This window comes from Achromobacter sp., from assembly GCF_032102605.1.
GTDB lineage: Bacteria > Pseudomonadota > Gammaproteobacteria > Burkholderiales > Burkholderiaceae_B > Achromobacter.
Genome location: NZ_DAMDGT010000002.1, coordinates 191934 through 650111, shown reverse-complemented (window position 1 = coordinate 650111; position 458178 = coordinate 191934). Strand labels below are relative to the sequence as shown.

Genomic DNA, 458178 nt, shown 5'->3' with positions numbered 1-458178 from the left:
GTGCGTGGTGTGGGGGCGGAGTTGCGCACCGACGCGTTCGGCGCCGTGCGCGGCGGGGGCGGCGTGCTGCTCACCACGTATTCCGCCGGCGGCAGCGAGCCCGCGGGCGACGCCGCCGCGCCGCTGGCGTTGGCCGGGCAGGCCGACATCATGGCGCAGTCGTTCGATGGCGTGATCGGCGCGCACCAGGGGGTACGGCTGGCCTCGGCGCGCGGCACTGCCTCGGAGGGCGCCAGCCGGCTGGATGGCGAGCGCTCGCCGTTGGCCGCGATGACCCACGCGGTGTCGGGCACCGTGGCGGGCGATGCGGTGGGCGGTGCGGTCGGCGACGCGTCGGCCAAGCACACCGACGTCGTCGACGGCAAGGTGCCGCACCTGACCGATCCGCTGGTGCTGATGGCCGGCCGCGCCGGCCTGACGCAGGCGGCGGGGCGCAATGTGCAGATTGCAGCCGGAGAACTTGTGCATTGGTCATCTGGGCAGGACCACAACCTGGCCGTCATCGGCTCGCTGCGCGTGCATACCGGCCAGGCGCTGGGCATTGTGGCGGGCGTGCAGAAGGGCGGCGCGGAATCCGGCCTGGATCTGATCGCCGGTACGGGCGAGGTCGACGTCATCTCGCAACATGACGTGCTGACGGTGCAGGCTCAGCAGGACCTGCGCATGGTCAGCGCCAACGCCGGCATCGAATACGCTTCGCCCCAGCGCATCCGCATCGCCAACGCGGCGGGCGCCAGCATCGTGATCGAAGGCGGCAACATCACCGTGACGGCGCCCGGCCGCATCGACGTCAAGACCGGCAACAAGCAATTCGCCGGCCCGACGCAGATGCCGTACCCGTTTCCGCAGTTCACGGTCTGCAAGACCTGCATTCTGGACGCCCAGGAGAGCGTGCAGTCCATCACCGACAAGGCGTGACGGCGATGGCTTATTCCTGGAAGGACGCGCTGCTGTCCACGTTCGCCGAATTGCCCCATCACCGTGGCCCCTACGGCGAAGCCGCGCGCGCCTATGTGGTCGTGGATTTCCGTGGCCATCCCGATCTGCTGGCGCGGCTGACCACGACCGAAGACCTGAGCTTCGGCTCGGTGTGGGCGCAGACCGGCCTGGACATCTACGGCGACGTCGCGCCCCTGCTGATTGAAGTGGACGGCGCTTCGCAAGGCGTGCTGCGCGGGCCGCGCTACGGAGATTTCAACACCGTGCTGGTGCGTGTGCTGGAAGCGCTGCACGAACGCTCCGGCGGCCGCTACGCGATGATGAGCTTCGCGTCGGCCGTGCCGCTGGAAAAGCTGATCGCGCACTTCGGCCCGTTCTGCGACTACGCCTTGCCCGACGCCAGCGAGTTCTTCCTGCACTGGTACGACAGCCGCATCCTGGCGCGCGCCCTGCAGGTCTGGAACCCCGAGCAGCGCGCGCGTTTCGCCGCGCCGTTCGTCACGTTGCGCTATGCGCTGCGCGATGGCGCGCTGGCGGAACTGCCGGGCGCCGGCAGGCTGCCCGCTGCGCGTCCGGCCGGTATCGAACAGTTCACGCCCGAACAGCATCAGATGCTGTTCGACCTGGACTACCCAGACAAGCTGGCGGTGCAACTGCGCCGCCTGTATCCCGGCCTGTTGCCCGGCGACCCGGGCCAGGACGAACTGGTGCCGCGCGTGGAAACGCAGCTGGAGCGTGCGCGCGCGCACGGTGTGGCCGGAGACAAGGATACGTTCGACTACGTGGCCTGGGGCGTGTCGATTTCCCCGCGCTTTGATGAACACGCGTTGATCCGCGAGGGACTGCGGGCCTATCGGCCGGGCGCCGAGGGCGGGCTGGCGCGGGCGCTTGAAGGCGTGCCGGATGCGGTGTGGGATGAGGTTCAGTCGCTGCATCGGGCTGGACGGGATGGCCGAGATGCGTAGAGCGCTGGTCGGTGTATTGCTTTGCCTGGGCCTGTTGGCCGGCTGCAATGCCGAGCCCACTTATCAAGGCGTCAGCGTAGTCACCTACAACTACACGCCTTGGGATATGACATCCGTTCGAATAGCCGATGCGTTCGGCGGCGTCGCCGGAAGCGGCATGATTCGATCGGGAGGTGGTGAGGGAAGTGTCTCGTGTTGCTACACGCTAAAAGGCACTGACTTCACGGTCAAGTGGAAGGGTGGTGATGCCGACTTGATGCGTAAACACATGTTCGATGGGAAGTTCGACGAGGTGATCTTTGCCAAAGAGACGACGGTGCATCTGCCATCTCAGGATGCCCCTCCTGGCGACGGACCCGTAATTTTGGAATTGCACATTTACCCCGACGAGCATATGGAGTTGGCATTGAGCCGGCAGTTGTTGGGCCAAGTCAGAATTCCAATCCCGGATACGACCAGGTGGCTCTACGAACACCACCGAAAGGAATTGGCGGGCTACGAAGATATACACGAATTGCGTTATGTCCTCGCCAAGGTCGCCAAGCAAGCGTGGGTTCGCTATCGCATCGAAGAGGCCGAGGATATGCGGGCTTACATGTATCTGTACTTCGTGGTGGCGTCGGACTTTAACAAGGACGCGGAGATTGCTGCGTTGCTGAATGATGGGGGACGCAAGCCCGGGGAATTCTGGCGCAGGGTCGCAGGAATCCCGGAAAGCACACTGGCACGAATCAAGGCGTCAGGCGCGCCGGCGGGGGATAAGAATGTTTGAGACGAAGGGCAATGAACGGGCGCGGCAGCGAGCTTGCATCGTGCCAGGCAAAGTGGGCTTCCGGAATGCGTAAAGGCTTTATTGGCGTCCTAATTTGGCTCGGGCTTTTGGCAAGTTGCAATGGCGAGCCGACATACTCGGGCGTCAGTTTCGTCACGTACAACTACACGCCGTGGAATCTGGAGCCGGTTCGACTCAGTGATGCGTCGGGCAACGCAGCCAGTTCCAGTACGCTGGCGGCGGGAGGCGGAGGGGGCCGAATCTCCTGCTGCTACACGTTCAGGGGAACCGAGTTCACCGTGAAATGGAGTGGAGGCGACCCGGATTTGCTTCGCAAGCATCTGATCGACGACAAGTTCGAAGAGGTGATGTTCAAGAAGGAAGCGACGGTGCATTTTCCCGCTGCGAAGCTGCCTGATGGCGATGGCTCGCTGATTCTGGAATTGCATATCTATCCCGATGAACATATGGAGCTTGCCTTAAGCCGCAATCTGACGGGACAGGTCAGGATTCCGATCGTCGAAACCACTCGTTGGTTGTACGGGAAATACGGCGCTGAGCTGGTCGGATACGAGAACGCGACGCAGGTGAAGAACGTTCTTGCGAAGGTCGCGAAGCAGGCGTGGATGCAGTACCGCATCGAAGATGCCGAGGACATGCGGGCGTATATGTATCTGTACTTCGTGGTGGCGTCGGACTTCGACAAGGACGCTGAAATCGCTGCAATGCTGAATGACGCGAAGCGCAAGCCCGGGGACTTCGGCCGCAAGATCGCAGATATCCCGGAAAGCACACTTGCACGCATCAAGGCAAAGGGCGCGCCTGCGGGAGATAAGAATGTTTGAGATGAAGAACAACGAACGGCCGCGGCAACGAGCTTGCGTCGCGCCAGGCAACGCGGGCTGCACGAATGCGTAAAGGTCTTGTCGGCGTCCTGATTTGGCTGGGCCTGGTGGCTGGCTGCGATGGTGAGCCGACATACTCCGGCGTCAGTTTCATCACGTACAACTACACGCCTTGGGAACTGCCGTCGGTGCGTCTCATCGATGCATCGGGCGCTGCCGCAGGCACTTCGGCCGTCCCGCCCGGTGGTGGCGAGGGCAGCGTGACGTGTTGCTACACGCTCAAGGGCACCGACTTCACCGTCAAGTGGCGCGCAGGAGACGTGGACGAAATGCGCAAGCATCTGTTCGACGGCAAGCTTGACGAAGTGGTGTTCAACAAAGAAGCCAAGTTGCACTTTCCCGCTACGGAAATTCCGGATGGCGAGGGGCCGGTGATCCTGGAACTGCATATCTACCCCGACGAACACATGGAACTGGCGTTGAGCCGAAGCCTGTTCGGGCAGGTAAGAATTCCGATCGTCGATACGACGCGCTGGTTGTATGAAGAACACCGCGATGCGTTGGGCGATTACCGGAACATCCACGAAGTCGGCAATGTGCTGGGCAAGGTCGCCAAGCAGGCGTGGACGCGTTATCGCATCGAGAACGCCGAGGACATGCGTGGCTACATGTATTTGTATTTCGTCGTCGCGTCGGATTTCGACAATGACGCGGGACTTGTTGCGTTGCTGAAGGATACGAGCAGAAAGCCTGGCGATTTTGGCCGTGCGGTATTCAAGTTGTCCGAGGACAGGCTCGCGCAAATCAAGGCGGCGGGAACGGCGCCCGGAGATAAGAATGTTTGACGAGGCCGTTCGGTCTGGTCCACGGCGAAAAGGGGCGGTGGCATGCGCAGTGCATAGGGAACCGTCGCGGCGACGCGGTGGAATGGTGCGGGGCAATTCGGGAGCAAGGAATGCGTAAGGGCTTGATCGGTGTACTGCTATGGCTGGGCCTGTTGGCGGGCTGCAATGGCGAACCCACCTACCAGGGCGTCAGCTTCATTACCTATAACTACACACCCTGGAATCTGGAGTCAGTGCAGCTGCGTGACGCATCAGGTAATAGTGCCGGTTCCGGCGCGATTCCCGCTGGCGGAGGAGAGGGGCGAGTCGCCTGCTGCTACACGTTGAAGGGAACGGACTTTACCGTGACGTGGAGCGGCGGCGACGCAGTGTTGATGCGCAAGCACATGTTCGACGGGAAGTACGAAGATGTGATCTTCAAGAAGGAAGCGGCGCTGCAGTTCCCCGCTACAAAAGTGCCCGAAGGAGAAGGATCGCTGATCCTGGAGTTGCACATCTATCCCGACGAACACATGGAGCTTGCGCTTAGCCGCAAACTGCTGGGGCAGGTGAGGATCCCTATCGTCGATACCATTCGGTGGCTGTATCAAAACCATCGCGACCAACTTGTTGGATACAAGAATGTCGACGAATTGGCCGACGTTCTTCCTAAAGTCGCCAAGCAGGGCTGGATGCAATACCGCATCGAAGACGCGGAAGATATGCGGGCGTACATGTTGCTCTATTTCACCGTGGCTTCGAATTTCGACAAGGATGCGCAGATGGCGGCCATCTTGAAAGACCCGAACCGAAAGCCTGGAGCCTTTGGTCGCGCTGTGGCGTCGCTGTCGAAAGAAAAGCTGACGCAGCTGAAGGCGTCTGGCACGCCGCCAGGAGACAAGAATGTCTGATACCGAACTGCCGGAACAGGATCGCACGCCTGCGTCCGTCTTGAAGGCTATGGCGCAGAACGAAGCCGCCTACCCCAAAGACTCTTGCACGGAATGCGGCCTTACCTTGCGCATGGGATTTTTCTTCGACGGATTCGGCCGCAATAAGGACCTGGACAAGGCGAATCCGACGTTCGTCTCGAACGTGAGCCGGCTATGGATGGCCCACTTCGCCCAGGACGATACGTCCCAGCCCAAAAAGCAACGTTGGTTCGCGTTCTATTACTCTGGGCTGGGCGTGGATCTGAACGAAAGCGCGAAGGCCGACGTTATCGCCAGCGCGCTGACGATCGCTGGCGGCAAGATGGCCGACAAGGCGGTTTCCAGCGCCGAGGATGCTGCCAAGAACATTACGCGCCTGGATGAAGTGCCCAACGTGGATGGGGTCGGGCGGCTGAAGAAAGCCACCCAGCAGTCGATCAAGGATGGCTCCTATCAACCCATGGTGAAGGCGTATAAGGACGTCATCAAGGACGTCAAGAGCCTACCGGACAAGACCGTCAGAATCTGGAATGCCCTGGATCCGGACCGGATAAAAAACCGGGCAAAGGCAACGGTTCGTGGGTTCTGGGCCGACTTCAAGAAGAATCCGCTGAAAGTCGCCTGGACCGCGACGAAGAACGCAGCCAAGGCCACAATCATGGAAGGCGTTCCGGTCGTGCGTGACAACGAATCCGTCGCCTACTTGATGGGAACGGGCGTCGACACGCGTCTGGAGGCGGCCAAGCGACAATTCGAGCAAGCCTATCAGGCGTCGAACGCCGGCACGGAGAAAGTCGTGCGGATCGAGATCTCCGTCTTTGGCGGGGATCGTGGCGGAGTGATCGCGAAGCAGTTCGTCAACGACATCGCAAAAAAGTACAAGCGCCGTCATGATCAGGATCTCGTCATCCTGGGCAAGTATGGTGCGCCGGATGCGGAGATACGCATTCGGTTTCTGGGGCTGTTCGACTCGGTCGCGTCGATCATGGACGAAAACACCTTTCTGGGTTTTCTTCCGTTCACGGACTTGCTTAAGCAGAGCTTCAAAGACCGAACGCTTACCGTACCCGCAGCGGTGGAAAAGGCGGTGCACTTCGCGGCGGCGCACGAACTGCGCCGCAATCAGCGAATGGATTCGCTGGAGAAGACGCGGGGGTTGCAGTATCTCTACCCGGGCTCCAGTGGTGACGTCGTCGGCGTCGCACCCATGGGCTCGCTGGGAACCAGAACGTCGCTGTCGCGTGTTCCGCTGCGCGAGATGATGAATCTGGCGATCTCGCACGGCGCGGCGATCCACAGCATGGAAAGGCTGCTGGTGGTGAATCCCCCCGTCTATCGCATGATGAGCCTGGCCAGCCCGATCGAAGACGAAGGCCAGAAGTATTACGTCCAGGACCTGGTCGCCGCTTACCGCGAACTCGTCAAGTACGAACCCGGCTGCGATTTCGCGCCGCACATGGAAATTTTCCTGCGCTGGCTGGCGGTGCGCTATCAGGATCCCGTATTCCGCGCAGGCATGTCGGACCCCGCTGAAGAATGGATCAAGGATCGGGATTTCTTCACCCCCGAACAGGAACTCATGCAAGAGCGGCGCCGGCTGTCCACGCTGTCGTCAGAGGAGCTTGCCAAGCCGGAGACCACGGCGCGTGCGCGCGAACTGGAAGCCCTGGCCAACGAGCGCCGCGAGCGCGCCAACGCCAGCCGGGGCGAAGCGCCGCCGCAGCGCTTCAAGCCGTTGTGGGAGCGTCTGGAAGCGGAGTACAAGAGCCTGGAAGAGGCCGAGCGCCAGGACATGGCGACGGAGCAGCGCCGCCAGGATCTGGAGCGCAACAACCCGCAGGTCCTGCGCGGCATGGAGCGTATGGAAGAGGACATGCGCAACCGACAGGACATGCGCGACGACATTATCAGGCGCGGCGGCGGCACTCCCGAAAAACGGGTGGATCCCCTGGCCGACATGAAGGCGGAACGCGCGATGCAGACGCGTCTGTTGGCTGCGTGGCGTGATGCCCGCGATGGCAAGACGCAATTGCCGCCCAAGGTCATGACCTTGTTCGACTGGCTGGTGCATGACGCCATGCTGAGCAGCTGGCCCGACCATCTGCTGGCCAGCACCACGATGTATTTCCGTGTGCGCGACAAGGATGTGTTCGGCAAGACCGACGCCAAGGCCGAGATGGACAAGCGGGCGCAAGACATGCGTAATGCGGAAAAAGTCGGGGCCCAGGCGGCGCGAGCCGAACAGAACATGAAGCAGTTGACGGCCGCGAGACCCTGAGCGGCGGCCGGAAATGGCTCACGTCTGTGCTGCTTCGACTTCGATCGTCACCGTGTTTGACTTCACGTCTTCGGCCTCGATATAGACCTCGTACGTGGCCGGGCTGGCGGGCAGGTGCAGGACGCCGGCCATGTCGGTGGTGAAGCGCGTTTCCACCGTCATGCCCGGGGGCAGCGCCATCTTTGGCGGGCGCGGGCCGCCCTCCCTGGGGTCCACCGACACATTGGGCAGCTTGGGACGCACGTAGTTGAACGCGATGCCGCGATAAACCTTGCCGGTGCGCGTATCCACCGCCACGAAGCGCGGCAGCTGCGGGTTGTCGACGACGGGCAGGATGCCGCGCGCGCAGACGGGAATCGTCAGCGTGTTGCCGTCGCGGATCTTCACGCGCGACGGCGCGGCGATGCGCATCTGCGCGTCGTAGCCTTGCAGCGGCGGCATGCAGGCGTGTTCCTTCTGCGAGTGCGCGGGCACCGAGGCGAAGGTGGCGGGTTCAATCCAGTCGGTAGTCATGATGGGCATGTCGGAATCGAATTTGGCTGCAAGTATCTTCAGTGGCTATGGGCGGCGTCAGAATGAGGTCCAGCCCTCGGAACAATCCACTTTGCGCACGGCCTTGCTGCAACTGGGGCAGAAGTGGATGTTGGCGCAGGTGATGCCGTACATCACGCATTGCCCGATTTCATCGCTGTACTGCCCATTCTGGTTGGGCAGGCCAAAGTAGCAGTGGCCACCCATGTTGTAGTAGAAGAACTGTGGCGGATCCAGCTTGGAGTCGTCGGCGGAGGAATCCTCGTTGCGCAGGCCGGGCCAGTCGGGGCCGCTGGGCACCATGCCCAGCAAGTGGCCCATTTCGTGGGCCAGCGTTTCCGTAAGATACGCCTGCGAGTTTGGCACGTAGGGGTCCAGCGTGGACACGAACAGCAGGTTGGTGCCCGTGATGGCCAAGCCAGCATAGCTGGCGGCCACGGTGTTGAACTGGATGTTGAGCACGCCGCGCAAGGGCGTGGACGAAATCTGGGTCAGGTCGACGGTTACCGAGAAGACGGCGCCGGAGCTTTCGCGGACGGGCGTCATCAGGTGTCGCGGGATGGGAATCGACCGTTCGGCGCCGGAGGCGTCGGTATAAATATAGCGGGCATGGACGAGCCAGTCGTCGCTGTCGTCGAACTCGTACCAGAGACTGGCAAGGGTCCGGTCGTCGTTGACGATGGGCACGTTCATGACGCGTCCGCCAGGGCCTGCCGGCACGGGCAGGCGCATGTCGCCGCTGGTGCCGGGCGCGGCCAGCCGGTCGACGTGGCAAACCACCAGGGTGTAGGGCTCGCGCTGCTTGCCGGGGGAACTGGCGTACACGCGGCGCACGGCGTCCATGATGGCTTGCTGGGCGTCGACGTTGTCGGCCGCGTCGACCGCCGAGCGGCCGCGGAATTGCAGACGCGGCAGCTGGATCATGTCGATGCCGTGCAGCGCGAACTCGGCCGTGACCGGGGTCACGTCAGCCAGATGGCCCGCCGGACGCGTGCTCATGCACATGACTTCCTGGATGTACAGGCGGCGCGCTGTCTCGACGCGTTCCGTCTTGATCAGCTGGCCGCGTTCGTCGCGCACTTCGAACAGGTAGACGTTGCGGCCGGCGGCGGGCAGGTCGATGTCGTCGACGATGCGGGTGCCGTCTGCGTTCGTGACATAGCTGCGCGGGTTGGCGTGGGGCTCCTGGTAGCTGGGGCGACGGCCGCGTTCGCGGCTGGAGTAGGCGATGTTGCCGGGGTCGGCCTTGACGGTGATGGTGAAGCGGTGCGCGCCGGGGCGATTGAATTCCACGTGGATGCGCGGGCGGCGGGTTTGCCGCTCGGTGGTGGTCAACGCGTTGCCGTCGTTCCAGCGTTCGTCCACGCGCTCCAGGTTCACGTATTGCAGTCGCGCGCCGTCCTGGCGGCCGCGATAGGTGGAAACGCCGGGAACCCCGCTGCCCGGCTCTCCAGTCGTGGGCGTGTCGCCGGGCAGGTTGGTGCCTTGCGTGCGCGCCACGGGGCCCAGGCCGATGGTGTCCAGCACGTCGCGGGCGATCTGCGGCAGCGGCGAATCCGCGACGCCGGGAATCTTCATCAGCACCTCGGCCACCTTGGGCAGCGTCTCGGTGGCCAGCGTGGGCGATTGCAGGATGGCGCCGATCACGCCAGGCACCGACGAAGACGACAGCCCCGGCATGCTGAGGATGGCGCCGGCGACGGCAGGGATGTTGCCTTGATTGACGTCGGGCAGCGTGAACAGGGTGTCGACGGCGGATCCCAGAGCGGCGGCGCGGTCACCGGCGACGTTGAGCGCCTGCGTCATGACGGGCACGATGGCCGCGCCGACGTTGGCGCTGACGCCGCTGGACAGGGCGGTGGATGCGCCGGTCATGGCCGTCGACGCGGCGCTGGCCTGCTGCGCGAAGGTGGCGAGCCCGCCACCGGCGGCCACGGCGGCTATGCCCGATGCGCCGGAACTGCTGGCGGCGGTGGTAGCGCCTGCTGCGCCGGCGGTCGCGCCCGCTGCCGTGGCTGCGCCGCCTGCGGCGGAAAGGTCGGTGGCGCTCGTGGCCGGCACGCTGTCGGACATCCCGGCTGCGCGTGCGGTCGTGCTGCCGAGCACGGTGTCAGGGCTGCCAGCGGGCGATACGGCGGTGGGAGTGGCTGTGGCGGTCGGGACGGACGGGGGCGCCGAGGCGCCTGGCGCCACGGACGGGGCGGCGGCCGGGGACGCGCCAGTGGGCGCGGCGCTGGTGCCGGCGTTTGCGCTCGCATCTGCCTGGGATGTGGCGCGAGTGTCTGCGCTGGCGGTGGGGGTGGCGCCGGAATTGGCGCCGGTGTTGGCACCGGCAGTGGCGCCAGCAGTGGCATTGGAGCCTGCGCCAGCGCTTGCACTTTCTCCGGCGCGGGGGCTTGCTCCCGCATCCGCAGCGGTCCCGGCAGGTCCGGAGCTAGCGGCTCCCGCGCCTGTGCCTGTTGCTGCATTCGAGCCTGCGTTCGCGCCGACACCCACCACGCCTGCGGAGCTAGCGCCCTGGGCCGAACCCACACTGGCGCCAGCGCCCGGCGCTGCCGCGGCGCCGGCTCCGGCGCCCGACCCGGCGATGCCAACCCCCGCCCCTGGCTGCATGCCGGGCACGCCGGGGCCTTGCGGCAGTCCTACCGCGCCGGAACCCGGAACGAATCCCGGGGTTTGCGCGTTTACTCCCGCCAGTGAGGGGGCGGTGTCGAGCGCGCCGTCGGATGCCGGCATCGCGGGCGCGCCCTGCATCACGGCGTCAGACGCGGAGATCGACGGCGCACCGTTCAAGACCGCATCCGACCCGGGCATCGCGGGCGCACCGCTCGACACCGGGTCGGATCCAAAGATTGAAGGACTTCCTGGCAGCACGGCGTCCTGTCCCGCCGCCGACGCCGCACCGGGCATCGCACCAGACATTTCCAGTGCGGAAGACGGGTCGCCCGGCATGGCGCTCGACGCCGAGAGGGACGGTGCGCTCTGCGTCAACGTGCCGGATGCGGACATCGCAGCGGCAGCCTCGCCTGGTGGCGAGGCGGTGGCGGGTGCCGAAAAGCCGCCACTGAAGGCGCCGCTTGTGGATATCCCGGGCGCGGCCGCGCCGGATTGCGCGGCGATGGACGGCAAGTCCGACGCCGTGGGCAAGCCGCCGTTCGTCGAAGATGCGGCGGAAACCCGTTGTGCGGCATCGCTGGCCGCCGACGCCGTGGCGCTGAGCAGGCTGCCCGCGCCCGCGGCCAGCGACGCAATCAATGCCGCATTCGGCAGCGCGGTCGGGCGTGCCGTGGTGTCGTCATTGCCCGATTCGACATGCGCGTTGCCAGCCTTCGAATCTTGGGGCGGGAGCGCTGGGCCGGCGGCGTTGTCAGAGGCCCGTGTGCCGGCGGACGGCAAGGAGGTCGCGGTGGAATGACCAGAGCGGCTTGCGGCGAACAATCCCAGCGCGGCTTGCGCGGTCTCTGTCGATCCGGACTGCGGAGGGTGCTCGGCATTGGCAGGCGCTGCATCGGCATGCGTCGTCGCGTCGCCGGTCGCGAGACTTGCAACGGAGGCAACAGCGACGGGCGCAACGCTGTGCGGGTCATCGGCGCGGCGGCTGCCGTCGCCGACGTGGGCCCGCGAGGCGTCGGCCGCCGCCATCGCGCCGGCCAATGTGGCCAGCATGCCAGGGGGCGACCCAGAGGTGCTTGTGCGGTCCGCGACCAGCGACGAAATATCGGCGGGGCGGCCTCCAAGGGAAGGCGAGGTCTGGATGCCAGAAGCTGAGACTTCCGGCGCGGCGGAGCGGGCCGTGGGGGAAGAAGACACGGACAGCGTGCCGCTCACGGAATCCGTCGCAGCCATGGCGGCGTCGGATGCGGCCGGATGAGAATTCATGGCGACCGCTGCCGCCGATTCGCCGCTTGGCTTAGGCTCCGAGACGCGCTGCGCCTGGAGCGCGTCGTCCACGGAAGCGATGGGGGCCGACGCTTGCGCGGCAGGCGCGGTGGCACCGGACGACAAAGCGCCCGCGCTGCCTTGCGCCAAGGCTCTCATGGCGGCGCTGCTGCCGCCAGCGATGTTGGCGGCGAGACCTGCGCCCGCATACGTGCCTGCGGCACTGGCAGACAAGCCCGCCGCGTTGCCGGCGCCGGTTGCCGCTGCGGCAAGGCTCGAGCCGCTGCTTGCGCCAGTTGCATGGGCGAGTACATCAGGCTCAGCGTTCACAGCTGCTTCTGCGGCGATCTGGTCCACGCCGCCCATTGCGCCGGGTGCTCTGGAAGCGAGACCGGCGCCAGCGCTTGCACCGGAGGCGTCGGCGATGGGACCCGCGCCGATGGACGCGCCAGTCGTGTCGGCGAAGATATCCGCGGCAGCGTTTGCGCCTGTTGCGCCGCCGGCGAGGTCTGAGCCGGCTGGGGCGGACACTGCGCCAGGCGCGAGACCTGCGCCAGCGCTTGCACCGGCTGCGCCAGCGCCGAGACCCGCGACAGCAGACGCGCCCCTCGTTTCAGAGTAGATCCCCGTGGCAGTACTCGCGCCTGTTGCGCCGCTGGCGAGTCCTGCGCCAGCCGTTGCGTCCAGGGCTCCGGAGCCAAGGCCGGCCGTTGTGGTTATGTCCGCGGCGCCGGCGGACAGGCTCGCGCCTTCTGCGCCAGCGGTCAGGCCTTCGACCGCGCCGGCGCCTGCCGTGCTGGCTGTCAGACCTGCGACAGTGCCTGCACTCGCCGTGCTGGCCGCCGCCGGCGTGGTGTTGGCGGCAATACCGGCTGTTGCTCCCGAAGAAGAGAGTGGGGCTGCGGTTGGGGGCGTGGCGGGGCTGCTGAAGGCGTTGCCGGCCACGGCGCCCGAGGCCGGCGTGCCGGCGGCCGATGTCGCGGCGGCTTGCGTCGGCGTTGCGCTGCCGGACGTTGCAGGCGTTGTAGCGGACGCGGCGCCGGCCGAAGCCGTCGCAGTCGCAGTCGGCGCGGCCGTCCCGGGCGCCGATTCCGACGTAGACGTAGCAGTCGCGTCCGCCGTCATGGTCGTGTTGGTGGTGGCTGGCGCGCCCGCGCTGGGTTGCGACGCGTTTGCGGCCGCCGCATTGCCTTGCTCGCCGTCAGCGCCGGTCCCGGCCGCTTCTGGCGGCGATGCCGGCGATGCCGGCGAGGCTTGCGCGACCGTTGCCGGGGCGTCTGCGCCGCCCGCTGCACCGGCAGCGGTGCCTGTGCCTGAAGCGGCCCCAGAATTGTCGACAGTGCCGGCCGCTCCCGTCGCGCCTGCACCCGTCCCAACGCTATCGGCGGCACCGGCACCGGCGGCGGCGGTCGCGCCGCCACTTGCGCCGCCACTTGCGCCGTCAGCGCCAGCGCCCAATCCAGATCCCGCGCCCACACCGGCATCCACGCCGGGATTCCCGCCTCCCATCCCCGCCAACTCCGCCGCGCCGCTGATCATCTTGGACGCGCCTTCGGGCGCGACGGAAGCCAGCATGTCGGTCGCGGCGGGCAGGGCGGACATCGGGTTCTTGACGAGCTCAGCCGCCTTGGAAACTGCGCCCGCGGCGGAAGCGGCGCCGTCCAGCAAGCCGCCTGCGCCCGGCGCTACCGAACCCAGCAGACCCTTGGCCGCCGGAAGCGCCGACATGGGGTTTGCGACCATTGCCTGCGCTTGCGACACCAGGCCCATGGTGTTCTTTGCCGTGTTCAGCAGGCCGCCGACCGCAGGATTGGCGCCGCCCAGCAGTCCGGGGGCGGCCGACAGGGCGCTCATCGGATTCTTCGCCATGCTGGCCAGCGTGTTTGCCTGGCCGGCCAGTTGCGACAGTTTGCCGGCCGCGCCGGCGGCGGTCTTGCCCAACTCGCTCAAGCCGCTCGGCACCACATCGCCCAACCCGCCCAGGCCCGTGGCCGCGCCCGCCGCGCCCGTCGCGCCCGCCGCGCCCGTCGCGCCGCCAAAGCCAGCCATCAGGCTTGTCCCCGCCTTCTTGGCGGCGGTGGCGAAGACGCCGTCCTTGTGCACCAGCTCCGCGCTCACGATGAGCGGATCATCAACGGTGGTGCTGGGCAAGGCGGGCAGGCTGGCGGCGTCGCTGCTGGGTCCGACGAAGTTGTGCGTGGCGCCCTTGACCGAAAACAGGCCGGGTCCCTTGAACACGATATCCGCGCCATCGAGCGTGACGCTGCCGCCCGCCGCTTGCAGCGTGACGCGCTGGTTGCCCAGGATCTCGATGCCTTCGGCCGACGAGGTGACGGTGATGTCCTGCCCAGCCAGCGCCTCCAGAATGTCGGTGTGCGCATGCAGGGACACGGGCGCCTGCGCCGAGATCGCGCGGATCGGACCTTGCTGCGCGAATATGCTTGCGGAGCGGGCCGAGACGGCGGCGTACGTCTGGGTGGCGGCCACGTGCGCGTCGGATTGCGCGGTGGCATGCAGGTGTTCGCCAGCATGCAGCACGGCGCTGGCCGGCGTGGCCAGGTTCAGCGAATTCGGCGCGTCGACCAGCAGGTGCGGGCCGTTGATGCGTTCAACGCTGGCGTCGGCAGTGCGTTGGCCGTTGATGGCCTTGCCTGCATTCTGGCCGTTGACCTGGGGCGCGTAGCGCCCGTCCTGCTCCGGATCCAGGGCTTTGAGCAGTTCGTCGTAGCCTTCTGCCGCCGCCAGGGGCCGCGCCTGATGCTGGCTCGCGCTGGCGTTCAGCCGGCGCGAGGCGTCCTGCGCGCCGCGCAGCAGCAGCAACGCCTCTTGTGCATCGGCCTGCGTCGACTTGGCTTGTTCACGCGCCGTGGCCGATATCAGCATGCCCTGGCCCGAGCGCACCACGGCCCAGGCGTCCGAGCGCAGTTCGAAACCCGTGCCTCGCCATTGGCCTCGGTTGGCGTCGTCCAGGTCCTGTTCCACCAGATGGCCCAGGCCCAGTTGCGTGGCCGCGGTGGAGCTGGCCAGGCGGGTGCGCAGCTTGCCCTTGGTGTCGTCAAAGACCCACTGATTGCGGCCGGCGCCGTCCAGCCCCTGGCTATGCCAGCCGCTCAGCACGCCCGCGTGATTGGCGTCGCCGTTCTCTCCGGCGGACCACGGTGGAAGATCCGCGTCGTTGTATAGCTGGCCGGCCACCACCGGCTGGTCGATGTCGCCATCGATGAATTCCACGATGACTTCGGTGCCGCCGCGCGGCAGATGATGGGCGCCCCAGTTGGGCCCCGCCTGTGCGCTGGCCACGCGCAGCCAGGTGCCGGACCGATCGTCGCCCGGCGCGTTGCCGCTGGCGTCGCCATGGGTGCGATGCGGCAGGCCGCCCGTCAGCGGCTTTTCGCCACGCTGCCACGGAAACTGCACCTTCACCCGCAGGTCACGGTCGGACGTGATAGGCGCATCGTTGGCGCTGACCACCACGGCGACCAGTCCTTCGGGCGCGGTGGGACGGGCGCGCCAGGCCGGCGTCAGCGCCGCCGCCTCGGGCTGCGCGCCGAATCGGTTGCGATAGGTGCCGCGCTCCATGTCCGGCGTGTTCAGGACCTGCGCGGCCTGGCCGCCCAGATTGTTGGTGGCCTCGTGCATCACGTCGACCAGTACGTATCGATTGCCGGCGAGCTCGTCGATGGCCTGTCCGCCGCCGCCTTGCGCGTAGCGGTCATGCTGGCTCAACGCGAAGAGCCGGCCGGGAGCCAGCGAGCGGGCGGTGCCTGCGCCTTCGAACCGCACCAGCCGCGACTCGTGCGCGCGCAGCGAACGCGCCACGCTCTGTTCGGCGGCGTCGTCATCCGCATAGCGGCCGTGGCCCGCGTAGTCGTAGTCTTCCAGCATGGGCAGCGCCTCGACGCGGACCTGCGATTGGGACTGGGCGGCATGTGCGGTCAACGAGCGTTCGTTCCAGGCCGCGCGCGCCACGCTGCTCGGGCGCACGGATTGCGCGGCGGCAAAGCGCGTGATGCTGTCGCTGGTTTCCGTGGCGTCGCTGCGATGAAAGCGCAGCGGCGACGACGGATCTTCCGGGCGCGCTGCGTCGGCATCGAAGATCACGACGCGATGCCGCGCGCCGCCTCCTGCGCCTTGGCCCTCGTCCTGCTGGTGTTCGAAGCGGTAGCACAGGCCGGCTTCCGCCAGGATGCGCTGCACGAACTCCAGATCGGACTCCCGATACTGCGTGCAGACGGGACGGGGCTTTGGCGCGTCGGTCAGCTCGAAGGCGAACGCAGCCTGGGGATAATCCGAAAACACCTCGCTGACGATGTCCTGCACCGACAGGTCCTGATAGACGAAGCTGTCGCGGCGCAATGCCAGCGCAGCCATCCACGGCGCGGCGTGCAGGCGGTAGCGGGCCAGCCCGCCGTCGGCCCCCAGCGCGTCCACCCCCTCGACCACGGCGTGCCAGTGCCGCATCGACCCGTCGGCCTGCAGCAGGCTGACGGTGATCTCCTTGCCCAGCAAGGCCGCCACGCCCAGCTCGGCGCTGGCGGCCAGGCAATCCAGCGTCAGCGAGAACAGGCGCGAAACGCCTTCGCGCAGCCGCATGTGCTCGACCACCAGCTCAGCGTCCAGCGCGGTGGTCAGGCGCAGCAGGCGCGCTTGCTGCGACAGGGTGGCGATGTTCAGTGTGGAGTAGGCCGGGGCGTTAGAAGGCAAGGCGTTCATAGGGCTGGGCGGTGTTCGATCGGCGGGGCCGAAGGCGCGCGAGGCGCGCCGGAAGGGACGGGTTCTACCTGCTGCCGCTACGGCAGCGAAATCGTCAAATGCGCCGCGCGCGGGCCCAGCTTGACGATGTCGTGATAGGGCGCCATGGCTGTCTGCATTTCGGAGTTCAGGAAGTGGCCCATGCCCAGGAACGCAAGCAGGCCCAGCAACGCGAACAGCGCCATGACGGACCACAGCGGCACGTCGCGCTTGAGCGTGTGCGCCACCTTGTCGGGCAGCGGCCAATGCGGCGCGAAGCCGGTGCGCTTGCCGCGCAGCAGCGCGATCTCGTCGCCCAGCCGCGCCGTCAGATACCCCAGCTTTTCCTGGCCTTCGATCAGGTACTTGCCCTGGAAACCGAGCAGCAGGCACATGTAATAGATTTCCAGCGACTGCAGGCGCGGCGCGCCCTGCGCGCGCAGGTCTTCGAGTCGGGCAAAAAAGTTTTCGCCCGCCAGTTGTTCGCCGAACAGCGTGAGCTGCAAAGGCTGAAGCATCCAGGCGTCGCGAATTGCAAAGCCGGAATTCAGCACGGTCTCGTCCACCGCGGCGCAGAATGCATACTTAGTGGCGTATACGTCCTCGGCGGGCATGTCCATTTTCTTGGCGGCGCGCTCGTAATCCGCCAGGAACTGCTGCACGCGCGCGGAGAAAGCGGCGGCGTCGGTGGGTTCCTGTCCGCTCTTTAGCAGAAAGAGCATCAGGAAGCCGTCGTACAGCAGATCCAGCAATGACTTGGCGGGGCGGCTTGCGTGAAATTCGGCCGCGCGGGGCGGCAGCGTTGCGCCGGGCATCAGGGAAGGGGCGTCAGCGGTCATGGCGGTGTCGTTCCTGTCAGCGGGTCACTGCGATCAAATCCAGCTTGAGTTCGGGAATGCCGGCGGGGGCGTAGATGGCGATGCTGCGCGCCTGCAGCATGCGGTCATACAGCGAGCCCCGCGTCTGCAATGCGAAGTAGACGGCGCCCGGCTTCACGGGCACGGCGGGCGGAACCTGCGGCGTGTAAGCGAGCGGCACGCCGGGCATGGCGGACAGCACCAGCTTGTCCACGTCTTCGGGCGCGCCCACCTTGAAGCGCATGGGCACGCTCTCCGACAGCTCCGAGGCGGGCATCGCGGCCTGCACGGCCAGGTACAGCGAGGTGGTGTCGTCCAGCTTTTCCGAATCGAGCCGGCCCATGTGGAACGAGGGACGCAGCTCTTCGAGCAGGATGGAGAAGTAGCGCGTCGAGATCACCGTTTCGAGCAGGTCGCGCAGGATTTCGTCCATGCGGGCAAACGCCGGCCCCGGTGCGTCGTGCCGATACACGGGCAGAGCCGCCAGCGTGTGCACCTTGGAGAATGTCATCAGCGCGCCCGCCAGCCGAGCAAGCTCCTGGAACAGGCGCTCGGGATGCAGCTGCGGGTGATGGAACAGGTGCGACAGCGTGGCATAGGCTTCGTTGGCGGTGTGCAGCAGCCAGAACGAGGCGACGTCGCCCGACCGGAACTCGATGATGTTCTTGCTGGGTTCGCGATGAAAGCCGTAGAGCGCGTTGACCTTGGCCTGCAAGGCGTCCAGCAGCCGGCGCAGTTGCTCGTGCAGCGCGCCGGAGGCCGTCAGCGACAGGCTGGGCGCGATGAAGGTGGTGTCCAGTTCGTAGCCCGCGCTGGCCGTGCGCCGCACGCGCGCCACGGGGATCGCCAGCAGTTCGTCGCGCGGTTCGAACTCGGAAATCAGGCGCACGTCCTTGCGCAGGAATGCAAGCTCGGCGGTCGTGGCGCCGGTATAGAGATCGGGCGCGGGCGCATTGTTGTGCGCGTAGCGCGTGTCGAAGCTGCCCGTGGCCTGCGTGTCGCGGTAGTTGCCGCCTATCGCCTTCAGGGGATGGATCGCCAGGTAGAACACGGCTTCGCTCACGCCATCCAGCGCCGTCAGCGCAACGGGGGGAGGCAACTCGTCGCCGTGCGGCGCGCTGTAGAGTTCGCCATCTGGAAACACCGCGCTTATCTCAGTGGCGCGCAACATGCCGTTGGCAAGCGCCGAAGCATCGAAACGCGCGGAACGCAGACCCCATGCATAGGGGTGCAGTGCGCGGGCCATTTCGGCCAGCCGGTCTTCGTGATACGCGTCCTGCCGCTGGAAATGCTGCGGGCGGAGGAACAAACCTTCGCCCCAAAGGACTTTGGCTGAGTAACTCAAAATAGGCGCTCCCTCTTTCGTCTGGCTCGATTTCTATATCGCTATATAGATAGAAGGGTTGGATGGACGGCGGGCGGCCGCGATGCGCGTCAACCTGGACACTGCACGCCGGATAAGCGTGACGGATCGTAGGGGGGTATGCCCGCCGGCAACGTGGGTTTGCCCGTGGCCACTGTCAGTGCACACGCATGCGCGCCCAGGACGATGCCACTGTCTTCCGCGTCTTCGACCTTGAATACGTACTTCCAACGCATCGGCGCGGGGGCATAAAACAGCCCGGCGATGGCGATGTAATCCGCTTGCTTGGGGACTTTTTCGACCGTTTCGTAACGTTGTCCCGGTGTGAGCATTAGCTCGCGTGAGCCCAGAACTGACTCCCCAAGCGCCGCTTTGTCCCCGGCAGTGTCTATCAATTGCGTGAGCGGCGCACGCATGAATTGATCAGGATTCTTCAGGTAGTATATTTTTGTAACTACCGCCATCGGCTGACCGCTGCCGGCGTTCAAATTTTCTCCGGCGTGAATCGCCAAATTCACTTCCACAGGCGCGTTTTCCGGCTTTTTCAGGCCTGCCATCTCCATCGCGTTACCCGTCAAACCGGCGACCGCTCCAATGGCCGAAACGGCCGCACATCCAGTAACGGCGCTGCTTGCAAGCATGCACACCATCACCGTGAACAACCGTGATAAATGGATATGTTTGGTCATGGCCCTTTATACCGGAAGTGTGTGAAGCAATACAGATCGCGGCATGATGCGTGCAATTTCGGCGCAAGTAACATGAAGACACTCGCTGTAGCGCTGCACTAACAAAAGGTTGTTGAAATACGGCCCCTAGTTACAACCTTGCTAGGTGCTTAAAAAATGCCTTTCCCCCGCCTCGTTGTTGCTGCTGGTGTCATTGCATTGATGGCCGGCTGCGCGTCCACCAAGCCGCCGTCCGAAGCCGAATACAAACAGTCCATGGCTGCAGCGGAAAAGACGCTGGAGCAGAAGGGCCCCGACCAGGCTGTCGCGCAGTTCGAAGAGATTGCCCAGCGCAATCCGTCCAAGGGCGCGCCGTGGTCCTACATCGCGAAGATTCGTTTCGACGAACAGAAATACGGCCAGGCGATCGTGGCCGCCGATGAAACCTTGAACCGCGATCCCGACGACTTCGTGGCCAAGTCGGTGCGCGCCGTCGGCGGCCTGCGCGTGGCCATGCAGTCGCTCGCGGACCTGCGCGCCGACGCGCTGCTGGCCGGCAACGCCCGAGAAGATGCCGTGGCGCTGGCCGCGTCGATGCGCGAAACGCTGGGCCAGGACGTGCTGTTCCCCGAGGGCAAACGCCCGCCGCCGCGTCCGCGCCAACCGCGCAAGGTCGACCCGACGCCGCCTGCGTCCGCCGTGCCCGCCGCGGGTACGCCCGCCGCCGGCCAGTCGGCTTCCTCGGGCTCGACCGCGTCGTCGTCGGCCAGCGCGCCCGCACGTGCTCCCGCGGCCCAGCCGTCCTCGCCACAACCCGCAAACCCGCCCGCCCAGCAGCCCAACCGCGCGCCGAACCCATTCGGCGACCTGCTCACCAAGTGATTCGCCCGGGAGCGCGCCGCCCTTGCTGCGCGCCCCTGACCGACAGACCAGATCCTTTGCACGGAGCCTTCCATGGCCAAGAAAGAGAGCGTTCAAAAACGATTGCAGAAAGTCCGTCCGCCGCGCGTTCAGCTCACGTATGACGTAGAGAAGGGCGACGCCATCGAACAGAAGGAGCTTCCCTTCGTGGTCGGCGTGGTGGGCGACTTTTCGGCGCAGTCCGAAACCGAGCTGCCCCGCCTGAAGGACCGCAAGTTCGTCAACATCGACGTCGACAACTTCGACGATGTGATGCGCGGGCTGGAGCCCCGCGCGGCGTACCGGGTGCAGAACCGCCTGACGGACGAGGGCGGCACGTTCGGCGTCGACATGAAGTTCCGTTCCATTGAAGACTTCCGTCCGGAAGCCGTGGTTCAGCAGGTGGACCCGCTGCGCGAATTGCTGGACATCCGCACCAAGCTGGCAGATCTGCGCAACAAGCTTGCCGGCAACGACAAGCTCGAGGACCTGCTGGGCGAAGTGCTGACCAGCACGGAGAAGCTGCAACAGCTGACCACCGAGACCGACAAGGGAGGCCGCAATGAGTAATTCCGCCGCCGCGCAACACACTACCGCCGCCGCCGCTGATGCACAGACCGGCCTGCTGGACCAGATCGTCGAGCAAAGCCGCGTCGCCAAATCCACCGCCGAACACGATCGGGCCAAGGACATCATTGGCGAGCTGGTGCGCGAAGTCATGAAGGGCACCGTGGTGGTTTCCGACAATCTGTCGGCGATGCTGGATGCGCGCGTCGCCGAGCTGGACCGCCTGATCTCGGCCCAGCTCAGCGAAGTGATGCACGCGCCCGAGTTCCAGAAGCTCGAAAGCACCTGGCGCGGCCTGCACTACCTGTGCCAGGAGACCGACACCAGCCCCATGCTGAAGATCAAGGTGCTGAACGCCACCAAGCGCGACCTGGTCCGCGACTTCCAGACCGCGATCGACTTCGATCAGAGTTTGATGTTCAAGAAGGTGTACGAAGAGGAATTCGGCACCTTCGGTGGCGCCCCGTTCGGCGCGTTGCTGGGCAACTTCGAAATTACGCGCCAGCCCGAGGACATGTACTTCATCGAGCAGATGTCGCACGTGGCCGCTGCGTCGCACGCGCCGTTCATCGCCTCGGCCTCGCCCGAGCTGCTGGGCCTGGACAGCTTTGCCGACCTGGGCCGCCCGCGCGATCTGGCCAAGGTGTTCGACACCGTGGAATACACCAAGTGGCGCAGCTTCCGCGATTCGGAAGATTCGCGCTACGTCGGCCTGACCATGCCGCGCTTCCTGGGCCGCCCGCCGTACGACCCGGTGGAAGGCACGACGGTTGAAGGCTTCAACTTTGTCGAGGACGTGGACGGCACCGACCATTCCAAGTACCTCTGGTGCAACGCCGCGTGGGCCTTTGGCGCGCGCCTGACGGCCGCATTCGCCGACTTCGGCTGGTGCGCTGCGATCCGTGGCGTGGAAGGCGGCGGGCTGGTCGAGAACCTGCCCACGCACACCTTCAAGACGGACGACGGTGAAATCGCGCTCAAGTGCCCGACCGAAATCGCCATCACCGACCGCCGCGAAAAGGAACTGAGCGACCAGGGGCTGATTCCGCTGGTGCATTGCAAGAACTCGGATTACGCGGCGTTCTTCGGCGCCCAGTCGGTGCAGAAGGCCAAGAAGTACAACACGGACAGCGCCAACGCCAACGCGGTGTTGTCGGCGCAGCTGCAATACATCTTCTCGGTATCGCGCGTGGCGCACTACCTGAAGGCGATGATGCGCGACAAGATCGGCAGCTTCGCATCGGCGCAGTCCGTAGAAAGTTTCCTGAATCGCTGGGTTTCGCAGTATGTGCTGCTGGACGACAACGCGACGCAGGAACAAAAGGCGCAGTTCCCGCTGCGCGAAGCCTCGGTGCAAGTGGCCGAGGTGCCCGGCCGTCCTGGCGTTTTCCGCGCCGTGGCGTTCTTGCGGCCGCATTTCCAGCTTGACGAACTCTCGATTTCCTTGCGTCTGGTCGCTGAACTGCCGGCCCAGGCCCAGAAGTCCTGAGCGTCATTGCACTGACAACTCATCCATTCAAAGAGGTTATCAACAATGAAGGACATCTACGTCAAGTTCGGCAATCCGGCGCTCAAGGGCGAGTCGCAAGACAAGGACCATCCGGATTGGATCGAAGTCAGCTCGTGGCGCCACGAGATCATCCAGCCTCGTTCGGCCACCGCCTCGACCTCGGGCGGTCATACCGCCGAGCGCACCGAACATGGGGAAATGGTCTTCACCAAGGATCTGGACGTCGTCAGCCCGCTGCTGTATCAGCATGCGTCGGGCGGCACCACGTTCGACGAAGTCACCATCGACTTCCTGCGCGCCGACGGCGAGGGCAACCGCGTCAAGTATCTCGAGATCAAGCTGAAGTACGTGATCATCGCCCGCGTGGCGCCGGAAGTGGTCGCCGAAGGCCTGCCGCACGAGTCCTTCTCGCTGAAGTACGCCGCCGTGCAGTGGAAGTACACGCAGCAGAAGGTTGGCGGCAATCAGGGCGGCAACGCCCAGGGCGCCTGGAGCCTGACCAAGAACGACAAGACCTACTCGGTCTGATCGCGGCAGGGAAGGCTGGAAGCCCGCGGCCCGAGCCGAGCGCGGCCCGGCCGATCGCGGCCCGGCCGATCGCGGCCCGGCCGGGTCGCCGTTTTTTTTTTTGAGGCCCCGATGAAAGGATTCGAACCGAGTCTCTTCGACAAGCTGTTCGAAGCAGAGGGCCAATCGCCCTATGCCTTGCGGCGCTTGTCGATCGAGGAAATGAAAGAGACGGTGGCGCGCGACATCGAGGCCCTGTTGAACACCCGCATGGTGTTCACCGAGGAAGACCTTCGGCGCTACCCGAACTGCCAGCGCTCGTTGTTGACGTACGGGCTGTCGGACTTTTCGGGGCTGAGCCTGGCCAGCCACTACGACCGCGAGTTCATCTGCCGTTCGCTTGAACAGGCGATTGCGCGGCACGAGCCCCGGCTGACGCACGTGCGGGTCATGCTGCAGGTCGACAGCCGGGCGACCTCGGTGCTGTATTTCGCGATCACGGCCATGCTGGACGTGGGCCCCGCCCACGAGCCCGTGACCTTCGACGCGACCTTGCAGCCATCGACCTTGCAGTACTCCGTGACCAAGGGCTGGGCCAAGAGCCCGGCCACGGTCTGACGCATCAATCCGAGAGTGCAGGTGCACTGGCGCGCCGGACAGGAAGACATCAATGGAAGAACTGCTGCCCTATTACGAGCGCGAACTTGGCTTCTTGCGCACCTCTTCGCGCGACTTCGCCGAGCGCTATCCGAAGATTGCCGCGCGGCTGGGGCTGTCGGGCGAGACCTGCGAGGATCCGCATGTCGAACGCATGATCGAATCGTTCGCGTTGCTGAGCGCCCGCATCAACAAGAAGCTGGACGACGACTACCCTGAATTCACCGAAGCGCTGTTCGAGGTGATGTATCCGCATTATCTGCGGCCGTTTCCCTCCTGCAGCGTCGCCCAGTTCGACTTGGGCGGCGCTGGCGCCCAGCTGACCGCGCCCGTGCGCATCGGCCGCGGCGTCGAATTGAAATCCCATCCGGTGCGCGGCGTGTCGTGCCGTTTCCGCACTGCCTATGAGGTCACGCTGGCGCCCATCGAGGTGCAACGCGCGGGGTTCGTGTCCAGCGCCAATGCGCCGGCCACGGCCAAGCTGCCCGCGGGCGTAACCGGCCGCTTTTCCGTCACGCTGGGATGCCTGGGCGAGAGCCAGAACTTCGGATCACTGGGCATTGATCGGCTGCGCGTCTATCTGCACGGCGAACCGTCGTTCGTGGCGGCGCTGCGCGACGCCCTGTTCCTGCGCGCGGCCGCGGCGTATGTGGAGCTGCAGCCGGGGCGCTGGGACCGATTGCCCGCGATTCCGCTGGCGCAGGTGGGACTGGCCGAAGAAGATGCGCTGATCGACTTCCCGGCCAGTTCGCATCCGGCGTATCGCCTGTTGGCCGAATACTTCGTCTTCTCCGAAAAATTCAATTTCGTCGACATCGACCTGGCCGTGCTGCGCCCCTATCTGGGCTCTGTGCGGCAGTTCACGCTGCATCTGCCGGTGGGCGGGCTGCGTGCAGACTCCAATACGGCGCAGCTGCTGGAGTCGACGTCGGCAGACAACCTGCGGCTGGGCTGCACGCCGGTGGTGAACCTGTTCAATCAGCGCGCCGACCCCATCCGGGTGACGCATTCGGCAGCGTCGTATCCGGTGGTGGCCGACGCTCGGCGCGCGTATGGATACGAGGTTTATTCCATTGAACGGGTGCGTCAGGTGCGGCAGAACGCCCAGGGCGACGCCGTGGTGGATTTCCGGCCGTTCTATTCGTTGCATCACGGCGAATCGCCGGAGTCCGCCGGGCACTACTGGACAATGCGGCGCGACGCCTCGATGGCGCAGCGCAGCCCGGGATACGAGACCGAGATCTCGATCGTCGATATCGATTTCGATCCGTCGGTGCCGCAGACCGAAACCCTGAGCCTGGACCTGACCTGCACCAATCGCGACCTGCCGGCGCAGATTGCGGTGGGCCAGGCGGGCGGCGATCTGTTCCTGGAGGGCGGCACCGTGGCGCGCGCCATCCGGATGCTGCGCCGGCCCACGCATTCGCACCGCTTCCAGCAGGGGCGCGCGGCGCACTGGCGGCTGATTTCGCATCTGGCTCTGAACCATCTGTCGCTGGTGCAGAGCGGCCTGCCCGCCTTGAAGGAAACGCTGCGCCTGTACGACCTGTCGGGGTCGGCGGTGGCGGCGCGCCAGATCGAAGGGCTGGTCGGCCTGGACTACAAGCCGGCCACGCACTGGATGCCCGGCGAACCCTTCGCCACCTTCGTGCGCGGCATCGAGATCCGGTTGACTGTCAATGAAGATCACTTCGTGGGGACCAGCCTGCATACCTTCGTGGCCGTGATCAACCGGTTCTTCGGACTGTACGTGCACGCCAACAGCTTTGTGCAATTGGTCGTGTTGTCGCGCCGCGGCGCAGAGGAACTACTACGATGCCCCCCATGCAACGGCGACGCCATACTAGCGTGATGGATGCGCTGCTGGCAGAGCCGCAGCGCTTCAAATTCTTCCAGGCGGTGCGACTGCTGGAGCAGTGCTTTTCCCGGCAGGAGCAGGGCGCGACGCGGCATACGGTGCCGGTGCATCTGCGCTTTCCCAACGCGCCCGGCCTGGGCTTTCCGCCCAGTGAAATCGTCGACGCGGTGGCGTACGACAAGAATGGCGAGGTGCTGGCCGACGAAGCGGCGCGCAGGGCCGCCGTGGCCGAGGGACGACTGGGCCGCGTGGATGTGACGCCCGCCTTCTTTGGCCTGCTGGGCGGGCAGGGCGCGTTGCCGCTGCACTATTCGGAGATGCTGGCGAACCGCGAGAGCCTGCAGCGAGACCGAGGCGCGCGCGCTTTCTTCGACATTTTCTCGAACCGCGCGGCGGCGCTGTTTTACGCCGCGTGGAAGAAATACCGCATGCCGCTGCGGCACGAGGCCGACCAGGACCATCATTACCTGCCGCTGTTGCTGGCCTTGGGCGGCATCGGCCACCCGGCGCTGCGCGACCGGCTGCATACCGGCGCGGGGCGGGTGTTCGATGAGTCCATGGCCCACTACGCCGCAGCCGCGCGCCAGCGGCCCGTGTCGGCGCCGTTCCTGCAACGCGTGTTGCAGGACTACTTTGGGGTGCCGCTGCGAGTGGAGCAGTTCGTGGGCCGCTGGTATGACGTGCCGCCGCAGAACAGAACTCGGCTGGGACAGCCTGGCGCGGTGTTGGGTGTGTCGGCGCTGGCGGGCGATCGCATCTGGCAGCGCGACCTGCGCATCCGGCTGTGGATCGGCCCGTTGTCGAGCCAGGCCTACACCGATTTCCTGCCGGGCGGCGAGCGCGCGCAGGCGCTGGAAAAGCTGCTGACGATGTTCGGCGGCATGACCTTCGAATACGAAGTGCGGCTGGTTCTGGCGCGCGAGAGCGTCACGCCCAGCCGGCTGGGCGAAGGCGGCGAGGTGCGCCTGGGCTGGAATTCGTTCCTGTGCACCGAGCCGGCAAGCGCGGACCGCGATGACGCCAGCTACGAACTGCACACCATCCATTGACCCCATAACAACATAGACACTCATGGCCACACCGCTGAAGACCTTGATCGGGAAGTTGAACCAGACCTGCCGCCAGGCCGCCGAGCGCGCAGCCAGCCTGTGCATGGCGCAAGGCCATTACGAGGTGGATCTGGAACATCTGTTCCTGGCGCTCCTGGAAAAGCCGGCCAGCGACGTGAGCATCATTGCGCGGCGCTGCCACATCTATGCCGACGCACTGGAAGCCGATCTGAAGGCCGAGATCGGCCGGTTCAAGAACGGCAATACGCGCACGCCCGTGTTTTCGGCGCATTTGCCCAAGCTGTTCGAGCACGCCTGGCTGATCGCGTCGCTGGATACGCAGACGACGCGCATCCGTTCCGGTCATCTGCTGCTGGCGCTGCTGACGGAACCCGACCTGGCGCAGCTGGCGCGGCGGGGTTCGCCGCTGTTCGAGTCGTTCCGCCTGGACGAGCTGAAGCATGATTTCGCCGCATTGACGCAGGGCTCCGAAGAGGCGGGGCAGGCGGTGGGATTTTCCGATGGCGCTGCGGAGCCGGGCGAGGCCGGGCAGCCGGCGCCGGCCCTGTCGCAGACGCCCGCGCTGGATCAGTACACCACCAACCTGACCGAGCGCGCGCGCGAAGGCAAGATCGATCCGGTGATCGGCCGCGACGCCGAGATCCGCCAGATGATCGACATCCTGACGCGGCGGCGGCAGAACAATCCCATCCTGACCGGCGAGGCGGGGGTGGGCAAGACCGCCGTGGTGGAGGGGCTGGCGCTGCGGATCGTGGCGGGCGACGTGCCGCCGGCGCTGGCTGGCGTGACGCTGCGGGTGCTGGACATGGGCCTGCTGCAGGCGGGCGCCAGCGTGAAGGGCGAGTTCGAGAACCGCTTGAAGAACGTGATCGACGAGGTCAAGAAGAGCCCGTCGCCCATCATCCTGTTCATCGACGAGGCGCACACGATGATCGGCGCCGGCGGGCAGGCGGGGCAGAACGACGCCGCCAACCTGCTGAAGCCCGCGTTGGCGCGCGGCGAGCTGCGCACCATCGCGGCGACGACCTGGAGCGAATACAAGAAGTACTTCGAGAAAGACGCCGCGCTGGCCCGCCGGTTCCAGGTAGTCAAGGTCGAGGAGCCGGATGAAACGCTGGCGGCGTCGATGCTGCGCGGCATGGCGCCGCTGATGGAGCGCCATTTCGGCGTGCGTATCCTGGACGAGGCCATCGTGGCGGCGGCGCGGCTGTCGCATCGCTACATCACCGGCCGCCAGCTGCCCGACAAGGCCGTCAGCGTGCTGGACACTGCCTGCGCGCGCGTCGCGCTGGGCCGCAGCGCCACGCCGGCGCTGATCGACGATGCGCGGCATCGCCTGACGCGGCTGCGCACCGAGCAGGAGGCGCTGAGGCGCGAAGCCGCCGCCGGGGCGCCGCAGGCGCGCCTGGCGGAGCTGGGGGCGGAGATATCGCAGGTGGAAGCTGCGCTGGCCGACGCGCAAGGCCGGCACGCTGCCGAGACCGATCTGGTCGAAAGGATTCACGCCTTGCGCGCAGAGCTGGAAGCCGCGGGACAGGATGCGCAGGGTCCGGATATGCCCGAGGCGCAGACCCCGGCGCCCGGCGCAAGCCGGCGCAAGGCGGCGCCCGCGCCGCTTACGCCCGGCCAGCAGCGCCTGGCCGGCCTGATGGACGAGCTGCGCGCCTTGCAGGGCGAGCAGCCGCTGGTGCCCGCGTGCGTGGACGCGCAGATCGTGGCCGAGATCATTGCGGCATGGACCGGCATTCCGCTGGGCCGCATGGTGAACGACGAGATCCGCACCGTGCTGCAGCTGCAGCCCATGCTGGCCGAGCGTGTCATCGGCCAGGACCACGCGCTGCACGCCATCGCGCAGCGCGTGCGCACCGCGCGCGCCGGTCTGGAAGATCCGGACAAGCCCAAGGGCGTGTTCCTGTTCGTCGGGCCGTCGGGCGTGGGCAAGACCGAGACGGCGCTGGCGCTGGCCGACATTCTTTACGGCGGAGAGCGCAAGCTGGTCACGATCAACATGAGCGAATACCAGGAGGCCCACAGCATCTCCGGCCTGAAGGGTTCTCCGCCCGGCTACGTGGGCTTTGGCGAGGGCGGCGTGTTGACCGAGGCGGTGCGCCGCCAGCCCTATAGCGTGGTGCTGCTGGATGAAATCGAGAAGGCGCATCCCGACGTGCTGGAGCTGTTCTTCCAGGTGTTCGACAAGGGGGTGATGGATGACGCGGAAGGGCGGGAAATCGACTTCCGCAACACGCTGATCATCCTGACGTCCAACATCGGATCCAGCGTCATCATGCAGGCCTGCCTGAACAAGCCGGCCGACGAACGCCCGACGCCCGACCAGTTGTCGGAGCTGCTGGCGCCGCAGCTGTACAAGGCGTTCAAGCCCGCGTTCCTGGGACGCATGAAGACCGTTCCGTATTTCCCGGTGGACGACGACGCGCTGGCGCACATCATCGGCCTGAAGCTCGGGCGCATCGCCCGCCGCGTTCAGGCCACCCATCGCGCGATGTTCGAATGGGACGAGGCGCTGGTGGAGGCCGTGCTGGCGCGCTGCACCGAGGTGGATACCGGCGCGCGCAACGTGGACCATATTCTGAATGGATCGCTGTTGCCGGAGATTGCCGAGCAGGTGCTCAGCAAGATGGCGCAGGGTGAGGGCATCGCCAAGATCCGCGTCAGCGCGGGCAAGAATGGCGAGTTCCGGTTCCGGATGAGCTGAGAGGAGACGCCGACATGGCCCTTGAACTCGCCGCCGCCAGCCTGTTGGGCGCGGGCTTTACGCAGGCCGACCGCCTGTTGGACCTGACGACGCCGCTGGGGCAGGACAAGCTGCTGGCGGAGCGCCTGCAAGGCAAGGAGCAGCTGAGCGACGGCGGCTTCGTCCTGCAGGTGGATGCGCTTTCGGACGATGCGCACATTCCGCTGAAGTCGCTGATCGGTCAGGCTGTCCAGGTGAAACTGCAGACGTCCTTGGGACGCGACGAGCACCGCGTCTGGTGCGGGCTGGTGACCGAGGCGCGGTTCGAGGGCGCCAACGGCGGCTTTGCCCGCTACCGACTGCGCATCGAACCTTGGCTGGCGCTGCTGCGCCAGCGGCGCGACAGCTACGCGTTCCAGGATCTGTCGGTGATCGACATCGTCGACAGCGTGTTTGGCGATTACCAGGGCCAGGGCGCGCTGGCGCCCCAATGGCGCTGGGAAGTGAAGGATCGCGACGCCTATGCCAAACGCAGCCTGACGATCCAGTACCGGGAAACGGATTTCGCGTTCGTTGAGCGCTTGCTGGCTGAAGAGGGGCTGTTTTATTGGGTCGAGCATGAAGGCGGCGACGGCGAGCCCGGCGCCCACACGATCGTCCTGGCGGACCACAACGGCGCATTCGAGGCGGGCCCGCAGGACAGCATCCCGTTTCAGCGCGCCGACGCCACCGAGGAACAGGACTCCGTCCAGGCCTGGCGCCAGAGCCGCGCATGGCGAACCAATGCCGTGCGCCTGGCCACCTGGGACTATCGCGCCATGCAGGCGCGCAAGGTCAGCGCCCAGGCGGAAGACAAGTTCGCCAATGCGATGGAGCTGGTCGATTCGGATTACCCAGGCCAGTACCTGTTCGAGGACGGCGCGCAAGGCGAGCGGCTGGCGCACAACGCGCTGGCGGCGCAACGGGTGCGCCAATCCCTGTACGAGGGCGAAGGCACTGCGCGTACGTTGGCGCCGGGACAGCGTTTCACGCTGACGGGCCACTGGGGTCCGTCGCAAGGCGGCGGCGCGGACTTCGTGGTGATCGGCATCGGCCACGAGGCGCGGAACAATTTTGACGAAAGCCTGGGGCATGCCGTCGCGCAGGCCCTGGGCGCGCCGGGCGAACAAGCTGACGGCGAGGCGGATTTCTACCGCAACCGCTTCGAGGCCATTGCCGCGTCACTGGAATACCGGCCCAGCACGCGGGACGGCCACGGGGCGAGGCTGCATCCGCGCCCGACCGTGCACGGCGCGCAGACCGCGCTGGTGGTGGGCGCCGGCGACCCTGTCCACACCGACCGCGACCACCGCATCAAGATCCAGTTTCATTGGCAGCGCGGCAGCGCGTCCAGCAACCGCCAGGATCACCCTGCCGGCGACGACAACGCGCCCGCCAGCGAGGCCCTGGGCACCTGGGTGCGCGTGGCCGAGCCCGTGGCGGGGGCGGACTGGGGCGGGCACTTCGTGCCGCGCCTGGGGCAGGAGGTGCTGGTGCAGTTCCTGCATGGCGATATCGACCGGCCTGTCGTGGTGGGCGCGCTATACAACGGCGCGGGATCGGAGAATGCGGCCAACAATCAGGTGCAGGGCGGCGCGGCCAAGGCCACCGGCAACGCGCCCGCCTGGTTCGCGGGCAGCGAGGAAGGGCACGCGCACAATGTGGTGATGTCGGGTTTCAAGACCCAGGCGCTGGCTGCGAGCGGGCAGGGCATGGGCGGCTACAACCAGTTGGTGCAGGACGATACGCCGGGCCAATCGCGGCTGACGGCGTCGACCACGCAGGCCGAGGCGCGTTTGAACCTGGGGCATCTGAAACAGCAGCGCGACAACGAACGGCTGTCGGATCTGGGCCATGGCGCCCAGCTGGCGACCAGCGAAGCGCTGGCGTTGCGGGCGGGCGAAGGCCTGCTGATCAGCGCCGACAAGCGCGAGGACGCTGCGGGCGCGCTCCTGGACAGCGAAGAATCCATCAAGCAGATGGAAAAGGCCATCGAGCAGGCCGGCGAGCTGTCCGCCACCGCCGGCCGCCAGGAAGCGCTGCTGCCAGGCGATGAGGACAAGCCGCGCTCGTTGAACGAGCTGGACGCGGTGCGCGAGATCATCGAGGGCACCCAGACCGAAGCAGAGGTCCGCGTGCCGGCCTACACCACGCCGCACATCCAGGTCAGCGCGCCCAAGGGGATCGGTCAGTACACGCCGCACAACGCGTATACGGTGGCCGGCGCCACGCTGTGCCAGGTCGCGCCTGACGTGAACTGGGCGGCGGGCGCGAACCTGTCGGTGTGCGTCGCGCAAGGCGTCGTGCTGTTCACCAAGGGCCTGGGCGGCAGTGGCCGGGCGGTGGACCAGCAGGGCATTCGCCTGCATGCGGCGGGCGGACAGCTGCGGCTGCAAAGCCAGAAGGCGCGCATGCGGCTGGCGGCCGAGAAGGCGGTGATGCTGGCGTCGGCGCAGGGCGCGGTGGACGTCAACGCGTCCAAGAAAGTGTTGGCGACGGCCGCGGGCGCGTACATGCGGATCGAAGGCGGCGGCATCCAGTTGCATGCGCCCGGCAAGGTGGAACTGAAGGCGGGCGTGCATAACTGGGTGGGGCCGCAAAGCGGCGCCGGACCCGCGCAACCGCCGCAGGGCGATCTGGAAGGCTGCGCGGTGGCGCTTGAAGACGCGGCCGGCAGCGGCGCGTTGGCGGCATGACGATGGACGTGACGCCCCGCCACCCCGAATACTGGACGGCCAGCGCCGAAGCCGACGTCGAGCGCGCCATCGCAGGCTTGCGCGCGGTGCTGGACGGTCGCGCCACCCGGCGCGTGCTGCTGCTGTGCGATTCGACCCTGGACGATCCGCTGGCTGAAGAGATTGCATCCGCCGGACTGGCGCGCCGCGAGGTCGACCTGATTTCACAAGGCGCGACCGCGCCGCCCTTGTATCTGGCCGACGTGCCCGACGAGGTGCGGCACGAGCGTCTGGTCAACGCCAGTCTCCGCCTGGCGGTGGACGAAGCCGTGCGCCCGGCGCCGGCCGCCCGACGGCCGCGGTCGATGTCGGCCTGGCTGGCGACGGATCTGCCGCTGGCCGAAGTCGCGGAGCGACTGATTCACCGCGCGCGTCTGCGGGATGCGCAGGGGCGAGTGCGCATCCTGCGATTCTGGGACCCGCGCACCACGCAGTTCCAAAGCGAGCTGTACGCGGGCACCGTGCCGGCCTCGTGGATCCCGGGCGCAACGTGGATGAGCCTGGACGGGTTCGGGCAGTGGCAGACGTTGCCGGATGCGCGCGGCCCGATGCAGACCGTCACGCCGGACTGGCCACGCCTGGCGCGGCTGGGCCGCGTCAATGCCGTGCTGCAACGGCTGAACGCGGACGGCTTGCGCTATGGGGCGTCGGCGCTGGAGGCGGTGCGGCGCGCGCTGGATGCGGGTGCTGCCTGCGGCATCGATGACGACGAGGACGTGGCGCTCTTCGCCGCCTGGCGGGTGCGCCTGGCCGCCCCGCTGGAGCGCGCGCCGTCGTTCGCGGCGTTGTTGCGCGACGTGCGCGAGGAAGGCGGCCGCCTTTATCGCGCGGCGGAAGACATGGACGACGAAGACTGGCAGGTGTTTGCGCAAGAGGCGCAGGCACGGGAGGATCTGCAAGCATGACGACTGACTATGACGCGCTGCCCTGCAAGGGCAAGTTCTGCGGCCGGCCAGGCCTGCCCATTCTGCCCATGCGGATTTCCTATGCGCCGGGCGGCAAGAACGACCTGCCGGACGGCGTGTACATGGATCCGGAGCTGTACTACGAGACCATGCGTCAGGGCGCCTACATGCTGCGCGCGATCACGGCGGGGTACGTGTATATCTGGGATCCGCGCCGCAGCTACGGCTGGCGCGTGTTCGCGGCGACCGCGACGGGCCAGATGAAGGAGGTGCAGGTCGACGACGACAACCGCCCGACCGAACAGCCGACGTTCACCTGCATGCGCGAAGGGCACGGCCTGGAATCCTCGCTGATCAACGTCGAAGCGCCCGCCAACGCGTCGCACACGGTGTGGGTGGGTTATTCCCGGGCATGGTGGACGCGGGACGTCCGCCGCGACCTGGCGCGCGACGAGCGCTGGCGCAAGAAGATCATGGTGGAGCTGGACGCCAAGGCGGTGTGGGGGGGCGGTCATCCCAAGCCCGAGACCGGTTATCGCGTGGCGGAAGACGGCGCCAACCTGGCCAAGCACTCGATCGAGTTTCGCGACGCGGCGGGCGCCGCCACCCTGTTCGGCAATACCCTGGCGCCGGCCGTGAGTGTGTTCGGCGGGCAGAGCGCGGCAATGGCGACCAAGATGCGGCAGATGACGCCCAAGGGAGGCATCGTGCTGGCGCTGCGAGATCCCGTGGGCGTCCTGGCGGATGTGTCGACGTGGCGCAATAAATGCATGGGCGAGCTGGCCGAGCATCATCTGGATCCGACGCGGCTGCGCGAAGTGGGTGTGGCGCAGATCATCGACGGCCTGCAAAAGCAGATGGAGAACACCGGCGACGAGATCCGCCGCCTGCGCGAACGCGTCGACACCGGCAAGGTCGCCAAGACGCTCAGCGACAACAAGGCCGCCATCGCCCGCATGAAAGAGAAGATCGAGGGGGCTGGCAGGGATTGGGCGTGGTGGTATGGCCGCGAGGCGCTCTGGCTGGCGTTCAAGGCTTACTCGCCGAAGGACGCCGCCGTCGGCGAACGGCTGGAAGAGGACATGGCGCTGTGCGTGGACGGCGCGGGCGCGATCGAAAGCGAACACAAGGTCATCGACGATTCGCTGAAGGACGAGGACAGCTCGAGCACCTATGCGGCGATCTGGCGCGCGCTGGCGGCAAACGATGGCGAACTGTTGGGCTTCCTGGACCGCGAGGCCAAGGGCAAGGTGATCTCCAAGCAGGTCTCCAATGTCCGCAGAATGATCAAGAGCTACAACGACTGGATCAAGGCGCGGGCGGCCAAGGGGCAACTGCCGCCGATGCGGGTGGCAGGCGCGGCGATTGGCCGATTCATGGCGACGCAGCTTCTGCGGCTGACCTTGGCGGGCGACCCCATCGCCGAACGGGTTGCGGCGCGCGTCACCTTGACGATGTCGGCGCGCATGAACATCGTCATGGCGGTGCGCACGCACACCACCAGCCTGCCGCGAATGATTGCGGACATGCACGAGATCGTTTGGGAGCCGAACCCCACGTCGGTGACCGTGGGCGGCGGAGGCAGCATGCACGGCCTCTCCGCGAGCAAGCACATGGAGTCGGGCTGGATGGGCACCCAGGCCGAGCGTTCCACGCCGGTCACGCTCAACTACATCATTCCCGAGGAAGTCGACGCGCAATTGAACGCCGCGGCGACGGCGCGTCCGCGGCCCGGCGCGGGTGCCGGCGCATCCCCGCAGCTTTCGCTCCCGGCCCCTGCGCCGGTGCTGGCGCTGCCAGCGCCCACCATGTCGCCGCTGGCGGGCCTGGTCAAGTGGGCGAAGACGAAGGACGGCGCCAATGCAGGCGCGACGGGCGTGATGACCCTGGTGGCGCTTTATGCATCGGTCTCGGATCTGCGCAAGGCGCAGGTCGTGCAAGACGCCAAGGCCGCGCGCAAGGCCTGGTTCGGCATCACGTCCGGCGTGCTGGGCGTGGGCAGCGTGGCGATCGAGGTGACGGCGGGGGGGATAGGCGCGCGGGTGGGTGCCAACACGGCCTTCACGATGAATCTGAAATTGAACATGCGCTTGACGGCCGTGAGGACGGCGGGCGCGGTGTTCGCGGCGGCGGCCACGTTCGTCGACGGGGCCAACAACGCGCTGAGCGCCATCGACCAATACGACGTGAAGAACTACGAGGCGGGCGGCGCCTATGCGACGTCGTCCGTGTTCCTGCTGCTGTCCGGATTGACCGGCGTCGCCACGGCGCTGATTTCGCTGGGCGGCGCCTTCAGCACTGCGGGCGTGGTGGCGGGCGCGGGAGGCTTCGGCAGCGCCATGGTCGGCTTGACCAGCGGCGGCACCGTGCTGCTGGGTATTCCGGTATGGGGCTGGATTGCCCTGGGCCTGTGCCTGCTGGCCGCCGGGCTGTATTTCAAGTTCTGGGGCGACAGCGCCAAGGAAAGCGAGCTGGAGATCTGGTACACGTGCTGCTGCATGCGCTCCGCTGAATTCGAGAACGTGAAAGAGCGCACGCTCTACCCAACGCGCGAAGAAGAGCTGCACGCATTCAACTGGGCCGTGTTCGGCGTGCGCGTGACGCTGGAGTGGAAGGGACTTTGGCAGGGCGAGGTCTTCGGCCGGGATCGCCTGGTGCTGGAAGTGGTGATGCCGGGCTATTCCGAACACAGCGACTACGCGTATAACCTGAAGCTGGTCGGACAGGGCGTCAGCGCCGTCGTGGCGAGCAAGGGGTCCATGCGTTCGACAGACCCGGATCTGCAGCCGCGCGGCCCCTCCAACGCGCAGTATGTGCAGGGTCGTCCAAGCAAGGAGACCTGGGTCGACGATGTGGATAAATACGTCGACAATCTGGAGTCTCGTCCGGGCTGGGCGGACGCCTGGCGCTGGATACGCAAGGATCGCAGCCAGTCCATCGAATTCACGGCCAAGCCGTGGGACGAATCGGTGCAGTTCCACGTCAGCAACGGCTGCGCGATCCTGCGCACCGAGGTGCTGGTCGACGACGACATCTTCCAGGAAGCGATCATCAAGGTCGAATATTGGCCCGACCCCGATCGCATGCCCGACATCCGCTCGCTGCCGATGGGCAGCAATGGTGCAAATCTTGTAAAAGCGAATAATTGACAGGGCTACAGCATGACTAGCAACGAAGGAATCCAGGCGTCGGTCTATACCCGATGGCACCAGTTGTCGGTGCCGTTGGCCTTCGCCTTGGCGGTGGGCAGTTTCATGCTGGTGGTGTTCAACCGCGGGCCGATCGGCCTGGCGGCCGTGCTGGCGGTGCTGGGGTTGCTCGTGCCGCCGCTGGTGGCGTTCAGGGGCTTTCCCACGCGCAATTCCGTCACCGTGACGCCTGACGGGTTGGAGTTTTCACGCCGCTCTCCCGTCGCCTTTGCCGACCTGTCCAGCTGGGGCACGGACGATTACCTGAAGCTGGTACGCCCCGGCCTGCCGACCTTGCTGGTCGCCGCGGCGGACCTGCCCCGGCGTGAACGGTTGTTGCGCGAGTTCGAGCAGGCGCTGGCGGCTTGGCAAAAGCGACAGCCGGCCGGCACGCAGGCGGCGCGCCGCACGCATTTCTATGGTTCCACGGCGGGGCGCCTGGTGGGCTTGGTGATCACCGCGCTCGGGGCGGGTTCGGCGATCATGGCGCTGAACCTGCGCGAGCCTTCGATCTCGTTGGCCGTCGTCGGCGGCCTGGGGGCGCTGTTCGGATTGGCGATGCTGTTCGGCCGGCGGGGGTGACTGGCGCGGTTCTGGATGGTTGGCTCACGCCCACTGTCGTGTCGCGTGCGACGGCGATTTTGGCGCTGTGCTCGACCAGCGCCACGTGACGCAGGCCGCCACCCGGGATAGGATGTGCCTTCCATTCACGGGAGGCACCATGGATTGCTCGGTCGAAGGAAAAGTTGCGTTTGCGGATGGCCATGCCTATCACTTCGCCACGGTGGACGCCGCGCTGGCGTTTGCCGAGTGCGTGAAAGGCAGCGCCGATCCTGGCCAGTGCGCCGCCACGCATGGCAGCACCAGCCGGGTCAGGCTGGAGAACGTGCAGGCGCAGGAAGAGGCTGAACGACGCGAGGACGACGGCGTTTCTTCGTAGATCGGCCGTTGCGCTACGGCCGAACATTGGCTGCCGCGCTACGGACCTCGGTCAGACGGCGCGGTGATACACCGCTTCCACGTTGTACCCGTCGGGGTCCAGGACGAACGCGCCGTAATAGTTCGGGTGGTATTGCGGGCGCAGGCCCGGCGCGCCGTTGTCGCGGCCGCCGTCGTCCAGCGCCGCGCGGTGGAACGCGTCGACCTCGGCACGGCTCCTCGCGCGAAATGCCACATGCACGCGTGGGGTGCTGGGCGTGCCCTGGTGGATCCAGAATTCGCCGCCCGGATCGCCGGCGTCGTCGGGCTCGCCAATCCCGAAGCCCATGCCGGTGGCCAGCGCCTTGCGCGGCACATAGCCAATGGCCGCGAGCGCGCTCAGGTAAAAGGCTTCGAATTGCAGCGCCGGCCATACGCAACGGCTCGAGCCATTGGCCGGCCGTCTTTTAGCTTCCGTGATACCCGAACCGCAAGCCGCCCAGGACATGCGTGCGCACGGCTTCATTGAAGGGATAGGTATAGGCCTGGCCCACCACGACCACATGCGCGATGTTGGCCAGCACGCGGCGGCGCATGGCCTCGCCCAATGACTCGTCGTCGCGGCAGGTGTCGGCGCGCGACATCTGCTGGAACAGGTCGCTGCGCGTGATGCCGTTCTGCATGAACGAAAACGCCGTCCACACGCACACCAGCGTCAACACCAGCGCTACCGGCGGGACGATCGCGGCGCGCGCGGCATCCTGGCCCAGCTGATAGTGCGGGCCGCCGTGCGCAAAGTCCGCAAGGCTGGCGGAGAAGCGCGGCATCGCTTCGTCGACGGCGCGGTCCAGCATGCTGTCGTACAGGCGCTTGAAACTGGCCGCGTCCGTGTAGTTCGGCGCCACAGGCATGTTGGCCGGCACCATCAAGGTCTGGCGCAACAGCTTCTGCACGCCGGGGCTCGCAACGAAGTCCTCGTACGGCAGCCCACTTGGCCGGGAGGTCCCAACATCGATGGGTGGCCATACTCCATATTGGGCATGCGGACGCAATCCGCCGGGCGTAACGTCAGGTGTTAAAGCCGAAGGCCTGAATCGGTACTGCACCGAGCTCAGGCTTCTTGACTTGACTGCACCTTCCCTTTGCCTTGGCTCCGCCAAGACCCCGGAGACGACGATGAGCGACTATGGCAAGAGGCTTCTCTCTAAAGGCATGTCGGGCGCTGATGTCGAGGAACTTCAAATACGCCTGGCCGGGTTCCGCGGGACGCTCCCGGACGGCGAGTTCGGACCTGGCACTGAATTGCAGGTCACCAAGTTCCAAGCCGATGTGATGAAACAGAGCTCGCCCAGTGGGGAGGCAGACAGCCTGACACTCAAAGCCATTGACGAATTCGCGGATCGGTTTCCCATCGATTTTTCTCGATTGAAGTGTCGTTGCGGCAAGTGCGAGGGGTTTGGCCGAGGCAACTTCAAGGGCAAGTACCTCGGCAATCAAAAGGTCGAGGCATTCCACCTCTACGAATATCCAGGCATTCACCGCATGCTGCTCTGGGCGGTACGAGCTGCACATTTCTACATGCCGGAGCACCGCTTCACCTTCAGTTCTGGCTATCGCTGTTCAGTCGACAACCAACAGCATCACCGCAACACGACCAATCACTGCGGGAAAGCGGTGGATCTGGACATCAAGCTCGAGCGCGGTGAAAACAAGCAAGACGATCTCATTAAGTGCCGTGTGGTCCGGGGGAAGCTGGTTGAGCTGTCAAACGCCCAGATCGGATGGACCGCCAAGAATCGGAAGTCTCTGGAGCCAGACAATGTGGCTCCCACTTGGGTTCATTACGACGTTCGATCCTATGAGCCGAAATATCTTGCGGATCGCTACTTTTGTACGGACTTAGCTGCGCTGAACGCGCGTGTGCCGATATCGTTCTGAGGCCTTGTGCGCCGCAAATTGACGTTCACCAAGGGAGTCCCTGGGCGAACCTGCCGTCCCTTTGCTTGTGCAGTAGCCAGCATCCTTGTGTCCGTATCCCGGGTCTTTGCACTCGTTGTCGGAGGCTGTCAATGGTGATCACACTGAACGAAGCGCGTGTCGCACAATCCAAGGCAGCAATCGAGCCAGACTCCGAGCTGGAAGCGCTCGCGAATCCGTCACGAGATTACATGGCGGAAGAGCCTCCACCACCTTCCGGCGTATTCGAGATCGCGCTGGTCTTGGCGGGCGGCATATCGGCAGGAGCGTATACCGCAGGGGTCTTCGACTTTCTTATTGAGGCGCTGGACGCCTGGGAACAGGCGAAGCGGGATCAGCCGGATAACGTTCCCAGTCATAGTGTCAAAATAAAAGTCGTGTCCGGAGCGTCCGCTGGTGCGATGACAGGCGCCATTGCTGCGTCAGCGTTGCGGTATCGGTTCCAGCACGGCGAGCCGCAACAGCCGGAGGCAAACCCGTTCTATAAGGCCTGGGTCAAGGATATCGATATCGGGCATCTGCTGAAAAGGCTTGACCTGAACACCCCCAGTCAGGCCATCGCGTCATTGCTTGATTCGACAAGCCTGGACCGCATCACGCAGGACGCGCTCGGCTATCGGGGACCGCCGGTCGTGCGACCGTACATAGAGGGTGGTGTCCGATTTATTTTTGCGCAGGCCGGTCTGCGCGGTATTCCCTACTATCTCAACTTTCGCGGACACGCCTCCACGGGCCTGCGCATGTCCACCCATCGGACTTATCACAGCTTCTACGTCCCGTATGGACACCGCGGGCGTCCACGACCCGATGACGAGGTGCTGGACGTGCGTGACACCAGTCAGTCCGCACCGAATGATTCGGGATGGCGCAATCTTGGCAATGCCGCTTTGGCGTCCGGCGCATTTCCGGTGGGGCTGCGTGCGCGCGAAGAACTTCGCCGCCCGAGTGACTTGGAGTGGCGATACGCCGCCGTCGCAGGGAATTACGTCAAGCTCGTTCCGGCTTGGTCGCAACCTGTTAACGGCTTGGCGCCCGCGCCGCCGCAGGACTATTACGCGGAGTTTGTGGTGGATGGTGGCGCCATGAACAACGAGCCTTTGGATTTTGCTCGCACGGAGTTAGCCGGTTTGCTCGGCCGCATAGAATCCTCCGGAGGCAAGGCTCAGCGCACGCTGGTCCTTGTCGACCCGTTCCCCGATCAACCGATCTTGGACTTTCGCAACCGCGATGATAAACACAAGGGCGACCTGGAATCGATCTGTCTGAAGCTGGCCGGCGCGTTCAAGAGCCAGGCAAAGTTCAGCCCTGGCGATCTAGCTCGCGCCTTGCATCCGTCCGAGTACAGTCGCTTTCTGCTTGCTCCAAGCCGTAAACCCGATAACGCTCCGGACGGCTGGTTGCCGCCGCCTGTGCCAATGGCCAGCGCATCGTTACAGGGTTTCGGAGGATTTCTGGACGAGAGCTATCGCAGGCACGACTACCTCCTTGGGCGACGAAACTGCCAGCAGTTGTTGCGATTTCACTTCGGACTCTTGCGCGAGAACCCCGCGTTTATGGCACGTGACGCCGCGGTCAACGCGAAATATTCCCAGGAGATGGAGAATCGAGACGAGTTCGCCATCATCCCGCTGATCGGCTCCTTGGCCGAAACTTTGCCCCTGCCCGACTGGCCGAGTCAGCCCATCGCTCTTAATGCGGTGGTTAGCGCCGCCTACCGTCGAGCAAAGGCCGTGGGCAACGCGCTTGCGCGGCGACGTGGCCTAAGCGCTCATATATTTACGAAGTTAGGCTTTGTATTCTTCGGATGGAAGCTGAAGCGGGCGGTGAGGAAGCTCATCGCCGACGACCTGAAGGCCAAGGAGTTGCCTTACTCTTTATCGTGAACGAACGGGCGCGGAACGTGCATCCCTTTATGGTGAGGGAGGGGAGATGAGAACGATATCGGCATGGTTGGTGGTCGGGGTTGGCTTGGTGGGCCTGACCATCGGCTATATGAGCGGTGGATCTAGTACACCGGTGGCCGGCGTCGCCATCCCAGTGATATTCGGCTTGATGGCAACTGTATTCGCTGTGCTGCAGGCGAAGAAAGACCGTAGCGACGCTTCAACACTGCCCGAGCCAGCGCCCCCGGCGGACGATCATCGCTCCGAGAGCGGCAAGACTGCGGCCCTTCCCGATCTTCATCCGCATCGCAACGTGGGGGTCTGTCTGGTGGTATTTTCACTTGGCTTCCTGGCTGGTGCCCACACCGGCGCATACGTGCGCGTGCATGAGCTGATGCGTCCGCGCCCCTCGGCGCCCATGCTGCCCTGGAAGGAGGGAGATGACCAACCACCCAGCGTGGAATCGGCGCTCCAATGGGTGGCCGTGCAACGTGAACTGGTGAGCTTAGGCTTCGACGAAAGACAGATCGACTCGTTCTACCGCATCCAGGTGAAGGAATGGGCGAATCGCGCCGCTATTGGCGCTTGGGTGAACAGCCCCAGTCTCCTGATCCCTTGGAAAGGGGAATCACCGGCCGGGCCGCTCGTTCCTTTTCGTAAATCCGATAAGGGGTGGCCGTTCGCGTTCACGTTTTGTCAAAAGGTGAACGGCAGCGTTGCGCCAGACTGTCATTCGCCTATTGATAAGGATTTGCTTGGTTCCCACCTCAAGTCACCGGGGCCTTTTTTCGATTGGCAAATTCGAGCATGGTGACATTGCGCTAGAGGGCGGTTGCCACCGTGACACTGCAGCATCCTGGTGGTGTCGTGTATGGCAAGGCAAGCGCTTTCGGATTGACATCTGTCGCATTCTGGTCCCGTATCTCTGTAAAGAGAGATACCGCTGAAATCACACAGCCCCGTGTCACACCGCCTCGACGTTGTAGCCATCGGGGTCCAGGACGAACGCGCCGTAATAGTTCGGGTGGTACTGCGGACGAAGCCGGGGCGCGCCGTTGTCGCGGCCGCCGGCGTCCAGCGCCGCGCGGTGGAACGCGTCGACCTCGGCACGGCTCCTCGCGCGAAATGCCACATGCACGCGTGGGGTGCTGGGCGTGCCCTGGTGGATCCAGAATTCGCCGCCCGGATCGCCGGCGTCGTCGGGCTCGCCAATCCCGAAGCCCATGCCGGTGGCCAGCGCCTTGCGCGGCACATAGCCAATGGCCGCGAGCGCGCTCAGGTAAAAGGCTTCGAATTGCAGCGCCGGCCATACGCAACGGCTCGAGCCATTGGCCGGCCGTCTTTTAGCTTCCGTGATACCCGAACCGCAAGCCGCCCAGGACATGCGTGCGCACGGCTTCATTGAAGGGATAGGTATAGGCCTGGCCCACCACGACCACATGCGCGATGTTGGCCAGCACGCGGCGGCGGATGGCCTCGCCCAATGACTCGTCGTCGCGGCTGGTGTCGGCGCGCGACATCTGCTGAAACAGGTCGCTGCGCGTGATGCCGTTCTGCATGAACGAGAACGCCGTCCACACGCACACCAGCGTCAACACCAGCGCCAGCCCCGCCGCGCGCGTCGCGGTGCGGCCGGGTTGCTGGCCGGCGGGCGTGCGCAGCCACACAATCAGTTTGGCGATGAGATACAGCAGTTTGGCGAAGTGGCCCACGGCGCCCAGCAGCGAAAACAACAGCGCCACCGGCGGGACGATCGCGGCGCGCGCGGCATCCTGGCCCAACTGATAGTGCTGGCCGCCGCGTGCAAAGTCCGCAAGGCTGGCGGAGAAGCGCGGCATTGCTTCGTCGACGGCGCGGTCCAGCATGCTGTCGTACAGGCGCTTGAAGCTGGCCGCGTCCGTGTAGTTCGGCGCCACGGGCATGTTGGCCGGCACCATCAAGGTCTGGCGCAGCAGCTTCTGCACGCCGGGGCGCGCCACGAAGTCCTCGTACGGCAGCCCAGGCGGTATGGCGTCGCCTTCCACGTGCACCGTCTTGCTGCGCATGGTCCTCCAATACTGCTGCGCCACGGCTTGATTGAAGGTGGCGCGGTCGTGCGTCTGCCAATCGCCCGGCACCGGCACGCGCTTGCGCACGTCCTGCACCACGCGGGCCTGATAGCGCGCCGGCACGTTCTCGGGCGTCCAGCCGCGACGCGACAAGTTGCGGCGGTAGTCGCCCCAGGCCCGATCCTGCTCGCGCGCCAGGTTGATGTCGTTGGCAACGGGCACGCCCGCGTACTTTCTCCATCGCTCGGCGACGGACTGCATCACGCTGGTGTACACCTGGTGATAGCCGCGTATGCCTGGCGCCGTCATGCGCACCTCGCGGTCATCGAAAGTGAAGGTCTTCATCTGGCGTTGCAGGTCGGTGCGGATGACCTGGCGCTTCTTGGGTTCGACCTTTTCGTCCAGGTTGTCGATGTTGGACAGCAGCACCTGGAACACGGCCAGGAAGGCCTTGCCCTCGGGCCGCGCATAGACGTCGTCGTCGACCAGCCCGTCCAGATGCAGGTCGCCCTGCACCAGCGAGCGTTGCAGCAAACCCGAGTTGGTGGCGACGCGGCGGAAGTCTCCATCGCGCGTGTCCACCAGCACATTGACCAGCATCTTGATGGCGCTGAACACCAGCAGCGCGGTCAGGACGCAGGCAACGGCGATCTTCAGGTAGGACGGCCGGCCGCCCGTGGAAAGACGGCGCGTCAGCAGCAATTGCAGCACCACCAGCGCGGCGGCGATGCCGGACAGCGTGCGGCCGAAAAATTCCAGCTCTTCGATGTCATGCGGCGTGGCGCGGCTGCCCACCACGTCCAGCAGCCGGGCGTTGAATCCCAATTCAAAGCTTAGGTAGATCACCGTCAGCACGATCAGGAACAGGATCTGGCGAATCTGGGCTTGCCTCACGTTCAGTCCCTCAGGTCGATTCGGGTCGAGGTGATTTCCTCGTCAGGCAGTTCCAGTTGGGACGGCGTGCGCGATGCGCTGGCGGAAGCCCTGGGTCCGCCGGCAGCCGCGGGTGTCGTATCGGGCCGGGCCGACGACGCCGCGCCCGGGTTCGCAGGAGCGGCCGTCGCGGGACCGGCATTGCGGCCTGCCTGCGTCGTGGCGCCGGGTTTGCCTGCGGCGGCGGGTTTGGCGGATTTGCCGGACTTGCCCGATTTCGCGGCGGGCGCTGCGGGCGGCGGATAGACACCGTACCGGCGCAGCGAGTCCTGGTAGCCGGGCGGGTACAACGATTCGTCGGCAAACGGCTTGGCGCGGGGGTTCAGGCCCGCCACCGATTTCACGTTGCCTCGGCGCATGCGGCCGTCCTGCGTATAGACGAAGCGCTCGATGGCCGAGCCCTTCGGGAAATCGAAGGTCAGGGCGCTGCGATCGTCCTGCGCCAGCACGACCGGACGGTCGCGGCAGTTGCCGACGTCCCACGACAGCACGTCGGATCCTTCAATGGCCAGCACGGTGTAGCGGTAGTCGCAATTGCGCCGCTGCGTCTCGATGACGACGACCGTGCGCGAACCAATGTTTTCGGTGCGTGCAATGCGGGCCAATTCCGCATTGTTCAAGGGCACCACGCGTTGATTGCCCGACAGCTTCACCGAGAAGTTCTTGCCTTCGCGGCGCAGCGTGCCCTGGCCGCCGTCCTGCAACGGAAATTGCCCGATCTCGGTGCCGAACAAGGCGGCGGTATCGACGCTGTAGACCAGGTTGCCGCGGGAATTGGTCTTGACCGCGCAAGCGGAAAGCCCTCCCATCAAGAGCAGCATGGTCATCAGGCGGAGGATCAACGAGCGGGACAAGAGCGGGTGCATCGACATCAATGTTTCGCGGGTTGCCGGGGAGCAACCGGGCGCAATTTCGGCCAAAGCCCTGCAATGTATCGCAAAGTTACAGCGCAGGGCCAGGCTTGTTTCAATTCCGACCGGTGCCGTTGGCGCTGACCGGACTTAGTTTTTCCGAAGCTCCACCGACGCTTTGACAAGTTCGGTGACGCCATGACGGATGACCGAAATGCAGCGCGCGATGATGCCGCGCAGCAGCGCCTCGTCGGGCGGCGTATTGGCGGCCGCCACAAAGCCCTCCACCGATGCGGACACCCGCCCGGGCTTGCCTTCCTGGTCATCCTGCAAGGTCAGCTTCACCGCCTTGCTGCCGTTGTTGACCGCGCTGATGATGTCCAGCAGCTGGGTGCGGCTCACGTGGAGGTCGTTGGCTTCCATGAAGCTGGGGTAGACCAGCCGCAGGAATTCCGGGTCCGATTCGCTCAGGCTGAAGTACATGATGCCCATGTCGGGATGGCGAAACACCACGTCGCCGTCGTCGTCGATGCGGGCGACAAAACCCAGCTCACTTTGCACCACGGTTTGATAAAGGGCGGACAGCGTGTGGGGGGTGGACATGGATCAACGGCTCCGTTGTGGGTGAGTTTGAAATGGACTTGCCCTTGCTACGCACGGGACGCAGAAAGGTTCGAAAGAAATTCTGAAAAAGCGCAAAGCGATAAAAAAGGCCGCCGATGATAAACCCGCGGCATCAGATGGATCGAACCTTTTGCGATGCCGCGCGTAGTGAAGGGCATCGGCGGCGCGCTTGATTTCCCGTATTTGCGCGGCTAAGGTGCCGCTGCCCTGATCCCGGCAGGCTGCTGCGCGTCCTGCATGCCGATCCGTGCGAATGACAAGGAGCACCATGACGACGAATTCCAAGGAGCCGGCAGGCCGGTTGAAACGACGGCGGATGCTCGCGGTATTGATCAGTGCGGGCGTGTGGACCTTGCATGCGGGCGCATGGGCCGCGGCCGATCTGACAACCGGTCCGGAGGCCGGACCCGTCACTGGCCAGGCTTCCAGCGCCGCGTCCCCGTCCGGACACGGACCTGCGCCCGCGCCGGATCGCGATCTCGTCAAGGCCCGCATGAATGAATGGGAATACGAGATCGAGCGGGGCGCGCTATATGTGGATAAGCCGGGTCTCGAAGAGTTGGCGGCGCGCGCCGAGGCGGGCGACCTGGTCGCCATGACCACGCTGGGCCTGATCGCCGAAAACGGCGAGCATGCGCCGCGAGACTACGCGGCTGCCGCCCGCTGGTATCAACGCGCCGCCAGCGAGGGCTTCGCGCCCGCACAGACCTACCTGGGCGAACTCACCGCGACGGGCCGGGGCGTGCCCAGGAACTTCGACGCGGCGGAGCATCTGTTTCGCGACGCCGCTGAAGCGGGCCATAGCCGCGCCGCGATGGACCTGCTGGACCTGCGCGTGCGCATGGGCGAAACGCCGGATCCGAGCGAATGGGTTGCCGTGCTGTACGACATCGGCCGCCGTCCCATCGGCCTGCCCACGCCGGGCGTACCTGCCATGCAGGGTACGCCCGACCTGCCGTGGATGGGCGTGCCGAATGCGCGTGGGGGCGGCCGGCGCTGAGTGCGCCAGGGAGGGTTGGAACGATGTCGTGGATGGGCGCTGGCGATCAGCGCACCGCGAACCAGTCCCCGTGGAGGTTGCCGTTCATGCCGCAAAAGGGCGGGCCGAAGCCGACGTCCTTCTCGCCCGGGGGCGGGGTTACGCGAGCCACCAGCACGGCGCCGCGGCGCTTCAGCGTGAGGGTCCAGGGGGGACCGTCCTGATAGGTGACGGTCAGGGCATCGCCGGACACCACGGCCTTGCCGCTCAGATCGCAGACCCAGCGGCCGTTGTAGGGCTGCGCCGAGTTGGCTGCCACCTGCAACTGGCCATCGGCGCCTTGCGTGATCTCGATTTCACCTTCGATGTTTCTCCACTTGCCGACAAAGCCGGCTGCCGGCTGCGGGTTGATGGACTTCAGGAATTCCAGGCGGTAACGCATGGTGTCGGTGAGCGCCTGAAACGGGGTGCTTTGCACATAGGGCTCGGCATAGGCGTTGTCGCGCACGCTCAAGAAATAGCGTTGATCGTCAGCCAGCGATTTGGCCGCTTCGGCGTCGAGTTGCCCGCGCACCGCTTTGTATTGCTTCGCGATGGCCGCGTCCTGGTCACCGAGCTTCCAATTGCCGCACAGCGATTTTTCGACCGGCGTTGCGGCCTTGGCGCAATTGAAAGAGGGGGCAGCCATTGCGCTGCCTGCCATGGCCAGCGATGTAGCAAGGACCAGACGACGGATCATGGTGTGAAGCTCTCCAGTGTTTGTACGGATTCGGCCAGCCTGCCGGCGCCGGGAGAGCGCAGTTTACCGGTGTGACCCTTATTTTGAGAAAGGCTGAATCACGCGGGAGCGCGCACGATTACGTGCTGTCACGGCCGGATTAGGGTAAGAACCTGAAAAGTATAAAAAAATGGTTGTTTTTGCGGAATATTTACCGGTATTAATACCCTTGAGGTATTTATGCGGACTTCCAAAGTATTGGACGGTGGTGTTTGCCTGGTCATATAACTCATCCCATGACCATCCCGCAGCTACCGCCACACATGTCCGCAGCCACCATCGAACGCGTCGAAACCTCCCTCGTCGATCTTCCCACCATCCGCCCGCACAAGCTGTCCGTGGCGACGATGTACGGGCAGACGCTGATGCTGGTGAAGGTTTATTGCAGCGACGGCGTGGTGGGGATCGGAGAAGGCACCACGATTGCCGGCATGGCCTATGGGCCGGAAAGCCCCGAGGCCATGAAGCTGTCCATCGACGCTTATTTCGCGCCGGCGATGATCGGTCAGGACGCCACCCGCATCCAGGCGTTGATGGCGCATCTGGGCAAGTTGGTCAAAGTGAACCATTTCGCCAAGAGCGCGCTGGAAACCGCGCTGCTGGACGCGCAGGGCAAGCGCCTGGGCGTGCCGGTCAGCGAGTTGTTGGGCGGGCGCCGGCGGGACCGCCTGCCCGTGGCCTGGACGCTGGCTTCCGGCGACACCGCACGCGACATCGCCGAAGCCGAGAAAATGCTGGAGGCGCGGCGCCACCGCATTTTCAAGCTGAAGATCGGGGCGCGTGATCCCAAGGTCGACATCGAGCACGTGGCCGCCATCAAGAGCGCACTGGGCGATCGCGGCGCGGTGCGGGTCGACGTCAACATGGCCTGGAGCGAGACGCAGGCGGCGTGGGCCATCCCTGCGCTGGCGGCGGCCGGGTGCGAGCTGGTGGAACAGCCGGTGGCCAGCGCCGAAGCGCTGGCGCGGCTGATGCGCCGGTTCCCGGTGGCGCTGATGGCCGACGAGGTGCTGCAAGGCCCGGACACAGCATTCGAGATCGCGCGCCGGCACGGCGCCGACGTGTTCGCAATCAAGATCGAACAGAACGGCGGCCTTTTTGCGGCCCAGCGCGTGGCGGCAATCGCCGACGCGGCGGGCATCGAGCTCTACGGCGGCACGATGCTGGAAGGCGCGATCAGCACGGTGGCGTCGGCCCACCTGTTCGCCAGCTTCGCCAACCTGCAATGGGGCACCGAGCTGTTCGGGCCCTTGTTGATCACCGAAGAAATCCTGGTGCAGCCGCTGGACTACAGCGACTTCGAACTGACCGTGCCCGCCGGCCCGGGTCTCGGCATCGAACTGGACGACGCCAAGCTCAAGCGCTTCACCCGCGACGGGCTGGTCAAGGTCACCGACAAGAAGCACTGATCAACACGGAATCCGCGGCACGGCCCGCACACAAATAACCCACTGGAGACAGACATGAGCCTCGACATATTCAACAACAAGGAAGTGCAGGACCTGCTGAAGGCCGCCACCAACCTCGAGGGCGGCGACGGCAATCCGCGTTTCAAGCAGATCGTGAATCGGCTGTTGAGCGACTTGTTCAAGGCCATCGACGACCTGGACATCACGCCCGACGAGGTGTGGGCGGGCGTGAACTACATCAATCAACTTGGCCGCGACGGCGAAGCCGCGCTGCTGGCCGCAGGCCTGGGGCTGGAAAAGTACCTGGACATCCGCATGGATGAAGAAGACAAGCGCGCCGGCCTGGAAGGCGGCACGCCGCGCACCATCGAAGGCCCGCTGTACGTGGCGGGCGCGCCGGTGCGCGAAGGGGTCTCGCGCATCGACGTCAATCCGGATGCCGACGCGGGTCCGCTGGTCATTCGCGGCATCGTGAGCGACACCACCGGGGCGCCCTTGGCGAACGCGCTGGTCGAGTGCTGGCATGCCAACTCCAAGGGCTTTTACTCGCACTTCGACCCGACCGGCGCGCAGACCGAATTCAACCTGCGCGGCGCCGTCAGGACGGGTCCGGACGGCAAGTATGAATTCCGCACGCTGATGCCCGTGGGATATGGCTGTCCGCCGCAGGGCGCCACGCAGCAACTGCTGGACGCGCTGGGCCGCCACGGCAACCGCCCGGCGCACGTGCACTTCTTCGTCAGCGCCGACGAACACCGCAAGCTGACGACGCAGTTCAACATCGAGGGCGATCCCCTCATCTGGGACGACTTCGCGTATGCCACGCGCGAAGCGCTGATCCCGCCGGTCGTCGACAAGACGGGCGGCGAGAAACTGGGCCTGAAGGCGGACGCCTACAAAGAGATCGAATTCAACTTCGTGCTCACGGGCCTGCTGCAAGGCAAGGACAACCAGCTCGTCAATCGCCTGCGCGCTTCCGCCCAGGCGTAATCCAGGCGGCGTCGCAGGCAGGCGACGCCGCCTTCAAACATCCATACCGATAACGGGCTCCACAGGAGCCCCGGGGAGACTTTCATGGCGGCAACGCTTTCCATTCCAAGCCTGATCGACAAAGAGCGGATGGGCGCCTTCCAATGGCGCGTCCTGGCGCTGTGTTTCCTGATCGCGCTGTTCGACGGTTTCGATACGCAGGCGATGGCATTCACGGGACCGGCCATCCTGGCGGCGTTCAAACTGCAGGCCGGCGAGCTCGCGCCGATCCTGACGGCCGGCATTGTCGGCATGACGGTGGGCGCCATGCTGCTGGGCCTGGTGGGCGATCGCATCGGCCGTCGGCCCGCCGCCCTGATCGGCGTGGCGGTATTCGGACTGGCCACCTTGGTGACCGCGGCGGCCACCGAGACGTGGCAGATTCTGGCGCTGCGCTTCATTGCGGGCCTGGGCATGGGCGGCTGCACGCCGATCGTCCTGGCGCTGGCCGCCGAATACGCGCCGGCTCGCCTGCGCGGCACCGTCATCACCGGCGTGCTGCTGGGTTTGCCTGCCGGCGCCATGCTGGGCGGGCTGTTGGCTGCGCGTATGCTGCCCGTGATCGGCTGGGAAGGCATTTTCGTCGTGGGCGGCGTGGCGCCGCTGTTGCTGCTGGTGGCGCTGGCGCTGCTGCTGCCCGAGTCGCTGCAATTCAAGGCGATGCGCGGCGACGCTGCGGGCCAGGGGTACGTCGCCCGCATTCTTGCCAAGATCTCGCGCCAGCCGCTGCCGGCCGGCGCGCGTTTCACCGTGCCGGAAGACGCCACGATCCGCGCCAGCGTGAAGGCGCTGTTCGCCGAAGGCTATGCCCGCAAGACCTTGGCGATCTGGTCGGTGTACCTGCTGAACTGGGTGGCGTGGTTCATGCTGCTGTCGTGGCTGCCGACCGTGCTGAAGGCCGCCGGCCTGCCGGCCGACCAGGCGCCGATGGGCACCTTCACCGTGAACCTCGTGTTCATCATCTGCGCCTTTCCGCTGTCGTACCTGATGCCGCGCGTGCCGACGCGTTCGCTGCTGATCGCCATGTTCGCGCTGGGCATCGCGGTGGCGTTGGGCCTTGGATATGCGGGCACGGACTGGACCCTGGTGTTCATCCTGATCGGCGCCGCAGGCCTGGGGATCGGCGGCCAGCAACTGGCGCTGAACTATCTGGTCGTCGGCGCCTATCCGACGGCGCTGCGCGCCACGGCGACAGGCTGGTCCATCGGCATCGGCCGCGCCGGCGCCATCATCGGCTCGGCCATCGGCGGCAGCTTCCTGGGCTGGTTCGGGCCTTCGGGCTTCTTCATGGTGCTGGCCATCCCGCTGGCGGGCGCGTTGCTGGCGGTGCTGGCCGTGGATAACAAGTCGTCGCAACCCGCGCCGGGCGAGCTCTCGCGCGCGCACTGATCTGGAACCTGCATGAATCGCTTTGAAAATCAGATCGCGCTGGTCACCGGCGCGGCCCAAGGGGTGGGCCGCGCCACCGCCAAGCGCCTGGCGGCCGAGGGCGCCACCATGGTGGTCGTGGACCGCGCCGCCGAACTGGGCGAAGCCGTGGCCCGCGAAATCCGCGAACAGGGCGGCCAGGCGTCGTTCATCGATGCCGACCTGGAAACGCACGCGGGCGCGCAGCGCATGGTGCAGTACGCGATGGACCTGCATGGCGCCATCGACGTGGCCGTGCACAACGTGGGCGGCACGATCTGGATGAAGCCGTTCTGGGAATACACGCCGGACGAGATGCAGCGCGAGGTGAACCGGTCGCTGTGGCCCACGCTGTGGTCATGCCGCGAGGTGATACCGGTCATGCGCAAGCAGGGCCGGGGCGCCATCGTGAACGTTGGCTCCAACGCCACGCGCGGCATCTACCGCGTGCCGTACTCCGCGTCGAAGGGGGGCGTCCATGCAGCCACCGTCTGCATGGCGCTTGAGTTGGCCGAAAGCGGCGTGCGCGTGAACTGCGTGGCCCCGGGCGCCCTGGACAACGGCGTGCGGGCGATCCCGCGCAACACCGCGGAGCCTTCCGAACAGGACCGGATCTGGCAGGGCGAGATGTACACGGACTGCCTGGCGGGAACGCCGATGCACCGCATGGGCAGCATGGATGAGGTCGCCGCGGCCATCTGCTTCCTGGCGGCGCCAGAGGCCTCGTACATCACCGGGCAGGTGATGTACGTCGCTGGCGGGCACGTGGGCTGACCGTCGCCTTGGAAAGCAAAAGGCCGCTGATGCGAATCAGCGGCCTTTTTATCGTCCCGTGACGCCAGAGGAGGGGGCAGCCCGACTAGGCCGCGTGCGCGGCGTGCGTCTGGACAGCTGCGCCCAGGTGGCTCATCGGACCGGGCAACGCGCCCGCGCCGGCGCGCGGGCGGGTTTGCGGCTTTGCCTCGCGGGTCAGGCGGCGGACGGTTTCAAGGACGTCGTCCGGGCTGGCGGGTTTGCGCATCAAAACCGCGCGTCCTTCGCACGCTTCCATGATCTCGTGCTCGGGCCGGCCGCTCAGCACCAGCACCGGGGTCTCGTGCAGATAGGCGTTTTCCCGCATGGCGGTCAGCAAAGCGCGGCCATCCATGCCCGGCATGGACAAGTCGGTGATGACCAGGTCCGGTCGCAGGTCGATCATTTGTTGCAGGGCGGTCAGGCCGTCCGTGTGGGTCGTGACGTCATACCCTTCGCTGCTCAGGAACTCGCTCATCAGGGCGACCAGCGTGGGTTGATCGTCGACCAATAGAATTTTTTTCATGATATCGGTGCCGTGGCGGCGGCAGTTTTCCGGAAAGGAAGCGCCAGCGCTTGAAGGCGGAATCCTAGGGCATGGACGGCCTGGAGTGGTGTCGTAGTTGTATCCAGTAGAAACTGGGGTCGGTTCGGGGGCCTGTATAGTTCACCAGTTCGAACGATATGCAGGGCAGCTCTCCGTCCCTATAATTTTTCGGACTCCAGCATTGCGCAAGTCGCGCGTTTCCCCTGAATTGGTAACCGACCCCCATGCAGAAATCGACGCAGGCCGCGAGCCGCTTCCGCTTTCCCCGCACCCTGATGGCCGGCTTTGCGCTGGCGGCCCTGGCCACCCTTGTCATCGCTTTCGTCAACGTGCGTTCCGCAGAGACCCGTGCCCGGGCTGTGGGGTCCATGGACCAGGCCACCGAGACGTTGCGCCAATTGAACCTGTTCAATTCGGCGTTGAAGGACGCCGAAATCGGCCAGCGAGGCTACCTGCTGACGGGCGATCCGTCTTACCTGCAGCCATACCTGCGCTCGGTGCCGCTGATCGAACAGCGCCTGGGGGTGGTGAAAGAAGCTGCTGAGCGGGATGTCGCGCAGCGTCGGATCGCCAACGATATCGCGGCGATCACCCAGCAAAAGCTGACCGAACTGCACAACACCATCGAGATGCGCAAGGCCGGCGATGTGGAAGGCGCGCTGGCCGTCGTGCGCACCGATACGGGCAAAGACGCCATGGACCGGCTGCGCGATCTGGTCGCCGACCTGTATGCGCGCCAGATGACCCAGATCGAGGATGAGCGGGAAGCGTGGGCGCAGGCGGCTGCCACGTCCACCTATTACTCGTGGGGCGGAGCACTGCTCTTGCTGGCCCTGATTCTTGCCTCGGCCGCGATGACCATTCGCGAATACCGCGCGAAGGCGCGCCAGGCTTGGGTAACGGCGGGAATGTCCGGCCTGGGTTTGCGGCTTCGGGGCGACCTGCGCCTGGAGGAAATCGGCAAGCGGGCGCTGGACTACCTGGCCGATTACCTGGGCGCGAGCGTTGGGGCCGGCTATGTGGTCAATGGCGGCGACGACCTGGAACTGTTTGGCGGCTATGCGTTGCCGGCCGAACGGCTGGCGCAGAAGATCCCGCCGGCGCAAGGATTGGCGGGGCAGGCGGCCACGTCCCGCAAGCTGTTGCACGTGCGCAATGTCCCGGCGGGACACTTCGAGGTTTCGTCGGCTACGGGCCGTTCCAATACCGCCGAACTGGTCGTGGCGCCGGCCATGCAGAACGAGCGCGTCTATGCGGTGATCGAGCTGGGCTTCAATCACCCGGTGGGCGACGCCGAACGCATGCTGCTCGAAGGGGCGTCCGAAATGCTGGCGTCCGCGATCCGCGCGGGCCGGGACCGGAGCCGCCTGGAATCCCTGCTGGCGGAAACGCAGCGCCAGTCGGAAGAGCTGCAGACTCAGCAGGAAGAACTGCGCGTCAGCAATGAAGAGCTGGAGCAGCAGAGCCGCATCCTGCAGGAATCGCAGGCGCGCATGGAGCTGCAGCAGACCGAACTGGAACAGACCAATCTCAATCTGGAATCCCAGACCGAGCAGTTGTTGCGGGTGCAAAGCGCCCTGACGGACAAGGCCCGACTGCTGACGCAGGCCAGCCAGTACAAGAGCGAGTTCCTGGCCAACATGAGTCACGAACTGCGCACGCCGCTGAATTCGACGTTGATCCTGGCGAAACTGCTGTCGGACAACAAGCCGGGCAACCTGAGCCCCGAGCAGGTGAAGTACGCGCAGACCATTCACGCAGCCGGCCGCGACCTGCTGGCGCTGATCAACGACATCCTGGACCTGGCCAAGATCGAAGCCGGCCAGGCCACGGTGGAAGTCGAGGAGGTGCCGGTCGTCGCGACGCTGCAGCGCCTGCTGGAGCCCCTGCGGCCGCTGGCCACCGAAAAGGGCCTGACGCTCGACCTGGATGTCGCCCGAGACGTGCCGGAATCGCTGCAAACCGACTCGCAGCGCCTGGGCCAGGTGCTGAAGAACCTGCTGTCGAACGCCATCAAGTTCACCGAGCGTGGTTCGGTCTCGCTTCGCGTGGCTCGCGCGCCGGGCAGGATGGTGTCCTTTGCCGTGCAAGACACCGGCATAGGCGTCCCGGCGGACCAGCACGAACTGATCTTCGAGGCCTTCCGGCAGGCCGACGGCAGCACGCATCGCAAGCATGGCGGTACGGGATTGGGGTTGTCGATCTCTCGGGACCTGGCCAAGCTGCTGGGCGGCACGCTGTCCCTGGCCAGTACGCCGGGGCAGGGCAGCGTTTTTACGCTGCTGTTGCCGATCGACCTGCAGGCCGCGCCGGTGGCGCGCGTACGCGCCGCCGAACCGCCCGTGCCCTCGACGCCCGCGGAACCCATCTCGGCGATGCCCGCGGAATCCGTCAAGCCGCCTCCCGCCGCCCCGCTTGCGCAGGCCGCTCCGGAACCGGCGGAAAACTACGGACGCACGATCCTCGTCATCGAAGACGATGAACGCTTTGCGGACATCCTGTCCGACCTGGCGCACGAGATGGGCTTTGGCTGCCTGGCGGCCCATACCGCCACCGACGGGCTCATGCTGGCCGCGCAACGGCGCCCGGACGCCATCGTGCTGGACATGAACCTGCCTGATTTCTCGGGCCTGGGTGTGCTGGACCAACTGAAGCGCAATCCGAATACCCGTCACATTCCGGTGCATATCGTCTCTGTGGCCGATTATTCCCAAGAGGCGTTGGGTCGCGGCGCGGTGGGCTATGCGCTCAAGCCGGTCAAGCGAGACGAGCTGGTCCAGGCGCTGCATCGGCTGGAGGCCAAATTCACGCAGAACGTGCGTCGCGTGCTGGTCGTGGAGGACGACGACCGCCAGCGCGACAGCGTGCGCGAATTGTTGGCGCGCGACGACGTCGAGATCGTGCTGGCTGCGAATGCCGCGACCGCGCTTGAATCGCTGCGCGAGACGACCTTCGACTGCGTGGTGATGGACTTGAACCTGCCGGACATGAGCGGCTACGAATTGCTGCACGAAATGGCCGAACAGGAGAGCGTGTCGTTCCCGCCGGTCATCGTGTACACGGGCCGCGCGTTGTCGGGCGACGAAGAGCAGAAGCTGCGCCGTTTTTCCAAGTCGATCATCATCAAGGACGCGCGTTCACCCGAACGGCTGCTGGACGAAGTGACGCTGTTCCTGCATCAGGTCGAAGCCGATCTGCCGCCGCAGCAGCGCCAGATGCTGGAGCTGGCGCGCAGCCGCGACACCGCGCTGGAAGGCCGCACGGTGCTGGTGGTGGAGGACGACGTGCGCAATGTGTTCGCGCTGTCGAGCATCCTGGAACCCACCGGGCTGCACGTGGAAATCGCGCGCAACGGGCGCGAGGCGCTGGAGGCCCTGGAGCGTGCCGGGGCGGATGGGCATCGGGCCATCGACCTGGTGCTGATGGACATCATGATGCCCGAGATGGATGGCTATACGGCCATGCGCGAGATCCGGTTGCGCGCCGATTGGCGCCGCCTGCCCATCATTGCGCTGACCGCGAAGGCCATGAAGGACGACCAGGAGAAATGCCTGGCTGCGGGCGCGAACGACTACATCGCCAAGCCGCTGGACGTCGAGCGCCTGCTGTCCCTGGTGCGCGTCTGGATGCGCAAGTAGACACCCGCCATCAACCGTCCAACCTTCAGATCCATGCCCACGACAACCCAGGTGAACATCGACGAAATCGAGCAGCGGCTGCTGCTCGACGCCATCTATCACCGGTATCACTACGACTTCCGCGAGTATGCGCAGGCCTCGCTCAAGCGGCGCCTGCGCAGCGCGTTGACGGAGTTCGACTGCAGGACGCTGTCGCAGCTTCAGGACCGTGTGCTGCACGAACCGGCGGTGTTCACCCACCTGCTGCAGTATCTGACGGTGCAGGTCAGCGACATGTTCCGTGACCCCAGCTATTTCCTGTCGCTGCGCAAGGAGGTGGTGCCCATCCTGCGCACCTATCCGTCGATCAAGGTGTGGGTGGCGGGCTGCAGCACCGGCGAAGAGGCCTATTCGCTGGCGATCCTGTTGCATGAAGAAGGCCTGCTGGACCGTGCGCTGATCTACGCGACCGATATCAATCCGCACGCGCTGCGCACGGCCGAGCAGGGCGTCTTCGATCTGGACCGCGCGGCGGCGTTCACCGCGAACCATGCGCAGGCCGGCGGCCGCGCTTCGCTGTCCGACTACTACACCGCGCGGTATGGCCGCGTGGTGTTCGACAAGACGCTGCGCGAGCACATGGTGTTCTCGGATCACAGCCTGTCCACGGACAGCGTGTTTGCGGAAGTGCATCTGGTGTCGTGCCGCAACGTGCTCATCTATTTCGAGCGCGACCTGCAGGACCGGGCGTTGGGGTTGTTCCACGACGCGTTGGTCCACCGCGGCTTCCTCGGGCTGGGCTCCAAGGAGTCCGTGCGCTTTTCCGCGCAGGCCGGGGGCTTTGACGATTTCGTGCTGGCGGACCGCATCTACCGCAAAAAGGCCGACCTATGAACGATCAGGCGCCTGTCTCCGAATCGCGGGCCGTCGGCCCGTGGGACGCGATCGTCGTCGGCGGTTCGTCGGGCGCCATTGACGTTCTGAATGTCCTGCTGCCGGCGCTGCCCGTCGGCCTGGCGGCATCGGTGATCGTGCTGCTGCACCTGCCCTGCGACCGCCGCAGCCGGCTGGTCGAGATATTCGGCTACCGCTGCGACCTGCCGGTGCTCGAGGCGGAAGACCAGCAGGCGATCCTGCCCGGGCACGTGTATTTCGGGCCGCCGGGCTATCACCTGCTGGTGGATCATGGACCGCGCCTGGCGCTGTCGATCGACCCGCCCGTGAATTTTTCGCGGCCCTCGATCGACGTGCTGTTTCAGTCCGCCGCCGATTGCTATGGCGAACGGCTGCTTGGCGTGGTGCTTTCGGGCGCCAACGAAGATGGCGCCGACGGACTGGCGGCCATCCATGCCGCCGGCGGCCATGCCGTGGTCCAGGCGCCCGCCACGGCCGCCATGCGCGCCATGCCGGATGCCGCCCTGGCTCGCGTTCCTGCTTCACAGGTGTTGACGCCTGAGGATATCGCCGCCTTTCTCGCGCAGCTGCCCACCCAGCGGCTGCCCTGATAACAACTTGCATTGACACTATGAACCCCACATCAGCCCCGCTTCCCGACGACCGCATCAAGTGCCTGCTGGTCGACGACGTTCCGGAGAACCTGATCGCGCTAGAGGCGCTGTTGGCAAGCGACCGCGTGCAGGTGCTGAAGGCGCAGTCCGGCCCTCAGGCGCTGGAACTGCTGCTGGACCATAGCGACATCGCGCTGGCGCTGCTGGACGTGCAGATGCCGGACATGAACGGCTTTGAGCTCGCCGAACTGATCCGTGGCAGCGAGCGCACGCGCCATATCCCGCTGATCTTCATCACCGCCGGCTCGCGCGAGCAGAACTGGCAGTTCCGCGGCTACGAGAGCGGGGCGGTCGACTTCCTGTACAAGCCGGTGGATCCCTACATGCTGCGGACGAAGGCGAACGTGTTTTTCGAACTGCACGAGCGCAAGCGCGCGCTGGCGCAGCAACTGGAAGCGCGCACCGAGGCGCTGCGCGTGAACGAGATGTTCATGGCCGTGCTGAGCCATGATCTGCGCACGCCGCTGCAAGCCATCATCATGGGCGCGACGCTGATGCAACGCCAGAGCGACGATGCGCGCGTATCCAGCTTGGCGCAGCGCATGTTGCAAAGCGGTGAACGCATGTCGTGCCTGATCGAGGACCTGCTGGACGTGACGCGCATTCGGCAGGCGGGCGGCCTGGCGCTGACGCCCGCCACCGTCAGCATGCTCACCCTGGTGGAGCGCACGCTGGACGAGGTGCGCACGGGCTTTCCGGAGCGCCAGGTGGGTTCGCTATGCAGCGGCGATTCGAACGGTTTTTGGGATGGCCAGCGTATTTCGCAGGTCATCGCCAACCTGGTGGGCAACGCCTGCCACCACGGCAGCAGCGGCGTTCCCGTGCTGGTTGAAGTGGACGGCACGGCCGAAGACCAGGTGGTGGTCACGGTGAGCAACGGCGGCACCATACCGCCCGAGCTTGTCCCCCACCTGTTTAACCCATTCCGAAGCGGCGCCCGTCCCCCGGGCGGTCATCATGGTCTGGGCCTGGGGCTTTTCATCGCGCAGCAGATCGTCCTTTCGCACGGCGGCCGAATCAGCGCGGAGTCGCGCGACGACATCACGAGCTTTCGCGTGGAGTTGCCCCGGCATGCCAAACCGGACAGTTCCACCGTGATGGCGAGTCCATTGCGCGTCGCGCCGGACGCCTGAAACGCAGGCGGCGCGCCGCCCCTTGCCGGGAATAGCGCGGGGGCGGGCAGCACTTTTATCTATTCTCCCGCAGCGCCGCCCGCCGCCAGGTCCGCCGGGGTGTCGACGTCCGCACACACGCCGGCATCGTCGACCGCGATGTCGGCCACGCCGTGGCGGCCTATCAGGGCCCGTGCGCCTTTGTCGCCCGCCAGCTCTGCCAGTTCCGGCCAGAGCGAGCGATGGAAGGCCACGGGGTGACCGCGGCGGCCGTTCCAGACCGGCGCGACGATGCTGTGCGAAAGCGCAGCCCGCGCGACGAGCTGGCAGGTGTCGTGCCGCAGCCATGGCATATCCCCCAACGCGACCAGGCATGTCTGGACGTCAGGTCCGCTCGTGAGCATGACGTGCCTGGCCGCGGCGGCAAGGCTGTCACCCATGCCGTCGGCGTGTAGATCGGTCGTGATGACCTCGCATCCGGCTTGAACCAGCAGCGCTTTCAACGGCGCATTGTCCGGGCGGGTTATCGCCACCACGTGGCCGGCCGCGGCCCGCAGCGCCCTGGCGGCGGCCGTTACGACAGGCGTGCCGTCCGGCAACTGCGCGGTGAGCTTGTCCTGGCCTTGCGCGGCGTCGGCGTAGCGGCGGCCGTGGCCCGCAGCAAGCAGGATGCCCACGCACCGCGTGCGCGGCGCGTTGTCTGGATTGGTTGCGAGATCGAACATTTTCTTGTCAGGTTGGCGTGGCGGGTTGCGCAAGCCCGTCGGTATCATCAAACGATCCTGCGCGGATCACGTCGTTTCATCAATCCTTGCTCCGGGCTCGCCGCGGCGCGCCGGAGCCATGAGGGCACGAGATGCAGAGCCTGGACATGCAAGTGCTGGCGGCGCTTCGGGAATGGGGCGGCCTGGGCCTGGATCGGGTCCTGGCGACGGTTGCTTCCACCTGGGGCGCGTCGCCCCGCCAGCCTGGCGCCTTGCTGGCCATCCGCGGCGATGGACGAGTGATGGGGTCGGTGTCGGGCGGATGCATCGAAGACGATCTTATCGAGAAAATGCGCCAAGGCAAGCTGTGCGCGCCGCTGCCCTACGCCGTGGTCTACGGCGGCAGGCCCGACGACGCGATGAACTTCGGGCTTCCTTGCGGCGGAACGCTGGAGCTCGTCATCGAGACGAACCCCGACGCCGCGCAGCTCGCCGCGCTCGAAGACCGCTTGCGAGGCGGGCGGCTGGCGCGCCGGTCGGTGGACTTGCTGACCGGCGTGGTCACCGTGACGGACGCGCAGCCGGGCGATGCCGTGGCCTGGGATGGTTGCACGCTCAGTTCGATACACGGTCCGCAATGGCGGCTGCTGCTGGTGGGCGCCGGGGACATTGCCCGATACATCGCGCCGATGGCGCAGGCGCTGGAGTTCGACGTGCAGGTCTGCGATCCGCGCGAGGAATATGCATCCACCTGGGACGTGCCGGGCACGACGCTCTTGACCTGCATGCCCGACGATGCCGTCAGCGCGCTCAGGCCGGACGCGCGCACGGCCATCGTGATGCTCAGCCACGATCCCAAGCTGGACGACATGGCGCTGCTGGAAGCCATCGGATCCCCGGCGTTTTACGTGGGCGCGCTGGGTTCGCGGCGCAGCAATGACAAGCGCAGGCAGCGCCTGAAGGAACATTTTGGATTCACCGAAGCGGACGTCCAGAGTTTCAAGGGGCCGGTCGGATTGGATATCGGCAGCCACACGCCGCCGGAGATCGCCGTATCGATTCTGGCGGAGCTGACGGCGGTCAGGAACCGCCTGCGGAATTCGGGCGCGGGCCGCGGGGGGCAGGGCAACGGCGGACGGGTGCTGGACGCGGAGGTGGTGGACAAACACGCGCAAACAAATGGCAAGGAGTGCGTCGCTCCTTCGTGAGCGCTGCGTCCGGTACTTCGCGGGAACACCGATTGCTGCTGCCGTGCATTTCGCGGCTCGCAAGACTTTCAAAGGAAGAACGACCTTGGAAAACGCTATCGATATCAAGATCTCGCGACGCAATCTGCTCAAGGTGGGCGCGGCGTCCGCCACCGCCATGACCGCGTCGCCGATGTCCGCGGGCCACGGCGCGGGCGCCGCGCATGGCCTGTCCGCAGCGGTCACGCTGCAGGTGAACGGCAAAACGCACGAAATGAACCTGGATGTGCGCACCACGCTTCTGGACGCGCTGCGCGAACATCTGCGCATGACCGGCACCAAGAAGGGATGCGACCACGGACAGTGCGGCGCCTGTACGGTGCTGCTGGACGGCCGGCGGGTGAACGCCTGTCTGACGCTGGCGGTCATGCACGATGGCCAGGAGGTCACGACGATCGAAGGCCTGGGCACGCCGGCGGCCCTGCATCCCCTGCAGGCCGCGTTCGTCAAGCACGACGGCTACCAGTGTGGCTACTGTACGCCGGGCCAGATCTGTTCCGCGGTCGGCATGCTGGACGAGGTGGCGCGCGGGATGCCCAGCCACGTCAGCGGGACGCTGTCCGAAAAGCCGTTGCTGTCGCCGGAAGAGATCCGTGAACGCATGAGCGGCAACATCTGCCGCTGCGGCGCCTATTCCAACATCCTCGAGGCCATCGAGGAAGTCGCGGAGAGCAAAGCATGAAACCGTTCACGTACGAGCGCGCCCGAAGCGACTTTGACGCGGCCGCCAGCGCCGCGCGCGAGCCCCGCACCCGCTTCATTGCCGGCGGCACCAATCTGCTTGACCTGATGAAGATCGAAGTCGAGACGCCGGCGCACCTGATAGACGTCAATGGTCTGGGCATGGACAGGATCGAGCCGGCCGACGATGGGGGCCTGCGCATCGGCGCCCTGGTGCGCAATGCCGACCTGGCTGCCGACGCCACGGTGCGGCGCGATTATGGCGTCCTGGCGCGCGCGCTGCTGGCTGGTGCGTCGGCGCAAATCCGCAATCGCGCCACGACCGCCGGCAACCTGCTGCAGCGCACGCGCTGTCCGTATTTCTATGACACCAATCAGCCCTGCAACAAGCGCGCTCCGGGCACCGGCTGCTCCGCCATTGGCGGAGTGACGCGCCAGCTGGCCGTGATCGGCGCCAGCGACGCCTGTATCGCCACGCATCCCAGCGACATGGCCGTGGCCATGCGCCTGCTGGATGCGAAAGTGGAAACGGTGCGTCCGGACCAGACCCGGCGAGTCATTCCCATTGCCGACTTTTACCGCCTTCCGGGGAACACGCCGCACGTCGAGACCGATCTGGAAACAGGCGAACTGATCACGGCCGTCACGCTGCCCAAGCCCCTGGGCGGCAAGCATATCTATCGCAAGGTGAGGGATCGCGCGTCGTTCGCCTTTGCGTTGGTGGCGGTGGGCGCCGTGGTGCAGGACGACGGCAGCGGTCGGGTGGCGCTGGGCGGCGTCGCGCCTCAACCCTGGCGAATGGAATCGGCCGAGGCGCATCTGGCGGACGGCGCGGCGCGCGTGACCGACATCCTGTTGGCCGGCGCCAAACCGACGCCGGACAATGCCTTCAAGCTGACGCTGGCGCAGCGGGCGCTCAATGCGGTATTGACGGAAGCGAGGACCTGACGCCATGAAATTCGATACTCCCGCGACAGAAAATCCCATCGACCAGCAGAAGGTCGTCGGCCAGCCGGCGGATCGCGTCGACGGTCCGCTCAAGACCAGCGGACAGGCCACCTACGCCTACGAACACCACGACGTCGCACCCAATGTGGCCGTGGGATACGTGGTGGGTGCGGCCATCGCCAAGGGCGCCATCGCCGCCATGGATATCGAGACCGCGCGCATCGCGCCCGGCGTGCTTGCGGTGGTGACCGCGCAAAACGCAGGCAAGCTGGGCAAGGGCAAGATGAACACGGCCACCTTGCTGGGCGGCCCGAACATCGAGCACTACCACCAGGCGATCGCCGTGGTGGTGGCCGAGACTTTCGAGCAGGCGCGCGCCGCGGCCAAGCTGATTCGCGTGAAGTACGTCCGCGCAAAGGGCGCCTTTGACCTGGCGGCGGAAAAGCGCGACAACGGAGCGGCGGGCAAGCACATTCCGAAGACCGACACGGGCGACTTCGACAGCGCTTTCGCGTCGGCGCCGGTCAAGATCGACTACACCTACACCACGCCGGACCAGTCCCACGTGATGATGGAGCCGCATGCATCCATGGCGGTGTGGAAAGGCGACAAGCTGACGATATGGACAGCGAGCCAGATGGTCGACTGGGGCCGCGCCGACGTCGCGAGGACGCTGGGAATTTCCAAGGAGAACGTGCGCCTGGTGTCGCCCTACATTGGCGGCGGGTTCGGCGGAAAGCTGTTCGTGCGCGCCGACGCGTTGCTGGCGGCCCTGGGCGCCCGCGCGGCGGGTCGGCCCGTGAAGGTTGCGCTGCCGCGCCCGTTGATGATCAACAACACGACGCATCGTCCCGCCACCATCCAGCGCATACGGCTGGGCGCGGAGCCGGACGGCAGGCTGACGGCCATCTCGCACGAAAGCTGGTCCGGCGATCTGCCCGACGGCCAGCCCGAAGAGGCCGTCCAGCAGACGAAGTTGCTGTACGCCGGCGCCAATCAGAGAACCGCGCTCAACCTGATGACGCTGGACCTTCCGGAAGGCAATGCGATGCGCGCGCCGGGCGAGGCGCCCGGCATGATGGCGCTGGAGATCGCCATCGACGAAATGGCGCAAGCCCTGGACATGGATCCGGTGCAGTTCCGGATACGCAACGACACGCAGGTGGATCCGACCGATCCATCGCGGCCGTTTTCCCGGCGGCGCTTCGTGGATTGCCTGCAGACCGGAGCCCGTCACTTTGGATGGGAGCAGCGCGACGCCCGGCCCGGCGCGCGCAAGGAGGGACGCTGGCTCATCGGCATGGGGATGGCCAGCGCCTTTCGGAACAACCTGGTGACCAAGTCTGCCGCCCGGGTGCGGCTGGATGGGGCAGGGCGCGTCATCGTTGAAACCGACATGACGGACATCGGCACGGGCAGCTACACCATCATCGCGCAGACCGCCGCCGAGATGCTGGGCGTGCCGCTGTCTCGCGTCGTGGTGCGGCTGGGCGATTCTACGTTTCCGGTGTCCGCGGGATCAGGCGGCCAATGGGGCGCGAACAGTTCCACGGCCGGTGTGTACGCGGCTTGCGCCAAGCTACGCGCGGCCGTCGCGGAGCGCTTGGGATTCGACGGCGAAAGCGCTGTCTTCGCGGACGGCGCGGTCAAGGACGCCAGCGGACGCTCCGCGCCATTGACGCGCGCGGCATCGGGCGGCGAGCTGGTGGCGGAAGACACGATCGAGTTCGGCGACCTGGACAAGAAGTTCCAGCAATCCACCTTCGGCGCGCATTTCGTCGAAGTGGCGGTCGACGCCGATACGGGGGAAACGCGGGTGCGGCGCATGCTGGCCGTCTGCGCCGCCGGACGCATTCTGAACCCGAAGACGGCCCGCAGCCAGGTCATCGGCGCCATGACGATGGGCCTGGGCGCCGCGCTTATGGAAGAACTGGCGGTCGACCATCGCCTGGGTTACTTCGTCAACCACGACCTGGCCAGCTATGAAGTGCCCGTGCATGCCGACGTGCCCCGGCAAGAGGTCATCTTCCTGGACGAGGACGACCCCGTGTCATCGCCCATGAAAGCCAAGGGCGTCGGCGAGCTGGGCTTGTGCGGCGTGGCCGCGGCGATCGCCAACGCGGTATACAACGCAACCGGCGTGCGTGTGCGGGACTATCCGGTGACGTTGGACAAGTTGTTGAAGGGGATGCCGGCGTCGGCATGACGCGGATCGCGCAACCCGCGATCCGCCGCGCGGCCTTCCGCTATGCTTGCGGGATGACGAAACAAGACTATCAAGACGCCTTGCGCCGCGTGCTGGATGCGCACACCGAAACTGCGTTGCGCAAGCTGGAGGGCGTGTTTGCGCAATTGCCCGACAAGGCGCGTGAAATCCAGTTCGGCATCTTTCCCGACCAGGGTGGAGAAGGGACCTTTTCGGTGGTGATCGGCCTGGAGGGCCCGGACCTTTACGTGCTGAACAAAGCCATCGACGAGCACCGTTGCCTCTTCGACGTGGTCCATGGCGAAGACGGCCTGTGCCCGTCCGTGCCGATGTTCTCCCGGGAGCCGCCGTTCTGCGTGCAGGATGTCATCGCCGATGCGGCGGCTGGCTGGATTGAAGCGCTATGGGAGCGTGGCGGGCGCGCCGTGTCCCCGCGGCCGGCGATGATCTACGCCAACGACGATTACGGCATGGACTTGCCGCGGGCGTTGGCAACTCGATAGGCTGGCCTGGCGACGTGCGCGCAGGCTCCGCAGCACGGGGCGAATCCGAAACAATCGCAACAATAAATTACGGCTGGCTGCATGCGGGTGTCCGGTCTCGGATCCCTTGCCCGCATGAACCCGCAGCGCGACAGCCCACGCCAATACTGGGGCTGGGCCGCAGATCGCCCGAAAAGACCGGCGCCGCGCGGGTCACGAACCAGAGAGTCATGGCCTGGGCCGTGTTTCACGCAGCGATCTCATTGTTGCGATCGGTTCTCGAGTCGGTAGCATGCGCGCTTCATCCGACTCAGCCCATCCAAGGACCGATCCATGACTCTGCCGCGACTGCGCCTTGCCCTGCCCGCCCTCACGCTTGCGCTAGCCCTGTCTGGTTGCGTCACGAGTCCGTATTCCAGCAACGGCGAGGGCACCCGGGACGATCCCCGCTATGCGCAGTTGCTGGACCTGATCAACGAGGCGTTGAAGGCGGACATGGCCGTGGTGCTGGTGGCCGACCTGATGCCGCACGCCACGCTGAAAGATGCAATGTTGATGACGAAGTGGACCGGCAACACCGTCTGGATGTTCGAGCCCGACCCGCGCATCACCTTTGGCCGCAAATTCCAGAACAACGCGCTGCAACGGGACAAGGACACCACGTACCTGTTCAAGGCGTTCGAGGTGCACATCCTGCCGCCCGGCAAGTACCTGCTGACCGGCGGCGACGACTACAAGCTGAATGCCCTGCTGGACCAGGTGGGCGCGAAGAGCGGCCCCGTGGGTTCGGGCCGCGGCGCCAACGGCACCGCGTACCTGTCGCCGGAGCTTTATCGCGAGTTCTACAAGGAAACCAACTGGCACGAGGGCACGACCAGCACCCAGACGAAGACGCGCCAGGTCTGCACGGCCGTGCATCGCGGTTCGGGCGCCTGCGTAAGCTGGGGCGAACAGCAATACACCGAGACTTCGCAGGGGTCCCGGGCCGGCTATTACGAGGACACGGACTCCCGCGATATTCCCGCGATCAAGGTGCAGTCGCGCGTTCCGCCCAAGCAGGCATTGGCCAGCTTCACGCTGAAGGGCGGCGACCTGGTGCTGAGCCAGCGCATGCACATGAAGACGCCCAGCTACAAGTTCAAGCAGTCGGCCTGCCGCGCCGTCGATCCCAAGATGATCGAATGCCCGCTGGAGGACTTCACCGTCTACACCTGGCCGGCGCCGATGGACTTCACGCAAAAGTACTTTGCGCAGCTCAACAACCTGAGCGACGCGCACCGCAAGCTGCTGTCGACCCTGAAGCCAATGCAGATCACGCCGCTGGGCAAGCAGGGCATGGAAGATCCGGTCTGGGGCGTGCCGCTGTCGCTGAGCAAGGGCAAATAAACGGAATGGCGCGCGCGGCCAGAAAATCGCCGCGCGCCGCCCGAGGGCCGGCGGAACGCCAAAACCCATTGTTCGACAGGCTTGAATCGTTTTACCCTTGAACGATTCTTGAACGATTGGCTGCACGGTGGCTGCAGTCCAAAGTCGACGTTGATGGAGGTTTCCGTATGAATGGCGCTCACAGCCTGGTGAAGACGTTGCTGGCTTCCGGGGTGGATACCTGCTTTGCGAATCCCGGCACCAGCGAAATGCACTTCGTTGCCGCCCTGGACCAGATTCCGGGAATGAAGTGCGTGCTGGGCCTGCAGGAAAACATCGTCACGGGCATGGCCGACGGCTATTTCCGGATCGCCAGGAAACCGGCCTGCACCTTGCTGCATTGCGGACCGGGCCTGGCCAACGGCATGGGCAACCTGCACAACGCGCGCCGCGCCCGCAGCGGCATCGTCAACATTGTTGGCGACCAGGCCACCTATCACCGGCCGTTCGATGCGCCGCTGACGGCGGATACCGCCGGCATGGCGCAAACCGTGTCGCAGTGGGTGCGTACCAGCGTCCGGTCCGAGGAACTGGGCCGGGACGCGGCAGAGGCCGTGAGCGCCGCGCAGGTGTACCCCGGCCAGATCGCCACGCTGATCCTGCCGGCGGACGTGTCCTGGAACGAAGGCGGCGTCGTCGGCACGCCGGGCAGGGCGGCCCTGCCTCCGCCCATCGACGGCAACGCCATCGAGAGCGTGGCCCGCAACCTGCGGGCGCACGGCGCGGATACGCTGATCCTGCTGGCCGGACCGGCCGCGTTGAGCGAAGGGCAGGGGCTGGCTTGGCGGGTGGCGCAGGCGACAGGCGCCAGCGTCATGGCGGACTTCGTTACCAGCCATGTGGCGCGCGGGCGCGGGCGCCTGCAGCTCGAGCGAATTCCCTACAACATGGAGCAGGCCATCAAGACGTTGGCGCGCTTCAAGCACATCGTCCTGGTCAATTCCAAGCCGCCGGTCGGGTTTTTCGGTTATCCCGGCCTGCCGTCCACGCAATATGCATCGGACGCGCAGATCCATGTCCTGTCGCGCCCTGACCAGGATCCCGTCGAAGCATTGAAGGGTCTGGTCCAGGCGCTGAACGCGCCGCACGCCGACATCCCGGATCCCGGCCCGCGGCCGGATCCCGCCACGGGTGCTGCAACCCCCGAGGGCCTGGCGCAAACGGTGGCCGCGCTGATGCCCGAGAATTCCATCGTGTCGGACGAAAGCGTTTCCTTCGGACGCGGGTTCTACAAGTTCAGCCATGCCGCGCCGCCCAACGATTGGCTGCATTTGGCGGGCGGAGCGATCGGCGATGGCCTGCCCGTCGCCACGGGCGCGGCGATCGGCGCGCAGAAGCAGCGCCGCGTCATCGGCCTGCAGGCCGACGGCTCCGCGATGTACTCGTTGCAGTCGCTCTGGACGCAGGCGCGCGAACAGTTGCCAGTTACGACGATCATTCTCAACAACGGCAAGTACAACATCCTGATCGGCGAGTACAAGGGCGTTGGCGCGGTGCCTGGCGATACCGCCATGAGCATGCTGGACCTGGGCAATCCTTCGCTGAACTGGGTGGGACTGGCCAACAGCATGGGCGTCGAGGCCGCCCGCGCATCCGACCTTGATGCGTGCGCGGATCTGATGAAGGCCAGTTTCGGCAAGTCCGGGCCGTTCTTGATCGAACTCATGATCTGAAGCCGGCCGGCGCCGGGCGACGGTACTGCGTCCCCGCTATGGGGGCGCGGTTTGCCTCGGTCGCCGGTTCGGACCGCACGATACGGGAACTGGTACATGTGGCGCGATCTAGGTTGGTCGTTCTCCAGCGTCGCTGCATTGATATGCGGCGGCGCAACGGCCTGGCTGCATTGGTGGGTGGTGATGCACCTGGGCTTGTGGCCGTACATCATCTATGAACTGATTCCGGGGTTGCTTGGCCTGGCGTTCGGCATTTATGCGCTGCGCGAGAACGGCAGCAAGATCGCCTGGCTGGGTCTCATGCTGTCCTTGTCCCCGCTGGTGACCTGGCTTGGCAAATGAGGCGGCTTGGACAAGTGGGCGCAGGGCGGTGCAGGGCGAGGATGTCGCCCTGACTACCGCTGCATTCGTGTCGTCGCCGGATGGCCGGTCAATGCGCGGTCGGCGCATCCGCCAGGCGGCAGGCGATGGCGCGCAGTTCCGTGCCGTCAGGCAACGCGTAGCGGCTTTCTCCCAGCCATGACACCGGCCTGCCATCCTGGACACAGCAGTAGAAAAAAGCGTGTTCGCCGTCGTCGCAGGGCAGGGACCTGCTCCGGCGCTCGATGATGTAAGTGGAACCGTCCGATCCGATCGCGACCAGTTCGATTGACCGCTTCGTATAGTGCGTCTGCATGGCGTCGCTCCTTTGATCGGATGTCGTTGTTTTACGTTCTTATTGCGTCATCGCCACAAACGGCGGTCAATAAGCCATTGGTCCACATCCTCCTACGATTTTTCTGCGGCGGGCGCGCGCACCCGATAGTGAGGAACGGAGTGAGCGCTCACGCTAGGGTTTGTCCCAGCGCGGGAAGCTGCTGCGCCGGCGTGCGCAACGCGCGGACATGAGGCAGGATAGGCGGATCGGGGTGCCTGGGCGGTGCGGCGTGCGCGACCCGCCCCGGCGGTCGTAGTCATTTCGGGTAATTGAGCACCCGGCTGACTGCGCATAGATTGACCAGAATTTTCCCGGCATACGGCTTCACGGCATTGCCGGGCTGCGTGGCCACGGCCGCTTTTGCCCTTTAACGCGGGTGACAGGCGGCATGGCCGGCAAGCGGTCCTGTAGGCGAATTCTTCCTGTGGTGCGTTTCCTCTGGTTTTGTCTTGGGGTACATGCATGGGTGTCAAGGATTCATATTGCACGTGGCCGCCACGCCGGCCCGCAACGGATGCCAACGCGTCGCCGGAACGTCGGCGTCTCCCTCCATTTCCGCGGTTTTCGCAGCATGCTGGCCACGCCGGCGTGCCGCGCCAACGCGCGTGATCTCCCATTTCTCATCCGAACAAAGGAGCGTGCCGCCGCATCAGAACGAAGTGCGCACTGGCTCGAAGATCGTCTTGCAGTCCGGAAGTCCCATCGATGAACTCGTGATACGAATCCACTGGAGCGATGACTATGAAGCTGACACGCCGCAAATTGAACGCAGGAGGCCTGGCCTTGCTGGCAGCCGGAACGCTGGGCCCCGCCTTTCGCGCTTCGGCCAGCGCCCCCGAAGGGCTGGTTGCGAACATTCCCGAAGGCGACGAGCGGTTCGCGCTGGCGACCGAGGCCTACATCTATGCCTATCCGCTGGTGACCATGGAGATGACGCGCCGGATCATCACCAACGTCGCCGAGCCGAAGGGGACGCGCGCGCCGATGGGCCACCTGATCAAGCTGCGCGAGTATCCGGACGCCAAGTTCCGCGATGTGACGGCGCCCAACGCCGATACCCTTTACACGACCGCGTTCTTCGACGTGGGCGACGAACCGTGGGTGGTGAGTCTGCCCGACATGCACGGCCGCTATGCCTTGTTCCCCATGCTGGACGGCTGGACGACGGTCTTCGACGTGCCGGGAAAGCGCACGACAGGCACGGGCGCGCAGACGTTCCTTGTGACGGGGCCAAAGTGGGAGGGCTCGGTGCCGCAGGGCATGAAGCAATACAAGTCGCCCACCAGCATTGTCTGGCTGCTGGGCCGCATCTATTGCACGGGCACGCCCGAGGACTATGCTGAAGTCCACAAGCTGCAGGACCAGGTGAAGATCGCGCCGCTGAGCGGGTGGGGGAAAGACTGGAAGCCGTCGCAGGCGAAGGTCGATCCGGCGATCGACATGAAAACGCCGGTGCGCGACCAGGTGAACAACATGGACGCGGTGGAGTACTTTTCCCTGTTTGCCGAGCTGCTGAAAAGAAACCCGCCGACCCTCCAGGATGCGCCGATGGTGCAGAAGCTTGCGTCGATCGGCATCGTGCCCGGCCAGGACCTGGACAAGTCCAAGCTCGATCCCGCGTTTTCCAGACGCGTCCCACAGACGGGCTTTGGCCGGATCATGGCGCACTTCAGATCCACTGACGGCGACATTCAGCACATCGACGGCTGGGGCTTCACGACCAAGACGGGAATCTACGGCACCAATTATCTGCAGCGCGCGCTGATCACGGCGATCGGCCTGGGAGCCAATCGGCCGCAGGACGCGGTGTATCCGACGTCGTTGAAATCGGATTCCGGCGCCATCCAGCGGGAATACAACGGCTCGGAAAAGTACGTGCTGACCTTCAAGAAGGGGATGCTGCCTCCGGTTTCGGGCTTCTGGTCATTGACGATGTACGACCAGAACTATTTCTTTGTCGATAACCCGCTTAACCGCTATTCCATCAGCGAGCGTCAGCCGCTCAAGACCAGGCCAGACGGGTCCGTCGATCTGCTTATCCAGCACGAGTCCCCGGGCCCCGGCCTGGAATCGAACTGGCTGCCGGCGCCGAAGGACAGGTTCATCCTGATGATGCGCCTTTACTGGCCCAACGAAAGCGACCCGTCCATCATCAATGGCTCGTGGACCGTGCCGCCAGCAATACGGGTCAGCTGACGCAGGCAGCAGACGTCCGGTCTTCTGGTCTGGCCGGCTTGATTCTTCCGAAGGCGTGGCGCCGTCGAGCCGCCGCGTCTCCGGCATGGGGGATACGCGATGAAGAAACACATCACTGTCTGCGCGGCGCTGGGATTGCTATATGCGACGTCGGGATTTGGCGCCGAATCCGCCGCGGCGCCACCCGTCGACACCCGGTATTCCAACGAATGGGAATTTTCAGTGACGCCCTATTTGTGGGCGCCTGCGCTGTCCGGAACCATCGCACACCGGCGCCTGCCGGTCGTCGATATCAGCGCCAGTTTCGACAAGATCCTCGACAACCTGGACTTCGCCGCCATGCTGATGGCCGATGCGCGCAAGGGCCGGTACAGCATCTTCGGCGACCTGATATACGTCAAGGTTGGGGCGCAGGGAGATACGAAGCGCGAAATACTGGCCACCAGCGCGGACGTGAAAAACGAAAGCTTCGCGGGATTCCTGGGCGGGGGCTATTCGGTACTTGAGAATTCGCCGCACCGCCTGGAGGTGGTGGGGGGGCTGCGGGTATGGTCCGTGGACACCGATATCACGTTCAAGGGCCCGCTCGGGGCCGGCAGGAAGCACAGCGACAATGCGACCTGGGTAGATGCGCTGGTCGGGGTGCGTGGCAACTACGCCTTCAGTTCCAAGGCGTATCTCACGGGATGGGGGCTGATCGGCGCGGGCGGCGCGGATGCGGAGTGGGACCTCGGCCTGGGCGTCGGCTACCACTTCAGCAAGACGATCTCAGGAACGATCGGTTACCGCGCAATCGGCGTGGACTATGACCACAACGGCTTCAAGTACGACGCCGTGCTGCAAGGGCCGATGGCGGGATTGACGATCCGCTTCTAGAGGGCGGCCGGCTGCGAGCTATTGGCCGGGCCCGCAAGTGCGATGCTCCGCCCCGCGGTCATCGCAGATCGGCGACGTTGACGGTCGTGGCGCCGCACGCTTCGACCAGTTCCGGGTCATGGCTGGCGAACAGCACCACGCGATCCCGAGACCACGTCTTGAACAGGTCGGCGAGCACGCCGCGGGCCTGTGCATCCAGTCCGTTGCTGGGGCCGTCGGCGACGACGACGGCGGGGGCGCCCAAGGCGGCTGCCGTGAGGTACACCTTGCGGCGCGTGCCGGTGGACATCTGCTCGATACGCTTGTCCAGGTGCGGCGCAAGGCCTAGCCGCGCGGCGATGTCGAGCACGGCGTCGTCCAGAGGAACGCTCTTTTCCGCGGCTGCCTGTTCAAGAATTTCGCGACCCGTCCGGGCAGGAAATTCCATGCAATTGTCCGGCACGTAGGCCAAGCGAGCCTTGGCCAACTGCGGCGTTTGAATTAGCGAATGACCATCGATGCGGACATCGCCTTCGTCAGGCTCGAAAACGCCCGCGATGATCCCCAGCAGGCTGGATTTTCCGGTGCTGTCTTCCTCGCAAAGCGCCAGGCATCCCGGGGAGAAGGCGTGCGTCAGCCCCTGGAACACGATATGGTCGCCGTAGCGCTTGGTGAGGTTGTCGATGTGTAGCATGCGGCGAGTGTACGCATGAACGCCTCGCGCGGCCACCGCGCCGGTGTCGGGGATTTCGCGGATTGCCTGGCCCCGAACGCCGGGGGCGGGCCTAGCGCATTTATTCCGATCTCGACTTATTCCATGAAAATTACTTGTTTGTTGTGATCAAACCCCGCCTTTAGCATCGGTGGCCATACCCTCTTGCCGGAGCTTTTCATGACTGCGCCCATTCCTTCCTTCGACCATGCCCGCGTGACGCGCGACGACCGCGGCGTCTACACCCTGCAGATCCACGACGCCAAGAGCCTGAACATCCTGGCCTCGGCGGTTACGCTCAGCCTCACGGATGCGGCGCGTTGGATTTCGGCGCAGGACGATGCCCGCGCGGTGGTCATCCGGGGCACGGGCGACAAAGCCTTCGTCGGCGGGGCCAACATCTATGAAATGGCGGAACTGGATCCGCAGAACGCTCGCGCGTTCATCACGCGACTGCGCGACCTGTGCGATGCCGTGGCCGCGATTCCGGTGCCCACCATTGCCCGCCTGCCCGGATTCTGCCTGGGAGCCGGCATGGAACTGGCGGCCGCCTGCGACATCCGGCTGGCGTCGGCGGACGCGGTCTTCGGCATGCCTGAGGTTCGCGTTGGCATTCCGTCGGTGATACACGCCGTGCTGCTGCCTGCGCTGATCGGACAGGGCCCCACCAACTGGCTGCTGCTGACGGGCGAGACGGTGGATGCCGCGCAGGCGCGGGATTGGGGGTTCCTGGAGTTCGTGTGCCCGGCCGGCGAGCTGGATGCGCTGGTGGAGCGGACCGTGGCGCCGATTGCCGAAAGCGGGCCGCGCGCCGTGCGTTCGCAAAAGGCCTTGTTGCGGTACTGGACCGAATCCACGATCCAGGCCGGGCTGGACCGCAGCGTGGATGCCTTTGGCGAGGCCTTCACGACCGACGAGCCGCGCCGCTACATGGAACCCTTTCTTGCGCGCAAGCAGCGCAAGGAGTCCCGGTAATGGCGGGACCGCTGCATGGGGTGCGCGTCGTCGACATGACCTCGGTAGCCATGGGGCCGTATGCCACCCAGATTTTGGCGGACATGGGCGCGGAGGTCATTAAGGTAGAGGCGCCCGAAGGCGATGTGTTCCGCACGTCCGCGCCGGCCGTTCATGCCGGCATGGGGCCCGCGTACCTGAACCTGAACCGCAACAAGTACAGCGTGACGCTCGACGCCAAGGCGCCGCAGGACCGGGAGCACCTGCTGCGGCTGGTCGATGGCGCCGACGTGTTCGTTTCAAACGTGCGGCCGGCGGCGCTGGCGCGTCTGGGACTGGACGCCGGCGCGTTGTGCGCGCGCAATCCGCGTCTTATCCATTGCTCGGCGGTTGGTTTCGGGCAGGATGGACCTTACGCGGCGCGCCCGGCCTTCGACGACATCATCCAGGCCATGAGCGGCCTGGCGGATCTGCAGGGCCGCAACAACGGCGCGCCCGCCTACGTGAACACCATTCTTGCCGACAAGGTGGCGGGCCTGACGCTGGCCTACGCCATTCCCATGGCCTTGTACGAGCGCGAGCGTTCGGGGAAAGGGCAGGCCCTTGAGGTGCCCATGTTCGAAACGATGGTGTCGTTCACCCTGGTCGAGCACCTGAGCGGGCACAGCTTCGTTCCGCCGCTGGGGCCCATGGGCTACAGCCGCGTGCTGTCGCCGCAGCGCAGGCCGTATCCCACGTTGGACGGCTATCTGGCGCTGCTGCCGTACACCGATGCGCAGTGGGGCCGCTTCTTTGCGCTGGCGCAGCGGCCCGACCTGGCCGCGGATGCACGCTACGCCGACGCGTCGTCGCGCGCGCGCCATTTCGACGCCCTGTACCAGGACCTTGCGGATATCGTTGCAAAGCAGGGCACCGAGCAATGGCTGGCGCTGCTGGCCGACGCGGACATCCCGCATTCACGCGTCAACACGCCGGAAGCGCTGCTGGACGATCCGCACCTGCGGGCGACGGGCTTCTTCCAGCAAGTCGAGCACCCTTCCGAAGGGCCGCTGACCGCCTGCGGCATACCTGTGCGCTTTTCACGGACGCCTGGCGCCATCCGCCGCCATGCGCCGCTGCAGGACGCGGATCGCGATATGCTCGAGCCTCTGCGCTGAGCCGGCGTGGCCGGCGGCGCCCGGCGGCGACATCGACCATGAACATCACACTCAAGCAATTGCGCGTGTTTTGCGCGCTGTACGAACTGCGCAGCTTCACGGCGGCGGCGCGAGCTGCCTTCGTGACACAGTCGGCGGTCAGCAAACTGTGCGCCGAACTCGAGGCCGAGGTCGGACAGCCGCTGTTCGAACGATCCACGCGCAGCGTCACCCCCTGCGACGGCGCCGCGGATTTCTACGCCTATGCGCAGGAGATCCTGGGCACGGTCCGCGCGGCGGAGCGCAGCATGTCGGGCCTGCGCACGCTGGAGCGTGGCACGGTGGGCGTCGCGACGTCGCCGCTGATGATGGCCGGGTTGCTGGGCGACGTTGTGGCCGGCTATCACCGCGCGCATCCCAGCGTGAAGCTGGACCTTTTCGAGCTGAATACCGACGACACGATCGAGCACGTGCGCAGCGGTCGCGCTGACTTCGGCATCGTGTCCGTCGAGACGCCGTCCGACGAACTGGACGCCCGCGTCATCTACCGCGACACGTTGTACGCCGTGTGCGCGCCACGCCACGCGCTGACGCGCAAGCGGATCGTGTCGTGGGCGGACGTGGCGGCGCACGATCACATCATGCTGCGCAACGTGTACAGCGTGCGGCGCAGCCTGGACCGGGTGGCGGCGGACCACAAGCTGGAGTTCTGCTATCGCATCGAAGCCGGCATGCTGATTTCGGCCTTGAAGCTGGTGGGCGCCGGCCTGGGCATCACGGTCGTGCCCGGCTATGCCTGCGAGGTGGCCCGCCAGCTCGGCTTGCGCACACTGGTCATCGATGGCGCGCGCCGGCATGGGCATGAACTCTGGCTTATCCAACGCCGAAACGCGCGGCTGTCGCTGGCGGCCACGGCCTTTCTGAAGGACACGGAAGACTACCTGCGCGAACGCCAGGCGCGGGATGCCGAGAGCGATTGATCCGGTATTGGAATGAGTCTATGAAAATTAGTCCCTTGTTGGGATAAGCGGGACCCAAGCATCATACGGATGCATTCAAGAGGGCCGACCCGCGGCCCCGACAGGAGACAAGCATGACTCGACCGTATGGCGCGCAGCGCCGCCGCCTGCTGGCCGCCGGCAGCCTGACCATTTTCAGCGCGCTGGCAGGCGCCCTGCTTGGGGCGCCGGCGTTCGCCCAGCCGGCCTATCCCGACAAACCGATCACGATCGTCGTGCCGTTTTCGCCGGGCAGCGCTACCGATACCAGCGCCCGCATCATCGCCGAAAAGCTGGGGCCGCGCCTGAACGTGCCGGTCGTGATCGAAAACAAGCCGGGCGCGTCCGGCACGATCGGATCTTCCTTTACCGCCCGCGCGCAGCCGGACGGCTACACCCTCATCCTGACCAGCAGTTCGACGCATTCGGCCACACCGGCGCTGTTTCGCAAGCTGCCGTTCGACCCGACCGGCGATTTCATACACGTGGTCCGGATCGCCACCATTCCCATGATGCTGGTGGTTCGCGAGGACGCGCCGTACAAGACCCTGCAGGACCTGGTGAAGGCGACGCAGGCCAAGCCCCTGAACTACGCCTACGGGTCACCCACCAGCCAGATCGCCGGCGCCACGTTCAACACGGTGGCGGGCGCCGCGGCCAACGGCGTGCCCTACAAGAGCCAGCCTCCGGCGGTGACGGACCTGCTGGGCGGCCACGTCGATTACCTGTTCGCCGACCTGTCCGTCGTCACGTCGTTCATGCAGGCGGGAAAGCTGCGCGGTCTGGCGTACACGGACCAATCGCGGGCCAAGGACTTTCCGGATGTGCCGACCCTTTCCGAACTGGGCTACAAGAACTTCGACCTGGTGGTGTGGGTCGGTGTCGCGGCGCCCGCCAAGACGCCAGACGCGATCGTGCAGAAGCTGAACCAGGAAGTGTCCGCCATCCTGCGCGAACCGGACGTCCTGAAGCGATTCGAGTCGCTGGGCATGCAGGTGTCACCCAACACGCTTGCGGAACATCAGGCGTTTGCCGTTGCGCAGCGCAAGGTTTGGACCCAGCGGGCGGTCGACGCGAAGATTGAACCGCAGTAGGTCGGCGTGCGCCCTTGCGGCAAGGGCCGCGGGGGCTTGTCTGCCTGCCCTGCGCACCGGCGCGGACAGGGTATCAAGCAGGAACGGCATGTGCTGACCGGACGGAACCGTCCAGTAAAGGAGCCGTTCATGAATGCCGATGAGAACAAGATGGATCGATGCGTCGATAGCTGCCTGACCTGTTATCGCGTGTGTGTAAAGACCGCAATGTCCCATTGTCTGGAAGAAGGGGGCGATCATGTGCAGCCCCATCACTTCCGGCTGATGATGGGATGCGCCGAAATGTGCCGCACTGCGGCGCATGCAATGCTGGTGGGCGTGGAAAACCACAAGTTCATTTGCGGCGCCTGCGCCGTCCTTTGCGACGATTGCGCGAGCAGCTGCGAAGCGTTGGACGGCATGGCCGACTGTGCCCGCACGTGCCGCGAATGTGCCGACATCTGCGAAGGAATGGCGGCCTGAAGATGCCGCCGTGAGGGTGCTTTCATGGCTGCGGCGAGCGATCGAAGAGGCAAGGATTCCGGCAAGGACGCCACCAGGGATGCCGGTGGACCAACCGGCAAGAACGAAAATGGCGACGCCATCCAGCTCGATCAGCGGCCCCGGTCGCTCAAGGCTTGCCGGCGCTGCGGACTGTGGCGCCACGCGACGCAGCCCGTGCCGGGAGCGGGCGGCAAGCGAGCCACGATCATGCTGGTCGGGGAGCAGCCGGGCGACAAGGAAGACTTGGCGGGTCTGCCCTTCGTGGGGCCGGCGGGGGCGCTGTTGGACAAAGCGATCGCGCAGGCCGGCTTGAACCGGGACGCCGTCTACGTGACCAACGCGGTCAAGCACTTCAAGTGGGAACTGCGTGGCAAGCGCCGCATGCACAAGTCGCCGGCGCAGGTGGAGATCGCCGCGTGCGCATACTGGCTGGACAAGGAGCTGGCGACGATCCAGCCGCGGGTGATCGTGGCGCTGGGCGCAACCGCCTTGGGCGCCGTCCTGCAGGACGGCAAGCGAACCCTGCGGGAATCGTTGGGACAGGTGATGACGCGCGGCGACATCCGCGTGGTCACTTCGTACCATCCCTCCTATGCCTTGAGAAGCTCGGATCCGAACAGCCGGCAGGCCGCTTTCCAGACGATCGTGGACGCGCTGGAAAAGGCGCGGCGGCTGGCGGGCGAAGACTAGTTCGGGCAGGCGGGCGTCGGGCTGCGCACAGGCGTTCGCAATGCGGCGAATCGGCAGCGTGGCGCTGCCCGGCCGAGCCCCGCTGGGGCCTGCTCCGGATTACTTGCGAAGATGCTCCTGGACGGCCGTCGCGGAGGGCCCCACGGCTTTCACTGCGGCGCGAAGCTGCTCCTCCGTGACGCCGAAATGTTTGGTCCAGTAGCGAAGCTCGTAAGATTCGTTCACGTTGACGCGGGAGCGGTCCTGGGGACCCCGGTTGTTCAGATCGTCGGACATGATTCCATCCTCCTGGCGGGTAGCACCGGAGGACAGCAAGCGCCATGCCCGACTCCTACTGGACGCTGGTCGGGGTCGCCACGCGCGAGGTCTGGGCCGGCATGCGCTCGACGTTCAGTGCGCCGGGTTCCGTCGCGGACGGCCGCAGCACCGCCGCTTTGTTCGCGCTGGTCGCGCCCAGGTTGGGCAGATCGGTGGGACGCGCGGCCACCGCCGCGAAGGGACCCCCACCGTTGGACGGGACGCCGTCCAGCGTCAGGTTGGCCGCCCACTCGCCGCCGCGGCGCGACAGCACCTGGTAGCGCTGCGGCGTGCCGGCGGCGCGGGCCACGACGTACAGCGTGCCGTCGATGAGGCTGATTGCGGGCGGCGATGCCGCCGCGGCGTCCAGCTTGGCCAGCTTGCCGTGTTCCAGCAGCCAAAGCTGCCCGCCGGCGCGCTCCAGGATCGCAAGCACGATATTGCCGTGGTTGTCGGCGTTGATGGCGGGGCGCCCGATGTAGGGCACGCCCATGTCTGTCGGGGCGCTCCAGTCCATGTCCAGGTCGGTGGTGTCGCCGGCTTCCACCAGCTTGGTCAGGTGATTGTTGGCGCGCTGGCGGAAATAGAGCTCGACCCGGTTTTCGTGGTTGCGGATGGCGGCCAGCCCGCCGGCCGCCTCGGGAGCCGCGACGCGGCGCCAGCCCTGCCATTCCGGGCGCTGACCCTTGTGGGGCGGAAGCTGGCGGGTGTAGAAGAGTTCGCCTTTCGCTGCGATGGCGAAGACGACGTAGCGCCCATCGGCGCCGCGCGCCGCAGCGGGTGCGCCGGTGACGCCTTCCAGCGCCGGCAAATCCTGCCAGGTGCTCCAGCTGCCGTCGATGCCCGAGGGGGAGATCCAGTGCAGCAGGCCGTCATAGCCCAGCGCCACCGCGGCGGCTTCGCCGCGCGGCGCCACGGCCGGGATCTGCGTCGTGCGCATGCCGCCCAGCGCCTGCCAGCCCTGCCAGGTGCCGTCGTGGCGCTGTTTGTTGGCCCACACGCCGCCCAGCGGGTCGCGCGCCATCAGGCCCGCCGTTCCATCGGCATGGGTGAACGAGACCACGGGCCCGCTGGTGCGCCCGCCCAGGCTCTGCCAGCGCCGTTCGCCCGAGTCCCAGCGATTGACGGCCGCGTTGGTTTCGCCCGCCGCATACACCACGAGGCCGCCGCGTCCGTCCGGATACAGCTGCGGCGCGATGTCATGGCGCGACACGTAGTAGGCGCGCTGCACCCACGCCGCGGCCGGACCGGCGGGTTCCTTGCAGCCGGTGGGGCCCGCGCAATAGTGGTAGTCGTTCCAGGCGTAGTGCTGGAAGATCACCGACTTGCTGGCGATTTCCGTATCGGCCAGGTTGGTGGCGCGTTCCTGGCTGGGGTAGTCGATGTAGCCGGTCTCGGCGTAGTTGCCGGGCGCCCGCAGCATGGCTTCGCGCGCAAGGCGGGCGCTTGCGATGTGGTCCGGATGCCCATGACCCGCGCAGCGCCAGCACAGCTGCGTGTAGGGCACGCTGATGGTGTCGTCCAGGTGCCTCACGGTGGTGGGGCCGTACTGTCGGATCATTTCCGCCAGCGTGTCCACCAGCTGTTCACGCGTGTAGACCTCGGGGTGCGGGCCCAGCGTGTCGACGCTTTGGCCGGGTTCGGATTCGGTGCGGCTCAGCGGCGTCAGGCTGCCCCAGCCCTTGCCCAGCCACGGGTCCTTCAAGCGCATGTGCCAAAGCTGCACGCGGGGGTTGCCTTGCAGCGTGAAGCGGGCGATCTGACGGCCGTTCACGATGCCGGTGTCTTCCTTCCAGGCATCGGGCTCGCGCGCCATGTAGGCATACGCGGCGCGCACGCCTTTCTCGCGGCCCAGCATGTAGCCGTCGCCTTCGCCGGCGTCGCTGGCGGTCAGGTACACCAGGCGCACGCAGCCGCCCGCCTCGATATTGGAGGCGACGTCGGGATTCATGAACAGCAGGTCGTCATCCAGGTGGGCGACGAAAGCAAGATCCTTGATGCCGTGGCATTGCGCCAGTGACGGAGGAGCCGCCAGGGTGGGGGCGGAAATCAACGCTGCGGCGAGGCAGCAGAGCGCCTGGAAAAAGCGGCGCAACAGGGGGGTAAAAGCGGGCATAAAAAAAGCGCTGCATGAAAGAAGGTGCAGCGCGTCTTGGTGGTAAAGAGTGCGGAAAGTATAGCTGTCGCTTGCGGTTGGCCTGCAATACGAGCAAGCCCGGTGTGGCGAATGCCCGACGTTTTTTTGGGGACAAAAAGCGCGGTGTCAGCACCACCATAGAGACGGCGAAACGGGGACATGAGAACGGATTGAAAACGGCGAAAAAAAGGGACGCCTGGATTTGTGGCGTCCCCCATTCCGTTCAGTGCGCGCGCCGGCGCCAATGACAACTCAGCGGGCGGATTCGGTGCTGACGACCAGCTTGCTCGCGCGCTGCGAACGCGTCCGGCGCTCGAGCATGACGGCCCACAGCCACAGCGGCATGCTGCCGATTGCCAGCAGGCTGCCTACCCAGCCCGTCGACGTCCAGCCATAGCCGGCCGCGATGGCCAGGCCGCCCAGGAAGGGGCCGAGCGCGTTGGCGGTATTGAACGCAGAGTGGTTCAACGCCGCCGCCAAGCCCTGGGCATCGCCGGACACATCCATCAGGCGGGTCTGCAGGACGGTGCCCAGCGCGCCGCCGACGCCGACCAGGAACACGTTCAGAGTGATCAGCCAGACGTTGTGCGCCATGAACGGAAACAGGGCCAGCACCACGGCGGACCACAGCAGCAGCAGGCCGGCGGTGCGCATCACGGCGCGGTCTGCAAAGACAGGCACCACCATGTTGCCCACGGTAAGGCCCACGCCGAAGGCGCTGAGCACCAGCGGCACGGTGGCGGCCGAGACCTGCGTGACGGCGGTCAGCGTGTCGGCCAGGTAGGTGTAGATCGAGAACAGGCCCCCAAAACCGACGGCGCCGATCGCCAGCGTGATCCAGACCTGGCCCCGGCCCAGCGCGCTCAGTTCGCGCAGCGGGCTGGCGTGCGGGTCGGCTGCGGTGTCCGGCGCGTAAGCGCGCACGCTCAGCATGGTCAGCACGGCCAGCAACGACACCAGGCCAAAGCTCCACCTCCACCCGATGACCTGACCGAGCCAGTTGGCCAGCGGCACGCCCACGATGGTGGCGAACGTCAGGCCCAGGAACACCCGGCCAACCGCCACGGTGCGGCGGTTGGCCGGCACCATGGAACTGGCCACCAGCGACGCGATGCCGAAATAGGCGCCATGCGGCAGGCCGCTAAGGAAGCGGAAGAACAGCATCCAGTGGTAATTCGGCGCGATGGCGCTCAGGCCGTTGCCGATGGCGAACAAGCCCATCAGCGCGATCAGCAGGCGGCGGCGCGGCATTTTGGCGCCGAGCACCGCCAGGATGGGGGCGCCCACCACGACGCCCAGGGCGTACGCGCTGATGACGTGGCCAGCGGTCGGCGCATCGATGCCAAGCGACTGCGAGAAATAGGGCAGCAGGCTCATCGTGGCGAACTCGGTGGTTCCGATGGCGAAGCTGCCGATGGCAAGCGCGAACAGCACCAGGGCGGGCCGGTGCTGGAGGGAGGAGGTATGGGACATGGACAACGAAGAAGAGATTGCGGATTGCTGCGATGCAACAGCCACATTGTAGAGGGCCGAAGCTGTCATTTACATGTCCGCCGGCCAGCGGCGTCCGCGCGGGCTACACAACCCTTCTGCCCTTCTCCTGGTCGCTACGAAGAATGACGCACACCTCAGACCGTCACGACATTCAATCCGCCGTTCGCCAGGCTTTCGGGGTTGGTACCCGACACGAACAGCCGGAAGTCGTTGTGCGCGAAGTTGCCGATGATCTTGGCCTGCGTGGCGAAGACCGCACCGGCGTCGCCGTTGGTCAGCAGGTTGTTTCCCGTCACGGCCGCGTCGAATGCAGGGAAGTGGCTGTAGGCCTCCAGCGAATTGTCCGCGGCGCGCAGGCAGCGCCAGGCGGAGAATTCGCCGCCGGTCTGGATGATGGTCAGCAGGGCGCGCGCCGCTTCGGCCCCCAGCCGCATGCTGGATAGCTGATTGCATTGCAGCGTCAGCGTGCCGTCTCCTTCGGGCACCATCTTGCCGGTGCGGATGCCGCCGCCGAGCAACTTCAACTGGTCCGTCGTCAGTTCCGGGAAATCGCCCGATTCCGCAAACAGCGCAATGCCGCCGCGAAGGCGGTTGTCGCGCACGGTGGTGTCGGCATCGTTGTCCAGCAGCGCCAGCGCGCAGGACAGCGGGTCTGCCAGCAAAGCGGCGGCAAGCCCGGCGATCGCGACGCGCAGCCGTTTTGACGCCGGCGCTTCCCGGCTCACGTGCGTGGCCAGCGACGTGAGCGCCGCCTGAATCCTGGGGTTCATCGTGAGGGCATTGCCCGCCGAGCCTGCGCGCAGCAGGCTCGCAATCTCGGTCGCCATTGCCTTGCGCGCGTCCATGGGCTGGCGCGCCAGCGCAAGGGCCGCGCGATCGTCGTCATCGTCCAGCAGGCTTTCCGGCGCGAGCGCCGCTTTCAGCACCGCCAGCGTGGGGGCGCGGTTGAACAGCAAATCCAGCCGTTCCGGCGTGCCGCGTCCTGCGGCGTAGAGCCGGCAGCCTTCGATGTGGACGCGGCGGCTGCCGTCGACGCGCACCAGGCTTGCGCCCGGACCGGCCGGCCCCACGCAGTCGACGCGTGAGAGCCGCAGTTCCGCGCACTGGGTAAAGGCCAGCGATTCTGGCTGGCCCCGCCGCGAAATCGCCAGGTCGGAGATGGAGATGCTGGCAAAACTGTCGAAGGCGAGCGTGCGTTCCTGCAACACCAGGCGGCTGGCCGGCCCGCAACCGTGCAGCATCAGGCGCACGCGGGGCCCCTTGATGACGAGGTCGTCGTCGAGCTTGTGCTCGCCCGGAGTCAGGCACAGGCAGATGTCCAGCCTGTCCTGGCCGATCAGCGTGCGCAGCGCCTTGTCCAGCGTGGGGAAGTCGCCCGCCGGGCCGACGGTGAGGCAGCAGCCGCCGCCGTGCGTGCGGCGGCACAGGGCATCCAGCGCCTGCTGCACCGTGTAGGCCTCTTCGGCCAGCAGGTCCGCGCAGTTGCTCGGGTCATACGCCACCTCGGTCGCCAGCGCGAGCGTCGCGGTGTAGCGCAAGGGCAGGTAGCGGTCCGAGGCCGGCTGGCCGGCGACCAGCAATTGGGCCGTCGCGCGCTGCACGGGGCGGGCCGCATCGCACGCCAGCGACCATGCGATTGCCGCCACACCGTCTGGACCGGTGGGCACGTCCTGCGTGGCCGTGCCGTTGGGCAGGCGGCCCGCGTCCACGACGAAGCGCACCACCGCATTCGCCACCGGGAGACTGCCGTTGGCCACGCCTGCGCGCAGCTCCGACGGCAACGCCACCACGTCGGGGGTCATGGCGGGATTGGGCTTGACGCTCTGGCCGTCTCCGCCCACGTAGTAAAGCTGTGTCAGTTCGGTCAGGGCGGGAAAGAGAGGGCGGCAGTCGCTGACCGCGGTCCAGGCGCCGCCCTGCCAGCGCAGCAGGGCTACCCGGGCGAAGGCGCGGAGCACGCCGGCCGGGGCGTTGAACGCTGGTTTGCCGTCCGGCATCTGCGGCCATTCGATCGAGGCGGTGGCGGTGCGGGCGGGAATCAGCCAGTAATCGCCCACGCGCAAGCGGCCGGGGGAAAACTTGATCTCGATGCCGTCCTGGTCCAGCTCTACCCAGCCCGCGTTCGGGCTGTTGACCGGGGCGGGCGTGATCTCGGCCACGCCGTCCCAGCGGCGCACGCGCGGGTTCGAAGGAAAGCGCGGCGCGTCCAGCGCATGTCCGATCAATGTGGCGGGGTCGATCGTGACCGTGTTGCCGTCGGTGCGCACGACCTGGGCCAACGGGCCGGGCTGGCCCAGCAGTTCGTGCGTATCGTCCAGGAATTCGACCCAGCAGCCCGCGGTAATGGCGAGGACATCGTCGCGGCCGATGCTGGCGACTTCGAACTCGTTCGCCACCGGATCGTCCAGCCAGCGCACGACGCGCGACAGGATGCTGCCGTTTTCGCGCGACCATTTATAGCGGGCCTTTCCCGCGCCGACGCCGTCCTGGTGGATTTCGATGCGGTACAGATGGTTTTCCAGCAGGCGGTAACCCGCGTCGGGCGGCAACTGGCAGGGCGTCTTGGGCGGCACGCTGGCCTCGGCGCGCGCGGACATGCGCGCATCGGGCGCGGCGGTCAGGGCGTCCCACGCCGGCAGGGCCGACAGGCAGGTGAGCGCCGCGTCGGGCGCGCCGACCTGCATCAGCTTGATCTGCCACACCGTTTTCTCGCGGGTGGCGGTGTCGGGGCCGCCCAGCGCCACTTCGCGCATGCTGGTGTCGGCGGGCGGCAGATCCAGCGTGCAGAGGTGCCGCTGCCACGCTTCCAGGTAGGCCAGGTACATACCTTCGGGCGGCGGCGCGGCCTGTCCGCCCGAACCGAAGACGACGATGCCGTCGATGTCGGCGGGCGTGAGCGCCGGCGGCGGCAACGGCAGGACGGAGGCCCCGGGGGGCAACACGGGCGAGGCGGTCGCCGGCAGGTCGGGTTGCCGCGACACGGTGGCGGCTTGCGGGTTTTCGCAGAGCAGGCCGTCCACGTATAGGCGGCCTGCGGATATCGAGAGGTCTTTGCCCGCCGGGGCCAGCGCGAAGCCCGGCGCTTCCAAAGGCACGCCCACGCGGCCGATGGTGTCAGTGGTCTCGGTTTCTATGCGCCGGTTCAGGATGTCCTGCTGTTCATTCCAGTCCGTGTCCATCTGCACGCGGCCCTGCTGCATGCGGACGGTCCGGTAGCGGCGGGCGGGGTCGAAGGTGAGGCGGCTGAGATCGGCTTTCATGGTTGGGTTCCCGAAGACAGGGGGCTCAGGACAGGGGCTCAGGAAACGGGCTCAATTCACGGGGATCAATCCCGCTTCGAGTCCGAAGCGCAGATACTCTTCCAGCGCCTGGCGCAGGTTGGCCTCGCGCTGGGCTTGCAGCAGGAAATTCCAGGCGCCCATCTCGGCGCCGTTGTCCGCGCCTTCGCGGATCTCCACCGCGCAGGCGCTCGCCAGCTGGCCGTAGGCGGGGGAGCCGAATTTCGTCGACGTATAGGACGGGGCGACGCGCGCAGCGGCGCGCTTTGCGGCCGCCGCGCCCAGGTCCTGCATGGCCAGGTCGGGCTGGCAGCGGTAGCGGCGCGGCGTCACGGAGGGCAGCGGCACGTGGCTGTAGCGCACGCAACCCTCCTGGCGGCGATTGATCGCGAGCGGCGCGTTGAACAACGTGTTCGAGGCGTCGAGCCGCCCGGCGGCCACGCGTCCAAACAGCGTGCTGCCCATGACGCGCAGGGCGCTGTCGTCCACGTCGACCGCGGCGGCGGCCGCCCCTTGCGCGTCGATCAGGCAGCCGTCGATCTCCACGGACGCCAGCGGCGTGGCGCTGCGGATCGGGCCGCAGATGCAGCGGTACAGCGTCAGCGCGAGCTCCGGCGCAGCGCCGGTATGACGCAGACCTCCGCGGGCCGGCGTCAGCGTGCTGTGGCGCAGCGCGACCGAGCGCAGCGCGCCTTGCAGCCGCAGGCCGCCATCCAGCAGCAGGCCGTCCAGCAACAGGCGGGTGCTGGCATTGCCGCGCAGGCGCCAGTCGCCCTGGAATACGGGGCGGCGCAGCGGGCCGGCCTCGATCGCCAGGTGCGTGTCGGGCAGGTTCAGGTCGGGCGCGATGGCTTCGGCGCCATCGTGATCCACCACGATGCGCACGCGCTGGCCGGCCAGGACGGCGCCGAGCGCGTCGGCGAGCGTCGGTGTGTCCGCCGAGGGCACTTGCAGCTCGACGTCGAAATCATCGGCCGCTGGCAAGTCCGGGGTGTCTTGCGCCGCCGCGCTCCTGTCATATGGTCCCGCGCCAATGTCGCCCGGAAAGCCGTAGGCATAGCGGACTTGCGCCGATTGCGCGGTGGCGCCTGGCGGCAGAGCGAGGCGACCGAGGCGCGGGTCCAGCCCGACCAGTACGCCGCCCGGGGCCGGGAAGCTGCGGTCCGGCCGGCCAGGCTTGCCCGCCTTGACCAGCAGGGACGCATCGGGACGACGCCATTCCTCGGGCGAAACGCCGGGGATGGGCGACAGGTTGCAGATCACCAGATGTTCGGCAGGCACGGGTTGGCCATCGATCCACACCTGCAGGACAGGCCCTGGGCCGTCGTCGCCGAACCAGCCTTGTGGCGGCGCGTCGCCGTCGGTCAAGGCCTGTCGGCGGGCCTCCAGTTCGGCGTGCAGATCGCGCCAGGACAAGGGTTCGGGCACGTTGATGGGCTCGGCCAGGTGGTCGATGTCGGACTCGGTGCGCGGGCGGTTGAAGATCGGATGGTCGCGCCCCAGCGGGTCCACGGTGTAGAAGCCGGCCAGTGTCGTGGCCGGAGCTGCGTCGCCCTGCTGCACCGTGTAGGACTGCAGCCGCCACAAATACAGGAGGACGTTGGGCAGGTTGTAGCGTCCGGCCGGCAGCGCGCGCACGTCGGCTGTATGCAGCTCGGCGCCGAACGGGCCATCGGTGCGCTCCATCGCCCGCGCGTGTCGCAGGTCTGGCGTGCGCAGCGCGTGCGGGCGCGGATGGTTGACGTGCTGCGTGGTGGCGACCCGCTCGAAACTCTCGGACACGCGGCTGCGCCAGCCGGTGGCGTCGGACGCCAGTTCCTCCAGCACCAGCGCGGTTCCCTTGCGTCGGCGCAGCCGCAGGGTGTTCGCCACCAGCGCGCGAGGCGAGAACGCCGCGCCCACCGGATAGAGGGCCCGCACGCCCAGCAGGTCTCCCAGGTACGGCACCACCCAGTCGTCGCAGGTTTCGATGAACCAGTTGTCGTACAGCCGGTCGACGTCGGCATCCACCAGCGCGCCCTGGCGCGCCAGCACGTCAAGCAACGCGCGCAGCGGGCCGCCAAGCGCGGCGTCCCGCTCCCGGTAAAAGGCCGGCAGCATGGCAAGCAGGGCATCGGCATCAAGGCGGGAATTCATGTGCGCTCCGACAACAGGATGCTGGCCGGGTCGGGGCGCAGCAGTTCGGCCGGCTGCAGGCTGCCCTGCTGCCAGCGGGCGCTGCGGGCGGGCAACGTGGCGTCGGGTCCGTTGCTGCGTCGCGCTGCGACGCCGTCCAGCCCCGCTTCCAGCACCAGCGCGTCCAGGTCGACCCATTCGACTCCGGCGACGCCCTGCAACACGGCCAGCACCTCCGCCCCGTGCACGGGCTGGCCGAAGGCGCGCGCGGCAAAGCCGAAGGCGTCCAGGATGCGCGTCCGCGCCGCCTGTAGCACCTTGGGCGCTTCGTAGCGCGGGTCGATGCCCAATCCGGCCCGGACGCCGAAATCCAGGTAACGGCACGGCGCAACACGCAGCGGCTGGTAGGGCGGGCGCGCCGCGTCGATGGCCGCCAGCAGGTTGCGGTACAGCGCGCCGGCGGGATCCAGCGCCGCGCCGTCCTCGCCGGCCACGGTCAGGTGCACGAGCCGCTGTTCCCCGTTCCACAGCCACACCGCCTGCGCCTTGCCGATGCCGGTGAACGCGGCGGCGTAATCCTCGAAGTCCCGCAGCGACACGATGCGATCCAGCGTGCGCACGCGCAGCGGCGCGTTGCGGCGGGCGGCGTCGCCGTGTTCGGGATCCGCGCCGCCGGTGGCCGCCACCGGATTGACCACCGCCTTGACCCCGGGCGCGCGCGTGAGCAGGACGCTGAGCTGGCCGCGCGCAAGGTTGCCTTCCCGGCCCAGGCCGACGCGGTAGCGGGCTTCGACATTGGCCGACCCGGACGGCAGGCGCGCGCCATGCACGCCGTCGCCAAACTGCACGGTGGCGCCGCCGCTGTCGTCCACGCGCAGCAGATAGGCGCGGTCGTCCGGGGCCAGCGCGGTGATGCGGGGCGCCTCGCTCCACAGCAGGCCGTCCACCCGCACTTCCAGCGTGCTTGCCGCGCCGCTGGCAGTGGGCGCGGGCACGAAGGTCAGCGGCTTTTGCCGCAGCATGAAGCGCTGGAAGGGCTGGTAGCCGGCGCCGCTGCCCAGCACCTCCGGCTGGATGCGCATCTGCCGGCTGTCGCCGTGGCTGGCGGGCGCCACGTTGGCGTTGATGCGCACGGTGGCCGGCAGGTAGGCGTGCGCCAGGTCGGCGTCCAGCAGCAGCGTGCTGCGACCCCCCGCGCTGTCATTGCGCTGGATGCGGACGATGTCGCAGGCCTCGGCCAGGCTGACGGTGTGGCGCGCGCCGTCCTCGAATTCAAGTTCCGCGCTGGCGCGGTCGCGCGCCACCCGCACGCCCGCCACGGCGTCGCCGCGCAGCAGCCGCGCGCGTGGGGCGACGTTGCCGGCATCGTCTTCGTCCAGGACCAGCCCCGACACGGCCAGCACGCGCTCCTCGGGCAGGTCGGGCTCGTACGACGCCAGCACCAGGGCGTGGCCCTGCGTGAGCCCGGAGGCGGGACGCAAGCCCCAGTCCAGCGGCTCGGATTCGCCGTAGGCCGTGGTCTCGCGCAAGGCGTCGTTGAACTGTTCCCGCACGCGCTCGCCGCGCAGGGTCAGGCGCGTGGTCGGGCCTGCCAGCGCAAAGCCCGCGCGGGCGTCGGGCTTGGCGTCGGCGATGCGGTAAAGCTCTTCGTAGCTGGGCATGGACAGCACGGCCCATCCGCCCGCCACCCACTTGGGATGGCTGGCGTCCAGATGCACGCCATGCACGTCGGCGGGATACAGGCTGGCGGCCGGAATGGTCTGGCGCGCCAGGCCCGGCCCGGACCACGCGAGCGAAATCGTAGCGTCGCCGCCGGCCTCGTAGTATTCGATGCGGATGTCATGCTTGCGACCCGCCGTCAGGCGCGCGCCGCCACTGTATTCCGTGGGCGATTGCTCGCGCCACTGGTCCACCAGCAGCACGTCGTCCACCCAAAGGCGCACGCCGTCGTCGGCCGTGACATGAAAGGTGAAACTGCCGCTGGCGGGCGCCAGCACCCAGCCGGTCCAGCGTACCGAAAAGTTGTCCGCCGGCACGCCGTCGCCCGGCCCGCCGGCAGCCCAACGGAAGTCGATCTGCGGATCGGTCCGCGTCATCAACCGTTCGCCGAACGCCCTGCCGCGGTAATACTCGCCATAAAGGCCCGCGCCCGGCGCGCGGGTGCCGGGCGGATCGGACACGTCGGCCAGCGTGAAGCCCGGCCATTGCGGAAACTGGCTGAACGACGGCTTGGCGTCATCGGCCATGCCAAGGTACGCCGCGCGCAGCGTCGCGGGCATGGCTCGCCAGTCGGGCGCGTTGTAGCCGAACAGCCGCGCCTGCGCGCGCAGCGCATGGCAGCGCGGATTGCGCCGCGCCGGTTGCACATGCGGCGCCACGCTGCCCAGGCCGCGCTCCAGCGTGATCAGGGTGTAGGCCGGCGCGCCGTCCTCGCCCGGCCCGGGCACGAACTCGCGCACCTCGGTCAGGCGCCGGAAGTCCCAGTTCTCGTTGCCGGAATCACGCTCGCGCTCGTCGCCCACGATGAGCACCGTGTCGCCGGGCTTCAGGCGCGTGGCCGCGCCGGCCAGGCAGAGCGTGCGCGCGCCGTAACGGGGCGCCGTCGGCTCCAGCCACGCCAGTTCCAGCGCGTTCCAGGCGGCTCGCGCCTCGACCGGCTGAAGAGTTTCGAAGGTCTGGGCGCGCTCGTCCTGGGCGGGCACGCTCTGCGCGCGAGTCCAGGGTTCCACGCGGGCGCGTAGCGGCGCGCCCGGCGCGGTTTCCAGCGAGAACGCCAGCCAGGTCGTGGCGGCGACGCCAGGACGCAGTTCATAGCCGATGGCGCGGGCCAGTGACTGCACCGATCGGCGTTCGGTCGCGGTGCGCAGATAGCCTTCATTGCCGATGCGCTCCTGGTAAAACGCCAGCACGTCCAGGACGGCCGCCCAGGCGTCGAACAAAGCCATGACGGGGTCGTCTCGGTCGCGGGTCGTCAGCGCTGCAAGTTCGGGCGAACGCGCAAGGTCCGCCGTCAGGCTGGCCAGGAACCGGCTGTGCGTGCCGAGGCGCAGGCGCAACGTAGGCTGGCCGGGCGGATTGGCCAGGTCAGTGGGCGTGAGCGCGGGCTGGCCCGCGCAGCAACCGCAGTCGGCGGGCGACGTCATGATCCGCCCTCCACGATGAAGTCGATGCGGCCGTTCTCGGGGAAGTTCGGGTCGCCGTCCGCGCGCAGCACTTCAAGCGGCGCGGCCAGGATGCGGCCGGTGTCCAGTTCGCCGGCGGGCTCGCGACCCCAGCGTTGGAAGCGTTCCGCGCGCGCCGAGGCCACGCCGGGCACGGCCATCGCCGTGCTCATCAGCGCGGACAGGGCCAGCGGCGTGCCGAAGGTATAGCGGTCGGGATGAAAGAAGCCGGGCATGCCCGCGCGATCCAGGCCGGGCGTGAACGCTTCGCGCAGCGCCGCCTTGACGTCCGCGGCGAAATGCCCGGGCGCGGCGCAAACACGGAGCAGGATGTCCAGCGACACGTGGATGGGATCCGAGAATTCCAGGTCCTGGCCAGCCAGCCGAAAACGTTCCATGAAGGCGCGCATCGTGGCGCGGAACGGCGCATCCACGGCGAGGCCGCCGCGCCGGTCCACGGTCAGGAACACGGTGTGCCAGCTGCCCGTCCAGCGCAAGCGGGCCGCGGCCCGCTGCACCTGCGGATGGCGTTCGGCCAGCCGCGCATAGTCGTCGGCCGTCACCGCGCGTTCCTGCACGCGGAAGGCCTCCGGGGCGTTGAGGCGGATCGCGTCGGCGGGTTCCGGCGCCGCGCCGCCTTGCGCCGGTAGGGGATTGCGCACGCCGGATACGCCCAGCATCAGGTCGGGGTCGTCGGTGACGAGCACGCCGATGGCGCCGGCGCCGACGTTGCCGCCCGGCCCGCCGCCCAGCCGGTAGCGGGCGAGCAGGCGTTCGCCCGGCACGGGCGCGGCCCCGTAGCGGTTGTCGCCAAAGCGCAGCCACGCGGCGCCGTCGGCTTCCATTTCGACCACGAACTCGCGCGCATCGCGGGCGCTGGCCAGCAGGCTGCGCTGCGGCGACCAGGGTGCGCTGGCGGGCGCCGGCACATCGCCGGGCTGGTTCGCGTCGTCGGCCTGCAGCGTCATCCCGCTGGGCAGGGCGCGGCGCGGGTCCTGCGCAAGGGCCGCGCTGGCCGGCCGGGGAGCCGACACGGCCAGGTCGTGCCGATAGGGTTCGGCGCAGGCGAGGCCTGCGTCAGGCAGCCGCGGGCGATAGGGGCGCGAGGCCCGCGCGTCGCGCGCCGTGGCCGTGTCGGGCTGCAGCGGCGTCCAATCGCGCCGGATGCCGTGGTCAGCCAGGACGACATTGCCCCAGGCCACCGACACCGGGCGCTTGACCAGTGCGCCGCCCTCGTCGAATTCGCGGCTGACGCAAAGGGGAAACGGCAGCGCGTCGTCCGGGTGCCAGGCGATCAGCAGCAAGTCTGTGCTGGTCAGGTCGTCTCGCCCCGCGCGCGTTTCGGTCAGGCGGACAGCATGGCGATGAGCTCGGTCCGCGTCCGCCGCGCGCCCGGTCAGCGGGTCGATCGTTTCCTCGAACACCAGCACGTCGCCGCGCGCCAGCGCAAGCGGGGGATCGTTGACCAGCGCGGCCTGCGTTTGCCCTTTGGGCAGGCAGTACGCGGGATCGGCGAAATCGTGCAGCAGGATCCGGCTGTGGGCGGCGTGCAGCGTCAGATCGTGCAGGGTTTCGAAGACTTCCACGCCGGACATCGGCAGCCCGTCCAGGGCGTCGCGGCGGCGCACGGGATGCGCCTGCGCCGCTTCGGGGGTGCTGGTCAGCAACGGTGTGCCGGCGGGCACCACGCGCCCGTCGCCCTGCGCGTTCACATCGAAGGCGACGAAGACGCGCGCATTGCAGCCATCGTGCAGGGGATAGTCGAGCAGGCGCGCATGGCGGCGCAGCGAAGTCCTTCTGCGCGCCGTGTCCAGGTAGGCCTCGGTGGCGGCGGCATCCTGCGCATACGAAAGATGGTCGGCCACATAGGCTAGCGTTTCGACGAGCGCGACGGTGAAGTCCGCGGGATTGCGCTCGATGAAGTCGGGCATGCTTTGCGACAGCCGGTCCAGCATTAGCCGCCGGAAGCTCTCGTAGTCCTTGGCCAGGTAATCCAGCAGCGGTTCGGGCGGCGCGGGAGGCGCGCAGTCGTGAACGTCGGCGCAATCGAATTCCGACGGGCAGCCCGCCTTGAAATTGATCTCGATGGTGGACAGGCACAGGTCGAAACCCGGCGCAGGCGCATCCGGCTCGGCCGGGTTGACCAGCGCCAGCGTGTACCAGGAAAAGTCGCCCGCCTTGTCCACGGCAAGCCGGATTTCGTTGCCCGAGAGCACCGGGTCCGCGGTCAGCGCGATGCCTCGGATGCGCGCGCCGCCTTCGATGCGCACGTTCGCGCGCCCGATGCCGGACACGGGATGCGCGCACACCACGCGCAGCGTGCGCTGGTCGGCCGCGTCGATCTCGACGAACGCGATGCCGTTGTCGCCGGGCGGCTGCTGGGCGCGCAGCAATTGCAGCCGGCGAGGGTTGGCGCTGCGGAACTGGCGGTTCATGGCGCGTCCCGGGTAAAGCGCGCCAGGCGTCGCTGCTGCCCCTGGCGCAGTACATACTGCACGTCGACCTGCAGCACGGCGTCGCGGTGCGAGACATTCACGGATTCCACGGAGATCCGTTCGCCCAGCCACTGCTGCAGCGATCCCTGCACGCTCATCTGGACGGCGGCGGCCAGCGTGTCGCTGTTGGGCGCGAACACCAGTTGCAGCAGTCCGCAGCCGAAGTCGGGGCGGTTGACGCGTTCGCCGGGCACCGTGAAAAGCACCTGCTCGATCATGTCGCGCACGTGCGTGGCGTCGTCGGCGTCGCGGCTGCGTCCGCGCGCATCGGGCTGGAAGGGAAAGCGCAGGTAGGCCATGGGCGGGTTCCTCACATGCCTACGACGCGCGTCTGCGCCTGCAGCGCCATCATCGGCGTGCCGGTGGGCATGCAGATGGACGAGCCAGCCTGCAGGGCTGCCGGCATGCCGCCAATCAGCACGCGCGTGGCGCCGCTGAGCCACATGCCGGTGATGCAGGGCCCGTTGCCTGAAGGCGGCGGCGGAAAAGTGCAGCCGGCGATGGAATACGTCGACAGGATCGTGACGGCAGGCTGGCCCGACAGCAGCACGCGCGGATTGGGCGACAGCGGCAGCGCCTGGCCGCCATGCGAGCATTGCACGGTGGCGCCGAGATGGAGCAGGGGTCCGGGCATGGCTGGCCTCCTAGGTCACCGTCAGGGCGCCCTGGTTGATGTTGACCATCGGGCCGGCCAGCATCACGGTGGCGCCTTGCCCGTTGGAAAGAGTGATGCCCACGTCGCTGATCGAGATCATCGCGCCCGTTTTGGTCTTGAGCAGGATGCCGCCAGTGGGGCCAGGCAGGTCTGAAATCATCAGCGTGTTCTGCCCGCCGGTCTGCAGCACGATGCTGGGCGACACCGGCAACCCCGCCAACGCCAGCGCCGGCACCTCCGCGGCAGATCCCCAGAAGCCGCCGACCCAGATCGGGTAGTCGGGCTTGCCCTGTTCGAACTCCACCCACACGCCCGCGCCGATCTGCGGCAGCACGAACGCGCCGCTTTGCTGCCCCGCGAACGGCACGCACGGCATGGCCCAGCTTGAAACGCCCAGGCCCAGCACGTCCGGCACCTGCACCTGCAGGCGGCCCATCTGCATGGGATCGATGTTGCCGATCACCACGCCGCGGAATTTGCCGTAGTGGCGTTGGGAATCTGTCATGGCGGCACCAGGGGCAAGGTGGAAATCAGGCCGTTGCGGGACAGCGAGAACTGCTGCTTGAATTCGCCCGCCTTGAGCGTGCTGTCCACGCGCTTGACGTAGTACAGGCCGTCGAAGGCCAACCCCGCGCCGCGCACGCCCACGAGTTGGCGCGACTTGAGCACGTGGCCGTAGCGCAGCACGTTCAGCGAACCATCGGCGGTGACCGCGTCGGCGGTCGTGCCGGCAGCCATGGCCAGCCCGCGCCCCAGCGCGGCCGCGGGCGACAGCTTGGCGGTGTCTTTCAGCAGGGTCACCCCTTTGGCCAACGGCGGCAAAAGGCCCAGTGGGGGGCTGATCAGGCTGATGTCGGGCACCGGCAGCGGAATCGGGAACTTGGTCAGCGGGTTCTGGATAAAGACGATGGGCAGCGCGGCATCCGACTGGTTCACCGAAAACGACAGGGATTCCACGTTGCTGTGCACGTCCATGCCCAGGTTCAGCGCCGGCTGCACGGGACCCAGCCGGATCTCGGGCCCCCAGTAGGCCAGGTTGGCGCCCGGCAACGGCCCGGACTCGATATAGAAGACATGGCCGACCTCCGCCGCGAGCTGCCGCACATAGGCAAGATCGGTGCCTTCGTGGGTGGGGATGCGTTCAATGGGGATCGGCACGTCGGTGAATGGCGACGGCACGATCAGCGGCAGCATGCCGTACAGCGCATAGCGGCCGATGATGGCGGCGACGCGCGCGGGCGGCGGCATGGCCGGGTAGGGCAGGCCGCTCATGTCCTGCTTGTCCATCGCAACCGTCAGGTCCTCGCCCGTCACGGTCAGCCGGGACTGTCCGGGCGAGTTGCCGTCCGTGATGTCCTGGCGCGTGACCAACCCATCCATCAGCACCGTGGGCAGCCCGTTCAGCGTGGCGATCAGGATGACGCGCAGCCACGGAACCTGGCCGCCGGTGATCACCAGCAGCGTGTGCAGCGGGGACCGGTTGCTGACGGAAAACGTCAGCTGAAAGCCGCCTGGCCCATCGGCGGACGAGGACACCTCGACGCTTTCCAGGCCGTCCATCACCGGGCGCGGCGCGGGCACCGGCAGGCCGGGCCCCACCAGCAGCGTCAGGTGCACGCCGCTAAGCATCGCCGCCTCCAAGGGGGGCGCCCAGCGGCGCGCCCAGCGCGGCGGGCAGCGTCACGCGCAGGCTGCGTCCCGGCTCTTCCAGTGCGGCGGGACGCGGCGCGTCGTTGCCATCCGCCAGCCGCCAGAACTGCAGTGGATCGCCCAGCGCCACGGCGGCCAGCCGGTCCAGGCGGTCGCCGGGGGCCACGGCGATCTCGCCCACCGACACCAGCGCGGCCGGGTCGGGCAGGAAGCGCCGGCGCAGGTAGACCAGCGGCCGGCCGTCCGCGCCCGGCATTTCGGCGGTGGGCACGTCGTGATAGCGGCTGTTCGCCGGAAAGCGCTGGATGCTCATGGCAGGGACTCCAATCCGACCGAACCCAGGTCGCCCAGCCCGGCCAGCGCGGCCAGCCGTTCCTTGCGCTGCTGGTACACCAGGTACAGATGGCCGCCCTTGTCGCCAAAGCCCAGGTCGCCCACGTGCAGCACCCGCAAGCCCAGCGAGACTTTCGCGCGGATGGGGTTGAGCCGCGCATCGAACGCTTCCTCCGTGATGGAGAAATCGGTCACGCGCACCGGCACCACGCGTTCGCGGCTCCAGACGAAGAGGCTCAACGGCGCGACGGTGGGCGCGATCTCCAGCGTGCCCAGGTTCGCGATCTGGTTGTTGCGGATGAGCGTTGCGCTGTCCGGATACACGATCGTCTCCAGCGCGGCGAGCTGCGCATGGATGCCCGTATCGCGCGCCTGCGGATGATCGTCGGGAAACTCCAGTTGATCGGTGGCGTCCAGTTCGGCGTCCAGCCTGATCGTCTCGGCCGGCGGCCCCTTTAGACGCAGCGGTTCGCCGGCCGGGCCGCCGTCGTCGACGGTCTGCGGCTGCAGCGACCGCGTCAGCGTTTCGGGGTTGTACTGCAGCGAGATGACGCGCTGCACGGCCCCGCTGGCCGGATCGATGAGGATGATGCCGCCGCGCAGCAGGCGGGGCGCAAGCGGCCCGGTCATGGATAGGCCTGCGGTTCGGCGGCGTTGCGCACGGCGGTGACCTTCTGCGCGCCCACCAGTGATTCCGGCCAATCGCGCGCGGCGCTGAACAGTTCGGGGCGATAGTCGAATTCCAGGACATAGCGCGACACCGGCATGCGCGCCGCGCAATCCAGTTCCACGGCGCGCAACTTGCCCGGCGGCTCGTCGACCATGGTGACGTCGGCATAGCGCGTCTGGCACAGGTCGAGCACTTCTCCCACGGTCTTTCCCACCCAGTCTTCCATGACGGCTCCTTGGATCTAGATCAGGTTCATGTTCTTGGGAACGGCGCTGGCGTCGTCCGGCCGGCAAGCGCGGTAAAAGCAGATGCCGCAGCCATCAATGGAGGCCCGCACGGCGGTTTCGACCTTGGCCTGGAAAGTGCCGGTCGCCGCCGCGAACGCGTCGTTCCACCGCGTCTTGAAGTCCACGTTGCGCTTGCGGCAGTCGTACACGGCTTCGTAGTCCTGGATGTTCAGGGCGTAGTTGCAGCTGCCCGCCCCGACGTACTTGACCCAGCCCTGGTTGCCGGCCATGAAATTGGCGACGTCGCCGCCGGAGAAGGCCACGCCCAGCTTGGACTTTTCGGATTTGCTGTACGGGTGCGTGTGGAAGGTGCCCAGCGTGTAGTCGCCTTTTTTCTCGGCTGGCAGGCTGATGCTGCCGCCGCCGCCAGAGCCCGTGCGGATCACACGCTTGCCGTCCTTGTCCGAGACGATGCGTCCGCCGTGCTCCGTGACGGTGTCGCCGCCGTGGCCGGACTTGGACCAGGCCTCGTTCACGGCGTCATAGACGTCGTCCGGCATGGTGTGCGTCGTGGGGCATTTGCGGGCCTCGGCCTCGGCCACGCGCAGGTCGCCCATGCCGGCGCGTTGCACGGTCTGCGCGGCCATGCCGCGCGCGTCCGATGGCACGGCACGGCTGTTCGCGGCGCGATCGGCCTCGGCTTCCAGCGGCGAATGCGCGGCCCCCAGTTCCAGCGGCAGTCCGGGGCGATAGCGCGCCTGCTGCTGCACCACGTGCGCCAGCTCGTGCGCGAGCAGGGCGCGGCCCTGGCGCGTGCCGGGCGCGTAGCGGCCGGCGCCGAAGGCGACATGAGGCCCGACGGTGTAGGCCTGGGCGTCCAGGGCGCGCGCCGACTCGGCGGCGCGCGCGTCCGCATGAATCCGCACGCGGCTGAAGTCGTGGCCATAGCGCTGCTCGAAATCCGCCCGGTCGGCGGCGGCCAGCGGCTCGCCGGCGCTTTGCAGGACGTTCTCCACCTGTTCCGGCACCGCCGTCTTGCCGCGGCGCGCGCGTCCCGCCAGCGGCGCGGCGGCGCAGGACGACTTGCCGCCGCACCCGCAGGCGCAACGGCGAAGCAGCAGGCGCGATTGCGGCGGCGACGTGTCGGGCCGCGGTGCGAACAGGGATGTGGCCGATCTCATGGCCGTGGCGCTCAGTGCTTGCCGCCGAACGTGCCGGCGATCGCGCGACCCGCCTGTCCGCCAGCGTGCTCCGGTTGCGAGCCTTGCGCCACGGTGCGCAGCCGGTCGACTTCGGTCTCGGCGTCGGCGGAAGCGCCTCCGTGCTCCGCCGCGCGCCGCACCAGTTCGTTCACCAGGGCAGCGACGAAGGCGTTGCGCTGGGCAGCGTCATAGCTCGGCAGGCTCAGTGAGCGGATATGCAGGTGTATTGCAGGTTTCATGGCCATCCCCTTGTTTCGGCGTCGGCCAGCGGCCGTTCGCGCTTGGCGGCTTCGGCGTGCGCGGCTTGCAGCACGTGAGCCATGGTGACTTCGGTGCCGGCGTCGGCGGCCAGGAAGGCCGCGTTCAGCGCGACGTTGCGGATGCTGCCGCCCGTCAGGTTCAGGCGCGCCAGTTGGCGCGGATCCAGCCCTCGGGTCGGCGTGGCGGCCGGGAAGACGCCGCGCCAGATTCGCGCGCGCTGATCCAGGTCGGGGAACGGGAACTGCACGACGAAGCGCAGTCGCCGCAGGAATGCGCTGTCCAGGTTGGACTTCAGGTTGGTGGTCAGCACCGCCAGGCCGCGGTAGGACTCCATCCGCTGCAGCAGGTAGCTGATTTCGATGTTGGCGTAGCGGTCGTGGCTGTCTTTTACTTCCGAACGCTTGCCGAACAGCGCGTCGGCTTCGTCGAACAGCAGGATCGCGCCGCCGTCCTCGGCCGCTTCGAACAGCCGGCGCAGGTTCTTTTCGGTTTCGCCGATGTATTTGCTGACGACGGCGGAAAGATCGATGCGGTACAGGTCCAGCCCGGTTTCGCGCGCCAGGGCCTCGGCGGCCATTGTCTTGCCCGTGCCGCTTTCGCCGGTGAACAGCGTGGCCAGTCCCAGTCCGCGCGATTGCGCGGCCGCGAAACCCCAGTCCTGGTGCACCCGGTAGCGCTGGCGCAGGTGGGCGGCAATCTGGCGCAGCACCGCGAGTTGCGGCTCGGGCAGCACCAGATCGTCCCAGCCCGCCGCGGGCGCCAGGCGCTGGGCCAATCCGTCCAACCGGCGGCGGCTGGCCTGCGAGCAGCCCTTCCAGAGCAAGGCGGCCGGATCGGTCGCCGGGTCCAGCAGCGCGGGCGTAAGGGCGGAGGCGGTCAGTTGCAGCGTGCGCGAATCCAGTCCGAACTGGCTTGCCACCTGGTCCAGCGCCGGGCCGGCTCGTTCGGCGGCTTGCGGGGACAACGCCTGCCGCCACAATGCCCGGCGATCAGCCTCGCACGGCCGGGAAATCGCGCAGTGACGAACATTGGCGCGCAGCGTCACCGGTTCGCGCACGCCAACCAGGCACAGCCCGCCTGCCTGTTCGACCAGCTGCCGCCCCGCCGGCGCCAGGCCGTCCGCGGCGTCGACGAACAGCGCGGCGCCCAGCAGCACGGCCTCGCGCTGCCACAGCGTCAGCAGCGCATCGCGTTCGGTCGCATCGGCAGGAACGTCTTCGGCCTTCAGCGTCAGACATGCCAGTCCCGCGCCGTGGGCCGCGCGCGCGGCCACGTCTTCCTGTGCGCCGGGGTCGTCGCCTTCCAGCACGAATACGGGCAGGGCCTGGCCGTCCGCGTTTGCGATCCATTCCGCGATCTGCTGCGACGCGGCTTCATGCGCCGGCGCGGCATGCTGCAGCGGTTGGGCCGGGCGCATGAGCGGCCGCAGGCGCGTGTCCGGCTCGTTCAGGCCGGCCAGATAGTGCAGCACGCGTTCGTCGATGCGCAGCCGAGCGGTGCTCAAGTCCGCCGTATCGTCCACGTCCAGCAGCCGCCACCGGCGCAGCGGGCGCTGCGGCGACAACGCGCTCCAGTGCGCGCCTTCCAGCTCGGCCAGCGCCAGCGAGAAGCTCGCGTGGCGCTTGCCGCCCCGGCCTTGCGCCTGGACGCAGAGTTCGGCCAGGGCGGCGTCCATTTCCATGCCAGCGCAGAGCAGCAGCAGGTCGCGCTCGAACGCCGACAGGCCGAAGGCGGCGGTCAATTGGTCGATGGCGCCGTCGCCGTCCAGCGCGGCGCGGGCCTCTGCCAGTTGCTGCGACCCGTTACGCGGCGGCCGGCTGCCCGGCCGGCGCAGGCGCGTGCGCAGCCGCGTGAATTCCGCCGCCAGCAACTGCTGGTTGGCTTCGGTCCAGGCAAGGGGCGCGCGCGCGTTCATGGCAGCTCGATCTGGCGGTCAAGGTATCGGGCCGGGACCGCTTCGCGGTCGACCAGCGGGCTCTCGATTCCGTCCACGCGCAGGCGCACCAGGAACCGGGTTCCGGCCGGCGGCGCGTCGCGCCATACAAAGGCCAGCTGGCTGACGGGCGCGGCGTTGGGTTCCGCGGGCAGCTCCTGGTCGCCCAGCAGCAGGCTGGCCGACTGGCCGGGCTGCAAGGGCGGCGCGATCCCCAGTTCAATGCGCACTTCGCCCGCGCTGCGCGTGGCGGACACCGGAGGCAACGCGGGTTCGGGCGCCAGCACCAGCGCAAGCTGGTTGCTGTCGCGGCGCAGGCCAGTATCCGCCGCCTGAACCGCGGCATGGACGCGGTACACGCCCACGGGCAGGTCCGCGGGCATGGTCAGCCGCAGCCATGCATCCGTGCCGGCCTCGACCGTCACGCTGCGTTCCGCGTCCAGCGTGGAGTGGCGCAACGACACCAGCCGCGCCAGGCCGTCCAGGTGGTGGCCCAGCAGGGTCACGGTCCCACCCGGCACCGCAACGGGCTGCCGGCCGGCGGGCTGCACCGAAAGCAGCGTGGGCAGGGGCGGCGTCAGTCCCGGAAACACCGTCACGCCACGATCGCGCGGCGTGCCGGGGATGGGTTCGCCGCGCGTCAGCACGGGCAGCGCGCCTCGCCCCGGCCGGCGGGATTCGATCAGCACCACCGACACCTGGAACGCGGCCGTCGGGCGATAGTGGGCCTGAAGCGCGGACCACAAGCGCGACATTTCCTCGGCGCCCAGCGCGGACGGCGTGATCTTCAGCAGCTCGATCTGACTGGCCAGGTCCGCGCCGCGCAGGCTCTGGTAAACCGTCGGCAGGATGGCGCCGTCCACCACGTCCGGATCCAGCGCGCGGCGCACGGCTTCGCGCGGCAGCACCGCGGTTTCATGCAGCAGTTGCAGGGCATATCCCAGCAGCACCTCGGCCTGCAGTTCGGCGCGGCCATAGGCGGTAAGCAGATAGTGCAGGTCCAGCGCCAGGGGCGGGTTGGCGATGCGATCGCCTGCCGGATCGCGCGACGGCAGGGCGGCATTGCGCCATGCCGCGTTGGGGGTGACCTGGTGCAGGAAAAGATTCAGCTGCGGATCTTCCTGGTTGTCCAGCGACACGGCGTCCGGCGCCAGCGCCGACACCTTCACGCCGGCGCCCAGCGCATCCGTCACGGCGTGGTCGATCATGCCCGAATCGAGCAGGTCCTTGATGACGGCCGTGACCGCCGCGATGGCCAGCGCGTTGCTCATGGCAGCCCCGAACGCCGCGCGGCAAGGTAGGCGCGCAAGGACAGCGCGCCGGACCGCGCGGGCGCGGCCGGACGCGGTACGACAGGGGGCGGGGCAACTTCCAGGCGGTCGATGGTGATGTGCACCTCGGGCGGGGCGCGCCGGGCCGCCGTGACGGGCTCGGATGGTGAGTCCGAGGCACGTCGCGTCGCGTAGGTTTCTTCGGCTTTCCTGGTGGCGTCCTGGATGGCGGCGTTGGCGTTCTGCGCCGCCCAGGCTTGATGCTGGCGGGTCATCGGTTGGAGCGGCGGCAGCTTTCCGGCCTGTCCGGTGTCCGATCCGGCGGCACGCGCCACCATGGGGATGGGGTTGCGCGAAGCCGACTGGCCAGATGCAGGCAGATCCGTGAAAGGCGACGTCGCGCCTTGCGGCGCGGTGGCTGCCGCAACGGAGTTCTCTGCACGGAATGGAGCAGGCGAATCCTGGGCGTAGCGAACCGTGGCGCCATTGATGGCTGCGCTTTCGGGGCCGTGGTCTTGCCGTTCGAATCCGGCCTCGTTCTGCACCGGGGACGCCGCGACCCGCCGCGCACGCGGCTCGCCATTCGGCGTGTCGACGCCGAACGCTTGCGCCGCCGCGTCGTAGTCCGGGGCCGCTGTTGGCGCGCCCGACTGCGCGCCCATCAAGCCATCCTCCGCCGAGACGACTGTTCGCGTGGCGGCACGCGCCCCGGCAATCGGCGCGGGCGCGCTGCGCAGGCGTGGGGCCATGCCAAGGCTGCGGCTGGCAAGCTGGCGCAGGAAGCCGCTCATGGCGTGGTCTCCCGATCCGCGAGATCCAGGTACACGGCCCGCCGGGCCGGCCCCAGCGCCAATACCTGCGGCTCGGTCCAGCCGTAGGCGCGCGCCAGGCGGTGCACGTCCAGCAGCAGGCCGCGGGCGCACGCGCTGATGTCCTCCCACACGCAGGCGTCGGCGTCCAGGACGACGGTCCATTCGTGCGCGCAGTCCGCGCAGCGCAGCGACAGCTCGATGTTGGCGGCCGGATCCAGCGCCTCCATGCGTGCCTCGATGTCGTCCAGCGCCGCGCCGCGCGGCAGGAGGGCGTCATCGCGTGCATCCAGCCGGCACGCCCGCAGCAATAGGTCGAGTGCGGCGCCAGGGTCGACGGCCGACGCGGCGTTCGCCTGGTCGCGGCTGTTGGGCAGGCGCCAGGCTGCGCCATGCGCATCGAAGGCGGACTCCTGCGCGGCGCGTTCGGGCGGTTCGGGCAGCGCATCCAGCAGCGCGGCAAGATCGACGTCGAAAGCCATGGCCGAACCGCACGCGGGACAATCCGCGCAGGCCGCGAGCCGCGGGCCGAACGTGGCGCTGCGCAGGCGCAGCAGCGACAGCGTGCGCCACCCCACGGGCCGCGACGCGACGTCCACGCCCGGCATCGCCACGGCCAGCGCGTGCAGGCCGCGGTCTATCGGACCGCGGTCACGACCCGTCTCCCACAGCGCAAGAATCTGCGACTCCATCAGCGCGTCCATGGCAGCGCTCCATCAGGCCGGCTCGACGAAGCTCGGTTCGGCGGGTTCCGCCACTTCGTAGTCGCGCTCCCATCCTTCGTTCTCGAGCTTGATGGACTGGATCGCCACCGCGTTCGCGTTCGCGTCCAGGTCGGGCAACGCCTGGTATTCCGACACCCAGCAGCGAAACACCTTGTAGGCCAGCACCAGCTGCCCGGCTTCGTTGTAGACCTCGATGATGAGGTCCTTGCGGAAGTCCTTCAGCGATACCTCGCTGCCCAGCCCCGATCCGAAGTTCCAGACCTTGTTGGCCCATTGCTCGAATTCGCGGTCGTGGGTGACGCCGCGCTCCAGCGTGACGGCCTCGTACTTGTTGCGGCCGGGAGACTTGCGCCCGCTGGACGGGTCACCGCCTTCGCGGTGTTCAACCACTTCGGTGCTGCGCTTGAGCGCCGACACCTTGCTGACGCCCGCCACATAGCGGCCATCCCATTTCACGCGGAATTTGAAATTCTTGTACGGGTCGAAGCGCTGCGGGTTGACGGTGAACTGCGCCATGGCGATCTCCTGGTAACCGTGGTCGGCGCCGGCCCGCGCCGCATGCGGCGCGAGCGCGTACGCCGGGCTCAGGCCTGTATCTGGCCGGCCAGTTGCTGGATGCTGATGACGACGAACTCGGCGGGCTTGAGCGGCGCGAATCCCACCAGGATGTTCACCACGCCGCGATTGATGTCGTCCTGCGTGGTGGTTTCCCGGTCGCACTTGACCAGATAGGCCTCGCGCGGCGAACTGCCCTGGAACGCGCCCTGGCGGAACAGCGTGTTCATGAACGCGCCGATGTTCAGGCGTATCTGCGCCCACAGCGGCTCGTCGTTGGGCTCGAACACCACCCACTGCGTGCCGCGGTACAGCGATTCTTCCAGGTAGAGGGCAAGGCGCCGCACCGGCACGTACTTGTATTCCGACGTCAACTGGTCGGCGCCGCGCAAGGTCCGCGCGCCCCAGCTCACCGCCCCGTAAACCGGGAACGTGCGCAGGCAATTGACGCCCAGCGGATTCAGGCTGCCGTTCTCGCCATCGGTCAGCGTGGCGGCCAGCGCAATGACGCCGGACAGATTGGCGTCGGTGCCGGCCGGAGCCTTCCAGACGCCGCGGTTGCCGTCGGTGCGCGCATAGAGGCCCGCGATCGTGCCGCTGGGAGGCGCCAGTCGAGGCTTGCCGTTCTTCAGCGGATCGGACACGTACGTCCACGGGTAGTACACCGCCGCATGGTCCGACTTGGGCAGCGCGGTGCCGGTGGCGGCGGCCACCATCGCCGCCGGATCGACGGCCGTGGGCGGCGAGTCGACGATCATGAAGGCGCGCCGTTCTTCGCAATACGAAACCGCGTCCGCCAGGACGCCGCTGTGCGTGATGCCCGGCAGGCACAGCAGGTTGAAGATGTCCGCGTCTTCCAGCGCATACAGTCCCTGCCGCAGCGCGCGGTTGCCGATGAACGCGGCGTACACGTCGCCCGGCCCATAGGGCGTTTCCGTGCCGCCTTCGAGCAGCGCGTCGACCGGCGGCGGCGAAGTCACGGCGCCCGTCAGCAGGTGCAGGGAGGCGGCCACGTCGTTGGCTGGCGCTGCTGCGACCTCAATCGTGGAACCCAGCCCGCGCGAGCCGCTGGCCAGGACCAGCGTGCTGCCCTGCACCCGGACGGTGAAGTCGCGGAAAGCCGGTGTGCCCGGACGCAACGCGCGCACGGCGGCCTGCAGCCGCGCCGCCACGTCTTCCAGCTTGGCGGGCAGCGCGCCGCCGGCGGCCGCCGCGTCGCCGACGCTGACGATTTCCGGTCCCAACCCGTCCAGGGTGATGCGCAGGCTGGAGTGCGTGGCGTCGGGCAGCGCATCCAGATCGGTCGCGCCGAAGGCGTCGCTGGTCAGCGTGGCGGGGTCGGGCGTGGGCGCGGGGCGGATGATGGCCGCCCCGTCGGTCTCGATGCCGCCGGCCAGCGATCCCAGCATCAGCACGCCGGCCGCGTTGTTGCGCGCGCCGGACAGGACGCGCACGCTGGCGTTTTCCCCGCCCGCGCCGGACGTCAGCACCAGCGTGTTGCCGTTGCGCGCGGCCGTGAAATTCGCCAAGGCCGGCCGGCCCAGCGCCTGCGCCCGCACCTTGGCCTGGATGGCGGCAGCCAGCGATGTCAGGCGCTGCGTCGCCGTGCCGCCTGACAGGTCGCCGGGCAGCGCGATGCTGACGCCCACCGGCTCCAGTCCGTTCACGGCCACCCGGAAGTCGGTGTGCGTCGCATCCAGCAGCGTCTGCACATCGCCCAGCGTTCCGCTGACGCTGGTGCCGGCGGGCAGCGCGTCCAGCGCGCCCTGCGACAGCAACCGCTCCAGCCTGACCAGCTGCGACACACCCTGCACCAGGTCCAGCAGGTAGCGCGGATCCCGCGCGTTCAACGACACGTTGGCATAGCTTTCCGCCCGGCCGTCGCTGCCGCGGATGAACTGGATGTTGAAGGTGCTGGACGGCACGGCGGTCGCGTAATCCACGCGGACCTGGATGCTGTTGCCCGACACGCCCGGATCCAGCGCGCGGACAGCAAGCACGTCCACGGCCGTCGCGCTCTTCAAGGTGCGCTGCGCGGGCGACGCTTCCTTGACCACGCGCACGATCCAGGCGTCCGTGCCGCCGTTCATGAAGAACTGGCGCACGGCATAGCCAAGCTCGGAGTCGTCCGCAAGTCCGCCGAAGGCGCGCTCGTAATCGGAAAAACTGAAAATCCGGACCGCCTTGTTGACGGGACCGCGCGGTGCCGCGCCCAGGAACGCCGCGACCGATGTCGCAACGCCGGCGATGGTGCGCACGCCGCTGGGAATTTCCTGGATGTACACCCCGGGATGGGACAGGGTAAGGGCCATGAGCTGCTCCTTCACACGACTTCTTGGATGAAGTGTTCTTGCCGTAGGAGAGTCTTACTGAGCCGCCAGCGCGCCGCAGGGCATGGGCAGGGAAACTGGCGATTCGCGCGAGGCTGCGCGGTGATGGCGGGCGTTGCGCCGCTCTAGTTGGATTGCAGCGAAAAGGCAATCGGGCAAAAGCAGCAAGCCCTGTGTGAAGGAGTTATAGAAGTTCTGCCCGAACCGATCAACAGCTTTTTAACGGCGTTAACGTTCTGTTTCTTATTCAGGGTGAAGTCAGCTTGAGGCGTTGGGGCAATTGAACCGCGCGTCCCTCTGGCGTATAAACCGTAGCGGCGACACCTCGGAATGATCCGCAGGGCAGGTCGCCCCGGCCGGCCCGGCAGGCGGCCCAAGCCCCAAGGAGCGTGAGATGAACGGCGTGTCCCGATTGCTGCGTTTGCGTGCCTCGACTTTGCATTCGTCTACCCCGGCGGGGACTTCCAGGCATCGCGCGCATGCCGCTTGGGCGTTGGTCGCGATGGCGGCGGGGACGAGCCTGGCGCTTGGCGGCGCGGCCCAGGCGCAGAACCAGAACCCGCCGCAGGTCCAGGCTGCGGCGGCATCCCAGGCGCAAGGCGACGCCGCCCGCGCCCTGCAATGGCCCCGCACCTTCTCCGCGCCGGACGGCTCCCGGGTCGAGCTCTATCAACCCCAGATCGACACGTGGACCGCCGATCGCATCACCGGCCGCATGGCGGTGGCCGTCGGCGCCGCCAAGGGCAACCCGACTTACGGCGTAGCGGATTTTTCCGCGCGCGCCGACGTCAACAAGCCGGCCGGACTGGTCCATTTGTCGGACATCCGCATCGAACGCGTGCAGGTCCCGACGGCGCCGCAAGAGGCCGCCCGGCTGCGCAGCCAGCTAGAGGCGCGCATTCCCGCCAAGGGCGTGGTGACGCCGCTGGACGCCCTGCAGCTCAGCTACGCCCTGTCGCAGAACAACCCCGCCACGAAGACGGTGCCCGTGAACAATGCGCCGCCGCGCATCATCTACCGGACCGTGCCGGCCGTGCTGGTGCTGGTGGATGGCCCGCCCGCGTGGGCCGGACTGCCGGACGCACAGGGTTGGCGCCGCGTGATCAACACCCGCGCCTTGATCCTGGGCGACAGCGCCGGCCGCCTCTATCTGCAGGCCGCGGGCCACTGGTACGAGTCCGGCGCCATCGACGGTCGCTGGAAGACCGTGCCGCAGCCGTCGGCCGCGCTGCTTGCGGCCGCCGACGTCGCCCGCCGCCAGTCCACGCCCGACCCGCTGATGCCTCATGGCAACAAGGCGCCGCAGCGCGCGCCGGACATCGAAGTGTCGACGGTTCCCGCCGAGCTGTTGATCACGATCGGCCAGGCCGAACTGCGGCCGGTGCCGGGAACGTCGCTGCTGTCGGTCACCAACGCCGATCACGCGGTGTTCATGAACCCGGGCGACAACCGCTACTACCTGCTCGTGTCCGGCCGCTGGTTCCGCGGCCCCAGGCTCGAAGGACCGTGGTCCTATGTGCCGGGCAAGGACCTGCCGCGCGACTTCGCGCGGATTCCGCCGCAAGACCCGCAGGGCGGAGTGCTGGTGTCGGTGCCCGGCACGCCGCAAGCCCGCGAGGCGGTCATCGCATCCACGATTCCGCAGACCGCAACCGTGTCGCGCACCGGCGCGACGCTGCAGGTGCAGTATGCCGGCGGGGCTCCGGTCATGCGTCCGATCGAAGGCACGCCGCTGCACTACGCATCGAACTCCCAGGTGCCCGTGATCCAGGCGGACGGCCGCTATTACGCCCTGTCGCGGGCCGTGTGGTTCGTGTCGGACTCGCCCACGGGACCGTGGCGCGTCGCCGACCACGTGCCGGCGGCCATCTACGCCATTCCGGCTAATTCGCCCCTGCACTACGTGACCTATGTGCAGGTTTATGGGTCAACCCCGCAGACCGTGGTGTTCGGCTACACGCCCGGCTACATGGGCGTGGTGGCCGCGCCCGACGGCACCGTCGTCTACGGCACGGGCTATACCTACCCGCCCGTTATCGTCCAGGACACCTGGGTGGGCTATCCGCCCAGCTATGGCTACAACGCGGCCTTCGACTCCGCCGCCGGCTTCGCCTTCGGGTTCGCGGCCGCGGAGGCCTGGGGCGGCGCAGCCCCTTACTGGGGCCCATACTATGGGGCGCCCCATTGGGGCGGCGTCGACGTGAACAAGGTGGACGTCTATGGCGCCTGGGGCGGATCCGGGACTGTGACCCATGAGGCGGGCTGGAACGGCTGGACCGGCAACGAATGGCAGGGCACCCATGCCGAAGGCTACAACCCGCAGACGGGCGCCGCCTTCGAAGGCACGCGCGGCGCGGCCTACAACGAATACACCGGCAATGCCGCCGCGGGCCGCCGTGGCGCGTACACCGACCCGGTCACGGGCGCATCGGGCGAGGGCCGGGCGGGCGCGGTCGAAAACGACGATGGCCAGTGGGCAGCGGGACGGCAGGGCGTGCGCACCAACGCGGACACCGGCCGCACCACGTATTCGTCAGCCGCGGCGACGGGCACGGCGGGGCAAGGGGTGGACAGCGTGGACCGGCGCGGCGCAACCTACGACCGCAACACGGGCAGCGGCGCGGCCTGGAACAACGGCAACGTCTATGCCGACCACAACGGCAATGTCTACGAACACAACGACAACGGCTGGCAGCAGCATACGTCGTCGGGCTGGCAGCCCGTTCAGCCGAATACGCAAGCCAATGCCAACTACCTGAATCAGCAGCGCCAGGCTCGCGACTATTCGACGCAACGCACGGGCGGCGAGTACGGAGGCGGCTGGCAAGGCCGGGACATGGGCGAAACGGCTGGCGGCTGGCAAGGGCGCATGGGCGGCATGGACGGCGGCTGGCAGGGCCGAAGCATGGAAGGCGGCTGGCAAGGCCGCGGCATGGAAGGCCGCAGCTTTGGTGGTTTTGGCGGGTTCCGGGGCGGCGGTTTCCGACGTTGAGCGGCTCGCGGAGCGATCAACGGCAATAGAAAAACAAGCCCTGGATCAGGGCTTGTTTTCTATCTGGCCATGCGACAAGGCCGGCCCATCAATCAGTGACCAGATACGCCTGCCCGCCCGGCTTCAGATAAGGCGCCAAGTCGCCAAACGGCACCTGCGCAAGCGTGCCCAGGCACACGCCCGTTGCGTGGCCGACGCCGGATACCGACAGGCTCAGCGCACCCGGGGCTGCCGCGCCCAGCGCCAGGTAACCGGGCCAAAGATCCCAGCAGCCTTCCTTGGACCGGTCTTCGGTCAAGCCTGCCTCGTCCCGGGCCGCAAGGGACTTCTGCACCTTGCCCACCACTTCAAGCAGCGCCGCGCTTTTGTTGCCCGAGCGCACGCCGCCCGGACCGTACGCGTCGAAGACGCGGCTCCAATCCAGGTATTCGCCGCGCAGCAGGTCAAAGGTGTAGGGATCGAAATGGTTGTTCGGGTGGGCCCCGCCGCAGTCCAGGCTGCCCGATTCGGTCACCGTCATCATCGCGCTGGACAGCCACGCGACGTCGATGACCTCTTCGTCGTAATTGCCCAGCGTGCCGACCGACGGGCCATCGCTGGTGTAAGCCGACGCCATGCATGCCAGCGCCGCATGGCTCATCCGCCAGTGGCGTTGTTCCAGCAGGTGATTGACGCGCTGCATGACCTGCGGATCGGGGTGGCGGACAAGCCGTGGATAGCTGAACCTGGTGCGCGGATCGCTCCACATGCGGTAGGCGACCGTTGCGCTGCCGACGTCCGGACCGACGGGCGCGGCGTGGCCGGCAAGCTTCAATACATCGTAGGGGGCGCGGGTTGAGTCGATGTCTCCGTCGAGGTCGATGCTGCCGTCACGCGCCAGCGCGCCGGCCTCGTATTGCGCGACCCGTTTCAGATCAAAGCTGCGTTGCTTGCCGCTGCGGGCGTCAACCCATTGGCCGCGAAAGCCCTGCGCGTCGCGCGCACCTTGCCAGGTCGCCGCGACGGGCTCGGCGCCAGGCTGTTTTCCGGCCTGTTGGCGTTCGGCGTACGGCAACGGTTCGCGCAGCCCCTTGTCGGTGCCGTGCAGCGGAATATCCACGCCATGCCCGGGATAGAAATACCGCCCGTCCAGGGCGCCGTCCTGCGCCGCCACGGTGTCCAGTTCCATCACGATCTCGCCCACGCCTTGCAGCGTGCCCGTGTAGACGGTGCGTTGCGCGGCGTCGGCTTCGCCCGCGGCCATCATCAAGGATGCGAGCGCCAGCGCGCCCAGTCGGGAAGAAAGAGTGCATGCGGAAAAAGGGAACATCTGCTTAAGTCCGTAGCGTTGGGGCGGGTCAATATACCCGAGGCCGACAAGCAATGACCCGGTCAGGCCGCGGGCTCCCATTGCCCACGCGCCGGGTTGACCGCAGCTCGCACGCCGTCGGCCCAGACCTGCTCCTCATCCAGGTCCAGGGCCGCGGCCGGGGCCACGTCGAACGCGATTCCAAGCGCTTGCGCGACGCGGGGGTCCATGATGGGCAGTTCCCAGGTCAGGAACAGTTGCGACAGATCCCGCCCGATTTCGCGTTCGTCCTGACCCAAGCCGTCTTCGCCAAAGTCCGCTTCATCAAAGCCGCTGGCATGCCGCGGGATCACGGCATGCGGCTGGCAGGTGTCGAAGACGATGGCGACGCCCCGCCTGAGCGGGATGCGATGTCCGGTGCCGGGAAAGTGCACGTCCAGGCCCTTGTCGTCGCTGAGGAAAAGGTTGCAGAAGGCGGAGCCGCCATACTGTCCGCCGTCATGGTGATACCGCGCGCCCCGGCAGGCCATGAGCGCCATGTCGCTGTCGTCCAGTACGTTGCCCAGTCCCAGCGCATGGGTCCAGTCGCGCATGGCCTGCAGGCACAGGCCGAATTCCGGCCAGCGGGCGCGCGTGCGCGCCAGGGGCATCTGTTCGACGTCGCCAGGTTCGAGGAATAGCCGCGTCCGGATCTCGCGCCGCCAGTCGGCCAGCAGGCGAGCAGGCGGCGCGGGCACGTCGACGTGGCCCGCAAGCAGCAGGCCGCTTACGCTGCGGCTGCGTATGGCGTCGTCGTGCCAGAAGAAGGACGTAAGGCGGTCGTGCGAAACAGGGTTCATGATCAGCAGCGCGGCGCTTATCCTCCGCGGCTTTCGTAGGCGCCCTCGTCGCCTTGTTCGTCTTCCACCGCCGCCTGCGCGCGCTCTAGCAGGTATTCCTTCAGATCGGTCAGCGCGTCGGGTGTCCAGTCGCTGGCGCCGGTGACGGCGACCCACGCGTCCACGTAATGCTGCGGCGCATAGACGTGGCCATAGCCCATGGGCGTTTCCGTGCCCATCGCCATGTCCAGCGCAAGCTGCAGCATGGTGACCACCGGATACCACCGCAACTCGGGCGAGACGTCCGGGCCCGTCGGCGCGTTCATCCACGCGGGCGGACGGTAGAGGTCGCGGTAATCGAAGAACGTGACCGGGTCGCTGGCGTATTGCAGATAGACGACGCGCATCGGTCCCCACGGCGCGTCGTCGGGCACGGGCGAGCCTTGCTGGTTCATGAAGCGCACGAATGCGCCGTCGCGCAATTCCGGCAGCCACGCGGGCGAACCGGGATTGCGGGCATCGGTGATCGTGCGCCAGACGCGGCTTTCAAATGGCGGGCCGCTCCACAAGGCGCCCTGGATGGGGTCGCCGATCATTTCGAAGAGTTCGGCCGACCCGGCGGAATTCTTTGCGCCCAAACTCAGGCCATGCAGGTACAGCCGGGGCCGTTTGTCCTTGGGCAGGGCGGTCCAGTAGTCGTATACCGCAAGAAACAGCGCGCGCGCCGCCTCGGCGCCGTACTCCGGCTGCGCCAGCAGCGACAGCGGGCTGGACAGATAGGAATACTGCATGGCCACGCTTGCGACGTCGCCGTGCAACAGGTATTCCAGCGAATCCATGGCGGCCGGGTCCACCCAGCCCGTGCCCGTGGGCGTGATCACCACCAGCACCGACCGCTCGAAGGCGCCCACGCGCTTCATTTCGTCCAGCGCAAGCCGGGCGCGTTCCTGCGGCGTGGCGGCGCCGCGCAGCCCGACATATACGCGGATGGGCTCGAGAGCCTGGCGCCCGGACTGCGCCTCGATCTCGCTGGCGGTTGGCCCGGATGCGATGAATTCGCGGCCGGCCCGGCCAAGCTCGTTCCAGTGGACCAGCGATTCGGGGCCTCCGGTCTTGAGGGCCGTGGTGGGCTGCGGGCGTTCGGGTTCCAGCAGGGCGTCGAATTCGCGGAATGAGGCGTCCAGCACGTGCAGCGCGCCGCGGAAGAACACGTCGGTCGCCAGAAGCCAGAAGATCAGGATCGCGATCGCGGCGCCCGTGACATTGGCCACGCGACGCGGCACCACGCGCCGCACCTGTCGGGCCAGGAAGCGGGCGATCAGCTTGAACAGCCGCGCCAGCGCAAGCAGCACGACAAAGGTGGCCAGGGCGATCACGCTGACTTTGATGGGATGCGCGCTGGTCACAGGGTCCATGTGCATCAGGGCGCGGATGGTGTTCTGCCATTCCGCCGCGCGGCCCAGGAACAGGATGGCCACCGACAGGCACAGCACGCCGATGACGGCGTTGATGATCCGCGCGGCGCGGCCCTTGGGTTCGGGCAGTTCCATGTAGGCCCACAGCCAATGCCACAGCACGCCCAGTCCATAGCCCGCGGCAAGGCAGGCGCCGGCCAGAACGCCTTGCGTGACATGGGTGCGGGGGATCAGGGTGGGAGTCAGCGCTGCGGCGAAGAACAGCGTGCCGAGCATGAGGCCAACGCCCGAGAGGGACTCCAGGTGCGACCGGAAGAATGAAGGCAGGTGTCGATGCAAGGGTTGCTGCACGGTGGGCGTCCTCATCCGAGAGGGGGTGGCGTGGATTCTCGCACGTTGCCGAGGGAAATTCGTGACGCGTCAGTCCCGGTCGGGCGCATCCAGGGGAAAGAGCGGCCGGTAGGGTCGGGCTTCCTCCACCGCGCGGGCGAAGGACGGGCGGGCCAGCAGGCGCTTGCGGTAGGCCTGTAGATCCGGATAGGCGTCGGAGATGCGGTGGACCCAGTCTGCGTAGAACAGCGAGGGCGCCGCGGCGCAGTCGGCCAGCGTGAAGTGCGCGCCGGCGGCCCATTCGCGCCCGGCCAGGTGGGCGTCGAGCCACGCGTACGCAAGCTCCAGCTTCTCGGCGGCCAGCGCCAGTCCGTCTTTGCGCTTGATCGCATCGCCGGTCAGCGCGCCGTTCACCGCATGCTGTATCCAGTGCATCACGTGCAGGTCGAAGTAGCGGTCCAGGAACCGCACGTCCAGCGCCGCCATCGGGTCGGCGGGCAGCAGGCGCACCGGGCCGGGGTGGGCCAGTTGCAGGTATTCGATGATGATGCTGGCTTCGGCAATGTTGCGGTCGCCGTCGACCAGCAGCGGGAATTTGCGCAGCGGCCAGCGTTTCAGCCAGTCGGCGGCGTGCTGCGGCGTATCCGGCCCGATGCAGCGGAATTCGAAGGGCGTGCCGTTTTCGTACAGCGCCACAAGCGCCTTCTGGGTGTACGAGGAAAAAGGATGACCGTAAAGCGCGAGCAGCATTTTCGGGTTTCTCCTGAGCCTGGGTTTACAGGTTAATGGGTCCGGGGCTGTTTCACCAGACGGACGCCGCTCGGGGCGGCGCCGTGCCAGTCACGGATGAAAGGAATACAGTGCATGGCTGAGCCTGTGGCATAAGCCACGGACGCATGGCAACAATACGGAGACAGGATGGATACGGTAAGCAAGCAGGGCGCCAGCGTGCGCGATCAGGTCGGGACCACGGAATGGCATGTCCGCAAAGACCTGGCCGCGCTGTACCGATTGGTGGCGCTTTTTGGCTGGGACGACCTGATTTTCACGCACATCACGGCCAAGGTGCCGGGCACGGAACATTTCCTGATCAATCCCTACGGGATGATGTTCGACGAGATCACCGCGTCCAGCCTGGTCAAGATCGACCTGCACGGCAACAAGGTCATGGAGTCGGAATACGACATCAATCCGGCCGGCTTCACCATCCACAGCTGTATCCATGCGGCCCGCAAGGACGCCATGTGCGTGCTGCACACGCATTCGATCAACGGGGTCGCGGTGTCGGCGCAGAAGGCGGGCCTGTTGCCGCTGTCGCAGTTTGCGTTCATCGTGCTGCGCTCGCTCAGCTACCACGACTACGAAGGCCTGGCGCTCAATCCCGACGAGCAGCCGCGGCTGGTGCGCGACCTGGGCAGCAACAACTATCTGATCCTGCGCAATCACGGCCTGCTGACCGTGGGGCAGAGCATGGCCGAGGCTTTCCAGGCCATGCATCGGCTGGAGGCGGCCTGCATGGTGCAGGTGCGGGCGCAGGCGGGCGGGGAACTGACCCACATCCCGCCCGATGTGCTGGCGCGCGCTGCGGTGGAGTCGCCGGCGGACCGGGCGCGCAAGGCCGAACTGGCGTGGCCGGGCCTGCTGCGCCGCCTGGATCGCCGCAACCCCGGCTACGCCGACTGAGGCGCGCGGGGCTGCTTCCGCGCCCGCTACTTGCGGGCCGGCGCGGCTTGCAGGAATTCCGCGCAGTCGGGCAGCGGCTTTGCCGGTTCGTACACTGATGCGCTTTCCTGCCACTTGTACGTGACCGTGTAGCTGCACTGGCTGTCCTTCTGCGGCGCCAGTTGCTCCTTGGTCAACGCCGGCCGGGCGCTCGAGTCCGCATAGCGGCTGGCGCCCGCCGGCGAACGCGTCGCCTCGGTCGTCACCTGCAGGTCCGGATAGGTCTTGCCGGGCAGGGCCTTCAGGGATGCCTTGAAGCTGTAGATGTCGCTGCACTGGCCGGCGCGCTTTTTCTGGTCCGCGTCGTTGAAGCAGGCGCGGATGGACGCTTCCGCCGTGTAGGGCATGACGAAAACCAGGTTGGCGCTGGCCTGTTCGCCCAGATTGACGTCGTACAGATACAGATCGCGCCGCGTGAACCCGCCGCCCGAAAACGGCGTCGTGGCCTCGAAATCGGGTTCTTGCGGACCCACCACGCCCACCAGCGCGCGTTCCTCGCTCAGGCGGATCACTTCGGGCCACACGCTGAAGTTCTTGAAGTCCGGGATGTCGGGAGAATCCCAGAAGCGCTGGTCGGCGCGCAGGGTCCGGCTGGTGGCGAAGGGGCCGTTCTCTTCGAATGTGCCGTTCGTCTTGATGCCCACGCACCAGTCGGCCTGCGCGTTGCAGTACAGCTTGTTGTCCGCATTGAGCTTCAGGGGCTCGACGTCGGGCTGCGCCATGGCGGCGGCCGGCAGCATGGCGGAAATCAGCAGGGCGAACACTTTTGACACGATTCTTCCTTTTCTTGTAGAGAGTGCGCGCCGACATGGTAGCGGCTGGGCCGGGCCCACAGTGCGCGCCACATTTTGAAGCGACTCCCGGTAATTCGCGAGGCATCATAGTGTCAAATCATGAATAAACGTATCGGTTTAGATCGAGGACACCCGCAACATGAAGGCTGACAAGGCAGGCGAACCCACGGAACCGGGCGCTAGCGCTTCCGACCTGATCGATGCGCGCATCGCGGAACTGGACGACTGGCGCGGCCAGACGCTGGCCCGGGTGCGGGCGCTGATCCGGCAGGCCGATCCTGACGTGGTGGAAGAATGGAAGTGGCGAGGCGTCCCGGTGTGGTCGCATTCGGGCATCGTGTGCACCGGCGAAACCTACAAGAACGCCGTGAAGCTTACGTTCGCCAAGGGCGCGGCATTGGAAGACCCCGCCGGATTGTTCAACGCCAGCCTGGATGGCAATACGCGCCGCGCCATCGACCTGCACGAGGGCGACGCCATCGACGAACAGGCGCTGCAAGCCCTGATCCGCGCCGCCGTGGCCCTGAACACGTCGTCGAAGAAGGCGCGGCGGTGACGCTGCGCCCGCGGGCTCAGTTGGCGGGGATGTCGGTTTCCACCAGCCGCGCCAGCTGTAGCAGCGATTCCTGCCAGCCCAGGTAGCACATCTCGGTGGGAATGACCTCGGGTATGCCTTCCTGCACGATGACGAGTTCCGTGCCGCAGGACACTTCCCGCAGCGTGATGGTGGTCGTCATCTGGCCAGGCAGATTCGGATCATCGAAGCGGTCTGTGTAGCGGATGGTCTGGAACTCGACCAGTTCCAGGTATTCGCCGCCAAAAGGTTCTTTGTAGCCGGTGGCGAAGTTGCGGAATGACATCCTGTGGCTGCCACCGACGCGGGCGTCAAGCTCGTGGACCGTGCAGGTGTAGCCATAAGGGGGAAGCCATTTGGCGATGGCGTCGGCTTCAAGAAAGGCGCGGTAGACGCGCTCGGGGGTGGTGCGCAGAACGCGCAGGTGTCGTACGGTTCCAGTGGTCATGGTGTATCCGCCTTGAATTGAAGGGTGGGTGTATGACTACGACGAACCGCAGACGCCAGAATCGACACGGATTTCCTGGGGATTACCCTAGGAAGGCGATCCGGCCGGGTTCGAACGCAACAACGCAATATAGGACGACAAGGTCTCGGCGTGCCGCTGTTCGGCGCGCAGGCCGACGTGGCCGTCGGCGCGGATGACCAGCAGCACCAGGTCTCCGATCCCCAACTTGTCCGCCGTCTCGGGCTCAAGGTAGGCGTCCGCCTCCGACACCCCGCGGTTCGCTGTCACGGCGATGAAGGCTTCGATGAGGGCGCCGTCCGACAGCGGTTCGAGGTCGCGGCGCAGGTCCGCCAGGGACTGCTGCGGCGTGCTGGCGCCGCCGATCAGCAAGGCGGTGTGGCCGCGGCGCCTGGCGTAGTCGTGCAGCTTGCCTTTGCCGCCCGTGGCGAAATGCACGTCGATATCGTCCGGCAGGCGTTGGCCGGGCCAGATGGCGTCATGCGGATCCCCCATGACGATGGGCGAGCCTGCATAGTCGATATCCAGTTCGGCTTCCGAGATGGCTTCCCGATGCCGGGATTCCGGGTTGCCGAAGGCCGCCTGGATCGCCCGGTCGCGTTCGCGCCGTTCCGCGCGCCCTTTCACCATTTGTGCGCTTTCGGCGGCGTCGCCCGACGCCATCACCAGGTCGGCCACGGGGCGCCTTTCGGCGTGGTAGCTGTCCAGCAAGGCTTCGGAGCAGTGTCCCTGGCAGACCAGCGCCAGCTTCCACCCCAGGTTGAAGGCATCCTGCAGGCCGGTGTTCATGCCATGGCCTTGCGCGGGGCTGCAGGTGTGCGCGGCGTCGCCGGCCAGCAGCACGCGGCCGGACCGGAAGTGGCGGGCGACCTTGGTGTGGCACTCGAAACGGGCAGGGTGCGAGACGTCGGCAAAGGTCGCGTCGGGCAGGTACCGCCGCAGCGTGGACAGCGCGTCCTCGACAAGGTCGGAGTCAGCCGAACTGGGGCGCAGGTAGACGCGCCAGCGTTCGTCGGGCAGGGCGGTGAGAATCACCGGTATCTGGTCCAGATACGCGTAGTTCGCCTCGAAGGAATGGGGCCAGCCGCTGATGCCGGCGTCAAAGACTGCCCAGGGCTGATTGATGTCGTGGCCGTCCTGTTCGATGCCCGTCAGCATTCGCACCGTGCTGTGATGGCCGTCGCAACCCACCACCCATTGCGCCTGCACCTGAGACTGCATGCCGTCGCGCTCCAGGGTGGCGAGCACGCCGTCATCGTGGGCTTGCAGGCCGACAAGGCGCGTCGCGCGTGTCACCTTGCCGCCCAGCGCTTCAAGATGCCGGGCGAGGACGGTCTCGGTGACCTCTTCCGATATGCCGATGTTGTACGGATAGCGGCTGCCGCAGAGTTCCAGGTCGATGACGCCCAGCACGTCGCCGCCCGCGTGAATGCGGGCACGCCGCTGCTTGACGCCCGCGACCAGCAAGGGCTCCAGGATGCCCAGCGTGTCCAGGATTTCCAGCGAACGCGGGTGCACGACGGTGGCGCGGTCCCAGTCCAGCGGACGTTCATGCGCGTCGATGAGCAGGCAGTCGACCTCGCGGCGGTGCAGCTCCGCGGCGGTCAGCAGGCCGGCCGGGCCGGCGCCCACGACCAGGACGGTTGTTGAGATCACCATTTTCTTGCCTTCAGCAAAGAGGTCATCAAGTCCTGCCGCGTGAAGATGCCGCCGCCCGCAGCAGGAAGCCGCGCGTCCCCGCCGAACGAGCCGGTAGCACGACAGAGGCGGCGCATGGCGCCGCCTCTGTCGAATCGCGTGTTGCGAAATTAATGCAGCGTCGCGCGCCCGTCAACGGAATCAAAAGGATGCGGGCGCGTCGCGCGTCATGGTCGCGGCGGTCCGGTATGCATGCATCGGTGCGCGCGGCATCGTCCGATCGGAGGGCGTCGCGCGCCCCTCGGCCCGTCCGGCAAGCGGCGGCGCCGCGCACGGTCCATTACTATTCCAGGCATGAGCCAGCGCAAGAAGTCTCCCACTCTCAGCCCCGATGCCTGCATCCGTGTGCGCGGTGCGCGGGAACACAATCTGAAGAACGTCGATGTCAGCATCCCGCGCAATGCGCTGGTGGTGTTCGCCGGCGTATCCGGGTCGGGGAAGTCGTCCCTGGCCTTCGGCACCTTGTATGCCGAAGCGCAGCGCCGGTATCTGGAATCGCTGTCGCCCTATGCCCGGCGGCTGATCGACCAGGTGGGCGTGCCCGACGTCGACGCCATCGACGGACTGCCGCCGGCCGTGGCGCTGCAACAGCAGCGCGGCACGCCCAACGTCCGGTCCACGGTGGGCAGCGTGACCACGTTGTCTTCCATGCTGCGCATGCTGTATTCGCGCGCCGGCGCCTACCCGGCGCGCCAGCCCATGCTGTATGCGGAAGACTTCTCTCCGAATACGCCGCAGGGCGCCTGCCCGAACTGTCACGGCCTGGGCTACGTGTACGAAGTGACGGAAGCATCCATGGTGCCGGATCCGTCGCTCACCATCCGTGAACGGGCGATTGCCTCGTGGCCGCCGGCGTGGCACGGCCAGAACCTGCGCGACATCCTGGTGACGCTGGGCTACGACGTCGACAAGCCGTGGCGCGACCTGCCCAAGAAAGACCGCGACTGGATCCTCTATACCGACGAGCAGCCGACCGTGCCGGTGTATGCCGGATTCACGCCGGCGGAAACTCGCGCGGCCTTGCGCCGCAAGACCGAGCCCAGCTACATGGGCACGTATACGGGCGCGCGTCGCTACGTCATGCACACGTTCGCGACCACGCAGAGCGCCATGATGAAAAAGCGCGTTGCCCGCTTCATGACCGGCGCGCCTTGCCCGGAATGCGGCGGCCGCCGCCTCAAGCGCGAAGCCCTGTCCGTGACCTTCGCGGGCCTGGACATCGGCACCCTGTCGCAGTTGCCGCTCAGCCGCATTGCGGAAATCCTGACGCCCGCGGCTGAAGGCCGGTTTGACGAACCGGCGACGGGCGCGGGGGCGACGCGCAGCAAGGCCGCGGGCGTGCGGGCCAACGCCCGGCGCGTGGCGGCGGGCGGCTTGTCGCATGCCGGCAGCAGCGACGTGCGGCGCACGCCGGATTCTTCTCCGGAAAAGCGCATCGCCGCGCAGCGCATCGCGCATGATCTGGTGGAGCGCATCGGCACGCTGCAGGCGCTGGGCCTGGGATACCTGGCGATGGACCGGTCCACGCCAACGCTGTCGCCCGGCGAACTCCAGCGGCTGCGGCTCGCGACGCAGATCCGCTCGAACCTCTTCGGCGTGGTGTACGTGCTGGACGAACCGTCCGCCGGGCTGCATCCCGCCGACGGACAGGCGCTGCACCGCGCGCTGGATCAGCTCAAGGCGGGGGGCAACACGCTGTTCGTCGTCGAGCACGACCTGGACACCCTGCGACGCGCCGACTGGCTGGTGGACGTGGGCCCGGGCGCTGGCCAGCATGGCGGGCAGGTGCTGTACAGCGGTCCGCCGGACGGGCTGCGCGACGTCAAGGAATCGGTCACTGGCAAGTATCTCTTTGACGCCCGCGCCGCCGCCCGGCGCAAGCCTCGCGACCCGGCGGGATGGCTGGAGCTGCGTGGAATCCACCGCAACAACCTGCACGGAGTCGATGCGCGCTTTCCGTTGGGCGCGTTCACGGCGGTCACTGGCGTGTCGGGTTCGGGAAAGTCCAGCCTGGTCAGCCAGGCGCTGGTGGAACTGGTGGGCGAACACCTGGGCCAGGAACTGCCCGTCGAGGAATCCGACGGCGACCTGCCGCAGCCCGGCAACCTGCCGCGCACGACGGGACGCCTGCACGCCGGCGCGCAGGCCATCAAGCGGCTGGTCAATGTGGACCAGAAACCCATCGGCCGAACGCCCCGGTCCAACCTTGCCACCTACACCGGCCTGTTCGACCACGTCCGCAAACTGTTTGCCGACACCAAGGCCGCCAAGTCCCGTCGCTATGGCGCGGGCCGGTTTTCGTTCAACGTGGCTCAAGGCCGCTGCGAGACCTGTGAAGGCGAAGGCTTTGTCCACGTCGAGCTGCTGTTCATGCCCAGCGTGTACGCGCCTTGCCCCACGTGCCACGGCAGCCGCTACAACGCCAAGACGCTGGAAATCGAGTGGAATGGCCGCAATATCGCGCAGGTGCTGGCGATGACCGTCGACGAGGCGCTGGCGTTCTTCAAGGAAGAGCCTGCGGTGCAGCGCCCCTTGGCGCTGCTGCACGAAATCGGCCTGGGTTACCTGCGGCTGGGCCAGCCCGCCACCGAACTTTCCGGCGGCGAGGCCCAACGCATCAAGCTGGCGACCGAACTGCAGCGCAGTCAGCGCGGCACCACGCTGTACGTGCTGGACGAGCCCACCACCGGGCTGCACGCGGCGGATGTGGACAAACTGATGGCGCAACTGCACGGCCTGGTCGACGCCGGCAACACCGTGGTCGTGGTCGAACACGATCTGCGCGTCGTCGCGGGCAGCGACTGGATGATGGACGTCGGTCCCGGGGCGGGCGAAGAGGGCGGGACGATCGTCGCGGCCGGCACGCCGGAAGAGGTCAGCCGCAGCCCGGCCGGCGTCACCGCGCCGTTCTTGCGGCGTTTGTTTACCTGAGGAACCATGGACATTGTTTACAGGGCCGCGCGCGCGGAAGACGTGCCGGCGTGCATCGACATACGCGGCAAGACCCGCGAAAACGCGTTTTCGGCAGAGCAGCTGGCGGCCGTGGGCGTCACGCTCGAGACCTGGACCGAAGCGGTGCGCGACGGATCGCTGCCCGGATACGTCGCTACCGTCGGCGATCGGATCGCCGGCTACTGCTACGGCGACAAGGAAACCGGTGAAATCGTCGTGCTGGCGCTGTTGCCGGACTACGAAGGCCACGGCGCCGGCAAGACGCTCCTGAACCTGATGGTGCGGGATTTGAAGGCGCTTGGCTACGCGCGGGTGTTCCTGGGCTGCGCAACGGATCCCGCCGTGCGTTCTTACGGGTTTTACCGGCACCTGGGCTGGTCGTCCACGGGCCTTCTCGACGACGCGGGCGACGAGGTGCTCGAGTACTTCCCCTGAACGCGTCCGCTATGGCTTCATTTCCTGCGCCAGCGTCGCCTGCATGCGCTCCATGCTTTCCTGGCCAACCTGGATCAGCCCGCTGCCGGGCTGGTCGATGTCCAGGATGAAGGTCAGCACCATTGCGATCAGCGCGGCGAACATGCCGGTCGATATCGGCCGGCGCCGCCCGTGCAGGCCCGTGCCGTAGGCGATATAAGCCATCGATCCGCCCGCCACGATAAAGAGCAGGTAGTACACCGGTTCGGGCACGTGGTTTTCCAGCGCAACCCGCCGCTTCTCGTTGATCTGCGCCATCTCGTTGATCGCCTGGATGAACATGATGGTGGAAATCGAGGGCGGATTCTCGGCGCGGGCGGCCACCGCTGCGCGGACCTGGCGCTCGATGCGCCGGGCCGTGGCGTTGGCGGCGTTGAAGCGTGGCGAATCCTGGTCCGCCAGATGGTAGTCCAGCGACGCCGACGTGTACTCGTGCAGCAGGCTCGCGACCATGGGGCGGTGTTCAACGGGGATCAGCTGTGAACGCCAGTAAGCGTTGCCGATGGCGTTGGCTTCTTCAAGAACCAGGTTCTTGCGTGTCTCGAAGCGCGTGACGGACATCGCGAAGGTAAAGCCCAGGAGCAGCGCCAGAAGGCCGAGCAGGGCGGTTTGCAGCGCCGTGATATGCGACTTTGCGGCTTCGTCGGCCGGCTTGCGCAGCTTGCGGCCCAGCCGGTAACTCAGCTCGATCACGCCAAGGAAGACGATGAGCACGACGAAAAAGAGGTAGACCTCGTCAATTTCCCTCAGCATTCGGTATTCCCCGGAGTGATTTGCGAATGAGCGTATGACGATTGGGCGGCGGCGGCAAGCCTGCGCCGCCGGCGGGCCGCCCGAAGGAAAATGCCGTCAGCGAAACGCCAACATCTTGGAGTAAGGTGTCGCTTCCCTACCCAAAGACCCCGCACGGAGCAGAACTTGAAATACCGCAAACTCGGCCGCACCGACCTGGACGTCAGCCTGATTGGGCTGGGCACCATGACCTGGGGCGAGCAGAACACCGAAGCAGAGGCGCATCAGCAGCTGGACTACGCGCTGGACCGTGGCGTCAACCTGGTCGACGTGGCCGAAATGTACCCGGTGCCGCCCAAGCCCGAAACGCAGGGTCTGACCGAAACCTACATCGGCACGTGGCTGGCCAAGAGCCGCCGCCGCCAGGACATCGTGCTGGCCAGCAAGGTGGCCGGCCCCGTGCGCGACCCCAAGCGTCCCGGCCACATCCGCGACGGCAAGACCTTCCTGGACCGCAAGAACCTGACCGAGGCGCTGGACGCCAGCCTGAAGCGCCTGCAGACGGACTACCTGGACCTGTACCAGCTCCATTGGCCCGACCGCACCACCGCGACATTCGGCCAGTTGAACTATCCCTGGGTCGAAGACGAGCACACCGTGCCGATCGAAGAGACGCTGTCGGTCCTGCAGGATTTCGTGCGCGCGGGCAAGGTCCGCCACGTCGGCGTGTCGAACGAAACGCCGTGGGGCGTCAGCCAGTTCCTGCGCCACGCCGAAAACCAGAATCTGCCGCGCATCGCGTCCATCCAGAACGCCTACAGCCTGCTGAACCGCGTGTACGAGATCGGCCTGTCGGAATTCACGCACCACGAAGGCGTGGGCCTGCTGGCTTATTCGCCGCTGGCGATGGGCATGCTTTGCGGCAAGTACCTGGACGGCGCCAAGCCGGCGGGCGCGCGTCTGACGGTGTATTCGCGTTTTACGCGCTACAGCAACGACCAGGCCCAGGCCGCCACGCGCGAATACGTTGAACTGGCGCGCGCCCACGGCATCTCGCCCACGCACCTGGCGCTGGCCTGGGTCAACCAGCGCCCCTTCGTCACCAGCAACCTGATCGGCGCCACGTCCCTGGAACAGCTCAAGGAAAACATCGACAGCGTCGACGTGACCTTGTCGCAAGAAGTGCTGGACGCCATCAACCAGATCCACGTGCGTCACCCGAATCCGGCGCCTTGAGGGCGGGGCGGCCGAAAGGCCGCGGGCAGCCGGGCCGGCGAACATCGCCAACGCCCGGCCGGCCTTTGTACTGATCGGGGGCGGCGGGTAGCTATTCCCGTCGAGCGATCAGCCATGCTCCGAGTGTCCGCTTCGCGGGGTCGGTACCTGGCCCGAGCTCCAGGCAGTCATCGGCGAGCGATTCAAGGGTTGCGCATCGGAGCAGTTGCTCCCAGTCGTCGGACGGCGCTGATTTCCGTATCAGTCCACATTCTCTAGATTGCGGCATTCATGCGGCCGAGGTCGACGTTGTGAAATCGTCGCGATGTCGTTGGCCCTTGCATCTGGAGGAGCGTGGCGATGATTCGGATTCTGGCGTCTGTGGGGCTGGGGGATATAACCGCGTCACGGATGTCCGCGTGGTGCAGAGGGCTCTTAACCTCTACATACGCCGGTATATTCGACGTCGAGAAATTGCAGAAACAGGTTTGATATCGTTCGATGCTGTCGAGACGATCAAGAACCTTCAGCGCACGTTGGGCCGCGTGGCTAGTGGTCGCATTGAGCCGATGTCGCCTACGCTGCATGCACTTGACCAAGTCTTCCGTACGGCCGGCATATCTTTATCGGAAAATGCGTTAGTTGCGGAACGAAACAGCATTGAGGTTCTTGTGAGCGATGGCCGGCCGATAAGTCTCGGCTCACAGTGGGGACACGTAGCGATCGCGATTGGAGGCACGGTGTACTCGCGCGCTCACGACAATTACTACGTGCTGCCGCGCTCGGAATATTTGGAGCGAAATAGCTTCCGAGAAACGGTCGGTCTTGTCCTACAGATGTCCGCTGCAGAAGTGGCTAGCATCGAAGCCGACTTGAGGCGGCGAGTAGCGCTAAATACTCCGTACGATCTGATCGGCAATAGTTGTTCAACAAACGTTGCCGACGTATTGGAGAGGGTTGGCGTGTTGGCACATGATCCGCGGTATCAGTGGGACGCTTCGCGCAGAACTGCGGTTAGCCCGAAAGAGGTGCTGATCATTGTGTCTCGTTCGTCTCGACTCCAAAAACGCAATATCTACCCGAAACGAAAATGAAGCGCTTGCTCTCTGCGTTCGTCTTGCTCGCGGCCCTATCTGGCTGTTCAGACGCGCCCAAAGGCCGTTGGCGAGTTACCGCTCCTGTCGACGTCTACTCTGAAAATAATGATGGAGCTCCGGTAGCCTTTGTTCTTCAGGCGGGGGACATATGTGCGCTGGGTCGCGACTGGAGTTACCAGAAAATGTTCAGATTCAAGCGCGTCTCTTGTACTAGAGGAGACGGGTGGATATCGATCGACGAAAATTTTGTGCGGGAGCCCGATTGAGCATAAAGTTTCTTGTTGGGGCCGACGGCTGCCCGGACCGCTAGCCTTTTGTTCTCACCCCGTCTGTGCTCCACTGATACCACCTGAAGGCTGGCGGCACACCTGCCACAGTTTTCCGGGCGCAAAATCCTCCTGTTCCCCCTTCTTCGCATACCCCAGCGGGTTCGCGATGACCCGGCACCCATCCTTTACATAGTCCTGCGCGCAATGCAGGTGGCCGTGTATCCAGATGTCGGCCAGCGGCAGCAGCGCGTCCAGCGCGTTGCAGAATCCGGCGGTGCCGGGGGTGAGGCCGTAGCGCGGGTCGGCGCTGGCCAGGGTGGGGGCGAAGTGGGTGACGGCGATGGTTGGGCCTTCGAAGGGGTCGCGCAGGGCGGCGTCCAGCCATTGCTGGCATGCCAGGCCCTGTTCCCGCATCTGTTCGGCCATGAAGGGCGCGCCGTTGCGGCGCATCTCGGCCTTTTCCAGGTAGAAGTCCGCGGCGCGAAACGCCTTGGCGCGTTTTTTCATGATGTCGCCGATGGCCTCGCCCGGCGCGGCGAGCGCGTCGAAGTCCGTCCATAACGTGGTGCCGACGAAGCGCACGCCGTCGATCACGGCAGTTTCGCGTTCCAGCCATTGAATGTCCAGCGCCTCGCAAAGATCGCGCAGGCGCGCGTGCGTCTCGTCGAAATCCACGTTGTCGTATTCGTGGTTGCCGGGCACGTACAGCACCGGTGTGGGCCAGCCGTGGCGCGGGGAATAGGTGCCAAGGCCAAAGTCCGTGCGCTCCAGCCGCGATCCTCGCCGATACGAGCCGATGTCGCCCGCCAGCACCAGCAGGTCGGCGCCGGGCACGGGTCGGGCTTCGAACGTGGGGTCGGTTTCCAGGTGCAGGTCGGAAAGCAATTGAATCTTCATGGCCCCTATCTTAGGCGACGCGGGCAGGGCGGCTGCGCCTCGCAAGCATCCATGCGACACTTTCTCCAATCGTTCCCGCAACCCCGACATAGGAGGAATCCCCATGCGTACCGTCTTTGCCGCCGCCGCGATCTTGCTGGCGTCGGGCGCGCAAGCGCAATTGATCAAGTGCGACCAGGCTTCCACGCAGACGGACATGAATCTGTGCGCGGACCAGGCGTACCGCAAGTCGGATGCCGACCTGAACGCCGCCTACAAGGAAGCGATGACGCGCCTGAAGGACCGCAAGGATGCGGCGACCCAACTCGAAGCGGCGCAGAAGGCCTGGCTGTTTTTTCGAGATGCCGAATGCACGTTTTCATCCGGCGGCGTCACGGGAGGCAGCGCGTATCCGATGGTGCTGAGCATGTGCCTGGACGAGCTGACCCAGGCGCGCACCAAGCAACTGCACGCCTACCTGAAATGTGAAGAAGGCGACATGAGCTGCCCCGTGCCCGGCAAGCCATGAAGGCGGAAGCAAAGGATTTCCAGCCCCAGCCGCCGGGCAGCATCGCCGCCCCGGACGCCGGCCTGATCGTCGACGACCACGGCGTTGCCCGCTGCTTCTGGCAGCCCACGATGCCCGACTATCACGATCACGAATGGGGCCGCCCCGTGGCGGACGACCGTCGGCTCTACGAAAAAATCTGTCTTGAAGGCTTCCAGGCGGGCATGGCGTGGATCACCATCCTGCGCAAGCGCGAGGCGTTTCGGGAAGCGTTCGACGATTTCGATTTCGAGCGCGTGGCCCGCTACGACGAACGCGACGTCGAACGCCTGATGGGCAACGCGGGCATCGTGCGCAACCGCGCAAAGATCGTGTCCGCCATCAACAATGCGCGGCGCGCGATCGAACTGGCCAACGAAACGGGTTCGCTGGCCGGCTGGCTGTGGGCGCACGAACCGCCGGCGCACGTCCTCCCGGCGTCGGTGGATCGCGGGCACTGGGACAACAATCCCACTTCAAAGGCGTCGATTGCGCTGTCGCGCGATTTGAAGCGGCGCGGCTGGACCTTCGTGGGCCCGACGACGATTCATGCGTTCATGCAGGCCGTGGGCATGGTGAACGAGCATATGAGCGGATGCGTGTGCCATCCGGAAATCGAGGCTGCTCGCGCCGCCTTCAAACGGCCCGTCGGGGCGATTCCCACTAAAGCTTGAATTGGTTGCGGCTCGCAAGTATATTGGTTGCGACTCGCAACTTAAGGGGTGCGCCGTGGATCTCATCGACTTGCCGTCCCGGTCTCGGGACAAGACCATCCAGGACCTGCGGGAGTTTTCCCGCAAACTGGTTCGCGAACTGGGTTTCATGCGCACGTCGCTGGCCGGCAGCGAGCTGGCCCCGTCCGCCGTCCACGCCATCATCGAGGTCGGCCTGCAGCCGGGCATCCAGGCGCGCGATCTGGCGGGCATCCTGCGATTGGACAAATCCAACACCAGCCGGCAGGTGGCCAAGCTGGAGGCCGCCGGCCTGCTGGCGCGCGAGGCGTCGGCCGACGACGCGCGTTCATCCCGGCTGTACCTGACCGAATCGGGCCACGCCCTGCGCGCGCGGATCGATCAGTTCGCAACGGACCAGGTGTCGCACGCGCTGCGGCGGATGGCGCCCGAGGACCAGGAGTCGCTGATCCGCTTTCTGTCCTTGTACGCGGACGCGCTGTCCAGCGAAAACCCGAACGATGCGCCGGCGCCAACGTCCAGCGGTATCGAAGGCCAGATCCATGAGGGCTATCTGCCCGGATGCATCGGCGACGTCGCCAGCCTGCATGCGCGCTATTACGCCCAGGCCTCGGGCTTTGGCGTTTACTTCGAGCGCAAGGTCGCGACGGAGCTGGCCGAGTTCGCGGAAGAACTGCCGGCAAGGGGCAAGAACCTGTGGCTGTACATGGATGGGGGCAGGACGCTGGCCTCCATCGTCATCGACGGCGACCTGGCCACCCGCAAGGCGCATCTGCGCTGGTTCATCGTCGATGAGTCGCTGCGCGGCATGGGCGTGGGCCGGGCCTTGCTGGCGCGCGCCATGGCGTTCGTGGACGAGCGCTATGACGAGACCTATCTGTGGACCTTCAAGGGGCTGGACGCCGCCAGGCACCTGTACGAAGCGGCGGGCTTCACGCTGACCCAGCAGTCCGAAGGGCGGCAGTGGGGCAGCGTGGTGGTGGAGCAGCGCTTCAACCGCGTCAGACCACGCTGATGCGCAGTTCGGCCAGCAGCGCGGCCGCCTGGGTCTTCGAGATGGTCGCGCCCGCCAGCCGCGCCGCCGCCGTCAGGTCCAGGCCGCCCAAATCGGCTTCGCGCAGGTCGGCGCCTTCAAAGCGCACGTTTTTCAGGGTGGCGTTGCGCAGGCTGCCGCCATGGAACACGGCATCGCGAAAATCGCTGCCGGACAGGTCGGCGTCCGAGAAGTCCAGTTGAAGGATGTCGGATTTTCGAAACGACACGCCACGCAGCAGGGCGCCGACCAGCAGGCATTCTTCCAGCGTCCAGCCCAGGCAGGCGATGCCGTCGAAATCCGAACCCGTCAGCTTGCACCCTTGGAACCGGGCGGAGGCCAGCCGCGCGCGGCGCCAGTTGGCGTTGTTGAGGTCGCAATTCTGGAACACGGCCTCGCTGGCGTCCGCCGAAGCGAAACTGGCCTGACCGCCGCGGCAGCGCAGCCAACGCGTGTCTGCCAGGTTCGCACCCTGGAAGGAAGCGCCCGCGATTGCGCAGGCGGTGAACTGAAACCCGCGCAGGTCCAGGCGGGAAAAATCCGCATCCTGGAAATCGCAATCCTCGAACGACAGCGCGCCGCCGGCCGCCTGTTCCTGCAGGGCCAGCAAGGTGTTGCGGTCCACATCCTGGCCGACGACAGGCCGTGTGGGTTCTTGCGTCATCAACCTATACCGCCGCTTCCGATTGCAGGCGGCCCAGGATGAACCCGTCCACCGCGCTGGTGCGTCCGCGCCACAGCGTGGGCTGTCCGGCGATGGGCGTGCCGTCGGCGGTGAAGAAGAGGGCGTCGGCCAGGTGGATGTAGTTGGGCAGCGGATCGACAGGCTGGGGCAGGCGGAAAACGTCGCCCAGCTCGGCCAGCGACGCATGCACCGTCTGGCGCGTGCCGGCGTCCAGGGATTCGAGGGAACTGGTGAAATTCGCAGCGAACCTGTCGAAGTACTCGGCGCCCGACACGATCGAGCCGGACACCAGCATGCCGCCCATCTGCAGCGTCACGCCGATGCTTTCGATCTGGCTGCCGTTGTTCACCAGATTGACCAGGAACTGCAGGAAGGCGTCCGCGCCGGGAACGGCGGAAGCAGGCTGGCCGGAGGTGGGGTCGATGCTCATGAAAGCGGTCTCAGTAGGGTTTGCAAGAGGCACAAGATACTAGAAAGAAGCGAAGAATGCCTGCGCGGCAATTGCGCGATAAACGGGGGGTTCGGCCGCGTGACCGGTTCATCCGGCGGGCATCGTCCGCAGTAATTTGGCAGCCTGAAGATCCATCCCGCGATGGGCGGCCAACGTGTTCTTGGCGCTGGCCATGCGCATCGCGCCGCATTTCTTTTGGAGCATCCGAATGAGCAGCGTGAACATCCTGGGTATCGGCGCCGGTTCCGGCCAGCCGGAAACGGCTTCGCGGTCCGGATCGCGCGACGACGGTTTCCGTGCCGCGTTCGCCAGCGCAACCGAGCGCAACCGCTCGGCCATGGCGGGCGGCGTTTCGGGCGCCTCGCAGGCCGCGCCGTCCCAGGCCGAGCAGGAATTCATGGACTATGCCTCGATGTCGCTCGAGGACAAGATGTTCTACGCGGCCCTGGCGAGCCTGGGTATTTCCAAGGCCGAATACGACGCCATGTCGGCGGCCGAACGGCTGGAAGTCGCGGCGAAGGTCTCGTTGGCCATGCAGCAGCTGGCCAAGGCGGAAAACACCAAAGAAGTGCTCTGACCGGGCTAGCCGGCGGCCGGGCTGCGTGCCAGGCTTCGAGCCAGCCGCTCCTGCGCGCGGCGCAGGCGGTCGCTCAGTTCGGCCGGCGCCAGCACTTCGAATTCCACATCCAGCGCCATCAGCCAATACGTCAGCGCATCCAGTGAGTGCGCGCCGCAATGCAGCAGGCAGCGCTGGTCGTCCAGCGCTTCCAGCCGGCCCGATGAAGCCGGAATGCGCGCCACCATGGCCGCAAGCGGCGCATGCAGGACAACCCGTGGCGGTTCGGAATAGGGCGGCGCGCTGACGGAGCGCGCCACGAACGCGCGCAAGTCGCCTCCCTCGGGCGAAGCGCGGGGCGCGAAATGTCTGCCCACGCTTGGCATTCCTGCGATGCGGTCGATGCGGAACGTGCGCCAGTCGTCGCGCGTCGGATCCCATGCCACCAGATACCAGCGATATCCGGTGTACGCCATGCCCTGGGGCTCGACCAGCCGGGTGCTGGCCTGACCGCGGCCGTCGGTGTAATCGAAGCCGATCTGCAACTGGTCGCGGCACGCGGCGGCCAGGGCGGCAAGCACGGCCGCGTCCACGTTCGGTCCGTCGCGCTCCATGGGCACGATGGCGGCGCGCAGCGCGTCGACCCGGCCGCGCAGCCGCGCGGGCATCACCTGTTCCAGCTTGACCAGCGCGCGGAGCGCGGTTTCTTCAATGCCGCCCACCGCGCCCGTGGCGGCCGTGCGCAACGTGATCGCGACGGCCAGGGCCTCGTCGTCGTCCAGCAGCAAGGGCGGCAGGGCCTGGCCGGCTCGAAAGGCGTAGCCGCCGGCCACGCCACTGCTGGCATGGATGGGATAGCCCAGTTCGCGCAGCCGGTCGATGTCCCGGCGCAGCGTGCGCGGGTGGACGGACAGCGTCTGCGCCAGGTCTGAACCGGACCAGTGGCGGCGGGTCTGCAAAAGGGAGAGCAGGCGCAGGAGACGATTGCTGGAGCGAAGCATGGGGGCAAGATAGCGCGAATCGAGGGCGGAATCTGTCCGCAATGGATTCTACAGTGGCGGCTGTTTTCAGCGGCACCGGCCGCAACGCCAACCCTCTTCAACATCGGAGCTTTTCCACATGTCCATCGTCCTGTATTGGCACCCCATGTCCAGCGCCTCACCCGTCGCCAGCGCCCTCGCGGAGCTTGGCGTGGCCCATGAACGCGTCAAAGTGGACATCCGGACGGGCGAACAGCGCCGGCCCGAATTCCTGGCGTTGAATCCGAACGGCAAGGTTCCGACCCTGACGGTGGACGGCGCGCCCATGTTCGAAACGCTGGCCATCCAGCTTTGGCTGGGCGAGCGCTTTGGCGTGGAACGCGGCCTGTGGCCCGCGGCCGGCACGCCCGAGCGCCTTCAGGCGATGTCGTGGTGCGCGTGGGCCTACGTCAGCTATGGCGCGGCGCTATCGCGCCGGTACATGGCCGCAGAGGGCGAGGGCCCGCGTCGGGATGCAATCCAGGCGCAGATCGCGCTTGACGACATGGACGCGCTGCTCGCGGTGCTTGACGGCCATCTTGCATCGCGCGAATGGCTGCTCGGGGCGGCCTATTCGCTGGCCGACCTGGTGGTCGGCTCGGTGCTGGGCTACAGCGCCTACCTGGGCGCGCCGGTGGGATCCCACCCGCGCGTGCAGGCCTGGTTGAGCCGGGTGCAGGCCAGGCCCGCGATGCAGGGCGATGTCTAAGTCTGGAACCCCGCGCGGTTCATGGCGCCGCGCGGGGTGCTGCCGTCACCAGCCCCAGCAGGTGCCCGCCGCCGGCTTGCCGCAGGTGCGGTAGTTGACGGCGAACCACAGCTTGCCGGCGCCGCGGGGGGTGGAGTCGGACGTCTTGACGTCATCGCGGGGAAGCTCTTCCAGCGTGTCCCGCGCCGTCTTGGTGGGCGAGCCGCTGGCGGCGCCCGGGACGAGAGCGATTCGCCCCAGGCTGGCCGCATTGCGGTCTTCGAACACGATATCGGTGTCGGTCAGCGCGCTCATCTTCAGCGACGCGTCGCGCACGGCGGCCGCATAGCTGTCGCTGGCGCCGGTGGGCAGGATATCCTTGTCCAGCGTGCTCACGGCCAGAATCTGAGCAGGCGTGGCGGGGGCCTGCATCTTGTACTGGTCCAACGCCGGCAACTGGTTGGCGGCGGCCTGGCGGCGCAGCCAGTCGCCCCACAGGAACTCCGCGAATTCAGGCAGATCGCCGTTGCTGTACGCGATGTCGCGCGTGAAATACACCAGCGAACGGTAGCGGTCTTCCTGCATGCCGCCTGCCTCCTGCGCGTTGGGCAAGCCCAGGCGCGCGGGCAATTGGTCCACGGTGATCGGCTGATTCTGTCCGTCGCGCAGCCAGGCGCGGCGTTCGTCCACCATGCGCTGCCAGAAGGCCGAGGCGGAGGTGAGATCGCTGTAGTTGGCGTCGACCTTCACCCACACCGGCAGCTTGGGGCCGCCGTCGAAGATCTCGCGCAACGACGAAAACGTGTGATGGCCGTCGGTCAGGTACAGGTTGCCGTCCCAGCCGACGACGACGGTCTTCAGGTTGGCGGTGTTCGTGCCGGGGGCGTCCTTGCAGGTAAACGTGTCCGGCTGGTCCAGGCGGGCGGCGCGCGCCTCGGCGATGCTCTGGAACTTTTGCGCGCGCTCGGCGCCGCCCACGTCTTCGCAGTAGTCGTCGAACTTCTTGCCGACCGTGCGGTTCAGATAGTCCAGTTGCAGCGCAGGGGTCGCGGCCCAGGTCGCGCGGTCGAAGTCACCCTGCCAGCGGCCCAACTTGTAGTAGATCTGGTCGTAGCCGATGGCCGCCTGGGTGGGATTCAGTTCCTCGATGCGGACCTGGATGACGTCGCCGGACTTGGCGCTCAGGTAAGCCGTGTTGCGCGGGGGCGCCTCGGGTTCCGGGGCCGGGGTTTCGACGACCGGAGGCGGCGCCGTGACCGGCGGTTCTTCATCGGCATCGTCGCTGCCGCCGTTGCAGGCGGCCAGGGCCAGCGGCAGCAGGGCCACTGCGAAAACGCGCAGCAGGCGGCGCTGAAGGCGGGCGGAAGCGGAAAGGTCGAAACGGGAACGAAGAGGCATGGCAGTTCTTGGGGGCTGCGATCAGTAAGGGAGGCCGATCATGCCGGACGCTTGTTTCCTGCACATTGCACTGCACCGCGAATGGAACCGAGCTTATGTCCGCGCATAGCCGGCGGCAAGGAGATAATGGCGGCGCGCCCTCCGGCAGAGTCCGTGGCGGCGCGAGCATGCACATCACCATCAAGGAGGACACCGGCAATGGCTTGCATCAAATTCTGGCGGGTCTGCGTCGTGCTGGCCCTGACCGCCATCGGCGGCGGCGTGGCCGCGCAGGACCGGGGCGCGCAACTCCTGGAGGCGGCCGCGAAGGGCGACACCACGCGCGTGCGTGACCTTGTGGCGCAGGGCGCGCCGCTCGAGACGCGCGACGAAGAGGGCAATACGCCCTTGCTGCGCGCCACCCAGGGCAACCACGCAGCGGCCGCGGGCGTGCTGATCGAAGCCGGCGCGAATGTGAATACGCAGAACCGCATGCAGGACAGCGCCTATCTGCTGGCGGGAGCGCGGGGCTATCAAGAGATCCTGGAGCTGACGCTGACCCATGGCGCCGACCTGAAAAGCACCAACCGCTACGGCGGGACAGCCTTGATACCCGCGTGCGAACGCGGCCATGTCGAGGTCGTGAATCGGCTGCTGCAAGCCGGGGTGGACCCGAACCACGTCAACCGGCTGGGCTGGACCGGCCTGCTGGAGGCCATCATCCTTAGCGATGGCGGGCCGCGGCATCAGGCCATCGTTGCGTTGCTGATAGAAGGTGGGGCCGATGTGAACCTGCCCGACAACGACGGGATCAGCCCGCTTCGGCACGCTCGCCAGCGCGGGCAGACCGAAATTGTCCAAATGCTGGAGCGCGCCCAGGCGAAGTAACGGCCCGGGCGCAAAAAAAGCCGGCGCCGCATGGCGGGCCGGCTTCACATCCGCTTAGAACTGGTGGCGGATGCCCACGCCCGCGGCGGTGCTCTTCAACCCGTCGATGAACGCGTAGTCCGTGCCGTACGAGCCATAGGCGTACAGGTTGGTGCGCTTGGACAGGTCGTAGGTGTAGCCCACGCTGTAGACGTTCATGTTGGCGTCGTCGCCCGTCAGCTTGTCGTTGGACGGCGCAACGTGTTGCCACGAGGCGAACAGGCTGCTGGCGCCGCCGATCGGCATGGTCGCGCCCAGCATGTACGAATTGGCCTTGAAGCCGTCCACGAAGCGGTTCGTGCCGAACTCGTCGCTGAACGGCGTGCCGGCCGGCAGGTCCTGGCCGACGAACCAGCCGTCGGTGGTGCGGCCGTAGGCGGCCGCCAGCTTGACCACTTCCAGGTCGTACGACACGCCCAGTGCGTACTGGCGCGGCGTGGCGCCGTTGTCGATGCTGCTGCGGTTGGCGCCGTTCAACTGGTCGTAGGTCAGCGCCACGTTCAGCGGGCCCTGCACGTAGCGCAGGCCGGCGGTGATGCCGCGGGTGTTGTCGGCGGTGCCGAAACCGGTCTGGTCCGTCGTCGTGTCGTCCGCGCTGAAGGAATAGCCCACGGCCATTTCAAAGCCGTTCACCGACGGGGTGCGGTACATGACCATGTTGTCCCAGCGCATGGTGTTGGCCGCGCTGAAACCCAGGCCCAGGTTGGATTGGGTGTAGCTGGTGTAGAACGGGTCGATGTCGGCCAGGTAATTGGAACCGACCGTCGCCTGGCGGCCGAATTCCAGCGAGCCCCAGGCGTCGTTGGCCAGGCCGATGGTGGCTTGGCGGCCGAAGATGCGGCCGGACTGGCCGCGCTGCCCGTTGGCGGAATCGAACCCGCTTTCCAGCGTGAAGATGGCGCGCAGGCCGTCTCCCAGATCGTCGGATCCGCGCAGGCCCCAGCGGGAGCCGGCCTGGATGCCGTTGATCATGCCGAGCTTGGAACCACTGTATCCGTCGCCCTTGATCTTGTTGTAGCCAATGCCGGTGTCGATGACACCATAGAGAGTGACTGACGGTTCTGCCTGAGCAACGCCTGCGAAAGCAGCCAGCGTTGCGGCGGCGAGGAGCGTCTTTTTCATCCGGGGAACTCCTGGGATAAAGGTTGTGAAAAAAGCAAAAGGAACACGGCGCCAGGTATCAACCCAGCGGTGTTCCTTGGGGCGTAGTGTAAAACAACGCGCTATTTGGCGTTATCCGGCGGCAATTTCGGTCTAAATCTGGCTATTTATGAGGCGGCGTTTTCGTTCCAAATGGCTCAAACAAGGGGCGGATTGACCGCAGGGCTTCATAGTGGCATCTTGCCCCGAAGCTCAACCCCTGGAACCCTGCCCCCGTGGACTATCCGCAGCCACTCGTCACCGTCGACGCCGTTCTCCTTACCCTGCGCGATTCCGGCCTGGAAGTCGCATTGCACCAGCGCGACCGCGAGCCTTGCGCGGGCGCCATGGCGCTGCCGGGCGGGGTGGTGCACGCGAACGAAGACGGATCCACCGAAGACAGCATCCGGCGGGTGCTGCGCGACAAGACCGGCTTTGAACCGCGCTATCTGGAACAGCTCCAGGTGTTTTCAGGGCAGCACCGTGATCCCCGGCAGTGGTCGCTGTCGGTGTCCTATGTTGCGCTGGTGCCAGCCGCCGAACTCGAAGCCGCCACGCGCGCGGATTTTCGTTTTGTCAGTGTGGATAACTTGCCGCCGCTGGCGTTCGACCACGCCGATATCGTGGGAGCAGCGGTGACCCGGCTGCGCGGGAAGTCCAGCTATTCCACGCTTCCATTCTTCCTGTTGCCCGAGCGTTTTACGCTGACCCAACTGCAGCACACCTACGAGGCCATCCTGCAGACCCGCCTCGAAAAGTCCAATTTCCGCCGCAAGATGGAAGCCTGGGACGTGCTGGAGGCCACCGATGATTACGTTGGCGGCGCGCAGCGTCCTGCCCGCCTGTACCGGCTGAAGGACTTCACCCTGTTCGACCGCAGCGTCGCCTGAAGTGGCGGCCGTTCAAATTTGTTGCGTTGATAGTTGCAAAACAACAATAAGTGCATCTATACTGGTGTCACTTAGTTTTGAATTGCCACTAAGAGACGACCATGTTCACGATCACTGCGGTAGTAAACGGACAACGCCAGAGCGGCACGCCGGCTTCGTTCAAGTTCCCGGCCGGCGAATGCCAGGTCACGGTGCCGGCCGAATTGCGCGAGCAAGCGGACGCCGTCACAGACTTCCGCATCCACGCGCTGTTGAAGTCCGCCGACGACGTCATGCAGTTGCTGATGCTGACGGATGCGCTGCGCCGCCTGAACCCCGCCGCGCCGGTGCACCTGGACATGCCCTATGTGCCGTACGCCCGCCAGGACCGCGTGTGCAATCCGGGCGAGGCGCTGGGGGCGGCGGTGTTTTGCAAGCTGATCAACGACCAGCAATACGCCACCGTGACCATCGTGGAACCGCACAGCGACGTTACGCCGGCTTTGTTGCAGCGGGTGCGGGTGGTGGACGCCGCCGCGTTCCTGAAAAAGGCGTTGGCCGCGCCGGCCTTTGCTGGCGGCGTCACGCTGATGGCTCCGGATGCCGGCGCCCGCAAGCGGGTGCAGGCGCTGGCCAAGGCGCTGGGCGTTGCCGACGTCCGATATGCGGAAAAGGTCCGCGATCCGCGGACCGGACGCATCACTGAAACGCGCGTGCCCGACGATATCCCGGCCCAGCCGGTGCTGGTGGTCGACGACATTTGCGACGGCGGCCGCACCTTCCTGGAACTGGCGGCCGCCCTGCGCGACAAGACCACCCAGCCGCTCTATCTGTATGTCACGCATGGCATCTTCAGCAAAGGCCTGGCCGAACTGAGCGCCCGCTACGCCGACATTTTTACCGCGTATGACTGGACGCGCGCCGAAGGCGCACCGGCTGCGGGCGCAGCCATCCCCGTGCTGGTCAATTAAGAAGGAATCCACCATGAATGCTCCCGAAACCCTGGCCCCCGTGCTGAAGAACGGCCTCAATCCCTTTCTGCAGGCGGACTTCTACAAGACTGGCCACCCCTTCCAGTACCCCAAGGGCACCAACAAGATCCTGGCCAACTTCACGCCGCGCTCGGCACGGCTGGCGCCAGTGCTGCCGGAGCTCTTCGACGACAAGATCGTGTGGTTCGGCCTGCAGGGCTTCATCAAGGAAATCCTGATCGGCCTGTTCAATCGTGAATTCTTCGGCAAGCCGGCGGAAGCGGCGGTGCGCCAGTACCAGCGCCGCGTGGACAACGCGCTGGGCAAGGGCGCGGTCACGGTCGATCACCTGCGGGCCTTGTATGAACTGGGCTACCTGCCGCTGGAAATCCGCTCGGTGCCGGAAGGCGCGCGCGTCGATATCCGGGTGCCGCCGGTCACGTTCGTGAACACCCGGCCGGAATTCGCCTGGCTGGTGACCTACATCGAAACCCTGTTCAGCTGCGAATCCTGGAAGCCGTCGACGGTGGCCACCATCGCCTTCGAATACCGCAAGCTGCTGACGTACTTTGCGCAACTGACCGGCAGCCCGATGGACTTCGTGAACTGGCAGGGCCACGACTTCTCCATGCGCGGCATGGCCGGGTTGTACGACGCCCGCAAGTGCGGCGCAGGGCACCTCCTGTCTTTCACCGGCACCGACACCATTCCCGCCATCGATTACCTGGAAGACATCTACAACGCCGATTCCGACCGCGAACTCATCGGCGGCTCGGTGCCCGCCACCGAGCACTCGGTGATGTGCCTGGGCAGCCAGGAAGGCGAGATCGAAACCATCCGGCGCCTCGTCACGCAGGTCTATCCCGCCGGCATCGTGTCCGTGGTGTCGGACACCTGGGACTTCTGGCAGGTCGTGACGGACTTCGCGGCGGCGCTCAAGCCCGAGATCCTGGGCCGCGGCGCGGATGCCTACGGCAACGCCAAGGTCGTGTTCCGGCCGGACTCGGGCGACCCCGTGAAGATCCTGACGGGCTATTTCTGCACCGACGTGCCGAACGTGCAGGACCGCGCGGCCATGGCGCAGGCGCAGGCCGACGGTTTCGAGGCCGTGCGAGACGCCGCCACGGGCACGTACTGGCTGCTGGACGAGGGCGCAGGCGCGCAGCAGACGCTGCGGGCGGCAGAGGTCAAGGGCGCGGTGCAGTGCCTGTGGGACACCTTTGGCGGTGTGCAAACCGATCGCGGCTACAAGCTGCTGGATCCGCACGTCGGCCTGATCTACGGCGATTCCATCACGCTGACGCGGGCGCGCGACATCCTGGTGCGCCTGGAACGCAAGGGATTTGCGTCGGGCAACGTGGTGCTGGGCATCGGGTCCTACACCTACCAGTACCTCACGCGCGACACCTTCGGATGGGCTTTGAAGGCGACGTATGCCGAGGTCAACGGCGAACCGCAGGAACTCGTCAAGGATCCGGTCACGGATTCCGGCGTGAAGAAGTCCGCCAAGGGACTGCTGCGCGTGGACGAGACGCCGGACGGCTACGTGCTGCACGACCAGCAGACGCCAGAACAGGCGGCGGGCGGCGCACTGGCGCCGGTATTCCGCGACGGCGAGTTGCTGGTCGAACAGAGCCTCGCCCAGATCCGCGAGCGGCTGCAAGGTTCGTGGGTGTGCCCCGAGCCCGGCAGCGTCCGCTGGCCCGGCTGCTGATCCGGGCGGCTGATCCGGGCGGTTGATCCTGGCGGCTGAGCCCAGCGGCCGCGGCCCGGCCCGCAAGTAAAAACGGCGTCCGCAAGGACGCGTTTTCCGTCTTGGAATCGCGTGCGGGAGTGCTAGCGCCGGCGCGCCTTCTTTTCTTCGCGCACGAAGATCACCACGCCCACGATCACCATCAGCGCCAGCGCATACCAGGTGATGGCGTAGACCAGGTGGTTGTTCGGGAAGTTGATCACCGTCAGGCCGCCCACCGGCGCCTTGGCGGGGTCCTTGCCGGCGCTCGAAGCCGCGTCGGCGTCGATGAAGTAGGGCGCAACGTCGGTCAGGCCGCGCGCGGCGGCGATGGCCGGAAGATCACGCGAATACCAGAGGTTGGACGCCGGATCGTTGTTGCGCAGGAATCCGCTGCCGGGTTCGCCCATGCGCAAGAGGCCCGTGACCTGTGCGGGGGCGGGCGGCTGCGCCGTGCTGGCCTGAGCCTTGCGCCATTCCGGCAGCACGAAGCCGCGGTTGACCAGCACCGTGCTTCCGTCGTCCAGTTTCAGCGGCGTCATGACCCAGTAGCCGCTGCCCAGTTCGGTGGCCGCCTGCACCAGCGTCTGCTGGTCGAAGCTGTAGGTGCCGGCCACGGAAACGTGACGGTATTCGGCGTTGTCGGACGTGAGCCCCGCCCACTCGTTCTTGCCGGGGGCCGGGGTGGCCGGCGCGTGGGCCCGCTCGTCGACTTGCGCGATCAGCGCGCGTTTCCAGGCCAGCCGATGCACCTGCCAGGTGCCCAGGGCGCACAGCCCCGCGAAGACGGCGACCGCCAGCAACCCCAGGATGACCAGGGTTGCCTTGCGGCGCGGATTACGGGAGGTGTCGCGTGAAGAAATGTCTTTGACTACGGCCATCAGGGCATCTTGCGCATGTCATGCGTGGACATGGGCATCATGTTGGAGTTCAGGTGGTACATGATCCAGATGGATCCGCTGAGCGTAATGACGACCAGCACAAGCGTGAATATTAACGCCAACATGTTCCACCCGCTTTCGGACTTGGTGTCCAGGTGCAGGAAGTAGATGATGTGCACCACGATCTGCACCACCGCGAAGGCCAGGATCACCAGCCCCGTGACGCGCGAGCTGTCGATGACACGGTCCATGACCAGCCAGAACGGGATGGCGGTCAGGATGGCCGCCAGCACGAAGCCGGTCAGGTAGCTTTTGAGGGTGCCGTGGGCGACGCCGTCGTCATCGTCGTGGTGGTCATGGTGGTCATGGTGGTCGTGATGGCCCCCGTGTCCGGTATCGGCCAGGTTGTCCGTGTCCGATCTCATGGCAGCACTCCCATCAGGTACACGAAGGTGAAGACGCCCACCCAGATCAAATCCAGGAAGTGCCAGAACATCGACAGGCACATCAGGCGGCGGCGGTTTTCGGGAATCAGGCCGTGCAGGCGCACCTGGAGCATCAACGTCACCAGCCAGACGATGCCGAAGGTGACGTGCAGCCCGTGCGTGCCGACCAGCGTGAAAAAGGCCGACAGGAAGGCGCTGCGCTGCGGGCCGGCGCCCTGGTGGATCAGATGCCAGAACTCGTACAGTTCCAGCGACAGAAAGCCCAGGCCCAGGATGCCGGTCACCGCAAGCCAGATCTGAGTCGCACCGATCCGGTTGCGCCGCATTTCCAGCATGGCGAAGCCGTAGGTGATGGAGGACAGCAGCAGCAGCGCCGTGTTCACCGCCACCAGCGACAGGTCGAACAGGTCGGCGCCGGACGGCCCCGCCGCAAAACTGCGGCCCAGCACGCCGTACACGGCGAACAGGCACGCAAAGATGAGGCAGTCGCTCATCAGGTAGACCCAGAACCCCAGCATCGTGCCGTTCTTGGGGTGGTGTTCGCCGGGTACGTAGAACACGGGCTCCGAAGGCGGCGCCGCGCCGCCTGGCATGGGTTGGGCTAGCGTGGTATCAGACATGTTGGGCCAACAGCCTTGTGCGGGCGTCTTCCGTGGCAACGACCTCGGCGGCCGGCACGTAGTATTCCCGCTTGTAGTTGAAGGTATGGATGATCGACACGAGGATCAGCGCCGCAAACGACAGCACCGTCAGCGGCCACATGTGCCAGATCAGCGCAAAGCCCATGACCACGCTGATCCCCGCCAGCACGATGCCCGCCCAGGTGTTCTTCGGCATGTGGATCGGAATGAATCCCTGCTGCGGGCGTTGATAGCCGTGCTGCTTCATCTGCCACCAGGCGTCCAGGTCATGCACGCGCGGCGTGAAGGCGAAGTTGTAATTGGGCGGCGGCGATGACGTGGACCATTCCAGCGTGCGGCCGTCCCAGGGGTCGCCCGTGGTGTCGCGCAGCTGCTCGCGGCGGCGGTAGCTGACCACGAGCTGGATGATGAAGCTGGCGATGCCGCAGGCAATGAGCAGCGCACCGAACGCCGCGATCTGGAACCAGATCTGCAAGGACATGTCTTCAAAGTGGTTCACGCGGCGCGTCACGCCCATCAGGCCCAGCACATAGAGCGGCATGAACGCGACATAGAAGCCCACCAGCCAGAACCAGAACGAGCACTTGCCCCAGAACGGATCAAGCTTGTAGCCGAAGGCCTTGGGGAACCAGTAGGTGATGCCGGCCATCAGCCCGAACAGCACGCCGCCGATGATCACGTTATGGAAGTGGGCGATCAGGAACAGACTGTTGTGCAAGGCGAAGTCGGCGGGAGGAACCGCCAGCAGCACGCCCGTCATTCCCCCGATCACGAACGTGACCATGAAACCGAGGGTCCACAGCATCGGGACTTCAAAGCGGATGCGCCCGCGGTACATCGTGAAGAGCCAATTGAAGATCTTCGCGCCCGTCGGTATCGAGATGATCATTGTCGTGATCCCGAAGAACGAGTTCACGCTGGCGCCGGACCCCATGGTGAAGAAATGGTGCAGCCACACCAGGTACGACAGCACCGTGATCACGACCGTGGCGTAGACCATGGACGCGTAGCCGAAGAGGCGCTTGCGGCAGTAGGTGGACACCACTTCAGAAAAGATGCCGAACGCGGGCAGGATCAGGATGTAGACCTCGGGGTGGCCCCAGATCCAGATCAGGTTCACGTACATCATGGCGTTGCCGCCGAAGTCCGCGGTGAAGAAGTTGGTGCCGACGTAGCGGTCCATGGACAGCAGCGCCAGCACCGCCGTCAGCACCGGAAAGGCCGCCACGATCAGCACGTTGGTGCACAGCGCGGTCCAGGTGAAGATGGGCATGCGCATCAGCTTCATGCCCGGCGCGCGCATCTTCACGATGGTGACCAGCAGGTTGACGCCGGATAGCAGCGTCCCGACCCCCGCTATCTGCAAGGCCCAGATGTAGTAGTCGACCCCCACGTCAGGACTGTGCAGGATGCCTGATAAAGGCGGGTACGCCAGCCAGCCGGTGCGCGCGAATTCGCCCACGAACAGCGACATCATCACCAGGATCACGCCGCCCGTCGTCATCCAGAAACTGAAGTTGTTCAAGAACGGAAAGGCCACGTCGCGCGCGCCGATCTGCAGCGGGACGATGTAGTTCATGAGTCCCGTGACCAGCGGCATGGCCACGAAGAAAATCATGATCACGCCGTGCGCCGTGAAGATCTGGTCGTAGTGGTGCGGCGGCAGGTAGCCGGTGGAATCACCGAAGGCCACGGCCTGCTGCGCCCGCATCATGATGGCGTCGGCAAAGCCGCGCAGCAGCATCACGATGCCCAGGATCACATACATGATGCCGATCTTCTTGTGGTCGATGCTGGTGAACCACTCGTGCCACAGGTAGCCCCACTTCTTGTAGTACGTGATGGAACCGAGCACCACGATGCCGCCCACCGCCACCATGAAAAAGGTGACCAGCAGGATGGGCTCGTGCAATGGAATGGCGTCCCAGGTAAGACGGCCGAAGATCAGCTTGGTGATGTCAGGTTGATCAGGCATCTCGATTCCAGCAAAAAGACTGCGATGACATGGAGCACGTAGCGTGCCGAAAAGCTGGCCGCGCTACAGGACCAGCCCTTCGGAAGCCGTGCACATGGCGCCCACATACTTGCGCGGCGGCGATTCCAGCCCCAGGCGCTCGCGCAGCTGGGGGTCCATGGTGGTGAGATTGTGCGCGCCCGGTATGCCGGCGCCGCCTTGTGCGTCGATGGCCATCGCATCGCGCATGCACATGCGGTTGGGTTCCACGCAGCGATTCACGATGGCCTCGAAGAGGCCGGGCGCGACCGAGGCGAAGTGCTGGACGGGATTGCGCTCGCTGGGTTGTTCGAGCTTCAGGTAGGCCGCGCGGTCAAGCGCGCCGGTGGACTTGCGCGCCGCCGCCACCCAGTCGTCGAAGCCCTTCTGGTTCAGACCGTGGAAGCTGAAACGCATGCCGGAAAAGCCCGATCCGCTGTAGTTGGCGGACAGGCCCTCGTATTCGCCGGGGTGGTTGATCACGGCGTGCAGCGTGGTCTGCATGCCGGGCATCGCGTAGATCTGGCCGGCCAGCGCAGGCACGAAGAAAGAGTTCATCACCGACGACGAGGTGATCTTGAACTGGATGGGACGATCGACCGGCGCGGCCATTTCGTTCACTGCCGCGACGCCCTGCTCGGGATAAAGAAAGAGCCACTTCCAGTCCAGCGCGACGACCTCGACCACCAGCGGCTTGGTGCCCGCGGGAACCTCGCGGCCTTCGGACAGGCGTGCAAGCGGGCGGTAGGGATCAAGCTGGTGGGTGCTGACCCAGGTCAGTGCGCCCAGTGCGATGATGATCAGCAGCGGCGCGGCCCAGATCAGAAGCTCCAGCATGGTGGAGTGGTTCCAGTCGGGATCGTACGCGGCGTCCTTGTTGCTGGCGCGATAGCGCCATGCGAACAGCAGCGTCAGGATGATCACCGGCACGATGATGATGAGCATCAGGCCGGTGGAAATGATGATCAGGTTGCGTTGTTGCACGGCCACGTCGCCGGATGGCGAGAGCAGGACCGCATTGCAACCGGCGAGCATCGGCAGGGCGGCAAACAGGAACAATCCGCGGAGCCTTGGGAAGGACGACATGGCCATACCCCGAACGTAACCGTGGGAAGTAAACGAAACACTACGCTGGAAGCCGCGAAAAATCTAGGGTAAAAAGAGCAAAAGTATGCACGGGAACGCATGCCGGGCAGTCCTGGCTGTTGGGGCTTGCAGCTAGCGGCGTTATGGGCGTACCGTGCTACGGGTGTGTGCAGGATCGTAGACAAGGCGTATTCGAACCCTTCTTTTGCGAGCGAACCCATGTCGACCACCACGCAATATCCTGGTCATTCCTCGCCCGCGCCGGGCCCCGGCGCGATCAGCGGCGGAACCAGCCACGCCAAGGTGGCGCCCGGTGAAATCGCCGTCGGCGTGGTGGTGGGACGCGCGTCCGAATACTTCGATTTCTTCGTCTTCGGCATCGCATGCGTGCTGGTTTTTCCGAAGGTGTTCTTTCCCTTCGAAGAACCGCTGGAAGGCACGCTCTGGGCCTTCGTCATCTTCTCCTTTGCGTTCATCATGCGGCCCATCGGCACCGCCGTGTCCATGGCGATCCAGCGCCGGTTCGGTCGCGCCACCAAGCTGACCGTCGCATTGTTCGTGCTGGGAACGGCAACGGTGGGCATGGCGTTCCTGCCGAGCTACAACGCCATCGGCGTGCACGCCATCACACTGCTTGCGGTGTTTCGCTGTCTGCAGGGCCTGGCGTTCGGCGGCTCATGGGACGGCTTGCCGTCGCTGCTGGCGTTGAACGCGCCGCCCAATCGCCGCGGCTGGTATTCCATGATGGGTCAGCTGGGCGCGCCCGTCGGCTTCATGGTGGCCAGCGCGCTCTTTCTTTATTTGCACCTGACGCTGACGCAGGCCGACTTCCTGGAATGGGGCTGGCGCTACCCGTTCTTCGTGGCGTTCGCGATCAACGTGGTCGCGCTGTTCGCTCGGCTGCGGCTGGTGGTCACCGAGGAATACACGCAGTTGCTGGAAGAGGGCGAGCTCGAACCCATCAGCATTACCGAGATCATCAGCCAGCAGGGCTACAACCTGTTCATCGGCGCCTTTGCCGCGCTGGCCAGCTATGCGTTGTTCCATCTGGTCACGGTGTTTCCGCTGTCGTGGATCGCTGTCAGCGGCACACAACAGATTTCCGACGTGCTGATCGTGCAGATCATCGGCGCGGTGATCGGCATCCTGGGCACGATCGCGTCGGGGTGGCTGGCCGATCGCATCGGCCGGCGCACCACGCTGGGGCTGTTGGCGATGCTGATTGGCGTGTTCGCCGTGGTGTCGCCCTGGCTGCTGGGCGGCGGACCCAAGGCGCAGGATGCGTTCATCCTGATCGGCTTCGCGCTGCTGGGGCTGTCGTACGGTCAGGCATCAGGCACGGTCACGGCCAACTTCACGCGGCGCTTCCGCTATACCGGCGCGGCGTTGACGTCCGACATGGCATGGCTGGTCGGCGCAGCCTTCGCGCCGCTGGTGGCCCTGGGCCTGTCGGCGCGCTTCGGGTTGGTGGCGGTCAGCGTGTACCTGCTGTCCGGTGTAGCCTGCACGCTGTTGGCGCTGCGCATCAACAAGGTGCTGGAAACGCGCGACTGAGCGCCTGCGCGCTCAATCCAGGATGTCTTTGGGGGCGCAGCGCTCCGGCGTTCAGCCCAGATAACCTTCCAGCACGTTGGCGACGTTCACGCCCACGTCGGCAACCGCATAGCCGCCTTCCATCGTGAAGACCGCCGGCAGGCCCAGGCCCGCCACCATGCGTCCCACCTGCAGGTAATCCGCGCTCTTCAGCTTGAACTTCGAAATCGGATCGCCTTCGTACGTGTCCACGCCCAGCGCCACCACCAGCGCATCCGCCTTGAAGGCGCGCACGGCTTCCAGGCCTTGCTCCAGCGCGCGCGTCCACGTCGCGAAATCGCTGCCGGCCGGCAGGGGCAGGTTCAGGTTGCAGCCCTGGCCTTCGCCTTCGCCGCGTTCATCGGCATAACCCAGATAGAACGGATATTCGGTGGTCGGATCGCCGTGCACGGATACCGTCAGCACGTCGCCGCGTTCGTAAAAGATGCTTTGCGTGCCGTTGCCATGGTGATAGTCCACGTCCAGCACGGCGACGCGCTGCGCACCCGCGTCGCGCAGCGCCTGGGCCGCCAGCGCGGCATTGTTCAAAAAGCAGTAGCCGCCGAAGAAGTCCGTGCCGGCGTGATGGCCGGGCGGGCGCGTCAACGCCATCGCGGCGCGCAGGCCCTGGCCGGCGGCCACGGCGCGGGCCGCCTCGATGGCGCATGCGGCGCCGGCGGTCGCGGCTTCCCAGGTGCCGGCAGTCAGTGGACAGCCGCTGTCGAACGAAAACAGGCCGACACGCGCGGAAAAGTTGGTGGGCTCGACGTCATGGCGAAAGCCGCGCACGGGCCAGATCGACGGCAGCACGTCCAGTTCGGCGTTCGCCGGATCCAACGCGATCCATTCGTTCCACGCGCTTGCCAGAAAGTCCAGGTAGCGTGGCGCATGGACGCGCTTGATGAGGTCCATGTCCGGGGTCGAAGGCGTGCGCAGTTCGCCGATGCCGCGCTGGCGCAGCGCGTCCAGCACGAACTCCAGTCGCGCCGGCGTTTCGTGACAGGGAACCAGCTTGCCGCGGAACATCTCGTGGCGGCCGCTGTGTTTGTCGTGGACGGGGTTATGGAAGATCAGCACGGGGGAAGGGTCCTGGGATAGACGTTGCGAAATGCGGATGCGCCGCTATAGGGGCCGGAAAATATAAACGACCACGTCGTGAACTACTACTGGTAAGGCTCGTCACCGCTTCGGGAACGGATAGTCGATCTCGACCTCGTTCGAATACAGGGGCGCCTGAAGGCCGCCCGGATCGGTCACGACGGCCGTCATGCGGTAGCGGCCCTTGGCCAGCTCGGGCAGCACGGGAACGAAGCTGGCTTCGTTCTCGCGGATCATGTAGGCGGGCTTGCCGTCGTTGCCCTCGTCCGGTTGCCATCGCACCGGCGCGTCCGCGAGCGCGATCCCGCTTGTGCCGGCCGGTCCGTGGGCCGGTCCCAGCGCAATGCGGTCCGCCAGCAGCAATGGATGCACGATGCGGTCGCCCCGCTCGTTGATCAGCAGCAGCCACACGCGGGGGGCGGGCAGGGTGATGGGAGCCGCGCCGTGGTTGTCCAGGCCAAGCGTGAAGCGGCCGCCGGATTCCTCGTCGTCCCACTCGTCCAGGTAATTGAAAAGCGTCAGTTCCAGGCCGCCTTCGGCGGGCGGCGCGGGTTGGTAGCGGTGCTTGTCAACGCGCAGATCGCCATACCGCACCCATTTCAGTGCATCGCCGGCGGTGCGGACCTGAAGCCAGCCCCGAGGCCGCACCGCCACGACCTGCAGCGGCTCGTTGTCGGCGGCGGTCATGGACGGGCGGGCGTTCACGTCGGGAGCGTCGTACATGTCCAGTTTGCTCACCGGCACGACGCCGTCTTCCAGGGGCGAGCCTTCGCCTTCGATGTCGATCCCGTCGATGGCGCCGCCATCAGTGAACCGGTAAGTCAGTTCGGCCTGGGCGGTCTCCAGCTCGAACAAGGCCTGGGTGGTCCACGATGTGGCGTGGACCGTGCCGTCCGGACGCAGCACGTATTCCTCGAATCCATGGCTGCCGGCGCCATAGCGGCAGGCGACGCTGAACTCGGGGCGTTCGGCGTGGAACGACAGATTGACGAAGCCGTGGCAGGGGCTGGCGTCCCCGCCAGGATGCCGGATTTCCTGGAAGCCGCCGTTGTCGGGACGGTAGAGGAACAGCCGGCTCACAACCTGCGAACCGCCGCCGCTCTGCCCCAGCACCAGGTCTTGATATCCGTCGTGGTCGATGTCGACGGCCAGCATCTCGTCGATTTCCTCGTCGAACTCGCCCAGCGCCTGCTCGGAGCCACTGCCCACGCGCACCGTGGCGCGCTCGTGCTCGCCGCCGTTTGTCGTCACCGTGGCGGGCATGCCTGCCTTGATGGGGTAGGAAAATTCGCGCGCCGTGGCGCTTTGTCCCATCGTCGCCAGCACGGCCGCAAGCAGAATGGCTTTCACCTGTTCATCCCTCGAGTCGGATCAGCCGGGCATTATGCCCCAGCGGCTTGCGGGTAAACGAGCAGTGCGCGGTCGCGGGCGCTCGTTCATCCTGGGTAGAATCCAGTGATAGGCATGACCGCGCCGTCTCGTCTGGCGCACTCGTCCCCATGAACTTCCCGTTTCCCATCCGCCAAGAATGTCCGCCCGGCGCCTGTGTCTGCGACCGCGAGCGGCTGCTGGCCGACCCGGCGTCGGACGTGCGCGTGCTGCGGCTGACGCGCGAAGAGGAAAAACGCCTGGTGGCGCGGCTGGAAAACATCGCCAGCCTGGAAGACCTGCGCGCGATGCAGGGGCGCATCCAGGCCCAGTTGGGCATCGTGATCCTCATCACGCCCAGCGACAACGAGGTGCGCACGTCGCGCGGCATCTCGATCCAGCTCGAGGACCTGCCGGGGCTTTGCCGCAAGACGCGAACGTCGCTTCCCGCGGCGATCCGGCGCGGTTTCGATAACCGGCCCGAGATCGTCTATGCGCTTCTGAACGAGCGCGACCTGCTGAGCGGAACGTAAGACGCCGTCAGTGTTTGCCGGAGCCCGCGCAGGGCTTGAGCGGCACCACGTCCGATGGCGTGCGCCCCGCGTCGGGCCGCGTGACGTCGCGCTTCTTGCCGGTGCGCGCGGGATAGATGAGAAGCACCGCGCTGCCCGCTTCCAGTTTGGGGCTCTGCGCCGTGCCATAGGCCACGGTCCAGCCGCGCAGCGCCAGCGGAGCCAGCGTGTATTGCAGCGCGGAGCCGTGCGCCACATGGGCGACCTTGCCGGCGTACAGCTCTTGCTGCGGCGTATCCACGCCCTTGATGGTCTGGTAGGTGGCGATGCTGACCAGCGCGGCGGATTCACCGTGGCGCGCCAGGACCGCGGTCTTGTACTTGCCGGCGGGCACGTCCTTCAGGCTGACGGTGATGTTGCCGCTGCCCTGGCCGCTGGCGTTCAGGTGCACGCCGACGACGTCCGCATGCGAAAGCGTCGTGGCGCCCGTGTTGCGCACCCGCACGCTGTACTGTCCCGACGTCCCCGTCACCGTGCAGACTTCCACCCCATGCGGAGCGGGCGACGCTTGTGCCTGCGCCGCGGCGGCGCAAGACAGAAGCGCCAGCAGCAGCACGGAAAGGAAACGGGTGGATCGAGAGGGCACGGCACGCTCCGGTTAGGGGCAGCGTGCCCGGGCGGCGCGTTGCCTGCCCCTTTTTACACCACTTGACGGCCAGGGGCCGCGTCCCGCTGCCGCTTGCCAGCCAGCCAGTGCAGGATCAGCGCCAGCACCAGCAGGCCCGCCATGATGAAGCCCCAGCAGATCCAGCCCAGCACGGTGATCAGCGTGCCCAGGCTGCCGGCGAAGGGCAGGACCTGGTTCAGACCCTGTGCGGCCCAGACCAGACCGCCCTGCAGCGATGCCAGCCAGGCCGGGTCGACCCAGGCGGCCGCCCAGGCGGGGGCGACCCATTGCGAGGTGTCGACCGCGCTGCCGGGGATGTGGGCGGTGGCGATGGTCGCCAGCACCCAGTCGGTAAGCTGAAGCGTCAGCGCCACCAGCCCGGTCCAGAGCGCCGCGAGCACGGCGAAAGCGAGCCAGATGATTTTCTTCATTGAGGTGGTACTCCAAAATCCAAAAAAAGAACCACGATAACGGGGATTTTATTTCTGAAAAACCAGAGACAGTGTGAAAAACATTAAGAAAAAACCGAAGTTTTAGCCTGCGCCAGGATGGTCTGGACCAACGGGTGGTGTTGGCCGCGGCGATTGCGGATGGCGTGGATTTCCTCCCGGACTTCGTCGCAGCGGGCCAGCGGGCGCAGGCCGCGCAGCAGGGCGACGTCGTCGCCGCCCAGCCGGCTCAGCGGGAAGACGCCCAGGCCGCGGGCGGCGAATACCGACATCAGCGCGCTGTCCTCGAATTCACCCACCACGTTGGGGTATACGCCTTGCTCGCTGAACCAGCGGTCCAGCGTCTGGCGCAGCACGGAATGGCCGGTCGGCAGCAGGACGGGCAGTCGATCCAGGCAGTGCGGAAAGTCCAGCGTGTCCTGCTTGCGCACCAGCTTGGCGGGGCCGTACCAGTCGACGGGGGACGAGACCAGGCGGTCGCTGGTGAGGCGCAGGTTGGGGTTGGCGGGCGCCCCTTGGCCGGCCAGCACCAGGTCCAGGTGGTGCCGCGCCAGTTCTCCCAGCAGTTCCTCGACCTCGCCTTCGTGGCAGGTCAGGTGCAGGTCGGGCGTGTGCAGCACCGGGCCCAGCAAGGCATGCGCGGCCAGCTTGGAAATCCCGTCGGACAAGCCCACCGACAGGCGCACGACGGGCTTGGTGGCGGCGGCGCGCACTTCCTGGGGCAGGACCTGGCCAATCTGGAAAATCTCTTCGGCGCGGGCGAACGCGGCCTCGCCCGCGTCGGTCAGGGTCACCCCCCGGCCGGCCGGCTTGAGCAGCTGATGGCCCAGGTTTTTTTCAAGTTCGCGCACCTGGGCGCTGATGGTCTGGATGGCCATGTCCAGCCGCTCGGCGGCGCGGGAAAAGCCGCCTTCCTTGGCGACCATCCAGAAGTAGTACAGGTGGCGGTAGTTCAGCATGGGTTCGGATTCACTTCGGTTTTTTCGAACCTTAACTCACTTTCAGGCTGATTTCTCCATCCGGGCCAGATCCGGATCATGGGCACCTTCGAATCTAGCGGGGCACTCATGGACACTCTGATGACTTTTTTCTATGCCGATTTTCTCGGCACGCCAACATGGAGCTGGCTGCTGTTCATCAGCATCGTGATCAGCCTGCTGGCGTTCGACCTGGGCGTTCTGCACAAGGAAGACCGCGAGATCGGCGTGCGTGAAAGTTTGCTGCTTTCCGCCGGCTACATCACCGCTGCGGTGCTGTTCGGCGGCTGGGTGTGGTGGAACATGGGCGCGGCCAGCGGCATGGCCTACTACACGGGCTTCATGATCGAAAAGTCGCTGTCGATGGACAACGTCTTCGTGATCGCCCTGATCTTCAGCTTCTTCGCGATCCCGCGCCAGTACCAGCACCGCGTGCTGTTCTGGGGCATCCTGGGCGTGATCGTGCTGCGCGCCACGATGATCGGCCTGGGCGCCGCGCTGGTCAGCAACTTCGGATGGCTGCTCTATCTGTTCGGCGCGTTCCTGGTGTTCACGGGCATCAAGATGTGGATGATCGCGGACCAGACGCCCGACATCGCCACCAATCCGATCCTGAAGTTCCTGAAGCGTCACATGCGTGTCACGGAAGGGCTGCGCGGCAACGCCTTCATGGTGACCGAGACCGATCCCGCGACGTCGAAGAAGGTGCGCTATGCCACGCCGCTGCTGCTGGCGCTGGTGTTGATCGAGTTCGTGGACCTGGTGTTCGCGGTGGATTCGGTGCCGGCCATCTTCGCCATCACGACGGACCCGTTCATTGTGTACACCAGCAACATCTTCGCCATCCTGGGCCTGCGTGCGCTGTACTTTGCGCTGGCCGCGATGATCCACCGCTTCCACTACCTGAAGTACGCGTTGGCGCTGGTCCTGGTGTTCATCGGCACGAAGATCTTCCTGGTCGGCTTCATCGGCAAGGTGCCGCCCGCGATTTCGCTCGGCGTGACGTTCAGCCTGATCCTTGGCGGCGTGCTGTTCTCGCTGTGGAAAACCAAGTCGGATGAACTGAAGCCGCAGTAATCGTCGCACTTGCGCACCCATGCCCGCCCGCCGGTCCGCCCGGCGGGCGGGCAATTTGTTTAATGCTATTCATATCGGTGGGATATGGCAGCGTCATCGAATATGAATTTGTCATATGAATAGCCCCGGCGTACAGTCGGCGCTACCCCGTTGCCCGCGCAAGGAACAATCATGAACAGCTGGTCCGCGAAGCAGTATTCCGCCTTTGAAAACGAGCGCACCCGTCCCGTGCGGGACCTGGTGGCGGCGTTGCCCAACCAGGACGTCAAACATGCCGTGGACCTGGGGTGCGGGCCGGGCAATTCCACCGAGGTGCTGGCCAGCCGCTATCCGGACGCCGAGGTCACGGGCATGGACAGTTCGGAAGACATGGTCGCGGCCGCGCGCAAGCGCCTGCCTTCGCTGTCGTTCGAACTGGCCGACATCGCTACCTGGAACCCGTCGCAGGCCTACGACGTGATCCTGGCCAACGCCGCGCTGCAATGGGTGCCCGACCACGAAACGCTGTACCCGGCGCTGGTGGCCAAACTGGCGCCCGGAGGCAGCCTGGCGGTGCAGACGCCCGACAACCTGGAAGAGCCCGCGCACCGCCTGGCCCGCCAGGTGGCTGGCGAAGCGCCGTGGGCGGCGAAGACGGGAGACGTCAGGCATCCGCCGCGTCACAGCGCGGCCTGGTATTACGAACTGCTCAAGCCGCATTGCGAAACGCTGGATGTGTGGCGCACGACCTATCACCATCCGCTGGCCGGCGCGGCGGCGGTGGTGGAGTGGTTCAAGGGGACGGCGTTGCGCCCGTATCTGGACAGGCTCGACGCATCCGAGCAGTCGAGCTTTCTTGCCCGGTATCAGTCGTTGATCGAAGCGGCCTATCCGGCGCTGGCGGACGGCACGGTGCTGCTGCCGTTTCCCCGGTTGTTCATCGTGGCCGGCGCGAAGCAGAAGTAAGCAGCGCGATAGGCGCTATTGCGGCAGGGCGGCCGACTGCCCGTCGGCCTTGTCCGCAAAGTATCGCGCGGGCGTCTTGCCCAACGTCTTCTTGAACATGGTGATGAAGGCGCTGACCGATTCGTAGCCCAGGTCTTCGGCGGTGCGCTGCACCGACACGCCCGCCGACAGACGCTGCAGGGCCAGGATGATGTGCAACTGCTGGCGCCAGCGGCCAAAGCTCATGCCGACCTCTTGCTGCACCAGACGGGCCAGCGTGCGTTCGCTCATCGCGACTCGCCCGGCCCATTGCGCTACCGTGCTGCGGTCGGCGGGGTTCGCATTCAGCGCCCCGGCGATCTGGCGCAGGCGGGGATGGTCGGAAATCGGCAGGTGCAGATGCTCGGTGGGCATGTGAGCCAATTGGTCCACCAGCACGTCGGCCAGCTTGCGGGTGGCGGCCGATCCCGCGTCGGCCGGCGCCAGGTCGGCCAGATGCACCACCAGTTCGCGCACCAGCGGCGTGACGGCCAGCGTGCAGCACGCCGCCGGCAGGCGCGGCGCATCGGCAGGAACGAACAGGAAGCAGACCTTGCCGTTGGCGGTGACGCGATTGCTGTGCGGCACGCCGCCGGGGATCCAGACCGCGCGCTGCGGAGGCACCATCCATAGCCCCTGTGGCACCGAGCAGGTGACGCCACCGCGCAGCGAAAGCACGAGCTGGCCCATGTGATGCCGGTGCGTCGGCGACTCGTTGTCCTGCTCGGCCGCATGCACGCGCATGGCGAAGGTCCATTGCGCGTCGGAATCGGGATCGAACGGGGCGGGTGGGGTGTCTGGCGTACGCATGAGGTCGCGCGGAGACGGTTGGCCGGATTGAGGGATAGTTTGTCATTGTCTCGAAATTCGGTAAAGGCCCGAGTGCGTAAGCTGGGAACGATCGAAGGCAGGGCGCCCGATGCCTCGCCTGTCCACTTGCAGATTGACTCCATGCCGCACGTATCTTCTTCCACCTCGCCCGCCGGCCGCCCGGCGCTGCTGATCCTGGGCATCCTGTGCATCGCCATGGCGTTGCGCGCGCCGTTCACCGGCGTGCCGCCGCTCATGGGCCTGATCCGGGGAGAACTTGGGCTATCGTCCGCGGCCGCGGGAATGCTGATCACGCTGCCGTTGCTGGCTTTCGCGGTGGTGTCGCTGTTCGCCGCAGGCCTGGCGCGACGCTTCGGGCTGGAACGCACCCTGTTCGCGGCGATGCTGCTGGTTTCCCTGGGCATCGCCCTGCGCACGCAGGGCGGCGCCGGCGGGCTCTATGCGGGAACGGCCGTCATCGGCGCGGGCATCGCCTTGGGGAATGTGTTGCTGCCCAGCCTGCTCAAGCGCGATTTTCCCCAGCGCGTCGCAGGCCTGACCTCCGCCTATGTGCTGACCATGGGCCTGGCGGCGGGACTTGCGTCGGCTGTCGCGATTCCCCTGGCCGGCCTGTCTGATGGCGGCTGGCGGTTTTCGACGCTGTGCATGCTGGCGCTGCCTTTGATCAGCCTGCTGCTGTGGGTGCCCCAGCTTGCGAACCACACGCCGCCTGCGGCGACGACCGCGCATGCGCCGCATGGCGTGCGCCTGTGGCAATCGCCGCTGGCCTGGCAGGTCACGCTGTACCTGGGCATCAATTCGTTCGTGTTCTACGTGGCGGTGAGCTGGCTGCCCGCCATATTGCTGGATGCCGGCTATACGGCCGAGCGTGCGGGCTCGCTGCACGGCTTTCTGCAACTGGCGTCTTCGGTGCCGGCGCTGTTCCTGGCGCCGGTGCTGCGCCGGCTGAAGGATCAGCGCGGCGCGGCGTTCTGCGCGGCGGCGGCATCCCTGGTGGCGTTCGTCGGTCTGATTGCCGTGCCGACATGGGGCGCACTGTGGATCGCTTTGCTGGGCCTGGGAACGGGCGCGGGCATCATCCTGGGGCTGGCGTTCGTGGGCCTGCGCGCCAGCCACGCGCAGCAGGCGGCGGCCTTGTCCGGCATGGCGCAGTGCGTCGGCTATCTGTTTGCGGCGACGGGGCCGGCGCTGGTGGGCGGCCTGCATGACCGACTGGACGGCTGGGGTGTCGCGCTGGGGGTGTGCGCCGCGCTGTGCGCAATCATGGCGATTGCCGGCCTGTACGCGGGGCGCGCTATCCAGATTGGCCGGCCTGGTCCTTCCACAGCCGCACCAGGGTCTCCGGCGCGTCCGCCTCGGGCACGTCAAAGCTGATGTCCGCCGTGGCCGAGCCTTCGTACACGACTTCCACGTGGAAGTAGCGCTGGTCTCCGCCGGCTTGCGCGCACGCAGGCACCGCCTTGGGGGCGGCGTGCTGCAGGGCGTCGCAGACCTCCTGGCGGACTCCAGGCGGGCACGTGGCCATGTCGATGTGGCGGGGTTGCGCCAAGCCGGGCAGGTAGGCCAGGCCGCCCTCGCGGGTCAGGCGAACCAGCTGGACCAGGTCCAGTGAAGGCAGTTCAATCATGACAGCACTCCCACGGCCTTCCAGGCCGCTTCGATCGCGCGGCGCACCGCCGCCTCGTGCTTCTCGCCGGCCACCTGAAGCGTCAAAGTGGCAAAGTCCTTGAAACCTGCATCATGGCGCAGGCGCTTGTCGCACAGCGTGTCGTACCAGACGCGGCCCGCGCCGTTCCAGGCGTTGCCATCCAATGCCGTGGCCGCCAGGTAGAAGGCGCGGTTGGGGATGCCCGAATTGATGTGCACGCCGCCGTTGTCGCGCGGCGTATCCACGTAGTCGTTCATGTGCGCGGGCTGCGGGTCTTTGCCCAGCACGGGGTCGTCGTAGGCGGAGCCCGGCTCCGCCATGGAGCGCAGCGCGCGGGCCTTCACCTTTTGCGTGAAGAGGCCCTGGCCCACCAGCCAGTCGGCCTCCCGCGCCGTCTGGCCCAGCGAATATTGCTTCACCAGCGCGCCGAACACGTCGCACAGCGATTCATTCAGCGCGCCGGACTGGCCCTGGTAGAGCAATGCGGCCTCGGTGTCGATGACGCCGTGCGTAAGCTCGTGGCCGATGATGTCGACGGCGACGGTGAATCGGTTGAACACCTGGCCGTCGCCATCGCCGAACACCATCTGGGCGCCGTTCCAGAAGGCGTTTTCATAGTCCTGGCCGTAGTGCACGGTGCCGACCAACGGCAACCCGTGGGCATCGATCGAATGGCGTTTGTAGATATTCCAGAACAGCTTGTAGGTAGAGCCCAGATGGGCATAAGCCTCGTCCACGGCGGCGTCGCCGGCCGGCCGTCCGCCCTCGGCGCGCACCAGCTTGCCGGGCAGGGTGGTGCCGTTTTCCGCGTCGTGGATGGCGCGTTCAGGTGTGCCCGGCGGCGCCGCGTCCCGGGTGGGCGCAAGCGTCGCGCGGGGCGGCTGTTCCGCCATCTCGCGCAGGCTGCGCTGCTGCTGATCGATGATCAACGTCTCGACCGCGGGCATGCTGACGCGCGCATCGGCGTGCTGCGCAAGGCGGTCCAGCATGTACGGCGGGACCACTCCGATCAGGGGAGCGGACTCGGAAGGACGTGGCATGGGTCGGTCTCCGTCGTGGGCGCCGGATGGCCCGGCGCGGCGCAGGGTTAAGGTAGCAGAAGGGTGGGACGTCGAGCCGTAACAGGATGCGGCGCGATGCGAACGGGACGCGCCTTTGCCGCGCCTCGACAGCCAGGCAGGCTTGCGGTAGTTTCGGGCGCTTTCCCTTCTCTGCCGGACCCTTGCATGTCGACCGTAGACCTACGCATCACCTCCATCGCGCTGACCGATACTCACCTGCTCCTGACGCTGGCCAACGGCCGCGTGCTGCAGGAGCCGATCAAGCGTCACATCCGGCTGCAAGAGGCCACGCCGGCCGCGCGTGAGCAGTGGCAGCTCGTGGACGACGGGCACGGCGTCGTCTGGCCCGCGTTGCTTGCGCCTTCGCAGCAAGGCATGCTGAACGTCCATGACCTGTTGTGGGACCAGCGATACGAGCAGGCCATGGCGACGCTGCAGTCCGCCGGCTGGAAGCTGGATGCGCTGTCAGAGACCGATCGCGAACTGGTGGCGTTGTGGCGCATGGAAGCCGACATCAACAACGGCGGCTTCATGCAGTTTCTCTGCAACTGGGGCGACGAGACCTGCCAGCTTGCGCTGCAGGCGCTGCGCAAGATCGGAGCGGTGCACATGCTGGACGTGCTGTCGCGCATGCGCGGGCTGATCGACCGTTTCGAGGCGTCGCCGGAGGTCGTGCAATTGAATGACATCTATGGCGCGATGACGGAAGAAGAACAGGAGCGCATGGAAGAACTGGACCACGCATTTTGGGAATATCCCGACCCGCTGGCGCGGCTGGGATTGCGTTGGTACGGCGCCTGATTCCGTCACGTAGTGGCGTACTGGAAACTTTCGGAAACGTATCGCCACATTAAGTCGATACACGCCCGCGGCGACGTCGTTGCTGCGGGATAGAATCCCGTCCTTCTTTCCCGGGGGGGACGCTCGATGAGGTATTTCCTGATCTTGGTGGGGGCGGCCGTGGTCGCCTATCTGCTGGCTCGCGGCATCGCGGCGGTGCTCTCGGACCGTAAACGAACAAGAATAGACAGGGATTCGAAATGAAGCCGACGGACATCCAGATGGTCAAGACAATCGGCGCGGTCAAGCCGCGCAGCATAAAGTTCGCCGTTGGCACCGGGATTCTGTTCCTGCTCATCCTGTTCATCGCGTTCGGCTCGTGGTTCCAGGTGGACCAGGGCGAACGCGGCGTCGTGCTGCGCAACGGCAAGCTGGTGCGCGTGGCTGAACCCGGCCTGGATTTCAAGACGCCGTTCATCGACAACGTCATGACCGTGTCCGTGCGGGACCACACCTTCGTGTTCGAGAAGCTCGAAGCCTACAGTTATGACCAGCAGCCCGCGACGCTGCGCGTGTCCGTGACGTACCGCGTGCCGTCCGAACATGTGGCCGAGCTGTATTCCGAATACGGCACCATCGCCAATCTGCAGATGCGCGTGCTCGAGCGCAAGACGCCGGATGCCGTGAAGAACGTGTTCGGCCAGTACACCGCCGTGCGCGCCATCCAGGAACGCCAGAAGCTGGGCCTGGACGTGAACAACGCGGTCCTGAAGACGATGGAAGGCGCGCCGGTGCAGGTGGTGGGCGTGCAGATCGAAGAAGTGGGCTTTTCGCAGGCCTACGAGCACTCGATCGAGCAGCGCATGCTGGCCCAGGTGCAGATCGAGACCACGCGCCAGCAGAAGGAAACGGCGATGATCACCGCCGAGATCCAGGTGGTCAAGGCCAAGGCCGAAGCCGACGCGCGCCGCCAGCAATTCACCGCGGAGGCCGACGGCATCCGCATGCGCGGCGAGGCCGAAGCTGCGTCCATCCGCGCCAAGGCCGAGGCGTTGGCCGCCAACACCAACCTGGTCAGCCTGAACGCCGTCGAGAAATGGGACGGCGTGCTGCCCGCCACGCAGGTGCCGGGCTCGGCGCTGCCGTTCATCGGCATCAAGTAATCACGCTGTAGATAAAGCGCCGCGCGGGGGGCAGGCCACTGCCGCCGCCCGCGCGCGAAGTCCACGACAAGTGCACGTGGCAGCTCGGTCTCCGTCCTGGATGCCGGCCCGTCCCAACCAGAATGCTAGGGATTCCCCTCTGTCAAGAATCCGACAATCCATCGTATCGGCGGGGGACAACCACGACCGGACGCTATACGATCAGGTGTAAAGTTTCCCCGCCATCGGGGCGCTCATGCGCACAAGCTTCACCAAGAAGGAGACATGGATGTCTCAGTTGGATTGGACACCTGGCGATACCGCGCCGAACCGCCACGGCTACTACGAAACGCGGCTGGACACCGGCGGCACCGCGATTTCGCTCTACAGCGTACTGGGCTGGATGCCCTTGAAGACGCCTGGCAATCTGGTCAGCTGGCGCGCGCTGCCGCCCGCCGTCGAACGCGAAGAAGCCGAACGGCACATCCAGGAAATCCGGACCGCGCAAAGCCACGTGCCGATGGACTATTAGCGCGTGACCGCTGGCAGGTCGCCGGTGTAGGCATGCAGGGCGCGGACGGAGCCTTGCAAAGACACAAACCGCAACTATAATTGCGAATCATTTTCATTGTGTCTTGCTCTCTGGCGGCAACGCCGGGCCGTATCGCGATGCCATCCACTTCATTCACCTCTTGTGCAGAGGTGCAGTCCGTCTACCAGGCGCATCACCAATGGCTGCGCAGCGTGCTGCATCGCCGGCTGGGAAATGCCTCGGATGCGGCGGACCTGGCGCATGACACCTTCGAACGCCTGATCCGCGCCGACATCCGGGAGCCGCTGAACGAGCCTCGTGCTTATCTGCGTACGATCGCCAGCCGCTTGCTGATCGGGCGGGCGCGCCGGGCGGCGCTGGAGACCGCCTATGCCGAGACGCTGGCGCAGCAACCCGTGCCCGTCGAACCTTCGGTGGAGGCGCGCGCCCTGATCATCGAGGCGTTGGAGCAGATCTGCGAACTGCTGGATACCTTGCCGATGACCAGCCGCCGGATCTTCCTGATGGCCCAGATCGATGGAATGTCCTATGCCGAGATCGGCCAGCGTCTGGGGCTGACGCCCAATGCCGTGCAGAAGTCTCTGGCGCGTGCGCTGGTGCATTGCTACACCGCGGTGTACGGCTGAGCCGCGGCGGCTTCATGAACAGCGCCAAACTGCTGCGACCCCACGCGCCCGAAGCGGGCGCCATCGAACCCAAGGTGATCCGGCAGGCTGCCGACTGGTGGGCGCGCCTGCGCGAAGACAGCAGCGCCGCCGAACGGGATCGTTTCGAAGCCTGGCGGCGGGCGGAGCCCGCGCATGAACTGGCCTGGCAGCGTTTAAACGCGCTGACGCGCGACGTGGCGACGGGCGTGGCCCATGCCGGGCCGGCGGTGGCTTCGCAAACCTTGTTGCAGGCGCCGCTGATCCGGTCGCGCCGAACGGCGATCCGCTTGGTGCTGTCGGCGGTCGGCGTTGGCCTGGGGGCGTGGGCACTGAGCGAGCCGGCGGCGATCCGCCGGCTGTCGGCGGACCTGAGCACCGGCACGGGCGAACGCCGATCGGTGAGGCTGCCGGATGGCACCCAGGTGGAATTGAACGCGGGCAGCGTGGTGGACCTGCGCTATACCGCCAGCGTGCGGGAACTGGTGCTGCTGGAAGGCGAGATACTGATCGAGACGGCGCGCGATCCCGCCGGACGTCCATTTTCCGTTCGCACCCGCGGCGGGTTGCTGACTCCGGTGGGCACGCGCTTTCTGGTCCGCGACCTGGACGGCGGGCGCATGCGGGTCGCAGTGCTGGAAGGCGCGGTGGACGTGCGCGGCCTGGCGGTGGATAGTGCCGTGAACCGGGTGCAGGCGGGTGAACAGGCGGACTTTTCCGCCCGAGGCGACTTCCTCCCCGCCCGGTTGGAACCGGCCTCATCGGCGTGGTTGCGGGGCATGCTGATCGCCGACGAAATGCCGTTGTCGGATTTCCTGGACGAACTGGGGCGGTACCGTCCCGGCGTGTTGAACTGCGCCGCTGCGGCCGCGGGCCTGCGTGTCGTGGGAGCCTTCCCGCTGGCGGACACCGACAAAGTGTTGGACATGCTTCAGGAAATCCTGCCGGTGCGGGTGCGCCGCTATACCCGCTACTGGGTAACGGTGGTTCCGGCATGACCCGTCTTTCCCCTGATCGGGCTTTTTTGTAACAGCAACGGCGGATTACCCGATCTCGCGCTTCATGGAGATAAAGCGGCCCGATCTCGCGGCCGCACCGATCCTTCATGAGCCTGGGAACCCCTTCATGTCTTCTCGTCCTGTCCGCACCGCGAGCGTCGCAATGCGTGCCCGCCGGTCTCTTCGCCACTCTGCGCTGACGGCCTCCCTGCGCCGTGCGGCGCCGCTGATCACGGCTGTCGTCCTGTGGCCGGCGGCGGCGCATGCGCAGGCGCAGGCCACCATTGCCTTCAGCATCCCCGCCGGCCCCCTCAGCCCGGCCCTGGGCGCATTTGGCGTGCAGGCAGGCGTCATGGTGGCGTCCGATCCCGGCTTGACGGGCGGTGTCATGACGCGTGGCGTGGCGGGCACCCTGACCGTCGACGCGGCGCTGGAGCGTCTGCTGGCAGGCACGGGCCTGCAGGCCGTGGCGCGCGCGGAGGGCGGCTACCGGCTGCGGCAGGCATCTTCGGAACAGGCCGCGACGCTGGCGCCGGTCACCGTGACCGGCACCTACAACACCACGACGGAAGGCACGGGTTCGTACACCTCGCCGGCAGTCACCATCGGCAAGACGCCGCAGGCGTTGAAGGACATTCCGCAATCCATCACCGTGCTGACGCGCCAGCGTATGGATGACCAGGACATGACCAGCCTGCCGGACGCCATCAACAACACCGCCGGCATGGTGGGCGTGCAGGGCGTGGGAGCGGGGGTGGCGATCAATTCCCGAGGCTTCCCGGTGGACCTGCTGCAATACGACGGCGTGTCCCTGCTGCGCAACAGCTACAGCCTTGGAAATTGGGAACAGGATTCGCTGGTGTTCTACGACCGCGTGGAAATCCTGCGGGGTGCGGCCGGCCTGTTGCAGGGCGCGGGCAGCCCGGGCGGCGCAATCAACCTGGTGCGCAAGCGCGGCGGGGCCGAGCCGTCGGTGGTGGTGACGGGCAAGGTGGGTTCCTGGGACCACTACGGCCTGACGCTGGACGCGGGCGGCCCCTTGAACGAATCGGGCTCGTTGCGCGGACGCGTCGTGCTTGACGAGGACCAAAGCCATTCGTACATCGATTATGTGTGGGACAAGACCCGCAACATGTACGCCGCCCTGGATTACGACATCACCGAAAACACGACGGTGGGCCTGGGTATCAGCAACCGGCACAGCCGTTCGCGACCGCAATTCGTGGGCTACCCGCGATTCGCGGATGGCGGCAGCATCGACCTGCCGCGATCCACCTTCACGGGCTCGACCTGGAACCGCGCCAAGAACGACCAGACCATTTTCAATGCGGACGTGACGCATCGCTTCAACGAATCCTGGCGGTTCAGGCTGGCAGGCGTCGCGATGAACGAAGACAACTCGACCGTGCACCAGCGGGTCACCGGCCCGGTGCAGCGCGACGGCAGCGATCTGTCTTACGGCAATTTCGGCGTGGACTTCAAGACCCAGCAGCGCGGTATGGACATGTCGGTCGCCGGCAATTTCACCGGCTGGGGCATGGAGCAGGAAGTGGTCGTGGGCGCCAATTATTCCAAGCTGACGACGACCGATCGCTTCACGCGCGCGTGGGAGGACGGCGGCAATATCTTCGACATCGATCATCACCGCCCGTGGCAGGACATCGATTCCATCGCCGAGGCCAGCGGCTACGATGCGCGCAGCGCCTACGACATCCGGCAGAAGGGCATTTACGGAACGTGGCGCGTGAAGCCCACGGAGTCCCTGGCCCTGATCGGCGGCGGACGCCTGGGCTGGTATGACTACAGCTACAGCGGCGACGGCAGCACGACGGTGTCCAGTGCCTCGGGGCGCTTCATTCCCTACGCCGGCATCGTGTATTCGCTGACCGACAACTGGTCGGTCTACGGCAGCTACACCACGGTCTTCGAACCGCAGACTGAACGCACCGTGTCCGGCAGCCTGCTCAAGCCGATCGAAGGCAACAATTACGAAGTGGGCGTCAAGGGCGAACTGGCGGACGGACGCGTCAACGCGTTGCTGGCGATTTTCCGATACGACCACAAAAACCGCGCGGTCATTGACTATGACGCGGGGTTTGCGTGCAACGGCTGGTATTGCTCGCGCGCGGCGGGCGAGGTGCGAAGCCAGGGCGTCGAGGCCGAGATCTCCGGCGAGGTGGTCAGGGGCCTGGAGCTGTATGCCGGCTATACGTACAACACCACCAAATTCCTTGCGGACCCCGACAAACAGGGGCAGGTCTTCAATACCTGGACGCCCAAGCACATGGTGCGCCTGTGGGCCAACTATCGCCTGCCGGGCGCGTGGAACCGTCTGAGCGTGGGCGCTGGCGTCAATTCGCAGACGCAGACGATCAGCTCGGACCGCGAATTCAAGCTGGCGGGATTCACGATCTGGAACGCGCGCGTCGGTTATCAAGCCACGCCGGAACTGAGCTTCGGCCTGAACGTGAACAACGTGTTCGACAAGAAGTACTACGTGCCGTCCTACAACACGCTGTCCAGCAATAACTACTACGGGGAACCCCGCAACGTGATGCTCACGGTGCGCTACGCGCCCAAGCTGTAGGGCGGCCGGAAGGGTCTCGTGTATAACATCCCCACACGGCGCCACCGTGCGCGCCGTGCGAGGAGATGACTTTGCGGGAGTTCGTGGCGACGTTTCTTGACGCAGGCCTGTTGGTGCTGGCGGTGCTGGCCTTCCTGCTGCCCGCGCTGTCATTGCTGGCGCTGCTGCTGCGGGCCAAGCCCGAAAAATTCCCGCGATTGAACACGCCCGGCTGGCGCCGCGCAGGGATCGCGGTGCTATGGCTGCCGTTCCTCGTCATGGCGGTGTATGGCGGCGTTGCGTGGTGGGCCGCCAGCGCCTATGACCGCTACTATTTTTTTGGCCTGCTGATCTGCTTCGTTTACCTGCTTTGCGCCATGTTGCTGTCGGCGGGCGGGTTGTTCTGGATCCGTTCGACTGGCCGCCAGCGGCCGGACTGAGCCCCGCGACGCATCAGCGCGTCATCCCATGCACCCGGCGGTTCATATAAAATAAAAATAATTCCTATTTGCATATGACCCGAGGTGCGCCTTGCCTGCGCCGGAATCCCCATCCGTCGACAACGTCACGAAGCTCTACCGCGAACACCATGGCTGGCTGGCGATGTGGCTGCGCAAGAAGCTGGGCAGTTCCTTCGACGCCGCTGACCTGGCGCACGATACGTTCGTGCGGCTGATGGCCGGGCGGCGCCGGGACGAGGCGGGCGCCGAGCCGCGCGCCCTGCTTGCGCACATCGCCAAGGGCCTGGTGGCGGACCACTGGCGTCGCCGGGCGGTGGAGGACGCCTACCTGGCCGCCGTGGCGCAATTGCCCGCCGCCGAGGCGCCGTCGCCCGAGGCGCGGGCGCTGATCCTAGAAACGCTGCACGCGATCGATGCGGCCCTGCGTTCGCTATCGGCGAGGACGCGCGAGATCTTTGTGCTGTCGCAGTTCGACGGGCTGGGCTATGACGAGATCGCCCGCGCGCAGCGCGTGTCGCTGTCCACCGTCAAGCGCCACATGCAGGCCGCGTTTGCCGCCTGCCTGATCGCCTACCAGGCGGACGCGCCGTGAACGCCGCGATCGACCCCGCCATTCTGAGAGAAGCGGCCGGATGGCTGGTCCGCTTCCAGTCCGAAAGCCTGTCCGTGTCGGATCGCGCCGACTTTGACCTCTGGCGTGCGCGCAGCGCGGCACACGAGGCCGCGTGGGCACGCGCCGAGGCGATGCTGCGCGGCTTTGGCCAGGTGCCGCAACGCATCGGCGGTGACGCATTGCGCGGCGCGGATCGCGCCGGAAGGCGCCACGCCATGCGCGCGCTGGCCGGGCTGCTGGTGCTGGGCCCCGCCGCCTGGTTGGGCGTTCGGGAGTTGCCCTGGCGCGAATGGAGCGCGGATCTGCGCACGTCCACGGGCGAGCAGCGACGCGTGGAACTGGCCGATGGAACCGAACTGGTGCTGAACACCGCCAGCGCGGTCGATATCGACTTCTCCGCAACGCGGCGCGTGGTGTGGCTGCAGGGCGGCGAGATCCTGCTGACGACGGGGCGCGACCCCGCGCCCGTCCATCGGCCCTTCATCGTGCAGACCGCCCAGGGCGCCGTGCGCGCGCTGGGCACGCGCTTCATGGTCCGCGAAGAAGGCGGCAGCGTGCGGGTCGCGGTGTTCGAGGGCGCTGTCCAGGTCCAGCCAGTGTCAAAGGCCGCCAGCGCCGTGTTGCTGGCGGCCGGGCAACAGACTGTCTTCACGGATCGGGAGGCCGCTGCGCCCACCGCCGCCGATGCATCGGCGGCCTCTTGGGCGGACGGGATGCTGGCCGCGCGCAACTGGCGGCTGGCCGACCTGGTGGACGAGCTTGGCCGCTACCGCCAAGGCGTGCTGCGCTGCGATCCAGCGGTCGCCGGGCTGCGGGTGTCCGGCGCGTTCCCGCTGAACGACATCGACGCCAGCCTGCGCCTGCTGGAAAAAACGTTGCCCGTCAGGGTGAGCCGCGTGACGCCGTTGTGGACAACGGTGGGACCGCGCGCCGCAGTTACAAATTAATCGCCGACCGGCTGACACTTTTTTTCGCTTCGTCCGGTGTACGGGGTGAACCGTCGCGACCTCTGCGCGCGGCGCCCAGACTCCAACGAAGGATCGTTTCATGGCTTCCCGTATCTCCCGATCGCCACGCCTGCCCCGTGGCATTGCCGCCCTGTCGCCCGCTGCATCGATGGTCCGGGCGGCCAGCCTGGGGCTGGCGTTGCTGGCCGTGACGGGCGCGCCCGCGCGGTCGGTGGCTGCCGAGCCCGCCAGCGTGGCGGCGCGCAAGAGCTATGCGATCGAACCGGGTCCGCTGGGCGACGTGCTGGCCCATTTCGCAGCGGCGTCGGGCATGCCGCTATCGTTCGATCCGGCCATGGTGGCTGGCCGCCACAGCGATGGCCTGCAAGGCGTCTACACCGTGCCCGAAGGCTTTTCGCGTTTGCTGGCCGGCACCGGCCTTGCCCTGGCGGAACAGGGCGGCGGCGCCTATTCGCTGCGCAAGCTGCCGGCCGCCATCGGCGAGACCACCATGCTGCCCACGGTGACCGTGGACGGAGCGGGCGTGAGTCCGTCCGCGCTGCCCGTCGAGTTCGCCGGCGGACAGGTGGCCCGCGGCGCGCGACTCGGCCTGTTGGGCAATCGCGATGTGATGGACACGCCGTTCAACGTCACCAGTTATACGTCCGAGTTGCTGGAGAATCGCCAGGCCGTGACGCTTGCCGACGCGTTGAACGTGGAGCCGTCCGTGCGCTTTACGGGCCAGATCGGCGGGGTGACCGACTCCTTCTATATTCGCGGCTTTCCCATCGGCGAAGGCAACTTGGGTGAGATCGCCTTTGACGGCGTCTACGGCGTGGCGCCCAACTACCACGTCTTCACCGACTACATCGAGCGGGTGGAAGTGTTGAAAGGGCCGGGCGCATTGCTGTACGGTATGTCGCCCAACAGCGGCGTGGGCGGGGTGATCAACATGGTTCCCAAACGCTCGCTGCCCGAGGACCTGACGCGCGTATCGGCCGACTATGTGGCCGATTCGCAGTTTGGCGCCCGCGTGGACCTGAGCCGCCGCTTCGGCGACTCCGGCGAATGGGGTGTGCGGGTCAATGGCATGCACCGGCAGGGCGATACCCCGCTCGACAACATGAACTCGCGCACCGACATCGGCGCGCTTTCTTTGGATTACCAGGGCGAACGGCTGCGCGCATCGCTGGACCTGCTGACGCAGCACGAAAAGATCGATGCGCCAACCCGGCCGTTCCTGGTGGCGGCCGGCATTGACGTGCCTCGCGCGCCGGACGGGCGCCGCAACGCCACGCAGCCGTGGGGCTGGTGGAAGTCGGACGGCCAGTCGGCGCTGTTGCGCGTGGAGTACGACATCAGCGACCGCCTGACCGTGTTCGCCGACGCTGGCGGGTCTGACACAAACGTGTCTCGCCTGTCGGACCAGACGCCCACGATCGTCAACGAGGCTGGCGATACCGTTGTGACGCCGAACAACTTCCGGTTCGAGGTGAATCGCAGCACGTACAACGCCGGCCTGCGCGCCAAGCTGGACACGGGGCCGGTGCGCCACGCCGTGAACTTCATGGGCAGCCTGTACAGCGACCGGAACCTTCAGGCCAGCGTGATGGGGACGCCGCTGACGTCCAACATCTACCATCCGATCACGCGGCCGGAGCAGCGCATCCCGGCACCGGCCAACGTGCCCAAGGTGTCATCGTCCGACCTGTCGGGGCTTGCGCTGGCCGATACGATGAGCATCCTGGACGAGCGCGCGCAGCTTACGTTGGGTGTGCGCCATCAGCGTATCGAATCGCGCAACTTCAACGGGACCACCGGCGTGCGCACCGTCAGCTACGACGAAAGCGCGACCACGCCGCTGGCGGGACTGGTCATCAAGCCGTGGAGCAATGTCTCTTTCTACGCCAACTACATCGAGGGCCTGAGCAAGGGCGACGTGGCGCCCGCCACCGCGACCAACGCGGGCGAGGTGTTCAAGCCTTACAAGGCGAAGCAGAAGGAAGTGGGCGTCAAGGTTGAACTGGATAGCGCCATGGTGACGCTGAGCGCGTTCGAAATCTCCAAGCCCAGCGGCCAGCTCACCAATGGCGTGTATGCCGCCGACAGCGAACAGCGCAACCGCGGACTGGAGCTGAACGTGTCGGGCGAGCCGCTGCGCGGCCTGCGACTGTTGGGCGGCGTGACCTTCCTGGATGGCGAACTGACGCGCACCAACAGCGCCGCCACGCAGGGCAACCGGCCCGTGGGCGTGCCGAAGGTGGCCGTGAACCTGGGGGCGGAATGGGATACGCCCTGGGTGGCGGGCCTGACGCTTACCGGCGGGATGATCTACACCGGCCGCGAATACGTCAACCAGGCGAATACCCAGTCCGTGCCGTCGTGGACCACCTTTGACCTGGGCGCGCGCTATGCCGTCAACATTCAGGGCAAGGACGTGACGCTGCGCGCCAATGTCGTCAACGTGTTCAACCGGGCCTACTGGTCCGGCGTGGCGTCGTACGGCACGATCTCGCAGGGCGTGCCGCGCACGGTGATGCTGTCGGCGTCCATGGACTTTTAAGACCGGCGCCGCTTACGCGCCGCAGGCGGCGAACACCATGCAGACCGGACTGCCGATGCGCAACGCATAGTTGTCGTGCGCGAGCGTGCCGTCGGCCGGATCGACGCGAAAGCGCTGCAGCGTGTCGGTGTCTTCATTCAGGACGAAAAGGAAGCGGCCGTCGGGCGACAGCGTGAAAAAGCGCGGCGTCTTGCCGTGTGCGCGCGCGTGCTGCACGGCCTCCAGCCTGCCAGTGTCCGGCGCGATGCGAAACACGGCGATGCTGTCGTCGCCCCGGTTCGATGCATACAGGTGCATGCCCCGGGCGTCCATGGCGATGCCGGCTGCGCGGCTGTTGGCCGTATAAGTGTCGGGAAGCGTCGGCAGCACCTGGAAAGCGCGCAGCGAACCCGACTCGACGGCATAGGCGCCGACGGTGTTGTCCAGTTCATTGACGACATACAACCAGCGACCGGCAGGGTGGAAGACCGCGTGCCGTGGCCCTGCACCCTCGCGCGTCGCGGCCACGCCGGCAGGCTGCGCGCTGATGCCGCTGTCTTCCAGGCCATACAGGAAGATGCGGTCCAGGCCCTTGTCCGGCACCGCCACATATCGGCCGGACGGGTCGACCAGGTTGTAGTGCGGTTTTGAAAAGGGCTGTTCCTTGCGGTGCGGACCGGGTTCACCGGCAAGCGCCACGGTCTGCGACACGGACGAGAGCGCGCCGTCGTCCCCGACAGGCAGCACGGCCACGGCGCCCGTCAAGTGGTTCGACACGATCAGGTAGCGGGCCGCCGGGTCCAGCGCCAGGTGGACGGGATTGCGGCCCTCGCAAGCCTGCGCATGCCACGGCGTCAGCGTGCCGTCGCGTGTGTCGCGGCGCAGCGCGCTGATCTCGCCGCTGTCTCCGTGCACGGTATAGAGCACGGGCTGGGACGGGTGCGGCAGCAGATACGATGGGTTGAGCAGGCCGCCCACGACCTGCTTCAGGGTCAGCGATCCCGACTCGGGCGCGTAGTCGAATACGCTGATGCCCTCGCCGCGGGCGTTGCGTTCCCGGGTGGTGCGGGAACCGATGTAGACGTGCATGGCGCGAGCCTCTTCATGTCAAGGTGAAAGCGGCCGCGCCCGCGCGGCCTACGAAGCCAGGATGCCGCTGATGCGGGCCAGGTTGTCCAGGGTGCTGCGCAGGTGGGCGGCCAGCGCCGCGGCGGCGTCTTCGTTGCGTTCGTGCTCCAGCAGGTCCAGTATCGCCAGATGCTGGTCGCAATGCTGCTTGTAGCGGCTGCGGTCCTGCATGGATCGATACGACAGCAGGCGGCGCACGCGGTTGACGCGCTTGATGGTGTCGATGAAAAACGGGTTGCCGGATGCTTCCACCAACGATTCGTGGAAGCGCACGCCGCGGTCATGCAGCTGGTCGGCCGTGTCGGTGGCGATGCCGCCATCCAAGAGGTGCATCTCTGCGGCGCGGCAGCGCGCCAGGACCTGCTTGGAGATGCGGAACCCCGGTTCCAGTAGCGCGGCGGGTTCAAGCGCCAGGCGCAGCCGGTAAGACTGCAGCAGGCTGTCGGGCGTCGTCATCATGGACGAGAATTCCCAGCCGTAGCCGGGCCGGCGCTGCGCCCATCCTTCGTGCGAAACGCGCCCCAGCAGCGCCTGGGTCTGCGCGTTGGTCAGCGCGTACCGCGCGCGCAGTTGGGCCTCGCTGCATTGCATCGGCAGCTCGCCGCGCAGCAGTTCGTCAGCCAGCTTGAAATAGACCTGCGTCACGATGTCGTCCGCCGACGGGGGGGCGAGGTCCGCCGTCGGCTGCGTCAGGGCGTCGTAGTCGCGCAGCAGGAAATAGCCGCGGTTCGGTTTGCGGGCGACGACGCCGTGCTGCTCCAACGCGCTGAGCGCATCGTTCACCGGCGAACGCGAAAGCCGCAGGCGGTCCGCGATCTGCTGAGCCCGCAAATGAGCGCCTTCGGGCAGGCGGTCTTCCGCGATCAGCTCGAGGATTTTGGTGACGGTATTGGTTTGCGCGCTCATGGGTGACGGACGGCTGATGAAATGGTGTCCGACAGGATAGCGGGAATGACGCCGCCCATCTGCAACAGCCGGATCTCCAGCCGGGTCTCGACCGCCGCCGTGGCGCTTAACGCCTGGATGCCGCCGTCGGCGCGCAGGATGCGCACCGGCACGTCCGCGCGCGGCGCCAGCGACGCGGCTTCGGCATCGATGTCGATGCGATCGCCGGGTTGCAGCAGCAGGGTGGCGGGCGTTACGCCATCCGGCAGGCGCAGCGGCAGGATGCCCATGCCGATCAAGTTGGACCGGTGGATGCGTTCAAAGCTGACGGCCAGCACCGCGCGGATGCCCAGCAGGCGCTGGCCCTTTGCCGCCCAGTCGCGGGACGATCCGGTGCCAAAGCGCGCGCCGGCGACCAGCACGACGGGCTGCGACGCCTTCGCGTAGTGTTCGGCGGCTTCCCAGATCGGCTCCAGCCGGCCGCTTGGCGCATGCAAGGTATGGCCCACGGGCGCGGTGGGACACAGCAGATTGCGCAGGCTCTTGCTGTAGAAGGCCGCGCGCATCATGACCTCCCAGTTGCCGCGACGCGACGCGAAGACGTTCAGGTCGTGGCGGTCGTCGCCGCGTTCCACCAGGAAGTCCGCGATGAGGCTGTCGGGCGGGATGGCGCTGGCGGGCGACAGATGGTCCGTCGTGATGTCATCGCCCAGCACCAGCAAGGGGTGGGCCACATAACGGCCAAGCTGGGTGCCGGCGTCGATGCTGGCGAAGGGCGGGCGGCGCAACGCGGTGGACGCCGCGTCCCACGGAAAGCGGGGCGTCGCCGGCGATTGCAGGGCCTGCCACGCCGGGTTGGCGCTGGCGATCTTGAAGGCGGCGCGGTAGTCATCCGGTTGAAGTCCGGCGGCCAGCGCCGCGTCGATCTCGGCCTCGGTGGGCCAGAGGTCGGCCAGGTAGACGGAGCGGCCGTCGGGGGCGGCCTGCACAGGTTCGCGGCTCAGGTCCTTTTCCGCATCGCCGGCCAGCGCGAACGCGATGACCAGCGGCGGCGACATCAGGAAGCCCAGGTCCAGGTCCGGATGGATGCGGCCGGTGAAGTTGCGGTTGCCGGACAGCACGGCGACGGGATGGACGGCGCCGGCCGACATCGCGTCGCGCACCACGGCGGGCAAGGGGCCGGAGTTGCCGATGCACGTGGTGCAGCCGTACCCGACGATGTCGAAGCCGACGGCGGCCAGATCGTCCAGCAGGCCGGCGCGCGCCAGATAGTCGGCGGCGGCTGGCGAGCCCGGTCCCAGCGAAGTCTTGACCCAAGGTGGAACCCGAAGGCCGGCCTGCCTTGCCTTGCGGGCGAGCAGCCCGGCCGCCATCAACAGGCGCGGATCGGACGTATTGGTGCAACTGGTGATCGCGGCGATCGCGATGGCGTGGCGGGGCAGGGCGCTCGGCGCGCGGGGCGCGAATTCCAGGCCGGCCAGGATCGATCGGGTGTGACCGTAGGGATGCAGGTCCTGCGGCCGCTTGGGGCCGGCCACATGCATCTGCACCGTATCCAGCGCGATTTCCAGCACGCGGGTATAGCGGGGCTCGGCAACGGGATCTAGCGCGATGCCGGTCCGCTGGGCGTACGCCTGAACGCAGGCGATGTGCGCCTCGGACCGGCCCGTTTGCCGCAGGTACGCCAGCGTTTCCTTGTCGATGGGAAAGTAGCCCGTGGTCGCCCCGTATTCGGGCGCCATGTTGGCCACCACGCAGCGGCTGCCGGCCGGCAGCGTGGCGGCGCCCGGGCCGAAGAACTCCACGAATTCGCCGGACACATGGATGGCGCGCAGGCGCTGGGTGACGGTCAGGGCGAGGTCGGTGGCGGTGACGCCGGGCTGCAAAGCCCCGGTCAGCCGGACGCCGATGACGTCCGGGATGCGCAGCATCGTCGGCATGCCGAACATGACCGTCTGGGCTTCCAGGCCGCCGACCCCCCAGCCCAGGACGCCGATGCCGTTGATCATCGGCGTATGGCTGTCGGTGCCGATCATCATGTCGGGATGCAGCGTGATGCCGTCCGGGCCAGTCTGCTGGCAGACCACCGTGGCCAATTGTTCCAGATTGATGGTGTGCATGATGCCGGTGCCCGGCGGATGGATGCGCACGTTCGACAGCGCCTTGGAAGCCCAGCGCAGGAAGCGGTAGCGCTCCGCGTTGCGGCGCAGTTCCAGGTCCAGGTTCAGCGTGGCGGCGTCGGGTTGGGCATAGGCCTCCACGGCCAGTGAGTGGTCCACCGATACGTCCACCGGCAGCACCGGATTGAGCACGCCGGGATCGACGCCGGCCTCGGCCAGTGCGTCGCGCATCGCGGCGATATCGACCAGCGCGGGCGTGCTGGTGGTGTCGTGCATCAGCACGCGGCCCGGCTGGAACGCGATTTCGGATTCGCTGGTGCCGTGCTCCAGCCAGCCGAAGATTGCCGCGACAGCCGCGTCCCGCTCCGCGCCCTGGGTGTTGCGCAGCACGTTCTCCAGCAGCAGGCGCAGCACCACCGGCAGCCGGAAATAGTCCGCGCCGAAATGGGCGGGCAGGTCCGGACAGGTGTACTGGACGCCGTGCACGTCGAAGCTTGCGCGGGGCAGGGAGGCATTGGTGTTTTCCATAGCTGCCAGTTTTGCATATTGCCTCTATAAAATGCAATTAAGTAAAAACCCGGCCGCTTCCCATACAGGCCGCACAGGAGACAAACCATGCCCCCCATCCGTACCCTGGCCGCCGTTGCGGCACTGGCGTTCAGCGCCATCCCCCCGCTGCAAGCCGCCGATTTGCCTGCCGGCCGGCCCGTCACCCTTATCGTGCCGTTTGCCGCCGGCGGCGGCGTGGACGGCATGGGCCGGCTGCTGGCCGAGCGCCTGCGCGCCGAGCTGCCGCAGGGCGTCGTGGTGGAAAACAAGCCAGGCGCCAGCGGCATGCTGGGCGCGACAGCGGTCGTGCGGTCGGCGCCGGACGGCGGCACGCTGCTGCTGGGCTCCGCCGGCGAAACGGCCATCAATCCGCTGGTCTTCAAGAGCAAGATGCAATACCAGCCGGACAAGGACCTGGCGCCGATCGCGTTGATTGCCCGCGTGCCGAACGTGCTGGTCGCCAATCCCAAGCTGCCGGTGGCAAGCGTCGAACAACTGGTGGCCTATGGTCGCGCCAATCCCGACAAGCTGACGTACGCGACCAGCGGCGTCGGCAATCCGCAGCATCTGAACGGCGAGCTGCTGCAATCGCTGGCGGGGATAAAAATGGTGCACGTGCCGTACAAGGGCGCGGCTGCGCAGTTGGTCGACGTTGCCGCGGGCAGCGTGGACCTGACCTTCGTCAGCCTGGCGGGCGCCTTGCCGTTCATTAAGAGCGGCAAGGTCAAGCCGTTGGCGGTCACGTCCGCCAAGCGCGCCTCGTTCGCGCCGGACATTCCTGCGTTGGCGGAATACGCGCCGCTCAAGGACTATGCGCTGGAGAACTGGTTCGGCGTGTTCGTGCCGGCGGGAACGCCGCCCGAGGTGCAGCAGAAGCTGGCCGCCGCCATCGACCGCAGCCTGAAAGACGAAAAGTTCGTGGCCAGCATCCGCGAACTGGGCGGCGAGGTGCAGCCCATGAGCCAGGACGAATTCCGCGCCTTCATCAAGGCGCAGACCGCGGTGTTCGCAAAGGTCGTGACCGACGGCAACATCACGGCGGAGAACTGAAAGGGGCTTTCAGCTAAGGCCCATCGTGCAACATCAGTTCAAGCGCGATTCGTTCGCCGCTGCGCACCCGGCTGACGGCCTGGCGCTCCGTCACACGGTAGACGCCTTGCGCGCTCTGCACCGGCCGGTGCGACACCGCGAGCACAGCCGCGTCGCCCAGCGCCAGGGGCAGGACTTTCGGACGCGATTGCATGCGCGGCCGCTGCTCGGTCATCACGGTTTCGCCGCCGGTGTGGTCCTGCCCGGGTTCCGACAGCAGGGCGATCAATCTCAGCGGAAAGACGCAGGCGCCGTCCGCATACTGAAGCAAGGGCTGGTAATCATCCTGCCGCAGCCGCTGGATGGCGGACAGGCTGCGCGCCTGGCCCGCCTGGCGGTTGCGCTGCGTGTAGGCGGCCAGGTCTTCGGGGTACGAGACCTCCAGGTCCAGCGCCGCCGCCCACGCGCGGGCGATCGGCAACAGGCGGCGGTACAGTTCGGCGCGCAGCGTCGCAGGCGCGGCTTCGATCAGCGCCAGCCGCTCGCCGTGGCCTGACGGCGATGGCAGAAGGCTTCCGCCCGCGACGGCCTCTTGCGCCATGCGGCGGGCATCGCCGGGCGTGAACAGCGCGGGCAGAATCGCCCAGCCCTGCGCGTCCAGTTCCTGCTGGATGCGGCGCCAATCGTAGTTGTCCAGCGGCTGGAAGGCGGTTGTCGGCATAGGGTCATGCATTTCGGTGGGGTACACGGCACGGTGGTGAATACTGCGGCACGGTGGTGAACTGCATTACAGCCTAACCCGGCCGCATCGCGCCGGCACTCCGCTGCTTGCGGCGCATTGCCGCGGCCCGCCAGAGGCCGGCCGGGCTTGAAGTATGCTTACCGGCTTCATGGATACTTCCCACGCTGCCCGCAATGACTGATTTTCCCTTTGACGCCGTGCTGTTCGATTGCGACGGCGTCCTGGTCGATTCCGAACCCATCACCAGCCGTGTGCTGACCGACATGCTCAATGAACTGGGCTGGGACATCACGCACGCGGAGACGATGGATATCTTCACCGGGAAGGCGGTGAAGGACGAGCTGCCCCTGATCGAAGCGCGCACCGGCGCCACCATCACGCCGGACTGGTTCGTCCAGTTCCGCCAGCGCCGCAACGATGCCCTGGACCGCGATCTGCTCGAGATCCCCGGCGCGCCCGACGCCGTGCGCGCGCTGCACCAGGCGCTGGACGGCCGCATCGCCGTGGCTTCCGGCGCGGACCGTCGCAAGGTGGAACTGCAGCTTGCCAAGGTGGGCATCGCCGACTGCTTCGAAGGGCGCATCTTCAGCGGCCACGAAATGCCGCGCAGCAAGCCGTTCCCCGACGTGTACCTGGCGGCCGCGCAGGCGCTGGGCGTGGATCCGCGGCGCTGCGCCATCGTTGAAGACACCGTCACCGGCGCCACGGCGGGCGTCGCGGCGGGCGCCACGGTATTCGGGTACAGCCCTGACAACCTGGGCCACAGCGGCGCGCAGGCGCTGCGCAATGTGGGCGTGTCGCAGGTGTTCACGGATATGCGCCAGTTGCCCGCGCTGCTGGCGGGCTGGCAAGTCCAGGCCGCCTGATGTGGCGGCGCCGGGCCGGGCGTCAGCGCCCGTGCGTGGAGTATTGTTCGCCGCCGTCCAGGTCGATCACGGTGCCGCTCAGGTAGCCCGCCCGAGGCGAGGCGCCGAACACGATCATGTCGGCGACCTCGCCGGGCTCCATGAGCCGCCCGAAGGGCAGGTCCGACAGCGTTTCCTGCCAGCGCGATTCATCGCCCCAGCGCGCCTGCGCCCGTTGCCGCGCCAGCGTCAGCACGCGATCGGTGCGGGTGCGTGACGGATTGACGCCGAAGACGCGCACGCCGTGGCGCGGCGCTTCGCCGCCCAGCGCCCGCGTGAACGCGATGAGCGAGGCATTGGCCGCCGCGCCGCAGATGTAGTCGGCGCGCGGGGCGGAGCCTGCCATGCCGATGATGTTGGCGATGACGCCGGCGCCCGCCTCGCACATCTTCGGGTAATAGTGGCGCGCCAGGGCGATGTAGCCGTGCACCTTCAATTCCCATCCCGCGCGCCAGCGTTCGTCCTGCACCTGGTCCAATGCGCCGCCCGGCACCGCGCCGGCGTTGTTCACCAGGATGTCGATCGGGCCGGCCTCTTTGCACAGGCGTTCCGCCGCGCCGGGCTGCGCCAGGTCCAGCGTCACGGCATCGGCCTGGCGGCCGGTCTGATCGCGGATCGCCGCCGTGGCGCCATGCAAGGCGGCATCGTCGCGCGCAACCAGTATCGGCTCGGCGCCTTCGCGCGCGAAGGCCAGCGCGCAGGCCAGGCCGATGCCCTTGGAAGCGCCCGTGATGAGCACGCGTTTACCCGTCAACTGCAAGTCCATGTGGAGCTCCTGTCGATGCGCGCCGGACGGCGCGGGCGTATCCAGGTTTGTAAACCAGTTGGCCCGCGCTGTGCGGCGCGAGATGCGACAGAATCAGACAGGCAGGACGTCGACGCGATGTCCGCGCGAGCTTGGCGCATGGCGGATGGCCACGGGCAGGAAGCGTTCGATGACGCTGGCGTTGGTGAGCGTGTGGTCGGTGAGCTCGCTGCACGTGAAGTGCGCGGGCGCGCCGCTGTCGCGCACGGCCAGGGCCAGCAGCAACAGCCACTGGTCCGCCAGGTGCGGGCCCAACGCCCCGTCGCTGTCCAGGTACTCGCGCACCTCGCGGGCCAGGCTGCGCGCCACGGTCTCGGCCGTGACGCCCTTGGCGCCGAAAGCAGTGAAGACTTCGGTCAGCTCCGCGTATTCCAGCACGGCGGCCAACGCATTGCCGGGGCCTTCGTTGTGACGTCCGTCCACGACGCGCAACTGCGCGGAAGGCCAGTCCAGCGCGGCGCCGAGCGTGTCGAGCTCGCGGCGGGCCACGCTGCGCGGCACCCCCGCCACCACGCACTCGGCGCCGAGGGCGATGGCGTCGCCGCGATGCGCGATGTTCATGGGCGTCAGTCCGCCGGCCGCCGGCGTGATGGCCGCCGCCACCGCGCCGCCGCCGGCGGGATAGAAGCCGCGCCGGGTCAGATCCAGCGAGATGCCGGCGCCCAGCTTGCGCGCCAGCGGCGCATAGGCGCGCGCCACGAAGTCGAACGACGGCGCCAGCGGGTTGTGCGTGCCCCCTTGCAGTTCGATCCGGCTCGGGCCGTCGGCCGCCAGCAGCGCAGGCAGCACGGTCTGCAGCACCAGCATGCAGCTGCCGGCGCTGGCGATCGCGAAGCGGTAGTCACCGGCGCGGATCGCGCCGGGCCTGAACGTCAGCGTCTGCGAGCCCAGCTCCGCGCCTTCGCAGCCGGCCTTGCTGATATCCATGGCTGCGTGCACGCAGGCCAGGTGCTGGCGCATCAGCCCGGGCTTGGCGCGTCGGGCGCGTATCTGCCGGATGCGCAAGGGGCGTCCGGTAATCATCGAAAGCGTCAGGCTGGTGCGCAGGATCTGCCCGCCGCCTTCGCCTTCCGATCCATCCAGTTCTATCACTGGTTATTCTCCTTTTGTATCGATGGTCCCGCGCCGGGCCGTCGTGGCCGGCGCGGTATGGGTCATCCCTTCACGCACACCACCTGCTTCAGGGTGTAGACCACTTCCACGAGGTCCTGCTGGGCCAGCATCACCGCATCGATGTCCTTGTAGGCCATCGGGATTTCATCGATGACGTTGGCGTCCTTGCGGCACTCCACGCCCTCGGTGGCGGCGACCTGGTCGGCCACGGTGTACAGCTTCTTGGCCTTGGTGCGGCTCATGACGCGTCCCGCGCCGTGGCTGCAGCTCATGAAGCTCTCCGGGTTGCCCTTGCCGCGCACGATGTAGCTCTTGGCGCCCATGCTTCCGGGAATGATGCCCAGTTCACCCGCCTTGGCGCTCACGGCGCCCTTGCGGGTCAGCAGCACCTCTTCGCCGAAGTGGGTCTCGCGGCTTACGTAGTTGTGGTGGCAGTTCACCGCTTCCATGTGCGCGTCGAAGGGCTTGGCGATGACCTGGCGCACGGCATTGACCACGCGGCTCATCATCACTTCGCGGTTGGCGCGGGCAAACTTCTGCGCCCAGCCCACGGCGCGCACGTAATCGCCGAAGTACTTGGAGCCTTCCTCGAAGTAGGCCAGGTCCTGGTCGGGCAGGTTGCGCTGGTGCTGTTCGGCGTCCTTCTTGGCCAGCTGGATGAAGAGGGTGCCGATGGCGTTGCCCACGCCGCGCGATCCGGAGTGCAGCATGAACCACACGGAACCTTGCTCGTCCAGGCACACCTCGATGAAGTGGTTCCCCGTTCCCAGCGTTCCCAGGTGGCGGTAATTGTTGGTGTTGGCCAGGCGCGGGTAATCCTGGCACAGGGCCTCGAACTCCGGCGCCAGCGCGCGCCACGCCACGTCGGCCTCGCTGGGCGGCGTGTCCCAGGACCCGCGGTCGCGGCCATGGTGGCGCGGCGTCAGCCCATGGGGCACGGCCTTTTCGATGGCGGCGCGCAGCGGGCCCAGGTTGTCGGGCAGGTCGTTGGCGCGCAGCGTCGTCTTGCAGGCCATCATTCCGCAGCCGATATCCACGCCGACAGCGGCGGGGATGACGGCCTTCACGGTGGGGATCACCGACCCCACGGTGGCGCCGATCCCGTAGTGCACGTCGGGCATCGCGGCGATGTGCTTGTGGATGATGGGCAGGCGGGCCGCGTTTTCGAGCTGCTTGCGCGCTTCGTCCTCGACGGGAACGCCGCGGGTCCACATTTTCACGGGGACGCCGCCGGCGACTTCGTGCAGTTCATAGTTCATTGTTGTTCTCCATTGCGTGTGACGTGGGCGGTTGCCGCCCGGGTTCATCAACGCAAATGCCGTGCCAGGTTTGCGGCGGGGTAGGAACAAAATCCGCAACGCATTGATTTTCAAGGGATCGATTGTAGGCGGCGCCTCGTTGCGCAATGACGCAGGCTTTCCTAAAATCCACCGATCTTATAAAAATAGCTAGAAACTTATCCAATGAAACAGGTCGTCGTGGTGGGATTCATCGGCACGCAACTCGATGCGGGCTACGGGCCGGCGCGCTGGGAAAAATGGCGGCCCACGGTGGCGCTCACCCAGCACGAAGACCGCATCATCGCGCGCATGGAGCTGCTCTACACGGCGCGCCACCGCAAGCTGGCCGAGGTGGTCCTGGCGGATATCGCGGCGGTGTCGCCTGAAACCCGCGTCAATCTGATCGAGGTGGACCTGGCCGATCCGTGGGATTTCGGCGAGGTCTACAACTGTCTGCACGGCTGGGCGCGCGCCTATTCCTTCGACCTGGAACGCGAGCAGTATTGGGTGCACATCACCACGGGCACCCACGTCGCGCAGATCTGCCAGTTCCTGCTGGTGGAGTCGCGCACGCTGCCCGGCGTGCTGGTGCAGACGGCGCCGCCGCGCCGCCAGCAGCCCGGCATGGCCGGCGGGCTCACCCTGATCGACCTGGACCTGTCGCGCTACGACGTCATCGCGCAGCGCTTCGCCGCCGAGCAGCGCGACGCCGTGGAATTCCTCAAGCGCGGCATCGCCACGCGCAACGCCCGCTTCAATGCGCTGATCGCCGAGGTCGAGCGGGTGGCCGTGCGTTCGCGCGCGGCGATCCTGCTGGCCGGGCCCACGGGCGCGGGCAAGTCGTTCCTGGCGCGCCGCATGTTCGAACTGAAGAAGGCGCGCCATCACATCGCCGGGCCGTTCGTCGAGGTCAACTGCGCCACGCTGCGCGGCGACACGGCCGCGGCCGCGCTGTTCGGCCATAAGAAGGGCGCCTACACGGGCGCCGTGGCCGACCGCCCCGGCCTGCTGCGCACGGCGCACGAGGGCGTGCTGTTCCTGGATGAGATCGGCGAGCTGGGCGTGGACGAGCAGGCCATGCTGCTCAAGGCGATCGAGGAAAAGCGCTTCTATCCGGTGGGCGCCGACCGAGAAGTGGAAAGCGACTTCCAGCTCATCGCGGGCACCAATCGGGACCTGCGGCGGGAGGTCGCCGCCGGCGCCTTCCGCGAAGACCTGTACGCGCGCATCAACATGTGGACCTACGATCTACCCGGGCTGGCCGAGCGCAGCGAAGACATCGAGCCGAACATGGACCATCTGCTGGCGCTGCACGCCAGCGAGCACCATCAGATGGTGCGCTTCAACGCCGAGGCGCGCCAGGCCTACCTGAAATTCGCGCAAAGCCCGGACGCGCCGTGGCGGGGCAACTTCCGGGACCTTTCTTCCAGCATCTTGCGCATGGCCACGCTGGCCGACGGCGGACGCATCGGGCTGGACCTGGTGCAGGCCGAGATCGAACGCCTGCGCTGGCTGTGGCGGCGCGACGAGCCTGCTGCGGGTTCCGCGGATGGCGCGTCCGACCTGGCCGCGTTGCTGGGCCCGGAACGCGTGGACGCCATGGACCTCTTCGACCGCCTGCAGCTCGAGGCCGTGCTGCGGGTCTGCTTCGGGGCGCGCAGCCTGTCGGACGCCGGCCGGCAGCTGTTCCAGGCCTCGCGCGCCGCGCGCAGCGTGGTGAACGACGCAGACCGCCTGCGCAAGTACCTGGCCAAGCACGGGTTGCACTGGGAGCAGTTGCGGGCCAGCGTGTCCTAGCGGCGCCTGCGCGCCGCCTGCTATGCTGATTCCACTTCGGCTCCAAGGAATCGTAGATGTCGGGAATCTGGCTTGAAATCTGGTCCACGGTGCGTAGTGAATTCGCCGACATCCCCGATGCGGGTGAGGCCACGCGCATCGTGCTGCGGCTGGGCATGGCCGTCCTGTTGGGCGGCTTGCTGGGCTACGAGCGCGAACGTAGCGGCAAGGCCGCCGGGCTGCGCACGCACATGCTGGTGGCGCTGGGCGCGGCCATATTCGTGCTGGTGCCCTTGCAGGGCGGCATGGAGGTCGGAGACCTGAGCCGCGTGCTGCAAGGCGTGATCGCGGGCATCGGCTTTCTGGGGGCGGGCGCCATCATCAAGCTGGGCGCAGAGCGGGAAATCCACGGGCTGACCACGTCGGCCAGCATCTGGATGACCGCCGCCATCGGCGTGGCGGCAGGCATGGGGCGCGAAGCGACCGCCGTGGTCAGCACCCTGATGGCGCTGTTCGTCCTGGCCGTGCTGCGCCGCGTCGAGACGCGCATCTCTGAAAAGCAGGACAAACGCGTGGTTTCGCCGGACGACAAGTAGCGGGCTCAGTTGCCGCCCGACACCTCGATGAACGAACCGCTGGTGTAGCCGGCTTCGTCCGAAAACAGCCACATGACGGCGCCGGCCACTTCTTCCACGGTGCCGCCGCGGCGCAGCGGAATCACGCTCTTCAATCTGTCGACACGGCCGGGTTCTCCGCCGCTGGCGTGCATGTCGGTGTAGATGGTGCCGGGCCGCACGCCGTTCACCCGTATGCCCTCTGGCGCGACTTCCTTGGACAGGCCGATGGTCAGCGTGTCCATCGCGCCCTTCGACGCCGCGTAATCCACGTATTCGTTCGGGGAGCCCAGCCGCGCCGCCACTGACGACACGTTGACGATGGCGCCGCCCTGGCCGCCGTGGCGTGGCGACATCCGCCGCACCGCTTCGCGGGCGCACAGAAACGGCCCGACGACGTTGGTGGACAGCACGCGCGCCAGCCGTGCGGCGTCCATGTCTTCCACGCGCATCTGTTTTTCCAGGATGCCCGCGTTGTTGACCAGGGCGTCGATGCGGCCCAGGCGCTCGTCCAGGGTGCGGAACATCTGCAGCACCTGGTCTTCCTGCGCGACATCAGCCTGGATGGCGACGGCCTTGCCGCCATCGCGCTGGATATCATCCACCACGGCCTGCGCCGCATCGGCGTTCGCGTTGTAGTTGACGCCCACCGCATAGCCGCGGCGGGCGGCCAGCCTGGCGACGGCGGCTCCGATGCCGCGGCTGCCGCCGGTGACCAGCATGACTTTGGACATGGTTTCCTCCTGTTGGGGGCTTCACCTTAGCAAAGGCGCCCCATCAGATCCATACGTCGTTGGGCGCGCTGCGCGGGCCGCCCTGGTCGCCCGTGTTCACGACGCCGCGCGGCTCGATAAGCATGAGATGCACCTCTTCCAGTGCACAGGGCCTGTGCTCCACGCCGCGGGGAATCACGGTCATTTCGCCGGGCCCCAGGTCGATGGCGCCGTCGCGCAGTTCAATGCGCAGGCGGCCCTGGACGACGATGAAGGTCTCGTCGGTATCGGCGTGCGAATGCCAGACGAATTCGCCTTTCAGCTTGGCGAGCTTGAACTGGTAGTCGTTCATCTCGGCGATGACCTTGGGCATCCAGTGTTCGTGGATCAGCGCCAGCTTGGCTGCCAGATTGATGGGTTGCGGGCTGGACATGGCGTCTCCGTTGGAAAGTTGAGCACCCAGGTTACGCCGTGCGCGCACGCGCCGTCTTGTACGATCAAGCAGCTTTTTACAGGGTCAGCTGTGCAGCATGCGGCGCCAGCGATCGGGCGCGATGCCGTAGGCCTGGACGTGCCGGCGCGTCATGTGGCTTTGATCGGTGAATCCCGCGTCGACGGCGGCCTGCGCCAGAGGAAGGCCGGCCGCAATGAGCCGGCGGGCCAGATCCAGGCGCCGCAGCATCACGTAGCGATAGGGGCTGGTGCCGAACAGCGCGCGGAAATCGCGCGACAGGCTCCAGCGGTCGGTCTGCGCCGCGCGCGCCAGGTCGTCCAGCGTGATCGCCTGGTCCAGCGACGCGTGGATGTAATGCCGCGCGCGGTCAGCGGCGGCGTAGTCGGGAAAGCGTCGTCCCGTCTTGCGGCCCGCGGCGCTGCAAAGCGCGTGGGCCAGCTCGAATAGCGCGTCGTCTTCCTGCAGCGGGTCGATCTGCCGGCCGGTACTTTGAAGCAGCGCCGCGCTGGCGGCATACAGACGGGGATCGGCACTGATGCCATCGCGGATGAATGGCAGCGGCCGGCCGCCCAGGATCTGTTGAATGAGCGCCGGCTCGACGTAGATCATGCGGTAGCGGAATCCCGCCTCGGTGCCGGCCTGGCCGTCGTGCGCCTCGTCGGGATGCAGCACGATGGTGCCGCCCGGCAGGCTGTGCCGCAGCCCGCGGCGATAGTGGAAGCTCTGCACCCCGGACAGCGTGCGTCCGATCGCGTAGGTGTCATGGCGGTGCATGTCGTAGCCATGGCCGCCGAAATAGGCCTCGATGCGCTCGACGCGGCTGGACGGCGCAGCGCGCCGGATCCAGTCTCCGCTTGATGTGTCGCGCGGCATGCTGCGGCCCGGCGGCTAGGCCGGCTGCTTCACCTGGACCAGCACGAACTCGTTGCCGTACAGGTCGATGAAGTGGGCGTAGGTGGCGGTCTCTTCGTGCACGGGCTCGCGGGTGAAGCGCACGCCCTTGGCGGCGAAGCGCGCGTGGTCGCGCGGCAGGTCGTCGGTGTAGAACACGCCCACCGGCTGGCCGCCGGTCTGGTCGCCGACGCGGTCGCGCTGCGCCTGTGTCTGCGCCTGGAGCAGCCACACGCCCACCGAGGGTTGCTCGCGCAGGCGCAGATGCACGTAGCGCTGCTGCCCCACCGGCATATCGACGAACACTTCCATCCCCAGCTTGTCCTGGTAGAAGGAAATGGCGGTGTCGTAGTCGTTCACGAGCAGAACGAGACGGCCCAGGGAATGCATGTCAGGACTCTCTTCAAGTGGATCGTGCGGCCATGCTAACCCACAGGCGGGATTTCTTTTGTCAATCAGCCGCGTCCGCCTCCCGCAGCAGGCGCAGCCCCACCAGCGGGTACCGGGTTTCCGGGGTATTCCAGTTGCGGTAGGACGAGCGCGTGTAGAGCGCCCAGGTATGCCACGATCCGCCGCGCCGCACGCGCACGTTGCCCGTGGCGGGCCCCTGCGGATCGTCGGTGGGGGAGTGGGTGTAGTAGTCCTCGCCGTACCAGTCCGCCACCCACTCCCAGGCGTTGCCGTGCATGTCGTACAGGCCGAAGGCGTTGGGCGCGTAGCTGGCGACCGGCGCCGTGAAGGTGTTGCCATCGTGGCGGGCCGAGGCATAGGCCTGCCACTTCGGCCACAGCGGTTGCGCGTCGGCGTCAAAGCCGTTGCCCACGGTGGGCATGTCGGCCGGATCGTCGCCGTTCTGGTAGCGGGTGCGCGTGCCGGCGCGGCAGGCGTATTCCCATTCGGCCTCGGTGGGCAGCCGGTACACGCGGCCCTCTTTCCGGGTCAGCCATTGCGCCAGGGCCTGGGCGTCGTTCCAGCTGATGTTCACGACGGGGTGGTCGTCGCCCTGCGGAAACCCGGGGTTGCGCCAGGAGTAGCGGCGGTCGCGGCCTTCGAAGGCGTCGCCCGTCACGGACTTTTCCGGTTCGTAGTCGGCGTTGTAGCCATAGCCGCCTGTGCCGTCGGCTTCGGACTCGGGCACATAGCCCGAGGCCTCGATAAAGCGCCGGAACTGCCCCACGGTGACTTCGGTGCGTTCCAGGTAGAACGGGCGCGTGATGCGCACGGTATGCACCGGCGCCTCGTCGAATAGCTGGGCGAAGCGATCGGCGGGGTAATGGGCATAAGCGGAGGCCAGCGTGTCGGGCGCTTCGTCGCTGCCCATCTGGAACGTGCCCGCGGGCACGCGGACGAACGTCATGCCCAGCGAATTTTCAATGAGGGCCGGCGGCTCCGCCGCCAGGAGGGGCGCCGTCACCAGGGTGCAGACAAGAACCAGGGCAGTGCGTGGTCGCATGGGAATCCGATCGGGCAGGGCGTGAAGGTGGGCAATAGTAGGGCCGCCGCGTCCGGGCCGCCAGTGGCGGGGAACCCTCATGTCGCGGCGGCGTCACGAGGCCGTGTCGCGCCGGTCCAGCCATTGCCGCGGCGAGGCGCCCATCTTCTGGCTGAAGAGACGCGACAGGGCCGACGCATTCGCGTAGCCCAGTTGCTGGATTTCGCGCTGAAGCTGGTGCGCCAGCACGGCCAGGTGGGCGACGCCGACGTCGCGGCGCTGCGCGCGGCCGGGTTCAATGATGAGCAGATCGTGGAGATCCTGGCTCATGTGGCCTTGAACCTGTTCACGAACTACGTGAACGTGGCGTTCGACGTGCCGGTGGACTTTCCGCGCGTGCAATTGCGCGCGGCGTAAGCGGCGTGATTGGCGTGAACGGCGTGAACGGCCGGCCCGCGCTTAGGGCAGGCGGGCGGGGCTTGCGCCCCTAGCCCGCCTTGCGGATGGTGAAGTTGATGCGCTGGCTGCCCAGCCGCGGATGCGGCATGTCCTTCAGCGGCATCACGCCATGGAAGCGCAGCCGGTCCACGCCGCCCCAGACCACGACGTCGCCGTGAAAGAGCGGCACTCGCGCGGCCTTGTCGGCGCGCTTGTCGCCGCCGAACAGGAACATGGCCGGCATGCCCAACGACACCGATACGATGGGGGCGTCGTAATCGCGCTCGTTTTTGTCCTGGTGCAGCGACAGGCGCGACCCCGGCTCGTAGCGGTTGACCAGGCAGGCGTCCGGTGCGAAACCGGGAAAGCCGGCTTCCCGCGCCGCTTCCACCGCCAACCTTCGGAATGCATCCGGCATGGCCGGCCACGGCTTGCCGGACTGAGGATCAATGCGGCTGTAGCGGTAGCCGCGCGCATCGGTCGTCCAGCCCAGTTCGCCGCAGTTCGTCAGCGCCACCGACATCGTGTAGCCGCCGGGCGTTTCCATGTGGCGAAACGGCGCTTGCGCGGTTATGTCGTCTACACCGCCCAGCAAGTCGTCGACCATCGGCAGCGCGTAGCCGCGCAGCACCACGGACTGCTGACCCAGCACCACGCGTCCAGGCTGGGCGGGGTCGTCGTCGCCGAAGAGGGAAAGCGTCATGTCAGACCGCGTCGTGAAAAATGATGCCGAGCGTGTGGCGGCGGCCGGTAAGCAGCGCGCTGACGCCGTGGCGCATGGCGGCCTTGCGCCAGCCTCGCGCGCCGGGCACCGGCCGCTGGTTCACGGTGAAGACCAGTGCGTCGCCCTGTTGCAGCGGCAGCACGTCGGCCCGCTGTTCGCGGCTGCCGGTTTCCGTCATGACAAATTCGCCGCCGGTGAAATCCTCGCCCGGCTGCGACAGCAATATCGCCACCTGCAAGGGAAAGACGTGATCGCCGTACAGGTCCTGGTGCAGGCAGTTGTAGTCGCCCGGCCCGTATTGCAGGATCAGCGGGGTGGGCCGGCGCTGGCCGGCGGCATGGCACCGGTCCAGGAACTGCGCATGGTCGGCGGGATACTGCGCCTGGATTCCCATCTGCCGGTTCCACCGGTTGGCGATCGGCGCCAGACGCGGGTAAAGGGCGCTGCGCAGGCTTTGCAGAAGCGCGGGCAAGGGATAGCGGAAGTATTTGTATTCGCCCCTGCCGAAGCCATGGCGCGCCATCACGATGCGGCTGCGGTAGCGCTCGTCATCCCCATAGGCGCCCGCAAAGGCCGCGCATTGCGCGGGGGTCAGCAGGGCGGGCAGGATGGCGTTTCCGTGCGCGTCGAGATCGGCGGAGGCGCGGGTCCAGTCCTGGTTGAGCAAGGCGTCGGCGGATGGCGGGGTCATGGGGGGCCGGGAATCATGGGAGCCGGTGAGGGGGAGTGGCCACGTCCAGTCTACGCCTTGCGCGACGGAGGGCCACTCCGCTTGTTGCTGACCTACAGCAGGGGCTCCAGCGGCAACCGGGACGCGAGCCATACGATCAGGCGCTGCCAAAGGCTGGCGCCCGGCTCGGCGTCGTGCCGCAGCGTTCGGCCGTCGCCCGCTTCTTCCCAGTAGAGTTTGCCCATGTCGTCCAGACGGACGCGATAGGCCGTCCGGGGAATCTCCTGATCGAACGCGTCCGCAATGTGCCGGGCAAGGACCGGGCTGTCGATCACGAAGCCCAGTTCGGTGTTCAGCCGGGCCGAGCGGGGATCGAAATTGAACGAACCCACGAACACCCGTTGCCCGTCGACGGCGAACGTCTTGGCGTGGAGGCTGGAGCCCGAACTGCCGAACGGGCCCATGCCCTTGTTGCGCTCGGTGCGCGCGGCCATGCGCTTCATTTCATAAAGTTCGACGCCGGCGGCCAGCAGGGCCTTGCGGCGCTTCGCGTAGCCCGAGTGCACCACCGCCACGTCGGTGGCCTCCAGGGCATTGGTCAGCACCCGCACCCTGACGCCGTTGCGGGCCATCTTGGCGAATGCCTGCGTGCCGGCGGCGGTGGGAACGAAATACGGCGACACCAGCACCAGGTCCCGGGTCGGCACGCCCACGATTTCATGAAGCTGGTGCGGCAGCATGGCTTCGCGTGGCGCGGTGCCAATGGTCTTGCGCGGGTCGTCGCTGACCATCCGCGTATCGGACCATTCCAACGCCAGTTCGCCGCGCAGCAGCTGGCGGATGAAGGGAAGTTCGCGCATGGCCTGGGCATAGGCTGCGGCCTGCGGCGAGCGCTCGATGTTCGCGGCGTCCGCTTCCAGTTCTTCCAGCTCGGTGGCAGACGCCTCTTTGAGCAGGGCACTCACCGGGTACGCGGATTCACAGTTCCAGTAGCGATCGAAGTCCGTCGATACGTCGCTGACGGCCGCGCCGATGGCCAGCACGTCGAGGTCGGTGAACAGCACGCCCAGCGTGGCGCCGAAGTATTCGTCGCCGATGTTGCGCCCGCCGACGATGGTGGCCTGGTTGTCCGCGGTGAACGATTTGTTGTGCATGCGCCGGTTCAGCCGGCCGAATTCCGTCAGGTAGCCCAGCGGCTTGGGCCAGCGCACGGCAAAGGGGTTGTAAAGCCGCACCTGGATGTTGGGATGCCCGTCCATCGCGGACAAGGCCTGGTCCAGTCCGGACGTGCCGTTGTCGTCCAGCAGCAGGCGCACGCGCACGCCGCGGTCCGCGGCTTCGTGCAAGGCTTCCAGCAACAGGACGCCCGTCATGTCGGCGTGCCAGATGTAGTACTGCACGTCCAGGCTGCGCTCGGCGGCCCGGGCCAGCATCATGCGGGCGGCGAAGGCGTCGTGGGCGTGAGCCAGGGCGTGGATGCCGGATTTGCCGGGATGCGCCGCCGCTAGCGGGGCGATCGCCTGGCCCAGGGGCGTGGCCTGGGCTTCCTGGGCGGTAAGCGCGTGCGAGACGCTGCGTTGGCCCAGCGGGGGCAGGGAACACCGGGGAATCAACGCGCTAAGAATGGACATGTGCGGGGCGGGCCATTTGCATGACCGGTATTGTGCCGAATCTGGCGCGGACGAGCCGTAGTGTCTTGTTCGCAGGCCGGATAGCGCATCGGGGAAATCACCGGGGTCGACGGATTTCCAAATAAGAGATAAATTCTCAAATATGGAAAACACAACCGCACCCGAAGCCGGGCTGGACGTTCGATTGGCCAACCGCCTCAAACTGCTGCGCCAGGAGCGAGGCTGGTCCCTGGACGATCTGGCCGGGCGCGCCGGCATCAGCCGCGCGACGCTCTCGCGCCTGGAAAACGCCGACGTCAGCCCCACCGCCAGCGTTCTGGGCAAGCTGTGCGCCGCCTATGGCCTGACCATGTCGCGCCTGATGCTCATGGTCGAGGACGACTTCGTCGCCTGGGTGCCCGAGCGCGCGCAGGCCGTGTGGGTGGACGACAGCGTGGGCTTCCGGCGCCGTTCGGTGTCGCCGCCGGCCCAGCGGCTGGCGGGCGAGGTGCTGGCCTGCGAGCTGGCCGCCGGCGCGCGCATCGCGTACGAACAATCGCCGCGGCCGGGCCTGGAGCACCATCTGCTGATGCTCGACGGCGAACTGTCCATCACCGTGGACGGACAGACCCACCAGCTTCTTCCCGGCGACTGCCTGCGCTACCAGTTGTACGGCGCCAGCGCGTTCGCCACCCCGCCGGATAGCGGCGCCCGCTATCTGCTTTTCATCGTCTGAGTCCACCATGTCTTCTGCAAACCTGGAATTGACGCTGCTGCCGGCCGATGCCGCCGCGGCCTGCCTGCCCGAACTGGCCAACCTGCTGCACGCCTGCGTGCAAGGCGGCGCCAGCGTGAGTTTTGTCCTGCCGTATTCGCTGGCAGACGCAGCGGCGTTCTGGCGCGCCAAGGTGCTGCCAGGGGTGGAAAGCGGCGCCCTCAAGCTGTGGGTGGCGCGCCTGGACGGACGGCTGGCGGGTTCCGTGCAGCTGGACACGGACACCCCGCCGAACCAGCCGCATCGGGCCGAGGTGCGCAAGCTGCTGGTGCATCCCGACCTGCGACGCCGCGGCATCGCGCGCCGTCTGATGGTGGAAGTGGATGGCATGGCGGCCCGGCTGGGCCGCAGCCTGATCACGCTGGACACGCGCACGGGCGATTCCGCCGAACCGCTGTACGCGTCGCTGGGCTATCAGACGGTGGGGGTGATTCCGGGTTTTGCCCGCGATCCGATCGACGCGGCCAAGGTGGACGGAACGACGATCATGTACAAGCAGCTCTGATCGGCGTTCCGGGCGGGGCGGTCGTCAGGCCAGCGGCTTGATGCCCACGCTGTACGGCGGCGCGTTGCCGCGCGCCGGGGCCTTGATCTTCAGCATCGAGCCGCCGGGGGTGAATTCGAATTCCTGGTAGGGCACTTCGAACCATTGGTGGAAGCTGGTGCGCGAAAACTCCGGCACCCAGACCTTGGCGCGCTTGGTGTCGCAGTGGAATTCCACCAGCGTGCGGTCGATGCCCAGCGGGCGCGTGTTGCCGATGCGGTAACTGACCCGCAGTTCGGCGCGTTCGGCCTTGCCGGGACGCCATGCCAGGCCGATGGATTCCATGAAGTGTTCGATCGCCTCAATGCCGCGATACATAGCTGACTCCGAAAGCAGTGGGGCAAGGAGCGCCCGCAATGATCCGCCGCGCGAGGCGGCGGTAAACAGACGGATTATCCGCCATATCGTTCAAGCGCGCGGGAGCGTCGTCGCGGGCGCCGTCGCATCGCCGTAGAAATAGGCAGGTTTCACGCAAGATCGAGCCTGTACGGTCGCCCGGGCGATTCTTACTATCCTGTCCAGGGCCAGCCGGCGGATTTCGAATTCCGTCGGCGCCGGCCGGGCAGCCAGGCATCATGCCGGCCGCCGCAAGCAAGGGAAGGGAATCGCATGAATACCGAAAAAATCTGGTTGGTGACGGACGCGTCGTCGGGCCTGGGCCTGGTCCTCGTAAAAATGCTGCTCGATCAGGGGCACAAGGTGGCGGCCACGTCCCCCGATGGCGATGCCTTGCTGGAGGCCGTCGGCGCCAAGCTGGAAGGCCGGTTCCTGCCGCTGACGGTGGATCTTGCCGACGAGCGCAACGTGCGCCGCGCGGTGGATGCCGCCGTGGCCGCGTTCGGCGCCATCGACGTGGTGGTCAACGGCGCCGGCCAGGGGCCGCAAGGCCCGATCGACAGCCTGTCGGACGCGCAGTTGCGCGGCACGTTCGATACCCACGTCTTCGGCGTGCTGAACGTCCTGCGCGCGGTGATGCCGCGCCTGCGGGCGCAGCGTGGCGGGCATGTGTTCAACATCTCGTCGATCATGGGATTCGACGGCGGCCATGCCGAGTGGGGCGCGTACAGCGCCGCCAAGTTCGCGGTCAGTGGCCTGACGGAATCCTTGGCCGCGGAAGCGGCGCCGTTGGGGATCCGCGTGTCGCTCGTCTATCCGGGGGCGATGCGCGCGGGGACGCACGATGCGTCGCCAGAGTCTGCCGCGCGCGGTTCGCAGGGACGGGATCCGGGCGGCGATCCGGCCAAGGCGGCCCGGGCGCTGATCAACGCCGCCCAGGCGCAATATGCGCCCCTGCACCTGTTCCTGGGGCGGGACTCTTTCGACCAGGCGCGCAGCAAGATCCACACGGTGCAGCAGGAACTGGCGCGCTGGCGCGAAATCTCGGTGTCGATCGGCTTCGTCGACGAACGGCGGCTGGCGGCGTAAGCGCCAGTCGCTCGCGCCGCAGGATCAGCCCGCCAGCCCGCGCGCGGCCTGGTAAGCCCCCAACAGCGCCAGGCTGACCATGAAGCACAGCTTGAACGTGCGCGGCGACAGCCGGTTGCGCAGCCGCTGGCCCAGGGCCATGCCGGCCAGCGCAGGCAGCAGCATCAAGACAGACGCGCCCGCGGCGCCAGCGGTGTAACCGCCGTTGAGCCACAAGCCGGCGGCCAGCGCCACGGTCGACACCGTGAAGGAAATGCCCATGGCCTGGATCAGCGCGTTCTTTTCCAGGTTGAGGGCCTGCAGGTAAGGCACGGCGGGTATCACGAAGACGCCTGTCGCCGCGGTGATGACGCCCGTGACGGCGCCGGCGGCAAACCCCAGCGCTTGCTCATGCCGGGGCGGCACGTTGGGCGGCGTTCCGAACAGGCCCCACGCCGCGTAGGCAATCAGCGCCAGACCCAGAAGAACACCCGCCCTCTCGCCAGAAGGCGGGCCCAGCCAGAGGGCCCCGGCCAGGGTGCCCACGCAGATGCCGGCCTGCATGCCGGCGATGCGCTGCAATACCCGGCGCAACGTGAGCCAGGGGCCGGCCTGCCACAGGTTGGTGATCAGCGACGGCACGATCAGCAGCGCCGCCGCCTGCGCGGGGGCCATGACCAGCGCCAGCAACGCCATCGAAATGGTGGGCAGGCCCAGGCCGACCACGCCCTTGACGACGCCGGCCAGGATGAAGACCGCGACGATGGCGGCCAGCAGCGAGGGATCCGGAAGCGTCATGCGGGCTCGCAGTGCGCGGTCAGCGCATCCCTGGGGCGGCCGAACAGGGCGTACGCGACGTCCTGGGCGGGACCTTCGTTCTGGCGGGCGGCGCGCAGCAGCCATGCGCGGCCCTCGCACAGGTCCGCAGGCTGCGCCGGACCATACAGCGCGGGCCCGCCAATCAGCGCGATGCCCAACATGCGTTGCGCCGGCGCGTGGTCGGCGCGCGCGGCGGCGCGCAGCCACGCCAGCATGGCGGCGTAGTCGCCCTGGGTCTGCGCCTCGAGGGCCAGCGCGTATTGCTGCGCGGGTTCGATGGGCTGGCCGAGGCTCGTCTTCGCTTCGGCCGCGCCTGAGGCATGCAGCGCCAGCAGAATCGCGGCCATCCCTGGCCATCGCGCGCCCCAGTGGCGCCAAGTGGTAATTTTCATGGGATTTCCCCTTCGTCGCTGAGTACGGCCACATTCTGCGCCGCGCCGCGCGCCCCTTCCTATCGGGATCTTGCATAGGCAGGCTATGGAAGCGCCTGAGGCTCGCGTGCTACGCTTTTTCCATGCGATTCGACCTGACCGACCTTCGTCTTTTCCTGGACGTGCATGAAAGCGGTTCCATCACCGCCGGCGCGCGGCGTTCCCACATGACGCTGGCCTCGGCCAGCGAACGCATCCGCGGGATGGAAGACGCGCTGGGCGTGCCGCTGCTGCTGCGCGAGCCGCGCGGGGTGCAGGCCACGCCGGCAGGACGCACCCTGGTCCACCACGCTCGCGTGGTGCTGGGGCAGATCGACCGCATGCGCGGCGAGCTCGACCACTACGGGCTGGGGCTGAAAGGACACGTGCGGGTGTTGTGCAACACCACGGCGCTCAGCGAATACCTCCCGCCGGTGCTGGGCGCGTTCCTCAAGGACCATCCGCGCATCTCCGTCGACCTGGAAGAGCGCCTCAGCCATGAAATCGCCGACGCGTTGCGGGCGGGCGCGTGCGACATCGGCGTGCTGGCGGACTCGGCCGACTTGCACGGCCTGCACACGCGCATCTTCCGCCACGATCCGCTGACGCTGATCGTGCCGCAAGGCCATCCGCTGGCGGCGCATCCGCGCGTGCTGCTGGAAGACGTGGCCGGGCACGAGTTCGTGGGCCTGGTCGAAGGCAGCGCGCTGCAGGAGCACATCGCACATCATGCCCGCCGCAGCGGCAAACCATTGTCGTATCGCGTGCGCCTGCGCAGTTTCGATGCCGTGTGCCGGATGGTGGGGCAGGGAGTGGGCGTTGCCATCGTGCCGCGCGCGGCGGCGGTGCGTTATGGCCGGGCCGCCGGCATCAGCCGGGTTGTGCTGGCGGACGCCTGGGCCGCGCGGGATCTGGTGCTGTGCGTGCGCGACGACCTGCCGGCGTATGCCGCGGAACTCGTGGCGTACGCCTTGCGGGATGCGCCGGCTCCCAGCGTGCGGAAACGATAACTATCAGAAAGGGAGTGGACGCGAATCCGCCCGGGCAGTAGCGTAATGATCTGCCCGCCCACTTTCACACCATCGCCATGTCCGACGTCCCCCTTTTCGGCGCCACCGCCGCCCCGGACCCGCTCGTCTGCAACGGCGCCGCCCTGCGCAAGGCGACGCGTCGCGTGTCGCAGCTTTATGACACGGTGCTGGCGCCTTGCGGCTTGAGGGTGTCGCAGCATTCGATCCTGCTCCACATTGCGCGCGCCGGCGCGCCTTCCATGACCGACCTGGCGCGCGCCATGGTGCTGGACCGGTCGGCATTGGCCCACAACCTCAAGCCGCTGCAGCGGGACGGCTACGTAAGGATGAAGCGCGACTCACTCGACGGCCGCAGCCGCCGGGTCGAACTTACCGATACGGGCGCCGCGAAACTGGCGGAATCAAAGCGCTTGTGGAAGGACGCGCAGAGCCGGTTCGAGGCCGCCTACGGCGTGGAACGGGCAGCGGCCCTGCGCCGGTCGCTGGCCGACATCTTTTCCGACGAATTCGCGCTGGCGTTCAGCCGCGGCTAGTCGCGTCCCGTCGCGGCGTGCCGACTGCGCGCTGGGCGCCGCCCAGCATCAGCACGGCGCCCAGCACGCACGCCATGCCGCCGATCTGCGCCGCGGACAGCGATTCCCCCAGCAGGCCGGCCGCCAGCGCCACCGCCGATACCGGCGCCAGGGCCGTGAACAGCGCCGCTTCCGATCCGCGCACGCGCGCCGCGCCCGCATACCAGAGCAGAAACCCTCCCACCGTGGGCACCAGGGCGTAATACCCGACCGCCGCCACCGCGCCGGCGGGCAGAGCCAGTGTCCACGGGGCTTCGGTCGGGCAGGCCAGGGCCGAGAACGCAAGGCCAAGGCCGGCCATCAGGGTCGACAGGGCCAGCGGCGGCACCGGCGTGCGCAGGCGCTTGTTCAGCAGGATGAACACGCCTTCGCAGGCCACTGCGCCCAGGATCAGGGCGTTGCCGGCCAGCGAGCTTTCGCCGCCCGGCGCGGCGGGGCCGCGCGCCATCATCCATACGCCGAATGCCGCGACGCCGATCGCGGCCAGCGCGGCCTTTCCCGGCCGTTCGCCGAGCACCAGCACCGCGATCGCGGCGGTGACGAGCGGCAGCGTGCCCAGGATGATGCCGCCATCGACCGCGGTTGCGCGCTGCAGCCCGGCGATCAGCAGCGTCGTGTACCCCACGCTGCCCGCGACGGCCTGCACCGTCAGCAGCATCCAGTCGCGCCGGCACAGACGGGGAATCCGCGCGCCGGACATGGCCATCAGCAGCGCAAAGCAGGGCAGCGCAATCGCAAAGCGCAGCGCGGTGGCGGTGAAGGGCGGCAATCCCGCTCCGATCAGCTTGCTGGCGACGACGGTGCTGCCCACCAGCGCCATGGCTGCGGACAGATAGACATATCCGCGGATCCGTTCGCTTCCGATCATTGTTCGCACCCTGTGGAAAAGGCGGATCGTACGTTCGGCTCGCCGGCCAGGTCTTGAACGAAATTGCGGGCGAAGCGGGAGTCAGGCGCCGCCGGCAGCCATCGCGTATCGGCGGGGCGACACGCCATAGGCGCGCACGAAAAGGCGAGTCATGTGGCTCTGGTCTGCAAAGCCGGACATCGCGGCCACATCGGCCAGCGCCGCGCCCTGGCGGATGAGCCGTCGCGCCAGCAGCAGGCGGCGTTGCATCTGGTAGGCGTGAGGCGTCAGACCCGTGACGCGGGAGATGGCGCGCAACACCTGATACCGGCTCAGATCGCTGGCCGCGGCCAGGTCGGCCAGGGACAAGGGAGCCGCGGGATCGTCGTCGATCAGGGCCAGCGCGTGCCGGACCGAAGCCGGTACGCCGGGACGCGGCGCGGGCGGTGGATGAATGCCCTGCGCAACGCTCGCCTGCGCCAGCACGCGCAGCAGCAGCGCATCGCAGGCCAGCGGCGATGTGCCGGCGGTGGCCTGCGCATACAGCGCAAGCACGTCGCGGGCGAGGGCGGGCCGGTCCTGCGCGGGATGTTCGAATTCGTACTGCTGCGGGCGACCCTGGCGGATGTCGGCCGCCGCGTCGGCAACCACGCTCAGGTCCAGGTACAGCATCTGCCACGCGCGCAGCGCGCTGCCGATCGGCGCACCATCATGGACTTCTCCGGGATTCACCGTGATGACATGGCCGGGCCCGGCCTTGACCTGGCCGCGGCCGCTGTGGGACACCTGGGCGCCGCGGCGCATGACCCCGATGCCGAACTGCTCGTGCGTGTGCCGGGCGAACGCGTGGCTGCTGCAGGCCGCCACGGCCTGCACGCCGGGGATGGCGCTGCGCTGCATGAGGAACTGGCCTGCGGACATGGGCGTAGGGGAAAGGGGGGGCGGGACCGACCCAGTATCGCTCCCGGCGCCCCGGACGATCAAGCTATTGCAGGCCGTTCCAGCGCGCCACCGAGGGTTCGGCCGCGGCCCATTTCCATTGACCGTCCTGCCGGCGACAGATGGTGCTGGCGTAGGCAGGGGCCGCGCCTTCCAGTTCCACCGTGAACAGCACTTCCCGGCAATGGGCCAAGGGCGTGTCGATGTCGCGCACGGCCTGGATGCTGCCGCGTTCGTTGCCCACGGGCAATGCGCGCTTGATCTGCCACTGCCGGACTTCGCCGATGGGTTGTTCGCCCACCGCGTTGGCCATGACGTTCTGCTGATCGTTCTTCCATTCGCGCAGCACATATTTGACCGTGGCGTCCACCGCCGCCTGCACCGAGACGCCGATCGCGTAGCCGGCGACCGGATTCGCCGTGGCCGCCCCGCTGAGCGTGCCCACCACCGCGCCGGTCGCGCCGCCGATCGACGAACTCTGGCAGCCTGCCAGCCCAACGCTGGCGGCCAGCGCCAGCAATCCCAGCCCGCGCCTCACTGGAGCGAACCCCAGCGCGCGGTGGCGGGTTCGGCGCTTGCCCAGCGCCACTGCTTGCCGTCGCGGCAGACGGTGGTGACGTAGAACTCGCGCAGCGGATCCGCGCCGGGCTTGTCGGCGGGCGTGTCGATCGAGAACACCACTTCCTTGCATTCGAGGTTTGCGCCGCCGATCAGCCGGCTGACCGTGACCTGGCCGCGCGCATCGCCCTCGATGGGAATCTGGTGCTTGACGTTCCAGCTTGCGACCTTGCCGACCGCCAGCGGGCCCGCGGCCTTCGCGATGGCATCCTGCTCTTCGCCGCGTGTCTGGCGCTGCGCGTAGGCCAGCGCGGCTTTGGCGCCGGCCTGCACGCCCAGGCCGATGCCGGTGGCGACGGTGGCGTTGTCGGTGACTTTGTTGGCGATGGCGGTGCCGGCGATGCCGGCTGCAGCGCCGGTGCCTTCGCCAAGGATGGAACTGCAGCCTGAAAGCGCGGCCATGGTGGACAGCCCCAACAGGGCGAGCGCGCGGCGGCTCGCACGGGTTGGCGAAATCGTGAACAAGCTGCTTGCCCTCCTGTCGTGAAAATCGGCGGCGCAAGTATAGGAGGGCGCGCGGGCCCGCGGATGCGGGCTTTACATTTGTTGGCATTTTTCCGCCCGCATGGCGGACGGAAAGAATCAGGATGCCGGATGTTGCGACAGCACGGGCCGGGCGCGGCGGGCGCGCCAGGTACGCACGATCAGCTTTTCGACCTCGACGATGCAGAAGAGCACGCCGGCGGCCACCAGGGTCAGCGTCCAGTATTCCGGCGGCAGCGGCACGGTGCCGAAAACGCGGTTCATCCAGGGCAGATAGATCAGCGCGCACTGCAGCAGGCCCAGCAGTATGGTGACCAGCCACAGCGCCTTGTTGCGGAACATGCTGGGCGTCAGTGGAAAACGGTCCTGCAGGCGGCAGTTGAACAGGTAGGTCCATTGCGCCGTCACCAGCGTCTGCAGGATCACCGTGCGAATGAAGTCTGGATCGCGGCCCGCGGCGATGAGGCTCTTTTCGATGACGAAGGCCGCCGTGGTGAACAAGAGGCCCACGAACGCAATGCGCCAGATCGCGAAGCCGTCGAGGATCGGTTTTTTCGGATCGCGCGGCGCGCGCTGCATCATGCCTGGCTCGGCGGGCTCGAACGCCAGCCCGAAGGCCAGCGTGATGGACGTGGCCATGTTCATCCACAGGATCTGCAGCGGCGTCAGCGGCGCCAGCGCGCCGGCCAGCAGCGCCGCGATCACCAGCAGCCCTTGCGCCAGGTTGGTCGGCAGGATGAACAGAATCGTTTTTCTCAGGTTGTCGTAGACGCGGCGGCCTTCTCGCACGGCATAGGCGATGGAGGCGAAGTTGTCGTCCGCCAGCACCATGTCGGCTGCCTCCTTTGTGACCTCGGTGCCCTTGATGCCCATCGCCACGCCGACGTCGGCCTGCTTGAGGGCCGGCGCGTCGTTGACGCCGTCGCCCGTCATGCCCACCACTTCGCCCAGGCCCTGCAGCGCGCGCACCAGGCGCAGCTTGTGCTCGGGGCTGGTGCGGGCAAAGATGTCGTGGTCTCGAGCCAGCGCGGCCAGTTCTTCGTCGCCGATCTGCTGCAGTTGCGCGCCGGTGACGGCTTCGCGGGTGTGGGTCATGCCCAGCATCGCGCCGATGGCCAGCGCGGTTTCGGGATGGTCGCCGGTGATCATCTTCACGCGGATGCCCGCCTGGTTGCACTGGGCGATGGCCTCGATGGCCTCGGGGCGCGGCGGGTCCATGATGCCGGCCACCCCCAGCAGGATCAGCCCGTCCTGGAAGTCCGGGTGATCCAGCACGGTGGCGCCCGGCAGGCCCGGCTTGTAGGCCGCGGCCAGCGTGCGCAGTCCCTGGTGCGCGAAGGCCTCCAGGCCGCGTTCCCAGTAATCCAGGCGCAGCGGCTGGGGGCCGTCTTCGCCCTGTTCCTGGTCGCACAGCTTGAACAGCACGTCCGGAGCGCCGGTGACGTAGATCACGTTCAGGCCGTGGTCGTCGCAGCGGCGCGCCATGTATTTGTAGCTGGAGTCGAACGGCACCTTGCCATGCTTGTCCACGCTGTCCAGCCCCTGGCCCGCCTTGGCCGCCAGCACCATCATCGCGCCCTCGGTGGGGCCGCCCACGATGCGCCATTGGCCGTCCGCGTCTTCGTGCAACTGGCTGTCGTTGCAGATGGCCGCGGCGCGCACGAACCGCGTCAATGCGTCCTCGCTCGCCCAGTCCACCGGCTGCCCGTCGGATTCGCGGGTGATCTCGCCCACGGGCTGATACGTGTCGCCCGCCACCCGATAGACGCCCTGCGCCAGCAGGACGTTCTTGGCGGTCATTTCGTTCATCGTCAGCGTGCCGGTCTTGTCGGAGCAGATCACCGTCATCGCGCCCAGCGTTTCCACCGTGGGCAGCTTGCGGATGATGGCGCGGTTGCGCGCCATGCGCTGCACGCCCAGCGACAGGATGATGGAAATGATGGCCGGCAGCCCTTCGGGCACCGCCGCCACCGCAATGCTGATCAGGGACAACAGCAGATCCGACAGCGGCATGTCCAGCACGAAGTGGCCCAGCAGGAACAGCGCCGCCACCATCACCAGCACCACCTGGAAGATGCGCTTGCCCAGCTGTTCCATCTGCCGCAGCAGCGGCGTCTGAAGCGTCTGCACGTTGCTCATCATGCGGTTGATGTGACCGATCTCGGTGTCGCTGCCGGTGGCCACCACGACGCCACGCGCATTGCCGGCCGCCACGTGGGTGCCCGAAAAACCCAGGTTCAGGCGATCGCCCAGCGGCGCATCGCCGGGCAGGGGCGCCTCGTGCTTTTCCACGACGGTGGATTCGCCTGTCAGCATCGATTCCTCGACGCGGAAATTGTGTGTGTCGAACAGGCGCACGTCGGCGGGAATCTTGTCGCCCGGACGCAGAATCACGATGTCGCCCGGCACCAGGTCGCGGGCGTCGATCTCTTCCTTCTGGCCGTCGCGCACCACGCGCGCGTGGTTCGACAGCATGTTGCGGATGCCGTCCAGCGAGCGCTCCGCCCGGCTTTCCTGCACGTACCCGATGATGGCGTTGATGACCGCCACCGCCAAAATGACGGCCGTGTCCAGCCAGTGGCCCATCAGCGACGTCACCACCGCGGCGCCCAGCAGGATGTAGATCAGCACGTCGTTGAAATGACCCAGGAATCGCAGCCAGGCGCTGCGGCGGGCGGGGGGCGGGAGGGCGTTCAGGCCGTGGGTTTCCTGCCTGCGCCGGATCTGGTCTTGAGACAAGCCAGAGGGACTGGTCACCTGGGCGGCCAGGGTCTCTTCGACGGAGAGCTGGTGCCAGGATTGAGGAGCTTGCGGAGCCTGCGTGTTCGCCTGCGTCATTGCCTACGGCCTCCCGGGACGGGCGCCGTGACCGGGCCGGGAGTCGGGGGCCGCACGGGTCAGTCCGGCCTTCATGATACGACGCCGCGCCGCGGCGGGCGATCACGCGGGCGGGCGCGCACCCTTGTTGTAGACCTCGCGCAGGGCGGCGGCGAACAACGCGTCCACGTTGCGCCGCAAGCCGTCCGACCGGGTGAACAGCGAAATGGGCGGCAGCGTCCAGTCGAAGGAGTAGGGCACGATGGCCGCGCCCGCGATGCGGACCAGTTCGTCCGCGATGTCGGCGGGCAGGATCGTGACCGCGCGGTCGCTGGCCACGATCATTTCTCCGATCAGCTTGGACGAGTCGCTCTGCACCGACGGCGGCGGTGGCGCGACCCCCGCGCGCAGGAAAATGTCGGCCACCTGTTCCCGGATCGGGCTGCCGGGCGTGCCCAGGATCCAGTCCAGGTCAGCCAGCGTGTTCCATTCCAGCCGCGAGCGGCCCAGCCGCGCAGCCAATCGGCGGCTGGCGATAAGGCGCGGCTGCTGGTGGTACAGCGTTTCGAAGCCGATATGGCTCAGGTCCACCGACGGCGTGGCCCAACCGACGACGACGTCCAGCGTGTGGTCGCGCAGTTGGCGCAGCAGCGCCGGCCCCTGGCCCTCGTGGATGGTGGCGGTGATGCGGCGCCCCTGCAGCAGCGTGCGTCCGATGGCGGCCGACAGCATCTGGCCGGACACGAACGGAATGACCCCGATGTGCAGGTGGGCGGCATGGCCGGCCGCCACCGTTTCCATTTCCTGCACCAGATGGCCCAGATCGTGGACCAGCCCGCGCGCGCGGGCAAGCACGACGGCCCCCATGGGAGTGGGCGTCATGCCGCGCACCGACCGCTCGAAAAGCGGCACGTCGAACATGCTTTCCAGTTCGGCCAGGGCGTTGGTCACGGCGGGCTGGCTGGTCGCCATGTGCTCGGCCACCCGCGTCAGCGACCCGTGCTGCTCGATTTGCAGGAGCAGCATCAGGTGGCGCATCTTCAGGCGCGACGTCAATTTGCGTAGAACGGCGTCCGGATCAAAGGCCGTCATAGGAGACCCATAAGTAACATCTAATGGATCAATATTAAATCCGAATGATCGCCTTATGCCTTGGGCCCTAGAATTTTCCCCATTCAAGACAACGAGGTTACAGCCCCATGAACTCGCAATCAGACCGCCAGGCGGCATTGGACTATCACGAGTATCCCGTTCCGGGAAAGATCTCGGTCGTGGCTTCCAAGCCGCTCGTCAACCAGCGTGACCTGGCGCTGGCCTATTCGCCCGGCGTGGCGGCGGCCTGCGAGGAAATCGTGGCCGACCCGGCCAATGTGTACCGCTACACCGCCCGCGGCAACCTGGTGGGCGTGATCTCGAACGGCACCGCGGTGCTGGGGCTGGGCAATATTGGCGCGCTGGCCTCCAAGCCGGTGATGGAAGGCAAGGCGGTGCTGTTCAAGAAGTTCGCCGGCCTGGACGTCTTCGACATCGAAATCAACGAAACCGATCCGGACAAGCTGGTCGAGATCATCGCCGGCCTGGAAGCCACGTTCGGCGGCATCAACCTCGAAGACATCAAGGCCCCGGAATGCTTCACCGTCGAGCGCAAGCTGCGCGAACGGATGAAGATTCCCGTTTTCCATGACGACCAGCACGGCACCGCCATTACCGTGTCGGCCGCCTTCATCAACGGCCTGAAGGTCGTGGGCAAGGACATCAAGTCGGTCAAGGTGGTGACCTCGGGCGCGGGCGCCGCGGCGCTGGCCTGCCTGGATCTGATGGTGGACCTGGGCCTGCCGCTGGAAAACATCTGGGTCACCGACATCGAAGGCGTGGTCTACGAAGGCCGCACCACGCTGATGGATCCGGACAAGGCGCGTTTCGCGCAAAAGACGGACGCCCGCAAGCTGGCCGACGTGATCAGCGGCGCGGACGTGTTCCTGGGCCTGTCGGCAGGCGGCGTGCTGAAGCCGGATATGGTGGCGGCCATGGGCACGCGTCCGCTGATCCTGGCGCTGGCGAACCCCACGCCGGAAATCCTGCCGGAAGTGGCGCACGGCGTGCGCGACGACGTGGTCATGGCCACGGGCCGTTCGGACTACCCGAACCAGGTCAACAACGTGCTGTGCTTCCCGTACATCTTCCGCGGCGCGCTGGACGTGGGCGCCACGACCATCACGCGCGAAATGGAAAAGGCGGCGGTCTACGCCATCGCCGAACTGGCTGAAGAAGAGCAGAACGAAGTCGTGGCGGCGGCCTATGGCACCTACGACATCTCGTTCGGTCCGGAATACCTGATCCCCAAGCCGTTCGATCCGCGCCTGATCGTGCGCATCGCGCCGGCGGTGGCCAAGGCCGCCATGGAAGGCGGCGTGGCCACGCGCCCGCTGGCCGACCTGGAAGCCTACGAAGAACAGCTGCAGCAGTTCGTGTACCACTCGGGCGCGTTCATGAAGCCGCTGTTCTCGGCCGCCAAGCGCATCGTGCGTTCCGGCGGGAAGGCGCGCATCGTCTTCACCGAGGGCGAAGACGAGCGCGTGCTGCGCGCGGTGCAGGTCATCGTCGACGAAGGCCTGGCCCGTCCGATCCTGGTGGGCCGTCCCGCCGTGCTGCTCTCGCGCATCGAGAAGTTCGGCCTGCGCCTGCGCCTGGGCGAGGACGTCGAGGTCACCAACCCGGAATACGACGAACGCTTCCATCAGTACTGGACGACGTACTGGGAACTGATGTCCCGCCGCGGCATCACCAAGGAAATGGCGCGCGTGGAAATGCGCCGCCGGCTGACGCTGATCGGCGCGATGATGGTGCACCTGGGCGACGCCGACGGCATGGTCTGCGGCACGGTCGGCGCCTACCATGACCACCTGCGTTTCGTGGACGAGGTCATCGGCCGCCGTCCGGGCCACAACGTGTACGCCGCCATGAACATCCTGCTGCTCGACGAGCGCACGGTGGTGCTGGTGGACACGCACGTCAACGACGAGCCCACGGCTGAACAGATCGCCGAATTCACCATCATGGCGGCGCAGGAAATGGCCCGCATGAATCTGGCGCCCAAGGTCGCGCTGCTGTCGCGATCGAATTTCGGTTCGGGCAGTTCCGCGTCGGGCGCCAAGATGCGCCGCGCCCTGGAACTGGTGCGCGAAGCGGCGCCCGAACTCGAGATCGACGGCGAGATGCACGGCGACTGCGCGCTGGACGAGGGCCTGCGCATGCGCATCCTGCCGTCGTCCACGCTCAAGGGCGAGGCCAACCTGCTGGTGTGCCCGAACGTGGACTCGGGCAACATCGCCTACAACCTGCTCAAGACCGCGGCGGGCGGCAACGTCGCCGTGGGTCCGTTCCTGCTGGGCGCGAATGCGCCGGTGCACATCCTGACCAACAGCTCCACCGTGCGCCGCATCATCAACATGACGGCCATGACCGTGCTGGACGCCAATCGCGTGGAAACCAATCAGGCATAAGCGCCGGCCTTCGCCGCGCGCGCGGCGGATCCCGAAAAGACAATGCGCGTCGCTCCCAGGTGGAGCGGCGCGCATTTTTCATGGGCGGTAGCCCGCCTGCACGGACTTAATTGCTGCTGGCCTTCCAGGTGCCGTCCGGTTGCTTGCAGAACCAGAACTGCCAGGTTTCAGTGGTGGTGGTGCGGGCGAATTCACCGACCAGGAAGCGGCAGACGCGGTCGTTGCTGAGCTTGCTGGTTTGCTTGGGCGTGAGCTGGACCGTGATGGGCGCTTGCCGCTTGGGCTGGTGAGAGCTGGTCCATTCGGTGCGCTGGCCATCCGCGGAGTTGTTCAGCGATTGCGCCACGGCGTCGTGGAACGACTCGCGGTCCGCCTTGGGAATCTGCGTGATGATGGGTTGGTTGAGCATGACGAGCGGCGCGGCGACGACTGCGGACGCCATGCCGCTGGACAGAAACAACGCAGCGAGAACGCGGGTGTATCTCAAGATGTGCTCCCTGGCCTGGATAGCCGATGTTGCGGTACGAGGGTTCGAAGCGTAAATCTGAGCCGATAGTACGCCAAAAAAGGCCGCCCAACCGGGGCGGCCAAGGTACAACAAGGGGAGGGTAAATCTTGAGGGGCGGCTTAGTTGCCGTGGTAGACGCCGGCGAACGGCATGTCGTTGGGTTCGACGTTCGACACCTGGCCGGCAGCCTTGGCGGCGGCCAGTTCGGCCTGCACCTGGGCGCGCGTCGGGCCTTCGTACGGGGTGCCGTAGACGCCCTGGAAGGGCACGTTGTTGGGTTCGATATTGGGCGAAGCGTAGGCGCCGGTGCTCAGCGCGGCCAGCGAGAACATCAAAGCGGTAGCAAGGGTCTTCATGGTAAACCTCCGATTTCTAGAGCCTGGGAGCGAATCCGGCGGCCCATCCGTCGTGGTTCGTTGCTGTTTCCCGATGACCGAAATATTGCGCCGATTCGGCATAGGGATAAACCCGGATATCGGTAAATGATATTTCCATAAATGGAAAGATGGGTTTCGATTTATTGAAAAGTCCCCATTTATGGAAGGCTTCTCGACCAGGGATCTTCGGGACTACGCATGGTAAAGATCCAACTCACGCGAGAAAAAGCGACGCTGCTGATCACCCTGTATGCCAAGGCGCAGGAGAGCCGGTTACCCAATTCCGTGTTGCGCGACGAGGCCGCCGCGGCCGCGGTTAGGCGCATCGATTACGACTTTTCGCGATTGCGCATGCGCCGCGACGAGATGATCGGACTGGCCTTGCGGGCGCACACGCTGGATGGCTGGGTGCGCGAGTTCATCGCCGCGCACGGGGACGCCACCGTGCTGCACCTGGGGTGCGGCCTGGATACCCGGGTGCAGCGGATCGACCCGCCACCGGGCGTCGACTGGTTCGAGGTCGACTATCCCGAGGTGATCGAGCTGCGCCGCAACCTGTATCCGGCTCGCCCCAACTGCACGCTGGTGGGCACGCCGGTCACCAGCCTGGACTGGCTGGCGCGGATACCCGCAGGCAAGCCTACGCTGGTGGTGGCCGAAGGACTATTTCTCTATCTGCCCGAGCCCGCGCTGCTGGCCCTGCTGCGCGCGGTCACCGCGCAATTTCCGTCGGGCGAAGTTCTTTTTGACGCCTACAACCGCCTGGGGTTGGCCTGGGTGGCGCACAACCGCATGATCCGCTCGACCGGCGCTGTCACGCGCTGGAGCCTGGCCGATCCGCAGGATCTTTCAGCAGAGGTGCCGGCCTTGCAGCTGCGCACGGAACGGGGCGGTTACGAGACCGACGACCGTCGGCAGCGGGCACGATATTCGCTGGCTGCGCAGATCGCGCTATGGGTGATGCGCCGGGTTCCGCCCTTGGGTAGTATGACCAGGCTGCTGCGCTATCACTATTAGTGGGCGGCGCCTGGCGGCGCTTTTCAATAGTGCGGCGGCAGTTCGTCGCGCAGGCTGCGGAAGGGGGCCGCGCCCTCGGGCGTTTGCTGGCGCAGGTCGGCGACCTCGCGCATGAGCCGGTCGATCTGCTGTTGCTGACGGACGATGATCTGGTTCAACTGTTCCAGAAGGTCGTCCGCGAAGCTGGCCTTGACTTCCAGGTCCAGCAGCCGGCGTTCGATGTCTTGCGATTTATCCATGGCGGGTATTAGAACCGATTCCCGCGCATAGCTACAGGAGAAGGGTTTGGCGCAGCGGCGATGGCGGGACGGCGGCACATGGCGGCTGACGGTGCAAGCTTTCCTGGCCCTCTCGCCGGGGGCGGCGGCCCTGGCGCAGGAACCGACCATGGCCCCGGTCGTCGTCACCGGCACACGGCTGGACACGGCGGTGCTGGACACGCCCGCCTCGGTGGACGTGGTGCAGGGCGCCGCGATGCGCTGGCAGCGGCCCGGGATCAATCTGTCGGAAGGGCTGGGCGGCGTGCCCGGCCTGCAGATCCAGAATCGCCAGAACTACGCGCAGGACCTGCAGATATCCAGCCGCGGTTTTGGCGCGCGGTCCACCTTCGGGGTGCGCGGCGTGCGCCTTTACGTGGACGGCATTCCGGCGACGATGCCGGACGGACAAGGACAGACTTCGAACATCGACATCGGCTCGATCGCGCGCGTGGAAGTGCTGCGCGGCCCGTTCTCCGCGCTGTACGGCAATTCGTCGGGAGGCGTGATCCAGGTGTTCACCGAGGACGGCGCACTGCCACCTTCGCTTGCCGCCAGCGGCTGGGGCGGCAGCTACGGCACGTGGCGCTACGGCGTCATGGCGAACGGCGTCACCGGCACCGGCGCCGGCGACCTCGACTATGTGCTGAACCTGTCGCGCTTCACCACCGACGGCTATCGGGATCACAGCGCCGCGCGCAAGAACCTCGGCAATGCGAAGCTGGGTCTGCAACTGGACGACGACAGCCGCCTGACCGTGGTGGTGAACAGTGTCGACCTGACGGCGCAGGATCCGCTGGGCCTGACCTGGCAGCAATTCCAGGACGATCCGCGCAGCGCGCCCGTGGCCGAGCAGTACAACACGCGCAAGACCGTGCGGCAGACGCAGGGCGGGGTGGTCTATGACCATCAGGTGGATGGCCGCAATGCCTTGCGGCTGATGGTCTATTACGGCCAGCGCGACACGACCCAATACCAGTCGATTCCGCCCGCGGCGCAGGTCGCGCCCACCCAGGCGGGCGGCGTCATCGACCTGAAGCGCCAGTACGGCGGCGCGGACCTGCGCTGGACGTCCGAGCTCGACATGGCGGGCCGGCCGCTGACCGTCGTGGCCGGCTTTGCGTACGATTCGATGCGCGAAGACCGCAAGGGCTACCAGAACTTCATCGGCGCGGGCGCAAGCCAGCGGCTGGGCGTGCAGGGCGCCCTGCGCCGCGACGAAACCAACACCGTGTACAACGCCGATCCCTACGCGCAGACGTCGTGGAACTTTGCCGAACGCTGGACGCTCGATACCGGATTGCGCTGGAGCACGGTCCGTTTCGATTCCGACGATCACTACCTCGCGCCGGGGAACGTCGACGACAGCGGCGGCGCGCGATACCGCAAGGCCTTGCCCGTGGCGGCGCTGCGCTACGCCGCGACCGAAAACGTCAGCGTGTATGGCTCGTACGGCCGCGGGTTCGAGACGCCCACGTTGAACGAAATATCGTATCGGCCCGACGGCCAGCCCGGCCTGAATTTCGGATTGATGCCGGCCGTGAGCACCAATCTGGAAGCCGGCGTCAAGGCGAACATGGCTGGCGGACTGCTGACGGCGGCCGTGTTTCACACCCGCACCGACGACGAGATCGTTTCGGCGGGCAGCTTCGGAGGACGCACCAGCTATCAGAACGCCGGCCGAACCCGCCGCGACGGCGTGGAGCTGGGTTGGTCAGGAGAATTCGCCAGGCATTGGCGCACGCAGCTCGCCTATACCTGGCTGAACGCGCGCTACGCGGACGACGGCACGGGCGGCATCCGCGCAGGCAACAAGATCCCGGGCATTGCTCGCCAGGCGGCCTACGCGTCACTGGCCTGGGCGCCGCCCGAGGGCTGGCAGGCGTCGATAGAAGGGCGCTACCTGAGCAAGATCTATGTCAACGACGCCAACGACGCGGAAGCGCCCGGCTACTTCGTGGCCGCGGCAAGCGTCGGGTACGTCCGGACCGTGGGGGCGTGGGAATTGAACGCCTATGCGCGCGTCGACAATCTGTTCGACCGTCGCTACGCCGGCTCGGTGATCGTCAACGAGGCCAACGGACGATATTACGAGCCCGCAGCGGGCCGGAATGCGGGCGTGGGCCTGGGCGCGACTTACCGGTTCTGAACCGCCGGCTACGCAGCTGCCGGGTAGCAGAAACCTTCGTCTTCGCAACCGCCGCAACCGGGCGCGGCCGCCGGCGCCAGCCCGGCGTGTTCCCGGGCCGAGTAAGCCAGGAATTTCTTCCAGCGCAGGTTGTTCACGTTGCGGCAGACCAGCCCGGGATAGTGCCGCGCCAGCAGCGCGGTGACGTCTTCGCGGCCGGACAGGCCGAGGTCGCGCCACAGGTGGTCCGGCCGCAGGCAGGCGTGGGCCAGGATGCTGCTGACCCACGGCGTGGTGTCAGGCTCCGGCGCGCGGTAAGCGTCCAACAGCACGCGCATCAACAGCGTGAAGCCGGGCTGCGGATCGCCCAGTCCTGCTTCGACGTAGTCGGGCAACTGGTCGCGCAGCGGGCCGAGCGCGGTGTCGTGGCCGTTGAGGGCGCCGGGAAACAGGTGATGGATCAGTTCCAGAAGCTCGGAGGGCGAGAGGCCGCTGCGCGCCAGATCATCGTGCGCGAGGCTGGTGCCGATGACGGCCGCGAAAAATCCCGCGTCGGGGTGCACAGGGGGCGCGTGGCGCAGCAAGGCTTGCGCAAACCGCTCGGCCCTATCCGCGGCGTCGGCCGGGGCGGGGAATGGGGGCGGCATGGCGGAGGTCGGCACGGCGTCCATGGAATCCAACGGCGATGATGTGTTAATTAATCTGTTAACTAAACGGTGTAAAGGCGAATATATAACGAAAGCCCGGTTCGCTTTTGCCATGCGTCAAGAAACCGCGTTGGGACTTACCCCGAGAGGCCTGCGCCGGGGCGGGTATCATCGGCCTCCTCTCAACCTGCCGATCCGTCCCCGCATGCCTCGCCATTTCCGTCCCGCCGTGTCCCGCCTGTTCGGCGCCGTTGCGCTGGCGCTTGTCGGCATGGCCGCGGCGCCCACAGCCGCCGTCGCCTACGACATCGGCGCCGTCATCGACTCCATCCGTCTGTCGCGCTATCCGTTGCGCGAGCCCGAGCGACGCGCCTGGGGCACCGAAAACGTCAAGGATGCCGTGCTAGTCGGTCAGATGGAAAACCGGTTGTACCTGTATCGGTACGTCAGGGACGGCAAGGCGTTCGAGCTGGATTTCCGGTCGCAACCGCTGGTGATCGACCCGGCACAGTGGAAGGCATCGCAAGAAGAGCGGGTGCAGGTCAGGTCGCCGCGCGATGATCAGGCGTTTTACTGGGTGAGCTACGAGTACAACGGCGCCGACGACGGCCAGGCCCGCGGCTTTCTGGTGGACAGCAAGGGCGAGGCCGCCAGGGTGATCGTGAATGCCCGGATGGCGGTCATCACGAGTGGCCGGCCATGGGACGAGGCGCGCCAGGCGCAGGCGATCGCCGTGCTGCGGCCGGCGCTGAAGGACTATGCGCGCCAATTGCCGTCGTTTCCGGCCGAAGTGCGCTTCGAACATCAGGCGGCTCCGGATGTGACGGCCACCTTCCGCACCTTGCACCAGGTGGCGCGCGCCATTCCGCGCGCCAGGACCGCCGAGTTCAGCCGTGCCCTGGCCGATCTGCGCCGCTTCGTCATGGAGCAGGACTACCGCGAGATCGACCCGGACGGCAAGGACGCGGAAATGCTGACCGCGCTGAATGACTACGGCTTCTGGCTTGCCGAATCGGGCGACACGGCGCAGGCGGACCGCATCCTGAGCGACGTGCTGCGCCGCGACCCTTCCCGCACGGCGGCCTATCTGAATCGCGGCGACGCCCGCTGGAAGCAGCGCGACAAAGCGCGTGACCAGCGCGCCTACTACGAGGCGCTGGCGCGAGAGGACTACCGGCTGTATTGCAGCCGCCGGATTGCCGCCAACGAACCCATACCCGGCAACATCGCTGCCCGCATCGGCGCGGCGCTGGATGCGAAGTCACTGGACGCGGCCGTCTGCCGGCCCAGGCTGGCGATCTTCAAGGCGATCCAGGCGGATGATCTGGATGCCGTGCGCGCCGAGCTTGCCGCTGGGCAAGACCCCGACGGCGTCAACGAAAACGGGCTGCCGGCGCTGGCGGCCGCCGTGTCGCGCAAGCAAACCGGAATCGTGAAACTTCTGCTGGATGCGGGCGCAAAGGCCGACAGCCCGGACAATAAATACTCGCTGTTGGCCAGGGCCCTGCCGGACGGCAAGGACACGCGCCCGGCGGATCAGCGTTATGCCCTGGCCGACATGCTGGTGGCCGCGGGCGCGCCGGTCGATGCGGTCGATTCCAACGGCACGCCGCTGCTCATGCGGCGCATCTCCTACTACGGCGAGGACAAGGACAGCCTGGTCTATCTGCTGGAAAAGGGCGCCAACCCGAATGGCCGCGAAAAGAACGGGCGCACGCTGCTGCACGCCGCGATGCAAAGCCCGAAGAAGTTCTGGTTTGCCGAGAAGCTGCTTGAAAAGGGCGCCGACGTCAATGCCGCGTACATCCGCATGTACTACGGCAACAGTCCCATGTGGGAAACGCCGCTGCTCGAAGCGTTGCGCGAATTCCCGAGCGGCGACCTGACGCCTTCCGCGACATACGCGGTGCCCGAGCGCGTCACGTTCGCATTGGCCCATGGCGCCGATCCGGCGGTGGGTGGGTACGGCGCCGGCAAAGAGGTGGTTGAACGCAATGGGTTGAATGAAGCGCTGTCGCTGGCGGTCCGCTACCTGCAGCCTACCCTGGTGGACCAGCTGGTCCAGGCCGCCCGCAAGCCGCAGGCGCCCCTGACGCCGGAGCCGTTGTCCAGCCTGCTCGTCGTCTGGAACCGGGTAGAGCAACGTGCGGCGGCTGGTGCGGCCAGCGCGACTGCCAATGCAGACGGATCGGAATGGGACGCGCAGCGCGCCAGGCTGCGCGCGACCGCCGAACGCCTGCTGGCTGCGGGGGTGCCGCTGACGCGCGCCGACGACACGACGGGCCAGCAGCGCAACCGCATCGCGCCGCTCAGCCTGCCGTGGCTGCCCGACGATCTGTACGAAGCGTGGCTGAAGGCGGGCGCCGACCCTACGGACCGCAGCGACCCAGATATCCGCATCGAAGGCGTGGCCGCGCCGCAAGTGCTGCCGCTGGTGACGATGCTCAACCTGGGGAAGGAGACGAAGGTCGGCCTGCTCTTGCAGCACGGCGGCGCGCCCCGCACCCCGGCGCGCTGCGGCATGGCCGTGGCCGACATCCTGGCATGGCAGCTTGGCAACGACGGGCCGCTCAGCCCGGCGGGCGGGCGCGCCGTGAAGCACGTGCTGGACGCGGCGGCGGGGGCGGCGGGCTGCGACCTGAACCAGGCATCGAGCGTGCAGCCTTTCGTGGGCGTCACGGCGGCCGAACTGTTGCGGCGCGCGAACGTCAGCCTGGCCGTCGCCGGACCCGCCCGCTAGGCCGGCGCGGGAAAAGTCGGCAATTCCAGGCGCCGGCGTTTCGCCGTCCGTCACCACCAAAAAAAACAGGCGCCCGAGGGCGCCTGTTTGCTTGCCTCAACGGCAGGCCGTCATTACATGGCGTGGCCCATGTTGACGTTCATGTTGTACAGCACCCAGGCCGAACCGCCGACGATGATCGCGATGATCATCACGGTGAAGACAAACGTGGCCAGGTTGTCGCGGGACGACTTCGAGGCGCCCATGTGCAGGAAGTACACCAGCTGCACCAGTAGCTGGAGCACGCACAGCGCAACCACGCCGATGACGGTGGCGGTATGGGACAGCGCGCCGTGCATCACCAGGCCGAACGAGCCGAAGGTGAGCAGCAGCGAGAGCACGAAACCGATGATGTAGGACTTCAGGCTGCCGTGGTCGGCGGCGTGATCGTCGTGGCCGTGTGCGGCCGCAGCGGAGTGCGACATCAGAGGGCTCCCAGAAGGTAGACAAAGGTGAAGACGCAGATCCAGACGATGTCCAGGAAGTGCCAGAACAGGCTCAGGCACGCCAGACGACGCTTGTTGATCGAGTCCAGGCCATGGCGGCGGATCATGTCCAGCAGGACGATGATCCAGATCAGGCCGAACGTGACGTGCAGGCCGTGCGTGCCGATCAGCGTGAAGAACGCCGACAGGTACGCGCTGCGGCCAGGACCGGCGCCGATGCTGATCAGGTGATGGAATTCATAGATTTCCATCGCGATGAAGCCCGCGCCGAACAGGAACGTCACCATGAGCCAGCCCATGGCGCGGCTCTTGTTGTTGGCGTGCACGTTCAGGTTGGCCATGCCGAAGGTGAAGCTGGACACCAGCAGCAGCAGCGTTTCGACCAGGACGAACTTCAGGTCGAACAGTTCCTTGCCCGTCGGGCCGCCCGCGGTGGCGTTGGACAACACCGCGAACGTGGCGAACAGCACCGAAAAGATCAGCAAGTCGCTCATCAGATAGACCCAGAAACCGAAAACGGTCTTGGATCCATCGTCGTGATGCGCGTGATCGTCGTGACCCGCGTGGGGGTGAGTGGCTACGGCTTGAATCATGGCTCAGGCGGCCTTCTGCATTTTGTCAAAGTGAGCGTTTTCGATACGTTCGACTTCCGCGGCCGGGACCCAGTAGTCGACGTCGCGGTCATAGGCGCGAACGATGAACGAACCGATCATGCCGACGAAGCCGACGATCGACAGCCACCAGATGTGCCAGATCAGCGCAAAGCACATGACCAGGCCAAAGGCGCCGATCCAGACGCCGGCGGCGGTGTTCCTCGGCATGTGGATGTCTTCGTACTTGGCCGGGCGCTTGTAGGCCTTGCCGCTCTGCTTGTCTTCCCAGAACTGGTCCAGCTCATCAACGTGAGGAACGTGGGCGAAGTTGTAGAAAGGCGCGGGCGAAGAGATCGACCATTCCAGAGTGCGGGCATCCCAGGGATCGCCGGTGACGTCCTGGTTCTGCTTGCGCTGACGCACGGAGACGAACACTTGCTGCAGCAGGAACCAGATGCCCAGCATGATCAGCGCGGCGCCAGCCAGCGCGACCAGCAGGTAGGGCTGCCATTCGGGGTTGTCGTAGTGGTTCAGGCGACGCGTCATGCCCTTGAAGCCCAGGATGTACAGGGGCATGAAGGCCATGAAGAAACCGACGAACCAGCAGTAGAACGAGTAACGGCCCAGACGCTCGTTCAGCGTGAAGCCGAACGCCTTCGGGAACCAGTAGATCATGCCGGCGATGCAGCCGAACACCACGCCACCGATGATGGTGTTGTGGAAGTGCGCGATCAGGAACAGGCTGTTGTGCAGCACGAACGACACGCCGGGGATGGCCAGCATCACGCCGGTCATGCCGCCGATGACGAACACGATCATGAAGCCCAGCGTCCACAGCACCGGCGTCGTGATGCGCAGGCGGCCGCGGTAGATGGTGAACAGCCAGTTGAAAATCTTGGCCCCGGTCGGGATCGAGATGATCATTGTCGCTATGCCGAAGAAGGCATTGACGTTGGCCCCCGCACCCATGGTGAAGAAGTGGTGCAGCCAGACCAGGAACGACAGCACGCCGATGGCGGCCGTGGCGTAGACCATGGACTTGTAGCCGAACAGGGTCTTGCGGGCGAACGTGGCAACGATTTCCGAGTACACGCCGAATGCCGGGAGCACCAGGATGTAGACCTCGGGGTGGCCCCAGATCCAGATCAGGTTCACGTACATCATGACGTTGCCGCCACCGTCGTTCGTGAAGAAGTGCGTGCCCAGGTAGCGGTCCATCGTCAGCAGCGCCAGGGTCGCGGCCAGCACGGGGAAGGCGGCGACGATCAGGACGTTGGTGACCAGCGAGGTCCAGGTGAAGATCGGCATCTTCATCAGGGTCATGCCAGGTGCGCGCATGCGCAGGATGGTCACGATGAAGTTGATGCCGCTAAGCGTTGTGCCCAGACCGGAGATCTGCAGTGCCCAGAGGTAGTAATCCACCCCCACGCTTGGGCTGTAGTCCAACCCGGACAGCGGCGGATAGGCGAGCCAGCCGGTCGCGGCGAATTCGCCCACGAACAGCGAGATCATCATCAGCGCGACGCCGGCGCCGAACAGCCAGAAGCTCAGCGAGTTCAGGAACGGGTAGGCCACGTCGCGGGCGCCGATCTGCAGCGGCACCACGATGTTCATCAGCCCGGTGATGAAGGGCATCGCCATGAAGAAAATCATGATGACGCCGTGGGCGGTGAAGATCTGGTCGTAGTGGTGCGGGGGCAGGAAGCCTGCCGAGTCGGCTGACGCAACGGCCAGCTGGGTACGCATCATGATGGCGTCGGCAAAGCCGCGCAGCAGCATGATCAGCGCGACGATGATGTACATCACGCCGATGCGCTTGTGGTCGACGGAGGTGATCCATTCCGTCCACAGGTACTTCCACTTCTTGAAGTAGGTGATGGCGCCGAAGACCGCTAGGCCTCCCAGGCACACGGCGGCCAGCGTAACCATGACGATAGGTTCATGGTACGGAATGGCCTCGAGGGTGAGTTTCCCGAGCATTGTTAGTTGATTCCTGCGATCAGATTATTCGACGTGGAAGTGCACGTGGCGGAGTCCACGCCGGCCATCTTGGTCATCGTGCTGCCCAGAATGAAGTCAAACATGGCGGGCGGCGCCGACGAATACTTCACAACCGGATTGCGCTCGCTGCGCTTGGTCAGTTCCGCGTAGACCTCGGGGGTCAGGGCGTTGGACGAAGCCTTGGCTTCCTTGATCCAGTTGTCGAACCCTTCCTGCGACATCGCGTGGGCCTTGAAGCGCATGCCCGAGAAGCCGCCGCCGCTGTAGTTCGCCGAAATGCCGGCATAGGTGCCGATTTCGCGCGCGTTCAGGTGCAGCTTGGTCTCCATGCCGGCCATCGAATAGATCTGGCTGCCCAGCTGGGGAATGAAGAACGAGTTCATGACCGAGGCCGACGTGATTCGGAAGTTGACCGGAACGTCCACGGGGAACGCGATCTCGTTGACCGTGGCGATGTCGTATTCGGGGTAGATGAAGAGCCACTTCCAATCCAGCGAAACCACCTCGATGGTCACCGGTTTGTGTTCGGACACGAGCGGCTTGTAGGGATCCAGCGCGTGCGTGGAGCGCCAGGTGATCACGGCAAGAATCGCCACGATGATACAAGGGACGGTCCAGACCACGATTTCGATTCCCGTGGAGTGGGCCCATTTGGGCTGGTAGTCAGCTTTGGTATTGGATGCGCGGTATTTCCAGGCAAAAGCCACGATCATGACGAGGACTGGAATAACGACGATGAGCATGAGCCCGGTCGCCGTCAGCAGCAACGTCTTTTCCTGGATGCCGATGTCTCCCTTGGGGGAGAGGATTTCCATGTTGCAGCCGCCAAGCAGCATGACCGCGCCGACGCCAAAAATGCGCGTAAGGGTCGCAAGGAGGGGGTGTTTCACGTACAGCCTTGGATGGAAGGTGGAAAATGCTGCAGAGCAGCAGACTGGAATGCTGCCAGGCAGCAACCTCCATCCTATCGGTTTGATTTCGGTCAAGCCTGCGACGAAAGGTCGCATTGCCTGGGAGGAATCTGCCCCAAGGGCGGCAGATTCAGGGTTTTCCTAGGGGAGCAGAAGCCCCTGGGGGAAGGGTGGGGTGCGACGATATGTCGCACCTGCACATCGGGGTGTTGTAAAGATGTGTCGCCCCGCACAAATCAGTCGGTGACGACCTCTCGTTCCGGCCCCGGTTTTTTCGCCAGCTTGCGCTGAAGCGAACGGCGGTGCATGCCCAGGAGGCGCGCCGCCGCGGATACATTGCCGCCGGTCTCGTGCAGAGCCTGGTGGATGTGCTCCCATTCTAGGCGGTGCAATGGGGTCATGGTCGTTTCGATCGTAACTGTTTCTGGCTTCACCAGCCCCAGCGTGCGCAGGATCATGGGCGCCGTGGCCGGCTTGGGCAGGTAGTCGTCCGCGCCGCGTTTGATGGCTTCGACGGCGGTCGCCACGCTTGCGTACCCGGTGACCAGCAGGATCCGCATGTCTTCGCGCAAGGCGCGCAAGGGGCGGATCAGAGTCAGGCCGGAATCCTCGCCCAGGCGCAGGTCCACCAGCGCGAAGGCCGGGCGGATCTCCTCGGCCACGCGCAGCGCCTCGGCGATGCCCGTGGCGGTTCGGGTTTCCAGGCCGCGACGCGACAGACTGCGCTGCAGGGTGCGCACGTAGAGCTCGTCGTCGTCGATCAGCAGGCCAAGATCGTTTGCATTCATCACATTCAGGTCCCGGGGTTGCCGAGGGGCAGGTAAAAGCGGATGCGGGTGCCGCCGCCGTCGGCCGCGGTCATGGTCATTTCACCGCCCATCTGTTCGACGGTGGCGTGCGACAGCGCCAGGCCCACGCCCAGCCCCCCCGGCTTGCCGCTATTGAACAGGCTGATGGCGGGCAGGAGGGTATGGTCGGGGTCGAATCCCTGTCCGTAGTCCCTGACTTCTCCGCGCAGCGCGCCATAACCGTATTCCAGATGCAGGTCCACGCGGGGCGCTTCGGCGGCTTCCCCGGCGTCGGCCGCGTTGTTCAGCAGGGCCTGCAGCAGGTGGGCGATGGCCGGATCCACCCGCAGGCTGGTCGGCAGCGTGCCCGACCGCTGCAGGTCGATGGTCGGCCTGATCAGGCGCCACTGTCCGACGACGCGCACCAGATCGACCGCTGTTGGGACCGCCAGATTGCGGATGCGTTCCCGGCACAGGGCCAGGAGCTGGCTCAGGGTGGCGACGTCGGCCCGCAGGTCTTCGTCGTGGACCTCGGCGGCGATCTCGTCCGTCAGCAGGGTCATGGTGGCGAGCGGGGTGTTCAGCTCGTGGGCCATCGCCGCGGCGTGGGTAGCCAGGGCGACGATGCCCTCGTTGCGGGTGAAGCGTTCGCGCAGGCGGGCCAGTTCACGCTCGCGGGCGCGCATGTCCGCCGCCAGCCGGGTCGAGAAGACCAGCACGACGACCACGGAAATCAGGAAGTTGGCGCCCAGGCCCCAGAGCAGCAGGTTGTGGGTGTCGATGTCGCCACGCAGGGGCTGGCCGAAGATCGCGGCGGCGGCGTAGCCCAGCACGCCCGCCAGGGCGGCGGCAAGCGCCCAGTTCCGGGGCAACGCCAGCGCCGCCAGCGCGGTCAGGATCAGGAACATCGTGCCGAACGGATTGCTGATGCCGCCGCTCCAGCCCACCATCCAGGCCAGCACCGCCATGTCGACGAACAGGTGGCCGAACGCCGTGGCGTGGGACAGGTCGCGCGGATGCCGCAGGCGCAGGCTGGCGTAGACGTTGAAGCCGATCAACAGGCCCACGCCCAGCCACAGCGGTTCCAGCGGCAGGTCCAGGCCCAGCACGCTGCTGGCCAGCAGGATGGTGGCGGCCTGGCCCGCGATGGCGAGCCAGCGCAGGCTGCAGAGGGTACGCAGGAATGAAAAGGCGGAACTACCGGGCATATCCAGATACAGAGGCGCCGGCCAGCCGGCCGGCAGTTACAAGCGCCCGGCTGCGCGGAACGCTGGCATCCTGGGCGCGGCCGCGGAGGCCGGCTGCCGCCAGGGACCTGGGCGGCGGATGTGCTGGCATTGTATGGTGAATCGGTGACCGACGCTGGCGGCGCCGGCGGTTATGTGTCCCTGATATGTGACGCCGTCAGTGGATGGCGGAGGCGCCGCTGTGCGCCATCGCGGGAGGCGGATAGTCTTCCTGGTCGGACGCCATCTGGCCCAGCATCTGGGCTTGTTGCAGTTCCTGTTCGACCTGGGCTCGGCTTTCTGAATGGGTGGACGCGATGGGCGGGGGGTAGTCTTCCTGGCCGAAGGTGTATTGGCCGTTGGCCTTGGCCTGGGCAAGTTCGGCGCTGACCTGGCTGGCGGTCTCGGGTGGGGGAGCCGGGTAGGCGACGCGCCAGTCGCCGTAAAGGTCGCGCTGGTACTGCGCGGAAGAGGCCGGCGCCGGGGCCGACGCTGGGGCCGGTGGCTGAGCCTGCGCGGCGCCGGCTGCGGCCAGGCCGGCGCACAGCAGCAAGGTAGTGGTTAAGGTCTTCATGGAATGCTCCTGACAATCAAGTCATGCGGCCGACGCGGCCGCGCCGTCGTCCGCGATGCTGCATGCGGACGATTTCCTGAATGCGAAGATGCCTGACCGGACCCGCAGGATGCCGCGGCGGCGCGTCCTTGCCGGGGCGGCCCGGCGGCGCAATGCCCTGTGTCCGGTGTTTTCGGTTGGACCGGGGGTGCGCCGCCGCGTTGCCGGAAAACCCACGCGCGGAGGCGAAAGGTATTTCAGGCATGAAGCACAGGTGTCAGTCCGCTTTCATGGGGACGCGTTCCGTTTTCATGCCTGCCGGCGCAGGCCTGTCAGTTGCCGTGGCCGTGACCATGGCCGGCTGCAGGCGCGGCAGCTGCGTTCAACGGCCGCGCCACCGCGTCCACCGCCACCCGACGCTGCTGGCGCGCGGCATCTTCCACGACGAGCGTCAGCTTGACGTGGTCGCCCGGCGAGATCTGGCCGGCCAGGTCGATCAGCATCACGTGATAGCCGCCGGGCTTGAGTTCCACCGGCTGGCCGGCGGGAAGGTCGATGCCCGCCACCTGGCGCATCTTCATGACGTTGTCCTGCATCGCCATTTCGTGCACTTCGACATGCTTGGCCGCCTGCGACTCCACCGCAACCAGCCGGCCCGGCGCGGCGGACGTCAGGCGCATGAAGACGCCGGTCGCGTGCTGGTTGGGCACGGTCGCGCGCACCCAGGCGTCCTGCACGGTCAGGCCGGCGTCCTGCGCCCGGGCTGCATGCGTGAAGCCGGCCAGCGCGGCCGCGAAGGCAACAGCGGCGGCAAGGGATTTGATCGAAATCTTGTTCATGAGCGTTTCCTTTGCGGGGTTCAGAGCACGGTGCGCAGGTCTTGCGCGCTTTCCTGGGCGGTTTGCTGATGGCGCAGGGCCAGGCGCAGCTTGCCCTGGGCGTCGATGACGTAGGTCAGCGCGGTGTGGTCCATGGTGTAGGACGAGCCGGTGGCCACCTTTTGATAGAAGACCTTGAAGGCCTGGGCGGCAGCGCGGGTCTGTTCCGCCGTGCCGCGCAGGCCCACGAAGCCCGGATCGAAGGCCTGGGTGTATGCGCGCAGGATCTCCGGCGTGTCGCGCTCGGGATCCACGGTGATGAACAGGACGCGCAGCTTTTCCGCGTCGGCGCCCAGCAGGGACTTGATCTCGACGGCGCGCGTCAGCGCCGTCGGGCAGATGTCCGGGCACTGGGTAAAGCCGAAGAACAGCATGATGGGATGACCGCGGTAATCGGCCAGCCGGCGTTGCTTGCCGTCGGTGTCCTGCAAGTCGAAGTCGCCGGTCGGCATGCCGGACAGATCCATGCCGTTCAGCGGCGGGGCGTCCTGGCCGCAGCCCGCAAGCGGCAGCAGGGCAAGGGTGGACAGCAGCAGGCGCCGCCGGGGATCGGGCGCGGCGGCGCGCGTCGCGCCGGTGGGCGCGCGCGAAAAGAGGGAATGCATGAGAACCTCTGGAATGACGTGTCGGCAGGGCGCGGCAAAGCCGCGCGACGAGAGCCGCGCGCCGCAACCTGCTGTATTAGTCAGTCAGTGCGGGCGGCTCGGGACAAAGTCAGGCCAGAAGCGGGGGAGCGCGAGAACCCAGCGGTGGGCCCTGGGCCGGTTGCACGGGCAGGGCGTGATGGACGGAAACGTGCGGCGCGTGCGCGGCCGCCGTCAACAGCAAAGGCGTCAGCGCCGGCGCGGGAGCCGGCGCAACATGTGCGAGCAAGGCGAACGGACATTGGGCGCCGGTGCCCGCGGTGTCATGGCCCGTCTTGCCGCCATCGACCGACAAAGCCAGGCTGCGCACCGACAGATCGCCGGCGGCCGAGCAGAACGTGACCGCAAGCCGGCCGTCGTGCAGCGCGCGGGTGTCGGGCATGTAGCCCGCGGGAACCAGCGCGCGCATTGCCAAGGCCAGAAGCGCCAGCCACAGCACGGCTTCGCCGCGCATGGCGCGCATCTTGCGAAGGAGGCTGGTCGTGTACGGCATGCAGGCATTCTATGCCAAGCGTTCCCGATTTCTTGGTACCCTTTAACGCACTTCGTCCCGATACGCCGCCCAGTGCCCCAGGTTTCAGTGCTTTCCTTGTCCGTTTCGACATTGCCGGTGTCGACCTTGTCCGCTTCCGCCTTTCCAGTGGGCCCTCGCCGCGCCATGCGGCTTTCCCGCCTGGGACTGGGCGCGCTGATGTTGGCCCTGCTGTTGCTGCTGACCGCCTGCGGCACGACGAAAGTCCAGCCGGGCTATTACCGCGTCCAGTCAGGCGACACGCTGTATCAGATCGCGCGCAAGGAAGGGGCCAGCGTGAGCGACCTGGTGCGGTGGAACAAGCTGTCCAATTCCAATTCGATCGAGGTCGGGCAGGTGCTGCGGGTGGAGCCGCCCGCCGGGCAGGCGCGCACGTCCACGCCCAGCAAAGCCAGCAGCAAACCCAAACCCAAGGCCAAGCCCTCGCAAAGTTCGACCGCGTCGTCCGGCAAGCGCCGCACCGCGCCGCCCGGCGCGATCTCGCTGGTCTGGCCCGCGCAAGGCAAGGTCACGCGCGGCTACGACGGATCGGGCTCGAACGGCATCGTCATCAGCAATGCCGCAGGCACCCCGGTCGTGTCCGCGGCGCCGGGCACGGTGGCCTATTCAGGCAGCGGCCTGCGCGGCTACGGGCATCTGGTTATCGTGAAGCACAACGCCAGCTTCCTCAGCATCTACGCGCACAACAGCAAATTGCTGGTCAAGGAAGGGCAGCGCGTGTCGCAGGGGCAGAAGATTGCCGAAATGGGCAACAGCGACAGCAAGCAGGTGGGGCTGTATTTCGAATTGCGCTACGACGGCCAGGCGGTCGATCCCGCGGGTTCGCTGCCGTCCAAGTAGCGGGGCGGCCGGGCGCCACCGGCTGCCCGCCTAGATGGCCGCGTCCTGCGTCAGCGTCGACACGAAAGTCGCCGTGCGCGGGTCATTGGGGCGCGAGAACACCTTCCGGGAGTCGCCGGATTCCACCACCACCCCTTCCAGCAAGAACACCACTTCGCGCGACACGCTGGCGGCCAGGCGCAGGTCGTGCGTGGCCATCAGCATGGTCATGCCCTCGGCGGCCAACTGGCGCAGCACGTCCACCACTTCAGCGGCCAAGCCGGGATCCAGCGCTGACGTCGGTTCGTCGCAGAGCAGCACCCGTGGAGCCGGCGCCAGCGCGCGGGCAATCGCCACGCGCTGCTGCTGTCCCCCCGACAGATTCGCCGGCCAGGCGTCTGCCTTCTCCAGCATGTTGACCTTGCGCAGCAGTTCCTCGGCCCGGGCGCGGGCGCGATCGGCCGGCCACTTCTGCACCGTGACCAGGCCTTCCATGACGTTGCCGATCACTGTCTGATGCGGGAACAGCTGGAAATTCTGGAATACCATGCCGGTCTGCATGCGCACGCGCTGGACCTGATCGCGCGCCAGCTTGCGGCCCGGTTCGAAATCGACGGTCTCGGGTCCGATCTCCAAGCGGCCGCGATCGGGGACCTCCAGCAGGTTCACGCAGCGCAGCAGCGTGCTCTTGCCGCTGCCGGACGGGCCGATCAGGGCGGTGACGCTGCCTTCGGCGATGTGCACATCCACCTGCTTGAGCACGGGATTGCCGCCGAAGGCCTTTTCGATTTTTTCCAGGCGGATCATCGGGTCTTCTCGGTGAATACGGCATGCTGGCCGAAGCGGCGTTCCAGTCGAACCTGGGCCGCGGACAGCACGGAACTGAACACCAGGTAGATCAGCGCGGCCTCGGTGTAGAGGATGAGCGGCTCGTACGTGACGGCGGCAATGCGCTGCGCGGCCTGGAAGATCTCGGGCACGGTCAGCACGGCAGCCAGCGATGTGTCCTTCACCAGCGCGATAAAGGAATTCGACAGCGGCGGCACCGCCACGCGGGCCGCCTGCGGCAGAATGGTGCGGCGCAGGGCCTGGCCGCGCGTCATGCTGAGCGAATACGCGGCTTCCCATTGGCCCTTGGTGATGGACTCGATGGCGCCGCGGATCACTTCGGAGTTGTAGGCGCCCACGTTCAGCGTGAAGCCGATGAGCGCCGCGGGCAGCGGGTCCAGCACGATGCCCACGCTGGGCAGGCCGTAGAAGATCACGAAAAGCTGGACCAGCAGCGGCGTGCCGCGGATAAGCCATACATAGAAGCGCACCAGCGCCACCAGCGGCGCGGGGCCGAACAGGCGGATCAGCGCCACCACGAAAGCCAGCGCCAGCCCCAGCGCAAACGACATCAGCGTCAGGGGCACGGTGAACACCAGCCCCGCATGCAGCAGCGGCCAGAACGAATCCGCCATCAGCTGCACCCAGGCCGGCACCGACCATTCGCCTATCTTCGCCAGCAGCCAATCAGGCAGGACGGTGTGCAGCCAGGTGGGCAGCGTCATGTGCGCTCCAGTCGCTTATTGCGCGGACAGGTCTGTGCCGAAGTATTTGACCGAAATGGTCTTGTAGGTGCCGTCGGCCTTGATGTCGGCCAGGGCCTTGTTGATGGCGGCCTGCAGTTCCGGGTTGCCCTTGCGGATCAGGACGCCGGAATTGCTGAATTCCGCCGTCTTGTCGGTGGCGGCGATCTTCACGCGGGCGTTGGGCTTCTGCTTCTTGAAGTCCAGGAACGACAGGTTGTCGTTGACGGTGGCTTCGACCCGGCCCGACGTCAGCAGGTCGATGGCTTCGTTGAAGCCCTGCACGGCCACCACTTCGGCGCCGTGGCTTTGCGCCAGCTTGCCGAAGTTGCTGGTCAGCGTGTTGGCGGACTTCTTGCCCTTCAGGTCGGCGAAGGACTTGATGCTGGTGTTGTCGTCACGCACGATCAGCACGGCGGCGGACGAGATGTAGGGATCGGAGAAATCGTACTTGGCGCGTCGCGCGTCGGTAATGCCGACCTGGTTGATGACGGCGTCGTAGCGCTTGGCGTCCAGCCCGGCGATCAGGCCGTCCCACTTGCCTTCGACGAACTGCGGTTTCACGCCCAGGCGTTCGGCGATGGCGCGGCCGATGTCGACGTCAAAGCCGGTGAGCTGGCCGGAGGCATCGTGGAAGGTGAAGGGCGCGTAGGTGCCTTCGGTGCCGATCTTGAATACGCCGGCGGATTTGATCTGGTCCAGCCCCGATTGGGCGTGGGCGGCGGACAGGGCGGCGGCCTGGACGAGGCCGGCGACGAGAAGCGTACGGAAGAGTTTCATGGCAATGCTCCACGGATGTTCACTGTGGAGAGCATGTGGGCCTGCAATGCCCTCCGGCGTAGCCGCACTCTAACAACCGGTCTATTTTTCCACAAAGCATATGGAATAGTAAAAATATAGCCATAGGTCATAAAGCCTTACCCCTGCCTGGCGCCGCTGGCGCCGCGCTGCTGTCCCGTTTTTGTCACACAAGGCCGCCATGATGAAAGGCGCCGGCACGGGGCCGGGAGGGGGCGCGTATGCAGGATGGCGAACGACTCAACGGCGTGACGCATCTGGCGGGGTTGGCGCTGGCGGTGCTGGCGTCGGGCGCATTGATTACGCGCGCAACCGAACTGCGCGTGGAGACTCGCCAGATCGTCAGTTGCGCGGTGTTCGCCGCGTCGATGATCGCCGTGTATGCCTCGTCGGTCCTGTTCCATTGTTCGCAGGGCCGCAGGAAAGCGATCTGGGCCAAGGCGGACCACTGCGCCATCTACCTGCTGATTGCCGGCACGTACACGCCGCTGGCGTTCGGCCCCGTGGAGCATGCCTGGGGCGCCGCGATGGGCGTGGCGATCTGGCTGCTGGCCTTTGTGGGCATCAGCCGCGAATTATGGTGGGCGCGCGGCGCCCCGCCGGCCTTGCCGCTGTACCTGGCCATGGGCTGGCTGGGCGTGATGTTCGCAGCGCCGATCGCCGGCGCGCTGTCCACGGCCGGGCTGGCGTGGCTGCTGGCCGGAGCCGCCATCTACACCGCGGGCACGCTGTTCTATGTCAACGACAAGCGCTGGCGCCATGCGCATGGCATCTGGCATCTGTTCGTCATGGCCGGCACGGCCTGCCACTTCGTGACCGTGTTCGGCTTTCTGAAGCACGCGCCGGCCTGACGCGACGAGCGGCGTGGCGCTAGCGCCAGCCTGCCAGCGGCAGCATGCCTTCGCGGTCTTTCACTTTGCGCATGACGATATGCGAACACAGGTCGCGCACGCCCGCGAGCTTGCTGAGCTTGTCCTCGACGAACTGCGAGAAGGCCGACAGGTTGCGTGTGCGCACCGTGAGGATGTAGTTCGACGCGCCGGTGACGATGCAGGCTTCCGTGATTTCGTCGTGCAGGGCGATGCCGGCCAGGAATTCCTCGTGCCAGCCGGCGCGCGACTGATCGAGCGAGACGTGGACGATGGCTTCCAGCTCGAAGCCCAGCTTCTCTGCATCCAGCACCGCCCGATAGTTGCGGATCAGCCCGCCTTCTTCCAGCGCGCGGACGCGCCGCAGGCAGGCCGAGGGCGACAGCGCCACCTGTTCGGCCAGGTCCTGGTTGCTGAGTTGACCGTTCTCCTGCAGGCGGGCAAGAATGCGCCGGTCTATGGCGTCGATCTGCATGGCGCAATCCAATTCGATAAAAAGGCGATGTATGCAATTTAATGCGGAAAACCCGGGTTAGTCACGACTGATTTTGCAATTAATCAGCCTTGGGGCGCTGATAGTATGTATCGCAAAATCGCCAGAAGGAATTGACATGACTACCCGCGACGACTGCGTAAACGCCGACCGCCAGGATCCCCTGGCCGCCTTGAAAGACCAATTCGACCTGCCGCCAAACGTGCTGTACATGGACGGCAATTCCCTGGGCGTGCTGCCCAAGACCGCCGCCGCCCGCGCCGCGCAGGTGATCGGCCAGGAATGGGGCTCGGGCCTGATCCGTAGCTGGAACACCGCCGGCTGGTTCGAACTGCCGGCGCGCCTGGGCGACAAGCTGGGCAGCCTGCTTGGCGCGCGCGAAGGCGAACTGGTCGTCACCGACACCACGTCGCTGAACATCTTCAAGGCGCTGGCCGCGGCGCTGCGCATCCAGCAGCAGAAGCAGCCGGCCCGCCGCGTCATCCTGTCCGAGCGCGACAACTTCCCCACCGATCTCTACATGATCCAGGGCATGATCGACCTGCTGCAGCAGGGCTACGAAATGCGCCTGATCGACGACGACCTGCCGCTGGACCGCGCGCTGGACGACTCCGTTGCCGTCATGCTGCTGTCCCACGTCAACTATCGCAGCGGGCAGATGCATGACATGGCCGCGGTGACCGCCCTGGCGCACGAACGCGGCGCGCTGGCCATCTGGGACCTGGCGCACGCCGCGGGCGCGGTGCCCGTTGACCTGAACGGCGCCAACGCCGACTTCGCCGTGGGTTGCACCTATAAGTACCTGAACGGCGGCCCGGGATCGCCCGCCTTCATCTGGGTGGCGCCGCGTCACACCAAGGACTTCTGGCAGCCGCTATCCGGCTGGTGGGGCCACACCCGTCCGTTCGACATGGCCGTGGCCTACGAGCCCGCCGGCGGCATCCGCCGCTACCTGTGCGGCACGCAGCCCATCGTGTCGCTGTCGCTGGTGGAATGCGGCCTGGACGTCGCGCACGCCGCCGGCATGGACGAAGTCCGCAAGAAATCGCTGGCGCTGGGCGATCTGTTCATCGAACTGGTCGAATCGCGTTGCGCCGGCCATCCGCTGACGCTCGTGACGCCGCGCACCCATGCCGACCGCGGCAGCCACGTGAGCTTCCGCCATCCCAACGGCTTCGAAGTGATGCAGGCGCTGATCGCGCGCGGCGTGATTGGCGACTACCGCGAACCCGAGGTCTTGCGCTTCGGCCTGACGCCGCTGTATTTCGGCTACGCGGACGTCTGGGACGCGGTCGACATCCTGAAGGACGTGCTGGACAGCCGCAGCTGGGACAAGCCCGAGTTCAAGCAACGCTCTGCCGTGACCTGAGCCGCGGCGGCAACGCCTTTGTCGCGCCGGCCGTACGAGCCATAAAACATCAAGAGAGCGCAGTAGGAGGAGACAATGCAACAACAAAAGGGTTTCGGCCGGATCGCCGAACGCGAGCAGGGGCTGAAACGGCGCCTGACGTCCGGCCAGATGAGCATGATCGCCATCGGCGGCGCCATCGGCACCGGCTTGTTCCTGGGCAGCAAGTTCGCCATCGGCTTTGCCGGCCCCAGCGTGCTGATCAGCTACGCCATCGGCGGCGTGATCACGCTGCTGCTGATGGCCTGCCTGGCCGAGATGACGGTGGCGCATTCCACGTCGGGCTCGTTCGGCGCGTACGCGGAACACTACATCGGGCCGCTAGCCGGCTTCCTGGTGCGCTATGCGTACTGGTCGTGCGTGGTGCTGGCGGTGGGCACCGAAGTCACCGCGGTGGCGAAGTACATGGGGTTCTGGTTTCCCGGCGTACCGGGCTGGCAGTGGGTATGCCTGTTCTCGGCGGCCCTTATCCTGATCAACGCCCTGAGCGTCAAGGCGTTCGGCACGATCGAATACTGGTTTTCCACCATCAAGATCAGCGCCATCATCGGCTTCATCATCCTGGGCGCCTATGTGGTGTGGGGCAACCCGCAATACGGCGCGGCGCTGTACACCGCGCACGGCGGGTTCTTCCCCAACGGCGTGTGGGGCATGTGGATCGCCGTGGTGATCTCCATCTTCAGCTATCTCAGCGTGGAGATGATCGCGGTGGCGGCCGGAGAGGCCGAAGACCCGGAACGCGCGGTCAAGCAGGCGTTCCGCGCCACCATCGTCCGCCTGGTCGTGTTCTACCTGCTGACGCTGGCGCTGATCCTGGCCATCGTGCCGTGGGACGAAGCCGGCAAGGACGGCAGCCCGTTCGTGAAGGTGATGCAGGCTCTGGACATACCCGGCGCGGCGGGCGTCATCAACTTCATCGTGCTCGTGGCCGCGCTGTCCGCCATGAACAGCCAGCTCTACATCACCACGCGCATGATGTTCAGCCTGTCGCGCGCCGGCCATGCGCCGTCGATGCTGGGCCGGCTGACCCGCAGCGGGACTCCCCTGAATGCGTTGCTGTTGTCCACCAGCGGCATCGCCATCGCCACGGTGCTCAACGTGCTGTATCCCGAGACGGCTTTCACGCTGATGATGGCGATCTCGATGTTCGGCGCGCTGTTCACGTGGATGATGATCTTCATTACGCACTACTTCTTCCGCCGCCGCTGGGTACGGGAGGGGGGCGCAACGCTGTCGTTCCGGATGCCGGGCTTTCCCGTGCTGACGCTGCTGGGCGCGGTGGCGATGCTGGCGATTCTGGTCACCACGTACTTCACCAGCGTGTTCCGGATGACGCTTTTGTTCGGCGTGCCGTTCCTGTTGATCCTGGCCGCGCTGTACCACCTGCTGTTCAAAAAGCGCGCCGCGGCGCTGGCGATGAAGGCCACCGCGCCTTAGCGCTGCCCGCCGGCGCAGTCCCTGATGGCGGCCAGCATCGCGCGGGCGCGCGCCGGCAACGACCGCGACGCGTACACGGCATGCATCTGCGGCGCGGCGCCCTGGGCCGACGTGGCTGTATAGGCAGGGCAGACGCGCACCAGGGCGCCGCGTGCGATCTCGGGCTGCGCGGCCCAATCCGCCAGCCGAGCGATGCCCATGCCTTGCAGCACCATCGCCATCAGACCGCTGCCGCTGCTGACCCGCGCCGTCGGTCGGGTGTGCAGGCGGACGATGCGCTCGCCGTCGCGCAGGTGCCAGTCCTTGAGCACGCGCGGACCGGTATGGGTGAGCAGGCGATGCGCCGCCAGTTCGTCGGGGTCGCGCGGCAAGCCCATGCGCGCCACATAGTCGGGGCTGGCGCACAGCAGCCGTTCATAGGGCCACAGGCGCGCGCCCAGCAGATCGCTGGAAGCAGGGAATCCGCCCCGCACGGCGAAGTCCAGGCCCTCGGCGATGGGGTCCACCCATTCGTCGGTGTAGGTGACGTCGATGCTGACGCCGGGATGCTGGTCTGTATAACGGCGCAGCACGGCGGGCAGCAGGGTCACGCCCAAAAGGTCGGGCGCCGAAAAGCACAGCCGGCCTCGCGCGCCGTCCTGCACGTCGTGCAGCGCCTCGCGCGCACGCGCTTCCAGGCGCAGCAGTTCGCGCGCGGATTCGTAGTAGCTTTCGCCCTGGGGCGTCAGCACCACGCTGCTGTGACTGCGCAACAGCAGTTGCACGCCCACCTGCCGTTCCAGCGACTGCACGGCCCGCGTGACGGCGCTGGGCGATACGCCCAGGGCCCGAGCCGCCAGCACGAAGCTCTGGCGTTCGGCGACAGCGCAGAACACCTCGAATTCCCATAGCGCGCCACGTTCCATGCGGGTTCTCCCGTTGCGTCTACCGCAACATGATATTGCAACCCTGTGACTGCGGCGCCTCGTAGACTGTGGCGCTTTTGCATTCCTTTTCGCATCATGCCCAATCCGCATTACTACGATCCCGTGACCGGCGCCCGCTATGCGCTGGACGAACCGCGCTGGTGTTCCGACGCGCAGACACCCCTGATGATTTCGCCGCTGCGGGGCATCTCGAGGTACGACATCGACACCAGCAAGCGATCGCTGTGGCGCTACAGCGCCGCCTTGCCACGCGACATCGCGCGTCCGGTATCGATGGGCGAGGGCGGCACGCCGATGGTCGAGCGCGCCTGGGGAACGCTGCGACCGCACTTCAAGCTGGAATGGTTCAATCCCACGTGCAGTTTCAAGGATCGCGGCGCGGCCGTCATGTTGTCGTGGCTAAGGCAGATCGGCATCAAGGCCGTAGCCGAAGACAGCTCCGGCAATGGCGGCGCGGCGGTGGCGGCGTTTGGCGCGGCGGCGGGAATGGACGTCTCCATCTTTGCGCCCGCCCATGCGTCCGCCGGCAAGATCGCGCAAATGCGCGCGTTCGGCGCGGACGTGCGGCTGGTGGAAGGCCCGCGCGAAAACGCCGAGGCTGAAGCCATGCGCGTGTCGGGCGACATTTTCTACGCCAGCCACAATTGGCAGCCGTTTTTCCTGCAGGGCACCAAGTCCATTGCCTACGAGTTGTGGGAGGACTTTGGATTCCAGGCGCCGGACAACATCGTGATTCCGGCAGGCGCCGGCAGCAACGTGCTGGGGTGCGCCATCGGATTCACCGAGCTGCTGGCGTCCCGGCAGATCAGTCGCCTGCCGCGATTGTTCGTGGCCCAGCCGCTGAACTGTTCGCCGGTGGACGCCAGCTTCCAGGCAGGCGAGGACGGGCCCGTGACGCGCGAAGTGCTGCCGACGATAGCCGAAGGCACGGCCATCAGGAACCCCGTGCGTCTGCGCGAGGTGTTGCGGGCCGTGCGCGTCAGCGGCGGCCAGACCATGGCGGTGCCCGAGGCCGATATCGTGGAGGCGGTGAAGAAGCTGGCCGCATGCGGCCTGTATGCCGAGCCGACCAGCGCCACCGCCGCGGCAGCGCTGGACACGCTGCTGGCGCGCGGTGCGATCCGGTCGGGCGAACGCACGGTGGTGTTGCTGACCGGCACCGGCATCAAGTCCACGCAATTCATGACGGACCTGTTCGCGGCGCCGGCCTGAAGCGCGGGCGCCCGCGACGCTTGAGGGGCGTGTGGTTCAAGCCGCCATCGCGGTGCTTTCGGCGTGCGGGGCGGACTGTGTTGCCGCCGGCGCAAACACCCGCAGCCGATGGCCGTCGGGATCGAGCGCGACGAAGGTCCGCCCGAAGTCCATGTCGGTGGGCGCCTGCAGGATTGGCAGCCCGCGCAGGCTCCAGTCGACGTGGCGCTGATTGACGGCGTCGGCGTCGGCCACGGTGAAGGCCAGTTCCGAGGCGCCGCCGCGTCCGGCCGCGGCCGGCGCAACGGTGTAGCGCGACCACAGGCCCAGCATCAGGCCGGAGTCGAGCGCGAACAGGGCAAACGTGGGCGAGCTTTCGATGGGGGCGCGCTGCAGCAGCGCGCTGTAGAACGCCGCGCTGGCCTGGGGCTTTTCCACGTACAGGATGACGAAATTGGTGTCTGACATGATGCGCTCCAAGTGGTTGACGCGATCATGATAGGGAGGGGTACTGTCAGTTTTTGGCAGTAGTGAGTTCAGGATGTCGCCCGCGAGTGGTCGATCGCGCGCCACTCCTTGAGCAGGATGTGCCGGCGTTTCGGGTATCGGCCCTGGTCGGCCAGCGTGGCGATGCGGTCGGTGCGGAAGTGCCGGAAATCCCCACGCAGTTCGCACCAGGCCATCACGATCCGCACACTGTCGAAAAATCCCAGCGCGAAGGGCCAGATCACCCGGTCGGATTCGGCGCCCTTGTCGTCGCGGTACGCGATCGCCAGCTTGTGTTCGGCGCGTATGGCCTGGCGGACCAGGGAGACGTCGATGCGGTCGACGACCGGGACCGAACTGGGCGCCACCAGCAGCGGAATGGCGTCCAGTTCGTCGCGTAGTTCCTGTGGCAGCACGGCGCCGATCTTGGCCAGCGCGTTGCGCGCGGCCAGGCCCAGGCGTTCGTCCGAGCGGCCCGCCACCCACCGTGTGCCCAGCACCAGGGCCTCGATTTCCTCGGTGCTGAACATCAGCGGCGGCAGCATGAATCCGGGCCGCAGCACATAGCCCACGCCGGGCTCGCCCTCGATCTCGGCGCCCTGGCATTGCAGGGTGGCGATGTCGCGGTACAGCGTGCGCAGGCTGATGCCCATTTCGGCCGCCAGCTTCTGGCCGCTGACGGGCAGGCGATGGCGGCGCAGGGTCTGGAGCAGGTCCAGGAGGCGTTCGGTGCGGGACATGGGGCGGGCGAGAGTCGTTCGCCGCAATACTGCCACGAAATGGCAGCATGCGGCGCACGCTTGCCCTACTTGGATACAGGCTTGCCCGTGGCCACGTCCAGCACCGACCCGTCTTCCAGGCTGACGCGATAGATCTCGCGCACGACGTTGCCGGCGAAGCCGATTTCCACGATGGAAACGTCCTTGAACGTCGTGTCGATGCCGTCGGGCAGGACTGCGTTGAACTTGTCGGACTTCTGCTTCATGGCTTCCTGCAGGCGGGCGTCGTACGGCGTCATGCTGTAGACCAGCGTGTTGTGCGGATTGTGGGCGCGCACTTCCTTGCCGTCCTGCATGACGTTCACGCCGCTGACGCCCATCGTCTTGACCAGGTCTTTGCCTGCATCGCCCATCTTTGCGTAGACGGGGCCGGTCACGCGCGGCAGCGGGCCGTCGCGCAAGGGCGCCAGCGCCGCGGTGGTCACGGTGTTGTAGCGCATCATGTCTTCAAAGCCCTGGCCGCTCTTGACCACGCCCAGGTCCAGCCACCACGGGTGGCCCGCGCCCTTGGCGGCTTCGGTGGGGTAGAAGGTCTTGAGCGTCAGGCGCAGCGGGGCGGGCGGCTTGGGCAGCGCCTTCAGCATGCGGGCGGGCGTTTCCGGATCGGCGTTGTGGATGTGGACCACGGTGACGTGCGGCATGTTGGGCGTTTCGGCCTCGGCCTTCAGGCCCAGCTTCAGCAGGTCTTCCTTGAGCGTGCCGTTCACCTTGGCGTCCAGGATGTCGTTCACCTCCTTGGGCAGGCGGTAGACGACGCCATAGGTGGCCTTGTGCGCGCGGAACTCCGACTTGTCGAGGGCGCTGTTGTCGATGGGCGCGGCCTGGGCGGCGCAGGCGGTGGCGAACAGGCCGAAGACGGCCAGGTGCAATGCACGTTTGATCATGGGAAACCCCTGTTGTTGTGAACGTGACCCGCGAGAGTCATGCGCAGTGTGTCCGGCGGGGATGTACGCCGTATTGCACCAAACAAAAGATTCCCGATACCAGTCTCCAGTTGTCCGATACCTTGGCCCGCGGCCGGTATCCGGCTAGCCCAGGAAGACGACGGCGACGATGGCGATGCCCAGCAGCAGGTTCACGCTTACCCAGCGGCGTATGCCGCCCATGGCCTGGCCGCCGCGAGGCCAGTCGGAGGCGGCGACGGCGGCGGCCAGCCGCTTGTAGAGGACGAACCGGATGTGGCCGAAGATGGCCATCATCAGGACGCCGCCGGCCGCCATGAGGGTCCAGCTTCGGGGCATGAAAAAGACGCCGCCCGTTTGCGCGGCCTGGCTGGCGGCCTGTCCGATCATTCCGGCGCCGGTCAGCAGGATCACCGCAATGGCCGCGAGCACGGCGTTCAGGAACGGGCCGAGCACGGACTCCATCAACGTGAGGCGCATCGGCGGTTCCAGTTTCGCGGCCGCCGGCCGCAGGAAACAGTGCGCGAACAGCATGCCGCCCACCCAGAGGATCACGGCCATCATGTGGACGAACTTCAAGGCGGCGTAGAGCATGCGGTCGACCTTTGGAAAGCGCGGCTCGCGGAGTGCGGCCGTGACTGTCCGCATGATATCGCCGCAAAACAAGTTGCGCGGACTTGACCAAAATCATGGTTTTGCATTTAGAATGAGATTGATTTCTATTTGTAGTAGTGAGTTCAGGGGACTCTCCGTGCCAAATCCCGTGCTCGCCTCGGGCGACGCCGTCAACCTTCTGTACCGTGCGCATCACGGGTGGCTCCACGGCTGGCTGCGCGCCAAGCTGGGCAATACCTTTGACGCCGCCGACCTGGCCCAGGACACCTTTGTGCGGGTGCTGCGTCATCGGCATGAACTGGACGCGCTGCGCGAGCCGCGCGCGTATCTGACGACGATCGCCAAGCGCCTGCTGCTGAACCATCACCGTCGCCGTTCGGTGGAGCAGGCATATCTGGAAGCCCTGGCCCTGATGCCGGAGGCGCTCGCTCCGTCCCCGGAGCAGCGCCTGGTGATTTTGGAAACCCTGCGGGAAATCGACGAGATGCTGGCCGGCCTGTCGCTGCCGGCGCGTCAGGCGTTCCTGATGGCGCAGCTTGAGGGCCTGAGCCATGGCGAGATCGCAGAACGGCTCAATGTGTCGCTGCGCACCGTCCACCGCTACATCACCAAGGGATTCGAACAATGCATCATGGCGGTGATGTGAGCGCGCAGCTGGACGGACCGGGAGAACTGCCCGCCGTCGAGCGCAACGTCGCGCGCGAGGCCGCCCGCTGGCTGCTGCGCCTGAGCTCGGAGCGCGCCACCGACGCGGATGTCCACGCCTGTGAGCAGTGGCGCGCCAGCAAGGCCGAGCACGAGCATGCGTGGCAGCGTGCGCAGCGCGTGAATGCGCGATTCGGCCTGGTCCCGTCGGCGCTGGGCATGGCGACGCTGAACCGCCCGGAATTCAAGAGCCGCCGCGCCGCCCTGAAGATGCTGGTGGCGCTGGTGGTGGCCGGGCCGGCAGGCTGGGCGGCCTGGCGCGCCGACCCGCTGGACTGGAGCGCAGACTACCGCAGTGCGGCCGGCGAGCGTCGCGACCTGAAGCTGGCCGACGGATCCACGCTGTTTCTCAACACGGCCAGCGCCGTCGATGTGCTGTTCGACGAGGAAACGCGGCTGCTGCGGCTGCGCTCCGGCGAGATCGCCGTGCACGCGGTTGCGGACCTTAGCACGCATCCGCGGCCCTTCATTGTGCGCACCCGCCAGGGCGATATCGAGGCGCAGGCGTCCCGGTTCTGCGTGCGCCAGGAAGGCGCGCGATGCCGGGTCAGCGTGCAGGAAGGCCGCGTGCGGCTCAGCAGCGGCGCGCAGCCAGCGACCTTTGTCAATTTGTCCGCAGGCGAACAGAGCAGCCTGTCGCCCGAGGGCGTCGACGCGCCATCGCCCGCCGATCCGCACGCCAGCGACTGGCTGCGGGGCGTGCTGTACGCCAACGAGCTGCGCCTGGACGCCTTTGCGGCCGAACTGGGCCGCTACCGGCAGGGCATATTGCGCTGCGATCCCGAGATCGCGCATCTGCGGATCTCCGGCGCATTCCAGCTTCACGACACCGACGCAGTGCTGGCTGCCTTGCCGGCGACGCTGCCCGTGCAGGTGCGATACCGCACTCCGTATTGGGTAACGATCGCGCCGCGCGCGGCGGCCGCGTGATGCCAGATTGCCTGGTCCAAGCGGGCTGCCCTTTCGTGCGCCACACCGGCCTGCGACAGGGTCGTCGTTTTTTTTCGCCGTCACGCAAAAAAAGTTTTGAATAGGCTGTCCGGTTTTGAATTCCCGAGGGTCATGGTCTGTATAGGCACACGATTGCCGATACCTGTTGGATCGAAAGGACGACCATGGCTTACATCCCCGCCGGCCGCGCAAGCGGCTCCCAACCAGCTCGAGGCGCGCAATGCCGGCTGACCCGTCTTACCGCCGCGGTGCACGCCGCGCTGGCCCTGGCCGCCGCTTCCGCGGCGCTGCTGCCCATGGCGGCGCAGGCCCAGGGCGCTGCGGTGGCGCAGGCCGGCACGCGCGGCTACAGCATTCCGGCGGGGACGCTGGCCGACGCGCTGCCGCGCTTTGCCGACAGCGCGGGCGTGACGGTCCTGTTCGACGCCACGCTGGTGGGGCAACGCCGCACGGCGGGATTGCAGGGAGCGTATTCCGTGCATGAGGGATTCTCGCGCCTCCTGGCGGGCAGCGGCCTGGGCGTGCAAGAGCGCAGCGCCGGCGTGTTCGTGTTGCAGGCGCTGCTGCAGGGCAGCGTTACCCAACTGGCGCCGGTCCAGGTCGACGGTGAAGTCGCCGCGGTGACGCCGGCCTGGGACACCAGCACCGACCGCAAGCGCATGGACGATCTGCAGATCAGGAACTGGACCGACCTGGGCAGGCGCGCCGAGCCTGGCGTGAGCTTCAATCGCCAGACCAACAGCATCAACATCCGCGGCCTGGACCAGGACCGCGTGCTGACCCGCGTGGACGGCATCCGGCTGCCGTGGCTGGACGACGGCGCGCGCGGCGTGAAGGGCGGCCTGGAAGCCGTGGACTTCAACAGCCTGTCGCGCCTGGACATCGTGCGCGGCGCGGACGCCACCGCCGGCGGTTCGGGTGCGATCTCCGGCATTGCCGACCTGCACACGCTGAATCCGTCGGACCTGCTGAGCGACGACAAGACTTTCGGCGCGCTGGCCAAGACCGACTATGACTCCGCCGACAACAGCTGGGGCGTCAACGCCGCGCTGGCCGGGCAGATTCACAGCAACACGTTCTGGCTGGTGCAGGCCGGCGTGCGCAATGGCCACGAACTGGACAACCGCGGCGACGTCGGCGGCTACGGCGCCAAACGCAGCGAGCCCAGCCCCGAGGACTACGACCAGCGCAGCTTTCTCATGAAGCTGCAACAGCGCGTGGAGGGCGGCCACCGCTTCGGGCTGACGGGCGAGTACTTCAAGCGCAACGCCGACATCGACAGCATGTGGGAACAGGGGCCCGGAACGAGCTATCTGATCGGCGAGAACAGCACCCGCAAGGAAACCGAGCGCGAGCGCGTGTCGTTTGACTATTCCTATGTCTCGCCGAGTTCGGGCAGCCTGATCGACACCGCCAACGCGGTGGTCTACTGGCAACGCGTACGGCTGGACAACTCGCAGAACGGCATCCGCGGCGTGGATTCGCGCGCCCGCATCATTCCGGGCGACCCGTTCCGCTACGGTTTTCCGAACGGCCCGTATGGCCGCAGCAACTCGATCCAGCAGACGCTGTTCGGCGTCAGCACGGACTTCACCAAACGCCTGGCCGGCACGTCGGTGTCCCAGCTTTGGTCGTTCGGCGGCGAGTGGTACGGCAACAAGACGGAGCAGAACTCCAACGGCTACGACAACTGCCCGACAATCCGTCCCGGTCTGCCGGCGCCGTTCGGTCCGCGGTCTTGCGACATGCTGCACACCAACCAGGCCGACGTCCCGCAGTCCAAGGGTGACCAATGGGCCTTGTGGGTGCAGGACGAATTCAGCTTCGCGGATGGCCGGTACACCCTGACGCCGGCCCTGCGATACGACCACTACGAGCAACGCCCGCAGTCCAGCGCCAGCTACGAGAGCAACCCCAATGCCGGCGCGCTGCCGCCGTCCAACAGCGGCAGCCGCTTTTCGCCCAAGCTGCTGGGCACGTGGAAGGCCGCCGACGCGCTCAGCCTTTACGCCCAGTACGCCTACGGCTTCAAGGCGCCCAGCGCCACGCAGCTCTACACCAACTACGGCGGCCCCGGCACCTACCTGCGCGTGGGCAATCCGTATCTGAAGCCCGAAACCAGCAAGGGCTGGGAGCTGGGCGCCAAGATCGGCTCCGACGACCTGGGCGGTGCGGTATCGTTGTTTGATAATCGTTATCAGAACTTTATCGATGGAGATGTGCCGCTGAACCCCGATTCGCCGCAGTGGCAGCCGGGTTGGTCGGGGCAGTACCCCTTGGGCGTGACCGGCAACGTCAACCGCGCCAAGGTCCGCATCTACGGCGCCGAAGCCAGCGCGCACTGGAAGTTCGCGCCCGGCTGGCGCACGTGGGGCTCGGTGGCATGGGCCGTGGGCAAGGACGAAGGCACGGGGCAGTACCTGAATTCCGTTGCGCCGTTGAAGGCGGTGCTGGGCCTGGGCTACGGTCGCGATGTGTGGGGCGTGGACGCCATGCTCACCACCGCGATGCAGCGCAACAAGGTCGAATATCCGGAGGCCGCGGCCGACGCGCCCAATCCCGATTTCAAGGCGCCGGGGTATGGCGTCGTGGACTTGATGGGTTACTGGCGCCCCGCCGCGGTGAAGGGCTTGCAGGTGCAGGCGGGCGTGTTCAACCTGTTCGACAAGAAGTACTGGGAGGCCATCAACGTGCCGACCGCGGGCGCCACCGCGATCCCGCGTCCGGTCGACTGGTACACGGAACCGGGACGCAGCGTTCGCGTCTCACTGACTTATCAATATTGAGTTCGGTCCGCCGCCATCTGGCGACAGACCGGACCCGGCGGCGGTTTTTAGCAATGTTTGGCACCGGCCGGAGGGCCTACGATGACGAATACCGATTTCACGATCCGCGCTGAGAATCTGCGCGCCCGCAACGAGGCCCTGGCCGCCTCGCAACCCGGGCTGCGCGCCCGCAATCTCGCCCAGGCGCTGGGCGTGTCCGAAGCCGAATGGGTGGCCGCCGGCTGTGGCGGGGTGAAGGCGACCGCGCTGCATGGCCAGCCGCAAGCCATCTTCCGCGAATTCGGCACGCTGGGCGAAGTCATGGCGCTGACGCGCAACGACTGGTGTGTCCACGAACGCCATGGCAAGTATGAGGACATCCAGGCCGAAGGTCCGGTGGGCCTGGTGCTGGGACCGGACATCGATCTGCGCGTGTTCTTCACCGCCTGGAAATCCGCCTGGGCGGTCGAGCAGGACGGGCGCCACAGCCTGCAGTTCTTCGACGGCGCCGGCGTGGCGGTGCACAAGGTCTACCGCACCGACGCCACCGACGTGGCTGCCTACGACGCGCTGGTCGCCAAGTTCGCCGGTGAATCGCAATGGCCCGTGGCCGAGCCCTATGCGCCCGCCGCCGACGCCGAGCAGGTCGAAGACGCGCAGGCCTGGCGCGAAGCGTGGCTGGGCATGAAGGACACGCACGAATTCTTCCCGCTGCTGCGCAAGTTCAAGGTGTCGCGACTGGCGGCATTGGCTGCGGCCGGTGAAGACCTGGCGCAGCCGGTGCCGGCCGACGCCGTGGAACGCATGCTGCAGTCGGCGTCGGAATCGGCCCTGCCCATCATGTGCTTCGTCGGCAACCGCGGCATGATCCAGATCCATTCCGGTCCGGTGCAGTCGCTGCGCCGCACCGGCCCGTGGTTCAACGTGCTGGACCCCAAGTTCAACCTGCACCTGGACACCACCGCCATCGCGTCGGCCTGGGTGGTCAACAAGCCCACGACCGACGGCTGGGTGACCTCGCTGGAGGTGTATTCGGCCACGGGCGACCTGATCGTCCAGTTCTTCGGCGAACGCAAACCGGGCAAGCCGGAACTCGCAGGCTGGCGCGAACTGATGGTGGGCCTGTGCAGCGCGCCGCTGGCCGCCTGAACCGCATAAGGAAGCAGCGATGAAAAAATGGTTGGCAGTGGCGGCATGGATGGTGGCGGCCGGCGTCCAGGCGGCGCCGCCCGAGCGGGTGGTGACGCTGGGCGGCAGCGTTACCGAGATCGTCTACCAGCTTGGGCAGGGCGACAAACTGGTGGGAGACGATCTCTCCAGCCTGTACCCGGAGGCCGCGACCAAGCTGCCGCGCGTCGGCTATTACCGATCGGTGCCGGTGGAAGGCGTGCTTGCGCTCAAGCCGGACCTGGTGCTGGCGTCGGAACAGGCGGGGCCGCCTGATGCGCTCAAGCGCCTGGGCGACGTCGGGGTGCGGATCGTCACCGTGCCCGACTCACCGTCGGTGGACTCGCTGAAGGCGCGCATCCGCAACATTGCGGAAGCGCTGGACGTGGCGCCCGCGGGCGAGCGCATGGTGGACGAGATCACACGCGATCTCAAAGCGGTCGAAGCCATTCCGGTCACCGGCGCGCGTGCCGTCCTGCTGCTGAACCGCACCGGCACCCTGCAGGGCGCAGGCGGCGGCACGGCGGCCAACGAAGTCATGTCGATGGCGGGCCTGGTCAACATCCTGAAAGACCAGCAGGGCTACAAGCCGGTATCCGCCGAGGCCGTCAGCGCGCTGGCGCCGGACGTGATCGTCGTGACCCGGACTTCGCTTGAAGCCTCCGGCGGCGCGGACAAGCTGCTGGCGCTGCCCGGCATCGCGTCCACGCCGGCCGCTGCGCACAAGCGCGTGATCGTCATGGACGACCTGCTCCTCTTGGGCATGGGCCCGCGCCTGCCGTTGGCGCTGACCGAACTCAAGCAGGAGGCGGCCGGTGTCATGGCGCGCTAGCGCGGGACGCATGCCGGCGCCGCTGGCGCTGGCGCTGTTGGGGGCGGTCCTGGCCGCGGTGGCGCTGGCCGCCAGCAGCAGCGGGGCGGTGCAGATACCGCTGCGGGACATCCCCCGGCTGCTGTGGGGCGATGCCACGCCCGCCGATGCGCTATGGCGCAACGTGCTGATCGACATCCGCCTGCCCCGGGTGCTGTTCGCCATGGTCGCGGGAGCGGCGCTGGCCATCTCCGGCGCGGCGATGCAGGCGCTTTTCCGCAACCCGCTGGCTGAACCGGGTCTCATCGGCATTTCGGCGGGCGGGTCGCTGGGCGCGGTGGCCGCCATCGTGCTGACCTCGGGCGGGTTCTGGGTGCTGGCGCCCGCGGCCTTCGTGGGCAGCCTGCTCGCCACGTTCTGCGCCTACGCGCTGGGCCGGCGCGTGCCCGGCGTGGCCGGCTTGCTGCTGGCCGGCATCGCCATCAATGCGGTGGCGGGCGCGATGATCGGCCTCTTCACCTTCGTCGCCAACGACGCGCAGCTGCGCGATCTGACTTTCTGGACCATGGGCAGCCTAGCCGGGGCCAACTGGAAACTGCTGGCGTTCCTGGGGCCGTGGGTGCTGCTGATGGCCTGGTGGCTGATGCGCCAGTGGCGCGTCATGAATGCGCTGCTGCTGGGCGAACGCGAGGCGCAGCACCTGGGCTATGCGCTCAAGCGCGTGCGCGCCCAGCTCGTGCTGGCGTGCGCGATGATCGTCGGGCCGCTGGTCGCGGCGACTGGCGGCATCGGCTTCGTCGGACTGGTGGTGCCGCATCTGGTGCGCATGACGCTGGGCGCCAACCATCGCTGGCTGTTGCCCGCGTGCGTGCTGGGCGGCGCCCTGGCGCTGACGCTTGCCGATTGGCTGGCGCGCGTCACCGTGGTGCCGGCCGAACTGCCGATCGGGCTGGTGACCAGCCTGGTGGGCGGACCCTTTTTCTTGTGGCTGCTGGCGCGCGGCCGGAGGCATGGATGATGCTCGCGGCCGAAAACCTGACACTCACGCGCGGCGGCAACCGCATCCTGGACAAGGTCTCGCTGGCCGTGCGCCCGGGGGAAGTGGTGGGACTGCTGGGCGCCAACGGCGTCGGCAAGTCGACCCTGCTGGGTGCGTTGTCCGCCGAACTGGCGCCGGATTCCGGAGCCCTGCGCGTGGGCGACGCCGACCTTCGGGGACTGGCGCACCGGCAGCAGGCCCGCCTGCGCGCCGTCCTGCCGCAAAAGCCCGGGTTGAGCTTCGACCTGGACGTGCGGGAAGTCGTGGCGATGGGCGCCTACCCATTTCCGGAACTGTCCCCCGCTCAGGTGGACGCACTGGTCGACCAGGCGCTGGGCTGGGCCGACGTGACGCACCTGGGCGCGCGCCGCTACCCCGAACTGTCCGGCGGCGAACAGCAGCGCGTGCAGTTCGCGCGTGTGCTGGTGCAGTGCAAGGCCGCCCGTTCTGATGGCGAGCCCCGTTACCTGCTGCTGGACGAGCCCACCGCCAGCCTGGACCCGAAGCACCAGGGCGACTTGCTGCGCGTGGCGGCGGGGCTGGCGCATGACGGCGATACGGGTGTACTGGTGATCCTGCACGACATGAACCTGGCCGCGCGCTGGTGCGACCGCCTGCTGCTGCTTTGCGGCGGTCGCGCCATCGCGTCGGGCACGCCGGTCGAAGTGCTGACGCCGGGCAACCTGTATCTGGCCTACGGCATCGATGCGCACGTCATGCCGCATCCGCTGCAACCCGAGCGCCTGCTGGTGGTGACGTCATGACAGCGTGACGGCGGGCGCGGGGTCGGTAAAATGGCGGTCATCAAGCACCTCCATCACTCATTACAGGATCCCGTGTCATGCCTACTTTTGACGTCGTCTCCGAAGTCGACAAACACGAACTGACCAACGCCATCGACCAGGCGAACCGCGAACTGGCCACCCGCTTCGATTTCAAGGGCACCGACGCCAAGTTCGAACTCGAAGGCTTCGTCGTCACCCAGATCGCGTCCAGCGCGTTCCAGCTCAAGCAGATGCTGGACATCCTGCGCGGCCGCCTGTCGGCGCGCGGCATCGACGTGCGCTGCCTGGACGTCGCCGACCCGCTCGAAAACCTGGGCGGCGCCCGCCAGAAGGTCACCATCAAGCAGGGCATCGAACAGCCCGTCGCCAAGAAGCTCATCGCCGCCATCAAGAACGCCAAGCTCAAGGTCGAATCCCAGATCAACGGCGACAAGCTGCGCATCTCGGGCAAAAAGCGCGACGACCTCCAGACCGCGATTGCGCTGCTGAAGAAAACCGACGTCGACCTGCCGCTGCAGTTCGAGAACTTCCGCGATTAAGCGGCCGGATAACCCATACAGATGGGGCATTCCGGCGAACTGCTGCTGGTCGTTGAATTGGCGCGCGCCGGCGGCATGTCGGCGGCCGCGCGCGAACTCGACGTCACGCCCGCCGCCGTCAGCAAGCGGCTGGCGCAGATCGAGGCGCGGCTCGGCGTGCGCCTGTTCAACCGCAGCACGCGTCGCCTGAGCCTGACGGCCGAGGGCGAGGTCTACCTGGAAAACGCCCGCCGCATCCTGGGCGAGATCGACGACCTGGACGAGCTCATCGCCAGCCGCCAGGCCAGTCCGCGGGGTCTTTTGAAGGTCAATGCGCCGCTGGGCTTCGGGCGCAGCTACATCGCCCCGGCCATCGCGGAATTCGCGCAGAAGTACCCGGACGTCTCATTGCAGTTGCAGCTGACCGACCGGCCGGCCGACTTCGTGCGCGAGGCCTTCGACGTCGCCGTGCGTTTCGGCGACCTGCCCGACACCAGCCTCATTGCGCGCAAGATCGCGCCCAACCGCCGCCTGGTCTGCGCATCTCCCACCTATCTGAAAAAGCACGGCGTGCCGGCCACGCCGCACGACCTGGCGCGCCATCAATGCATCGTGCTGCGCCAGAACGAGGCCGCGTATGGCATGTGGCGCTTCACGAAGGGGCGGCGCAGCGAAACCGTCAAGGTGCGGGGCAACCTCAGCAGCAACGATGGCGAGGTCACGCTGACCTGGGGACTGGCCGGCCTGGGCATCCTGCAGCGGGCGGAGTGGGATCTGGCCCGCTACCTGCGCAGCGGCCGGCTGGTGCAGGTGCTGGAAGACTACGCGCTGCCGCAGGCGGACATCTACGCCGTGTTCCCCGAACGCCATCATCTGTCCGCCAAGGTCCGGGCATTCGTGGACTTCCTGGTGAGCTACTTCCAGCAAGGCTCCGAAGGCCGATGGTGACGTCCGGCGCCTGGCGTCGGGCTCAAGCCGCCCACAGGTGTTGCGCCGCATAGGCCCGCCAAGGCCGCCAGGACTCGGAGCGCACCAGCAGTTGCGCGGGCGTGTACGCGCGGGACTCCAGCCGTTCCAGCGCCCGTATCAGCCCGATGTCCGCATGCGGGAAAGCATCGGGTTCGCGCAGCTGCCGCAGGGCGATGTACTGCGCGGTCCATTCGCCCACGCCACGGATCGTGCGCAGGCGGCGCACGGCGTCTTCCAGCCCGCCCGCGGCGTCGAACAGGTGTTTGTCCGCCACCGCGGCCGCGGCCACGGCCGACAGGGTTGCCGCGCGGCTGCGCGGCATGCCCAGCGACGCCAGTTCCGCGGCGGCCACGGCCTGCGGCAAGGGGAACACGTGGGTCAGCGCGCCGTCGGGCTGTTCCATGGGCGCGCCGTGCGCGGCCACCAGCTTGCCGGCCAGGCGTATGGCCGCCACCACGGTGATCTGCTGGCCCAGCACCGCCCGCATGGCAAGCTCGAAACCGTCCCAGGCGCCCGGCACGCGCAGGCCGGGCCGGGACTGCATCAGCGCGGACATGACGGGGTCGCCGGAAAATTGCGCCGCGATGGCGGCGGGGTCGCTTGCCAGATCGAACACGCGCCGCAAGCGAGCGATGATGGACGGCAGGGCCTGCAGGCGGGGAAAGCGCACCGTGGCCTGAAGCGCATCGCCCGTGCCGCGCTGCACCGTCACCGTGCCCTGCACGCCGTCCAGGCAGATGGTGCGCGCATAGGTATCGTCAGCGACCTGTTCGACGCCCGGGATGGCGCGCAGGCGCAGGAACGCCAGCATGCCGTCCCAGTCGTACGGCGGCCGATAGCGCAGCAGCAGCTTGATCTCGCCTTGCGGGCCCGCCGGCACGTCCGGCTTGTCCGAGCGCCGCAGGTCGCCCGGCGTCCGCCCGAAGAGGTCCAGGAAGATCTCGTTGAAGCGGCGGATGCTGCCAAAGCCCGACGCGAACGCGATCTCGGCCATGGGCAGCCGGGTTTCGTGGATGAGCTGCTTGGCCAACAACACCCGCCGGGTCTGTGCGACCGTCACGGGCGACGCGCCCAGGTGCTGGCGGAACTGGCGCCGAAGCTGCCGATCACCCACACCCAGGCGGTGCGCCAACGCGTCCACGCCGTCCTCGTCCAGCGCGCCAAGTTCGATCAGCTGGAGCGCGCGCGCCACGCTGTCAGGCAGTTCGTGCCCGGGCCCCAATTCCGGCGCCGTCTCCGGACGGCAACGCAGGCAGGGGTGATACCCGGCCTCTTGCGCGGCGGCGGCGGTGGAATAAAAGGTGACGTTCTTCGACAGGGGCGTGCGCGCCGGGCAGACGGGACGGCAGTAGATGCCCGTGGTCCTGACTGCAGTGAAGAAGCGCCCGTCGTAGCGGGCGTCGCGCACCTGGATGGCGCTGTAGCAGGCGTCGTGGTTCAGTTCCATGGAGGCATGCTAACGCCGCCTTCGCGCCGGAATCTAGCGGTTTTCGGACAGAGATGTGAAAGTCACGTTCATGTCCGGAAACCGCCAGCGCGCGGCCAGCGGGCGGGACTATATTGGCGACTTTCCCCAATCCGCGAGAGACGCCATGCCGGTACACATCTTTGAACTGGAACGCGTGCCCACCCCGATCGGCACGATGCTGGTGCTGACCGACGCGCAGCAGCGCCTGCGCGCCGTGGACTGGGAAGACTATGAATCCCGCATGCTGAACCTGCTGCGCCGCCAGTACGGCAAGGGCGCCGTGGAACTGCGCGACGCGACCCAGCCGTCGCGGGCGCGCCGCGCGCTCGAGGCCTACTTCGCCGGCGACGTCGGGGCCATCGGGGACCTTCCCGTCGCCCTGGGCGGAACGGCCTTCCAGCAGCAGGTGTGGCAGGCGCTGCGCGGCATCGGCGGCGGAAGCACCGTCAGCTACGGCACGCTGGCCGCGCGCATCGCCCGCCCCACGGCCGTGCGCGCGGTCGGACTGGCCAACGGCGCCAATCCGGTCGGCATCGTCATCCCGTGCCACCGTGTGATCGGGGCCAACGCCTCGCTGACTGGCTATGGCGGCGGGCTGCATCGCAAGCGCTGGCTGCTCGCACACGAAGCCGACTGGCTGGCGGCGCAAAAAGACCCCGCCGCACTTTCAACTTCAGGTTGAAAATGTTGTGAATTTCGAGGCGTTTGCCGTGCCTGCCGCTGGGTAAAGTGCCAGCAGACATCTATCTGCAAGGAGCGCTGGCCCCATGAAAACCTATCGCATCGCAACCATCCCCGGCGACGGCATCGGCAAGGAAGTGATTCCCGCCGGCCAGCGCGTCATGCAGGAACTGGCCGCACAGGGCGGGCCGCGCTTCGAATTCCAGGATTTCGACTGGGGCGGCGACTACTACCGCAAGCACGGCGTGATGATGCCGGCGGACGGCCTGGACGCGCTGCGCGACAAGGACGCCATCCTGTTCGGGTCGGCCGGCGATCCGGACATTCCGGACCACATCACGCTGTGGGGCCTGCGCCTGAAAATCTGCCAGGGCTTCGACCAGTACGCCAACGTGCGTCCCACCCGCATCCTGCCCGGCATCGACGCGCCGCTCAAGCGCTGCACGCCCGAACAACTGAACTGGGTGATCGTGCGCGAGAACTCCGAAGGCGAATACTCGGGGGTCGGCGGCCGCGTGCACCAGGGCCATCCCATCGAGGCCGCCACCGACGTGTCCATCATGACGCGCGCCGGCGTCGAACGCATCCTGCGCTTCGCCTTCAAGCTGGCGCAATCCCGCCCGCGCAAGCTGCTGACCGTCGTCACCAAGTCCAACGCCCAGCGCCACGCCATGGTGATGTGGGACGAGATCGCCGTGCAGGTCAGCCGGGAATTCCCGGACGTCACGTGGGACAAGGAACTGGTCGACGCCGCCACCGCGCGCATGGTCAACCGGCCAGCTTCGCTGGACACCATCGTGGCCACCAACTTGCACGCCGACATCCTGAGCGACCTGGCCGCGGCGTTGGCCGGCAGCCTCGGGATTGCGCCCACCGGCAACATCGACCCCGAGCGCCGCTATCCCTCGATGTTCGAGCCCATCCATGGGTCGGCCTTCGACATCATGGGCAAGGGCCTGGCCAATCCCGTCGGCACGTTCTGGTCGGTCGTCATGCTGCTGGAACATCTGGGCGAAACCGAGGCGGCCGCGCGCGTGATGCAGGCCGTCGAAAGCGTGACCGCCGATCCGTCGCTGCACACCGGCGACCTGGGCGGCCGCGCAACGACGGCTCAGGTGACCGATGCGGTCTGCGCAAAGCTGGCGGCGTCCGCGCAGGCCAAGGCCGCGTAGATCCGGCGCGCGGGCAGAATTGCCCGCCGCCTTCATCAGGTGCGGGGCGCCCACGGGTATCCTGCTCCTGGCCTGGCCGGGGTCCCCGACACCTGGCGAAGGCCAAACCTGGCAACAAATAAAAAGCGAAGTCCATTCGTATCCAGGAGACAAACCATGCATAAGAAAGCGATGACGGCGCGCGCCTTGGCGTTCGCCTGCGTGATGGGCCTGTCCTTCGCGGGCGGGGCGCACGCCCAGTCCTATCCGGCGCGCCCGGTGAACCTGATCGTGCCGTTCCCGGCGGGCGGCACCACGGACGTGCTGGCGCGCGCGCTGGGCCAGGAACTGTCCAAGAGCCTGGGCCAGCCCGTGGTGGTGGAAAACAAGCCGGGCGCGGGTTCGACGCTGGGCGCGGACTACGTGGCCAAGGCGGCGCCCGACGGCTACACGCTGCTGATGGGCGCGGTCCATCACACGATCGCGACCAGCGTCTACAAGAGCCTGCACTACGACTTCCAGAAGGACTTCGCGCCGGTGACCACGGTGGCGCTGGTGCCCAATGTGCTGGTGGTCAATCCGAAATTGGACGCCAAAGACGTGCAATCACTGCTGAAGCTGGCGCAGGCCGCGCCGGGCAAGCTGACCTACGGCTCCAACGGCATGGGCACGGGCCAGCACCTGATCGGCGCGCAATTCGAGCGCGCCGGGCACGTCCAGCTATTGCACGTGCCCTACAAGGGAAGCGGACCGCTGACCACCGATCTGCTGGGTGGCCAGATCGACATGTCTTTCGACACGATCACGCCGGTGCTGCCGCACATCCAGAGCGGCAAGCTGCGCGCGCTGGCCGTCACCACGAACCAGCGCTCGGCCGCGCTGCCGGACGTGCCGACAATGGAAGAGGCCGGCCTGAAGCCTTTCAACATGGGCACGTGGTTCGGCGTGCTGGCCCCGGCGGCGGCCCCGAAAGAAGTGGTGGACCGGCTGAACGCCGAAATGGTGAAGATCATCAAATCGCCGGACTTCACGCGCCGCATGGCGGAAATCGGCGCGGTGCCCATCGGCGACACGCCCGCCGAAATGAAGGCCCGCATCGCGGCGGATACCGAGAACTACGCGAAGCTGGTCAAGGAAGCCAAGGTCGCAATCAATTGACGGGGAGGCGTCCGACGCGAGGGCGGCAGGCGCGGATCCAGCCCCGCGCGATGGGCAGGGCCAGCACCTTGCGGTACACGCCCTGCGCGACGCCCGTCAGCGGTGCGCCTGCACGGCGCCATGCCGGCGCCGTCACTGCAGCGGCAATGGGCGCAAGCAGCAGGCCGCCGGCGATGTCCAGCGGAAAGTGCACGCCCAGGTAGACGCGTGACGTCCCAACCAGCGCCGCGGCCGCCAGCGCCAGCCAGCCCCAGCCCGCCCAGCGCCGGTCCAGGATCAGCGCGAACGCGAACGTGGCGATGATGATGGTGTGGTTGCTGGGGAAGGACGACGTGGGCTTGTGTTCAAAGAACGTGTGCCCCAGGCCGATGACAAACGGCCTGGAATGCGGCCATAGCGCGCCGAACAGGTAGCTGGCGAACAGCGCGACGCCGATGCTGGCCAGCGCCTTGAGCATCAGATCGCGCTGCGCTTCCCGGCCCCACAGCCAGACGGCGGCCATGACGCCGGGCACCAGCAGGATCAGCTTGTTCGCTACCAGCATGGCAGCGTGGATCCGCCACGCGGGCGTGGCGGGATCGGCATTGATCAGAAGAAACAGGGACTGGTTGAAGCTTTCCAGAAAATCCATGACACGTCATCGCGGCGTAATAATTCGATTGCCGCGATGGTAGATGGCTTTCCCGTCAGTTCCCTTACAAAGTGCGGCGAAATCCGCGCTTTTACTTCTGGATGCGTTTGCCCTGCGCGTCGATGACGGGCTCTCCGCTTTCCTTGTTGAACGCGCCCTGTTGCGGCGCCGGCAGGATGTCCAGCACCAGTTCGCACGGACGGCACAGGCGCGCGCCCAGCGGCGTGGACACGAAGGGACGGTTCAGCAGAATGGGGTGCTGCTCGATGGCGTCCAGCAGCGCGTCGTCCGACAGCGACACATCGTCCAGCCCAAGCTCCTGGTAGGGCGTGCCCTTTTCGCGCAGCGCGTCTCGCACGCTGACGCCGGCCTTCTTGAACAGCGCCTTCAGCGTGTCGCGCGACGGCGGGTTCTCCACGTACAGCACGACCTGCGGTTCGATGCCTGCGTTGCGGATCAGGCCCAGGGTATTGCGGGAGGTGCCGCACTTGGGGTTGTGATAGATGGTGACGTCGGACATGAAGGGCTCCTCTTACGGGTGATTCGTCTTGCAAGAGGGGGAGCATAGTCCATCCGCGCGGCCGGAGCCGCGGGGCCGGACAGTCTCATACCGACAGGTGGCGGCGCACGTCCTCGCCGTCGATCGCATCGCGTCCGCCGCGGGCCACGACTTCCCCGCGCGACAGCACCACGAACTGGTCGGCCAGCTCGCGCGCAAAATCGAAATACTGTTCGCACAGCAGGATGGCGATGTCGCCGCGCTGGCGCAGCATGTGGATAACGCGCGCGATGTCCTTGATGATGGAGGGCTGGATGCCCTCGGTGGGCTCGTCCAGGATGATGAGCCTGGGCTCGGCCACCAGCGCGCGCGCAATCGCCAGTTGCTGTTGCTGCCCGCCCGACAAATCGCCCCCACGCCTTGCCAGCATGCTCTTCAGCACTGGAAACAGTTCGAAAACCTCTTCCTTGATGCGACGCGCCCGCGCGGCCGGCTTGGTCGCCATGCCCATCAGGATGTTCTCTTCCACCGTCAGCCGCGCGAAGATGTCGCGGCCCTGCGGCACGTAGGCGATGCCGCGCGCGGCGCGCTGGTGCGGCGCCAGGCGCGTGATGTCCGCGCCGTCGAACGTGATGCCGCCGCGCGCCACCGGCAACACGCCCATCACGCATTTCAGCAGCGTGGTCTTGCCCACGCCGTTGCGCCCCAGCAGCGCCAGGCATTCGCCTTGCCGCACCGACAGCGACACGCCGCGAAGCGTGTGGCTGCCGCCGTAGTATTGGTCGATCGTGCTTACGTCCAGCATGCTTATCGCCCCAGATAGACTTCGATCACGCGCGGGTCGGCCTGCACCTTGCTCATCGGTCCTTCGGCCAGCACCGACCCCTCGTGCAGCACGGTGACTTTGCCGTCGCCGGCAATCTGGTTGACGAAGTCCATGTCGTGCTCCACCACCATCAGGGAATGGCGTCCGCGCAATTCGTTCAGCAGTTCCCCTGTGCGTTCGGTCTCGGCGTCGGTCATGCCGGCCACGGGCTCGTCCAGCAGCAAAAGCTGCGGCTCCTGCATCAGCAGCATGCCGATCTCCAGCCACTGTTTCTGGCCATGCGACAGCAGGCCGGCGGGTCGCCACACCTCGGGCCGCAGGCGGATCAGGTCCAGCGTCTCGCCGATCCGGTCGGCCTGTTCGCTGGACAGGCGCGAAAACAGCGTCGGCCGCACGCGCTTGTCGGTCTTCATCGCCAGCTCCAGGTTTTCGAACACGGTGTGCTGTTCGAACACGGTGGGACGCTGGAACTTGCGCCCGATGCCCGCATGCGCGATCTGCGCCTCGGTCAGCGTGGTCAGGTCGATGCTCTGGCCGAAATAGGCGGTGCCCGCCGTAGGCCGCGTCTTGCCCGTGATGACATCCATCATCGTGGTCTTGCCCGCGCCGTTCGGGCCGATGATGCAGCGCAGTTCGCCCACGCCGATGTCCAGCGTCAGGTCGTTAAGGGCCTTGAAGCCGTCGAAGCTGACCGTGATGCCTTCCAGGTACAGGATTGCCCCGTGGCTGGTGTCCAGGCCCTTGGGACTGACGCGGCCGTAGCCGGCCTCGCCGCTGGGGCCGCCGTCCAGCATGGCCGATTCCGTGTGGGTGCTGGTCATGCCTTGTTCTCCTGGAAGCGGGCCGCGATGCGGCGGGCAAGGCCGACGATGCCGGTGGGCAGGAACAGGGTCACCAGCACGAAGATCAGCCCCAGCGCGTACAGCCAGTATTCCGGCAGCACGCTGGTGAACCACGTCTTCAGGCCATTGACCGCGCCGGCGCCGATGATGGGGCCGATCAGCGTGCCGCGCCCGCCGGTGGCGACCCAGATCACCATTTCGATCGAGTTCTCCGTGGACATTTCACCGGGGTTGATGATGCCGACCTGCGGCACGTACAGCGCGCCCGCGATGCCGCACAGCACGGCGGACAGCGTCCACACGAACAGCTTGAACCCCAGCGGGTCGTAGCCGATGAACCGCAGCCGGCTCTCGGCGTCGCGCACGGCGGTCAGCACGCGGCCCAGCTTGCTCTGCGTGACCATTCGCGCCAGGACCAGCGCGCCGGCCAGCGCGGCCAGCGTCACCCAGTACAGCGTGGCGCGCGTGCCGGGCGCGGTGATGTCAAAGCCCAGGATGCGCTTGAAATCGGTGAAGCCGTTGTTGCCGCCGAAGCCGGTGTCGTTGCGGAAGAACAGCAGCATGGCCGCGAACGTCAGCGCCTGCGTGATGATGGAGAAATACACGCCCTTGATGCGCGATCGGAAGGCGAAGTACCCGAACACAAACGCCAGCACGCCTGGCACCAGCACCACCAGCAGCATGGCGTACCAGAAGTGCTCGGTGAACGCCCAATACCAGGGGTAGGTCTTCCAGTCCAGGAACACCATGAAGTCGGGCAGGTGGCTTTGATAGACGCCGTCGCGGCCGATGGCGCGCATTAGGTACATGCCGTGCGCATAGCCGCCCAGCGCAAAGAACAGCCCGTGGCCCAGCGACAGGATGCCCGCATAGCCCCACACCAGGTCCAGCGCCAGCGCCGCGATCGCGTAGCACATGAACTTGCCCAGCAGGGCCACGGCATAGGCCGACACGTGCAGCGCATGGCCGGGCGGAAAAAACAGGTTCAAGAGCGGCAGCAGCGCCAGCAGGGCGACGGCCACGGCCAGCGCCGTCCACACGCGTGCCGAAAACAGCGGCCGGCGGGTCAGCAGGGTCAAGTCGGTCAGCGCGTTCTGTTTCATTCGACGCTCCGGCCTTTGGGGGCGAACAGGCCTTGCGGCCGCTTTTGGACGAACAGCACGATGAGCACCAGAATGGTGATCTTGGCCATGACGGCTCCCGCGTAGGGCTCCAGGAATTTGTTGACGCCGCCCAGCCCAAGCGCAGCAATGACGGTGCCGGCAAGCTGGCCGACGCCGCCCAACACCACCACCATGAAGGAATCCACGATGTAGCCGCGGCCCAGGTCGGGGCCGACGTTTCCTAACTGGGACAACGCCACGCCCGCCAGCCCGGCGATGCCCGATCCCAGCCCGAAGGCCAGCATGTCGACGCGGCCGGTGGGCACGCCCACGCAATCGGCCATGCGGCGGTTCTGCGTGATGGCGCGCACGAAAAGTCCCAGCCGCGTGTGATTGAGCAGCGCCCACACCAGGAAAACCACGAAGAAGGAAAAGCCGATGATGACGAGGCGGTTGTACGTCAGCACCAGTCCGCCCAGCACGGTAAAGCCGCCCGACATCCAGCTGGGGTTGCCGACTTCCACGTTCTGCGCGCCGAACAGCGAGCGCACGCCTTGCATCAGCATCAGGCTGATGCCCCAGGTGGCCAGCAGCGTTTCCAGCGGGCGGCCATACAGCCAGCGGATCACGGTGCGTTCCAGCGCCATGCCCACCAGCGCGGTCACGACGAAAGCCAGGGGCAGGGCGGCCACCACGTACCAGTCCAGCCATCCGGGCAGCCATGCGCGGAACAGCGTCTGCACCACGTAAGTCACATAGGCGCCGATCATCAAGAGCTCGCCGTGCGCCATGTTGATGACGCCCATCAGGCCAAAGGTGATGGCCAGGCCCAGCGCGGCCAGCAGCAGCACGCTGCCCAGGCTCACGCCATAAAAGATATTGCCCGCCCATTCGATGGTGCCCAGATGCCGGTCGATCTGCTTGACCGCGTTGACGGCGGCCTCGCGCACGCCGGCATCGGGTTCCGCGTAGACGCCGTCGCGTTCCTGCGTCAGGGCGGCCAGCGTCGGGCGAAAGGCGGCATTCTTCGTGTCGCCCAGCACCTGCACCGCGTGTCGCCTCTTGGCGGGATCGTCGCCTTTCAATTCCAGGCTGGCCTGCGCGATCAGCAGCGCGCCGCGCACGGCCTCGTTCTTTTCCGCCGCCAGGGCCTTGTCGATCATGGGCAGGCCGGCAAGATCGCCTGTCTGCTGCAACCGGCGGGCCGCCTCCAGGCGTTCGTTCGCGTTATCGGAGAACAGGCGGGATCCCGCCAGCGCGGCCTCGATGGCGCGGCGCAGGCGGTTGTTGATGGAGATCGTGCCCGCGTCGGCGGGCAGGTCCACGGCGGCGCCCGTGGCGGGATCGGTGGCGCGCGCGCCGCCCGTCCCGATCAGCACGCGGCCGTCGGATGTGGCGTAGAGCTGGTCGCGGCCCAAGGCCTGCAGCGCCGCGGCGGCGCCGGGATCGGGCAGTTGGCCCAGCGCGGCAATCGCTTGCAGCTTGGCGTCCGTGTCGTCGCCGGCCAGCGGCGCAAGCAGGGACTGGTCCAGGCCCGCCGCGCCCGCCGGAGCGGCCAGCGCGGGCAGGACCAGCACCCAGGCAAGAAGAAAACGACGCAAGAAGTGTGCGATTGCCGCGATGCGCATGGCTGCCCTTTCCTTTAGAGGCCTTGCTTGCCTTCGTTGCCCGGGATGTACGGGCTCCAGGGTTGGGCGCGGATCGGGCCCTTGCTCTTCCACACCACGCTGAACTGGCCGTCCGCCTTGATTTCACCGATGTAGACGGGCTTGTGCAGGTGGTGATTGGTCTTGTCCATTTCGACGGTGTAGCCGTCGGGCGCGTTGAACTTCTGGCCGCCCATGCTGGCGATCACCTTGTCCACGTCGGTGGACTTGGCCTGTTCCACGGCCTGCTTCCACATGTAGATGCCGATATAGGTGGCTTCCATGGGATCGTTCGTCACGACCGTGCTGGCGTTGGGCAGGTTCTTGGCCTTGGCGTAGGCCTTCCATTTCGCGATGAACGCTTCGTTGACGGGGTTCTTGACGGATTGGAAGTAGTTCCAGGCGGCCAGGTGGCCGACCAGCGGCTTGGTGTCCACGCCGCGCAGCTCTTCTTCGCCCACCGAGAACGCCACCACCGGCACGTCGGTGGCCTTCAGGCCCGCGTTGCCCAGCTCCTTGTAGAAGGGCACGTTGGAGTCGCCGTTGATCGTGGAGATGACGGCCGTCTTGCCGCCCGTGGCGAACTTCTTGATGTTGGCGACGATGGTCTGGTAGTCGGAATGGCCGAACGGGGTGTAGACCTCTTCGATGTCGCTGTCTTTGACACCCTTGGAATGCAGGAAGGCGCGCAGGATCTTGTTGGTGGTCCGGGGGTAGACGTAGTCGGTGCCCAGCAGCACGAAGCGCTTCGCGCCGCCGCCGTCTTCGCTCATCAGGTATTCCACGGCGGGGATGGCCTGCTGGTTGGGCGCCGCGCCCGTGTAGAAGACGTTCTTCTCCAGCTCTTCGCCTTCGTATTGCACGGGGTAGAAGAGCAGGCCGTTCAGTTCCTTGAAGACCGGCAGCACGGACTTGCGCGACACCGACGTCCAGCAGCCGAAGACCACGGCCACCTTGTCCTGCGACAACAGCTGGCGCGACTTCTCGGCGAACAGCGGCCAGTTCGAGGCGGGGTCCACCACCACGGCTTCAAGCTTCTTGCCCATCACGCCGCCGTTGGCGTTGATTTCCTCGATGGTCATCAGGGCCACGTCCTTGAGCGACGTTTCCGAGATGGCCATGGTGCCCGACAGCGAATGCAGGATGCCGACTTTGATCGTGTCTTCGGCGGCGTGCACCTGCGGCATCCATCCGGACATGGCCAACAGGCTCACGGCGGTCAGTTGCTTAAGGGCTAGTCTGCGTTTCATGGTGACTCCTGGATGGAATGTGCCGGTCTGGCCGGCGAGAACGTTTTGAACAACACCCGACAACGTCATACAAGGGCTCAAAAGCAAAACGCGTGCCAAGTCGCGGCGCGGCGTCCAGCTGCTGTATGAAGAGGGGGTGTTTACGCGGATAGGCGGGACCGGCGCGCGGCGGCGCGGTCAGGATCAAAACGGTGCTGCATGCACAAAACCAGTGCGCGCCGCGCTCGTTCGCGGTGCGGTCCGCGTGCCATGCAAAGGCAGCGGTCGCGGGTTCGCGGGCGACGTCCAGAGAGGACGCAAGGCAAGCGGCCAACATGGCACGCAGATTGCTTGGGAATCCGTACTTGTATACAAGAAAGGATTCCAGCATGAATGCCGCAGCAACGCAGAAGAGCCCTGCCGGTTGGACGATCGCACAGTGGCTGGCCGCCTACCGCGACGGGGCGCAACCCGAAGCGCTATTGGCCGCCTACGCCGTGCCCGCAAGTCCCGACGACAATGCCTGGATACGGCGCGTGGACCGCGCCCAGCTCGACGAGCAGCTCGATGGCCTGCGGCTGTTGCTGGCCGCGGCCGGAGGGGATGTCTCGCGCCTGCCGCTGTATGGCGTGCCCTTCGCCATCAAGGACAACATCGACGCCGCGGGCTGGCCCACCACCGCCGCCTGCCCCGAATTCGCCTATACGCCGATCGAGGACGCGACCGTCGTGCGCCGCCTGCGCGCGGCCGGCGCCATCCTGGTCGGCAAGACCAACCTTGACCAGTTCGCCACCGGCCTGGTGGGCACGCGTTCGCCGCATGGCGCCGTGGCCAATACGTTCAATCCCGACTACGTGAGCGGCGGATCGAGCTCCGGTTCGGCGTCGGTGGTGGCGCGCGGCATCGCGGCCTTTTCGCTGGGCACCGACACCGCGGGCTCCGGCCGCGTGCCGGCGGGCTTCAACAACATCGTCGGCCTCAAGCCCACCAAGGGCTGGCTCAGCACGGCGGGCGTGGTGCCCGCCTGCCGCACGCTGGACTGCGTGTCGATCTTCGCGCTGACGGTGGACGACGCGGAGAAGGTCGCCTTCGTCGCCGGCTGCTATGACGACGCCGATCCCTATTCGCGCAGCATGCCCGCGGGCGCCGCCTTGCCGTGGGCCAAGTCGCCGCGGCTCGCCATTCCGGCATCGCTGGAGTTCTTCGGCGATGCGCAAGCCGCCGCCGTGTTCGACGACGCCGTGCGGGCGCTGCGCGCGGATGGCGCCCAGGTCGAAGCCATCGACTTCGCGCCATTCAGTGAACTGGCCGCGCTGCTGTATCAAGGCCCGTGGGTGGCGGAACGCTTCGCCGCGGTGGAGCCTTTGTGGAAGACAAACCCGGACGCCATCAATCCCGTGGTGCGCGGCATCGTGGAGCAGGCCGCGAACTACAACGCGGTGGACGCGTTCAAGGCCGAGTACCGCCGCGCCGAACTGGCCCGCCAGATCCATCGGGCGCTGGAAGGCTTCGATGCGCTGGTCGTGCCGACCTCGCCGTCCATCTACACGATCGCGCAGCTGGAGGCTGACCCCGTCACGCTGAATTCGCGCCTGGGCGTCTACACCAACTTCGCCAACCTGGCCGACCTGTCCGCACTGGCGGTGCCTGCCGGCATGCGTGCCGATGGCCTGCCGTCGGGAATCACGGTGATCGGCCTGGCATGGCAGGACCGCGCGCTGGCGCAGTTCGGCAAACAATGGCAGGCGCGGCGCGGCCTTCCGCTGGGCGCCACGGGCGAGCCGCTGCCGGCCGTGCCGGTGGATGCGGGTCCGTCCGCCGACGTCGTGCGCGTGGCGGTTGTCGGCGCGCACCTGACCGGCATGCCGTTGAATCATCAACTGACGTCGCGCCATGCGGCGTTCGTGGAGAAGACCGCCACGGCGGGCGACTACCGGCTCTATGCGCTGGCCAACACCACGCCGCCCAAGCCTGGTTTGGTGAAGTCGGACAGCGGCGCCGCCATCGAGGTCGAACTCTGGGATGTGCCGGTGACGGCGTTCGGCGCCTTCGTGGCCGAAATCCCCGCGCCGCTGGGCATCGGCACGCTGGAGCTGGCTGACGGTCGGCTCGTCAAGGGCTTCATCTGCGAGCCGCGCGGCCTTGATGGCGCGCGCGACATCACTGCCTTCGGCGGCTGGCGCGCCTATCTGGCCAGCCTCTCCGCCACCCCCCGATAACCCGCGCCTGACAACAGGGAGTCGCACCGTGTTCGATACCGTTCTGATTGCAAACCGCGGCGAGATCGCCGTTCGCGCCATCCGCACGCTCAAGCGCCTGGGCATCCGCAGCGTCGCGGTCTATTCCGATCCCGACCGCAATGCCGCGCACGTCCGCGAGGCCGACGTGGCCGTCGCGCTGGGCGGCGAAAAGGCCGCCGACAGCTATCTGCGCATGGACCTGTTGCTGGCCGCCGCGCGAGAGCATGGCGCGCAGGCCATCTATCCCGGCTACGGCTTCCTGTCCGAAAGCGCCGATTTCGCGCAAGCCTGCGAAGAGGCAGGCATTGCTTTCGTCGGCCCCACGCCGCTTCAGATTCGTGAATTCGGCTTGAAGCACCGCTCGCGCGAACTGGCCGCGGAAGCGGGCGTGCCCATGACGCCCGGCACCGGACTGCTGTCCAGCCTGGGCGAAGCGCTGTCGCACGCCGAACGCATCGGCTATCCCGTGATGCTCAAGAGCACGGCGGGCGGAGGCGGCATCGGGCTGTCGCGCTGCGAGAACGAGGCCGAACTGACGGTGGCGTTCGACAGCGTGCAGCGCATGGGCGAACACTTTTTCCGCGATGGCGGCGCGTTTATCGAACGCTATTTGGACAACGCGCGGCACGTCGAGGTGCAGATTTTCGGCGACGGCGCGGGCCGCGTCCTGGCGCTGGGCGAACGCGACTGCTCGGTGCAACGCCGCAACCAGAAAGTCATCGAGGAAACGCCGGCTCCCTTGCTGCCCGCCGCCACGCGCGCGGCGCTGCTGGAGGCCGCCGTCAGGCTTGGCGAATCCGTGAACTACCGATCGGCCGGCACGGTGGAATTCATCTACGACCCCGCGCGCGACAGCTTCTATTTCCTGGAGGTCAATACGCGCCTGCAGGTGGAGCATCCGGTGACCGAGGCCGTCACCGGCCTGGACCTGATTGAATGCATGCTGCGCGTGGCCGCTGGCGAGCCGCTGGATTACGCCGCCATGTCGCGCGCCCCGCAAGGCGCGTCGATCGAGGTACGGCTGTATGCCGAGGATCCGCTGCGCCAGTTCCAACCTTCGCCCGGCGTGCTGACCGAGGTGTCGTTTCCGGACGGCGTGCGCGTGGACGGCTGGGTGGAGACAGGCACGGACGTGCCCGCGTTCTACGATCCGATGCTGGCGAAATTGATCGTGCACGCCGACACGCGCGAATCCGCGCTGGACAAGCTGGCCGACGCCCTGGGCCGGACGCGGCTGCACGGCATCGCGACGAACCTGGATTACCTGCGCCAGATCGTGGCCGACGAGCGCTTTCGCGCGGGCAAGCTGTCGACGCGATTCCTGGAGACCTTCGACTACCGCCCCTCCGCGGTCGAAGTGCTGGAAGCCGGCACCTACACCAGCGTGCAGGACTATCCCGGCCGCGCCGGGTATTGGGACATCGGCGTGCCGCCGTCGGGTCCGATGGATGATTACGCATTCCGCATCGCCAACCGCATCGTCGGCAACGCGCCGGACGCGGCGGGCATCGAGACCACGCTAGTCGGGCCGAGCCTGCGCTTTCATGGGGATACGGTCGTGGCGCTGACGGGCGCGGCCTGCGCCGCCACGCTGGACGGCGAACCCGTTCCGATGTGGCAGCCGATATCCGTGAGATCGGGGCAGGTGCTGGCGACTGGACGCGCGCTGTCGGGCTGCCGCAGCTACCTGGCCGTGCGCAACGGCCTGGACGTGCCGCTGTACCTGGGCAGCCGCTCCACGTTCGCCCTGGGCCAGTTCGGCGGACATGCCGGCCGCACGCTGCGCGTGGGCGACATGCTGCCGCTGGTGCGTCCGGAGCTGCCGGGCGCCAATGCCGCGCCGCCGCAGGCGCAGCCACAGGGCGCGCCGCCCGAACTGATCCCGGAGTACGGCAGCGCCTGGGAGATCGGCGTGCTGTACGGCCCGCATGGGGCGCCCGACTTCTTCCAGCCCGAGGCCATCGACGCCTTCTTCGCGGCGGACTGGGAAGTGCACTACAACTCCAACCGGCTGGGCGTGCGCCTGATCGGGCCCAAACCCACGTGGGCGCGCGAGAACGGCGGCGAGGCCGGCCTGCATCCGTCGAACATCCACGATTGCGAATACGCGATCGGCAGCATCAACTTCACCGGCGACAGCCCGGTGATCCTCACGCGCGACGGCCCCAGCCTGGGCGGCTTCGTGTGCCCCGTCACCATCGCCCGCGCCGAGTTGTGGAAGGTCGGGCAGGTCAAACCGGGCGACCGTATCCGCTTCGTGCGGATCGACTACCCGAAAGCCGTGGCGCTGGAGGCGGCGCAGGACCGCAGCATTGCCGACCTGGCGTTGGAAACCCCGGCGGCGACCGAGCCTGCCCCCGTGCCGGCCACGGTGTCCGAGACCATCGTCGCGGCGCTGCCGGCCGAAGGATCGCGTCCGTCGGTCTCGTACCGGCAGGCTGGCGACGGCTATCTGCTGCTGGAATACGGCGACAACGTGCTGGACCTGGCGCTGCGCATGCGCATCCACCTGCTGATGGAGGCGCTGAACGCCGATCCAGTTGCGGGCGTGCTGGAGCTTTCGCCGGGCGTGCGCTCGCTGCAGATCCGCTACGACAGCCGGGTCATCCTGCAAGGCGCGTTGATCGCGCGCCTTCTGGAGATCGAGTCGGGGCTGGCGGACGTGGCCACGCTGAAGGTGCCGACCCGCGTCGTTTACCTGCCCATGGCCTTCGAAGACTCCGCAACGCTGGGCGCCGTGCAGCGCTACCAGGAAACCGTGCGCGCCAGCGCGCCGTGGCTGCCCAACAATGTGGACTTCATCCGGCGCATCAATGGTCTCGCCTCCCGCGACGACGTGCGCCGCATCGTATTCGACGCCAGCTACCTGATCATGGGGCTGGGCGACGTCTACCTGGGCGCGCCCTGCGCGGTCCCGATCGATCCGCGCCATCGCCTCCTGACGTCCAAGTACAACCCGGCCCGCACGTTCACCGCGGAAGGCACGGTGGGCATCGGCGGCGTGTACATGTGCATCTACGGCATGGACTCGCCGGGCGGATATCAGCTTGTCGGGCGCACGCTGCCCATCTGGAACAAGTTCCTGAAAAACCCCGTGTTCCAGGAAGGCAAGCCCTGGCTGCTGCGCTTTTTCGACCAGGTGCGCTTCTATCCCGTCACCGAGGCCGAACTGGACGTGCTGCGCGAGGACTTCCGCGAAGGCCGCGCCACGGTCCGCATCGAAGAGGAAACGTTCGACTTCGCCGCGCACCAGCGCTTCCTGGCCGATCAGGCCGACAGCATCGCCGTGTTCCAGGCGCGCCAGAAGACCGCCTTCGATGCCGAGGTGGCCCTGTGGAAGACCGAGGACGTGGCGGCGGAACCTCCCGCGGCCGAGCCTGAGCCCGAGACCGCTTTGCGCGACGGCGAACGGCTGATCAGCGCCGACATGTGCGGCAACATCTGGAAGATTCCGGTCCAGGTGGGCCAGAGCGTCTCGGCCGGCGACACGCTGGTGGTGGTCGAGGCCATGAAAATGGAGCTCTCGGTCATCGCCCCGGCGTCGGGCACGGTGTCGGCCATCCGCTGCGTGCCGGGCAAACCCGTGAACGCGGGCGACCCCTTGGTGGTGATCACCGAAGACGCCACGTGCGCCGTGACCGGATGATGCGGCTGGAATCCGTCCAGGCCGGCCCGGCCATCCGTCAGGCGCCGGCGCTGGCCGGCTCGCTGGCCGACCAGGTCTACCTGCGTATCAAGGACGACCTCTTCGGCTTTCGGATGCTGCCGGGAGAACGTTTCACCGAGGCCGACCTGGTGGCGCGCCTGGGCGTCAGCCGCACGCCCGTGCGCCTGGGGCTGGCGCGGCTGGAACGCGAAGGCTTCGTGCTGGCGCGGCCGCGCAGCGGCTGGCAGGTGCGTCCGTTCGACTTCGAACGTTTTGAAGCGCTGTACGACGTGCGCGTGGTGCTGGAACTGGCTGCGGTGGAAAAGCTGTGCGCGCGCGAGCCCATGGATGCGGCCGGCATCCTGGGCGCGCTGACGGATGTGTGGCTGGCGCCGCCGTCGCAGCGCATCCTGGACGGCCGGCTGGTGGCGCAGTTGGACGAGGCGTTCCATTGTTCGCTGGTGGCGGCCGCCGGCAACCCGGAGATGGCGCAGATCCACCGCGACGTGACCGAAAAGATCCGCATCGTGCGGCGCCTGGATTTCACCAAGGATTTTCGTGTCGACGCCACCTACGACGAGCATGCGGCCATCCTGCGCGCCGTGCTGGCGCGGCGCGCCGACGAGGCCGGGCGCATGCTGCGGTCCCATATCGACATGAGCAAGGCCGAGGTGCGCAAGATCACGCTGCACATGCTGCACGAAGCACGGCAAAGCGCTGGCTGACGGATGCGCGGCAGGGGCCTAGCCCTGGAGCTGCCGATACACCTCTTGCGACACGCGCTGCAGCTCGTCGCGGCTGACCGCGCCCGACAGCGCGTAGCCAAAATCGCCTTCGACCCAATAGAACACCCGCACCGGCCCTTCCTGCGTGAACTGGAAGGCGGTCTTTCCGCCAGCGGCCTCGCGCGTGACGTAAAGGGTCAGGCGCTGGCCGTCCGCCGCGCCGTACATGAACTGGGCGACCGGGCCCGCGCCGCCGGGCAGCAGGCGCCCGCCCATCAGTTCGTAGCCGGCCTGCGTCAGCGACGGGGCGCGCACGGGCGCGCCCATGCGCTTGGTCAGCCACGTCACCAGCGCCTTCTCGTTGTCGCCGCCCACTTCCACGGGGCGGCCCATGTCAGGCGCGTAGACCGCGTGGGCGATGGCGGCGCGCTGGGCATAGCCGCCCGCGGCGCGGTCCGGGCTGGCGGTGGCCAGCACGGCCTGCAGATGGCGCGCATCCATCGCGCCGCGTGTGATCCAGGCCGCGCTGGCGCTGACCACGGCCACCGCCACGCTGGCGGCCAGGGCGCGCCACGGCCACTGCCGCGCGGGCGCCTTCAGCGGCAGGCGCAGCGGCAGGGGTTCGTCCAGGACGGGATCCAGCAGCGCATGCAATGCCCGGCGCTGTTCCTTCCAGTCGTCCACGCGGGTCTGGTCCTGCGGATGCGCGGCCAGGAAAGCGGCCACCTCGGCATGGCGGCCGGCCGGCAGCTGGCCGTCGGCGTAACCGTGCAGGTCGGCTTCGGTAATGGGCGTGCCGGCGGTGGGCACCGGCGTGAGGCGTTTGTCATTCATGGCATTTCACGCGGAGTGGGTACAGGCCTTAACCGCCTGGCCGTGTCGCGGCCCTGCATCAGCGCGCCGAGCTTCTCGCGGGCGCGCGACAGGCGCGACATGACGGTGCCGATGGGCACCGCCAGGATCTGGGCGGTCTCCTGGTAGGACAGGTCTTCCACGCATATCAGCAACAGGACCTCGCGCTGTTCGGCCGGCAGGGTCTGCAGGCAGCGGTCCAGGTCGCGCACCTCCAGATGGTCGGTCTGGGTGGCGCGCACCGGGGCGTCGGGCAGGTCGCCCGGCGCCGTCTGGTCCGTCCGCCGGCTGGCGGCGCGCACGCCGTCGATGAAATGGTTGTGCATGATGCCGAACATCCAGGCGCGCAGTTCGCCGCGGCGCTGCCAGCGCGAATAGCGGCTCCATGCGCGCTCCAGCGTGTCCTGCACCAGATCGTCGGCCCGGTGGGGGTCGCCCGTCAGCCCGCGGGCATAGCGCCGCAGGCTGGGGATGCAGGCCAGGATCAGGGCTTCGTCTTCGGCGCGCATGGTCTGAACGGCAACCGTCCCGATCAGGGTTTGACGACGTGCCAGATTTCCTTGAAGTTGTCGCCCGTCTTGTCGCCCGGCTTGGTGTCCTTGGCGAAGGTGTACAGCGGCTTGCCCTTGAAGGCCCACTGCTTGCCGCCGTCGTCGCGGGTGATGACCGTCAGGTCGCCCATGGGCTTGGCGTCGCCCATGGCCATGGCGGGCGGCCAGGCCTTGGCGCACTGGTCGACGCAGACGCTCTTGCCTGAGGAGTCCTTGTCGAAGGTGTACAGCGTCATGCCGGCGCTATTGACCAGGATGCCGTCCTGGGTCTTGACGGCCTGGGCGTGGGCGCCGGCCGAGAACAGGGCGGCGCAGGCGATTGCCAGGGCCGCGGCGGTGTGTTTGCGCATGGTGTGCCTCGTAGGTGGGGAAAGTGGGGGACTGCCCTCTACGGACGCTGCCCGGCGCCGCATTATTCCCGCGGCCCCGAAAAAAAGTCGCAGAGGCTCAGCCGGCCGGCCGGACAGCGCCGGGCTCGTACCGCATTTCATGCTCCAGCTCGGTCTCCTTGACGGAAGTGAAGCCCAGCGCCTCGTACAGCCGCCGGGCGGGGTTGCCCTTCAGGACGCTCAACGTGACCGGCGCGCCTTCGGCGTCGGCCCGGTCCAGCACGCCGGCCAGCAGCCGGCGGCCCAGCCCTTGGCCCTGGAACGCGGGGTCGATCTGTATCTGGACGATGCGCCACCCGGCGGGATCCCGGTAATGCTTGAACAGCCCCGCCGGCCTGCCGGCCAGCCAGACGATCTGCGCGTCATCGAAGTGATGACGGATCCGCGCCAAGTGATGCTCATCGTCGTCCGGCGCCCCTGCGCGCCGCAGATGCTCGGTCATTGTGGACTTGCGCAAGGTCAGCAGGAACGGCAAGTCTTCTTCGGTGGCGTGCTGCAACGCCAGATCGGGTGTGAGGCTCATGGGCGATGGCGGAGGGACGGAGGCGAAAGCGCTGTTCTGGCCGTGTTGCGGCCCGTTCCCTGAGGTTATAGAGCGGTTGCGGCCTCAGCGCCAGTGGCGGGCTCCGACGCGGGGCTGCCAGCGGGATCCCGTTCAAGAATTCCCAACGGCTCCGGTCCAAAATGCCGCAGGTTCGGAAACACCGTCCGTAAATCGTCCCGGCTGGCCCCGAACCAGGCGCCCAGCGATGCGCCCAACTGGTCCACCGCCGTCGTGGGCAGCAGGCGGCCGTTGTCCACGAAGCCTGGCCCGTTCAACGCAATTTCTGGGTGGGCGCCATAGCAGCGGCCGCCCCTGACCGCGCCGCCCAGCACGAAGTGATGCGAGCCCCAGCCGTGGTCCGATCCGTTGCCGTTGGATCCCAGCGTACGTCCGAACTCCGAGGCCGTGAACGTGGTGACCTGATCCGCCACGCCCATTTCCGACAGGGCCTGCTGGAATGTCGCCAGCGCCTGGCCCAGTTCGCGCAGCAGCGCGGGGTGGGTGTCGTTCAGGCCAGTGTGGTTGTCATAGCCGTTCTGCGACACGAAGAACACCTGTCGGCGCGCGCCCAGCGCCTCACGAGCGCCGATGATGCGCGCCACGATGCGCAGTTGCTGGGCCAGCGGCGATGAAAAGTCTCCCGGCACGGCCACGCCGTCCAGGGCGGCGCGTAGGCGAGCGTCGGCCGAGATGGACTGGGCGGCGATGCGCGACATCTCGCGCTCCATCAGATGCTCGCGCGGTTCCGTGATCAGCTCGCGCAGCAGGGCGGTGCACGCGCTGGACCCATACATGTCGCGATGCAGCATGTCGATCTGCGTCGATCCGTTGATGCCGACGCGGTAGCCAGCCACCTTGCGGCCGGCCAGCAGCACGGTGCTGCCGCCAGCCGTGATGCCCGTGAAGGTGCGCTGGGCGTTGGCGCCGGCGAACAGGTCCGTCAGCCGGCCGGCCCAGCCCGACGAGGCGCCTTCGGGCGCCAGCGCCTGCCAGAACGACTGTTGGTCGTTGTGAGAGAACAGCTTGGGTGGCAACGGCACGCGCGCGCCGATGTATTGCGCCTTGGTCGTGGGCACCACCAACGGGCCCACGTTCAACAGCGCCGCCATGTCGCCGCGCTCGTATAGCGGGGCCAGCGGAGCCAGCGCCGGCGCCAGCGCGAATTGCATGCCGCCCTGCGTGTCCGCCTTGCCGCGCAGGGCCGTGGCGCGCAGCGCGTCGCGGGGCAGGGCGATGTCGCCGCGCGCCGCCGCATAGGCGCGGTACGACGACGGATCGTACGGCACCAGGGTGTTGTACGGATCGTTGCCGCCATACAGAAAGACGCAGACCAGCGCCTTGTAGGTGGGCGGCGCCGATTGCGCCGCGGCCGCTCCGATGGCGGCCAGGTTCAGCGCCAGCGGCGCGGCGCCGCCGGTGGCGCCCAAAGCGCAGGCCCGAAGGAGAAAGGTGCGGCGGTCGACACCGCGGCGGTCGATACCGCGGCGGTCGACACCGCCGCTGTCGATCCCGCGGCTGTCCATCCCGGGGCGGTCAGCGTCATCGTGGCTTGTCATTTCTGCACCAGGTATTCGGGAGTTGCCGCCACCAGCATGATGGCGGCGCGGACGCGGTCGCGCGGCCGATCAGGCGGCAACGTGGCCACGGCCTTCGCGATCGATGCCGCGGTGCGCTGGCTGAAGGCATCGCCCGCCAGCAACAGCACCACGCGCGCCACGAGCGCCTCGGGATTGTTCGCCAGCGCGATCTCGGGTTGATAGGACGTCTGCAGGTCCTCCCAACCGCGGTCCGCGTAGATCGCCAGGAAATTCAGGTACCCGGCGATGCTGGTCTCGTCCGTGATCTGCAGCTCCGGCGCCACCAGATGCCGGCGGGCCAGTTCGGTCACGGGAGGCACATACCGCGGGCGAAAAAAGTTGAACACCGTGGCGGACCGCATCGGGCTCTGCGCCAGCCGGATCGTGTTGTCCGTGGTGTCCGGCATCGCCCATTCCCCGTTGTTGGAGGTTGCGCCGAAGGCGCGGGCCCATCCGGAAAAACGCAGGATGGGCTCGCGCACCTTGCCCCAGTAAGGCGAACCCAGATCCGGCTGGCGCGCCTCCGGATCCAGCAGGATGGCCCGCACCACGGCCTTCAGGTTGCCGCGCTGTCCCTTGCCGTCGTCGTCGAACACGGCTGACACCCGCGCGACGTAGGCCGGACTGGGATTGCTGGTCACCATGCGCTGGATCAGCTGCATGCCGATGAACGGCCCGACGTTCGGATGGGCGCTGATGACTTCCATGGCGCGCTTGAGCGACAACTGCCCATCCGTGCCGGGCGGGATGACGGCGCCCAGGAAGCGCTTCTCCGCCATCGAATGCAGGCCGTTGTTCAGCGCCATGGGCCGCCGGTGAAATTCCACGTCGGTCTCCGGGCCGTTGATGTCCCAGCCCGTGAACACCTTGGCCAGGCCCTGCACGTCGGCATTGTCATAGGTCTCGACCGGCGCGCCGTTCACCATCCTGACCGTGCCGTCCCTTTCCAGTTCGAGCAGGCCGATGCTGAAAAGCTGCATCACTTCGCGCGCGTAATTCTCGTCGGGATGGCGGCCGGTCTTGGGGTCTTCCTTGCGGTTGCCGCGATAGGTCAGCATGCAGCCCATGGACAGGTTGCGCGTCACCGCGGTCAGCAGGTCCTGGTAATTGCCCAGCGCGTGTTCGGCCAGCAGGTCCATGAATCCCGCCGCGCCGAAGAGCGGCCAGGACGCGGTGATCGACGACACCCCGACGACGAAGATTTCCGACAGCGAAAACGCCACCCGCGTGCGCACCTGGTCGGGCGCGCTGATGAACTTGCGCCACAAGGTGGATTCAAGCGGGGCGTTGATCCCGTTGCCCTTGAAGGCCTCGGTGTTCTTCCGTTTCTGCAGCAGCCAGTCGAAGTGGGTCTGCGAAGGCGGCATCGCCAGTTGCGCATCCAGCCAGGCGGCGTAGCCGACGCGCACCACCGCGTCGATGTCGGCAGGCGTGGGGCCGAACGTCGCCTGCGCCAGAAAGCGCGAGGCCTGGCCGGGAGTAGGGGATGCGGACTGCGGCGCAGCCGCTGACGGCGTAGCGGACATGCGCAGGCACCTCGTCGAATGCGAAAACCTACGGTACTAAAAGGCCGGTGGGGCCTTCAATACCGTCATTCGGACGAGGGACTACGCCAAATGAATGAGAAGAATGAGGCGTGTCCCCTGCCGCGAGGGCCTCACACGGAGCGCGTGATGCCGCCGTCGATGCGGATATTCTGTCCGGTGATGTAGGACGACGCATCGGATGCGAGGAAGGCGATCAAGTCGGCCACCTCTTGCGCCGTGCCGTAGCGGCCCATGGGAATGCGCGCGCGGCGGTCTTCCTTTTCCGGCAGGCTGTCGATAAAGCCCGGCAGCACGTTGTTCATCCGCACGTTGTGCTGGGCATATTCGTCGGTAAACACCTTCGTGAAGGCGGCCAGTCCGGCGCGGAACACGCCCGACGTCGGAAACAGCGCTTCCGGTTCGAACGTGGCGTAAGTAGAGATATTGACGATGGCGCCCGACTTCTGTTGCTTCATGACGGGGGCGACCAGACGCGTGATGCGCACCACGTTCAGCAGGTAGAACTCCATGCCCAGGTGCCAGTCGTCATCGCTGATTTCCAGCAGCGAGCCCTTCGGGCCGTGGCCGGCGCTGTTGACCACCGCATCCACGCGGCCCCATTTCTGCACCGTGGCGTCCACCAGCCGGGCCAGGTCCTCGGGCGAGCGGTTCGAACCCGTCACACCCAATCCGCCCAGCTCCTCCGCCAGGGCCGCGCCCTTGCCGGACGACGACAAGATCGCAATGCGGTATCCATCCGCCGCCAGCTTGCGCGCCGCCGCCGCGCCCATGCCGCTGCCGGCCGCTGTAAGGATCGCCACCTTTTCCGTGCTCATGTTCGCTCCTGTCTGGAATTCGGAGCGGTCATTGTAGGGGCGGGCAGCGATGCGCCCAAGGCGGGCGTGGGGCGCGGCAGCGGCCCCACGGGCGCCAAGGATAGTCGCGACCGCTACGGCTACGGCTTTGCCGACACGCGCCAGATCACGTTGCCCACGTCGTCGGCCACCAGCAGGCCACCCTGCTTGTCGACGGCCACGCCGACCGGCCGCCCCTGCGCCTCCCCACTCTCATTCAAGAACCCCGTCAGCACGTCCTGCGACGGACCGCCGGGCTTGTCCTGATCGAAGGGCACGAAGATCACCTTGTAGCCGCTGCGCGGATCCCGGTTCCAGGATCCATGCTGGCCGACGAACATGCCGTTGACATAGGGCTGCGGCAGCTTCGCGCCGTCCGACCAGGCCAGTCCCAGCGATGCGGTGTGCGGACCCAGCGCGTAGTCCGGCACGATGGCGCGCGCCACCAGTTCGGGCCGTTGGGGTTGGATGCGGGTGTCCACGTGCTGCCCGAAATAGCTGTACGGCCACCCATAGAAACCGCCATCGCGAACCGACGTCATGTAGTCCGGAACCAGGTCGCTGCCCAGTTCGTCGCGCTCGTTGACCGCCGTCCACAGCGTCTTGCCGTCGGGCGCCCAGGCCATGCCCACCGGATTGCGCAGGCCCGTGGCGTACAGGCGCTTCTGGCCGCTGGCCACGTCCAGCTCCCAGATGGCCGCGCGGCCTTCCTCGATGTCCATGCCGTTCTCGCCCACATTGCTGTTGGATCCCACGGACACGTAAAGCTTGGAGCCGTCCGGGCTGGCGATCAGGTTCTTGGTCCAGTGATGGTTCAGGCCGGCGGGCAGGTCGGTGACCTTGGTGGCGGGCGCCGTGATCCGGGTTTGGCCGGCTTCAAAGGGAAAGCGCACCACGGCGTCGGCATTCGCCACGTAAAGCTGGTCCCCGACGAGCGCCATGCCGAACGGTGAGTTCAGCCCTTCCAGCAGCGCGGTGCGCGTTTCCGCGACGCCATCGTGGTCCGCGTCGCGCAGCAGGGTGATGCGGTTGGCGCTGTCGGTCTTGGCGCCGGCGCGCTTCATCGCCATGCCGGTGGCCCACGCCTTGATGCCTCCCGGGGCGTCTTCGGGCTTGGGCGGCGCATTGGTCTCGGCCACCAGCACGTCGCCGTTGGGCAGCACATACAGCCAGCGCGGATGGTCCAGCCCGCTGGCGTAGGCCGTCACCGCCAGGCCGGCGGCCGGCAAGGGCTGCGCGCCTGACTGCCAGCCAACGGCCTTGGCCGTGTTCACGGTGGGAATGAGGGTGGTGTTGGGAGGCGGCAATTGGGGATTCGGCCCCATGCCGGCCTCGACAGGCAGCTTGGCGACTTCGCCGCAGGCGCTGAGCATCGTTAGCGCAAGGCTGGCCGCCAGCGTGATACGCGGGATGTGCATGATGCGACTCCAGGGCTATCTGGTAGTCCCATCATACTCACCCCGGTTACTTCACAAGCGTGACCGGCACTTGCGCCAGTTGCACCACCTGGTTCGCCACCGAGCCGATCAGGATGTTGGTCAGCGTGCCGTTGCCGCGAGTGCCCATGACGATGCGCGCGCAGCCATGATCCTGGGCATAGCCGGCGATCTCGGTGGCGGCATGGCCGAAGACGACGTGGCTGACGTAATCCACGCCGGCCGAATCCAGCGCCTTGCGCGCCGCCTCGGAGGCCTCGCGGCCTTCGCGGGCATAGAAATCGTTGATCATGTCCTGGGTGATCAATCGCGACAGGCCGGCGCGTCCGCGTGGCGGCGTCTGGACGTTGATCAGGTGCAGGCGGGCGGCCTTGGCGCCCTGGGCAAGACGGCGTGCGTACACGACGGCGCGGTCGGCGTTTTCGGAGCCGTCGACGGGAACGAGGATGTTCAGCATGGGTGCTCCTTTGCCTTACTTGACCAGCGTGACGGGCAGTTCGGTCAGCGACAGGACGCCGGTTGCCACGGACCCCATGAACAGCGCTGACACCGAGCCCAGGCCGCGCGTGCCCATGAAGATTTCGTTGGCGCCGGTTTCCTCGGCCACGCGCGCAATCGTTTCGGCGGCGGCGCCCGCGGCGATGTGGGTCTCGAACGGCACGCCGGCCTGCGTCAGCAGATCGCTGGCCGCCTGCACCGCGGCCTGGCCTTCTTCCTGGTGATAGTCGTCGATTTCCTGTTGCGACAGGCCGCTGCTGAATGCGCCTGCCTTCAAGGGGATCTGGACCGTCAGCAGGTCCACGCGTTCGACGGGATCGTAGCGGCGGGCTTCGAGCAGCGCCTTGACCGCATTGAGCGCGGTCTCCGAGCCGTCGACGGGAATCAGGATGCGTTTCATGGGCGTCTCCTTGTGCGGGGCCGCGGGGCGCGGGCATTCCACTGTATCTCACATTCGCCCGCGCGCGCCCCTCAAGGCATGCGCCGGATCAAGCCGACGGCGTTCCGCGCCATTGGCCCGGCACCGTGCGGGCGGCAAGCGTCTGGCCCAGCAGGCTGCTGGCCAGTTGCGCCAGGGCATCCGCCGCGCCGGTGGTCTCCAGTTCCAGCGTGCCCGAGCCCTGTTCGCGCAGCAGGCCGCGCTCGTTCAGCTGGTGCCGGAGCCAGCGCGCCACCGGCGCGCCGGTCTCCAGCAGCGGCACGCCCGGACCGGCCGCGGCCTGGATCAGATCGCGCAGAAACGGAAAATGCGTGCAGCCCAGCACCAGCACGTCGGCGCCGGCCTGACGCAGTTCGGCCACGGGGCCGTGCACCGCGGCTTCGGCATCCGGGCCCGCCAGCACGCCTTGCTCCACCATCCGCACCCACCCCGGGCAAGGCCGCAGCAGGATGCGCACCTCGGGGGCCTCTCGCTGCACCAGCGCGGCAAATTTGGGGCTGGCCAGCGTGCCGGTCGTGGCGAATACGCCCACCACGCCGCTGTGCGTCAGATGCGCGGCCGGCTTGATCGCGGGTTCCACGCCGATGATGACAAGCCCGGGGTGGCGCCGCCGCAGCAGCGCGATCGCGGCGGCGGTCGCCGTGTTGCACGCCACCACCATCGCGCGGGCGCCTCGCGATACGAAATAATCCGCGATCGCCAAGGCGCGCTGTTCGACGAAATGCTGGGATTTTTCCCCGTAGGGCACGTGCGCCGAATCGGCCACGTACAGCAGCGCTTCATGCGGCAGGGCGTCGCGGATCGCGCGCAACACGCTCAGGCCGCCGACGCCGGAGTCATACACGCCGATGGGAGATTCGGAAAACATGGTGAAGAAGGGAAGTGCGGAATGCCGGCAAGTGTAGCGCCGGGGATCACGTCGTCTCGGACCCCTGAAGTTCTTCGCGCAGCCGCCGAGTCTCTTCGATCAGCTTGCGGGTGGCGCCGGACAGGGGCGCATCGCGCCAGATCAGGTTCAGCGGCGCGCGTAGCGTCTTCGGGTGCGTCACGCTGACATACGCCACGCCCTCGATGTTCACGCGGCGCAGCGACGCCGGCACCAGCGACACGCCCAGTCCCGCAGCCACGAAGCTCAGCGTCGACAGCATGCGGGGCGCCTCTTGAGTGATGCGGGGGCTGAAGCCTTCGGCGCTGCAGGCGGCGATGATCGCGTCGTACAGCCCCGGGCCGCTGTGCCGGCGATACAGGATCAGCGACTCGTCCGCCAGTTCCGACAGCGCGATGCGTTTGCGCGACCGGCCCTTCACCAGGGGATGATCCGCCGGAAACGCGGCCAGCATGGTTTCCTCCAGCACCGTTTCCATCATCACCCCCCGGTCCGCCCCGTGGGCGCCGCGGATGAAGGCCACGTCGACGCGACCCTCAGCCACTGCCTCGCGCAGTTCGCCCGTGCTGCTTTCTTCCAGCACCAGCCGCACCTTGGGCGCGCTTTCGCGAAAACGCCGGATCACCGACGGGACGAAGGGATGGAACGCGGCCGACCCCGTGAAGCCCACGGTCAGCCGGCCGGCCTCGCCCAGCGATACCCGGCGAACGCCATCCACGGCCTCGTCCACCATCGCGATGATGTTGCGGGCGTCGTCCAGCAGCGCGCGGCCGCTTTCGGTCAGTTCCATGCCGCGCGGCAGCCGGTGAAACAGCGTCACGCCCAGCTCATCTTCCAGGACGCGGATCTGCTGGCTGAGCGGCGGCTGGCGGATGCCCAGCCGGGCTGCGGCCTTGGTCAGATGGGATTCCTCGGCCACCGCCAGGAAGTAGCGCAAAAGCCGCAGATCTACGGATGCCATATGCAGTCGATATGATTTATGAATGAGTCATATATTAGACATTATCTTGCGCGGGGAGTAGCCTGCAATCTCGATATCCACCAGTGTCGCGGGTCCCGCGCCACCTCCCCACGCCAGCCCCGCGCCCGCACGAAAAAGATGAACGCAGCAGCACCTTCCATCCCTGAGGTCGACCTTCGGCCTCCCCCCACTTGCGGCCAATTGTTCTACGGATTCCTGATGCTTGGCCTCACCGCCTTCGGGGGCGCGTTGCCCCTGGCGCGGCGCATGGTCGTGGAAAAGCACCGCTGGCTGAGCGGCGCCGAGTTCACGGAATTGCTGGGCCTGTGCCAGTTCCTGCCGGGCGGCAACATCATCAACCTGTCCGTGGCGCTGGGCATGAAATTTCGCGGCCCGCGAGGCGCGTTCGCCGCGTTGATGGGCCTGATCCTGGCGCCGTCCATCATCGTCATCATGCTCGGCATGGTCTACGACCGTTTCCAGAACGATCCCGACATCCAGCACCTCTTCGCGGGGCTGGCCGCCGCCGCGGCGGGCCTGTTGATCTCCATGGCGGTCAAGATCGGCATGCCGGTCGTCAAGCGCCGCGACTGGCTTGCGGGCGTCGTCGCCACCGTCTGTTTCATCGCCATCGCCGTGCTGCGCATCCCGCTGCTGCCGACCATGGCGGTGCTGACGCCGCTGAGCATCCTGATGGTCTGGAGGCAACGTCGATGATCCATACCCTGATCGCCCTCGTCCTGATCTTCTCCGAACTGTCCGTGCTGGCCTTCGGCGGCGGCAACACCATCCTGCCCGAAATGCAGCGGCAGGTCGTCGACGTCCACGGCTGGATGACCGCCGCCGACTTTTCCGCGTTGTTCGCCCTGGGGCAGGCCGCGCCCGGCCCCAACCTGATGGTCGTCACGCTGGTCGGCTGGCACGTCGCCGGCTGGGCCGGCATGCTGGCCACCACCATAGCCAAGTTCGGTCCGTCCTCCATCATCACCGTCATCGCGCTGGGCCTGTGGGAACGATTCAAGGACCGCCCCTGGCGAGGCGTCATCCAGGCCGGGATATTCCCGATGACCGTCGGCCTCGTCGCCGCCAGCGCCGCGCTCATCACCGAGGCGTCGGTCCACACCTGGCTGCTGGGGGCCATCACCGCCATCGTGGCCGTGCTGGGCAGCATCACCCGCATTCACCCGCTATGGCTGCTCTTTGGCGGCGCGCTGGCCGGCCTGCTCGGTATCGGTTAGCGTAAGGGCCTGTGCAACGCGGCCAGGCGCAACGCATTCCAGCGCGCCTGCCGCCGACAGGAGCCCGCCATGCAGCCGCTCAAAAACGACGAAGCCGGCAACGACGAAATCCCGCCTGGGGCCTCGTCCGACCCTCTGCCTTTTTTTCATGCCCACCGCCGCCTGATGATGTGCGCCGGCCTGCTGCTGGCGGTGGTCGGCGGCCTGTACGCCGCGGGGTTGCCGCTGAGCCTGGCCGTGCTGCTGGGTTTTGATGCGGGGGCGCTGGTGTTCCTGGTGCTGACCGCCCGCGTGTTCGGCCGCGCCAGCCCCGCCCTGATGCGCCAACACGCGCGCCAGCACGACGTCGGGCGCACGGGCGTCCTGTCGAGCAGCGTCGCGTTGTCCTGCATGGTGCTGGTCGCCCTGTGGGTGGAACTGCGCGCCGAAAGCAGCGTCGGCGCCGTGATCGACATGCTGGCCGCCGCGGCGACCATCGTGCTGTCGTGGCTCTACATGAACATGATCTACGCCTTGCACTACGCCCATGGGTATTACGGGCACAAGAACGCCATGCACAAGGGACTGGATTTTCCGGGCACCGACGAGCCGGACTACTGGGACTTCGCGTATTTCGCCCTGGTGCTCGGCATGACGTTCCAGGTCTCCGACGTGCAGATCGTGAATCGACGGCTGCGACGCGTGGCCATGACGCACGGCGTGATCGCGTTCTTTTTCAATGTGTTCATCATCGCCATCAGCGTCAACGTCGCGGCGGGCAGGGCGTAGAACGCGCCTGCCGATGTCTTCAGCCGGCCTGTTCCACATCCCAGCCGTCAAAAAGCGCGCCGTACGATTCGGCCAGCTCATTGAAGGCGGCGCAGCGGCGGAACAGCTTGTCCGACGCCAGGATCTCGACCTTGCTGACGAACAGCGTCCACCCGCCGTCTTCGCCTTCGTTCTGGTGGACGCTTTCCACGTGGTAATCGTGGTCGGCAAGTTCCCCGTAGATAAGCTTGAGCGCGTCTTCCGCCGGGGCCATGAAGAAAAATCCCCATTTGAGCGGCCCGAAGGTGTCCCAACCGTCCTGCGCCATCTTGCTGTAGATGCCGTCTATCGATGCCTGGCTGGTTTCCATTGCTGTCCTCGGTCATGCGCTGTTTAGAGGGGGGCGATGGTATCAGAGGGTCGGGACACGGGTAGGCGCCGGCTTAGACCTGGGCCATGCCGCCGTCCACGAACAGTTCGACGCCATTGACGAAGCTGGCCGCGTCCGACGCCAGAAACGCCACCGCCTTCCCGATCTCTTGCGGTTCGCCCAGACGGCCCAGCGGCACCTGCGCGGCCAGATAATCAAAGAGGCCCTGGCGGGCGTCGTCGCCGACCAGGCCGCCCAGTCCCGGCGTGCGGATCGGGCCGGGGCTGACGACGTTCACGCGGATGTGGCGCTCTTTCAGGTCCAGGGCCCACGAACGCGCAAAGTTGCGCACCGCAGCCTTGCTGGCGCTATAGACGCTGAAATTCGCGGTTCCCTGGATCGACACGGTGGACGCCGTGAGGATCACCGAGGCGCCGTCGACCAGCAACGGCAGGGCCTTCTGCACGGTGAACAAGACGCCACGCACGTTGGTCCCGAATATGCGGTCGAAGTGTTCTTCTGTGATCGCGCCCAACGGCATCATGTCGCCGCCGCCCGCGTTGGCGAACAGGATATCCAGCTTGCCGGCGCTCTTGGCGATCTGCGCGTACACGCGGTCCAGGTCGCTCAGCACCGACGCGTCGGCGCGGATGCCGGTCGCCGCGCTGCCGATGGCGGCCACGGCGGAGTCGAGTTCGGCCTGACGGCGGCCGGTGATGAAGACGCGCGCGCCTTGCGCCGCCAGTTCCTGTGCGGTGGCCAGGCCGATACCCGTGGTGCCGCCGGTGACCAGGGCGATCTTGCCGTTGAGTTGCTGATTCATGATTGAGCTCCAGGTTCTTGATGAAAGGGTTGCCAGTCGGGGTTTCGCAGCGCCTGATCCGTTTGAAGCGCTGTGTTGTCGACTGGGTATGGAGCAACTTTAAAGACGGACTGATCTTAGATAAATCCTGTAAAGTTGAAATAACTATCCATATTTATGGATAATCCACGCGCATCACGGGAGCAGGCATGGATCAATTGACAGCCATACGCGGCTTTGCGCGTGTGGTCGAGGCAGGCAGTTTCACCCGCGCGGCGGACTCGCTGGACATGCCCAACGCCACGCTCAGCAAAATGGTGCAAGACCTTGAGGCGCACCTGGGCGTGCGCCTGTTGCAGCGCACGACGCGGCGCGTCACGGTCACCCCGGAAGGCCGCGACTACTACGAAAAGACCCTGCGCATCGTGCGCGACCTGGAAGACATTGACGGCACGTTCAATGCGGCGCAGGGCAGGCCAAAAGGGCACCTGCGCATCGACGTCGGTGGGTCCACTGCAAGGGATGTGCTGATCCCCGCCATGCCCGACTTCCTGGCGCGCTACCCCGATATCCGCATCGATCTGGGCGTGTCCGACCGCTCCGTCAACCTGATCAGCGACAACGTAGATTGCGTGATTCGTGGCGGTCCGCTCGATGATTCCTCGTTGGTGGCGCGGCGCATCGGCACGGCCGACCTGATCACCTGCGCCACGCCGGGATACCTCAAGCAGTTCGGTACGCCGGCCTATCCCGACGAGCTCAAGAACGGCCACAAGCTGGTCAGTTACCTGTCACCCCAGAATGGACGCGCGTTCCCGTTTCGCTTCGAACGTCAGGGCGAAAAAATCGAGATCAAGGTCGAACATCGCGTCGGCGTCAACGAAAGCAACGCGCATCTGGCGGCCGCTCTGGCCGGCCTGGGCATCGTCCAGACCTTCACGTACGCGGCCGGCGCCGCACTGAAAAGCGGCGCGCTGGTTGAAATCCTGAAGCCGTGGCGGCCGCAGCCCTATCCCTTTCATGTGGTGTACCCGCACAACCGCCATGTCACGCAGCGCTTGCGGGTGTTCATCGACTGGCTCATGGAGCACCTTCCCGCACGGCTTCATTGCTGAGTCGTCCGCCTTCTTCCTTGGCGCTTTCAGGGGCGCCATTGCTGCCGATTTCGACTTGGGCATCCGCCTGCGGACCCCTTCCGTCACCGAAAAAATACGCGTGATCGCCCTAAACCAAAGCGCTATATTCCTCCGGATAGTCAAAGCTCATTGGGCTATTGAGCGGCTCACCGGCGATGCGTAGATTTCGTAACAAGCTTGATGTGACCCGTATCGCACGGGGCCGATCCTAGCGAATCCAATGCGCTACATCGCATTTCGGTACTTGCCGGCCTGTCCAACCGCGCAAGCTGCACTTTCATTGCCGTTGTTTCACTGCTTCGGAGGCCACAATGAATACCCGCGATACGTCTCACCTGGCTAGTCTTTCCCCGTTTGAACTGAAAGACGAGCTCATCAAACTGGCCGGCAGCACCACCAACAGGTTGATGCTCAATGCCGGCAGGGGTAACCCCAACTTTCTCGCCACCATCCCCCGCCATGGTTTCTGGCAACTTGGACTCTTCGCCATGGTCGAGTCCGAGCGGTCGTTTTCCTACCTGGCCGAGGGGGTGGGCGGATTTCCGCGGCGGGCGGGCATTGAAGAACGCTTTGACCTGTTTGCCCGCAGCCACGCCGACGTCCCCGGCGTGAAGTTTCTAGCCAGCGCCGTGTCGTTCGTACGAGACCAACTGGGACTGGATGGCGGCGATTTTCTCTATGAGATGTGCGCGGGCATCCTCGCCTGCAGCTATCCCGTGCCAGACCGCATGCTGCGGCTGTCGGAAGAAATCGTGAAGCAATACATCCGCAAAGAGATGATAGGCAGCCATCCCTTTGCCAGCGACTTTGACCTGTATGCCGTCGAAGGCGGCACGGCCGCCATGACATACCTGTTCAATTCGATGAAGATCAACCACCTGCTCAGGGCGGGCGACGTCATCGCGTTGGGCAAGCCCATCTTCACGCCTTACATCGAAATCCCCGAACTGTCGGAGTTCGGCCTGACCGAGCTGGCCATCGATGCGGATGGCGCGAACGGCTGGCAATACCCGGAAAAGGAACTGGACAAGCTGCGCGACCCCAAGGTGAAGGCATTCTTCCTGGTGAACCCCAGCAATCCGCCTTCGGTAAAGGTCAGCGACAAGAGCCTGGAATACCTGGCCGGCATCATCAAGGATCGGCCCGACCTCATCCTGCTGACGGACGACGTCTACGGCACGTTCGCGGATAACTTCGTTTCGCTATTCGCCCTGTGTCCGCGCAACACGTTGCTGGTCTATTCCTATTCCAAATACTTTGGCGCGACGGGCTGGCGGCTTGGGGTTATCGCGGCGGACAAGTCCAACGTCTTCGACGAGAAGATCGCCCAACTGCCTCAGGAAGAACGGGATTCGCTGAACAAGCGCTACGCGTCCATCACGACTGAACCCGAAAAACTCCCCTTCATCGATCGCATCGTGGCCGACAGCCGCACCGTGGCGCTGAACCACACCGCCGGCTTGTCCACGCCGCAGCAGGTGCAGATGGTGCTGTTCTCGCTCTTTTCACTCATGGACACCACCGAAAGCTACAAGAACACCATGAAGCGGCTGATCCGCGGGCGCAAGGCGGCGCTATATCGCGGCATGGGGGCGGCTCCGGGGGCCGTGGACGAGAACGTCGTTGATTACTACACCCTTCTTGATGTCGAACAGATGAGCCGCGAGGTCGGTCCGGACTTCGTCAAATGGCTGCTGGCTTCGATCAAGCCACACGAGCTGCTGTTCAGATTGGCGGAAGAGGCGGGCGTCGTGCTGCTGCCGGGCAAGGGGTTTGGAACGCTCCACCCGTCCGGCCGCGTATCGCTGGCCAATCTCAACGAACAGGACTACGTAAAGATCGGCCAGTGCGTGCGCAGGCTGCGTGACGAATATCTGGAGCGTTATCAGCAACAGAAGGGCGGTGCTGCCAAGATTAGTTAGAAACCGCCCGACCCGCATGACAGAGTGCTTTCCACCGAGGGGCCATCAAGGAGAGAGTCATGAGCTGGTTTGTTTCGACGCTGAAAGCCTACCCTGAAATCGCCATATTCCTGGCGTTGGGCATCGGCTATTGGATAGGCGGCAAGAGCTTCAAGGGGTTCAGCCTTGGGGCCGTTACCTCGACGCTGCTGGTCGCGATCGTCATCGGCATCCTGGGGGTCAAGATATCTCCCAACGTGAAGTCGGTGTTCTTCCTGATGTTCCTGTTCGCCGTCGGCTACGGCGTCGGGCCGCAGTTCGTGCGCGGCATTGCCAAGGACGGGCTGCCGCAGGCGATCTTCGCGGTGATCATGGCGCTGCTGTCGTTGGGCGCCGCGGTCGTTGCGGCAATGATCGCCGGATATGACCTGGGCTCGGCGGCAGGGCTGTTCGCCGGATCGCAGACCATCTCCGCCTCGATGGGGCTGGCCACCGACGCCATCAATCGCCTTGGACGTACGCCCGAGGAAACCCAGGCGCTGCTGGATGCGATGCCTATCGCCTATGCCGTCACGTACATCTTCGGCACTGTCGGATCCGCGATCATCCTGGCGCAGATCGGCCCCAAGCTGTTGGGCATCGACCTGGTGGCGGCATGCAAGGCGTACGAGCTGAAACTGGGCGCGGGTCAGGGCGCGGCGGACGCGACCCATTGGTACGAGTTCGAGGTGCGGGCATACGCGATCGCCGAGAGCAGCCCCTTCATCGGCAGGACAGTTGGGGAAATCGAGGCCGGCACGCAAGCCGGGTTCCGTGCGTTCGTCGAGCGGATCCGGCGCGGCGGGAAGATCATCGAGGTGGATCAGGCAACCGTCATCGAGGCCGGGGACATTGTCGCGGTTGGCGGCAAACGCGACCAGATGATTGCGCGGCTTGGACCCAGCGGCCGCGAAGTCGAAGACGCCGAACTGCTCGACATCAAGACCGAAGGCGTCGATATCTACGTGTCCAACAAGAAAGTGGACGGCAAGCCGCTTGAAGAATTGGCGCACTGGCCCGGCGCGCGCGGGGTGTTCCTGAAGAAGATCCGGCGCGGTCCGACCGAAACCGTGATTCCCATCCTGCCCAAGACCCAGCTGTTCCGCGGCGACGTCATTACGGTGGTCGGCCGGACCCAGGACATCAATGCCGCCGCAAAGAATCTCGGCTACGTCGACCGGCCCACGACCGTCACCGACGTCGCCTTCGTGTCGCTGGCAATCACCATCGGCGCGCTCATCGGCGCCATCGTGATCAACGTCAGCGGCATTCCGCTGACCATCTCCACCGCCGGCGGCTCCCTGATCGCCGGCATCGTGTTCGGCTGGTTCCGAGCGATCCATCCTACCTTCGGCCGCATTCCCGAGCCCACGCTCTGGTTCATGAATTCCGTGGGGCTGAATGTGTTCATTGCCGTGGTGGGCATTTCCGCCGGACCCGGCTTTGTCGCCGGGCTGCAAAAGCTGGGCATCAGTCTTTTCCTTTGGGGGATATTCGCCACCGCCGTCCCGTTGGTGCTGGGCATGTTCATCGCCAAATACATCTTCCGCTTCGATCCGGCCTTGATTCTTGGGATCTGCGCGGGCTCGCGCACCACCACAGCAGCGCTGGGCATGGTGTGCGAAGCCGCAAAAAGCCAGGTGCCGGGCTTGGGCTACACGGTGACCTACGCCGTCGGCAATACCCTGCTGACGATCTGGGGCATGGTGGTGATCATGATTCTTGCGTAAAGACACATGTAGGCCTCGGCTGCGAGGTGGCAGGGGCCAATTACCGAAAACCTGGGGACAGCCATGACAACCGAGACCAACGAAAACCAACAGCTCGACCATCTATTCTCTAACTCCGCCGCGCGGCTGGACCGATGGCGCGACTTGAACGCCAAGGCGCAGACGTGGGCGGCCGAGGCGCGCAGCGGCAAGAGCGGGTCGGGCGCCGCGCCCGTGCAGGAAGCCCTGGCCGAACTGCGGCCGATGGAGAACTACTTCGCCTATCCCGGCGTCCGCCTGCTGCGTACGCTGGACGACCGGATCGCGGACGGCGACGCCATGGGAACGGCGCGCCTGATCCTGCGGATGAGCAATGCCTTGCTATCGGGTAGCTACCGCTACGACGAGGGAGAGTGGGACGCCGCCGAGGAATCATCCGGGGAAGGCCCGGACCGCACGCCGCCGGGCCTGGCCGGAAGCTACGCGCGGCGGCCCTATTTCGAGGCGCTGTTCGTCAGCCCGGCGCCGGCGGCGCGCGCAGCGGCGATATCCCGCGAGATACGCGAGCTTCGCCGGCACGACGACACCCTGATCTACGAACCCGTCATGGTGGGCAGCGTTGAAGACGCGCTGCTGGCCACCATCCTCAATGGCAAGCTCGAGGCCGTGGTCATCTATGACGGCATTCCCATTCCGTCCAAGCATGATGCGCCGCTGCTGCGGAATTTCCTCAGCGTCTACCAGCATCTGGACACCACGGTGGACGCTCCGCGAGAAATCGGCGTGACGCTGGCCCGCATGATCGCCAACATCCGGCCCGAACTCGACATCTATCTGCTGACCGACAGAAAGGTGGAGCAACTGGCGGGCGACCCGGCCGCATCGGCGATACGGCGGGTGTTCTACGAGGTCGAAGAACCCATGGAGGTGCACCTGAACATCCTGGAAGGGGTGCGCGACCGTCAGTCCACGCCCCACTTCGACAACCTCAAGCATTACGCCGACAAGCCGATCAGCACCTTCCACGCGCTGCCCATCGCGCGCGGCAAGTCCATCATCAAATCGAACTGGATCCGCGACTTCGGGGAGTTCTACGGCCTGAACCTGTTCCTGGCGGAAACCTCGGCCACCACCGGCGGTCTGGACAGCATGTTGGAGCCCACGGGGAACATCAAGGTCGCCCAGGAAAAGTTCGCGCGCGCGGTCGGCGCCGACCACGTGTTCTTCGTCACCAACGGCACCTCCACGTCCAACAAGATGGTCTACCAGGCGGTGACCAAGCCGGGCGATATCGTCATCGTGGATCGCAACTGCCACAAGTCCCACCACTACGGCATGGTGCTGTCCGGCGCGCAGCCGCTGTACGTGGAAGCCTTCCCCATGACCGAGTACTCCATGTACGGGGCCGTCCCGCTGCGCACCGTCAAACAGGCATTGCTGGATCTGAAGGCCGAAGGTCGTCTGGACAAGGTCGCCATGGTCACCTTGACCAACTGCACCTTCGACGGACACATCTACAACACCCGCCGTGTGATGGCCGAGTGCCTGGCCATCAAGCCAGACCTGATCTTCCTGTGGGACGAAGCGTGGTTCGGCTTTGCCCGCTGGTCGCCGTTCCTGCGCATGCGCACGGCAATGGGCGCCGCCGCCGCGCTGGAAGAATGGCGGGACGATCCGAAGGCGCAAGAGGCGTGGGATGCTCAATGCGGCGAACTGGGTGAAGATCTCGACCCGAAGGACCCACGCCTGCTTGACCGGGTGCTGGTGCCCAATCCGCAGGCCATGCGGATACGCGTCTACGAGACCGACTCTGTGCACAAGTCGATGTCCAGCCTGCGGCAAGGATCCATCGTCGCGGTGCGCGACGAAGACTACGAACACCACGTCTCGGCGTTCCGCGAGGCGGTGTTCATCCACGCGTCCACGTCGCCCAACGCCCAGATCATCGCGTCGCTGGACATCGCACGCCGCCAGATGGAGCTGGAAGGCTACGAATTGGTCATGCGCGCCATCGAGGTCGCATTGGCCATTCGCCGCGAAGTCGCCAAACACCCGCTGATCTCCAAGTACTTCAGCGTGCTGGGCGCCGACAAGATGATTCCGGAGGAATTCCGCGCATCGGGCTTTACCGACTTCCTGGCGCCCGGCACGAATTGGCTGACCGCCGCCAAAGCGCTCAAGGACGACGAGTTCTGCCTGGATCCGACCCGCCTGACACTCGTATGCGGCACGGCGGGCTACGACGGCACGGCGTTCAAGAATCTGCTGGCCTCGCGCTACAACATCCAGTTGAACAAGACCTCGCGCAACAGCGTGCTGCTGCAAAGCAATATCAACAACACCCGCAGCGATGTTGCGTCGCTCATCAAGGTGCTGCTTGAAATTTCCGAAGACATCGAAAAGCGGCTCAAGGAATCCGGCGAAGGGGGCAGGGCGGCGTTCGCCGAAAAGGTCAGGAGCCTGATGGAGGACGTCCCCAACCTTCCCAACTTCAGCCAGTTCCATGACGGCTACCGCGACGACCCGGGCAGCACCACGCCAGAAGGCAACATGCGCACCGCCTTTTTTGCCGCCTACAACGAAGACGACTGCGAATACCTTCCGCTGGCCAGCACCGAACTCGATCACCGCTTGGAGGCGGGTCCAGCCCTTGTTTCCGCCAACTTCGTCATTCCGTATCCGCCGGGTTTTCCGATCATGGTGCCCGGACAGATCATCGACGCCCACACGATCGAATTCATGCGCAAGCTGGATGTGAAGGAGATCCACGGCTATAACGCGGCGCGGGGGATAAAGCTGATCAAGCCGTCGGCAATTGGGAGCTGACGGGTCAGCCGTCTTGGGCCCCGTTCTGCGAACCGTAAGGGGCTGATGAAAGGCCATGCCGCGCCCTGCGCGGCATGGCCTTTCATTGTGGACGATGTCGCATCAGCACGAAAGCACATGAAGCGCGAGGCAAAATTAGAATCACCCTTCAATGAACCTGGCCCGACCCTTCGGGCTGCAGCCCCGCCAACGCGTTCCAATCCGGATCCTTGAACATGCGCAGTTCAATGGGATAGACCGGATGCCCCGCCAGGCATCCATTGAACGCCTCCAGGAAGGCCTCGACGTCACGGGTGTAGTAGCGCCACTCCTTCAGATGGTTGCCAGTCAGGCAAGCCACCTGCACCCCGACATCGGAGTTCTCAAAGCCCTTTTCGATGGCCTCTTCGAAGTTGTTGGTGCTCTTCTTGTCTTCGTCTTTGGGCATGCCCGACTCAATCCCCGTGTACGGCCAGGAAATGATGATCAGGTTTTCATGGGCCTGACGATTGGCCTCGGTCGGGAGTCCGGTACGAAAGCGGACGATGATCGGCAAACCGTTGGCGTTTGCTTCGCCTACCGCCCAAAGATCGCCGGGAAAAATATTGCTCATGTGAATACCTGTGTAGAAGCGGAACCCGAGGGTTCTATCACACAACGGGTAGTAGTTGCGAGCCAGTGGAGGCGCGGTTTGCCATCATCACCCGATCCAGAACGTCATCCGGAAACCCGCAGTGGCAGTGAGGACATAGCTGCCGGAGAAATCCGCATCGGCGTCGACCTGGCCGAAGATCGCATAGCGCTCGCCCCCACCGTAGTTGACTCCCGCGTCCACGCTGCCTCAGCTTCGCGCCATGCGGCTGGCCGCCGGCACGCCGGCCACGCGCACACGCGTCGCAAGCCAAGCGGATGAGCCAAAGTTCACGTATCGCTCGTCGTAGGCGAGGAGAGGTTTCGTCCCTGGCGCGATCCATGCGCTTCGGCATAAACCCGGGTGAATTCTGCGCCCAGCAGAAACACCTGGGACGCGTACTACACCCAGATCAGCAAGACCACCAGCGACCCCGCCGCAGCGTATGAGGAGGCGACGGACGCCCTGGACATGCGCCGACCAAGGCGCTGGCCTGCTCGAACAACTGTCCCTGCACGGCCTGCCGGAATCGGCCCGTTTCAGCAGCAGAGTAAAATCCGCCTCCCATGCGCTACTCCGACTTCGACCAACGCCTCGCCGCTCTTGGCGCCTTGCCCGTCCATCGTGGCCGGGTCCTGCGCGTCTGGCTGAAAGGGCAGCCGCTTGACACCGGCACGCGACGGCGCAGCGCCGAGCACTTTTTGCCGCTGGCGCTGCGCGATGCCGTGCCCGCCCTGACGGCGGAACTGGACGGCCTTGCCCGCGTTCAATCCGAACACGCCGGCAACGACGGCTCGCGCTTGCTCGTGGAGCTCGCCGACGGGCAGATGGTGGAAAGCGTGCTGTTGCCGCGCGATGGACTGTGCGTTTCCACGCAGGTCGGCTGTGCGGTCGGCTGTCGTTTCTGCATGACTGGCAAGAGCGGCCTGATCCGCCAGGTCACCAGCATGGAGATCCTTGCTCAGGTCGTGTTGGCGCGCCGTCTGCGCGCGGTGAAGAAAGTCGTCTTCATGGGCATGGGTGAGCCGGCGCACAACCTCGACAATGTGCTTGAAGCCATCGACCTGCTCGGCGCCGAAGGCGACATCGGCCACAAGAATCTCGTGTTCTCCACCGTGGGCGACCGGCGCGTGTTCGAAACCCTGCCGCAACAACGCATCAAGCCCGCACTGGCGCTGTCGCTGCATACGACCAAAGCCTCGCTGCGCGAACACCTGTTGCCGCGCGCGCCGAAAATCTCGCCCGAAGAACTGATCGAACTTGGCGAGAAATACGCTCGCGACACCGACTATCCGATCCAATATCAATGGACCCTGCTTAAGGGCGTCAATGACGGCGACGACGAGCTCGATGCGCTCGTCCGCCTGCTCAAGGGCAAGTTCGGCGTCCTCAACGTCATTCCCTTCAATAGTCTTGAAGGGGATGACTATCAGCGCCCCGATGCCGAGCGCATCCGCGAGATCGTCCGCAATCTGCATGGCCGTGGCGTGCTGACCAAGATCAGGAATAGCGCCGGGCAGGATGTGGACGGCGGTTGTGGCCAGTTGCGCGCTCGAGCCGTTGGCGCAGAGCAGGTGGTTCAACTGCGCCGCATGCGCACGGCAAAGCCGGGAGCCGTGCAGGACACCACTATCCGCGTCTAGGCAATGCGTGCTGAGGGCCTGCTTCGATTGAGGTACGCTCTGACGCTTGCAAATCCTGGATGGCACGATATGTGGCGCACCTTCTTCAAGACGTCGCTGGCGGTGGGTTGGCTGCTTTGGCTGGCCGCCATGGCGTGGTTCGCGGTGGGCATGCTGCGGTATGTACAGTCCGCCGACGCGACGCTGACGCCGATCATCCTCACGCCCGGACAGACGGCGCGCGCCGAGGTCCGCCGCATCCGCGAAGCGCCATTGTGGATGGAAGCGCGTTTTGGCGGTCCGATGGGCAGTGAGCGGCCGGAATTGGGCGAATACACCACGCGTGTGGGTGCGCCGGACGCGACGCCGCGCTTCGTCAACCCCGGACAGCCGGTGCGGATTCGAGTGCGCGATGGTCGGGGACTGGACGTCGTGGTCGCCGCCGCGCCGCGCAGCGGCGCCAGCGCCACGCATTTCTACCGCAAGCTCTGGCCTGAAAGCCATGTCGATGGCGCGCAGCCCGAGACCGCGTCGCCGTTTCCGAAGCTGGCGAAAGGGAAGTCGGATCTCACCTTCACGGTGGAAGAGGCCGGGCCGGCGTTTCAGGGCGAACAGATCGAGCTGGTAATCAGCTCGCCCATTGGTCTGAAGCGTACGGCGCCCGGCTGGGACGATGTTTCGACCTTTATCTTCTGGCCCTTCATCGCCGCGATGCTTGGCGTTTGGGCGCTGGTGTGGGCGGGGCTCACGTGGTGGTATCGCCGCCGGGGTCGGGCGGCCTGCCGTTGGGTGCGCGCACAAGAGTGACCGGTTGGCAGCTACTCACACCCGCGTGCCGATCACCGACACGCGGACGAACTCATGCATCAACGCTTCGCCGCGGGCAACGCTTTCAGCAACGCTTCGTTGAATCGCTTCGGATCCTGCACTTGCGGGGAATGGCCCAGTTCGGGCCAGGTGACGAGCGTTGCGTTGGGGATGGCCTTGGCGGCCTTGGGGCCTAGCTCGGGGTAGTTGCCCAGCCGCTTGGCCACTTCAGGTGCGGCGGCATCCTTGCCGGGGGCGGTGTTGTCCTTTTCACCGATGAGCAGCGTGGTGGGCACGGCGATCTGGCCGAACTCGTGGACGACGGGCTGGGTATAGAGCATGTCGTAGGTGAGGGCCTGGTTCCAGGCGACGCGTTCGCGGCCTTCGCCCTGCAGCATGCCGGCGGCCATGAGGACCCACTTGTCGTAGTCTTCGCGCCACTGGCCGGCGTAGTAGGTGCCAAGCTGGTACTTCTTCATCCCTTCGAAGTTGGCCTTAAGCTCGCGCTGATACCACTCGTCGATGCTGCGGTACGGCACGCCTTCCTGTTTCCAGTCTTCGAGGCCGATGGGGTTGACGAGCACCAGGGCTTCGGTTTCCGAGCCGTGCATGAGCGCGTAGCGCGCCGCCAGCATGCCGCCCATGGAGTGGCCGACGATGCTGGCGCGCTCGATTTTCAGATGGTCGAGCAGCGCGTGCGTGTTGGCGGCCAGTTGGTGGAACGAAAACTGGTAGGCCTGCGGTTTGTCGGATTTGCAGAAGCCGATCTGATCCGGCACGACGACGCGGTAGCCAGCCTGGCTGAGTGCGGCGATGCTGGCGTCCCAGGTGGCGCCGCAGAAGTTCTTGCCATGCATGAGCACGACGGTCTTGCCGTTGGGCTTGGCGGCCGCCACGTCCATGTAGGCCATCGAGAGCTTCTGGCCTTGCGTATCGAGCGAGAAGCGCTTGACCTCGTGCGGATACTCGAAGCGCTCCAGGTTGGGACCGTAGTCAGGCACCTTGGGGGCGTCGGCGGCGATGGCGCTGCCGGCGAGGGCTACACCGGCGCACAGCGCGCCCAGCCGGAGATATTGTGATCGTGTCATGCATGTGACTCCCGTTATGACGCCGGCCCGCTGCCGGCCCTGTACAACAGGGACAGCAAGAACGGGGCCTGAGTTCCGCGGGGGGCTGAAGTGGGACTGCTCCTCACGTGTCGGTTTGCTTCCGATTGTCCGCCACGGCAGGAATCGGCACGACCGCGGATGTTAAGCAGGTCCGTTTCCGCGATCGGTAATGCCATTTCCGTTATCGCCCGCCTCAAGACTGAAACCTTCATCGAGCCATCCTGCAATGCCTCCGATCATGACCTTCACTGGACGTCCCAATTGAGCGAGGCGCACCGCGCCACGCGTAGCACCGTTGCAGTGCGGGCCCGCGCAGTACGTGACGAAGAGAGCGTCAGCTGGATAGTTCACAAGCTTCGATTCGACGATTTTGCCGTGGGGCAGATTCAGCGCCCCAGGCACATGGCCCTGCGCGAACAGAGCGGGACTTCGTACATCCAGCAGCACGAAACCAGGCGTGCCGCTGGCGAGCGCGCTGGCTACATCGGAACAATCGGTCTCGAACTGCAGCGCCGCGCGAAAGTGGGCAAGGGCGACTGCGGAGTCGGCGGCGGGGATGGCGGTGACGGCGTTAGTAGTCGACATGTTTGAACTTTGGATGAAGGGTGCGAGGAAAGCACGAACCAGGAAGACTGGTCCAGGAGCCTCATTCTGAGGGCGAACGACCTCGGGGATAAGTGGCGTAAATGACAATGTCCGGTAACATTACGCCATGCAAAATCATCTTGTCGTCGCGTTGGCCTACGACCGACTCTGTACGTTCGAATTCGGATGCGTGACCGAACTGTTCGCGCTCGAGCGTCCAGAGCTCGGGGTCGATTGGTATCGGTTCGCAGTTTGCGCGAGCGAGCCCGGACCGCTACGCGCCGCCGGGGGAATCACGGTCGCCGCGCCCTACGCACTCAAGCTGCTCGATCGTGCGGATACGATCGTTGTGCCGGGTTGGCGCGATGCAGACGAATTGCCGCCGGAGCCGCTCCTGAAGAAACTCCGCAAGGCCCACCAGCGTGGCGCGCGGCTTTGCTCCATTTGTTCCGGCGTATTTGTGCTGGCGGCGGCTGGTGTGCTCGACGGGAGAACCGTGACGACCCACTGGAGATACGCCGAAAAGCTGCAGCAGCGCTACCCGCAAGTGCGTGTCGAACCGGATGCGTTGTATGTCGATGAAGGACAGATCATCACCTCGGCCGGCTCCGCAGCGGGACTGGATATGTTGCTTTATCTGGTGCGACGCGATCACGGTGGCGCAGTGGCGAATCGGGTTGCGCAGAGGCTTGTAGTGGCGCCGCATCGGGAGGGCGGGCAGGCGCAGTTTGTGCCGCGTCCCATGCCGCAAGACGAGAGCGGACGTCTGGCGAAACTGATGGATTGGATGCGCCAGCATTCCGCCATGTCGCATACGTTGAGCTCGCTTGCAGACCGGGCGGCGATGAGTCCGCGCACGCTGCAACGGCAATTTCATGATGCCACTGGCATGGCGCCGTATGAATGGCTCGTGCGCGAACGCGTGGCCGCAGCCCGTGAAATGCTTGAAGCGCAATTCGCCTTGCCGATTGGTCGCATTGCGGAATTGGCGGGGTTCGGCTCAGAGGAATCGATGCGCAGGCACTTTCGACGTATCGTGCTGACCAGTCCTACCTCATACCGGGAAAAATTTGGCGACAGTGCGATGGCGCAGAAGCGTAATTCTGGAGCCTAGACAGGATCTGTCTGGCATGGATTATGCGCCAGTAGAACGGGTCAGCCCGCACGTCGAGAGCGGGCGCCTTCTGCCCTGCGCTAAAGGACGGAAGTCCGACCTCTCTTGGCCTTCGTATCAAGCCTGCACGCGCCGAGGCAGCCAGCGCCAGAACACGCCGGCCGCCACCAGGCCCAGCGTGCCGACGCCGAACGATGCGCCGCCCAGCGACACCGCGGCCGTCAGCACCGACAACGCCACCGGCCCGCCGCTCGATCCAAGATCAGCCATGAAGCGCCAGATGCCGAGAAACTGGGTCCGCGCGCCCGCTGGCGCTGCATCCGCGCCCAAGGTCATCACGATGCCCGATCCGATGCCGTTGCCAAAACCCAGCAGCACCGACACCAGGATGAAGCTCGTTACCCCGCCGGTGAGCGGGATCGCCATCAGGCTCAGCCCCATCAGCAGCGTGCATGGCACTGCCACCCACAGGCGGCCGCGCTGGTCCATCACCTTGCCCGCCGGATAGAACACCGACATGTCGACCGCGGCGACCAGCCCGTAGATGAGCGAGGTGGTGGTGGCGTCCAGGCCCAGATGGTCCGCCCACAGCGGAATCACCACCTGGCGCGACGCGCGTAGCGCGCTGATCAGCATCACGCCCACGCCCAGCGTGGCGTACACGCCGCGATGGTCGCGCGCGACCTCGCCCATGCGCGCGCGGGGCGCACCCGCGCTTGCGCGACCCGAGGGCTCGATGTCAGGGGCCTTGATAGCGATGAAGCCGGCGCCCAGCATGGCGCACATGGCGATCCAATAGGCGCCGTCGAGTCCCAGGAAATGGATCAAGGCCGCGCCCGCGAAGGGGCCGATGAAGGTGCCGATGCGCGTCGTGCCGCCCAGCGTGGACAGGGCGCGCGCCCGGTACGCCATCGGCACGACCTCGATCATGTAGCTCTGGCGCGCCAGCTGGAACACCGACTGCGCGCAGCCCTGCATCAGCATGGCCAGCGCCAGCACCCAGAGGTTGGGCACGCTGATGACGAGCAGCAGGCCGATCACGCTCAACACGGCCGCGCCGGCCATGGCGCGCTTTTCGCCGAAGCGCTCGGTGATCAGCGCGGACGGAATGTTGGACAGCAGCGAGCCGACACCGATGAGGGCGGCGATCAGGCCGGCCGCGGCGACCGACGCTCCCTGGTCGCGGGCGGTGAGGGCGATCACGGGAAGGATGGCGCCGTTGCTGATGCCATAGAGCAGCGACGGGCCGAACGCCGGGACGGCGATCTGCTTCAGATTGAACGAATCAGGTTGCGACATGACGGGAGAATGAGTGCATGGCCACCTGCTGGCCGCCGCGCATTTGCGTGGGGCTGGTCCGGCGGCCGTCGGCGCGGGAACCCGAAAGTGTAGCTGGAGCCCTCCGCGCTCGCCTGTCGGCTGGCTGACACGCGGGGGGCGAGCGTTGATCGCCGGCCGTTCAATGCGCGGTGAGGGGAGGGTCAGAGGCTATGGTTGAACGACCATCCAGCCGACAATCCGGCGCACGACGGGCAACAATATGAGAAGGCTCGGAAAAGCCACGATCCAGGAGGCGCCCCAGGCGTTTGGCCAACTGACGACAAAATCGGGGCCCAGGCCGACGCTCGTGGCTGTCGCCACTGCCGAAACGATTGCCGACATGAAAACGGAAAGCACCAGTGGCATCAAGAAACGGGTATAGCGCTGCGGAAGCTTTCGCAGTATCAATCTTGGCGGGTTGTTGGCCATCTCACAGATTCCCGTATTGGTGGACGAAGTTTTTTTCGGCTATCAGATCTTTGATGTATTCGCGCAGTGAGCGCGGTTCCCGGCCGAGCGCGGCCTTCAGGCCAAGGCTGTTTCCTCCAAGGCCGAACGCTCCATAGTGGGCGAAAACGTTCGAAAGCAGGCGCAGTTGCGGGTCGCCATAGGGCAGGCGCGCATTCGCCGCCCACTCGCTGAAATCAGGCTGCAGCGCTGCAATCGGATATCCCAACTCTTGCGACAAGACCGCTACGATGTCCATGCGGCTGAACATGCCCGCACACAATTCCAGCGTAGCGAAGGCCAGCCTGTCTTCAGTCAGGGCAATGGCGGCAACCTCCGCGACATCCCGATAGTCCACGCGAGCGACTCTGGCGTCTTTCGGAAAGGGCTCTCCGAAGCAGGAATGGTCGCGAATCATCGGCCAGGCCAGGCCAATGTTCTGCATTAAGTTGGCAGGGTGCAGGATCGTATATTCCAGTCGCGATGAGTAAAGCGCGTCCTCGACGGGTATCTTGCTGGCGTGATTGGGCAGGCGTGTGTTGGTGGGCTGGATGACTGAAGAAAACACAAATTTGCGCACGCCGCTGCGCTCTGCCGCTACGACCAGGTTGACGCCCATTTCTGCTTCGTCAGAGGTGAACGCCGGGCCGATATGAAAGACGGCGTCCACACCGCGCGTTGCCGCGGCAAGGCTGCTGGGATCACGCAGGTCTCCGATGGCTACCTCTGTCGCTCCCAGCGAGCGCGCGGCGGCCGCTCGCGCCTCGTCGCGAACCAGCGCGCGGACCGCGACCTTGCGTTGTCGCAATTCAGGAACTACCAGGCCTGCAAATTTGCCGGTTGCCCCGACGACCAATACGACGGATTCCGCATTGCTCACTGGCTTCTCCTCGGTATGGATGAATGAGTGAAGGCAGTGTACGGTCTCACTTTTAGTGGAACAATACGCACCATAAGTGAATCTAAATCACGAAATTCGAGATAACCATGAGCCGACTCGAAGACCTTGACGCCTTCATTCATATCGCCGAAACGGGCAGCCTGACCAAGGCTGCGCGCGCCCTCGGCCGTTCGCTGCAAGCCGTCAGCCGATCCCTTGCCGCGCTGGAGGAGGACGTGGGCGTTCAGCTCGTTCATCGCAGTACGCGGCATTGCGCGCTCAGCGAAGCCGGCGAGACCTTCTTGCGGCGGGTAAAGCCGGCGATCGCTGAAATCGGCGAGGCACGGCTGGAAGTCGCCGATCGCCGGGCGGCGCCGTCAGGCACGTTGCGAGTGGGCGCTCCGATACTGTTCGGCCCTGACTTTCTGGTGCCGATCATTGCCAAATACATGAGCGCATATCCGCAGGTCCAGGTCGATCTGCAACTGACGGATTCTTTCTCCGACCTTTCCAGCGAGGGCCTGGACCTGGTCGTGCGTATCGCCGACTTGCCGGATTCCGGCTTGCAGGGGAGACGGCTGGGAACGCTGCGGCGGGTCGTATTTGGCGCGCGATCCTATTTCGAACGGCGTGGCCGCCCCGCTCATCCCTCGGAATTGCGCCAGCACGATTGCATCGTCAGGACCGTTGATCAGCGTCCTGGTCAGTGGGCATTTCAGATCGGCGGCAAGCCGCGCGCTGTCGGGGTTCAAGGGTCGTTCCGCACCAACACCATGGCGGCGGTCTATTCCGCCGTAAGCGCCGGACTCGGTATCGGCTATTCACCGATGTGGCAGATCAGGCATCTTCTGGATACGGGGCTGGTGGAAACCGTACTCGAGGACTTCGAACCGAAACCGGTTCCTATCCACGCACTCTGGCAAGAGAACAGGCTCCCGCCCGCCAAAGTGCGCGCCTTCGTTGACTGTCTGGCGGAGCAGTTGGCGCTCGATCACCTTTAGCCGCCCTCAAACCAGCCCCAACCTCCACAACGACGTCACTTCTTTAACCCGCGCGGCATGCAAAGGATCTTCCGCGTCCTTTGCTTTCCCGTGCACAGGCCGGGTATCCAGCTTCTCGATAACCCGCAATCCGGCCGCGTCGATCATCTCCATCAGCTGCTCCCGCGTACGCAGCCCCAGGTGCTCGGCCAGATCCGACAGGATCAGCCAGCCCTCGCCGTTGGCGGTCAGGTGATCTTTCAGTCCGTTCAGGAACCCGCGCAGCATCCGGCTGTCCGGGTCGTAAACCGCATGTTCCAGCGGTGAGCTCGGGCGGGCGGGCAGCCAGGGCGGGTTGCAGACGATCAGCGACACGCGGCCTTCGGGGAACAGGTCGGTCTCTTCGACGTCGACCTGGCCCGACAGTCCCAGCCGTTCCAGGTTTTCGCGGGCGCAGGCGAGTGCGCGCGGGTCCGTGTCCGTGGCGATGACGCGTTTGCCGCCACGGCGGGCGATGACGGCGGCCAGGACGCCGGTGCCGGTGCCGATGTCGAAGGCGACGCTGCCGCGGGGCATTGGAGTGTTGGCGACCAGGTCCACGTATTCGCCGCGCACGGGCGAGAACACGCCGTAGTGCGGATGGATGCGGTTGTTCAGGGCGGGAATCTCGACGCCTTTCTTGCGCCATTCGTAGGCGCCGATCAGGCCCAGCAATTCGCGCAGCGATGCGACATAGGGTTCGTCGGCGGCGCCGTGGGCGGCTTCGCAGGCGAGGTGGGCGTCGGGGGCGCGGCGTAGCGGGATGCTGTGTCCGGCGTCGAAGGGGATAAGCAGCATGCCCAGGATACGCGCCCGTTGCGATTGAATCTGGCGATGCTGGTTGAAGGCGTCCAGCATGGTGTCGACGGGTTTGCGCGGACGCTTGTCGACGCGCCGGGTCATGGCCTGCAGAAGCTGGCGGGCGTTCTGGAAGTCGCCGCGCCACAGCAGACCGACGCCTTCGCAGGCGTGGCGGTAGGCCATGTCCGCGGTGATGGTGTCGTCGGCGATGATGACGCGCTTGGGCGGCGTCGCGCCGGTTTCAGAGCGCCAGCGGGCGGAGCGGGGGACGCCGTCTTCTTCCCAGTGCAGTTCGGGGGCGGTCAAGATGTCGCTCCGGTGGAGTAGGGGGGAAGGGGCAGGTTCATGAGGCAGGCACATAAAAAGAAAGGGCGCGGGCTGCCAATGTAGCAGCTTCGCGCCCGGGAGCCGGCGCGCGGCGCACCGGGCGCCGCGGTGTTGCGGGTCAGTGGAACAGGACGACGGCCTTCTGCAGGGTGATCCAGATACCCCAGGCCAGCGGGATGCCGACGCACGCCCATGCGAAAGCGATCAGCGCGGGCGGGGTGCGGAAGGTGGATCTGCCGACGCCGTGGGTTTCGGCGGCGACGGCGCGTTCATGCGCCAGGGCCTTTTCGGCGGCCAGTTCCTCGTCGCTCATGAAGTACTTGGAGTTGACCGGGCGGATGGCCAGGTTGCACAGGAAACCGACGACCAGCATGCCGGCCAGGATGTACATGGTGATGTCGTAGACCTGTGCGCGCGGCACGCCGATGGACAGCTGATACTCGCGGATGTAGTTGACCAGCACCGGGCCGAAGATGCCCGCGGCGGACCAGGCGGTCAGCAGGCGGCCGTGGATGGCGCCGACCATCTGCGTGCCGAACAGGTCGGCCAGGTAGGCGGGCACGGTGGCGAAGCCGCCGCCGTACATGGACAGAATGACGCAGAAGGCGGCCACGAAGAGGGCCAGGGCGCCCATGTGCGCGGTCCAGGGAATGGCGGCGTACAGGACGAAGCCCAGCACGAAGAAGACGAAGTACGTCATCTTGCGGCCCAGTTTGTCCGACAGGCTGGCCCAGAAGAAGCGGCCGCCGATGTTGAACAGGCTGAGCAGGCCGGTGAAGCCGGCCGCGATGGCGGCGATGGCGGCCAGCTGTTCCTTGTCGAGCTGGCCGAAGCCCAGTTCAGGCTTGTTGATCAGGCCGCCGCCAAACACCTCCTGCAGCAGGGGCGAAGCCATGCCCAGGATGCCGATGCCCGCGGTGACGTTCAGGCACAGCGCCCACCAGACCAGCCAGAACTGCGGCACGCCCCAGACGCGCTTCACGTGGACGTGGCGCTGGGTGATCATGACGTTGTTGGCCTGCTTGGCGGGGGCGGTCCAGCCGGCGGGTTTCCAACCGGTGGGCGGCACGCGGTAGCCCAGGGCGCCGGACATCATGAAGATGAAGTACACCAGCGCCATGGTCAGGAAGGTCTGCCATACGCCGGGAGACGTGGGCGTGGCGAAGTGGCGCATCAGCAGGTCGGCCAGCGGCGCGCCGATCATGGCGCCGCCGCCGAAGCCCATGATGGCCATGCCGGTCGCCATGCCGCGGCGGTCGGGGAACCACTTGATCAGCGTGCTGACCGGCGAGATATACCCCAGCCCCAGCCCGATGCCGCCGATGACGCCGGACCCCAGCCACAGCATCCACATCTGGTGCAGGTAGACGCCGATGGCTGAAATGACCAGGCCGCCGCACCAGCACAGCGCCGACACGACGCCGGCCTTACGCGGGCCGGCGCGTTCCAGCCAGCCGCCCCACAACGCCGCCGAGCACCCCAGCAGGACGAAGAACAGGGTGTACATCCACCCCATGGTCGAGATTTTCCAGTCGCAGCTGGTGGTGAAGAGTTCCGCCACCAGGCTCATGTCCGGCGGGCAGGCCAGTGGTTTGGCGCCGCCCACCACCTTGGACAGCGGCAGCCAGAACACGGAAAACCCGTAGGCCATGCCGATGCACAGGTGGATGGCCAGGGCTGCCGGTGGCACGAGCCAGCGCGAAAAGCCGGGCCCCGCAATGGTGCGTTCTTTGTCGAAAAATCCCGGCCTGGAGCCGGGCAGGTCCAAGGTGGCGCTACTTTCCATGATGTCTCCTCAGGGGTGCGGCTTTATAGCGTGCGTAGGCCGGAAAAGCCCGGTCCCGCCGCCTCTTTTATGAACTTGTTGCTGTCCTGCCACTGCGGATGGGCCGTCAGCAGGCGGCCCGGGACGCGCTATGCCACGCGGGCAAGCGGCGTCAAGCGTTCTCGATGCTGCGTCACGGCCTGCAGCACCAGCGGATGCAGTCGTTCCTCGCCGGCGTCGCCGTCGGGGTTTCGGGATAGAAAGTCCAGCAGTTCCGTGCGCATGCGCGGCTCCCAGAACTTGTGGATGTGATTGGCGACGCCTTCCAGCGCTTCGGGCCGGTCCGGCATGGCGTCGAAGAACTGGCCGATGCGGTTGGCCATGCGGATCAGGTTGGCGATTTCCATTGCGGTCGTGCGTCCGGTTCAGGTGATGATGCGTTCGGGGTGGGAATAGATGACGGCGTCGCCATCGCGCATGAAGCCCAGCAACGTGACATTGGCGTCGGTGGCCAGCCGGATGGCCAGGGCGGTCGGGGCCGACACGGCCGCCAGCACCGCGACGCCGGCGGTGGCCGTCTTCTGCACCATCTCGAAGCTGGCGCGGCTGGACACCACGACGATGCCGTCCGCCGCGTTCATGGCTTGGCGGGCCAGCGCGCCGGCCGCTTTGTCCAGCGCGTTGTGGCGGCCGACGTCTTCGCGGACCAGGGCGACGGCGCCGTCGGCTCCCGCCCAGCCTGCCGCGTGCGTGGCGCCGGTAAGATCGTGCAGCGCCTGGCGCGCGCGCATGTCGCGCATGGCGGCCAGCACGGCCTCGATGCGGACGGGCGCGCCATTGGTGACGGGAGCAACCGGGCGCAGAACTTCAGGCAGGGTTTCCACGCCGCAAAGGCCGCAGCCAGTGCGGCCCGCCATGGCGCGGCGCCGGGTCTTCAGCTGCATTTCACAGGCAGCCGAGATTTCCAGCTGGACGACGATGCCGCCGCATTGCGGCACGACGTCGATTCCGCGCACGTCGCTGATGCTGCCGATGATGCCTTCGGACAGCGAGAATCCCACGGCGAAGTCTTCCAGGTCCGCCGGCGTGGCCAGCATGGTGGCGTGGCTGATGCCGTTGTACTCCAGCGCCACCGGCGTTTCCTCGGCCGCCAGGTCGGTTTCGGCGTCGGGGGCGATGGCCCCCGAGCGCACGCGGATGACCTGGGTCGGCGTGCAGTCGGAGCGGGAGGAAGTCGGCGTAGGCATGGGATCCCTGGCGTGCTGGCTGTCGGTTACTTCCCGGTCAGCGCGGCCTCGGTCTCGCGCGAGCGTTCGCGCAAGAGCTTCTGCTGGATATCCGCAAACCGCGACCACTGGCGCTGCCATTCCGAAGGCTGGGACACGCGCGTGACCTGCACGGCCGTGACCTTGTATTCGGGGCAGTTGGTCGCCCAGTCGGAGCTGTCGGTGGTGACGACGTTGGCGCCGGACTCGGGAAAGTGGAACGTGGTGTATACCACGCCCGGCTGGACCCGGTCGGTCAGGGTGGCGCGCAGCACGGTCTCGCCGGAGCGGCTCTGGATGCCGACCCAGTCGCCTTCGGCCACGCCGCGGTCCTCGGCGTCCTGCGGATGGATTTCCAGCACGTCCTCGCCATGCCACATCACGTTGGGCGTGCGGCGGGTCTGCGCGCCCACGTTGTACTGCGACAGGATGCGGCCCGTCGTCAGAAGCAGCGGGAAGCGGCGCGTGCTGCGCTCGTCGGTGGGCACGTACTTGGTGATCATGAAGCGGCCCTTGCCGCGCACGAACTGGTCGATGTGCATGATGGGCGTGCCCTCGGGCGCGTCGTCGTTGCAGGGCCACTGCAGGCTGCCCAGCTTGTCCAGCTTCTCGTACGTGACGCCGGCGAACGTGGGCGTGAGCCGCGCGATTTCTTCCATGATTTCGCGCGGGTGCGTGTAGTTCATGGGATAGCCCAGCGCATTGGACAGCGCCACCGTCACTTCCCAGTCGGACTTGCCGTTCTTGGGCTGCACTACCTTGCGTACGCGCGAGATGCGGCGTTCGGCATTGGTGAAGGTGCCGTCCTTTTCCAGGAACGACGACCCCGGCAGGAACACGTGAGCGTATTTGGCGGTTTCGTTCAGGAACAGGTCCTGCACCACGATGCATTCCATGGCGGCCAGCGACGCCGCGACGTGCTGGGTGTTGGGATCGGACTGCACGATGTCCTCGCCCTGGCAGTACAGGCCCTTGAAGGACCCGCCCAACGCCGCTTCGAACATGTTGGGAATGCGCAGGCCCGGTTCGGGCTGCAGCGTGACGCCCCAGTCCTTTTCAAACTGCGCGCGCACGGTGTTGTCGGAAATGTGGCGGTAGCCCGGCAGTTCGTGCGGGAACGAGCCCATGTCGCACGAACCCTGCACGTTGTTCTGGCCGCGCAGCGGGTTGACGCCCACGCCTTCGCGACCGATGTTGCCGGTGGCCATGGCCAGGTTGGCGATTGCCATGACGGTGGTCGAACCCTGGCTGTGTTCGGTGACGCCCAGGCCGTAATAGATGGACCCGTTGCCGCCGGTGGCGAACAGGCGCGCCGCGCCGCGCACGGCTTGCGCCGGCACGCCGGTGATTTCTTCCATGGCCTCGGGCGAGTTCTCGGGCAGCGAGACGAAGTCGCGCCATTCCCTGAAGGCCTTTTCCTCGCAGCGTTCGGCGACGAAGTCCTCGGCAATCAGGCCTTCGGTGGCGATGACGTGCGCCAGCGACGACAGCAGGGCGGTGTTGGTGCCGGGCCGCACCTGCAAGTGGTAATCGGCCTTGATGTGGGGTGAACTGACCAGTTCAATGCGGCGCGGATCGATGACGATCAACCGCGCGCCTTCGCGCAGGCGGCGCTTCAGGCGCGACGCGAACACAGGGTGGCCGCTGCTGGGGTTGGCGCCCATGACGATGACGACGTCGGTGTGCATGACGGAGTCGAAGGTCTGGGTGCCGGCGGATTCGCCCAGCGTCTGCTTCAGGCCATAGCCGGTTGGCGAATGGCACACGCGCGCGCAGGTGTCGACGTTGTTGGTGCCGAAGGCGGCGCGCACCAGCTTCTGCACCAGCCAGGTTTCTTCGTTGGTGCAGCGCGACGACGTGATGCCGCCGACCGAGTCGCGGCCGTACTGCTGCTGGATGCGGCGGAATTCGGAGGCCGCATAGTTGATCGCCTCGTCCCAGGACACTTCCTTCCAGGAATCGGTGATGTGCTTGCGGATCATGGGCTTGAGCACGCGTTCTTTGTGCGTGGCGTAGCCCCAGGCGAAGCGCCCCTTCACGCAGGAATGGCCGCGGTTGGCCTGGCCGTCCTTCCAGGGCACCATGCGCACGACTTCCTGGCCCTTCATTTCGGCCTTGAAGCCGCAGCCCACGCCGCAATACGCGCAGGTGGTCACGACCGAGTGTTCGGCCTGGCCCATCATGATGACGGTCTTTTCCTGCAGCGTGGACGTGGGGCAGGCCTGGACGCAGGCGCCGCAGGATACGCATTCGCTGTCCAGGAAAGGCTGGTCTTGTCCGGGCGACACGCGGGAATCGAAGCCTTTGCCCGAGATCGTCAGTGCGAAGGTGCCCTGCGTTTCCTCGCAGGCGCGCACGCAGCGGTTGCAGACGATGCACTTGGATGCGTCGAAGGTGAAGTACGGATTGGATTCGTCCTTTTCGGCCTTCAGGTGGTTCGCGCCGTCATAGCCGTAGCGCACGTTGCGCAGGCCCACCACGCCCGCCATGTCCTGCAGTTCGCAGTCGCCGTTGGCCGGACAGGTCAGGCAGTCCAGCGGATGGTCCGATATGTACAACTCCATCACGCCGCGCCGCAGGTCGTGCAGCTTGGGGGTCTCGGTGTAGACGACCATGCCGTTTTCGGCGGGCGTGGTACAGGACGCGGGATAGCCCCGCCGGCCTTCGATCTGCACCAGGCACAGGCGGCACGAGCCGAAAGGTTCCAGGCTGTCGGTGGCGCAGAGCTTGGGGATGTTGATGCCGGCGTCCGCGGCCGCGCGCATCAGCGACGTGCCTTCGGGGACGGTGATCTCCTGGCCGTCGATGGTCAGGGTGACGGTTTTTTCGGACACGCGCGCCGGCGTGCCCATGTCGCGATCGCGCTTGATGACGGTTTCTAGCATGGCGGTCTCGGGTTCACGCCGCGTGGGCGGCAGAATGGGAGGACTCGATGCCGAAGTCCTGCGGAAAATGGTTCAGCGCGGACAGCACCGGGTAGGGCGCCATGCCCCCCAGCGCGCACAGCGAACCGCCCAACATCGTGTCGCACAGGTCGCGTAGCAGATGCACCTGCTGTTCGCGCTGCTCGTGGCTCTGGCCGCCGGCTGCGATTTTGTCGATGGTTTCCACTCCGCGCGTGGAGCCGATGCGGCAGGGCGTGCATTTGCCGCAGGATTCGATGGCGCAGAATTCCATCGCGTAGCGGGCCATGCGCGCCATGTCGACCGTATCGTCGAAGGCGACGAGCCCGCCGTGGCCGATCATGGCCGAAATCTGGACGTACGCTTCGTAGTCCAGCGGCACGTCCCATTGGGATTCGGGCAGGTAGGCGCCCAGCGGGCCGCCCACTTGCACCGCGCGCAGCGGCCGTCCGGATACGCTGCCGCCGCCAAAGTCGTAGAGCAGGTCGCGCAAGCTCAGGCCGAAGGCCTTTTCCACCAGCCCGCCCTGCTTGAGGTTGCCGGCAAGCTGGAACGGCAGCGTGCCGTGCGAGCGTCCCACGCCGTAGTCGCGGTAGTACGCCGCGCCCTTGGCCAGGATGATGGGCACGGTGGCCAGCGATATGACGTTGTTGATGACGGTGGGCTTGCCGAACAGGCCGGATATCGCCGGCAGCGGCGGCTTGGCGCGAACGACGCCGCGCTTGCCTTCCAGGCTTTCCAGCAGGGACGTTTCTTCGCCGCAGATGTAGGCCCCCGCGCCCTTGCGGACTTCCAGGTCGAAGCGGCGGCCGCTGCCATGCACGTCGTCGCCCAGCCAGCCCACGCTGCGCGCCCGCGCGATGGCGGCTTCCAGCATGGCGATGGCGTGCGGATATTCGGATCGCACGTAGATGTAGCCGTAAGTGGCGCCCACCGCCAGGCCGGCGATGGTCATGCCCTCGATCAGCACGTAGGGGTCGCCTTCCATCAGCAGGCGGTCGGCGAAGGTGCCGGAGTCGCCTTCGTCGGCATTGCAGACGATGTACTTGGTGTCCCCCGGCGTACCGGCCACGGTCTTCCATTTGATGCCGGTGGGAAAGGCCGCGCCGCCGCGGCCGCGCAGCCCGGATTCCACCATTTCGTCGACGATCTGGCCGGGCTGCATGGACAGCGCGCGCTTCAGCCCCTGCAGTCCGCCGTGCGCGGCGTAGTCCTGCAGGGAAAGGGGATCGATCACGCCGACGCGAGCGAAGGTCAGGCGTTCCTGTTGCTTGAGGTAGGGAATTTCCTCGGTCAGGCCCAGGCGCAGCGCGTGATCGCCGCCCGACAGCCAACCGGCGTCGAATAGTCCGGCGACGTCTTCGGTTTGCACGGGTCCGTAGGCGATACGTCCCTGCGGCGTGGCGATTTCGACCAGGGGTTCCAGCCAAAGCAGGCCGCGCGAACCGTTGCGCACCACCTGCACGGACAGGCCGCGCTGGTCGGCGATGCGTTCGATGTCGCGCGCGACCGCGTCGGCGTCCATGGCCAGCGCCGCGGCGTCGCGCGGCACGTAGATGACGATGGGGGCGCTCATGGCGTGTCCTCCAGCGTGCGGGCCAGAAGGCGGTCGAGTTTGTCCTCGGTGACGCGGGCGTGGGGCTGGCCATCGATCATCACTGCCGGGGACTGGGCGCACAGGCCCAGGCAATACACCGGCTCAAGCGAGAAATTGCCGTCGGGGCTGCTGGCGTGGAAGTCGCAGCCCAGCGCGGTGCGGGCGTAGGCGGCCAGGCGTTCGCCGCCCATGGACTGGCAGGCTTCCGCGCGGCAGACCTCGAGCGTGTGGCGGGCGGCCGGCTCGGTGCGGAAATGGGGGTAGAACGTGATGACGCCGTGGACTTCGGCTCGGGAGAGGTTCAGGGCCTCGGCGATGGTTTGCACCGCCTCGGCCGGAATACAGCCCAGTTCGTGCTGGACCGCGTGCAGCACAGGGAGCAGGGGGCCGGGCTGGTCTTTCAGCCGGGCAAGAATGTGGGCCGTGGCCGCGATGGCCGGGGTGTGGGATGCCTGGGCGGCGTCCAGGGCCAGCTTGCCGCCCCGAGCTCCGCCGCTGGATGCCAGATCGGACTTTGCCTCGCGCAGATGCACGTCGGTCTCCTCCTGTGTTGCCTTGACCCCCGTCGGGGCGTTTATCTGGACGGAATCCGGGTTGCTTTTATATGTTTAAAAAAACATATAAATCACCCGGCCGTCGTGTTATTTGTGTACTCTAACGACGTACTTGAACGCCTTCAATAAGAAATAAATGACATATAAGTTCCGAATTGGCTTGCGGCCACAATGGACTTTGGGCGGAGACGACAATTCGGCGCCCGTGCCGTTGCAAGACATGCTTGCGCTGCTGGCGGCTATCGACGCCACCGGCAATATCTCGGGCGCCTGTCGCGCCTGCGGCCTGTCGTATCGGCATGCGTGGGGCGTGCTGCGCCGCTTCGAGTCCATCTTCGGCACGCAGCTCCTCATCACCAACCGCCGCCAGGGCACGCAACTTTCGCCTTTCGCGCAGCGCCTGCTTTGGGCCAACCGTCGCATCGAAGCGCGGCTGATGCCCACGCTGGACAGCATGGCGTCGGAACTGCAGGAAGAACTGGAACGCCTGCTGCCGGAAAGCGGGCCGCACCTGCGCCTGCACGCCAGCCACGGCTTCGCGGTGGAATCGCTGATGCAGCACATGAGCGGCCGCACGCCCGGGCTGGAACTGCGCTACCGCACGGCGATCGAGGCGTTGGCGTCGCTGGAGCGTCACGAATGCGACCTGGCTGGCTTCCAGGTGCCGCTGGGCGATTTCGAGTCGCCCATCATGGAGCGCTACGCGCAGTGGCTGCATGCCGACGATTACATGCTGATCCACCTTGCCGTGCGCAATACGGGCCTCTTCGTCACCGCCGGGAATCCCAAGCAGATCCGCGGCATGGCGGACCTTGCCCGCACCGACGTGCGCTTCGTCAATCGCCAGATCGGTTCCAGCACGCGTTACCTGGTGGGCCTGATGCTGCAGCGCGCGGGCGTGTCGATCGGCGAAGTGCTGGGCTACGAAACCAACGAATTCACGCACATGGCCATCGCCGCCCACATCGCCAGCGGCATGGCCGACACGGGCGTGGGCGTGGAAACCGCCGCCTGCCGCTTCGGGCTGGACTTCATTCCACTGGTGCGCGAAAGGTATTTCTTCGCCATCCGCAAGTCGGCCCTGGACACCCCGGCCATGCGCGACCTGCTGTCCATCATGCGCAGCCCTGACTATGTCGGCTACGTGGGCCAGCTGGTGGGCTACGACGCGCGGGATACCGGCAGGCTTCAGTCGCTGGAAGAGGCTTTCCCGTGAGCGCGCAAGAAGATACGCCGGGCGGCGAACGGGGCCGTGGAGACCTGCCGCGCGGCGAGGTGCCGGGCGGCGGTTCGCCGGGATATCATGTGCCCATGAGCAAAGTGATTTTCCTTGCCGATCACCGCGGCCTGTCGCCGGCGCCCTTGGCGCCCGGGGAACTGCCGCCGCCGGGGCAGCCCGCGCTGGACCAGCGCGCGCGGCCTTTGCGCGACCTGCGCATTTCCGTCACTGACCGCTGCAACTTCCGCTGCACCTATTGCATGCCGCGCGAGGTCTTCGACAGCAGCTACACGTTCATGCCGCATTCCGCTCTGCTGTCGTTCGAAGAAATCAGCCGGCTGGCCGGCATCTTCACGCAACTGGGCGTGGAAAAAATCCGCCTCACCGGCGGCGAACCCCTGCTGCGCAAGCACATCGAAAACCTGGTCGGCATGCTGGCGCAACTGCGCACGCCGCAAGGCCGTCCGCTGGACCTGACCCTTACCACCAACGGCAGCGTGCTGGCGCGCAAGGCCGCCGCGCTGAAAGACGCGGGCCTCACGCGCGTCACGGTCAGCCTGGACGCGCTGGACGCCGAGATGTTCCAGGGCATGAGCGATAGCGGCTTCACGCCGGACGACGTGCTGCGCGGCATCGACGCCGCAGCCGACGCAGGCCTGGCCCCCGTGAAGATCAACATGGTGGTGCGCAAGGGGCTGAACGACGGGCAGATCCTGCCCATGGCCGAGCGCTTTCGCAACAGCGGCCACATCCTGCGCTTCATCGAATACATGGATGTGGGCAACAGCAATGGATGGAACCTGGCCGAAGTGGTGCCCAGCCAGGAAGTGGTGAATCGCATCAGTGCGGTGTATCCGCTGGAACCCGTGGAATCCGGCGAGATGGGCCGGGTGGCCGAGCGTTGGCGCTACCTGGACGGCGGCGGCGAGATCGGCGTCATTTCCAGCGTCACGCATGCGTTCTGCGGGGGCTGTACGCGGGCGCGTCTGTCGCCCGAAGGCAAGCTGTATATGTGCCTGTTCGCGCACGATGGTCATGACCTGCGCGCACCGCTGCGCGACGGCGCGTCTGATCTTGAAATGGCGCGCATCCTGTCGGGCATCTGGTCGGCACGCAGCGACAATTATTCCGAACTGCGCGGGCGCAACATGGCGGACCCGGCGCGCAAGATCGAGATGAGCTACATCGGTGGCTGAACCCCATCCCAGCGGCGTCGCCGGCCTGATCCTGGCGGGCGGACAAGGGTCGCGCATGAATCATCAGGACAAAGGGCTGGTCGCGTTGCGCGGCGAACCGATGGTCGCGCACGTGGCGCGCTGCCTTGCGCCGCAGGTCGGGCGCCTGATCATCAGCGCGAACCGCCATGCCGACCGCTACGCGCGGTATGGCGAAGTCGTGGCCGACGGCGAACCCGAACTTGGCGCTTGGCAGGGGCCGCTTGTTGGCATCGCGGCGGCACTTGCTGCGGCGTCCTCCGACGAATGGCTGGTGATCGCGCCTTGCGATACGCCGTTCCTGCCCGCGGATCTGGCGGCGCGACTGGTCGGCGCCGCACAGGCGGCCGGCGCGCCGATGGCCTATGCCGTGGCGGGAGGCCAGCGGCATTCAGCCTGCATGGCCGTGCGCACGTCCGTCTTGCCCGCCTTGCTGGAATATCTGCGGGCAGGCGACCGCAAGGTTGGCCTGTGGCAGGCCCGGTCCGGCGCCGTCGAAGCGCTGTTCGACGATGCGCCGGCCCATGCCTTCATGAACGTCAACACGCCAGAAGACCTGGCGCAGGCTGAACGCTACGCCAGCCAGTGACGCAGGTCGTAGTAGGCGACCTGATCCTTGTCTTGCACCTGCACATCCGCGGGCAGGCGAGCCAGCCCGGTGGACCATGGCAATGAACTGATCACGCCCGAACCCTGATGGCCGTAGGGCACGAGTTCGCTTGCGCCGTTGTCGGCCACGCGGCATTGCACGCGCAGGAATTCTTCGCGCGCGTCCTGGCGAGGGTGCTCGGTGCGCAACGCAAGCTGGCTGACCGGCGGGAAGATCTGCTCGCGGCCCTGCATGCGGCGCATCAGCGGCGTCACCAGTGTGGCGAACACGGCATAGGCCGACACCGGATTGCCGGGCAGGCTGACCACGGGCTTGCCGTCGATCTGCGCCAGCGCCACCGGCTTGCCGGGCTTCATGCGCACCTTCCAGAGCGACAGTTCGCCGCCCAGCGCGGCCAGCGCCGGCTTGACGAGGTCTCGTTCGCCCACCGATACGCCGCCCACGCTCAGCACCAGGTCGCAATCGGCCAGCAGGGTCTTGAAGGCGTGGTGCAAATCGGCTTCGGTGTCGCGGGCGTGCAGCACGTGGACGGGCAGGGCGGACATGCCCTGCACCATCGCGGCCAGCATCGGACCGTTGGAGTTGTAGATCTGTTCGGTGGCGCGCGGCTGGCCGGGCAGGACGAGTTCGTCGCCGGTAGTCAGGATGCCGACACGAAGCTGTCCGTAGACGGGCAGGGACGCCAGTCCCTGCGAGGCCAGCAGCGCGATGTGCGAGGCCTGCAGCAAGGTGCCCGCCGGCAGCAAAGCTGCGCCCGCCATCGTGTCTTCGCCGCGGCGGCGGATGTGCTGGCCGGGGCGGGGTTCGCGGGATATCTGGACGTGGTTGTCGGCCTCGACGGCGTCTTCCTGCATGACGACGACGTCCGCGCCAGCGGGGATCACGCTGCCCGTGAACAGGCGGATGGCGTGGCCGGGCTTGAGAGGTTCGGGAACGTCGCCCGCGTAGCAGCGCTGCTGGATCGGCAGGCGCGCATCGAGGGTCCAGTCGGCCAGGCGCAGGGCGTAGCCGTCCATGGCGCTGTTGTCGGCCGGCGGAATATCCACCGTGGCGACAAGATTGCTGGCCAGCACACGCCCGCAGGCCTGGGCCAGTTCGACGTGCTCGGTGCGTTGGAGGGGGCCGGCGGCGTTGGCCAGCAGGGTTTGGGCTTGATCGAAATCCAGCATGTGTCAGGCTTCTTCTTCGCGTTTCTTGAATTGCGAGGCGAAATTGCAGGGGCCGTGGCGGCTGTCGAACTGTTCGCGCAGGATCTGCGCCCAGGCGGTTTCGCAGGCGTTGTTGGAGCCCGGCAGGCAGAAGATCAGGGTCTGGTTGGCAGACCCGGCGAAGGCGCGCGACTGGATCGTCGAGCTGCCGATCTCGGTATAGGAGATTTGGCGGAAGAGTTCGCCAAAGCCGGGGATCTCGCGGTCCAGCAACGGGGTGATGGCCGCTGGCGCGTGATCCCGATGCGAAAAGCCGGTGGCGCCCGAGGTCAGGATGATCTGGACTTCGGGGTCGGCGATCCATTCGCTGATGATGCGGCGAATCTGATAGATGTCGTCGCGCACGATGTCGCGGCGCACGCACTGGTGGCCTGCTTGCGCAAGGCTGTGCGCAAGCAGGTTGCCGGAGGTGTCGTCGCCCGCGCTGCGGGTGTCGCTGATCGTCAGCACGGCGCAGCGCAGCTGCACCGGGATGGATTCTTCGCTCATGGATTCTCCTTTTTGTCGGCGGTGTCTTCGTCCCAGGAATCGGTGCGGTCCTGGTCGGATTGGCGCTGTTCCACCCAGAAACTGCTGCCGCCCGCCAGGGTTTCGCGCTTCCAGAACGGCGCCCGGGTCTTCAGGGCGTCGATGATGTATTCGCAGCCGCGGAAGGCGTCGCCGCGATGGGCGCTGGCCGCCGCCACGAAAACGATCTGCGCGTTGCGCGGCAGTGCGCCCACCCGATGCACGATGACCGTGCCGTCCAGGTTCCAGCGCGCGCGGGCCGTGGCGGCGATGTCTTCGAGCTCGCGCTCGCACATGCCGGGGTAGTGTTCAAGAAACAGCGTGTCGGTGGGGGTGTCGGGCGCGTAGTCGCGCACGTAGCCGATGAAGGTCACGATGCCGCCCACGCCGGGCCCGGCGGCATCCCGCAGCGCGGCGGTGAGCGCGGCGCCGTCGAAATCGGCTTCCTGGACGCGGATCATGGCGTTCAACCTCCGGTCACGGGTTCGAACACGGCGACTTCGTCGCCCGCGCGGATCGGCGCCGTCGGCTTGGAGTGCGTCTGGTTGATGGCCAGCTTCAGCCGCGTGGCAGGTTCAAGCTGGGGATAGCGTTCGCCCAGCGCCGCCAGCAATTGCGCGCCGGTGGACTCGCTTTCAAGAGGCCAGGCCTCGGAGCGCTTGCCGACCAGTTCGGCCACGCGCGCGAAATACAGCAGGTTAATCGTTGCGCCATTCACCGCTTTTTCCTCCCGCCTTGTATTTCAGGCGAACTTGTTCGATCACGATGCCCTTGTCGGCCGCCTTGCACATGTCGTAGATGGTCAGCGCCGCGACGCTGCAGGCCATCATGGCTTCCATTTCGACGCCGGTCTTGTAGCTGGTGCGGCAGGTGGCCAGGATGTCGATGCGATGTTCGGCATCGTCCAGGGAAAATTCAATGCCGACGAAGGCCAGCGGCAGGCTGTGGCACAGGGGAATCATGTCGGCGCAGCGCTTTGCGGCCAAAATGGCGGCCACGCGCGCGGTGTTGAGGACTTCTCCCTTGCCCTGGCCCGGCTGGGTCAGGAGGCCATAGGCCACGGCGTTCATGCGCACGCTGGCGGCGGCGACGGCCACGCGTTCGGTGTCCGTCTTGGCGATGACGTCGACCATGCGGACCTGGCCGGCTTCGTCCAGGTGGCTCAGTGTGGGGGTGGGCGTGGACATGGAATCGGGATCAAGAATTGTTAACGATTGAAAAGGGCGGGCCCGTGTGGCCGGGCCGGCCCATTGTTACGCCTATGATAGACGAGCAGTAAAGGGGGCGCGATAATCGCGCCTGTAGTCAGTGGGAAGGCTGGGATAAGCGCCTTCAATATGTATCAGGAGACTTTCAATGCCCGTGCGGATGCCCAAGCTACGGTTCACCCGACGCGCTGGCAAGATTCTCCTGGGCATTGTGGCGTTCGTGCTGATTCTGTTTGGCGTCGCCGCCTGGCAGGTGCCGAAGGTCCTGCATGGCGTCCTGACCGATGACGTCTCGAAGATGATCGGGCGCGACGTTTCCGTCGGCAAGATCAGCTTCAATCCCTTCACGCTGACATTGCGGGCGCATGACCTGGCCGTGGCCCAGCCCGGCTCGCAGACCCCGCTGATGACGCTGGCCGAACTGGATGCCAGCGCTTCGTGGACTTCGCTGTTCTGGTTCGCGCCCGTCGTCGATCGTCTGACGCTGCGGCAGCCTAACATCGCCATCGTCCGCGAGGACGTGCTGCGATTCAATTTCTCTGACATAGAGCAACGCGTGGCCGAATTGACGGCCGCCAAGCCCGAGGAGCCGCCCAAGCCGGACGAAGGGCTGCCGCGTTTTTCGCTGAACAACATGGTGATCGAGGACGGCACCATCACGCTGGACGACAAGGTCACGGGCCGAAAACAGGTCGTTGACGAGTTCGCCATCGGGGTGCCGTTCATTTCCACGTTCGGGTACGCCACCGACATCGACGTGCAGCCGCGCCTGCACCTGCGCATCAACGGCAGCCCCTTTGACCTGACCGGGGTCGCGCGTCCCTTCGATGTGGTGCCGTCGTCCACGCTGCGCGTGGCGTTCGACGGCTTGCAGCTGGAAAAGTGGGCCGACGTCTGGCCGATGCCGCTGCCGTTCAAGGTCGAAAGCGCGTTGCTGGATTCCAACCTGCAGGTCGTCTTCGAACAGCCCAAGGATGCACCGCCCAAGATCCGCGTCGTCGGCGACCTGGGCCTGCGCCGCCTGGACTTGCGCGACCCGGCCGGGAACGGCCTTGCCGCCTGGAGCGCCCTGACCGTCAGCCGCCTTGAACTGGAGCCGATCGCCCGCCAGGTGTACATCGGGGAAATCGGCTTGTGGGCGCCGCAGATCCATGTGCGTCGCCACGCCAACGAACATTTGAACTGGCAGGATTTCGTCGCCGGGCTGAAGGCGCTGGGCGGCGTCGAGCCCACCGCCACGCCCGTCAGGGACGAAATCAGAAAAGCCAGCGGCATCAAGCCTTTAGCCGTCGAGGCCGCGGAAAAGGCCGCACGGGAAGGGACTGCGGCGTCCGCCAAGCAAGGGGCGGCTCCGGCGTCGGGCGCGCAAGCGCCTGCGGCAAAAGCGCCGGCGGGCGAGGGCGCCGCGACCCTGGCTCCCGGCGCGTCGACTTCCGCTGCTCAGGCACCCGTAGCTCAGCCGCCCGCAGGCCCCGCAGCCGGAGGGCAGACACCCCCAGCACAAACTTCCGCAGGCCCGGCTTCCACAGGGCAATCACCGGCAGCACAAACGGCCGCCCCGGCCGCTGCTGCCGCGCAGCCATCCGGCGCCGCGCCGGGCGTTGCCGCCACGACTCCTGGCGCCGCCACCCCCGACCAGCCGACCGCGCCACAGGCGCCGTCGGAATGGAAAGTCACGCTGGACGCCTTCAACCTGCACGAGGGCGAGGTCTACGTCACCGACGCGGTCAGCAAGCTGGATTACGTCATCACCGGCCTGGCCGCCACCGTCGAGGGCGTTGAACTGCCCCAGCAGCCGGATCGACCCATCAATCTGTGGCTGACCATGGACAACAGCACCGACGGCGGCTGGCTGCGCGCCAAGGGTCCGTTGGTCATCAAGCCCTTGTCGCTGGACATGGACGTGCGTCTGGGCAACGTGGCGCTGGCGCCGTTGGCGCCGGCCGTGCGCAGCGCCGCGCCCGTCACCCTGCTGGACGGACGGCTGGGCGCCACCGCGCAGATCCATGTGCGGGAAAAGGGCGGCGCGATCGACGCGTCCGCCACCGCCGTGCAGGCGGACCTGACGCAGTTCAAGGCCCGGGACGAATCGCTCCAGCCCGCGCTGGACGTCGCCCTGCAATCCCTGCGCGTGACGGCCGACCGCCTTGCCATGGGGCCCGGCCAGAGCAATTTCACGCTTGCCGCCGCCGGCATCCAGGGCAATGGCAAGCTCGACCTGAAGGGCGTGTTCACCCCGCAGCCGTTGACGCTCAAGACGTCGGTGGACCTGTCCGGGCTGAATGTGGCGACCTTCGCGCCCTATGCGGCCTCCAGCCTGAACGCCACCGTGCGCGCCGTCACGCTGGGCGCCAAGGGCAACGCCGAATTCGCCGCCGCGGCCGGCAATGCCCCGCTCAAGGCCACCTGGAAAGGCGCAGTCGACGTTACCGACCTTGATCTCCAGGACCGGGTCAACAAGGACGACTTCCTGAACTGGAAGCGGCTGGGCTTCACCGGGATGGACATCTCCGTCGCGGGCGACAAGATCGGCGCCAAGCTGGGAGACATCGCCCTGGAAGACTTCTACGGCCGCGTGCTGCTCAACGCCCAGGGCCGGCTGAACGTCATGGATCTGGTCGCCGCGCCGGGGCAGGCGGGGGGCTCCATTACTCAGGACACGCAGACCCCGGGCCGCAGCACGCCGCCTCCCGCGCCCGCGCCTTCGGCCAAGAGCGGCGGGTCGGCGGCCATGCCCGACATCTCGGTCAACAGCGTCACGCTGACCCGCGGCCGCATGACCTTCACGGACCGGTTCGTCAAACCCAACTACGTCGCCGAGCTGTCCAGCATCGAGGGCGGCATCACTGCGGTGTCGTCCACGAATCCCCAGCCCGCCAAGGTCAAGGTCACCGGCCGGGTGTACACGACCGCTCCGCTTTCGATCAGCGGCGTCGTCCAACCCTTCGCCAAATACTTGTCGCTGGACCTGAAGGCCTCCGCCAAGGGCGTGGACCTGCCGCGCTTCAATACCTATTCGGCCAAGTACGTGGGCTACCCGATCAAGCGGGGCAAGCTGTCCGTGGACCTGGAATACAAGATCAAGGACCGCGCCCTGCAGGCCACGAACCACGTCGTGCTCAATCAGCTAACGTTCGGCGACAAGACCAACAGCCCCGAGGCCACCAAACTGCCAGTGCTGCTGGCCGTGGCTTTGCTGAAAGACTCGCGCGGCAACATCGACATCAATCTGCCGATCTCCGGCTCGCTGGACGACCCCGAGTTTTCCGTGGGCGGCATCGTCGTGCGCGTCCTGATGAACCTGGTCGTCAAGGCGGTCACGTCGCCCTTCAGCCTGCTGGCGTCCGCCTTCGGCGGCGGCGAGGAGCTGTCCTACGTTGAATTCGCCCCGGGCAGCGCCGCGCTCAGCGACGATTCGATCCAGCGCATCGACACACTGATCAAGGCGCTGACCGATCGCCCCGCGCTGAAGATGGACATCAGCGGCCGCGCCGACCCCAAGACCGACACGGAAGGCCTGCGCCAGGCCTGGGTGGACGCCAAGATCCGCGCGGCCAAGGCCGCCGACGTCGCGCCGCGCGGCAAGAAGCCCAACCCGGCCGGCGTCGAAGTCACGGGGGCGGAACGCGCGAAGTACCTCGAAGACGTTTACGATGACACCGACATCAAGGACAAGCCGCGCAATATCATCGGCATGTCCAAGTCCGTTCCCGCCGCGCAGATGGAAGCAATGCTGCGGGCCGCGGCGCCGGTCGGCGACGACCAACTGCGCCAATTGGCCGATGCCCGCGCACAGGCCGTTTATGAGAAGTTGCTAGCCCAGGAAGGACTCGCGGATCGCGTGTTCATCGTTGCGCCGCAGCTGGACGCCGATGGCATCAAGGACGAGGGGCAACCCTCGCGCGTGGACTTCTCCCTGAAGTGAACTCGGCAGGCCCGGGAAGGGACGCGAGGGCGTCTCTCCGAGCCCGTCTTTTTCCAGGAGATTTATCGATGAAAGACCAGGACGCCCAGTTTGACAGCCTGCTTCCGCCCTTGAGACTGGACCGGCGCGGCTTCATCGCCACCACCGTCGCCGCCGGGTTTTCGCTTGCGGCGGGCCCGGCGGTGGCAAGCACCGCCATCTCCACGGACGGCAAGGGCCTAGTCGCCGGCAAGATCGACATACCGACTTCGGACGGCAAGATCCCCGCCTACCGCGCGGCCCCCGAAGGCAAGAAAAACCTGCCTACGCTCATCGTGGTGCAGGAGATCTTCGGCGTGCACGAATACATTCAGGACGTCTGCCGCCGCCTGGCCCATCAGGGCTACCTGGCGATCGCGCCCGAACTCTATGCACGCCAGGGCGACCCGTCCAAGTACACCGAAATTCCGAAGCTGCAGGCCGAAGTCGTCAGCAAGGTTCCAGACAAACAGGTGCAAAGCGACCTGGACGCCGCAGCCGCATGGGCCGCCGCCCATGGCGGCAACCCGGACCGTCTCGGCATCCTGGGCTTCTGCTGGGGCGGCCGCCAGGTCTGGCTGTACAGCGCCCACAACCCCAAACTGAAAGCCGGCGCCGCCTGGTACGGCCAACTGGCGGGCGAACCCAGCGAACTGAAACCCAAACCCGTCCTGGCTATCGTCGACAACCTGAAGGCCCCCATCCTGGGCGCCTACGGCGGCAAAGACGCCGGCATCTCCCAAGCCGACGTCGACCGCATGCGCATCGAACTCGCCAAAGGCTCCCCCGCCGCCAAGGCCTCCCGCATCGACATTTACCCCGAAGCCCCCCACGCCTTCCACGCCGACTACCGCCCGTCGTACCGCAAATCCGAAGCGGAACAGGCGTGGACGCGGATGCTGGATTGGTTCAAGCAGAATGGGGTGTAGGCATTCGGCAGTGTGTCGATGAGGGTGTCTGATACCTGGGTGAGACAGGCGACAACCTGACTCGCATCTCCATGGGTGTCACACACCCGCATGCGACTCGCACACCTTACGCCCGCTGCGCGCGGCGTCATCATCACGACGCAAGACACCGTGTAAGCCCCCGAAGGCCGCCCGCGCGGCCGGCCGGGGGCGGGCTCCGCAAGATAATCCTTCTCCTCTCCGTCCGCGGCAAGCACCTCAAGAACGCCGTCCGACCCAGCGGCGATGACACCCGAATAACGCAGCCTGGCGCATCCGGGTGCGCCGATGCGCCAGGCGTCTCAAGAACTCAAATCAGCCCTTCACCAATCAGGCTGCACCCAGAGCACTCACGTCTTACCGCGCCTTCTCCCCCGGCAACCCATCACTAACCTCCGCCAGCGCCCGCTTCATATCCTCATACTTCATCACGCGCTCGCTCTGAAACCCCCCGAGCACTCCGCGGCATCCATCCACGCCCGACCGCTTCATGTCGTCCATCATCGTCTTTCCCTCGCCTTGACCCTTCTGGAACAGCGAGTCAAAGCCGCTCGAAGAAAACTGGTATTCCTCGGCATAGCGCAGCAGGTTCTTGCGCGCCGTGTCCTGGTGCTGCGTCAGGTCTGGTTCGGAAGCCCCGCAGGCGCGGGCCGCGCCATTGGATGCCCCGGCGGCGACGACGAAGGAATCGAATTGGGCCTGTTCGGCGGCATCGGGAGCCGCCCAGGCCGGAGCGGCTGCAGCCAGCGTCCAGGTCAGTCCGGTCAGGAATTTGCGCATCGAAAGTCTCCTGTGAAGCCCTCGCGGCACTCTGCCTCTCGCGGCCGCGGCGGGCGATGTCTACCATTCCATTATGGCAAGCGCGCGTTTCCCGGCCGTGTGGCGGCGGTGTAGAGTCGTTTCAGACTGTTCATCTTCTTTTCCCTCGCCGTCAAAGGCAGCAACCCGGCCGCGCACGAACTATGATGGTGCCTGTGAGGCGTCCTGCCTCAATGCATTGCCCCTTTCAATCTTGGAGATCTACATGACGATCAAAGTCGGCGACCGCGTGCCCGATGGCACGTTGACCGAATTCATCGAAACCGAAACCGCCGGCTGCTCGCTGGGCCCCAACGCGTTCCAGGTCGCCGACCTGGCCCGCGGCAAGACCATCGCGCTGTTTGCCGTGCCGGGCGCCTTCACGCCCACCTGCTCGGCCAAGCACCTGCCCGGTTACGTCGAGCAAGCCGCTGCCCTCAAGGCCAAGGGCGTCGATGAAATCTGGTGCGTGTCCGTCAACGACGCCTTCGTCATGGGCGCCTGGGGCCGTGAACAGAAAACCGACGGCAAGGTTCGCATGCTGGCCGACGGCTCGGCGCTGTGGACCAAGGAACTTGGCCTGGAACTGGACCTGGTCCAGCGCGGCATGGGCGTGCGCTCGCAGCGCTACTCCGCCCTGATCGTCGACGGCGTCGTGAAGCAACTGAACGTCGAAGCGCCGGGCAAATTTGAAGTCAGCGACGCGGCCACGATGCTGTCGCAGGCCTGATCCCCGCAGTTTCCGTTTTACCGCTCAACGCGCGGGCCGCCCCGGCGGCCCGCCGCGCTACCGCCAGCAGCGGTTGCCGACGCCATGCTATCCACGATCTCATCGTTTTCGTCGCTGTATTTTGCGACCTTGCTGATGCTTATTGGCACGGGTCTGTTCAACACCTACATGGGCCTGAAGCTGACCGCTGAATCGGTCAGCGAGGTGTGGATTGGGACCCTGATCGCCGGTTACTACCTCGGCCTGGTCTGCGGCGCCCGGCTGGGACACAAGCTCATCATCCGCGTCGGCCATATCCGGGCGTTTGTCGCCTGTGCGGCCATCGCCACCAGCATGATCCTGGCGCAGACGCTGGTGGACTGGATGCCGGCATGGCTGGTGTTCCGCATCATCGCCGGCATCGTCATGGTGACTGAGTTCATGGTCATCGAGAGCTGGCTGAACGAACAGACCGAAAACCATCAACGCGGCCGGGTGTTCTCGGTGTACATGGTCGTGTCGGGGCTTGGCACGGTGCTGGGCCAGTTGGCGCTGACCGCCTACGCCACGCTGGACTTGCGGCCGCTCACGATGGTGGCCATGTGCTTGGTGTTGTGCCTGGTGCCCCTGGCCGTCACGGCCCGTTCGCACCCGCCAACGCCACTGCCCGCGCCGCTGGACGTGCGGTTTTTCATGCGGCGCGTGCCACTGTCCATGACGGTGCTGTTCGTTGCCGGCAATCTTTCCGGGGCGTTCTATGGCCTGGCGGCCGTGTACGGCGCCAAGCACGGATTGACCACCTCGCAGGCCGCGGTGTTCGTGGCGGCGGCCGTCACGGCGGGCCTGTTGTCCCAGTGGCCCATGGGCTGGCTGTCCGACCGCGTCAATCGCGCGGGCCTCATCCGCTTCAATGCCTTGCTGCTCGTCCTGCTGCCTACCGTCATGTGGGGCTGGATCACGCTTCCGTTCTGGGCGCTGGTCGTGATGTCCTGCCTGTTCGGCATTTTGCAGTTCACGCTCTATCCGCTGGGTGCTGCGTTCGCCAACGACCACGTCGAATCCGAACGGCGCGTCAGCCTGTCGGCCGTGCTGCTCATGACCTATGGCTTGGGCGCGTGCGTGGGCCCCATGATCGCCGGGCTGATGATGACGCTGGCCGGGCCCAGCATGTACTACGTCTTCATCTCGGCGTGCGCCGTCATTCTGGTCTGGCAGGTGCGCCCCACGCGCGTCACCGGTGCGCACCAGGTCGACGAAGCCCCCACGCATTTCGTGCCGATGCCCGACACCCTGCAAAGCTCGCCGGCGGCGGCGGTGCTGGATCCACGGGTGGACCCCGAAAACGACATCGCCATGGAAATGGTGCAGCCCGATCCCTCGGCGGCGCGGGCTCCGCCCGAAGCCGCGGCGGAGCCCGCGCCGGCCGAGGATCAGCCACAAGACCTTGCCAGCGAACCCGAGGAGTCCGAGCCGCAGCGCGAGGTCCGCACGGGCACCTGAACCGGCGTCCCTACCAGGGAGTCATCAGCACGATGGCCGACAGCGCCAGCGCAATGCCGACCATGTTCACGCGGGTCAGTGGTTCGCGGAAGGCCAGTGCGCCCACCAGCGTGCCCAGCGTGATGACCCCCATGTTCATCGACGCGAACACCAGCGCCGGGTGTTCCGGCAGCGATTGGTGCGCGCGGACGTAGGTCAGGATGTTGCCGAAGTTCGCCAACCCCAGCGCGACACCGGCCACCAGATGCCGGGCCTGCCAACGCACGCGGCGCCACAGCAGGTACGCCAGCATCAACGCGCCCGCCATCAGGAAGGCCAGCAGCAGCCCGCCGGCGAATGCCGTGCCCGTGCGCGCCACCTGCTTGAACAGGATGTCGATCACGCCATAGCCCGCCCACACCACCAGCGGCCATAGCCACATTGCGCGCCGATCCTCAGGCACGGCCGTCCCGGACTCCAGCCCTTTGGGCGGCTGTCGCAACAGGCAGAACAGGGCGCAGAACGCCAGCAGGATCGCCGCCAGCTTGCGAGCGCTGACGGGCTCGCCGAAGAGCAGGAAGGCTGCCAGCAGCGGAATGAATAGCGACAGCCGCTGCGCGGCGTCGCTGCGCACGATGCCCGCGTGCCGCAGCGCCGCGGCCATCGCCAGGAACACGCTGGGCAGCAGAACGCCCAAGGCCGCCAGCACGAGCCACGGCGTCTCCGGCGCCAGCAGACGCGCCGGGTCCGGGCGCAGCACCAGCCAGCAGAGCAGGGCGGCGACCGCGTAGTTCATGGCAATCGCCTGCCGCACGTCCACTTGCCAGCGCCGAGCCAGCTTGAGCAGCACGGCGACCGTCACGCTGCACGCCACGCTGGCCGCCAGGTACAACAATCCGGGGGTCAACGGCATGCCGCAAGCTCCTGATGGGTGTGGGCGGCCGCATCGATATGCATGCCCAGGCGCTCCAGCAGCCGCTGGTCGGCCTGCATCTGCGGGTTCGCGGTGGTCAGCAGGGCGTCGCCGTAGAACATCGAGTTCGCGCCGGCCATGAAGCACAGCGCCTGCAGGGCGTCATCCATGGCTTCGCGTCCGGCCGACAGGCGGACCGCGGCGCGCGGCATTGCGATGCGCGCCACCGCGATGGTGCGGACGAATTCAAAAGGATCCAGCGGCTCCACGTCCGAAAGGGGCGTGCCTTCCACCTGCACCAGGTTGTTGATCGGCACGGATTCGGGATAGGGTTCCATGCTGGCCAGCTGGGCGATCAGGCCCGCCCGTTCGCGGCGCGATTCGCCCATGCCCACGATGCCGCCGCAGCAGACGCTGATGCCGGCGTCCCGCACGCGGTCCAGGGTGTCCAGCCGGTCCTGGTAGGTGCGCGTCGAAATGATCTTGCCGTAGTACTCGGGCGACGTGTCCAGGTTGTGGTTGTAGTAGTCCAGGCCCGCGCCCTTCAATTGCTCGGCCTGGCCTTCGCGCAGCATGCCCAGCGTCACGCAGGTTTCCAGGCCCAGCGCCTTCACCGCGCTGACCATTTCTGCGACGACGTCAAGGTGGTGGGGCTTGGGGCTGCGCCACGCGGCGCCCATGCAGAAGCGTTGCGCGCCGCCTGCCTGCGCGGCGCGTGCGGCCGCGACCACGTCTTCCAGCGGCACGAGCTTGTCGGCGTCAACGCCCGTGTCGTAATGCGCCGATTGCGGGCAATAAGCGCAGTCCTCCGGACAGCCTCCCGTCTTGATCGACAGCAGGCTGGAAAGCTGGATGGCGTTCGGATCGAAATGGGCGCGATGCGTCTGCTGCGCCCGGTGCACCAGGTCCATGAAAGGCAGCTCGTAGAGCGCCATGATGTCCTCGGCGGTCCACGCCGGGGCGGGGTGGCGCTTGGGCGCGGTCGGGACGGGGATGTAAGCGGTCTGCATGGTCGGGCTCCTTCTTGCGTGCTTGGATCGCGCCCGCTGAGCCTGAAAGGCCAGGGGCTGGATCGGCGGATCGTAAGAAGGTGCGCCGGGTTTGCGCAATGCAGGCAATAAGGGCGGCTTTGAGGGGTGTTTAGTTTGGCATTGGCCGAAAATGGCCGCTTTTCGATAACGGTTCGCGCGAACGCGGCGTCATCTTCGGGGACGCAGGCATGCTCGATATTTTGCGTCAAATTGTAAATTCAGGGAGGCAAGGCTAAGGTTTCGCTGGTTTATCCCGGTTGCGCGCGGATTCGTGGCCCGTGATGCCGCGATCGCGCGCCCAGACAATGGCAGCGCTGCGCCGGTGCACCCCGATCTTGCTGTAGATCGTGGCCACATGGTTGCGCACGGTATTGCGCGACAGCTTCAGCGCTTTGGCGATGCCATCGTCGTCGTGGCCCTGGCACAGCAGCCCGAGCACCTCGCGTTCGCGCGAGGTCAGCTGCGCCAGTTCCGCCACGTCGCGGCTGGCGGGAGCGGGTTCGCGCAGCTGGGCGAGTTTTTCGATGATCCCGCGGCTGAACCAGGACGTGTCCTGCATGACGGCTTCGATTGCGGTCAGCAGCTCGGTTTCGGAGCGCTTGCGCTCGGTGATGTCCTGCATCACGATCAGCACGCGGCGCGACCCGCCAATCATGACGGGCTCGGCAGACACCAGGCAGTCCAGTTGCCCGCCATCCTGCGCGATCAGTACGGCCTCGCGATTGCGGGTGCTTTCGCCCCTTTTCAGGCTGGCGATCATGCCCTCGTAGGGGCGCACCCCCAGATCGGCGAGGTCGCGTTCATCCGCGTCCTCGAGCGTCACGCCGGTGGTGGCCGCAAACGCTTCGTTGATGTGCAGCACGTTCAGGGTGGCGCCGTCGCATACGGCCATCGGCACGGGCGCCAGCCGGAAAGCCTTGGAAAAGCGCTCCTCGCTTTCTCGCAGCGCTTCTTCCGTCCGCTTGCGGCCTTCAAGGTCGATGAACGTGAATAGCATGCACGGTTCGTCCTGCATGTCGATCGGCTGGCCAGCCACCACGACGAACTTGCTGCCGCCGTCCTGCAGCTTCAATACGCCTTCGCGTTGGGGGATGGTCTTGCCTTCATTAAGGCGCGCCACCGCAGCTTCTTTATCGTCCCCGCCGTCCAGGACGTCCAGCTCGTATGCGGACTTGCCGAGCACCGCGTCACGCGCGTAGCCGGTCATTTCCAGGAATCCCTGGTTGACCTTTACGTAGCGCAGGTCGGACAGACGACAGATCAGCGCGGGCGCCGGATTTGCCGAAAACGCGCGTTCGAAGCGATGCTCGGCGTTGATTTGCGCCGTCTGGTCATGCAGGATCAGCACGCGGTAGGGAAACGGGCCGCCGTCGTCCAGGTTCAGGCCCCGGGCAAGGACGTGCCGCAGGAAGTCTTCGTCGTCTTTGCGGCCCAGGTCCAGCAGTAAATCGTCGAATTCTTCACCGGCCGCCAGCCGGTCCAGGGGATGCTGCCGCGCGGGCACGCGATGATGGTTGCGGTACGTGAGCGTATATCGCTTGCGAAAGCCGGCGGGCGTGCCGCCCAGGTCGTCCAGCTGTTCTGCGCCGTGCAGCGCCAGCGCGCTGGCGTTGGCCCAGGCGATCGACCCCTCGGCCTCAAGCAGAATGATGCCCTCGTTCAGGCCCGCGATAATGGTCTGCAGATGTTGGCGATGTGCTTGGGGTGCGGCGTCATTGGGGGTCACGTAGGCCTCTATTCTTCGCATGGCGTGTACGCGAGAGCATGAAGGCGCGCGGCAACGCTGTCCAGAGGTCAAAACGGACGAGTCTCGCGGAAGGGGTACGGCGGTAGGGGATGGCTATCGCAGCATGGGGCGGCGTCAAAGCGAAGGCCCAATGCAAAAAAGCTCCGGAATCCGGAGCTTTTCAGCGTGTGCTGCAAGGGCAGCGATCTGCAAGCGAAGTTGCTTGGCGGAGCGGACGGGGCTCGAACCCGCGACCCCCGGCGTGACAGGCCGGTATTCTAACCAACTGAACTACCGCTCCGCAGCGGCTTAAACAGACATCCAACTTCTACACTACGCTGCGGTGTCAAGGCAGCTTGCACTACTTGCCAGATGAAGCTGGCGTCCCCTAGGGGATTCGAACCCCTGTACTCACCGTGAAAGGGTGATGTCCTAGGCCTCTAGACGAAGGGGACCTGAACGAACAACTTTACTACTGTACTGCGTGCTGGTGGAGGTAAGCGGGATCGAACCGCTGACCTCTTGCATGCCATGCAAGCGCTCTCCCAGCTGAGCTATACCCCCAGCTAACCTGGCGCCCCAAACTTCAGACAACAGGGTCTCACACTTAAAAACAAAAAAGCCCCGAATACGGAGCTCTTGAAAGACTCTGAGCGAGAGAGCTTTTGGCGGAGCGGACGGGGCTCGAACCCGCGACCCCCGGCGTGACAGGCCGGTATTCTAACCAACTGAACTACCGCTCCGCAGCGGCTTACTCAACTACTTTGTCACTTCAACTGCATCACTTCTACTGCTGTGCCAGTAAACTGGCGTCCCCTAGGGGATTCGAACCCCTGTACTCACCGTGAAAGGGTGATGTCCTAGGCCTCTAGACGAAGGGGACCTGAACGAACAACTTTACTACTGTACTGCGTGCTGGTGGAGGTAAGCGGGATCGAACCGCTGACCTCTTGCATGCCATGCAAGCGCTCTCCCAGCTGAGCTATACCCCCGTTTCTCTAATCAATCCGTTCAACGTTTTACTGGCAAACCGCGCTTTTTACGGTGCGTTTTGCTGTTTCGTTGCCGGTTTTGTTTAGTGCCGTTGGCGAAGAAACGAGATTATGCACGAACTAAATATGGTGTGCAAGTCGCTTCATGGCAAAAAACAAAAAAGTTGTGAAAAAAGGGGGGCAATAGGCGGATCGGAGCGCTTTTCGGCACGGGTGGCGGGTCGATATGAACCCGAGCAGAATCCGCGGATTGATGCGGAAATCAACAAAATCAAAGACTTGTGAGGATGCTATCGTGAGGGTAAAAAAAACATCGGTCCGCGGCATTTTTTTCCGCGCGGGCCGCGGGGACGGCATGACGCCCTTGCTGGCGGCGCCTTGTAGGTTGGCAAAGGACTGGTTGGCAAAGGACTTGTCGGCATAGGATTCGTCGGCATAGGATTCGTCGGCGCAGGACTTGTTGCTAACGGACTTGTCGCCAAAGGATCCTTCGCAAAGGACTCGATACATGAGCAGCGATTCATGAACAGCAAGACTTCTTTCCCCACGGTTGCGCTGGGCCGCAGCGGCATGGAGATCACGCGCATCGGCCTGGGCGCCTGGGCCATCGGCGGTAATGGGTGGGCGGTGGGGTGGGGACGGCAGGACGACGCAGATTCCATCGCGGCGATCCGGCACGCCGTCGATCGCGGCATCAACTGGATCGACACTGCAGCCGTCTATGGGCTGGGCCATTCGGAAGAGATCGTGCGCCGCGCGCTGGCCCAGATGGCCCCGGATGATCGTCCCTACGTGTTCACGAAGTGCGGATTGACGTGGTCCGACGAGCAGCCGCAGGCCATGCCGCGGCGCACGGGCGCGCCTTCCAGTATTCGCCGTGAACTCGAAAACTCGTTGCGGCGGCTGGGCGTCGAGCGCATCGACCTGTACCAGATGCATTGGCCAGCCGGCGACGGCACGCCGCTGGAGGCATATTGGCAGGAGCTGCTGGACCTGAAGCAGGCCGGCAAGGTCAGGGCCGTCGGGCTGTCGAACCACAATCTTGCGCAGGTGCGGACAGCGGAATTCCTGGGGCATGTGGATACGCTGCAGCCGCCGTTCTCGGCGATCCAGCGCGCTGCGGGCAACGACCTGATTCCGTGGTGTGCGGCAAATGGCACGGGGGTGATCGTCTACAGCCCCATGCATTCAGGCCTGCTGACCGGCGGCTTCAGCGCGCAGCGGGCGCAGTCCTTGCCGCCGGACGACTGGCGGTCGCGCCATGCGGACTTCCGCTCGCCTGAACTGGAACGCAACCTGGCTCTGGCCGACGCCTTCAAGCCCATCGCGGAACGCCACGGCGCCACGGTTGCCGCCGTTGCGGCGGCGTGGACGCTGGCGTGGCCGGGCGTGACGGGGGCGATCGTGGGGGCGCGCAGCGCGGCGCAGGTGGATGGCCTGATCGGCGCGGCGGAACTGGAACTGGATGCGGACGACATGCTGGCCATCGCGGATGCGATCGAGCTGACGGGCGCGGGCAGCGGGCCGCTGCGCCCGCCCGACGAAACAGGATCGCTGCCCGCGAACCTGTTCGCTTGAACAGGGTCAGCGGCGGCGCGAGCGTCGGGCGCTGCCCAACGCGGCGATGAGCGCCAGACCAATCAAGGCCAGGGCGGTTTTGTCGCCGAAACGCGCATAGGGTGTCAGGCCGGTCATGCCTTGCACCGACACCGGCAGCACGCCCGCTTGCAGCGGCGCCAATTGCGCAGCGACGTGGCCCTTCGCATCGATGGCTGCGGTAATGCCGGTATTGGTGGCGGTCAGCATCGGACGGGCGGTTTCCATCGTGCGCAGGCGGCCGATCTGAAGATGCTGGCGCAACGCCCAGGTGTCGCCGAACCAGCCCAGATTGCTGACGTTCACCAGGATGGTCGCGCCCGGCTCGCCGTTGGGGCCGGGCTGCAGCGCAGGCAGCAAGTCCGGGCCGAAGAGGTCTTCGTAGCAGATGTTGAACGCGATGTGCTGGCCCGCCACGGCAAACGGCGTCTGGCGTTCACCCCCACGATCGAAATCGCCCAGCGGGATGTTCAGCATGTTCACGAACCAATGGAATCCTGGCGGGACGTATTCGCCCCACGGAACCAGATGGCGCTTGTCGTAGCGCATGGCGGTGGACCCGGCCACAAGCTGTTCGACCGGCGTGTTGCCGTCAAAGCCGATGACGCTGTTGGTGTAGCGTTCGCGGCCGTTCACGCGGTCGTGCAGCGGCACGCCCATTGCGACGACCGTGTTGCGCTGGCCGGCCAGGTCTCGCCAGACTTCCCAGACGCGCGGGTCGAGCTGGTCCTGGAAGATGGGCACCACCGTTTCGGGCAGGATCACCAACTGGGGCGCGGGCACACCGGGTGCAGGCGCCATGGCCGTCAGTTCCAGGTGCCGCCTTACGCTTTGCTCGAGTAGCGCGGGGTCGAATTTCTGGGATTGGCCGATATTGCCTTGCACCAGCCGCACGTTCAGGGGATCGCCGAAGGGCGTGGACCAATCAACGCGGGAAAGCGGCCAGCCGGCTCCGGCCAAAGCCAAAGCCACGCCGGCGGCCAGCGCATGACGCGGGCCCAGGCCGGTCTTGCGGGAGGGCTGCCACAGGCTGGCCACTGCCGCGGCGACGAACGCCGCCAAGAACGCCATGCCGTGCACGCCTAGCAGGGGCGCCCATCCGGAGATCGGGCCGTCGACGTGCGCATAGCCGATGTTGAGCCACGGAAAGCCGGTTAGCAGGACCGCGCGCAGCCATTCGAACGCGGCCCACATGGCAGCCCAGGCCAGCGTGCTTGAAAGGATGCGAGACGGGGCCGAGTCGTTGGTCAGCGGGGCGTAACGGCGCGCCAGCGCATTGGCGGTGGCCGGAAACAGGGCCAGGAACGCGGATAGCGCCAGCACGGCGGCGACCGCCAGCGGGGCGGCCAGGTCGCCGTAGCGGTGCAGACTGATGAAGATCCAGTAAAGCCCCAGCGCATAGCTGGCGAAGCTGAACAGCCAGCCGCGCAGCCACGCCTGCCGGGCGGACGGCGCATAGAGCGTGACCCGGGCCAGGACGGCCAGTGCGATGACCTGGGTGACCGCCAGCGCCCAGCCAGGCAAGGGCCCGGGGGCGAACGTCAGGGCGTGGACGGCGCCCGCCAGCACAAGGCCGGCGGCGCCGCGCAGGAACTGGCCGCGCGGGGTGCTGCTCATGCGTCGGTGGCGGGGGCTGCGGACTGCGAGGCGGCGATGCGCTTGACGCGCAGCCAGATGGCGCGGCGGGCGTCGCCGCGCGCCACTTCCAAACGCAGCCCGTCGAATTCGGCGTGGTCGCCGCGCCGCGGGATACGGCCGAGCTGGCCGCCCATCCAGCCGCCGACGCTGTCGTACTCGTCGTCGGGCAACTGGCAACCGAACACGTCATTGAAGTGGGAGATGTCCGTGGCCGCCAAAACGCGCCACTGGTTTTCGCCTTCGGGGAAGATGGAGTCTTCCTCGGTCTCGTCGAATTCGTCTTCGATGTCGCCAACGATCTGTTCCAGCACGTCTTCCATCGTGACCAGGCCCGAAATACCGCCATGCTCGTCGATGACGATGGCCTGGTGATTGCGGCTGGCGCGGAATTCGTGCAGCAGCACGTTCAGGCGCTTGGATTCGGGGATGAACACGGCGGGGCGCACCAGCGTGCGCACTTCGATGTTCGGCTCCAGCATGCAGCGCAGCAGATCCTTGGCCAGCAGGATGCCGATGATGTTGTCGCGGTCGCCTTCATACACGGGGAACCGCGAATGCGCGGTCTCGATCACTGAGGCCACCAGGTAGGGGATGGGCTGCGTGACGTCCAGCAGGTCCATGCGCGAGCGCGGAACCATGATGTCGCCGACAGTGCCCTCGGACACGGCCAGCGCGCCCTTGATCATCTTGTACGACTCGGCGTCGAGCAGATCGCGCTCGTGCGCGGCTTCCAGGACGGCCTTGATGCCTTCGCGGTCCTCGGGCTCGCGGCGCACGAGGGAAAGCAGGCGGTCTAGCAGGGATTTGGTGGCGGGTTTGGATGAGCGAGCAGGAGTCGCTTCGGGAGCAGGGTAAGGGTCAGACATCGTCCGGGAGGACAAGTTATGGAGGAGCCAGCATAACCGATACTGGCTTCCGATTTGTAACGCCGAGCCGGAAAATGGGCGAAACCGACGCGATCTGCGCCTTGCTGGGCGCCATTTTCCGGCAATTTCTCAGGGTAGACCCGGAGACGGCGATCATGCCGCCACGTAAGGGTCCGCGATGCCGATCTGGGCCAGGGTGCTGGTTTCCAGGGCTTCCATGCGCTTCGCGTCGCGAGCCTTGATGTGGTCATAGCCCAGCGAGTGAAGGACGCCGTGGATGGTCAGGTGCGCCGCGTGGTCCAGCAGCGCCTTCTTCTGTTCGCGGGCCTCGCGCACCAGCACCGGCACGCACATGACGATGTCGCCGCGCGCCACGCCCAGCGGGTCAACGCCATATTCGAACGTGAGCACGTTGGTGGCGTAGTCGCGGCCCCGAAAATCGCGATTCAGGCGGCGGCCCTCGGCGGCGCCCACCAGCCGCAGGCTGAGTTCGGCGGCCGAGAAATCTACCAGGCCGTCCTCGGCGGCGCCCGCTAGGGCGCGTTCGGCCCAACGCCGCAGGCGCCAGCGCGGCAGGCGCGCTTCTTCGACGCCGTACTGAACGGACAGGGACAGTTCAGGCTTCATTTTCGGAGGCGCGGTCGTAGGCGTCGACAATGCGCGCGACCAGCGGGTGGCGCACGACATCGCGGCTGGTGAATCGGGTGGTGGCGATGCCCTGGACGTCATGCAGAACCTTCACGGCGTGAGCCAGGCCGCTGTCCTGCCCGCGCGGCAGGTCCACCTGCGACGGGTCGCCGGTGATGACGGCCTTGCTGCCGAAGCCGATCCGGGTCAGGAACATCTTCATCTGCTCGGGCGTGGTGTTCTGCGCCTCGTCCAGGATGACGAACGCGTGGTTCAACGTGCGGCCGCGCATGTAGGCCAGCGGCGCGATCTCGATGGTCTGCTTTTCGAACAGACGCTGCACCTTTTCGAAGCCCATCAGGTCGTACAGGGCGTCATACAGCGGGCGCAGGTACGGATCGACCTTCTGGGCCAGATCGCCGGGCAGGAAGCCCAGCCGCTCGCCGGCTTCGACCGCCGGGCGCGTCAGCACCAGACGCTGCACCGTGTCGCGCTCCATGGCGTCGATGGCGCACGCCACGGCAAGCCACGTCTTGCCGGTGCCGGCGGGGCCGACGCCGAACGTGATGTCGTGCTTGAGGATGTTGTTCAGGTAGTCGCGCTGGCGCGGCGTGCGCGGACGCAGGTCGCTGCGCCGGGTGCGCAGGGCGATGCCGTCGCTTTCGTCGTCCAGGGCGGGCAGGGCGTCCAGTTCCTGGGACTGCTCTTCCTTGAGGTTTTCCTCTTGGCGCCCCACGCCGATCTCGACCAGACCCAGCTGGATGTCGTCGATGGACAGGGCGCGATGCACGGCCTGCTCGTGGAAACGGCGCAGGATCCGGCCGGCCAGTTCGGCCCGCTCGCCTTCGATCGTGACCCGGTTCCCTCGGCGCGACAGCTTGACGGTCATGCCGTCGGCAAGCTGCCGAAGGTTCTCGTCCAGGGGGCCGCAGAGGTTGGCCAGGTGGGTGTTGTCGCCGTCCAGGGTTACGACGACGGGCATGCTGCGACGCGCGCGGGAGCGGGATGTGGTCATTCAGCCTCTTGGGAAGTGCGGTCCACGTCGGCCACGCGGGCGCGCAGCGAATTCGTGTGCGCCTCGGTGATGATGACGTCGACCATTTGTCCGATGAGCCGCGCGGGGGCGGGGAAATTGACGATGCGGTTGTTTTCGGTGCGGCCCATCAGTTCGTTCGGGTCGCGGCGCGACGGGCCTTCGACCAGCAGGCGTTGGCGCGTGCCCACCATGTTGCGGGCGATCGTTGCAGCCTGCTCGTTGATCAGCGCCTGCAGGCGCTGCAGGCGTTGCAGCTTTACGTCCTGCGGGGTGTCGTCGGTCAGGTCGGCGGCCGGCGTGCCGGGACGCCGCGAATACACGAACGAGAACGAGGTGTCGAAGCCTACGTCCTCGATCAGCTTCAGCGTCTTTTCGAAGTCTTCCTCGGTTTCGCCGGGAAAGCCGACGATGAAGTCGGAGGACAGCGTCAGATTCGGGCGCGCGGCGCGCAGGCGGCGCACGACGGACTTGAATTCCAGCGTGGTGTAGCCGCGCTTCATGCCGGCCAGCACGCGGTCGCTGCCGGCCTGCACGGGCAGGTGCAGGAACGACACCAGCTTGGGCAGGCGGGCATAGGCATCCACCATGCGCTGGGTCATTTCCTTGGGGTGCGACGTGGTGTAGCGGATCCGCTCGATACCGGGGATTTCGTGCACGTACTCGAGCAGCATCGCGAAATCGGCGATCTCGTCCGAGTCGGCCATGCGGCCCCGGTAAGCGTTGACGTTCTGGCCCAGCAGCGTCACTTCCTTGACGCCCTGGTCGGCCAGGTCGGCCACTTCGATCAGCACGTCGTCGAAGGGGCGCGAAACTTCTTCGCCGCGCGTGTAGGGCACGACGCAGAAGCTGCAGTACTTGCTACAGCCTTCCATGATGGAAACGAACGCCGTGGCCCCGTCGACGCGCGGCGGCGGCATGTTGTCGAACTTTTCGATTTCGGGGAAGCTGATGTCGACCTGCGAACGGCCCTCGTCGCGACGGCGCTTGATCAGGTCGGGCAGGCGGTGCAGGGTCTGCGGTCCGAACACGACGTCGACATAGGGGGCGCGCTTGACGATGGCTTCGCCTTCCTGGCTGGCCACGCATCCGCCCACGCCGATCACCAGGTTCGGATTGGTCTTCTTCAGGTGCTGCACGCGGCCCAGGTCCGAAAACACCTTTTCCTGCGCCTTTTCGCGCACGGAACAGGTGTTGAACAGGATGACGTCGGCCTCTTCGGGGTTGTCTGTGAGCTCCAGGCCGCCCTGGTCCTCACGCAGCACGTCGGCCATTTTGTCCGAGTCGTACTCGTTCATCTGACAGCCGAAGGTGCGGATGTACAGTTTGCGGGGGGAGCCGGCGGTGGGGGCGGTCGAGGGCAGGGCGGCGGGTGCGCCGTCGCGGACGTTGCCCGCGCGCTTGAGGGAGGTTTCTTGCATGGTGGTCGCCGTAACGGGTGTAGATCCCGGGGGCTGGAAGATGGGAAAGAGCGAATTTTAACCCTTGCCAGGAAATTGTTTCTTGGCCGTGCGCGCGATGGCCGTTACGATAGCGCACCGTCTGCTCCGCAGACCCGGCAATGTCCCTTTTTTTCCGAGCGGCACCGATGAATTTCAATCGCCTCACGCCTCCGGTAGCCGCTCCCTCGCTTGATGGCGGGATCGGCGCCGCTGTCCAGGACGAATACCGCAATCCGTATCCCGCGTCAGTATGGGCGCTTCTGGGCGTCGCATTGGCCTTGGCGGCCGCCGCCTGCGCGCTCTGGGTCGACCTGCCCGTGGCGATCTGGATGCAGAAATCGGTGTCGGAAGGCGTCGACCAGTCTTTCGAATGGGTGGGCGAGCTGGGCGAAAGCGGCCACTACATCGTCATGGCGCTGGCGTTCTACGTCGTCGGCCTGGTGGGTCTGGCGCGCGGCTGGCGCAATCCGCTGCGGGTCAGCTACGCCGCCATGGCGCGGGGCAGTCTTCTGATGCTGTCCACCATGGCGGTTGGCGGGCTGGTCGTGCTGGTGCTCAAGCGCACGGTGGCGCGGGCGCGCCCCGATCTGTACTTCGAGCAGGGCATCTACGGCGTGGCCGAGACCTTTTCGCGCGTCCAGCAGTTCAATTCCTTTCCGTCCAGCCACACCTATGCGGCGTTTTCCGTGGCCGTGGTGCTGGGCATCCTGGCGCCCCGCTGGCGCTGGGTCTTCCTGCTGCTGGCGTCCCTGGTGGCGATCAGCCGCCTGGTGAACCTGGACCACTACCTGTCGGACGTGATGACGGCCGCTGGCATCGCGGTGCTGGTCGGCCACGTCCTGGCCCCGCGCGTGCTGTGCAGCAAATATCAATGGCCGCTGCGCGCCCCATGGCGCTGGTGGAAAAAGGCCTGAGCTTCTTGCAAGCCGGGCAAAAAAAACCGCGGATGGTCCGCGGTTTTTTTTTTGAGCATCGATCGGGGCGAAGGCGCTCAGGCAAGACCGACGGACATGAAAGGCTGTGTCTGGCCTTTCAGCGCCCAGCGGGCGAGGCGGCTCGGTCCACACCGACGAACGTGAAACGGTCTGTCTGGCCTTGCTGGCCGGCGCATGCCTTTCGCCAGCCGCCGGGACAGAAAGGCGTCAAGCCAGCACCTTGAGTCCCGAGGGCGTTTCGATCTGCGCGGCGAGTCGAGCCGGGCCGTCGGCCTGTTCGACGTCGATCAGGGTATTGGCGCCCATCCATGCCAATCCCTGCCGCAGCAGGGCGGCCCGGGGATGGCTGCCGGTCAGCCGGATCAGGGACAGCGGCTGGCGCGGCAGGCTGACGCCCGGATAGTTGTCGACGTCCCATTGGATCAGCGTGGGCAGCAGGCCCTCGCCGGCCTCGTGGCCGGCTTCTCGCCAGGCGGGCAGGCTGCCGTCGCCGGGCACGGTCAGCCGCCAGCGCAGGTCGCCCCGCGTCATGGGCACGACGGGCGGGAGGCGGTCGGGGTGTTCGGCCTGCATGTGCGTGAGATCGAGCGGCGCCTCGACCCGGGCCGCCCAATGGGCCAGGAACGGCCCTTGTTCAAGCCGGGCGCGCACGTTGCCCTGATCCAGGCCGAACCACCGGGGACGGGCGGGCGCCGGCGCGTCCGGATCGATGGCGATCACTTCCAGGTAGACGCCGCCCGCCATGCCCAGCACCCGATTGTGGGTGCCCATGCGCGGATGCGCGCCGCCAGCTTGCGGCGCAATGCCCAGGATGCCGGCGACATAGTCGGTCCCGCTGGCAAGATCCGCCGCGGCGATGACGAGATGGTCGATGGTGAGTTTCATGGGGGGACATGGTAACGAATGCGGGCGCGCTTGTGCCGGTGCGGCAAAACAGGGTTCGGCAATCAGGCTCAGGCAGCCACCGAGATTCCTGCGGTGTCGGAGCGACGTGCCTTGCGCACCCGGATTTCCACGTGCTGGTCCAGAGAGACCAGCGCCTGCATGAGTCTTTCCAATGAAATGTTCAATAGCTTGTAGCGACGTATCTGGGAGACCTTGGGCTGCGTCATGCCTGTCAACGAGGCGACGTCATGCTGGCTCAGGCCGCGCTGGTCGATCAGGTCGTTGAATTTGATGGCAAGCTGCGCTTTTGCCGTCAGTTCGGCAGCGTCTTCGAAGCCGAGGTCCTCAAGGACGTTGTGCGTGCCTGCCTGGGCGGTGCGCGTCATTCTTTGCTCCTGTCATGGGCGAGGCGGGCAATTACCCGTTTCAGCCGGCTTGTTATCAGGTCGACGTCTGGCTGCGGCGACGATATATAACGACATGCCCATGCGCTTTTGCACGGGCAGGGGGAATGCCTTGAAGTCCTTCTCGGATGAGCCTTCCCAGAAGAGCACCTTTGGATTGTCTGGCCTCATCAATATACCTGTTCGGATATATTAATCAACCGCCGCAGCGGAGAATCGGACAAACTATCCGGAGCAGGCGCGGACGACTATTCGTGCCGGCCGCAGCGCCCAAAAGAAAAAACCCGTCGCGTGAGCGACGGGTTTTGCTTTTGGGGCGGGGGAAGGATCAGGCGACTTCGCCTTCCTCGCCTTCCTTCTTGACCGGCTTGATCAGGTCTTCGCGCTTGACGCCCATCCACATGGCCAGCGCGGCGGCGACGAACACCGACGAATAGATGCCGAACCAGATGCCGATGGTCAGCGCCATGGCGAAGTAGTGGAGGGTGGGGCCGCCGAAGAACAGCATGGCCAGCACCATCATCTGCGTCGAACCGTGGGTGATGATGGTCCGGGAAATGGTTTGCGTGATGGCGCTGTTGATGACTTCGTGGACGTCAGCCTTGCGGTACTTGCGGAAGTTCTCGCGGATCCGGTCCATGATGACCACGGATTCGTTCACGGAGTAACCCAGCACGGCCAGCACGCCGGCCAGCACCGACAGCGAGAATTCCCACTGGAAGAATGCGAAGAAGCCCAGGATGATGACCACGTCGTGCAGGTTGGCGATCACGCCGGCCACGGCGAACTTCCATTCAAAGCGGAAGCCCAGGTAGACCATGATGCCGATGACGACGACGAGCAGGGCCATCAGGCCGTTGTGCAACAGTTCCTGGCCGACCTGCGGACCCACGAATTCGACGCGGCGCAGTTCGACGCCGGAATCGGCGGCCTTGAGCGCGGCCATCACGGTTTCGCTCTGGGTGGCGGACGTCTGGCCTTCCTGCAGGGGCAGGCGGATCATGACGTCATGCGAGGTGCCGAAATTCTGGACCTGGAAGTCGGAGTAGCCCAGCTTGGACACCACGCCGCGCACGTTTTCAAGCTGCGCCGTCTGGGCGTAGTTGACTTCCATGACCGTGCCGCCCGTGAATTCGATCGACAGGTGGAAGCCGCGCGTGACGATGAAGAACACCGCCAGGACGAAGGTGACGAGACTGATGATGTTCAGCACCAGGGCATGGCGCATGAACGGGATGGTGCGGTGAATCCGGAAAAATTCCATTTTTCGCCTTCGGTTCTTTTCTGTGGCGGGCGGCATGCGCCGCCCGCTTTATTTCAGTTTGCCTTCGGCTTCCAGACTTCGCCGATGGAGATCGAGGTGAGCTTCTTCTTGCGGCCGTAGTACAGGTTGGCCAGCGCGCGCACGCCCACGACCGATGAGAACATCGAGGTCAGGATGCCCAGGCAGTGAACCACCGCGAAGCCCCGGATCGGGCCCGAACCGAAGGCCAGCAGCGCCAGGCCCACGATCAGCGTGGTGAGGTTCGAGTCAAGAATGGTGCCCCACGCGCGTTCGAAACCTTGATGGATGGCCTGTTGCGGCGAGGCGCCTGCGCGTAGTTCTTCCCGTATGCGCTCGTTGATCAGCACGTTCGAGTCGATGGCCATGCCCAGTGTCAGTGCGATAGCCGCGATACCCGGAAGGGTCAGAGTGGCCTGCAGCATGGACAGCAGCGCCAGGAGCAGCAGGACGTTGAACGTCAGGCCGATCGTGGAGAACACGCCGAACAGGTGGTAGTAGATGATGATGAACGCGGCGATGGCCAGGAAGCCGTACAGCGTCGAGTAGAAGCCCTTCGAGATGTTGTCCGCACCCAGGCTCGGGCCGATGGTGCGTTCCTCGATGATGGACATCGGGGCCGCCAGCGCGCCGGCGCGCAGCAGCAGGGCGGTGTCGGCGGCTTCCTCGGACGTCATGCTGCCCGAGATCTGCACCTGGCCGCCGCCGATTTCGCCGCGGATGACGGGCGCCGTGACTACTTCACCCTTGCCGTTTTCGAACAGCAGGATGGCCATGCGCTTGTTGATGTTGTCGCGCGTGACGTCGCGGAAAATGCGCGCACCCTTGGAATCCAGCGTCAGGTGGACTGCCGCCTGTTGGGTTTGCGAGTCGCGGCCGGGCTGGGCGTCCTGCAGGTTTTCGCCGGTCAGGATGACTTGGCGGCGGACCAGGATGGGACGGCCGTCGCGGTCGTTGTAGCGTTCAAGGCCGAACGGGACACTGCCGCCCAGCAGCGCGGCCTGCGCGGTGGGCGAGTCGTCGACCATGCGGATTTCGAGCGTGGCGGTGCGGCCCAGCAGTTCCTTGGCCTTGGCCACGTCCTGCACGCCGGGCAACTGCACCACGATGCGGTCCGAACCCTGCTGCTGGATGACCGGTTCGGCCACGCCGAGTTCGTTGATCCGGTTGTGCAGCGTGTTGATGTTCTGCTTGAGCGCGGAGTCCTGCACGCGGGTGACGGCGGCCGGATTCAGGGCGCCGATCAGCACTTGCTTGCCGTTTTCTTCGCGTTCGGTGAATTCCAGGTCGGGAAGGCGCGAACGCAGGGTCGAGACGGCGCGGTCGCGGTCGTCGTTATTGGCGAAAGTGGCCGCGATGCCCATGCCCGAGCGTTCGACGCCGGCCACGTTGATCTTCTGGTCGCGCAGCACCGAGCGCACGTCAGCGGCCAGGGAGTCATAGCGAGCGGTCAGCGCGCCTTGCATGTCGACCTGCAGCAGGAAGTGCACGCCGCCGCGCAGGTCCAGGCCCAGGTACATGGGCTTGGGCGCGAACCAGCCCAGCGCGCGCATCCAGGGCGGCGAGGCGGGCAGCAGGTTCAGGGCAACGGTGTAGTGCGGATCGCCAGGGACGGTGTTGAGCGATCTTTCGATCAGGTCGCGGGCCTGGAGCTGCACGTCCGTGGACGGGAAGCGGGCGCGCACGGTGCCGAGCGTGCCGTTCAATTCGAAATAGGCCCCGTCGTTGGGGATCTTGGCGTCAGCCAGGATCTGTTCCACACGGGCCAGCACGGAGGGATCGACCTTGATCGTGGCCTTGGCGCTGGACACCTGGACGGCGGGGGACTCGCCGTAGAAATTGGGAAGCGTGTACAGCAGGCCAATGAGGACCGCGACCAGGACCGTAATGTACTTCCAGAGGGGATAGCGGTTCATTGCCGGCTACTTCATGTGAAAGAGATGAAAGGGCCGCCCGGCGGTTGGACGCGGCGGGCGGCGGTAGGCGCCTTCAAGGACAAGAGCCCCATTGGGGCTCTTTTGGGACGCTTACAGGGCCTTGATGGTTCCCTTGGGCAGGACGGTCGACACCGACGACTTCTGCATGATGACTTCGACGGGCTTGTCGGCCAGTTCGGAGACTTCGACGGTGACGTAGCTATCGTTGACCTTGGTGACCTTGCCGAGCATGCCGCCGGCGGTGACGACTTCGTCGCCCTTGGCCAGGGCCGCGATCAGGTTGCGGTGTTCCTTCTGGCGCTTCATCTGCGGACGGATCATCAGGAAATAGAGGATCACGAACATCAGGATGATGGGCAGCATGCCCATCAGCGCATTGCCTTCGGGGGCGGCCTGGGCCACGACGAGGCTGGCGGTATCGATAACGGACATTGAATTCTCCTGCGTTTGAGTCTGTTTGGGTTTATCGCTATGTTTTTGATGCACCCATCCCCGCGCGAGCCATGGATAGGGCAAGCCGACTATTGTATATAGGTTATAGCCAGCCTTTAACTAGGGCGTCATCCCGGGCGCCGGGGGGTGCCCTGGCACGGTTGCTGCCTGCCCCGTCAAATGGGGGCGAAACCCGCCAGGAAAAGCCCCTTGGCGGTCAATTTTCCGCCGGCTACTCCACCCCGCGTGCGCGGTCCGCGGCAAATTGGGCACGCCAGGCGTCGAAACGGCCTTCGCCGATGGCCTCGCGCATTTCCTTCATGATAGTCAGATAAAAGTGCAGGTTGTGCAGCGTATTCAGCCGCGCGCCCGTGATTTCGTTGGCGCGCTGCAGGTGGTGCAGGTAGGCGCGCGAGAAATTGCCGCAGGTATGGCAGCCGCAACTGGGGTCCAGCGGACGGGTGTCGTCGCGGTATTTGGCGTTGCGGATCTTGACGTCGCCAAAGCGGGTGAAGAGCCAGCCGTTGCGGGCGTTGCGGGTGGGCATGACGCAATCGAACATGTCCACGCCGCGGCTTACGCCTTCGACCAGGTCTTCCGGCGTGCCCACGCCCATCAGATAGCGCGGGGCCTGGGCGGGCAGCTTGGGCGTCACGTGCGCCAGGATGCGCATCATGTCTTCCTTGGGCTCGCCGACCGACAGGCCGCCGATCGCGTAGCCGTGAAAGCCGATGTCCTGCAGTCCCGCCAGGGATTCGTCGCGCAGCGACTCGTACATGCCGCCCTGGACGATGCCGAAGAGCGCGTTGGGGTTGCCCAGGCGGTCGAATTCGTCGCGCGAGCGGCGCGCCCAGCGCAACGACATCCGCATCGAGCGCGCGGCTTCCTCGACGGTGGCGGGCCGGCCGTCGATTTCATAGGGCGTGCACTCGTCGAACACCATGACGATGTCGGAATTGAGCGAGCGCTGGATGCGCATGGATTCTTCGGGCGTGAGGAACAGGCGCGCGCCGTCGATCGGGGAGGCGAACTTCACGCCTTCTTCCGTGATCTTGCGCATGCCCTGCAGGCTGAACACCTGGAAGCCGCCGGAGTCGGTCAGGATGGGTTTGTCCCATTGCATGAAGCCATGCAGCCCGCCGTGCTTTTCCATGATTTCCGTGCCCGGGCGCAGCCACAGGTGGAAAGTGTTGCCCAGCACGATCTGCGAGCCGATTTCCTTGAGCTCGTGCGGCATCATCGCCTTGACGCTGCCGTAGGTGCCTACCGGCATGAAGATAGGGGTCTCGACCACGCCATGGTTCAGCGTGATGCGGCCGCGGCGGGCGCCGCCGTCGGTGGCAAGCAGTTCGAAGTTCAGTCCGGTCATTGGGCGGGGGTTTCGATGAACATGGCGTCGCCGTAGCTGAAGAAGCGGTAGCGCTGGGCGACGGCGTGGGCGTAGGCGCGGCGGATGGGCTCGACGCCTGCCAGCGCCGACACCAGCATCAGCAGGGTCGACTGGGGAAGGTGGAAGTTGGTGACCAGGGCGTCCACGACACGGTACTGGTAACCGGGGGTGATGAAAAGGCGCGTATCGCCCTGGGCGGCGGCCAGCGGGAGGCCGGGGGCGGTGCGCCCTTCAGTCTGCGCGGCGGCGGATTCCAGCGCGCGCACGCTGGTGGTGCCGACGGCGATGACGCGGCCGCCCTTGGCGCGGGCGGCCTCGATGGCATCCACGGTGGCCTGGGGCACCGTGAACCACTCCGAATGCATGATGTGGTCGGCCAGGTTGTCGACGCGCACGGGCTGGAAGGTGCCCGCGCCCACGTGCAGGGTGACGAAGGCGCGCGAAACGCCCAGGTCGGCCAGCCGGTCCAGCGTGGGCTGGTCGAAATGCAGGCCGGCGGTGGGGGCCGCCACGGCGCCGGGTTCGCGCGCATAGACCGTCTGGTAGCGCTCGTCGTCGCCGGCGTCGGCGGCGTGGGTGATGTAGGGCGGCAGCGGGGTCGCGCCGTGCGCGTCCAGCAGATCCAGCACGGGTCCCGGAAACCGGATGTCGAAGAGTTCGCCCTCGCGACCCAGGACCGTGGCGTCGAAGGCGTCGGCCAGGCGCAGCACCATGCCGGCGCCGGGAGACTTGCTGGCGCGGACATGGGCCAGAACGCGGTCGGGTTCGGTGATGCGCTCGACCAGCACTTCGATCTTGCCGCCGGTGATCTTGTGGCCGGCCAGGCGCGCCTTGATGACGCGGGTGTCGTTGAACACCAGCAGGTCGTTCGGACGCAACAGCGCGGTCAGGTCCGCGAACAGCCGGTCGTGCAGCTGGCTGGCCGCGTCCAGGTGCAGCAGGCGGCTGCCTGTGCGCTGGGCGGCGGGCGTCTGCGCAATCAGCTCGGGCGGCAGGTCGTAATCGAAGTCGGAAACGGTGAGGGACTGGGTCACGCGGATATCGGTATCAGAGAAATCGGGCCCTGCAAAAGGCAAGCCAGGCCGTACGGCCGGGCTCGGGGCAACCGGCTATTGTAAAGGGGACAGTTAATAGGGGCGGATCGAGCCGGCATCGCTGCGTATCGGTTTCGCTTGCGCCCGGCACGCAGATGGAACGCTGAGCTCCGTCGGGCGAAGCAAAAGCCGTCCAGCCTGCTTGGCGCCGCCCGCAACCGTTCCAGGTTTTGTATGCTCTCGGTTTTGCGGGACAAGCAACCGGGTAGGACGTGGCATGACGGGACAAGCGATGAGGCGTGTGGGCGGACTGAAACAATGGCTGGCCGGCGGACTGCTGGCACTGGCCGCTGGCGCCGCCTTTGCGCAGGTGCCCGGGTTGCCGCCCGACGTCGTCAAGGCCTGGAAAGCCAGCAAGCTGCCCGACAGTTCCTTGTCCCTGGTGGTCCAGGAAGTCGGCGGCCCGCGCCTCGTGGCGCTCAATGCGAAGGAAGCCCGCAATCCCGCGTCGGTGATGAAGCTGGTCACGACCTGGGCGGCGCTGTCCGAGCTGGGTCCCAACTACGTCTGGCGCACGGAATTCATGACGGCGCCCGGCGCCCGGCCGGACGCCAAGGGCGTGCTGACCGGTCCGCTTTACCTGCGCGCCGGCGGCGACCCGCAGTTTTTGCTGCAGGATTTGTGGACGCTGCTGCGGGAATTGCGGCTGCGCGGCGTCAAGCAGATCAACGACCTGGTGATCGACCGCAGCATTTTCGGCCAGGTGGCGACCGACCCGGGCGCCTTCGACGGCGCGCCCGATCGCGCCTACAACGCCAGCCCCGACGCGCTGATGGTGGGCTTTGGCGCCCTGCGCCTGTTGTTTACGCCGGATCCCGTTGCCAACAAATGGGTGCCGCTGATCGATCCGCCGCTGCCCGGCCTGAAGATCGAAGGCCACGTGGAATGGAGCGACGTCCGCTGCCCGGGCCCTCCGGTGGTCACGACGGACCCGCTGATCACGCAGCAGGGCGTCACGATCCGGGTCAACGGCAAGGTGGCCGGCTCCTGCGGCGAATTCAGCCTGTACCGCCTGGCGCTTTCGCAGCCCGACTACGCCACCGAAGTCTTCCGCATGCTGTGGAAGGAACTGGGCGGCACGTTCAAGGGGCAGGTCCGCGCCGGCATGGTGCCGGCGGACGCGGTGGTGCTGGCCTCGCACGATTCACCGACGCTGGCCGAAGCGATCCGCCAGATCAACAAGCGCAGCAACAACGTCATGGCGCGCACCCTGCTGCTGACGTTGGGCGCGGAACGGGGCCGGCGGCCGGCTACGGTCGGCAGCAGCGAGGCCGTGGCCAAGGACCTGCTGGCCAAGCAGGGACTGGACATGCCCGAACTGGTCATCGACAACGGCGCCGGTTTGTCGCGAGACGCCCGGGTATCGGCGGACAGCCTCGCCTCCATGCTGACCGTCGCGTGGAATTCGCCGGTCATGCCGGAATACATTTCGTCCTTCGCCATCGCCGGCGTGGACGGCACCGTGCGCCGCCGCTTGAAAGGCAACGGCACGCTCGGCATGGCCCACCTGAAGACCGGCTCGTTGCGCGACGTGCGCTCGATCGCCGGCTACGTGCTGGGCGCCAGCGGCAAGCGCTATGTGGTCGTCAGCATCGTCAACCACGAACAGGCCGGCGCGGTCCGCGCATTCGACGACGCCTTGATCTCCTGGCTCGCCGAACAATAGGTAAACCGATTACGATCCTTGGGTGTGGCTCGATACCGGGCGGCGCGGGTGCGCCGTGCCGGTCCGGTTCTGCCCGAGGCCAAAACCTCTGACCAACAAATAATTCTGGAGTGTTACGCACATGCCCGTGCACGAAATCCGCCATCCGCTGATCCGCCACAAGCTCGGGATCATGCGGCGCGCCGACCTCAGTACCAAGAGCTTCCGTGAACTGTCGCAGGAAGTGGGCGCGCTGCTGACGTATGAAGCGTCCAAGGACCTGCCTTTGGCGCCCGCCACCGTCGAAGGCTGGTGCGGGTCGGTGCAGGTCGAGAAGATCGCCGGCAAGAAAGTCACCGTGGTGCCCATCCTGCGCGCCGGCATCGGCATGCTGGACGGTGTGCTCAGCCTGATTCCCGGCGCGAAAGTCAGCGTCGTGGGCGTGGCGCGCAACGAAGAGACCCTGGAAGCGCATACGTACCTGGAGCGCCTGGTGGGCGAACTGGACCAGCGCCTGGCGCTGATCGTCGATCCCATGCTTGCGACCGGTGGATCGATGGTGGCGGCCATCGACCTGCTCAAGCGCGCGGGCTGCAAGGAAATCCGCGCCCTGGTGCTGGTGGCGGCTCCGGTGGGCATCGATACCGTCCTGGCCAAGCACCCGGACGTGCATATCTATACCGCGTCGATCGACGATGGCCTGAACGAGCACGGCTACATCATGCCGGGCCTGGGTGACGCCGGCGATCGCATTTTCGGCACCACCCAGAAGACCGAGTAACGTCTCAACGGCCCCGGCGTCGGCCCATCATCGACCGGCTACGCGGGCAAGGGCTGGCGCTGCCCGTCCAGGTGCTGGCCGAACCAGTGCAATTGGGGCGCCAGTCCGGCGACCTCGCCCACGATCAGCAGGGCGGGGGACCGGATGGCGTGTTCCTCGGCCAGTTCGGGCAGCCGCGCAAGCTCGCCCGACAGCACGCGCTGCTCCGGGCGGCTGCCGTTTTCGATCAGCGCGAAAGGCGTCTGCGGTGAACGGCCGTGGCGCAGCAGGCGCTGGGTCAGCAAATCCAGCTGCCCGACCCCCATGTAGAACGCCAACGTCTGTTTTTCGCGGGCAAGCGCGGGCCAGTCCAGATTGTCTTCATCTTCGCGGCAGTGTGCGGTGATCAGGCGCACCGACTGCGCGTGTTCCCGGTGCGTCAGCGGAATGCCGGCATAGGCCGCACAGGCCAGCGCCGCCGTGATGCCGGGCACCACTTCATAGCGCACGCCGTGGGCGCGCAGATATTCCAGTTCCTCGCCGCCGCGCCCGAAGATGAAGGCGTCGCCACCTTTCAGCCGCACGACGCGGCGTCCTGCCTGCGCGTGTTCGACCAGCAGCGCATGGATGCGCGCCTGGGTGGCGTGGTGGTTTTCGCCGGGCAGCTTGCCCACCGACACCCGTTCGGCGTCGCGGCGGGCCAGGGACATAACCTGGTCGCTGACCAGGCGGTCATACAGGATCACGTCGGCTTCATTGAGGGCGCGCAGGGCCTTGAGCGTCAGGAGGCCGGGGTCTCCGGGGCCGGCGCCCACCAGCACGACGCTGCCCGCCCCGGGGGCGATCGGCGCGGCCAGGGCATCGGAAAGCGCGGCCTCGGCCTGCTCGGGCTGCTGCTGGCGCAGAAAACCGGCCACCGGGCCGTCCAGCAGCCAGTCGTAGAAGCGGCGGCGAGCTCCCAGGTCAGGATGGCTGGAGCGGATGCGCTTGCGGTACGTGGCTGCCAGGCCCGCCAGTTGGCCCAGCGTGTGGTCGAACAGCGACTCGATGCGTTCGCGGATGCGGCGGGCCAGCACGGGCGCCACGCCCGACGAGGAAATGGCGACGATGACGGGGGAGCGGTCGACGATGGACGGCACCTGGAACGACGACAGTTCAGGGTCGTCCACCACGTTGCTGAAAATGCGGCGGGCTTCGGCGGCTTCGGACACCGCGGCATTGACGGCGCGGTCGTCGGTGGCGGCCACGACCAGCCACACGTCCTGCATCCATGCGGGATCGAACAGTCCGGGCAGGTGACGGATACGGCCCTCGGCAGCCAGCGAGACGAGGGCGGGCGTCAATTCGGGGGCGCCGACGACAACGTCGGCACAGGCCTCCAGCAGGGCAAGGGTCTTGCGCTCGGCGACGGCGCCGCCGCCCACCACCAGTACCAGCCGGTCTTTCAGATCGGCAAAAATCGGGAAAAGCTTCATGAATGCCAGCCTCGGGCGTACCCGGCTTGATGTGGGTCGATCATAGGGACGGGCTCTCATCCCCACAACTTTCGATTTCTTTATTCCATATAGCCATAACTTATTTGGCCGTCTGTTTAAGCGCTGCCCAGCCATTGGCTCATTTCGACGACCTCGCGGGCGACTTCTCCCAGCCGCTTCTGGCTTTGCATGGCGCGTTCGCGCAGTAGCCGATGCGCTTCGTCCTCTGGAATCGAGCGCGTCTTCATGAGGATACCCTTGGCCTTTTCCACCCACTGCCGGTCCGCCAGCCGGAGTTGGGCCTCGCGCAGCTCTTCGCGGCGCGATTTCTCCATGGCGAAGCGCTCGATTGCCACGGTCAGCAGCGGCTCGATGCGGGCGGCGGGCACGTCGCCCACTACATAAGCCGCGACGCCGGCGCGCAGGGCGGTGCGGATGGTTTCGCGGTTGCCGTTGTCGGTGAACATCACGACCGGGCGGTCGCTGTGCTCGCTGGCGACACAGACGTTCTCGAGCGTGTCGCGGCCGGGGGCGTCGCTGTCGATCAGCACCACGTCGGCGGCGGACTGGGCGATGCTGGCGGCCAGGTCCGCGCCGGGCGCCACTTCGGCGACGACGTGCACGCCCGCCGCGGCAAGCGTTTGCCGTAGCGACGCCGCGCGTCCTTCGCCATCGTTCAGCAGCATGACCTTCAGCATGAGACCCCCCTGGTGTTTCTGTTCACGCAAGTTCCATGCCATCGCGTTCGCCTGTGGCGGGAGCTGCGCGCGCACGGTCGCGGGGCGGGCGCCGCACGGGGATGGTGCACTGCGGCATCGCGTCGCGCACCAAGTTGGCTCCGGCCCTGATTGAGCGGTCTCCGGACCGCGGCGTCGCCCCGGACGGCAAAGCCAGCGGTGATGCGGGTTGCGGCCCGGTTGAAGAAGGTCGGCCAAAACCTGGCACAGCGTTTGCTTGAGTGAAAGCGGGGCGGCCAACGGCGGTCGCCTGACGCAATGCGCCGCGATTCGCGGCTAGGGACAACGACGTTCCGCAGCGCCATCGGATGCGATTCCGAGGCGTGCGGAACGTTTTTTTTTTGCCGTTTTCTCCAGGAGCCATGCATGACGCCTATGACCCGCAGCCCCTCGACCGACGCCGCGCGCGCCGAAACGACCGCCAACGCAGGCCGCCGCAAATGGCTCAGCGGAACGGCGCGCGCGGTCGCAGGCGCGGGCCTGCTCTCTTTGGTCGACCCGCTGGTGCGCGCCGGCGCCTGGGCCGCCGGCACCGATGCGCCGGAAAAGACCGAGGTGAAGATCGGCTTCATTCCGTTGACCGACTGCGCCTCCGTCGTGATGGCGTCGGTGCTGGGTATCGACAAGAAATATGGCGTGAAGATCACGCCCTCCAAGGAAGCGTCCTGGGCGGCCGTGCGCGACAAGATGATGAACGGCGAACTGGATATGGCGCACGTGTTGTACGGCCTGGTCTACGGCGTGCACATGGGCATCGGCGGGCCGAAGAAGGACATGGCCGTGCTGATGAGCCTGAACCAGAACGGCCAGGCGATCACGCTTTCGAACAAGCTGCTGGAAGCCGGCGCGCGAGACGGCGAATCGCTGGCCAGGCTGATGGCGTCGGACAAGCGCGAATACACCTTTGCCCAGACCTTTCCCACCGGCACGCATGCGATGTGGCTGTACTACTGGCTGGCGGCCCATGGCATCAATCCGATGAAGGACGCCAAGGTGATCACCGTGCCGCCGCCGCAGATGGTGGCCAATATGCGCGTGGGCAACATGGATGGCTACTGCGTGGGCGAGCCCTGGGGCGCGCGCGCCATCATGGACAAGATCGGCTTCACGACGGTGACGTCCCAGGGAATCTGGACGGACCATCCGGAGAAGGTCCTGGGCACCAGCGCCGATTTCGTGACCCGCAATCCGAACACCGCGCGCGCCGTCACCGCGGCGATTCTCGAGGCCGGCAAGTGGATCGACGCGTCGCCCGAGAACCGCCGCAAGACGGCCGAGACCATCGCCGCCAAGTCCTACGTCAACACGGACGCAAGCGGCATCGTGGACCGCATGCTGGGCCAGTACGACGATGGCCTGGGCAAGAAGTGGACCGACGAGCACGCCATGCGTTTCTACGGGGACGGCGCCGCCAATTTCCCGTACCTGAGCGACGGCATGTGGTTCCTGACCCAACACAAGCGCTGGGGCCTGCTGAAGGAACATCCCGACTATCTGGCGATCGCCACGCAGATCAACCGTATCGATCTCTACAAGCAGGCCGCGCAGGCCGCGGGCGTTGCGCTGCCCGCGAGCGACACGCGCACGTCCAAGCTGATCGACGGCGTGGTCTGGGACGGCAGCAATCCCGCGGCTTACGCCGACGGTTTCAAGGTCAAGGCCTGAACGGCCACACGAAAAGGGGACTCGCGATGTCTACCGTAACGATTACGCGCCGCGGCGACGAACTCGCCGCCTTGTGGCGGGAACGCCTGGAATCCGCGCTCAGGAAGACAGTGGGGCCCGTCGCCGGCTTCGCGCTGTTCGTGCTGGTCTGGCAAGTGGTGGCGATGCGGATCCCGGAGATCCCGACGCCCGGCGTCACGTGGCGAGCGGCCGTGGAACTGTTTTCCGACCCGTTCTACGACAACGGCCCCAACGACAAGGGCATCGGCTGGAACCTGTTGGCGTCATTGGAGCGCGTGGCCGCGGGCTTCGGGCTGGCGGCGCTGGTCGGCATCCCCGTGGGTTTCGCGATAGGCCGCTATGCCGCCGTGCGCGCCATGTTCTCGCCCATCGTCAGCCTGCTGCGGCCGGTGTCGCCGCTGGCCTGGCTGCCGCTGGGGCTGCTGCTGTTCAAGGCGGCCAATCCCGCGGCGATCTGGGCCATCTTCATCTGTTCGATCTGGCCGATGATCATCAACACCGCCGTGGGCGTGTCGCGCGTGCCGCAGGACTACCTGAACGTGGCGCGCGTACTGAACCTGTCCGAATGGAAGGTCACGACCAAGGTGCTGCTGCCCGCGGTGCTGCCCTACATGCTGACCGGCGTGCGGCTGTCCATCGGCACCGCGTGGCTGGTGATCGTGGCCGCCGAGATGCTGACCGGCGGCACGGGTATCGGGTTCTGGCTCTGGGACGAGTGGAACAACCTGAAGGTAGAGCACATCGTCATCGCCATTTTCGTGATCGGCGTCGTGGGGCTGTTGCTGGAAACCCTGCTGGTCGCGCTGGCCCGCCGTTTTACCTATACCGAGGAATAGCGCCATGAAGAAATTCGTACGCATCGAACGCGTGGGACAGACCTTTGACACCCGCAAGGGCGCCTTCGTGGCGCTGCGCGACATCGACCTGACCGTCGAGCAGGGCGAGTTCATCACGCTGATCGGCCATTCCGGCTGCGGCAAATCCACCTTGCTGAACCTGATCGCCGGCCTGACGCGGCCCACCAGCGGCGTCCTGCTGTGCGCCGAGCGCGAGATCACCGGCCCGGGTCCGGACCGCGCCGTGGTGTTTCAGAACCATTCGCTGCTGCCGTGGCTGACGTGCTTCCAGAACGTGCATCTGGCGGTCGAACGCGTGTTCGGAGCCACGGAAAAACGCGCCCAGTTGAACGAGCGCACGCGCGCCGCGCTGGACCTGGTCGGCCTGTTGCCGGCGCAGAACAAGCTGCCGCGTGAGATCTCCGGCGGTATGAAGCAGCGCGTGGGCATCGCGCGCGCGCTGGCGATCGAGCCGGGCGTGCTGTTGATGGACGAACCCTTCGGCGCGCTGGACGCGCTGACCCGAGCGCACCTGCAGGACGAGCTGCTGAAGATCGTGGCCAAGACCCGCACCACCACCATCATGGTGACGCACGACGTGGACGAGGCCGTGCTGCTGTCCGACCGCATCGTGATGCTGACGAATGGTCCCGCCGCCACCATCGGCGAAATCCTGCCGGTGCCGCTGCCCCGGCCGCGCGACCGCGTGCGGCTGGCCAACGACCCGACGTACCTGGCGTGCCGCGCCGGCGTGGTGGACTTCCTGCACCGCCGCCACGGCAATCCCGAGCGTTCGCAGGCCGCGGCGCAGGTCAACGCCGCCCTGGTCGCCGTCCCCGTCTCGCTCGAGGACGCGGGCGCCTCGCGCGCCGCGGCATAGGGGGCTGGCCATGGACGCGAAGCAGAAGCTGGTGGTGGTGGGCAACGGGATGGCCGGCATCCGCGCCGTCGAGGAATTGCTGAAGCTGGCGCCGGACCTCTATGACGTCACGGTGTTCGGCGCGGAGCCCCATGTCAACTACAACCGCATCCTGCTGTCGCCCGTGTTGACCGGCGAGCGGACGTTGCAGGACATCGTGCTCAACGACGAGGAATGGTATGCCCGCCACGGCATTCGGCTGCTGCTCAACCGCAAGGTGACGCATATCGACCGGGCGCGGCGCATGGTGCAGGCCGACGATGGCTCGCACACGCCCTACGACCGGCTGCTGCTTGCCACCGGCTCCAAGCCATTCATCCTGCCGGTGCCGGGGCACGACCTCGAAGGCGTGATCGCGTTTCGAGACATCAACGACGTCAACCTGATGATCGACGCCGCCCAGCGCTACCGGCATGCGGTGGTGATCGGCGGTGGGCTGCTGGGTCTTGAGGCCGCGAACGGGCTGGCCGCCCGGGGTATGGACGTGTCCGTGGTTCACTTGGGCGCCGCGCTGCTGGACCGGCAGCTGGACGGCGAGGCCGCCGCCCTGCTGCGCCAAAACCTGGAAGCCCGCGGGTTGCGTTTCCTATTGCAGCGCCAGACGCAGGCCATCCTGGGCGGGACCGACGGGCGCGTGCGGGCGGTGCGTTTCGCGGACGGAGATGAAATTCCCGCGGATCTGGTCGTGATGGCCGCCGGGGTGCGGCCGAACACGGAGCTGGCCCAGCGCTGCGGCCTGCACGTGGACCGCGGCGTGGTGGTCAGCGACACCTTGCAGACGTTCGATCCGCGCATCTACGCGGTGGGCGAATGCGTCAGCCACCGGGGAACGGCCTACGGCCTGGTCGCGCCCCTGTTCGAACAGGCAAAGGTGGCGGCCAACCATCTTGCGCTGCACGGCATCGGCCGGTACGAAGGAAGCGTCACGTCGACCAAGCTGAAGGTCACCGGCATCGACCTGTTTTCGGCCGGCGACTTCGCGGGCGGGGCCCAGGCCGAAACGATCACTCTCGCCGACATGCCGGGCGGCGTCTACAAAAAGCTGGTGATTCGCGACGACCGACTTGTGGGCGCCTGCCTGTACGGGGACACGGCCGACAGCGCATGGTATGTGCGCCTGATTCGCGAGGGCGCTGGAATCGGCGCATTGCGCGACCAACTCATGCTTGGCGAAGGCGCGGCGGGGGAGTAGGGAATGGATATGCCGATGGCTCGCCGAATCGATATCCGGCACGAAGGCGAACGCGAAGTCGCGTCGATCTGCTGCTATTGCGGCACGGGTTGCGGCGTACGCGTGCAGGTGCGCAACGACACGGTCGTGGGCGTGCGCGGCGACGAGTCGCACCCCGCGAATCGGGGACGCTTGTGCAGCAAGGGCCTGGCCTTGGCGGACACCGTGCGGCGCGACGGCGCCCGGGTGTTGTCCGCGCAGTGGCGCGCGGCGCGCGGACAGCCCTTGCGGGACATCGGGCTGGACCATGCGCTGGACATGGCCGCGGACCGGCTGGCGGGCGCGATCGGCCGGCATGGCCCGGACTCCGTGGGCTTTTACCTGTCCGGCCAGTTGCTGACCGAGGATTACGCCGTTTTCAACAAGCTGGCGCGCGCGCTGGCCGGCACGAACAATATCGACACCAATTCGCGCCTGTGCATGTCCAGCGCGGTGTCGGGCTACAAGCGCACGCTGGGCGCCGACGCGCCGCCCGCCTGTTACGACGACCTGGAGCTGGCGGACACCGTGCTGATCGCCGGGTCCAACATGGCCTACGCGCATCCGGTGCTTTTCCGGCGGCTGGAAGCGGCGCGCGCAAGCCGGCCCGGCATGAAGGTGATCGTGGCCGATCCGCGGCGCACCGACACCGCCGCATTCGCCGACCTGCATCTGCCGCTGGCGCCGGGGTCGGACGTGGCGCTTTTTCACGCCATGTTGAACGTGATGCTGCGCGAAGGACTGGTCGATCCTGGCTACATCCAGCGCCATACCGAGGGCTTCGAGGCGCTGCGGGAACGTGTGCAGGCGTACACACCCGATGCGGCGCAGCGCATCTGCGGCGTGCCGGCGCGGGACATCGTCCAGGCGGCGCGCTGGTTCGGCCAGGCGGGCGCGGCGTTGTCGCTGTACACGATGGGCCTGAACCAGTCAGTGGCGGGCACGGACAAGAACACCGCGCTGATAAACCTGCACCTGGCGACCGGCCAGATCGGACGTCCGGGCGCCGGGCCGTTTTCCCTGACCGGGCAACCCAACGCGATGGGCGGCCGCGAAGCGGGCGGCATGGCGACGTTGTTGCCGGGCCATCGCGATCCCGCCTCGGCCAAAGACCGTGCCGACGTCGCGCGCCTGTGGGGCGTGGACAAACCGCCCGAGGCGCCGGGCGCGACGGCGCTGGACATGTTCGATGCCGTGCTGGAAGGGCGCATCAAGGTGTTGTGGATTGCGGCGACGAATCCGGCCCAGTCGCTGCCGGACCAGGCCCGGGTGCGCGCGGCGCTGGAACGCGCCGAGTTCGTGATCGTGCAGGAGGCGTTCGCCGGCACCGAGACGCTGGCGTATGCCGACCTGGTGCTGCCGGCGGCGACCTGGCCCGAGAAATCCGGCACCGTGACCAATTCCGAACGGCGCATCAGCCGTGTGCGCGCCGCGATCGCGCCGCCGGGCGACGCGCAGTCCGACTGGCGGCTGGCGCAGGCGGTGGCCCAGCGGCTTGCCAAAAGCATCGCGCCGGACAAGGCGGGGCTCTTCGCCTATCGCGACGAGAGCGAGGTCTTCGCGGAACATGCGCGCATGACGGCTGGCCGGGATCTGGACTACAGCGCGCTGGACTATGACGCGCTGGCGCGCAGCGGGCCGCAGCAGTGGCCGTATCGCCAGGGCCAGGGCGCGGCGCGCCTGTATGCCGACGGCGTTTTTCCCACGGCAAGCGGGCGTGCCCGCTTCTGCGACGTGTCCTGGCGGCCCACCGCCGAGACGGTGTCAGATGAATTTCCCCTGCAGCTCACGACCGGCCGGCTGCGCGATCATTGGCACACGATGGCGCGCACGTCGCTGGCGCCCGCGCTGACGCAGCACGTCGAAGAGCCCTGCGTGTCGCTGCATCCCGACGACCTGCGCCGCCTGGACCTTACCCCCGGCGCCCTGGTCCGGCTGCATTCCCCGCGCGGCAGCCTGGTGCTGCCGGCGCAGCCGGACGACGCCGTTCGGCCCAGCCAAGCCTTCGTTCCGATGCATTGGGGCAGCGCGTTCATGGCGGGACTGGGCGTGAACGCGCTGACGAATTCCGCCTCCGATCCGATATCGCGCCAGCCGGAACTCAAGTTCAGCGCCGTGCGCGCCGAACCGGCGGGCCTCGCCTGGCAGGCCGCGGCGTGGCGGCAAGGCGATGGCGCGTCCCTGCGCGCGCGCCTGGCGCCGTGGCTGGGCCGCTTCGACTACGCGGTCGTGCTTCCGGTCGGTGCGGGCGGCGTCCGGCTCAGGCTTGCGGCTCGCACCGCACCCGACGCCGGGCTGCTGCGGGAACTGGCCGATGCGCTGGACCTGCGTCGCCCCGACGTCGCGTACGACGATCCAGCCCGCGGCTGCCTGCGCCGCGTCGCGGCCGGACAGGGCGAGCTGCGCGCATTCCTGCTTACCGGAGACCTGCGCGCGCAGGACGCGTTGCTGGCCTGGGCGGCTGGCGGCGAGGCGCCAGCCAGCGTCGCGGCGCTGTTGACGGGGCGCGTGTCGGGAGCCGTTCGATCTCGCACCATCTGCGTCTGCAAAGGGGTGAGCGAGGCCGCCATCCTGGACGGCCTTGAGCGCGGTTGCGACCTGGCGGCGCTGAAGGAAACGCTGGGCTGCGGCACCGGTTGCGGCTCGTGTGTGCCGGAGATAAAGTCGCTGATGGAGCGCAGCCCTGCCGCGCAGGCGATGGCATAGCGGGGACACCCGCGCCGCATACGGCGCGGAAAGCGGTGGCAGAAAGCGCCTTTTGGCCGACACGTTCCGACATACGCCCGGCGCGGCAACCGGTGTAGTATCAAGCCAGCCGTCCCCCAGCGCGGGCGGCGATTTTTCGGATTTCTGGAGTGGCTTGTGACGACGATGCGAAAAATGGCATCCCTGGTTTTTGCGGCGGGCGCGCTGGGCGCGGCCGCCACGGCGCAAGCCGGCGTATGCGACGCGCAGTTCATGCACGACGGCGGCGCGGTGCAGCTTACCGGCACCGGCAATCTGGCGCTGGGCGCCGATCTGACCTTCGCCGAAGTTACAAAAAGCAATGGCGACAATTGTCGCGCGCGGGTGCAGGGCGTGGCGCGATTCAGCTACGCGGGCCTGCCGCCCGGTAAGTCCAAGCTCGATTACCTCATGACGGTCAAGGGCGGGCAGGCCACCTTCCTGCGCTACGCCAGCGCCGGCGAAGCGCCCAAACCCTCCGAAGGCCAGTTCGACCTTCGCATGCTTGGCCTCTTTGCCTACGACGGCAAGCTTGATGCCGGCCAGAAGCTGCCCGGTTCGTCGTTCCGCCTGAAGATCGGCAAGGAAGCTCCCGTGGGAGGCCAACCCAGCACCACCGTGCGCATCGGCGAAAAAACCGTCGGGCAAAAGGCGACGTTGGCCACCGCCCTGGGCAAGCAGTCCTGCCATCCCATCACGTACACACGCAATTCAGATCCCACGATGGCCACTTTTCAGGGCCTGACGATTCCCATCCCTGGAATGAACACGACGGTCACCGATTGGTATTGCCCGGCCGTGAACCTGGTGATGAAGCAGGACATCGATCAGGGCGGCGTGAAATCCGCGGTTGAGATTACGCAGATCAAGTAGCACCCGGTAGCAAGCATGCGGTTTCGGCCGCATGGCGGCTGGTATCATCGTTTCGTCATGGACACACAACAGGAGCTCAGAAAATGGCAACGAGAAAATCCGAAGACGTCGCAAAAGAAAAACTCATCGACAGTGTCAAGACCAGCCTGAATGACGCCGAAAGCCTGCTGCGCGAAGCGGCCAGCAGCACGGGCGACAAGGCCAACGAACTGCGCGATCGCGCGCTGACTTCGCTCAGGCGCACTCGCGAGGCCCTTTATGAAGCACAGGACGCCGTGCTGGAACGTGGCCGCAAGGCTGCCCGCGCAACGGACGACTACGTGCACGACAATCCCTGGCAAGCCATCGGAGTTGCAGGCGTGACCGGCCTGCTGCTCGGCTTGCTGATCAGCCGCCGCTGACAGGGCAGGGCGTCCGGGCGGCAGGCGCAGCGTTTCGCGGCGCCTGCCGCCCGGCGTTCTTTCAGCCATGGGTCTGCGAAAATCTGTTTTCGGTGTCGCCTCCAGCCTGGTCGGGCTGATGCGCACGCGGCTGGAGCTGCTGGCTCTGGAAGCCGCGGACGAAAAGGCGCGCCTGCTAAAGGTGCTGGGCCTGGCGTTTGCGGCCTTGCTGTTCCTGACGCTGGCGGTGCTGGTGGCCACCATCGCCATTGCCGTGGCCTTCTGGCCCACTGAAGACCGCTATCTGGCCCTGGGCCTGCTGGCGGGGTTCTATGGGGTCGCGGGTGTCGTCCTACTGCTGGTGGTGCGCCACGGGCTCGTCTACGGGCCGACGCCGTTTTCCGCCACGCTTGAAGAACTGGGCCGCGACGCCGAACTCTTCGAACGGGTGCGCGATGCCACCGCCGATGAGCCTTCGGCGGCGCGGCGGCGCGAGGAGACTTGAGCATGCATAAACGATCTCCCACCGTCGACCGCGCCGTGCGCATCGAATTGCTGCGCGCCCGCGCCGCGATCGAGCGCGAGTCGCTGGCGCAAAGCATCGTCTCCACCGGCCGCCGGCTGGAACCCGCTGCGTTGATCCGGGGGTTGCTGCCCGGGCTGGCGTCGGGCGGTGCTTCACGCTGGGCCTTGCAGGCCATCAGCCTGGCGCGCCGTTACCCCATCGTCAGCTCGTCGCTGTCGGCCATGGTCATGGGCGGGGGCAAACGGTCCAAGCTGCTGAAGCTTGCTGGCGGCGCGTTCGTGGGCTGGCAACTGTTCAAGACGTGGCGCGGCATGCGCGACGATCGGGACAGGGATTGAACCCCCGGTTTGCTGATACCCCAGCGCCAAAACAAAAACCCCGCCTTCATGGCGGGGTTTTTGTTTGACGCGCGCCTGACGGTAGACGCTTACAGCCCCAGTTGGCCCCAGATGTCGTCCACGCGCTTTTTGACGTCGGCATCCATCGTGATGGGGGTGCCCCATTCGCGGTTGGTCTCGCCGGGCCACTTGTTGGTGGCGTCCATGCCCATCTTGCCGCCCAGGCCGGAAACCGGCGAGGCGAAGTCCAGATAGTCGATGGGTGTGTTTTCCACCAGCAGGGTGTCGCGCACGGGATCCATGCGGGTGGTCATCGCCCACACCACTTCCTTCCAGTCGCGCGGATCGATGTCCTCGTCCACCACCACGATGAACTTGGTGTACATGAACTGGCGCAGGATGCTCCACAGCCCAAACATGACGCGCTTGGCGTGTCCGGCGTACTGCTTGCGGATCGACACGACGGCCAGCCGGTAGCTGCAGCCTTCGGGCGGCAGGTAGAAATCCACGATTTCCGGCAGCTGGCGACGCAAGAGGGGCACGAAGACCTCGTTCAGCGCGACACCCAGCACGGCGGGCTCGTCGGGCGGCTTGCCGGTGTAGGTGGAGTGATAGATGGGATTGCGCCGCATCGTGATCCGTTCCACCGTGAAAACCGGGAACCAATCCTGTTCGTTGTAGTAGCCGGTGTGGTCGCCGTACGGGCCTTCCAGCGCCATTTCGTAGCCGGAATCCGGCGGCGGATTGACGCCTTCGGGCACCACGGGCTTGATGGCGCGCGGGTCGGACGACGGGAGCAGGTGGCCTTCAAGAACGATCTCGGCCCACGCCGGAACGGACAGGTTGCTGCCCAGCGCCTGGGCGACCTCGGTGCGCGAGCCGCGCAGGAGGCCGGCGAACTGGTATTCGGACAGGCTGTCCGGCACGGGGGTGACGGCGCCCAGCGTGGTGGCGGGGTCCGCGCCCAGCGCAACGGCGATGGGGAAGGGCGTGCCCGGATGTGCGATCGCATGGTCACGGAAATCCAGGGCGCCGCCGCGGTGCGACAGCCAGCGCATGATCAGCTTGTTGGGGCCCAGCAGCTGCTGGCGGTAGATGCCCAGGTTCTGGCGCTTTGCGTTGGGCCCGCGCGTGATGACGAGTCCCCATGTCAGAAGCGGGGCCACGTCGCCGGGCCAGCAGGTCTGGATCGGCAGGCGGGTCAGGTCCACGTCCTTGCCTTCCCAGACGATTTCCTGGCAGGCGGGGCTTTTCACGTTCTTTGGGCTCATGTCCCACAGCGCGGACTTCAGCATGGACACCTTGGCCAGCGCGTCGCGCAGGCCCTTGGGCGCTTCAGGTTCGCGCAGCGACGCCAGGAGCTCGCCGATGTCGCGCAGAGCGCTGACATTGTCGGCGCCCATACCGCGGGCGACGCGGGAAGGGGTGCCGAAAAGATTTGCCAGCACGGGCATCTGCGCGGGCTGGCCATCGTGCAGGGCTTTTTCGAACAGCAGGGCGGGCCCTTCGGCGCGCAGCACGCGGTCGGAAATTTCCGTCATTTCGAGCCGCGTCGAGACCGGCGCGGCAATGCGTTTGAGCTCGCCCATGCGTTCGAGTTGGGCGATGAAGTCTCTAAGGTCGCGGTATTTCACTACAGATCCCAGCGATTTGGTTACATTTCAGGTTCAAAGAGAGGTTAACATTGACTCCCTCTTTTACACGCAGGAGGTTTTTATGCCCGATGCGTCAGTGGCCAGCCTGTTCAGGAACATGGCCCAAGGAGTGCACCAATATCTTGCCGAATCCCTGCGCATTTGCTCCGTCTATCTGGGCATCGCGGTCATTGTGACGGTAAGCATGGGATTCGCCCTGCCTGGTTTGCGCGACCAGGCATTGCAAGTGCACAAAGCCTTGTTGACCGCCCTAGCGCCTTCATCCATGCAGGCCAGCTCCGATATCGAAGCCGGCTCCGATCTGGGTTCCGACACTGCGTCGGCAATTGCCATGGCCGTACCCACCGCTCCCGCCAGCAATGCCACCGGCATGCTGGGGCCGGCCCGCGTCGCGCCGCCCGCGCCCAAGAAGACCGCTTCGGCGGCAACGGGCCCGCAGGCGGAAGCCTTGCGCAACTATATCTCGCGCAAGTACAAGGTCGCGTATGACGCGACTGGCCCGCTGTTGAACACCGTGTACAAGGTCAGCCGTGACAAGCAGCTTGATCCCTTGCTGGTCCTGGCCGTGATCGCCATCGAATCGCGTTACAACCCGCTGGCCGAGAGCCACGTGGGCGCGCAGGGCCTGATGCAGGTCATGACCAGCGTGCACCAGGACAAGTTCGACGCCGTGGGCAAGACCGCCCTGGATCCCGTCGCCAACATCGGAGTCGGCGCCACGATCCTGCGCGATTGCATCAACCGCCGTGGTTCCGTGGACGGCGGTCTGGCTTGTTACGTGGGTTCCACCGGGCCGGACGACAATGGCTATGGCGCCAAGGTGCAGGCGGAACGCCGCCGTCTGGCGCTGGCATCCGGCATCGCTCTGGCGCGCGACTGATCCGCGCGTCATCCGGCAAAGGCGCGCCATCGATGGCGCGCCTTTTACGTCGGGCTCAGCGTCCCAGCAGCACGCCCATGCGGGCGACTGCCTCTTCCAGGCGGTCCAGCCCCGTTGCATAGGAAAACCGCATGGTGTGTGCGGCATGGGCCGGTCCGAAATCCAGCCCAGGCACGGCGGCCACGCCGGCCTCCAGCAACAGCCGCTGCGAAAACGCGGCGCTGTCCATGCCCAGGTTGCTGATGTCGGCATAGATATAGAAGGCGCCGTCCGGCTTGACCGGCACGTGGATGCCCAGGCGCTCGAACTCCGGAAGCAGGTAGTCGCGGCGCTGCTTGAAGGCCTCGCGGCGGTGTTCGAAGATTTTCAGCGCGGCGGGCGTGAAGCAGGCCAACGCGGCATGCTGGGCCAGGGTGGGTGCGCAAATGGCCAGGCTGGACGCGATTTTCTCGACGGCCGCCACCATGCCTTCGGGCACGATCATCCAGCCCAGGCGCCATCCCGTCATGTGGAAGTACTTCGAGAAGCTGTTGATGACGATGATGTCGTCGTCCAGCGTCAGCGCCGAGCGCGGCTGGCCGTCATAGGACAGGCCCAGGTAAATCTCATCCACGATGGCGAAGCCGTTGCGCGCCCGCACCTGCGCCAGCAGTTCAGACAGCTCGCCGTGGGCGATGGACGTGCCGGTGGGATTGCTGGGCGACGCCACGAGCACGCCCTGGGTGGCCGGCGTCCAGTGCCGGGCCACGTCGTCGGCGGACAGCTGGAAGCGCTTTTCGGCCGTGCTGGGAATCAGGCGCGGCACGCCGCCGGCAGCCAGTACGAAATTGCTGTTGGCGGGGTAGGACGGATCGGGCATCAGGACTTCACCGCCCGTGTTCACGAGCGCCGCGCAGGCCAGGGTGAGCGCGCCGGACGCGCCCGACGTCACGATGACGCGGCGGGGATCGATCGTGGCCCCGAACTGGTCGCGGTAAAACTGGGCGATGGCCTCGCGCAGCGGCGCGATTCCGGCGCCGGGGCTGTAGCCGCTGAGGCCCGCACGGGCCGCGCGGTCCAGCGCTTCCACCACCTGGGGTGGCGCGGTAAAGTCCGGTTCGCCGATGCCCAGGCTGATAATGTCCTTGCCCGCCGCCTGCAGCGCCTGCGCCTGCTTGAACAGTTCCATTACCTGGAACGTCAGGAAATCGTGGGTGCGGTCGGCAAGGCGGGGCATTGTTTTCTCGAAAGCGTCATCTAGCAAAAAAGGAATTGTAGTCATGCAGCCTTCCCGGCGCGCCTTCCTCCTCGGTCGCCGTCCCGTCCAGACGCCGTGGGCCGCCTTTGTGCAACGCCTGGCGCTGGTGTGCCAGGGCCAGGTCCGCGACCTGGGCGAGGGCGGGACGCAAGGCGCCTCTGCGATCCTCACTCCGGCGCGAGAGTCCGACGTCGTGCAGGCTCGCAAGCTGTGCGCGGAATACGGCGTGGTGCTGGAACTCGAAGGCGCGGCGGGCCCGTTTGCGTCATCCGCGCGGCCGCGCCTGCGGGTGGATCCCCTGCTGCTGGACGGCCTGACGCGGCTGGCGGGCGAGCCGTCCACCTGGCGCGTCCAGCCCGGCGTGCGGCTGGCGGACCTGACGCGCGCGGGGCTGCGGCAGTTCGCTGACCTGCCGGGGGAAATGACGATAGCGCAATGGCTGGCCGCCCCGGCGCCCTGGTCGGCGGGCCGATGCGCCGCCTCGGGCCTCGTGGCCGCGGACGTGCTGCTGGCCGACGGCGTTGAGGAATCCCTGGGTCCGTTCGGCGAGGCCGACGTGCAGCCGCTGCGATCGGCGACGGTACAGCGCCTGGTGCCCACGCTGTTCCAGCTTGCATCGGGCGGCGACGCCTTCGCCACTCGGGATGGCTATCACTGGCTGGGACGCTACCGGCTGGACGCGCTCAAGCCCGAGGCGCCCGCCACGGTGAATCTGGCTCACCTGCTGCTGGGACATGGCGGCACGCTGGCCTGGGTGCAGGCCGTCGTGCTGGCCGACGCGCCCGCCTGGGCCGAAACCGGACCCGAGCCGGAAACGCCGGGCCTGGCCACGTTCCGCCTGGACGGCAAGGTGAAGACGCAGTTTGATCCGGATGGACGGTTTCCCTCGTTCGTGGTCCAGGATGTCTGACAGTCGTTCAGCTTGCTGTAAGATTCCGTCGCTCGCCATCAAGGGGCGGACACCGCGGATGTATCGCGCCGTCCGTCATGGGAATAGAATTCCTCCCTCTTTCTGTGTCACAACTAGCCAGTAGCCGCCAAATGGATGCCAACCTTCGCAAAGCCGCCCTTGAATATCACGAGCACGGGCGCCCCGGCAAAATCTCGGTCACGCCGACCAAGCAGCTGACCAACCAGCGCGACCTGGCGCTGGCTTATTCGCCCGGCGTGGCGGCGGCCTGTGAGGAAATCGTAGCCGACCCGGCGAACGTGTTTCGCTACACCGCCCGCGGCAACCTGGTGGGTGTGATCACCAACGGCACCGCGGTGCTGGGCCTGGGCAATATCGGTGCACTGGCCTCCAAGCCGGTGATGGAAGGCAAGGCGGTGCTGTTCAAGAAGTTCGCCGGCCTGGACGTCTTCGACATCGAAATCAACGAAACCGATCCGGACAAGCTGGTCGAGATCATCGCCGGCCTGGAAGCCACGTTCGGCGGCATCAACCTCGAAGACATCAAGGCCCCGGAATGCTTCACCGTCGAGCGCAAGCTGCGCGAACGGATGAAGATTCCCGTTTTCCATGACGACCAGCACGGCACCGCCATTACCGTGTCGGCCGCCTTCATCAACGGCCTGAAGGTCGTGGGCAAGGACATCAAGTCGGTCAAGGTGGTGACCTCGGGCGCGGGCGCCGCGGCGCTGGCCTGCCTGGATCTGATGGTGGACCTGGGCCTGCCGCTGGAAAACATCTGGGTCACCGACATCGAAGGCGTGGTCTACGAAGGCCGCACCACGCTGATGGATCCGGACAAGGCGCGTTTCGCGCAAAAGACGGACGCCCGCAAGCTGGCCGACGTGATCAGCGGCGCGGACGTGTTCCTGGGCCTGTCGGCAGGCGGCGTGCTGAAGCCGGATATGGTGGCGGCCATGGGCACGCGTCCGCTGATCCTGGCGCTGGCGAACCCCACGCCGGAAATCCTGCCGGAAGTGGCGCACGGCGTGCGCGACGACGTGGTCATGGCCACGGGCCGTTCGGACTACCCGAACCAGGTCAACAACGTGCTGTGCTTCCCGTACATCTTCCGCGGCGCGCTGGACGTGGGCGCCACGACCATCACGCGCGAAATGGAAAAGGCGGCGGTCTACGCCATCGCCGAACTGGCTGAAGAAGAGCAGAACGAAGTCGTGGCGGCGGCCTATGGCACCTACGACATCTCGTTCGGTCCGGAATACCTGATCCCCAAGCCGTTCGATCCGCGCCTGATCGTGCGCATCGCGCCGGCGGTGGCCAAGGCCGCCATGGAAGGCGGCGTGGCCACGCGCCCGCTGGCCGACCTGGAAGCCTACGAAGAACAGCTGCAGCAGTTCGTGTACCACTCCGGCGCGTTCATGAAGCCGTTGTTCTCGGCGGCCAAGCGCATCGTGCGCGAAGGCGGTCCGGCCCGCATCGTTTTTGCGGAAGGCGAGGACGAGCGCGTCCTGCGCGCGGTGCAGGTGGTCGTCGACGAAGGCCTGGCCCGCCCGATCCTGGTGGGCCGCCCCTCGGTGCTGCTGACCCGCATTGAAAAGCTGGGCCTGCGCCTGCGCCTGGGGGAGGACGTCGAAGTCACCAATCCGGAATACGACGAGCGCTTCCACCAGTACTGGACCACCTACTGGGAACGCATGTGCCGTCGCGGCATCACCAAGGAAATGGCGCGCGTGGAAATGCGTCGCCGCATGACGCTGATCGGCGCGATGATGGTGCACCTGGGCGACGCCGACGGCATGGTCTGCGGCACGGTCGGCGCCTACCATGACCACCTGCGTTTCGTGGACGAGGTCATCGGCCGCCGCCCGGGCCACAACGTGTACGCCGCCATGAACATCCTGCTGCTCAACGAGCGCACGGTGGTGCTGGTGGACACGCACGTGAACGACGAGCCCACGGCGGAACAGATCGCGGAATTCACGGTGGCCGCGGCCCGCGAGATGCGCCGCATGTACCTGGCGCCGAAGGCCGCGCTGCTGTCGCGCTCCAACTTCGGTTCGGGCAGTTCGGCGTCGGGCGCCAAGATGCGCCGGGCGCTGGAACTGGTGCGCCAGATGGATCCCGAACTCGAGATCGACGGCGAGATGCACGGCGACTGCGCGCTGGACGAAGCGCTGCGCATGCGCATCCTGCCGTCGTCCACGCTCAAGGGCGAGGCCAACCTGCTGGTGTGCCCGAACGTGGACTCGGGCAACATCGCGTACAACCTGCTCAAGACCGCGGCGGGCGGCAACGTCGCCGTGGGCCCGTTCCTGCTGGGCGCGAATGCGCCGGTGCATATTTTGACGTCCAGCTCCACCGTGCGCCGCATCGTCAACATGACGGCGATGACGGTCGTCGATGTCAATACTCCGCGTTGAAGTGACGCCTGCCGGAAGGGCGTGCCCGCGCACGCCCACCGGCCTGGTCCTGACGGGAGGGGGCGCGCGTGCCGCCTACCAGGTTGGGGTGCTCAGCGCCATCATGGAGCTGCTGGATCCCGACTGGCATTCCCGTTTCCAGAACCCTTTCGACATCATCTGCGGCACGTCCGCCGGCGCCATCAATGCGGCCGCCCTGGCATGCCGCGCCGACCGGCCCCATCTGGGCGTGCGGCGCATCCGCCGCCTGTGGTCGTCGCTGAATACCGACATGATCTACCGGGCCGACGCGCCGGGCCTCATCCGCACCGGCGTGCGGTGGCTGGGCCTGCTGTCGCTGGGCTGGATGTACTCGGGCCTGACCCGCAAGCGGCCGCATTCCCTGCTGGACAATGCGCCCATGCAGGCCCTGCTGGAACGGGTGCTGGACTTCCAGAACCTGCGCGCCAACCTGGAAAGCGGATCGCTGTCCGCACTGGCCATCACGGCGTCGGGCTACACCAGCGGCGAGCACCTGACGTTCTACCAGGCGCATACCGCCATCGAGCCCTGGCACCGCTATTTGCGGCTGGCCCTTCCCATGCCGATCGGCATCGACCACCTGATGGCGTCGTCGGCCATTCCGTTCGTCTTTCCCGCGCGGCAAATCCAGGTGCACGGCAAGGGCGAGTGGTGCGGCGACGGCTCCATGCGCCAGCTGGCCCCCATCAGCCCGGCCATCCACCTCGGGGCGCATCGCGTGCTGGTCATCGGCACGGGCTACCGCGACGACACCCACCCGGAGAACCGCGAGGACTCTCCGCCATACCCGTCGCTGGCGCAGGTGGGCGGCCATGCGCTGTCCAGCATCTTCCTCGACGGCCTGTCGGCCGACGTCGAGCGCCTGCAGCGGATCAATTACCTGATGGACCATGCCGGCCCGAACGGCGCCCCGGCCACCGTCCGTCGCATCGAAGTGCTGACGATCACGCCCAGCCAGTCGCTGGACCTGATGGCGCTTGAGCATCTGCAAGACATGCCCGCCCAGGCGCGTGCTCTTTTCCGCGTACTCGGTGTATCGTCCGATCCAAGCCGTCCAGGAGGAGGGGCCCTAATGTCCTACCTCTTGTTCGAAGCCAGCTACACCAAGCGATTGATTGAACTGGGTTATGCCGATACGATGCAGCGTAACGACGAAGTGATCGCCTTTTTCAGGGAGGCACAGGCATGACGCGCAACGGCCAATCTACTTTGCAGCGGCAGCTCATGCGCGGCGGAGCGCTGGCTCATGAAGGGTTGGACAAAAAGGCGGTGGTGGACGCCGCGCACGAACTTGGCCTGTCCTTGTTTGTCGCCAATTGCGACCCCTGCCGCAGCCGCTCGGCGGTATTGCGCGCCATCGTCAAGGCCGTGGACTTCCCGGAATATTTCGGCGGCAATCTGGATGCCCTGTACGACTGCCTGTGCGACACGGTGCTGGATCACAAGTCCGGCGTGGTGCTCTGGCTGTACCGGCTGCATTCCGGCGATCCGGCGCTGGAAGAGGACGCCGGGCGCATCGAAACCGTCTGCTCCGACGCGGCGGACTTCGCGCACGAAAACGGCCGCGTGTTTGCATATGTGATCGAACATGCGGGCAAGCACCCCGACCCCGAGCCCGGGGTGGCCGCGGCGCCCTACGGCGAAAGCGACTGACACAGAGGCCGGGGCAACCCGGCCTTTTTATTGGCGTGCTGGCCGGGCGTAAGTCCGATCTTTCCATTGGCTTACGGCCGGGCGCAATCCGGCCATTTCATTGCCCGCGTAACCGCTCGCGCCAGGGCTGTTCGTCCCGCCACAGACCGGACTACCAGCCCAGTAGCGCGCTGACGGCCGACAACAGCGCCAGGCCGGCGGTTTCGGTGCGCAGCACCCGGGGGCCGAATCGCACGCTCTGCACGCCCGCCTGGCGGGCCTGCTCCACTTCCTTGTCCGACCATCCGCCTTCGGGCCCCACCAGCAGGGTCAGGGCCTGCACACCCGGTGTCCCCCGCAGCTTGCCCGCCAGATCTTCCTGCGCCTCGGGGTGGCACAGCAGGCGCAGGCCGTCGGCGGGCTGGGCCAGCCACTCCGACAGCGACATCGGTGCGTCGACAGCCATCAGCCGATTTCGGCCGCATTGCTCGGCGGCCGACTGCGCGATGCGCTGCCAGTGCGCCACGCGCTTGTCCAGCCGGGGGCCCGACAGCTGCAGCACGCTGCGCTGCGCCGCGATGGGGCAGACCCGGGCGGCGCCCAGCTCCACCGCTTTTTCCACGACCCAATCCATCTTGTCGCCGGACGGCAGGCCCTGCACCAGCGTGATGCGCCCGGCCAGCTCGGCTTCGCGCGGATCGAAATCGCCCAACTGGGCGTAACCGGCTTTGCCGTCGATTTCCAATACGCCCGGATATTCACCGCCAAGGCCGTTGAACAGGGCGATAGCCTCGCCGGCTCGCAGGCGCAGCACGCGCAGGGCGTGATGGGCCAGGGCTTCGGGAAGGGCGATGCGCGCGCCAGCGGAGAGGGGGGCGTCGCAGTAGAAACGGGGGGCGGACATGGGTGCTGCGGAAATCCGGGAACGAGGGGGGCTTTCGAGTACGCGTAGGCTACCACTGCTCGCTGCCGATTCCGCTGGAAACGCACGATTACATAGGGCATCCGGGCGATGGCCTCCGGGAAATCCCCTGATGCTAAAATCACCTGCTTCGCAACCTACTCAACTGGCCCTATTTCCTACGTAGGCGCGCCAGTTTCAAAGAGCCTTCCGAATGAGCAATCCGACCGCCCCTAAACTTGCCTTGGCGGATGCCATCCGCGCCCTCGCGATGGATGCCGTGCAACAAGCGAACTCCGGGCATCCGGGTGCTCCCATGGGCATGGCGGAAATCGCCCAGGCCCTGTGGGCCGGCAACCTGCGCCACAACCCCAAGGATCCCGCCTGGGCCAACCGCGACCGCTTCGTGCTGTCCAACGGCCACGGCTCGATGCTGATCTACGCCCTGCTGCACCTGACGGGCTACGACCTGCCCATCGAAGAACTCAAGAATTTCCGCCAACTGCATTCCAAGACCCCCGGCCACCCCGAAGTGGGCATCACCCCGGGCGTGGAAACCACCACGGGTCCGTTGGGCCAGGGCCTGGGCAATGCCGTGGGCATGGCGCTCTCCGAAGCGCTGCTCGCCGCCGAATTCAACCAGCCCGGCCACACCATCGTCGACCACTACACGTACGCCTTCGCCGGCGACGGCTGCCTGATGGAAGGCATCTCGCACGAAGTGTGCTCGCTGGCCGGCACGCTGAAGCTCGGCAAGCTGGTCGTGCTGTATGACGACAACGGCATTTCCATCGACGGCCACGTCGAACACTGGTTCGCCGACGACACCGCCAAGCGCTTCGAAGGCTACGGCTGGAACGTCATCCGTGGCGTGGACGGCCATGACGTCGCCGCCGTGGACGCCGCCATCAAGGCCGCGCGCTCGCAATCGGAAAAGCCCACCCTGATCGTCTGCCGCACCGTGATCGGCAAGGGTTCGCCCAACATGGCCGGCACGCACAACGTGCACGGCGCGCCCCTGGGCAAGGACGAGATCGCCGCCACGCGCACCGCGCTGGGCTGGTCGTCGGAACCCTTCCAGATTCCGCAAGACATCTACGACGGCTGGGATGGCCGCAAGCAAGGCGCCGCCGAACAGGCCGAATGGCAGTCCGCGTTCGACGCCTACGCCGCCGAATTCCCCGCTGAAGCGGCTGAGTTCACCCGCCGCATGAAGGGCGAAATGCCCAAGGGCTACGACGAACAGTTCAAGGCTTTCCTGAACGCCACGCTGGAAAAGGCCGAAACCGTGGCCACGCGCAAGGCATCGCAGTTCGCGATCGCCGCGCTGGCGCCGCTGCTGCCCGAAATGCTGGGCGGCTCGGCCGACCTGACCGGTTCCAACTTCACCGACTGGAAGGGCGTCGCCGCCGTGCGCGCCGCCGACGAAGGCATCCAGTTCGGCCGTCACATCAACTACGGCGTGCGCGAATTCGGCATGGCCGCCATCATGAACGGCATTGCCCTGCACGGCGGCTACCTGCCGTTCGGCGGCACGTTCCTGACGTTCTCCGACTACTCGCGCAACGCCATCCGCATGGCCGCGCTGATGAAGCAGCGCGTCGTCCACGTGTTCACCCACGACTCCATCGGCCTGGGCGAAGACGGCCCGACCCACCAGTCCATCGAACACGCGGCCAGCCTGCGCCTGATCCCCAACCTGTCGCTCTGGCGCCCCTGCGACACCACCGAGACCGCCGTGGCCTGGAATGCCGCCGTGACGCGTCCCACCAGCATCGGCATGGACGTGCATGACGGCGGCCCCACGGCCCTGTTGCTGTCGCGCCAGAACCTGCCCTTCGTGCAACGCGACGCAGCCACCGTCGACGCCATCGCCCGCGGCGGCTATGTGCTGCGCGACGCCGAAGGCGCCCGCGCCATCATCATCGCCACCGGGTCGGAAGTCGCCATCGCGCTGGACGCGCAGGCGCAGCTGGCCAAGGACGGCATCGCGGTGCGCGTGGTGTCCATGCCCAGCACCGACGTCTTCGACAAGCAGGACGCCGCCTGGAAGCAATCCGTGCTGCCCAAGGGGCTGCCGCGCGTTGCCGTCGAAGCCGGCGTCACCGTCTTCTGGCACAAGTACGTGGGCCTGGAAGGCGCCGTGGTCGGCATCGACCGCTACGGTGAATCCGCGCCGGCCGGCGCACTGTTCAAGTTCTTCGGGCTGACCGCCGACAAGGTGGCCGAGACCGTCAAGCAAGTTTTGTAAAAAAGGAGCTTAGTCATGACCATTCGCGTCGCCATCAACGGTTACGGTCGCATCGGCCGCAACATCCTGCGTGCCCACTACGAAGGTGGCAAGAAGCACGATATCGAAATCGTCGCCATCAACGACCTGGGCGATCCCAAGACGAATGCGCACCTGACGCGCTACGACACCGCCCATGGCAAGTTCCCGGGCACCGTCGAAGTCGACGGCGAGTTCATGGTCGTCAACGGCGACAAGATCCGCGTGCTGGCCAACCGCAACCCGGCCGAACTGCCGTGGGGCGAACTGAAGGTCGACGTCGTGCTGGAATGCACGGGCTTTTTCACCACCAAGGAAAAGGCCGGCGCGCACATCAAGGGCGGCGCCAAGAAAGTCATCATCTCGGCCCCGGGCGGCAAGGATGTCGACGCCACCATCGTCTACGGCGTCAACCACGGCGTCCTGAAGTCGACCGACACCGTCATCTCGAACGCGTCGTGCACCACCAACTGCCTGGCCCCGCTGGTCAAGCCGCTGAACGACAAGCTGGGCCTGGAAAACGGCCTGATGACCACCGTTCACGCCTACACGAACGACCAGGTCCTTACCGACGTCTACCACGAAGACCTGCGCCGCGCCCGTTCGGCCACGATGAGCATGATCCCCACGAAGACCGGCGCCGCCGCCGCCGTGGGCCTGGTCCTGCCGGAATTGAACGGCAAGCTGGACGGCTACGCCATCCGCGTCCCGACCATCAACGTGTCGCTGGTCGACCTGTCGTTCGTGGCCAGCCGCGACACGACCGCCGAAGAAGTGAACAGCATCCTGAAGGCCGCCTCGGAAGGCGAACTGAAGGGCATCCTGGACTACAACACCGAACCCCTGGTCTCGGTGGACTACAACCACAACCCGGCCTCCAGCACCGTTGACGCGTCGCTGACCAAGGTCTCGGGCCGCCTGGTCAAGGTCTCGTCCTGGTACGACAACGAGTGGGGCTTCTCGAACCGCATGCTCGACACCACCGTCGCGCTGATGTCGGCCAAGTAAGCACTCCGCCAGTCCATAAGGGGACGGATTTGTTTTCCGCCATTGCGGAAAATGGGTTCGTCCCCTTTGTTCGCCTACCGTAGGAATCCAAATATGTCCAAGGTCAATACTTTGTCTGCGCTGGCCAAGGCCGGCGACCTGTCCGGCAAGCGTGTGTTCATCCGCGCCGACTTGAACGTGCCATTCGACGATGCCGGCCGCATCACCGAAGACACCCGCATCCGCGCCTCGGTGCCCGGCATCCGCCTGGCGCTGGACGCCGGCGCCGCCGTGATGGTCACGTCCCACCTGGGCCGCCCGAAAGAAGGCGTGCTGACCGACGCCGATTCGCTGGCCAAGGTCGGCCAGCGTCTGTCCGAACTGCTGGGCATGCCCGTGCAGCTGGTGCGCGACTGGGTCGACGGCGTGAAGGTCGATCACGGCCAGGTGGTGCTGCTGGAGAATTGCCGCGTGAACGTCGGCGAAAAGAAGGACGACGAGGCCCTGTCCAAGAAGATGGCGGCGTTGTGCGACGTCTACGTCAATGACGCATTCGGCACCGCGCACCGCGCCGAGGCCACCACGCACGGCATCGCGCGCTTTGCGCCCGTGGCCTGCGCCGGCCCCTTGCTGGAAGCCGAGCTCGACGCCCTGGGCCGCGCCCTGCATGACCCCAAGCGTCCGCTGGTCGCCATCGTGGGCGGCTCCAAGGTGTCGACCAAGCTGTCGATCCTGCAATCGCTGGCCGACAAGGTCGACCAGCTGGTCGTGGGCGGCGGCATCGCCAACACGTTCATGCTGGCCGCCGGTCTGTCCATCGGCAAGTCGCTGGCCGAGCCCGACCAGGTCGACCAGGCGCGCGCCGTCATCGACATCATGAAAAAGCGCGGCGCGGCCGTGCCGATCCCGGTGGACGTGGTGTGCGCCAAGGCCTTCGGCGCCGACGCCGAAGCCACCGTCAAGGCGGCCACCGATGTGGCCGATGACGACATGATTCTGGACATCGGCCCGCAGACCGCGGCGCAGTTGGCCGAGATCCTGAAGCGTGCCGGCACGATCGTCTGGAACGGCCCGGTGGGCGTGTTCGAATTCGACCAGTTCGCCAATGGCACCGAAGTGGTGGCGCGCGCCATCGCCGACTCCGAAGGCTTCTCGATCGCCGGCGGCGGCGACACGCTGGCCGCCATCGCCAAGTACGGCATTGGCGAACAGGTCGGCTACATCTCGACCGGCGGCGGCGCTTTCCTGGAGTTCCTGGAAGGCAAGACCCTGCCGGCCGTGGCCGTCCTGGAAGCCCGGGCGCAGAAGTAAACCCGCACGACCGGGGCCTGGGTCTCCAGGCCCCCGGCGCCGTTCTGGCGCACGGTTTCCGGTCAAAGCACTAAAATCCTCATTGCCTTGAGCCCCCGCGCGCTGCGCGCCGTGGGGTTGGTGTAGGCTTGGCGGTCGTCCCGCGCCTGGCGGGATTTTCACTTCGGTCGTCCCGCAGCACCATGAATCTCCGTTTTCTTCCCGGGCTGAACAATTTCCGCGGCGTCACCCGGGAATCGGCGCGACGCGACGTCACCGCGGGTCTCAGCGTCGCGGCGGTGGCGCTGCCCGTGGGCCTGGCGTATTCGGCCATGATGGGCGTGCCCCCGGTCGCGGGCCTGTGGGCCGCCATTGCGGGCATGCTGGGCTACGCGCTGTTCGGCTCGTCGCGCACGCTGATCGTGGGCCCCGACACCGCCACCTGCACGCTGATCGCCGCCACATTGACGGGCATGGCGCTGACCACCCCCGAAGACCGCCTGCTGGGCGCCACGGCCATCGCGCTGACGGTGGGCGTGGGGTGCCTGATCGCCCGCGTCCTGCGCCTGGGCGTTCTGGCCAATCTGCTGTCGCGGCCGGTGCTGATCGGCTACATGGCGGGCGTGGCGATCACCCTGGCGATGTCGCAGCTCAGCGGCCTGACGGGGGTGGGCCTGCGCAACAGCGGTCTGGTGCACCCATTCCTGGAGCTGTCGCGCCGGTTGGCCGAAATCCGGATCCCCACGTTGCTGCTGGGACTTGTCTCGTGCGTGTTCCTGGTGGCGGTCAAGCGCTTGCGGCCGAAGTGGCCGGGGCCCATTTTGCTCGTGGTCGGGACCTGCCTGTTGTCCTGGCTGTTCAATTTCCCGGCGCTGGGCATCGCGGTGGTGGGCGAGGTGCCCGCCGGCCTGCCCGCATTCAGCTTGCCCGTGCGGCTGGAAGGCCTGGACAGCATTCTGCTGGGCGCAGTCGGCGTGCTGGTGGTCAGCTTTTCCAGCGGCATCGTGACGGCGCGCAGCTTTGCGGCGCGCTCGGGCGAACACGTGGATCCGAACCGCGAACTGGTTGGTTTTGGCGCGGCGAACGTGGCTGCGGGCCTGTTCCAGGGTTATGTGGTGACGGGCGCCGACTCGCGCACGGCGGTCGGCCTGGTGGCGGGCGGCTCGTCGCCCATCGTCAGTATCAGCGCCGCCGCCGCGCTGGCGGTGGTGGTGGGCCTGCTGAGCGCTCCGCTGTACTGGCTGCCTCAGGCGGCGCTGTCGGCGATCCTGCTGCTGGCCGCGGCCAGCCTGTTCGACGGGCATGCTTTCATGCGTCTTGCCAGGATTTCGCGTATCGAGCTGGCGTTCGGCGTGCTGGCGGCGGTGGGCGTCGTGGGGTTCGGGGTGCTGCAAGGCGTGGCCGTCTCGGTAGGCGCGACGTTGCTGTACGCCATGTATGTGTCGGGCAACCCGCGCGATGCGCTGCTGGGCCGCCTGCCCGGCGAATCCGTGCTGGGCAAGCTGCATTTGAATCCGGAGGCGCAGCCGGTGCCCGGCGCCGTGATCTGGCTGTTCGAATCGTCGGTGTGGTTCTTCAATGCCGACGCCTTCCGCCGCCGCGCGCGCGAGATCATTGACCAGGCGGGCGACGTGCGCTGGTTCGTGCTGGACGCCGAGGCCATGACGCAGGCGGACGCCGATGCCGTCGAAGCCCTGTACGAACTCAAGCGCGTGCTGGACGAGCGCGGCGTCACGCTGCTGGTCGCGGGTGGCCACGGCAAATTCCGCACGGCCCTGCAGCGCTCGGGCCTGGTCAAGAAGATCGGCAGCGACAAGATCTTTGGCAGCCCGGAGCAGGCGGTCGACGCCATCGAACGATGGCGCCAGGGTCCGCCGGACACGCTGGCGTAGCGTCTGCGCCCGGCGCCTTCGACAGGGCGCCCGACGCTAGTCGATGATGTGGTATCCGCCGTCGATGTACAGCGTCTGTCCCGTCATCAGGCGCGCCGCGTCGGTGGCCAGCCAGGCGGTGGCTTCGCCGACGTCGTCGATGGAAACCAGGCTGCGGGCCGGCGCCTTGGCCTGCGCGCGATCCAGCATCGAATCGAATTCCGCAATGCCCGACGCGGCCCGCGTCTTCAAGGGCCCCGGCGATATCGCATGCACCCGGATGCCCTGCGGTCCCAGTTCCGCGGCCAGATAGCGCGTGGCGGACTCCAGCGCCGCCTTGACCGGTCCCATCATGTTGTAGTGCTCGACGACCATCTGTGAGCCGTAGTAGCTCATGCAGAACAAGGCGCCGCCGTTGGCCATCAGCGGCTCGGCCAGTTTGGCCATGCGGATGAACGACCAGCACGACACGTCCATCGCCTGCAAGAAGCCCGCGCGCGAGCAGTCTGTGACGCGACCGTGCAGGTCGTCGCGCGGCGCGAAGGCGACGGAATGCAGCACGAAGTCCAACGCGCCCCATTCGTCGGTGATGCGGTCGAAGACGGCTTCGAGCTCGCCGTCGTTCAGCAGGTTCATCGGCATCAGCAGCGGCGCGCCCACCTGTGCGGCCAGCGGCGCCACGTGCGGCAGCGCCTTGTCGTTCAGGTAGGTCACGGCCAGTTCGGCTCCCATCGCGCGAAACGCCTTGGCGCAACCCCAGGCAATCGAGTCGGCATTGGCGATGCCGGTCACCAGGCCGCGCTTGCCCGCCAGCGGCAGCAGCGCGCTCATTGCTGGCGCACCAGGGCAAGGGTGTGCTGCGCGATGATCAGCTCTTCGTTGGTGCGCACCACGTAGACCCCGATGCGGCTGTCGTCGCTGGAGATGCGCGGCCCGTGACGGGCGTTGCGCTCGGGGTCGAGCTTGATGCCCAGCCAGCCCCAGTGTTCGCTGATGGCCTGCCGGATGTCCGCGGAGTTTTCCCCCACGCCGGCGGTGAAGATGATGCCGTCGATGCCGTTCATGGCGCAGCCCAGGCCGATCATGCCTTCGGCGACGCGCCACGCGAAGTACTTGAGCGCCAGCTTGGCGGACGGCGCATCGCTGGCCAGCAGTTCGCGCATGTCGTTGCTGATGCCGGACAGCCCCTTCATGCCGCAGTCGTGATACAGCATGTGCTCGATCTCGTCGTGGCTCATGCCCTGTTCCATCATCCACAGCACGACGCCCGCGTCCAGGCGGCCGGGGCGCGTGCCCATGGGCAGGCCTTCCATGGCGGTGAAGCCCATGGTGCTGTCCACGCTCTTGCCGTGGTGCATGGCGCAGGCGGATACGCCCGAGCCCAGGTGCGCCACGACGATCTTGCCCATGGCGAGGTCAGGCAGCGCCTGTTTCAGGCGCTGTGCGATGTATTCGTACGACAGCCCGTGAAAGCCATAGCGGCGCACGCCTTCCAGATACAGGCGCTCGGGCAGCGCGTAGCGGTCCGCGACGTCGGAGTGGCTGCGATGGAATGCGGTGTCAAAGCAGGCGACCTGCGGAATCCAGGGCCGGCGGTCGCGGATCACGCGGATGGGCGCCAGGTTGTTCGGCTGGTGCAGCGGGGCGAGCGGCGTGAGGGTTTCGAGCCTGGCCAGGATGGCGTCGTCGATCAGCACGGGCTCGGACAGGTCCGGGCCGCCATGCACCACGCGATGTCCCACCGCCAACGGCGCGCCCCCCAGGTGACCGCTCAGCCACGTGCCCACGACTTCCTGCGCGTTGGGCACGTCGGGAGCGTGGCTGGGCGCGATATCGCGTTCCACCAGCGTCTGCCCGGTTGCATCCCGCACCCGCAGCCTGGGATGGGTGGTGCCGATGCCTTCCAGCTGGCCGCCCAGTCGCGGCGCCAGTTCCTGCTTGCCGTCGATGTCGTACAGGTAGAACTTGATGCTGGAACTGCCGGCGTTGATGACGAGGATGGTGTCGCTCATGGCGCTGTGATTCCACGTTGAGGCAGGCTGCGCAAGCGCGTTGTCGCAGGGTGGGCGACCTGCCGGTGATGAACTGGAAGCCGGGGTGAATCCACGCCTACGCCAATGGCCGGGCCTGCTCCTGCGCAAGGTGGTTGGCGTAGATCGCCGCCACCGCGCACGACGCCAGGCGCGACCGTGGGCTGTCGGCGCGGCTGGTCAGGATGATGGGCACGCGCGCGCCCAGCACGATGCCTGCAGCTTCGGCGTTCGCGAGGAACGTCAGGTTCTTGGCCAGCATGTTGCCGGCTTCCAGGTCGGGCACCATCAGCACCTGCGCCACGCCGGCCACGGGCGACCGGATGCCCTTGATGCGCGCGGCGTCGGGACTGATGGCGTTGTCCAGCGCCAGCGGACCGTCCAGCACGCCGCCCGCGATCTGGCCACGATCGGCCATCTTGCACAGCGCCGCGGCTTCGATGGTGCTGGGGATGCTGGGGGTGACCTGTTCCACCGCCGACAGGATGGCCACGCGCGGTTCGCCCAGGCCCAGTCCGCGGTGCAGATCGATCACGTTGCGGATGATGTCGGCCTTGGTTTCCAGGTCGGGGAAGATATTGATGGCCGCGTCCGTGATGAACAGCGGTTCGGGATACGTCGGCACCTCCATGATGAACACATGGCTGATCCGCCGGCCGCTGCGCAGCCCGGTCGTGCGCGCCACCACTTCGTGCATCAATTCATCGGTGTGCAGGCTGCCCTTCATCAGCAGCGCGGCCTCGCCGCTGCGCACCAGCGCCACGGCCGTTTCGGCGGCCGCGTGGCTGTGGGGCGCGTCGACGATGCGGGCATCGCCAAGATTCAGCTTGAACTGGGCGGCCGTGTCGCGGATCTTGCCCTCGGGGCCGACCAGGATGGGCCGTAGAAGGCCCAGGTCGCGAGCTTCCAGCGCCGCAGACAGCGAGGGCTCGTCGCAGGGGTGGGCGATGGCGCATGCGGCAGGTTCCAGCGTCTGCGCGCGCGCAATGAGTTTGTCGTAGTGCGTGGACGTGGGCAGGCTCATGGGGCTAGGCCTTTGAAGATTGGCGGGCAGCGCTTGCGCGCTTCGCGGCGGTCTTTGTGGACTTTGCGGCGGTCTTTGCGGCGGACTTCGAAGGGGACCTGGAGGCGGACGTGGACCCGGACTTGACCGCGGACTTGGCGGCTCCGTTGGCCGCGGTTTTCTTCGCGGCCTTTCCGCCGGCGGCGTCATTTTCAGCCTTGCGGGCTGCGGCGGGATGCGGCCGGGCGGTCTTGGCGGGCACCTGCGCGGCGGCTTCGACCAGGTCGTCCACGGGGGCGGATGTCTTGGCCGGGGTCGTTCCGCGCGCGGTCGCGGGCGCCTGGCCCTGAACGCGCTTCTGCGCGCGGCGCTCGGCCGCTTCGAAGATGCGCTCCATTTCGTCCAGGCTCTCGCGTGCGGCGTCGCTGAGCGGCTCGGCGGCTTCCAGCACGCTTTTCATCGCATCCAGGCTGGCGCGGATTTCAGCCGCCGTAGACCCTTCCAGCAGCCGGGGCATGGCCTGTATCGCGGCCGCGGAGTCCAGCGTCATCATCAGGGTCTGTTCACGGATGAGATCCTTGAACTGCTGCAAGCTCAGCGCGTCGTCGGCCTCGGCGCGCATTTTGCGGATCAGGGCATAGCTGCGCTCGTCCAGCCCGCCTTCGGCGCCCGACACGTACAGCAGCATCCGGATGGAGGCCACGCGCAGCCCGCCCTCCTGCAGCATCGAGCGCAGTTCCGCCGCACGCTGTTGCATGAATCGCAGGTGTTCCGGAGACACGCCGGGGTGCTTGCGCGGCGGGCCGGACTTCGCGCCCAGGCCGGCCAGGTCCTGCACCACGGGCGAACCATAGACGCTCAGGAACGTGCGTTCGTCGGCCGAGTCGCGCAGGTCCTGCCAGATGTTCAGGCTGGTCTCGATCATGTTCGAGAACATCTCCTGCGCCATCAGGAAAGGGTTGGCGGGAGAAGCTTGCTGGCGTTGTTCGCGCACTTGCTCGGCAACCTGCGCGATCGGCGCGATCAAGGGGTTGCGGTCGGAGATCAGTTCGTAGGGCAGGCGCAGCGGATGCATGCGCTGCATCCATTCCGCCGACTGCGGCGTGACCATCGCGCGCACCCAGGGCTGCACGAAGCTGCGGTACATGCCCAGGTTGATGTCGGAGATGCGCGCAACGGCGGCAAAGCGCTGGTCGTCTTCTTCGTTGCGGTCGACGATGGCGCGCACGTCGTCCAGGGTGCGCTGTTCGAAGGACAGCACGTAGTTGCCATACGCCAGGTCCGCATTGGGAGTGTCCGGCGTCTTGTCGGCGATCTCGGCCTGGTAGATGCCCGGCGGCAGCACATCGATCATGTCGATGTTGGACGTGAATTCCTGGTGTTCCTTGCGGGCCACGCTGCCCGACACGAAGATGCCCAGGTGGCCGATGCTTTCGTGCACGGCATAGACAATGGTCTGGCCGTGGGCGAGGACTTCGGCTTCGTTCTGGTACAGGTCTGGGATCCAGCCCAGGGCCTGCGGCGGCGGCGTGATGTTGTCGCCCTTGGAGCAGAACACCACGATCGGCGATCGGATGTTGCGCAGGTCGATGCGAATGCCGTCGGAGGTCACGAGGCCGGCGGTGGCCAGGCGGTTGCCGACGAACAGGTTGTCGACGATGTACTGGATTTCAGGCCCGTTCAGGAACACGTGGCCGCCCCACCATTTTTCGAAGCTGAGGTAGCGGCTGGCCTCGGTGTCGACGTTGGCGTACAGGTTGTACTGCTTGGACCACAGCGTGTTGGCGGGATTGAGGTTTTCGAAGTTCTGCACCAGCCAGGCGCCATCGAACTTGCCGTCGCCCAGGTCGCTGGTCATGGCGGTGAGCCAGCTGCCGCCCAGCAGGCCGCCGGCGTAGCGCATCGGATTCATGCCGCGCCAGCCCGCCCAGTAGGACAAGGGCGCGCCGGCCACGATGATGGGACCGAAGAGTTCGGGCCGGACGGCAGCCGTCATCATGATCTGCCAGCCGGCCTGGCAATTGGCCACCACCACGGGCTTGCCCTCGGCATCGGGGTGCAGGGCGATGATTTCCTCGAGGAACCGCGCTTCGGCCATCATCACGTCTTCGACGGTCTGCGTGGGCATGGGCTGCGGCAGGAACGTAGCGAAGTAGCAAGGGTGTCCGGCGCGCAGCGCCACGCCGATTTCGCTTTCCGGCTTGAATCCGCCGATACCCGGCCCATGGCCGGCGCGCGGATCGACCACCAGGAAGGGGCGCTTGATGGGGTCCGTTTCCACGCCGGCCGGCGGCTTGATGCGCAGAAGGCCGTAATTGACCGGGCGAGGCAGCTCGCGGCCATCCAGCACCAGTTCGGATTCCATGCTGAGCACGTTGGGCGCGCGCTTGGCCATGTGGTCGTGATACTGGTTGCCGCGCTGGCGCATCACGTCCGCGTAAAGCACGCCGCGCTGCCAGGCATCCACAGCGTATTCGTAGGCGGCCGTCCAGGGGTTGAAGGACGGGACGGGTGCGCGATCGGTGCCGGATTCGGCCATGGCGATCTCCTGTAGTTAGCTGCCGACGGCAAGAGGCCGTCGGGCCGGCTGCTAGTGGAACCGGCGGGTTTGACCTCTCCATTACACCGCAATGGATGCTGCGGTGCAACATCAAAAGACGGGGCAAAATCGAATCAAATTCAGCGATCCGGCGAAGGAGCCGAAGGGGCGGAGTTCAGGCGGGGCCGTGGCAAACCGCTTCGAGGCGATTGCCGTCCGGGTCCAGAAGGAACGCGGCGTAGTACTGAGGATGGTAATCGGGGCGCAGGCCTGGCGCGCCCTCGTCGCGCCCGCCGTGGGCCAGGCCCGCGGCATGAAAGGCGTCGACTGCCGCGCGGGTGGCTGCCTTGAAGCACCAGTGGCGCCGGGCGCCAAAGGCGCCGTCGGTCGGTGGGGCCGGCGTGGCGCATACGGAAAGATAGGTGTGCTGGCCGCTGCCTGGACCGCAGCGTTCGCCATAACCCAGGGCGTCGGCGCGGTCGTACACCTTGTCCGCGCTCAGCGCCTGCATCACGGCGTCGTAGAAGGGGCGCGCTGCGTCCAGGCGGGAAACGGTGATGGAAACGTGATCCAGCAGTTGCATCGGGCGCCCCCGGGGCGGGTCAGGGGAATCGGGGCTTCACCAGCCCTACGACCGGGCGGCGGCGTTGTGTTCCAGCCATTTCTGGACGGCCGGACGCTGCCATTGGGCGTCGGCGTAGGCGCGCAGGGTGTCCGGCAGGTCATCCTGAGCAAGGCGCTTGAGCATGACGGCGAGGTCGGTGTCAGCGATGCACCAGTCGTCGAACAGGTTGGACTGCCCCACGCCGACGAGGTGGCTGGCCACCTGGATCAGCTTGGCGGCGGCGGCATGTCCCGCATCCGACAGCGGCTGGCCCGATTCACCATAGAAAACGGTTTCGGTCGGACGTTCCTGGCGCAGCGCGGCCAGATCACTGCGCAGCCATGCCTGGAGCTGGCGGACGCGCGCGCGCTCGCGCATGCCGGAGGGGTACAGGGCGGTGTGCTGGGGCGCGGGAAACGCTTCGTCCAGGTATTCGGCAATGACGCTGGACTCGGTCAGGTTGAAGTCCGCGTGCGTCAGGGCCGGCACGCGCCCGGTGAGCGCGCGGCACTGGAACGGCTGCATGCGGTGTTCGCCGGCGTCCAGGTCGATGGGGCGCACTTCGAACGGCAACTGCTTTTCGGTCAGCGCCACGTACACCGACATGGCATACGGACTGAGAAATAGGGAATCGACGTAAAGCGTAATCGGGGCGCCCAAGGCTTGTCTCCGGTCAGGCGGGTGTAACGAAGGTTCAGGCTGCGCGTGGCGCCTGGTTTTGCAAAGCGTAACGCAACTGCAATCCGGACGTGTCGCGCCGGCGCGTCAGTCCACGATGAAGAGCTTGGCGCCCGTGGCGGTGGACGAACGGTGCGGCTCCGCCTGGTCGGCCACCTGGTAGCTCATGCCGGGGGTCAGCACGAACTGGCGGCCGTCCTCGAGCTCGGTGTGCAGTTCGCCTTCCAGGCAGAAAAGGATGTGCCCCTTGCTGCACCAGTGGTCGGCCAGATAGCCGGCCGTGTATTCCACCATGCGCACGCGCAGGTCGCCGAAATGGCGAGTGCGCCAATAGGCCATGCCGGTATCGCCGGCGTGTTCCGTGCGTTCCACTTCGGACCAGTCGGTGGTGCCGAAGGGGATGTTGCTCATTTTCATCGCGGTTCCTGCTGTGGTTCTGTGCGGTCCAGGCGGCGCCTGGTCCTTGGGGCTGGGCCAAAAAAACACATACTACGCCATTCAGGCGGCCAGCTTTTTCTGCCAGAACATGGCGCGGCCCGTGGCGTCGTCCAGGGAATAGCCTTCGAACCCCAGCTTGCGGTACAGCCCCTGGGCCACCGCGTTGCCTTCCAGCACTTCCAACGTGATCTTGCAGCAGCCCAGCCGGCGCGCTCGGTCTTCCAGCGCCGCGAGCAGGTGCTTGCCCACGCCCTGGCCCTGGAATCGCGGCGACACCGCCAGATCGTGCAGGTTGACCAGCGGACGGCACGCAAACGTGGAAAAGCCTTCCAGGTAGATGGCCACGCCCGCGGCTTCGTTGTCGATGCGCGCCAGCAATGCGTGCGCGGTGGGCCGGCGTGACAGTTCAGCGATAAGGTTCGACCGGGCAAACTCGGGCAGGGGACAGCTGCCCCCCATCGGCCCGCTGGCGTATTCATTCAGCATGGCCAGCACCTGGCGGCCGTGTTCAGGATTGGTGAAGTCGACGTCGATGATTTCCAGCACGATCGGTTCCAGAGAGCAGGGCGGATGGCCCGAGATGGGTCAGGGTCAGGGCAAAACGGGCACCCTGTCGCAAGCTGCGGGGCGCAAGGACACAAACCGGTCATTATGCGCGCCGGTCGGGGCATGGCAAAACGCATTGAAAAATCGGTCCACAACCCCTATCTTTTTGCTATTCAAGGCCGGATCCGGCTGTGCCGGACGCGGCCTCAACCCTTAAGGTGAGCTGGAATATGGAGTTCAAGGACTACTACAGCATTCTCGGGGTGGAGCAGGGCGCGTCCGAAGACGACATCCGGAAGGCCTATCGCAAGCTCGCTCGCAAATATCACCCCGACGTCAGCAAGGAAAGCGATGCCGAATCGCGCATGCGCGACGTCAACGAAGCCTACGACGTGCTGCGCGACACGGAAAAGCGCCAGGCCTACGACAACCTGGCGGCGGGCGTATCGCCCGACGGCGGATTCCAACCGCCGCCCGGCTGGGACGAAGGCTTCGAATTCCACCGGGGCGCGGCGCCCGGCGACGAAGCCCAGTTCAGCGAATTCTTCTCGTCGCTGTTCGGCGGCCACGCCGGTCGGCATGGGGGGCGACAGCAGGAATTCCGCGCTCGCGGCGAAGACCACCACGCCGCGATCGAGGTGGACCTCGAAGACGCAATCAAGGGCGCCACGCGCGACATCAGCCTGCGGTCCATGCAGATGGACGACCAGGGGCGTCCGCACATGCAAAGCCGCACGCTCAGCGTCAGGATTCCGCCCGGCGTCCGCGAAGGCCAGTACATCCGGCTGGCCGGGCAGGGCATGCCCGGCTATGGCGGCGGGGAAAACGGCGACCTCTATCTGGAAGTGCGCTTCAAGCCCCACCCGCGATACCGCGCCGAGGGCCGGGATCTCTACATGACGCTGCCGGTGGCGCCATGGGAAGCCGCGCTGGGCGCCAGCGTCCAGGCGCCCACGCCGGGCGGAACGGTCGAGGTCTCGGTGCCGCCCGGTTCGGGCAACGGCCGCAAGCTGCGGTTGCGGGGACGCGGCATTCCGGGCGATCCCCCGGGAGACCTGTACCTGGTCCTGGACCTGGTGCTGCCGCCGGCCGATAGCGATGCCGCCAAGGCCGCCTACCGCAAGCTGCAGCAGGATCTGCCCTTCAATCCGCGGCGCCACCTGGGAGTCTGACCATGAAGAAAGTTGTCATCACCAGCGCCACCGTGGTCGGAAAATCGCAGCCGCTCAGCGCCGACGACCTGGCCCGGGCCTGCGGCGCGGAAGTGGAATGGGTGGCCCGGCTGGTGGAAGTCGGCATCGTCAATGCGAGTGGCCGCGGGCCGTCGGAATGGTGTTTCTATAGCGTCGACCTGCAGCGCGCGTTGCACGCGCGCCGCCTCGAACACGACTTTGGCGCGGGCCTGGATGCCGTGGCGCTGATCCTGGACCTCAGCCAGGAAGTGCGACGCCTGAAATCGCAGTTGCGGGCCCTTGGGGCGCTGGACCAGCCCTGAGGCCGCCTGGCGGATCGGTAAAATGGGCGCCCGCAGCATTGTGTAGAAGCGAAGAGCGCCTTGGAGACTCCCCCCGCCGCCGCGCGCGCCGTACCCGGCAGCGCGCGCATTGATGGACTGAAATCCTGCCTGCCCGTGATGATCGGCTACTTCCCGGTGGCCGTGACCTTTGGCATCGCGGGCGTCGCGGCTGGCTTGAGCCCGCTGCAGGTCATCCTGATTTCCGTCTTGGTCTACGCCGGCGCCAGCCAGTTCCTGCTGCTTGCATCGATCAAGGCCGGGACGCCGTGGCTGTGGGTGGTGGCGCTTTGTTCATTGCTCAATGCCCGCCACCTGCTTTACGGGCCCTTGCTGTCGCGATTCCTGCCGCCGGCGCTGCATGACCGCCTGAAGGTCGCATTCCTCCTGACCGACGAAGTCTTCGCCACCGCCTTCAACCGCCTGCCGTCAGTCGAATCCGGCCGGCGGCAAGGCTGGATGATCGCCCTGGGGCTGGGCGCCTGGCTGACCTGGATCGCCGGCACCGCCGTGGGCGTATACGCGGGCGACGGCCTTGAACGGCACTACCCCATGCTGTCGCAGGTGATGCGTTTTGCGTTGCCGGCCCTCTTCATGGCGCTGGTCTGCCAGAGCGCGCGACGCGGCATGGGCCTTCCGATCGTGGCCGCGGTGGGCGGCGCGGGCCTGGTTGCCGCCACGGGCCAGACCAGCCTGGCCATCCTGGCTGGCGCAGTGATCGGCTGTGCTGCGTACCGATTCCGGAGGCCCGCATGAACGCCGATGGTCTGGAGTTCTGGGGCGCCGTGATCGCCATGGCGGTCATCACGTACCTGACGCGTGCGCTGCCCTTCATGCTGTCCGAGCGCAGCCGCCTGCTGCGCCATCTTTCCCGCGAGGGGTCGGCGCTGGCCGCGCTGGGGCCGTCCCTGCTGGCTGGCATCTCGGCCGCGGTCATCGTTCCGGACCTGCTGGGGGCGGGCGACGAGGCCGCCCGGATCGCGCCGTATGTAGGCGGGCTGGTCGTCACCGGCGTCGCCGCGCGCCTGGTCAGCAACACGGGCGTTGCGGTGCTGCTGGGCATGGCCGGATACGGAATATTGCTGGCCTTGGCGGGGTAGCGGCCCGGGCGCAAAATGGTCCGATCCCAAAGGAGATCGACCATGCTTACGCTTTATCACGCGCCGCGATCGCGGTCGTTTCGGATACTGTGGCTGCTCGAGGAACTGGGTGTTCCGTACGACACCGAAATGGTGTCCATCCACGGACACGACAGCACGGGGCGCATGCGCGCCGATTACATCGACATCCATCCGCACCGCAAGGTGCCCGCGCTGGTGCACGACGGCGTGCCCGTGTTCGAGACGCCCGCCATCGCGTTGTACCTGACCGATCTGTTCCCGCAGGCTGAACTGGGGCCGGTCGTGGGCGACAGCCAGCGCGGGCCTTACCTGACGTGGCTGGCCTATTCCACGGGCGTGTTCGAGCCCGCCATGGTCGAGCGGGCCTTCAAGACGCCGCACCAGGCGGCGCTGGGGTGGGCGTCGGCGGACGAGGTCGAACAAGTGCTGACGCGGGTGCTGCAGACGCGAACCTTTTTCCTGGGCGACAGGTTTTCCGCCGTCGACATCGTGCTGGGCGGCTCGCTGCAGTACATGATGCAGGTGAAGATCGTGCCCGAGTCGCCGGTGTTCAACGCCTATGTCGAGCGACTGGGCGACCGGCCCGCGATGCACCGCGCGCTGCAGCGCGACGGAGACATCGAAGAGTCCTGAGCCGCCCCGGGCGCCGTCAGACCGGGGCCTGGATGCGCTCGCGCAGGTGCGCCTGCCATTGTTCGGGGCGGCCAAGGTAGCGGCTGGGTTCCAGCATCGTGTAGACGCCATTTCGCTCCAACGCCAAGGTCGGAAAGCCCGTGCCGCCCACCTGAGCCAGCAGCCGGCGGCTGGCGGCTATGTGCGCGGCCGTCGCGGCGCCTTCCGCGGCGGCATAGGCAGCCTCAAAAGCCGCGGCATCCAGACCGATTTCCCCTGCCAGCGCCCGGAGCACGGCCGGGTCGGCGATGCGCCGTCCTTCTACGTAATGCGCACGCTGCATCCGGCGCAGAAGGTCCAGGCCTCGCCCGGCCAGCGTCTGCGCGGCCAGGATGGCGGTGGTGGGCGGCTCGGAATCGAACACGGCGCCGTGGTCGCGCAGCAGCCCGTCGAAATAATCGGCGCCGAACGGCTGGCCCGTGAGGCCGGCGATGCGCTCGTCGTGGGGCATGACGTAGCGGCGTAGCGCATCCGTGACCGGCTGCCGATTGCTGCCCGTCATCATGCCGCCGCCGTGCGGTTCGACCGACAGGCCGGCAATGCCGCGGGCGGCCTCCACCAGCGGCGCTGCGCCGTAGCACCAGCCGCAAAGCGGATCAAAAATGTAATGCAGGGTAGGGGTGGGGGTAGTCATGGCGCCATGGTAGACGGCGCCAGGCGCGGGCGCATAGGCCGGCGCGATACCCACAGTGTTGCAGCGGCCGTGCAGATTGCCTGCACGGCCGGATAAAGCGATCAGCCGGCTATCTGCACGCCGATCCAGAACAGGCCGGCGGCCAGCAGCATCGACGCGGGCAGCGTCAGCACCCAGGCCAGCAGGATGTTGCGCACCGTGTTGCCCTGCAGCCCCGACTTGTTGGCGATCATCGTGCCGGCGACGCCGGAGGACAGCACGTGGGTCGTCGACACGGGCAGGCTGAAGACGTTGGCCAGCCCGATGGCGCCCACCGCGGTCAGCTGCGCCGACATGCCCTGCGCATAGGTCATGCCCTGTTTGCCGATTTTTTCGCCCACCGTCAGGACGACGCGGCGCCAGCCCACCATGGTTCCCGCGCCCAGCGCCAGGGCCACCGCCACGATCACCCAGAAAGGCGCGTATTCGGTGGTGGCCGTGAGGTCAGCGCGCAGGCGCTGCAGGTCGGCCGCCTCGCGGGCGGGCAGGCCTTCGATGCGCGCCACCTTCTTGGCCGTGTCGTCCAGGCACAGCAGGTAACGGCGCACCGCGATGCGCTTTTCGGGCGACAGGTCGGCGTAGTTGCTGACGCCATGCAGATCGGTCTGCAGCGCAAGAATGGTGGGCACCGTCAGCGCCGGGTCGCATCGGAAGTTGGTCGGCAGCTCTTCCTGGATGTCGGCGCGCCGCAAGGCCAGGAAATCGCCCAGCATCGCCTCGTTGCGCTGGTAGAACACCAACAGATGGTTGGCGGCGTCGCGCGTGCGTTCGATCTGATAGGTCGTGCTGTGGGTGTCCAGCACGAAGTTTGCGGGCACGATGCCGATCAGCACCAGCATGATCAGGCCGATGCCCTTCTGTCCGTCGTTGGAGCCGTGCACGAAGCTCACGCCCATGGCGGACAGCACCAGCACCAGGCGGTTCCAGAACGGGGGGTGTTTCTTGTTGTCGATGGCGCGGCGCTGCTCGGGCGTCTTGTGCATCTTGGACAGCGGCAGCCACCGTTTTAGCGCCAGGAGCAGCGCGCCGGCCACGATGAAGCCCGCGATGGGCGAGGCCACCAGCGACATGCCGATGTCGATCGCCTTGCCCCAGTTCACGCCTTCAGCCAGCGGCAGGTCAGTGATCAGCGCGTTGGCCAGGCCCACGCCCAGGATCGAGCCGATCAGGGTGTGCGAGCTGGACGCGGGGATGCCGAAGTACCAGGTGCCGAGGTTCCAGGCGATGGCCGCCGCCAGCATGGCGAACACCATGGCCAGGCCGCGGCCGGTGTCCACGTTGATCAGCAGTTCGACGGGCAGCAGATGGACGATCGCGTAGGCGACGCCGACGCCGCCCAGCAATACACCCAGAAAATTGAAGATGCCGGACAACACGACCGCCAGGTGCGGCGGCATGGCTTTGGTGTAGATGACGGTGGCGACGGCGTTAGCCGTGTCGTGAAAGCCGTTGATGAATTCGAAGGCCAGGACGAAAGTCAGGGCCAGCACAAGACTGAGGCCAACCCAAAGGTCTAGGCCGTGGAAGAGGTCGAACATGGGGAGGGGGGCGAGGTTCCGGCGTGAATGCCCCGATTATTGCAGATTTGTGACCTGTCCCTGAATGACGCCGGCGTAAGTATCCGAGTCAGAACTTCGAATACTGGAACTCGATCTCCATCGGTTTGCCCAGGTTGGCGGACGTGTCCGCCTGGATGACCATGACGGCCAGAAGGCCCAGATACAACATGCAAAGCCAGAGCGCTCGTTTCATGGCCGGAAGACCTCAGCAATCTTTTGGTTGACCCGCAGCCATCCCAGCTCGCCCAGATGCTGGACGTCGCGCAGCGTGCCGATTTCGAAGGGGGCGTTGTACATGTCCATGCAGGTCATGGCGTAGCGCTGGCACAGCGCGGCGACCTGGCGCTGGATCGGGTCGAATCGGGCCAGGTCGTTGAACACCATGGGATGAAGCGGCTGCATGACGAAGAGGGCATTGACCTCGTGCCGACGCAGCAGGGCCATCAGGGCGTCGAGTTCGCGCAATTCGTCGCGGCCGGTCAGCGGCTGAGGCTGGTACGCCGTCTTGCCGCCTTCCGGGATGGCGCGCAGGTACTTGTTGAAGAACTCGTCGCGCACGGCGTAGCGGTTATCCGTCATCAACGCCTGCTCGGCGGCCTGGGCCTGCCCGGCCAGCGCGTCCCAATCCACGACGCGAGCCGCCGCCACGGGGCCTTCGCGCTCGGGTTCGGGGGCGGGCGCGGCGTAGGCGGGCGACCACAGGCCGGCCAGCCGCTGACGGAACACATAGGCCTGTTCGGCGGCCATGGACCACAGCACGCCGGCGTCGCCCTTGTCGTCCAGCCACCGGAAAAGCTGCTCCCTGCCTTCAGCCTGCCTGAGAAGGCGCGGCAGCAACGGATTGGCGTGCTCCTTGAGCTCGTCCGGCCCCAGTCCACCGTCGCCGTCGAACCATCCCGGGGACAGCATGACCACCACGCGCGAGCCCGGCGACAGGTCGTCGGCCACCGCCGCCAGCAGCAGTTGCATGCCCAGGGACTGAAAGCCCGAATGGCCGTAGGCCAGGACGGGCATCTGAAGCTCGTCGGCCAGGTACCGGTAGGGCACGAAGCGCAGGTCGTTGCTGGTCAGTTCGGAAGAGCCCAGGATCACCAGGCGGTCGCCGGTGCGCAAGGCCTGGCTGAGGCGCGACAGGTTGCGCGTCTGCTCGTCCAGCGTGTTGCCCAGGTTCGGTATGTAGATGCCCGGCGCGGCCGCCGCCACGGGTTCGGTCTTGAGGGCGAGGGCGTGCATGGCCGCCCAGCCGGCCGCGGTTGCGGCGAACAGGGCCAGCGCTGCGGCGAGCGCATGCTGCCGAAGAGTGCGTTTGAACATGGGGAAGCGTTGAATGCGCGCCGCGCCTTGGAATTGGCTGCGATTGTTAGCGGATGTTATCCACCGCCCATGACAGGAACAAGCGCGGTAAACCCTGCCCAGCCCGGCAATTCCCCTTTTCACCACACATGCACGGCCCGGCCGGGTGGCCGGGGCGGTGCGTCGCCTCGCCGGAGAATGCGATAGCATCGATGTCGCGCGCGCCCCGGACTTCAGGGTGCGCCGCGCCGTCAGCCGCAGCCAGCGGCGCCCATCGCCGGATTTCCTTTCGCCATGACCGACATCGCCCGTATCGTCCGCAGCCACCCCGATGAATTGATCGTCGGGCTGGTATCCATCTCCGACCGCGCCTCCACGGGCGCCTACCAGGACCAGGGCGTGCCCGCGCTACGCGAATGGCTCGGCGGCGCGCTGGCGTCGCCATGGCAGGCGACGGAGCGGCTGATTCCGGACGAGCCGGCCCGCATCTCGGAAACCCTGGTCGAACTCGTCGACAGCTGCGGCTGCGACCTGGTCCTGACGACCGGCGGCACCGGTCCGGCCCGGCGCGACGTGACGCCCGAAGCGACCCTGGCGGTAGGCACCAAGGAAATGCCCGGTTTTGGCGAACAGATGCGCCAGATCAGCCTGCGCTTCGTGCCCACGGCCATCCTGTCTCGCCAGGTGGCCGTCATCCGCGAAACGGAAGGCCACGCCGCGCTGATCGTGAATCTTCCCGGCCAGCCCAAGTCCATACGCGAGACCCTGGAGGGGCTGAAGGACGACAACGGGGCTGTGCTGGTGCCCGGCATCTTCGCCGCCATTCCCTATTGCATCGACCTTATCGGCGGCCCTTACGCCGAAACCCGGCCGGAAGTCATTTCCGCCTTCCGTCCCAAGTCGGCCAGGAGGCCGGCGCAGGCCTGAAACCCGCGCCAGCGGCCGTTGCGGCGCAAGAGGCGCAGCGGACCCGTGCGTTATAGTTGGCCGCCCCGATCAACCCCCCACCACCAAGAGTTCCCACTGTCATGAAGGCTCGTATCATTCTGTCCCTGGCCGCCGTGGCCGCCCTGTCGGCCTGCGCCAATGTCAAAGACGTGCGCGACCGCGATCCCGTCTTCTACGGTTCGACCCAGCGCACGGCCGAGGACTACACGCAGTGCGTGGCGTCCGCCTGGAAGGGGCTGGACGTGAACTTCGAGCAGAAGCCCGTGCGCAACGGCTATGAACTCGTGCTGCAGGGCAGCATGGGCGTCGAGGCGGTCCTGACGACCACGACCTGGAAGGGCAAGACCGAAGCGCGTCTGTCCACGCGCATCGCCCGCCGTGACCAGAGCATCATCGAGCCCGCCAACCTGTGCCTGTAAGCGCCATGTTCCAACGCCGCGACGTACTGCGCGCCGGCCTCGCGGCCGCCGCCGTCTGCCTGGGCTGGCCCGCCCGCGCGCAGCAGGGGGGCTACATCAGCCGCAAGCTGGACGCCCGCGTCCCGGGCGGCGTGGCTGTCCTGGCGCTGGGCAATGCCGACCGCGCGCCCGAGGTCACTTACCTGAATCGGCGCGTGCTGGTGGTGCGTGAAGAAGACAAGCAGTGGATTGCCGTGGTCGGCATCCCGCTCAGCGTGAAACCGGGCCAGCAGCAAGCCGACGTCGCGGACGCCACCGGCCGGCGCCAGGTGGCGTTCACGGTGGGCGCCAAGGAATACGTGGCGCAACACATCACCCTGAAGAATCAACGCCAGGTCGAACCCAATCCGGACGACATGAAGCGGATCGAGCGTGAAATGGCCGAGCAGAGCGCGGCCAACCGCGGTTACCGCGCCGGCGTCACGCCCAGCAACCTGCTGCTGGACCGCCCCGTGAACGGCGGCCGCCTGTCCAGCCCGTTCGGCCTGCGCCGCTTCTTCAACGGCCAGGAGCGCAATCCGCATTCGGGCCTGGATTTCGCCGTGCCGGCCGGAACGCCGATCAAGGCGCCGGCCGCTGGCGTGGTCGTGCTGGTGGGGGATTATTTCTTCAATGGCAAGACGGTGTTCCTGGACCATGGCCAGGGCTTCGTCAGCATGTTCTGCCACATGTCGGCCATCGACGTGAAAGTGGGCGACGACGTCCCGCGAGGCGGCGTGGTGGGCAAGGTGGGGGCGACGGGCCGGGCCACGGGGCCGCATCTGCACTGGAACGTCAGCCTGAACGACGCGCGCGTGGATCCTGCGATCTTCATCGGGGCGTTCAAGCGCTGAATTTCGCGCCAGGCAGGCGCCGTGGGGCGTCAGGCCTGGGCAGCTTGCATCGCGATGCGGTTCAGCACGTACTGGTGCATGCGCTCGGCGTATTCCATCTGCTGCTGGACATGGCGCTGCTCTGCCTCTTGGTCATCCAGGCAGTTGTCGTACTTGGTCTTGGCTTCGGCGTAGGTCAGGCCGGTATTGCGCAGGCTGTTGATGAACGCCTCGCGCGACTGGCGCAAGAGACGCAGGCCTTCCTCGCCCTTCGCGAATCTTCTTCGCGACAGGGCAAGCTGGTCTGCGGCGGCTTGCAATTCTTCTTTCAGGTCCATCTTGCTTCGTGCGTATCCGCCCCGGCGTTGCGCCAGGCGGGGGAGCGCCATTCTTTCATGAACGGGCGTTCCACGCATTACGGCAGTTCGCGAATCCGGCTTAAGGAGCCGCGAGAACAAGGCCGGGCGCCGGCGGAAAGCCGGCCCGGGTGGCCGGCTTAGCGGCGGTATTGCTGCGGACGCTGGGGGGCGGGGCCGCGTTCGTCCTTGTGGCGGAAGTTGATGCGGCCCTTGGTCAGGTCATACGGGGACATTTCCAGGGTCACGCGGTCGCCAGCGAGGATGCGGATGCGGTGCTTGCGGATGCGGCCCGACGCGTAAGCGCCGACTTCGATGCCGTTGTCCAGCTTCACGCGGTAGCGGCTATCGGGCAGCACTTCGTCAACGATGCCGTCCAATTCGATGAGTTCTTCTTTAGCCATTCTTCTACTCCTTGATCAATACGCGCTGTCATGCCAGCGGCATGGCGCGCCGCGCAAGGCGGCAAGCGCGTCGGACTCGGACAAGCCGGTCCAGCGGTTTAAACGTAAAAACGTCCGGGCAAGCGTGGGTATGGGCCACGGCATCCGGGCGGATGTCTGAAATGGCGGATACTCGCGCCCCGAGGGTAATGTGCGCGCGGTGCGCACCTTGGTCGCGGCGGGAGCGCTGCGCGCACCTTGCCGGAAGAAGCGGGGTTGTGGCGTGTGCGGCAATGCCGGGCGTCGCGAAGAGGGCGGCGCGCTGGACAGTGACGAAAATACGCCCAAGAAAAAACGGATGCAGTCTGCGTAGCAGGCGCTCATTCAGTAGCGCCCTCGGAGGGGCGCTACAGGGTGGGACGCAGAATGACCGAAGTCCGGTTTTTGCGGAAAAATCACAGACTTATGTTACTGCAAAGCAGCAGATTTAGCCAGTTTTTATGCTGGCATGCCCCGTGATAGTTGCGCTTGAACGACTTCAGCGGCGGGGAATCCGGCGCTGGTATTCGGCCTCCCAGGCAGCGTTGGCGGACCAGAACGGGCCGGGATCGCGCCCGGCAAGGCGGGCGGACAGCACATTCAGGTGGGTATGCCAGCCTCCCGCCACGTCCACCATGTCGTCGCGGCTGGCGAGTTTGCGGTGCGTAAGCACGAGCAGTGCCCCATCGTCCTGCGGCGAGACCTCGAAGATCACCTCGGAAGGCGACCCGGCCGAGCCGCCCCAGGTATAGGCCAGCAGATTCGGCGGCTCGCAACGCGTGATGAGCCCCTGCGTGGTGAGTCCTTCTTCATAGGGTTTGTAGGCTTCGGGTGTCGGTTCGCGCACGGACGACAGGTCTGCGTGCAGAAATCGCAGGGTGACGCCGCCGCCCTCGGTGAGTTCCATGTCGCCGGACGCCAGCCACCGGCCCCTTTTGTCGGATTCCGTCAGCCAGGCCCAGACTTCCTGGACGCTTGCGGGCAAGGTCCGCGTAAAGCGCAAAGAGGCCGGATCCAGCACGACGCCATAGTCACTCATATCGATCTCCTGTGAAGTCCGGAGCCGGACGCGTGTTCATCTTCCGTGCGAAAAGGTCAGCGGCGGGATCTGTGCTTCGTGCTCGGGCGCGGGATCCATCGCGCCGGGATGCTGCGGCAGCGCATCCGTGATGTCGAACCACGGCGCCTTGCTGGCGACGTGGTAGTGCGCTTCGGGCTTGACGCCCGGATCGTCGTCCAGCGCGCCCAGCGGAAGGCCATAGACATCGGGAGTCTGGTCGAAGCGGCTGAGCAGCGGCGTGCCGCAGGCCTCGCAGAATCCGCGGTAATTGCCGGGAGACGAGGCATACCACGTCACGTTTTCTTCGCCCTTGGTCCAGGTGAAGTCACTTGCCTGAACGGTTGCGCGGCTGCGGAAGGCGGCGCCGTGCGATTTGCGGCACATGACGCAATGGCAGTTCAAGGCATCGGTAAGCGGACCGCTGATCTCATACGCAACACGGCCGCACAGGCAGGAACCTTTGATCATGATGAGCGCCAGGCAAGTAGGGGAATGACTTCAATATACCCGCACGCGGGCCGGGCGAATTCGCCATTTGTGACGGATGTCTTTCAGATCGTTGCGCCGTCCCTAATTTCCGCGAAATGTTTCGATCCTCGGGTCATCGTGCTGTCATGCCGCAAAAACAGAATGCGCCCATGGACACATCCAAGGGGATCCGGCGATGACGTACGCCATCGAAGTTCAAGGGCTCACCAAGACGTTTCATGCCGGCGCGAAGGCGCTGGACGGCGTCGACCTGCAGGTGGCCGACGGGGAAATGGTCGCGCTGCTGGGCGCGTCGGGCTCCGGCAAGTCGACCCTGCTGCGGCATCTGGCGGGCTTTGTCGCCGGCGATTCCGGGGCAGGCAGCGTGACCGTCAATGGCCACCTCATCCAGCGCAACGGCCGCCTGAGCCGCAATGTGCGTGGGGCGCGGGCCGGCATCGGTTTCGTGTTCCAGCAATTCAACCTGGTGGGGCGCCTGCCCGTCATCACCAACGTTCTTACCGGCATGCTGCCGCGCGTGCCCCTGTGGCGCAGCCTGACGCGCTGGTTCCTGCGCGATGAAGTGCGCCAGGGCCTGGACGCGCTTGCTCAAGTTGGTATAGACGACTACGCATTTCAGCGCGCCTCCACGCTGTCCGGCGGCCAGCAGCAGCGCGCCGCAATCGCCCGCACCCTGGTGCAGAACGCTCGCGTCATCCTGGCCGACGAGCCCATCGCTTCGCTGGATCCGGAATCGTCGCGTCGCGTCATGGACACGCTGGCGCAGATCAACCGGACGCGCAAGGTGGCGGTGGTGGTGTCGCTGCACCAGGTGGACGTGGCGCTGCGCTACTGCCCGCGTGTGGTGGCCCTGCGCCACGGCAAGGTGGTCTATGACGGCCCGTCGGCTGCGCTTACCCCCGCGATGCTGCGCGACCTGTATGGCTCGGAACTGAGCGAGCTGCTTCCCGAATACGCGCCGCAGACCCCCGCCATGCCGGGCATGGCGCCGCTTTCCCGACTGGCGCAAGCCGCCTGATTCCTACCCCCTTTCTTTCCCGGAGCTTTCCATGCTGCGCAGAACCTTCGTCACCCTCATCGCCACGGCGGCCCTGGCCACCCAGGCTTATGCCCAGGACGCCAAGACGCTGAACTTCGGCATCATCTCGACCGAGTCGTCGACCAACCTGAAGTCCGTCTGGCAGCCCGTCATCGACGACCTGAGCCGCGCCATCGGCGTGCAGGTCAAGCCTTTCTTCGCTTCCGACTACGCCGGCATCATCGAAGGCATGCGCTTCAACAAGGTGCAGATGGGCTGGTTCGGCAACAAGTCCGCCATCGAAGCCGTGGCCCGCGCCCAGGGCGAAGTGTTCGCGTCGGTGATCGACAAGGACGGCAACCCGGGCTATTGGTCGCTGCTGATCGTCAACAAGGACAGCAACCTGAAGACGCTGGACGACGTCCTGAAGAGCGGCGCCAAGCTGAGCTACGGCGCGGGCGATCCGAACTCCACGTCCGGCACCGCGGTGCCCGGCTACTACCTCTGGGCCGCCAACAAGATCGAGCCCAAGACCTTCTTCAAGACGGTGCGCGCGAGCAACCATGAAGCCAATCTGCTGTCGGTCATCAACAAGCAGGTGGACGTGGCCGTCAACAACACCGAAGCGCTGGAGCGCTATCGCCTCAGCACCGGCAAGGACGCCTACGACACCGTGCGCGTCCTGTGGAAGTCGCCGCTGATCCCCGCCGACCCGCTGGTGGTGCGCAGCGATCTTCCCGCAGACCTGAAGACGAAGATCCGCGACTTCTTCGTCAACTACGGCAAGGGCAAGGACGCCGAGCGCGAAATGGCCAACCTGAAGGCGCTGACCTACAAGGGCTTCCGTCCTTCGGACAACCAGCAGTTGGTGCCCATCCGCCAGATCGAACTGGCGCGCGAAAAGGCCAAGGTCGAGGCCGACGCCACGCTGGGCCAGGCCGAAAAGCAGAAGCAGCTTGCGGAACTGGACGGCAAGCTCGCCAGCCTGGGACAGCCCGTCGCCGCCAAGCAGTAAGGCCTGCACAAGCAAGGCCGGCGCGCGAGTTGCGCGCCGGCATCAATTCAATGCATCCCGAAGCGAAATCAACTGACTATGAACCTGGCCACGCATCCTAACCGCCTGCCCGCCGCGCCGCGTTCGTCGCTGCCCGTCCTTCTTGTCTGGGCCGTCGTGCTGGCGCTGCTTGTCATGTCATGGCAAGGCGCGGATATGCGGCCGCTGGACCTGCTGCGAGACTCCGGCAACATGGCGCAGTTCGCGGCCGATTTCTTTCCGCCCAACTTTCGCGATTGGCGCATGTACCTGGACGAGATGATCGTCACGGTGCAGATCGCGGTGTGGGGAACGTTCCTGGCTATCGTGCTGGCGGTGCCGCTGGGCCTGCTGTGTTCGTCGAACATGGTGCCCGCCTGGGTCTACCAGCCGATGCGCCGCCTGATGGATGCGTGCCGCGCCATCAATGAAATGGTCTTCGCGATGTTGTTCATCGTGGCCGTGGGACTGGGGCCGTTCGCCGGCGTGCTGGCGCTGTGGGTCCACACGACCGGGGTGCTGGCCAAGCTGTTTTCGGAAGCCGTCGAGGCGATCGATCCGCGTCCGGTCGAGGGCGTGCGCGCGACCGGCGCCAATGCGCTGGAGGAAATCGTCTACGGCGTGATCCCGCAGGTGCTTCCGCTGTGGATCTCGTATTCGCTGTACCGGTTCGAATCGAACGTGCGGTCGGCGTCGGTCGTGGGTATCGTCGGCGCCGGCGGGATCGGCACGGTGCTGTGGGAAATCATCCGCAGCTTCCGCTACGCGGAGACGTGCGCCGTGATGATCATCATCGTCGCCTTCGTGGTGGTCATCGACATCGTGTCGGCGCGGATACGCAACGCGCTTATCTGAAAAAGCGGGGCCCGCCTGGGCCCCACTTTTCATTGCAGGCCGCGCAGCGCCTGGAATGCCGGCAGCGCCAGCAGGCCCGCCAGGCGCGCGGCGTGGACGTCGACGTCCGACAGCGCGGGGCGCGGCATCAGGAAGTTGACGGTGCCCAGGCACTCGCCGCCATACACGACGGGCACATTGATGACGGACTGCAGCCCCAGCTCGCGGATGGCGTCATGATCGTTGAAGAATTCGCGGATGGCGTCCTCTCCTTCTCCCACGAACACCTGCTGCGCCAGCAAGACATGGCGGCCCCATGCCGTGCCGGTCTTGTCTTTGCTGCCGCCGGGCGGATAGGCCTGGGGGTTCGAGCTGTACAGGCGCACGACGCGCATGGCCTGGGCGTCGTAGCGATTGACGGTGCACAGGGTGTGCGCCAGGCTGAGGCGGGCGTAGTCGTCGACGGCCCGGAAGGCGGCCTGCGCAACGTCAGCCGCCGCGTCGGCGCCGGCATAGGCGCGGGCGATGGCCTGCACGCCCTCCAACGGCTGGTTCAAGGGCGCGCAAGCGCGGGTCATGTCGGTCATTCCGCGGTGATTCCCAGTTCTTTGATCAGCTTGCCGTACTTATCCGCGTCGCGCGCCAGGACCTGGCCGAATTGCTCCGGCGTGGTCTCTGTCAGCAGCACGCCCATGTCGGCCATCTTCTTGATGACCTCGGGACGCTTGAGGATCACGTTGATCTCGCGATTGAGCCTGGCGGTCAGTTCGGGCGGCATGCCGGCCGGGCCGAATGCGCCATACCAGACTGCAAGCTCATAGCCCGGAAGCGTTTCAGCCACGGTGGGCACGTCCGGCAGGAAAGGCGAGCGGGTGTCTTCGGTGACGGCCAGCAGCTTGAGCTTGTTCGTCTGAACGTGCGGCAGCGTCTGCGTTCCGGCACTGAACAGCACCTGCGTGCGGCCGGCCACGGTGTCCAGCACGGCGGGCGCGCCGCCGCGATACGGGATGTGCATCATCTTCACGCCGGCGGCCTTTTCGAAGAGCGCGGCGCTCAGGTGGTTGGTGGAACCCTGGCCCGCCGATGCATAGGCCACGGCATCGGGATTCGCCTTCACGTAGGCGATGAATTCCTTCAGGTTGGACGCCGGCACGGACGGGTGCACCACCATGGTATTGGTGACGAGCGCGAGCTCCGCGATGGGGGTGAAGTCCTTGACGCCGTCGAAGGGCATGTTGGAGTACAGCGCCTGGTTCATCGTATGCGTGCTCATGGAGCCCACCAGCAAGGTGTAGCCGTCCGGCTTGGCGCGCGCGACGAAGGTGGTGCCGATGTTGCCCGATGCGCCCGAGCGGTTCTCGACGATGACAGGCTGGCCCAGCGACTGGGTCAGGCCTTCGGACAGCACGCGCGCCAGGATGTCGGTCGAGCCGCCCGCGGCCCACGGCACGATCAGCGTGATGGGCTTCTCGGGCCAGGCGGCGTGCGTCACCGCGGGCGCGGCGATGGCCAGTCCCAGCGCGAACGTGCGCAGCAGTCGTTTGAATTGCAGTTTCATGGTGTTTACCCCTTGTGATGTTTCCGGTCTGTGCGCCGGTCGATGAAAAACAGGTTTAGCGGCCCACGGCATAGCCTTGCATGCCGCGCGGGTTGGCGCCGGCGCGCAGCAGCAGGCCGTTGCCGGCGGCGGGTTCACGGGTGCAGGCGCTGATCCGGCCTTCGGACCAGTCAGGCCCGACTTTGACGTCGTGGCCGGCGGCGCGCAGTGCGTCCAGCGTGGCGGCCGGCATGCGGGACTCCACCGTCAGGCGGTTCAGCGTCTGCGAACGGGGCCAGAACGAACCCGGGAAGTGGTCGATGTGCCAGGACGGCGCCTCGATGGCCGCTTGCAGGTTCATGCCCATCGCGTGGCGCAGGAAGAAAGCCACCGTCCATTGGTCCTGCTGGTCGCCGCCCGGCGTGCCGAACGCCATGTAGGGCAGCCCGTCGCGCAATGCCAGGCCAGGCGACAGCGTGGTGCAGGGCCGCTTGCCCGGCTGCAGCTGGCCCGGCACGCCCTCGTCCAGCCAGGTCATCTGCAGGCGGGTCGTGAGTGAAAAGCCCAATGCGGGCACGACGGGACTGGACGACAGCCAGCCGCCTGAAGGCGTGGCCGCGACCATGTTGCCGTCGCCGTCGATCACGTCGATCTGGCAGGTGTCGCCCACGAAGATTTCGCGCGAGGCCCATTCGGTCACGGGCGGCAGCGCCGCAAAGGTCGGCTCGCCGACTCCGTAGCGGGTGTCCGAGGCGGCCAGGGTCCGGATCGCGGCGTCCAGGTCGGGCAGGCGGGGCGCCAGGCCGGCCGGACTGCCGGGTTGCAGCGTCGCCGAGGCGCGGTCGCCAATGCCGGCGGCGCGGGCGCGCGCATAGTCGTCGCTGAGCAGCGCCGCCAGCGGGACCTGTGCAAAATCGGGATCGCCATACCAGGCGGTGCGGTCGGCGAACGCCAACTTTGCGGCCTCGGCCACGCGATGCACGAACTGCGGAGACAGCGGATCGAGCGCGTCGACATCCAGATGGCGCAGCATGGCCAGCTGCTGCAGGTGCACCGGCCCCTGCGACCAGACGCCGCATTTGGCGACGGTGTAGCGGCCATATTGGACGGTGAGCGGGTCGTCGTACGTGGCGCGCCAGTCGGCGAGGTCGGCCTTGCGCAGCAGCCCGCGATTGCGCTGGCCCGTCGTGTCGAGCGCGGCTTCGTTCGTGTAGTAGGCGTCGATCTCGTCGGCCACGAAGCCGCGGTACCAGACGTCCAGGGCCGCATCGATACGGCCTTGGCGATCGGTGCTGGCGGCGTGCGCTTCGTCCAGGATGCGCGTGTAGGTGGCCGCGATGGCCGGGGTGCGGAACAGGGCGTCGGGGGCGGGCACCCGGCCGCCCGGCAGCCAGACGTCGCCCGAACTCGTCCATTCGTCGCGAAACAGCGCCTGCACCGCCAGGATCGCCTGCGAGATGCGCGGCACCAGGGGAAAACCGTCGCGCGCATAGTCGATGGCCGGGCGCAGCACATCGGCCAGTTCCCATGTGCCGTAATCGCGCAGCAGCGTCAGCCAGGCGCCGAACGCACCGGGGACGGTGGCGGGCAGCAGGCCGATGCCGGGCACGAGGTCCAGGCCCAGGCCCCGGAAATACGCGGGCGTCGCCAGCGCGGGGGCGGGACCCTGTCCGCACAGCGCACGCATGCGTTGTTCGCGTTCCGACCAGAACAGGATCGGCACCTCGCCGCCGGGTCCGTTCAGGTGCGGTTCGACGATCTGCAGCATGAAGCCGCCGGCCACGGCCGCGTCGTAGGCATTGCCGCCGCGCTCCAGCACGCTCATGGCCACTTGCGACGCGAGCCAATGCGTGGAGGAAACCACGCCGTATGTGCCACGGATTTCGGGGCGGGTCGTGAAGGATGGGTTCATCGGGCGATTCCGGTCGGCAGGCAGATGCCTGAAGTATAGGATCGTGAAATAACTGGATTTACATTTTTAGGCATAATCGGATAACCAATTAGTTATCCAAATGCGCCATGAACTGGGACGCCGCCCGGCTTGCCAACCGCCTGAAGCATCGCCACCTGGCGCTGCTGATCAATATCGACCGTCACAAGTCGCTGACGCGGGTGGCCGCCGCAACCGGAATCAGCCAGCCGGCGGTCACCAAGGCGCTGGCCGAGCTCGAAGACCTTTTTGGCGCGCCGCTCTTCCTGCGCACCGGCAGCGGGCTGCAAGCCACGCCGTTGGGCAGCCTGGCCCTGGTGCGGGCGCGTCATATGATCAGCGACCTGGAACTGTGGGCGCGAGAGGTCGACGCGCTGCACGCCGGACGCTCGGCGCACCTGAACGTGGGCGTGGTGCCGTACGTTTCCAGCGCCCTGCTGACCGCGGCCATCACTCGCCTGCATCAACAGCATGGCGTGACGCTGAGCCTGCACCGCGCCACGACGGACCACCTGGTGCCGATGCTGCGCCAGCACGAACTGGACTGCATCATCAGCCGCGCCACGTCCACGGTGGCGCCCGAGGACCTGATCCATCGCGTGCTGTACCGCCAGAGGCCGCGCCTGATCGCGCATGGAAAGCTGGCCCAGCGGCTGGCGCGGCGCAAGCCTGACTGGGCCGCGGTGGCGGACATGGATTGGGTGCTGCCCGCGGCCAACACGCCGACCCGGCAATTGATCGTGGAGCACTTCATCCGCGCAGAGTTGCGTTCGCCGTCGCCGGTGCTGGAAGCGTATTCCACGGACGTGATCGAAGGCATGCTGACGATGAACGAGACGTTCATCTCGGTCGTGCCGGAGGACATTGCGCGCGAACTCTGCCAGCGCGGCAGGCTGGGCATGGTGCCCTGGGATTTCGGCTGGGAGTTGCCGCCGATCAACCTGATCCGGCGCAAGCGCGAGCAGGCGCTGGCCGCGGAAGATCGCTTCTCTGAAATCCTGCTGGAACTCTGCGGGGACGCAGCCGCGCCCTGGGGCCAGGGCGCGGCCGATCCGTTGGCGCCGCGCTAGGGGCTGGTCACGCCCCTGGCGTACCGTGCGCCAGCGTCGCGCGGGCGATGTGCAGCAATTCGGCGGCAGCCGTCTCCGGCGCGCCGTTGTTGCTGACCCGCATCAGCCCGCAGCGTTCGGGCACCGGAAACGCCTGGATGGCGCGCGTCAGCCGGTCCGATATCTGCGACGCGCTTTCGCGGCCGCGGCCGGCCAGGCGCTGGGCCAGCAGCGAAGGCTCGACCGACACTTCCACCGCTGTCATATCCGGATAGCGCGCGTGCGCCTGTTCAAGATGCGCGCGCGATCCGTTGACAATGACCGCGGCGCCATAACGCAGCCAGGCGTCGATCTCGACGCCGATGCCGTAATGCAGGCCGTGGCTGGCCCAGTGCAACGCAAAGCAACCCAGCGCGGCGCGCCGGGAAAATTCGTCGGGCGTCAGCCGCAGCGCGTCCTCGGTGCCGCTGCTGTCGCGGGTGATGTAGCGATGCGCGACCAGTACGGGTTCCACGGCGCGCACCTGGGCGCGCATCAGTCGCAGCAAGGTGTCCTTGCCGCTGCCCGATGCGCCCATCAGGTAGATCAGGCGGGCGCCGTCGGCGCGAGCGGCGCAGTTCATGGCGCGGCCGGCCCGTCGAGATACCCGGCGCCGGCGGCATCGGTGTGGCTGCCGTCGAAGTGGTAGTGGCGCGCGGCCACGAAATCCGCGCCCGGCTCCGCCTGCACGTAGACGCTGACGCCCATTACCGGCATTGCCTGCCCCCGCAAGGGGTCGGCAAAGGCCGCAATGCCTTCCCGCGCCTGTTCCAGCTCATCGCCTGCAAGCTTGCCGGTCAGGGTGATGTGGAACGTATAGGTGTCGAAGACATAGGGATAGCCCCAGCGCTCCAGCATTGCGCGCTGCGCAGGCGTCAACGCATGCGGCTGGCGTCGCGCGGTTTCGTCGGGCGTGGACGGCGCGCGCAGCGTATCAAGGCCGCGCACAGCGGCGTCGGCCAGCGCCTGGATGCGCAGACGACCCTGTTTGTCGGCGTCGGCGATGCGCCACGCAAGAAAGCCTCTTAGCGGCTCGCATTCAAGCTGCACGGAGAACGGGTCGTCCTGGCTTGCAAGCCGGCGAGCCGCTGCGTCCACGTCGGCGGGACTGTTGCCCGGGCTCAGGCGGAACGGCGGTTTGAGCGTCGCGTGCAGGCCGTAGTGGCGCGGCGCCCGGGTCCAGTGCGCGGATTCGGCCGCCTGGCCGGGCAGCGGCTCCAGGGCATCTCCGGTATCGGCGCAACGGCCGAGCCAGCGGCTGCCGAGTTCCCGCCATGGGCCCGTGGGCGCAAGATACAGCGCGTAGCGATGGGCGAGCGGCATGGTCAGGCCGCCATCCGTTGCCCGTGCTCCGCGCCGAAGGCGCGCGTCGCGTAGCGCAGTTCGCCGCCGACGATGGCCGCGCAGACCCGCGGCAGTCCCGGCACGCGATCATCCACCACGATGGCGTCCGCGATCAGGCCGGGCGTCAGTGCGCCGCGGTCTTTCAGTCCTGCGGCGCGCGCCGGGTTCAGCGACACCAGGTTCCAGGCCTGGTCCAGCGGCACTACGCCGTCGTGGGCGAGGCGCATCACGGCCGCCAGCGGCGCGGGGTAGTAGTAGTCGGAAGTCAGGATGTCGCACAGGCCGGCGCGGATCATCTCGGTCGCGCTGGGCGCCCCGGTATGGCTGCCGCCGCGCACGACGTTGGGCGCGCCGAAGACCACGGAATCGCCCAGGTCGCGGGCCACGCCCGCGGCGTCGCGCGTCAGCGGAAATTCGGCGACCTCGCAGCCCAGCTGGTGATAGTAGCGGCGCGTGGCGGCGTCAGGATCGTCGTGTGACGCGACTCTGAGCCCGGCCTCGTGCGCGGTGCGTGTCAGTTCGCGCATGGCGTCGGCCACGCAATCGGCCGCCGACATGGCGGAGCGAATGCGTTCCTGGAAGACGTCCAGGTCGCATTCCGCACGGTTCGCGTACTGCATCAGCTTGCGCTCGTCGCCAAGCCGTCGCGCCATGCTGGGCAGGTGGTCGTTCAGGGCCAGGAAGCGGACGCGGCCGTCGCGGATCCATTGCTGCGCGATGTCCAGCCCGCCCACGTGATGGGTTTCGAAACGCAGGTGCACGTAATGTCGCGCGCCCAGGATGTGCCGCATGTTCTCCAGGGCGTCGAACATGCGTTCGGCGTAGGCTTCGCCCCGCAGTCCGCCTTCCCAGGACAGCGTGACGCCGTGGAATTCGGTGGTGATGCCGTTGGCCAGCAGTTGACGGTCGACGTCGAAGAGGGCGTTGTCGTAGGGAAAGGTAACGCTGGGGCGCGGCATGATGGCGCGCTCGAATGCGTCGCCGTGCAGGTCCACGATGCCGGGCAGCACCAGCAGGTCTCCGGCGTCGAACCAGGAGGCCCCGCGGGCGGCGGAACCGCCGGCATCATCGATCAGGCCTGCGTTAAAGCGCAGGCTGGCCTGCGCGATGCCATGAGGAGTCAGGATACGTTGGCCTGTGACACCGGCCAGGGGCGAGGGGGCGTGTGCGTTCATGGGGTGACGTTATCGATGTTGCATTACAACCAGATGTCTAGATGTGTTTAGCTGCTTGCCGATAATCTTCGGCTCCGCCGCATTTCGGCGGAGCATTGCCTTCGCCAGGGCTCAGCCGTCGTCCACCACCATGAGCTGCACCAGATCGCCCACGAAACGGGTGATGCTGTACTGCAAGGGCGCGCCGTCCTGATCGACGTTCAAAGCTTCCACCTGCAGGATCGGACGCGTCTTGGGTTGCCCCAGCAGCCGCGCGACTTCGGGCGAGGGCAGGGCGGCGGTGATGCGAGACCACTTGCGTGTGTAGTCGCCGATGCCGTAATGCGCGTACACCTTGGACACCGAGCGCAGCGACGCAATGCGGTCGGTGAAATCCGGAAAGCGCTTTTCGTCGAAGAAATGCTCGGATGCGCTGATGGGGCGGTTCTCGGCCTTGCCCACCATCTGGACGCGCAGCAGCGGCGCGTTGCGCGCCAGGCCCAGGTGCTTGGCGATGTCGGCGGCGCGGACGGTCTGGCTGCCCAGCGCTTCCAGGTGGCCCAGCATGCCCTGGCTGCGCAGGTTCTCGGAAAAGCGCGTGCGCTTGCCGATGGCGTAGTCGATGGCATGTTCCTGCACGAAGGTGCCGCGCCCTTGCTCGATGCGAACCAGGCCGCTTTGTTCCAGTTCGCCCATGGCGCGCCGGATGGTGTGGCGGTTGACCGAGAATTTGGCGGCCAGTTCGGGTTCGGACGGCAATTGTTCGCCCGCCCCGTAGAGTTTGTTGCGGATGTCGTCCGCCAGCGATTCGCCGATTTGCCGCCAGACGGCGATGCCGGAACCTCGTTCAACCATAGGGTGCGCTCGTGCTGTCACATCAAGTTCATGAAATTTGGCTGTGATTGTGCATCATGTGGCCGCCGCGGGATAGGCGGCGCGCAATGGCTGCAACTGTCATCAAAAGTTCACGCCAGGTTGTTGAACTTCGGAATTGAAGCGATCATACTCCATCCGGTCGTCTAGACGTGTAGAGGAAATATGGACTACTCACAAGCAGGGCAATCCGCGGCGGACCCGCGGCGCGCCGCCTGGATGCGCGTGCTGGCGCTGGCCGACCCGGCTGCGCTGAATGGCGCGTTCGGCGCGCTGGCGGGGCTGCCGCCCCATCGCACGCTAAGGCCCGCGCAAACCGGCATGGCCATGGTTCGAGCGCGCAGCGGCGGCACCGGCGCGCGGTTCAACCTGGGAGAAATGACCGTGACACGTTGCGCCGTAACCATGGACGAGGGCGTCGTCGGCGTCGCCTACGTGCAGGGAAGGTCGCTGCGCCACGCCGAACAGGCTGCCGTTGCAGACGCTTTGCTGCAGTTGCCGGACTGGCACGAGACGGTGCAAACCCAGCTGATTCAGCCGCTGGCGCGTCAGCACAAGGAACGCGCGGATCGCCAGGCCCGTGCGGCGGAGCAGACCAAGGTGGAGTTCTTCACGATGGTGCGAGGCGAGGACTGACATGCGACATGAAACGCTGACTACCGCGGCTGGGCGCCGGACTTTGCTGCCGGGCTTCGCAGATGCGGGCCACGACGCGCAGACCACCTTCCGCGCGGCGCTGAACGCGCTGGCCCACCCGGGCCGCGTGCAGGACATATCGGCCGGCAGCGGCGTCCCGGACGGGCTGTCGCCCGCGATGACGGCCCTGCTGCTGACCCTCGTGGACGTGGACACGCCGCTGTGGCTGCCGCCGTCCGCCAGCGAGGACGTCATCGCCTTCCTGCGCTTTCATTGCGGCTGCCCCATCGTGCCTTCGCCGGCGCTGGCGCGCTTTGCAGCCGTGCCCGCTGGCGCGAAGGCCCCTGCGCTTTCGGCCTGCCATCAGGGCGACCCGGCTTATCCCGACCTGTCGACCACTTTGCTGATCGAGGTCGGCTCGCTGACGGACGGCGACGCCGTCCACCTTTCCGGACCCGGCATCCAGACGCGGCAGACGTTGTGCGCCGCCGGTCTGCCGGACGGCTTCTGGCGCGAATGGCGTCTGAACCAACAACGCTTTCCGCTCGGGGTGGATGTCTTCCTGACGCAGGACCGGCGGATTTGCGGGCTGCCTCGCAGCACGCACCTGGAGAGCTGACATGTACGTAGCCGTAAAGGGCGGCGAACGCGCCATCCTCAATTCCTATCGCATGCTGGACGACTTCCGGCGCGGCGACCGCGAACTGCCCGAGCTGAGCGTCGAGCAGATTCGCGCGCAGATGCCGTTGGCCGTGTCGCGCGTCATGTCGGAAGGCTCGCTCTACGATCCGCAACTGGCCGCGCTGGCGATCAAGCAGGCGGCCGGCGATTTGATCGAAGCAGTTTTCCTGCTGCGCGCCTATCGCACCACCTTGTCGCGCTATGGCTACACGCAGCCGGTCGACACCGGCCGCATGCGCCTTTCCCGCCGCATCTCGTCCACGTTCAAGGACCTGCCGGGCGGACAGATGCTGGGGCCGACCTACGACTACACGCAGCGGCTGCTGGACTTTTCGCTGGAGGCTGGACGCGAGGCCGATGCGTTGCCGCAGGGCGTAGCCATGCCGGGTGTTGCAACGCCCGACGACAGCAAACCGGACAGCGCCATGCCGCGCGTGACCGACCTGCTGGCGCAGGACGACCTGATCGACGCGGAGCCCGTGCCCGAGGGCGATCCGGAGCCCTTCGACCTGACGCGCCAACCGCTGGGATTTCCCGCCACGCGGGCCGCGCGGCTGCAGAATCTGGCGCGCGCCGACGAGGGTTTCCTGCTGTCCATGGGGTATTCCACCCAGCGCGGCTACGGCAACACGCATCCTTTCGCGGCGGAGATCCGCTACGGCGCGCTCGAAGTCGAGATGCATATCGAAGAGCTTGGGTTCGCCGTCGTGGTGGGCGAACTGGACATCACCGAATGCCAGATGGTCAGCCAGTTCGCGGGCAATGCCGAGGAAGCTCCGAAGTTCACGCGCGGTTACGGCCTGACCTTCGGATATGGCGAACGCAAGGCCATGTCGATGGCGCTGGTGGACCGCGCCCTGAAGGCGAACGATCTCGGCGAACGCGCCGACTCGCCCGCCAATAACCACGAATTCGTGCTCTATCACAGCGACAACGTCGAGGCGTCGGGCTTCGTGCAGCACCTGAAGCTGCCGCACTACGTGGACTTCCAGGCCAACCTGGAACTGTTGCGTCGGCTGCGCGCGGAACGCGGCGCCGCTGAACCCGCGGCGTCCGACGACGCGCGCAATGATCTGATCGACGAGGCGGTCTCCCCATGACGACGAACACGGCTACGGTCGAACGCGACGACCACTACAACTTCGCCTACCTGGACGAATCCACCAAGCGCATGCTGCGCCGCGCCCTGCTCAAGGCCGTGGCGATCCCCGGCTACCAGGTGCCGTTCGGCAGCCGCGAGATGCCATTGCCCTATGGCTGGGGCACGGGCGGCATCCAGGTCACCGCGTCCATCATCGGCCGAGACGACGTGCTGAAGGTGATCGACCAGGGCTCGGACGACACGACCAACGCCATCAGCATCCGCCGCTTCTTCGGACGCGTGACGGGCGTGGCGACCACGGAATCCACGCCGGCAGCCACCATCGTGCAGACGCGTCACCGGATCCCCGAGACGCCGCTGGTCGAAGGGCAGGTGATGGTGTTCCAGGTGCCGATCCCGGAGCCCCTGCGCTGGCTGGAACCCAGCGAGACCGAAACCCGCACCATGCACGCGCTGGCCGAATACGGCGGGATGCACGTCAAGCTGTACGAGGACATCGCGCGCCACGGCCACATCGCCACGACCTATGACTACCCCGTCATCGTGAATGACCGCTACATGATGCGGCCCTCGCCCATCCCCAAGTTCGACAATCCCAAGCTGGACAACAGCCCCGCGTTGATGTTGTTCGGCGCCGGGCGCGAGAAGCGCGTCTATGCCGTTCCTCCCTACACCCGCGTGAAGAGCCTGGATTTCGAGGACCATCCCTTCACGGTGGAAAAGTGGACCGAATGCTGCGACCAGTGCGGCTCACGCGACAGCTATCTGGACGAGATCATCCTGGATGACGCCGGCACGCGCCGCTTCGTCTGCTCGGACACCGAATACTGCAATCACCGCCAGGCGGAGATGCGCGACAGCGAGGCCGCCGCATGAATTCCCAACCCCTGCTTTCCGTGCGCAACATGACGCGCACCTGGGACGGCACGCACGGCTGCCGCAACGTCAGCTTCGATCTCTTTCCGGGCGAAGTGCTGTGCGTGGTCGGCGAGTCCGGTTCCGGCAAAAGCACGCTGCTGTCCGCGGTGTCCTACCAGACCCGGCCGGACGCGGGCAGCGTGTGGTACGACACGCGCGACCAGGGCTTCATCGACCTTGCCTCGCTGCAAAGCGCGCGCCTGCGCCTGCTGTCGCGCACCGACTGGGGCTACGTCCGCCAGAACGCCCGCGACGGCCTGCGCATGCAGGTCAGCGCGGGCGCCAACATCGCCGAGCGGCTGATGGCCGTGGGCGACCGCCACTACGGCGACTTGCGCCAGGCCGCGGGAAACTGGCTGCAAAAAATGGAGATCGACGCGGGCCGCCTGGACGACGCGCCGGTGTCCTTTTCGGGCGGCATGCAGCAGCGCCTGCAGATCGCGCGCAACCTCGTGACGCATCCGCGGCTGGTCTTCATGGACGAGCCCACGGCTTCGCTGGACGTCTCGGTGCAGGCGCGGCTGCTGGACCTGCTGCGCCAGCTTGTGGCCGACCTGGGGTTGGCCGCCATCGTCGTGACGCACGACCTGGCCGTGGCGCGCCTGCTGGCGCACCGCACGCTGGTCATGCGCGGCGGCGAGGTCGTCGAAAGCGGGCTGACGGATCAGATCCTGGACGATCCGCAGCATCCCTACACACAGTTGCTGGTGTCCTCCATCCTGCAGAGCTGAGCATGAGCGATACGAAAACCATGATCGAGGTCCGAGGCCTCGGAAAGATGTTCACCCTGCACAACCAGGGCGGCATGCGGCTGCCGGTGCTGGAGTCGGTGGACTTTGATGCCGGCGCCGGCGACTGCCTGGTGCTGGCGGGGCCTTCGGGCACGGGCAAGAGCACCTTGCTGCGCTGCCTGTATGGCAACTATCTTGCGACCGAAGGCAGCATTAGCGTGCGCGCCGGCGACGAATGGCTGGAAATGGTGGGCGCGCCGGAGCAGCGGATCCTGGCGCTGCGCCGCGACGTGATTGGCTATGTCAGCCAGTTCCTTCGGGTGATTCCGCGAGTGTCCGCGCTGGAGGTGGTGGCCGAGCCCCTGCGCATGGCCGGCGTGGACGGCGACGAGGCGCGCAGCCGCGCCGCCACGCTGCTCCAGCGGCTGAACGTGCCGCCGCGTCTGTGGGGCCTGGCGCCCGCCACCTTTTCGGGCGGCGAGCAGCAACGCGTGAACATCGCGCGCGGCTTCATCGCGGGGCATCCCATCCTGCTGCTGGACGAGCCCACCGCCTCGCTGGACGCAGACAATCGGCAGGTGGTCATCGACCTGATCCGCGAGGCCCGCGCCGCCGGCCGCTGCCTGCTGGGCATCTTCCACGACGCGCAGGTGCGCGATGCCGTGGCCACCCAGACCCTGGCGCTGCGCCCGGCGCTGCCCGTTACGGCCGACATGGAGTGATCATGCAGACGACATACCTGACCAACGCGCGCGTCGTGCTGGCCGACCAGGTCCTGGAGAACAGCGCGGTCTTGATCGGCGACGGCTGCATCTTCGCCGTCGAGCCGGACGGGGCGCGGGCGGACCACGTGGTCGATCTGCAGGGCCAGACTCTCATGCCCGGCCTGATCGACCTGCACTGCGACGCCATCGAGAAGGAAGCCGAACCGCGTTCACGTGTGCTGTTCCCGCTGGATTTCGCGGTGGCGCAGGTGGACCGCCGCAATGCCGCGGCGGGCATCACGACGCCGTACCATGCGCTGTCGTTCGCCAACAGCGAATGGGGCGTGCGCAACAACCAGACCGCCGCGCAGGTGGTGCGCACGGTGCGCGCCTTCCGGGATCACAGCCTGGTGGACAACCGGATCCACTGCCGCTACGAGGTCACCGACGAAACATCGGTGGACGTGCTGTGCGCCTTGATGGAGGAAGGGGCCGTCGACCTGCTGTCCGTGATGGACCATTCGCCGGGACAGGGCCAGTTCAAGACACTGGAGTCCTATCTGCAATACATGATGGGCAACCACGCGATGAGCCGCGAACAGGCGGAAGAGGCTGCGCTGTCCAAGGTGCGCGCCAAGGACGGGGCGGTCGAACGCGTGAAGGCGCTGCTGGCGCACGCGCAGGCGCGCGGCATACCCACGGCCAGCCACGACGACGATTCCATCCAGCGCATCGCCACGATGCGCAACCTGGGCGTGGCCATGAGCGAATTCCCGATCACGCTGGACACGGCGCGCGCGGCGGTGTCCTGCGGTCTGCCTACCATCCTGGGCGCGCCCAACGTGCTGCGGGGCCAGAGCCAAAGCGGCTCCATGCGCGCCATTGACGCCATCCGCGCCGGCGTGGCGAGCTGCCTGTGTTCGGACTACCAGCCGTCCACGCTGATCGCCGCCGCCTTCGCGGCGCAGGCGCAGTCGGACCTGACGCTGCCGCAGGCCGCGGCGCTGGTCACCCGGAATCCGGCGCTTGCCTGCGGGCTGGCGGATCGGGGCAGCATCGCGCCCGGCCTGCGCGCGGACCTCGTGGCGGTGGCCCAGGTGGGCGCGCAGCCCTTGATCAGCCGAACGTGGTCCGCGGGGCGGCTGGTATTCTCGACCCACTATCCGCCGCGGCGCGCCCAAGCGGGCAACACGAGCGCCGCAGAAAGCCTGGCGGCCTGACGCGATTTCCGGAGAAGCGCGATGAATCCAATCGTGACCGCCGTGGCGTTGAGCCAGGCGCATACGTTCACCAAGGCGGTTGCGCCCGCCATCACGCTGCTGGAAGGACTGGGCGTGGAAGGCGACGCGCACATGGGCGTCACCGTCAAGCACCGTTCCCGCGTGCGGGCGGATCCCACGCAGCCCAATCTTCGCCAGGTGCATCTGATCCATGGCGAACTGCATGACGAACTGCTGCAGGCGGGCTTCAACGTGGCCGAGGGCACGATGGGGGAGAACATCACCACCCGCGGCATCGATCTGCTCGGGCTGCCGCGTGGGGCGCGGCTGCATATCGGCGAAACGGCGATCGTCGAAATCACCGGTCTGCGCAATCCGTGCGCGCAGCTGGACCACTACCAGAAGGGCCTGACCGCCGCCGTCCTGGGCCGCAATCCTGACGGCAGCCTCATCCGCCGCGCGGGCGTCATGGGCATCGTGCTGGCGGGCGGCCAGGTCTGCGCGGGCGATGCGATCCGGGTGGACCTGCCGCCGGCTCCGCACATGCCGCTGGAACGCGTCTAGTGTCTCTTTGCATCCCGCAACACGTGCGCATGTCCTAGGCGCAAAAACATCGCCTGCCGCCACAGACGGAGGGGCCCGCATCTGGTTAAATGGCGGAAAGGCTTAACGGCCTAGGGCGGGCCGCGTCTTTTGCGGCGCGCCATTCCATTTTCCGGAGCCCGAGATGGCACGATTCATTTTCACTCAAGACGTCGAAGAACCCGATCTGTGGGCGGCCGAAAACGTCGCGGCCGGCGAAGGCAGGCCTCCCATCCACGTCATGATCCAAACCGATGGCGAGGAACCCGGCGGCGCCGCGTCCAAAGTGGTCAAGGCCATCATCGACAACCTTGACGACCAGATCCTCGCCGCGTCCGAATTCCTGCTCGACAACTATTCGTACGAACATTGCAAGAAACTGGGCATCGAAGATGACCAGCTCCTGCCGGAGGAAACTGCCGAGGCCATGGCCGAAAAGGCCGTGCTGCGCGCCTTGTGGCTGTTCGACGAAGATGGCGACGGCTATGAACTCTGGTTCACGCTGCCTTGGGATCCGGTGCATACGTACGACGTCGAATTCGAAGACGGCACGCCCGTGTCCTGCTCCGTCAACGATTGATATCCACGAACCCGGCAGCGGCGCATGCCGGTCGGCCCTTCGGCTGGCCGGCTAGCCAGGCCGGTTCGCACACAACGACTCGCGCCGTTCAAGGGGCCAGTTCGTATTTCGTCGCCAGGCTCTGGCCCAGCGATTCGTCATAGCGATAGCGCACTTTCAGCGGCTTGCCCCGATGGATGCTGCGGGTCGCAACATTCTCCAACGCCACATCGACGTCCCGATTCACGAACTGCGTGCAATCGGTGTCGGCGCGTTCGCCGTCGGGAATCTCGGCGGCTTTGACCTTCAATTTGAACGTCACCTGCGTCAGCTCCGTGCCATCCGTTCGGAATTGCCGGAAGGTCGTGGGCAGGTTGGACACGGTGCCCGAAAGATCACACGAAATAAGGGTCCAGGCGTGGGCGGGGGGCGTAATGGCCAGGACGCCGGCGGCCAGCGCGGCGGCAGCGGCGGTCCGGTGAAATAGCGCGGAGATCATGGCATGCGGGCAGGGCGCGGCGCCCATGCGCACCGCGCCGGTAAGAGACCAGAAGGGCTTCTATGTTGCGCCGGGCACGGCGGTCGGTCAAGCATGCGCCGGCCATGAAAAAACGGGCCTTGCGGCCCGTTTTTTCATGCGTCCTGGGTAGCGGCCGACGGGGCCTGCACACCATCGGCGGGCGGCTGCGCCGGCAGGTCTTCCTCTTTGCCTTCCAGCTTTGCGATCACGGCGGTGGCCAGGCTGTTGCCGACCACGTTGGTGGCGGTGCGCCCCATGTCGAAGAACTGGTCGATGCCCATGATCAGCAGCAGGCCGGCTTCCGGCAGGTGGAACATCGGCAGCGTCGCAGCCACCACGACCAGCGACGCGCGCGCGACGCCGGCCATGCCCTTGCTGGTCACCATCAGCACCAGCAACAGGGTGAGCTGCTGCGCGAAGCTCATTTCGATGTTGTAGGCCTGCGCGATGAACAGCACCGCAAAGGACTGGTACATCATCGAACCGTCCAGGTTGAACGAATAGCCCAGCGGCAGCACGAAGCCCGAAATCCGCTTGGACACCCCAAACCGCTCCAGGGCCTCGATCGTCTTGGGATAGGCGGACTCGCTGCTGGCGGTAGAGAACGCCAGCAGGGTGGGTTCCTTGATCAGACCGCCCAGGCGGAACGTGGACTTGCCCAGGAACAGGTAGCCGACGCCGAACAGGATGGCCCACAGCAGCGCCAGGCCCAGGTAGAACTCGCCGATCAGCTTGCCGTAGCTGACCAGCACGCCCAGGCCTTCGGTGGTGATGGCGGCGGCCATGGCGGCGAACACGCCCAGCGGCGCAAAGCGCATCACGTAGTCGGTCACGCGGAACATGATCTTGGCCAGCTCGTCGATCATGTTGTAGATGGTGTTGTGGCCCTTGCCTCGGATGAACGACAGCGCCGCGCCGAAGAACAGCGAGAACACCAGGATCTGCAGGATCTCGTTGTTCGCCATGGCTTCGGCGATGCTCTTGGGAAACACGTGCGCGATAAAGGCCTTGAGCGTGAAGTCTCCCGTCTTCAGGCCCGAGGTCACGCCCGTGTCCGGTATCGCCAGGTTCATGTGGGCGCCGGGCTGGAAGATGTTGACCAGGGCCAGGCCCAGCAGCAGGGAGATCGCGGATGCGGCGATGAACCAGATCATGGCGCGCATGCCGATGCGGCCCACGGCGCTGGCGTCGCTCATGCTGGCCAGGCCGGTCACCAGCGTTGCGAACACGAGCGGCGCGATGATCATCTTGATCATGCGCAGGAAGATGTCGGTGATAAGGCTGAAGTACGAGGCGATCTGCGTCGCCTCCTGCTGGTTCTGCGCGAACTTGTTGCAGAAGTAGCCCACCACGATGCCCAGCACCATGGCGATGCCGATATAACGCGTCAGCTTCTTAGTGTTCATGTTCAAAACGGGATAACGGGGAGCCGCCGCCGGACCCAAGGGGCCAGGCCCGCCGGCATGGGGCGGGGCAGGACGGTCCGGTGAGGGACATGCCAGGGCCCGGGGATGATGCTCGGGTTAACCCTTGGGGCGCGATGTTAACGCCGTCAACCTGACAGCCAGTTGTCAGTTTGGGGGCGGTTCGCTTGCGGTGACGAGGCCGCCCGTGGCGCGCAGGCCTACGGTGACAACGCGGCTCGCCATACGGCCCAAACACACCGCCGGCATGCCAGAATGGCTTCGCCGGCCTTGAAGGCGAAGGCCGCGCGCCACTCTGGGAACCGGCCCCAAGCGGGGCGACATAGGAGACATAGCAATGCCGAATCGCGAATTGTCCGTGCTGGCTTCTGGATACACCTATCTGGAAGGGCTGCGCTGGCACGAGGGCCGCCTGTGGGCGTCGGACTTCTACACCGGGCAGGTCATCACCGTGACGCTGCAGGGCGCCGTGGACCGCGTCTGTCTAGTGCCGCAGCAGCCCTCCGGCCTGGGCTGGCTGCCCGACGGCCGCCTGCTGATCTCCTCCATGAAAGACCGCAAGCTGCTGCGCCGGGAGACCGACGGCACCTTGTCGGTTCACGCGGACCTGTCCGCACTGACGGGCGGCCTCGTCAACGACATGGTGGTGGACGCGCAGGGCAGGGCCTACGTCGGCAATTTCGGTTTCGACATCATGGCGGGCGAACCGGTCCGCACGACGACCCTGGTGCGCGTCGACCCGGACGGCGTGGCGCAGGTGGTGGCGGATGGGCTGTGCTTTCCCAACGGCTCGTTCATCACGCCTGACGGCAAGACCCTGATCGTCAACGAGACCTTCGCCAATCGCATCTCGGAATTCGACATCCAGGCCAACGGCGTGCTTGGACCCCGTCGGGATTGGGCCAACTTCGGCGACCTGCCGGACAGCGACGACCTGTCCACGCTGATCACCGCATCGGCGATCGCGCCGGACGGCGGCGCGCTGGACGAAGAAGGCGCGCTCTGGGTGGGCGACGCCATCGGCAAGCGCATCGTGCGCGTGGAACGCGGCGGCAGGATCCTGGAGCAGATCGATACCGGCGAATTCGGCATTTTCGCCGCCGCGCTGGGCGGCCCCGATGGCCGAACGCTGTTCATGGCGGCGGCGCCGGACTTCGTCGAGGCCAATCGCCGGGCCAAGCCGCAGGCGCGGATCCTGACTGCCCGAGTGGACGTGCCCCACGCCGGCCGGCCGTAGGCCCGAAGGGGGAAAGCCAGGGCCCGCCCGCGCGGCGCTGCGCCTTGCGGTCTGGGCCGCAAGGCTGGATATCGATCGCACTCAACCATGCGGTTTCGTCTGAATGGATAGGATACCGGCCGTTGCAAGACCTTTCTTCGATTCCCCCGTAAAATCACCCCATTCAGCAGGACTTCAACCATCTTTCAATAGACAGTACCTAAGGAGGACCACTCATGGCCCTAGTCTCCATGCGCCAGTTGCTCGACCACGCCGCCGAGCACGGCTACGGCATTCCGGCTTTCAACGTCAACAACCTGGAACAGGTCCAGGCCATCATGGAAGCCGCGGCGGAGACCGACAGCCCGGTGATCATGCAGGCCTCGGCCGGCGCGCGCAAATACGCGGGCGAAGGCTTCCTGAAGTACCTGATCCAGGCCGCCGTTGAGTCCTATCCCCACATCCCCGTGGTCATGCACCAAGACCACGGCCAGTCGCCCAAGATCTGCCAAGGCGCCATCGACCTGGGCTTCTCCAGCGTCATGATGGACGGCTCGCTTAAGGAAGACGGCAAGACCATCGCCGACTACGACTACAACGTCGAAGTCACCAAGAAGGTCGTCGACATCGCGCACAAGCTGGGCGTCACCGTCGAAGGCGAACTCGGCTGCCTGGGTTCCCTGGAAACCATGGAAGGCGACAAGGAAGACGGCCACGGCGCCGACGGCAAGCTGACCATGGACCAGCTCCTGACCGACCCGGAACAGGCCGCCGACTTCGTGCGCCGCACCCAGCTCGACGCCCTGGCCATCGCCATCGGCACCAGCCACGGCGCCTACAAGTTCACGCGCAAGCCCACCGGCGACATCCTGTCGATCTCCCGCATCAAGGAAATTCACGCCCGCCTGCCCAACACCCACCTGGTGATGCACGGCAGCTCCAGCGTGCCGCAGGAACTGCTGGCCGAAATCCGTGAATTCGGCGGCAACATGAAGGAAACCTACGGCGTGCCCGTCGAGGAAATCCAGGAAGCCATCAAGTACGGCGTGCGCAAGATCAATATCGACACCGATATCCGTCTGGCCATGACCGGCGCGATCCGCCGCTTCTTCGCCGAGAACCCCGAAAAGTTCGACCCGCGCGAATACCTCAAGCCGGCCCGCGCCGCCGCCAAGGCCATCTGTGTCGCTCGCTACAACGAGTTCGGCACCGCCGGCAACGCCAGCAAGATCAAGGCGCTGCCCCTGACCGACATCGCCGCGCAATACGCGTCGGGCAAGCTGGCCCAGGTTGTGCAATAAGGTTCAGGCCGATGCCGCCCTCCAGGGCGGCAAAGGTGAAAAAGGCTGGCCCTCGCGGGCCAGCCTTTTTTTGTTTGCGCGGCGCAACGGCCTCGGCGACCGCCGTTACGCCGGCGAATTCCTTGGAAAATGCGGCACGGTGCGATCCACGTGGTGCCACGACGGCGCGGACTCCGTCCAAAGACTGACCTTGGCATGAAACGCCTCGGGGTCGTCCAGGGATCCCGCGCGCACCACTTCGTAGCCCATGCCTTCCGAACCGCCGAATAGCGGCGTGCCACAGGAAGCGCAGAAACTGCGCATGACCGTGTGGCCGGAATCTCCCTGGTAGCGGTGCTCTTTCGGCTGGCCGCGCAGCAGCGTCACGGCGCCTGACGGAAAGATCAGCGCATGGGCCGGGGCGCCGCCGCTGGAGTACTGGCAGTCCCGGCAATGGCAGGTGGCCGCCGTGATGGGTTCGTCCGTCAGCGCATAACGGACCGCGCCGCACTGGCAGCCGCCTGTCATGTGCACCTGCGCGTCGGCGTGGGGCATGCGTTTGGGGGAAGCATCCTGCATACGACTCTGTCTCCGGGCGGTGGGTTGCGCCGTGACGCTCGGGGCGGCCGGCGCGAATCATGGTTGGGAAAGAAAGCCTAACCCGGCCCCCGGCGTGCGGCAAGGTGAACTTATTTGCAGTAATCTATGCGCTTTGCAGGGGCCGCCATCCGGCGCTGTTCCCGCCCAGTATCCGATTTCGTTCCACTTCCCGCCCTGGCGCCCGCCCGCGGCGGGAATGTTCATTTTTGCCATAGGCCATTCCCGTGACTTCTGCTTTGCATGAATCCAGCATCAAGTCCTTGCCGCTGCTGGGCCGCGGTAAGGTGCGCGATATGTACGCCGTCGGCGACGACAAGCTGCTGATCGTCGCCTCGGACCGCATCTCCGCCTTCGACGTGATCCTTGACGACCCCATTCCCGGCAAGGGACAGGTGCTGACCGAGCTGACCGAATTCTGGTTGCAGAAGCTGGCCCACATCCTGCCGAATCACTCCACCGGCGTGAAGCCCGAGGACGTGGTCGCGCCGGACGAGGTGGATCAGGTGCGCGGCCGCGCCGTGGTGGTGAAGCGCCTGAAGCCGATCCTGGTGGAAGCGGTTGCCCGCGGCTACCTGATCGGATCCGGCTGGAAGGACTATCAGGCCACCGGCGCCGTCTGCGGCATCAAGCTGCCGGCCGGCCTGCAACAGGCCAGCAAGCTGCCCGAGCCCATCTTCACGCCCGCCGCCAAGGCCGAATTCGGCATGCACGACGAAAACGTGGACTTCGCGCACGTGGTCAAGGAAGTCGGCCAGGAAATGGCCGAGCGCATCCGCGACGTCACGCTCAAGCTCTACGCCGAGGCCGCCAGCTTCGCGGCCACCAAGGGCATCATCATCGCCGACACCAAGTTCGAATTCGGCCTGGACGACAACGGCACCTTGCACTTGATGGACGAAGTGCTGACGCCGGATTCGTCGCGCTTCTGGCCCGCCGACGGCTACCGCGTCGGCATCAGCCCCCCGTCGTTCGACAAGCAATTTGTGCGCGACTGGCTCGAAACGCAAACCTGGGACAAGACGCCGCCCGCCCCGCGCCTGCCGCAGGACGTGCTGGAAAAGACGGCCGCCAAGTACCGCGAAGCACTGGATCGCCTGATCGCCTGATCGGCAAGGCTCCGCCCGAAAAACCCGCTCAATGCCGAGCGGGTTTTTTTGTATCCGGACGGATGACATGCCAAGGGGAAACCCGAAGATTTGGATAGCAATTATTTCGGATTGTTACGTTATACTCGTCCGCTGCCGGGCTTGAGATGCCCGAATGGAGGAGCGCTGCATGGTGATGATGTTGCCCTTTCTGACCGGGATGCTCGCGGTCTGGTTCGGAATGCTGGGAAGGCGCCGTCCCTGTGTCACGTTCTGGCTGCTGACCCTGGCGATATTTGCGGCCTGGTGCAACTATCACATGACCAGTCCGCTGGCATTGTCTCTGTGATTCGCGGGCGATGATCTTCTCCCGGAATCCCGCGCGCGGCTCGCGCATCCTCAACGGCCTGGCCCTCCTGGGCGTCAGCGCCATTCTCTACATGGCCTTTGCCTGGCAGTTCGCCTACGGCGAGCTGCCGTGCCCGCTATGCCTGTTGCAGCGCGTCGCGCTGATGCTTGCCGGCGTGGGTTTCCTGCTGAACATGCGGCTGGGCCCGTCGCCGATGCACTACGCGATGAGCATCGCGGCGGCGCTGGGCGGCATGCTGGCCTCGGGCCGGCAGGTCTTGCTGCACATCGCGCCGGGCGATCCCGGCTACGGCACGCCGTTCCTGGGCCTGCATTTCTATACCTGGGCGTTCATCGCCTTCTCGGCCATCATCGTGTTCTGCGTGGTGATGCTGTGCGTCGACCGCAAATGGGGCGACAGCATGCTGAAAAAGCCGGTGTCCGCGCTGGGCGTGTTGGTCATGACCCTGTTTTTCGTCGTGGTGCTGGCCAACGCGGGCAGCACCACGTTGCAGTGCGGCTTCGGCCCTTGTCCGGACGACCCCGTCAGCTATCTTTGGCTGGAAAGCGCGACCGCGCCGTAGCGGTTCGCCCACGCCGGGTAAAATAACGGGTTTCGCGGGCTGGTTCCGCGGTCCTCCGACATTTCGCGGCCCCTGCGCCGCGGTCTCAACTTTTACACACCGGTTATGACAGCCAAGACTTCCGCAGCGGCAGAGGCCACCCCCGTGGTGGGCGTGATTATGGGATCTTCCAGTGATTGGGAGGTCATGAAACACGCGGTGACCATGCTCGAGGATTTCGGCGTGGCCTACGAGGCGCGCGTGATCTCCGCGCACCGCATGCCGCAGGACATGGCTGAATACGGCGCGGCGGCCCACGCCCGCGGCCTGCGCGGCATCATCGCCGGCGCCGGCGGCGCGGCGCACCTGCCCGGCATGATGGCCGCCCTGACCGAAGTGCCAGTGTTTGGCGTGCCGGTCCCGTCCAAGTACCTGCGTGGCGAAGACTCGCTGCTTTCCATCGTGCAGATGCCCAAGGGCGTGCCGGTTGCCACCTTCGCCATCGGCGAGGCGGGCGCGGCCAACGCGGCCTTGCACGTGATCGCCACGCTGGCAGGCACCGACGCCGCCCTGCACGAAAAGCTGGTGGCCTTCCGCGCCCGCCAGACGCAGGCCGCGCGCGACATGAAGGTTCCGCCCGAGGCTTGATACGAATGACTCAATCGACTGCTTTCATGATTGCTCCCGGCGGCTGGCTCGGCATGCTGGGCGGCGGACAACTCGGCCGCATGTTCTGCCACGCGGCGCAAAGCCTGGGCTACAAGGTCGCGGTGCTGGATCCGGCCGAGGAGTGTCCGGCGGGCATGGTCGCCGACCTGCACATCCGCGGCGCCTACGACGACGAGGACGGTCTTGCGCGGCTGGCCCAGACCTGTCAGGCCGTCACCACCGAATTCGAGAACGTGCCTGCCGACAGCCTTCGCGCCCTGGCGACGCGTTGCCGTGTCAGCCCCGCGGGCGACGCCGTCGCCATCGTGCAGGACCGCATTGCGGAAAAGACGTTCATCGCCTCGCAAGGCATCCCCGTCGCGCCGCACGCCGCCATCCGCAGCGAAGCCGACCTGCGCGCCGCTTCCGACGCGCTGTTTCCCGGCATCCTGAAGGTCGCCCGCCTGGGCTATGACGGCAAGGGCCAGGCGCGCATCGACACGCGCGAAGAAGCGCTGGCCGCGTTCGCGGAATTCGGCGGCGTGGCCTGCGTGCTGGAAGCGCTGATGCCGCTGGACTACGAGATCTCGGTGGTGCTGGCGCGCGGATTCGACGGCGCCAGCGTGGTGTTTCCGGTTGCGCGCAACGTGCATCGCGACGGCATCCTGGCGGTGTCCACCGCCGCACCCGTGCAGCAGGACGCGGCGCATGCCGAACGCCAGGCGCGCGCCACCGAGGCGGCGCAAGCCATCGCGCAGGGCCTGGGCTACCACGGCGTGCTGTGCGTGGAATTCTTCGTGCTGAAGGACGGCAGCCTGATCGTCAACGAGATCGCGCCGCGTCCGCACAATAGCGGCCACTACACGATCGACGCCTGCGTCACGAGCCAGTTCGAGCAGCAGGCGCGCGCCATGGCCGGCCTGCCGCTGGGCGGCACGGACTTGCTGGCGCCCGCCGTCATGCTGAACATCCTGGGCGACATCTGGTATGCGTCCGACGCCGACACCACGCAGCGCGAGCCCGACTGGGCGGCCGCGCTGGCGGTGCCGTCCGCCAAGCTGCACCTGTACGGCAAGCACGAAGCGCGCCGTGGCCGCAAGATGGGCCACGTCACCATCGTGGCGCCGACCCTGCAGCAGGCGCGCGAGGACGCCGCCCGCGTGGCGGCGGCGCTGGGCATGCAGGCGCCTGAATAAAGCGCCGACGATCCGATGTCCTTGTCCACGCCTGATTCCGCCAGCGCCGCGGAAATCGCCCTCGCCGCCCAGCGCCTGCTGGACGGCGAGCTGGCCGCCTTTCCGACCGAGACCGTCTATGGCCTGGGTGCGGATGCCGAAAACCCGCAGGCCGTCGCCCGGATCTATGCGGCCAAGGGCCGGCCGTCGAATCACCCCGTCATCGTGCACATCGCGCCGCAAGGCGACGTGTCGTACTGGGCGGCGGAAGTGCCGCCCGAAGCGCGTCTTTTGATCGACGCCTTCTGGCCGGGCCCGCTGACGTTGATTCTGAAGCGCGCGCCGCACATCGTCGACACGGTCAGCGGCGGCCAGGACAGCATCGGCATCCGCTGCCCGTCCCATCCGGTGGCGCAGGCGCTGCTGGCGGCGTTCGCGGCGGGCAAGCCCAACGGACAGGGCGGCGTGGCCGCGCCGTCGGCCAACAAGTTTGGCCAGGTGTCGCCCACGCGCGCCGAGCACGTGCGCAGCGAATTCCCCGAGGAAGTCGCGGCCGGCATGCCGGTGCTGGAAGGCGGCGCTTCGGAAGTCGGCATCGAATCCACCATTCTCGACCTGTCGCGCCTGGACCGCGGCGCCGGCCCGGTGCTGCTGCGTCCCGGGCACATCAGCGCCGCACAGATCGAAGCCGTGCTGGGTGTGCAGGTGTTCGCGCCCGACGCCGCGGCGCCGCGGGCCTCCGGCACGCTGAAGGCGCATTACGCGCCGCGCACGCCCTTGGAACTGGCCAGCGACGAGCGCATGCGCGACGTGCTGGCGGGGCGCAATCTGCCCGAAGGCCGGGTCGTGCTGGTGGCGTATTCCGCCCAGCCCGCAACGGCGCACGCGCGAGTGCAATGGCAGCCGGTGCCGCAGGACCCCGCCCGCTACGCGCAAGCGCTGTACGGGTTGCTGCGCGACCTGGACGGGCAGGGCTACGCCCGCATCATCGTGCAGGCGCCGCCCGCTACCGACGATTGGCACGCGGTCAACGACCGCATCGGCCGGGCGGCCGCAGCGTTCACGCTGGACACCACCGGTCTGTAGCCTGGCCGCCGCTCAGGCGGCCAGGAATTCCCCGATTCTTTCCACGGCCTGCCTCAAAGGCGGCAGGAACTCGTCCTTCAATCGGCTGAGCGGCACGCGCGCCGCCTTGACGCTGACGTTCACCGCGCCGCAGGCCTTGCCGCTGGCCGAACGCACCGCCACCGAGATGGCGCGCACGTTCAGTTCCAGTTCCTGGTCCACCACCGCGTAATCCTGCTCACGGATGCGGGAGAGCTCGGCGCGCAGCTTCGCCTCGGTGGTCAGCGTGTATTCCGTATAGGGCTGAAGGTCGGTTGCGGCGAAATACCGTGCCAGCGCGGGTTCGGGCAATTGCGCCAGCAGCACCCGTCCGATGGACGTGCAGTACGCCGGCAGCCTGCTGCCCAGTCCCATTGACGTGGCCAGCAGGCGATTCACCTCGGACCGCGCCAGATACAGCATTTCATGGCCTTCCATGATGGCCAGGGCGCAGGTCTCGTTCACGGTCGCGCTCAGTTCCTCCAGCACGGGCTGCGCCAGGGACACGAACGGCGTGGACGAGAAGTACGCATAGCCCAGGCCCAGGATGCGCGGCGTCAGCACATAGAGCCGGCCGTGCTGTTCCGCCATTCCCAAGAGGATCAGGGTATGCAGGCAACGCTGCACGACCGCGCGGGGCAGGCCGGCGCGCCGGCTCAGTTCGGCGGCGGTCTGCGGATGACGACGCGTGCCGAAGGCGCGGATCACGTGCAGGCCGCGCGCCAGCGTCAGCATGTAGTCCGGATCGCCGCGCAACTGGTCGGGATGGTCTTCGGCCGCGGGCGGCGCGGCGTAGCCGGGAGGAGGAATGTTCGGCAGCATCAGCCCGCGCGCAGCGGCGCTCCGGTGCGGGCCTGCAGATCAGTCAGCGTCATGCCGTCGATCATATCGCGGACGACCAGGCCGTCCGGCGTGACGTCGATGACCGCCAGGTCCGTGTAGATCCGGTCGACCACGCCCGCGCCCGTGAGCGGGTACGTGCAGCGTTCGACGATCTTGGGATCGCCGTTCTTGCTGTTGTGTTCCATCATGATGTAGACGCTGCGCGCGCCCACGGCCAGGTCCATCGCGCCGCCCACGGCCGGCGCTTCGCCGGGCTTGTTGAGCGACCAGTTCGCCAGGTCGCCGTTGGCGGCGACCTGCATGCCGCCCATGACGCAGATGTCCAGATGGCCGCCGCGCATCATCGCGAACGAGTCGGCGTGGTGAAAGTACGAGCCGCCGGCAAGCAGCGTGACGGGCTGCTTGCCGGCGTTGATGAGGTCCAGGTTGATGTCGGCTTCGGCGGGCGGCGGGCCCATGCCCAGGATGCCGTTTTCGCTGTGCAGCACGATCTCGCGGCCGGGCGGCAGATGCGCGCCCACCAGCACCGGCATGCCGATGCCCAGGTTCACGTAGCTGCCGTCGGGGATGTCCAGGGCCAGGCGGCGCGCCATGGCCTCTCGGGTCAGGGGACTGAACATGCGGGCTCCTTTTGGATGCTTGGGGCCTAGCTGGAAAATGCCGCGTTGGCGACTTCCGTGACGCGCTGGACGAAGATGCCGGGTGTGACCACCGCTTCGGGCGGCAATTCGCCCAGCGCGGCCTTGGCGCGCACCTGCACGATGGTCGTCCTGGCCGCCATGCACATGATGGGGCCGAAGTTGCGCGCGCTCATGTTGTAGGTCAGGTTGCCCCAGCGGTCGCCGCGGTCTGCCTTGACCAGCGCAAAGTCGCCATGCAGCGGCTCCTCGAACACGTGGCCGCGTCCGTTGATCATGCGGGTTTCCTTGCCACGGGCAAGCTCGGTGCCATAGGCGGTGGGCGTGAAGAAGCCGCCCAGTCCCGCGCCCGCCGCGCGCAGGCGCTCGGCAATGGTGCCCTGCGGCACGCATTCCAGCTCGATGCGGCCCTGGCGGTAGAGCTCGTCGAAGACCCACGAATGCGACGCCTTGGGAAACGAGCAGATGACCTTGCGCACGCGTCCGGCCTTGACCAGCGCGGCCAGGCCGGTTTCGCGGTTGCCGGCGTTGTTGCTGACCACGGTGAGTTCGCGCGCGCCCTGGTCGATCAGCGCGTGGATCAGTTCAGTGGGCATGCCGGCGCCGCCGAATCCGCTGATCAGGACGGTGGCGCCGTCGTGGATGTCCGACACGGCGGCTTCCGGGGTGTCGATGAACTTGTCGATCATGAGGGGCTCCGTCGAAGCCGGGCGCGCTAAGGCGCCCGGCGGCGCTCAGTTCACGGTGATGTTCGCCTGCTTGATGATTTCGGCGTAACGGGCCGAATCCTTCTTCATCAGTTCCGCGAACTGCGCGGGCGTGCCACCCACCGGCAGGAAACCCGCGTCCACGAACTTCTGCCTGACGTCCGGCTCCTTGACGATTTCGCTAATCTCGCGCGACATGCGTTCGATGATCGGCCGCGGCGTGTTGGCCGGCGCCATCAGGCCGGCCCATGAACCGGTGACGAAGCCCGGCAAGCCGGCTTCTTCCATGGTGGGGATGTCCGGTTCCGTCGGCCAGCGTTCCTTGCCCGTGAACGCCAGCGCCTTCAATCGGTTCTGCTTGACGTACTGCATCGGCACAAGGATGGGGTCGAACACCATGGACACGCGGTTGCCCAGCAGGTCCGTCAGGATGGGGGCGCTGCCCTTGTAGGCCACGTGCGTCATCGTGATCTTGCTTTGCAGCGCGAAGTCGGCGCCGGTCAGGTGTGCGCTGGACCCATTGCCGCTGGACGCGTAGGTGAGCTTGTCGGGATTCTTGCGGGCATAGGCGACCAGCTCGGCCACGGTCTTGACGGGCACTTCCTGCGAGACGAACAGAAAGAGCGGCAGGTCCGCCATCTGCACCACCGGCGTCAAGTCGGCCGGCGTGTAGCCCAGCTTGTAGAGATGGAAGTTGATGATGTAGGCCGGCAGCATGGACAGGAAGGTGTAGCCGTCGGGCTCGGCCTTGGCGGCGATGGCGGAGCCCAGGCTGCTGTTGGCGCCCGGCCGGTTCTCGACGACGATGGTCTGGTTCAGGCGGGGCCCGAGCTTTTCCATCACGATGCGGGTCACGATGTCGGTAGAGCCGCCGGGCGTGTACGGCACGATGATCTTGATGGGCTTGCTGGGCCAGTCGTCCGCCGCGTGGGCGGGCGTCGCGGCCAGTCCTGCTGCCGCCAGTGCGGCGAACAGCAGCGTCCTGAGCGAGCGGCGGCGGTCTGCTGCCGCGGGGCGATGGGGCTGCGACTTGCGTGCTATTGCCATGGACTTGTCTCCTCCATGAATCGGCCGAGTATCGATGCGCGCCCGAGGTTTTTATGTGGCGCGATCGGCTTTTTTAAGGGGCTGCGGCTTTGCTGCCTATCGGACAAAGTCGCAAAAAAAGTATGGCACGGGGCATCGGGCGCGATCGCCCGCCGCGCCGCCGATAAAGTTCGATCACCGGACGCCAGGCATTTCCGCGGACGGATCGGCGGCGTACGGGTTTTCACTAGCGAATCGCGCGTTGTTCACGGTGTGGACATGCCTTAATCTGGCGGCCGGCCCAGTAAGGCAGGGCCTGGCTTTAGCTGCCGCCGGCTACGAGCCGACGGCGGACACCTACCTCAGGAGAAGCAAAAATGAAGCGGACTTTGATGGTTGCGGCCGGCGCGCTGGCCCTGGCATGCGCGTCCCAGGCGGCGGTGGCTGGTCCCACCCTGGATGCAGTGAAGAAGAAGGGATTCGTGCAGTGCGGCCTGACGGACGGCGTGTCCGGTTTTTCCGCGACGAACAGCAAGGGCGAATGGGAAGGCATGGACGTGGACATCTGTCGCGCGGTTGCCGCGGCCGTGTTCGGCGATGCCACCAAATTCAAGGGCACCGCGCTGTCCACCCAGCAACGCTTCACCGCCCTGCAATCGGGCGAGGTCGACGTGCTGCTGCGCACCGTGACGCTGACGCAGACGCGCGATACGTCGCTGGGCCTGTCGGCGGTCGCGGCCAGTTTCTACGACGGCCAGGGCATCCTGGTCAGCAAGAAACTGGGCGTCAAGAGCGCCAAGGAACTCAATGGCGCCACGGTCTGCGTGCAGCCCGGCACCACCACCGAACTGAACCTGGCCGACTGGTTCCGCTCCAACAACATTGAATTCAAGCCCGTCGTGATCGACAAGGTCACCGAAGTCGTGCGCGCCTTCGAATCCGGGCGCTGCGACGCCTTCACCGACGACGCCTCGCAACTGGCCGCGGTGCGCGCGACGCAGGTCGCCAACCCCAACGACTACGAGATCCTGCCGGAACGCTTCTCGAAGGAGCCGCTGGGCCCCATGGTGCGCCAGGGCGACGAGAACTGGCTGGGCATCGTCCGCTGGACCCTGTTCGCGCTGCTGGAAGCCGAGGAATACGGCATCACGCAGAAGAACGTGGATGAAATGCTCAAGAGCAAGAATCCCAACGTGCTGCGCATCCTGGGCGTGACGCCGGGCGCCGGCAAGAACATGGGGGTGGACGAAAAGTGGGCCTACAACGCCATCAAGGCGGTGGGCAACTACAGCGAAGTGTTCGAGCGCAACGTCGGCAAGGACAGCAAGCTGGGCCTGCAGCGCGGCACGAACGCGCTGTGGAACCAGGGCGGCGCGATGTATCCGTGGCCGATCCGTTGATGCGTCTTTGGTAGCGGACAGATAACAAGTCCGGCCGCCACCGCAAGGCCTCCTTCGGGAGGCTTTGTCGTTTCTGGCTGTTTCCGGATGCGAGGTTCGTGCAATTGGTCCCCGTCGACGCGCAACACCAACTACTTCAATTATTTGCGCCCACCATGCTTGTTCCGGCTGGCGAAACCTTTACGGAATGGTTCCATCCGCACACGCTGAAATGGCTCTATCGGGTTGGCGCCGGGCTGCCTATCATGTCCGTCAGGCGGGCGCGGATGCGTCCCCCACTGCCATTGATAACTACCAGGGAAATGACGATGAACGGCGCTGACAGCCTCTGCGATACCTTGCTTGCCAACGATGTGGACGTTTGCTTCGCCAATCCGGGCACATCGGAAATGCACTTCGTCGCGGCCCTGGATCGCAAGCCGAAGATGCGTTGTGTCCTGGGCCTGTTCGAAGGCGTGGTGACGGGCGCCGCCGACGGCTATGCGCGCATGGCGGACAAGCCGGCCGCCACGCTGCTGCACCTGGGCCCGGGCCTGGGCAACGGCCTGGCCAACCTGCACAACGCCAAGCGCGCGCGCACGCCCATGGTCAACATCGTGGGCGACCACGCCACGTACCACGTGCAGTACGACGCGCCGCTGACCAGCGACGTGGAAGGCGTCGCGCGGCCGATGTCGCATTGGGTCAAGCGCACGATGACGGCTGGGGCCCTGTCCGCGGACGCCGCCGAGGCCGTGGCCGTGGCGCGGCGCTCGCCCGGCAACATCGCCACCCTGATCCTGCCCGCGGACACCGCCTGGACCGAACTGCCCGACAACTCGCCCGCACCCATCGTGGCCAAGGACGAAGCGCTGGCGCAGACCACGGCCGACGCGGTCCGCGCCGCCGCCGCCGCCATTCGTTCCGGCGAAGCGACCGTGCTGATGCTGGGCGGCGCCGCACTGCGCGAGCGCGCCCTGAACGCCGCGGGCCGCATCGCGCGCGCCACGGGCGTGCGCCTGGTGTCGGAAACCTCGAATCGCCGCGTTGAACGTGGCGGCTCGCGCACGCCGGTCGACCGCCTGCCGTACCCGATCGATCTGGCGGTAGCCAAGCTGAAAGACGTGAAGCACCTGGTGCTGGCGGGCGCCAAATCGCCGGTGGGCTTCTTCGCCTATCCCGGCAAGCCCAGCCTGCTGGCCCCGCAGGACAGCAACCAGGTCGTGCTGGCCACGGCCGACCAGGATCTGCCGCATGCGCTGGAATGGCTGGCCGACGAACTGGGCATCGCCGCGGACGCGCCGCGCCTGGCCGCACCCGCCGCCAGCTACGAAGTGCCTGCCTCCGGCAAGCTCACCAGCGCCGCCGTGAATATCCTGGTCGCGCATCACCTGCCGGAACAGGCCATCGTCTGCGATGAATCCATCACGCAGGGACGCGAGTTCCCGATCTACAGCGTGAACAGCGCGCCGCACGACTGGCTCATGCTGACCGGCGGCGCCATCGGCATCGGGCTGCCGATGGCCACGGGCGCGGCGGTGGCGTGCCCGGACCGCAAGGTCGTGACGCTGCAGGCCGACGGCAGTGGCATGTACACCTTGCAAGCCCTGTGGACGCAGGCGCGCGAAAGCCTGGACTGCCTGACCATCATCCTGGCGAACCGTTCCTACGCCACGCTGCACGGCGAAATGAAAAACGTGGGCGTCGTGGAACCGGGCCGCAACGCCCGCCGCATGCTGGACCTGGAAGAGCCCTATCTGGGCTGGACGCACCTGGCGAAGGGCATGGGCGTGGAGGCTGTCACGGTGGACACCGTCGAAGGCTTCGCGCGCGCATTGGCGGATGGCCTGAAGCGGCGCGGTCCCTTCCTGATCGAAGCGCTGATCTGACCGCCGAGCGGCGCGCAAACCGCGCGCCGCTTTCATACCCCCAGATAGCGCGTCAACTGCTCGGGCTGCCGGGCCAGCGACGCGCTGTCGCCATCCTGCACGATCAATCCTTTTTCCATCACCAGGCACCGGTCGGTGTGTTCGAGTACGGCGCGGTAATTGCGGTCCACGATCAGCGTGGACATGCCGGTGGCCCGGATCTCGCGGATGATGCGCCAGATTTCCGCCACGATCAGCGGGGCCAGGCCCTCGGTGGCTTCATCCAGGATCAGCAGGTCGGGGTTGGTCATCAGCGCGCGGCCGATAGCCAGCATCTGCTGCTCGCCGCCCGACAACTGCTGGCCGCCGTGTCCCAGTCGTTCCCCCAGGCGCGGGAACGTGTCCAGCACCCGCTCATAAGTCCAGCCCTGACCCGCGCGATTGCCCGGCCGCGCCGCGACCTGCAGGTTTTCGCGGACATTCAGGTTGGGAAAAATGCCGCGCCCCTCGGGCACGTAGGCCACGCCCATGCGCGCGATGGCGTGCGGCTGCGCATGCGTGCAGTCGCTGCCGCGCACCCGCACATTGCCCTGCGCGCTTTTGACGTGTCCCATCAGGCTGCGGATCAGCGTGGTCTTGCCCATGCCGTTGCGGCCGACCAGCCCCACGGATTCGCCCGGCGCGATGTGCATGTCGATGCCGCGCAGCACGTGGCTGGCGCCGTAGTACACGTGCAGTCCGCCCGCTTCAATCAGCGCGTTCATCATGTGGCTCCGTGCCCGTCTTCGCCCAGGTACGCGGTGCGCACCTCGGGGTTGGCGCGAATGTCCGCCGGCGCGCCGCTGGCGATCGCGCTGCCGTTGACCATGACGGTGATGGTTTCAGCGATGCGGAATACGGCGTCCATGTCGTGTTCGACCAGCAGGATGGCATGGCCCGCCTTCAGCGTCTGCAACAGGTCCAGGATGCGATCGGTCTCTTCGGGACCCATGCCCGCCAGCGGCTCGTCCAGCAGCAGCACCTGCGGCTCGCCCGCCAGGCACATGGCGATCTCGAGCTGCCGCTTGCGGCCGTGCGGCAGCAGGCCGGCGGCCCGCCGGGCGTCGCCGGCCAGACCGGTGCGCTCCAGCGCGGAACCGGCCAGCTCGGCGCTGTGCCGGCAATCGGCCGCGTTGCGCCACCAGTGCCAGAAGCGCTGCCGGCCGGCTTGCGCGGCCAACCGGCAATTCTCGAACACGCTGAGTTCGGGAAAGATCGTGGACCGCTGATAGCTGCGCCCCAGTCCGGCGCGGGCGCGTTGCGGCTGACGCCACGCAGTGATGTCGCGGTCGCCCAGCATGACCTTGCCGCTGCTGGCGTCCAGTTCGCCCGACAGGATGTTGATCAGCGTGGATTTGCCCGCGCCGTTCGTGCCGATCACGGCATGCACCTGCCCGCGCCGCAGTCCGAGCGATACTCCGTTGACTGCCGTGAGGCCGCCAAAGCGGCGGGTGACCGCGGTGGCGGCCAGCAAAACATCAGACATGGCGTTCTCCGTGGATGGGCAGGCGCGGCGCGGGGGCGGCTTCACCGTCCGAGCGCGCGGGCGCGGCCGCGTCAGTCTTTCTTACGGTGCTGCCTGCCGCCCGCGCTTCGCGGCGCTCGCGCCATTGGGCCGGCAATCCGGCCAGTCCGTTGGGTAGCAGGGCCACCAGGGCGATGATGGCCAGACCCAGCGGCAGGTGCCAGTGGCGCGCGTAGTCGCCAAACAGCGCCTGGGACTGGAACAGCTCCTGCAGCAGCACCAGCGTGACGGTGCCCAGCACGGCGCCGCCCAGGCTGCCCATGCCGCCCAGGATGACCATCAGGAGCACCAGCCCCGATTGCTCCCACGCCAGCAATTCAGGCGTGACGAAGCCATCCTTCAAGGCAAACAGAAAACCCGCCAATCCGGCCAGCGTGGCGCCGACGACATAGGCGGCCAGCTTGTACGGGTAAGTCGAATACCCGGCGGCCCGCATGCGCTGTTCATTGATGCGGATGCCGGCCAGCGCCGCGCCGAACGGCGAGCGCCGCAGCAGCGCCAGGAAGCCCCAGGCGATCGCCAGGCAGACCAGGACGAAGAAGTAGAACGTGGCGGCGTTGCCCAGATCGAAGGGCGTCCATCCCCACAGCGATAGTTCCGGCCGGAAATACAGATAGATGCCGTCGCTGCCGCCCCCGATCTTCGTGTCGTGGAAGACGTAGTAGGCCATCTGCGAAAACGCCAGCGTGACCATGATGAAGTACACGCCCCGCGTGCGCAGGGCCAGCGCGCCGGTCAGCAGCGCGTACGCGGCGGCGGCCAGCAGCGCGGCCGGCAACAGCCACCACAGGCCGGCCGCTTCCGATTCCGGCGACAGCAGCGCCGCCACGTAGGCGCCGATGCCGAAGAATGCGGCGTGGCCCAGGCTGACGAGCCCGGCGCCGCCCACCAGCAGTTGCAGGCTGAGCGCGAAGATCGCGTAGATCATGATCTTGATGGCCAGGCCGGTGTAGTAGTCGCTGCCGCTCCAGTAAAAGGCGGCAAGCGCGACCAGCGCGGCGATGGGCAGGAGTCGGTTCAACATGGGCGTGCGCATGCGAGGGTCCCTTTCGTGTCAACAGGCCCTAGCCCTGTTTGAACAGCCCTTCGGGCTTGCAAAGAAGAATGACGGCCATCAGCAGGTACACCAGGACGCCTGCGGCCGCCGGAAAGAGCACCTGGCCGAAAGTCTCGGCAAAGCCCACCAGCATCGCGGCCAGGAACGCGCCGCGGATCGAGCCGATGCCGCCGATCACCACCACCACGAAACAGATGATGAGCACGCCATTGCCCATGCCCGGATAGACGGATGAGACAGGCGCCGCGATGCTGCCCGCAAGGGCCGCCAGCGCCACGCCCGCCGCGAACACCAGCCGGTAGAGCTTGTTGATGTCGATGCCCAGCGACCCGATCATTTCGCGGTTGCTGGCGCCGGCGCGCAGCATCATGCCTAGCCGTGTGCGTGAGATCACCCAGTACAGCAGCAGCGCGACGGCGATGCCCACGGCCGAGATGAACAACCGGTAGACGGGGTAGGTCATGACGCCGCCCAGCGGGATGCTGCCTTGCAGCCACGCGGGCAGCGGCACGCCATGCACGTCATTGCCCACGAGGATGCTGCGCAGCTCCTCGAACACCAGGATCAGCCCGTAGGTCATCAGCACCTGCTGCAAGTGATTGCGCTTGTACAGATAACTGAAGAACGCCGCTTCCAGCAGATAGCCCAGCACGCCGGCCGCCAGCACGCACACGGCCAGCGTCGCCAGGAATCCGCCGCCCAGCCAGCGGTCGACCACCGGGCCCAGCGCGAACGCCATGTAGGCGCCGATCATGTAGAAGCTGCCGTGGGCCAGGTTGATGATGCCCATGATCCCGAAGATGAGCGTGAGCCCGCTGGCCACCAGGAACAGCAGCAAGCCATACTGGAATGCGTTCAGGCTTTGGATGAGCAGGATGCTGATGTCCATGGGGCCTCCCGTTGCGGATGCGGTGCGGCGGCTACAGCTTGCAGCCGCGGGCGGGGTCGGCCAGCTTCTGCACGGCGACCTCGACGACCTTGTTCTCCAGGCCGTCGACGCGGCGCAGGTAGATGTCCTGCACCGGGTTGCCTGCCGACGACAGCGTGAACGGGCCGCGCGGGCTGTCCACGGTGGCGGTGCGCATGGCGCGCCGGAAGTCGTCCTTCTTGGCGAAATCCCCCTTGACCGCCGTCAGGCCCGATTGCATCAGCTGGGCCGCGTCATAGCCTTGCACCGCGTACACGTCCGGCTGCACCTTGTACGCCTTGGCGTAGTCGGCGCGGAAGGCGTTGTCGCGCGGCGTATTCAGCCCGTCGGCATAGTGCAGGGTGGTCAGCAGCCCCTGCGCCGATGCGCCCTGGGCCTGCAGCGTGCCGTCGGTCAGGAAGCCCGAGCCGTACAGCGGGATCGTCTTGTCCAGGCCGGCCGCGTGATAGTCCTGCACGAATTTCACGGCGCCGCCGCCCGCAAAGAACGTGAAGACCATGTCGGGCTTGAGCGCGGCGATTTCCGTCAGCAGCGACTGGAATTCCACGTTGGGAAACGGCAGGCTCAGTTCGCGCACGACCTTGCCGCCCGCTTTCTCGAAGCCCTCCTTGAAGCCGCCGATGGCCTCGTCGCCCGCCGCGTATTTCCATGTGATGGTCACGGCCGTCTTGTGGCCTTTGGCGTAAGCCACCGGACCCATCGCGTACGCCGGCTGCCAGTTGGTGAACGACGTGCGGAAGATGCCGGGGCCGCACAGCGGGCCGGTGATGGCGTTGGCTCCGGCGTTCGTCACGATCAGCGTGGTGTCGGCGTCCTTGGCGGCCTTGGCCAGCGCCATCGCCACGCCCGAGTGCACCGTGCCGATCAGGACATCCACCTGGTCGCGCTTGATGAGCCGGTTCGCGTTTTCGGCCGCCTTGGCCGGGTTGGACTCGTCGTCCACCTTGAAGTATTCGATCTCGCGCCCGCCCAGCTTGCCGCCCTGTTCGGCCACATACAGCTTGAAGCCGTTCTCGATGGCGTTGCCCAGCGCGGCGAAAGTCCCGCTGTACGGCAGCATGAAGCCGACCTTGAGCTTGTCGGCGGCCTGCGCGCCGCTTGCGGCGAGGGTGAGAGCTGCGGCCAGCGCAGCCCGGGTCAGGGCGTGATTCATGGTTTGTCTCCGTGCTTGTTATGGGCGGACGCCGGGCCTGGCTGCGGGCCCTTGGTCAACCGGGTTTTCCCAGCGCGCCGACAAAGCGGGCGACGGCCTGGACAACGGTGGCGGGTTGATCCCGGTGTGGCGAATGGCCGCAGTCCGGGATCTCCAGCAGTTCAGTCTGCGGCGCGCGACGGCGGATGCCGCGCACCTGCGCAAGCGTGCCGTATTCGTCGTCCACGCCCTGGATGGCAAGCACGGGACAGGCGATGCGGCTCAGGTAGTCTTCGATGTTCCAGGCGCGGAAGGCCGGCTTCAGCCAGATGTCGTTCCAGCCCCAGAATGCGGAATCCACGTCGTGGTGGTGGCGGCCAAGGCGGGCGCGCAGGTCCGATTCCACATACGCTTGCCGCGCCATGCCGATGCTGGACACGGAAACGTCTTCGACGAAGATGTGCGGCGCGGCGGCCACGACGCCGGCGACGGCGTCGGGATGCATCGCGGCATAGAGCAGCGCGATCGAGCCGCCGTCGCTATGGCCGAACAGCACCGGCTTGTCGGTGCGCGCATCCACGCCCAGCGCTTTCAGCAGCGCGGGCAGCGCCTCTTGCGCCTCTTGATGCATGAAATCCACGGGCCATTCCTCGCGCAGCGGCCGCGCCGTCGACCGGCCGTAGCCATATCGCGAATACACAAGCCCCCGGCAGCCGGCCTCGTCGCAGACGCGGCGTGGCCAGTCTTTCCACATCGACACCGACCCCAGTCCTTCGTGCAGGAAGACCACGAGCGGCGCGTTGCGCTCCGGCGCAATCCACTGGCATTCCAGTCGCATGTCGCGACCCCGCGCGTGGATCGTCGGGTACACGACGTCGTCCATGGCGGCCGTGGTCATAGCGCCGCCTCTTCCAGCGCCCGCAAGCGGAACCGCTGTATCTTGCCCGTGGCGGTCTTGGGCAGCTCATCCAGGAAATTGATCTGGCGCGGATACTTGAACGGCGCCAGATGCTGCTTCACATACTGCTGCAAGGCGGCGCCGGTCCGGTCATCGGGCTCGAAGCCGTCGCGAAGCACGACATACGCCTTGGTCTTGACCAGGCCGTCATGGTCCGGCACGCCGATCACAGCCGCCTCCAGCACGGCTTCGTGCTGGATCAGGATGTTCTCGACTTCGACCGGCGAGACATACTGCCCGCTGACCTTGATCATGTCGTCGCTGCGGCCGGCATAGGTGTAGTAGCCGTCCGGATCGCAGACGTACTTATCGCCGCTCTTGAGCCAGTCGCCCAGAAAGCACTGCCGCGTCTTGTCGCGGTTGTTCCAGTACATCAACGCGGCGCTCGGGCCCTTGATATAGAGATCGCCGATGGCGCCAGGCGCAACGGGCGTGCCGTTGTCGTCCCGCAGCTGCACCTCGTAGCCCGGCACGGGCATGCCCGTGGTGCCGTAGCGCAACTGGCCAGACCGGTTGGAAATGAAGATGTGCAGCATCTCGGTCGAGCCGATGCCGTCCAGGATTTCACAGCCGAAGTGGCGCGTGAAGCGTTCGCCGATATCGCGGGGCAGGGCTTCGCCCGCCGACGTGCAGATCCGCATCGCCACCTGCTCGCGTGGGGGCAAATCTGGCGAGGCCAGCATGCTGGCGTACAGCGTCGGCACGCCGTAGAACACGGTGGGACGGTGCCGGACCAGGCGCTGGAATACGGCTTGCGGCGTGGGGCGCTCGGCCATCAGGACGACGGTGGCGCCCACCGATAGCGGAAAGGTCAGGCCGTTGCCCAGGCCGTAGGCGAAGAACAGCTTCGCGGCGGAAAACACCACGTCGCTTTCCCGGATGCCCAGCACCGGCTTGGCGTAGAGCTCGGCCGTGTGCCAGAGGTTGCCGTGGGTATGGACCACGCCCTTGGGCTTGCCCGTGGAGCCGGACGAATACAGCCAGAAGGCGATCTCGTCCGACAGGGTGCGCGCGGCGGGGACAAGCGGGGCGTCCGCCAGCAGGGATTCAAATTCTCGGGCTGACGCGGGCAAGGGCGCGGCAGGCTGCGACACGACCAGGTGTTCGACGTCGGCCTGCGCTTGCGCCAGGGCGGTCTGCAACACCGGCAGCAAGGCGCCCGATACGAAGACGGCGCTGACCCGGCTGTGCGCAATGATGTAGGCATAGTCGTCGGCGGTAAGCAGGGTGTTCACGGCCACCGGCACCACGCCGGCGTGCAGCGCGCCCAGGAATACGACCGGCCAGTCGGCCGTGTCCTGCATCAACAGCAGGATGCGTTCTTCACGGCGCAGGCCCAGTTTGCTCAGGGCGCCGGCCATGCGAGCCACCCGCTCGGCCAGTTCGCCGTATGTCAGCTGACGCGTGTCGTCGATGTAGGCCGGCTTGGCCGCGCGCGGCGCATTCAGCGCGGCCAGGTGACTGGCGAAATTGAGTTCGGTGGGGCAGGTGTTCACGGTTGTCTCCATATGTCCTGGTGGGGTGGATGCCGTGCCTGTTTTATTTTTTGGCGGCAGGGCGGCCTGCGGGTCGGCGCTAGCCGGGGCGCGTGAATTCGATGGCGCCGCCGGGCAACAGGTAGAGCACGAGGGCGCGCCCGCGCGACACGGTGGGGCGATGGCTGGATCCCGGCCCATAGACCAGCCAGCCGGCGCCGTGGCCGTCGAAGCGGGCGTCATCGGTCAGCGGCATGATCATGTCGATCTCGCCGTTGGGGTGCGCGTGGTGGGGGCCTGCCAGGTCATCCATGTCGACGACGTCCACCGAACAGCCCTCCAGATCGGGTGCGGGCTTGATCACGCGGCCGTAACGGATGCCGCCGCCTTCGCGGTTGCACATCCACCCGTCAGCCACTCCCTGCCTACAGGCCGTGAAGATGTCCTGGAACAAGGCGCTTTGCGGACCGGCCTCGTCATTCAGACGCGTCTGAAGCGCCGCGTCCAGCGGCTGGCCGGCCATCAGGCGCGTCACGTCGCGCATCAGGGCATGGAATTGGTCTAGCGTGCTCACCGGGCGGCTCCTTTACACTGTCGGCGCTTCAGAAGTCGATGAAATCGACTGCTGTTTTTTTGCACCTGAACGGCTTTGGACTTGCGTGATGGAAAAATAGTGCTTCCTTTGACCTGGGTCAAGCACTATAGTGCATAAAAGAGCGGTAATCAGGGTATTTGCGGAGTCAGTTGAACCATGAATCAAGCGCTAGATGCGGCGCCTATCGAGCCCGGACGCGAGGTCTTTCTGGTGGCGCTGGGCGAGCGCGTGCGCCGCCTTCGCGCCATACGCGGCATGACGCGCAAGGGGCTGTCCCAGGCAACCGGCGTGTCCGAGCGCCATCTGGCCAATCTTGAGCACGGCGTGGGCAACGCCTCCATCCTGGTGCTGCTGCAGATCGCCCGGGCGTTCAATTGCGCGCTGGCCGAGCTGGTCGGCGACGTGACCACGGAATCTCCCGACTGGCTGCTGATCCGCGAACTGCTCAGCGGCCGCACGGAATCCGACCTGCAGCGGGCGCGCGAAGCGCTGACGCAATTGTTCGGCGTCGGGGCGGGCGCGCAGCGGCCCAACCGGACTCAGCAGGTCGCGCTTATCGGGCTGCGCGGCGCGGGCAAGTCCACGCTGGGCCAGATGCTGGCCGACGACCTGGGCTACCCCTTCGTCGAGCTGAACCGCGAGATCGAGCGCGTGGCGGGCTGCGGCATCCTGGAAATCCATAACCTGTACGGGCCCAACGCCTATCGCCGCTATGAACGGCGCGCGCTGGAAGAGGCGGTGCAGATCTACCCGGAAATGGTGCTGGCCACGCCCGGCGGCCTGGTGTCGGAACCGGCCACCCTGAACCTGCTGCTGACGCACTGCTATACGGTGTGGCTGCGCGCCACCCCCGAGGAACACATGGGGCGCGTCATGGCGCAGGGCGACTTCCGTCCCATGTCGGGCAACAACGAGGCCATGGCCGACCTGAAGCGGATCCTTGCCGGGCGCGAGGCCTTCTATGCCAAGGCGGACCTGACCTGGGTGACCAGCAACCTGGAAGTCTCGGAAAGCTTTGCCGGACTGCGTACGCAGGTGCGCAAGGCTTGCGGACTGCCTTTATAGGCAGTGCTACCCGAGTTGTCGACGTGCATGGCCGCCTGAGGGCGGCCTTTTTGTTGCCTGAACGGACGGGGGCGAACCTGCACTTTTCTGCATCTTCCGCTTGACGGTGTTTTTCTTCTGCACTAATCTGCACAATAATTCATGTGGTGCAGTATTTTTCCTGTCAAGCACAGGGCGTAGGAGGAGACACACTATGAGCAGCTCCATCAACAGAGTCGATTTCCGGACGGAGCCCGCCCAGTATCGGCATTGGCGCCTGGCATTCGATGGTCCGGTCGCGACGCTGGCCATGGACGTGGCCGAGGACGGCGGGCTGCGCCCCGGCTACAAGCTCAAGCTGAACTCCTACGACCTGGGCGTGGACATCGAACTGCACGACGCCCTGCAACGCATCCGCTTCGAGCACCCCGAGGTGCGCAGCGTGGTCGTCACCAGCATGAAAGACCGGATCTTCTGTTCGGGCGCCAATATCTTCATGCTGGGGCTGTCCACCCACGCCTGGAAGGTGAACTTCTGCAAATTCACCAATGAAACCCGCAACGGCATCGAAGATTCCAGCCGCCATGGCGGGCTGAAGTTCATCGCCGCCCTGAACGGCGCGTGCGCGGGCGGCGGCTACGAACTGGCGTTGGCCTGCGACGAGATCCTGCTGATCGATGACCGCTCGTCATCCGTCGCGCTGCCCGAAGTGCCGTTGCTGGGTGTGCTGCCCGGCACCGGCGGGCTGACCCGCGTCACGGACAAGCGCCGTGTGCGCCACGACCACGCCGATATCTTCTGCACGCTGGTCGAAGGCGTACGCGGCCAGCGCGCCAAGGACTGGCGGCTGGTTGACGACGTGGTCAAGCCCGCGCGCTTCGAGGCCGAGGTCCGCGAGCGCGCACTGGCGTTGGCGCAAGACAGCGACCGTCCGGCCGGAGAGCAGGGCGTGGCCCTGACGCCGCTGGAGCGCACCGAAACCGCCGACGGCCTGTCGTACCGCTACGTAGACGTGCAACTGGACCGCGACAAGCGGCAGGCCACCTGGATCGTGCGCGCGCCGCAGGGGACGGTGGAAACGGAACTCCAGGACATCGTTGCGGCCGGCGCCGGCTGGTGGCCGTTGCAGATGGCGCGGGAACTCGACGACGCCATCCTTTCCATGCGCACGAATGAACTCGACATCGGCACCTGGATCATCAAGACCGAGGGCGATCCGCAAGCCGTGCTGGCGGCGGACGCCGCGTTGCAGCGCCATGCGGGCCACTGGTTCGTGCGCGAGACCGCCGGCATGCTGCGTCGCACGCTGGCGCGCCTGGACGTGACGTCGCGCAGCCTGTTTGCGCTGATCGAACCGGGCTCGTGCTTTGCCGGGACGTTGCTGGAGCTGGCTTTGGCGGCCGATCGCAGCTACATGCTGGACGACGAGGACGCGGCCGAGCCGGCGCGCATCGTGGTCGGAGAGCGCAACTTTGGCGCCTATCCGCTCGTCAACGGCCAGAGCCGCCTGCAGCGGCGATTCTACGAAGAGGTCACCCCGCTTGAGGCCGTGCGCGCGCAGGCGGGTCAAAGCCTGTCGGCCGCCGACGCGCTGGAACTGGGGCTGGTCACCTATGCGCCGGACAGCATCGACTGGGACGACGAGGTGCGGATGGTGCTGGAAGAGCGCCGAGCGCTGTCGCCCGATGCGCTGACCGGGCTGGAAGCCAACTTGCGGTTCGGCGGCCAGGAAACCATGGAGACCCGCATCTTCGGCCGGCTGACGGCCTGGCAGAACTGGATTTTCAACCGCCCCAACGCGGCGGGCGACAAGGGCGCGCTCAAGCTGTACGGCAAGGGCGAGCAGGCGGCATTCGACTGGAACCGCGTTTAAGGCCCAAGAACAGGAGCAGAGACAATGTCAGGCATCAACTACACCGACAAGATTCCCAATAACGTCAACCTGTCCGGCGACCGCACGTTGCAGCGCGCGCTGGAACATTGGCAGCCCAACTACCTGCAGTGGTGGCAGGACATGGGGCCTGACGGTTCGCACGGTTTCGACGTCTACCTGCGCACGGCGGTCAGCGTCGAGCCCGACGGCTGGGCGCACTTCAATCACGTGCGCATGCCCGATTACCGCTGGGGCATCTTCCTGGCGCCGCTGGATGGCCAGCGCAAGATCCACTTCGGCGAAAACATGGGCCGCGACGTCTGGCAGGACGTGCCGGGCGAACACCGCGCGAATCTGCGCCGCATCATCGTCACGCAGGGCGACACCGAGCCCGCGTCGATCGAGCAGCAGCGCCACCTGGGCCTGACCGCGCCGTCGCAGTACGACCTGCGCAACCTGTTCCAGATCAACGTCGAAGAAGGCCGCCACCTGTGGGCCATGGTGTACCTGCTGCACCGGTATTTCGGGCGCGACGGGCGCGAGGAAGCCGACGCGCTGTTGCAGCGCAGTTCCGGCGATTCGGACAATCCGCGCATCCTGGGGGCGTTCAACGAGAAGACGCCCGATTGGCTGGCGTTCTACATGTTCACGTACTTCACCGACCGCGACGGCAAGTTCCAGCTGTGCGCGCTGGCGGAATCCAGCTTCGACCCCCTGGCGCGCACCACGAAGTTCATGCTGACCGAAGAAGCGCACCACATGTTCGTGGGCGAATCCGGCATTTCGCGCGTCATCCAGCGCACGTGCGAAGTGATGAACCAGCTGAAGACCGACGACCCCGAATCCGTGCGCGCGGCCGGCGTGATCGATCTGCCCACCATCCAGCGCTATCTGAACTTCCACTACAGCGTCACCATCGACCTCTTCGGCGCGGACCAGTCGTCCAACGCCGCCATTTTCTACGGTTCGGGCCTGAAAGGGCGCTACGAAGAAAGCAAGCGCACCGACGACCATCAGCTGAAGAACGACACCTACCGCGTGCTGAGCGTCAACAACGGCAAGCTCAACGAAACCGAGGTGCCGATGCTCAACGCGCTGAATGAAGTGCTGCGCGACGACTTCATCCGCGATTCGGTGGCGGGCATCGGCCGCTGGAACAAGGTCATCGAAAAGAGCGGCATTCCCTTCCGGCTGCAGGTGCCGCACAAGGCCTTCAACCGCCAGATCGGCACGCTGGCCGGCATCCGCATGTCGCCTGAAGGCGAGATCCTGTCCGAAGCGCAATGGCAGGCCAACCAGCACAAGTGGCTGCCCACGCCCGAGGACCGCGCGTTCGTCGCGTCGTTGATGGGCCGCGTCACCGAACCCGGCAAGTTCGCCAACTGGATCGCGCCGCCGGTCATGGGCATTAACCGCCAGCCCGTGAACTTCGACTACGTCCGTTTCAACTGAAGGCCGCGCGCCCGCGCAGGGAGGCTGGCGATGAACGCCCCGTTACCCGTGGAAGTCCTGAAGCAGCACCTGATCGACCCCGAGATCTGCATCCGCTGCAATACGTGCGAAGAGACCTGTCCGGTCGACGCGATCACCCACGACTCCAACAACTACGTCGTGGATCCCGAGATCTGCAACGGCTGCATGGCCTGCGTGCCGCCTTGCCCCACGGGCTCCATCGACAACTGGCGGCTGGTGGTGCGGGCCGAGGCCTATTCGGTGCAGGATCAGTTGGGTTGGGAGGAGCTGCCGGGTGAAAAAGTCCTGCCGGCGGATACTGCGGCAGAGCCCGTGCTGCTCGCGCCGGCCGATGCATCCGTGCCGGGGGTGGCGGCGGCGCCCGTGGCCTCCGGTGCGTCGGTGCCGCCGTGGTCGGCGGCGCATCCCTACGTCAACCTGTACACGCACAAGACGCCCGTTACGGCGACGGTGGTCGGCAACTATCGCGTGACGGGCGCAGATACCGAAAGCGACATCCATCACATCGTGCTGGATTTTGGCGAACAACCCTTTCCCGTGCTGGAAGGCCAGTCCATCGGCATCCTGCCGCCGGGCACGGACGCGCAGGGCAGGCCGCATTACGCCCGCCAGTATTCGCTGGCCAGTCCGCGCGATGGGGAACGCGCGGGCTACAACAATCTGTCGCTGACCGTGAAACGCGTCACGCAGGACCATGGCGGCGCGGCGGCGCATGGCGTCTGCTCCAACTACCTGTGCGACCTAGCCAGGAACGACACCGTGCAGGTGATCGGCCCCTTCGGCCACACCTTCCTCATGCCCAACCATCCACGGGCCAACCTCATCATGATCTGCACGGGGACGGGTTCGGCGCCCATGCGCGCCATGACCGAGCGCAGCCGGCGCCTGCTCGGCACGGGCGACATCGGCAAACTCATGCTGTTTTTCGGCGCGCGCACCGAACGCGAGCTGCCGTACTTCGGACCGCTGATGAAGCTGCCGCGCGATTTCATCGACATCAACCTGGCGCTGTCGCGCGAAGCCGGCCAGCCCAAGCGCTACGTGCAGGACCTGATCCGCGAACGGGCGGCCGACGTGCGCGATCTGCTGGCCGACCGCAATACGTGCATCTACGTCTGCGGCCTGAAAGGCATGGAAGTGGGCGTCCTGGACGCATTGCAGGACGTGGTGGTGCAGTCCGGCAAGGATTGGTCTATTCTGCACGAAGCGCTGCGCCGCGAAGGCCGGCTGCACTTCGAGACCTACTGACTCCAACAACACAAGCGTGACGAACGGCGCGCCTGGGCGCGCCGGTTTCGTTTGCAGGGGAAAAGAAAAATGAAATTCGCGGAATTCAAGGATGGCATGGTGATCAAGGCGGGGCCGATCAAGGTCACCGAAGCAGAGATCCTGGAGTTTGCCCGCAAGTACGATCCGCAATGGTTCCATACCGATCCGCAACGCGCCGCGGAAGGGCGCTGGGGCGGACTGATCGCCAGCGGCTGGCACACCTGCGCACTGGCGATGCGCATGGCCGTCGACGCCGCCCTGCATGATTCCGAATCCTTCGGTTCCCCCGGCCTGGGCGAAGTCCGCTGGCGCACGCCGGTGCGCCCCGGCGACACGCTGCACCTGCACGCGCGCGTGCAAGGCGCGCGCCACTCGGCGTCGCGTCCGGACCTGGGCATCATCAACTGGGCCTGGACGGTCGTGAACCAGCACGAAGAAAGCGTGCTGGAAATGGATGCGACGAGTCTGTTCGATCTGTCGGGCAACAACTAGGCGCGCGTGAACGCCTGATGTCGTGGCTGATCGACCTGTTTGCCGATCGCCCGCGCCCATGAAAAAAGGCCGCCCAACCGGGCGGCCTTGTTGCCTATGGCAGGCAGGCGATCAATAGAACGCCTGGATGCCGGTCTGTGCGCGGCCCAGGATCAGGGCGTGCACGTCGTGGGTGCCTTCGTAGGTGTTGACCACTTCCAGGTTCACCAGGTGGCGGGCCACGCCGAATTCGTCGGAGATGCCGTTGCCGCCCAGCATGTCGCGGGCCAGGCGGGCGATGTCCAGCGCCTTGCCGCAGGAATTGCGCTTCATGATCGAGGTGATCTCGACGGCGGCGGTGCCTTCGTCCTTCATGCGGCCCAGGCGCAGGCAGCCTTGCAGCGCCAGCGTGATTTCGGTCTGCATGTCGGCCAGCTTCTTCTGGATGAGCTGGTTGGCGGCCAGGGGGCGGCCGAACTGCTTGCGGTCCAGGGTGTACTGGCGGGCGGTGTGCCAGCAGGCTTCGGCGGCGCCGACGGCGCCCCAGGCGATGCCGTAGCGGGCGGAGTTCAGGCAGGTGAACGGACCCTTCAGGCCGGAAACGCCGGGCATCATCTGGTCGGCGGACACTTCCACTTCGTCCATGACGATTTCACCGGTGATCGACGCGCGCAGGCCGACCTTGCCGTGGATGGCGGGAGCCGACAGGCCCTTCATGCCCTTTTCCAGGATGAAGCCGCGGATCTTGCCGTCGAAGTCGCCGCCGACGCACTTGGCCCACACCACGAACACGTCAGCGATCGGCGAGTTGGTGATCCACATCTTGTTGCCGGACAGCTTGTAGCCGTCGGCCGTCTTGACGGCGCGGGTTTCCATGCCGTTGGGGTCGGAACCGTGGTTGGGTTCGGTCAGGCCGAAGCAGCCGATCCATTCGCCGCGCGCCAGCTTGGGCAGGTACTTCTTCTTCTGCTCTTCGCTGCCGAATTCGTTGATGGGAACCATCACCAGCGACGACTGCACGCTCATCATCGAACGGTAGCCGGAGTCGACGCGTTCGACTTCGCGGGCGATCAGGCCGTAGCTGACGTAGTTCAGGCCGGCGCCGCCGTATTCGACGGGGATGGTGGCGCCCAGGAGGCCGAGCTCGCCCATTTCGGAGAAGATTTCCGGATCGGTCTTCTCGTTGCGGAAGGCGTTCAGGACGCGCGGAGCCAGCTTGTCCTGCGAGTAGGCATAGGCGGCGTCGCGCACCATGCGTTCTTCTTCAGTCAGTTGCTGGTCCAGCAACAGGGGGTCTTGCCAGTGGAATGAGGGGTTCGAGGACATGCTGGTCTCCGCTATGGATTTCCGTGATCGGAATCTAGAAAGTTTAAACTTAAAATAATTCGGGCGGCAAGTTGGGGTTTGCACGGCGACGCGCCTGGGCGCGCCGCCGGGATGTGCCACCCAGTGGGGTCAGTGCTGGGCCTTGAGCGCGGCCTCGCGGATCTTTTCGAGGGTCGTGGACGGGCTGATGGTTTCCGGGTCGATGAAGCAGTGCAGGATCGCCGGCTTGCCGCTGGCCAGGGCCCGTTCAAAGGCCGGGCCGAACTGTTCCGTGGTCTCGACGCGTTCGCCGTGGCCGCCGAAGGCCCGGGCGTAGTCGGCGAAATCCGGATTCTTGAGCTGGGTCGCGGAAATGCGGCCCGGGTAGTGCTTTTCCTGGTGCATGCGGATCGTGCCGTACATGCCGTTGTCGACCAGGACCACGATGATGGGCAGGTCGTACTGCACCGCGGTGGCGAATTCCTGGCCGTGCATCAGGAAGCAGCCGTCGCCCGCGAAGCACACGACGGTCTTGTCGGGCCACACGCGCTTGGCGCCCACTGCGGCGGGCAGGCCGTAGCCCATGGAGCCCGAGGTGGGCGCCAACTGCGTGCCGTAGCGGGTGAACCGGTGGAAGCGGTGCAGCCACGTGGCGTAGTTGCCCGCGCCGTTGGTCATGATGGCGTCCGCCGGCAGGTTCTTTTCCAGGTAGGCCATGACCTGGCCCATTTGCAGGGCGCCCGGGGTGGTGATGCTTTCCGGGTCGCTCCACTTCAGGTAGGACTCGCGCATCGCCTTCGTGCCTTCGGCCCACGCGGGCTTGGCCGGCGCCTTCAGGCCAGCCAATGACGCGGCGAAGGCAGCGGGCGACGTGTTGATCGACAGGGTGGGGCGGTAGACCCGGCCCAGTTCGGCGGTGTCGGGGTGCACGTGCACCAGCTTTTGCTTAGGAACCGGAATGTCCAGCAGCGTATAGGCCTGGCTGGGGTTTTCGGACATGCGGCCGCCGACCAGCAGGATCAGGTCGGCGTCGGCCACGCGCTTGAGCAACGCCGGGTTGATGCCCAGGCCGACGTCGCCGATGAAGCAGGGGTGGTCGGCCGGAAACAGCATCTGGCGGCGGAACGACACCGCGGTCGGCAGCGCATGACGCTGCGCGAAGTCGGCGAACTGCTGGACGACGCGTGCGTCCCAGCGGGCGCCGCCCAGGATGGCGACCGGGTTCTTGGCGTCGGCAAGCAGCTTTTCCAGGTCGGCGAGCTGGCCGGCCGTGGGGGCGGATTCGATCACTTCGTAGCGCGGGGCGTCGGCCACCTTGGCGGCTTCGACCAGCATGTCTTCAGGCAGCGCGATGACGACCGGGCCCGGGCGGCCGGACGTGGCGATGTGGAAGGCTCGCGAGATCAGCTCGGGGATGCGTTCGACCTGGTCGATCTCGGTGACCCACTTGGCCTGCGTGCCGAAGACGGCGCGGTAATCCATTTCCTGGAAAGCTTCGCGCTCGCGCATGCCGCGTTCGATCTGGCCGACGAACAGGATCATCGGCGTGGAGTCCTGCTTCGAGATATGCACGCCCGCCAGCGCGTTGGAGGCGCCGGGGCCGCGCGTCACCATGCAGATGCCGGGCTCGCCCGTCAGCTTGCCATGGGCGTCGGCCATCATGGCCGCGCCGCCTTCCTGGCGGCACACCGTGACCTTGATGTCGGCGTCGTGCAGGCCGTCCAGCACCGCCAGATAGCTTTCGCCGGGGACACAAAATACATGTTTGACGCCCTGGGCGACCAGTTGGTCGACCAGAATGTGACCGCCAAGGCGGGAATCTTGCTGAGGCATGGTGGTGTCGTGGTTAGCCTAGGTTAGGACTCCCGAGCATATGTTCCCTGGGCGCACAACGCAATTGATAAAATTGCACATTCTGTTGATCCACCGGCACGTGCCGTCTGGTGCGCCGCATCATCCCGCGCGCCCGCCGACACGGCTTTCCAGGCGGCTCCCCTCCATGAGAAACGGCATCCCCAATCTAAGCGCGCTGCAGGCGTTCGAGGCATCCGCCCGGCTGGGCAGTTTTTCGCGCGCGGCCGAGGAACTGTCCCTGACGCACAGCGCGGTCTATCGGCAGGTCGCCAGCCTCGAGGCCCGCCTGGGCGTCCAGCTGTTCACCCGGGTGCGGCGCCGTATCGCGCTGACCGACCACGGGGCCGAGTATGCCGGCCGCATCCGTCACCATCTGGATCAGATCGAAAAGGACACGTTCGGCCTGGTCAGCCGGACCGGCATGGGCCGCAGCATCCACATCGCCGTGGTGCCCACCCTGGCGACGACCTGGCTGATCCCGCGCCTGGCGGATTTCCAGCGCGAACATGGCGATATCACCGTCAGCCTGTCCGTGCGCACCCTGCCGTTCCAATTCAAGGACCAACCCTTCGATGGGGCGCTTTATCACGGGGACGGGCTCTGGCCCGGCACGCAGGGCGGATTGCTGTTTCCCGAGCGGGAACTGGTGCCGGTCTGCGCCCTTGAACTCGCAGCGCGCGTCGCGGAACAGGGCGAGAGCGCGCTATCCGGCATGACCCATCTGCACCTGGCCTCGCGGCCGGACGCCTGGCGCCAGTGGTACACGGCCAATGGCTCCCTGTATGGCCCGCAGGCCGCGGGCGGTCCGCGCTATGAACTTTTCACCATGGTGATGGCGGCCGTGCAGGCAGGGCTGGGCGTTGGCCTGATGCCTCGCTTCCTGGCGCAACCCGCGCTGGACCAGGGCACGTTGGCGATGCCGGTGCCGCAGTCCCTGGCCGTCAGCCAGGGTTATTACTTCGGTTATCCGCAGCGCAGCGAACGGTCCGACGCGCTCAAGCTGTTTGAATCCTGGCTCAAATCAACGGTTGCGGGCGTGGGCGAACGCCTTGCCGGCCGCGCCGAGCCGTAGAATCCTGCCATGTCCACCGCCCGCCAGCCGCTTGCTTCCCAACCCGATATCGACGCATTCATCGACGCCGTCTGGCTCGAAGACGGCCTGTCGGCCAACACGCTGGCCGCGTACCGCCGCGACCTGACCGGCTTCGCGCGCTGGCTGGAAGATCCGCAGGCCTACGCGCTGGAAATGGCCGATCGCTACGGCGACGCCGCTCACGTCCAGACGTTGCCCGCGGGGCCCGCCAAATCGCTGTCCGAAGCGCAGAAGGCGGACATCGAAGCCTGGTTTGCCTTCCGCCACGAGGAAACCCGCGCCACCACGGCCAACCGCCGGCTCGCCGCGCTGCGACGCTTTTACGCATGGGCGCTGCGCGAGCACCGCGCCGAGCGCGATCCCTGCCTGACGCTGGTCGCCGCCAAACAGCCACCGCGGATGCCCAAGACGTTGTCCGAGCAGCAGGTGGACGCCTTGCTGCGCGCCCCGGACGCAAGCCAGCCGCGCGGCCTGCGCGACCGCGCCATGCTCGAGACGCTGTACGCCACCGGCTTGCGCGTGTCCGAACTGGTGGGCGTGCGCGCGCTGGACGTCAGCTTGAACGAAGGCGTGGTGCGCGTGGTGCAGGGCAAGGGCGGCAAGGACCGCCTGGTGCCGCTGGGCGCCGAGGCGGCGCACTGGATCGCGCAATACCTGGCCACCGCCCGCCCCGAGCTGGCCGCCGGACGCGTCAGCGATGCGCTGTTCATCACGGGCCGCGCCGAGGCGATGTCGCGCCAGGCGTTCTGGCAGCTGGTCAAGAAATATGCCGTGCTGGCCGGCGTGCATGCGCCTTTGTCGCCGCACGTGTTGCGCCACGCCTTCGCCACGCACCTCTTGAACCATGGCGCGGATCTGCGCGTGGTGCAGATGCTGTTGGGCCATGCGGACATTTCCACCACGCAGATCTATACGCACGTGGCGCGCGAGCGCCTGAAGGCGTTGCATGCGGCGCATCATCCGCGCGGCTAGCGCCCCGTCCTTATTCCCATTCGAACCGGCATTCCCATGAGCAAAGCCCGCCACGTTTCCGAGACACCCGCCACCCAGGTCCTGAAGCAGAACAAAGTGGCCTACACCGAACACACCTACGACTACGTCGACCACGGCGGCGCGGGCGAAGCCGCGCGCCAGTTGGGTCTGGACCCGCACGCTGTCGTGAAGACGCTGGTGATGGAAGACGAATCGGCCAAGCCGCTCATCGTGGTCATGCATGGCGACCGCGAGGTCTCGACGAAAAACCTGGCCCGCCAGGCCGGCTTGAAAAAGGTCGAGCCCTGCAAGCCCGAAGTGGCGCAGCGCCATTCCGGCTATCAGGTGGGGGGCACGTCGCCCTTTGGCACCCGCAAGAAGATGCCTGTATGGGTCGAGGCCGAGGTGCTGGAATATCCCGTGGTCTACATCAACGGCGGACGGCGCGGCTACCTGGTGGGTATCGATCCCAAGGTGCTGGTGGATCTGCTGGGCGCACGTCCGGTGACGGTGGCGCTGGAATAGGGCGGTATCCCGCTACCACCAAGCCCGCTGGCTCGGCGGGCACAATGGGACAAGAAGACCAAGAACCGGAGCCCGGCGTATGGGCTGACAACCGGGCGCCACCCTCATCCCAAGGAGACAATCATGAGCAAAAGGCTGTTGATGCTAGTCGGCGACTACGCCGAAGACTACGAGACCATGGTGCCGTTCCAGACGCTGCTGACGGTAGGCCACACGGTGCATGCGGTCTGCCCCGACAAGAAAGCCGGCGACACCGTGGCCACGTCCATCCATGATTTCGAGGGCGCGCAGACCTACACGGAAAAGCGCGGCCACAACTTCACGCTGAACTACGACTTCGACCGCGTCGAGCCCTCGTCCTATGACGGGCTGGTGATCCCGGGCGGACGCGCGCCGGAATACCTGCGCCTGAACGAAAAAGTGCTGGATATCGTGCGCGAGTTCGACAAGGCCAACAAGCCGATCGCCGCCGTATGCCACGGCGCGCAGATTCTGGCGGCGGCCGGCGTACTGAAGGGCCGCACGTGCTCGGCCTATCCTGCTTGCGCGCCTGAAGTTCGATTGGCGGGCGGCACATACGCAGAGATCGCGGTCGACCAGGCCTATACGGACGGCAATCTGGTGTCGGCGCCGGCCTGGCCCGCTCATCCTGCGTGGATGGCGCAGTTCCTGGCGGTATTGGGCACGAAGATCACCCCCTGACGCGCGGCAGTTCGCAAAACAAGACACGCCGGGACAGCCCTCGCTGCCCCGGCGTGTCGTTTTCGTTGTTGATGATCGGCCGCCGATGATGATCGCGGCCGATAACAGTCAAGCGAAGGTCAGGCGAAGTCGAGAACGATGCGGCCTTCGATCTGACCCTTCTTCATGCGGTCGAACACGGTGTTGATGTTCTCGAGGGTTTCCGTGGCGACCGTGGCGTGGACCTTGCCCTCTTCGGCGAACTGCAGGGATTCCTGCAGGTCAAGCCGCGACCCCACGATGGAGCCGCGCACCGTCACGCCGTTCAGCACCATGTCGAAGATCGACAGGGGAAAATCGCCGGGTGGCAAACCGTTCAGGGAAATCGTGCCGCCGCGGCGCACCATGCCCAATGCCTGTTCGAAGGCCTTGGGCGACACGGCCGTGATCAGCGCGCCGTGCGCGCCGCCGATTTCGCGTTTCAGGTAGGCGGCCGGGTCGGTGGTCATCGCGTTGACGGTGACCTCCGCACCCAGGCGGCGGGCAAAGTCCAGCTTGGCGTCGTCGACGTCCACGGCCGCAACGTTCAGGCCCATGGCCTTGGCATATTGCACAGCCATGTGACCCAGGCCGCCGATGCCCGAAATGACCACCCAGTTGCCCGGACGGGTGTCCGTCATCTTCAGGCCCTTGTACACCGTGACGCCCGCGCACAGAACCGGGGCTACGTCGACGAAACCAACATTCTTGGGCAAGAGGCCGGCATAGTCTGCGGCAGCCAGCGCGTATTCGGCGAAGCCGCCGTTGACGGAATAACCCGTGTTCTGCTGCTGTTCGCACAGGGTTTCCCAGCCGCCCAGGCAGTGTTCGCAATGGCCGCAGGCCGAATACAGCCAGGGGATGCCCACGCGGTCGCCTTCCTTGACGTGGGTGACGCCCGCGCCCACGGCGACGACGTGGCCGACGCCTTCGTGGCCGGGAATGAACGGGGGATTGGGTTTGACGGGCCAGTCGCCTTCAACGGCGTGCAGGTCGGTGTGGCAGACGCCGCAGGCGGCGATCTTTACGAGGAGTTCGCCCGGACCCGGGCGCGGCACGGGGACTTCTTCGATTGCCAGGGGTTTGCCGAATGCGCGTGCAACTGCGGCCTTCATGGTCGTGTCCATCGTTACCTCCGAAGTCTGATGAGTCTCACTATGCTCGAACGCATGGGCGTTCAAGGCCATGATCTAAATCAATGGGCTCAAGCGGGTCGTCAACGGAAAAACGTCTGGTTTCAGACAGGTGCGGCGTGCGCAGCGTAGGGGACGGAACATGCCCGACCCAAGCGGTGTATTGCGGGTGCCGCGACAAACATCGTACAGTGAATCGCGCCCGCCACGGCGGGCACCCGGCCGATGTCCCTGGAGCTGCCATGTGCGAAATCTTCATTCGGGCCAGCGAGCAATCGTATGCCTCGGAAACCCGTTCACTGCGCCTGCACGGCGTGGCGACCAGCCTGCGGCTCGAGCACCTGTTCTGGCAGGTGCTCGAAGAAATCGCGGGACGCGACGGCATGCGCGTGACGCAGCTGATCGAACGCCTGTACGACGAACTGGTTGAATACCGCGGCGAAGTCGCCAACTTCACGTCCTTCCTGCGCGTGTGCTGCCTGCGCTATCAGCTGCTGCAGGCCGAAGGCCGCATACCGCTGGACGCCCGGGTGCCCATCGGCTCGCTCAATGCGCGCGCGGTCCTGGACGGCCTGCCGCCATCGCTGTGCGACGCGCAGCCGCTGCCCGCGAAACGCCGGGCGGCGTAACGGCAGGCGCCCATTAAACAGGCCCGATGCGATCGGGCCTTTTTCGTTTGCCGCGTGTTGCACGCGCGGGGATCAGCCGCCGGAGGCGATCGACGCCAGCGCCACTTCGCTTTGCACGATGCGGCGGATGCGCACGGCGTCGCCGATGCGGGACAGCTTGCCCTGCGAGTCCAACAGCACGATGGCCAGATCGCGGCCATTGATGCGCGCCAGCATCACCAGGCATTCGCCCGCTTCATTGATATAGCCGGTCTTGGAAACCTTGATGTCCCAATCGGGCTTGCGCACCAGCAGGTTGGTGTTGCGGAACGTCTGCGTGCGGTTGTTGATCTCGACCTCGTACTCCGTGTCGGTGGAGTAGCGGTGGATCAGCGGGCGCTGCGAGGCGGCGCGCAGCAGGCGCGCCAGATCGTGGGGCGACGACACGTTGTTGCTGGACAGGCCCGTGGGCTCGATGAAGCGCGTGCTGGTCATGCCCAGCGATTGCGCCTTGGCGTTCATGGCGGCCACGAAAGCGGGAAGGCCGCCCGGATAGTGGCGGCCCAGCGCGTTGGCGGCGCGGTTCTCGGAAGACATCAGCGCCAGGTGCAGCATGTCGCCGCGCGACAGCTTCGTGCCCACGCGCAGCCGAGACGTTGTGTGCTTGAGTTCGTCGACGTCGTCGTCGGTGATCTCGAGCATTTCGTCCATGGGCAGGTTGGCGTCCACGACGACGACGGCGGTCATCAGCTTCGAGATCGAAGCGATGGGGCGCACGACGTTTTCGTTCTTGGCGAAGATGACCGTGGACGTTTCCAGATCCTGCACGTACGCGGTGCTGGACCGCAGGGCGGCGGCTTCGGCCCGTGCGGAGGCGGCGGGCGGAGGCATCGCTGCGCTGGCGGCAGCGGCGGCGACGCGCCGGCCGCGCGCCTTATCCGCTTTGTCCGCCTTGCCACCCTTGCCGGCCGCGCCCTTCTTGGGCGGCGTGCCTTTGGCGGCGACCTGTTTGCCGCCCTTGGGCGAGGCGGCTTTCTTGCCGGAAGAGGATTTGGGCGGAGCCTTCTTGGCAGAGGGAGCAGCCTGTTTGGCGGCGGCGCTCTTGCCGGAACCGGCTTTCGGCGCCGGAGCTTTCTTGGCTTGTTGCGCCTTGCAGGCCGACGACTTGGCGTTGGTCTTGCAAGGATCGGAATTCTTGGCTGCTTGCGCCCCAAGGGGCAGGAGCGCACACACCGCCAGGGCGGCAGGCGCTATGGCTTTGGCAAAAGCACGTGTCCAGGAAAAGGCCATGGTTGAGCAGGCTTGTCGGTCTGTGAACAAATATTTCTTAAGCCGGCGTTTCGTCGGATCAGGAAAAGTCCAGATGAATTATGGGCTTACGCGTCGAATTTAAACAGCAATTTCAAGTGCTGCGCAAGGCGATTCGCGTGGTTTACTTAAAAAAATATAAGTGACGCATTGACGGCAGCAATTAGTCACATGTCGCGATTCGAGAAGCTAACCGCGCGGCGCGCATGAGCGTAGCCCGGATTAACCCTCATCTGGCTGAACGTGCGAGTTTTTTGGGGGGGAGGCGGCGGAGAAAGCCGAGGCCGTCGGTTGGCCTCGCCGGGTGGAATCGAACCACCAATTGACCCTTAGGAGGGGCCGGTTATATCCATTTAACTACGGCGAGCTGTTCGAGGCGGTGGGCGAGGCCCGCCACGGGAGCGGGCTGGAGGGCGCCGCAGCGGCGCACTTTCCCAATAAGGCCTTGATAATGCTGCGAATCTTGCGAGCCAAAGTTTAGCACCGCGGCCGCAGGGTTCGAAGCAGGACGCAAGTCTATCAGCAGGCGGGGCAAGGCCCAAATCCAGTAGGCCCACGCCTTGGTCTGATTTCGCGCCGCGTAGGCGATGCACACTGTGCCGGCGGGGGTATTCGCAGGGCGTTTCACGGACTTGTATATGATGTTTTGGTCCTGGCGTTTGCGCCGGACCGTCCCGAGGAGGGGACGCAAACCCAAAAAACAACCAGACACGGGTTTCATGTCTAGCCAAACCGATACGATTTCCGCGCGCACCATTGCCCTGGGCACCCTGGTCGTGCTGCTTGCCATGGGCGTGCGCGCCACTTTCGGGCTGTTCATGCAGCCGATGGGCCTGGCCCACGGCTGGAGCCGCGAAGTATTTTCCATGGCGTTCGCCCTGCAGAACCTGGTGTGGGGCGTCGCCTGTATTTTCATGGGCATACTGGCCGACCGCTACGGTTCCGGTCGCACCATTGCGCTGGGCGCTCTGCTGTACATGCTTGGACTGATCGGCACCCGCTTCGCCACCGACGAGGCCACGCTGTACCTGACCGCGGGCGTGCTGGTCGGCTTGGGCCAGGCGGGCACTACCTTCCCGGTCATCCTCCCCGTCGTGGCGCGATCGGTCCCGTCGGCCTACCGCAGCACGGCGATGGGCATCGCCAGCGCGGGTGGTTCGCTGGGCCAGTTTGCCGTGGTGCCGACGGGCCAGATGCTGATCAGCGGCCTGGACTGGACGGGAGCCCTGTGGGTGCTGTCTCTCTTTGTGGCCTGCGGCGCGCCGTTGGCGTATTTCCTGCGCGGCCGGCCGCAAGCGCACACCGGTCCGCAGCAGTCGTTGGCCACGGCCGTCAAACAGGCCGTGCGGCATCCGTCTTTTCACTTCCTGTTCTGGAGCTACTTCGTCTGTGGCTTCCACACCGCCTTCATCACGCTGCACCTGCCCGCCTACGTATCGGACGGCGGGCTGACGGCCGGCCAAGGCGCAACCGCCATCGCGCTGATCGGGCTGTTCAACGTTCTGGGCTCGTTCTACGCCGGCAAGCTGGGCGGGAAATACAGCAAGAAGCGACTCCTGGCCGTGGTGTACTTCATGCGCGCATTCGGCATCCTGCTGCTGCTGTGGATGCCGCTGTCGCCGTGGGTGCTTTACGCGTTCGCGGCATGGATGGGCCTGTTTTGGCTGGGAACCGTGCCGCTGACGCAGGGCCTCATCGGACAGATCTACGGCCTGCGCTACGCGGCCACGCTGTCGGGCATCGTGTTCCTGGGCCATCAGCTTGGCAGCTTCATCGGAGTCTGGCTGGGCGGCTATGCCTACGCCAAAACCGGAAGCTACGATCTGGTCTGGTGGCTCGGCGTCGCGCTGGCCGTCATCGCGGCGTTGTTGTGCTTGCCTGTGCGTGAGCAGCCCGTCGCCCAACCGGCGCCGGCCTGACGCGCCAAGGATGCCGCAAATGCCGCTACCCGCCCCACCTGTACGTCGCCGCCAAACCACCTGGCGGCTGTTGGGCGCCATCGCCCTGTCGGCGGTGCTGGGGCTGGCGTTCTGGGGATATCTGTCGCCCGAGATGAGCGTCCACTGGGAAAACCTTGCCGCGCTGTGCGGCTTTTAGTCGGGATTTCGGACGGGTCCGATATCGTGGTGTGAGCCTCCTTCCCCAGAGTGGCAAATAGGCGCGCAGCCGCCGCACTGGCGGGCCGGGTCGGGGTATCCTACGGCGGAGTTTCTTCGTCGTTTTTTATGGGTGCCCATGCAGGACGCATCGTCTTCCTACCCCGATTTTTCGCTGCCTGACATCGCCGGCTTGCCCGCCGCCGATACGCTGGTGCTGACTGTGAACAATCGCTTGTCGCGCCGGCTAACGCTTGAATTGGCCGGGCTGCTTAGACAAGAGCGCCAGGTCAGCGAATTGCCGCGCATCCTGCCGCTGTCCGCGTGGCTGGCCGAGTCCGCCAACGAACTTGCGTTCGAGGCCGACGACGACGTGCCCGCTTACCGGCTGGACAGTTTTGCCACGCAGCTCGTCTGGACGGAAGCGATACGCGCCGAAGAGGCTGAACGCGTGCTGCTGGACGCCAGCCAGGCCGCGCGGCTGTCGATGGACGCGGACCTGCTGATGGATGAATGGGCGCTGGTTGTGCCGTCCGGCGCGGACACCGACGAATACCGCGGCTTTGCTCGTTGGCGCGAACGCTATCGCCAAACCCTGGCCGGCATCGACGCCGAAGACGCGAACCAGGGCTATGCGCGCGTGTTGCGTGCGCTGGAAGACGGCCGGCTTGCTACGCCGGGGCAGCTCGTGCTGGCAGGGTTCACGGATATCTCTCCGCGTTTCCAGCGCTTGTTGGAAGCTTTCGAAGCACAAGGAACGAACGTCGCGCAATGGCGCGACGCCCAGCGCGTGCAGTCCGTGGCGCGGCGCTTTGAAGCCGCGGATCAGGGCGCCGAATGGCGCGCGGCGGCTGCGTGGGCAGCCAGCCAGCTCAAGGCCAATCCTTCAGGCCGCTACGCCATCGTCTCGCCGCAGCTTGAAGCCGAGTCTCCCTTTGCGCGTCGCGTGCTGGGCCACGTGTTGGCAGGCCGTGATGGCGCGTCCGCCTTCGCGTTCAACGTCGCGGTCGGCAGGCCGCTGGACGAATGGCCCATGGCGCGCGCGGCCTTGGCCTGGTTGCGCGCGTTGGCCGAATGCGCGTTGGGCAAGGGGTGCGGCGTGGACGTGCTGGGCGCCGCCTTGCTGGCGGGTCATTGCGCCAGCGACGTGCGCGACCGGGCGCGTCTGGCCGCCATCGATGCGCGGTGGCGCCGCCAAGGGCAAATGCACGTCAATCCGCAGGAACTGCGCCGGCTGCTCGGGGACGTCCCCGCGCTGGCGCAGGCCTGGAACCGTGCCACGGAAATCTGGACGCAGGGCGGCCGTCAGGCCACCTGCGATGTCTGGATGCTGCGCATGAAGGCCGCGCTGACGGCATTGGGCTTTCCTGGCGAAGCGGCGCTGGACAGCGTGGGCTATCAAGTCATGGGCGCCTTGGGCGATGCCCTTGGCAGTTTTTCGGCGCTGGCGCCGGCCGCCGGCCGCCTGGGCGGCGTGGCTGCCGTGAACCTGCTGCAAAGCGTGGCGTGTTCTTCCTCGTTCCAGCCGCAGCGCGACCCGCTGGCCCGGCTGGACGTGCTGGGATTGCTGGAAGCCGAAGGCGGCTACTGGGATGGCGTGTGGCTGCTTGGCCTGACCGACGACGTGCTGCCGGCTTCGCCCAAGCCCAATCCGCTGCTGCCGCTGGCCGTCCTGCGCCAGGCCCGGGCGCCGCGCGCCACGCCCGAGCGCGAGCGCGAATGGGCCGAAGGCATGTATGCGGCGCTTTGCCGCTGCGCGCCCGAGATCATCGTCAGTCATGCACACATGGACGGCGAGCGCGAACTGCGCCCGTCGCCGCTGATCGCGGCGCTCGGCCTGACCGATTGGGCGCCCGAGCAAACGGACGCGCAGCCGGTCCTGCCACAGGAATCGCTGGACGACTCGCAAGGGCCACCGCTGGCGGCGGGCAACCGCGGCGGCGGCGGCCTGGACGTGCTGGACACGCAGGCGCGCAATCCCCTCTGGGCTTTCGTGCGCCACCGCCTGGGCGGCCGCGAGCTCGCTCCCTACGCCGACGCCGCCACCGTGAACGTGCGCGGCCAATTCCTGCACAAGGCGCTGGAACTGGTGTGGGGCATGATGCCCGACCAGGAGTCGCTGCACGAACAGCTTGCCTCTGGCCGCTTGTCCGCACTGCTCGAACAGGCGGTCGCGCAAGCCGCGGACGAAGAACTCAAAGAGTACGCGCCGGCCTTGCGGACGCTGGAATGCCAGCGCGCTCAAACCGTGCTGGCGTCGTGGCTCGATATGGAGGCGCAGCGCCTGCCGTTCGCGGTGGCTCAGGTCGAAAAGAACCATCAATGGCAGCGTGGCGCGCTGAACCTGAAGCTGCGGCTCGACCGCATCGACAGCCTGCCTGATGGACGCAACGTCATCGTCGACTACAAGACTGGCGTGGCGGCGGCCAAGCCGGAACCGGATTGGTCGCGCAGCCGTCCCGTCAACGTGCAACTGCCGTTCTACGCGTCAGTGCTGGCCGATGCCGCAGATGGCGAAACCGCGGGCCTGGTGCTGGCGCAGATCCATGCGCGGCAGATCGCCGCGCAAGGCCTGGCCGATGAAGACCTGGGCATGCCGGGCGTCACGCTGGCCAGCGAAAGCAAGTTCTTTGACGGCCTGTCATGGCCCGATATCCGCCAGCGCTGGCGCGTCGCGATTGAAGCGCTGGCCGATGAATACGTCGCCGGGTATGCGGCCAACGTGGCCTACCGGCGCGACGATCTCAAATACTGCGATGCACTGCCGTTCCTGCGTTTGCATCTTGACGACGAGGACGCGTAAGCCATGGCCGAACAAGACCGCCTGCCGCAAGACCACGCCGCGCGCGCCGATGCGCTGGATCCGACCCGTTCGTTCCTGGTGCAGGCCCCGGCGGGGTCGGGCAAGACCGAACTCCTGACCGATCGCATCCTGGCCCTGCTGGCCACGGTGAACCGCCCCGAAGAGATCGTCGCCATCACGTTCACGCGCAAGGCCGCGTCCGAAATGCATGCGCGCGTGCTGAGCAAGCTGCGCCGCGGGCTGGACGCGCCGCCCGAGGCCGCGCATGAACGCCGCAGCTGGGATCTGGCCCGCGCGGCGCTGGCGCGCAATGCAGAACAAGGCTGGCATCTGCTGGATCATCCGGCCCGCCTTGCCATCCGCACCATCGATTCCTTCTGCGCCGGGCTTGTGCGCAGCATGCCCTGGCTCTCGGAATTGGGCGGCATGCCCGACATCACCGACGATGCCCGGTCGCACTACGAGGCCGCGGCTCGCGCCACGCTGGACCTGGCCGACGACTACGAAGCCGTGCGCATCTTGCTCAAGCACCTGGACGTGGACGTGCAGGCGGCCAAGGACGCCATCGCGGACATGCTGGGCCAGCGCGACCAATGGCTGCCGCTCCTGCGCCACGGCTCCGACCGCGAGGCCATGGAGACCACGCTGGCCGAGGCCATCGGAGAAGACCTGGACGCCTTGTGCGCCGCGATGCCCTACGGCTGGGCCGACGCGCTATGCGGCTCGGCGCGCCTGGCCGCCGCGAACCTGCAAGACAGCGGCGAAGACAACAAGCTAGTGGCCTTGCTGGACTGGACCGAAGAACTTCTTCCCGACGCCGAGCAACTGGATGCGTGGCGCGCCGTGGCGCATCTGCTGCTGACCGGCACGGGCTCGCTGCGCAAGACCGTCAACAAGAACCTGGGCTTCCCGGCCAAGTGCGCGCACAAAGAGCCCTTCGTGGCGTGGCTGGAAAGCGCCGATGGGCAAGCGGTTTGGGTGCGGCGCCTGCACGCGGTGCGCGACATCCCGGCGCCGCATTTCACGGACGCGCAATGGGAAGTGCTGGGCGCCCAGCTCATGACGCTGGCGCTGGCCGTGGCGCAGTTGCGGTTGCGTTTCGCCGATCAGGGTGAGGTGGATTTCATCGAGATCGCCCAGCGCGCCGCGGCCGCCCTGGGCAGCGCCGACGATCCCGGCGAGCTGCTGCTCAAGCTGGACGCGTCCATCCGGCATCTGCTCATCGACGAATTCCAGGACACCAGCCAGACGCAACTCGACCTGTTGCGCACGCTGACCTCGGGTTGGCAGGCAGGCGACGGCCGCAGCCTGTTCCTGGTGGGCGACCCCATGCAGTCGATCTACCGATTCCGCAAGGCAGAGGTCGGCCTGTTCCTGGAAGTGGCCGACATCGGCGTCGGAGAGGTCAAGCCCGATTTCCTCAACCTCACGGACAATTTCCGCTCGCAGGCCGGCATCGTCGACTGGGTGAACCAGTCGTTCGCGGATTTGCTGCCACGGCGCAGCGACGCGGCCGCGGGCGCGATCGCCTACAGCCCGTCCACGGCCTTCCATCCGGCCTTGTCCGACCCCGCTGTGCGCTTTCACCCGGCGTGGTCGCGAGATGGCGCACAGCCGGCGGAAGAGCAGGCCGAGGACATTGCCGTGGGCCTGGTGCGCCAGGCGCTGATCGACCACAAGGGCGCCAAGCACCCGGTGGCGGTGCTGGTGCGCGCGCGCAGCCACCTGGGCAACCTGACCCGCCGGCTTGCGCAGGATGGCATACGCTGCCGCGCCGTCGACCTTGTGCCGCTGGCCTTGCGGCCGGTCGTGGCCGATCTGGTGCAGCTCGTGCGTGCGCTGTCGCATCCGGCCGACCGCATGGCATGGCTGTCCGTGCTGCGCGCGCCGTATTGCGGCCTGACGCTGCAGTCCCTGCAACGCCTCTTTGGCGACGACCACATCACGCCGGTGCCCGTCCTGTTGGAACGCGCTCTGCGCATGACGCCACAAGCAGCCCCGGCCGTGACGGCGGACGCCGGGCCGCAAGGCTCGCTGTTCGACGCGTCCCCGGCGGAACCTGAAGCACCGTCCGCACAAACCTTGCTGGGCCCCGACGAGCATGCGCGCCTGCGCCAGGTCGCGGCGGTCCTGCTCGACAAGCGCAATGCGTCGGGCGCGATCCCGTTCGCGGCATGGGTGGAATCGCTGTGGCGTCGCCTGGGCGGGCCCGGGCTGTACGCGGGCCTGTCGGTGGCCAATGACGCCGAAAGCCTGTTCCAGCTGATCGAGCGCCTGGCGCCCCACGGCAACATCGACGTGGCCGCGCTGGACGCCGGCATTTCACGCCTTTTCGCAGCCCCGGACGCCGCCGACGAAGACGAGGGCGCGGTCGAAATCATGACCATGCACAAGTCCAAAGGCTTGCAGTTCGAAACCGTGATCCTTTATGGCCTGCACCGAGCGCCCCGCGGCGACCAGGCCCCGCTCGTACGCTTCGAACAAAGCGGCGGGCGAGTCTTGTTCGGCCCAGTAAAACCCCGCGCCGAAACCGAGGCCGACCCGGTCTCGCGCTACCTGGGCGCCCGCGAAGCGCGCCGCGCGTCTTACGAAATCGACAGGCTGCTTTACGTGGCAGCCACGCGTGCGCGCAAGCGCCTGCACCTGGTCGGCCACGTGTCGGTCGACGACGCCACAGGCCAGGCCAAGCCACCGCCCGCAGCCAGCCTGCTGGGCCGCCTGTGGCCTTGCCTGATCCCGCCTGCGCCCCCGTCCCTGAACGGCGAGCCCGCCGCGGAAGCGGTGGACGCGCCGGAATTGCAGGGCGAGCCCCTGCGCCGCGTGGACCGCACCGGCCTGGCGCAACTGCAACGCCAAACCAGCGTCACCATGAGCGCCGGCTTTGCGACCACGGCACGCGGCGCCTGGGACGACGCCGCCGAACACCCCGCCTGGCAACTCGAAGCCGGCTACGACGCCGCCATCGGCACGCTGGCACACGCGTGGTTGGCGCGCATCGGCCAGGACGGAACAAACGCCTGGCCCGCAGACGCCCTGGCCCAACGCCTGCCCGCCATGCGCCGCCAGCTGACCCGCGCCGGCATCCCGGCCAGCCAAGCCGACGCAGCGGCCGAAGCCGTCCTAGAAACCCTGCAAGCCACCCTCGCAGACGACCGTGGCCTATGGCTCCTATCCCAATCCGGCGCCCGCCGCGAATGGCCCCTGATCGACGCAGCAGGCAAGGTGTCCGTGATCGACCTGGCCCTCAGCACCGAAGACGGTTGGCTAATCGTCGACTACAAAACCGGCCGGCCCCACCCAGGAGAAACGGCAACCGCCTTCGCCATCCGAATGCGCCAACGACACGGCGACCAACTGCAGCGCTACTGCACCCAAGTCACAGCCCTGGACGGCCGCAGCGCCCGCGCCGCCCTGTATTTCCCGCGCGCAAAGGCATGGATTGATTTGACGGTGTAAAGCGGAACGACAAGCGCCCCCCAAACAGAAAATTCCACGCGCGTCGCGCAAAGGTCGTTGATCAGAATTGGTTGATACGGTGAAACACGTCGCATCAACCAGGCGCCCCACCGCAAAAACCGACAGTCCAATCGAATATCGCGGCAAAGCGAAGCGAGCCGAGGGGGGCAAGCGCAGCGAGACCCAACCGTAAAAAGCCGAGAGTCCAATCGCATATCGCGGCAAAGCGAAGCGAGCCGAAGGGGCAAGCGAAGCGAGACCCACCGCAAGAAGCAAACCCTCCATTCGCATAGCGCGGCAAAGCGAAGCGAGCCGAAGAGGGCAAGCGAAGCGAGACCTCCACCCCCTCCCCCTCGGGGGGAGGGCCGGGGAGGGGGCGCACATATTGCCCCTCGGGGCCCGCCAGTCGAGGTTCTATCAAGCGAGCGAAGCGCAGCTCTGATAGAATCTCGACTGGCGGGCCCCTTCGCATGGTTCGACGGTGAACCTGGTCAGGTCGGGAACGAAGCAGCCATAGTCGTTTAGGGTCAGTGCCGGAGTAAGGCTCGCCAACCGGATTTTTCAAAGCAGGTAGCGTTTGCTACACCGCTTTCAGAGGGGACGGGGTTATTTTCCAAGGATTCATTCCACGGGAATAAGCCCGTCCCCTTTGCATTCCAGTCCGCTCGATCAACGGGTTCAACAATCAGGCTCTACAATCCAGCCATGACTTATCTGGTATTGGCCCGCAAGTGGCGGCCGCGATCGTTCGATACCCTGGTGGGGCAGGATCACGTGGTGCGCGCGCTTACCCACGCGCTCGACACCCAACGCCTGCATCACGCCTGGCTGTTCACCGGAACCCGAGGCGTCGGCAAGACCACGCTCTCGCGCATCCTGGCCAAATCGCTGAACTGCGAAACCGGCATCACCTCGAAGCCCTGCGGCGTCTGTCGCGCCTGCACGGAAATCGATGCCGGGCGTTTCGTCGATTACCTCGAGCTGGACGCGGCCTCGAACCGCGGCGTCGAGGAAATGACGCAGTTGCTGGAGCAGGCGGTCTACGCACCCGGAGCGGGGCGCTTCAAGGTCTACATGATCGACGAAGTCCACATGCTGACCGGGCACGCGTTCAACGCCATGCTCAAGACGCTGGAAGAACCGCCGCCGCACGTCAAATTCATCCTCGCCACCACCGATCCTCAGAAGATTCCGGTGACGGTCCTGTCGCGCTGCCTGCAGTTCAACCTGAAGCAGATGCCCGCCGATTCCATCGTCGGCCATTTGCAGGCGGTGTTGGGGCAGGAAGACGTCGGATTCGAGGTTCCCGCCCTGCGCCTGATTGGCCAGGCGGCTTCCGGTTCGATGCGCGACGCCCTGTCTCTGACCGATCAGGCCATTGCCTACAGCGCGGGCAACCTGACCGAAGACGCCGTGCGCGGCATGCTCGGCACCATCGATCAGCGCCATCTCGTCCGTCTGCTGGACGCCTTGTCCACTGGCGACGCCATGGGTGTGCTGGCAGTAGCCGACGAACTCGCGATCCGCGGGCTCTCCTATGCGGGTGCGTTGGCCGATCTGGCCGTGCTGCTGTCACGCGTGGCGATCGAGCAGCGCGTGACCGGCGTCACTGCGGCTGAAGATCCGCTGGCCGCCGACATCGCGAGGCTCGCGCAGGCCCTGCACCCGGACGCGGTGCAATTGTTCTACTCCGTCGCGGTGCATAGCCGGGGCGAATTGACCCTGGCGCCCGACGAGTACGCGGGATTCATCATGGCGTGCCTGCGCATGCTGGCGCTCAATGGCGACGCTGGACCGCAGACCGCCCTGCAGGCGCCCGCCGTGCCCGCTCGCCAGACGGCGGAAGCGGCGGCAGCCAGCGCCGCGCCCGCTGGTGCAGCCGTTGCTGCAGCGGCCGTCGCAAGCGCTTTGGCGGCGCCGGCCGCCGCAGGGTCGCCTGCCGCAGGATCGCCCGCCGCAGGTTCGCCTGCCGCGGGTTCAACTTCCGGTTCCGTCCAGGACGCGGCCGCAGCCTCCATTGCGGCGCCCTCAACCGCGCAAGCCGCCACGGCCCCCGCAGTCGAGGCGGCGGCGTCCGGTCCCGCGATTGCCGCCTCCTCGGCTTCTGCGGCATCCGAACCGCACGAGACGCCGGCTGCATCCGTGCCGCCCGCTTCCGTCGAGTCGCGGCAAACAGAGAACCAGCCGACAGCGCCCGCCCCAGTTGCACGTCCCGCCGCTGAAACCGGTGGTGCGGCCCAAGGTCTCGCGACCGCCCCCGCGCCGCAATCGGCCGAAGGCAGTAGCGTGCCGCCTTGGGAAGACCTGCCATCGGATGTGAATGCTGGGGCAGCCCGTGCTGGGGCAGCCCGTGCTGCGGCAACCGATGCTGCGGCAGCCGGTGCTGCCGCAACCGAAGCTGCCGCAACCGAAACTGCGCCAGCCAAAGCCGCTGCGACCGAATCCGTGGCAGCCGAAGCTGCAACGACCGAATCCGTGGCCGCGGACACCGCCCCCTCTGCGGCTGCTTCCGGCAAGCCGCAAGGCTCGGCTGCCCTCGCCGTCACGCCGGCAGCAGCGGCCGTGGCGCCCGCGCAGTCCGACGACGCGGATGGCCCGCCGTCCTGGGTCGATGAAGAAATTCCCTTCGAAGCCGAAGGCGGGTTCATGCCGGACAGCGGCTTCACGTCCGATCCCGACGACGATTTCGAAACACTGGCCACCGCGCCTTCGCCGGCGCCCGCGCCGTCAGCCGTCCGGAACGAAAAGCCGGCGCCCGCGCGCAAACGCCAATCGCGCGCGCGGCTGGCCGACATGGACTCGGCATCGTGGCCTGAACTGGCCGCGCGCCTTCCCGTGACCGGCCTGGCCTCCGAATTGGCGCGCCAAAGCGAATGGGACGGTGTGCAGGGCGATGCGGTCATCCTGCGCGTGGCTGTCAAGACCCTGGCCGAAAGCGAAAGCCGCGTGCGCCTGCAGACGGTCCTGTGCGAACATTTCGGGCAGGGCATACGCCTGGATGTGCGGGTCGGCGTCACCGGCGACGCCACGGCATACGCGGTGGCGCAGGCCGAAAGCGCGGCGCGCCAGCTGGCCGCCGAAAATGCGGTGTCCGTCGATCCTTTCGTGCAGGCACTGTTGGCGGATTTCGGCGGCCATGTCGTGCCTGGCTCGATTCGCCACGTTGATTCCCCGGCCGCTGCCTGAGGCGGCGGCAAAACCCAATCCCCTGTTCAAGGAAGCTCCCATCATGATGAAAGGACAACTCGCCGGTCTGATGCGCCAGGCGCAGCAGATGCAGGAAAACATGAAGAAGGCGCAGGACGCGCTGGCCGACATCCAGGTCGAAGGCGCCTCGGGCGGCGGCCTGGTGAAGGTCACGATGACCTGCCGCCACGACGTCAAGCGCGTCGCGATCGACCCGTCGCTGCTGGGCGACGACAAGGACATGCTGGAAGACCTGGTCGCTGCCGCGTTCAACGACGCGCTGCGCAAGGCCGAAGCCACTTCGCAGGAAAAAATGGCCTCGGTGACGGCCGGCATGCCGCTGCCCCCGGGCATGAAGCTGCCGTTCTGATCACCGGTTGCCGCAGGCTGCAATGGATCCCTTACTGCCCGAACCCGAACCGCTCGTCACGCTGATCGAGGCGCTGCGGCGCTTGCCCGGCGTGGGCGTGCGCTCGGCCAGGCGCATGGCCTATCACCTGTTGCAGCATGATCCGCAAGGCGCGGACATGCTGGGCCGCGCGCTCGAGGGCGCGGTGCGTGATCTTAAGCACTGCGCGCGCTGCAACAGTTTTTCGGAAGACGAAGTCTGCGGCACCTGCTCCAATCCCAAGCGCGATCCCACGCTGCTTTGCATCGTGGAAACGCCGGCCGACCAGAACATGATCGAGTCCAGCCACGGCTACCGTGGCCTGTACTACGTGCTGATGGGGCGCGTGGCGCCCCTTGAAGGCATCGGCCCGCGTGAACTGGATTTCGACCGCGTGATCAAGCGCGCGACCGACGGCGAAGTGCAAGAGGTCATCCTTGCCACCAACTTCACCGCCGAAGGCGAAACCACCGCCCATTTCCTGGGCGAGGCGCTGGGCGAGCGCGGCCTGCGAGTCACGCGCCTGGCGCGCGGCGTGCCGGCCGGCAGCGAACTGGAATACGTCGACGCGGGCACGATCGCCTGGGCCCTGATGGAGCGCAAGACCACCTGACGCTCGCGGTACCAGAACGTCCTGCCGGCAACGCATCGGCGCGACAACAATGTGAGGAAGACAAGCCATGTCAGCGCTGACCGGACTGAAAGTCCTGGAACTCGGCACGCTCATCGCCGGCCCGTTCGCCGCGCGCATCTTCGGCGAATTCGGCGCCGACGTCATCAAAGTGGAAACCCCGCATGGGCCCGACGGCACGGGCGGCGGCGATCCCATCCGCAGCTGGCGCCATCTGCACGAGGGCAATTCCCTGTGGTGGACGGTGCAGGCCCGCAACAAGCAATCCATCGCACTGAACCTGAAAGATCCGCGCGCCCAGGAGATCGCCCGCAAGCTGGCGCTGGACGCGGACGTGGTCGTCGAGAACTATCGGCCGGGCGTGCTGGAAAAATGGGGTTTGGGCTACGAACAGCTCCGGGCCATCAATCCCGCGCTCATCATGGTGCGCCTGTCCGGCTATGGACAGACCGGCCCGATGAAAGACCAGCCCGGCTTTGGCGCCATCGGTGAATCGATGGGCGGCCTGCGCTACGTGTCCGGCCACCCGGATCGCCCGCCGCTGCGGGTCGGCATATCCATCGGCGATTCCATCGCGGCGCTGCATGGCGTGATCGGCGCGATGATGGCGCTGCGTCACCGCGACGCCACGGGCGGACGCTGGAACGGAAAGACCGGCGACGAATGCAGCGCCGGGCAGGGCCAGATGGTGGACGTGGCGCTCTACGAGGCCGTGTTCAACATGATGGAAAGCCTCGTTCCCGAATACGACGTGGCTGGCGTGGTGCGCGAGCGCACGGGCGGCGCGCTGCCGGGCATCGTGCCGTCCAACACCTACACCACCAAGGACGGCCAGAACATCGTCATTGCCGGAAACGGCGACGCGATCTTCCATCGCCTGATGCGGGCGATCGGCCGCGACGACCTGGCCGAGGACCCGGACCTGGTGCGCAACGACGGCCGCGCGCGCCGCGTCGCCGAGATCGACGGCGCCATCCAGCAATGGTGCGACGGGCGCGGCATCGAAGCGGCGCTCGACACGCTCAAACGCGCCGACGTGCCCGTGGGCAAGATCTACAGCGTGGCCGACATGTTCAGCGATCCGCAGTTTCTTGCGCGCCGCATGATCGAGCAGCATCGCCTGGCGGACGGCAGTCCGGTCAAGCTCCCGGCCGTGGTTCCCAAGCTGTCCGAGACTCCCGGCGAAACGCGCTGGGTGGGCCCGGAATTAGGGGAACATACCGAGGAAGTCCTGAAATCGCTGGGGTATGATTCAGCGGCTATCGACGAGCTGGCGAAGACCGGCGCTATCGGTAAACCCGACAACTAGGAGACAAACCAAATGTCAGTCACCCGCCGTGAACTGCTCAAGATGGCCGGCGCAGCCGGCGTCATGGGCATGGCCCCCGCCATCGTGCGCGCGCAAAAGCTTGAAAAGTCCAAGGTCCAGATCGCAGTCGGCGGCAAGCCGTTGATCTACTACCTCCCGCTGACCATCGCGGAAGCGCGCGGCTACTTCAAGGACGAAGGGCTGGACGTCAGCATCGCCGACTTCGCCGGCGGCTCCAAGGCCTTGCAGGCCGTGGTGGGCGGCAGCGCCGATGTGGTGTCGGGCGCCTTCGAGCACACGCTGTCCATGCACTCCAAGGGCCAGGCCTATCGCGCGTTCGTGCTGCAGGGCCGCGCGCCGATGATCGGCGTGGGCGTCTCCAAGAAGAACCTGCCCAACTACAAGGGCCCGGCTGACCTGAAGGGCAAGAAGATCGGCGTGACCGCGCCGGGTTCCTCCACCAACATGGTGGTCAGCTTTTTCCTTGCCAAGCATGGCCTGAAGGCGTCCGACGTCTCCTTCATCGGCGTGGGCGCGGGCGCCGGTGCGGTCACCGCCGTGCGCAGCGGCCAGATCGACGCCATCTCCAATACCGACCCGGTCGTTTCCATGCTGGAAATGCCCGGTGAAATCCAGATCATCGTCGACACGCGCACGCTCAAGGACACGCAGGACATCTTCGGCGGCAACATGCCGGCCGGCTGCCTGTATGCGCCGCAGGCCTTCATCGACGCCAATCCCAACACCGCCCAGGCGCTGACCAACGCCATCGTCCGCGCCGACAAGTGGATCCAGAAGGCCGGCCCCGAGGAAATCGCCAAGGTCGTGCCGGAAGCCTATCTGCTGGGCGATCCTGCCGTGTACAAGGCCGCGCTCGCCAAGAGCATGGAGGGCCTGTCGCCCGACGGCATCATTCCTGAAGACGGCGCCGCCACCGCGCTCAAGGCGCTGGCCGCCTACCAGGCCGATTTCGACGCGTCCAAGGTCGACCCGTCGAAAGTGTGGACCAACGATTTCGCGCGCCGCGCCAACGAGAAGTACGCAAATGGCTGAAGCCGCGCTGTCGCTGGAAAACATAAGTTGTACCTTTGTCTCGCGTGATGACCGTTCCCAGCGCTACACCGCCGTCAGCGACACGACCCTGGCCATCGCGCCAGGGGAGTTCGTGTCGGTGGTGGGGCCCACCGGTTGCGGCAAGTCCACCCTGCTCAACGTCAGCGCCGGCTTGTTGGCGCCGTCCTCGGGGCAGGTGAAGGTCTTTGGCAAGCCGCTGGACGGCATCAACGTCCGCGCGGGCTACATGTTCCAGGGCGAGGCGCTGCTGCCGTGGCGCAGCGCGCTGGACAACGTGATCGCCGGCCTGGAATTCGCCGGCGTGCCGCGCGCCGAAGCGCTCGACCAGGGCCGCGAATGGATGCGCCGCGTCGGCCTGGGCGGGTTCGAGGGCCGCTATCCGCACCAGATGTCCGGGGGCATGCGCAAGCGCGCCATGCTGGCGCAGACGCTGATCCGCGACCCCGACATCATTTTGATGGACGAACCGTTCTCCGCCCTGGACATCCAGACGCGCCAGCTCATGGAGAACGAAGTCCTGGAATTGTGGATGGCCAAGCGCAAGGCGGTGCTGTTCATCACCCACGACCTGGACGAAGCCATCGCCATGAGCGATCGCGTGATCGTGCTGTCGGCCGGCCCGGGCACCCATCCCATCGGAGAGTTCACGATCGACCTGCCGCGTCCGCGCGACGTGGCGGAAGTGCGCATCGACCCGCGCTTCGTCGAACTGCACGCCGCCATCTGGGGCGTGCTGCGCGAAGAAGTGCTCAAGGGCTATGCCCAACAGAAGCGAGCCTGACCCATGGCCAAACTGATCAAACCCGGTTCCGCCAGCCTGCGCTTCTGGCAGTTGCTGCTGCTCGTCGTCATCCTCGCCGTCTGGCATTTCGCATCGCGCGATCCCAAGGTGGCCTTCTTCTTCGGCGAACCGCTGAAGGTGTGGGGTCGCATCTGGGCCTGGTTCGTCACCAATGCCGATATCTACGGCCACCTGGCCGTGACCCTCAGCGAAACCGTGCTGGCGTTCTTCATCGGCACCGTCGCCGGCCTTGGGTTCGGACTGTGGCTGGGGCTGTCGCCGCGGGCCAGCGCAATCCTCGATCCCTACATCAAGGCAGCCAACTCGATGCCGCGCGTGATCCTGGCGCCCATCTTCGGCATGTGGTTCGGCCTGGGGATCTGGTCCAAGGTCGCGCTGGCCGTGACGCTGGTGTTCTTCATCGTGTTCTTCAACGTCTACCAGGGCGTGCGGGAAGTCAGTCCCACCTTGCTGGACAACGCCCGCATGCTGGGCGCGCGCCAGCGTCAATTGCTGCGCCATGTCTACCTGCCGTCGGCCACCAGCTGGGTGTTTTCCAGCCTGCACACGTCCGTGGGCCTGGCCTTCGTGGGCGCGGTGGTGGGCGAGTACCTGGGATCTGCCAGCGGCGTGGGCTATCTGATCCTGCAGGCCGAGGGCACTTTCGACGTGAACACCGTGTTCGCGGGCATCATCGTGCTGACGGCCTTTGCGCTGATCCTGGACACCATCGTCGGGGTGGGCGAAAAGCGCCTGATGAAGTGGCAGCCCAAGTCGGGCGAAACCGAAAAGCTGTAGGCAACTTGCAGCCGCGCCGCGGGCCTCAGGTCCGCAGCGCGCGCTGGCCGCGCAACCAGGCGGTCAGGCTGTCGAAGGCGTCGCGGGCGCCTTGCAGGGCATGCGCCTCTCGGCCCAGCGCACCGGCTTCGCTGTCCAGGTGCAGCAAAAACGACTTCCACAACGGTCCCACCTGCTCGCCATAGCCACGCAAGTAGCGCTGCGGCAGGTCGGGGGCCACCTCTTGAAGGCGCTTGGCCAGGAATCGGCCACCCAACTGCGAACCTTCCACCACGTAGGCAATGCCCAGCGCATACGCGTCGGGCGCGTGCGGCAGCGGAAGCTGCACGCAGCGCGTGATCGGCTCGGCATCGCCGGCCGCCGCCAGGTCTTCGTGCAGCCAGGCGCTTTTGCCGGCGCGCTCGGTCGCCCGCAGGTCGTCCGGCCAGTCCAGTTGCCAGAGCCGTTGTTCCATCGGTTCCAGCCAGCCCAGCAACGCTTTCAAATAGGTCAGATAGACGTCGCGGTCGACGTGATCGCCGGCCAGCGCCAGTCCCTGGTCCAGCGTTTCGTGACGTTCGCGCGTGCCTTCGCGCAGGACTTGGTGGACCGGGGAGATCATGCGCGTTCCCTTATGGAGTGTTGGTCGGCAGGTGCAGCGACCAGCAGCGATCCTGTCGTTCCAGGCGCCAGCCGGCGGCCGTGGCAAGAAGCTCGACCTCCTGCGGTTCGAAGGCCGGTCGTTGCGTCGAGGCGGCCGGGGCGCCATCGGGCAGGCGCGCGCGCCAGACGCCAGGTTCCGACATCTGCAATTCCAGTTGGCCTTCCGAAGGCAGCATGGGCAGCAGGCACAGCAGCCAGGCCACCACCAGGTAGCGGGCGGTGAATCTGGACAGTTCGACGTGCGCCACGTCGACAGGCCATTGGATGCCGTGCCGGGAAAGCAGCAGGTGGGAAAACATCAGCTTGCGGCATTCCTGCAGCAGATCGCCGCCCGGCGCCATGTCGCCACTGTCGTTCAGCCATCCGTCCAATTCGCGCACGACCCCGACGCTTTCTTCCAGCATGCCGGCAAGGTCGCCGGCCAGCCGTTCGCAGCGTTGCTGAAGGGCGTCGTCGCTGGCGCCTTCGGGCGCATGCCGCAGCATGGCCGTGGCAAGCGATGCGCTGGAGAGGGGACCGAGGACTTCGTGGCGCAGTACGGGAAAGATCTGGCTTAGCACCTTGAGCTGCACGCCTTTGACAGCCAGGAGCTCCAGGGTATCGGTTTGCATCATGAGGGAAACCGTTATTCGGCGCGACGCAGAAGCGCCAGCAGCGCATCGGGGTCGGCGGGCTTTTCAATCCATCCGGTGAACAGGCTGTCGGAGCTGTCGCGGCGTTCGTGGCGCGCCAGTCCGCTCAAGGCGTAGATGCGGGGCTTGCCGGGCAATTCGCGCAGGCGGCTGGCCAGTTCGTAGCCGTCCATGTCGGGCAGCAGGATGTCCAGCAGCACGGCATCCGGCGAAAAGGTCTTTGCCAGTTCCAGCGCTTCGGCTGCGGTGGCGGCGCACCGCGTCTCGAGGTTGGAAAGCGCCAGGAACTCGGCCAGCAGTTCCGATCCCATTTCGTTGTCGTCCACCAGCAGGACCCGCATGGCGCGCACTTCGTTCAAGTTCTATCTCCCAGGTTATGAAGGTTCTGTTTTGGGCATGGCGCACGGCAGCGTTACCGTGAAGATGACCAGCCCGTCCCGGCATTCGACCGCGATACTGCCGTCGTGGTCGCGCACGACCTTTTCGGCGATGTACAGGCCCAGCCCCAGGCCGTTGCGGTTGCGGGACTGGCCCACCGACTCCGGCTTGAAGGGCGAAAACAGGTGGGCGAGCAGGTCCTCGGCGATGGGATCGCCGTGGTTTGTCACGCTCAGGGTGATCACGTCGCCCGACAGCCCGGCCTTCACCAGGATGGGTTGCCGCGGCGCACCGTGTTGACGCGCATTGCTCATCAGGTTGGTGACCACCTGCGCGATGCGGTCGGTGTCCGCCATCAGGGTCAGGCCGTCGGGCACGTCCGGTTCGATGCGCAGGCCTGGATACGCCTGCCGCTTTTCCTCGATCAGGCTGTTCACCATCGCCGACAGGTCGCACAGGCGCTTTTCGATGCCCAGGCCCAGCCCGCCCTGCAGGCGCGACAGGTCCAACACCTGGGAAATCAGGCGCTGCATCCGGCCGCTGGAATAGCGGATGCGCTCGCCCATGCGCGCGCCCGTGTCGGTTCTGGACAGGAGTGTGGCGGCCATCGAGATGGATTGCAGGGGGTCGCGCAGATCGTGTCCCAGCATGGCCAGCAGCGCGGTGCGCGCGCGGTCCACGTCGGCGGCGCGGCTGGTGGCGATGTGCGACAGCTCGTCACGCAGGTTGTCGGCCGCCTCCAGTTCGGCTGGCAGCCACGGCGAGCAGATGCCTCGCACGACCTCGCGCCAGGCCTCGAAAGAGCCGCGCGGCGTCAGGCGTGCGCCCAGGCTTCCGACGGCGTACTGCTTTTCCGGTTTCCCGCCCCAGACGACGGTTTCGATCTGCTCTTTGCGCAGCCAGATCAGCCAGCCGTTGTTCATGGGGTCGAACTTGCACGCCAGCAAACCGGCGTAGGGAACCAGATCGGTTTGCAGGCCGGGATAGTCGCGAGCGATGTTGGTGGTGTGCACCAGGCGCTGGCCGCTTTGGTCCAGCGCGCAAAGAATGCCGGCCAGTTCGCCGCGCGGCGCAATGCCGCCGAACACGGTCACACTGTTGCCCCACAGGCAAAGTGCGGCGTCATTGGGAACCAGCGCCGCGGGCGTTTCTTCGCCGCGGGAAAGGGCCTGGTGCACGTTTTCCGAGGCCGACGCGCGGTCGGCCAGCAGGCTGACCAGCGCTGCGCTCTGGCGGGCTTGCTCGGCGCGAGCGCTGGTTTCGATGTTGGCCAGCGAGGCGGACACCACCTGCGCCATTGCCTCGCATGCCAGGCGGACGGGGTAGGGGACGGTCCGGGGCGTGTGGTGATGGCAGGCAATCATGCCCCACAGCCGTCCGCCGATCACCAGCGACAGGCTCATCGACGCGCGCACGCCCATGTTGGCCATGTATTCCAAATGGATGGGCGACACGCTGCGCAGCACGCAGAAGCTCATGTCCAGGGCGCGCGGATCCGGCGACGGGGCAGCCAGCACGCGGACAGGCTGGTACGTGGCGTCGGCGATCTGGCGCAAGGTGTTCACGGTATACAGCCGGCGGGCCTGCGCGGGAATGTCGCCCGCGGGGTAGCGGCGGCCGACCCAATCGTCCAGGTCGTCGCGGCGCTGTTCGGCCACGA

Annotated in this window: 423 protein-coding genes, 7 tRNA genes, 1 other RNA gene and 4 pseudogenes (2 of these 435 running past the window's edge); 207 read left to right on the top strand and 228 right to left on the bottom strand. The window is 66.5% G+C overall.

Annotated elements, in window-relative coordinates; genetic code table 11:
• The 7 genes from RT614_RS07715 to RT614_RS07685 form a co-directional block, all read left to right on the top strand.
• On the top strand, positions 1-918 hold the final stretch of the coding sequence (locus RT614_RS07715; protein WP_313621486.1) for a type VI secretion system Vgr family protein. The gene continues 2031 nt to the left of window position 1, outside the view; the window shows 918 of its 2949 coding nt (coding positions 2032-2949); the start codon falls outside the window, past its left edge; it ends in the stop codon at positions 916-918.
• 5 nt (positions 919-923) lie between these two features.
• Positions 924-1904, top strand: coding sequence for a DUF4123 domain-containing protein (locus RT614_RS07710; RefSeq protein WP_313621484.1), 981 nt, complete (start codon positions 924-926; stop codon positions 1902-1904).
• Complete coding sequence (locus RT614_RS07705; protein ID WP_313621483.1) at positions 1897-2676, top strand: hypothetical protein; 780 nt, start codon at positions 1897-1899, stop codon at positions 2674-2676. Before RT614_RS07710 ends, RT614_RS07705 begins: the two co-directional genes overlap by 8 nt.
• An 11-nt stretch (positions 2677-2687) precedes the next feature.
• Positions 2688-3521, top strand: a complete 834-nt coding sequence (locus tag RT614_RS07700; RefSeq protein ID WP_313621481.1) for a hypothetical protein — start codon at positions 2688-2690, stop codon at positions 3519-3521.
• Positions 3522-3586: 65 nt separating this feature from the next.
• A complete protein-coding gene (locus tag RT614_RS07695; protein WP_313621480.1) occupies positions 3587-4366 on the top strand; it encodes a hypothetical protein in 780 nt (259 codons plus the stop codon).
• A 110-nt stretch (positions 4367-4476) separates the two neighbouring features.
• Positions 4477-5256: a hypothetical protein gene (locus tag RT614_RS07690; protein WP_313621478.1), complete on the top strand. Its 780-nt coding sequence runs from the start codon at positions 4477-4479 to the stop codon at positions 5254-5256.
• A 343-nt stretch (positions 5257-5599) separates the two neighbouring features.
• Positions 5600-7555 carry a phospholipase effector Tle1 domain-containing protein gene (locus RT614_RS07685; RefSeq protein ID WP_313621476.1) on the top strand — a complete coding sequence of 652 codons (1956 nt, stop codon included), beginning with the start codon at positions 5600-5602 and terminating at the stop codon, positions 7553-7555.
• An 18-nt stretch (positions 7556-7573) separates the two neighbouring features.
• Here RT614_RS07685 and RT614_RS07680 read toward each other — a convergent pair whose 3' ends face one another.
• The 5 genes from RT614_RS07680 to tssJ all read right to left on the bottom strand — a co-directional run bounded on the left by RT614_RS07680 (position 7574) and on the right by tssJ (position 19605).
• On the bottom strand, positions 7574-8077 hold the full coding sequence (locus tag RT614_RS07680) for a hypothetical protein (protein WP_313621475.1): 504 nt from the start codon (positions 8075-8077) through the stop codon (positions 7574-7576).
• Between the two features lie 48 nt (positions 8078-8125).
• A complete protein-coding gene (gene tssI / locus RT614_RS07675) occupies positions 8126-16669 on the bottom strand; it encodes a type VI secretion system tip protein TssI/VgrG (protein WP_313621473.1) in 8544 nt (2847 codons plus the stop codon).
• 86 nt (positions 16670-16755) lie between these two features.
• Positions 16756-17535 carry a type IVB secretion system protein IcmH/DotU gene (icmH, locus tag RT614_RS07670; protein ID WP_313621471.1) on the bottom strand — a complete coding sequence of 260 codons (780 nt, stop codon included), beginning with the start codon at positions 17533-17535 and terminating at the stop codon, positions 16756-16758.
• 16 nt (positions 17536-17551) lie between these two features.
• Positions 17552-18898 (bottom strand): type VI secretion system baseplate subunit TssK, encoded by a 1347-nt coding sequence (tssK, locus tag RT614_RS07665; protein ID WP_313621470.1) that lies wholly within the window; start codon positions 18896-18898, stop codon positions 17552-17554.
• A gap of 89 nt (positions 18899-18987) precedes the next feature.
• On the bottom strand, positions 18988-19605 hold the full coding sequence (gene tssJ, locus RT614_RS07660; RefSeq protein WP_313621468.1) for a type VI secretion system lipoprotein TssJ: 618 nt from the start codon (positions 19603-19605) through the stop codon (positions 18988-18990).
• Positions 19606-19761: 156 nt separating this feature from the next.
• On the opposite strand from tssJ, the gene RT614_RS07655 reads away from it, so the two are divergent.
• The 13 genes from RT614_RS07655 to RT614_RS07595 all read left to right on the top strand — a co-directional run bounded on the left by RT614_RS07655 (position 19762) and on the right by RT614_RS07595 (position 37152).
• The gene (locus RT614_RS07655) at positions 19762-20466 is read left to right on the top strand and encodes a hypothetical protein (protein ID WP_313621466.1); all 705 of its coding nucleotides are present in this window, start codon (positions 19762-19764) and stop codon (positions 20464-20466) included.
• 72 nt (positions 20467-20538) lie between these two features.
• Positions 20539-21054, top strand: coding sequence for a type VI secretion system contractile sheath small subunit (gene tssB / locus RT614_RS07650; protein ID WP_313621464.1), 516 nt, complete (start codon positions 20539-20541; stop codon positions 21052-21054).
• Positions 21047-22540 (top strand): type VI secretion system contractile sheath large subunit, encoded by a 1494-nt coding sequence (tssC, locus tag RT614_RS07645; protein ID WP_313621462.1) that lies wholly within the window; start codon positions 21047-21049, stop codon positions 22538-22540. Before tssB ends, tssC begins: the two co-directional genes overlap by 8 nt.
• A 45-nt stretch (positions 22541-22585) precedes the next feature.
• Positions 22586-23089, top strand: coding sequence for an Hcp family type VI secretion system effector (locus RT614_RS07640; protein WP_006226591.1), 504 nt, complete (start codon positions 22586-22588; stop codon positions 23087-23089).
• 111 nt (positions 23090-23200) lie between these two features.
• Positions 23201-23686, top strand: a complete 486-nt coding sequence (gene tssE / locus RT614_RS07635; RefSeq protein WP_313621460.1) for a type VI secretion system baseplate subunit TssE — start codon at positions 23201-23203, stop codon at positions 23684-23686.
• Positions 23687-23738: 52 nt separating this feature from the next.
• Complete coding sequence (gene tssF / locus RT614_RS07630) at positions 23739-25577, top strand: type VI secretion system baseplate subunit TssF (RefSeq protein WP_313621459.1); 1839 nt, start codon at positions 23739-23741, stop codon at positions 25575-25577.
• Positions 25541-26632: a type VI secretion system baseplate subunit TssG gene (gene tssG, locus RT614_RS07625; protein WP_313621458.1), complete on the top strand. Its 1092-nt coding sequence runs from the start codon at positions 25541-25543 to the stop codon at positions 26630-26632. The genes tssF and tssG overlap by 37 nt, the downstream gene beginning before the upstream one ends.
• A gap of 22 nt (positions 26633-26654) precedes the next feature.
• The gene (gene tssH, locus RT614_RS07620) at positions 26655-29366 is read left to right on the top strand and encodes a type VI secretion system ATPase TssH (protein WP_313621456.1); all 2712 of its coding nucleotides are present in this window, start codon (positions 26655-26657) and stop codon (positions 29364-29366) included.
• A 14-nt stretch (positions 29367-29380) separates the two neighbouring features.
• Positions 29381-32080 carry a type VI secretion system Vgr family protein gene (locus RT614_RS07615; protein ID WP_313621455.1) on the top strand — a complete coding sequence of 900 codons (2700 nt, stop codon included), beginning with the start codon at positions 29381-29383 and terminating at the stop codon, positions 32078-32080.
• A complete protein-coding gene (locus tag RT614_RS07610) occupies positions 32077-33024 on the top strand; it encodes a DUF4123 domain-containing protein (RefSeq protein ID WP_313621453.1) in 948 nt (315 codons plus the stop codon). The genes RT614_RS07615 and RT614_RS07610 overlap by 4 nt, the downstream gene beginning before the upstream one ends.
• Complete coding sequence (locus tag RT614_RS07605; RefSeq protein WP_313621452.1) at positions 33021-36173, top strand: T6SS effector BTH_I2691 family protein; 3153 nt, start codon at positions 33021-33023, stop codon at positions 36171-36173. Before RT614_RS07610 ends, RT614_RS07605 begins: the two co-directional genes overlap by 4 nt.
• A 12-nt stretch (positions 36174-36185) precedes the next feature.
• Positions 36186-36794, top strand: a complete 609-nt coding sequence (locus RT614_RS07600) for a hypothetical protein (RefSeq protein WP_313621451.1) — start codon at positions 36186-36188, stop codon at positions 36792-36794.
• Positions 36795-36933: 139 nt separating this feature from the next.
• Complete coding sequence (locus RT614_RS07595) at positions 36934-37152, top strand: hypothetical protein (RefSeq protein WP_313621450.1); 219 nt, start codon at positions 36934-36936, stop codon at positions 37150-37152.
• Positions 37153-37203: 51 nt separating this feature from the next.
• On the opposite strand, the gene RT614_RS07590 is transcribed toward RT614_RS07595, so the two are convergent.
• Positions 37204-37638, bottom strand: coding sequence for a VOC family protein (locus RT614_RS07590; RefSeq protein WP_313621449.1), 435 nt, complete (start codon positions 37636-37638; stop codon positions 37204-37206).
• Positions 37598-38083 (bottom strand): hypothetical protein, encoded by a 486-nt coding sequence (locus RT614_RS07585; RefSeq protein WP_313621447.1) that lies wholly within the window; start codon positions 38081-38083, stop codon positions 37598-37600. The genes RT614_RS07590 and RT614_RS07585 overlap by 41 nt, the downstream gene beginning before the upstream one ends.
• A 223-nt stretch (positions 38084-38306) precedes the next feature.
• Here RT614_RS07585 and RT614_RS07580 point away from each other — a divergent pair, with 223 nt between their 5' ends.
• The 3 genes from RT614_RS07580 to RT614_RS07570 all read left to right on the top strand — a co-directional run bounded on the left by RT614_RS07580 (position 38307) and on the right by RT614_RS07570 (position 41804).
• A complete protein-coding gene (locus RT614_RS07580; RefSeq protein ID WP_313621446.1) occupies positions 38307-39068 on the top strand; it encodes a peptidoglycan-binding domain-containing protein in 762 nt (253 codons plus the stop codon).
• Between the two features lie 131 nt (positions 39069-39199).
• Complete coding sequence (locus RT614_RS07575) at positions 39200-40990, top strand: patatin-like phospholipase family protein (protein WP_313621445.1); 1791 nt, start codon at positions 39200-39202, stop codon at positions 40988-40990.
• 46 nt (positions 40991-41036) lie between these two features.
• Positions 41037-41804: a hypothetical protein gene (locus tag RT614_RS07570; protein WP_313621443.1), complete on the top strand. Its 768-nt coding sequence runs from the start codon at positions 41037-41039 to the stop codon at positions 41802-41804.
• Between the two features lie 150 nt (positions 41805-41954).
• Here RT614_RS07570 and RT614_RS07565 read toward each other — a convergent pair whose 3' ends face one another.
• The 4 genes from RT614_RS07565 to RT614_RS07550 form a co-directional block, all read right to left on the bottom strand.
• Complete coding sequence (locus tag RT614_RS07565) at positions 41955-42374, bottom strand: VOC family protein (protein WP_313621442.1); 420 nt, start codon at positions 42372-42374, stop codon at positions 41955-41957.
• Complete coding sequence (locus tag RT614_RS07560) at positions 42334-43932, bottom strand: hypothetical protein (protein WP_313621440.1); 1599 nt, start codon at positions 43930-43932, stop codon at positions 42334-42336. The genes RT614_RS07565 and RT614_RS07560 overlap by 41 nt, the downstream gene beginning before the upstream one ends.
• A gap of 2 nt (positions 43933-43934) precedes the next feature.
• A complete protein-coding gene (locus RT614_RS07555; protein WP_313621438.1) occupies positions 43935-44798 on the bottom strand; it encodes a hypothetical protein in 864 nt (287 codons plus the stop codon).
• A gap of 174 nt (positions 44799-44972) precedes the next feature.
• Positions 44973-45425 (bottom strand): hypothetical protein, encoded by a 453-nt coding sequence (locus RT614_RS07550; protein WP_313621436.1) that lies wholly within the window; start codon positions 45423-45425, stop codon positions 44973-44975.
• Between the two features lie 289 nt (positions 45426-45714).
• On the opposite strand from RT614_RS07550, the gene RT614_RS07545 reads away from it, so the two are divergent.
• Complete coding sequence (locus RT614_RS07545) at positions 45715-46446, top strand: tetratricopeptide repeat protein (RefSeq protein WP_313621434.1); 732 nt, start codon at positions 45715-45717, stop codon at positions 46444-46446.
• 46 nt (positions 46447-46492) lie between these two features.
• Here RT614_RS07545 and RT614_RS07540 read toward each other — a convergent pair whose 3' ends face one another.
• On the bottom strand, positions 46493-47164 hold the full coding sequence (locus tag RT614_RS07540) for a lysozyme inhibitor LprI family protein (RefSeq protein ID WP_313621433.1): 672 nt from the start codon (positions 47162-47164) through the stop codon (positions 46493-46495).
• A gap of 302 nt (positions 47165-47466) precedes the next feature.
• On the opposite strand from RT614_RS07540, the gene RT614_RS07535 reads away from it, so the two are divergent.
• From RT614_RS07535 to RT614_RS07520, 4 genes are all read left to right on the top strand, one after another.
• Positions 47467-48612, top strand: coding sequence for a muconate/chloromuconate family cycloisomerase (locus tag RT614_RS07535; RefSeq protein ID WP_313621431.1), 1146 nt, complete (start codon positions 47467-47469; stop codon positions 48610-48612).
• Positions 48613-48666: 54 nt separating this feature from the next.
• Complete coding sequence (gene catA, locus RT614_RS07530; protein WP_313621430.1) at positions 48667-49602, top strand: catechol 1,2-dioxygenase; 936 nt, start codon at positions 48667-48669, stop codon at positions 49600-49602.
• A gap of 129 nt (positions 49603-49731) precedes the next feature.
• Complete coding sequence (locus RT614_RS07525; RefSeq protein WP_313621570.1) at positions 49732-51030, top strand: MFS transporter; 1299 nt, start codon at positions 49732-49734, stop codon at positions 51028-51030.
• 12 nt (positions 51031-51042) lie between these two features.
• Entirely contained in the window at positions 51043-51822 is a 780-nt protein-coding gene (locus tag RT614_RS07520; RefSeq protein ID WP_313621428.1) for a 1,6-dihydroxycyclohexa-2,4-diene-1-carboxylate dehydrogenase, read from the top strand.
• Positions 51823-51907: 85 nt separating this feature from the next.
• Here the strand turns inward: RT614_RS07520 and RT614_RS07515 are convergent, their stop codons facing one another.
• Positions 51908-52366, bottom strand: coding sequence for a response regulator (locus RT614_RS07515; protein WP_313621427.1), 459 nt, complete (start codon positions 52364-52366; stop codon positions 51908-51910).
• Positions 52367-52611: 245 nt separating this feature from the next.
• Here RT614_RS07515 and RT614_RS07510 point away from each other — a divergent pair, with 245 nt between their 5' ends.
• From RT614_RS07510 to RT614_RS07495, 4 genes are read left to right on the top strand one after another with little or no spacing between them, the layout of a single operon-like run.
• Positions 52612-56025, top strand: a complete 3414-nt coding sequence (locus RT614_RS07510; protein WP_313621425.1) for a response regulator — start codon at positions 52612-52614, stop codon at positions 56023-56025.
• Between the two features lie 33 nt (positions 56026-56058).
• Positions 56059-56898 carry a CheR family methyltransferase gene (locus RT614_RS07505; protein WP_313621423.1) on the top strand — a complete coding sequence of 280 codons (840 nt, stop codon included), beginning with the start codon at positions 56059-56061 and terminating at the stop codon, positions 56896-56898.
• Positions 56895-57509 (top strand): chemotaxis protein CheB, encoded by a 615-nt coding sequence (locus tag RT614_RS07500; RefSeq protein ID WP_313621421.1) that lies wholly within the window; start codon positions 56895-56897, stop codon positions 57507-57509. Before RT614_RS07505 ends, RT614_RS07500 begins: the two co-directional genes overlap by 4 nt.
• 20 nt (positions 57510-57529) lie before the next feature.
• On the top strand, positions 57530-58705 hold the full coding sequence (locus tag RT614_RS07495) for a hybrid sensor histidine kinase/response regulator (protein WP_313621420.1): 1176 nt from the start codon (positions 57530-57532) through the stop codon (positions 58703-58705).
• Positions 58706-58764: 59 nt separating this feature from the next.
• Here the strand turns inward: RT614_RS07495 and RT614_RS07490 are convergent, their stop codons facing one another.
• Entirely contained in the window at positions 58765-59409 is a 645-nt protein-coding gene (locus tag RT614_RS07490; protein WP_313621418.1) for a nucleotidyltransferase family protein, read from the bottom strand.
• Positions 59410-59540: 131 nt separating this feature from the next.
• On the opposite strand from RT614_RS07490, the gene RT614_RS07485 reads away from it, so the two are divergent.
• The 8 genes from RT614_RS07485 (at position 59541) to RT614_RS07450 (ending at position 68392) form a co-directional block, all read left to right on the top strand.
• Entirely contained in the window at positions 59541-60596 is a 1056-nt protein-coding gene (locus RT614_RS07485; RefSeq protein ID WP_313621416.1) for an XdhC family protein, read from the top strand.
• Between the two features lie 85 nt (positions 60597-60681).
• A complete protein-coding gene (gene paoA / locus RT614_RS07480) occupies positions 60682-61317 on the top strand; it encodes an aldehyde dehydrogenase iron-sulfur subunit PaoA (RefSeq protein WP_313621414.1) in 636 nt (211 codons plus the stop codon).
• Complete coding sequence (locus RT614_RS07475; protein WP_313621413.1) at positions 61314-62264, top strand: xanthine dehydrogenase family protein subunit M; 951 nt, start codon at positions 61314-61316, stop codon at positions 62262-62264. Before paoA ends, RT614_RS07475 begins: the two co-directional genes overlap by 4 nt.
• A 4-nt stretch (positions 62265-62268) precedes the next feature.
• Positions 62269-64470: an aldehyde oxidoreductase molybdenum-binding subunit PaoC gene (gene paoC / locus RT614_RS07470; RefSeq protein ID WP_313621411.1), complete on the top strand. Its 2202-nt coding sequence runs from the start codon at positions 62269-62271 to the stop codon at positions 64468-64470.
• A gap of 53 nt (positions 64471-64523) precedes the next feature.
• A complete protein-coding gene (locus RT614_RS07465) occupies positions 64524-64973 on the top strand; it encodes a DUF6389 family protein (RefSeq protein ID WP_313621409.1) in 450 nt (149 codons plus the stop codon).
• A gap of 312 nt (positions 64974-65285) precedes the next feature.
• Positions 65286-66338 (top strand): hypothetical protein, encoded by a 1053-nt coding sequence (locus RT614_RS07460; RefSeq protein WP_313621408.1) that lies wholly within the window; start codon positions 65286-65288, stop codon positions 66336-66338.
• Between the two features lie 167 nt (positions 66339-66505).
• A complete protein-coding gene (locus RT614_RS07455) occupies positions 66506-68050 on the top strand; it encodes an acetolactate synthase large subunit (protein ID WP_313621406.1) in 1545 nt (514 codons plus the stop codon).
• 96 nt (positions 68051-68146) lie between these two features.
• Positions 68147-68392, top strand: coding sequence for a hypothetical protein (locus tag RT614_RS07450; protein ID WP_313621404.1), 246 nt, complete (start codon positions 68147-68149; stop codon positions 68390-68392).
• Positions 68393-68480: 88 nt separating this feature from the next.
• Here RT614_RS07450 and RT614_RS07445 read toward each other — a convergent pair whose 3' ends face one another.
• Positions 68481-68726 carry a hypothetical protein gene (locus RT614_RS07445; protein WP_313621402.1) on the bottom strand — a complete coding sequence of 82 codons (246 nt, stop codon included), beginning with the start codon at positions 68724-68726 and terminating at the stop codon, positions 68481-68483.
• A gap of 762 nt (positions 68727-69488) precedes the next feature.
• Here RT614_RS07445 and RT614_RS07440 point away from each other — a divergent pair.
• Both RT614_RS07440 and RT614_RS07435 read left to right on the top strand, forming a co-directional pair.
• Positions 69489-70943, top strand: coding sequence for a DUF1254 domain-containing protein (locus RT614_RS07440; protein ID WP_313621400.1), 1455 nt, complete (start codon positions 69489-69491; stop codon positions 70941-70943).
• Positions 70944-71042: 99 nt separating this feature from the next.
• Positions 71043-71819 (top strand): hypothetical protein, encoded by a 777-nt coding sequence (locus tag RT614_RS07435; protein ID WP_313621399.1) that lies wholly within the window; start codon positions 71043-71045, stop codon positions 71817-71819.
• 58 nt (positions 71820-71877) lie between these two features.
• Here RT614_RS07435 and RT614_RS07430 read toward each other — a convergent pair whose 3' ends face one another.
• Positions 71878-72492: an ATP-binding cassette domain-containing protein gene (locus RT614_RS07430; RefSeq protein ID WP_313621397.1), complete on the bottom strand. Its 615-nt coding sequence runs from the start codon at positions 72490-72492 to the stop codon at positions 71878-71880.
• A gap of 198 nt (positions 72493-72690) precedes the next feature.
• On the opposite strand from RT614_RS07430, the gene RT614_RS07425 reads away from it, so the two are divergent.
• The 6 genes from RT614_RS07425 (at position 72691) to RT614_RS07400 (ending at position 77865) form a co-directional block, all read left to right on the top strand.
• Entirely contained in the window at positions 72691-73485 is a 795-nt protein-coding gene (locus RT614_RS07425; RefSeq protein WP_313621396.1) for an enoyl-CoA hydratase, read from the top strand.
• Positions 73485-74621 (top strand): CoA transferase, encoded by a 1137-nt coding sequence (locus RT614_RS07420; protein WP_313621394.1) that lies wholly within the window; start codon positions 73485-73487, stop codon positions 74619-74621. The genes RT614_RS07425 and RT614_RS07420 overlap by 1 nt, the downstream gene beginning before the upstream one ends.
• A gap of 38 nt (positions 74622-74659) precedes the next feature.
• Complete coding sequence (locus RT614_RS07415) at positions 74660-75580, top strand: LysR family transcriptional regulator (protein WP_313621392.1); 921 nt, start codon at positions 74660-74662, stop codon at positions 75578-75580.
• A 113-nt stretch (positions 75581-75693) separates the two neighbouring features.
• Positions 75694-76692 (top strand): tripartite tricarboxylate transporter substrate binding protein, encoded by a 999-nt coding sequence (locus RT614_RS07410; RefSeq protein ID WP_313621390.1) that lies wholly within the window; start codon positions 75694-75696, stop codon positions 76690-76692.
• Positions 76693-76821: 129 nt separating this feature from the next.
• On the top strand, positions 76822-77154 hold the full coding sequence (locus tag RT614_RS07405) for a four-helix bundle copper-binding protein (RefSeq protein ID WP_313621388.1): 333 nt from the start codon (positions 76822-76824) through the stop codon (positions 77152-77154).
• Between the two features lie 24 nt (positions 77155-77178).
• A complete protein-coding gene (locus tag RT614_RS07400; protein ID WP_313621386.1) occupies positions 77179-77865 on the top strand; it encodes a UdgX family uracil-DNA binding protein in 687 nt (228 codons plus the stop codon).
• Positions 77866-77964: 99 nt separating this feature from the next.
• On the opposite strand, the gene RT614_RS07395 is transcribed toward RT614_RS07400, so the two are convergent.
• The 22 genes from RT614_RS07395 to RT614_RS07290 all read right to left on the bottom strand — a co-directional run bounded on the left by RT614_RS07395 (position 77965) and on the right by RT614_RS07290 (position 105445).
• Positions 77965-78141 carry a DUF3606 domain-containing protein gene (locus tag RT614_RS07395; RefSeq protein ID WP_313621384.1) on the bottom strand — a complete coding sequence of 59 codons (177 nt, stop codon included), beginning with the start codon at positions 78139-78141 and terminating at the stop codon, positions 77965-77967.
• A gap of 55 nt (positions 78142-78196) precedes the next feature.
• Positions 78197-80278 carry a PIG-L family deacetylase gene (locus RT614_RS07390; protein WP_313621382.1) on the bottom strand — a complete coding sequence of 694 codons (2082 nt, stop codon included), beginning with the start codon at positions 80276-80278 and terminating at the stop codon, positions 78197-78199.
• Between the two features lie 273 nt (positions 80279-80551).
• Positions 80552-81772, bottom strand: coding sequence for an MFS transporter (locus tag RT614_RS07385; RefSeq protein WP_313621381.1), 1221 nt, complete (start codon positions 81770-81772; stop codon positions 80552-80554).
• 155 nt (positions 81773-81927) lie between these two features.
• Complete coding sequence (locus RT614_RS07380) at positions 81928-85053, bottom strand: DUF6519 domain-containing protein (protein ID WP_313621379.1); 3126 nt, start codon at positions 85051-85053, stop codon at positions 81928-81930.
• A gap of 51 nt (positions 85054-85104) precedes the next feature.
• On the bottom strand, positions 85105-87207 hold the full coding sequence (locus tag RT614_RS07375) for a phage tail protein (protein WP_313621378.1): 2103 nt from the start codon (positions 87205-87207) through the stop codon (positions 85105-85107).
• The gene (locus RT614_RS07370; protein ID WP_313621376.1) at positions 87204-90329 is read right to left on the bottom strand and encodes a putative baseplate assembly protein; all 3126 of its coding nucleotides are present in this window, start codon (positions 90327-90329) and stop codon (positions 87204-87206) included. The genes RT614_RS07375 and RT614_RS07370 overlap by 4 nt, the downstream gene beginning before the upstream one ends.
• Positions 90326-92782 carry a putative baseplate assembly protein gene (locus RT614_RS07365; RefSeq protein ID WP_313621374.1) on the bottom strand — a complete coding sequence of 819 codons (2457 nt, stop codon included), beginning with the start codon at positions 92780-92782 and terminating at the stop codon, positions 90326-90328. Before RT614_RS07365 ends, RT614_RS07370 begins: the two co-directional genes overlap by 4 nt.
• Positions 92779-93141: a GPW/gp25 family protein gene (locus tag RT614_RS07360; RefSeq protein WP_313621373.1), complete on the bottom strand. Its 363-nt coding sequence runs from the start codon at positions 93139-93141 to the stop codon at positions 92779-92781. The genes RT614_RS07365 and RT614_RS07360 overlap by 4 nt, the downstream gene beginning before the upstream one ends.
• A gap of 11 nt (positions 93142-93152) precedes the next feature.
• Positions 93153-93476: a hypothetical protein gene (locus tag RT614_RS07355; protein ID WP_313621372.1), complete on the bottom strand. Its 324-nt coding sequence runs from the start codon at positions 93474-93476 to the stop codon at positions 93153-93155.
• Positions 93477-93486: 10 nt separating this feature from the next.
• The gene (locus RT614_RS07350) at positions 93487-94002 is read right to left on the bottom strand and encodes a phage baseplate assembly protein V (protein WP_313621370.1); all 516 of its coding nucleotides are present in this window, start codon (positions 94000-94002) and stop codon (positions 93487-93489) included.
• Positions 93999-95126: a hypothetical protein gene (locus RT614_RS07345; RefSeq protein ID WP_313621368.1), complete on the bottom strand. Its 1128-nt coding sequence runs from the start codon at positions 95124-95126 to the stop codon at positions 93999-94001. The genes RT614_RS07350 and RT614_RS07345 overlap by 4 nt, the downstream gene beginning before the upstream one ends.
• Positions 95119-95460 carry a LysM domain-containing protein gene (locus RT614_RS07340; protein WP_313621367.1) on the bottom strand — a complete coding sequence of 114 codons (342 nt, stop codon included), beginning with the start codon at positions 95458-95460 and terminating at the stop codon, positions 95119-95121. The genes RT614_RS07345 and RT614_RS07340 overlap by 8 nt, the downstream gene beginning before the upstream one ends.
• A complete protein-coding gene (locus RT614_RS07335; RefSeq protein WP_313621365.1) occupies positions 95457-96110 on the bottom strand; it encodes a hypothetical protein in 654 nt (217 codons plus the stop codon). Before RT614_RS07335 ends, RT614_RS07340 begins: the two co-directional genes overlap by 4 nt.
• On the bottom strand, positions 96107-96376 hold the full coding sequence (locus tag RT614_RS07330) for a hypothetical protein (protein ID WP_313621364.1): 270 nt from the start codon (positions 96374-96376) through the stop codon (positions 96107-96109). Before RT614_RS07330 ends, RT614_RS07335 begins: the two co-directional genes overlap by 4 nt.
• A gap of 15 nt (positions 96377-96391) precedes the next feature.
• Positions 96392-97558 carry a DUF4157 domain-containing protein gene (locus tag RT614_RS07325; protein WP_313621363.1) on the bottom strand — a complete coding sequence of 389 codons (1167 nt, stop codon included), beginning with the start codon at positions 97556-97558 and terminating at the stop codon, positions 96392-96394.
• An 11-nt stretch (positions 97559-97569) separates the two neighbouring features.
• Positions 97570-97818, bottom strand: coding sequence for a hypothetical protein (locus RT614_RS07320; protein ID WP_313621361.1), 249 nt, complete (start codon positions 97816-97818; stop codon positions 97570-97572).
• A complete protein-coding gene (locus tag RT614_RS07315; RefSeq protein ID WP_313621359.1) occupies positions 97815-99755 on the bottom strand; it encodes an ATP-binding protein in 1941 nt (646 codons plus the stop codon). Before RT614_RS07315 ends, RT614_RS07320 begins: the two co-directional genes overlap by 4 nt.
• A complete protein-coding gene (locus RT614_RS07310) occupies positions 99752-101044 on the bottom strand; it encodes a DUF4255 domain-containing protein (protein WP_313621358.1) in 1293 nt (430 codons plus the stop codon). The genes RT614_RS07315 and RT614_RS07310 overlap by 4 nt, the downstream gene beginning before the upstream one ends.
• Positions 101041-101835, bottom strand: a complete 795-nt coding sequence (locus RT614_RS07305; protein WP_313621357.1) for a hypothetical protein — start codon at positions 101833-101835, stop codon at positions 101041-101043. Before RT614_RS07305 ends, RT614_RS07310 begins: the two co-directional genes overlap by 4 nt.
• Complete coding sequence (locus RT614_RS07300; RefSeq protein WP_313621355.1) at positions 101832-102557, bottom strand: hypothetical protein; 726 nt, start codon at positions 102555-102557, stop codon at positions 101832-101834. The genes RT614_RS07305 and RT614_RS07300 overlap by 4 nt, the downstream gene beginning before the upstream one ends.
• A 12-nt stretch (positions 102558-102569) precedes the next feature.
• On the bottom strand, positions 102570-103094 hold the full coding sequence (locus tag RT614_RS07295; protein WP_313621353.1) for a phage tail protein: 525 nt from the start codon (positions 103092-103094) through the stop codon (positions 102570-102572).
• 68 nt (positions 103095-103162) lie between these two features.
• Positions 103163-105445 (bottom strand): phage tail sheath subtilisin-like domain-containing protein, encoded by a 2283-nt coding sequence (locus RT614_RS07290; protein WP_313621352.1) that lies wholly within the window; start codon positions 105443-105445, stop codon positions 103163-103165.
• A gap of 520 nt (positions 105446-105965) precedes the next feature.
• Between RT614_RS07290 and RT614_RS07285 the strand changes: the two genes are divergently transcribed.
• A complete protein-coding gene (locus tag RT614_RS07285; protein WP_409558436.1) occupies positions 105966-108455 on the top strand; it encodes a carbohydrate-binding family V/XII in 2490 nt (829 codons plus the stop codon).
• Positions 108456-108543: 88 nt separating this feature from the next.
• Here RT614_RS07285 and RT614_RS07280 read toward each other — a convergent pair whose 3' ends face one another.
• From RT614_RS07280 to RT614_RS07265, 4 genes are all read right to left on the bottom strand, one after another.
• Positions 108544-109764: a hypothetical protein gene (locus tag RT614_RS07280; RefSeq protein WP_313621348.1), complete on the bottom strand. Its 1221-nt coding sequence runs from the start codon at positions 109762-109764 to the stop codon at positions 108544-108546.
• Between the two features lie 62 nt (positions 109765-109826).
• A complete protein-coding gene (locus RT614_RS07275; protein ID WP_313621346.1) occupies positions 109827-110582 on the bottom strand; it encodes a hypothetical protein in 756 nt (251 codons plus the stop codon).
• A gap of 17 nt (positions 110583-110599) precedes the next feature.
• On the bottom strand, positions 110600-112327 hold the full coding sequence (locus RT614_RS07270; protein ID WP_313621344.1) for an alpha/beta hydrolase: 1728 nt from the start codon (positions 112325-112327) through the stop codon (positions 110600-110602).
• Between the two features lie 69 nt (positions 112328-112396).
• Positions 112397-113056 carry a glutathione S-transferase family protein gene (locus RT614_RS07265; protein ID WP_313621342.1) on the bottom strand — a complete coding sequence of 220 codons (660 nt, stop codon included), beginning with the start codon at positions 113054-113056 and terminating at the stop codon, positions 112397-112399.
• Between the two features lie 168 nt (positions 113057-113224).
• Here RT614_RS07265 and RT614_RS07260 point away from each other — a divergent pair, with 168 nt between their 5' ends.
• Positions 113225-113989 carry a class II aldolase/adducin family protein gene (locus tag RT614_RS07260; RefSeq protein ID WP_313621340.1) on the top strand — a complete coding sequence of 255 codons (765 nt, stop codon included), beginning with the start codon at positions 113225-113227 and terminating at the stop codon, positions 113987-113989.
• Between the two features lie 26 nt (positions 113990-114015).
• Here RT614_RS07260 and RT614_RS07255 read toward each other — a convergent pair whose 3' ends face one another.
• Positions 114016-114801, bottom strand: coding sequence for a hypothetical protein (locus RT614_RS07255; protein WP_313621339.1), 786 nt, complete (start codon positions 114799-114801; stop codon positions 114016-114018).
• A gap of 160 nt (positions 114802-114961) precedes the next feature.
• Here RT614_RS07255 and RT614_RS07250 point away from each other — a divergent pair, with 160 nt between their 5' ends.
• Positions 114962-115378 (top strand): DUF1801 domain-containing protein, encoded by a 417-nt coding sequence (locus RT614_RS07250; RefSeq protein WP_313621337.1) that lies wholly within the window; start codon positions 114962-114964, stop codon positions 115376-115378.
• 16 nt (positions 115379-115394) lie between these two features.
• On the opposite strand, the gene RT614_RS07245 is transcribed toward RT614_RS07250, so the two are convergent.
• Both RT614_RS07245 and RT614_RS07240 read right to left on the bottom strand, forming a co-directional pair.
• On the bottom strand, positions 115395-115844 hold the full coding sequence (locus RT614_RS07245) for an SRPBCC family protein (protein WP_313621335.1): 450 nt from the start codon (positions 115842-115844) through the stop codon (positions 115395-115397).
• A gap of 87 nt (positions 115845-115931) precedes the next feature.
• Positions 115932-117521, bottom strand: a complete 1590-nt coding sequence (locus tag RT614_RS07240) for an FAD-dependent monooxygenase (RefSeq protein WP_313621333.1) — start codon at positions 117519-117521, stop codon at positions 115932-115934.
• A 324-nt stretch (positions 117522-117845) separates the two neighbouring features.
• Here RT614_RS07240 and RT614_RS07235 point away from each other — a divergent pair, with 324 nt between their 5' ends.
• Positions 117846-120491, top strand: a complete 2646-nt coding sequence (locus RT614_RS07235; protein ID WP_409558435.1) for an excinuclease ABC subunit A — start codon at positions 117846-117848, stop codon at positions 120489-120491.
• A 6-nt stretch (positions 120492-120497) separates the two neighbouring features.
• Positions 120498-120947, top strand: a complete 450-nt coding sequence (locus tag RT614_RS07230) for a GNAT family N-acetyltransferase (RefSeq protein WP_313621330.1) — start codon at positions 120498-120500, stop codon at positions 120945-120947.
• Positions 120948-120956: 9 nt separating this feature from the next.
• On the opposite strand, the gene RT614_RS07225 is transcribed toward RT614_RS07230, so the two are convergent.
• Positions 120957-121739: a hypothetical protein gene (locus RT614_RS07225; protein ID WP_313621329.1), complete on the bottom strand. Its 783-nt coding sequence runs from the start codon at positions 121737-121739 to the stop codon at positions 120957-120959.
• A 165-nt stretch (positions 121740-121904) separates the two neighbouring features.
• Between RT614_RS07225 and RT614_RS07220 the strand changes: the two genes are divergently transcribed.
• The 3 genes from RT614_RS07220 to RT614_RS29075 all read left to right on the top strand — a co-directional run bounded on the left by RT614_RS07220 (position 121905) and on the right by RT614_RS29075 (position 124296).
• Entirely contained in the window at positions 121905-122954 is a 1050-nt protein-coding gene (locus RT614_RS07220; protein ID WP_313621327.1) for an NADP(H)-dependent aldo-keto reductase, read from the top strand.
• Positions 122955-123271: 317 nt separating this feature from the next.
• Positions 123272-124027, top strand: coding sequence for a hypothetical protein (locus RT614_RS07215; protein WP_313621325.1), 756 nt, complete (start codon positions 123272-123274; stop codon positions 124025-124027).
• Complete coding sequence (locus tag RT614_RS29075) at positions 124024-124296, top strand: membrane lipoprotein lipid attachment site-containing protein (RefSeq protein ID WP_409558431.1); 273 nt, start codon at positions 124024-124026, stop codon at positions 124294-124296. The genes RT614_RS07215 and RT614_RS29075 overlap by 4 nt, the downstream gene beginning before the upstream one ends.
• 54 nt (positions 124297-124350) lie before the next feature.
• On the opposite strand, the gene RT614_RS07210 is transcribed toward RT614_RS29075, so the two are convergent.
• Positions 124351-125196 carry a metallophosphoesterase gene (locus RT614_RS07210; protein ID WP_313621323.1) on the bottom strand — a complete coding sequence of 282 codons (846 nt, stop codon included), beginning with the start codon at positions 125194-125196 and terminating at the stop codon, positions 124351-124353.
• Positions 125197-125299: 103 nt separating this feature from the next.
• Here RT614_RS07210 and RT614_RS07205 point away from each other — a divergent pair, with 103 nt between their 5' ends.
• From RT614_RS07205 to RT614_RS07195, 3 genes are read left to right on the top strand one after another with little or no spacing between them, the layout of a single operon-like run.
• The gene (locus tag RT614_RS07205; protein WP_313621322.1) at positions 125300-125704 is read left to right on the top strand and encodes a lysozyme inhibitor LprI family protein; all 405 of its coding nucleotides are present in this window, start codon (positions 125300-125302) and stop codon (positions 125702-125704) included.
• Entirely contained in the window at positions 125701-126396 is a 696-nt protein-coding gene (locus RT614_RS07200; RefSeq protein WP_313621320.1) for a DNA-3-methyladenine glycosylase I, read from the top strand. Before RT614_RS07205 ends, RT614_RS07200 begins: the two co-directional genes overlap by 4 nt.
• A 55-nt stretch (positions 126397-126451) precedes the next feature.
• Entirely contained in the window at positions 126452-127429 is a 978-nt protein-coding gene (locus RT614_RS07195; RefSeq protein ID WP_313621319.1) for a helix-turn-helix domain-containing GNAT family N-acetyltransferase, read from the top strand.
• On the opposite strand, the gene RT614_RS07190 is transcribed toward RT614_RS07195, so the two are convergent.
• Both RT614_RS07190 and RT614_RS07185 read right to left on the bottom strand, forming a co-directional pair.
• Entirely contained in the window at positions 127416-128111 is a 696-nt protein-coding gene (locus tag RT614_RS07190) for a pentapeptide repeat-containing protein (RefSeq protein ID WP_313621317.1), read from the bottom strand. The two genes, RT614_RS07195 and RT614_RS07190, sit on opposite strands and share 14 nt — an antisense overlap.
• 4 nt (positions 128112-128115) lie before the next feature.
• On the bottom strand, positions 128116-128562 hold the full coding sequence (locus tag RT614_RS07185) for a gas vesicle protein (protein WP_313621315.1): 447 nt from the start codon (positions 128560-128562) through the stop codon (positions 128116-128118).
• Between the two features lie 229 nt (positions 128563-128791).
• Between RT614_RS07185 and RT614_RS07180 the strand changes: the two genes are divergently transcribed.
• On the top strand, positions 128792-129160 hold the full coding sequence (locus tag RT614_RS07180; RefSeq protein ID WP_313621313.1) for a hypothetical protein: 369 nt from the start codon (positions 128792-128794) through the stop codon (positions 129158-129160).
• Positions 129161-129165: 5 nt separating this feature from the next.
• On the opposite strand, the gene RT614_RS07175 is transcribed toward RT614_RS07180, so the two are convergent.
• Positions 129166-130140, bottom strand: a complete 975-nt coding sequence (locus RT614_RS07175) for a YafY family protein (protein ID WP_313621311.1) — start codon at positions 130138-130140, stop codon at positions 129166-129168.
• A 118-nt stretch (positions 130141-130258) separates the two neighbouring features.
• Between RT614_RS07175 and RT614_RS07170 the strand changes: the two genes are divergently transcribed.
• Positions 130259-130867, top strand: a complete 609-nt coding sequence (locus RT614_RS07170; RefSeq protein WP_313621309.1) for a glutathione S-transferase family protein — start codon at positions 130259-130261, stop codon at positions 130865-130867.
• A 45-nt stretch (positions 130868-130912) separates the two neighbouring features.
• Here RT614_RS07170 and RT614_RS07165 read toward each other — a convergent pair whose 3' ends face one another.
• Positions 130913-132244: a ParB/Srx family N-terminal domain-containing protein gene (locus tag RT614_RS07165; protein WP_313621308.1), complete on the bottom strand. Its 1332-nt coding sequence runs from the start codon at positions 132242-132244 to the stop codon at positions 130913-130915.
• A 198-nt stretch (positions 132245-132442) separates the two neighbouring features.
• Here RT614_RS07165 and RT614_RS07160 point away from each other — a divergent pair, with 198 nt between their 5' ends.
• A complete protein-coding gene (locus RT614_RS07160; protein WP_313621306.1) occupies positions 132443-133111 on the top strand; it encodes an ankyrin repeat domain-containing protein in 669 nt (222 codons plus the stop codon).
• Positions 133112-133165: 54 nt separating this feature from the next.
• Here the strand turns inward: RT614_RS07160 and RT614_RS07155 are convergent, their stop codons facing one another.
• Positions 133166-134272, bottom strand: a complete 1107-nt coding sequence (locus tag RT614_RS07155; protein ID WP_313621305.1) for a porin — start codon at positions 134270-134272, stop codon at positions 133166-133168.
• 254 nt (positions 134273-134526) lie between these two features.
• Between RT614_RS07155 and RT614_RS07150 the strand changes: the two genes are divergently transcribed.
• The 3 genes from RT614_RS07150 (at position 134527) to RT614_RS07140 (ending at position 137844) form a co-directional block, all read left to right on the top strand.
• Entirely contained in the window at positions 134527-135180 is a 654-nt protein-coding gene (locus RT614_RS07150) for an NUDIX hydrolase (RefSeq protein ID WP_313621303.1), read from the top strand.
• A gap of 101 nt (positions 135181-135281) precedes the next feature.
• Positions 135282-136130 (top strand): ribose-phosphate diphosphokinase, encoded by an 849-nt coding sequence (gene prs / locus RT614_RS07145; RefSeq protein ID WP_313621301.1) that lies wholly within the window; start codon positions 135282-135284, stop codon positions 136128-136130.
• 13 nt (positions 136131-136143) lie between these two features.
• Complete coding sequence (locus RT614_RS07140; RefSeq protein WP_313621300.1) at positions 136144-137844, top strand: nicotinate phosphoribosyltransferase; 1701 nt, start codon at positions 136144-136146, stop codon at positions 137842-137844.
• 122 nt (positions 137845-137966) lie between these two features.
• Here RT614_RS07140 and RT614_RS07135 read toward each other — a convergent pair whose 3' ends face one another.
• From RT614_RS07135 to cyoA (RT614_RS07115), 5 genes are all read right to left on the bottom strand, one after another.
• Positions 137967-138743, bottom strand: a complete 777-nt coding sequence (locus RT614_RS07135) for an SURF1 family protein (protein WP_313621298.1) — start codon at positions 138741-138743, stop codon at positions 137967-137969.
• Positions 138743-139168: a cytochrome o ubiquinol oxidase subunit IV gene (gene cyoD / locus RT614_RS07130; protein ID WP_313621297.1), complete on the bottom strand. Its 426-nt coding sequence runs from the start codon at positions 139166-139168 to the stop codon at positions 138743-138745. The genes RT614_RS07135 and cyoD (RT614_RS07130) overlap by 1 nt, the downstream gene beginning before the upstream one ends.
• A complete protein-coding gene (cyoC, locus tag RT614_RS07125) occupies positions 139165-139809 on the bottom strand; it encodes a cytochrome o ubiquinol oxidase subunit III (protein ID WP_313621295.1) in 645 nt (214 codons plus the stop codon). The genes cyoD (RT614_RS07130) and cyoC (RT614_RS07125) overlap by 4 nt, the downstream gene beginning before the upstream one ends.
• Positions 139802-141805, bottom strand: a complete 2004-nt coding sequence (gene cyoB, locus RT614_RS07120; protein ID WP_313621294.1) for a cytochrome o ubiquinol oxidase subunit I — start codon at positions 141803-141805, stop codon at positions 139802-139804. The genes cyoC (RT614_RS07125) and cyoB (RT614_RS07120) overlap by 8 nt, the downstream gene beginning before the upstream one ends.
• Before the next feature lie 63 nt (positions 141806-141868).
• Complete coding sequence (cyoA, locus tag RT614_RS07115) at positions 141869-142909, bottom strand: ubiquinol oxidase subunit II (protein ID WP_313621292.1); 1041 nt, start codon at positions 142907-142909, stop codon at positions 141869-141871.
• Positions 142910-143128: 219 nt separating this feature from the next.
• On the opposite strand from cyoA (RT614_RS07115), the gene RT614_RS07110 reads away from it, so the two are divergent.
• Complete coding sequence (locus RT614_RS07110) at positions 143129-144463, top strand: MFS transporter (protein WP_313621291.1); 1335 nt, start codon at positions 143129-143131, stop codon at positions 144461-144463.
• Between the two features lie 51 nt (positions 144464-144514).
• Here RT614_RS07110 and RT614_RS07105 read toward each other — a convergent pair whose 3' ends face one another.
• A complete protein-coding gene (locus RT614_RS07105) occupies positions 144515-145558 on the bottom strand; it encodes a histone deacetylase family protein (RefSeq protein ID WP_313621289.1) in 1044 nt (347 codons plus the stop codon).
• A 102-nt stretch (positions 145559-145660) separates the two neighbouring features.
• Positions 145661-146929: an SH3 domain-containing protein gene (locus tag RT614_RS07100; RefSeq protein WP_313621287.1), complete on the bottom strand. Its 1269-nt coding sequence runs from the start codon at positions 146927-146929 to the stop codon at positions 145661-145663.
• A 149-nt stretch (positions 146930-147078) separates the two neighbouring features.
• Here RT614_RS07100 and RT614_RS07095 point away from each other — a divergent pair, with 149 nt between their 5' ends.
• Positions 147079-147480: a hypothetical protein gene (locus RT614_RS07095; RefSeq protein ID WP_313621286.1), complete on the top strand. Its 402-nt coding sequence runs from the start codon at positions 147079-147081 to the stop codon at positions 147478-147480.
• A 7-nt stretch (positions 147481-147487) separates the two neighbouring features.
• Here RT614_RS07095 and RT614_RS07090 read toward each other — a convergent pair whose 3' ends face one another.
• The 3 genes from RT614_RS07090 to RT614_RS07080 form a co-directional block, all read right to left on the bottom strand.
• Positions 147488-148105, bottom strand: coding sequence for a hypothetical protein (locus RT614_RS07090; protein WP_313621285.1), 618 nt, complete (start codon positions 148103-148105; stop codon positions 147488-147490).
• A 53-nt stretch (positions 148106-148158) separates the two neighbouring features.
• Positions 148159-148557, bottom strand: a complete 399-nt coding sequence (locus RT614_RS07085) for a hypothetical protein (protein ID WP_313621283.1) — start codon at positions 148555-148557, stop codon at positions 148159-148161.
• An 83-nt stretch (positions 148558-148640) separates the two neighbouring features.
• Positions 148641-149534 carry a LysR family transcriptional regulator gene (locus tag RT614_RS07080; protein ID WP_313621281.1) on the bottom strand — a complete coding sequence of 298 codons (894 nt, stop codon included), beginning with the start codon at positions 149532-149534 and terminating at the stop codon, positions 148641-148643.
• 108 nt (positions 149535-149642) lie between these two features.
• Between RT614_RS07080 and RT614_RS07075 the strand changes: the two genes are divergently transcribed.
• Together RT614_RS07075 and tam are read left to right on the top strand one after the other, a co-directional pair.
• On the top strand, positions 149643-150629 hold the full coding sequence (locus tag RT614_RS07075) for a TerC family protein (protein ID WP_313621280.1): 987 nt from the start codon (positions 149643-149645) through the stop codon (positions 150627-150629).
• A 171-nt stretch (positions 150630-150800) separates the two neighbouring features.
• Positions 150801-151574 (top strand): trans-aconitate 2-methyltransferase, encoded by a 774-nt coding sequence (tam, locus tag RT614_RS07070; protein WP_313621278.1) that lies wholly within the window; start codon positions 150801-150803, stop codon positions 151572-151574.
• A 15-nt stretch (positions 151575-151589) separates the two neighbouring features.
• On the opposite strand, the gene RT614_RS07065 is transcribed toward tam, so the two are convergent.
• Positions 151590-152402, bottom strand: a complete 813-nt coding sequence (locus RT614_RS07065) for a helix-turn-helix transcriptional regulator (RefSeq protein WP_313621276.1) — start codon at positions 152400-152402, stop codon at positions 151590-151592.
• 141 nt (positions 152403-152543) lie between these two features.
• Between RT614_RS07065 and RT614_RS07060 the strand changes: the two genes are divergently transcribed.
• A complete protein-coding gene (locus RT614_RS07060) occupies positions 152544-153797 on the top strand; it encodes an MFS transporter (protein WP_313621274.1) in 1254 nt (417 codons plus the stop codon).
• Here the strand turns inward: RT614_RS07060 and RT614_RS07055 are convergent.
• Together RT614_RS07055 and RT614_RS07050 are read right to left on the bottom strand one after the other, a co-directional pair.
• Positions 153718-154050, bottom strand: a complete 333-nt coding sequence (locus tag RT614_RS07055; RefSeq protein ID WP_313621273.1) for a protealysin inhibitor emfourin — start codon at positions 154048-154050, stop codon at positions 153718-153720. The genes RT614_RS07060 and RT614_RS07055 overlap by 80 nt on opposite strands.
• Positions 154047-155111 carry a M4 family metallopeptidase gene (locus RT614_RS07050; RefSeq protein WP_313621271.1) on the bottom strand — a complete coding sequence of 355 codons (1065 nt, stop codon included), beginning with the start codon at positions 155109-155111 and terminating at the stop codon, positions 154047-154049. Before RT614_RS07050 ends, RT614_RS07055 begins: the two co-directional genes overlap by 4 nt.
• 186 nt (positions 155112-155297) lie before the next feature.
• Between RT614_RS07050 and RT614_RS07045 the strand changes: the two genes are divergently transcribed.
• From RT614_RS07045 to RT614_RS07000, 10 genes are all read left to right on the top strand, one after another.
• Positions 155298-155933, top strand: a complete 636-nt coding sequence (locus RT614_RS07045; protein ID WP_313621269.1) for a DUF4375 domain-containing protein — start codon at positions 155298-155300, stop codon at positions 155931-155933.
• 239 nt (positions 155934-156172) lie between these two features.
• Positions 156173-157075: an SPFH domain-containing protein gene (locus RT614_RS07040; RefSeq protein ID WP_313621268.1), complete on the top strand. Its 903-nt coding sequence runs from the start codon at positions 156173-156175 to the stop codon at positions 157073-157075.
• 268 nt (positions 157076-157343) lie between these two features.
• Complete coding sequence (locus RT614_RS07035) at positions 157344-157586, top strand: hypothetical protein (protein ID WP_313621267.1); 243 nt, start codon at positions 157344-157346, stop codon at positions 157584-157586.
• Positions 157587-157723: 137 nt separating this feature from the next.
• A complete protein-coding gene (locus tag RT614_RS07030) occupies positions 157724-158233 on the top strand; it encodes a sigma-70 family RNA polymerase sigma factor (protein ID WP_313621266.1) in 510 nt (169 codons plus the stop codon).
• 14 nt (positions 158234-158247) lie between these two features.
• Positions 158248-159249: a FecR domain-containing protein gene (locus tag RT614_RS07025; protein ID WP_313621264.1), complete on the top strand. Its 1002-nt coding sequence runs from the start codon at positions 158248-158250 to the stop codon at positions 159247-159249.
• A 127-nt stretch (positions 159250-159376) separates the two neighbouring features.
• Positions 159377-161836 carry a TonB-dependent siderophore receptor gene (locus RT614_RS07020; protein WP_313621262.1) on the top strand — a complete coding sequence of 820 codons (2460 nt, stop codon included), beginning with the start codon at positions 159377-159379 and terminating at the stop codon, positions 161834-161836.
• 71 nt (positions 161837-161907) lie between these two features.
• On the top strand, positions 161908-162255 hold the full coding sequence (locus tag RT614_RS07015) for a hypothetical protein (protein WP_313621261.1): 348 nt from the start codon (positions 161908-161910) through the stop codon (positions 162253-162255).
• A 91-nt stretch (positions 162256-162346) separates the two neighbouring features.
• A complete protein-coding gene (locus RT614_RS07010) occupies positions 162347-162868 on the top strand; it encodes a sigma-70 family RNA polymerase sigma factor (RefSeq protein WP_313621259.1) in 522 nt (173 codons plus the stop codon).
• Positions 162865-163836, top strand: a complete 972-nt coding sequence (locus RT614_RS07005) for a FecR domain-containing protein (protein WP_313621257.1) — start codon at positions 162865-162867, stop codon at positions 163834-163836. The genes RT614_RS07010 and RT614_RS07005 overlap by 4 nt, the downstream gene beginning before the upstream one ends.
• 100 nt (positions 163837-163936) lie before the next feature.
• Complete coding sequence (locus RT614_RS07000; protein WP_313621255.1) at positions 163937-166399, top strand: TonB-dependent receptor; 2463 nt, start codon at positions 163937-163939, stop codon at positions 166397-166399.
• Between the two features lie 12 nt (positions 166400-166411).
• Here RT614_RS07000 and RT614_RS06995 read toward each other — a convergent pair whose 3' ends face one another.
• From RT614_RS06995 to acnA, 3 genes are read right to left on the bottom strand one after another with little or no spacing between them, the layout of a single operon-like run.
• A complete protein-coding gene (locus RT614_RS06995; protein WP_313621254.1) occupies positions 166412-167467 on the bottom strand; it encodes a lactonase family protein in 1056 nt (351 codons plus the stop codon).
• Positions 167468-167515: 48 nt separating this feature from the next.
• Positions 167516-168412, bottom strand: coding sequence for a GntR family transcriptional regulator (locus tag RT614_RS06990; protein ID WP_313621253.1), 897 nt, complete (start codon positions 168410-168412; stop codon positions 167516-167518).
• Positions 168409-171039: an aconitate hydratase AcnA gene (gene acnA / locus RT614_RS06985; RefSeq protein WP_313621252.1), complete on the bottom strand. Its 2631-nt coding sequence runs from the start codon at positions 171037-171039 to the stop codon at positions 168409-168411. The genes RT614_RS06990 and acnA overlap by 4 nt, the downstream gene beginning before the upstream one ends.
• 87 nt (positions 171040-171126) lie before the next feature.
• Between acnA and RT614_RS06980 the strand changes: the two genes are divergently transcribed.
• Complete coding sequence (locus RT614_RS06980) at positions 171127-172110, top strand: tripartite tricarboxylate transporter substrate binding protein (protein WP_313621250.1); 984 nt, start codon at positions 171127-171129, stop codon at positions 172108-172110.
• A 13-nt stretch (positions 172111-172123) separates the two neighbouring features.
• On the opposite strand, the gene RT614_RS06975 is transcribed toward RT614_RS06980, so the two are convergent.
• A complete protein-coding gene (locus RT614_RS06975; protein ID WP_313621248.1) occupies positions 172124-172810 on the bottom strand; it encodes a 2OG-Fe(II) oxygenase in 687 nt (228 codons plus the stop codon).
• A gap of 194 nt (positions 172811-173004) precedes the next feature.
• Between RT614_RS06975 and RT614_RS06970 the strand changes: the two genes are divergently transcribed.
• On the top strand, positions 173005-173697 hold the full coding sequence (locus tag RT614_RS06970; protein WP_313621246.1) for an HAD family phosphatase: 693 nt from the start codon (positions 173005-173007) through the stop codon (positions 173695-173697).
• Between the two features lie 22 nt (positions 173698-173719).
• Here the strand turns inward: RT614_RS06970 and RT614_RS06965 are convergent, their stop codons facing one another.
• The 3 genes from RT614_RS06965 to RT614_RS06955 form a co-directional block, all read right to left on the bottom strand.
• Complete coding sequence (locus tag RT614_RS06965; protein WP_313621244.1) at positions 173720-174502, bottom strand: SDR family oxidoreductase; 783 nt, start codon at positions 174500-174502, stop codon at positions 173720-173722.
• A gap of 93 nt (positions 174503-174595) precedes the next feature.
• A complete protein-coding gene (gene rtcA, locus RT614_RS06960) occupies positions 174596-175633 on the bottom strand; it encodes an RNA 3'-terminal phosphate cyclase (RefSeq protein WP_313621243.1) in 1038 nt (345 codons plus the stop codon).
• 62 nt (positions 175634-175695) lie between these two features.
• Positions 175696-176913, bottom strand: coding sequence for an RtcB family protein (locus RT614_RS06955; RefSeq protein WP_313621241.1), 1218 nt, complete (start codon positions 176911-176913; stop codon positions 175696-175698).
• A gap of 204 nt (positions 176914-177117) precedes the next feature.
• On the opposite strand from RT614_RS06955, the gene rtcR reads away from it, so the two are divergent.
• A complete protein-coding gene (rtcR, locus tag RT614_RS06950; RefSeq protein ID WP_313621239.1) occupies positions 177118-178731 on the top strand; it encodes an RNA repair transcriptional activator RtcR in 1614 nt (537 codons plus the stop codon).
• A gap of 56 nt (positions 178732-178787) precedes the next feature.
• Positions 178788-179306: an MgtC/SapB family protein gene (locus RT614_RS06945; RefSeq protein WP_313621238.1), complete on the top strand. Its 519-nt coding sequence runs from the start codon at positions 178788-178790 to the stop codon at positions 179304-179306.
• Between the two features lie 5 nt (positions 179307-179311).
• On the opposite strand, the gene RT614_RS06940 is transcribed toward RT614_RS06945, so the two are convergent.
• The 5 genes from RT614_RS06940 to RT614_RS06920 all read right to left on the bottom strand — a co-directional run bounded on the left by RT614_RS06940 (position 179312) and on the right by RT614_RS06920 (position 182835).
• The gene (locus RT614_RS06940; protein WP_313621237.1) at positions 179312-180058 is read right to left on the bottom strand and encodes an SDR family oxidoreductase; all 747 of its coding nucleotides are present in this window, start codon (positions 180056-180058) and stop codon (positions 179312-179314) included.
• A gap of 43 nt (positions 180059-180101) precedes the next feature.
• Entirely contained in the window at positions 180102-180470 is a 369-nt protein-coding gene (locus RT614_RS06935; protein WP_313621236.1) for a cupin domain-containing protein, read from the bottom strand.
• Positions 180471-180554: 84 nt separating this feature from the next.
• On the bottom strand, positions 180555-181364 hold the full coding sequence (locus tag RT614_RS06930) for an AraC family transcriptional regulator (RefSeq protein ID WP_313621235.1): 810 nt from the start codon (positions 181362-181364) through the stop codon (positions 180555-180557).
• Between the two features lie 15 nt (positions 181365-181379).
• Positions 181380-181772, bottom strand: a complete 393-nt coding sequence (locus tag RT614_RS06925) for a VOC family protein (protein ID WP_313621233.1) — start codon at positions 181770-181772, stop codon at positions 181380-181382.
• 61 nt (positions 181773-181833) lie between these two features.
• Positions 181834-182835, bottom strand: coding sequence for a formylglycine-generating enzyme family protein (locus RT614_RS06920; protein ID WP_313621231.1), 1002 nt, complete (start codon positions 182833-182835; stop codon positions 181834-181836).
• A gap of 186 nt (positions 182836-183021) precedes the next feature.
• Between RT614_RS06920 and RT614_RS06915 the strand changes: the two are divergent.
• Positions 183022-183231, top strand: a pseudogene (locus tag RT614_RS06915) (carboxymuconolactone decarboxylase family protein); the annotation flags it as partial.
• A 70-nt stretch (positions 183232-183301) separates the two neighbouring features.
• On the opposite strand, the gene alkB reads toward RT614_RS06915, so the two are convergent.
• The 3 genes from alkB to RT614_RS06900 all read right to left on the bottom strand — a co-directional run bounded on the left by alkB (position 183302) and on the right by RT614_RS06900 (position 186277).
• A complete protein-coding gene (alkB, locus tag RT614_RS06910) occupies positions 183302-183955 on the bottom strand; it encodes a DNA oxidative demethylase AlkB (protein WP_313621229.1) in 654 nt (217 codons plus the stop codon).
• A gap of 1 nt (position 183956) precedes the next feature.
• Positions 183957-184667, bottom strand: a complete 711-nt coding sequence (locus tag RT614_RS06905; RefSeq protein WP_313621228.1) for a 2OG-Fe(II) oxygenase — start codon at positions 184665-184667, stop codon at positions 183957-183959.
• Positions 184668-184759: 92 nt separating this feature from the next.
• Positions 184760-186277: a phospholipase D family protein gene (locus tag RT614_RS06900; protein WP_313621226.1), complete on the bottom strand. Its 1518-nt coding sequence runs from the start codon at positions 186275-186277 to the stop codon at positions 184760-184762.
• A gap of 142 nt (positions 186278-186419) precedes the next feature.
• On the opposite strand from RT614_RS06900, the gene RT614_RS06895 reads away from it, so the two are divergent.
• Positions 186420-186992 carry an XRE family transcriptional regulator gene (locus RT614_RS06895; RefSeq protein ID WP_313621224.1) on the top strand — a complete coding sequence of 191 codons (573 nt, stop codon included), beginning with the start codon at positions 186420-186422 and terminating at the stop codon, positions 186990-186992.
• Between the two features lie 7 nt (positions 186993-186999).
• A complete protein-coding gene (locus tag RT614_RS06890) occupies positions 187000-187536 on the top strand; it encodes a GNAT family N-acetyltransferase (RefSeq protein WP_313621222.1) in 537 nt (178 codons plus the stop codon).
• Between the two features lie 24 nt (positions 187537-187560).
• On the opposite strand, the gene RT614_RS06885 is transcribed toward RT614_RS06890, so the two are convergent.
• On the bottom strand, positions 187561-187893 hold the full coding sequence (locus tag RT614_RS06885; RefSeq protein ID WP_313621220.1) for a hypothetical protein: 333 nt from the start codon (positions 187891-187893) through the stop codon (positions 187561-187563).
• Between the two features lie 291 nt (positions 187894-188184).
• On the opposite strand from RT614_RS06885, the gene RT614_RS06880 reads away from it, so the two are divergent.
• Positions 188185-189000: an SDR family NAD(P)-dependent oxidoreductase gene (locus tag RT614_RS06880; RefSeq protein WP_313621219.1), complete on the top strand. Its 816-nt coding sequence runs from the start codon at positions 188185-188187 to the stop codon at positions 188998-189000.
• Between the two features lie 24 nt (positions 189001-189024).
• Here RT614_RS06880 and RT614_RS06875 read toward each other — a convergent pair whose 3' ends face one another.
• Both RT614_RS06875 and RT614_RS06870 read right to left on the bottom strand, forming a co-directional pair.
• Positions 189025-189777 carry a sulfite exporter TauE/SafE family protein gene (locus RT614_RS06875; RefSeq protein ID WP_313621218.1) on the bottom strand — a complete coding sequence of 251 codons (753 nt, stop codon included), beginning with the start codon at positions 189775-189777 and terminating at the stop codon, positions 189025-189027.
• Positions 189774-190190: a sel1 repeat family protein gene (locus tag RT614_RS06870; protein WP_313621216.1), complete on the bottom strand. Its 417-nt coding sequence runs from the start codon at positions 190188-190190 to the stop codon at positions 189774-189776. The genes RT614_RS06875 and RT614_RS06870 overlap by 4 nt, the downstream gene beginning before the upstream one ends.
• A 122-nt stretch (positions 190191-190312) precedes the next feature.
• Here RT614_RS06870 and RT614_RS06865 point away from each other — a divergent pair, with 122 nt between their 5' ends.
• Positions 190313-191218 (top strand): LysR family transcriptional regulator, encoded by a 906-nt coding sequence (locus RT614_RS06865; RefSeq protein ID WP_313621215.1) that lies wholly within the window; start codon positions 190313-190315, stop codon positions 191216-191218.
• A 77-nt stretch (positions 191219-191295) separates the two neighbouring features.
• The gene (locus RT614_RS06860; protein WP_313621214.1) at positions 191296-191772 is read left to right on the top strand and encodes a MarR family winged helix-turn-helix transcriptional regulator; all 477 of its coding nucleotides are present in this window, start codon (positions 191296-191298) and stop codon (positions 191770-191772) included.
• On the opposite strand, the gene RT614_RS06855 is transcribed toward RT614_RS06860, so the two are convergent.
• The 6 genes from RT614_RS06855 to RT614_RS06830 form a co-directional block, all read right to left on the bottom strand.
• The gene (locus RT614_RS06855) at positions 191759-192679 is read right to left on the bottom strand and encodes a DMT family transporter (RefSeq protein WP_313621212.1); all 921 of its coding nucleotides are present in this window, start codon (positions 192677-192679) and stop codon (positions 191759-191761) included. The two genes, RT614_RS06860 and RT614_RS06855, sit on opposite strands and share 14 nt — an antisense overlap.
• Before the next feature lie 81 nt (positions 192680-192760).
• A complete protein-coding gene (locus tag RT614_RS06850) occupies positions 192761-193579 on the bottom strand; it encodes an AraC family transcriptional regulator (RefSeq protein ID WP_313621210.1) in 819 nt (272 codons plus the stop codon).
• A gap of 64 nt (positions 193580-193643) precedes the next feature.
• Complete coding sequence (locus RT614_RS06845) at positions 193644-194135, bottom strand: hypothetical protein (RefSeq protein ID WP_313621208.1); 492 nt, start codon at positions 194133-194135, stop codon at positions 193644-193646.
• On the bottom strand, positions 194132-194680 hold the full coding sequence (locus RT614_RS06840) for a hypothetical protein (RefSeq protein WP_313621207.1): 549 nt from the start codon (positions 194678-194680) through the stop codon (positions 194132-194134). Before RT614_RS06840 ends, RT614_RS06845 begins: the two co-directional genes overlap by 4 nt.
• 117 nt (positions 194681-194797) lie before the next feature.
• Positions 194798-197536 (bottom strand): cation-transporting P-type ATPase, encoded by a 2739-nt coding sequence (locus RT614_RS06835; protein WP_313621206.1) that lies wholly within the window; start codon positions 197534-197536, stop codon positions 194798-194800.
• A 102-nt stretch (positions 197537-197638) separates the two neighbouring features.
• Entirely contained in the window at positions 197639-198607 is a 969-nt protein-coding gene (locus RT614_RS06830; RefSeq protein ID WP_313621204.1) for a LysR substrate-binding domain-containing protein, read from the bottom strand.
• Between the two features lie 107 nt (positions 198608-198714).
• Here RT614_RS06830 and RT614_RS06825 point away from each other — a divergent pair, with 107 nt between their 5' ends.
• Complete coding sequence (locus tag RT614_RS06825; RefSeq protein WP_313621202.1) at positions 198715-201018, top strand: NADP-dependent malic enzyme; 2304 nt, start codon at positions 198715-198717, stop codon at positions 201016-201018.
• Positions 201019-201124: 106 nt separating this feature from the next.
• On the opposite strand, the gene RT614_RS06820 is transcribed toward RT614_RS06825, so the two are convergent.
• Both RT614_RS06820 and RT614_RS06815 read right to left on the bottom strand, forming a co-directional pair.
• Positions 201125-201505, bottom strand: coding sequence for a hypothetical protein (locus RT614_RS06820; protein ID WP_313621200.1), 381 nt, complete (start codon positions 201503-201505; stop codon positions 201125-201127).
• 167 nt (positions 201506-201672) lie between these two features.
• A pseudogene (locus tag RT614_RS06815) lies at positions 201673-201882 on the bottom strand (DUF4148 domain-containing protein); the annotation flags it as partial.
• Positions 201883-202101: 219 nt separating this feature from the next.
• On the opposite strand from RT614_RS06815, the gene RT614_RS06810 reads away from it, so the two are divergent.
• The gene (locus tag RT614_RS06810; protein ID WP_313621198.1) at positions 202102-202920 is read left to right on the top strand and encodes a class I SAM-dependent methyltransferase; all 819 of its coding nucleotides are present in this window, start codon (positions 202102-202104) and stop codon (positions 202918-202920) included.
• A 23-nt stretch (positions 202921-202943) separates the two neighbouring features.
• Here RT614_RS06810 and RT614_RS06805 read toward each other — a convergent pair whose 3' ends face one another.
• Positions 202944-203159 (bottom strand): SlyX family protein, encoded by a 216-nt coding sequence (locus RT614_RS06805; protein WP_313621196.1) that lies wholly within the window; start codon positions 203157-203159, stop codon positions 202944-202946.
• An 85-nt stretch (positions 203160-203244) separates the two neighbouring features.
• Here RT614_RS06805 and RT614_RS06800 point away from each other — a divergent pair, with 85 nt between their 5' ends.
• Positions 203245-205326, top strand: a complete 2082-nt coding sequence (locus tag RT614_RS06800) for a TonB-dependent receptor domain-containing protein (RefSeq protein ID WP_409558434.1) — start codon at positions 203245-203247, stop codon at positions 205324-205326.
• An 8-nt stretch (positions 205327-205334) separates the two neighbouring features.
• Here RT614_RS06800 and RT614_RS06795 read toward each other — a convergent pair whose 3' ends face one another.
• Positions 205335-205976, bottom strand: coding sequence for a nitrogen fixation protein NifQ (locus tag RT614_RS06795; RefSeq protein WP_313621193.1), 642 nt, complete (start codon positions 205974-205976; stop codon positions 205335-205337).
• 181 nt (positions 205977-206157) lie between these two features.
• On the opposite strand from RT614_RS06795, the gene RT614_RS06790 reads away from it, so the two are divergent.
• Positions 206158-208692, top strand: coding sequence for an ankyrin repeat domain-containing protein (locus RT614_RS06790; protein WP_313621191.1), 2535 nt, complete (start codon positions 206158-206160; stop codon positions 208690-208692).
• A 113-nt stretch (positions 208693-208805) separates the two neighbouring features.
• Here the strand turns inward: RT614_RS06790 and cyoD (RT614_RS06785) are convergent, their stop codons facing one another.
• The 10 genes from cyoD (RT614_RS06785) to RT614_RS06740 all read right to left on the bottom strand — a co-directional run bounded on the left by cyoD (RT614_RS06785) (position 208806) and on the right by RT614_RS06740 (position 217264).
• Positions 208806-209156, bottom strand: a complete 351-nt coding sequence (gene cyoD / locus RT614_RS06785; protein ID WP_313621189.1) for a cytochrome o ubiquinol oxidase subunit IV — start codon at positions 209154-209156, stop codon at positions 208806-208808.
• A complete protein-coding gene (cyoC, locus tag RT614_RS06780; protein ID WP_313621188.1) occupies positions 209156-209770 on the bottom strand; it encodes a cytochrome o ubiquinol oxidase subunit III in 615 nt (204 codons plus the stop codon). Before cyoC (RT614_RS06780) ends, cyoD (RT614_RS06785) begins: the two co-directional genes overlap by 1 nt.
• Before the next feature lie 3 nt (positions 209771-209773).
• Positions 209774-211750 carry a cytochrome o ubiquinol oxidase subunit I gene (cyoB, locus tag RT614_RS06775; RefSeq protein ID WP_313621187.1) on the bottom strand — a complete coding sequence of 659 codons (1977 nt, stop codon included), beginning with the start codon at positions 211748-211750 and terminating at the stop codon, positions 209774-209776.
• 2 nt (positions 211751-211752) lie between these two features.
• A complete protein-coding gene (gene cyoA / locus RT614_RS06770; RefSeq protein WP_313621185.1) occupies positions 211753-212661 on the bottom strand; it encodes a ubiquinol oxidase subunit II in 909 nt (302 codons plus the stop codon).
• 257 nt (positions 212662-212918) lie between these two features.
• Positions 212919-213470 (bottom strand): response regulator transcription factor, encoded by a 552-nt coding sequence (locus tag RT614_RS06765; protein WP_313621183.1) that lies wholly within the window; start codon positions 213468-213470, stop codon positions 212919-212921.
• A 5-nt stretch (positions 213471-213475) separates the two neighbouring features.
• Entirely contained in the window at positions 213476-214678 is a 1203-nt protein-coding gene (locus tag RT614_RS06760) for a HAMP domain-containing histidine kinase (RefSeq protein ID WP_313621181.1), read from the bottom strand.
• 196 nt (positions 214679-214874) lie between these two features.
• Positions 214875-215270 carry a DUF4148 domain-containing protein gene (locus RT614_RS06755; RefSeq protein ID WP_313621179.1) on the bottom strand — a complete coding sequence of 132 codons (396 nt, stop codon included), beginning with the start codon at positions 215268-215270 and terminating at the stop codon, positions 214875-214877.
• Positions 215271-215581: 311 nt separating this feature from the next.
• Positions 215582-216088, bottom strand: a complete 507-nt coding sequence (locus RT614_RS06750; RefSeq protein ID WP_313621177.1) for a copper chaperone PCu(A)C — start codon at positions 216086-216088, stop codon at positions 215582-215584.
• Positions 216089-216108: 20 nt separating this feature from the next.
• A complete protein-coding gene (locus tag RT614_RS06745) occupies positions 216109-216732 on the bottom strand; it encodes an SCO family protein (protein WP_313621176.1) in 624 nt (207 codons plus the stop codon).
• 109 nt (positions 216733-216841) lie between these two features.
• A complete protein-coding gene (locus RT614_RS06740; RefSeq protein WP_313621175.1) occupies positions 216842-217264 on the bottom strand; it encodes a DUF2946 family protein in 423 nt (140 codons plus the stop codon).
• A 165-nt stretch (positions 217265-217429) separates the two neighbouring features.
• Here RT614_RS06740 and RT614_RS06735 point away from each other — a divergent pair, with 165 nt between their 5' ends.
• Positions 217430-218143, top strand: a complete 714-nt coding sequence (locus tag RT614_RS06735) for a peptidoglycan DD-metalloendopeptidase family protein (RefSeq protein ID WP_313621569.1) — start codon at positions 217430-217432, stop codon at positions 218141-218143.
• A gap of 30 nt (positions 218144-218173) precedes the next feature.
• Here RT614_RS06735 and RT614_RS06730 read toward each other — a convergent pair whose 3' ends face one another.
• From RT614_RS06730 to RT614_RS06720, 3 genes are all read right to left on the bottom strand, one after another.
• Positions 218174-218929, bottom strand: a complete 756-nt coding sequence (locus RT614_RS06730; RefSeq protein WP_313621174.1) for an amino acid ABC transporter ATP-binding protein — start codon at positions 218927-218929, stop codon at positions 218174-218176.
• Positions 218926-219606 (bottom strand): ABC transporter permease subunit, encoded by a 681-nt coding sequence (locus RT614_RS06725; protein WP_313621568.1) that lies wholly within the window; start codon positions 219604-219606, stop codon positions 218926-218928. The genes RT614_RS06730 and RT614_RS06725 overlap by 4 nt, the downstream gene beginning before the upstream one ends.
• Before the next feature lie 84 nt (positions 219607-219690).
• A complete protein-coding gene (locus RT614_RS06720) occupies positions 219691-220473 on the bottom strand; it encodes an amino acid ABC transporter substrate-binding protein (protein WP_313621172.1) in 783 nt (260 codons plus the stop codon).
• Between the two features lie 239 nt (positions 220474-220712).
• On the opposite strand from RT614_RS06720, the gene trhA reads away from it, so the two are divergent.
• Positions 220713-221342 (top strand): PAQR family membrane homeostasis protein TrhA, encoded by a 630-nt coding sequence (trhA, locus tag RT614_RS06715; RefSeq protein ID WP_313621170.1) that lies wholly within the window; start codon positions 220713-220715, stop codon positions 221340-221342.
• A gap of 19 nt (positions 221343-221361) precedes the next feature.
• Here trhA and RT614_RS06710 read toward each other — a convergent pair whose 3' ends face one another.
• Positions 221362-221835: an Lrp/AsnC family transcriptional regulator gene (locus RT614_RS06710; protein WP_313621168.1), complete on the bottom strand. Its 474-nt coding sequence runs from the start codon at positions 221833-221835 to the stop codon at positions 221362-221364.
• 136 nt (positions 221836-221971) lie between these two features.
• Here RT614_RS06710 and kynU point away from each other — a divergent pair, with 136 nt between their 5' ends.
• Together kynU and RT614_RS06700 are read left to right on the top strand one after the other, a co-directional pair.
• On the top strand, positions 221972-223222 hold the full coding sequence (gene kynU / locus RT614_RS06705; protein ID WP_313621167.1) for a kynureninase: 1251 nt from the start codon (positions 221972-221974) through the stop codon (positions 223220-223222).
• A gap of 75 nt (positions 223223-223297) precedes the next feature.
• Positions 223298-224698, top strand: coding sequence for an amino acid permease (locus RT614_RS06700; RefSeq protein ID WP_313621165.1), 1401 nt, complete (start codon positions 223298-223300; stop codon positions 224696-224698).
• Here the strand turns inward: RT614_RS06700 and RT614_RS06695 are convergent.
• On the bottom strand, positions 224695-225603 hold the full coding sequence (locus RT614_RS06695) for a LysR substrate-binding domain-containing protein (protein WP_313621164.1): 909 nt from the start codon (positions 225601-225603) through the stop codon (positions 224695-224697). The genes RT614_RS06700 and RT614_RS06695 overlap by 4 nt on opposite strands.
• Before the next feature lie 96 nt (positions 225604-225699).
• Here RT614_RS06695 and RT614_RS06690 point away from each other — a divergent pair, with 96 nt between their 5' ends.
• A complete protein-coding gene (locus tag RT614_RS06690) occupies positions 225700-226836 on the top strand; it encodes a pyridoxal-phosphate dependent enzyme (RefSeq protein ID WP_313621162.1) in 1137 nt (378 codons plus the stop codon).
• Between the two features lie 36 nt (positions 226837-226872).
• Here the strand turns inward: RT614_RS06690 and RT614_RS06685 are convergent, their stop codons facing one another.
• The 4 genes from RT614_RS06685 to RT614_RS06670 all read right to left on the bottom strand — a co-directional run bounded on the left by RT614_RS06685 (position 226873) and on the right by RT614_RS06670 (position 229576).
• Positions 226873-227283 carry a VOC family protein gene (locus RT614_RS06685; protein ID WP_313621161.1) on the bottom strand — a complete coding sequence of 137 codons (411 nt, stop codon included), beginning with the start codon at positions 227281-227283 and terminating at the stop codon, positions 226873-226875.
• A 68-nt stretch (positions 227284-227351) separates the two neighbouring features.
• Positions 227352-228041, bottom strand: a complete 690-nt coding sequence (locus tag RT614_RS06680) for a helix-turn-helix transcriptional regulator (protein WP_409558430.1) — start codon at positions 228039-228041, stop codon at positions 227352-227354.
• Positions 228042-228106: 65 nt separating this feature from the next.
• Complete coding sequence (locus tag RT614_RS06675) at positions 228107-228964, bottom strand: hypothetical protein (protein WP_313621159.1); 858 nt, start codon at positions 228962-228964, stop codon at positions 228107-228109.
• A 144-nt stretch (positions 228965-229108) separates the two neighbouring features.
• Positions 229109-229576, bottom strand: coding sequence for a CopD family protein (locus RT614_RS06670; RefSeq protein ID WP_313621567.1), 468 nt, complete (start codon positions 229574-229576; stop codon positions 229109-229111).
• 157 nt (positions 229577-229733) lie between these two features.
• Between RT614_RS06670 and RT614_RS06665 the strand changes: the two genes are divergently transcribed.
• The 9 genes from RT614_RS06665 to RT614_RS06625 all read left to right on the top strand — a co-directional run bounded on the left by RT614_RS06665 (position 229734) and on the right by RT614_RS06625 (position 239286).
• Positions 229734-230243 carry a sigma-70 family RNA polymerase sigma factor gene (locus RT614_RS06665; RefSeq protein ID WP_313621158.1) on the top strand — a complete coding sequence of 170 codons (510 nt, stop codon included), beginning with the start codon at positions 229734-229736 and terminating at the stop codon, positions 230241-230243.
• On the top strand, positions 230222-231232 hold the full coding sequence (locus RT614_RS06660) for a FecR domain-containing protein (protein ID WP_313621156.1): 1011 nt from the start codon (positions 230222-230224) through the stop codon (positions 231230-231232). The genes RT614_RS06665 and RT614_RS06660 overlap by 22 nt, the downstream gene beginning before the upstream one ends.
• 185 nt (positions 231233-231417) lie before the next feature.
• A complete protein-coding gene (locus tag RT614_RS06655; protein WP_313621154.1) occupies positions 231418-234039 on the top strand; it encodes a TonB-dependent hemoglobin/transferrin/lactoferrin family receptor in 2622 nt (873 codons plus the stop codon).
• 81 nt (positions 234040-234120) lie between these two features.
• The gene (locus RT614_RS06650; RefSeq protein ID WP_313621153.1) at positions 234121-235167 is read left to right on the top strand and encodes a ChuX/HutX family heme-like substrate-binding protein; all 1047 of its coding nucleotides are present in this window, start codon (positions 234121-234123) and stop codon (positions 235165-235167) included.
• A 19-nt stretch (positions 235168-235186) separates the two neighbouring features.
• A complete protein-coding gene (locus RT614_RS06645) occupies positions 235187-236017 on the top strand; it encodes a hemin ABC transporter substrate-binding protein (RefSeq protein WP_313621152.1) in 831 nt (276 codons plus the stop codon).
• 10 nt (positions 236018-236027) lie between these two features.
• Complete coding sequence (locus tag RT614_RS06640) at positions 236028-237014, top strand: iron ABC transporter permease (protein ID WP_313621566.1); 987 nt, start codon at positions 236028-236030, stop codon at positions 237012-237014.
• Entirely contained in the window at positions 237011-237799 is a 789-nt protein-coding gene (locus RT614_RS06635; RefSeq protein ID WP_313621151.1) for a heme ABC transporter ATP-binding protein, read from the top strand. Before RT614_RS06640 ends, RT614_RS06635 begins: the two co-directional genes overlap by 4 nt.
• 77 nt (positions 237800-237876) lie before the next feature.
• Positions 237877-238359, top strand: a complete 483-nt coding sequence (locus RT614_RS06630) for a YajQ family cyclic di-GMP-binding protein (RefSeq protein ID WP_008167359.1) — start codon at positions 237877-237879, stop codon at positions 238357-238359.
• A gap of 21 nt (positions 238360-238380) precedes the next feature.
• On the top strand, positions 238381-239286 hold the full coding sequence (locus RT614_RS06625) for a LysR family transcriptional regulator (RefSeq protein WP_313621148.1): 906 nt from the start codon (positions 238381-238383) through the stop codon (positions 239284-239286).
• A 22-nt stretch (positions 239287-239308) separates the two neighbouring features.
• Here the strand turns inward: RT614_RS06625 and RT614_RS06620 are convergent, their stop codons facing one another.
• On the bottom strand, positions 239309-240754 hold the full coding sequence (locus tag RT614_RS06620) for an AlkA N-terminal domain-containing protein (protein WP_313621147.1): 1446 nt from the start codon (positions 240752-240754) through the stop codon (positions 239309-239311).
• Positions 240755-240899: 145 nt separating this feature from the next.
• Between RT614_RS06620 and RT614_RS06615 the strand changes: the two genes are divergently transcribed.
• The 3 genes from RT614_RS06615 (at position 240900) to RT614_RS06605 (ending at position 243765) form a co-directional block, all read left to right on the top strand.
• Entirely contained in the window at positions 240900-241457 is a 558-nt protein-coding gene (locus RT614_RS06615; protein ID WP_313621146.1) for a methylated-DNA--[protein]-cysteine S-methyltransferase, read from the top strand.
• An 85-nt stretch (positions 241458-241542) separates the two neighbouring features.
• On the top strand, positions 241543-242628 hold the full coding sequence (locus tag RT614_RS06610) for a tartrate dehydrogenase (RefSeq protein ID WP_313621145.1): 1086 nt from the start codon (positions 241543-241545) through the stop codon (positions 242626-242628).
• A 156-nt stretch (positions 242629-242784) separates the two neighbouring features.
• Positions 242785-243765 (top strand): tripartite tricarboxylate transporter substrate binding protein, encoded by a 981-nt coding sequence (locus RT614_RS06605; protein ID WP_313621144.1) that lies wholly within the window; start codon positions 242785-242787, stop codon positions 243763-243765.
• Here the strand turns inward: RT614_RS06605 and RT614_RS06600 are convergent.
• The 7 genes from RT614_RS06600 to urtA form a co-directional block, all read right to left on the bottom strand.
• A complete protein-coding gene (locus tag RT614_RS06600; RefSeq protein WP_313621143.1) occupies positions 243758-244396 on the bottom strand; it encodes a phosphatase PAP2 family protein in 639 nt (212 codons plus the stop codon). The genes RT614_RS06605 and RT614_RS06600 overlap by 8 nt on opposite strands.
• Before the next feature lie 91 nt (positions 244397-244487).
• Entirely contained in the window at positions 244488-244916 is a 429-nt protein-coding gene (gene arsC, locus RT614_RS06595; protein WP_313621141.1) for an arsenate reductase (glutaredoxin), read from the bottom strand.
• An 85-nt stretch (positions 244917-245001) separates the two neighbouring features.
• The gene (gene urtE / locus RT614_RS06590) at positions 245002-245700 is read right to left on the bottom strand and encodes an urea ABC transporter ATP-binding subunit UrtE (RefSeq protein ID WP_313621140.1); all 699 of its coding nucleotides are present in this window, start codon (positions 245698-245700) and stop codon (positions 245002-245004) included.
• 2 nt (positions 245701-245702) lie between these two features.
• Positions 245703-246542, bottom strand: coding sequence for an urea ABC transporter ATP-binding protein UrtD (gene urtD, locus RT614_RS06585; RefSeq protein WP_313621138.1), 840 nt, complete (start codon positions 246540-246542; stop codon positions 245703-245705).
• A complete protein-coding gene (gene urtC, locus RT614_RS06580) occupies positions 246539-247666 on the bottom strand; it encodes an urea ABC transporter permease subunit UrtC (protein WP_313621136.1) in 1128 nt (375 codons plus the stop codon). The genes urtD and urtC overlap by 4 nt, the downstream gene beginning before the upstream one ends.
• A complete protein-coding gene (gene urtB / locus RT614_RS06575) occupies positions 247663-249294 on the bottom strand; it encodes an urea ABC transporter permease subunit UrtB (protein WP_313621134.1) in 1632 nt (543 codons plus the stop codon). Before urtB ends, urtC begins: the two co-directional genes overlap by 4 nt.
• Positions 249295-249308: 14 nt before the next feature.
• Positions 249309-250562: an urea ABC transporter substrate-binding protein gene (urtA, locus tag RT614_RS06570; RefSeq protein ID WP_313621133.1), complete on the bottom strand. Its 1254-nt coding sequence runs from the start codon at positions 250560-250562 to the stop codon at positions 249309-249311.
• A 368-nt stretch (positions 250563-250930) separates the two neighbouring features.
• On the opposite strand from urtA, the gene atzF reads away from it, so the two are divergent.
• Genes atzF through RT614_RS06555 form a run of 3 tightly spaced genes read left to right on the top strand, consistent with a single transcriptional unit; the run spans position 250931 to position 257152 of the window.
• Positions 250931-252760: an allophanate hydrolase gene (gene atzF / locus RT614_RS06565; RefSeq protein WP_313621132.1), complete on the top strand. Its 1830-nt coding sequence runs from the start codon at positions 250931-250933 to the stop codon at positions 252758-252760.
• A 28-nt stretch (positions 252761-252788) separates the two neighbouring features.
• On the top strand, positions 252789-256427 hold the full coding sequence (gene uca / locus RT614_RS06560) for an urea carboxylase (protein ID WP_313621131.1): 3639 nt from the start codon (positions 252789-252791) through the stop codon (positions 256425-256427).
• A complete protein-coding gene (locus RT614_RS06555; RefSeq protein ID WP_313621565.1) occupies positions 256424-257152 on the top strand; it encodes a GntR family transcriptional regulator in 729 nt (242 codons plus the stop codon). The genes uca and RT614_RS06555 overlap by 4 nt, the downstream gene beginning before the upstream one ends.
• 18 nt (positions 257153-257170) lie before the next feature.
• On the opposite strand, the gene RT614_RS06550 is transcribed toward RT614_RS06555, so the two are convergent.
• From RT614_RS06550 to RT614_RS06495, 12 genes are all read right to left on the bottom strand, one after another.
• Complete coding sequence (locus RT614_RS06550; protein WP_313621129.1) at positions 257171-257986, bottom strand: anti-sigma factor; 816 nt, start codon at positions 257984-257986, stop codon at positions 257171-257173.
• Positions 257983-258513, bottom strand: a complete 531-nt coding sequence (locus RT614_RS06545) for an RNA polymerase sigma factor (protein ID WP_313621128.1) — start codon at positions 258511-258513, stop codon at positions 257983-257985. The genes RT614_RS06550 and RT614_RS06545 overlap by 4 nt, the downstream gene beginning before the upstream one ends.
• A 23-nt stretch (positions 258514-258536) precedes the next feature.
• On the bottom strand, positions 258537-258905 hold the full coding sequence (locus RT614_RS06540; RefSeq protein ID WP_313621127.1) for a hypothetical protein: 369 nt from the start codon (positions 258903-258905) through the stop codon (positions 258537-258539).
• A gap of 97 nt (positions 258906-259002) precedes the next feature.
• Positions 259003-259467, bottom strand: coding sequence for a GNAT family N-acetyltransferase (locus RT614_RS06535; protein ID WP_313621125.1), 465 nt, complete (start codon positions 259465-259467; stop codon positions 259003-259005).
• A gap of 65 nt (positions 259468-259532) precedes the next feature.
• A complete protein-coding gene (locus tag RT614_RS06530) occupies positions 259533-261044 on the bottom strand; it encodes a DUF1501 domain-containing protein (RefSeq protein WP_313621124.1) in 1512 nt (503 codons plus the stop codon).
• Positions 261041-262591, bottom strand: coding sequence for a DUF1800 domain-containing protein (locus RT614_RS06525; RefSeq protein ID WP_313621122.1), 1551 nt, complete (start codon positions 262589-262591; stop codon positions 261041-261043). The genes RT614_RS06530 and RT614_RS06525 overlap by 4 nt, the downstream gene beginning before the upstream one ends.
• Positions 262592-262722: 131 nt before the next feature.
• Positions 262723-263427 (bottom strand): SDR family oxidoreductase, encoded by a 705-nt coding sequence (locus RT614_RS06520; protein ID WP_313621120.1) that lies wholly within the window; start codon positions 263425-263427, stop codon positions 262723-262725.
• Positions 263428-263546: 119 nt separating this feature from the next.
• Positions 263547-264863, bottom strand: coding sequence for a sorbosone dehydrogenase family protein (locus tag RT614_RS06515; RefSeq protein ID WP_313621118.1), 1317 nt, complete (start codon positions 264861-264863; stop codon positions 263547-263549).
• Between the two features lie 46 nt (positions 264864-264909).
• Positions 264910-265338 (bottom strand): universal stress protein, encoded by a 429-nt coding sequence (locus tag RT614_RS06510; protein ID WP_313621117.1) that lies wholly within the window; start codon positions 265336-265338, stop codon positions 264910-264912.
• A 15-nt stretch (positions 265339-265353) separates the two neighbouring features.
• Positions 265354-265779 carry a universal stress protein gene (locus RT614_RS06505; protein WP_313621115.1) on the bottom strand — a complete coding sequence of 142 codons (426 nt, stop codon included), beginning with the start codon at positions 265777-265779 and terminating at the stop codon, positions 265354-265356.
• An 88-nt stretch (positions 265780-265867) separates the two neighbouring features.
• Positions 265868-266686 (bottom strand): glutamate racemase, encoded by an 819-nt coding sequence (murI, locus tag RT614_RS06500; RefSeq protein WP_313621113.1) that lies wholly within the window; start codon positions 266684-266686, stop codon positions 265868-265870.
• Between the two features lie 46 nt (positions 266687-266732).
• Positions 266733-267665, bottom strand: coding sequence for a LysR substrate-binding domain-containing protein (locus RT614_RS06495; RefSeq protein ID WP_313621112.1), 933 nt, complete (start codon positions 267663-267665; stop codon positions 266733-266735).
• 138 nt (positions 267666-267803) lie between these two features.
• Between RT614_RS06495 and RT614_RS06490 the strand changes: the two genes are divergently transcribed.
• From RT614_RS06490 to RT614_RS06480, 3 genes are all read left to right on the top strand, one after another.
• On the top strand, positions 267804-268382 hold the full coding sequence (locus RT614_RS06490) for a chromate transporter (protein ID WP_313621111.1): 579 nt from the start codon (positions 267804-267806) through the stop codon (positions 268380-268382).
• Positions 268379-268903: a chromate transporter gene (locus tag RT614_RS06485; protein ID WP_313621109.1), complete on the top strand. Its 525-nt coding sequence runs from the start codon at positions 268379-268381 to the stop codon at positions 268901-268903. The genes RT614_RS06490 and RT614_RS06485 overlap by 4 nt, the downstream gene beginning before the upstream one ends.
• Positions 268904-268972: 69 nt before the next feature.
• A complete protein-coding gene (locus tag RT614_RS06480; protein WP_313621107.1) occupies positions 268973-269671 on the top strand; it encodes a DUF1345 domain-containing protein in 699 nt (232 codons plus the stop codon).
• A 19-nt stretch (positions 269672-269690) separates the two neighbouring features.
• On the opposite strand, the gene RT614_RS06475 is transcribed toward RT614_RS06480, so the two are convergent.
• Both RT614_RS06475 and RT614_RS06470 read right to left on the bottom strand, forming a co-directional pair.
• On the bottom strand, positions 269691-270020 hold the full coding sequence (locus RT614_RS06475; RefSeq protein ID WP_313621106.1) for a ribonuclease E inhibitor RraB: 330 nt from the start codon (positions 270018-270020) through the stop codon (positions 269691-269693).
• Between the two features lie 73 nt (positions 270021-270093).
• Positions 270094-270843, bottom strand: a complete 750-nt coding sequence (locus RT614_RS06470; RefSeq protein ID WP_313621104.1) for an SDR family oxidoreductase — start codon at positions 270841-270843, stop codon at positions 270094-270096.
• Between the two features lie 188 nt (positions 270844-271031).
• Here RT614_RS06470 and RT614_RS06465 point away from each other — a divergent pair, with 188 nt between their 5' ends.
• From RT614_RS06465 to RT614_RS06450, 4 genes are all read left to right on the top strand, one after another.
• On the top strand, positions 271032-271937 hold the full coding sequence (locus tag RT614_RS06465; RefSeq protein ID WP_313621103.1) for a LysR family transcriptional regulator: 906 nt from the start codon (positions 271032-271034) through the stop codon (positions 271935-271937).
• Between the two features lie 332 nt (positions 271938-272269).
• Positions 272270-273880 carry a bifunctional aspartate transaminase/aspartate 4-decarboxylase gene (locus RT614_RS06460; protein ID WP_313621102.1) on the top strand — a complete coding sequence of 537 codons (1611 nt, stop codon included), beginning with the start codon at positions 272270-272272 and terminating at the stop codon, positions 273878-273880.
• Between the two features lie 59 nt (positions 273881-273939).
• Positions 273940-275628 carry an aspartate-alanine antiporter gene (aspT, locus tag RT614_RS06455; protein ID WP_313621100.1) on the top strand — a complete coding sequence of 563 codons (1689 nt, stop codon included), beginning with the start codon at positions 273940-273942 and terminating at the stop codon, positions 275626-275628.
• A gap of 63 nt (positions 275629-275691) precedes the next feature.
• Positions 275692-278433: a decarboxylase gene (locus RT614_RS06450; protein WP_313621098.1), complete on the top strand. Its 2742-nt coding sequence runs from the start codon at positions 275692-275694 to the stop codon at positions 278431-278433.
• A 148-nt stretch (positions 278434-278581) separates the two neighbouring features.
• On the opposite strand, the gene RT614_RS06445 is transcribed toward RT614_RS06450, so the two are convergent.
• A complete protein-coding gene (locus RT614_RS06445; RefSeq protein ID WP_313621097.1) occupies positions 278582-279025 on the bottom strand; it encodes a DUF695 domain-containing protein in 444 nt (147 codons plus the stop codon).
• Positions 279026-279112: 87 nt separating this feature from the next.
• Positions 279113-279307, bottom strand: a pseudogene (locus tag RT614_RS06440) (autotransporter outer membrane beta-barrel domain-containing protein); the annotation flags it as partial.
• 302 nt (positions 279308-279609) lie between these two features.
• Between RT614_RS06440 and RT614_RS06430 the strand changes: the two are divergent.
• Complete coding sequence (locus RT614_RS06430) at positions 279610-280686, top strand: RNA methyltransferase (protein ID WP_313621095.1); 1077 nt, start codon at positions 279610-279612, stop codon at positions 280684-280686.
• Between the two features lie 69 nt (positions 280687-280755).
• Complete coding sequence (locus RT614_RS06425; protein WP_313621093.1) at positions 280756-281472, top strand: hypothetical protein; 717 nt, start codon at positions 280756-280758, stop codon at positions 281470-281472.
• A gap of 59 nt (positions 281473-281531) precedes the next feature.
• Here the strand turns inward: RT614_RS06425 and RT614_RS06420 are convergent, their stop codons facing one another.
• Together RT614_RS06420 and RT614_RS06415 are read right to left on the bottom strand one after the other, a co-directional pair.
• Complete coding sequence (locus RT614_RS06420; protein WP_313621091.1) at positions 281532-282560, bottom strand: alpha/beta hydrolase; 1029 nt, start codon at positions 282558-282560, stop codon at positions 281532-281534.
• A gap of 162 nt (positions 282561-282722) precedes the next feature.
• Positions 282723-283166, bottom strand: coding sequence for a rhodanese-like domain-containing protein (locus RT614_RS06415; RefSeq protein ID WP_313621089.1), 444 nt, complete (start codon positions 283164-283166; stop codon positions 282723-282725).
• 127 nt (positions 283167-283293) lie between these two features.
• Here RT614_RS06415 and ftrA point away from each other — a divergent pair, with 127 nt between their 5' ends.
• Positions 283294-284280 (top strand): transcriptional regulator FtrA, encoded by a 987-nt coding sequence (ftrA, locus tag RT614_RS06410; RefSeq protein WP_313621087.1) that lies wholly within the window; start codon positions 283294-283296, stop codon positions 284278-284280.
• Between the two features lie 117 nt (positions 284281-284397).
• Here the strand turns inward: ftrA and RT614_RS06405 are convergent, their stop codons facing one another.
• The 3 genes from RT614_RS06405 to RT614_RS06395 all read right to left on the bottom strand — a co-directional run bounded on the left by RT614_RS06405 (position 284398) and on the right by RT614_RS06395 (position 286927).
• On the bottom strand, positions 284398-285579 hold the full coding sequence (locus RT614_RS06405) for an MFS transporter (protein WP_313621085.1): 1182 nt from the start codon (positions 285577-285579) through the stop codon (positions 284398-284400).
• A 189-nt stretch (positions 285580-285768) separates the two neighbouring features.
• Positions 285769-286029, bottom strand: coding sequence for a DUF2798 domain-containing protein (locus RT614_RS06400; protein WP_313621084.1), 261 nt, complete (start codon positions 286027-286029; stop codon positions 285769-285771).
• A 1-nt stretch (position 286030) separates the two neighbouring features.
• Positions 286031-286927 carry an NmrA/HSCARG family protein gene (locus RT614_RS06395; RefSeq protein ID WP_313621082.1) on the bottom strand — a complete coding sequence of 299 codons (897 nt, stop codon included), beginning with the start codon at positions 286925-286927 and terminating at the stop codon, positions 286031-286033.
• 107 nt (positions 286928-287034) lie between these two features.
• Between RT614_RS06395 and RT614_RS06390 the strand changes: the two genes are divergently transcribed.
• A complete protein-coding gene (locus RT614_RS06390; RefSeq protein WP_313621080.1) occupies positions 287035-287928 on the top strand; it encodes a LysR family transcriptional regulator in 894 nt (297 codons plus the stop codon).
• A gap of 6 nt (positions 287929-287934) precedes the next feature.
• Here RT614_RS06390 and RT614_RS06385 read toward each other — a convergent pair whose 3' ends face one another.
• The 7 genes from RT614_RS06385 to RT614_RS06355 form a co-directional block, all read right to left on the bottom strand.
• Positions 287935-289053, bottom strand: coding sequence for a class I SAM-dependent methyltransferase (locus tag RT614_RS06385; protein WP_313621078.1), 1119 nt, complete (start codon positions 289051-289053; stop codon positions 287935-287937).
• A 139-nt stretch (positions 289054-289192) separates the two neighbouring features.
• Positions 289193-290860: an OFA family MFS transporter gene (locus RT614_RS06380; protein ID WP_313621076.1), complete on the bottom strand. Its 1668-nt coding sequence runs from the start codon at positions 290858-290860 to the stop codon at positions 289193-289195.
• A gap of 128 nt (positions 290861-290988) precedes the next feature.
• Positions 290989-291246, bottom strand: coding sequence for a formate dehydrogenase subunit delta (locus RT614_RS06375; RefSeq protein ID WP_313621074.1), 258 nt, complete (start codon positions 291244-291246; stop codon positions 290989-290991).
• An 18-nt stretch (positions 291247-291264) separates the two neighbouring features.
• Positions 291265-292086 carry a formate dehydrogenase accessory sulfurtransferase FdhD gene (fdhD, locus tag RT614_RS06370; RefSeq protein ID WP_313621073.1) on the bottom strand — a complete coding sequence of 274 codons (822 nt, stop codon included), beginning with the start codon at positions 292084-292086 and terminating at the stop codon, positions 291265-291267.
• A 26-nt stretch (positions 292087-292112) separates the two neighbouring features.
• Complete coding sequence (fdhF, locus tag RT614_RS06365; protein WP_313621071.1) at positions 292113-294989, bottom strand: formate dehydrogenase subunit alpha; 2877 nt, start codon at positions 294987-294989, stop codon at positions 292113-292115.
• Positions 294990-295002: 13 nt separating this feature from the next.
• The gene (locus RT614_RS06360; RefSeq protein WP_313621069.1) at positions 295003-296583 is read right to left on the bottom strand and encodes an NADH-quinone oxidoreductase subunit NuoF; all 1581 of its coding nucleotides are present in this window, start codon (positions 296581-296583) and stop codon (positions 295003-295005) included.
• The gene (locus RT614_RS06355; protein ID WP_313621067.1) at positions 296580-297137 is read right to left on the bottom strand and encodes a formate dehydrogenase subunit gamma; all 558 of its coding nucleotides are present in this window, start codon (positions 297135-297137) and stop codon (positions 296580-296582) included. The genes RT614_RS06360 and RT614_RS06355 overlap by 4 nt, the downstream gene beginning before the upstream one ends.
• A gap of 157 nt (positions 297138-297294) precedes the next feature.
• On the opposite strand from RT614_RS06355, the gene RT614_RS06350 reads away from it, so the two are divergent.
• The 3 genes from RT614_RS06350 to mobA all read left to right on the top strand — a co-directional run bounded on the left by RT614_RS06350 (position 297295) and on the right by mobA (position 300180).
• The gene (locus RT614_RS06350; protein WP_313621066.1) at positions 297295-298374 is read left to right on the top strand and encodes a substrate-binding domain-containing protein; all 1080 of its coding nucleotides are present in this window, start codon (positions 297295-297297) and stop codon (positions 298372-298374) included.
• Between the two features lie 95 nt (positions 298375-298469).
• Entirely contained in the window at positions 298470-299573 is a 1104-nt protein-coding gene (moaA, locus tag RT614_RS06345; protein ID WP_313621564.1) for a GTP 3',8-cyclase MoaA, read from the top strand.
• On the top strand, positions 299566-300180 hold the full coding sequence (gene mobA / locus RT614_RS06340) for a molybdenum cofactor guanylyltransferase MobA (protein ID WP_313621064.1): 615 nt from the start codon (positions 299566-299568) through the stop codon (positions 300178-300180). Before moaA ends, mobA begins: the two co-directional genes overlap by 8 nt.
• Here mobA and glp read toward each other — a convergent pair.
• Genes glp through moaC form a run of 5 tightly spaced genes read right to left on the bottom strand, consistent with a single transcriptional unit; the run spans position 300165 to position 303103 of the window.
• Positions 300165-301370 carry a gephyrin-like molybdotransferase Glp gene (gene glp / locus RT614_RS06335; protein WP_313621062.1) on the bottom strand — a complete coding sequence of 402 codons (1206 nt, stop codon included), beginning with the start codon at positions 301368-301370 and terminating at the stop codon, positions 300165-300167. The two genes, mobA and glp, sit on opposite strands and share 16 nt — an antisense overlap.
• A 3-nt stretch (positions 301371-301373) precedes the next feature.
• Positions 301374-301898: a molybdenum cofactor biosynthesis protein B gene (moaB, locus tag RT614_RS06330; RefSeq protein ID WP_313621060.1), complete on the bottom strand. Its 525-nt coding sequence runs from the start codon at positions 301896-301898 to the stop codon at positions 301374-301376.
• Entirely contained in the window at positions 301895-302377 is a 483-nt protein-coding gene (locus RT614_RS06325) for a molybdenum cofactor biosynthesis protein MoaE (protein WP_313621058.1), read from the bottom strand. Before RT614_RS06325 ends, moaB begins: the two co-directional genes overlap by 4 nt.
• A gap of 5 nt (positions 302378-302382) precedes the next feature.
• On the bottom strand, positions 302383-302634 hold the full coding sequence (locus RT614_RS06320) for a MoaD/ThiS family protein (protein WP_313621057.1): 252 nt from the start codon (positions 302632-302634) through the stop codon (positions 302383-302385).
• On the bottom strand, positions 302615-303103 hold the full coding sequence (moaC, locus tag RT614_RS06315) for a cyclic pyranopterin monophosphate synthase MoaC (protein ID WP_313621056.1): 489 nt from the start codon (positions 303101-303103) through the stop codon (positions 302615-302617). The genes RT614_RS06320 and moaC overlap by 20 nt, the downstream gene beginning before the upstream one ends.
• Positions 303104-303272: 169 nt before the next feature.
• Between moaC and RT614_RS06310 the strand changes: the two genes are divergently transcribed.
• Entirely contained in the window at positions 303273-307049 is a 3777-nt protein-coding gene (locus RT614_RS06310; RefSeq protein ID WP_313621055.1) for a DUF748 domain-containing protein, read from the top strand.
• 68 nt (positions 307050-307117) lie between these two features.
• On the top strand, positions 307118-307996 hold the full coding sequence (locus RT614_RS06305; RefSeq protein ID WP_313621054.1) for a dienelactone hydrolase family protein: 879 nt from the start codon (positions 307118-307120) through the stop codon (positions 307994-307996).
• Positions 307997-308371: 375 nt separating this feature from the next.
• Here the strand turns inward: RT614_RS06305 and RT614_RS06300 are convergent, their stop codons facing one another.
• Positions 308372-308794, bottom strand: coding sequence for a hypothetical protein (locus tag RT614_RS06300; protein WP_313621053.1), 423 nt, complete (start codon positions 308792-308794; stop codon positions 308372-308374).
• 244 nt (positions 308795-309038) lie between these two features.
• Between RT614_RS06300 and RT614_RS06295 the strand changes: the two genes are divergently transcribed.
• Positions 309039-309542: a peroxiredoxin gene (locus RT614_RS06295; RefSeq protein WP_313621051.1), complete on the top strand. Its 504-nt coding sequence runs from the start codon at positions 309039-309041 to the stop codon at positions 309540-309542.
• A gap of 84 nt (positions 309543-309626) precedes the next feature.
• Positions 309627-311021 carry an MFS transporter gene (locus RT614_RS06290; protein WP_313621050.1) on the top strand — a complete coding sequence of 465 codons (1395 nt, stop codon included), beginning with the start codon at positions 309627-309629 and terminating at the stop codon, positions 311019-311021.
• A 10-nt stretch (positions 311022-311031) separates the two neighbouring features.
• Here RT614_RS06290 and RT614_RS06285 read toward each other — a convergent pair whose 3' ends face one another.
• The 10 genes from RT614_RS06285 to RT614_RS06240 form a co-directional block, all read right to left on the bottom strand.
• Positions 311032-311907: a DMT family transporter gene (locus RT614_RS06285; protein WP_313621563.1), complete on the bottom strand. Its 876-nt coding sequence runs from the start codon at positions 311905-311907 to the stop codon at positions 311032-311034.
• A complete protein-coding gene (gene bioB / locus RT614_RS06280; RefSeq protein ID WP_313621049.1) occupies positions 311904-312923 on the bottom strand; it encodes a biotin synthase BioB in 1020 nt (339 codons plus the stop codon). Before bioB ends, RT614_RS06285 begins: the two co-directional genes overlap by 4 nt.
• 253 nt (positions 312924-313176) lie before the next feature.
• A complete protein-coding gene (locus tag RT614_RS06275; RefSeq protein WP_313621048.1) occupies positions 313177-314691 on the bottom strand; it encodes a helix-turn-helix transcriptional regulator in 1515 nt (504 codons plus the stop codon).
• A 203-nt stretch (positions 314692-314894) separates the two neighbouring features.
• Positions 314895-314971 (bottom strand) — tRNA-Asp (locus RT614_RS06270).
• A 78-nt stretch (positions 314972-315049) separates the two neighbouring features.
• A tRNA-Glu gene (locus tag RT614_RS06265) sits at positions 315050-315125 on the bottom strand.
• A 33-nt stretch (positions 315126-315158) separates the two neighbouring features.
• Positions 315159-315234, bottom strand: a tRNA-Ala gene (locus tag RT614_RS06260).
• Between the two features lie 102 nt (positions 315235-315336).
• A tRNA-Asp gene (locus RT614_RS06255) sits at positions 315337-315413 on the bottom strand.
• A 64-nt stretch (positions 315414-315477) separates the two neighbouring features.
• Positions 315478-315553, bottom strand: a tRNA-Glu gene (locus RT614_RS06250).
• A 33-nt stretch (positions 315554-315586) separates the two neighbouring features.
• Positions 315587-315662, bottom strand: a tRNA-Ala gene (locus tag RT614_RS06245).
• Positions 315663-315782: 120 nt separating this feature from the next.
• A complete protein-coding gene (locus RT614_RS06240) occupies positions 315783-316172 on the bottom strand; it encodes a hypothetical protein (RefSeq protein ID WP_313621047.1) in 390 nt (129 codons plus the stop codon).
• 12 nt (positions 316173-316184) lie between these two features.
• Here RT614_RS06240 and RT614_RS06235 point away from each other — a divergent pair, with 12 nt between their 5' ends.
• On the top strand, positions 316185-317240 hold the full coding sequence (locus tag RT614_RS06235; RefSeq protein ID WP_313621046.1) for an aldo/keto reductase: 1056 nt from the start codon (positions 316185-316187) through the stop codon (positions 317238-317240).
• A gap of 6 nt (positions 317241-317246) precedes the next feature.
• Here the strand turns inward: RT614_RS06235 and lnt are convergent, their stop codons facing one another.
• The 5 genes from lnt to miaB all read right to left on the bottom strand — a co-directional run bounded on the left by lnt (position 317247) and on the right by miaB (position 322843).
• Positions 317247-318875 (bottom strand): apolipoprotein N-acyltransferase, encoded by a 1629-nt coding sequence (lnt, locus tag RT614_RS06230; RefSeq protein WP_313621044.1) that lies wholly within the window; start codon positions 318873-318875, stop codon positions 317247-317249.
• Positions 318872-319762 (bottom strand): transporter associated domain-containing protein, encoded by an 891-nt coding sequence (locus tag RT614_RS06225; protein ID WP_313621042.1) that lies wholly within the window; start codon positions 319760-319762, stop codon positions 318872-318874. The genes lnt and RT614_RS06225 overlap by 4 nt, the downstream gene beginning before the upstream one ends.
• Before the next feature lie 153 nt (positions 319763-319915).
• Complete coding sequence (gene ybeY, locus RT614_RS06220; RefSeq protein WP_313621041.1) at positions 319916-320389, bottom strand: rRNA maturation RNase YbeY; 474 nt, start codon at positions 320387-320389, stop codon at positions 319916-319918.
• On the bottom strand, positions 320379-321404 hold the full coding sequence (locus RT614_RS06215) for a PhoH family protein (protein WP_313621039.1): 1026 nt from the start codon (positions 321402-321404) through the stop codon (positions 320379-320381). Before RT614_RS06215 ends, ybeY begins: the two co-directional genes overlap by 11 nt.
• On the bottom strand, positions 321401-322843 hold the full coding sequence (miaB, locus tag RT614_RS06210; RefSeq protein WP_313621037.1) for a tRNA (N6-isopentenyl adenosine(37)-C2)-methylthiotransferase MiaB: 1443 nt from the start codon (positions 322841-322843) through the stop codon (positions 321401-321403). The genes RT614_RS06215 and miaB overlap by 4 nt, the downstream gene beginning before the upstream one ends.
• A 167-nt stretch (positions 322844-323010) precedes the next feature.
• On the opposite strand from miaB, the gene RT614_RS06205 reads away from it, so the two are divergent.
• Positions 323011-323778 (top strand): phosphatase PAP2 family protein, encoded by a 768-nt coding sequence (locus tag RT614_RS06205; protein WP_313621035.1) that lies wholly within the window; start codon positions 323011-323013, stop codon positions 323776-323778.
• A gap of 228 nt (positions 323779-324006) precedes the next feature.
• Here RT614_RS06205 and RT614_RS06200 read toward each other — a convergent pair whose 3' ends face one another.
• The 7 genes from RT614_RS06200 to queA all read right to left on the bottom strand — a co-directional run bounded on the left by RT614_RS06200 (position 324007) and on the right by queA (position 331163).
• Positions 324007-324684 carry a VOC family protein gene (locus RT614_RS06200; RefSeq protein ID WP_313621034.1) on the bottom strand — a complete coding sequence of 226 codons (678 nt, stop codon included), beginning with the start codon at positions 324682-324684 and terminating at the stop codon, positions 324007-324009.
• Between the two features lie 68 nt (positions 324685-324752).
• Positions 324753-325070 (bottom strand): helix-turn-helix transcriptional regulator, encoded by a 318-nt coding sequence (locus RT614_RS06195; protein ID WP_313621033.1) that lies wholly within the window; start codon positions 325068-325070, stop codon positions 324753-324755.
• 346 nt (positions 325071-325416) lie between these two features.
• Complete coding sequence (gene secF / locus RT614_RS06190) at positions 325417-326352, bottom strand: protein translocase subunit SecF (RefSeq protein WP_313621032.1); 936 nt, start codon at positions 326350-326352, stop codon at positions 325417-325419.
• Positions 326353-326405: 53 nt separating this feature from the next.
• Positions 326406-328286, bottom strand: coding sequence for a protein translocase subunit SecD (gene secD / locus RT614_RS06185; protein WP_313621030.1), 1881 nt, complete (start codon positions 328284-328286; stop codon positions 326406-326408).
• A gap of 111 nt (positions 328287-328397) precedes the next feature.
• Complete coding sequence (gene yajC, locus RT614_RS06180) at positions 328398-328739, bottom strand: preprotein translocase subunit YajC (protein WP_013395762.1); 342 nt, start codon at positions 328737-328739, stop codon at positions 328398-328400.
• Positions 328740-328971: 232 nt separating this feature from the next.
• Positions 328972-330108: a tRNA guanosine(34) transglycosylase Tgt gene (gene tgt, locus RT614_RS06175; RefSeq protein WP_313621028.1), complete on the bottom strand. Its 1137-nt coding sequence runs from the start codon at positions 330106-330108 to the stop codon at positions 328972-328974.
• Positions 330105-331163, bottom strand: coding sequence for a tRNA preQ1(34) S-adenosylmethionine ribosyltransferase-isomerase QueA (gene queA, locus RT614_RS06170; RefSeq protein ID WP_313621026.1), 1059 nt, complete (start codon positions 331161-331163; stop codon positions 330105-330107). The genes tgt and queA overlap by 4 nt, the downstream gene beginning before the upstream one ends.
• 277 nt (positions 331164-331440) lie before the next feature.
• On the opposite strand from queA, the gene dacB reads away from it, so the two are divergent.
• Positions 331441-332889, top strand: coding sequence for a D-alanyl-D-alanine carboxypeptidase/D-alanyl-D-alanine-endopeptidase (dacB, locus tag RT614_RS06165; protein WP_409558429.1), 1449 nt, complete (start codon positions 331441-331443; stop codon positions 332887-332889).
• A 121-nt stretch (positions 332890-333010) separates the two neighbouring features.
• A complete protein-coding gene (gene upp / locus RT614_RS06160; protein WP_054451547.1) occupies positions 333011-333649 on the top strand; it encodes a uracil phosphoribosyltransferase in 639 nt (212 codons plus the stop codon).
• 38 nt (positions 333650-333687) lie between these two features.
• On the opposite strand, the gene cysG is transcribed toward upp, so the two are convergent.
• Both cysG and RT614_RS06150 read right to left on the bottom strand, forming a co-directional pair.
• A complete protein-coding gene (gene cysG / locus RT614_RS06155; protein ID WP_313621025.1) occupies positions 333688-335103 on the bottom strand; it encodes a siroheme synthase CysG in 1416 nt (471 codons plus the stop codon).
• A gap of 116 nt (positions 335104-335219) precedes the next feature.
• Positions 335220-335843, bottom strand: a complete 624-nt coding sequence (locus RT614_RS06150) for an ANTAR domain-containing response regulator (protein WP_313621023.1) — start codon at positions 335841-335843, stop codon at positions 335220-335222.
• A 363-nt stretch (positions 335844-336206) separates the two neighbouring features.
• On the opposite strand from RT614_RS06150, the gene RT614_RS06145 reads away from it, so the two are divergent.
• The 9 genes and pseudogenes from RT614_RS06145 to RT614_RS06105 all read left to right on the top strand — a co-directional run bounded on the left by RT614_RS06145 (position 336207) and on the right by RT614_RS06105 (position 345332).
• Positions 336207-337505: a CmpA/NrtA family ABC transporter substrate-binding protein gene (locus RT614_RS06145; RefSeq protein ID WP_313621021.1), complete on the top strand. Its 1299-nt coding sequence runs from the start codon at positions 336207-336209 to the stop codon at positions 337503-337505.
• A gap of 26 nt (positions 337506-337531) precedes the next feature.
• Positions 337532-338362: a nitrate ABC transporter permease gene (gene ntrB, locus RT614_RS06140; RefSeq protein WP_313621019.1), complete on the top strand. Its 831-nt coding sequence runs from the start codon at positions 337532-337534 to the stop codon at positions 338360-338362.
• A gap of 4 nt (positions 338363-338366) precedes the next feature.
• Complete coding sequence (locus RT614_RS06135) at positions 338367-339242, top strand: ABC transporter ATP-binding protein (protein WP_313621018.1); 876 nt, start codon at positions 338367-338369, stop codon at positions 339240-339242.
• A 10-nt stretch (positions 339243-339252) separates the two neighbouring features.
• Positions 339253-340470 (top strand): annotated as a pseudogene (locus tag RT614_RS06130) (NAD(P)/FAD-dependent oxidoreductase); the annotation flags it as partial.
• A gap of 6 nt (positions 340471-340476) precedes the next feature.
• Positions 340477-343197, top strand: coding sequence for a molybdopterin-dependent oxidoreductase (locus tag RT614_RS06125; protein WP_409558428.1), 2721 nt, complete (start codon positions 340477-340479; stop codon positions 343195-343197).
• A 165-nt stretch (positions 343198-343362) separates the two neighbouring features.
• Positions 343363-344088, top strand: coding sequence for a hypothetical protein (locus RT614_RS06120; protein ID WP_409558433.1), 726 nt, complete (start codon positions 343363-343365; stop codon positions 344086-344088).
• An 83-nt stretch (positions 344089-344171) separates the two neighbouring features.
• The gene (locus tag RT614_RS06115; RefSeq protein WP_056326638.1) at positions 344172-344489 is read left to right on the top strand and encodes a YqjD family protein; all 318 of its coding nucleotides are present in this window, start codon (positions 344172-344174) and stop codon (positions 344487-344489) included.
• A gap of 67 nt (positions 344490-344556) precedes the next feature.
• Positions 344557-344973 carry a phage holin family protein gene (locus RT614_RS06110; protein ID WP_313621013.1) on the top strand — a complete coding sequence of 139 codons (417 nt, stop codon included), beginning with the start codon at positions 344557-344559 and terminating at the stop codon, positions 344971-344973.
• 2 nt (positions 344974-344975) lie between these two features.
• A complete protein-coding gene (locus tag RT614_RS06105) occupies positions 344976-345332 on the top strand; it encodes a hypothetical protein (protein ID WP_313621011.1) in 357 nt (118 codons plus the stop codon).
• 89 nt (positions 345333-345421) lie between these two features.
• Here RT614_RS06105 and ubiD read toward each other — a convergent pair whose 3' ends face one another.
• The gene (gene ubiD, locus RT614_RS06100) at positions 345422-346966 is read right to left on the bottom strand and encodes a 4-hydroxy-3-polyprenylbenzoate decarboxylase (RefSeq protein ID WP_313621010.1); all 1545 of its coding nucleotides are present in this window, start codon (positions 346964-346966) and stop codon (positions 345422-345424) included.
• A gap of 82 nt (positions 346967-347048) precedes the next feature.
• Here ubiD and RT614_RS06095 point away from each other — a divergent pair, with 82 nt between their 5' ends.
• Positions 347049-347867 carry a lytic transglycosylase domain-containing protein gene (locus RT614_RS06095; protein ID WP_313621008.1) on the top strand — a complete coding sequence of 273 codons (819 nt, stop codon included), beginning with the start codon at positions 347049-347051 and terminating at the stop codon, positions 347865-347867.
• 55 nt (positions 347868-347922) lie between these two features.
• Here the strand turns inward: RT614_RS06095 and RT614_RS06090 are convergent, their stop codons facing one another.
• Positions 347923-349083: a pyridoxal phosphate-dependent aminotransferase gene (locus tag RT614_RS06090; protein ID WP_313621007.1), complete on the bottom strand. Its 1161-nt coding sequence runs from the start codon at positions 349081-349083 to the stop codon at positions 347923-347925.
• A 43-nt stretch (positions 349084-349126) separates the two neighbouring features.
• Here RT614_RS06090 and RT614_RS06085 point away from each other — a divergent pair, with 43 nt between their 5' ends.
• From RT614_RS06085 to RT614_RS06070, 4 genes are all read left to right on the top strand, one after another.
• Positions 349127-350014 (top strand): FAD-binding protein, encoded by an 888-nt coding sequence (locus RT614_RS06085; RefSeq protein WP_313621006.1) that lies wholly within the window; start codon positions 349127-349129, stop codon positions 350012-350014.
• Between the two features lie 131 nt (positions 350015-350145).
• The gene (locus RT614_RS06080) at positions 350146-352434 is read left to right on the top strand and encodes an NADP-dependent malic enzyme (protein ID WP_313621004.1); all 2289 of its coding nucleotides are present in this window, start codon (positions 350146-350148) and stop codon (positions 352432-352434) included.
• Positions 352415-353644 carry a patatin-like phospholipase family protein gene (locus RT614_RS06075; RefSeq protein ID WP_313621003.1) on the top strand — a complete coding sequence of 410 codons (1230 nt, stop codon included), beginning with the start codon at positions 352415-352417 and terminating at the stop codon, positions 353642-353644. Before RT614_RS06080 ends, RT614_RS06075 begins: the two co-directional genes overlap by 20 nt.
• A complete protein-coding gene (locus tag RT614_RS06070; protein ID WP_313621002.1) occupies positions 353641-354108 on the top strand; it encodes a barstar family protein in 468 nt (155 codons plus the stop codon). Before RT614_RS06075 ends, RT614_RS06070 begins: the two co-directional genes overlap by 4 nt.
• 151 nt (positions 354109-354259) lie before the next feature.
• Here RT614_RS06070 and RT614_RS06065 read toward each other — a convergent pair whose 3' ends face one another.
• A complete protein-coding gene (locus RT614_RS06065; RefSeq protein WP_313621000.1) occupies positions 354260-354991 on the bottom strand; it encodes a 16S rRNA (uracil(1498)-N(3))-methyltransferase in 732 nt (243 codons plus the stop codon).
• Between the two features lie 211 nt (positions 354992-355202).
• Here RT614_RS06065 and tkt point away from each other — a divergent pair, with 211 nt between their 5' ends.
• The 4 genes from tkt to RT614_RS06045 all read left to right on the top strand — a co-directional run bounded on the left by tkt (position 355203) and on the right by RT614_RS06045 (position 361426).
• Entirely contained in the window at positions 355203-357239 is a 2037-nt protein-coding gene (gene tkt / locus RT614_RS06060) for a transketolase (protein ID WP_313620998.1), read from the top strand.
• Between the two features lie 15 nt (positions 357240-357254).
• Positions 357255-358265 carry a type I glyceraldehyde-3-phosphate dehydrogenase gene (gene gap, locus RT614_RS06055; protein WP_008162963.1) on the top strand — a complete coding sequence of 337 codons (1011 nt, stop codon included), beginning with the start codon at positions 357255-357257 and terminating at the stop codon, positions 358263-358265.
• Between the two features lie 93 nt (positions 358266-358358).
• On the top strand, positions 358359-359555 hold the full coding sequence (locus RT614_RS06050; RefSeq protein ID WP_313620995.1) for a phosphoglycerate kinase: 1197 nt from the start codon (positions 358359-358361) through the stop codon (positions 359553-359555).
• A 182-nt stretch (positions 359556-359737) separates the two neighbouring features.
• Entirely contained in the window at positions 359738-361426 is a 1689-nt protein-coding gene (locus RT614_RS06045; RefSeq protein WP_313620993.1) for a SulP family inorganic anion transporter, read from the top strand.
• A gap of 36 nt (positions 361427-361462) precedes the next feature.
• On the opposite strand, the gene fabI is transcribed toward RT614_RS06045, so the two are convergent.
• The 8 genes from fabI to RT614_RS06005 all read right to left on the bottom strand — a co-directional run bounded on the left by fabI (position 361463) and on the right by RT614_RS06005 (position 369243).
• On the bottom strand, positions 361463-362236 hold the full coding sequence (fabI, locus tag RT614_RS06040) for an enoyl-ACP reductase FabI (protein ID WP_313620991.1): 774 nt from the start codon (positions 362234-362236) through the stop codon (positions 361463-361465).
• Complete coding sequence (locus tag RT614_RS06035) at positions 362233-363417, bottom strand: acetate kinase (protein WP_313620989.1); 1185 nt, start codon at positions 363415-363417, stop codon at positions 362233-362235. The genes fabI and RT614_RS06035 overlap by 4 nt, the downstream gene beginning before the upstream one ends.
• Before the next feature lie 97 nt (positions 363418-363514).
• The gene (locus RT614_RS06030; protein WP_313620988.1) at positions 363515-364459 is read right to left on the bottom strand and encodes a phosphate acetyltransferase; all 945 of its coding nucleotides are present in this window, start codon (positions 364457-364459) and stop codon (positions 363515-363517) included.
• 4 nt (positions 364460-364463) lie between these two features.
• Entirely contained in the window at positions 364464-366977 is a 2514-nt protein-coding gene (locus RT614_RS06025) for a DUF3141 domain-containing protein (protein WP_313620987.1), read from the bottom strand.
• Positions 366978-367152: 175 nt separating this feature from the next.
• Positions 367153-367560 (bottom strand): VOC family protein, encoded by a 408-nt coding sequence (locus RT614_RS06020; RefSeq protein WP_313620986.1) that lies wholly within the window; start codon positions 367558-367560, stop codon positions 367153-367155.
• Positions 367561-367605: 45 nt separating this feature from the next.
• Positions 367606-368241, bottom strand: a complete 636-nt coding sequence (gene yfcF, locus RT614_RS06015) for a glutathione transferase (RefSeq protein WP_313620984.1) — start codon at positions 368239-368241, stop codon at positions 367606-367608.
• Positions 368242-368346: 105 nt separating this feature from the next.
• Positions 368347-368676 carry a DHCW motif cupin fold protein gene (locus RT614_RS06010; protein WP_313620983.1) on the bottom strand — a complete coding sequence of 110 codons (330 nt, stop codon included), beginning with the start codon at positions 368674-368676 and terminating at the stop codon, positions 368347-368349.
• A gap of 81 nt (positions 368677-368757) precedes the next feature.
• Positions 368758-369243, bottom strand: a complete 486-nt coding sequence (locus tag RT614_RS06005; protein ID WP_313620981.1) for a GNAT family N-acetyltransferase — start codon at positions 369241-369243, stop codon at positions 368758-368760.
• A 230-nt stretch (positions 369244-369473) separates the two neighbouring features.
• Between RT614_RS06005 and RT614_RS06000 the strand changes: the two genes are divergently transcribed.
• From RT614_RS06000 to RT614_RS05980, 5 genes are read left to right on the top strand one after another with little or no spacing between them, the layout of a single operon-like run.
• On the top strand, positions 369474-370415 hold the full coding sequence (locus RT614_RS06000) for a DnaJ C-terminal domain-containing protein (protein ID WP_313620979.1): 942 nt from the start codon (positions 369474-369476) through the stop codon (positions 370413-370415).
• A 2-nt stretch (positions 370416-370417) separates the two neighbouring features.
• Positions 370418-370738: a chaperone modulator CbpM gene (locus RT614_RS05995; protein ID WP_313620977.1), complete on the top strand. Its 321-nt coding sequence runs from the start codon at positions 370418-370420 to the stop codon at positions 370736-370738.
• A 60-nt stretch (positions 370739-370798) separates the two neighbouring features.
• Positions 370799-371512, top strand: coding sequence for an AzlC family ABC transporter permease (locus RT614_RS05990; RefSeq protein ID WP_313620976.1), 714 nt, complete (start codon positions 370799-370801; stop codon positions 371510-371512).
• Positions 371509-371856: an AzlD domain-containing protein gene (locus RT614_RS05985; protein ID WP_313620975.1), complete on the top strand. Its 348-nt coding sequence runs from the start codon at positions 371509-371511 to the stop codon at positions 371854-371856. The genes RT614_RS05990 and RT614_RS05985 overlap by 4 nt, the downstream gene beginning before the upstream one ends.
• Positions 371857-371898: 42 nt before the next feature.
• Positions 371899-372510, top strand: a complete 612-nt coding sequence (locus RT614_RS05980) for a glutathione S-transferase family protein (RefSeq protein WP_313620973.1) — start codon at positions 371899-371901, stop codon at positions 372508-372510.
• 16 nt (positions 372511-372526) lie between these two features.
• Here the strand turns inward: RT614_RS05980 and RT614_RS05975 are convergent, their stop codons facing one another.
• The 4 genes from RT614_RS05975 to RT614_RS05960 form a co-directional block, all read right to left on the bottom strand.
• Positions 372527-373183, bottom strand: coding sequence for a DsbA family protein (locus tag RT614_RS05975; protein ID WP_313620971.1), 657 nt, complete (start codon positions 373181-373183; stop codon positions 372527-372529).
• Between the two features lie 101 nt (positions 373184-373284).
• On the bottom strand, positions 373285-374760 hold the full coding sequence (locus RT614_RS05970) for an inorganic phosphate transporter (protein ID WP_313620969.1): 1476 nt from the start codon (positions 374758-374760) through the stop codon (positions 373285-373287).
• 88 nt (positions 374761-374848) lie between these two features.
• Entirely contained in the window at positions 374849-374974 is a 126-nt protein-coding gene (locus tag RT614_RS05965; protein WP_313620968.1) for a hypothetical protein, read from the bottom strand.
• Complete coding sequence (locus tag RT614_RS05960; protein ID WP_313620966.1) at positions 374971-376095, bottom strand: D-alanyl-lipoteichoic acid biosynthesis protein DltD; 1125 nt, start codon at positions 376093-376095, stop codon at positions 374971-374973. Before RT614_RS05960 ends, RT614_RS05965 begins: the two co-directional genes overlap by 4 nt.
• Before the next feature lie 273 nt (positions 376096-376368).
• Here RT614_RS05960 and mog point away from each other — a divergent pair, with 273 nt between their 5' ends.
• The 3 genes from mog to RT614_RS05945 all read left to right on the top strand — a co-directional run bounded on the left by mog (position 376369) and on the right by RT614_RS05945 (position 378313).
• A complete protein-coding gene (gene mog, locus RT614_RS05955; RefSeq protein WP_313620965.1) occupies positions 376369-377001 on the top strand; it encodes a molybdopterin adenylyltransferase in 633 nt (210 codons plus the stop codon).
• Between the two features lie 101 nt (positions 377002-377102).
• Complete coding sequence (locus RT614_RS05950; protein ID WP_313620963.1) at positions 377103-377441, top strand: hypothetical protein; 339 nt, start codon at positions 377103-377105, stop codon at positions 377439-377441.
• A gap of 5 nt (positions 377442-377446) precedes the next feature.
• Entirely contained in the window at positions 377447-378313 is an 867-nt protein-coding gene (locus tag RT614_RS05945; RefSeq protein WP_313620961.1) for a peptidoglycan DD-metalloendopeptidase family protein, read from the top strand.
• 29 nt (positions 378314-378342) lie between these two features.
• Here the strand turns inward: RT614_RS05945 and RT614_RS05940 are convergent, their stop codons facing one another.
• The 4 genes from RT614_RS05940 to RT614_RS05925 all read right to left on the bottom strand — a co-directional run bounded on the left by RT614_RS05940 (position 378343) and on the right by RT614_RS05925 (position 380598).
• Entirely contained in the window at positions 378343-378630 is a 288-nt protein-coding gene (locus tag RT614_RS05940; protein WP_313620960.1) for a hypothetical protein, read from the bottom strand.
• A 158-nt stretch (positions 378631-378788) separates the two neighbouring features.
• On the bottom strand, positions 378789-379052 hold the full coding sequence (gene infA, locus RT614_RS05935) for a translation initiation factor IF-1 (RefSeq protein ID WP_207465529.1): 264 nt from the start codon (positions 379050-379052) through the stop codon (positions 378789-378791).
• A gap of 517 nt (positions 379053-379569) precedes the next feature.
• On the bottom strand, positions 379570-380109 hold the full coding sequence (locus RT614_RS05930; protein ID WP_313620957.1) for an SRPBCC family protein: 540 nt from the start codon (positions 380107-380109) through the stop codon (positions 379570-379572).
• Between the two features lie 36 nt (positions 380110-380145).
• On the bottom strand, positions 380146-380598 hold the full coding sequence (locus tag RT614_RS05925; protein WP_313620956.1) for a GFA family protein: 453 nt from the start codon (positions 380596-380598) through the stop codon (positions 380146-380148).
• Positions 380599-380794: 196 nt separating this feature from the next.
• Between RT614_RS05925 and phnC the strand changes: the two genes are divergently transcribed.
• The 3 genes from phnC to phnE all read left to right on the top strand — a co-directional run bounded on the left by phnC (position 380795) and on the right by phnE (position 383525).
• Positions 380795-381637 (top strand): phosphonate ABC transporter ATP-binding protein, encoded by an 843-nt coding sequence (gene phnC / locus RT614_RS05920; RefSeq protein WP_313620955.1) that lies wholly within the window; start codon positions 380795-380797, stop codon positions 381635-381637.
• A 31-nt stretch (positions 381638-381668) separates the two neighbouring features.
• Complete coding sequence (phnD, locus tag RT614_RS05915; protein WP_313620953.1) at positions 381669-382652, top strand: phosphonate ABC transporter substrate-binding protein; 984 nt, start codon at positions 381669-381671, stop codon at positions 382650-382652.
• Between the two features lie 78 nt (positions 382653-382730).
• The gene (phnE, locus tag RT614_RS05910; protein ID WP_313620951.1) at positions 382731-383525 is read left to right on the top strand and encodes a phosphonate ABC transporter, permease protein PhnE; all 795 of its coding nucleotides are present in this window, start codon (positions 382731-382733) and stop codon (positions 383523-383525) included.
• A gap of 29 nt (positions 383526-383554) precedes the next feature.
• Here the strand turns inward: phnE and RT614_RS05905 are convergent, their stop codons facing one another.
• The 3 genes from RT614_RS05905 to RT614_RS05895 are packed head-to-tail and all read right to left on the bottom strand — an operon-like array spanning position 383555 to position 386953.
• The gene (locus tag RT614_RS05905; protein WP_313620949.1) at positions 383555-384091 is read right to left on the bottom strand and encodes a GAF domain-containing protein; all 537 of its coding nucleotides are present in this window, start codon (positions 384089-384091) and stop codon (positions 383555-383557) included.
• Complete coding sequence (locus RT614_RS05900; RefSeq protein ID WP_313620948.1) at positions 384088-385062, bottom strand: tripartite tricarboxylate transporter substrate binding protein; 975 nt, start codon at positions 385060-385062, stop codon at positions 384088-384090. The genes RT614_RS05905 and RT614_RS05900 overlap by 4 nt, the downstream gene beginning before the upstream one ends.
• A gap of 55 nt (positions 385063-385117) precedes the next feature.
• Positions 385118-386953 carry a gamma-glutamyltransferase family protein gene (locus tag RT614_RS05895; RefSeq protein WP_313620946.1) on the bottom strand — a complete coding sequence of 612 codons (1836 nt, stop codon included), beginning with the start codon at positions 386951-386953 and terminating at the stop codon, positions 385118-385120.
• Between the two features lie 107 nt (positions 386954-387060).
• Here RT614_RS05895 and RT614_RS05890 point away from each other — a divergent pair, with 107 nt between their 5' ends.
• Positions 387061-388041 carry a LysR family transcriptional regulator gene (locus RT614_RS05890; protein ID WP_313620944.1) on the top strand — a complete coding sequence of 327 codons (981 nt, stop codon included), beginning with the start codon at positions 387061-387063 and terminating at the stop codon, positions 388039-388041.
• Between the two features lie 7 nt (positions 388042-388048).
• Here RT614_RS05890 and phnN read toward each other — a convergent pair whose 3' ends face one another.
• From phnN to phnF, 4 genes are all read right to left on the bottom strand, one after another.
• A complete protein-coding gene (gene phnN, locus RT614_RS05885) occupies positions 388049-388642 on the bottom strand; it encodes a phosphonate metabolism protein/1,5-bisphosphokinase (PRPP-forming) PhnN (protein WP_313620942.1) in 594 nt (197 codons plus the stop codon).
• Entirely contained in the window at positions 388639-389382 is a 744-nt protein-coding gene (locus tag RT614_RS05880) for a DUF1045 domain-containing protein (RefSeq protein WP_313620941.1), read from the bottom strand. Before RT614_RS05880 ends, phnN begins: the two co-directional genes overlap by 4 nt.
• 2 nt (positions 389383-389384) lie before the next feature.
• Positions 389385-390578: an alpha-D-ribose 1-methylphosphonate 5-triphosphate diphosphatase gene (locus RT614_RS05875; protein ID WP_313620940.1), complete on the bottom strand. Its 1194-nt coding sequence runs from the start codon at positions 390576-390578 to the stop codon at positions 389385-389387.
• A gap of 111 nt (positions 390579-390689) precedes the next feature.
• Entirely contained in the window at positions 390690-391412 is a 723-nt protein-coding gene (gene phnF / locus RT614_RS05870) for a phosphonate metabolism transcriptional regulator PhnF (RefSeq protein ID WP_313620938.1), read from the bottom strand.
• A gap of 183 nt (positions 391413-391595) precedes the next feature.
• On the opposite strand from phnF, the gene phnG reads away from it, so the two are divergent.
• From phnG to RT614_RS05825, 9 genes are all read left to right on the top strand, one after another.
• Positions 391596-392066: a phosphonate C-P lyase system protein PhnG gene (gene phnG / locus RT614_RS05865; protein ID WP_313620937.1), complete on the top strand. Its 471-nt coding sequence runs from the start codon at positions 391596-391598 to the stop codon at positions 392064-392066.
• Between the two features lies 1 nt (position 392067).
• Complete coding sequence (phnH, locus tag RT614_RS05860; protein WP_313620936.1) at positions 392068-392685, top strand: phosphonate C-P lyase system protein PhnH; 618 nt, start codon at positions 392068-392070, stop codon at positions 392683-392685.
• A gap of 1 nt (position 392686) precedes the next feature.
• Positions 392687-393847 (top strand): carbon-phosphorus lyase complex subunit PhnI, encoded by a 1161-nt coding sequence (locus tag RT614_RS05855; RefSeq protein ID WP_313620935.1) that lies wholly within the window; start codon positions 392687-392689, stop codon positions 393845-393847.
• Positions 393844-394725 (top strand): alpha-D-ribose 1-methylphosphonate 5-phosphate C-P-lyase PhnJ, encoded by an 882-nt coding sequence (locus RT614_RS05850; RefSeq protein WP_313620933.1) that lies wholly within the window; start codon positions 393844-393846, stop codon positions 394723-394725. Before RT614_RS05855 ends, RT614_RS05850 begins: the two co-directional genes overlap by 4 nt.
• Positions 394722-395498 (top strand): phosphonate C-P lyase system protein PhnK, encoded by a 777-nt coding sequence (gene phnK / locus RT614_RS05845; protein ID WP_313620931.1) that lies wholly within the window; start codon positions 394722-394724, stop codon positions 395496-395498. Before RT614_RS05850 ends, phnK begins: the two co-directional genes overlap by 4 nt.
• A 2-nt stretch (positions 395499-395500) precedes the next feature.
• Positions 395501-396220 (top strand): phosphonate C-P lyase system protein PhnL, encoded by a 720-nt coding sequence (phnL, locus tag RT614_RS05840; protein ID WP_313620930.1) that lies wholly within the window; start codon positions 395501-395503, stop codon positions 396218-396220.
• Positions 396221-396222: 2 nt separating this feature from the next.
• Positions 396223-397422: an alpha-D-ribose 1-methylphosphonate 5-triphosphate diphosphatase gene (locus tag RT614_RS05835; RefSeq protein ID WP_313620929.1), complete on the top strand. Its 1200-nt coding sequence runs from the start codon at positions 396223-396225 to the stop codon at positions 397420-397422.
• A 21-nt stretch (positions 397423-397443) separates the two neighbouring features.
• On the top strand, positions 397444-397986 hold the full coding sequence (locus RT614_RS05830; protein ID WP_313620928.1) for an MOSC domain-containing protein: 543 nt from the start codon (positions 397444-397446) through the stop codon (positions 397984-397986).
• Positions 397987-398149: 163 nt separating this feature from the next.
• The gene (locus RT614_RS05825) at positions 398150-398584 is read left to right on the top strand and encodes a hypothetical protein (RefSeq protein WP_313620926.1); all 435 of its coding nucleotides are present in this window, start codon (positions 398150-398152) and stop codon (positions 398582-398584) included.
• An 88-nt stretch (positions 398585-398672) separates the two neighbouring features.
• Here RT614_RS05825 and RT614_RS05820 read toward each other — a convergent pair whose 3' ends face one another.
• Together RT614_RS05820 and RT614_RS05815 are read right to left on the bottom strand one after the other, a co-directional pair.
• A complete protein-coding gene (locus tag RT614_RS05820; protein WP_313620924.1) occupies positions 398673-399089 on the bottom strand; it encodes a hypothetical protein in 417 nt (138 codons plus the stop codon).
• A gap of 107 nt (positions 399090-399196) precedes the next feature.
• Complete coding sequence (locus RT614_RS05815) at positions 399197-400489, bottom strand: dicarboxylate/amino acid:cation symporter (protein ID WP_313620922.1); 1293 nt, start codon at positions 400487-400489, stop codon at positions 399197-399199.
• 355 nt (positions 400490-400844) lie between these two features.
• Here RT614_RS05815 and RT614_RS05810 point away from each other — a divergent pair, with 355 nt between their 5' ends.
• Both RT614_RS05810 and fba read left to right on the top strand, forming a co-directional pair.
• Positions 400845-401744, top strand: a complete 900-nt coding sequence (locus tag RT614_RS05810; RefSeq protein WP_313620920.1) for an SMP-30/gluconolactonase/LRE family protein — start codon at positions 400845-400847, stop codon at positions 401742-401744.
• Positions 401745-401959: 215 nt separating this feature from the next.
• A complete protein-coding gene (gene fba, locus RT614_RS05805; RefSeq protein ID WP_313620919.1) occupies positions 401960-403024 on the top strand; it encodes a class II fructose-bisphosphate aldolase in 1065 nt (354 codons plus the stop codon).
• Between the two features lie 105 nt (positions 403025-403129).
• On the opposite strand, the gene RT614_RS05800 is transcribed toward fba, so the two are convergent.
• Positions 403130-403582, bottom strand: a complete 453-nt coding sequence (locus tag RT614_RS05800; protein ID WP_313620917.1) for a GFA family protein — start codon at positions 403580-403582, stop codon at positions 403130-403132.
• Positions 403583-403827: 245 nt separating this feature from the next.
• Here RT614_RS05800 and RT614_RS05795 point away from each other — a divergent pair, with 245 nt between their 5' ends.
• The 6 genes from RT614_RS05795 to RT614_RS05770 all read left to right on the top strand — a co-directional run bounded on the left by RT614_RS05795 (position 403828) and on the right by RT614_RS05770 (position 408508).
• Positions 403828-404709 (top strand): phosphoribosylaminoimidazolesuccinocarboxamide synthase, encoded by an 882-nt coding sequence (locus tag RT614_RS05795; protein ID WP_008162841.1) that lies wholly within the window; start codon positions 403828-403830, stop codon positions 404707-404709.
• Positions 404710-404878: 169 nt separating this feature from the next.
• Positions 404879-405037 (top strand): DUF5993 family protein, encoded by a 159-nt coding sequence (locus RT614_RS05790; protein WP_313620914.1) that lies wholly within the window; start codon positions 404879-404881, stop codon positions 405035-405037.
• Positions 405038-405047: 10 nt separating this feature from the next.
• Positions 405048-405620 carry a disulfide bond formation protein B gene (locus RT614_RS05785; protein ID WP_313620913.1) on the top strand — a complete coding sequence of 191 codons (573 nt, stop codon included), beginning with the start codon at positions 405048-405050 and terminating at the stop codon, positions 405618-405620.
• A gap of 105 nt (positions 405621-405725) precedes the next feature.
• On the top strand, positions 405726-406247 hold the full coding sequence (gene purE, locus RT614_RS05780) for a 5-(carboxyamino)imidazole ribonucleotide mutase (protein WP_313620912.1): 522 nt from the start codon (positions 405726-405728) through the stop codon (positions 406245-406247).
• A gap of 5 nt (positions 406248-406252) precedes the next feature.
• A complete protein-coding gene (locus tag RT614_RS05775) occupies positions 406253-407443 on the top strand; it encodes a 5-(carboxyamino)imidazole ribonucleotide synthase (protein ID WP_313620910.1) in 1191 nt (396 codons plus the stop codon).
• Between the two features lie 15 nt (positions 407444-407458).
• On the top strand, positions 407459-408508 hold the full coding sequence (locus tag RT614_RS05770) for an L-threonylcarbamoyladenylate synthase (protein ID WP_313620909.1): 1050 nt from the start codon (positions 407459-407461) through the stop codon (positions 408506-408508).
• A gap of 12 nt (positions 408509-408520) precedes the next feature.
• Here RT614_RS05770 and RT614_RS05765 read toward each other — a convergent pair whose 3' ends face one another.
• From RT614_RS05765 to RT614_RS05750, 4 genes are read right to left on the bottom strand one after another with little or no spacing between them, the layout of a single operon-like run.
• Positions 408521-409348, bottom strand: coding sequence for an IclR family transcriptional regulator C-terminal domain-containing protein (locus tag RT614_RS05765; RefSeq protein WP_313620908.1), 828 nt, complete (start codon positions 409346-409348; stop codon positions 408521-408523).
• Positions 409348-409989, bottom strand: coding sequence for a 3-oxoacid CoA-transferase subunit B (locus tag RT614_RS05760; protein WP_313620907.1), 642 nt, complete (start codon positions 409987-409989; stop codon positions 409348-409350). The genes RT614_RS05765 and RT614_RS05760 overlap by 1 nt, the downstream gene beginning before the upstream one ends.
• A gap of 26 nt (positions 409990-410015) precedes the next feature.
• Positions 410016-410696 carry a 3-oxoacid CoA-transferase subunit A gene (locus RT614_RS05755; RefSeq protein WP_313620906.1) on the bottom strand — a complete coding sequence of 227 codons (681 nt, stop codon included), beginning with the start codon at positions 410694-410696 and terminating at the stop codon, positions 410016-410018.
• Between the two features lie 45 nt (positions 410697-410741).
• A complete protein-coding gene (locus RT614_RS05750) occupies positions 410742-411761 on the bottom strand; it encodes a tripartite tricarboxylate transporter substrate binding protein (protein ID WP_313620905.1) in 1020 nt (339 codons plus the stop codon).
• Positions 411762-412117: 356 nt separating this feature from the next.
• Between RT614_RS05750 and RT614_RS05745 the strand changes: the two genes are divergently transcribed.
• Both RT614_RS05745 and RT614_RS05740 read left to right on the top strand, forming a co-directional pair.
• Complete coding sequence (locus tag RT614_RS05745; protein ID WP_313620903.1) at positions 412118-413140, top strand: amino acid ABC transporter substrate-binding protein; 1023 nt, start codon at positions 412118-412120, stop codon at positions 413138-413140.
• A gap of 308 nt (positions 413141-413448) precedes the next feature.
• Positions 413449-415008 carry an acetolactate synthase large subunit gene (locus RT614_RS05740; RefSeq protein ID WP_313620901.1) on the top strand — a complete coding sequence of 520 codons (1560 nt, stop codon included), beginning with the start codon at positions 413449-413451 and terminating at the stop codon, positions 415006-415008.
• Between the two features lie 32 nt (positions 415009-415040).
• On the opposite strand, the gene RT614_RS05735 is transcribed toward RT614_RS05740, so the two are convergent.
• The 8 genes from RT614_RS05735 to RT614_RS05700 form a co-directional block, all read right to left on the bottom strand.
• Entirely contained in the window at positions 415041-415751 is a 711-nt protein-coding gene (locus tag RT614_RS05735) for an ABC transporter ATP-binding protein (RefSeq protein ID WP_313621561.1), read from the bottom strand.
• A complete protein-coding gene (locus RT614_RS05730; RefSeq protein ID WP_313620900.1) occupies positions 415751-416512 on the bottom strand; it encodes an ABC transporter ATP-binding protein in 762 nt (253 codons plus the stop codon). The genes RT614_RS05735 and RT614_RS05730 overlap by 1 nt, the downstream gene beginning before the upstream one ends.
• Positions 416505-417575 carry a branched-chain amino acid ABC transporter permease gene (locus RT614_RS05725; RefSeq protein WP_313620899.1) on the bottom strand — a complete coding sequence of 357 codons (1071 nt, stop codon included), beginning with the start codon at positions 417573-417575 and terminating at the stop codon, positions 416505-416507. The genes RT614_RS05730 and RT614_RS05725 overlap by 8 nt, the downstream gene beginning before the upstream one ends.
• Positions 417576-417615: 40 nt before the next feature.
• The gene (locus tag RT614_RS05720; protein ID WP_313620898.1) at positions 417616-418497 is read right to left on the bottom strand and encodes a branched-chain amino acid ABC transporter permease; all 882 of its coding nucleotides are present in this window, start codon (positions 418495-418497) and stop codon (positions 417616-417618) included.
• Between the two features lie 31 nt (positions 418498-418528).
• Positions 418529-419689 (bottom strand): ABC transporter substrate-binding protein, encoded by a 1161-nt coding sequence (locus RT614_RS05715; protein WP_313620897.1) that lies wholly within the window; start codon positions 419687-419689, stop codon positions 418529-418531.
• A 55-nt stretch (positions 419690-419744) separates the two neighbouring features.
• A complete protein-coding gene (locus RT614_RS05710; RefSeq protein WP_409558427.1) occupies positions 419745-420566 on the bottom strand; it encodes an alpha/beta fold hydrolase in 822 nt (273 codons plus the stop codon).
• Positions 420563-422122, bottom strand: coding sequence for a benzoate-CoA ligase family protein (locus RT614_RS05705; RefSeq protein ID WP_313620895.1), 1560 nt, complete (start codon positions 422120-422122; stop codon positions 420563-420565). The genes RT614_RS05710 and RT614_RS05705 overlap by 4 nt, the downstream gene beginning before the upstream one ends.
• 79 nt (positions 422123-422201) lie before the next feature.
• Positions 422202-422675, bottom strand: a complete 474-nt coding sequence (locus RT614_RS05700) for a DUF4863 family protein (RefSeq protein WP_313620894.1) — start codon at positions 422673-422675, stop codon at positions 422202-422204.
• Positions 422676-422852: 177 nt separating this feature from the next.
• Between RT614_RS05700 and RT614_RS05695 the strand changes: the two genes are divergently transcribed.
• The 5 genes from RT614_RS05695 (at position 422853) to RT614_RS05675 (ending at position 428847) form a co-directional block, all read left to right on the top strand.
• Entirely contained in the window at positions 422853-423761 is a 909-nt protein-coding gene (locus tag RT614_RS05695) for a helix-turn-helix transcriptional regulator (protein WP_313620892.1), read from the top strand.
• Positions 423762-423954: 193 nt separating this feature from the next.
• A complete protein-coding gene (boxC, locus tag RT614_RS05690; protein ID WP_313620890.1) occupies positions 423955-425613 on the top strand; it encodes a 2,3-epoxybenzoyl-CoA dihydrolase in 1659 nt (552 codons plus the stop codon).
• A gap of 24 nt (positions 425614-425637) precedes the next feature.
• On the top strand, positions 425638-427065 hold the full coding sequence (boxB, locus tag RT614_RS05685) for a benzoyl-CoA 2,3-epoxidase subunit BoxB (protein WP_313620889.1): 1428 nt from the start codon (positions 425638-425640) through the stop codon (positions 427063-427065).
• A 30-nt stretch (positions 427066-427095) separates the two neighbouring features.
• Positions 427096-428334: a benzoyl-CoA 2,3-epoxidase subunit BoxA gene (gene boxA / locus RT614_RS05680; RefSeq protein WP_313620888.1), complete on the top strand. Its 1239-nt coding sequence runs from the start codon at positions 427096-427098 to the stop codon at positions 428332-428334.
• 69 nt (positions 428335-428403) lie between these two features.
• The gene (locus RT614_RS05675; protein ID WP_313620887.1) at positions 428404-428847 is read left to right on the top strand and encodes a MaoC family dehydratase; all 444 of its coding nucleotides are present in this window, start codon (positions 428404-428406) and stop codon (positions 428845-428847) included.
• A gap of 111 nt (positions 428848-428958) precedes the next feature.
• Here the strand turns inward: RT614_RS05675 and RT614_RS05670 are convergent, their stop codons facing one another.
• Complete coding sequence (locus tag RT614_RS05670) at positions 428959-430152, bottom strand: acyl-CoA dehydrogenase (protein ID WP_056326766.1); 1194 nt, start codon at positions 430150-430152, stop codon at positions 428959-428961.
• A 129-nt stretch (positions 430153-430281) separates the two neighbouring features.
• Positions 430282-431964 (bottom strand): thiamine pyrophosphate-binding protein, encoded by a 1683-nt coding sequence (locus RT614_RS05665; RefSeq protein ID WP_313620886.1) that lies wholly within the window; start codon positions 431962-431964, stop codon positions 430282-430284.
• Between the two features lie 166 nt (positions 431965-432130).
• On the opposite strand from RT614_RS05665, the gene RT614_RS05660 reads away from it, so the two are divergent.
• The 4 genes from RT614_RS05660 to RT614_RS05645 all read left to right on the top strand — a co-directional run bounded on the left by RT614_RS05660 (position 432131) and on the right by RT614_RS05645 (position 435277).
• Positions 432131-433057: a LysR substrate-binding domain-containing protein gene (locus RT614_RS05660; protein WP_313620884.1), complete on the top strand. Its 927-nt coding sequence runs from the start codon at positions 432131-432133 to the stop codon at positions 433055-433057.
• A 9-nt stretch (positions 433058-433066) separates the two neighbouring features.
• The gene (xerD, locus tag RT614_RS05655; protein ID WP_313620883.1) at positions 433067-434050 is read left to right on the top strand and encodes a site-specific tyrosine recombinase XerD; all 984 of its coding nucleotides are present in this window, start codon (positions 433067-433069) and stop codon (positions 434048-434050) included.
• A gap of 36 nt (positions 434051-434086) precedes the next feature.
• Positions 434087-434575 (top strand): Cys-tRNA(Pro) deacylase, encoded by a 489-nt coding sequence (gene ybaK / locus RT614_RS05650; protein WP_313620881.1) that lies wholly within the window; start codon positions 434087-434089, stop codon positions 434573-434575.
• 123 nt (positions 434576-434698) lie between these two features.
• Complete coding sequence (locus tag RT614_RS05645; RefSeq protein WP_056326776.1) at positions 434699-435277, top strand: DJ-1/PfpI family protein; 579 nt, start codon at positions 434699-434701, stop codon at positions 435275-435277.
• Between the two features lie 119 nt (positions 435278-435396).
• On the opposite strand, the gene adhP is transcribed toward RT614_RS05645, so the two are convergent.
• Positions 435397-436422 (bottom strand): alcohol dehydrogenase AdhP, encoded by a 1026-nt coding sequence (gene adhP, locus RT614_RS05640; RefSeq protein WP_313620879.1) that lies wholly within the window; start codon positions 436420-436422, stop codon positions 435397-435399.
• A gap of 248 nt (positions 436423-436670) precedes the next feature.
• Between adhP and RT614_RS05635 the strand changes: the two genes are divergently transcribed.
• Positions 436671-437057 carry a ribbon-helix-helix domain-containing protein gene (locus tag RT614_RS05635; protein WP_313620878.1) on the top strand — a complete coding sequence of 129 codons (387 nt, stop codon included), beginning with the start codon at positions 436671-436673 and terminating at the stop codon, positions 437055-437057.
• 72 nt (positions 437058-437129) lie between these two features.
• Here RT614_RS05635 and pbpG read toward each other — a convergent pair whose 3' ends face one another.
• Together pbpG and RT614_RS05625 are read right to left on the bottom strand one after the other, a co-directional pair.
• On the bottom strand, positions 437130-438326 hold the full coding sequence (pbpG, locus tag RT614_RS05630; protein ID WP_313620876.1) for a D-alanyl-D-alanine endopeptidase: 1197 nt from the start codon (positions 438324-438326) through the stop codon (positions 437130-437132).
• Between the two features lie 310 nt (positions 438327-438636).
• Positions 438637-438711 (bottom strand) — tRNA-Arg (locus RT614_RS05625).
• Positions 438712-439063: 352 nt separating this feature from the next.
• On the opposite strand from RT614_RS05625, the gene RT614_RS05620 reads away from it, so the two are divergent.
• The 12 genes from RT614_RS05620 to RT614_RS05565 all read left to right on the top strand — a co-directional run bounded on the left by RT614_RS05620 (position 439064) and on the right by RT614_RS05565 (position 454866).
• A complete protein-coding gene (locus tag RT614_RS05620; protein ID WP_313620875.1) occupies positions 439064-440263 on the top strand; it encodes an MFS transporter in 1200 nt (399 codons plus the stop codon).
• Between the two features lie 19 nt (positions 440264-440282).
• Positions 440283-440441, top strand: a complete 159-nt coding sequence (locus RT614_RS05615; RefSeq protein ID WP_313620874.1) for a hypothetical protein — start codon at positions 440283-440285, stop codon at positions 440439-440441.
• Between the two features lie 138 nt (positions 440442-440579).
• Positions 440580-443243: a PD-(D/E)XK nuclease family protein gene (locus RT614_RS05610; protein ID WP_313620872.1), complete on the top strand. Its 2664-nt coding sequence runs from the start codon at positions 440580-440582 to the stop codon at positions 443241-443243.
• A 3-nt stretch (positions 443244-443246) separates the two neighbouring features.
• Positions 443247-446699, top strand: a complete 3453-nt coding sequence (locus RT614_RS05605; protein WP_313620870.1) for a UvrD-helicase domain-containing protein — start codon at positions 443247-443249, stop codon at positions 446697-446699.
• A gap of 455 nt (positions 446700-447154) precedes the next feature.
• An RNA gene (ffs, locus tag RT614_RS05600) (signal recognition particle sRNA small type) lies at positions 447155-447252 on the top strand.
• 152 nt (positions 447253-447404) lie between these two features.
• A complete protein-coding gene (gene dnaX / locus RT614_RS05595) occupies positions 447405-449885 on the top strand; it encodes a DNA polymerase III subunit gamma/tau (protein WP_313620868.1) in 2481 nt (826 codons plus the stop codon).
• A gap of 43 nt (positions 449886-449928) precedes the next feature.
• Positions 449929-450255, top strand: a complete 327-nt coding sequence (locus RT614_RS05590) for a YbaB/EbfC family nucleoid-associated protein (RefSeq protein ID WP_013395612.1) — start codon at positions 449929-449931, stop codon at positions 450253-450255.
• 22 nt (positions 450256-450277) lie between these two features.
• On the top strand, positions 450278-450886 hold the full coding sequence (gene recR, locus RT614_RS05585) for a recombination mediator RecR (protein ID WP_313620867.1): 609 nt from the start codon (positions 450278-450280) through the stop codon (positions 450884-450886).
• 67 nt (positions 450887-450953) lie between these two features.
• A complete protein-coding gene (locus RT614_RS05580) occupies positions 450954-452213 on the top strand; it encodes a CoA transferase (RefSeq protein ID WP_313620866.1) in 1260 nt (419 codons plus the stop codon).
• 12 nt (positions 452214-452225) lie between these two features.
• On the top strand, positions 452226-453266 hold the full coding sequence (locus RT614_RS05575) for an ABC transporter substrate-binding protein (RefSeq protein ID WP_313620864.1): 1041 nt from the start codon (positions 452226-452228) through the stop codon (positions 453264-453266).
• On the top strand, positions 453259-454068 hold the full coding sequence (locus tag RT614_RS05570) for an ABC transporter ATP-binding protein (protein ID WP_313620863.1): 810 nt from the start codon (positions 453259-453261) through the stop codon (positions 454066-454068). Before RT614_RS05575 ends, RT614_RS05570 begins: the two co-directional genes overlap by 8 nt.
• A gap of 3 nt (positions 454069-454071) precedes the next feature.
• Positions 454072-454866: an ABC transporter permease gene (locus tag RT614_RS05565; protein ID WP_313620862.1), complete on the top strand. Its 795-nt coding sequence runs from the start codon at positions 454072-454074 to the stop codon at positions 454864-454866.
• A gap of 25 nt (positions 454867-454891) precedes the next feature.
• On the opposite strand, the gene RT614_RS05560 is transcribed toward RT614_RS05565, so the two are convergent.
• The 4 genes in view from RT614_RS05560 to RT614_RS05545 are tightly spaced (at most 24 nt apart) and all read right to left on the bottom strand, a layout consistent with a single transcriptional unit that may run on beyond the window.
• Entirely contained in the window at positions 454892-455467 is a 576-nt protein-coding gene (locus RT614_RS05560) for a biliverdin-producing heme oxygenase (RefSeq protein WP_313620860.1), read from the bottom strand.
• A 10-nt stretch (positions 455468-455477) separates the two neighbouring features.
• Positions 455478-456122: a hypothetical protein gene (locus tag RT614_RS05555; protein WP_313620859.1), complete on the bottom strand. Its 645-nt coding sequence runs from the start codon at positions 456120-456122 to the stop codon at positions 455478-455480.
• A gap of 11 nt (positions 456123-456133) precedes the next feature.
• Entirely contained in the window at positions 456134-456490 is a 357-nt protein-coding gene (locus RT614_RS05550; protein WP_313621559.1) for a response regulator, read from the bottom strand.
• Positions 456491-456514: 24 nt separating this feature from the next.
• On the bottom strand, positions 456515-458178 hold the 3' portion of the coding sequence (locus RT614_RS05545) for an ATP-binding protein (RefSeq protein ID WP_313620858.1). Its footprint extends 526 nt past the window's final position; the window shows 1664 of its 2190 coding nt (coding positions 527-2190); its start codon lies off the right edge, out of view; the stop codon is at positions 456515-456517.

Coding starts and splice junctions, on each gene's coding strand:
- RT614_RS07710 (WP_313621484.1), top strand. CDS start 924: ATGGCTTATTCCTGGAAGGACGCGCTGCTGTCCACGTTCGCCGAATTG.
- RT614_RS07705 (WP_313621483.1), top strand. CDS start 1,897: ATGCGTAGAGCGCTGGTCGGTGTATTGCTTTGCCTGGGCCTGTTGGCC.
- RT614_RS07700 (WP_313621481.1), top strand. CDS start 2,688: ATGAACGGGCGCGGCAGCGAGCTTGCATCGTGCCAGGCAAAGTGGGCT.
- RT614_RS07695 (WP_313621480.1), top strand. CDS start 3,587: ATGCGTAAAGGTCTTGTCGGCGTCCTGATTTGGCTGGGCCTGGTGGCT.
- RT614_RS07690 (WP_313621478.1), top strand. CDS start 4,477: ATGCGTAAGGGCTTGATCGGTGTACTGCTATGGCTGGGCCTGTTGGCG.
- RT614_RS07685 (WP_313621476.1), top strand. CDS start 5,600: ATGGCCGACAAGGCGGTTTCCAGCGCCGAGGATGCTGCCAAGAACATT.
- RT614_RS07680 (WP_313621475.1), bottom strand. CDS start 8,077: ATGCCCATCATGACTACCGACTGGATTGAACCCGCCACCTTCGCCTCG.
- icmH (WP_313621471.1), bottom strand. CDS start 17,535: ATGACCGCTGACGCCCCTTCCCTGATGCCCGGCGCAACGCTGCCGCCC.
- tssJ (WP_313621468.1), bottom strand. CDS start 19,605: ATGACCAAACATATCCATTTATCACGGTTGTTCACGGTGATGGTGTGC.
- RT614_RS07655 (WP_313621466.1), top strand. CDS start 19,762: ATGCCTTTCCCCCGCCTCGTTGTTGCTGCTGGTGTCATTGCATTGATG.
- tssB (WP_313621464.1), top strand. CDS start 20,539: ATGGCCAAGAAAGAGAGCGTTCAAAAACGATTGCAGAAAGTCCGTCCG.
- tssC (WP_313621462.1), top strand. CDS start 21,047: ATGAGTAATTCCGCCGCCGCGCAACACACTACCGCCGCCGCCGCTGAT.
- RT614_RS07640 (WP_006226591.1), top strand. CDS start 22,586: ATGAAGGACATCTACGTCAAGTTCGGCAATCCGGCGCTCAAGGGCGAG.
- tssE (WP_313621460.1), top strand. CDS start 23,201: ATGAAAGGATTCGAACCGAGTCTCTTCGACAAGCTGTTCGAAGCAGAG.
- tssF (WP_313621459.1), top strand. CDS start 23,739: ATGGAAGAACTGCTGCCCTATTACGAGCGCGAACTTGGCTTCTTGCGC.
- tssG (WP_313621458.1), top strand. CDS start 25,541: ATGCCCCCCATGCAACGGCGACGCCATACTAGCGTGATGGATGCGCTG.
- tssH (WP_313621456.1), top strand. CDS start 26,655: ATGGCCACACCGCTGAAGACCTTGATCGGGAAGTTGAACCAGACCTGC.
- RT614_RS07615 (WP_313621455.1), top strand. CDS start 29,381: ATGGCCCTTGAACTCGCCGCCGCCAGCCTGTTGGGCGCGGGCTTTACG.
- RT614_RS07610 (WP_313621453.1), top strand. CDS start 32,077: ATGACGATGGACGTGACGCCCCGCCACCCCGAATACTGGACGGCCAGC.
- RT614_RS07605 (WP_313621452.1), top strand. CDS start 33,021: ATGACGACTGACTATGACGCGCTGCCCTGCAAGGGCAAGTTCTGCGGC.
- RT614_RS07600 (WP_313621451.1), top strand. CDS start 36,186: ATGACTAGCAACGAAGGAATCCAGGCGTCGGTCTATACCCGATGGCAC.
- RT614_RS07595 (WP_313621450.1), top strand. CDS start 36,934: ATGGATTGCTCGGTCGAAGGAAAAGTTGCGTTTGCGGATGGCCATGCC.
- RT614_RS07590 (WP_313621449.1), bottom strand. CDS start 37,638: ATGTCCTGGGCGGCTTGCGGTTCGGGTATCACGGAAGCTAAAAGACGG.
- RT614_RS07580 (WP_313621446.1), top strand. CDS start 38,307: ATGAGCGACTATGGCAAGAGGCTTCTCTCTAAAGGCATGTCGGGCGCT.
- RT614_RS07575 (WP_313621445.1), top strand. CDS start 39,200: ATGGTGATCACACTGAACGAAGCGCGTGTCGCACAATCCAAGGCAGCA.
- RT614_RS07570 (WP_313621443.1), top strand. CDS start 41,037: ATGAGAACGATATCGGCATGGTTGGTGGTCGGGGTTGGCTTGGTGGGC.
- RT614_RS07565 (WP_313621442.1), bottom strand. CDS start 42,374: ATGTCCTGGGCGGCTTGCGGTTCGGGTATCACGGAAGCTAAAAGACGG.
- RT614_RS07555 (WP_313621438.1), bottom strand. CDS start 44,798: ATGACCATGCTGCTCTTGATGGGAGGGCTTTCCGCTTGCGCGGTCAAG.
- RT614_RS07550 (WP_313621436.1), bottom strand. CDS start 45,425: ATGTCCACCCCCCACACGCTGTCCGCCCTTTATCAAACCGTGGTGCAA.
- RT614_RS07545 (WP_313621434.1), top strand. CDS start 45,715: ATGACGACGAATTCCAAGGAGCCGGCAGGCCGGTTGAAACGACGGCGG.
- RT614_RS07540 (WP_313621433.1), bottom strand. CDS start 47,164: ATGATCCGTCGTCTGGTCCTTGCTACATCGCTGGCCATGGCAGGCAGC.
- RT614_RS07535 (WP_313621431.1), top strand. CDS start 47,467: ATGTCCGCAGCCACCATCGAACGCGTCGAAACCTCCCTCGTCGATCTT.
- catA (WP_313621430.1), top strand. CDS start 48,667: ATGAGCCTCGACATATTCAACAACAAGGAAGTGCAGGACCTGCTGAAG.
- RT614_RS07525 (WP_313621570.1), top strand. CDS start 49,732: ATGGGCGCCTTCCAATGGCGCGTCCTGGCGCTGTGTTTCCTGATCGCG.
- RT614_RS07520 (WP_313621428.1), top strand. CDS start 51,043: ATGAATCGCTTTGAAAATCAGATCGCGCTGGTCACCGGCGCGGCCCAA.
- RT614_RS07515 (WP_313621427.1), bottom strand. CDS start 52,366: ATGAAAAAAATTCTATTGGTCGACGATCAACCCACGCTGGTCGCCCTG.
- RT614_RS07510 (WP_313621425.1), top strand. CDS start 52,612: ATGCAGAAATCGACGCAGGCCGCGAGCCGCTTCCGCTTTCCCCGCACC.
- RT614_RS07505 (WP_313621423.1), top strand. CDS start 56,059: ATGCCCACGACAACCCAGGTGAACATCGACGAAATCGAGCAGCGGCTG.
- RT614_RS07500 (WP_313621421.1), top strand. CDS start 56,895: ATGAACGATCAGGCGCCTGTCTCCGAATCGCGGGCCGTCGGCCCGTGG.
- RT614_RS07495 (WP_313621420.1), top strand. CDS start 57,530: ATGAACCCCACATCAGCCCCGCTTCCCGACGACCGCATCAAGTGCCTG.
- RT614_RS07490 (WP_313621418.1), bottom strand. CDS start 59,409: ATGTTCGATCTCGCAACCAATCCAGACAACGCGCCGCGCACGCGGTGC.
- RT614_RS07485 (WP_313621416.1), top strand. CDS start 59,541: ATGCAGAGCCTGGACATGCAAGTGCTGGCGGCGCTTCGGGAATGGGGC.
- RT614_RS07475 (WP_313621413.1), top strand. CDS start 61,314: ATGAAACCGTTCACGTACGAGCGCGCCCGAAGCGACTTTGACGCGGCC.
- paoC (WP_313621411.1), top strand. CDS start 62,269: ATGAAATTCGATACTCCCGCGACAGAAAATCCCATCGACCAGCAGAAG.
- RT614_RS07465 (WP_313621409.1), top strand. CDS start 64,524: ATGACGAAACAAGACTATCAAGACGCCTTGCGCCGCGTGCTGGATGCG.
- RT614_RS07460 (WP_313621408.1), top strand. CDS start 65,286: ATGACTCTGCCGCGACTGCGCCTTGCCCTGCCCGCCCTCACGCTTGCG.
- RT614_RS07455 (WP_313621406.1), top strand. CDS start 66,506: ATGAATGGCGCTCACAGCCTGGTGAAGACGTTGCTGGCTTCCGGGGTG.
- RT614_RS07450 (WP_313621404.1), top strand. CDS start 68,147: ATGTGGCGCGATCTAGGTTGGTCGTTCTCCAGCGTCGCTGCATTGATA.
- RT614_RS07445 (WP_313621402.1), bottom strand. CDS start 68,726: ATGCAGACGCACTATACGAAGCGGTCAATCGAACTGGTCGCGATCGGA.
- RT614_RS07440 (WP_313621400.1), top strand. CDS start 69,489: ATGAAGCTGACACGCCGCAAATTGAACGCAGGAGGCCTGGCCTTGCTG.
- RT614_RS07435 (WP_313621399.1), top strand. CDS start 71,043: ATGAAGAAACACATCACTGTCTGCGCGGCGCTGGGATTGCTATATGCG.
- RT614_RS07430 (WP_313621397.1), bottom strand. CDS start 72,492: ATGCTACACATCGACAACCTCACCAAGCGCTACGGCGACCATATCGTG.
- RT614_RS07425 (WP_313621396.1), top strand. CDS start 72,691: ATGACTGCGCCCATTCCTTCCTTCGACCATGCCCGCGTGACGCGCGAC.
- RT614_RS07420 (WP_313621394.1), top strand. CDS start 73,485: ATGGCGGGACCGCTGCATGGGGTGCGCGTCGTCGACATGACCTCGGTA.
- RT614_RS07415 (WP_313621392.1), top strand. CDS start 74,660: ATGAACATCACACTCAAGCAATTGCGCGTGTTTTGCGCGCTGTACGAA.
- RT614_RS07410 (WP_313621390.1), top strand. CDS start 75,694: ATGACTCGACCGTATGGCGCGCAGCGCCGCCGCCTGCTGGCCGCCGGC.
- RT614_RS07405 (WP_313621388.1), top strand. CDS start 76,822: ATGAATGCCGATGAGAACAAGATGGATCGATGCGTCGATAGCTGCCTG.
- RT614_RS07400 (WP_313621386.1), top strand. CDS start 77,179: ATGGCTGCGGCGAGCGATCGAAGAGGCAAGGATTCCGGCAAGGACGCC.
- RT614_RS07395 (WP_313621384.1), bottom strand. CDS start 78,141: ATGTCCGACGATCTGAACAACCGGGGTCCCCAGGACCGCTCCCGCGTC.
- RT614_RS07390 (WP_313621382.1), bottom strand. CDS start 80,278: ATGCCCGCTTTTACCCCCCTGTTGCGCCGCTTTTTCCAGGCGCTCTGC.
- RT614_RS07385 (WP_313621381.1), bottom strand. CDS start 81,772: ATGTCCCATACCTCCTCCCTCCAGCACCGGCCCGCCCTGGTGCTGTTC.
- RT614_RS07380 (WP_313621379.1), bottom strand. CDS start 85,053: ATGAAAGCCGATCTCAGCCGCCTCACCTTCGACCCCGCCCGCCGCTAC.
- RT614_RS07375 (WP_313621378.1), bottom strand. CDS start 87,207: ATGAATTCCCGCCTTGATGCCGATGCCCTGCTTGCCATGCTGCCGGCC.
- RT614_RS07370 (WP_313621376.1), bottom strand. CDS start 90,329: ATGACGTCGCCCGCCGACTGCGGTTGCTGCGCGGGCCAGCCCGCGCTC.
- RT614_RS07365 (WP_313621374.1), bottom strand. CDS start 92,782: ATGAACCGCCAGTTCCGCAGCGCCAACCCTCGCCGGCTGCAATTGCTG.
- RT614_RS07360 (WP_313621373.1), bottom strand. CDS start 93,141: ATGGCCTACCTGCGCTTTCCCTTCCAGCCCGATGCGCGCGGACGCAGC.
- RT614_RS07355 (WP_313621372.1), bottom strand. CDS start 93,476: ATGCCCGGACCCCTGCTCCATCTCGGCGCCACCGTGCAATGCTCGCAT.
- RT614_RS07350 (WP_313621370.1), bottom strand. CDS start 94,002: ATGACAGATTCCCAACGCCACTACGGCAAATTCCGCGGCGTGGTGATC.
- RT614_RS07345 (WP_313621368.1), bottom strand. CDS start 95,126: ATGCTTAGCGGCGTGCACCTGACGCTGCTGGTGGGGCCCGGCCTGCCG.
- RT614_RS07340 (WP_313621367.1), bottom strand. CDS start 95,460: ATGAGCATCCAGCGCTTTCCGGCGAACAGCCGCTATCACGACGTGCCC.
- RT614_RS07335 (WP_313621365.1), bottom strand. CDS start 96,110: ATGACCGGGCCGCTTGCGCCCCGCCTGCTGCGCGGCGGCATCATCCTC.
- RT614_RS07330 (WP_313621364.1), bottom strand. CDS start 96,376: ATGGAAGACTGGGTGGGAAAGACCGTGGGAGAAGTGCTCGACCTGTGC.
- RT614_RS07325 (WP_313621363.1), bottom strand. CDS start 97,558: ATGAGATCGGCCACATCCCTGTTCGCACCGCGGCCCGACACGTCGCCG.
- RT614_RS07320 (WP_313621361.1), bottom strand. CDS start 97,818: ATGAAACCTGCAATACACCTGCATATCCGCTCACTGAGCCTGCCGAGC.
- RT614_RS07315 (WP_313621359.1), bottom strand. CDS start 99,755: ATGAACGCGCGCGCGCCCCTTGCCTGGACCGAAGCCAACCAGCAGTTG.
- RT614_RS07310 (WP_313621358.1), bottom strand. CDS start 101,044: ATGAGCAACGCGCTGGCCATCGCGGCGGTCACGGCCGTCATCAAGGAC.
- RT614_RS07305 (WP_313621357.1), bottom strand. CDS start 101,835: ATGAGCGGCTTCCTGCGCCAGCTTGCCAGCCGCAGCCTTGGCATGGCC.
- RT614_RS07300 (WP_313621355.1), bottom strand. CDS start 102,557: ATGGACGCGCTGATGGAGTCGCAGATTCTTGCGCTGTGGGAGACGGGT.
- RT614_RS07295 (WP_313621353.1), bottom strand. CDS start 103,094: ATGGCGCAGTTCACCGTCAACCCGCAGCGCTTCGACCCGTACAAGAAT.
- RT614_RS07290 (WP_313621352.1), bottom strand. CDS start 105,445: ATGGCCCTTACCCTGTCCCATCCCGGGGTGTACATCCAGGAAATTCCC.
- RT614_RS07285 (WP_409558436.1), top strand. CDS start 105,966: ATGGCGGCGGGGACGAGCCTGGCGCTTGGCGGCGCGGCCCAGGCGCAG.
- RT614_RS07280 (WP_313621348.1), bottom strand. CDS start 109,764: ATGTTCCCTTTTTCCGCATGCACTCTTTCTTCCCGACTGGGCGCGCTG.
- RT614_RS07275 (WP_313621346.1), bottom strand. CDS start 110,582: ATGAACCCTGTTTCGCACGACCGCCTTACGTCCTTCTTCTGGCACGAC.
- RT614_RS07265 (WP_313621342.1), bottom strand. CDS start 113,056: ATGCTGCTCGCGCTTTACGGTCATCCTTTTTCCTCGTACACCCAGAAG.
- RT614_RS07260 (WP_313621340.1), top strand. CDS start 113,225: ATGGATACGGTAAGCAAGCAGGGCGCCAGCGTGCGCGATCAGGTCGGG.
- RT614_RS07250 (WP_313621337.1), top strand. CDS start 114,962: ATGAAGGCTGACAAGGCAGGCGAACCCACGGAACCGGGCGCTAGCGCT.
- RT614_RS07245 (WP_313621335.1), bottom strand. CDS start 115,844: ATGACCACTGGAACCGTACGACACCTGCGCGTTCTGCGCACCACCCCC.
- RT614_RS07240 (WP_313621333.1), bottom strand. CDS start 117,521: ATGGTGATCTCAACAACCGTCCTGGTCGTGGGCGCCGGCCCGGCCGGC.
- RT614_RS07230 (WP_313621330.1), top strand. CDS start 120,498: ATGGACATTGTTTACAGGGCCGCGCGCGCGGAAGACGTGCCGGCGTGC.
- RT614_RS07225 (WP_313621329.1), bottom strand. CDS start 121,739: ATGCTGAGGGAAATTGACGAGGTCTACCTCTTTTTCGTCGTGCTCATC.
- RT614_RS29075 (WP_409558431.1), top strand. CDS start 124,024: ATGAAGCGCTTGCTCTCTGCGTTCGTCTTGCTCGCGGCCCTATCTGGC.
- RT614_RS07210 (WP_313621323.1), bottom strand. CDS start 125,196: ATGAAGATTCAATTGCTTTCCGACCTGCACCTGGAAACCGACCCCACG.
- RT614_RS07205 (WP_313621322.1), top strand. CDS start 125,300: ATGCGTACCGTCTTTGCCGCCGCCGCGATCTTGCTGGCGTCGGGCGCG.
- RT614_RS07200 (WP_313621320.1), top strand. CDS start 125,701: ATGAAGGCGGAAGCAAAGGATTTCCAGCCCCAGCCGCCGGGCAGCATC.
- RT614_RS07190 (WP_313621317.1), bottom strand. CDS start 128,111: ATGACGCAAGAACCCACACGGCCTGTCGTCGGCCAGGATGTGGACCGC.
- RT614_RS07185 (WP_313621315.1), bottom strand. CDS start 128,562: ATGAGCATCGACCCCACCTCCGGCCAGCCTGCTTCCGCCGTTCCCGGC.
- RT614_RS07180 (WP_313621313.1), top strand. CDS start 128,792: ATGAGCAGCGTGAACATCCTGGGTATCGGCGCCGGTTCCGGCCAGCCG.
- RT614_RS07175 (WP_313621311.1), bottom strand. CDS start 130,140: ATGCTTCGCTCCAGCAATCGTCTCCTGCGCCTGCTCTCCCTTTTGCAG.
- RT614_RS07170 (WP_313621309.1), top strand. CDS start 130,259: ATGTCCATCGTCCTGTATTGGCACCCCATGTCCAGCGCCTCACCCGTC.
- RT614_RS07165 (WP_313621308.1), bottom strand. CDS start 132,244: ATGCCTCTTCGTTCCCGTTTCGACCTTTCCGCTTCCGCCCGCCTTCAG.
- RT614_RS07160 (WP_313621306.1), top strand. CDS start 132,443: ATGGCTTGCATCAAATTCTGGCGGGTCTGCGTCGTGCTGGCCCTGACC.
- RT614_RS07155 (WP_313621305.1), bottom strand. CDS start 134,272: ATGAAAAAGACGCTCCTCGCCGCCGCAACGCTGGCTGCTTTCGCAGGC.
- prs (WP_313621301.1), top strand. CDS start 135,282: ATGTTCACGATCACTGCGGTAGTAAACGGACAACGCCAGAGCGGCACG.
- RT614_RS07140 (WP_313621300.1), top strand. CDS start 136,144: ATGAATGCTCCCGAAACCCTGGCCCCCGTGCTGAAGAACGGCCTCAAT.
- RT614_RS07135 (WP_313621298.1), bottom strand. CDS start 138,743: ATGGCCGTAGTCAAAGACATTTCTTCACGCGACACCTCCCGTAATCCG.
- cyoD (WP_313621297.1), bottom strand. CDS start 139,168: ATGAGATCGGACACGGACAACCTGGCCGATACCGGACACGGGGGCCAT.
- cyoC (WP_313621295.1), bottom strand. CDS start 139,809: ATGTCTGATACCACGCTAGCCCAACCCATGCCAGGCGGCGCGGCGCCG.
- cyoB (WP_313621294.1), bottom strand. CDS start 141,805: ATGCCTGATCAACCTGACATCACCAAGCTGATCTTCGGCCGTCTTACC.
- cyoA (WP_313621292.1), bottom strand. CDS start 142,909: ATGTCGTCCTTCCCAAGGCTCCGCGGATTGTTCCTGTTTGCCGCCCTG.
- RT614_RS07110 (WP_313621291.1), top strand. CDS start 143,129: ATGTCGACCACCACGCAATATCCTGGTCATTCCTCGCCCGCGCCGGGC.
- RT614_RS07095 (WP_313621286.1), top strand. CDS start 147,079: ATGAACTTCCCGTTTCCCATCCGCCAAGAATGTCCGCCCGGCGCCTGT.
- RT614_RS07085 (WP_313621283.1), bottom strand. CDS start 148,557: ATGAAGAAAATCATCTGGCTCGCTTTCGCCGTGCTCGCGGCGCTCTGG.
- RT614_RS07080 (WP_313621281.1), bottom strand. CDS start 149,534: ATGCTGAACTACCGCCACCTGTACTACTTCTGGATGGTCGCCAAGGAA.
- RT614_RS07075 (WP_313621280.1), top strand. CDS start 149,643: ATGGACACTCTGATGACTTTTTTCTATGCCGATTTTCTCGGCACGCCA.
- tam (WP_313621278.1), top strand. CDS start 150,801: ATGAACAGCTGGTCCGCGAAGCAGTATTCCGCCTTTGAAAACGAGCGC.
- RT614_RS07065 (WP_313621276.1), bottom strand. CDS start 152,402: ATGCGTACGCCAGACACCCCACCCGCCCCGTTCGATCCCGATTCCGAC.
- RT614_RS07060 (WP_313621274.1), top strand. CDS start 152,544: ATGCCGCACGTATCTTCTTCCACCTCGCCCGCCGGCCGCCCGGCGCTG.
- RT614_RS07055 (WP_313621273.1), bottom strand. CDS start 154,050: ATGATTGAACTGCCTTCACTGGACCTGGTCCAGCTGGTTCGCCTGACC.
- RT614_RS07050 (WP_313621271.1), bottom strand. CDS start 155,111: ATGCCACGTCCTTCCGAGTCCGCTCCCCTGATCGGAGTGGTCCCGCCG.
- RT614_RS07045 (WP_313621269.1), top strand. CDS start 155,298: ATGTCGACCGTAGACCTACGCATCACCTCCATCGCGCTGACCGATACT.
- RT614_RS07040 (WP_313621268.1), top strand. CDS start 156,173: ATGAAGCCGACGGACATCCAGATGGTCAAGACAATCGGCGCGGTCAAG.
- RT614_RS07035 (WP_313621267.1), top strand. CDS start 157,344: ATGTCTCAGTTGGATTGGACACCTGGCGATACCGCGCCGAACCGCCAC.
- RT614_RS07030 (WP_313621266.1), top strand. CDS start 157,724: ATGCCATCCACTTCATTCACCTCTTGTGCAGAGGTGCAGTCCGTCTAC.
- RT614_RS07025 (WP_313621264.1), top strand. CDS start 158,248: ATGAACAGCGCCAAACTGCTGCGACCCCACGCGCCCGAAGCGGGCGCC.
- RT614_RS07020 (WP_313621262.1), top strand. CDS start 159,377: ATGTCTTCTCGTCCTGTCCGCACCGCGAGCGTCGCAATGCGTGCCCGC.
- RT614_RS07000 (WP_313621255.1), top strand. CDS start 163,937: ATGGCTTCCCGTATCTCCCGATCGCCACGCCTGCCCCGTGGCATTGCC.
- RT614_RS06995 (WP_313621254.1), bottom strand. CDS start 167,467: ATGCACGTCTACATCGGTTCCCGCACCACCCGGGAACGCAACGCCCGC.
- RT614_RS06990 (WP_313621253.1), bottom strand. CDS start 168,412: ATGAGCGCGCAAACCAATACCGTCACCAAAATCCTCGAGCTGATCGCG.
- acnA (WP_313621252.1), bottom strand. CDS start 171,039: ATGGAAAACACCAATGCCTCCCTGCCCCGCGCAAGCTTCGACGTGCAC.
- RT614_RS06980 (WP_313621250.1), top strand. CDS start 171,127: ATGCCCCCCATCCGTACCCTGGCCGCCGTTGCGGCACTGGCGTTCAGC.
- RT614_RS06975 (WP_313621248.1), bottom strand. CDS start 172,810: ATGCCGACAACCGCCTTCCAGCCGCTGGACAACTACGATTGGCGCCGC.
- RT614_RS06970 (WP_313621246.1), top strand. CDS start 173,005: ATGACTGATTTTCCCTTTGACGCCGTGCTGTTCGATTGCGACGGCGTC.
- RT614_RS06965 (WP_313621244.1), bottom strand. CDS start 174,502: ATGGACTTGCAGTTGACGGGTAAACGCGTGCTCATCACGGGCGCTTCC.
- RT614_RS06955 (WP_313621241.1), bottom strand. CDS start 176,913: ATGAACTATGAACTGCACGAAGTCGCCGGCGGCGTCCCCGTGAAAATG.
- rtcR (WP_313621239.1), top strand. CDS start 177,118: ATGAAACAGGTCGTCGTGGTGGGATTCATCGGCACGCAACTCGATGCG.
- RT614_RS06945 (WP_313621238.1), top strand. CDS start 178,788: ATGTCGGGAATCTGGCTTGAAATCTGGTCCACGGTGCGTAGTGAATTC.
- RT614_RS06940 (WP_313621237.1), bottom strand. CDS start 180,058: ATGTCCAAAGTCATGCTGGTCACCGGCGGCAGCCGCGGCATCGGAGCC.
- RT614_RS06935 (WP_313621236.1), bottom strand. CDS start 180,470: ATGTCCAGCCCGCAACCCATCAATCTGGCAGCCAAGCTGGCGCTGATC.
- RT614_RS06930 (WP_313621235.1), bottom strand. CDS start 181,364: ATGCCGCGCGACACATCAAGCGGAGACTGGATCCGGCGCGCTGCGCCG.
- RT614_RS06925 (WP_313621233.1), bottom strand. CDS start 181,772: ATGCATTCCCTGGGCCGTCTCGTTCTGCTCGTGAACGACTACGACACC.
- RT614_RS06920 (WP_313621231.1), bottom strand. CDS start 182,835: ATGCGACCACGCACTGCCCTGGTTCTTGTCTGCACCCTGGTGACGGCG.
- alkB (WP_313621229.1), bottom strand. CDS start 183,955: ATGACGCTTTCCCTCTTCGGCGACGACGACCCCGCCCAGCCTGGACGC.
- RT614_RS06905 (WP_313621228.1), bottom strand. CDS start 184,667: ATGACCCCGCCATCCGCCGACGCCTTGCTCAACCAGGACTGGACCCGC.
- RT614_RS06900 (WP_313621226.1), bottom strand. CDS start 186,277: ATGTCCATTCTTAGCGCGTTGATTCCCCGGTGTTCCCTGCCCCCGCTG.
- RT614_RS06895 (WP_313621224.1), top strand. CDS start 186,420: ATGGAAAACACAACCGCACCCGAAGCCGGGCTGGACGTTCGATTGGCC.
- RT614_RS06890 (WP_313621222.1), top strand. CDS start 187,000: ATGTCTTCTGCAAACCTGGAATTGACGCTGCTGCCGGCCGATGCCGCC.
- RT614_RS06885 (WP_313621220.1), bottom strand. CDS start 187,893: ATGTATCGCGGCATTGAGGCGATCGAACACTTCATGGAATCCATCGGC.
- RT614_RS06880 (WP_313621219.1), top strand. CDS start 188,185: ATGAATACCGAAAAAATCTGGTTGGTGACGGACGCGTCGTCGGGCCTG.
- RT614_RS06875 (WP_313621218.1), bottom strand. CDS start 189,777: ATGACGCTTCCGGATCCCTCGCTGCTGGCCGCCATCGTCGCGGTCTTC.
- RT614_RS06870 (WP_313621216.1), bottom strand. CDS start 190,190: ATGAAAATTACCACTTGGCGCCACTGGGGCGCGCGATGGCCAGGGATG.
- RT614_RS06865 (WP_313621215.1), top strand. CDS start 190,313: ATGCGATTCGACCTGACCGACCTTCGTCTTTTCCTGGACGTGCATGAA.
- RT614_RS06860 (WP_313621214.1), top strand. CDS start 191,296: ATGTCCGACGTCCCCCTTTTCGGCGCCACCGCCGCCCCGGACCCGCTC.
- RT614_RS06855 (WP_313621212.1), bottom strand. CDS start 192,679: ATGATCGGAAGCGAACGGATCCGCGGATATGTCTATCTGTCCGCAGCC.
- RT614_RS06850 (WP_313621210.1), bottom strand. CDS start 193,579: ATGTCCGCAGGCCAGTTCCTCATGCAGCGCAGCGCCATCCCCGGCGTG.
- RT614_RS06835 (WP_313621206.1), bottom strand. CDS start 197,536: ATGACGCAGGCGAACACGCAGGCTCCGCAAGCTCCTCAATCCTGGCAC.
- RT614_RS06830 (WP_313621204.1), bottom strand. CDS start 198,607: ATGACGGCCTTTGATCCGGACGCCGTTCTACGCAAATTGACGTCGCGC.
- RT614_RS06825 (WP_313621202.1), top strand. CDS start 198,715: ATGAACTCGCAATCAGACCGCCAGGCGGCATTGGACTATCACGAGTAT.
- RT614_RS06810 (WP_313621198.1), top strand. CDS start 202,102: ATGGTAAAGATCCAACTCACGCGAGAAAAAGCGACGCTGCTGATCACC.
- RT614_RS06805 (WP_313621196.1), bottom strand. CDS start 203,159: ATGGATAAATCGCAAGACATCGAACGCCGGCTGCTGGACCTGGAAGTC.
- RT614_RS06795 (WP_313621193.1), bottom strand. CDS start 205,976: ATGGACGCCGTGCCGACCTCCGCCATGCCGCCCCCATTCCCCGCCCCG.
- RT614_RS06790 (WP_313621191.1), top strand. CDS start 206,158: ATGCCTCGCCATTTCCGTCCCGCCGTGTCCCGCCTGTTCGGCGCCGTT.
- cyoD (WP_313621189.1), bottom strand. CDS start 209,156: ATGTCGCACTCCGCTGCGGCCGCACACGGCCACGACGATCACGCCGCC.
- cyoC (WP_313621188.1), bottom strand. CDS start 209,770: ATGATTCAAGCCGTAGCCACTCACCCCCACGCGGGTCACGACGATCAC.
- cyoB (WP_313621187.1), bottom strand. CDS start 211,750: ATGCTCGGGAAACTCACCCTCGAGGCCATTCCGTACCATGAACCTATC.
- RT614_RS06765 (WP_313621183.1), bottom strand. CDS start 213,470: ATGAATGCAAACGATCTTGGCCTGCTGATCGACGACGACGAGCTCTAC.
- RT614_RS06760 (WP_313621181.1), bottom strand. CDS start 214,678: ATGCCCGGTAGTTCCGCCTTTTCATTCCTGCGTACCCTCTGCAGCCTG.
- RT614_RS06755 (WP_313621179.1), bottom strand. CDS start 215,270: ATGAAGACCTTAACCACTACCTTGCTGCTGTGCGCCGGCCTGGCCGCA.
- RT614_RS06750 (WP_313621177.1), bottom strand. CDS start 216,088: ATGAACAAGATTTCGATCAAATCCCTTGCCGCCGCTGTTGCCTTCGCG.
- RT614_RS06745 (WP_313621176.1), bottom strand. CDS start 216,732: ATGCATTCCCTCTTTTCGCGCGCGCCCACCGGCGCGACGCGCGCCGCC.
- RT614_RS06740 (WP_313621175.1), bottom strand. CDS start 217,264: ATGCCGTACACGACCAGCCTCCTTCGCAAGATGCGCGCCATGCGCGGC.
- RT614_RS06735 (WP_313621569.1), top strand. CDS start 217,430: ATGCGGCTTTCCCGCCTGGGACTGGGCGCGCTGATGTTGGCCCTGCTG.
- RT614_RS06730 (WP_313621174.1), bottom strand. CDS start 218,929: ATGATCCGCCTGGAAAAAATCGAAAAGGCCTTCGGCGGCAATCCCGTG.
- RT614_RS06720 (WP_313621172.1), bottom strand. CDS start 220,473: ATGAAACTCTTCCGTACGCTTCTCGTCGCCGGCCTCGTCCAGGCCGCC.
- trhA (WP_313621170.1), top strand. CDS start 220,713: ATGCAGGATGGCGAACGACTCAACGGCGTGACGCATCTGGCGGGGTTG.
- RT614_RS06710 (WP_313621168.1), bottom strand. CDS start 221,835: ATGCAGATCGACGCCATAGACCGGCGCATTCTTGCCCGCCTGCAGGAG.
- kynU (WP_313621167.1), top strand. CDS start 221,972: ATGACTACCCGCGACGACTGCGTAAACGCCGACCGCCAGGATCCCCTG.
- RT614_RS06700 (WP_313621165.1), top strand. CDS start 223,298: ATGCAACAACAAAAGGGTTTCGGCCGGATCGCCGAACGCGAGCAGGGG.
- RT614_RS06695 (WP_313621164.1), bottom strand. CDS start 225,603: ATGGAACGTGGCGCGCTATGGGAATTCGAGGTGTTCTGCGCTGTCGCC.
- RT614_RS06690 (WP_313621162.1), top strand. CDS start 225,700: ATGCCCAATCCGCATTACTACGATCCCGTGACCGGCGCCCGCTATGCG.
- RT614_RS06685 (WP_313621161.1), bottom strand. CDS start 227,283: ATGTCAGACACCAATTTCGTCATCCTGTACGTGGAAAAGCCCCAGGCC.
- RT614_RS06680 (WP_409558430.1), bottom strand. CDS start 228,041: ATGTCCCGCACCGAACGCCTCCTGGACCTGCTCCAGACCCTGCGCCGC.
- RT614_RS06675 (WP_313621159.1), bottom strand. CDS start 228,964: ATGATCAAACGTGCATTGCACCTGGCCGTCTTCGGCCTGTTCGCCACC.
- RT614_RS06670 (WP_313621567.1), bottom strand. CDS start 229,576: ATGCTCTACGCCGCCTTGAAGTTCGTCCACATGATGGCCGTGATCCTC.
- RT614_RS06660 (WP_313621156.1), top strand. CDS start 230,222: ATGCATCATGGCGGTGATGTGAGCGCGCAGCTGGACGGACCGGGAGAA.
- RT614_RS06655 (WP_313621154.1), top strand. CDS start 231,418: ATGGCTTACATCCCCGCCGGCCGCGCAAGCGGCTCCCAACCAGCTCGA.
- RT614_RS06650 (WP_313621153.1), top strand. CDS start 234,121: ATGACGAATACCGATTTCACGATCCGCGCTGAGAATCTGCGCGCCCGC.
- RT614_RS06645 (WP_313621152.1), top strand. CDS start 235,187: ATGAAAAAATGGTTGGCAGTGGCGGCATGGATGGTGGCGGCCGGCGTC.
- RT614_RS06640 (WP_313621566.1), top strand. CDS start 236,028: ATGCCGGCGCCGCTGGCGCTGGCGCTGTTGGGGGCGGTCCTGGCCGCG.
- RT614_RS06635 (WP_313621151.1), top strand. CDS start 237,011: ATGATGCTCGCGGCCGAAAACCTGACACTCACGCGCGGCGGCAACCGC.
- RT614_RS06630 (WP_008167359.1), top strand. CDS start 237,877: ATGCCTACTTTTGACGTCGTCTCCGAAGTCGACAAACACGAACTGACC.
- RT614_RS06625 (WP_313621148.1), top strand. CDS start 238,381: ATGGGGCATTCCGGCGAACTGCTGCTGGTCGTTGAATTGGCGCGCGCC.
- RT614_RS06620 (WP_313621147.1), bottom strand. CDS start 240,754: ATGGAACTGAACCACGACGCCTGCTACAGCGCCATCCAGGTGCGCGAC.
- RT614_RS06615 (WP_313621146.1), top strand. CDS start 240,900: ATGCCGGTACACATCTTTGAACTGGAACGCGTGCCCACCCCGATCGGC.
- RT614_RS06610 (WP_313621145.1), top strand. CDS start 241,543: ATGAAAACCTATCGCATCGCAACCATCCCCGGCGACGGCATCGGCAAG.
- RT614_RS06605 (WP_313621144.1), top strand. CDS start 242,785: ATGCATAAGAAAGCGATGACGGCGCGCGCCTTGGCGTTCGCCTGCGTG.
- RT614_RS06600 (WP_313621143.1), bottom strand. CDS start 244,396: ATGGATTTTCTGGAAAGCTTCAACCAGTCCCTGTTTCTTCTGATCAAT.
- arsC (WP_313621141.1), bottom strand. CDS start 244,916: ATGTCCGACGTCACCATCTATCACAACCCCAAGTGCGGCACCTCCCGC.
- urtE (WP_313621140.1), bottom strand. CDS start 245,700: ATGCTGGACGTAAGCACGATCGACCAATACTACGGCGGCAGCCACACG.
- urtD (WP_313621138.1), bottom strand. CDS start 246,542: ATGACCAGCACCCACACGGAATCGGCCATGCTGGACGGCGGCCCCAGC.
- urtC (WP_313621136.1), bottom strand. CDS start 247,666: ATGAAACAGAACGCGCTGACCGACTTGACCCTGCTGACCCGCCGGCCG.
- urtB (WP_313621134.1), bottom strand. CDS start 249,294: ATGCGCATCGCGGCAATCGCACACTTCTTGCGTCGTTTTCTTCTTGCC.
- urtA (WP_313621133.1), bottom strand. CDS start 250,562: ATGAAACGCAGACTAGCCCTTAAGCAACTGACCGCCGTGAGCCTGTTG.
- atzF (WP_313621132.1), top strand. CDS start 250,931: ATGAATGCCGCAGCAACGCAGAAGAGCCCTGCCGGTTGGACGATCGCA.
- RT614_RS06555 (WP_313621565.1), top strand. CDS start 256,424: ATGATGCGGCTGGAATCCGTCCAGGCCGGCCCGGCCATCCGTCAGGCG.
- RT614_RS06550 (WP_313621129.1), bottom strand. CDS start 257,986: ATGAATGACAAACGCCTCACGCCGGTGCCCACCGCCGGCACGCCCATT.
- RT614_RS06545 (WP_313621128.1), bottom strand. CDS start 258,513: ATGCGCGCCGAAGACGAAGCCCTGATCCTGGCCTGCATCCCCAGCCTG.
- RT614_RS06540 (WP_313621127.1), bottom strand. CDS start 258,905: ATGCGCAAACACACCGCCGCGGCCCTGGCAATCGCCTGCGCCGCCCTG.
- RT614_RS06535 (WP_313621125.1), bottom strand. CDS start 259,467: ATGAGCCTCACACCCGATCTGGCGTTGCAGCACGCCACCGAAGAAGAC.
- RT614_RS06530 (WP_313621124.1), bottom strand. CDS start 261,044: ATGACAAGCCACGATGACGCTGACCGCCCCGGGATGGACAGCCGCGGG.
- RT614_RS06525 (WP_313621122.1), bottom strand. CDS start 262,591: ATGTCCGCTACGCCGTCAGCGGCTGCGCCGCAGTCCGCATCCCCTACT.
- RT614_RS06520 (WP_313621120.1), bottom strand. CDS start 263,427: ATGAGCACGGAAAAGGTGGCGATCCTTACAGCGGCCGGCAGCGGCATG.
- RT614_RS06515 (WP_313621118.1), bottom strand. CDS start 264,863: ATGCACATCCCGCGTATCACGCTGGCGGCCAGCCTTGCGCTAACGATG.
- RT614_RS06510 (WP_313621117.1), bottom strand. CDS start 265,338: ATGCTGAACATCCTCGTTCCCGTCGACGGCTCCGAAAACGCCGACCGC.
- RT614_RS06505 (WP_313621115.1), bottom strand. CDS start 265,779: ATGAAACGCATCCTGATTCCCGTCGACGGCTCGGAGACCGCGCTCAAT.
- murI (WP_313621113.1), bottom strand. CDS start 266,686: ATGTTTTCCGAATCTCCCATCGGCGTGTATGACTCCGGCGTCGGCGGC.
- RT614_RS06495 (WP_313621112.1), bottom strand. CDS start 267,665: ATGGCATCCGTAGATCTGCGGCTTTTGCGCTACTTCCTGGCGGTGGCC.
- RT614_RS06490 (WP_313621111.1), top strand. CDS start 267,804: ATGAACGCAGCAGCACCTTCCATCCCTGAGGTCGACCTTCGGCCTCCC.
- RT614_RS06485 (WP_313621109.1), top strand. CDS start 268,379: ATGATCCATACCCTGATCGCCCTCGTCCTGATCTTCTCCGAACTGTCC.
- RT614_RS06480 (WP_313621107.1), top strand. CDS start 268,973: ATGCAGCCGCTCAAAAACGACGAAGCCGGCAACGACGAAATCCCGCCT.
- RT614_RS06475 (WP_313621106.1), bottom strand. CDS start 270,020: ATGGAAACCAGCCAGGCATCGATAGACGGCATCTACAGCAAGATGGCG.
- RT614_RS06470 (WP_313621104.1), bottom strand. CDS start 270,843: ATGAATCAGCAACTCAACGGCAAGATCGCCCTGGTCACCGGCGGCACC.
- RT614_RS06465 (WP_313621103.1), top strand. CDS start 271,032: ATGGATCAATTGACAGCCATACGCGGCTTTGCGCGTGTGGTCGAGGCA.
- RT614_RS06460 (WP_313621102.1), top strand. CDS start 272,270: ATGAATACCCGCGATACGTCTCACCTGGCTAGTCTTTCCCCGTTTGAA.
- aspT (WP_313621100.1), top strand. CDS start 273,940: ATGAGCTGGTTTGTTTCGACGCTGAAAGCCTACCCTGAAATCGCCATA.
- RT614_RS06450 (WP_313621098.1), top strand. CDS start 275,692: ATGACAACCGAGACCAACGAAAACCAACAGCTCGACCATCTATTCTCT.
- RT614_RS06445 (WP_313621097.1), bottom strand. CDS start 279,025: ATGAGCAATATTTTTCCCGGCGATCTTTGGGCGGTAGGCGAAGCAAAC.
- RT614_RS06430 (WP_313621095.1), top strand. CDS start 279,610: ATGCGCTACTCCGACTTCGACCAACGCCTCGCCGCTCTTGGCGCCTTG.
- RT614_RS06425 (WP_313621093.1), top strand. CDS start 280,756: ATGTGGCGCACCTTCTTCAAGACGTCGCTGGCGGTGGGTTGGCTGCTT.
- RT614_RS06420 (WP_313621091.1), bottom strand. CDS start 282,560: ATGACACGATCACAATATCTCCGGCTGGGCGCGCTGTGCGCCGGTGTA.
- RT614_RS06415 (WP_313621089.1), bottom strand. CDS start 283,166: ATGTCGACTACTAACGCCGTCACCGCCATCCCCGCCGCCGACTCCGCA.
- ftrA (WP_313621087.1), top strand. CDS start 283,294: ATGCAAAATCATCTTGTCGTCGCGTTGGCCTACGACCGACTCTGTACG.
- RT614_RS06405 (WP_313621085.1), bottom strand. CDS start 285,579: ATGTCGCAACCTGATTCGTTCAATCTGAAGCAGATCGCCGTCCCGGCG.
- RT614_RS06400 (WP_313621084.1), bottom strand. CDS start 286,029: ATGGCCAACAACCCGCCAAGATTGATACTGCGAAAGCTTCCGCAGCGC.
- RT614_RS06390 (WP_313621080.1), top strand. CDS start 287,035: ATGAGCCGACTCGAAGACCTTGACGCCTTCATTCATATCGCCGAAACG.
- RT614_RS06380 (WP_313621076.1), bottom strand. CDS start 290,860: ATGGAAAGTAGCGCCACCTTGGACCTGCCCGGCTCCAGGCCGGGATTT.
- RT614_RS06375 (WP_313621074.1), bottom strand. CDS start 291,246: ATGGAAATCGCCAACCTGATCCGCATGGCCAACCGCATCGGCCAGTTC.
- fdhD (WP_313621073.1), bottom strand. CDS start 292,086: ATGCCTACGCCGACTTCCTCCCGCTCCGACTGCACGCCGACCCAGGTC.
- fdhF (WP_313621071.1), bottom strand. CDS start 294,989: ATGCTAGAAACCGTCATCAAGCGCGATCGCGACATGGGCACGCCGGCG.
- RT614_RS06360 (WP_313621069.1), bottom strand. CDS start 296,583: ATGAGCGCCCCCATCGTCATCTACGTGCCGCGCGACGCCGCGGCGCTG.
- RT614_RS06350 (WP_313621066.1), top strand. CDS start 297,295: ATGACATATAAGTTCCGAATTGGCTTGCGGCCACAATGGACTTTGGGC.
- moaA (WP_313621564.1), top strand. CDS start 298,470: ATGAGCAAAGTGATTTTCCTTGCCGATCACCGCGGCCTGTCGCCGGCG.
- glp (WP_313621062.1), bottom strand. CDS start 301,370: ATGCTGGATTTCGATCAAGCCCAAACCCTGCTGGCCAACGCCGCCGGC.
- moaB (WP_313621060.1), bottom strand. CDS start 301,898: ATGAGCGAAGAATCCATCCCGGTGCAGCTGCGCTGCGCCGTGCTGACG.
- RT614_RS06325 (WP_313621058.1), bottom strand. CDS start 302,377: ATGATCCGCGTCCAGGAAGCCGATTTCGACGGCGCCGCGCTCACCGCC.
- moaC (WP_313621056.1), bottom strand. CDS start 303,103: ATGTCCACGCCCACCCCCACACTGAGCCACCTGGACGAAGCCGGCCAG.
- RT614_RS06310 (WP_313621055.1), top strand. CDS start 303,273: ATGCCCGTGCGGATGCCCAAGCTACGGTTCACCCGACGCGCTGGCAAG.
- RT614_RS06305 (WP_313621054.1), top strand. CDS start 307,118: ATGAAAGACCAGGACGCCCAGTTTGACAGCCTGCTTCCGCCCTTGAGA.
- RT614_RS06300 (WP_313621053.1), bottom strand. CDS start 308,794: ATGCGCAAATTCCTGACCGGACTGACCTGGACGCTGGCTGCAGCCGCT.
- RT614_RS06295 (WP_313621051.1), top strand. CDS start 309,039: ATGACGATCAAAGTCGGCGACCGCGTGCCCGATGGCACGTTGACCGAA.
- RT614_RS06290 (WP_313621050.1), top strand. CDS start 309,627: ATGCTATCCACGATCTCATCGTTTTCGTCGCTGTATTTTGCGACCTTG.
- bioB (WP_313621049.1), bottom strand. CDS start 312,923: ATGCAGACCGCTTACATCCCCGTCCCGACCGCGCCCAAGCGCCACCCC.
- RT614_RS06275 (WP_313621048.1), bottom strand. CDS start 314,691: ATGCGAAGAATAGAGGCCTACGTGACCCCCAATGACGCCGCACCCCAA.
- RT614_RS06240 (WP_313621047.1), bottom strand. CDS start 316,172: ATGTATCGAGTCCTTTGCGAAGGATCCTTTGGCGACAAGTCCGTTAGC.
- RT614_RS06235 (WP_313621046.1), top strand. CDS start 316,185: ATGAACAGCAAGACTTCTTTCCCCACGGTTGCGCTGGGCCGCAGCGGC.
- lnt (WP_313621044.1), bottom strand. CDS start 318,875: ATGAGCAGCACCCCGCGCGGCCAGTTCCTGCGCGGCGCCGCCGGCCTT.
- RT614_RS06225 (WP_313621042.1), bottom strand. CDS start 319,762: ATGTCTGACCCTTACCCTGCTCCCGAAGCGACTCCTGCTCGCTCATCC.
- ybeY (WP_313621041.1), bottom strand. CDS start 320,389: ATGAAGCCTGAACTGTCCCTGTCCGTTCAGTACGGCGTCGAAGAAGCG.
- RT614_RS06215 (WP_313621039.1), bottom strand. CDS start 321,404: ATGACCACATCCCGCTCCCGCGCGCGTCGCAGCATGCCCGTCGTCGTA.
- miaB (WP_313621037.1), bottom strand. CDS start 322,843: ATGCAAGAAACCTCCCTCAAGCGCGCGGGCAACGTCCGCGACGGCGCA.
- RT614_RS06205 (WP_313621035.1), top strand. CDS start 323,011: ATGAATTTCAATCGCCTCACGCCTCCGGTAGCCGCTCCCTCGCTTGAT.
- RT614_RS06200 (WP_313621034.1), bottom strand. CDS start 324,684: ATGAAACTCACCATCGACCATCTCGTCATCGCCGCGGCGGATCTTGCC.
- RT614_RS06195 (WP_313621033.1), bottom strand. CDS start 325,070: ATGACGCGCACCGCCCAGGCAGGCACGCACAACGTCCTTGAGGACCTC.
- secF (WP_313621032.1), bottom strand. CDS start 326,352: ATGGAATTTTTCCGGATTCACCGCACCATCCCGTTCATGCGCCATGCC.
- secD (WP_313621030.1), bottom strand. CDS start 328,286: ATGAACCGCTATCCCCTCTGGAAGTACATTACGGTCCTGGTCGCGGTC.
- yajC (WP_013395762.1), bottom strand. CDS start 328,739: ATGTCCGTTATCGATACCGCCAGCCTCGTCGTGGCCCAGGCCGCCCCC.
- tgt (WP_313621028.1), bottom strand. CDS start 330,108: ATGACCGGACTGAACTTCGAACTGCTTGCCACCGACGGCGGCGCCCGC.
- dacB (WP_409558429.1), top strand. CDS start 331,441: ATGACGGGACAAGCGATGAGGCGTGTGGGCGGACTGAAACAATGGCTG.
- upp (WP_054451547.1), top strand. CDS start 333,011: ATGCCCGTGCACGAAATCCGCCATCCGCTGATCCGCCACAAGCTCGGG.
- cysG (WP_313621025.1), bottom strand. CDS start 335,103: ATGAAGCTTTTCCCGATTTTTGCCGATCTGAAAGACCGGCTGGTACTG.
- RT614_RS06150 (WP_313621023.1), bottom strand. CDS start 335,843: ATGGCATGGAACTTGCGTGAACAGAAACACCAGGGGGGTCTCATGCTG.
- RT614_RS06145 (WP_313621021.1), top strand. CDS start 336,207: ATGACGCCTATGACCCGCAGCCCCTCGACCGACGCCGCGCGCGCCGAA.
- ntrB (WP_313621019.1), top strand. CDS start 337,532: ATGTCTACCGTAACGATTACGCGCCGCGGCGACGAACTCGCCGCCTTG.
- RT614_RS06135 (WP_313621018.1), top strand. CDS start 338,367: ATGAAGAAATTCGTACGCATCGAACGCGTGGGACAGACCTTTGACACC.
- RT614_RS06125 (WP_409558428.1), top strand. CDS start 340,477: ATGGATATGCCGATGGCTCGCCGAATCGATATCCGGCACGAAGGCGAA.
- RT614_RS06120 (WP_409558433.1), top strand. CDS start 343,363: ATGCGAAAAATGGCATCCCTGGTTTTTGCGGCGGGCGCGCTGGGCGCG.
- RT614_RS06115 (WP_056326638.1), top strand. CDS start 344,172: ATGGCAACGAGAAAATCCGAAGACGTCGCAAAAGAAAAACTCATCGAC.
- RT614_RS06110 (WP_313621013.1), top strand. CDS start 344,557: ATGGGTCTGCGAAAATCTGTTTTCGGTGTCGCCTCCAGCCTGGTCGGG.
- RT614_RS06105 (WP_313621011.1), top strand. CDS start 344,976: ATGCATAAACGATCTCCCACCGTCGACCGCGCCGTGCGCATCGAATTG.
- RT614_RS06095 (WP_313621008.1), top strand. CDS start 347,049: ATGCCCGATGCGTCAGTGGCCAGCCTGTTCAGGAACATGGCCCAAGGA.
- RT614_RS06090 (WP_313621007.1), bottom strand. CDS start 349,083: ATGCCCCGCCTTGCCGACCGCACCCACGATTTCCTGACGTTCCAGGTA.
- RT614_RS06085 (WP_313621006.1), top strand. CDS start 349,127: ATGCAGCCTTCCCGGCGCGCCTTCCTCCTCGGTCGCCGTCCCGTCCAG.
- RT614_RS06080 (WP_313621004.1), top strand. CDS start 350,146: ATGGATGCCAACCTTCGCAAAGCCGCCCTTGAATATCACGAGCACGGG.
- RT614_RS06075 (WP_313621003.1), top strand. CDS start 352,415: ATGTCAATACTCCGCGTTGAAGTGACGCCTGCCGGAAGGGCGTGCCCG.
- RT614_RS06070 (WP_313621002.1), top strand. CDS start 353,641: ATGACGCGCAACGGCCAATCTACTTTGCAGCGGCAGCTCATGCGCGGC.
- RT614_RS06065 (WP_313621000.1), bottom strand. CDS start 354,991: ATGTCCGCCCCCCGTTTCTACTGCGACGCCCCCCTCTCCGCTGGCGCG.
- tkt (WP_313620998.1), top strand. CDS start 355,203: ATGAGCAATCCGACCGCCCCTAAACTTGCCTTGGCGGATGCCATCCGC.
- gap (WP_008162963.1), top strand. CDS start 357,255: ATGACCATTCGCGTCGCCATCAACGGTTACGGTCGCATCGGCCGCAAC.
- RT614_RS06050 (WP_313620995.1), top strand. CDS start 358,359: ATGTCCAAGGTCAATACTTTGTCTGCGCTGGCCAAGGCCGGCGACCTG.
- RT614_RS06045 (WP_313620993.1), top strand. CDS start 359,738: ATGAATCTCCGTTTTCTTCCCGGGCTGAACAATTTCCGCGGCGTCACC.
- fabI (WP_313620991.1), bottom strand. CDS start 362,236: ATGAGCGCGCTGCTGCCGCTGGCGGGCAAGCGCGGCCTGGTGACCGGC.
- RT614_RS06035 (WP_313620989.1), bottom strand. CDS start 363,417: ATGAGCGACACCATCCTCGTCATCAACGCCGGCAGTTCCAGCATCAAG.
- RT614_RS06030 (WP_313620988.1), bottom strand. CDS start 364,459: ATGAGCCTGCCCACGTCCACGCACTACGACAAACTCATTGCGCGCGCG.
- RT614_RS06025 (WP_313620987.1), bottom strand. CDS start 366,977: ATGGCCGAATCCGGCACCGATCGCGCACCCGTCCCGTCCTTCAACCCC.
- RT614_RS06020 (WP_313620986.1), bottom strand. CDS start 367,560: ATGCAACTGCTGGATCACGTTTCCATCACCGTTTCCCGCCTGGACGCA.
- RT614_RS06010 (WP_313620983.1), bottom strand. CDS start 368,676: ATGAAAATGAGCAACATCCCCTTCGGCACCACCGACTGGTCCGAAGTG.
- RT614_RS06000 (WP_313620979.1), top strand. CDS start 369,474: ATGGAGTTCAAGGACTACTACAGCATTCTCGGGGTGGAGCAGGGCGCG.
- RT614_RS05995 (WP_313620977.1), top strand. CDS start 370,418: ATGAAGAAAGTTGTCATCACCAGCGCCACCGTGGTCGGAAAATCGCAG.
- RT614_RS05985 (WP_313620975.1), top strand. CDS start 371,509: ATGAACGCCGATGGTCTGGAGTTCTGGGGCGCCGTGATCGCCATGGCG.
- RT614_RS05980 (WP_313620973.1), top strand. CDS start 371,899: ATGCTTACGCTTTATCACGCGCCGCGATCGCGGTCGTTTCGGATACTG.
- RT614_RS05975 (WP_313620971.1), bottom strand. CDS start 373,183: ATGACTACCCCCACCCCTACCCTGCATTACATTTTTGATCCGCTTTGC.
- RT614_RS05970 (WP_313620969.1), bottom strand. CDS start 374,760: ATGTTCGACCTCTTCCACGGCCTAGACCTTTGGGTTGGCCTCAGTCTT.
- RT614_RS05965 (WP_313620968.1), bottom strand. CDS start 374,974: ATGAAACGAGCGCTCTGGCTTTGCATGTTGTATCTGGGCCTTCTGGCC.
- RT614_RS05960 (WP_313620966.1), bottom strand. CDS start 376,095: ATGTTCAAACGCACTCTTCGGCAGCATGCGCTCGCCGCAGCGCTGGCC.
- mog (WP_313620965.1), top strand. CDS start 376,369: ATGACCGACATCGCCCGTATCGTCCGCAGCCACCCCGATGAATTGATC.
- RT614_RS05950 (WP_313620963.1), top strand. CDS start 377,103: ATGAAGGCTCGTATCATTCTGTCCCTGGCCGCCGTGGCCGCCCTGTCG.
- RT614_RS05945 (WP_313620961.1), top strand. CDS start 377,447: ATGTTCCAACGCCGCGACGTACTGCGCGCCGGCCTCGCGGCCGCCGCC.
- RT614_RS05940 (WP_313620960.1), bottom strand. CDS start 378,630: ATGGACCTGAAAGAAGAATTGCAAGCCGCCGCAGACCAGCTTGCCCTG.
- infA (WP_207465529.1), bottom strand. CDS start 379,052: ATGGCTAAAGAAGAACTCATCGAATTGGACGGCATCGTTGACGAAGTG.
- RT614_RS05930 (WP_313620957.1), bottom strand. CDS start 380,109: ATGAGTGACTATGGCGTCGTGCTGGATCCGGCCTCTTTGCGCTTTACG.
- RT614_RS05925 (WP_313620956.1), bottom strand. CDS start 380,598: ATGATCAAAGGTTCCTGCCTGTGCGGCCGTGTTGCGTATGAGATCAGC.
- phnC (WP_313620955.1), top strand. CDS start 380,795: ATGACGTACGCCATCGAAGTTCAAGGGCTCACCAAGACGTTTCATGCC.
- phnD (WP_313620953.1), top strand. CDS start 381,669: ATGCTGCGCAGAACCTTCGTCACCCTCATCGCCACGGCGGCCCTGGCC.
- phnE (WP_313620951.1), top strand. CDS start 382,731: ATGAACCTGGCCACGCATCCTAACCGCCTGCCCGCCGCGCCGCGTTCG.
- RT614_RS05905 (WP_313620949.1), bottom strand. CDS start 384,091: ATGACCGACATGACCCGCGCTTGCGCGCCCTTGAACCAGCCGTTGGAG.
- RT614_RS05900 (WP_313620948.1), bottom strand. CDS start 385,062: ATGAAACTGCAATTCAAACGACTGCTGCGCACGTTCGCGCTGGGACTG.
- RT614_RS05895 (WP_313620946.1), bottom strand. CDS start 386,953: ATGAACCCATCCTTCACGACCCGCCCCGAAATCCGTGGCACATACGGC.
- RT614_RS05890 (WP_313620944.1), top strand. CDS start 387,061: ATGAACTGGGACGCCGCCCGGCTTGCCAACCGCCTGAAGCATCGCCAC.
- phnN (WP_313620942.1), bottom strand. CDS start 388,642: ATGAACTGCGCCGCTCGCGCCGACGGCGCCCGCCTGATCTACCTGATG.
- RT614_RS05880 (WP_313620941.1), bottom strand. CDS start 389,382: ATGCCGCTCGCCCATCGCTACGCGCTGTATCTTGCGCCCACGGGCCCA.
- RT614_RS05875 (WP_313620940.1), bottom strand. CDS start 390,578: ATGAACGCACACGCCCCCTCGCCCCTGGCCGGTGTCACAGGCCAACGT.
- phnF (WP_313620938.1), bottom strand. CDS start 391,412: ATGGTTGAACGAGGTTCCGGCATCGCCGTCTGGCGGCAAATCGGCGAA.
- phnG (WP_313620937.1), top strand. CDS start 391,596: ATGGACTACTCACAAGCAGGGCAATCCGCGGCGGACCCGCGGCGCGCC.
- phnH (WP_313620936.1), top strand. CDS start 392,068: ATGCGACATGAAACGCTGACTACCGCGGCTGGGCGCCGGACTTTGCTG.
- RT614_RS05855 (WP_313620935.1), top strand. CDS start 392,687: ATGTACGTAGCCGTAAAGGGCGGCGAACGCGCCATCCTCAATTCCTAT.
- RT614_RS05850 (WP_313620933.1), top strand. CDS start 393,844: ATGACGACGAACACGGCTACGGTCGAACGCGACGACCACTACAACTTC.
- phnK (WP_313620931.1), top strand. CDS start 394,722: ATGAATTCCCAACCCCTGCTTTCCGTGCGCAACATGACGCGCACCTGG.
- phnL (WP_313620930.1), top strand. CDS start 395,501: ATGAGCGATACGAAAACCATGATCGAGGTCCGAGGCCTCGGAAAGATG.
- RT614_RS05835 (WP_313620929.1), top strand. CDS start 396,223: ATGCAGACGACATACCTGACCAACGCGCGCGTCGTGCTGGCCGACCAG.
- RT614_RS05830 (WP_313620928.1), top strand. CDS start 397,444: ATGAATCCAATCGTGACCGCCGTGGCGTTGAGCCAGGCGCATACGTTC.
- RT614_RS05825 (WP_313620926.1), top strand. CDS start 398,150: ATGGCACGATTCATTTTCACTCAAGACGTCGAAGAACCCGATCTGTGG.
- RT614_RS05820 (WP_313620924.1), bottom strand. CDS start 399,089: ATGGGCGCCGCGCCCTGCCCGCATGCCATGATCTCCGCGCTATTTCAC.
- RT614_RS05815 (WP_313620922.1), bottom strand. CDS start 400,489: ATGAACACTAAGAAGCTGACGCGTTATATCGGCATCGCCATGGTGCTG.
- RT614_RS05810 (WP_313620920.1), top strand. CDS start 400,845: ATGCCGAATCGCGAATTGTCCGTGCTGGCTTCTGGATACACCTATCTG.
- fba (WP_313620919.1), top strand. CDS start 401,960: ATGGCCCTAGTCTCCATGCGCCAGTTGCTCGACCACGCCGCCGAGCAC.
- RT614_RS05800 (WP_313620917.1), bottom strand. CDS start 403,582: ATGCAGGATGCTTCCCCCAAACGCATGCCCCACGCCGACGCGCAGGTG.
- RT614_RS05790 (WP_313620914.1), top strand. CDS start 404,879: ATGGTGATGATGTTGCCCTTTCTGACCGGGATGCTCGCGGTCTGGTTC.
- RT614_RS05785 (WP_313620913.1), top strand. CDS start 405,048: ATGATCTTCTCCCGGAATCCCGCGCGCGGCTCGCGCATCCTCAACGGC.
- purE (WP_313620912.1), top strand. CDS start 405,726: ATGACAGCCAAGACTTCCGCAGCGGCAGAGGCCACCCCCGTGGTGGGC.
- RT614_RS05775 (WP_313620910.1), top strand. CDS start 406,253: ATGACTCAATCGACTGCTTTCATGATTGCTCCCGGCGGCTGGCTCGGC.
- RT614_RS05770 (WP_313620909.1), top strand. CDS start 407,459: ATGTCCTTGTCCACGCCTGATTCCGCCAGCGCCGCGGAAATCGCCCTC.
- RT614_RS05765 (WP_313620908.1), bottom strand. CDS start 409,348: ATGCTGCCGAACATTCCTCCTCCCGGCTACGCCGCGCCGCCCGCGGCC.
- RT614_RS05760 (WP_313620907.1), bottom strand. CDS start 409,989: ATGTTCAGTCCCCTGACCCGAGAGGCCATGGCGCGCCGCCTGGCCCTG.
- RT614_RS05755 (WP_313620906.1), bottom strand. CDS start 410,696: ATGATCGACAAGTTCATCGACACCCCGGAAGCCGCCGTGTCGGACATC.
- RT614_RS05750 (WP_313620905.1), bottom strand. CDS start 411,761: ATGGCAATAGCACGCAAGTCGCAGCCCCATCGCCCCGCGGCAGCAGAC.
- RT614_RS05745 (WP_313620903.1), top strand. CDS start 412,118: ATGAAGCGGACTTTGATGGTTGCGGCCGGCGCGCTGGCCCTGGCATGC.
- RT614_RS05740 (WP_313620901.1), top strand. CDS start 413,449: ATGAACGGCGCTGACAGCCTCTGCGATACCTTGCTTGCCAACGATGTG.
- RT614_RS05735 (WP_313621561.1), bottom strand. CDS start 415,751: ATGAACGCGCTGATTGAAGCGGGCGGACTGCACGTGTACTACGGCGCC.
- RT614_RS05730 (WP_313620900.1), bottom strand. CDS start 416,512: ATGTCTGATGTTTTGCTGGCCGCCACCGCGGTCACCCGCCGCTTTGGC.
- RT614_RS05725 (WP_313620899.1), bottom strand. CDS start 417,575: ATGTTGAACCGACTCCTGCCCATCGCCGCGCTGGTCGCGCTTGCCGCC.
- RT614_RS05720 (WP_313620898.1), bottom strand. CDS start 418,497: ATGGACATCAGCATCCTGCTCATCCAAAGCCTGAACGCATTCCAGTAT.
- RT614_RS05715 (WP_313620897.1), bottom strand. CDS start 419,689: ATGAATCACGCCCTGACCCGGGCTGCGCTGGCCGCAGCTCTCACCCTC.
- RT614_RS05710 (WP_409558427.1), bottom strand. CDS start 420,566: ATGACCACGGCCGCCATGGACGACGTCGTGTACCCGACGATCCACGCG.
- RT614_RS05695 (WP_313620892.1), top strand. CDS start 422,853: ATGAATCAAGCGCTAGATGCGGCGCCTATCGAGCCCGGACGCGAGGTC.
- boxC (WP_313620890.1), top strand. CDS start 423,955: ATGAGCAGCTCCATCAACAGAGTCGATTTCCGGACGGAGCCCGCCCAG.
- boxB (WP_313620889.1), top strand. CDS start 425,638: ATGTCAGGCATCAACTACACCGACAAGATTCCCAATAACGTCAACCTG.
- boxA (WP_313620888.1), top strand. CDS start 427,096: ATGAACGCCCCGTTACCCGTGGAAGTCCTGAAGCAGCACCTGATCGAC.
- RT614_RS05675 (WP_313620887.1), top strand. CDS start 428,404: ATGAAATTCGCGGAATTCAAGGATGGCATGGTGATCAAGGCGGGGCCG.
- RT614_RS05670 (WP_056326766.1), bottom strand. CDS start 430,152: ATGTCCTCGAACCCCTCATTCCACTGGCAAGACCCCCTGTTGCTGGAC.
- RT614_RS05665 (WP_313620886.1), bottom strand. CDS start 431,964: ATGCCTCAGCAAGATTCCCGCCTTGGCGGTCACATTCTGGTCGACCAA.
- RT614_RS05660 (WP_313620884.1), top strand. CDS start 432,131: ATGAGAAACGGCATCCCCAATCTAAGCGCGCTGCAGGCGTTCGAGGCA.
- xerD (WP_313620883.1), top strand. CDS start 433,067: ATGTCCACCGCCCGCCAGCCGCTTGCTTCCCAACCCGATATCGACGCA.
- ybaK (WP_313620881.1), top strand. CDS start 434,087: ATGAGCAAAGCCCGCCACGTTTCCGAGACACCCGCCACCCAGGTCCTG.
- RT614_RS05645 (WP_056326776.1), top strand. CDS start 434,699: ATGAGCAAAAGGCTGTTGATGCTAGTCGGCGACTACGCCGAAGACTAC.
- adhP (WP_313620879.1), bottom strand. CDS start 436,422: ATGGACACGACCATGAAGGCCGCAGTTGCACGCGCATTCGGCAAACCC.
- RT614_RS05635 (WP_313620878.1), top strand. CDS start 436,671: ATGTGCGAAATCTTCATTCGGGCCAGCGAGCAATCGTATGCCTCGGAA.
- pbpG (WP_313620876.1), bottom strand. CDS start 438,326: ATGGCCTTTTCCTGGACACGTGCTTTTGCCAAAGCCATAGCGCCTGCC.
- RT614_RS05620 (WP_313620875.1), top strand. CDS start 439,064: ATGTCTAGCCAAACCGATACGATTTCCGCGCGCACCATTGCCCTGGGC.
- RT614_RS05615 (WP_313620874.1), top strand. CDS start 440,283: ATGCCGCTACCCGCCCCACCTGTACGTCGCCGCCAAACCACCTGGCGG.
- RT614_RS05610 (WP_313620872.1), top strand. CDS start 440,580: ATGCAGGACGCATCGTCTTCCTACCCCGATTTTTCGCTGCCTGACATC.
- RT614_RS05605 (WP_313620870.1), top strand. CDS start 443,247: ATGGCCGAACAAGACCGCCTGCCGCAAGACCACGCCGCGCGCGCCGAT.
- dnaX (WP_313620868.1), top strand. CDS start 447,405: ATGACTTATCTGGTATTGGCCCGCAAGTGGCGGCCGCGATCGTTCGAT.
- RT614_RS05590 (WP_013395612.1), top strand. CDS start 449,929: ATGATGAAAGGACAACTCGCCGGTCTGATGCGCCAGGCGCAGCAGATG.
- recR (WP_313620867.1), top strand. CDS start 450,278: ATGGATCCCTTACTGCCCGAACCCGAACCGCTCGTCACGCTGATCGAG.
- RT614_RS05580 (WP_313620866.1), top strand. CDS start 450,954: ATGTCAGCGCTGACCGGACTGAAAGTCCTGGAACTCGGCACGCTCATC.
- RT614_RS05575 (WP_313620864.1), top strand. CDS start 452,226: ATGTCAGTCACCCGCCGTGAACTGCTCAAGATGGCCGGCGCAGCCGGC.
- RT614_RS05570 (WP_313620863.1), top strand. CDS start 453,259: ATGGCTGAAGCCGCGCTGTCGCTGGAAAACATAAGTTGTACCTTTGTC.
- RT614_RS05565 (WP_313620862.1), top strand. CDS start 454,072: ATGGCCAAACTGATCAAACCCGGTTCCGCCAGCCTGCGCTTCTGGCAG.
- RT614_RS05560 (WP_313620860.1), bottom strand. CDS start 455,467: ATGATCTCCCCGGTCCACCAAGTCCTGCGCGAAGGCACGCGCGAACGT.
- RT614_RS05555 (WP_313620859.1), bottom strand. CDS start 456,122: ATGATGCAAACCGATACCCTGGAGCTCCTGGCTGTCAAAGGCGTGCAG.